This window comes from Streptomyces sp. NBC_00775, from assembly GCF_036347135.1.
Taxonomy (GTDB): domain Bacteria; phylum Actinomycetota; class Actinomycetes; order Streptomycetales; family Streptomycetaceae; genus Streptomyces; species Streptomyces lutosisoli.
This window is the reverse complement of sequence record NZ_CP108938.1, coordinates 9402421-9862422: the sequence shown is the minus strand read 5'-3', so window position 1 is coordinate 9862422 and position 460002 is coordinate 9402421. Positions and strand designations below refer to the sequence as shown.

The 460002-nt window shown below is 70.8% G+C and carries 387 protein-coding genes, 9 pseudogenes and 2 riboswitches (2 of these 398 cut by a window edge); of the genes and pseudogenes, 172 read left to right on the top strand and 224 right to left on the bottom strand.

Annotated elements, in window-relative coordinates; all coding sequences use genetic code 11:
* Both OIC96_RS43810 and OIC96_RS43805 read right to left on the bottom strand, forming a co-directional pair.
* A protein-coding gene (locus tag OIC96_RS43810; protein WP_330302478.1) for an alpha/beta fold hydrolase crosses the window boundary here: on the bottom strand, positions 1-864 show its 5' portion. Its footprint begins 3 nt before the window's first position; the window shows 864 of its 867 coding nt (coding positions 1-864); it begins with the start codon at positions 862-864; its stop codon lies off the left edge, out of view.
* A gap of 49 nt (positions 865-913) precedes the next feature.
* The gene (locus OIC96_RS43805) at positions 914-1909 is read right to left on the bottom strand and encodes an NADP-dependent oxidoreductase (protein WP_330302479.1); all 996 of its coding nucleotides are present in this window, start codon (positions 1907-1909) and stop codon (positions 914-916) included.
* 148 nt (positions 1910-2057) lie between these two features.
* On the opposite strand from OIC96_RS43805, the gene OIC96_RS43800 reads away from it, so the two are divergent.
* A complete protein-coding gene (locus OIC96_RS43800) occupies positions 2058-2681 on the top strand; it encodes a TetR/AcrR family transcriptional regulator (RefSeq protein ID WP_330302480.1) in 624 nt (207 codons plus the stop codon).
* Positions 2682-2731: 50 nt separating this feature from the next.
* Positions 2732-2902, top strand: a complete 171-nt coding sequence (locus OIC96_RS43795) for a hypothetical protein (RefSeq protein WP_330302481.1) — start codon at positions 2732-2734, stop codon at positions 2900-2902.
* Positions 2903-3151: 249 nt separating this feature from the next.
* Here the strand turns inward: OIC96_RS43795 and OIC96_RS43790 are convergent, their stop codons facing one another.
* Positions 3152-3760 carry a TetR/AcrR family transcriptional regulator gene (locus tag OIC96_RS43790; protein WP_330302482.1) on the bottom strand — a complete coding sequence of 203 codons (609 nt, stop codon included), beginning with the start codon at positions 3758-3760 and terminating at the stop codon, positions 3152-3154.
* 132 nt (positions 3761-3892) lie between these two features.
* Between OIC96_RS43790 and OIC96_RS43785 the strand changes: the two genes are divergently transcribed.
* From OIC96_RS43785 to OIC96_RS43775, 3 genes are all read left to right on the top strand, one after another.
* Complete coding sequence (locus tag OIC96_RS43785) at positions 3893-4732, top strand: alpha/beta fold hydrolase (RefSeq protein WP_330302483.1); 840 nt, start codon at positions 3893-3895, stop codon at positions 4730-4732.
* A gap of 513 nt (positions 4733-5245) precedes the next feature.
* A complete protein-coding gene (locus OIC96_RS43780) occupies positions 5246-6157 on the top strand; it encodes an alpha/beta hydrolase (protein ID WP_330302484.1) in 912 nt (303 codons plus the stop codon).
* A gap of 56 nt (positions 6158-6213) precedes the next feature.
* On the top strand, positions 6214-8232 hold the full coding sequence (locus OIC96_RS43775; protein WP_330302485.1) for a propionyl-CoA synthetase: 2019 nt from the start codon (positions 6214-6216) through the stop codon (positions 8230-8232).
* 302 nt (positions 8233-8534) lie between these two features.
* On the opposite strand, the gene OIC96_RS43770 is transcribed toward OIC96_RS43775, so the two are convergent.
* The 5 genes from OIC96_RS43770 to OIC96_RS43750 all read right to left on the bottom strand — a co-directional run bounded on the left by OIC96_RS43770 (position 8535) and on the right by OIC96_RS43750 (position 13111).
* Positions 8535-9725: an acyl-CoA dehydrogenase family protein gene (locus OIC96_RS43770; protein ID WP_330302486.1), complete on the bottom strand. Its 1191-nt coding sequence runs from the start codon at positions 9723-9725 to the stop codon at positions 8535-8537.
* Positions 9726-9850: 125 nt separating this feature from the next.
* Positions 9851-10783: an NAD-dependent epimerase/dehydratase family protein gene (locus OIC96_RS43765; protein ID WP_330302487.1), complete on the bottom strand. Its 933-nt coding sequence runs from the start codon at positions 10781-10783 to the stop codon at positions 9851-9853.
* Positions 10780-11385, bottom strand: a complete 606-nt coding sequence (locus OIC96_RS43760) for a dTDP-4-dehydrorhamnose 3,5-epimerase family protein (RefSeq protein WP_330302488.1) — start codon at positions 11383-11385, stop codon at positions 10780-10782. The genes OIC96_RS43765 and OIC96_RS43760 overlap by 4 nt, the downstream gene beginning before the upstream one ends.
* A gap of 5 nt (positions 11386-11390) precedes the next feature.
* The gene (locus OIC96_RS43755; RefSeq protein WP_330302489.1) at positions 11391-12914 is read right to left on the bottom strand and encodes an FAD-dependent monooxygenase; all 1524 of its coding nucleotides are present in this window, start codon (positions 12912-12914) and stop codon (positions 11391-11393) included.
* Positions 12911-13111 (bottom strand): hypothetical protein, encoded by a 201-nt coding sequence (locus OIC96_RS43750; RefSeq protein ID WP_330302490.1) that lies wholly within the window; start codon positions 13109-13111, stop codon positions 12911-12913. The genes OIC96_RS43755 and OIC96_RS43750 overlap by 4 nt, the downstream gene beginning before the upstream one ends.
* A gap of 144 nt (positions 13112-13255) precedes the next feature.
* On the opposite strand from OIC96_RS43750, the gene OIC96_RS43745 reads away from it, so the two are divergent.
* The 5 genes from OIC96_RS43745 (at position 13256) to OIC96_RS43725 (ending at position 18445) form a co-directional block, all read left to right on the top strand.
* Positions 13256-14881, top strand: coding sequence for an FAD-dependent monooxygenase (locus OIC96_RS43745; RefSeq protein ID WP_406501312.1), 1626 nt, complete (start codon positions 13256-13258; stop codon positions 14879-14881).
* Between the two features lie 9 nt (positions 14882-14890).
* Positions 14891-15646, top strand: coding sequence for an SDR family NAD(P)-dependent oxidoreductase (locus OIC96_RS43740; protein ID WP_330302492.1), 756 nt, complete (start codon positions 14891-14893; stop codon positions 15644-15646).
* A gap of 64 nt (positions 15647-15710) precedes the next feature.
* Positions 15711-16640, top strand: a complete 930-nt coding sequence (locus OIC96_RS43735; RefSeq protein WP_330302493.1) for an SRPBCC family protein — start codon at positions 15711-15713, stop codon at positions 16638-16640.
* Positions 16633-18120, top strand: a complete 1488-nt coding sequence (locus tag OIC96_RS43730) for a class I adenylate-forming enzyme family protein (RefSeq protein WP_330302494.1) — start codon at positions 16633-16635, stop codon at positions 18118-18120. Before OIC96_RS43735 ends, OIC96_RS43730 begins: the two co-directional genes overlap by 8 nt.
* A 37-nt stretch (positions 18121-18157) precedes the next feature.
* On the top strand, positions 18158-18445 hold the full coding sequence (locus OIC96_RS43725) for an antibiotic biosynthesis monooxygenase family protein (protein WP_330302495.1): 288 nt from the start codon (positions 18158-18160) through the stop codon (positions 18443-18445).
* 58 nt (positions 18446-18503) lie between these two features.
* Here OIC96_RS43725 and OIC96_RS43720 read toward each other — a convergent pair whose 3' ends face one another.
* The 5 genes from OIC96_RS43720 to OIC96_RS43700 form a co-directional block, all read right to left on the bottom strand.
* Complete coding sequence (locus OIC96_RS43720; RefSeq protein ID WP_330302496.1) at positions 18504-18956, bottom strand: nuclear transport factor 2 family protein; 453 nt, start codon at positions 18954-18956, stop codon at positions 18504-18506.
* A 77-nt stretch (positions 18957-19033) separates the two neighbouring features.
* Positions 19034-20086 carry a methyltransferase gene (locus tag OIC96_RS43715; RefSeq protein WP_330302497.1) on the bottom strand — a complete coding sequence of 351 codons (1053 nt, stop codon included), beginning with the start codon at positions 20084-20086 and terminating at the stop codon, positions 19034-19036.
* Between the two features lie 5 nt (positions 20087-20091).
* On the bottom strand, positions 20092-20877 hold the full coding sequence (locus tag OIC96_RS43710; protein ID WP_330302498.1) for a cyclase family protein: 786 nt from the start codon (positions 20875-20877) through the stop codon (positions 20092-20094).
* Positions 20878-20883: 6 nt separating this feature from the next.
* Positions 20884-22158 (bottom strand): FAD-dependent monooxygenase, encoded by a 1275-nt coding sequence (locus OIC96_RS43705; protein ID WP_330302499.1) that lies wholly within the window; start codon positions 22156-22158, stop codon positions 20884-20886.
* A gap of 12 nt (positions 22159-22170) precedes the next feature.
* Positions 22171-22950, bottom strand: a complete 780-nt coding sequence (locus OIC96_RS43700) for an SDR family oxidoreductase (RefSeq protein ID WP_330302500.1) — start codon at positions 22948-22950, stop codon at positions 22171-22173.
* A gap of 251 nt (positions 22951-23201) precedes the next feature.
* Here OIC96_RS43700 and OIC96_RS43695 point away from each other — a divergent pair, with 251 nt between their 5' ends.
* Complete coding sequence (locus OIC96_RS43695) at positions 23202-24239, top strand: methyltransferase (protein ID WP_327426479.1); 1038 nt, start codon at positions 23202-23204, stop codon at positions 24237-24239.
* A gap of 157 nt (positions 24240-24396) precedes the next feature.
* Here OIC96_RS43695 and OIC96_RS43690 read toward each other — a convergent pair whose 3' ends face one another.
* The 9 genes from OIC96_RS43690 to OIC96_RS43650 all read right to left on the bottom strand — a co-directional run bounded on the left by OIC96_RS43690 (position 24397) and on the right by OIC96_RS43650 (position 33898).
* The gene (locus OIC96_RS43690; protein ID WP_330302501.1) at positions 24397-25164 is read right to left on the bottom strand and encodes an AfsR/SARP family transcriptional regulator; all 768 of its coding nucleotides are present in this window, start codon (positions 25162-25164) and stop codon (positions 24397-24399) included.
* A 244-nt stretch (positions 25165-25408) separates the two neighbouring features.
* Positions 25409-26392, bottom strand: coding sequence for a dTDP-glucose 4,6-dehydratase (gene rfbB / locus OIC96_RS43685; RefSeq protein ID WP_330302502.1), 984 nt, complete (start codon positions 26390-26392; stop codon positions 25409-25411).
* On the bottom strand, positions 26389-27453 hold the full coding sequence (locus OIC96_RS43680) for a glucose-1-phosphate thymidylyltransferase (RefSeq protein ID WP_330302503.1): 1065 nt from the start codon (positions 27451-27453) through the stop codon (positions 26389-26391). Before OIC96_RS43680 ends, rfbB begins: the two co-directional genes overlap by 4 nt.
* A 14-nt stretch (positions 27454-27467) precedes the next feature.
* A complete protein-coding gene (locus tag OIC96_RS43675; RefSeq protein WP_330302504.1) occupies positions 27468-28880 on the bottom strand; it encodes an acetyl-CoA carboxylase biotin carboxylase subunit in 1413 nt (470 codons plus the stop codon).
* Between the two features lie 6 nt (positions 28881-28886).
* Positions 28887-29414 (bottom strand): acetyl-CoA carboxylase biotin carboxyl carrier protein, encoded by a 528-nt coding sequence (locus OIC96_RS43670; RefSeq protein ID WP_330302505.1) that lies wholly within the window; start codon positions 29412-29414, stop codon positions 28887-28889.
* A gap of 4 nt (positions 29415-29418) precedes the next feature.
* On the bottom strand, positions 29419-31119 hold the full coding sequence (gene accA, locus OIC96_RS43665; RefSeq protein ID WP_330302506.1) for an acetyl-CoA carboxylase carboxyl transferase subunit alpha: 1701 nt from the start codon (positions 31117-31119) through the stop codon (positions 29419-29421).
* Positions 31116-31373 carry an acyl carrier protein gene (locus OIC96_RS43660; protein WP_330302507.1) on the bottom strand — a complete coding sequence of 86 codons (258 nt, stop codon included), beginning with the start codon at positions 31371-31373 and terminating at the stop codon, positions 31116-31118. Before OIC96_RS43660 ends, accA begins: the two co-directional genes overlap by 4 nt.
* Before the next feature lie 36 nt (positions 31374-31409).
* Complete coding sequence (locus tag OIC96_RS43655; protein ID WP_330302508.1) at positions 31410-32633, bottom strand: ketosynthase chain-length factor; 1224 nt, start codon at positions 32631-32633, stop codon at positions 31410-31412.
* Positions 32630-33898, bottom strand: coding sequence for a beta-ketoacyl-[acyl-carrier-protein] synthase family protein (locus tag OIC96_RS43650; RefSeq protein WP_330302509.1), 1269 nt, complete (start codon positions 33896-33898; stop codon positions 32630-32632). Before OIC96_RS43650 ends, OIC96_RS43655 begins: the two co-directional genes overlap by 4 nt.
* Before the next feature lie 214 nt (positions 33899-34112).
* On the opposite strand from OIC96_RS43650, the gene OIC96_RS43645 reads away from it, so the two are divergent.
* The 4 genes from OIC96_RS43645 to OIC96_RS43630 are packed head-to-tail and all read left to right on the top strand — an operon-like array spanning position 34113 to position 38221.
* Positions 34113-35543, top strand: coding sequence for an NDP-hexose 2,3-dehydratase family protein (locus OIC96_RS43645; protein ID WP_330302510.1), 1431 nt, complete (start codon positions 34113-34115; stop codon positions 35541-35543).
* Positions 35540-36538 carry a Gfo/Idh/MocA family protein gene (locus OIC96_RS43640; RefSeq protein ID WP_330302511.1) on the top strand — a complete coding sequence of 333 codons (999 nt, stop codon included), beginning with the start codon at positions 35540-35542 and terminating at the stop codon, positions 36536-36538. The genes OIC96_RS43645 and OIC96_RS43640 overlap by 4 nt, the downstream gene beginning before the upstream one ends.
* Positions 36535-37137: a flavin reductase family protein gene (locus OIC96_RS43635; RefSeq protein WP_330302512.1), complete on the top strand. Its 603-nt coding sequence runs from the start codon at positions 36535-36537 to the stop codon at positions 37135-37137. The genes OIC96_RS43640 and OIC96_RS43635 overlap by 4 nt, the downstream gene beginning before the upstream one ends.
* Positions 37067-38221, top strand: a complete 1155-nt coding sequence (locus OIC96_RS43630) for an acyl-CoA dehydrogenase family protein (protein ID WP_330302513.1) — start codon at positions 37067-37069, stop codon at positions 38219-38221. Before OIC96_RS43635 ends, OIC96_RS43630 begins: the two co-directional genes overlap by 71 nt.
* Before the next feature lie 60 nt (positions 38222-38281).
* Here the strand turns inward: OIC96_RS43630 and rfbH are convergent, their stop codons facing one another.
* From rfbH to OIC96_RS43605, 5 genes are all read right to left on the bottom strand, one after another.
* Positions 38282-39577 carry a lipopolysaccharide biosynthesis protein RfbH gene (gene rfbH / locus OIC96_RS43625; protein WP_330302514.1) on the bottom strand — a complete coding sequence of 432 codons (1296 nt, stop codon included), beginning with the start codon at positions 39575-39577 and terminating at the stop codon, positions 38282-38284.
* A gap of 4 nt (positions 39578-39581) precedes the next feature.
* A complete protein-coding gene (locus tag OIC96_RS43620) occupies positions 39582-40532 on the bottom strand; it encodes an NAD-dependent epimerase/dehydratase family protein (protein ID WP_330302515.1) in 951 nt (316 codons plus the stop codon).
* Positions 40529-41719, bottom strand: a complete 1191-nt coding sequence (locus OIC96_RS43615; RefSeq protein WP_330302516.1) for a nucleotide disphospho-sugar-binding domain-containing protein — start codon at positions 41717-41719, stop codon at positions 40529-40531. Before OIC96_RS43615 ends, OIC96_RS43620 begins: the two co-directional genes overlap by 4 nt.
* A gap of 16 nt (positions 41720-41735) precedes the next feature.
* The gene (locus OIC96_RS43610; RefSeq protein ID WP_330302517.1) at positions 41736-48233 is read right to left on the bottom strand and encodes an acyltransferase domain-containing protein; all 6498 of its coding nucleotides are present in this window, start codon (positions 48231-48233) and stop codon (positions 41736-41738) included.
* Between the two features lie 93 nt (positions 48234-48326).
* The gene (locus OIC96_RS43605) at positions 48327-49364 is read right to left on the bottom strand and encodes a ketoacyl-ACP synthase III family protein (RefSeq protein WP_330302518.1); all 1038 of its coding nucleotides are present in this window, start codon (positions 49362-49364) and stop codon (positions 48327-48329) included.
* Positions 49365-49582: 218 nt separating this feature from the next.
* Between OIC96_RS43605 and OIC96_RS43600 the strand changes: the two genes are divergently transcribed.
* From OIC96_RS43600 to OIC96_RS43590, 3 genes are read left to right on the top strand one after another with little or no spacing between them, the layout of a single operon-like run.
* Positions 49583-50512 (top strand): ATP-binding cassette domain-containing protein, encoded by a 930-nt coding sequence (locus OIC96_RS43600; RefSeq protein WP_330302519.1) that lies wholly within the window; start codon positions 49583-49585, stop codon positions 50510-50512.
* Complete coding sequence (locus tag OIC96_RS43595; RefSeq protein WP_330302520.1) at positions 50509-51315, top strand: ABC transporter permease; 807 nt, start codon at positions 50509-50511, stop codon at positions 51313-51315. Before OIC96_RS43600 ends, OIC96_RS43595 begins: the two co-directional genes overlap by 4 nt.
* A gap of 12 nt (positions 51316-51327) precedes the next feature.
* Positions 51328-52476, top strand: coding sequence for a nucleotide disphospho-sugar-binding domain-containing protein (locus OIC96_RS43590; protein ID WP_330302521.1), 1149 nt, complete (start codon positions 51328-51330; stop codon positions 52474-52476).
* Positions 52477-52506: 30 nt separating this feature from the next.
* Here the strand turns inward: OIC96_RS43590 and OIC96_RS43585 are convergent, their stop codons facing one another.
* From OIC96_RS43585 to OIC96_RS43560, 6 genes are all read right to left on the bottom strand, one after another.
* On the bottom strand, positions 52507-55701 hold the full coding sequence (locus OIC96_RS43585) for a BTAD domain-containing putative transcriptional regulator (RefSeq protein ID WP_330302522.1): 3195 nt from the start codon (positions 55699-55701) through the stop codon (positions 52507-52509).
* A 60-nt stretch (positions 55702-55761) separates the two neighbouring features.
* Entirely contained in the window at positions 55762-56994 is a 1233-nt protein-coding gene (locus OIC96_RS43580) for a class I SAM-dependent methyltransferase (protein ID WP_330302523.1), read from the bottom strand.
* Positions 56991-57971, bottom strand: coding sequence for a carbohydrate kinase family protein (locus OIC96_RS43575; RefSeq protein WP_330302524.1), 981 nt, complete (start codon positions 57969-57971; stop codon positions 56991-56993). The genes OIC96_RS43580 and OIC96_RS43575 overlap by 4 nt, the downstream gene beginning before the upstream one ends.
* 37 nt (positions 57972-58008) lie before the next feature.
* Positions 58009-59172: a methionine adenosyltransferase gene (gene metK / locus OIC96_RS43570; protein ID WP_330302525.1), complete on the bottom strand. Its 1164-nt coding sequence runs from the start codon at positions 59170-59172 to the stop codon at positions 58009-58011.
* Positions 59173-59317: 145 nt separating this feature from the next.
* On the bottom strand, positions 59318-60874 hold the full coding sequence (locus OIC96_RS43565) for a multicopper oxidase family protein (RefSeq protein ID WP_330302526.1): 1557 nt from the start codon (positions 60872-60874) through the stop codon (positions 59318-59320).
* Complete coding sequence (locus tag OIC96_RS43560; RefSeq protein ID WP_330302527.1) at positions 60871-61320, bottom strand: hypothetical protein; 450 nt, start codon at positions 61318-61320, stop codon at positions 60871-60873. Before OIC96_RS43560 ends, OIC96_RS43565 begins: the two co-directional genes overlap by 4 nt.
* A 103-nt stretch (positions 61321-61423) precedes the next feature.
* Between OIC96_RS43560 and OIC96_RS43555 the strand changes: the two genes are divergently transcribed.
* Positions 61424-62356, top strand: a complete 933-nt coding sequence (locus tag OIC96_RS43555; protein ID WP_330462151.1) for an alpha/beta fold hydrolase — start codon at positions 61424-61426, stop codon at positions 62354-62356.
* Positions 62353-63006, top strand: a complete 654-nt coding sequence (locus tag OIC96_RS43550) for a TetR/AcrR family transcriptional regulator C-terminal domain-containing protein (RefSeq protein ID WP_330302529.1) — start codon at positions 62353-62355, stop codon at positions 63004-63006. Before OIC96_RS43555 ends, OIC96_RS43550 begins: the two co-directional genes overlap by 4 nt.
* Before the next feature lie 50 nt (positions 63007-63056).
* Here the strand turns inward: OIC96_RS43550 and OIC96_RS43545 are convergent, their stop codons facing one another.
* Complete coding sequence (locus tag OIC96_RS43545) at positions 63057-63821, bottom strand: CbtA family protein (RefSeq protein ID WP_330302530.1); 765 nt, start codon at positions 63819-63821, stop codon at positions 63057-63059.
* Between the two features lie 25 nt (positions 63822-63846).
* Complete coding sequence (locus OIC96_RS43540) at positions 63847-64068, bottom strand: CbtB domain-containing protein (RefSeq protein ID WP_327426512.1); 222 nt, start codon at positions 64066-64068, stop codon at positions 63847-63849.
* Positions 64069-64104: 36 nt separating this feature from the next.
* Positions 64105-64269, bottom strand: a riboswitch (cobalamin riboswitch).
* Positions 64270-64369: 100 nt separating this feature from the next.
* Between OIC96_RS43540 and OIC96_RS43535 the strand changes: the two genes are divergently transcribed.
* The gene (locus OIC96_RS43535; RefSeq protein WP_330302531.1) at positions 64370-64948 is read left to right on the top strand and encodes a histidine phosphatase family protein; all 579 of its coding nucleotides are present in this window, start codon (positions 64370-64372) and stop codon (positions 64946-64948) included.
* A 28-nt stretch (positions 64949-64976) separates the two neighbouring features.
* Here OIC96_RS43535 and OIC96_RS43530 read toward each other — a convergent pair whose 3' ends face one another.
* Positions 64977-65369 (bottom strand): nuclear transport factor 2 family protein, encoded by a 393-nt coding sequence (locus tag OIC96_RS43530; RefSeq protein ID WP_330302532.1) that lies wholly within the window; start codon positions 65367-65369, stop codon positions 64977-64979.
* Positions 65370-65646: 277 nt separating this feature from the next.
* Between OIC96_RS43530 and OIC96_RS43525 the strand changes: the two genes are divergently transcribed.
* The 4 genes and pseudogenes from OIC96_RS43525 to OIC96_RS43510 all read left to right on the top strand — a co-directional run bounded on the left by OIC96_RS43525 (position 65647) and on the right by OIC96_RS43510 (position 69489).
* Positions 65647-66342 (top strand): type 1 glutamine amidotransferase domain-containing protein, encoded by a 696-nt coding sequence (locus OIC96_RS43525; RefSeq protein WP_330302533.1) that lies wholly within the window; start codon positions 65647-65649, stop codon positions 66340-66342.
* Between the two features lie 5 nt (positions 66343-66347).
* The gene (locus OIC96_RS43520) at positions 66348-66968 is read left to right on the top strand and encodes a TetR/AcrR family transcriptional regulator (RefSeq protein ID WP_330302534.1); all 621 of its coding nucleotides are present in this window, start codon (positions 66348-66350) and stop codon (positions 66966-66968) included.
* A 9-nt stretch (positions 66969-66977) separates the two neighbouring features.
* A pseudogene (locus OIC96_RS43515) lies at positions 66978-68106 on the top strand (CapA family protein).
* 54 nt (positions 68107-68160) lie between these two features.
* Positions 68161-69489, top strand: coding sequence for a phosphoribosyltransferase family protein (locus tag OIC96_RS43510; RefSeq protein WP_330302535.1), 1329 nt, complete (start codon positions 68161-68163; stop codon positions 69487-69489).
* A 31-nt stretch (positions 69490-69520) separates the two neighbouring features.
* On the opposite strand, the gene OIC96_RS43505 is transcribed toward OIC96_RS43510, so the two are convergent.
* Entirely contained in the window at positions 69521-70576 is a 1056-nt protein-coding gene (locus OIC96_RS43505) for a LacI family DNA-binding transcriptional regulator (RefSeq protein ID WP_330302536.1), read from the bottom strand.
* Positions 70577-70687: 111 nt separating this feature from the next.
* Here OIC96_RS43505 and OIC96_RS43500 point away from each other — a divergent pair, with 111 nt between their 5' ends.
* From OIC96_RS43500 to OIC96_RS43490, 3 genes are all read left to right on the top strand, one after another.
* Positions 70688-71842: a Gfo/Idh/MocA family protein gene (locus OIC96_RS43500; RefSeq protein ID WP_330302537.1), complete on the top strand. Its 1155-nt coding sequence runs from the start codon at positions 70688-70690 to the stop codon at positions 71840-71842.
* Between the two features lie 79 nt (positions 71843-71921).
* On the top strand, positions 71922-73040 hold the full coding sequence (locus OIC96_RS43495) for an NADAR family protein (protein ID WP_330302538.1): 1119 nt from the start codon (positions 71922-71924) through the stop codon (positions 73038-73040).
* 186 nt (positions 73041-73226) lie between these two features.
* Positions 73227-74681 carry an alginate lyase family protein gene (locus tag OIC96_RS43490; RefSeq protein WP_330309979.1) on the top strand — a complete coding sequence of 485 codons (1455 nt, stop codon included), beginning with the start codon at positions 73227-73229 and terminating at the stop codon, positions 74679-74681.
* A 3-nt stretch (positions 74682-74684) separates the two neighbouring features.
* Here OIC96_RS43490 and OIC96_RS43485 read toward each other — a convergent pair whose 3' ends face one another.
* From OIC96_RS43485 to iolC, 6 genes are all read right to left on the bottom strand, one after another.
* Positions 74685-75485, bottom strand: a complete 801-nt coding sequence (locus OIC96_RS43485) for a GntR family transcriptional regulator (RefSeq protein WP_330302539.1) — start codon at positions 75483-75485, stop codon at positions 74685-74687.
* A 92-nt stretch (positions 75486-75577) separates the two neighbouring features.
* Positions 75578-77080, bottom strand: a complete 1503-nt coding sequence (locus OIC96_RS43480) for a CoA-acylating methylmalonate-semialdehyde dehydrogenase (RefSeq protein ID WP_330302540.1) — start codon at positions 77078-77080, stop codon at positions 75578-75580.
* Positions 77081-77123: 43 nt separating this feature from the next.
* Complete coding sequence (gene iolD, locus OIC96_RS43475) at positions 77124-78995, bottom strand: 3D-(3,5/4)-trihydroxycyclohexane-1,2-dione acylhydrolase (decyclizing) (RefSeq protein WP_330302541.1); 1872 nt, start codon at positions 78993-78995, stop codon at positions 77124-77126.
* Complete coding sequence (iolB, locus tag OIC96_RS43470; RefSeq protein ID WP_330302542.1) at positions 78995-79879, bottom strand: 5-deoxy-glucuronate isomerase; 885 nt, start codon at positions 79877-79879, stop codon at positions 78995-78997. Before iolB ends, iolD begins: the two co-directional genes overlap by 1 nt.
* 41 nt (positions 79880-79920) lie before the next feature.
* Positions 79921-80799: a Cgl0159 family (beta/alpha)8-fold protein gene (locus tag OIC96_RS43465; protein ID WP_330302543.1), complete on the bottom strand. Its 879-nt coding sequence runs from the start codon at positions 80797-80799 to the stop codon at positions 79921-79923.
* 107 nt (positions 80800-80906) lie between these two features.
* The gene (gene iolC, locus OIC96_RS43460; protein WP_330302544.1) at positions 80907-81878 is read right to left on the bottom strand and encodes a 5-dehydro-2-deoxygluconokinase; all 972 of its coding nucleotides are present in this window, start codon (positions 81876-81878) and stop codon (positions 80907-80909) included.
* 296 nt (positions 81879-82174) lie between these two features.
* On the opposite strand from iolC, the gene OIC96_RS43455 reads away from it, so the two are divergent.
* The 5 genes from OIC96_RS43455 to OIC96_RS43435 are packed head-to-tail and all read left to right on the top strand — an operon-like array spanning position 82175 to position 87142.
* Positions 82175-83194: a sugar ABC transporter substrate-binding protein gene (locus OIC96_RS43455; protein WP_330302545.1), complete on the top strand. Its 1020-nt coding sequence runs from the start codon at positions 82175-82177 to the stop codon at positions 83192-83194.
* 5 nt (positions 83195-83199) lie between these two features.
* Complete coding sequence (locus OIC96_RS43450) at positions 83200-84270, top strand: ABC transporter permease (protein WP_330302546.1); 1071 nt, start codon at positions 83200-83202, stop codon at positions 84268-84270.
* Between the two features lie 8 nt (positions 84271-84278).
* Positions 84279-85193 carry an ATP-binding cassette domain-containing protein gene (locus OIC96_RS43445; protein ID WP_330302547.1) on the top strand — a complete coding sequence of 305 codons (915 nt, stop codon included), beginning with the start codon at positions 84279-84281 and terminating at the stop codon, positions 85191-85193.
* Between the two features lies 1 nt (position 85194).
* The gene (locus tag OIC96_RS43440; protein WP_330302548.1) at positions 85195-86097 is read left to right on the top strand and encodes a sugar phosphate isomerase/epimerase family protein; all 903 of its coding nucleotides are present in this window, start codon (positions 85195-85197) and stop codon (positions 86095-86097) included.
* A 25-nt stretch (positions 86098-86122) separates the two neighbouring features.
* Positions 86123-87142, top strand: coding sequence for a Gfo/Idh/MocA family protein (locus OIC96_RS43435; RefSeq protein ID WP_330302549.1), 1020 nt, complete (start codon positions 86123-86125; stop codon positions 87140-87142).
* 36 nt (positions 87143-87178) lie between these two features.
* Here the strand turns inward: OIC96_RS43435 and OIC96_RS43430 are convergent, their stop codons facing one another.
* The 9 genes from OIC96_RS43430 to OIC96_RS43390 all read right to left on the bottom strand — a co-directional run bounded on the left by OIC96_RS43430 (position 87179) and on the right by OIC96_RS43390 (position 99487).
* Positions 87179-88618 (bottom strand): aldehyde dehydrogenase family protein, encoded by a 1440-nt coding sequence (locus OIC96_RS43430; protein ID WP_330302550.1) that lies wholly within the window; start codon positions 88616-88618, stop codon positions 87179-87181.
* A 2-nt stretch (positions 88619-88620) separates the two neighbouring features.
* Entirely contained in the window at positions 88621-90327 is a 1707-nt protein-coding gene (locus tag OIC96_RS43425; protein ID WP_330302551.1) for a thiamine pyrophosphate-binding protein, read from the bottom strand.
* Complete coding sequence (locus OIC96_RS43420) at positions 90324-91247, bottom strand: SDR family NAD(P)-dependent oxidoreductase (RefSeq protein ID WP_330302552.1); 924 nt, start codon at positions 91245-91247, stop codon at positions 90324-90326. Before OIC96_RS43420 ends, OIC96_RS43425 begins: the two co-directional genes overlap by 4 nt.
* A 46-nt stretch (positions 91248-91293) precedes the next feature.
* Positions 91294-93120: a flavin-containing monooxygenase gene (locus OIC96_RS43415; RefSeq protein ID WP_330302553.1), complete on the bottom strand. Its 1827-nt coding sequence runs from the start codon at positions 93118-93120 to the stop codon at positions 91294-91296.
* A 63-nt stretch (positions 93121-93183) separates the two neighbouring features.
* The gene (locus OIC96_RS43410) at positions 93184-94578 is read right to left on the bottom strand and encodes an aromatic ring-hydroxylating oxygenase subunit alpha (protein ID WP_330302554.1); all 1395 of its coding nucleotides are present in this window, start codon (positions 94576-94578) and stop codon (positions 93184-93186) included.
* Positions 94579-94596: 18 nt separating this feature from the next.
* Positions 94597-95490, bottom strand: a complete 894-nt coding sequence (locus OIC96_RS43405; protein WP_330302555.1) for an SDR family NAD(P)-dependent oxidoreductase — start codon at positions 95488-95490, stop codon at positions 94597-94599.
* A complete protein-coding gene (locus OIC96_RS43400) occupies positions 95487-97097 on the bottom strand; it encodes an SMP-30/gluconolactonase/LRE family protein (protein ID WP_330462150.1) in 1611 nt (536 codons plus the stop codon). The genes OIC96_RS43405 and OIC96_RS43400 overlap by 4 nt, the downstream gene beginning before the upstream one ends.
* 294 nt (positions 97098-97391) lie before the next feature.
* Positions 97392-98342, bottom strand: a complete 951-nt coding sequence (locus OIC96_RS43395; protein WP_330302557.1) for an acyl-CoA dehydrogenase family protein — start codon at positions 98340-98342, stop codon at positions 97392-97394.
* Positions 98339-99487, bottom strand: coding sequence for an acyl-CoA dehydrogenase family protein (locus tag OIC96_RS43390; protein WP_330302558.1), 1149 nt, complete (start codon positions 99485-99487; stop codon positions 98339-98341). Before OIC96_RS43390 ends, OIC96_RS43395 begins: the two co-directional genes overlap by 4 nt.
* A 194-nt stretch (positions 99488-99681) precedes the next feature.
* Between OIC96_RS43390 and acuI the strand changes: the two genes are divergently transcribed.
* The 3 genes from acuI (at position 99682) to OIC96_RS43375 (ending at position 103737) form a co-directional block, all read left to right on the top strand.
* Positions 99682-100665 carry an acrylyl-CoA reductase (NADPH) gene (gene acuI / locus OIC96_RS43385; RefSeq protein ID WP_330302559.1) on the top strand — a complete coding sequence of 328 codons (984 nt, stop codon included), beginning with the start codon at positions 99682-99684 and terminating at the stop codon, positions 100663-100665.
* A gap of 71 nt (positions 100666-100736) precedes the next feature.
* A complete protein-coding gene (locus OIC96_RS43380) occupies positions 100737-101933 on the top strand; it encodes an FAS1-like dehydratase domain-containing protein (protein ID WP_330302560.1) in 1197 nt (398 codons plus the stop codon).
* A gap of 127 nt (positions 101934-102060) precedes the next feature.
* Entirely contained in the window at positions 102061-103737 is a 1677-nt protein-coding gene (locus tag OIC96_RS43375) for a class I adenylate-forming enzyme family protein (protein ID WP_330302561.1), read from the top strand.
* Positions 103738-103803: 66 nt separating this feature from the next.
* Here OIC96_RS43375 and OIC96_RS43370 read toward each other — a convergent pair whose 3' ends face one another.
* From OIC96_RS43370 to OIC96_RS43360, 3 genes are read right to left on the bottom strand one after another with little or no spacing between them, the layout of a single operon-like run.
* Positions 103804-105075 (bottom strand): acetyl-CoA hydrolase/transferase family protein, encoded by a 1272-nt coding sequence (locus tag OIC96_RS43370; RefSeq protein WP_330302562.1) that lies wholly within the window; start codon positions 105073-105075, stop codon positions 103804-103806.
* Positions 105072-105965 carry an HpcH/HpaI aldolase/citrate lyase family protein gene (locus OIC96_RS43365; RefSeq protein ID WP_330302563.1) on the bottom strand — a complete coding sequence of 298 codons (894 nt, stop codon included), beginning with the start codon at positions 105963-105965 and terminating at the stop codon, positions 105072-105074. The genes OIC96_RS43370 and OIC96_RS43365 overlap by 4 nt, the downstream gene beginning before the upstream one ends.
* 48 nt (positions 105966-106013) lie before the next feature.
* The gene (locus tag OIC96_RS43360; RefSeq protein ID WP_330302564.1) at positions 106014-107168 is read right to left on the bottom strand and encodes a CaiB/BaiF CoA transferase family protein; all 1155 of its coding nucleotides are present in this window, start codon (positions 107166-107168) and stop codon (positions 106014-106016) included.
* 66 nt (positions 107169-107234) lie between these two features.
* Between OIC96_RS43360 and OIC96_RS43355 the strand changes: the two genes are divergently transcribed.
* From OIC96_RS43355 to OIC96_RS43340, 4 genes are all read left to right on the top strand, one after another.
* Positions 107235-108740 carry a class I adenylate-forming enzyme family protein gene (locus OIC96_RS43355; RefSeq protein WP_330302565.1) on the top strand — a complete coding sequence of 502 codons (1506 nt, stop codon included), beginning with the start codon at positions 107235-107237 and terminating at the stop codon, positions 108738-108740.
* Between the two features lie 34 nt (positions 108741-108774).
* Positions 108775-109578 carry a FadR/GntR family transcriptional regulator gene (locus OIC96_RS43350; RefSeq protein ID WP_330302566.1) on the top strand — a complete coding sequence of 268 codons (804 nt, stop codon included), beginning with the start codon at positions 108775-108777 and terminating at the stop codon, positions 109576-109578.
* 193 nt (positions 109579-109771) lie between these two features.
* Positions 109772-110548 (top strand): SDR family NAD(P)-dependent oxidoreductase, encoded by a 777-nt coding sequence (locus OIC96_RS43345; protein WP_330302567.1) that lies wholly within the window; start codon positions 109772-109774, stop codon positions 110546-110548.
* A gap of 43 nt (positions 110549-110591) precedes the next feature.
* Positions 110592-111164 (top strand): TetR/AcrR family transcriptional regulator, encoded by a 573-nt coding sequence (locus tag OIC96_RS43340; RefSeq protein WP_330302568.1) that lies wholly within the window; start codon positions 110592-110594, stop codon positions 111162-111164.
* Position 111165: 1 nt separating this feature from the next.
* On the opposite strand, the gene OIC96_RS43335 is transcribed toward OIC96_RS43340, so the two are convergent.
* Positions 111166-112350, bottom strand: a complete 1185-nt coding sequence (locus OIC96_RS43335) for a CaiB/BaiF CoA transferase family protein (protein WP_330302569.1) — start codon at positions 112348-112350, stop codon at positions 111166-111168.
* A gap of 79 nt (positions 112351-112429) precedes the next feature.
* Between OIC96_RS43335 and OIC96_RS43330 the strand changes: the two genes are divergently transcribed.
* The 4 genes from OIC96_RS43330 to OIC96_RS43315 all read left to right on the top strand — a co-directional run bounded on the left by OIC96_RS43330 (position 112430) and on the right by OIC96_RS43315 (position 116052).
* Positions 112430-113611 carry an acyl-CoA dehydrogenase family protein gene (locus OIC96_RS43330; RefSeq protein ID WP_330302570.1) on the top strand — a complete coding sequence of 394 codons (1182 nt, stop codon included), beginning with the start codon at positions 112430-112432 and terminating at the stop codon, positions 113609-113611.
* 167 nt (positions 113612-113778) lie between these two features.
* Positions 113779-114771 (top strand): dihydroxyacetone kinase subunit DhaK, encoded by a 993-nt coding sequence (gene dhaK, locus OIC96_RS43325; protein WP_330302571.1) that lies wholly within the window; start codon positions 113779-113781, stop codon positions 114769-114771.
* 203 nt (positions 114772-114974) lie between these two features.
* A complete protein-coding gene (gene dhaL / locus OIC96_RS43320) occupies positions 114975-115574 on the top strand; it encodes a dihydroxyacetone kinase subunit DhaL (protein ID WP_330302572.1) in 600 nt (199 codons plus the stop codon).
* Positions 115575-115665: 91 nt separating this feature from the next.
* Complete coding sequence (locus OIC96_RS43315) at positions 115666-116052, top strand: PTS-dependent dihydroxyacetone kinase phosphotransferase subunit DhaM (RefSeq protein ID WP_330309980.1); 387 nt, start codon at positions 115666-115668, stop codon at positions 116050-116052.
* A 101-nt stretch (positions 116053-116153) separates the two neighbouring features.
* Here the strand turns inward: OIC96_RS43315 and OIC96_RS43310 are convergent, their stop codons facing one another.
* Entirely contained in the window at positions 116154-116819 is a 666-nt protein-coding gene (locus OIC96_RS43310) for a TetR/AcrR family transcriptional regulator (protein ID WP_330302573.1), read from the bottom strand.
* Positions 116820-117002: 183 nt separating this feature from the next.
* Between OIC96_RS43310 and OIC96_RS43305 the strand changes: the two genes are divergently transcribed.
* A complete protein-coding gene (locus OIC96_RS43305; protein ID WP_330302574.1) occupies positions 117003-117767 on the top strand; it encodes an SDR family NAD(P)-dependent oxidoreductase in 765 nt (254 codons plus the stop codon).
* A gap of 50 nt (positions 117768-117817) precedes the next feature.
* Here OIC96_RS43305 and OIC96_RS43300 read toward each other — a convergent pair whose 3' ends face one another.
* Positions 117818-118516, bottom strand: coding sequence for a glycoside hydrolase family 75 protein (locus OIC96_RS43300; RefSeq protein WP_330302575.1), 699 nt, complete (start codon positions 118514-118516; stop codon positions 117818-117820).
* Positions 118517-118906: 390 nt separating this feature from the next.
* Between OIC96_RS43300 and OIC96_RS43295 the strand changes: the two genes are divergently transcribed.
* The 3 genes from OIC96_RS43295 (at position 118907) to OIC96_RS43285 (ending at position 121581) form a co-directional block, all read left to right on the top strand.
* Positions 118907-119869, top strand: a complete 963-nt coding sequence (locus tag OIC96_RS43295) for a fibronectin type III domain-containing protein (RefSeq protein WP_330302576.1) — start codon at positions 118907-118909, stop codon at positions 119867-119869.
* Positions 119870-119922: 53 nt separating this feature from the next.
* On the top strand, positions 119923-120852 hold the full coding sequence (locus tag OIC96_RS43290; RefSeq protein ID WP_330302577.1) for a LysR family transcriptional regulator: 930 nt from the start codon (positions 119923-119925) through the stop codon (positions 120850-120852).
* Positions 120853-121041: 189 nt separating this feature from the next.
* Positions 121042-121581, top strand: coding sequence for a hypothetical protein (locus OIC96_RS43285; RefSeq protein ID WP_330302578.1), 540 nt, complete (start codon positions 121042-121044; stop codon positions 121579-121581).
* 117 nt (positions 121582-121698) lie between these two features.
* On the opposite strand, the gene OIC96_RS43280 is transcribed toward OIC96_RS43285, so the two are convergent.
* The 5 genes from OIC96_RS43280 to OIC96_RS43260 all read right to left on the bottom strand — a co-directional run bounded on the left by OIC96_RS43280 (position 121699) and on the right by OIC96_RS43260 (position 127407).
* On the bottom strand, positions 121699-122271 hold the full coding sequence (locus tag OIC96_RS43280) for a PadR family transcriptional regulator (protein WP_330302579.1): 573 nt from the start codon (positions 122269-122271) through the stop codon (positions 121699-121701).
* A gap of 94 nt (positions 122272-122365) precedes the next feature.
* Positions 122366-124381, bottom strand: coding sequence for an NADPH-dependent 2,4-dienoyl-CoA reductase (locus tag OIC96_RS43275; protein WP_330302580.1), 2016 nt, complete (start codon positions 124379-124381; stop codon positions 122366-122368).
* Between the two features lie 85 nt (positions 124382-124466).
* Positions 124467-125267 (bottom strand): alpha/beta fold hydrolase, encoded by an 801-nt coding sequence (locus OIC96_RS43270; RefSeq protein WP_330302581.1) that lies wholly within the window; start codon positions 125265-125267, stop codon positions 124467-124469.
* A 130-nt stretch (positions 125268-125397) separates the two neighbouring features.
* Positions 125398-126171 (bottom strand): putative protein N(5)-glutamine methyltransferase, encoded by a 774-nt coding sequence (locus tag OIC96_RS43265; protein ID WP_330302582.1) that lies wholly within the window; start codon positions 126169-126171, stop codon positions 125398-125400.
* A gap of 177 nt (positions 126172-126348) precedes the next feature.
* Positions 126349-127407 (bottom strand): hypothetical protein, encoded by a 1059-nt coding sequence (locus tag OIC96_RS43260; protein ID WP_330309981.1) that lies wholly within the window; start codon positions 127405-127407, stop codon positions 126349-126351.
* 221 nt (positions 127408-127628) lie between these two features.
* On the opposite strand from OIC96_RS43260, the gene OIC96_RS43255 reads away from it, so the two are divergent.
* On the top strand, positions 127629-128045 hold the full coding sequence (locus OIC96_RS43255; RefSeq protein WP_330309982.1) for a MarR family winged helix-turn-helix transcriptional regulator: 417 nt from the start codon (positions 127629-127631) through the stop codon (positions 128043-128045).
* A gap of 52 nt (positions 128046-128097) precedes the next feature.
* On the opposite strand, the gene OIC96_RS43250 is transcribed toward OIC96_RS43255, so the two are convergent.
* On the bottom strand, positions 128098-128811 hold the full coding sequence (locus OIC96_RS43250) for a GNAT family N-acetyltransferase (RefSeq protein ID WP_330302583.1): 714 nt from the start codon (positions 128809-128811) through the stop codon (positions 128098-128100).
* Positions 128808-129728, bottom strand: coding sequence for an NADP-dependent oxidoreductase (locus OIC96_RS43245; RefSeq protein WP_330309983.1), 921 nt, complete (start codon positions 129726-129728; stop codon positions 128808-128810). Before OIC96_RS43245 ends, OIC96_RS43250 begins: the two co-directional genes overlap by 4 nt.
* Positions 129729-130035: 307 nt before the next feature.
* Between OIC96_RS43245 and OIC96_RS43240 the strand changes: the two genes are divergently transcribed.
* The 6 genes from OIC96_RS43240 to OIC96_RS43215 all read left to right on the top strand — a co-directional run bounded on the left by OIC96_RS43240 (position 130036) and on the right by OIC96_RS43215 (position 135188).
* On the top strand, positions 130036-130641 hold the full coding sequence (locus OIC96_RS43240) for a sulfite oxidase-like oxidoreductase (protein ID WP_330302584.1): 606 nt from the start codon (positions 130036-130038) through the stop codon (positions 130639-130641).
* Positions 130642-130717: 76 nt separating this feature from the next.
* Complete coding sequence (locus OIC96_RS43235; RefSeq protein WP_330309984.1) at positions 130718-131473, top strand: ferredoxin reductase; 756 nt, start codon at positions 130718-130720, stop codon at positions 131471-131473.
* A gap of 151 nt (positions 131474-131624) precedes the next feature.
* Positions 131625-132593: an acetylxylan esterase gene (locus OIC96_RS43230; RefSeq protein WP_330302585.1), complete on the top strand. Its 969-nt coding sequence runs from the start codon at positions 131625-131627 to the stop codon at positions 132591-132593.
* 8 nt (positions 132594-132601) lie between these two features.
* Positions 132602-133006, top strand: a complete 405-nt coding sequence (locus OIC96_RS43225; protein WP_330302586.1) for a nuclear transport factor 2 family protein — start codon at positions 132602-132604, stop codon at positions 133004-133006.
* Positions 133007-133151: 145 nt separating this feature from the next.
* Positions 133152-134318, top strand: a complete 1167-nt coding sequence (locus OIC96_RS43220) for a serine hydrolase domain-containing protein (RefSeq protein ID WP_330302587.1) — start codon at positions 133152-133154, stop codon at positions 134316-134318.
* A gap of 144 nt (positions 134319-134462) precedes the next feature.
* The gene (locus OIC96_RS43215) at positions 134463-135188 is read left to right on the top strand and encodes a GntR family transcriptional regulator (protein ID WP_330302588.1); all 726 of its coding nucleotides are present in this window, start codon (positions 134463-134465) and stop codon (positions 135186-135188) included.
* Here the strand turns inward: OIC96_RS43215 and OIC96_RS43210 are convergent.
* Positions 135166-136149, bottom strand: a complete 984-nt coding sequence (locus tag OIC96_RS43210) for a sensor histidine kinase (protein ID WP_330302589.1) — start codon at positions 136147-136149, stop codon at positions 135166-135168. The two genes, OIC96_RS43215 and OIC96_RS43210, sit on opposite strands and share 23 nt — an antisense overlap.
* Positions 136146-137057 carry an MEDS domain-containing protein gene (locus OIC96_RS43205; protein ID WP_330302590.1) on the bottom strand — a complete coding sequence of 304 codons (912 nt, stop codon included), beginning with the start codon at positions 137055-137057 and terminating at the stop codon, positions 136146-136148. The genes OIC96_RS43210 and OIC96_RS43205 overlap by 4 nt, the downstream gene beginning before the upstream one ends.
* 117 nt (positions 137058-137174) lie before the next feature.
* Between OIC96_RS43205 and OIC96_RS43200 the strand changes: the two genes are divergently transcribed.
* From OIC96_RS43200 to OIC96_RS43175, 6 genes and pseudogenes are all read left to right on the top strand, one after another.
* Positions 137175-139241 carry an ATP-binding protein gene (locus OIC96_RS43200; protein ID WP_330302591.1) on the top strand — a complete coding sequence of 689 codons (2067 nt, stop codon included), beginning with the start codon at positions 137175-137177 and terminating at the stop codon, positions 139239-139241.
* 69 nt (positions 139242-139310) lie between these two features.
* Complete coding sequence (locus OIC96_RS43195) at positions 139311-139931, top strand: helix-turn-helix transcriptional regulator (RefSeq protein ID WP_330309985.1); 621 nt, start codon at positions 139311-139313, stop codon at positions 139929-139931.
* Between the two features lie 51 nt (positions 139932-139982).
* Positions 139983-140816 (top strand): alpha/beta hydrolase, encoded by an 834-nt coding sequence (locus OIC96_RS43190; protein WP_330302592.1) that lies wholly within the window; start codon positions 139983-139985, stop codon positions 140814-140816.
* A gap of 59 nt (positions 140817-140875) precedes the next feature.
* Positions 140876-141697 (top strand): alpha/beta fold hydrolase, encoded by an 822-nt coding sequence (locus OIC96_RS43185; protein WP_330302593.1) that lies wholly within the window; start codon positions 140876-140878, stop codon positions 141695-141697.
* Positions 141698-141967: 270 nt separating this feature from the next.
* Positions 141968-142156 carry a hypothetical protein gene (locus tag OIC96_RS43180; RefSeq protein ID WP_330302594.1) on the top strand — a complete coding sequence of 63 codons (189 nt, stop codon included), beginning with the start codon at positions 141968-141970 and terminating at the stop codon, positions 142154-142156.
* A 378-nt stretch (positions 142157-142534) separates the two neighbouring features.
* Positions 142535-143631, top strand: a pseudogene (locus OIC96_RS43175) (RNA-guided endonuclease InsQ/TnpB family protein).
* A 56-nt stretch (positions 143632-143687) separates the two neighbouring features.
* On the opposite strand, the gene OIC96_RS43170 reads toward OIC96_RS43175, so the two are convergent.
* The 3 genes from OIC96_RS43170 to OIC96_RS43160 all read right to left on the bottom strand — a co-directional run bounded on the left by OIC96_RS43170 (position 143688) and on the right by OIC96_RS43160 (position 145788).
* Positions 143688-143969, bottom strand: coding sequence for a hypothetical protein (locus tag OIC96_RS43170; protein ID WP_330302595.1), 282 nt, complete (start codon positions 143967-143969; stop codon positions 143688-143690).
* Between the two features lie 220 nt (positions 143970-144189).
* Positions 144190-144882 carry an SDR family oxidoreductase gene (locus OIC96_RS43165; RefSeq protein ID WP_330302596.1) on the bottom strand — a complete coding sequence of 231 codons (693 nt, stop codon included), beginning with the start codon at positions 144880-144882 and terminating at the stop codon, positions 144190-144192.
* A gap of 138 nt (positions 144883-145020) precedes the next feature.
* The gene (locus OIC96_RS43160; protein WP_330302597.1) at positions 145021-145788 is read right to left on the bottom strand and encodes a class I SAM-dependent methyltransferase; all 768 of its coding nucleotides are present in this window, start codon (positions 145786-145788) and stop codon (positions 145021-145023) included.
* 54 nt (positions 145789-145842) lie between these two features.
* On the opposite strand from OIC96_RS43160, the gene OIC96_RS43155 reads away from it, so the two are divergent.
* The gene (locus OIC96_RS43155; RefSeq protein WP_330302598.1) at positions 145843-147438 is read left to right on the top strand and encodes an alpha-amylase family glycosyl hydrolase; all 1596 of its coding nucleotides are present in this window, start codon (positions 145843-145845) and stop codon (positions 147436-147438) included.
* On the opposite strand, the gene OIC96_RS43150 is transcribed toward OIC96_RS43155, so the two are convergent.
* The 5 genes from OIC96_RS43150 to OIC96_RS43130 form a co-directional block, all read right to left on the bottom strand.
* Positions 147435-149339, bottom strand: coding sequence for a hypothetical protein (locus tag OIC96_RS43150; RefSeq protein WP_330302599.1), 1905 nt, complete (start codon positions 149337-149339; stop codon positions 147435-147437). The genes OIC96_RS43155 and OIC96_RS43150 overlap by 4 nt on opposite strands.
* Before the next feature lie 295 nt (positions 149340-149634).
* The gene (locus OIC96_RS43145) at positions 149635-150405 is read right to left on the bottom strand and encodes an SDR family NAD(P)-dependent oxidoreductase (protein WP_330302600.1); all 771 of its coding nucleotides are present in this window, start codon (positions 150403-150405) and stop codon (positions 149635-149637) included.
* Positions 150402-151703, bottom strand: coding sequence for a histidinol dehydrogenase (hisD, locus tag OIC96_RS43140; protein ID WP_330302601.1), 1302 nt, complete (start codon positions 151701-151703; stop codon positions 150402-150404). Before hisD ends, OIC96_RS43145 begins: the two co-directional genes overlap by 4 nt.
* Positions 151704-151747: 44 nt before the next feature.
* Positions 151748-152686, bottom strand: a complete 939-nt coding sequence (locus tag OIC96_RS43135) for a VOC family protein (RefSeq protein WP_330302602.1) — start codon at positions 152684-152686, stop codon at positions 151748-151750.
* Positions 152683-153648 (bottom strand): fumarylacetoacetate hydrolase family protein, encoded by a 966-nt coding sequence (locus OIC96_RS43130; RefSeq protein ID WP_330302603.1) that lies wholly within the window; start codon positions 153646-153648, stop codon positions 152683-152685. Before OIC96_RS43130 ends, OIC96_RS43135 begins: the two co-directional genes overlap by 4 nt.
* A 259-nt stretch (positions 153649-153907) precedes the next feature.
* On the opposite strand from OIC96_RS43130, the gene OIC96_RS43125 reads away from it, so the two are divergent.
* The 8 genes from OIC96_RS43125 (at position 153908) to OIC96_RS43090 (ending at position 161703) form a co-directional block, all read left to right on the top strand.
* Positions 153908-154213, top strand: coding sequence for an antibiotic biosynthesis monooxygenase family protein (locus OIC96_RS43125; RefSeq protein ID WP_330302604.1), 306 nt, complete (start codon positions 153908-153910; stop codon positions 154211-154213).
* A 41-nt stretch (positions 154214-154254) separates the two neighbouring features.
* Positions 154255-155379, top strand: a complete 1125-nt coding sequence (locus tag OIC96_RS43120; protein WP_330302605.1) for an FAD-dependent monooxygenase — start codon at positions 154255-154257, stop codon at positions 155377-155379.
* Positions 155376-156380: an amidohydrolase family protein gene (locus tag OIC96_RS43115; protein ID WP_330302606.1), complete on the top strand. Its 1005-nt coding sequence runs from the start codon at positions 155376-155378 to the stop codon at positions 156378-156380. The genes OIC96_RS43120 and OIC96_RS43115 overlap by 4 nt, the downstream gene beginning before the upstream one ends.
* On the top strand, positions 156377-157345 hold the full coding sequence (locus OIC96_RS43110; RefSeq protein WP_330302607.1) for a cyclase family protein: 969 nt from the start codon (positions 156377-156379) through the stop codon (positions 157343-157345). Before OIC96_RS43115 ends, OIC96_RS43110 begins: the two co-directional genes overlap by 4 nt.
* A 166-nt stretch (positions 157346-157511) precedes the next feature.
* Positions 157512-158726: an FAD-binding oxidoreductase gene (locus OIC96_RS43105; RefSeq protein ID WP_330302608.1), complete on the top strand. Its 1215-nt coding sequence runs from the start codon at positions 157512-157514 to the stop codon at positions 158724-158726.
* A gap of 3 nt (positions 158727-158729) precedes the next feature.
* Positions 158730-159686, top strand: coding sequence for a fumarylacetoacetate hydrolase family protein (locus OIC96_RS43100; RefSeq protein ID WP_330302609.1), 957 nt, complete (start codon positions 158730-158732; stop codon positions 159684-159686).
* A gap of 190 nt (positions 159687-159876) precedes the next feature.
* Complete coding sequence (locus tag OIC96_RS43095; RefSeq protein WP_330302610.1) at positions 159877-160890, top strand: LysR family transcriptional regulator; 1014 nt, start codon at positions 159877-159879, stop codon at positions 160888-160890.
* Positions 160891-160932: 42 nt separating this feature from the next.
* Entirely contained in the window at positions 160933-161703 is a 771-nt protein-coding gene (locus OIC96_RS43090; protein WP_330302611.1) for an SDR family NAD(P)-dependent oxidoreductase, read from the top strand.
* A 40-nt stretch (positions 161704-161743) separates the two neighbouring features.
* On the opposite strand, the gene OIC96_RS43085 is transcribed toward OIC96_RS43090, so the two are convergent.
* The 12 genes from OIC96_RS43085 to OIC96_RS43030 form a co-directional block, all read right to left on the bottom strand.
* Positions 161744-161926, bottom strand: a complete 183-nt coding sequence (locus tag OIC96_RS43085) for a hypothetical protein (protein ID WP_330302612.1) — start codon at positions 161924-161926, stop codon at positions 161744-161746.
* A gap of 49 nt (positions 161927-161975) precedes the next feature.
* On the bottom strand, positions 161976-163232 hold the full coding sequence (locus OIC96_RS43080) for an RNA polymerase sigma factor (RefSeq protein WP_330302613.1): 1257 nt from the start codon (positions 163230-163232) through the stop codon (positions 161976-161978).
* Positions 163229-163570 carry a YciI family protein gene (locus tag OIC96_RS43075; RefSeq protein WP_330302614.1) on the bottom strand — a complete coding sequence of 114 codons (342 nt, stop codon included), beginning with the start codon at positions 163568-163570 and terminating at the stop codon, positions 163229-163231. Before OIC96_RS43075 ends, OIC96_RS43080 begins: the two co-directional genes overlap by 4 nt.
* Entirely contained in the window at positions 163567-164313 is a 747-nt protein-coding gene (locus tag OIC96_RS43070; protein ID WP_330302615.1) for a nuclear transport factor 2 family protein, read from the bottom strand. Before OIC96_RS43070 ends, OIC96_RS43075 begins: the two co-directional genes overlap by 4 nt.
* A 161-nt stretch (positions 164314-164474) precedes the next feature.
* On the bottom strand, positions 164475-166019 hold the full coding sequence (locus tag OIC96_RS43065; protein WP_330302616.1) for an MFS transporter: 1545 nt from the start codon (positions 166017-166019) through the stop codon (positions 164475-164477).
* An 11-nt stretch (positions 166020-166030) separates the two neighbouring features.
* On the bottom strand, positions 166031-166444 hold the full coding sequence (locus OIC96_RS43060; protein WP_330302617.1) for a VOC family protein: 414 nt from the start codon (positions 166442-166444) through the stop codon (positions 166031-166033).
* A 6-nt stretch (positions 166445-166450) separates the two neighbouring features.
* The gene (locus tag OIC96_RS43055) at positions 166451-167221 is read right to left on the bottom strand and encodes an SDR family NAD(P)-dependent oxidoreductase (RefSeq protein ID WP_330302618.1); all 771 of its coding nucleotides are present in this window, start codon (positions 167219-167221) and stop codon (positions 166451-166453) included.
* A gap of 127 nt (positions 167222-167348) precedes the next feature.
* Positions 167349-168602 (bottom strand): cytochrome P450 family protein, encoded by a 1254-nt coding sequence (locus tag OIC96_RS43050; protein ID WP_330302619.1) that lies wholly within the window; start codon positions 168600-168602, stop codon positions 167349-167351.
* 102 nt (positions 168603-168704) lie between these two features.
* Positions 168705-170291 (bottom strand): Na+/H+ antiporter, encoded by a 1587-nt coding sequence (locus OIC96_RS43045; protein WP_330302620.1) that lies wholly within the window; start codon positions 170289-170291, stop codon positions 168705-168707.
* 96 nt (positions 170292-170387) lie between these two features.
* A complete protein-coding gene (locus OIC96_RS43040) occupies positions 170388-171431 on the bottom strand; it encodes an NAD(P)-dependent alcohol dehydrogenase (protein WP_330302621.1) in 1044 nt (347 codons plus the stop codon).
* 269 nt (positions 171432-171700) lie between these two features.
* The gene (locus tag OIC96_RS43035; protein ID WP_330302622.1) at positions 171701-172735 is read right to left on the bottom strand and encodes a zinc-dependent alcohol dehydrogenase family protein; all 1035 of its coding nucleotides are present in this window, start codon (positions 172733-172735) and stop codon (positions 171701-171703) included.
* Positions 172736-172797: 62 nt separating this feature from the next.
* Entirely contained in the window at positions 172798-173787 is a 990-nt protein-coding gene (locus OIC96_RS43030; protein WP_330302623.1) for an aldo/keto reductase, read from the bottom strand.
* A gap of 173 nt (positions 173788-173960) precedes the next feature.
* Between OIC96_RS43030 and OIC96_RS43025 the strand changes: the two genes are divergently transcribed.
* Positions 173961-174890 carry a helix-turn-helix transcriptional regulator gene (locus OIC96_RS43025; protein WP_330302624.1) on the top strand — a complete coding sequence of 310 codons (930 nt, stop codon included), beginning with the start codon at positions 173961-173963 and terminating at the stop codon, positions 174888-174890.
* A gap of 33 nt (positions 174891-174923) precedes the next feature.
* Here OIC96_RS43025 and OIC96_RS43020 read toward each other — a convergent pair whose 3' ends face one another.
* From OIC96_RS43020 to OIC96_RS43010, 3 genes are all read right to left on the bottom strand, one after another.
* Positions 174924-175589, bottom strand: coding sequence for an SDR family NAD(P)-dependent oxidoreductase (locus tag OIC96_RS43020; protein ID WP_330302625.1), 666 nt, complete (start codon positions 175587-175589; stop codon positions 174924-174926).
* Positions 175590-175873: 284 nt separating this feature from the next.
* Positions 175874-176890, bottom strand: coding sequence for a zinc-dependent alcohol dehydrogenase family protein (locus OIC96_RS43015; RefSeq protein ID WP_330302626.1), 1017 nt, complete (start codon positions 176888-176890; stop codon positions 175874-175876).
* 26 nt (positions 176891-176916) lie between these two features.
* Positions 176917-177324 carry a (R)-mandelonitrile lyase gene (locus OIC96_RS43010; protein WP_330302627.1) on the bottom strand — a complete coding sequence of 136 codons (408 nt, stop codon included), beginning with the start codon at positions 177322-177324 and terminating at the stop codon, positions 176917-176919.
* Between the two features lie 249 nt (positions 177325-177573).
* Between OIC96_RS43010 and OIC96_RS43005 the strand changes: the two genes are divergently transcribed.
* Together OIC96_RS43005 and OIC96_RS43000 are read left to right on the top strand one after the other, a co-directional pair.
* On the top strand, positions 177574-178446 hold the full coding sequence (locus tag OIC96_RS43005) for a helix-turn-helix domain-containing protein (protein ID WP_330302628.1): 873 nt from the start codon (positions 177574-177576) through the stop codon (positions 178444-178446).
* Positions 178447-178500: 54 nt separating this feature from the next.
* Entirely contained in the window at positions 178501-179361 is an 861-nt protein-coding gene (locus OIC96_RS43000; protein WP_330302629.1) for a helix-turn-helix domain-containing protein, read from the top strand.
* Positions 179362-179420: 59 nt separating this feature from the next.
* On the opposite strand, the gene OIC96_RS42995 is transcribed toward OIC96_RS43000, so the two are convergent.
* A complete protein-coding gene (locus OIC96_RS42995; protein ID WP_330302630.1) occupies positions 179421-180341 on the bottom strand; it encodes a zinc-binding dehydrogenase in 921 nt (306 codons plus the stop codon).
* 103 nt (positions 180342-180444) lie between these two features.
* Here OIC96_RS42995 and OIC96_RS42990 point away from each other — a divergent pair, with 103 nt between their 5' ends.
* From OIC96_RS42990 to OIC96_RS42980, 3 genes and pseudogenes are all read left to right on the top strand, one after another.
* Positions 180445-181275: a class I SAM-dependent methyltransferase gene (locus tag OIC96_RS42990; RefSeq protein WP_330302631.1), complete on the top strand. Its 831-nt coding sequence runs from the start codon at positions 180445-180447 to the stop codon at positions 181273-181275.
* 301 nt (positions 181276-181576) lie between these two features.
* Positions 181577-182719, top strand: a complete 1143-nt coding sequence (gene rho / locus OIC96_RS42985; RefSeq protein WP_330302632.1) for a transcription termination factor Rho — start codon at positions 181577-181579, stop codon at positions 182717-182719.
* 89 nt (positions 182720-182808) lie between these two features.
* Positions 182809-183654, top strand: a pseudogene (locus OIC96_RS42980) (D-alanyl-D-alanine carboxypeptidase family protein); the annotation flags it as partial.
* A gap of 59 nt (positions 183655-183713) precedes the next feature.
* On the opposite strand, the gene OIC96_RS42975 reads toward OIC96_RS42980, so the two are convergent.
* The 14 genes from OIC96_RS42975 to OIC96_RS42905 all read right to left on the bottom strand — a co-directional run bounded on the left by OIC96_RS42975 (position 183714) and on the right by OIC96_RS42905 (position 199446).
* Positions 183714-185096, bottom strand: a complete 1383-nt coding sequence (locus OIC96_RS42975) for a glycosyltransferase 87 family protein (protein ID WP_330302633.1) — start codon at positions 185094-185096, stop codon at positions 183714-183716.
* Positions 185097-185110: 14 nt separating this feature from the next.
* Positions 185111-186505 (bottom strand): polyprenol phosphomannose-dependent alpha 1,6 mannosyltransferase MptB, encoded by a 1395-nt coding sequence (gene mptB, locus OIC96_RS42970; RefSeq protein WP_330302634.1) that lies wholly within the window; start codon positions 186503-186505, stop codon positions 185111-185113.
* A 203-nt stretch (positions 186506-186708) separates the two neighbouring features.
* A complete protein-coding gene (locus tag OIC96_RS42965; RefSeq protein ID WP_330302635.1) occupies positions 186709-187647 on the bottom strand; it encodes a glutaminase in 939 nt (312 codons plus the stop codon).
* A gap of 33 nt (positions 187648-187680) precedes the next feature.
* Positions 187681-189102, bottom strand: coding sequence for an aspartate ammonia-lyase (gene aspA, locus OIC96_RS42960; protein ID WP_330302636.1), 1422 nt, complete (start codon positions 189100-189102; stop codon positions 187681-187683).
* A 161-nt stretch (positions 189103-189263) separates the two neighbouring features.
* Positions 189264-190286, bottom strand: a complete 1023-nt coding sequence (locus tag OIC96_RS42955) for an asparaginase (RefSeq protein ID WP_330309986.1) — start codon at positions 190284-190286, stop codon at positions 189264-189266.
* A gap of 8 nt (positions 190287-190294) precedes the next feature.
* Entirely contained in the window at positions 190295-191761 is a 1467-nt protein-coding gene (locus OIC96_RS42950; RefSeq protein ID WP_330302637.1) for an amino acid permease, read from the bottom strand.
* Positions 191758-192435 carry a FadR/GntR family transcriptional regulator gene (locus OIC96_RS42945; RefSeq protein ID WP_330309987.1) on the bottom strand — a complete coding sequence of 226 codons (678 nt, stop codon included), beginning with the start codon at positions 192433-192435 and terminating at the stop codon, positions 191758-191760. Before OIC96_RS42945 ends, OIC96_RS42950 begins: the two co-directional genes overlap by 4 nt.
* A gap of 170 nt (positions 192436-192605) precedes the next feature.
* Positions 192606-193442, bottom strand: coding sequence for an undecaprenyl-diphosphate phosphatase (locus OIC96_RS42940; RefSeq protein ID WP_330302638.1), 837 nt, complete (start codon positions 193440-193442; stop codon positions 192606-192608).
* Positions 193443-193525: 83 nt separating this feature from the next.
* The gene (crcB, locus tag OIC96_RS42935) at positions 193526-193900 is read right to left on the bottom strand and encodes a fluoride efflux transporter CrcB (RefSeq protein WP_330302639.1); all 375 of its coding nucleotides are present in this window, start codon (positions 193898-193900) and stop codon (positions 193526-193528) included.
* Positions 193897-194289: a DUF190 domain-containing protein gene (locus OIC96_RS42930; protein WP_330302640.1), complete on the bottom strand. Its 393-nt coding sequence runs from the start codon at positions 194287-194289 to the stop codon at positions 193897-193899. The genes crcB (OIC96_RS42935) and OIC96_RS42930 overlap by 4 nt, the downstream gene beginning before the upstream one ends.
* Positions 194286-194762, bottom strand: coding sequence for a fluoride efflux transporter CrcB (gene crcB / locus OIC96_RS42925; protein ID WP_330302641.1), 477 nt, complete (start codon positions 194760-194762; stop codon positions 194286-194288). Before crcB (OIC96_RS42925) ends, OIC96_RS42930 begins: the two co-directional genes overlap by 4 nt.
* 365 nt (positions 194763-195127) lie before the next feature.
* Positions 195128-195415: a winged helix-turn-helix domain-containing protein gene (locus tag OIC96_RS42915; protein ID WP_330309988.1), complete on the bottom strand. Its 288-nt coding sequence runs from the start codon at positions 195413-195415 to the stop codon at positions 195128-195130.
* A 189-nt stretch (positions 195416-195604) separates the two neighbouring features.
* Complete coding sequence (locus OIC96_RS42910; RefSeq protein ID WP_330302642.1) at positions 195605-197164, bottom strand: glycosyl hydrolase 53 family protein; 1560 nt, start codon at positions 197162-197164, stop codon at positions 195605-195607.
* A 260-nt stretch (positions 197165-197424) separates the two neighbouring features.
* The gene (locus tag OIC96_RS42905) at positions 197425-199446 is read right to left on the bottom strand and encodes a beta-galactosidase (protein ID WP_330302643.1); all 2022 of its coding nucleotides are present in this window, start codon (positions 199444-199446) and stop codon (positions 197425-197427) included.
* 184 nt (positions 199447-199630) lie between these two features.
* Between OIC96_RS42905 and OIC96_RS42900 the strand changes: the two genes are divergently transcribed.
* The 7 genes from OIC96_RS42900 (at position 199631) to OIC96_RS42870 (ending at position 207048) form a co-directional block, all read left to right on the top strand.
* Entirely contained in the window at positions 199631-200950 is a 1320-nt protein-coding gene (locus OIC96_RS42900) for an ABC transporter substrate-binding protein (protein WP_330302644.1), read from the top strand.
* Positions 200947-201870: a carbohydrate ABC transporter permease gene (locus OIC96_RS42895; RefSeq protein ID WP_330302645.1), complete on the top strand. Its 924-nt coding sequence runs from the start codon at positions 200947-200949 to the stop codon at positions 201868-201870. The genes OIC96_RS42900 and OIC96_RS42895 overlap by 4 nt, the downstream gene beginning before the upstream one ends.
* A complete protein-coding gene (locus OIC96_RS42890) occupies positions 201867-202772 on the top strand; it encodes a carbohydrate ABC transporter permease (protein WP_327426629.1) in 906 nt (301 codons plus the stop codon). Before OIC96_RS42895 ends, OIC96_RS42890 begins: the two co-directional genes overlap by 4 nt.
* Positions 202769-203800, top strand: coding sequence for a LacI family DNA-binding transcriptional regulator (locus tag OIC96_RS42885; RefSeq protein WP_330302646.1), 1032 nt, complete (start codon positions 202769-202771; stop codon positions 203798-203800). Before OIC96_RS42890 ends, OIC96_RS42885 begins: the two co-directional genes overlap by 4 nt.
* Before the next feature lie 245 nt (positions 203801-204045).
* Entirely contained in the window at positions 204046-205983 is a 1938-nt protein-coding gene (locus tag OIC96_RS42880) for a serine/threonine-protein kinase (protein ID WP_330302647.1), read from the top strand.
* Positions 205984-206174: 191 nt separating this feature from the next.
* Positions 206175-206528 carry a VOC family protein gene (locus tag OIC96_RS42875; RefSeq protein ID WP_330302648.1) on the top strand — a complete coding sequence of 118 codons (354 nt, stop codon included), beginning with the start codon at positions 206175-206177 and terminating at the stop codon, positions 206526-206528.
* 115 nt (positions 206529-206643) lie between these two features.
* Positions 206644-207048 carry a MarR family winged helix-turn-helix transcriptional regulator gene (locus OIC96_RS42870; RefSeq protein WP_330302649.1) on the top strand — a complete coding sequence of 135 codons (405 nt, stop codon included), beginning with the start codon at positions 206644-206646 and terminating at the stop codon, positions 207046-207048.
* Between the two features lie 19 nt (positions 207049-207067).
* On the opposite strand, the gene pqqB is transcribed toward OIC96_RS42870, so the two are convergent.
* The 3 genes from pqqB to OIC96_RS42855 form a co-directional block, all read right to left on the bottom strand.
* Positions 207068-207952, bottom strand: coding sequence for a pyrroloquinoline quinone biosynthesis protein PqqB (pqqB, locus tag OIC96_RS42865; protein ID WP_330302650.1), 885 nt, complete (start codon positions 207950-207952; stop codon positions 207068-207070).
* Between the two features lie 60 nt (positions 207953-208012).
* Positions 208013-209128: a hypothetical protein gene (locus OIC96_RS42860; protein WP_330302651.1), complete on the bottom strand. Its 1116-nt coding sequence runs from the start codon at positions 209126-209128 to the stop codon at positions 208013-208015.
* Positions 209129-209206: 78 nt separating this feature from the next.
* Entirely contained in the window at positions 209207-210448 is a 1242-nt protein-coding gene (locus OIC96_RS42855; protein WP_330302652.1) for an acyl-CoA dehydrogenase family protein, read from the bottom strand.
* Between the two features lie 265 nt (positions 210449-210713).
* On the opposite strand from OIC96_RS42855, the gene OIC96_RS42850 reads away from it, so the two are divergent.
* The 3 genes from OIC96_RS42850 to OIC96_RS42840 are packed head-to-tail and all read left to right on the top strand — an operon-like array spanning position 210714 to position 214322.
* Positions 210714-212135: a family 2B encapsulin nanocompartment shell protein gene (locus OIC96_RS42850; RefSeq protein WP_330302653.1), complete on the top strand. Its 1422-nt coding sequence runs from the start codon at positions 210714-210716 to the stop codon at positions 212133-212135.
* 5 nt (positions 212136-212140) lie between these two features.
* Entirely contained in the window at positions 212141-213415 is a 1275-nt protein-coding gene (locus tag OIC96_RS42845; protein ID WP_330302654.1) for a family 2 encapsulin nanocompartment cargo protein terpene cyclase, read from the top strand.
* 40 nt (positions 213416-213455) lie between these two features.
* Positions 213456-214322, top strand: coding sequence for a geranyl diphosphate 2-C-methyltransferase (locus OIC96_RS42840; protein WP_330302655.1), 867 nt, complete (start codon positions 213456-213458; stop codon positions 214320-214322).
* A 44-nt stretch (positions 214323-214366) separates the two neighbouring features.
* Here OIC96_RS42840 and OIC96_RS42835 read toward each other — a convergent pair whose 3' ends face one another.
* Positions 214367-217234, bottom strand: coding sequence for a carbohydrate binding domain-containing protein (locus OIC96_RS42835; RefSeq protein ID WP_406502236.1), 2868 nt, complete (start codon positions 217232-217234; stop codon positions 214367-214369).
* A 326-nt stretch (positions 217235-217560) separates the two neighbouring features.
* Between OIC96_RS42835 and OIC96_RS42830 the strand changes: the two genes are divergently transcribed.
* Complete coding sequence (locus tag OIC96_RS42830; protein ID WP_330302657.1) at positions 217561-218823, top strand: alpha-L-fucosidase; 1263 nt, start codon at positions 217561-217563, stop codon at positions 218821-218823.
* Positions 218824-218833: 10 nt separating this feature from the next.
* Here the strand turns inward: OIC96_RS42830 and OIC96_RS42825 are convergent, their stop codons facing one another.
* From OIC96_RS42825 to OIC96_RS42805, 5 genes are read right to left on the bottom strand one after another with little or no spacing between them, the layout of a single operon-like run.
* Entirely contained in the window at positions 218834-219763 is a 930-nt protein-coding gene (locus tag OIC96_RS42825; RefSeq protein WP_330302658.1) for a PfkB family carbohydrate kinase, read from the bottom strand.
* 4 nt (positions 219764-219767) lie between these two features.
* Positions 219768-220784: an ADP-ribosylglycohydrolase family protein gene (locus tag OIC96_RS42820; RefSeq protein ID WP_330302659.1), complete on the bottom strand. Its 1017-nt coding sequence runs from the start codon at positions 220782-220784 to the stop codon at positions 219768-219770.
* Positions 220785-220835: 51 nt separating this feature from the next.
* Positions 220836-221543 (bottom strand): GntR family transcriptional regulator, encoded by a 708-nt coding sequence (locus OIC96_RS42815; protein ID WP_330302660.1) that lies wholly within the window; start codon positions 221541-221543, stop codon positions 220836-220838.
* Complete coding sequence (locus OIC96_RS42810; protein ID WP_330302661.1) at positions 221540-222133, bottom strand: cysteine hydrolase family protein; 594 nt, start codon at positions 222131-222133, stop codon at positions 221540-221542. Before OIC96_RS42810 ends, OIC96_RS42815 begins: the two co-directional genes overlap by 4 nt.
* Positions 222130-223635, bottom strand: coding sequence for a purine-cytosine permease family protein (locus OIC96_RS42805; protein ID WP_330302662.1), 1506 nt, complete (start codon positions 223633-223635; stop codon positions 222130-222132). Before OIC96_RS42805 ends, OIC96_RS42810 begins: the two co-directional genes overlap by 4 nt.
* 224 nt (positions 223636-223859) lie before the next feature.
* On the opposite strand from OIC96_RS42805, the gene OIC96_RS42800 reads away from it, so the two are divergent.
* From OIC96_RS42800 to OIC96_RS42790, 3 genes are all read left to right on the top strand, one after another.
* Positions 223860-224879 (top strand): permease, encoded by a 1020-nt coding sequence (locus OIC96_RS42800; protein WP_330302663.1) that lies wholly within the window; start codon positions 223860-223862, stop codon positions 224877-224879.
* Entirely contained in the window at positions 224876-225733 is an 858-nt protein-coding gene (locus OIC96_RS42795; RefSeq protein ID WP_330302664.1) for a TIGR03943 family putative permease subunit, read from the top strand. Before OIC96_RS42800 ends, OIC96_RS42795 begins: the two co-directional genes overlap by 4 nt.
* Before the next feature lie 79 nt (positions 225734-225812).
* A complete protein-coding gene (locus tag OIC96_RS42790) occupies positions 225813-226790 on the top strand; it encodes an alpha/beta fold hydrolase (RefSeq protein ID WP_330302665.1) in 978 nt (325 codons plus the stop codon).
* A gap of 36 nt (positions 226791-226826) precedes the next feature.
* Here OIC96_RS42790 and OIC96_RS42785 read toward each other — a convergent pair whose 3' ends face one another.
* Together OIC96_RS42785 and OIC96_RS42780 are read right to left on the bottom strand one after the other, a co-directional pair.
* Positions 226827-227885, bottom strand: coding sequence for an NAD-dependent epimerase/dehydratase family protein (locus OIC96_RS42785; protein WP_330302666.1), 1059 nt, complete (start codon positions 227883-227885; stop codon positions 226827-226829).
* 11 nt (positions 227886-227896) lie between these two features.
* Positions 227897-228085 (bottom strand): annotated as a pseudogene (locus tag OIC96_RS42780) (helix-turn-helix domain-containing protein); the annotation flags it as partial.
* 402 nt (positions 228086-228487) lie between these two features.
* Here OIC96_RS42780 and OIC96_RS42770 point away from each other — a divergent pair.
* The 4 genes from OIC96_RS42770 to OIC96_RS42755 all read left to right on the top strand — a co-directional run bounded on the left by OIC96_RS42770 (position 228488) and on the right by OIC96_RS42755 (position 234360).
* Entirely contained in the window at positions 228488-230293 is a 1806-nt protein-coding gene (locus OIC96_RS42770) for a methylmalonyl-CoA mutase subunit beta (RefSeq protein ID WP_330302667.1), read from the top strand.
* Positions 230293-232467 (top strand): methylmalonyl-CoA mutase, encoded by a 2175-nt coding sequence (scpA, locus tag OIC96_RS42765; RefSeq protein ID WP_330302668.1) that lies wholly within the window; start codon positions 230293-230295, stop codon positions 232465-232467. The genes OIC96_RS42770 and scpA overlap by 1 nt, the downstream gene beginning before the upstream one ends.
* A gap of 4 nt (positions 232468-232471) precedes the next feature.
* Positions 232472-233458, top strand: coding sequence for a methylmalonyl Co-A mutase-associated GTPase MeaB (gene meaB / locus OIC96_RS42760; RefSeq protein WP_330302669.1), 987 nt, complete (start codon positions 232472-232474; stop codon positions 233456-233458).
* A gap of 182 nt (positions 233459-233640) precedes the next feature.
* Positions 233641-234360, top strand: a complete 720-nt coding sequence (locus OIC96_RS42755; RefSeq protein ID WP_330302670.1) for an FAD binding domain-containing protein — start codon at positions 233641-233643, stop codon at positions 234358-234360.
* Positions 234361-234426: 66 nt separating this feature from the next.
* Here OIC96_RS42755 and OIC96_RS42750 read toward each other — a convergent pair whose 3' ends face one another.
* The 3 genes from OIC96_RS42750 to OIC96_RS42740 form a co-directional block, all read right to left on the bottom strand.
* Positions 234427-235896, bottom strand: a complete 1470-nt coding sequence (locus tag OIC96_RS42750; RefSeq protein ID WP_330302671.1) for a glyceraldehyde-3-phosphate dehydrogenase — start codon at positions 235894-235896, stop codon at positions 234427-234429.
* Between the two features lie 71 nt (positions 235897-235967).
* Positions 235968-237050 (bottom strand): sugar ABC transporter substrate-binding protein, encoded by a 1083-nt coding sequence (locus OIC96_RS42745; RefSeq protein ID WP_330302672.1) that lies wholly within the window; start codon positions 237048-237050, stop codon positions 235968-235970.
* The gene (locus tag OIC96_RS42740; RefSeq protein ID WP_330302673.1) at positions 237047-239581 is read right to left on the bottom strand and encodes a SpoIIE family protein phosphatase; all 2535 of its coding nucleotides are present in this window, start codon (positions 239579-239581) and stop codon (positions 237047-237049) included. The genes OIC96_RS42745 and OIC96_RS42740 overlap by 4 nt, the downstream gene beginning before the upstream one ends.
* A gap of 713 nt (positions 239582-240294) precedes the next feature.
* Here OIC96_RS42740 and OIC96_RS42735 point away from each other — a divergent pair.
* The 6 genes from OIC96_RS42735 to OIC96_RS42710 all read left to right on the top strand — a co-directional run bounded on the left by OIC96_RS42735 (position 240295) and on the right by OIC96_RS42710 (position 245412).
* A complete protein-coding gene (locus tag OIC96_RS42735) occupies positions 240295-241383 on the top strand; it encodes a sugar ABC transporter substrate-binding protein (RefSeq protein WP_330302674.1) in 1089 nt (362 codons plus the stop codon).
* 38 nt (positions 241384-241421) lie between these two features.
* On the top strand, positions 241422-242204 hold the full coding sequence (locus OIC96_RS42730; RefSeq protein ID WP_330302675.1) for an ATP-binding cassette domain-containing protein: 783 nt from the start codon (positions 241422-241424) through the stop codon (positions 242202-242204).
* A gap of 5 nt (positions 242205-242209) precedes the next feature.
* Positions 242210-243481, top strand: coding sequence for a sugar ABC transporter permease (locus OIC96_RS42725; protein WP_330309989.1), 1272 nt, complete (start codon positions 242210-242212; stop codon positions 243479-243481).
* A gap of 1 nt (position 243482) precedes the next feature.
* Complete coding sequence (locus tag OIC96_RS42720; RefSeq protein WP_330302676.1) at positions 243483-243683, top strand: hypothetical protein; 201 nt, start codon at positions 243483-243485, stop codon at positions 243681-243683.
* 387 nt (positions 243684-244070) lie between these two features.
* Positions 244071-244451 (top strand): YrdB family protein, encoded by a 381-nt coding sequence (locus OIC96_RS42715; RefSeq protein WP_330302677.1) that lies wholly within the window; start codon positions 244071-244073, stop codon positions 244449-244451.
* Positions 244452-244518: 67 nt separating this feature from the next.
* Entirely contained in the window at positions 244519-245412 is an 894-nt protein-coding gene (locus OIC96_RS42710) for an IS982 family transposase (protein WP_330302678.1), read from the top strand.
* 147 nt (positions 245413-245559) lie between these two features.
* Here OIC96_RS42710 and OIC96_RS42705 read toward each other — a convergent pair.
* Positions 245560-246211 (bottom strand): annotated as a pseudogene (locus tag OIC96_RS42705) (acyl-CoA dehydrogenase family protein); the annotation flags it as partial.
* 501 nt (positions 246212-246712) lie between these two features.
* On the opposite strand from OIC96_RS42705, the gene OIC96_RS42700 reads away from it, so the two are divergent.
* Positions 246713-248881 carry an ATP-binding SpoIIE family protein phosphatase gene (locus tag OIC96_RS42700; RefSeq protein WP_330302679.1) on the top strand — a complete coding sequence of 723 codons (2169 nt, stop codon included), beginning with the start codon at positions 246713-246715 and terminating at the stop codon, positions 248879-248881.
* Between the two features lie 170 nt (positions 248882-249051).
* Here OIC96_RS42700 and OIC96_RS42695 read toward each other — a convergent pair whose 3' ends face one another.
* Positions 249052-250236: a type III polyketide synthase gene (locus tag OIC96_RS42695; RefSeq protein ID WP_330302680.1), complete on the bottom strand. Its 1185-nt coding sequence runs from the start codon at positions 250234-250236 to the stop codon at positions 249052-249054.
* Positions 250237-250834: 598 nt separating this feature from the next.
* Here OIC96_RS42695 and OIC96_RS42690 point away from each other — a divergent pair.
* Positions 250835-250969, top strand: coding sequence for a hypothetical protein (locus OIC96_RS42690; protein WP_330302681.1), 135 nt, complete (start codon positions 250835-250837; stop codon positions 250967-250969).
* 15 nt (positions 250970-250984) lie between these two features.
* A pseudogene (locus OIC96_RS42685) lies at positions 250985-251986 on the top strand (IS4-like element ISSav1 family transposase); the annotation flags it as partial.
* A 255-nt stretch (positions 251987-252241) separates the two neighbouring features.
* On the opposite strand, the gene OIC96_RS42680 reads toward OIC96_RS42685, so the two are convergent.
* Positions 252242-253249: an NADP-dependent oxidoreductase gene (locus tag OIC96_RS42680; RefSeq protein WP_330302682.1), complete on the bottom strand. Its 1008-nt coding sequence runs from the start codon at positions 253247-253249 to the stop codon at positions 252242-252244.
* Positions 253250-253519: 270 nt separating this feature from the next.
* Here OIC96_RS42680 and OIC96_RS42675 point away from each other — a divergent pair, with 270 nt between their 5' ends.
* The gene (locus OIC96_RS42675) at positions 253520-254017 is read left to right on the top strand and encodes a DUF485 domain-containing protein (protein WP_330302683.1); all 498 of its coding nucleotides are present in this window, start codon (positions 253520-253522) and stop codon (positions 254015-254017) included.
* On the top strand, positions 254014-255630 hold the full coding sequence (locus tag OIC96_RS42670) for a sodium/solute symporter (protein WP_330302684.1): 1617 nt from the start codon (positions 254014-254016) through the stop codon (positions 255628-255630). The genes OIC96_RS42675 and OIC96_RS42670 overlap by 4 nt, the downstream gene beginning before the upstream one ends.
* Before the next feature lie 146 nt (positions 255631-255776).
* Here OIC96_RS42670 and OIC96_RS42665 read toward each other — a convergent pair.
* Positions 255777-257012 (bottom strand): annotated as a pseudogene (locus tag OIC96_RS42665) (SpoIIE family protein phosphatase); the annotation flags it as partial.
* A 538-nt stretch (positions 257013-257550) separates the two neighbouring features.
* Between OIC96_RS42665 and OIC96_RS42660 the strand changes: the two are divergent.
* Complete coding sequence (locus tag OIC96_RS42660; protein WP_330302685.1) at positions 257551-258936, top strand: MFS transporter; 1386 nt, start codon at positions 257551-257553, stop codon at positions 258934-258936.
* Between the two features lie 54 nt (positions 258937-258990).
* Here OIC96_RS42660 and OIC96_RS42655 read toward each other — a convergent pair whose 3' ends face one another.
* The 4 genes from OIC96_RS42655 to lnt form a co-directional block, all read right to left on the bottom strand.
* Entirely contained in the window at positions 258991-260916 is a 1926-nt protein-coding gene (locus OIC96_RS42655; protein WP_330302686.1) for a helix-turn-helix domain-containing protein, read from the bottom strand.
* Positions 260917-260995: 79 nt separating this feature from the next.
* Positions 260996-261796, bottom strand: coding sequence for a 3-hydroxybutyrate dehydrogenase (locus OIC96_RS42650; protein WP_330302687.1), 801 nt, complete (start codon positions 261794-261796; stop codon positions 260996-260998).
* A 60-nt stretch (positions 261797-261856) separates the two neighbouring features.
* Entirely contained in the window at positions 261857-262330 is a 474-nt protein-coding gene (locus OIC96_RS42645) for an NUDIX hydrolase (RefSeq protein WP_330302688.1), read from the bottom strand.
* A gap of 55 nt (positions 262331-262385) precedes the next feature.
* Entirely contained in the window at positions 262386-263999 is a 1614-nt protein-coding gene (lnt, locus tag OIC96_RS42640; protein ID WP_330302689.1) for an apolipoprotein N-acyltransferase, read from the bottom strand.
* 239 nt (positions 264000-264238) lie between these two features.
* On the opposite strand from lnt, the gene OIC96_RS42635 reads away from it, so the two are divergent.
* On the top strand, positions 264239-265297 hold the full coding sequence (locus tag OIC96_RS42635; RefSeq protein WP_330302690.1) for an O-antigen ligase family protein: 1059 nt from the start codon (positions 264239-264241) through the stop codon (positions 265295-265297).
* 30 nt (positions 265298-265327) lie between these two features.
* Here OIC96_RS42635 and OIC96_RS42630 read toward each other — a convergent pair whose 3' ends face one another.
* Both OIC96_RS42630 and OIC96_RS42625 read right to left on the bottom strand, forming a co-directional pair.
* Complete coding sequence (locus OIC96_RS42630) at positions 265328-265873, bottom strand: hypothetical protein (RefSeq protein ID WP_330302691.1); 546 nt, start codon at positions 265871-265873, stop codon at positions 265328-265330.
* A 131-nt stretch (positions 265874-266004) separates the two neighbouring features.
* Positions 266005-266790, bottom strand: a complete 786-nt coding sequence (locus OIC96_RS42625; RefSeq protein ID WP_330302692.1) for a glutamate racemase — start codon at positions 266788-266790, stop codon at positions 266005-266007.
* 57 nt (positions 266791-266847) lie between these two features.
* On the opposite strand from OIC96_RS42625, the gene OIC96_RS42620 reads away from it, so the two are divergent.
* Positions 266848-268023: a glycosyltransferase gene (locus OIC96_RS42620; protein ID WP_330302693.1), complete on the top strand. Its 1176-nt coding sequence runs from the start codon at positions 266848-266850 to the stop codon at positions 268021-268023.
* Positions 268024-268027: 4 nt separating this feature from the next.
* Here OIC96_RS42620 and OIC96_RS42615 read toward each other — a convergent pair whose 3' ends face one another.
* Positions 268028-269371, bottom strand: a complete 1344-nt coding sequence (locus tag OIC96_RS42615; protein WP_330309990.1) for a TerD family protein — start codon at positions 269369-269371, stop codon at positions 268028-268030.
* 299 nt (positions 269372-269670) lie between these two features.
* Here OIC96_RS42615 and OIC96_RS42610 point away from each other — a divergent pair, with 299 nt between their 5' ends.
* The 4 genes from OIC96_RS42610 (at position 269671) to OIC96_RS42595 (ending at position 274353) form a co-directional block, all read left to right on the top strand.
* Positions 269671-270099 (top strand): DUF6643 family protein, encoded by a 429-nt coding sequence (locus tag OIC96_RS42610; protein WP_330302694.1) that lies wholly within the window; start codon positions 269671-269673, stop codon positions 270097-270099.
* Between the two features lie 45 nt (positions 270100-270144).
* Entirely contained in the window at positions 270145-270969 is an 825-nt protein-coding gene (locus OIC96_RS42605) for an MOSC domain-containing protein (RefSeq protein ID WP_330302695.1), read from the top strand.
* 187 nt (positions 270970-271156) lie between these two features.
* Positions 271157-271762, top strand: a complete 606-nt coding sequence (locus OIC96_RS42600; RefSeq protein ID WP_330302696.1) for an Rv1733c family protein — start codon at positions 271157-271159, stop codon at positions 271760-271762.
* A gap of 158 nt (positions 271763-271920) precedes the next feature.
* Positions 271921-274353, top strand: a complete 2433-nt coding sequence (locus tag OIC96_RS42595) for a right-handed parallel beta-helix repeat-containing protein (protein WP_330302697.1) — start codon at positions 271921-271923, stop codon at positions 274351-274353.
* On the opposite strand, the gene OIC96_RS42590 is transcribed toward OIC96_RS42595, so the two are convergent.
* Complete coding sequence (locus OIC96_RS42590) at positions 274323-276680, bottom strand: hypothetical protein (RefSeq protein ID WP_330302698.1); 2358 nt, start codon at positions 276678-276680, stop codon at positions 274323-274325. The two genes, OIC96_RS42595 and OIC96_RS42590, sit on opposite strands and share 31 nt — an antisense overlap.
* Before the next feature lie 279 nt (positions 276681-276959).
* On the opposite strand from OIC96_RS42590, the gene OIC96_RS42585 reads away from it, so the two are divergent.
* Together OIC96_RS42585 and OIC96_RS42580 are read left to right on the top strand one after the other, a co-directional pair.
* Positions 276960-277790 (top strand): DeoR/GlpR family DNA-binding transcription regulator, encoded by an 831-nt coding sequence (locus OIC96_RS42585; RefSeq protein WP_330302699.1) that lies wholly within the window; start codon positions 276960-276962, stop codon positions 277788-277790.
* A gap of 142 nt (positions 277791-277932) precedes the next feature.
* Complete coding sequence (locus OIC96_RS42580; RefSeq protein ID WP_330302700.1) at positions 277933-278412, top strand: SRPBCC family protein; 480 nt, start codon at positions 277933-277935, stop codon at positions 278410-278412.
* A gap of 122 nt (positions 278413-278534) precedes the next feature.
* On the opposite strand, the gene OIC96_RS42575 is transcribed toward OIC96_RS42580, so the two are convergent.
* Positions 278535-279659: a PLP-dependent cysteine synthase family protein gene (locus OIC96_RS42575; protein ID WP_330302701.1), complete on the bottom strand. Its 1125-nt coding sequence runs from the start codon at positions 279657-279659 to the stop codon at positions 278535-278537.
* Between the two features lie 359 nt (positions 279660-280018).
* Here OIC96_RS42575 and OIC96_RS42570 point away from each other — a divergent pair, with 359 nt between their 5' ends.
* Positions 280019-280342 carry a hypothetical protein gene (locus OIC96_RS42570; protein ID WP_330302702.1) on the top strand — a complete coding sequence of 108 codons (324 nt, stop codon included), beginning with the start codon at positions 280019-280021 and terminating at the stop codon, positions 280340-280342.
* Between the two features lie 273 nt (positions 280343-280615).
* Entirely contained in the window at positions 280616-281131 is a 516-nt protein-coding gene (locus OIC96_RS42565; protein WP_330302703.1) for an ATP-binding protein, read from the top strand.
* A 53-nt stretch (positions 281132-281184) separates the two neighbouring features.
* Here OIC96_RS42565 and OIC96_RS42560 read toward each other — a convergent pair whose 3' ends face one another.
* The 3 genes from OIC96_RS42560 to OIC96_RS42550 are packed head-to-tail and all read right to left on the bottom strand — an operon-like array spanning position 281185 to position 284809.
* Positions 281185-283746 (bottom strand): ABC transporter permease, encoded by a 2562-nt coding sequence (locus OIC96_RS42560; RefSeq protein WP_330302704.1) that lies wholly within the window; start codon positions 283744-283746, stop codon positions 281185-281187.
* Entirely contained in the window at positions 283743-284501 is a 759-nt protein-coding gene (locus tag OIC96_RS42555) for an ABC transporter ATP-binding protein (protein WP_330302705.1), read from the bottom strand. The genes OIC96_RS42560 and OIC96_RS42555 overlap by 4 nt, the downstream gene beginning before the upstream one ends.
* Positions 284498-284809, bottom strand: a complete 312-nt coding sequence (locus tag OIC96_RS42550) for an SHOCT domain-containing protein (protein ID WP_330302706.1) — start codon at positions 284807-284809, stop codon at positions 284498-284500. The genes OIC96_RS42555 and OIC96_RS42550 overlap by 4 nt, the downstream gene beginning before the upstream one ends.
* A 162-nt stretch (positions 284810-284971) precedes the next feature.
* Between OIC96_RS42550 and OIC96_RS42545 the strand changes: the two genes are divergently transcribed.
* The 5 genes and pseudogenes from OIC96_RS42545 to OIC96_RS42525 all read left to right on the top strand — a co-directional run.
* Positions 284972-285547, top strand: coding sequence for a TetR/AcrR family transcriptional regulator (locus OIC96_RS42545; protein ID WP_330302707.1), 576 nt, complete (start codon positions 284972-284974; stop codon positions 285545-285547).
* A gap of 14 nt (positions 285548-285561) precedes the next feature.
* Positions 285562-285957 carry a (R)-mandelonitrile lyase gene (locus tag OIC96_RS42540; protein ID WP_330302708.1) on the top strand — a complete coding sequence of 132 codons (396 nt, stop codon included), beginning with the start codon at positions 285562-285564 and terminating at the stop codon, positions 285955-285957.
* Positions 285958-285968: 11 nt separating this feature from the next.
* Positions 285969-286553, top strand: coding sequence for a DUF4865 family protein (locus tag OIC96_RS42535; protein ID WP_330302709.1), 585 nt, complete (start codon positions 285969-285971; stop codon positions 286551-286553).
* A complete protein-coding gene (locus OIC96_RS42530; protein ID WP_330302710.1) occupies positions 286550-287482 on the top strand; it encodes a phosphotriesterase family protein in 933 nt (310 codons plus the stop codon). The genes OIC96_RS42535 and OIC96_RS42530 overlap by 4 nt, the downstream gene beginning before the upstream one ends.
* 210 nt (positions 287483-287692) lie before the next feature.
* Positions 287693-288013: pseudogene (locus tag OIC96_RS42525) on the top strand (LysR substrate-binding domain-containing protein); the annotation flags it as partial.
* Positions 288014-288053: 40 nt separating this feature from the next.
* Here the strand turns inward: OIC96_RS42525 and OIC96_RS42520 are convergent.
* Both OIC96_RS42520 and OIC96_RS42515 read right to left on the bottom strand, forming a co-directional pair.
* A complete protein-coding gene (locus tag OIC96_RS42520; protein ID WP_330302711.1) occupies positions 288054-289295 on the bottom strand; it encodes an ROK family protein in 1242 nt (413 codons plus the stop codon).
* 72 nt (positions 289296-289367) lie between these two features.
* A complete protein-coding gene (locus OIC96_RS42515) occupies positions 289368-290021 on the bottom strand; it encodes an alpha-ketoglutarate-dependent dioxygenase AlkB family protein (RefSeq protein ID WP_330309991.1) in 654 nt (217 codons plus the stop codon).
* Positions 290022-290164: 143 nt separating this feature from the next.
* Between OIC96_RS42515 and OIC96_RS42510 the strand changes: the two genes are divergently transcribed.
* A complete protein-coding gene (locus tag OIC96_RS42510; RefSeq protein WP_330302712.1) occupies positions 290165-291307 on the top strand; it encodes a methyltransferase in 1143 nt (380 codons plus the stop codon).
* On the opposite strand, the gene OIC96_RS42505 is transcribed toward OIC96_RS42510, so the two are convergent.
* Positions 291297-292070, bottom strand: a complete 774-nt coding sequence (locus OIC96_RS42505; RefSeq protein ID WP_330302713.1) for a helix-turn-helix transcriptional regulator — start codon at positions 292068-292070, stop codon at positions 291297-291299. The genes OIC96_RS42510 and OIC96_RS42505 overlap by 11 nt on opposite strands.
* Positions 292071-292141: 71 nt before the next feature.
* Between OIC96_RS42505 and OIC96_RS42500 the strand changes: the two genes are divergently transcribed.
* Together OIC96_RS42500 and OIC96_RS42495 are read left to right on the top strand one after the other, a co-directional pair.
* Complete coding sequence (locus OIC96_RS42500; RefSeq protein ID WP_330302714.1) at positions 292142-292975, top strand: phytanoyl-CoA dioxygenase family protein; 834 nt, start codon at positions 292142-292144, stop codon at positions 292973-292975.
* A gap of 2 nt (positions 292976-292977) precedes the next feature.
* The gene (locus OIC96_RS42495) at positions 292978-293253 is read left to right on the top strand and encodes a hypothetical protein (RefSeq protein ID WP_327434888.1); all 276 of its coding nucleotides are present in this window, start codon (positions 292978-292980) and stop codon (positions 293251-293253) included.
* Positions 293254-293258: 5 nt separating this feature from the next.
* Here OIC96_RS42495 and OIC96_RS42490 read toward each other — a convergent pair whose 3' ends face one another.
* Together OIC96_RS42490 and OIC96_RS42485 are read right to left on the bottom strand one after the other, a co-directional pair.
* The gene (locus OIC96_RS42490; protein WP_330302715.1) at positions 293259-294116 is read right to left on the bottom strand and encodes a class II fructose-bisphosphate aldolase; all 858 of its coding nucleotides are present in this window, start codon (positions 294114-294116) and stop codon (positions 293259-293261) included.
* Positions 294117-294150: 34 nt separating this feature from the next.
* On the bottom strand, positions 294151-295041 hold the full coding sequence (locus OIC96_RS42485) for an SIS domain-containing protein (protein ID WP_330302716.1): 891 nt from the start codon (positions 295039-295041) through the stop codon (positions 294151-294153).
* Positions 295042-295163: 122 nt separating this feature from the next.
* Here OIC96_RS42485 and OIC96_RS42480 point away from each other — a divergent pair, with 122 nt between their 5' ends.
* From OIC96_RS42480 to OIC96_RS42465, 4 genes are all read left to right on the top strand, one after another.
* Positions 295164-295943: a DeoR/GlpR family DNA-binding transcription regulator gene (locus OIC96_RS42480; protein ID WP_330302717.1), complete on the top strand. Its 780-nt coding sequence runs from the start codon at positions 295164-295166 to the stop codon at positions 295941-295943.
* A gap of 275 nt (positions 295944-296218) precedes the next feature.
* A complete protein-coding gene (locus tag OIC96_RS42475) occupies positions 296219-297448 on the top strand; it encodes a PP2C family protein-serine/threonine phosphatase (RefSeq protein WP_330302718.1) in 1230 nt (409 codons plus the stop codon).
* A 135-nt stretch (positions 297449-297583) separates the two neighbouring features.
* The gene (locus tag OIC96_RS42470) at positions 297584-298465 is read left to right on the top strand and encodes a hypothetical protein (protein ID WP_330302719.1); all 882 of its coding nucleotides are present in this window, start codon (positions 297584-297586) and stop codon (positions 298463-298465) included.
* A 50-nt stretch (positions 298466-298515) separates the two neighbouring features.
* Complete coding sequence (locus OIC96_RS42465) at positions 298516-298779, top strand: hypothetical protein (RefSeq protein ID WP_330302720.1); 264 nt, start codon at positions 298516-298518, stop codon at positions 298777-298779.
* 111 nt (positions 298780-298890) lie between these two features.
* Here the strand turns inward: OIC96_RS42465 and OIC96_RS42460 are convergent, their stop codons facing one another.
* From OIC96_RS42460 to OIC96_RS42350, 23 genes are all read right to left on the bottom strand, one after another.
* Complete coding sequence (locus tag OIC96_RS42460) at positions 298891-299709, bottom strand: alpha/beta fold hydrolase (RefSeq protein WP_330302721.1); 819 nt, start codon at positions 299707-299709, stop codon at positions 298891-298893.
* Positions 299710-299892: 183 nt separating this feature from the next.
* Positions 299893-300708, bottom strand: a complete 816-nt coding sequence (locus OIC96_RS42455; RefSeq protein WP_330302722.1) for an alpha/beta fold hydrolase — start codon at positions 300706-300708, stop codon at positions 299893-299895.
* A gap of 139 nt (positions 300709-300847) precedes the next feature.
* Positions 300848-301627, bottom strand: a complete 780-nt coding sequence (locus OIC96_RS42450; RefSeq protein WP_330302723.1) for an alpha/beta fold hydrolase — start codon at positions 301625-301627, stop codon at positions 300848-300850.
* Positions 301628-301689: 62 nt separating this feature from the next.
* Positions 301690-302826: an alpha/beta hydrolase gene (locus tag OIC96_RS42445; protein WP_330302724.1), complete on the bottom strand. Its 1137-nt coding sequence runs from the start codon at positions 302824-302826 to the stop codon at positions 301690-301692.
* Complete coding sequence (locus OIC96_RS42440; protein WP_330302725.1) at positions 302823-305297, bottom strand: thioester reductase domain-containing protein; 2475 nt, start codon at positions 305295-305297, stop codon at positions 302823-302825. The genes OIC96_RS42445 and OIC96_RS42440 overlap by 4 nt, the downstream gene beginning before the upstream one ends.
* A 101-nt stretch (positions 305298-305398) precedes the next feature.
* The gene (locus OIC96_RS42435; protein ID WP_330302726.1) at positions 305399-319432 is read right to left on the bottom strand and encodes an SDR family NAD(P)-dependent oxidoreductase; all 14034 of its coding nucleotides are present in this window, start codon (positions 319430-319432) and stop codon (positions 305399-305401) included.
* 279 nt (positions 319433-319711) lie between these two features.
* Complete coding sequence (locus OIC96_RS42430; protein ID WP_330302727.1) at positions 319712-321472, bottom strand: fatty acyl-AMP ligase; 1761 nt, start codon at positions 321470-321472, stop codon at positions 319712-319714.
* Between the two features lie 482 nt (positions 321473-321954).
* Complete coding sequence (locus OIC96_RS42425) at positions 321955-323070, bottom strand: GNAT family N-acetyltransferase (protein WP_330302728.1); 1116 nt, start codon at positions 323068-323070, stop codon at positions 321955-321957.
* A 904-nt stretch (positions 323071-323974) separates the two neighbouring features.
* Positions 323975-324496, bottom strand: coding sequence for a hypothetical protein (locus tag OIC96_RS42420; RefSeq protein ID WP_330302729.1), 522 nt, complete (start codon positions 324494-324496; stop codon positions 323975-323977).
* Between the two features lie 63 nt (positions 324497-324559).
* Positions 324560-325147: an SRPBCC family protein gene (locus OIC96_RS42415; RefSeq protein ID WP_330302730.1), complete on the bottom strand. Its 588-nt coding sequence runs from the start codon at positions 325145-325147 to the stop codon at positions 324560-324562.
* Positions 325148-325320: 173 nt separating this feature from the next.
* On the bottom strand, positions 325321-326973 hold the full coding sequence (locus OIC96_RS42410) for a DUF4132 domain-containing protein (RefSeq protein ID WP_330302731.1): 1653 nt from the start codon (positions 326971-326973) through the stop codon (positions 325321-325323).
* Positions 326974-327023: 50 nt separating this feature from the next.
* Entirely contained in the window at positions 327024-327827 is an 804-nt protein-coding gene (locus OIC96_RS42405; RefSeq protein WP_330302732.1) for a hypothetical protein, read from the bottom strand.
* Between the two features lie 179 nt (positions 327828-328006).
* Positions 328007-329992, bottom strand: a complete 1986-nt coding sequence (locus OIC96_RS42400) for a collagenase (protein ID WP_330302733.1) — start codon at positions 329990-329992, stop codon at positions 328007-328009.
* 136 nt (positions 329993-330128) lie between these two features.
* On the bottom strand, positions 330129-331088 hold the full coding sequence (locus OIC96_RS42395) for a LysR family transcriptional regulator (RefSeq protein ID WP_330302734.1): 960 nt from the start codon (positions 331086-331088) through the stop codon (positions 330129-330131).
* Positions 331089-331297: 209 nt separating this feature from the next.
* On the bottom strand, positions 331298-332938 hold the full coding sequence (locus tag OIC96_RS42390; RefSeq protein ID WP_330302735.1) for a thiamine pyrophosphate-binding protein: 1641 nt from the start codon (positions 332936-332938) through the stop codon (positions 331298-331300).
* Positions 332935-333720: a cyclase family protein gene (locus OIC96_RS42385; protein WP_330302736.1), complete on the bottom strand. Its 786-nt coding sequence runs from the start codon at positions 333718-333720 to the stop codon at positions 332935-332937. The genes OIC96_RS42390 and OIC96_RS42385 overlap by 4 nt, the downstream gene beginning before the upstream one ends.
* 80 nt (positions 333721-333800) lie before the next feature.
* The gene (locus tag OIC96_RS42380) at positions 333801-334703 is read right to left on the bottom strand and encodes an expansin EXLX1 family cellulose-binding protein (RefSeq protein ID WP_330302737.1); all 903 of its coding nucleotides are present in this window, start codon (positions 334701-334703) and stop codon (positions 333801-333803) included.
* Positions 334704-334869: 166 nt separating this feature from the next.
* Complete coding sequence (locus OIC96_RS42375; protein WP_330302738.1) at positions 334870-335586, bottom strand: hypothetical protein; 717 nt, start codon at positions 335584-335586, stop codon at positions 334870-334872.
* A complete protein-coding gene (locus OIC96_RS42370; protein ID WP_406502237.1) occupies positions 335576-336025 on the bottom strand; it encodes a DUF6114 domain-containing protein in 450 nt (149 codons plus the stop codon). Before OIC96_RS42370 ends, OIC96_RS42375 begins: the two co-directional genes overlap by 11 nt.
* A 109-nt stretch (positions 336026-336134) precedes the next feature.
* Positions 336135-336776, bottom strand: a complete 642-nt coding sequence (locus OIC96_RS42365) for a DUF6230 family protein (RefSeq protein WP_330302740.1) — start codon at positions 336774-336776, stop codon at positions 336135-336137.
* A gap of 297 nt (positions 336777-337073) precedes the next feature.
* Positions 337074-337910 carry a hypothetical protein gene (locus OIC96_RS42360; RefSeq protein WP_330302741.1) on the bottom strand — a complete coding sequence of 279 codons (837 nt, stop codon included), beginning with the start codon at positions 337908-337910 and terminating at the stop codon, positions 337074-337076.
* A 134-nt stretch (positions 337911-338044) separates the two neighbouring features.
* Positions 338045-338653 (bottom strand): TetR/AcrR family transcriptional regulator, encoded by a 609-nt coding sequence (locus OIC96_RS42355; protein ID WP_330302742.1) that lies wholly within the window; start codon positions 338651-338653, stop codon positions 338045-338047.
* Between the two features lie 29 nt (positions 338654-338682).
* Positions 338683-340671: a galactose-binding domain-containing protein gene (locus OIC96_RS42350; protein WP_330309992.1), complete on the bottom strand. Its 1989-nt coding sequence runs from the start codon at positions 340669-340671 to the stop codon at positions 338683-338685.
* Between the two features lie 579 nt (positions 340672-341250).
* Between OIC96_RS42350 and OIC96_RS42345 the strand changes: the two genes are divergently transcribed.
* Together OIC96_RS42345 and OIC96_RS42340 are read left to right on the top strand one after the other, a co-directional pair.
* Entirely contained in the window at positions 341251-342414 is a 1164-nt protein-coding gene (locus OIC96_RS42345; RefSeq protein ID WP_330302743.1) for an MFS transporter, read from the top strand.
* A gap of 65 nt (positions 342415-342479) precedes the next feature.
* Positions 342480-343214 (top strand): maleylpyruvate isomerase family mycothiol-dependent enzyme, encoded by a 735-nt coding sequence (locus tag OIC96_RS42340; protein WP_330302744.1) that lies wholly within the window; start codon positions 342480-342482, stop codon positions 343212-343214.
* A 34-nt stretch (positions 343215-343248) separates the two neighbouring features.
* On the opposite strand, the gene OIC96_RS42335 is transcribed toward OIC96_RS42340, so the two are convergent.
* Positions 343249-343662 carry a MarR family winged helix-turn-helix transcriptional regulator gene (locus OIC96_RS42335; RefSeq protein WP_330302745.1) on the bottom strand — a complete coding sequence of 138 codons (414 nt, stop codon included), beginning with the start codon at positions 343660-343662 and terminating at the stop codon, positions 343249-343251.
* Positions 343663-343747: 85 nt separating this feature from the next.
* Between OIC96_RS42335 and OIC96_RS42330 the strand changes: the two genes are divergently transcribed.
* The 3 genes from OIC96_RS42330 (at position 343748) to OIC96_RS42320 (ending at position 347213) form a co-directional block, all read left to right on the top strand.
* Entirely contained in the window at positions 343748-345241 is a 1494-nt protein-coding gene (locus tag OIC96_RS42330) for an MFS transporter (RefSeq protein WP_330302746.1), read from the top strand.
* A gap of 254 nt (positions 345242-345495) precedes the next feature.
* Positions 345496-346161, top strand: coding sequence for an RNA polymerase sigma factor (locus OIC96_RS42325; RefSeq protein ID WP_330302747.1), 666 nt, complete (start codon positions 345496-345498; stop codon positions 346159-346161).
* Positions 346158-347213, top strand: a complete 1056-nt coding sequence (locus OIC96_RS42320; RefSeq protein WP_330302748.1) for a CU044_5270 family protein — start codon at positions 346158-346160, stop codon at positions 347211-347213. The genes OIC96_RS42325 and OIC96_RS42320 overlap by 4 nt, the downstream gene beginning before the upstream one ends.
* Before the next feature lie 165 nt (positions 347214-347378).
* Here the strand turns inward: OIC96_RS42320 and OIC96_RS42315 are convergent, their stop codons facing one another.
* The 3 genes from OIC96_RS42315 to OIC96_RS42305 form a co-directional block, all read right to left on the bottom strand.
* Positions 347379-348044 (bottom strand): response regulator transcription factor, encoded by a 666-nt coding sequence (locus tag OIC96_RS42315; RefSeq protein ID WP_330302749.1) that lies wholly within the window; start codon positions 348042-348044, stop codon positions 347379-347381.
* Positions 348041-349285: a sensor histidine kinase gene (locus tag OIC96_RS42310; RefSeq protein ID WP_330302750.1), complete on the bottom strand. Its 1245-nt coding sequence runs from the start codon at positions 349283-349285 to the stop codon at positions 348041-348043. The genes OIC96_RS42315 and OIC96_RS42310 overlap by 4 nt, the downstream gene beginning before the upstream one ends.
* Before the next feature lie 81 nt (positions 349286-349366).
* Positions 349367-350095, bottom strand: a complete 729-nt coding sequence (locus OIC96_RS42305) for a TetR/AcrR family transcriptional regulator (protein ID WP_330302751.1) — start codon at positions 350093-350095, stop codon at positions 349367-349369.
* Between the two features lie 147 nt (positions 350096-350242).
* On the opposite strand from OIC96_RS42305, the gene OIC96_RS42300 reads away from it, so the two are divergent.
* Positions 350243-350692: a nitroreductase family deazaflavin-dependent oxidoreductase gene (locus OIC96_RS42300; protein ID WP_330302752.1), complete on the top strand. Its 450-nt coding sequence runs from the start codon at positions 350243-350245 to the stop codon at positions 350690-350692.
* Positions 350693-350710: 18 nt separating this feature from the next.
* On the opposite strand, the gene OIC96_RS42295 is transcribed toward OIC96_RS42300, so the two are convergent.
* Positions 350711-351916, bottom strand: a complete 1206-nt coding sequence (locus OIC96_RS42295; RefSeq protein WP_330302753.1) for a geranylgeranyl reductase family protein — start codon at positions 351914-351916, stop codon at positions 350711-350713.
* A 184-nt stretch (positions 351917-352100) separates the two neighbouring features.
* Here OIC96_RS42295 and OIC96_RS42290 point away from each other — a divergent pair, with 184 nt between their 5' ends.
* Positions 352101-353456 (top strand): dipeptidase, encoded by a 1356-nt coding sequence (locus OIC96_RS42290; RefSeq protein ID WP_330302754.1) that lies wholly within the window; start codon positions 352101-352103, stop codon positions 353454-353456.
* A 176-nt stretch (positions 353457-353632) separates the two neighbouring features.
* Positions 353633-354688: a protein kinase family protein gene (locus OIC96_RS42285; RefSeq protein ID WP_330302755.1), complete on the top strand. Its 1056-nt coding sequence runs from the start codon at positions 353633-353635 to the stop codon at positions 354686-354688.
* Here OIC96_RS42285 and OIC96_RS42280 read toward each other — a convergent pair.
* The 10 genes from OIC96_RS42280 to OIC96_RS42235 all read right to left on the bottom strand — a co-directional run bounded on the left by OIC96_RS42280 (position 354661) and on the right by OIC96_RS42235 (position 365490).
* On the bottom strand, positions 354661-355731 hold the full coding sequence (locus OIC96_RS42280; RefSeq protein ID WP_330302756.1) for an ABC transporter ATP-binding protein: 1071 nt from the start codon (positions 355729-355731) through the stop codon (positions 354661-354663). The genes OIC96_RS42285 and OIC96_RS42280 overlap by 28 nt on opposite strands.
* A complete protein-coding gene (locus tag OIC96_RS42275; RefSeq protein WP_406502238.1) occupies positions 355728-356825 on the bottom strand; it encodes an ABC transporter ATP-binding protein in 1098 nt (365 codons plus the stop codon). The genes OIC96_RS42280 and OIC96_RS42275 overlap by 4 nt, the downstream gene beginning before the upstream one ends.
* Positions 356826-356842: 17 nt before the next feature.
* Positions 356843-357763: an ABC transporter permease gene (locus OIC96_RS42270; RefSeq protein WP_330302758.1), complete on the bottom strand. Its 921-nt coding sequence runs from the start codon at positions 357761-357763 to the stop codon at positions 356843-356845.
* Positions 357756-358742, bottom strand: a complete 987-nt coding sequence (locus OIC96_RS42265) for an ABC transporter permease (protein ID WP_330302759.1) — start codon at positions 358740-358742, stop codon at positions 357756-357758. Before OIC96_RS42265 ends, OIC96_RS42270 begins: the two co-directional genes overlap by 8 nt.
* Before the next feature lie 100 nt (positions 358743-358842).
* Positions 358843-360657, bottom strand: a complete 1815-nt coding sequence (locus tag OIC96_RS42260; RefSeq protein ID WP_330302760.1) for an ABC transporter family substrate-binding protein — start codon at positions 360655-360657, stop codon at positions 358843-358845.
* A gap of 205 nt (positions 360658-360862) precedes the next feature.
* A complete protein-coding gene (locus OIC96_RS42255; RefSeq protein ID WP_330302761.1) occupies positions 360863-361903 on the bottom strand; it encodes an NUDIX hydrolase in 1041 nt (346 codons plus the stop codon).
* Positions 361904-362037: 134 nt separating this feature from the next.
* Complete coding sequence (locus tag OIC96_RS42250) at positions 362038-362232, bottom strand: hypothetical protein (RefSeq protein WP_330302762.1); 195 nt, start codon at positions 362230-362232, stop codon at positions 362038-362040.
* Between the two features lie 129 nt (positions 362233-362361).
* Positions 362362-363291 (bottom strand): carbohydrate ABC transporter permease, encoded by a 930-nt coding sequence (locus tag OIC96_RS42245; protein ID WP_330302763.1) that lies wholly within the window; start codon positions 363289-363291, stop codon positions 362362-362364.
* Entirely contained in the window at positions 363288-364163 is an 876-nt protein-coding gene (locus tag OIC96_RS42240) for a carbohydrate ABC transporter permease (RefSeq protein WP_330309993.1), read from the bottom strand. The genes OIC96_RS42245 and OIC96_RS42240 overlap by 4 nt, the downstream gene beginning before the upstream one ends.
* A 58-nt stretch (positions 364164-364221) precedes the next feature.
* Entirely contained in the window at positions 364222-365490 is a 1269-nt protein-coding gene (locus tag OIC96_RS42235) for an ABC transporter substrate-binding protein (RefSeq protein ID WP_330302764.1), read from the bottom strand.
* A 267-nt stretch (positions 365491-365757) separates the two neighbouring features.
* Between OIC96_RS42235 and OIC96_RS42230 the strand changes: the two genes are divergently transcribed.
* Positions 365758-367797 (top strand): NPCBM/NEW2 domain-containing protein, encoded by a 2040-nt coding sequence (locus OIC96_RS42230; RefSeq protein ID WP_330302765.1) that lies wholly within the window; start codon positions 365758-365760, stop codon positions 367795-367797.
* A gap of 101 nt (positions 367798-367898) precedes the next feature.
* Here the strand turns inward: OIC96_RS42230 and OIC96_RS42225 are convergent, their stop codons facing one another.
* On the bottom strand, positions 367899-368864 hold the full coding sequence (locus OIC96_RS42225; RefSeq protein ID WP_330302766.1) for an ROK family protein: 966 nt from the start codon (positions 368862-368864) through the stop codon (positions 367899-367901).
* 194 nt (positions 368865-369058) lie between these two features.
* Between OIC96_RS42225 and OIC96_RS42220 the strand changes: the two genes are divergently transcribed.
* The gene (locus OIC96_RS42220) at positions 369059-370141 is read left to right on the top strand and encodes a LacI family DNA-binding transcriptional regulator (RefSeq protein ID WP_330302767.1); all 1083 of its coding nucleotides are present in this window, start codon (positions 369059-369061) and stop codon (positions 370139-370141) included.
* Positions 370142-370144: 3 nt separating this feature from the next.
* On the top strand, positions 370145-370915 hold the full coding sequence (locus OIC96_RS42215) for a hypothetical protein (RefSeq protein WP_330302768.1): 771 nt from the start codon (positions 370145-370147) through the stop codon (positions 370913-370915).
* Between the two features lie 74 nt (positions 370916-370989).
* Here OIC96_RS42215 and OIC96_RS42210 read toward each other — a convergent pair whose 3' ends face one another.
* Positions 370990-372297, bottom strand: coding sequence for a DUF6986 family protein (locus tag OIC96_RS42210; protein ID WP_330302769.1), 1308 nt, complete (start codon positions 372295-372297; stop codon positions 370990-370992).
* Positions 372298-372421: 124 nt separating this feature from the next.
* On the opposite strand from OIC96_RS42210, the gene OIC96_RS42205 reads away from it, so the two are divergent.
* Positions 372422-373315: an endonuclease/exonuclease/phosphatase family protein gene (locus OIC96_RS42205; RefSeq protein ID WP_330302770.1), complete on the top strand. Its 894-nt coding sequence runs from the start codon at positions 372422-372424 to the stop codon at positions 373313-373315.
* A 54-nt stretch (positions 373316-373369) separates the two neighbouring features.
* On the opposite strand, the gene OIC96_RS42200 is transcribed toward OIC96_RS42205, so the two are convergent.
* The 4 genes from OIC96_RS42200 to OIC96_RS42185 all read right to left on the bottom strand — a co-directional run bounded on the left by OIC96_RS42200 (position 373370) and on the right by OIC96_RS42185 (position 376522).
* Positions 373370-374332 (bottom strand): electron transfer flavoprotein subunit alpha/FixB family protein, encoded by a 963-nt coding sequence (locus OIC96_RS42200; RefSeq protein ID WP_330302771.1) that lies wholly within the window; start codon positions 374330-374332, stop codon positions 373370-373372.
* Between the two features lie 52 nt (positions 374333-374384).
* Positions 374385-375170 carry an electron transfer flavoprotein subunit beta/FixA family protein gene (locus tag OIC96_RS42195; protein WP_330302772.1) on the bottom strand — a complete coding sequence of 262 codons (786 nt, stop codon included), beginning with the start codon at positions 375168-375170 and terminating at the stop codon, positions 374385-374387.
* Between the two features lie 222 nt (positions 375171-375392).
* The gene (locus OIC96_RS42190; RefSeq protein ID WP_330302773.1) at positions 375393-375902 is read right to left on the bottom strand and encodes a flavin reductase family protein; all 510 of its coding nucleotides are present in this window, start codon (positions 375900-375902) and stop codon (positions 375393-375395) included.
* Positions 375903-376108: 206 nt separating this feature from the next.
* Complete coding sequence (locus OIC96_RS42185; protein WP_330302774.1) at positions 376109-376522, bottom strand: TlpA family protein disulfide reductase; 414 nt, start codon at positions 376520-376522, stop codon at positions 376109-376111.
* 75 nt (positions 376523-376597) lie between these two features.
* Here OIC96_RS42185 and OIC96_RS42180 point away from each other — a divergent pair, with 75 nt between their 5' ends.
* A complete protein-coding gene (locus OIC96_RS42180) occupies positions 376598-377014 on the top strand; it encodes a DUF4395 domain-containing protein (protein WP_330302775.1) in 417 nt (138 codons plus the stop codon).
* A gap of 186 nt (positions 377015-377200) precedes the next feature.
* Positions 377201-377929 carry a lysophospholipid acyltransferase family protein gene (locus OIC96_RS42175; RefSeq protein WP_330302776.1) on the top strand — a complete coding sequence of 243 codons (729 nt, stop codon included), beginning with the start codon at positions 377201-377203 and terminating at the stop codon, positions 377927-377929.
* A 37-nt stretch (positions 377930-377966) separates the two neighbouring features.
* Here OIC96_RS42175 and OIC96_RS42170 read toward each other — a convergent pair whose 3' ends face one another.
* The 6 genes from OIC96_RS42170 to OIC96_RS42145 form a co-directional block, all read right to left on the bottom strand.
* The gene (locus OIC96_RS42170; protein WP_330302777.1) at positions 377967-378659 is read right to left on the bottom strand and encodes a B3/B4 domain-containing protein; all 693 of its coding nucleotides are present in this window, start codon (positions 378657-378659) and stop codon (positions 377967-377969) included.
* Positions 378660-378667: 8 nt separating this feature from the next.
* Positions 378668-379240: a transglutaminase family protein gene (locus OIC96_RS42165; protein ID WP_330302778.1), complete on the bottom strand. Its 573-nt coding sequence runs from the start codon at positions 379238-379240 to the stop codon at positions 378668-378670.
* Positions 379241-379322: 82 nt separating this feature from the next.
* Complete coding sequence (locus tag OIC96_RS42160) at positions 379323-380396, bottom strand: threonine aldolase family protein (RefSeq protein ID WP_330302779.1); 1074 nt, start codon at positions 380394-380396, stop codon at positions 379323-379325.
* Positions 380393-381139 (bottom strand): SDR family oxidoreductase, encoded by a 747-nt coding sequence (locus OIC96_RS42155; RefSeq protein ID WP_330302780.1) that lies wholly within the window; start codon positions 381137-381139, stop codon positions 380393-380395. Before OIC96_RS42155 ends, OIC96_RS42160 begins: the two co-directional genes overlap by 4 nt.
* A gap of 38 nt (positions 381140-381177) precedes the next feature.
* Entirely contained in the window at positions 381178-382575 is a 1398-nt protein-coding gene (locus tag OIC96_RS42150) for a DUF6421 family protein (RefSeq protein WP_330302781.1), read from the bottom strand.
* Positions 382576-382656: 81 nt separating this feature from the next.
* Entirely contained in the window at positions 382657-383658 is a 1002-nt protein-coding gene (locus tag OIC96_RS42145) for an alpha/beta hydrolase (protein WP_330302782.1), read from the bottom strand.
* A 295-nt stretch (positions 383659-383953) separates the two neighbouring features.
* Here OIC96_RS42145 and OIC96_RS42140 point away from each other — a divergent pair, with 295 nt between their 5' ends.
* Positions 383954-384637: a glycerophosphodiester phosphodiesterase gene (locus tag OIC96_RS42140; RefSeq protein WP_330302783.1), complete on the top strand. Its 684-nt coding sequence runs from the start codon at positions 383954-383956 to the stop codon at positions 384635-384637.
* Between the two features lie 3 nt (positions 384638-384640).
* On the opposite strand, the gene OIC96_RS42135 is transcribed toward OIC96_RS42140, so the two are convergent.
* Complete coding sequence (locus OIC96_RS42135; RefSeq protein WP_330302784.1) at positions 384641-385183, bottom strand: GNAT family N-acetyltransferase; 543 nt, start codon at positions 385181-385183, stop codon at positions 384641-384643.
* Positions 385184-385253: 70 nt separating this feature from the next.
* On the opposite strand from OIC96_RS42135, the gene OIC96_RS42130 reads away from it, so the two are divergent.
* Both OIC96_RS42130 and OIC96_RS42125 read left to right on the top strand, forming a co-directional pair.
* A complete protein-coding gene (locus OIC96_RS42130; RefSeq protein WP_330302785.1) occupies positions 385254-385640 on the top strand; it encodes a VOC family protein in 387 nt (128 codons plus the stop codon).
* 133 nt (positions 385641-385773) lie between these two features.
* On the top strand, positions 385774-386538 hold the full coding sequence (locus OIC96_RS42125) for a VOC family protein (protein WP_330302786.1): 765 nt from the start codon (positions 385774-385776) through the stop codon (positions 386536-386538).
* 67 nt (positions 386539-386605) lie between these two features.
* Here the strand turns inward: OIC96_RS42125 and OIC96_RS42120 are convergent, their stop codons facing one another.
* From OIC96_RS42120 to OIC96_RS42105, 4 genes are all read right to left on the bottom strand, one after another.
* Positions 386606-387124: a cupin domain-containing protein gene (locus tag OIC96_RS42120; RefSeq protein ID WP_330302787.1), complete on the bottom strand. Its 519-nt coding sequence runs from the start codon at positions 387122-387124 to the stop codon at positions 386606-386608.
* Positions 387125-387157: 33 nt separating this feature from the next.
* The gene (locus OIC96_RS42115) at positions 387158-389680 is read right to left on the bottom strand and encodes a cellulosome protein (RefSeq protein ID WP_330302788.1); all 2523 of its coding nucleotides are present in this window, start codon (positions 389678-389680) and stop codon (positions 387158-387160) included.
* A 140-nt stretch (positions 389681-389820) separates the two neighbouring features.
* Positions 389821-390312 carry a MarR family winged helix-turn-helix transcriptional regulator gene (locus OIC96_RS42110; RefSeq protein WP_406502239.1) on the bottom strand — a complete coding sequence of 164 codons (492 nt, stop codon included), beginning with the start codon at positions 390310-390312 and terminating at the stop codon, positions 389821-389823.
* 155 nt (positions 390313-390467) lie between these two features.
* Positions 390468-392129: an FUSC family protein gene (locus tag OIC96_RS42105; protein WP_330302790.1), complete on the bottom strand. Its 1662-nt coding sequence runs from the start codon at positions 392127-392129 to the stop codon at positions 390468-390470.
* 179 nt (positions 392130-392308) lie between these two features.
* On the opposite strand from OIC96_RS42105, the gene OIC96_RS42100 reads away from it, so the two are divergent.
* From OIC96_RS42100 to OIC96_RS42085, 4 genes are all read left to right on the top strand, one after another.
* Positions 392309-392857 (top strand): DUF5134 domain-containing protein, encoded by a 549-nt coding sequence (locus OIC96_RS42100; protein ID WP_330302791.1) that lies wholly within the window; start codon positions 392309-392311, stop codon positions 392855-392857.
* Between the two features lie 132 nt (positions 392858-392989).
* A complete protein-coding gene (locus OIC96_RS42095) occupies positions 392990-393925 on the top strand; it encodes a M56 family metallopeptidase (RefSeq protein WP_330302792.1) in 936 nt (311 codons plus the stop codon).
* A gap of 57 nt (positions 393926-393982) precedes the next feature.
* Positions 393983-394681 (top strand): phosphatase PAP2 family protein, encoded by a 699-nt coding sequence (locus OIC96_RS42090; RefSeq protein ID WP_330302793.1) that lies wholly within the window; start codon positions 393983-393985, stop codon positions 394679-394681.
* A gap of 105 nt (positions 394682-394786) precedes the next feature.
* Complete coding sequence (locus OIC96_RS42085; protein WP_330309994.1) at positions 394787-395479, top strand: HAD family hydrolase; 693 nt, start codon at positions 394787-394789, stop codon at positions 395477-395479.
* Positions 395480-395512: 33 nt separating this feature from the next.
* Here the strand turns inward: OIC96_RS42085 and OIC96_RS42080 are convergent, their stop codons facing one another.
* Positions 395513-395758: a DUF2630 family protein gene (locus OIC96_RS42080; protein ID WP_330309995.1), complete on the bottom strand. Its 246-nt coding sequence runs from the start codon at positions 395756-395758 to the stop codon at positions 395513-395515.
* Positions 395759-395959: 201 nt separating this feature from the next.
* On the opposite strand from OIC96_RS42080, the gene OIC96_RS42075 reads away from it, so the two are divergent.
* Positions 395960-396655, top strand: coding sequence for a TetR/AcrR family transcriptional regulator (locus OIC96_RS42075; protein WP_330302794.1), 696 nt, complete (start codon positions 395960-395962; stop codon positions 396653-396655).
* Here OIC96_RS42075 and OIC96_RS42070 read toward each other — a convergent pair.
* Entirely contained in the window at positions 396643-398145 is a 1503-nt protein-coding gene (locus tag OIC96_RS42070; protein ID WP_330302795.1) for an LVIVD repeat-containing protein, read from the bottom strand. The two genes, OIC96_RS42075 and OIC96_RS42070, sit on opposite strands and share 13 nt — an antisense overlap.
* A 163-nt stretch (positions 398146-398308) precedes the next feature.
* On the opposite strand from OIC96_RS42070, the gene OIC96_RS42065 reads away from it, so the two are divergent.
* Entirely contained in the window at positions 398309-398989 is a 681-nt protein-coding gene (locus tag OIC96_RS42065) for a DUF305 domain-containing protein (protein WP_330302796.1), read from the top strand.
* 50 nt (positions 398990-399039) lie between these two features.
* Here the strand turns inward: OIC96_RS42065 and OIC96_RS42060 are convergent, their stop codons facing one another.
* Positions 399040-399558, bottom strand: a complete 519-nt coding sequence (locus tag OIC96_RS42060) for a DUF6214 family protein (protein WP_330302797.1) — start codon at positions 399556-399558, stop codon at positions 399040-399042.
* A gap of 145 nt (positions 399559-399703) precedes the next feature.
* Between OIC96_RS42060 and OIC96_RS42055 the strand changes: the two genes are divergently transcribed.
* Together OIC96_RS42055 and OIC96_RS42050 are read left to right on the top strand one after the other, a co-directional pair.
* On the top strand, positions 399704-401053 hold the full coding sequence (locus OIC96_RS42055; protein ID WP_330302798.1) for an FAD-dependent oxidoreductase: 1350 nt from the start codon (positions 399704-399706) through the stop codon (positions 401051-401053).
* A 157-nt stretch (positions 401054-401210) separates the two neighbouring features.
* Positions 401211-402560 (top strand): nucleobase:cation symporter-2 family protein, encoded by a 1350-nt coding sequence (locus tag OIC96_RS42050; protein WP_330302799.1) that lies wholly within the window; start codon positions 401211-401213, stop codon positions 402558-402560.
* Between the two features lie 153 nt (positions 402561-402713).
* Here the strand turns inward: OIC96_RS42050 and OIC96_RS42045 are convergent, their stop codons facing one another.
* Both OIC96_RS42045 and OIC96_RS42040 read right to left on the bottom strand, forming a co-directional pair.
* Positions 402714-403319: a sigma-70 family RNA polymerase sigma factor gene (locus OIC96_RS42045; RefSeq protein ID WP_406501338.1), complete on the bottom strand. Its 606-nt coding sequence runs from the start codon at positions 403317-403319 to the stop codon at positions 402714-402716.
* A 134-nt stretch (positions 403320-403453) separates the two neighbouring features.
* Complete coding sequence (locus OIC96_RS42040) at positions 403454-404095, bottom strand: hypothetical protein (RefSeq protein ID WP_330302801.1); 642 nt, start codon at positions 404093-404095, stop codon at positions 403454-403456.
* Positions 404096-404232: 137 nt separating this feature from the next.
* Between OIC96_RS42040 and OIC96_RS42035 the strand changes: the two genes are divergently transcribed.
* A complete protein-coding gene (locus tag OIC96_RS42035; protein WP_327426794.1) occupies positions 404233-404574 on the top strand; it encodes a hypothetical protein in 342 nt (113 codons plus the stop codon).
* On the opposite strand, the gene efeB is transcribed toward OIC96_RS42035, so the two are convergent.
* Positions 404505-405785 carry an iron uptake transporter deferrochelatase/peroxidase subunit gene (efeB, locus tag OIC96_RS42030; RefSeq protein WP_330302802.1) on the bottom strand — a complete coding sequence of 427 codons (1281 nt, stop codon included), beginning with the start codon at positions 405783-405785 and terminating at the stop codon, positions 404505-404507. The genes OIC96_RS42035 and efeB overlap by 70 nt on opposite strands.
* 73 nt (positions 405786-405858) lie before the next feature.
* Positions 405859-407940, bottom strand: a complete 2082-nt coding sequence (gene efeU / locus OIC96_RS42025) for an iron uptake transporter permease EfeU (protein ID WP_330309996.1) — start codon at positions 407938-407940, stop codon at positions 405859-405861.
* Between the two features lie 529 nt (positions 407941-408469).
* On the opposite strand from efeU, the gene OIC96_RS42020 reads away from it, so the two are divergent.
* A complete protein-coding gene (locus OIC96_RS42020; protein WP_330309997.1) occupies positions 408470-410287 on the top strand; it encodes a phosphatidylglycerol lysyltransferase domain-containing protein in 1818 nt (605 codons plus the stop codon).
* On the opposite strand, the pseudogene tatA reads toward OIC96_RS42020, so the two are convergent.
* The 3 genes and pseudogenes from tatA to OIC96_RS42005 form a co-directional block, all read right to left on the bottom strand.
* Positions 410241-410408: pseudogene (gene tatA, locus OIC96_RS49985) on the bottom strand (Sec-independent protein translocase subunit TatA); the annotation flags it as partial. The gene OIC96_RS42020 and the pseudogene tatA overlap by 47 nt on opposite strands.
* A gap of 141 nt (positions 410409-410549) precedes the next feature.
* Positions 410550-412898: an ABC transporter permease gene (locus OIC96_RS42010; protein ID WP_330302803.1), complete on the bottom strand. Its 2349-nt coding sequence runs from the start codon at positions 412896-412898 to the stop codon at positions 410550-410552.
* Positions 412895-413587 (bottom strand): ABC transporter ATP-binding protein, encoded by a 693-nt coding sequence (locus OIC96_RS42005; protein ID WP_330302804.1) that lies wholly within the window; start codon positions 413585-413587, stop codon positions 412895-412897. Before OIC96_RS42005 ends, OIC96_RS42010 begins: the two co-directional genes overlap by 4 nt.
* A 221-nt stretch (positions 413588-413808) precedes the next feature.
* Here OIC96_RS42005 and OIC96_RS42000 point away from each other — a divergent pair, with 221 nt between their 5' ends.
* Complete coding sequence (locus OIC96_RS42000) at positions 413809-415218, top strand: sensor histidine kinase (RefSeq protein ID WP_330302805.1); 1410 nt, start codon at positions 413809-413811, stop codon at positions 415216-415218.
* Positions 415219-415223: 5 nt separating this feature from the next.
* Positions 415224-415946 (top strand): response regulator, encoded by a 723-nt coding sequence (locus tag OIC96_RS41995; RefSeq protein ID WP_406502240.1) that lies wholly within the window; start codon positions 415224-415226, stop codon positions 415944-415946.
* Here the strand turns inward: OIC96_RS41995 and mgtA are convergent.
* Together mgtA and OIC96_RS41985 are read right to left on the bottom strand one after the other, a co-directional pair.
* Positions 415909-418623, bottom strand: a complete 2715-nt coding sequence (mgtA, locus tag OIC96_RS41990) for a magnesium-translocating P-type ATPase (protein WP_406501339.1) — start codon at positions 418621-418623, stop codon at positions 415909-415911. The genes OIC96_RS41995 and mgtA overlap by 38 nt on opposite strands.
* On the bottom strand, positions 418607-418990 hold the full coding sequence (locus OIC96_RS41985) for an ArsR/SmtB family transcription factor (RefSeq protein ID WP_330302807.1): 384 nt from the start codon (positions 418988-418990) through the stop codon (positions 418607-418609). The genes mgtA and OIC96_RS41985 overlap by 17 nt, the downstream gene beginning before the upstream one ends.
* 242 nt (positions 418991-419232) lie before the next feature.
* On the opposite strand from OIC96_RS41985, the gene OIC96_RS41980 reads away from it, so the two are divergent.
* Entirely contained in the window at positions 419233-421296 is a 2064-nt protein-coding gene (locus tag OIC96_RS41980; protein WP_330302808.1) for a HEAT repeat domain-containing protein, read from the top strand.
* A gap of 465 nt (positions 421297-421761) precedes the next feature.
* Here OIC96_RS41980 and OIC96_RS41975 read toward each other — a convergent pair whose 3' ends face one another.
* Positions 421762-422340 carry an Rv1733c family protein gene (locus OIC96_RS41975; protein WP_330302809.1) on the bottom strand — a complete coding sequence of 193 codons (579 nt, stop codon included), beginning with the start codon at positions 422338-422340 and terminating at the stop codon, positions 421762-421764.
* A 270-nt stretch (positions 422341-422610) separates the two neighbouring features.
* Between OIC96_RS41975 and OIC96_RS41970 the strand changes: the two genes are divergently transcribed.
* From OIC96_RS41970 to OIC96_RS41955, 4 genes are all read left to right on the top strand, one after another.
* Entirely contained in the window at positions 422611-423696 is a 1086-nt protein-coding gene (locus tag OIC96_RS41970) for a WD40/YVTN/BNR-like repeat-containing protein (RefSeq protein WP_330302810.1), read from the top strand.
* 161 nt (positions 423697-423857) lie between these two features.
* Entirely contained in the window at positions 423858-424535 is a 678-nt protein-coding gene (locus tag OIC96_RS41965; protein ID WP_330302811.1) for a uracil-DNA glycosylase, read from the top strand.
* Entirely contained in the window at positions 424532-425518 is a 987-nt protein-coding gene (locus tag OIC96_RS41960) for an N-acetylglucosamine kinase (RefSeq protein ID WP_330302812.1), read from the top strand. Before OIC96_RS41965 ends, OIC96_RS41960 begins: the two co-directional genes overlap by 4 nt.
* A gap of 216 nt (positions 425519-425734) precedes the next feature.
* Positions 425735-426655, top strand: coding sequence for a sirohydrochlorin chelatase (locus OIC96_RS41955; RefSeq protein WP_330302813.1), 921 nt, complete (start codon positions 425735-425737; stop codon positions 426653-426655).
* Positions 426656-426793: 138 nt separating this feature from the next.
* On the opposite strand, the gene OIC96_RS41950 is transcribed toward OIC96_RS41955, so the two are convergent.
* The 3 genes from OIC96_RS41950 to OIC96_RS41940 all read right to left on the bottom strand — a co-directional run bounded on the left by OIC96_RS41950 (position 426794) and on the right by OIC96_RS41940 (position 430996).
* On the bottom strand, positions 426794-427840 hold the full coding sequence (locus OIC96_RS41950; RefSeq protein WP_330302814.1) for a lactonase family protein: 1047 nt from the start codon (positions 427838-427840) through the stop codon (positions 426794-426796).
* Between the two features lie 62 nt (positions 427841-427902).
* Positions 427903-429288, bottom strand: coding sequence for a nitric oxide synthase oxygenase (locus OIC96_RS41945; RefSeq protein ID WP_330302815.1), 1386 nt, complete (start codon positions 429286-429288; stop codon positions 427903-427905).
* A 220-nt stretch (positions 429289-429508) separates the two neighbouring features.
* Positions 429509-430996: an FUSC family protein gene (locus OIC96_RS41940; RefSeq protein WP_330302816.1), complete on the bottom strand. Its 1488-nt coding sequence runs from the start codon at positions 430994-430996 to the stop codon at positions 429509-429511.
* A gap of 225 nt (positions 430997-431221) precedes the next feature.
* On the opposite strand from OIC96_RS41940, the gene OIC96_RS41935 reads away from it, so the two are divergent.
* From OIC96_RS41935 to OIC96_RS41925, 3 genes are read left to right on the top strand one after another with little or no spacing between them, the layout of a single operon-like run.
* Positions 431222-431698 carry an Lrp/AsnC family transcriptional regulator gene (locus tag OIC96_RS41935; RefSeq protein WP_327426809.1) on the top strand — a complete coding sequence of 159 codons (477 nt, stop codon included), beginning with the start codon at positions 431222-431224 and terminating at the stop codon, positions 431696-431698.
* A gap of 43 nt (positions 431699-431741) precedes the next feature.
* Complete coding sequence (locus tag OIC96_RS41930; RefSeq protein ID WP_330302817.1) at positions 431742-432437, top strand: HAD family hydrolase; 696 nt, start codon at positions 431742-431744, stop codon at positions 432435-432437.
* Positions 432438-432468: 31 nt separating this feature from the next.
* Positions 432469-435714, top strand: coding sequence for an acetyl-CoA carboxylase family protein (locus OIC96_RS41925; RefSeq protein ID WP_330302818.1), 3246 nt, complete (start codon positions 432469-432471; stop codon positions 435712-435714).
* Positions 435715-435787: 73 nt separating this feature from the next.
* On the opposite strand, the gene OIC96_RS41920 is transcribed toward OIC96_RS41925, so the two are convergent.
* From OIC96_RS41920 to OIC96_RS41900, 5 genes are all read right to left on the bottom strand, one after another.
* A complete protein-coding gene (locus OIC96_RS41920) occupies positions 435788-436720 on the bottom strand; it encodes an NADP-dependent oxidoreductase (protein ID WP_330302819.1) in 933 nt (310 codons plus the stop codon).
* 70 nt (positions 436721-436790) lie between these two features.
* The gene (locus tag OIC96_RS41915; RefSeq protein WP_330302820.1) at positions 436791-437975 is read right to left on the bottom strand and encodes an XdhC family protein; all 1185 of its coding nucleotides are present in this window, start codon (positions 437973-437975) and stop codon (positions 436791-436793) included.
* Positions 437968-440091, bottom strand: coding sequence for a xanthine dehydrogenase family protein molybdopterin-binding subunit (locus tag OIC96_RS41910; protein ID WP_330302821.1), 2124 nt, complete (start codon positions 440089-440091; stop codon positions 437968-437970). Before OIC96_RS41910 ends, OIC96_RS41915 begins: the two co-directional genes overlap by 8 nt.
* Positions 440088-441080 (bottom strand): FAD binding domain-containing protein, encoded by a 993-nt coding sequence (locus OIC96_RS41905; protein ID WP_330302822.1) that lies wholly within the window; start codon positions 441078-441080, stop codon positions 440088-440090. Before OIC96_RS41905 ends, OIC96_RS41910 begins: the two co-directional genes overlap by 4 nt.
* A complete protein-coding gene (locus tag OIC96_RS41900) occupies positions 441077-441688 on the bottom strand; it encodes a (2Fe-2S)-binding protein (protein WP_330302823.1) in 612 nt (203 codons plus the stop codon). Before OIC96_RS41900 ends, OIC96_RS41905 begins: the two co-directional genes overlap by 4 nt.
* 254 nt (positions 441689-441942) lie before the next feature.
* On the opposite strand from OIC96_RS41900, the gene OIC96_RS41895 reads away from it, so the two are divergent.
* Positions 441943-442551, top strand: a complete 609-nt coding sequence (locus OIC96_RS41895) for a TetR/AcrR family transcriptional regulator (RefSeq protein WP_330302824.1) — start codon at positions 441943-441945, stop codon at positions 442549-442551.
* A 54-nt stretch (positions 442552-442605) separates the two neighbouring features.
* Here the strand turns inward: OIC96_RS41895 and OIC96_RS41890 are convergent, their stop codons facing one another.
* Together OIC96_RS41890 and OIC96_RS41885 are read right to left on the bottom strand one after the other, a co-directional pair.
* Positions 442606-443235, bottom strand: coding sequence for a dihydrofolate reductase family protein (locus tag OIC96_RS41890; protein WP_330302825.1), 630 nt, complete (start codon positions 443233-443235; stop codon positions 442606-442608).
* Between the two features lie 197 nt (positions 443236-443432).
* Positions 443433-444797: an FAD-dependent oxidoreductase gene (locus OIC96_RS41885; RefSeq protein ID WP_330302826.1), complete on the bottom strand. Its 1365-nt coding sequence runs from the start codon at positions 444795-444797 to the stop codon at positions 443433-443435.
* 319 nt (positions 444798-445116) lie between these two features.
* On the opposite strand from OIC96_RS41885, the gene OIC96_RS41880 reads away from it, so the two are divergent.
* Positions 445117-449148: a molybdopterin-dependent oxidoreductase gene (locus OIC96_RS41880; protein ID WP_406502241.1), complete on the top strand. Its 4032-nt coding sequence runs from the start codon at positions 445117-445119 to the stop codon at positions 449146-449148.
* A gap of 128 nt (positions 449149-449276) precedes the next feature.
* Positions 449277-449449: riboswitch (cyclic di-AMP (ydaO/yuaA leader) on the top strand.
* Positions 449450-449458: 9 nt separating this feature from the next.
* Positions 449459-450658, top strand: coding sequence for a C40 family peptidase (locus OIC96_RS41875; RefSeq protein WP_330302828.1), 1200 nt, complete (start codon positions 449459-449461; stop codon positions 450656-450658).
* Between the two features lie 43 nt (positions 450659-450701).
* Here OIC96_RS41875 and OIC96_RS41870 read toward each other — a convergent pair whose 3' ends face one another.
* The 4 genes from OIC96_RS41870 to lpdA form a co-directional block, all read right to left on the bottom strand.
* Positions 450702-451148, bottom strand: a complete 447-nt coding sequence (locus OIC96_RS41870; protein WP_330302829.1) for an RpiB/LacA/LacB family sugar-phosphate isomerase — start codon at positions 451146-451148, stop codon at positions 450702-450704.
* Positions 451149-451210: 62 nt separating this feature from the next.
* A complete protein-coding gene (locus tag OIC96_RS41865) occupies positions 451211-452236 on the bottom strand; it encodes an alcohol dehydrogenase (RefSeq protein ID WP_330302830.1) in 1026 nt (341 codons plus the stop codon).
* Between the two features lie 90 nt (positions 452237-452326).
* Positions 452327-453061, bottom strand: coding sequence for a hypothetical protein (locus OIC96_RS41860; RefSeq protein ID WP_330302831.1), 735 nt, complete (start codon positions 453059-453061; stop codon positions 452327-452329).
* 19 nt (positions 453062-453080) lie between these two features.
* The gene (gene lpdA, locus OIC96_RS41855; RefSeq protein WP_330302832.1) at positions 453081-454481 is read right to left on the bottom strand and encodes a dihydrolipoyl dehydrogenase; all 1401 of its coding nucleotides are present in this window, start codon (positions 454479-454481) and stop codon (positions 453081-453083) included.
* A 160-nt stretch (positions 454482-454641) separates the two neighbouring features.
* On the opposite strand from lpdA, the gene OIC96_RS41850 reads away from it, so the two are divergent.
* On the top strand, positions 454642-455322 hold the full coding sequence (locus OIC96_RS41850; protein ID WP_330302833.1) for a class I SAM-dependent DNA methyltransferase: 681 nt from the start codon (positions 454642-454644) through the stop codon (positions 455320-455322).
* Between the two features lie 184 nt (positions 455323-455506).
* Positions 455507-457156 (top strand): ATP-binding SpoIIE family protein phosphatase, encoded by a 1650-nt coding sequence (locus OIC96_RS41845; RefSeq protein ID WP_330309999.1) that lies wholly within the window; start codon positions 455507-455509, stop codon positions 457154-457156.
* A gap of 46 nt (positions 457157-457202) precedes the next feature.
* Here OIC96_RS41845 and OIC96_RS41840 read toward each other — a convergent pair whose 3' ends face one another.
* Positions 457203-457745 (bottom strand): hypothetical protein, encoded by a 543-nt coding sequence (locus tag OIC96_RS41840; protein WP_330302834.1) that lies wholly within the window; start codon positions 457743-457745, stop codon positions 457203-457205.
* 487 nt (positions 457746-458232) lie between these two features.
* On the opposite strand from OIC96_RS41840, the gene OIC96_RS41835 reads away from it, so the two are divergent.
* The gene (locus OIC96_RS41835; protein ID WP_330302835.1) at positions 458233-458877 is read left to right on the top strand and encodes a hypothetical protein; all 645 of its coding nucleotides are present in this window, start codon (positions 458233-458235) and stop codon (positions 458875-458877) included.
* On the opposite strand, the gene OIC96_RS41830 is transcribed toward OIC96_RS41835, so the two are convergent.
* Complete coding sequence (locus tag OIC96_RS41830) at positions 458844-459470, bottom strand: DJ-1/PfpI family protein (protein ID WP_330302836.1); 627 nt, start codon at positions 459468-459470, stop codon at positions 458844-458846. The two genes, OIC96_RS41835 and OIC96_RS41830, sit on opposite strands and share 34 nt — an antisense overlap.
* Before the next feature lie 131 nt (positions 459471-459601).
* Here OIC96_RS41830 and OIC96_RS41825 point away from each other — a divergent pair, with 131 nt between their 5' ends.
* Positions 459602-460002: the beginning of an aminotransferase-like domain-containing protein gene (locus tag OIC96_RS41825; RefSeq protein ID WP_330302837.1), read on the top strand. Its footprint extends 937 nt past the window's final position; only the first 401 of its 1338 coding nucleotides appear in the window; its start codon is at positions 459602-459604; its stop codon lies beyond the right edge, outside the window.

Here is a 460002-nt window from a genome sequence, read left to right as displayed (position 1 = left end):
TCGGGCGAGGAACTCGACCGCCACGGGGGCGAACTCGTCGTGGTACTGGAAGATGCCGCCGTGCCCGGAGTCGGGGTAGATGATCACCTGGCTGTCCTTGATGCGCCGGTGCAGGTCCTCCGACAGGACCGACGGCACCATACGGTCGTTGTCGCCGTTGGCGATCAGGGTGGGCTGCATGATCGACGACAGGTTGTCGGGGGCGGAGCGCCCCCACTTCTTGATCGCCTTCAGCTGTGTCTGGAACGCCTTGACCTTGATCTCCGCGTCGCGGTCGACGGTGCGCTCCTTGAGCCGGTCGACGAACGCGCGCCCGGCGGCCTTGCCGGTGGCGTTGCGGTTGAAGAACAGGAACTCCTTGGGGTCCGAGCGGGTCAAGGTGGCGCGCAGGATGTCCCAGTAGGTGGTTCCGGCGACCTTGTCGATGTCCTTGCCGCCCTTGGGCCCGGTGCCGGTGAGGACGAGCTTGCGGACGAGCTCGGGGTGCTTCACCACCAGGGCCTGGGCGACCATGCCGCCGAGGGAGAAGGAGAAGACGTCGATCTTGTCGTACCCGAGCGCCTTGATGAAGGTGTAGGCGTCGTCGGCCATCGCCTCGACACTGTCCGGCACCCGGCCGGTGGACGCTCCGACACCGCGGTTGTCGAAGGCGATCACGTGACGGCCCTTCGCGACGGGGTCGACGATGCGGGGGTCCCAGTTGTCCAGGGTCGCGGCGAGGTGGACGAAGAAGACGACGGGGATGCCGCCCTTCGGTCCCAGCTCGCGGTAGGCGTAGGTGACGCCGCCGGCGCTGACGGTGCGGGCCGGGGCCTTCGCGTAGGAGGTGATGACGGCTTCGTTCGGGGTGCCGGTGCTGCTCATGACGGATTCTCCTCGTGTGCTGTGTGTCGCCCGTCGCGGTTGCGGCGGGTCAGCTGTTGCCGATGACGGCCTTGCCGCGGATGCCGCCCTGGGACAGGGCCTGCAGCGCCTGCGGGGTCTCGTCGAAGCGGACCACCTTTCCCACGACCGGGCGCACCACGCCCTGGTCGATGAGGGTGGTGATCTGGCGGAGCTGGTCGCCGCTGGCGCGCATGAGCAGGAACTCGTACGTCACGCCGAGCTTCTTCGCCTGCTTGCGGATCTTGCGGCTCAGACCTGCGACCGCCAGGCGCAGCAGCGGGTTCAGGCCGGCCTCGCGGGCGAACGCGGGGTCCGGGGGACCGGCGATCCCGATGGCCTTGCCGCCGGGCTTGAGCACCCGCAGGGACTTCTCGAGATTCTCACCACCAATGCCGTCCAACACCAGGTCGTAGCCGGTCAGGAGCTGCTCGAAGTCCTGGGTGCGGTAATCGATCACCGTGTCCGCGCCGAGCGCGCGCACAAAGTGCGCGTTGGAACCGCCGGCGGTCGTGGCGACGCTCGCACCGAGGTGCGCGGCGAGCTGGATCGCGATCGAACCGACCCCGCCGGCGCCGGCGTGGATGAGAACCTTCTGCCCGGGCCGCACCTTCCCGCGCTCCACCAGCGCCTGCCACGCCGTGAGCGCCACCAGCGGCAGCGAGCCGGCCTCATTCATGCTGATCGAGGCGGGCTTGAGCGCCACGTCGCCCTCCGCGACGGCGATGCGCTCGGCGAACGTGCCGATGCGGTCCTGGGCGGGCCGGGCGTAGACCTCGTCTCCGGGCTTGAAGCCGCGAACCGCCGTCCCGACGCTGATGACGGTGCCCGCGACGTCGTTGCCCAGGATCAGTGGCAGCTTGTAGGGCAGGACCTGCTTGAACTCACCGGCGCGGATCTTCTCGTCCAGCGGGTTCAGCCCGGCGGCCTCCACCCGGACCAGCACGTCGTGCTCCCCCACGGTGGGCTCGGGGACTTCCGCCTCCTGCAGCGGCTCCTTGTACTTGGTGACGACGAACGCTCTCATGGGGCGCCACTCCTAATATTTGTCCTATTTATCCAGGCCTGAGACTGGACCGACAACCCGGCGCGACATCCGGGGCCTCGCCCCGCTCAATCAATCCGAGTACACTCAACTATGAGTCCACTCAGAATTCTTGTCAAGGGAGGTCCCCATGGGAAGCGGTCACATGCCGATCGGGCGCCGCGAGCTGGCCAAACAGGCCAAGCGCGAGCGCATCATGACCGCAGCCCGCGAGTTGTTCGCCGAACACGGCGTCGACGGGGTCACGACGCAGCAGATCGCCAACCGAGCGGATGTCGCGATCGGGACGCTCTACCTGTACGCGTCCACGAAGGCCGAGTTGCTGATCATGGTGCAGAACGAGAAGTTCGCCGCCGCCATCGACGACGGCCTCGCCGCCGCGAACGCCGCCGCCGGACAGGGCGCGCTGGAGCCTGTCGTCGCTCTCATCCGTCCCGTGGTGGAGTGCGTGAGGGAGCACATCGAGAACGGCCGCACATACCTGCACGAGCTCGTCTTCGGCACCCCGGTCGAGCCCTACCGGAATGCGGGTCTCGCCCTTGCCGGCCGCCTCGAGGACGGCGTCACCGGCCTGCTCACCCAGGACGACCACATCGGACCCGCCGACGCGGCAACGCTGGCGCGGGTGATCACCGCGATCATCCACCTCAGCACCACCGCCACCGTGTACCTGCACCGCAGCGACGAAGCCGTCATCGCCGACATCCGCGACCAGATCCACGCCACCCTGGCGCCCCACCACCGCGCCGCATGACCACTCGCTCCACGAGCCAACCATCGAACACCCGGGAAAGGGGGCACCTCATGAGCACGCATGACGAAGACGTCGCCTTCGGCGCCTGCCCCAGCGGGTACGCCGCCGCGATCCGCGCCGCGCAACCCGGCAAGACCATCCAGCCCTGCTCCAGGGCCGCGTGCATTGCGCCGCGTCCAGGCCGATGCTCGGCCGCCATCGACACCTCCACCCGGCCCTGACCAGCGCGCCCGCGCGGGCGTAGTGGGAGTCGTAGCGAGCCGAAAGCGGGACAGCAACCCCAACGCCTCACCTCTGGACACCTCGACGGGGACACTCACTAAAGCGGCCGTTCTCTCGCACTTCGTTACTCGACATCTCGAAGCGTGAAGAACGGCCGCGTCTCCCCGCCTCATCAACGGCTCGGAACCGCAGCCACTTTGCGTCACTATCCGACCATCGCGTGATTGGGTCGCATCGGTCGGCTGCGGTCAGGCTCCCGGGCCCCGCGCCTCCGACTGGTCGCTGTTGCCGTGCGTCAGTGACGCGAGAATTCCCTTGCGGCAGACATCGAGGATTTCGTCCGCCAGCGGAGAACCGTCCGGGCACGCCCGCGACAACATGACCGCGCCGACCGAATGGGCGAGCATGTCGATCACCATGGCGCGGGCTGCGCCCTGGTCCGCATCCCCTGGCGCATCACTTTGGGCCTGGAGGACCGTCAGCAGGTTCTCGATCCCTGCCGCGAACTCTGTTTTGATGTCCACTGACTGACGGGCGGCGTCGCCGCTGAGGGCCGCGACGGTGCAGCCGTCACCGCGCCCGTCGCGATGCTCCCGCGAGACGTAGCGCTCGACGAACTCGGCGGGGTCCAGGCCTTCCGTCCGTGCCGCGGTCTGCGAGAGCCCGCTTGCGGAAGCTTCGGCCATCAGGTCGGCCTTGGAGCGGAAGTGCTTGTAGAACCCGCCATGGGTGAACCCGGCGGCTGCCATCAGTTCCGCCACACCGACACCGTCGTAGCCGCGCTCGCGGAACAGCCTGGCGGCTGTCGCGACGATATGGGCACGATTGCGCTCCGCCTGCGCCTTGGTGACCCGCACGATCAGCCACCCCTTCCTCGGTTGACGGTCGACTGTCAAATCGTACATAGATGTCGATCGACATCAAAAGGCTTGACTTTTTAAATTACGATCGTCATCGTATTGCTCACCTCCTCCAGGAAGGCTCAGACCATGAGTGACACACATGTGACCGCACCGACTCAGTACATCGAGGTCGACGGCGACCGGTTCGCCTACCGGCGCTGGGGCAAGCCCTCGGGCGTCCCGATCTTCCTGGTCCAGCATTTCCGCGGGGGGATGGACCACTGGGACCCGCTGCTCACCGACGGCCTGGCCGAAGGCCGTGAGGTCATCCTGTTCAACGGGCGCGGCATCGCTTCGTCATCCGGCAAGCCGCGTAACCGGATGGAGGACATGGCCGACGACATCGCCGCAGTCATCCGGGCGCTGGGGCTGGAGCAGGTCGATCTGCTCGGCTTCTCGATCGGCGGTTACCAGGCTCAGGAGGTCACGCTGCGCCACCCCCAGCTGGTGCGCAAGCTCCTCCTGCTCGGTACCGGCCTCCGAGGAGGGGACCCGACGAGTGACCCCAAGGTGCCTGACTACGCGCTGAACCCGGTCCCCACGCTGGAGGACTTCCTCTTCCTGTTCTTCGGCCGCTCGGAAGCCGCGGTCGAAGCTGGCCGGGCCTTCTGGGAGCGGCGTCACCAGCGGGCCGACCAGGACACGCCGGCCTCGCCCGCAGTCGCGCAGGCGCAGTTCGAAGCGGTGATCGCCTATGCGGAACCGCTGCCGGGCGAGAATCCCTATGCCTTCCTGAACGCGATCACCCAGCCGACGCTGGTCCTCAACGGCGAGAACGACGTGATGATCGCCTCGATCAATTCCTGGCACCTCGCCCAGAACATCCCGAACGCTCAGCTGCTGATCTACCCCGATGCCGGGCATGGAGCGCAGTTCCAGTATCCCGAGCGGTTCCTGAAGCACGCCCTTCAGTTCCTCGACGAGTAGCACTCGCACAGTCGCTGATGTCTGGTTCGCGATGACGGCACGGAAGACAGTCCGGCAGCCGGATCGTCGCCGATCTCGCCGGTTTGACCATCTGCTCGATTCCGGCAGGCCTGCCGGCGCCGCCGGCCGAGGTAGGCGAACCCGCGCGATGCGGGCAGGGCGCACTGCCACCGGGCCGTCGCGCCCGCCCCCACCGCCACGCGACTGCGCCGAAGCCAAGCCCGCACGCGGCGACAGAATCCCCGGATTGCCGACGCGGACACCGCCCACGGGCGCGTTGCACGCACTCGCCGCCCCCGAACGGTCCGGTCCACAAGTTGCGACCGGACCGACAGCCGCTCTGAAGAGTCCATGCCCGATGCCCCATAAGGGGCCTCCGCGCATCCATGGGGCGACTCCGACCGCATCTAAGTTTACTTTCATATACTCAGCCGATAGCGTCATGACCACCACATCGCCCCGGCTTCGGCGGGAAAACCATCGCACCGCACACATCCGAGAAGGAGTACGACCATGGGAGTAAGCCCAGAAGCACACGAGTTCGCGGAGTTCCTGGCGAGCGTGAGCGCGAAGTCGTCGACACCCGGTCTCGACCTGGCCGTCATCCGCGACATCGTCGACTCCAACCACAAGGCGTCGACCGAGCCGGAAGGCGTCACCTACGCCGAAGTCGACGCAAACGGTGTCCCCGCCCTGTGGGCCATCCCCGAGGGAGCCGACCCCGACAAGGCGCTGCTCCACTTCCACTTCGGCGGATCCGTCACCGCCTCCATGCACTCCGACCGCAAGGCCGCAGGCCACATCGCCAAGGCGGCCGGAGCCCGCTCGCTCGTCGTGGACTTCCGCCTGGCACCCGAACATCCCCACCCCGCGCAGCTCGACGACGCCGAGACCGCCTACCGCTGGCTGCTCTCGCAGGGATACGAGCCGCGGAACATCGGCAGCACGGGCCACTCGATCGGCGGGACGCTCGCGGTGCTGCTCGCGCTGCGCCTGCTCGCGAAGGGCGAGGCGACGCCGGGCGCGATCGTCAGCGTCTCACCGTGGACCGACCTCACCATCCAGAACGCGTCGGTGGACGAGAACGAAGACAACGACAAGATGCTCAGCAGGAACACCCTCGAGCTCTTCCGAGGAGCCTGGCTGCAGGACCCCGCCGTGGACTTCACCGACCCTGCGATCAGCATCGCGAACGCCGATCTGACCGGCCTGCCGCCCACGACCGTCCACTACGGCGAGTACGAGACCCTCGCCGACGACGGCGCCGAACTCGGCCGCCGCCTCGCGGACTTCAAGGTCACCTCCGAGGTCCACCCGATGCCCGAAGGGCAGCACTCGTTCGTCCTGGGCGCCGGGCGCGTACCCGAGGTGGACCAGGCGATCCAGCAGATGGGGCAGTGGCTGCGCAAGCACCTCGGCACGTGAGCAGAAGCCGTACCTGGCGGCGGGCCTGCTGACGGCCGGGCCGCCGCACCACCGCCATGCCGGCGACCGGTCCGCCGGTCTCCGGCATCCTGCTCGACCCTGCCCGCCGGCATGCGGTACTTGTGTCCGACACCGTTCCGCAAGCAGCCCCACCACCGTCCCTCGATGCCACAAAGGAGTGCGCGATGGGAACGTACGAGGACGTCTTCCGCTCGAGTACCGAGGACCCGGAGAGCTTCTGGCTGAAGGCGGCCGAGGGCATCGACTGGGATGTCACTCCGCGGCGCGCCCTGGACTCCTCGGGCGCACCCTTCTACCGCTGGTTTCCCGACGGGCGGCTCAACGTCTGCTTCAACGCGCTCGACCGGCACATCGAAGCCGGCCGGGGCGAGCAACCCGCGCTCGTCTACGACTCTCCCGTGACCGGCACCCGCCGCACCTACACCTACGAACAGCTCAGGAACGAGGTGGCGGCCTTCGCCGGAGCGCTCGCACAGCTCGGCGTGGGACAGGGCGACCGCGTGGTCATCTACATGCCGATGGTCCCCGAGGCAGCCGTCGCGATGCTGGCGTGCGCACGGATCGGCGCGGTCCACTCGGTCGTCTTCGGCGGGTTCGCCCCGCGTGAACTCGCCCTCCGCATCGACGACGCGGCCCCCAAGGTGGTCGTCTCCGCCTCCTGCGGGATCGAGGGCAAGCGGGTCATCGCGTACAAGCCGCTGCTCGACCAGGCGATCGAACTCGCGGTCCACAAGCCGGAGAAGAGTGTGATCCTGCAACGCCCGCAGGGGCCGGCCGCGCTGGGGCCGGACGATCTCGACTGGGCGGACCTGGTCGCCGCCGCGGCACCGGCCGACTGCGTGCCGGTGGCCGCGACCGACCCGCTCTACATCCTCTACACCTCCGGAACGACCGGAAAGCCGAAGGGAGTCGTCCGCGACAGTGGCGGCTACGCGGTGGCCCTGCACTGGTCGATGGGCGCCGTGTACGACGTGGGCCCGGGCGAGACCATGTTCACCGGCTCGGACGTCGGCTGGGTCGTGGGGCACTCGTACATCGTCTACGCACCCCTGCTGGCCGGTGCGACCACGGTCCTGTATGAGGGCAAGCCGGTCGGCACGCCGGACGCGGGCCAGTTCTGGCGCGTGGCCGCCGACTACCGGGTCAAGACGATGTTCACGGCGCCCACCGCCTTCCGGGCGATCAGGAAGGAGGACCCGAAGGGAACGCTCACCGCGGGCTACGACCTTTCCCACCTGCGCTATCTTTTCCTGGCCGGTGAGCGCCTCGACCCCGAGACGTATCACTGGGCGAGCGACCTGCTGGGCGTCCCGGTGATCGACCACTGGTGGCAGACGGAGACCGGCTGGCCCATCGTCGCCAACCCGGCCGGCATCGAAATCGCTCCCCTCAAGCCCGGCTCCCCGACCCACCCGCTGCCGGGGTGGGACGTCCGCGTCCTCGACGCTTCGGGCGAGCCGGTGCCCGCGGGGGTGGACGGTGCGATCGTCGTACGCCTTCCCCTGCCACCCGGCGCGCTCACCACTCTCTGGAAGGACGACGACCGCTACGTCGCCTCCTACCTCTCCGCCTACGACGGCTACTACCTCACCGGCGACAGCGGCCACATCGACGACGACGGCTACGTTTTCGTCATGGGACGCACCGACGACGTCATCAACGTCGCCGGACACCGGCTGTCCACCGGCACCATGGAAGAGGCGCTGGCCGCCCACCCCGACGTCGCCGAATGCGCCGTCATCGGCGTCGCCGACGCACTCAAGGGACAGATCCCGCGCGGCTTCGTCGTCCTCAAAGCCGGCAGCAACCGCGAACCGAGCGAGGTCGAGGCCGAACTCGTCCAGCTCGTACGCGAACGCATCGGCGCCGTCGCCTCCCTCAAGGACGTCACGGTCGTCACCGCCCTGCCCAAGACCCGCTCGGGAAAGATCCTCCGCAAGACCATGCGCGGCATCGCCGACGGCCGCGACGAACCCATCCCCTCCACGGTGGACGACCCAGGCGTCATCGAGGTCCTGCGCCCGGTCCTCCGCCGCCCCGGTCACACCCTCTGAAGGGCTGACAGCGCCCTGGCCGAGGGTGGGCAAGCGCGACCGACGGACTCCGCGCGGCACGGCCCGTCGGCCAGGGCGGGGGTACCTTGTGAGTATGGGAGCCGACGCCGCCTCGCCTGGCAGCAGCCACCAATCAGCATAGACAGCGGCATGAACCTCGGAAGTCCGTACTCCCGGGACCAATCGAACGCGGCCCGAGCTAGGTGCATCGAAGTGATGCGCCGTCACCTCTGAGAGACGATGGTGATCTTGATGCCAACTATCCCTCTTTTGTGCCAACTATAAATCCTCGTCACAGCAGGCTAACGCCGTACCCGCGGCATCCCCAGACCGATCCACGAGATGATCTCGCGCTGGATCTCGTTGTTGCCGCCGCCGAAGGTGAAGATCACCGCCGATCGGTAGCCGCGTTCCAGCTCGCCGTGCAGGACCGCGCCCGCGGAGCCTTCCTTGAGGACGCCGGGGGCCGCGACGATCTCCATCAGCCAGGCGTAGGCGTCGCGGCGCGCCTCGGAGCCGTACACCTTGACCGCGGAGGCGTCCTGCGGGGTGAGCGTGCCCTCCTGGACCGCGTTCACCATCTGCCAGTTCAGGAGCTTCATCGCGTCGAGCTTGGTGTGGGTCTGCGCGAGGCGGCGGCGCACCCACGGGAGGTCGGCGACACGGCGGCCGTCGGCGAGCTTGGTCTCCATCGCCCAGCGCTGGACGTCGTGCAGGGCGCGGATCGCCATGGTGCCGTGGGCGGCGAGCGTGACGCGTTCGTGGTTGAGCTGGTTGGTGATCAGCCGCCAGCCCTTGTTCTCCTCGCCGACCCGGCGGGAGGCGGGGACGCGGATGTTCTCGTAGTAGCTCGCGGTGGTGTCGTGCGAGGCGAGGGTGTTGATGATCGTGCACGAGTAGCCGGGGTCGGAGGTCGGCACGAGGAGCATGGTGATGCCCTTGTGCGGCGGGGCGTCCGGATCGGTGCGGACGGCGAGCCACACCCAGTCGGCGGTGTCGCCGTTCGTGGTCCAGATCTTCTGCCCGTTGACCGTGTAGTGGCCGGTGGCCTCGTCGCCGTCCCGTACGGCCTTGGTCCTGAGCGCGGCGAGATCCGTCCCCGCGTCGGGCTCGCTGTAGCCGATCGCGAAGTCGATCTCGCCGGAGAGGATCTTCGGCAGGAAGTACGCCTTCTGCTCGTCCGTGCCGAACCGCATGATCGTCGGGCCGACCGTGTTCAGCGCCATCAGCGGCAGGGGCACGCCCGCCTGGGCCGCCTCGTCGAAGAAGATGAACTGCTCCATGGGGCTCAGCCCGCGCCCGCCGTACTCCTTCGGCCAGCCCACGCCGAGCCAGCCGTCGGAGCCGAGCCGCCGGATCGTGTCGCGGTAGAAGCGCTTCTGCGCCGCCGGGTCGCCATAGCGGGCGTAGGCGTTGTCCGGCACCAACTGGGTGAAATAGCCGCGCAGTTCGGTGCGCAACCGCTGCTGCTCCGGCGTGTATTCGAGATGCACGGCGCCTCCTGGCTCCCGGTGGCTGAGCTGGTTCTCCCGGTCGGACGGCGCACAGAGTAGAACGCGTTTCAGAAATTGGGAATGCCGATGACGTGTCAGGAGGACATCCGCCGGGCTCCCACGGGTCAGGAGGACGTCCGCCCTGGCCTTTCCGCCCGCACCGTCTCCCACATCGCCCGCATGGACGCGTCCAGGGAATGGCGCGGGCTCCAGCCGAGCAGCCGCCGCGCCCGGGTGCTGTCGACCTGGATCCAGTCGGCGCCACGGCTGCGGACGGCCCCCGGGTGCCCCCGTACCGTCCCCGGCGGGCGTCCGGACGCGTGGACCAGCGCGGTGACCAGGGTCCCGATGTCCAGCGCCCGGCCGGTGCCGATGTTGAACACGCCCTGGGCAAAGGGGGTTTCGGCGGCACGCACCACCGCGTCGGCGGCGTCGCGGGAGTCGACGTAGTCGCGGCACGCCTCGGCGATCGTCAGATCGATGGCCCCCGGGTCGTCGCGCAGCCGTGCGGCGAGGGAGCCGAAGAAGCTCTCGGCGGCGGGGTGCGGGCCGATGGTGTTGGTGAGGCGCAGCACCACACCGTCGAGTTCCCCGGCGCGCGCGGCGTCGAGTACCAGCCCGGCGGCCACCAGCTTGGACCGCGGGTAGGGCTGTCGCGGGTCCGGCTCCACCTCTTCGCCGATCGACGTGCCCCACGGGACGGGGCCGTACTCGTGGATCGTGCCGAGCTGCACGAGGCGCGGCGGACTCGGCGTCTTCTTCAGCGCGTCCACCAGGCGCTCCACCAACTGGACGTTGGTGGAGTGGAGTTCGTCGCCCCAGCCGAGCGTCGCGTTCACCACCGCGTCCACCCGCTCCATGGCCAGGACCTCCGCGAGCTGCTCGCTGGACGCGTGCGCGGCGTCCAGGGCCAGGAACCGGTGGGCGGCCACCTGGCTCGCGTGACGGCGGGCGATCGCGACCACTTCCGTACCGCGGGCGGCGAAGGCGGCGGCGATCTGCCGGCCCATGCACCCGGTGGCGCCGATGACGGCGACCCGTCCGACTCCCTCGGTCACCGGGCGGAGTCCGGTTCCGCGGGCCACTGCCGGCAGTCCTCGTACCGGGGCAGCATCCCCCGCGCCTCGGCCTCCGCGAGCGAGATCGCGACCGTGTCCCGCTCGGACAGGTGGAACTTCATGTCGTAGGGCCACGGCAGGCCGAGTGCCGGGTCGAGCGGGTCGATGGCCTGTTCCAGCTCGGCCCGGTAGGCGGTGGACACCAGGTACGACATCACCGTGTCGTCGTCGAGCGCCAGAAACGCGTGCCCCACACCGTCGGGGATGTAGACGGCACGGTAGGAGACGGCGTCCATCTCGACGACGTCCCATTTGCCGAAGGTCGGCGAGCCGAGCCGGATGTCGACGACCGCGTCGAGGGCGCGCCCCTGCGCGCAGTACACGTACTTGGCCTGTCCGGGCGGTGTGGTGGTGAAGTGCAGCCCGCGCAGCACACCGCGGGCGGAGCGGCTGTGGTTGGTCTGCGCGGTCACGAACCGTTCGCCGACCGCCGCGACGAACGCCTGCTCCTGCAAGGGCGAGACGAACAGTCCGCGCGCGTCCGTGTGGATCTCGGGCGTGAACTCGAAGCCGCCGGCCACGGCGAGCCTGCGTGTACGCATCCCCGTCACCTGCCCGTCGCGTCGTGGTGGGTCCGGGGCCGGGCCGTGCAGCCCGGGGCACCGAACCAGTGCCGCAGGGCGTCCTCCAGCTCCAGCAGCGCGTCCTTGCGCGGTACGCCGTCGCCGGGATCCGCCCACGCCACATGACCGTCCGGGCGCAGCAGCAGACCCGCTCCGCCCTCGGCCGGGACCGTGCCGACGCGGTGCGACCAGTCGGTGGCGAGCCCGGCCGCCTCCTGGGCCGTGCCGTCCGGCAGGAGCAGCACTCCGCGTCCCGTGCGCAGCACCGTCCGGACCTCGCCGCCGACCGCTTCCGCGAGCGGCGGGCATGGGCGGCCGAGCAGTTCGTGCTCGTAGCGGCCGGGAGACGGGGTGTAGCGGACGTCGAGGCCCGTCATCTCGTGTGCCAGCCTGCTGTTGACCTCGGGCAGCGCGAGGAGTTCCGAGAACATCTCGCGCAGCGGGTCGACCTTGGGGTCGGGGGCCATGAGCATGAGCTGCACCCTGGTCTCGCGCAGCACGCGCTCGGCGACCGGGCGGCGCTCGGAGCCGTAGCTGTCGAGCAGCCCGGGGGGAGCCCAGCCGACGATCGTCCCGGCCAGCTTCCAGCCCAGGTTGACCGCGTCCTGGAGGCCGAGGTTGAGTCCTTGCGCCCCGATGGGGAAGTGCACATGGGCCGCGTCGCCGGCGAGCAGCACCCGCCCCTGCCGGTAGGTGTCCGCCAGCCGGGTCGTGTCGGCGAACCGGGACAGCCAGCGCGGCCGGTCCATGGCGACATCGATGCCGGTGATCCGCCGTACCGTCTCGCGCAGCTCGTCCAGGGTCACCGGGGTGTGCTCGGAACCCGGCTCCGGCGGGGTGAACTCCGTGGTGAGCACGCGCGTCACCCCGGGCTGGAGCGAGATCGCCATCAGCAGGCCGCGGGGGGTGCGCATGGTGCCCGGCACTCCGTTGGGCAGCTGTCCGGGGTCGGCGAGCTCCACGTCGGCGAGGAGCGCGCGCACCGTGGGCGCCGAGCCGCTGAAGCCGATGCCGGCGAGCTTGCGGACCGTGCTGCGCCCGCCGTCGCAGCCGACCAGGTAGTGCGAGCGCAACCGGTAGGTTCCCTCGGGCGAGTCGACCTCGCCCACGACGTCGGAGGGGGTGGCGTCGAGCCCGGTCAGCGCGTGCCCGCGGCGGATCTCCACCCCGCACGACAGGGCGTACTCCTCCAGCAGCTCCTCGGTGCGCGCCTGCGGGATCAGCAGGGCGTACGGATGCTCGTTGTGCAGGTGTCCGAAGTCGAGCAGCGGTTCCAGGCCGGCGAAGTGGGCTTTGGGCCAGGTGCGGTTGCCCTCCATGAACCGGCCGAGCAGGCCCCGCTGGTTCAGTACGTCCAGCATCCTGGCCTGCATACGGAAGGCCCTGGAGTGGCCGCTCGGCTCGGTCAGCCGCTCCAGGAGGACCACGCGGGCACCTCCGAGGCGCAGTTCGGCGGCGAGCAACAGGCCGACCGGACCGCCTCCCACCACGACGACGTCGGTGTTCATCGAACCTCCAAGTCCCTGTGCGGCGTATGCCCGTTGTCCCCGTGCGGCGGCGTTCGCGGCTCGTCGTCCAACAGGGCGGGGTCGGGTGCCATCGGACCGGCGACCAGACACAGGCCCGCCAGCCGTGTGCACAGGCCCCATCCGATGCGGCGCCCGACCGCGCGGGCGAAGTCGAGGTCATACCTGGCGGTGCGCATGTCCCTCACCCTTCCGGGGGCTACTGGAGCCGGGGTGGAGGGCCCGTCGATCAGCCCCGCGACGCCATCGACCGTGAGTCGAGGGGGGCTCCAGCACGCTGCCCGAGCCTGGGTCGCGGACGACCGTCGGCAGCAGAGGATCGGATGGCAGTGACGAAAGGAACCCGCACCCCCCAGGTACTCGTGGCGGGGGCCGGCCCGGTGGGGCTCGCCCTGGCCTACGAACTCGCCCGCCGTGGAATCCCGTTGCGTCTCATCGACGCCAAGGACGCGCCCGCGACCACCAGTCGCGCCGTCGCCACGCATCCGCGCACGCTGGAGGCGTACGACCAGATGGGTCTGGTCGAGGAGATGCTCAAGCGGGGCCGGGAGATCCGGGCCTTCACCCTCTTCCAGGACGGCCGTCGGCTCGCCCGCCTCGACGCGGACTACTCGACCATGCCGACCCGCTTCCCGTTCACGCTGGCCATCGAACAGACGGCGACCGAGGAGGTGTTCCGCGACGCTCTCGCGGATCTCGGCGTGGTCCCGGAGTGGGGCACGAGCCTGGAGCGGATCGCACGCGACGACGACGGGGTGACGGTCGTACTGAGCCACACCGGCGACGACGAGACGGTCCGCGTCCCGTGGCTGGTCGGCTGCGACGGCGGCCACAGCACCGTACGCCGCTCCCTCGAACTCCCGCTGATCGGCGAGGCGAACCAGACCTGGCTGCTCGCCGACGCGCCCATGACGAGCGAACTGCCGCCCAACAGCATCTACTGGGTGCGCACCGACGGTGGCACGCTGATGGCGGTGCCCCTCGCCGACGACCGATGGCGGCTGCTGGACACCGCCGAGACCGACTACGACGGCGACCCCGACCATCTCGCGGCGCGCTTCGAGCGCAAGCTCAGCCAGGGCCTCGGCCACCAGGTGCGCATCGGCACGCCCAGCTGGGTGTCGGTCTTCACGGCCCAGCAGCGCATGGTCCCGAACATGCGGGTCGGCCGCTGTCTGGTCGCGGGCGACGCCGCCCATGTGCACAGCCCGGCCTCCGGCCAGGGCATGAACACGGGCATCCAGGAAGCCGTCAACCTCGCCTGGAAGCTGGCCATGGTCATCGAGGGACATGCCCGCGCGGAGCTGCTCGACAGCTACACGAGCGAGCGCGTGCCGGTGGGTGAGGCGCTCCTGGAGTCCACCAAGAAGGCCACCCAGATGATCGAGCTGCGCAGCCGGTTCACTGACCTCGCGCTGCCCGTGATCTTCGGGGTGGTGAGCCGGGTGGCCCCGATCCGCAAGCGGATGCAGCGGGAGATGCTCGGCGGGATGTCCGGCCTGCTGCTCTCGTACGCGGATCGCACCCTCACCGCCCCGGACGGCCACGACGGCAGCGGCCCCCGTCCGGGCGCCCGGCTCACCGAGGTCACCGACTCCGATCTCACGGGCACCGGCTGGCCCGCACTGCTCGCGGCGCTGCGCCGGCCAGGCTGGCTGCTGCTGGCGGCCGCCTCGCCCGGCGACCCCGCCGTCGCGGAGACGGTCCGCCGGGCGCGCGTCGCGTACGGGTCCTGGCTGTCGGTGCTGAGCGTCACCGAGGCGAAGTCGGCCACGGAACCCGAGGTGATCCCCGACGGCGACGGGCGGGTGTCCGACCGGCTCGGTCTGTCTCCCGGCGGATGGCTCCTGGTCCGCCCCGACGCCTATCTGCTCGCCCGCGGGCCCGCCCTGTCGCCGGCCGCGCTGTCCGACGCGCTCGGCCGGCTGCCGCTCGCCCGTCCCGTCTGAGGAGCCCTGATGGATCTCGGACTGACCGACCGGGTCGCCCTGATCACCGGGGGGACCCGGGGCATCGGCGAGGCCACCGTGCGCGCCTTCGCCGCCGAAGGCGCCCGCGTCGCGCTGACGTACGCCGGCTCGAAGGACAGGGCGGCCGATCTGGCCGTCGAACTCGGCGGCCCGGAGCGGGCCCTGGCCGTCCGCTACGACCTGGCCGACCCCAGCTCGGTCGAGGACCTGGTGCCGGCCGTCGAGCGGCACTTCGGCGCGGTGGACGTGCTCGTCGCCAACGCCGTGCGGCGGCCCGCGGGGCGCCCCGGACCTGGCTTCGAGCATCTCGACCCGGCGGCCTGGACCGCGTATCTCGACAACAATCTGACGGCGACGATCCGCACCGTGCAGACCGCGCTCGCCGGGATGCGCGCACGCGGCCACGGCCGGATCGCGCTGATCTCCTCGCACCTGACGGCCAAGGGGCAGGCGGGGCAGGAAATCTACACGGCGGCCAAGTCGGCGCTGCACGGCTTCGCGCTCAGTCTGGCCCGCGACGCCGGACCCGACGGCGTCCTGGTCAACGTGGTCAGCCCGGGGCTCACCACGACCGAGGGCGCCCTGCGGCACTTCCCCGCGGCCGTCCTGGAGAAGGCCGCCGCCGCACTGCCGACCGGGCGCCTCGGCAGCCCGGAGGAGGTCGCCAGGACTGTCGTCTTCTACTGCTCGGCGGCCAACGAGAACATCACCGGCGAGCTGGTCTCCCTGGTCGGGCGCGGGTGACCCCACCCACGCCCGGTCCCTCGCCGCGGGCCGCCCGCCCGCACTCACCGTGGAAGGAACACCAGTGGTCAACACCCAAGCCCCCGTGGGCGAATCGGTCGTCGTCGAGGCGCCGGCGAAGGTCGTCCTCGACCTGATCGCCGACCCCGATCCGCTGCACTACCTCTCCCCCACCATCGTCTACGCCGACCGGGTCACCGCCGGCCCGGCCCAGGACCGGGTGACGGTGTGGACGATCACCGAGACCGAGCAGGTGTGGTCCCGCACCCAGCAGCGCACCCTCGACCCCGACGGCCTGCGGGTCGCCTTCGAGGACACGCCCGAATCCGCCCTCGCCGGGGTGCGGGGCGAGTGGCTGCTGCGCGCGGTGTCGGACGACAAGACCGAGATCGAGCTGAAGCAGGACACGAGCGCGCTCACCTCCCCCGAGGCCGTCACCCGGGCCGAGGAGGCACGGTCCGATCTGCTGTCCACGGTGGCGTACGCCGCCGCGAACCGGCAGGAACTGTCCGACCTGGTCGTCGACTTCCGTGACCCGCTCTTCGCCGCGGGGTCCGCCGAGGACGCGTACAAGATCCTTTACGAGGCCGATCGCTGGCCCGAGCGGCTCGCGCACGTCTCCCGGATCGACATGACCGAGGAGGTGCCGGGCATCCAGTTCTTCGACATGGACACCACCACGTCCGACGGCGCCCCGCACACGACCCGTTCGGTGCGGATCTGCTTCCCGCACTCGAAGATCATGTACAAGCAGATCGGGCTGCCCGCGCTGCTGGCCGCGCACACCGGGCACTGGCTGTTCACCCCGACCCGCGAGGGAATCGTCATCGAGTCCCGGCATGTCGCCGTCATCAAGCCGTCGGCGCTGTCGATCCTCGGCGAGGGCACCACGGTCGAGGACGCCCGCCGCTATCTGCGCCGGGTGCTGAGCACCAACTCCATGACCAATCTGCGGCTGTCCAAGGAGTTCGCGGAGGAGCAGGCGCGTGCGTGAGCCCGTCGAGCGCCTGGACGACCTGCCGCGGCGCGCCGCCGAGAACGACCCGGACGGTGTGGCCGTCCGCACGGACCGCGGCGACGCGCTGACCTTCGGCGAGCTGGAACGGCGGGTGAGCGGCTGCGCGGCGCGGATCCGGAGCCTGGCGGGCGGACCCGGCGTGGTCGTCGCGATCACCTCCGTCCTCCATCCCGACTTCGCCGTGGCGTACTTCGGGACGCTGCGCGCGGGCAATGTCGTCGTGCCGGTCAACCCGTTCCTGCGTGCGAAGGGCCTGGAGGCTCTCGTCGCCGCGAGCGGGGCCCGGCTGGTGCTCACCACACAGGAGATCGCCGGCCAGCTCGGCGGCGGGGTGCCCTCGCTGGACATCGGCGACCGGGCACTGTGGGACACCGAGCCGCTCACGGACGTACCCGCCGTCGGTCCCGACGACATCGCGTCCGTGCACTTCACCAGCGGTACGACCGGCGATCCGAAGGGCGTGCGGCAGACACACCGCAACCTGGCGGTCAACGCGGCGCAGACCGTGCACGCCCACGGCCTCGACAGCACCTCGGTGACGGTCAACCACCTGCCCACCTACCATCCGATGCATCTCAACTCGGCACTGTTCGCGGGTGCCGAGCAGGTGCTGGCCACCGATCCGGACCTGGTCGCGTCGCTGCGGACGGCGAACGAGGCGCGGGCCACCCGGTACTACAGCCTGCCGATGCGGCTCAGCCGGCTCGCCGTGCGTCCGGACCTCGCGGAGCTGCGCCTGGAGACCGTACGGGCCGTCTTCTCCGGCGGCTCCGCGCTGCCGGTGCCGGCGGCGCGGACGCTCGGCGACCACTTCGGGATCCCGGTCCTCCAGGGGTACGGGCTCGCCGAGACCGCGCCGATGACCCACTGCGGGAGCCGCACCCACCCGAAGGACGGTTCCTGCGGGCCGCCGGTCCCGCTCACCGAGTGCCGGATCGTGGATCTCACCACGGGCAAGGCCCTCGGCCCCGGCGAGCGGGGCGAGATCCAGGTGCGCGGCCCGCAGTTGATGAAGGGGTACCTGGGTGAGCCCGACGGGGCGGCCGTCGACGCCGAGGGCTGGTTCGCCACCGGGGACGTCGGCCAGGTCGACGAGGACGGCTACTTGTTCGTCGTCGACCGGCTCAAGGACGTCTTCAAGTGCGACAACTGGCTGGTCTCCCCCCAGGAGATCGAGCAGGTGCTGCTCGCACATCCCGCCGTCGCGGACGGTGTGATCGTCGACCACCCGGACGAGTTCAGCGGTGCCGTCGCGGTCGCTCTCGTGGTGACCCGTCGCCCCGAGGAGCAGGAGGCCCTCGACGCGATCGCCGCGGACGTCAACTCCGGCCTGCCGTACTACCGGCACATCCGGCACATCCGGGCGGTCCCGGAGATCGCCCGGTCCGGCGGGGGAAAGGTACGCCGCCAGGATCTGCGCCGGCTCTTCGAGGATCTGCTCGTCACGAGCGAGTGAAGCCCGTCCACCCTTGCCCCAGTTAAGGAGTACGACCATGGTGACCCTGATCAACAAGTTCACGGTGACGGGCGAGATCGACGCGTTCCGGCGCGCCATCGCCGAGGTCAGCGCCTATATGCAGGCGCAGCCGGGCTTCATCAGCCACGAGGTGTACCGCTCGATCGGCAAGCCGAACATCTTCGTGGAGACCGCCCACTGGGACGACCCCGACTCGCACAAGAAGGCCGTGCAGAGTGACGAGTTCCGCAGCCGCGTACGCGGCCTGGCCGGGCTCGCCACGCCGGACGCCGACCTGTACACCCCGGTCGGCGACGACCACTGACGTCACGCGAAGGGGCCCCCGGGAGATTCCCGGGGGCCCCTTCGGCATCACGTCCCGCTCACCCGGGCGTGCTCACCCCGTCCTTGGTGACCCGCCGCCGGCTCACCTTGAGCTCGCCCGCCTCGCGGACGAGGACGTCCTCGCACACACAGCTCATCTTCACCGAGGGCTCGCCGCCCACCAGCGTGCCGATGATCAGCGCGTAGCACCTCACGTGCAGCGAGCCGTCGGCCGCCGCCTCCACGGCGAGCATGCCGTGCCAGTGCCGGCGCACCTCGCCCGCGGCCACCAGCGCCTCGTGCGTGGAGCGCACGGCCTGCGCGAGGGCGGACCGTCCGACGACGGGTTCGGGCCGGTGCTCCGGCGCGAACTCCCCGTCCTCGGTGAAGGTCTGGGCCCACTCGTCGGCCCTGCCGCTGTCGAGGAGCTGCATGTGGCGGGCGTAGAACTGCTGCACCTCGGTGTAGAGCGCCTCCTGCACGGGCGCCGTGTCGAGCGTGGTGTCGGTCATACGGTCCTGCCTTCGTGATCGGGTGCCGACAGTGCGCTGAGCCCGCGAGGAGGCTCAGCGGAGTTCGTAGGTGAGGTTCAACGGGGCTTGCACTCCAGGACCGCCCAGTCGCCGACGGCCGGCTCGCAGTCCAGCTCGAATCCGCCGGCGGCGAGCAGCTCGCGCCATTCGTCGAGATTGCGCTCACGGCCGCCCATCACCACCAGCATGTCCACGTCCAGGAACTTCGCGGTGTCCCAGGTGTTGCCGGGTGCCACGACCTGTTCGAGGACGAGCAGCCGCCCGGCGGAGTCGCCAATCGCCTCGCGTATCCGGCGCAGGATCTCCACGGCCTTGTCGTCGGGCCAGTCGTGCAGCACGGTCTTCAGGACGTACGCGTCACACCCGGCCGGAATCGGATCGGTGAAGAAGTCGCCGCCGACCACGTCGACCCGCTCGGCCACCTCCCGTTCGCCGAGCAACTCCCCGGCGGTGTCGGTGACTTGGGGGCGGTCGAACAGGACACCCCGGATGCCGGGGTGGCGGCGGAGGATCTCGGCGAGGAAGTAGCCACGGCCGCCGCCGACGTCGGCGAGGACGGGGAACCGTGAGAAGTCGACGCGGTCCAGGTAGAGCCCGCCGAGCCGACGGCTGATGGTGGTCATGGCGTCGTCGAAGACCTCGCCGGCCTCCGGGTTGGCCTGGAGGTACTCCCAGAAGGACATGCCGTTCGCCGCGTCGAAGCCGGGACGGCCGGTCCGCGCGGAGTGCAGGATCGACCCGAACGAGCCCCAGAAGAAGCCGGATCCGTCGAGCAGCACGGCGTCCCGCACCCCGTCGGGCAGGTCGGTGCGCAGCCCCTCGGCGATCGGGGTGAGGGCGAACTGCCGCCCGTCGAGCTCCTGGAACACGCCGAGCAGCGCGGCACAGCGCAGCATCCGGTAGAGCGCGGCCTCGTCGGCACCGACGGCGTCGGCGAGTTCGGTGACCGTGCGCGGGCCCTTGATCAGCTGGTCGGCGACATTGAGTTCGGCCAGCGCGTACACGACCGCGGAGAACCGCTGGCCGTTGGCGAGGAGCATCAGCCGCTGGCGCGTCGAGACGTCCGGCCGGTCGACGAAGGAGTACGCCGTCTGGGTTTCTTGGGTCATGTGCGTCAGCCCTCGTTGTCGTCGATGAAAGCGACCGCGCGGGTCCAGCCGGCTCCGGCGCCCGCGATCTTCACGGGGAAGCACGAGAGGGTGAAGCCGTGCCGGGGCAGCCGGTCCAGGTTGGCGAGGCGCTCGATCTGACAGAACTCGCGGTCGCGGCCCGTGAAGTGGGCGGGCCATAGGACCGACCGGTCCCCGGTCTTCTGGTAGCGCTGGAGGATGTCGCCGAAGGGCGCGTCCAGGCTGAACGCGTCGGTGCCGATGACCTTCACTCCGAGGTCGAGCAGGAGGTGCACGGCGGGTCCGTCGAGTCCGGCGAAGTTCGTGAAGTATTTCTCCGTACCGGCCCACCGGTCGGCTCCGGTGTGCAGGAGCACGATGTCGAGGGGCGCCAACTCGACGCCCACCCGGTCCAGTTCGGTTTGTATCCGGTCGGCGCCGACGGCGCCGGGTGCCGCGTCGGTGAGGTCGAGTACGACGGCGGGGCGGTGGAACCACTCCAGGGGAAGCTCGTCGATCGTGCGCGGCGGGCCCTCACGGTAGGAGGCGCGGGTGCCGTAGTGGGCGGGCGCGTCGATGTGGGTACCGGTGTGGGTGGTGAGCCGCAGCGTGTCGATCGACAGCAGTTCGCCGTCGTCGAGCACGCTCGGATCGAATGCGATGCCGAAGTGCTCACGCATCTCCTCGGCCATGTGCCGGGCGCCCTCGGCCGGTGTGATCACCTCGTGGGTCACCGGTTCGGGCTCCCAGCCCCGGGCGTCGACGGGTGATGACAGATCGACCAGTCTCATCCGCGATCACTCCTTCTGGTTGACGGTGAAGAGGTTGTCGGCGACCCGGATGCCCGGGGCCCCGAAGGCGATCCGGTTGGTGAACTTGGTGCCGATCGGGGTGCGCATCACGACACGGGCGAGCTTCGGCCGCAGGAAGGTGGCCAGGCTGTCGGCGGAGAGCATCATCCGGCTCTGCACGGCCTGGAACTTCATGACCGCATTGATGTGCGGCCTGCGGATCCGCTCGAACTCCGCGAGGCGCCCGGCGCTCATGTCGCCGTCCGCGACGGCGGCGAGCAGGATCGGGTGGAGCAGCGCCGCGTCCTGCACCGCGAGGTTGATGCCCTGGGCGCCGAGCGGACCGTGCGTGTGCGCGGCGTCGCCGATGAGGACGAGGCCGTCGCCGGTCCAGCGTTCGGCGGCGGCGCCGAACACGTCGAGGAGCGAGACGTCGGCGAAGCTGTGCAGGGTGCCTTCCACCCGGTCCGCGAACTGCGGGGTCGCCGCGGCGATCCTGCGGCGCACCTCGCCGATGCCCAGCGGGGCGAGCTTCTTCCACTCCCCCTTGGGCAGGGTCCAGCCCATCTGAAGGGCGCCCGGGTGCGAGTCGTAGGCAAGCACCGGATTGCCGCCCGCACGGTTCACCATGACCTCGCCGAGGGGCTCCTCGGCGGGCAGCCGGAACCAGACCACGTCCTGGTCGAAGACGTCCTGGCGGACGTGGTCGATCCCGGCGAGCCGGCGCACCTGCGAGTGCCGCCCGTCCGCGGCGACCACACAGGCGCCGCGGACCGTGTAGGTGACGTCATGGGCCTTGGCGTACACACCGCGCACGGCCCCGCCCTCACGGATCAGGCCGTTGACCCGCGCCACCAGATAGCGGAAGCCCGGGAACTCCTGGCACCTGTCGAGGAGTTCGGCGAGCAGGTGCGCCTGGGGCAGACTGAGCAGGTAGTTGTACGGCGGCTGGAGCTTGCGGTACTCGAAGGCCATCAGCACCCGCCCGTGCTCGACGAGCCGGAACCGCTCCAGGACGTGCGCGCCGCGGTCGGTGGCGCCCTTGAGGACGCCGATCTCGTCGAGTACGGCGAGGCCGCCGGGCTGGAGGATCTCGCCGCGGTACTCGCGGCTGAGCGAGGAGCTGCGCTCGACGACGGTGACGCGCGCTCCGGAGCGCAGCAGCAACAGCGCCAGGGTCATGCCCGCGGGGCCACCGCCGACGATGCAGATGTCGGTCTGTTCTTCCGTCTGCTCCTCCGTCTGCTCTGCCGTCTGTTGTTCTTCCGTCTGCTCTTCCATGTCGGTCTCCTGTCAGGCCAGCAGGCTCAGGCCGCCGTCGGCGGAGACCACATGGCCGGTGATCCACTGGGCCTCGGGCAGACAGAGCAGCGCCACGGTGTCCGCCACGTCCCTGGGTGTCGCGAGGCGTCCGGCGGGGGTGCGGGCGCCGATCGCGCGGGCGACCTCCGGGCGCGTGGTGTCGGCCCCCTTGTCGAGCTTGGAGGCGGAGACCGCGTTGACCGTGATGCCGCGGCCCGCCAGTTCCACCGCCACGAACCGGGTCAGGCTCTCCAGGGCCGCCTTGGCGACCCCCAGGCTGACCATGTGGGGAGCCACACCGCGGGCGACGCTGGCCGACACGACGATGATCCGGCCGCCCTCGGACATCAGGTCCGCGGACGCCGCCGCGGACGCCGCGAGCGGCACCACCGCGGTCGCCGTGTCGGCGTACACCTCCCGCAGGCGCATGCCGAGCGTCGGCATGGGGTGCGCCGAGGCGGCCGAGTGGACCAGGAGGTCGAGGCGTCCGTGCCGCTCGCGCACCTCGCGCATCAGCTCGGGCAGCGTCGAGGCCCGGCGCGCGTCGGCGCGCAGGGTCGCCAGGCTGCCCGGCGTGTCCTTCAAGTCGGCGAGCAGGGCCTCGGCGTCCGCCTCCGAGTGGGCGAACGTGGCGATGACGTCGCAGCCGGACACGGCCAGCTTCTCGGTGACGGCCCGGCCCACTCCGCGCGTTCCGCCGATGACGAGGGCGCTCTTGCCCTTCAGGCCGGGCAGCGGTGGTACTTCGCTGCGCGTGTGCGGTTCCGACACGGTGCACTTCCTCTCGCTGTCCGGGCCGCCGCGGGCTGCCTTCGGCAGACGGGCCCAGCGGGTGAGTTGAGTGCTGTCACCGTGTCCCAGGACGGTCGATCGTCGCTGGAGCCGGGGCGGAGCGCGCCGGGAGCGGTCGCGCCCTAGGCCCTGTCGTCAAATTCCCGTCTGCCGGGCGACGCCTAGCCGGCCGGCGGCCGCTTCGACCGGCGGTCCAGTTCCCGTCTAGGGGAGTTGACGATGCTGCTGTCATGACAGCTCCCGCTCTCGAAGCCGTGACGAACCTCCGCAGACTCGCTCTCGCCGCCGGTCACGCGGCCGCGCTCCGCGCCGCGGCGCAGCTGGGTGTCGCCGACGCACTCGGCGAGGAACCCGCGACCGCCGCCGAGCTGGCGCGCGCGGTCAACGCCGAACCCGGCACGCTCGACCGGCTGTTGCGCGCGCTCAGCTCGCAGGGCGTGTTCACCGCCCAGGGCGACCGCTACGCGCACACGCCGGTCTCCCGACTGCTGCGCACCGACACCCCGCGCAGCCTGCGCGACATGGTCCTGTGGGCCACTGAACCCTGGACATGGGACGTGTGGCCGCACCTCGCCGACGCCGTACGCACCGGCAAGGGCGGTTTCAGCGAGGCACACGGCAAGGACTTCTTCACCTATCTGTACGAGGACGCGCCGGAGTCGGCCGAGGTCTTCAACCGGGCCATGACACAGGCCAGCCGGCTCTCCTCGGCGGCGATCGCGGAGTCGCTCGACCTGCGCGGCGACCTCACGGTGGTGGATGTCGCCGGCGGCCACGGCGACCTCATCGCGACCGTCCTGGAGCGCGATCCGTCCCTCCAGGGCGCCCTGTTCGACCTGCCCGGTGTGCTCCCCGACGTCGACCCGCGGCTGCGCGAGGGCGGTGCGCTGCACGACCGCTGCCGGCTGGTGGCGGGCGACTGCCGGGACTCGGTGCAGGTCGAGGCGGACGTCTTCATCCTGAAGAACGTCCTGGAGTGGGACGACGCGGGCACCGTGGCCGCGCTGCGCAACGTGGCCGCCTCCGCCCGTCCGGGCGGGCGGGTCGTCGTGATCGAGAACCTGGTCGACGGAAGCCCGGAGACGGGGTTCACCACGGCCATGGACCTGCTTCTGCTGCTCAACGTCGACGGCAGGAAGCACCTGCGCCAGAGTCTGCTGCGCCTGGTGGAGGAGGCCGGTCTCACCGTGACCGACGTCCGGCCCGTCGGGCCGTATCTGCACATGATCGACAGCCGTGTTCCCGAACGCCGGGACACCGGTAGCTGACGGCCGCGGGAAGACAACAGCCGTCCACCTCCGTCCGGGGCTCCACGCCCCGGGCGGAGTGCGCCCGGCGAGCATTTATTACTTTGCGGTATCCGAAAGCTGATGACGCCAATAAATCGTGCGCGAGCTATTTTCCCGGTTGCCTTTCAAGAAATATTCAGTGGGAAACGCTCGACGCCACACGGTCGAGAATCGCCAGGGAGTCTGCCATGGGGTCGAAGCACAGCATCGCGTGCTGCAGGCCCCGTATGCGTGGGGACGGTTCGAGACCCAGGTCGGTCACCAGACGGTGCCGGTACTGGTGGAACGAGTCGAGCGCGGCGGACAGCCGGCCGGCCCGGAACAGGGCCAGCATGTGCTTGACGCGGATCCCCTCGTGCAGGGGGTAGCTGCCCACCAGGACGGTCAGTTCGCTCTGCACCTCACGGTGCCGGCCGAGCCGCAGGTTGGCCTCGATGCGCATCTCGGTCGCCGCGAGCCGGCTCTCCTCCAGGCCGCAGATCTGCGGATAGAGCAGCGGCCCCGGGCGTACGTCGCTCAGTGGGGCGCCACGCCAGAGTTCGAGCGCGCGGGACAACTGCCCTTCGGCCTTCTCGTTGTCGCCCTGTTCCAGGAACTTCTGTCCCTGCTCGACCAGGGTTTCGTACGCGCTGAGGTCGTGTTCGGTCTGGTCGGCCTGCAGGAGATACCCCGGGACCCTGGTAACGAGCGCGTCCGACGGAGGCTGGCCCATATCCTGTGAGATGTCCCGGAACATGCGGCGCAACTGCAGGACGTACGTCTGGAGCGTCGTGGACGCGCTGCGCGGTGGGCGCTCGTCCCAGAGCTCTTGGATCAGGGACGCCGTGGACACCGCACGGCCGGGCTCGAGCATCAGCATCGCCAGCACACTGCGAGGCTTGGGTGCCGTCAGGATTTCCGCCACTTCGACATCATCGATGGTTAACGTACCGAGCACTCCGAGCTTCATCTTGCTACCCCCAGGATGGCCAAAAACAACTTACCCCCGCAGTCAGTGCTGCTAAGGCGATCCGAGACGAATCAGATTATCACGAGAAGACATCAAGAACATGGCTTACTCGCGAGTTTAAGATCAGGACTGCAGGCAGGAATGCGCTGGACCTAATTAACCAGCGCCATGCTTCAAACGTGGACACAGTCCGTTACCGTTATTGCCCCTCCCTTTGAACAAAGCTTTGACCTATGCGCCACTCAGGGTGATCCACATACCAGCGAACAGTCTCGGCCAGTCCTTCGTCGAAGGGGATGCGAGGAGTGAAACCGAGCGCGCGCAGCTTGCCGGCGTCGAGGCTGTAGCGACGGTCGTGGCCCTTGCGGTCCACGACGTGCTCCACCATGTCCCAGCCGCGGCCGCAGGCTTCGAGCAGGCGCTGCGTCAGCTCACGGTTGGTCAGTTCGGCGGTGCCCGCGATGTGGTAGACCTCGCCGGGCGCACCGCGTTCGGCGACGAGCTGCACGCCACGGCAGTGGTCCTCGACGTGCACCCAGTCGCGGATGTTGCCGCCGTCCCCGTACAACGGCACCTTCCGGCCCTCCAGCAGCCTGCTGATGAAGAGCGGGATGACCTTCTCGGGGAACTGGCGCGGCCCGTAGTTGTTGCCGCAGCGGGTGATCGACACGGGCAGGCCGTGCGTGACCGCGTAGGCACGGGCCACCAGGTCGCCGCCGGCCTTGGACGCCGCGTAGGGCGAGCGGGGCCGGAGCGGGGCGTCCTCGTCCCACGAACCGGTGTCGATGGATCCGTACACCTCGTCCGTCGAGACCTGAACTATGCGCGGTGTGCCCGCCTCCAGGCAGGCCTGGAGCAGGGTCTGGACACCGAGCACGTTGGTCCGTACGAATTCGGCGGCGCCGGTGATGGAACGGTCGACATGCGATTCCGCGGCGAAATTGACGACCACATCTTGGCCAGGTATCACCTTGCCCAGCAGCTCGGGATCGCATAAATCTCCCCATACGAGCTCGCACCTTACATCGTCCAAATTGGCTGGATTTCCGGCGTAGGTCAGTTTGTCGAGAACCGTCACCTCCGCATCGACATATGCGGGATACTCCCCGGCCAGCACGGCGCGCACATAGTGCGAACCGATGAAACCGGCGCCGCCGGTGACCAGAATCCGCGGGCCGCTCATGACGCGATCTGCACTCGGCTGCGGTCCCCGAGGACGAGGCGGTGGGCGCTCGGCGGTTCGGGGGTGCGGGTGATCTCCACGTCCTGGCCTATCAGCGAGGACTCCAGAGGCCGCACCCCCGTGATCGAGGCGCGCGGCATGACGATGGAGTCACGGATCCAGCTGTCGGCAATGCTGCAGTCCTCGGCGATCGAGGTGTAGGGGCCGATACGGGAGTTGGTTACGGTCGCGCCGGAGCCGATCACAGCGGGGCCGACGACCACGGAGCCGGTCACGCGCGCCCCGGGCTCGACGACCACCTGGCCGTTGATCTCGCTGTCGCGCACGATCCCGGCGCTGGACGGTTCCAGGGATCGCAGCACCAGGCGGTTGACCTCCAGCATGTCGGGCACGTTGCCGGTGTCCTTCCAGCAGCCGGTCATGACGGCGGCCTCCGCCCGCAGATCGTGGTCGATGAGCCACTGCACCGCGTCGGTGATCTCCAGTTCACCGCGGGCCGAGGGCTCCACTTCGGCGACCGCCTTGTGGATGGCCGAGCTGAACAGGTAGACGCCCACGACGGCGAGATCGCTCCGTGGCCGGCGGGGTTTTTCCTGAAGTCCCGTCACCCGGCCGTCGGCGGACACCTCGGCGACGCCGAACTGCCGGGGGTCGTCGACCTGCGCGAGCATGATCTGCGCGGCGGGCCGCCGCTCCCGGAAACGCTCCACGAACTCGGTGATGCCGTCGAAGACGACGTTGTCGCCCAGATACATCACGAAGTCGTCGTCCCCGAGGAAGTCGCGGGCTATCTTCACTGCATGGGCCAGACCGAGCGGCTCCCGCTGCCACAGATAGGAGACCTCCAGGCCGAACCGCGAGCCGTCGCCGACGGCGGCCTGGATCTGGGCACGGGTGTCGCCCACCACGATGCCGGTCTCCGTCACCCCCGCGGCGGCGATCGCTTCCAGACCGTGGAACAGCACCGGCTTGTTGCCCACCGGCACGAGCTGTTTGGCCAGCGTGTGGGTGATCGGCCGCAGCCGGGTTCCTGAACCGCCGGAAAGCACGAGCGCTTTCATGAGCTGAACCTTCCCTACGAGGCGTTCGGTGGTTTCACCTGTGCGGGACCCAGGTCCTGGGTCCCTCGGGCGGCCGGTCCCGGCTCCAGGAGCCGGCCGACGAGCCCGGTGTCGTGCCGGGCCGTGCTGAACTCGTCGCTGTCGACGACCGAGCGGAGGAAACCCGCCGTGGTACGCATGCCCTTGCCGTCGACACGGACCTCGTCCAGGGCCCGGCCCATCCGGGCCAGCGCGAGCTCCCGGTCGGGTGCCCAGACGGTGACCTTGGCGAGCAGCGGGTCGTAGAAGACGGAGATGCGCGAGCCTCGGCGCACATGGGTGTCCACGCGCACGAACGGGCCCGAGGGCAGGGCGAGTTCGTCGATGACTCCGGGGGTCGGTGTGAACTCCCGGTCGACGTCCTCGGCGTTGATGCGGCACTCGACGGCGCAGCCGCGGGGCGCGATGTCCTGCTGGCCGATCCGCAGCGGATGGCCCGCGGCGACCCACAGCTGCTCATGGACCAGATCGATGCCCGTGACCAGTTCGGTGACCGGATGCTCCACCTGGATACGGCAGTTGACCTCCATGAAGTAGAAGCGGCCGCTGCCGTCGTAGAGGAACTCGAAGGTGCCCGCGCCCACATAGCCGGCGGCCTTGGCGCCCTGGACGGCGTGTTCCGCCATCGCGGCGAGGACCTCCTGGTCCAGGCCGGGTGCCGGGGCCTCCTCGATCAGCTTCTGGTGGCGGCGCTGCACCGAGCAGTCGCGCTCGCCGAGGTGGATGACGTTGCCGTAGCGGTCGGCGAGCACCTGGATCTCGACATGCCGCGCGGACTGCAGATAGCGCTCCAGATAGACCCTGCCGTCCCCGAAGACGGCGGCGGCGTGACGCCGGGTCTCCCGGTAGACGGCGGGGAACTCGTCCGCGCCGTACGCCACTCCGATACCGCGGCCGCCGCCGCCCGCGACCGCCTTGACCACCACGGGAAAGCCGATCTCGGCGGCGAGCGCCTCGGCCTCGCGGGACGAGGAGACGGGGTCCAGGGTGCCGGGCAGCAGGGGCAGCCCGGCATCGGCCATGAGGGCGCGGCAGGTGGACTTGTCCCCCAGCGCCTCCATCACCTCCGGGGGCGGGCCGATGAAGGTGATGCCCTCGGCGGCGCACACCTCGGCGAAGTCGGCGTTCTCGGAGAGGAATCCGTAGCCGGGGTGGATGGCGTCGGCCCCGGTGCGCCGGGCGGCCTCGATGACGGCCGGGATACTGAGGTAACTGGCCTGGGCCGCTCCGGGGCCGATACGGACCGCCTCGTCGGCGTACCGTACGACTTCGCTGTCGGTGTCCTCGGTGGAGTACACGACGGCGACCCGGATGCCCAGTTCCCGGCAGGCGCGCGCGACGCGCAGCGCTATCTCACCCCGGTTGGCGATGAGGACGGTGCGGAACACGGCGCCTCACCGCCCGTCGGCCGGGACGAGAGAGCACAGCGGGTCGCCGTACTCGACCAGGGCGCCGTTGGGCTGGAGGAACTCGTCGATGACGCCGTGCCGGTCGGACTCGATGGGGATCATCAGCTTCATCGCCTCGACGAGGCCCACCTGTTGGCCGGGCACGACCGTGTCCCCCTCGGTCACGAAGGGTTTGGCGCCGGGTTCGGGCGCCCGGTAGAAGACCCCGACCGTCGGGGCGTGGATGTGGTCGAGCGGTGGCTGTCCGGCCGGTGCCGTGGCACTCGGGGCCGGTGCGGCCGACGCGGGAACGTCGGGTGCCGGTGCGGCGGCCGCCGACGGGGCCGCGTTCGGCCAGTCCATCTCGATGGTGACCGGGCCGACGGACACGCGGACCGCGGAGGGCGGAACGGGAGCCTCCGACAAGAGCTCGATCATGCTCGTCTTGGCGGCCTCCAGAACCGTGGGAAGGGTGTCGGGGCGTCCGTCGCTCATCAGAGCGTCGAGGGTGGCAACGCTGTCGGGCGTGGGCATCTCACTACCTCTCTGGTACCGGGCGGTCGGGCGGTGTCTGGCTTCCGAACACGCGGAACCGGGCCCGCCGCCTGGCCAGCAGTTGATCGGTGGTCAGCTCTGTCAGTTCTTCGAGCAGCGGCCGTACAGCTCCGGCGAGGCGCTCCGCCGTGGTCCGGTGATCGCTCTGCGCACCACCCTCGGGTTCGGGGACGACTCCGTCGACGACCCCCTGAGCAAGCAACTCCCGTGCGTGCAGCCCGAGTTCGCGGGCCGCGAGGGGGGCCGCGTCCGGGTCGCGCCACAGGATCGCGGCGCATCCCTCAGGGCTGATCACCGAGTAGACGGCGTTGCTCAGTGCCAGCACCCGGTCGGCGACCGCGAGCCCGAGAGCGCCTCCGCTGCCGCCCTCCGAGACGATCACGGTGACGATCGGCACGGGCAGCCCGGACATCAGCCGCAGGTTCTCGGCGATGGCCACGGCCTGGCCGCCGCGTTCCGCCTCGACGCCCGGGTACGCGCCGCTGGTGTCGACCAGCGTGAGCACCGGGATGCCCACCTTGGCTGCCAGCCGCATCAGCCGGGCGGCCTTGCGGTAACCGGCGGGCACCGGCATGCCGAAGTTCCGCTCCCGCAGCGCCGCCGCGGTGTGTCCCTTCTGCTGGCCGATCACCATCACGGGCCGGCCGCCGAACAGACCGACTCCTCCGACCGTGGCCGGGCAGTCACCGCCGAGCCGGTCGCCGTGCAGTTCCTGGAAGTCCTCGACGAGCAGGCCGATGTAGTCCAGGGCGGTGGGGCGTTCGAGGTTCCTGGCCAGCCGGACGGCCCGCCAGGGGTCGAGGTCGGGGACCTGTTCCGGGTCGGTGAGCAGGACGGAGTCCGGCGTGTGGGGCTCCTCCTGCTCGACGTGCTCCGCGGGACCCAGCGCGCCCAGCAGCCGGGTCAGGGTCGCGCGCAGCTCACCGCGCGGAGCGACCACGTCGACCTGGCCGTGCTCGCGCAGGAACTCCGCGCGCTGGAAGTTCTCCGGCAGCCGCTCGTTGATGGTGCGCTCGATGACGCGCGGTCCCGCGAAGCCCATGCGGGCCCCCGGCTCGGCCACGATCACATCGCAGAGCGTGGCGAACGAGGCGGCCACTCCCCCATACACCGGATCGGTGATGACGGAGACCGTGGCGAGGCCGGCCTCGTCGAGGGCGAGCAGGGCCTGGCTGGTCTTCGCCATCTGCATCAGGGAGATCAGGCCCTCCTGCATCCGGGCGCCGCCGGACGCGCAGACGATGATCAGTGGCCGCCGCTCGGTGAGGGCCGTCTCGGCCGTGAGCGTGATGAGTTCACCGACGCCGCCGCTGAGGCTGCCGCCCATGAAGCCGAACTCCATGGCGACGAGGGCCACCTCGACACCGCCGATACGGCCGCGGACGGCGATCGCGGCGTCGTCGAGCCCCGTGCGTTCCCGGGCCTCGGCCAGCCGCTCGTGGTAGGGCCGGGTGTCGGTGAAGCCGAGCGCGTCGTCGGTGGTGCGCGGCGCGCTGAGGAGGTCGGCCGACCCCGGGTCGAGAAGCTGATCGAGTCTCTCCCGCGCCGACAGCCGCCGGTGGTGGCCGCACTCCGGGCACACGCCGGCCGACCGGGCCAGCCGCTTGGCGTAGACGGGGCGCCGGCAGTGGTCGCACAGCCACCAGGCGGCGGCCACCGCGGTCGTGTCGGCGGGGGCGGTCATGAAGTCGCGGCGATCTGGCGCCTGGCCAGTTCGAGGAGCCTGCCCGGCGTGCCGACCTCGTTGACCTCGTCGTCGGTCAGGTCGACGCCGTAGTCCCGTTTCAGCCTGGCCGCGGTCTCCAGGACGGCCAGCGAGTCGTATCCGAGGTCGGCGAAGAGGACGTCCGCGAACTCCCCGTCGAGATCGGCGCTCTCGCCTTCGCCCGCGCACTCGCGCAGGATGCGGGCGAGTTCGCCAAGGGTCAGCTCTGGCATGGCATTTCTCCTCTGGATTGCTGAGCGGGGCGAGGCTCAGTGGGACGCGCCCACGACCATCGCGGAGTTGAAGCCGCCGAGGCCGCGGGCGACGACCAGCACGGCGCCCATACGGAGCTCCAGCGGCCGGTCGACGATCACCTGGAGCCCGTACCGGGGCGACGGCCGGGTGTGCGCCGCCGGGGGAAGGACGCCGTCGCGCAGGGCGAGCAGCGCGGTCGCGACGTCCAGTGGTCCCGCGCCCGCGCACAGCCGGCCGGTCAGCGTCTTGGGGATGGCGACCGGGAGCTCGCGCTCACCGAAGACCGCGGTGAGCGCGGCGGCCTCCGCCCGGTCGAGGTGCGGAATGCCGGCCGCGTCGGCGAAGACGGCATCGATGTCATCGGGTGCGGCACCGGCGTCGGCGAGGGCGAGTTCGATCGCCCCGCGCAGCGCCGACGTGTCGTCGGCGGGTGCGGTGCCCGGCTTGGGGTCGAAGGTGGCGGCGTATCCGAGGAGCCTGCCGTGGACCTGGGGAGCGTGGCGTTTGCGGGCGGCCGCCTCGTCCTCGACGACCAGGATCGCGCCGCCCTCGCCCGGGACGAAACCGGCGGCCTCCTCGTCGAACGGGCGGTACGCGAGTGCCGGGTCCTGCGCCGCGCTCAGCTGTCCGGTCGCGGTCTGGGCGATCCAGCCCCAGGGGCACAGGGATCCGTCGACCGCGCCGGTGACCACGGCGTTCAGGTCACGGCGCAGCAGGCGCCGGGCCTGGGCGAGGGCGTCGAGGCCGCCCGCCTCGTCGGCGACCAGCACTCCGCTGGGGCCGCGCAGGCCGTGCCGGATCGAGATCTGGCCGGTGTTGACCGCGTAGAACCAGGCGAAGGACTGGTACGCGCTGACGTACTCGGGTCCCTGGCGCCACAGGTTGTCGAGTTCCTGGTGCCCGAACTCGAAACCGCCCGCGCTGTTGGCGGTGACCACGCCCACGCCGTACTCGGGCAGTTGCCCGGTGTCCAGGCCGGCGTCACGGATGGCCTGGTCGGCGGCGACGAGGGAGAGCCGGGTGGAGTGGTCGGTCTGGGGGATCAGCCGGCTGGGCAGATGGGCGGCGGGGTCGAAGCCGCGGATCTCGCCGGCCAGGGTGGCACGGTAGCGCTCGGGGTCGAAGCGGGTGATACGGCCTATGCCGGAGCGGCCCGCGAGGGCGGCGCTCCAGTACTCCTCGGTGCTCAGACCGTTCGGCGCGACGACTCCGATGCCCGTGACGACGGCTGCGTTCACCGCTGCGCCCGACCGGGCCGGGTGAGCACCATCGCGCTCTGGAAGCCGCCGAATCCGCTGCCGACGCTGAGGACGACGTCGAGCCGCGCCTCACGTGCGACCAACGGCACATAGTCCAGGTCGCATTCCGGGTCCGGCTCGTGCAGATTGGCCGTCGGTGGAACCGCGCCGTTCTCGATGGCGAGCGCGCAGGCCGCGAGTTCGACGGAGCCGATCGCACCGAGCGAGTGGCCGATCATCGACTTGATGGAACTGACGGGCGTACGGCGGGCGTGGTCGCCCAGCGCCTTCTTGAACGCGGCGGTCTCGTGCCGGTCGTTCTGCTTGGTGCCGGAGCCGTGCGCGTTGATGTAACTCACCTCGTCCGCCGTCACCCCGGCCTCCACGAGGGCCGTCTCGATGGCGGCGGCCATCTCCTTGCCGTCCGGGCGCAGCCCCGTCATGTGGAAGGCGTTGCACCGTGAGGCGAACCCGCCGACGCCCGCGTACACATGGGCGCCGCGGGCCTGTGCCCGCTCCCGCTCCTCCAGGACGAAGACCGCGCAGCCCTCGCCGAGCACGAAGCCGTTGCGGCTGCGGTCGAACGGGCGGGAGGCGGTGGCCGGTTCGTCGTTGCGGGGCGTGGTCGCCCTGATCGCGTCGAAACAGGCGACGGTGATGGGTGAGATGGGCGCGTCGGTGCCGCCCGCGATCATGACGTCGGCCGAGCCCTCCTCGATGAGCCGTACGGCGTGGCCGACGGCGTCGAGTCCGGAGGTACAGCCCGTGGAGACCACGGAGCACGGGCCCTGCGCGCCGACGGCCCAGGCCACCTCGGCCGCCATCGAGCTCGGCACGAAGTAGTCGTAGAGGTGCGGGACCGCGAGGTCCGGGTCGACGAGCCAGTCACGGCCGCCGTGGCTGGCGACGACGTACTCGCGTTCCAGGCTGGTGGTGCAGCCGACGGCGCTGCCGATGGTGACGCCCGTGCGGTAACGGTCGAGTTCCCCGGTTTCGAGGCCGCTGTCGCCCACCGCTTCGCGGGTCGCCACCAGCGCGAACTGGGTGGCCCGGTCGAGCCGGCCGGCCTCCTCGGCCGTGAGGCCCTCCGTCTCCGCGTCGAAGTCGCACTCGGCGGCCACGGTCGAACGAAAGGGCGAGGCGTCGAAATGGGTGATGGTACGGGTCGCGGTGCGGCCGGAGACCAGCAGGTCCCAGAACGGTTTGCTGCCGATTCCGCCTGGAGCGACCACGCCGACACCCGTTATCACTACGTCTCGGGCCATGCTGTTCATCCCCCGATATCTGAAGTGGATCCGGCTTTCCATGCGGTGCCCCGAAGCATTCGGGGCACCGCTTGAGGCGACCTCGAACGCAAGTAGAAGGCCCGCCTCCCGGTTCGATTCGAGTCGGCGTCGAGGCGCGCGCTAGACGCCTTTGCCACGGTGTGCCCCGCGAGCGCGCTCGCCCTCCATACAGCGGTCTCCAGCGAGGTGAGGCATGGCACGTGACCTTTTGTCGGCCGGGCACAGTCCCGGCCCGGACGCCCGGTTCACCGAGTCGGCGGCGGCCACCGAGGACCGCGCGTCCGTCAAGGCCGCGCTCAACTGGCTGACGGCGCGCCGGGACGCGCACACCTTCGAGGTGACGCGCGTCCCCTTCGACGAGCTCCAGGAGTGGTCCTTCGCGGCGGACACGGGCGATCTCGTCCACCGCAGCGGCAAGTTCTTCACGGTCCAGGGCCACCGGGTGCACAGCGACTACGGGAAGGTCCCGCGCTGGGACCAGCCCATCATCAACCAGCCCGAGATCGGCATGCTCGGCTTCGTCGTCAAGGAGACCGACGGCGTCCTGCGCTGTCTGATGCAGGCCAAGATGGAGCCCGGCAACGTCAACGTGGTCCAGCTGTCGCCGACCGTGCAGGCCACCCGCAGCAACCAGAAGCGGGTACACCGCGGTTCGAGCGTGCGCTATCTGGAGTACTTCACCGAGCCCGGCCGGTCCGACGTCCTCGTCGACGTCCTGCAGTCCGAACAGGGCTCCTGGTTCCTCGGCAAGCGCAACCGCAACATCGTGGTCGAGACGACCGAGGACGTGCCGCCGCACGACGACTACCGCTGGATGACGATCGGCGAGATCCAGGAACTCCTGCGGATGGACAACATGGTGAACATGGACGCCAGGACGGTGCTGTCCTGTGTCCCGTTCGCCCGCCCGACCGGAGCACCGGCGCCGGGGCCGCACGGCGACTTCCGCGCCGCCCTGCGCCGCTCGCTGGCACCCCAGGAGGGCGCCCTGCACCCCCCGCGCGCGGTGCTCAGCTGGTTCACGGACACCACGGCCCGGCACGAACTGCGCACCGAGCGCGTCCCGTTGAACCGGATCGAGGGCTGGAACCGCACCGCGGACGCGATCTCTCACGCCGAGGGCCGGCACTTCTCGATCATCGGCGCCCGGGTGACGGCGGGCAGCCGCGAGGTGCTGAACTGGACGCAGCCGCTGCTGGCCCCGCACGGTCTGGGCCTCGCCGCGCTGCTGGTCAAGAACATCGACGGGGTGCTGCACGTCCTGCTGCACGCCCGGCCCGAGGGCGGCCATCTGCACGGCATCGAGCTGGCACCCACCGTGCAGTGCACCCCGGACAACTACCGGGGCCTGCCGGACGGCCACCGGCCACGGTTCCTCGACCACGTGACCGGCGCACCCCAGGAGCGGGTGCGCTTCGACGCCGTGCAGTCCGAGGAGGGCGGCCGCTTCCACCACGCGGAGTGCCGCTACACGGTCATCGAGGTCGAGGACGACTTCCCCATCCACGAGCCCGAGGGATACCGGTGGTTGACGATGCATCAGGTGACGCGGCTGCTGCGCCACAGTCACTATCTCAACGTCCAGGCACGCAGCCTCGTCGCCTGTCTGCACAGCCTGTGGTGACCGGGCGCGGAGCACCGCTGCGGATCGGAGTGCTCGGCTGTGGCGGCATCGCCATGCGCCGGATGCTGCCCGCGATGGCCCGCAACCCGGCGGTCGAGATCGCCGCGGTCGCGAGCCGCGACCGGGAACGCGCCGAGGCGGCCGCGACCCGGTTCGGCGCGGCCGCGGTGCACGGCTACGAGCGGCTGCTGGAACGCGACGACATCGCCGCGGTGTACGTACCGCTGCCTCCCGCGCTCCACGCGCCCTGGACGGCACGGGCGTTGAAGGCGGGCAAGCACGCCCTGGTGGAGAAGCCGATGGTCACCGGCGCCCAGGAGGCCCGGGATCTGGCCGCCCTCGCGGAAGAGGGGCAGCTGGTGCTGATGGAGAGCTTCATGTTCCTCCACCACACGCAGCACGCCACGGTCGCCGCCCTGCTGCAACGCGGCGAGATAGGTGAACTCCGGTCCATCACCGCGGAGTTCGGGTTCCCTCCGCTGCCCGCACCGGACATCCGGCACCGGCCCGAGCTCGGCGGGGGCGCCCTGCTGGACGCGGGTGTCTACACCCTGCGGGTCACCCAACTCCTGCTGGGCGGCGCGGTGTCGGCGATCGGCGCGGCCCTGACGACCGACGAGTCGTACGGGGTCGACGTGGCCGGCGACGCGCTGCTGCGCGGCGACACGGGAGTCACCTCCCACGTGTCCTTCGGCTTCCGGCACGCCTACCGCTCCGCGTACACCCTGTGGGGCAGCGGCGGACGGATCGTCCTCGACCGCGCCTTCACTCCTCCCCCCACGCACCGGCCCGTGCTGCGGGTCGAACGGCAGGACCGGGTCGAGGAGTTGACCCTCGCCGCCGACGACCAGTTCGCCAACATCGCCGGCCGGTTCGCAGCGCTGGCCCTGGGCGACGGGGACCCGGCGCCCGAACGTACGGCTGCCGTACGGCAGGCGGAACTGGTCGACGCCGTACGCGACGCCGCGCGCAGCGGCCCGGGGAGCCCGCCATGACCACCGCGTCCACCGGTGTGGACCGGATCCTGTTGCGCGACTCGCTGTCCCGGTGGCCGAGCGGGGTCGCGGTGGTGACCACGGTCGACGCGGCCGGGGTGCGGCGCGGGTTCACCGCCACGGCCTTCTCGTCGCTGTCGCTCGAACCGCCGCTGGTCCTCGTCTGTCTGGACCGCACGGCCGACTGCCGGCCGGCGTTCGACACGGCGGAGGTGATGGCCGTACATCTGCTGCGCGAGGACCAGGCACACCTGGCCCAGCGGTTCGCCACCAAGAACATCGACAAATACGACGGTCTGCCCGCCTCCGAGGGCCTGCGCGGGGTGCCGCTGCTGGGTGGCGTGGTGGCCAGGATCGAATGCGAACTCGACCGTCGGATCGACGCCGGGGACCACGTGATCCTGGTCGGTCTGGTGCGCCGCTGCGAAGTCTTCGCGGGACGGCCGCTGGTCTATTTCGCCCGCGCGTTCCACGGCCTGCAGACCGGATCCCCACACAGTCAGACCCGAGAGGCGGAGACCCATGCCCATGACGAACACGACGCCCACCGCTCCCCCGGCGGACACGGGGCTGGCGGCGGCCGCGGGCAAGGTGGCTGAGCTCGCCGCCGAGTCCGCGGCCGCTGCCGAATCCACCGACCGGCTGACGCCCGCTGTCGCGGAGGCACTGGTGAGTGCCGGTTTCGCCCGGCACTTCGTGGGCGAGCGGTGGGGCGGCTCGGCCGCCGTGCCGGAGTCGGTCCAGGACCTCACCCGGGCGCTCGCCACGGTGGGGACCGGCTGCATGTCGGCCGCCTGGTGCGGCGGGGTGCTCACGGCGGTGGCACGCATGTGCTCGCATCTGCCCGAGGAAGGGCAGCACGAGCTGTGGGGCGATGGACCGGACGTGCCGCTCGCCGGGTCCTTCGCGCCGTCGGGGACCGTCCGCGAGGTGCCGGGCGGCTGGCGGGTGAGCGGGACCTGGGGCTTCGCCAGCGGGGTGGACCACGCGCACTGGACGATGGTGGGCGGCGCGGTCCCCGGCCCGGACGGCGTGCCGGCGCTGCGTCACTTCGTCCTGCCGAGCCGTGACTACACGGTGCTGGACACCTGGCGCAACGTCGGGCTGCGCGGCACGGGCAGCAACAGCGTGCTCGTCGACGACGTCTTCGTGCCCGCGCACCGCACCTTCGAACACCGCTCGGTGCTCACCGGCCACGCGGACCCCGCTCTCCCGCGCGCCCTCCGGGTCCCCCACAAGCTGATCAACGGGCTGTTCTTCGTGGCACCCGGGATCGGCGCCGTCGAGGGGATGCTCGCCCACTGGACGGGCTGGACCGCGCAGCGCGTGGAGATCTACGGGGTCAGGAGCAGCGCTCGTCCGGGGGTGCGCATGGCGCTGTCCCGGGCCGCGGCGGACCTGGACGCGGCCCGGCTGCTCGTCGAGCGCGCGGCGGCCGAGGCCGACGGCGCGGAGGTCACCCGGGAGCTGGCACTGCGCGCGACGCGCGACTACTCGGTCGCGGTCGATCTGCTCCTCGACTCGGTGAACGGGCTGCTGCGGATGAGCGGCGCCCGCGGCCAGGACCAGTCGAGCCCGGTGCAGCGCGGGTGGCGGGACGTGCACTGCATGGCGGGGCACGCCGCGCTCCAGCCGGACGTGAACGCGGACGGGTGGGCCAAGCACGCGCTCGGCGAGGAGTGACACCCGGGCACAGCAAAGGGGGCGGCCGGTGGCCGCCCCCTTCCGCGTCCGCGCGCCCGGTCAGGCCGCGGCCACGAACTCCCTTATCGACGCGACCATGTAGTCGACCATCTCCGGGGTGATACCGGGGTACACACCGATCCAGAAGGTCGCCTCGGTGGTGACATCGCTGTTGGTCAGCTCCCCGACCACCCGGAAGTTCCGCCCCTCATAGGCGGGATGGCGGGTGAGGTTGCCCGCGAAGAGCCTGCGGGTCCGGATCTTCCGGTCCTCCAGGAAGGTCACCAGGGCACTGCGGGTGAACGGCGCGTCGGGCAGCACGGTGAGCACGAAGCCGAACCAGCTGGGGTCGCTGCCGGGCGTCGCCTCGGGCAGCAGCAGCCCCGGAACGTCCTGGAGCCCATCGCGCAGCCGCTGCCAGTTGCGCCGCCGCGCCGTGCCGAACTCCTCCAGCCGGCGCAGCTGGCTCAGGCCGAGCGCCGCCTGTACATCGGTGGTCTTGAGGTTGTAACCGACGTGCGAGAACACGTACTTGTGGTCGTATCCCCGCGGCAGCGTGCCGAAGCTGTAGTCGAAGCGGCGCAGACAGCGGTTGTCCTCGCCGGGCTCGCACCAGCAGTCGCGCCCCCAGTCCCGCATGGACTCGACGATCCGCGCGAGCGCCAGATTGCCGGTCAGTACACAGCCGCCCTCGCCCATCGTGAGGTGGTGGGCGGGATAGAAGCTGACGGTCGACAGGTCGCCGAAGGTGCCCGTGAGGCGTCCTTGGTAGTACGAGCCGACGGCGTCGCAGTTGTCCTCGACGAGGAACAGGTCGTGCCGGGAGGCGAGTTCGGCGATCTCGGCCGCCTGGAAGGGGTTGCCGAGCGCGTGCGCGACCATGATGGCGCGGGTGCGCGGTCCGATCGCCTCCTCGATCCGCTCCAGCGTCGTGTTGTACGTGCCCAGTTCGATGTCGACGAAGACCGGGACCAGGCCGTTCTGCAGGACGGGGTTCACGGTCGTCGGGAAGCCCGTGGCCACCGTGATCACCTCGTCGCCGGGGACCAGGCGGGCGTCCTCCAGCTGCGGCGAGGTGAGGGCGCTGAGCGCGAGGAGGTTGGCCGAGGAACCGGAGTTGGTCAGATGCGCCTTGCGCACCTTCATGGCGCGGGCGAACCGGCTCTCGAAGGTCCGGGCGCGCGACCCGGCGGCGATCGTCATCTCCAGAGCCGCTTCGACGAAGGCGACCCGGTCCTCCTCGTCCAGCACCGCACCCGAGGTGAGGATCGCCGTCTCTCCGGGGACGAAGCTCTCCTCGGTCTGCTCCTGGTGGAATTTCCGGGTCAGTTCCAGCATTGCGCTGCGTATGTCCATCGGCTCAGTCAGGCCCTTCCTCGGCGTTGGTGATGGCCTCGCTCCACATCGCCTCGACCGTCGAGGCCAGGCTGTGCCGGGGGCGCCAGCCGAGCAGCCGCTCGGCGAGCCCGGTGTGTACGGCGAGCCAGTGGACCCCGGCGCTGCGCCCGCCGGCGGAGCCCTCCTCGACGACCGTGGCGGGCACTCCGCTCACGGAGACGAGCAGGTCCACCAGTCGGCGCACGCTCACGGCCGTACCGCTGCCGATGTTGACCGCCCGTCCGGCGACGGGTGCGGTCGCGGCGGCGGCCACGGCTTCGGCGAGGTCGCGGCAGTCCACGAAGTCGCGTTCGGCGGTGAGCGGCGCGAGCCGTATCACCGCGGGTTCGCCGCGCAGGGCGGCGGTGCGCAGCTCGGCGGCGACCCGGCCGAGCAGACCGGCGCGCGGCAGCCCGGGCCCCGCGCACGTCGTCGCGCGGAGCACCACACCGTCCAGCAGACCCGCCCGGGTGGCGTCGAGAACGATCCGGCTGCCCAGCAGTTTGGTTCTGCCGTACGCGGTCGACGGGTTCAGCGGCGCGTCCTCGGTGAGGTGGTGGCCGGGCTCGGGCATCGCATACTCGAAGACCGAGCCGAGGTGCACCACGCGCACCCGGTGCGGCACCTTCGCCACCGCGTCCCGCAGCCGTTCCACGAGGACGACGTTGGACTCGTCCAGGGCTCGGTCGTCGTAGTTCCACACCGCCCCGGCGGCGTTCACGACGACGGTCGCGCCATGGTCGACGAGTACGTCGGCGAGCGCGGCCGGCGGTCCGCCGACGAGGTCGATCCGGGCGGACGGCACCCCGGGCGCGGGGCGGCGGGCGACCGACAGGACGTGGGCGCCGCGGACGGCGAGGGCGGCGCAGATGTGCCGTCCGAGGAAGCCGCTGCCGCCGACGACCACGGCGTTCACGGTGCCGGGCGCGTTCACAACGCCCCGAGTTCGGCCGCCAGGGCGCCCGGGGACGGCAGCGCCGCCGTCTCCGAGCGCACCCGCTCCGCGGCCTCCCTGTAGGGCTCGGGCGCCGCAAGCATCTCGGTGGCCGTCTTCAGCAGCAGTTCGGTGCTGTCGAGACGGTCGAGCATCGCGCCCGCGCCGGCGCGCACGATCCCGTGGCCGATCTCCGTGCAGATCGGTGAGGGCGGTACGACGAGTTGCGGGACGCCCAGGACGACCGCGGTGAGCGCGGTGCCCGCGCCACCGTGGTGGATCACGAGGTCGCAGGTGGGCAGCAGCATGCGGAACGGGATCCCGCGGGCGACGCGCACCTGGTCCGGCAGCCCTTCCTCCGCGACGGGACCGCTCGGCGCCAGGACGATCTCGGCCTCGGTGGCGGCCAGTGACGCCAGAGTCAGCGCGAGGACGTCGGGCCCGCCGGGGTCGCGGTAGCGGGCGCCGGCGACTCCAGCGGTCACACAGACCCGGGGCCGGCCGCGCTCGGCGAGCCAACCGGGCTGGCGGCCCGAGCCGTTGTACGGCACGCACCGCATCGGCAGCCGCCGCACCGGGCGGCCGTCCGGGGGCCGCAGCGAGGGCGGGCACGGGTCGACCCAGCCGACCGGCTCGGCGACTTCGGCGCCGTACCGCTCGAAGAGGCCGAGGTAGGCGGGCAGCGGTTCGGCGTCGGAGTCACCGGTCGGCGGGTGCAGAGTGCTGCCGATCTCCCAGCCGTGGCCGACCGCCGGCACCCCGAGCACGGCACCGAGTACGGGTCCGGCCATCGAGAGCACGTCATGGACGATCAGGTCGGGGCGCCACCAGCGGCCGAAGGCGATCAGGTCGTCCAGCATCAGGCCGGCGACGGCACACTGCTTCTCGTACAGCGCGCGGATCACCCGGCGTTGCCCGGTGTCCAGCAGATCGAGGTCGGCCGACCATCCGCTGGGCCAGCGGGCCGGGCGCCCCCAGGCCGCCAGCTCCGGCGGCTTGGGCAGCCCGGCGATCGCGGCCTGGTCGCCGGCCTCGACGGCGGACAACCCCGCCTGGGTGATGGCGTCCTGGCAGGACGGCGGGCCCGCGACCCGTACCTCGTGTCCGGCGGCCTGGAAAGCCCAGGCCAGTGGGACCATCGGGAACAGATGCCCCGGTGCGGCCCAGGTGGTCAACAGCACGCGCATGGTCCACGCCTCCCCGTCACGACCCCGTACCGGCCGTCACATCGGCCGCCAGTTCGCCCGCGAGTTCGCTGATGGTCTGGCCGCCCAGCATCTTGGCCATCGACATCGTCACGCCGAGTTCCTCCTGCACCCGGGTGCGCACCGCGACCGCCATCAGCGAGTCCATGCCCTGCCGGTTCAGCGGGCGGTTCCTGCTGACCTGGTCGAGGGGCAGTCCCAGCACTTCCGCGATCTTCCGGGTCAGGTACTCGCCCATGTCCCGTCCGCCGGACGCGGGTTCGGGCTCGGGCCGCGGCTCGGGTTCGACGTGCGGCTCGGTCGCCGGGACGGGGCCGTGCCGGTCCGCGGGCGGCGGCGTCGGCACGGCGGCGGGCAGGTCGCGGCCGAGCACCTCCGTCAGGAGCGCGGCCGACGCCGCCTCCGGGTAGGTGGCGGCCCAGCGTTCCCAGTCGGCCGGCATCACCATGGCCTCGGTCGCGTCCTCGGCGAGCAGCCGTTCCAGGATTCGCAGGCCCTGCGCCGGAGTGAAGGTGGCGATTCCGGCCGGCGCCAGCGGACGGCCCTGCTCCTGGTCGAACTTCGCCGCGAGGCCCGCCTCGGACCAGAAGCCCCAGTTGACCGACAGGGCGTGCAGTCCGGCCTGCCGGCGCCACCGGGCGAAGGAGTCGAGCGCGGCGTTCCCGGCCGCGTACGCGCCCAGCAAAGGGGAGGCGAGGATGGAGGATCCGGAGGAGAACAGGACGAAGAAGTCGAGCGAAGCGCCGTCGGGGGCACCATCGAGCACGTTGTGCAGTGCGAGCGCGCCGTCCCCCTTGGGCCGCAGCGAGCCCGTGAGTTCCTCGCGGGTCGTCTCGTCGAGGCTCTTGAACAGGACCACTCCGGCGGCGTGGACGACACCGCGGACCGGTGGCCGCCCGGCGGACGCGCGTCGCGCGAGGACGTCGCGGAGGGCGGACTCGTCGGCCACGTCGAGCGCCTCGTAGTCGGCCCTGACCCCGCGGCTTCGCAGGCCCTCCAGACGTACGTCGGGCGATCCGTCCGCGGCGAGCGGGGTCCGGCCGAGCAGGAGCAGTTCCCGCGCTCCCCGGTCGGCCAGCCAGTGCGCCACCTCCAGTCCCAGGCCGCCCAGTCCGCCGCTCACGAGGTAGGTCGCGTCGGAGCTGATCCGCGGGTGTTCGGCGCCGCTCGCGGCGGGCGTCCGCCCGCGTCGCCCTCCGGGGCCCTCGGCCCGGGGTTGTTCCTCGCTGCCGTCCAGGGCGACGAGCACCTTGCCAGTGTGCCGCGCCGCGGCCATCTCCCGGTAGGCGTCGGCTGCCCGCGCGGCCGGGAAGACGCGGTACGGCAGCGGGCCGAGCTCACCCGCCGCGACCAGCCGCAGCGCCTTGGCCAGCACCTCGCCGACCATCCGCGGCCGGCGCTGGAGCATGTCCACCACGTCCACCACGGAGAAGGAGACATTGCGCAGCAACGGTCGCAGGTCGATCGGGGTGCCCGCGTAGAGGTCGCGTTTCGTCAACTCGACGTAGGTGCCATGCGAGGCGACCAGGGAGAGGTTCGCCGAGATCGCCTCCTGCCCGCTGAGCGTGTTGAGGACGGCGTGCACGCCCTCCCCCAGCGTCGCCTCGCGCACCATGTCCGCGAACGCGAGGGAGCGCGAGTCGGCGACGTGCCGCACGCCCATCGCACGCAGCAGGGCGCGCCGTTCGGGGCTGCCGGCGGTGGCGTAGATCTCCAGGTTCCTCCAGCGCGCGAGCTGGAGCGCCGCCATGCCGACCCCGCCGGTCGCGGAGTGGATGAGTACCCGGTCGCCCTCGCGCAGTCCGGCGACGTCGAACATCGCGTGGTAGGCGGTGACCAGGGCGATGGGCAGTGTCGCGGCCTCCGCCGCGGACAGTCCGGCGGGACGACGCGCCACCATGTGCGCCGACGTCCGTACGTACTGGGCGAGGCCGCCCTCGACGACGGCGACGACCTCGTCGCCCTCGCGGACCGAGGTGACCTCGGCGCCGACCGCGGTCACGGTGGCGCTGCACTCGAGTCCGAGCGGTGCTCCCGCGGAGTCCGGCAGGGCCCCCAACGCGAGGAGTACGTCACGGTAGTTGAGCCCCACGTGGTCGACCCGGAGCTCGACCTCACCGGGCCCGGGTGCGGTCCGTTCGGCGGGCGCGAAGCTCAGTTCGCCGAGAACTCCCGGTGCCTCGACGGACATCCGCAGGTTCTGCGAGGGGCCGGTCGCGGCCGGACTCGGCCGGCTCTCCCGGCGCCAGGGCCTGCGTACCAGCCGGGCGGCGAGCCGGGTGCCGGCGCGCAGCGCGATCTGGTCCTCGGTCCCGTCCTCGGTGAGCTCGCCGAGCAGGGCGTCGGCGCCGTCCGCCGCGCCGAGGTCCACCAGCCGCACGGCCCATCCGGGGTGCTCGCGGGCCATCGCCCGGGCCATTCCCCAGACGGCGCCGTGGGCCGGTGCCTGGACGCGGTCGGTGTCGACGGCGGTCTGCGCGCCCCGTGTGACGAGCCAGTACCCGGCGATGCCGGCCCGCAGCCGGCCGGAGGACTGGGCGAGGCGCAGTACGTCGTGGCAGGCGTGGTGGGCGGGGCCGTCGTCAAGGCTCCACAGGTGGACGAGCCGCCACGGCGCGGACTGGTCGAGCTCGCTCAGCAGCCTGCGGTAGTCGTCCGGGGAGCCGGGGTCCAGTTCGACCGCGGTGTCGCTCAGCCGGCGATAGGCGGCACCGGCGGACACCCGTACGCAGGTCCGCCCCGCCGCGGTCAGTCGCTCGGCGAGCGCCGTCCCGATGCCGTGCCGGTCCGCGAAGACCAGCCAGGGGCCGTCCGGGAGTTCCCCTCCGGCGCGGCGCGGCGCGGGCCGCCAGTCGAGTTCGTAGAGCCACTCGGACAGTTCCCGGTCGTCGTCCGGGGTGCTGCCGTGGCGTGCGCGCGGGTTCGCGTCGCTCGGCCGGACGCCTTCGCGTTCCAGGTAGCGCAGCCGTACGCCGTGCAGTTCGGCGAAGACCGTGCCGTCCTCGTCGGTGACGGTGATGTCCCCGACGTAGGAAACGTCGTCCCGGGACGTGCGCACGGCATGGCTCCACAGCGGTCCCCGGGGGCTGCCGTACAGACTGACCCGGTCCATGCTCGCCAGCACGAACACCTCGGACACGGCGCCGTCCTGCCCGGTGACGGTGGCCGAGAGGACCTGGGCACAGGCGTCCAGCAGGGCGGGGTGAAAAATCTGCGCGTCGGCCGTCGTACGGAGTGCGGGCGGCGTCTGCACCCGGGCGAGCGCCTCGCCGTCCCTGCGCCACAGTTCGGTGATCCCCTGGAACGCCGGGCCCCAGATGTTGCCGCTGCGCGCGGAGTCGGCGTAGAAGTCCGCTCCGCTCCAGTGGCCGGTGGCCCGTTCGCGGGCCGCCGACCGGGACGCCACGGTGTCGTCCGCTGTACGCGGCGCCGGGCCGTCGGTGAGGATCCGCGCCGTGGCATGCACGATCATCGGCTCGCCGTCCACGCTGCTGCGGACCTCGATACGTGGGTCCGGTGAACCGGCCCCGCTGATCCGCACCTGGACGAGTGGCTCTTCGCCGGGGCGCAGGAACATGGCCCGGTGGCAGCCGAGTTCGGTGAGGGCGGGCTGGTGGGGTGCGAGCGCCTCGCGGGCCGCCGCGGTCATCATCTCCACGTACGCGGTGCCGGGCAGCAGGGCGGCGCCCTGCACCTGGTGGTCGGCGAGGTAGGCGTTGGTGCCGGCGAGGTCCAGCCGTCCCTCCCGGACGAGGTCGGGCCCGCCCGTCCGCCGTGCGCCCAGCAGGGGATGCCCCGGGGCGGCCGCCCCGCGCACGAGGGGCATTCCGGCGGGCCGGCTCGGCGTGTACCAGTGGCTGCTCCGCTGCCAGGGGTACTTGGGCAGCCGTACCGGGCTGCCCTCATGGCCCAGGCTGTGCCAGTCGACGGGGACACCCGCCGTGTACAGCGTGGCCACGGCGTCCAGCAGGGTCGCGCGCTCGGGTTCGTCCCGGCGCAGCGAGGGCACCACTACGCCGGCGTTCTCCCCGGCCAGGGAGAGGCATTCGAGCACCGCGGGCACGAGCACCGGGTGGGGGCTCATCTCGATGAAGAGCGTGCGTCCGGTGTTCAGCAGCCCCTGCACCACGGGACCGAAGCGCACCGGTTCCCGCAGGTTCATCGCCCAGTAGCCGGTGCCGAGTTGGGAGCCGTCCAGCACCTCGTCGAGAACGGTGGAGTGCAACGGGACGCTGCCGGAACGGGGCCGTACGAAGGACAGTTCGTCGAGGAGCTGCTCGCGCAGGGGATCCATCTGGGGGCTGTGCGAGGCGACGTCCACCTTGATCGGCTGGCCGAAGACGTCCTGCTGCTTCAGACGGTCCAGGATCTCCTCCAGCGCTCCCGGGTCGCCCGCCAGCACGGTGGAGGTGGGGCCGTTGATCACGGCGACGGACACCCGGTCGGCGTGGTCGGCGATCTCCCGCTCCGCCTCCTCGGCGGTCAACTCGACGAAGGCCATGGCTCCTTGGCCCGCGACCTGCCGCAGGAGACGGCTGCGCCGGCAGATCACGGCCGCCGCGTCCTCGACGGTCAGCGCGCCCGTCACGCACGCCGCGGCCGCCTCGCCCATGCTGTGCCCGACGACCGCGTCGGGCTCGACTCCCCAGGACCGCCACAGGTGTGCGAGGGCCACTTCCATCGCCCAGAGCGTGGGCTGGATGACGTCGATCTCGGTGAGCGGCGCGTCGTCGGCGATACGGTCCAGGACCGACCAGCCCGTCTCGGCCCGTACCGCCTCGTCGCAGCGCGTCAGTGCCTCGCGGAAGGCCGGCGAGGTGGCGAGCAGCTCCCGGCCCATGCCGACCCACTGCGAACCCTGGCCGGGGAAGACGAAGACCGTACGGACGGGCTTGTCCTCGACGTCGTCGGCCGCGCGACCGGCTCCCGAGGGCAGCGCTCCGTCGTGGAACGCCCGGAGGGCTTCGGCGAGTTGGTCGTGCGAGCCGCCCACCACGGCGACCCGGCTGTCGAGGTGCTGCCTGCGGGTGGCGGCGGTCGCCACGATGTCCCGGAGCGGGATCTCGCGCCCCGCGCCGTCCGGGCCGAGGAAGTCGGCCAGGTCCGCGGCCGCCCGGCGCAGCGCGGCCGGGCCACGGGTGGACAGCGGCAGCAGCACCGGGCCGGTCTCGTCCTCGGCGTCCGGTGCGGGCTGCGTCTCCTTGGCCTCGGGCGCGGCGGGCGTGTGCTCGGCCAGGACGACGTGTGCGTTGGTGCCGGAGATACCGAAGGAGCTCACTCCGGCGAGCCGCGGTCCCCGCGCTTCCCAGACGGCGGGCTCGCGCTGGACGACCAGCGGCAGTTCGTCCCAGTCGACGGAGTCGGTCAGGGTCTCGGCGTGCAGGCTGGCCGGAATCCGCCCGTGCTTGAGGCACAGGGCGGTCTTGATGAGCCCGGCGAGTCCGGCGGTCGCCTCGGTGTGCCCGATGTTGGTCTTCACCGAGCCCACCCGGCACGGCTCGCCGGCGGGGCGGTTCTCGCCCAGGACGCGGGCCAGCGCGGTCAGTTCGACACGGTCGCCGATGGCGGTGCCGGTGCCGTGGGCCTCGACGTAGCCCACCGCGGCGGGGTCGGCGCCGGCGTTGCGGTAGGCGGAGCGCAGGGTCCTCTCCTGGCCCTCCACCGAGGGGGTGAGCAGATAGCCGCTGCCTTCGCCGTCGCTGGTCACGGCCGAGCCGAGGACGACCGCGTAGATGTCGTCGCCGTCGGCCTCCGCCTGGTCCAGCCGTTTCAGGACGACCGTCGCGATGCCGTCGCTGCGCACGAAGCCGTCCGCGGCGGGCGACGCGAACTTGCACCGGCCGTCGGGCGCCAGCATTCCGGCCTGGGAGAAGGTGATGCTCGGCTCCGGCTGGAGGACGAGGTTGACTCCGCCGGCCAGGGCGAGGGACGACTCGCCTTTGCGCAGGCTCTCGCAGGCCAGGTGCACCGCCGTCAGGGCCGACGAACAGGCCGTGTCGAGCGTCAGACTGGGCCCGCGCAGATCGAAGGCGTACGAGACCCGGCCCGAGGTGACCGCGCGGGTCGTGCCCGTGTTGGCGTAGATGTCGAGGTCGCTCTCCCGGCTGAGCAGGTCCCAGTAGTCGGCGGTGAGCTGGCCGACGAAGACACCCGTGCTGCTGCCGGCGAGCGTGTCGGCGGCGATCCCGGCATCCACCAGCGCGTCGTACGTCGTCTCCAGGAGCAGGCGCTGCTGCGGGTCCATGTGCGCCGCTTCCTTCGGCGCGACCCCGAAGAAGACGGCGTCGAACTCGTCGACGTGGTCCAGGAATCCGCCGTACCGCGTGCTGATCTTCCCGGGCTTGACGGGGCCCGGTTCGTGGAACGCGTTGACGTCGAAGCGGTCTGCCGGAACCTCGGAGATCACATCGCGTGACGCGCGGAGCAGCGACCAGAACGCGTCGGCTCCGCGCGCGCCGGGAAAGCGGCACCCGATACCGACGATGGCGATGGGCATGGTCGAACGACCGTCGGACGGCGAGTCGGCCATCACAGAGCCTTTCTGCTAGCGGGGAGCGTGGTGCGGAATCCGGGGTCCGGTGTCCGGAGGTCAGTCGAGCCAGGAGGGCCGGGAGACGATCTCCAGCACGGCGCTGCCGAGGGTCATGCCCGGGCCGAGCCCGGCGAGCAGGACGTGGTCTCCGGGGCCGAGTTCACCGTGGGACAGCAGCCGGTCCAGGGAGACGAGCTGGTCGCTCGGGCCGATGTGCCCGATGTGCCGGCCGATCTCCCAGGTGGAGGTCGACATCGGGATGCCGAGCGGATCGAGCAGCCACATCTGGGTCGCCAGCCGTGCGTAGTTGACGTAGGCGACACGCGTGATGTCGGAGCGGCCGATGCCGGCCTCTTCGAGGCTGCGGTCGATGAGTTCCAGCTGGACCTTGGCGGACAGCATCATCGCCTCGGAGCTGGCCTGCTCGGTCTCCTTGTACGCCGTCGCCCGCAGCCGGAAGTCCAGCGGGGCGCGTTGCAGGGAGGTGCCGGGGAACAGGGGCTCGCTGCCGCGGTACATGCCCTCCAGGTCGGGGACGCCGCCGGTGTTGACCGACAGCAGCCGTGCGAACCCGGTGCCCCTGCCCAGGGTGAGGGCCGACGCGCCGTCGCCGAGGATGACACCGGGGAAGGACCTCCAGCGGTCCACCACGGGCGACGACCAGTTGTCCGCGGAGGTGAAGAGCACCGTGCGCCGTGACCCGTCGCCGCGCAGGAAGCCGACCGCGACCTCCAGGGCGGTCAGTCCGCCGAGGCAGCCCATGGTGAGCTCCCAGGCGGGGCCGGTGCCGCCCACCGTCTTGCGTTGGATGTACGAGGCGGGCCGCCAGCCCTCCGGGCCCTGCCAGGACGAACCGGCGTGCACCAGGAGGTCCACGTCGGACAGATCCGAGCCGCGGCGCTCCGCGAGCTGCCGCACCGCGCGGACCGCCATCTCCGCCGGCGCCTCGTCGGGGCCCGCGACCCGTGCCGCGAGCAGTCCGTTCTCCTCGAAGTCCACAGCTTCGTAGAGCCCTTCGCGTACCGCACGCTCCGCGCTGTAGGGCTCGGGGAGCCATGTCCCCAGTGCATCGATGTAGATGTCGCCGACTCGCACGCAGGCCTCCCGGCACGGTCCCCTCAATGTCCGGGTCAGACTCACCCGCACCACTCAAGCGGGGCTGGAACGTCGATCGAGGGCTGCCGCCCACACTCGCGTCAGGCCCGTGTCAGCCGCGTGTAAGTGCCGCTCCCTAGCCTCCGATCCGACCCCCCTCCCCCGGGCTCTCCCCACGGGCTGCCCTCAGGGGAGGGAAAGAGAAGGGAAACAGACCTGTGACAGCCGCGATTGAGGCCGTCGGCCTGGCCAAGCGCTTCGGCGAGACGGTCGCGCTCACTTCCGTGGACCTTGCGGCCGAGCAAGGCACCGTGCTGGGCCTGCTCGGTCCGAACGGGGCCGGCAAGACGACGGCCGTACGCATCCTCGCCACTCTGCTGCGCCCGGACGGCGGGCAGGCCTTCGTCCACGGGCACGATGTGGCGAAGGCCCCGGACCGGATCCGCGACATCATCGGCCTGACGGGGCAGTACGCCTCCGTCGACGACACCCTGACCGGCGTCGAGAACCTGGTGTTCCTGGGCCGGCTGCTCGGCCGGTCGCGGGCCGACTCCCGGCGCACGGCGCTGAGCCTGCTGGAGCGCTTCGGTCTCACCGATGCCGGCGACCGCACCGCCAAGACGTACTCCGGAGGAATGCGCAGGCGTCTGGACCTGGCGGCCTGTCTGGTCGGCGACCCCAAGGTGATCTTCCTGGACGAGCCGACGACGGGCCTCGACCCCAACGCCCGTGACCAGCTGTGGGAGATCATCCGCGGGGAGGTGCGCCGGGGAGTGACCGTCCTGCTCACCACGCAGTACCTGGAGGAGGCCGACCAGCTCGCCGACGACATCGTGGTCATCGACCACGGCTCCGTCGTGGCTCGAGGCACGCCGGAGATCCTCAAGCGCGAGGTGGGCAGGCCCACGCTCCAGGTACGCCCGCTGGACGGCGCGCACCTGGACCGGGTGGCGGCCATCGTGAGTGAGGTGACCGGCGGCCATGCGGTCGACGGCCACACCGTCACCTCCCGGGTGAGCGACACGGCGGCCCTGTACGCGGTCGTACGGCGCCTGGACGACGCCGGGATCGCGGTCACCGAACTGTCCATCCGCGAGCCGAGCCTCGACGAGGTGTTCAAGCAGCTGACGACAGGAGCACCGGTATGACGACCATCGCCGAACCCACGGACCGGGTGGCCCGTCGCCGCGGCCCGGCCGCGGCCGTGCAGCAGAGTGCCACGGTCGCCTGGCGGCAGCTGGTGCAGATCAAGCACAGTCCGGAGACGCTCGTCGAGGTCGGCATCCAGCCGGTCATCTTCGTCTTCCTGTTCGCCTTCGTCCTCGCGGGTCAGATGGCCGGCTCACGCCACGCGTATCTGCAGTTCGTGGTCCCCGGGCTGATCGTGCAGAGCACCGTCCTGGTCACCGCGCGCACCGCGATCGGGATGAACACCGATGTGACGAAGGGGCTCTTCGACCGCTTCCGCAGCCTGCCGATCTCCCGTACCGCACCGCTGATCGGCAGGATCTTCGCGGACTACGTCATGCTCGTGTGGTCGGTGGTGCTGCTGCTGGCCTTCGGGATGCTGCTGAGCTTCCGGATCGAGACGAGCTGGGGTCAGCTGATCCCGATGTTCCTGCTGCTCCTGGTGTTCTCGTTCGCACTGTCCTGGGCGTCGGTGCTCGCCGGGCTGCTGGCCAAGGATCCGGAGAACGTGCAGGCGCTGGCCTTCGGGATCATGCTGCCGCTGACCTTCATCAGCGACGCCTTCGTCCAGGTGGAGACCATGCCGGGGTGGCTCCAGGCGATCGTGAAACTCAACCCGGTGTCCATGCTGGCCGATTCGATCCGCGGTCTGCTGGTCGGCGGTCCGGTGGGCGAACCCGTGACGAAGACGCTGATCGCGTCGGCCGTCCTCTTCGTGGTGTTCGCCCCGCTGGCACTGCGCGCCTATCACCGCGAGCGGTAAGGGAGTTCACGTATGAGGGTGCTGATCGTCGCGCTGGTGCCGAGTCATCTGATGTCGATGGTGCCGGTCGCCTGGGCCCTGCGGGCGGCCGGGCACGAGGTCCTGGTCGCGGGCGGCGCGCCCGTGGCGGAGCGGGCGGCGGCCGCCGGGCTGTCGGCGGCCGTGGTGAGCGAGCCGCCGGGCCGGCGCGTCCGTCGCTCCGCGGCGCCCTCGGGGCTGCCCGGGGCGGGGCCGGACTGGACACTGCTTCAGGAACGCTGGCGGCAGCGGGTCGACGGCGTCCTGGACGAGCATCTGGACGTCGCCCGTGACTGGCGGCCGGATCTGCTCCTGGTGGATCCGATCGAGTTCAGCGGTCTGATCGTTGCGGCCGCGCTGCGGGTCCCGTCCGTGGTGCACCGCTGGGGGCCCGACCGCATCAGTTCGCAGTCGATTCCGCGGGCCGTCGAGGCACTCGCCGAGGTGGCGGCCCTGCGCGGGGTCGACGGCGGTCCGGCGCTGCCCTCGATGGTGCTCGACCCGTGTCCGCCGAGTCTGCAGTGCACGAACTCGTCGGCCGCGCAGCCGGTGCGGTTCGTGCCGTTCAACGGGGCGGGTACGCCGCCCCGTTGGGCTCAGCGGCCGCGTTCGGGGCGCCGACTGTGCGTGTCGTTCGGCGGCGAGACACCGATGCTGACCCAGCCCGCGGTGTGGGACGCGCTGCTCCGTGAACTGGCCGCCGTATCCGATCTGGAGTCGGTCGTCACCGCCGTGCCCCAGGACGCGGGCGCCCTGCCCGCCGCCGTGCGCGCGCCCGGGCAGGTGCCGCTGGACCTGTTCCTCGGCGACTGCGACGCGCTGCTGCACCACGGCGGCGCGGGGACCGCCCTGACCGGTCTGGCGTTCGGTGTCCCGCAGTTGATCGTCGCCCAGCCGAATCCCTCGTGGGCGGCGGTCGGCGAGCGGATCGCGGCGCGCGGTGCCGGCGTGGTGCTCGACCTCGACGCGGCCCTGCGCGAGGAGTCCCCCGCGGGCCTGCGCGCGGCGGTCGAGGAGGTGCTGTCCGCGCCCGGTTACCGCGCCGCGGCCGAGGCCCTCGCCGACGAGATCCGCCGGCTGCCCGCGCCGAGCGCGGTGGTGCCCCTGCTCACGGAGCTGGCGGCGACGCCGGTCGGCCGCTGAGCCGGACCTCCGTCCGCGCCCGGTCCCCGCTCACCGTGCCGACGGAGGTGCGAGCCGTCCGCTGAGGCCCGCGATCAGTGCCTCGGTCTCGTCCGCGGGCACGGCCCGCGCGGCCCCGTACCGGTCGTCCCCGAGCGCCAGCCGCGTCGCCCGCGCCACCCGGTGGACGTCGGGGTCGGCGTCGAGCTGCTGGCCCCGGACGTCCGCGGCGGTGTGCAGGAGGACCGCCGCGGACTTGGGCTCGGCCTGGGCGAGGGCGATGTCCGCGGCGAGGACCAGTACACGGGCCGTCAACTGGGCGTCCTCGACCTGTCGGGCGAGGTCCAGCGCGGTCGTACAGGCCTGAAGCGCGGCGGGCAGCCGGCCTTCGGCGACGGCCAGGTGTCCCTGGCTGGTGAGGACGGCGGGACGGTGGCCGACGCCCTGACCGTGGGCCATGACCTCGGCGAGGGCGCGGTCGAGCAGCCGGCGGGCCTCGGCCGGTCGGCCGGCGGTGCGGCGCAGGTCGCCCAGGGCGTGGTGGGCGACGCCCAGCACCTCGCCGAGGCCGAGCCGGGACGCCTCCACCGCGGCCTCTTCCAGAGTGGCTTCGGCCCGGTCGGGGCCGCCGGTCCTGGCGTGCTCGACCGCGAGGCGGACCATGAGCATCGGCCGGTCCTCGGCGACCCCCAGCTCGGTGACCGCGCGCAGCGCCTCGTCCAGCGCGCTCATCGCGCCCACATGGTCGCCGCGGGCGCTCTCGGACTCGGCCAGCGCGGTGAGCGTGTACGTCAGTCCGAGGCGCTCGCCGAGCGTACGGAACCCGTCGAGCGCGGCGATGAGTTCGTCCCGTGCGGCGTGCGGCTGTCCGGCGTTGGCGAGCATCCGGGCGCCGAGCATCCGGGCGAACGAGCCGATCCAGGGGTCGCGGTGGCCGGTGAGTCCGCGCAGCAGTTCGCTGACCAGTTCCGGCGTGCCGGAGGCGAGGGAGCCCAGGACGGAGGCGGCCACCAGGACCGGGTGGTCCTTTTCCGCCTCGGCGAGGTCCTGGATCAGGGCCAGCGCCTCGAAGAGGTACGTGACGCCTTCCTCCTGCCCGAGCAGGGCGCCGTGCTGAAGTCCTCCGATGGTGCAGACGATCGCCCGCTCCCTGGGCCGGGTCTCGCACGGCACGGCGAGTGCGCGGCGCGTCCATTCCGTGCCCTCCGCGCGCCGCCCGCTGAGCAGCCAGAACCATTCCAGCGCGGCGACCAGGCGCAGTGGAAGTTCGGGCCGCCCGGCGTCGACGGACCACCGAAGGGCCGCGTGGAAGTCGTCCAACAGGCCGGTCAGCACGGCGAGTTCGGCGGGCTGTCCGATCCGGCGCAGGTTCGGCTCGGCGGTCTCGGCGATCGACAGGAGCGCCTGGGCGTGCCGCAGTCTCGCCCTGTCCTCGTCGCCCGCCGCGGTCAGCTGCTCGGCGGCGTAGAGCCGTACGGTCTCGGGCATGCGGTAGCCGATGCGCCCGTCGGTCTCCTCCGTCTGCACGATGGACTTGGCGACGAGTGAGGACAGCGGGGTGTCGAGGTCGTCGCCGGGGAGTCCGTCACCGGCGACGACCCGCTCGATCAGCGGGAGGTCGACGCGGCCCGCGAAGACGGCGAGCCGCCGGGCCAGGGTGCGCTCGGTGTCGTCCAGCAGGTCCCAGCTCCAGTCCATCACCGCCCGCAGGGTGCGCTGCCGTCCGTCGGCGGGATGTCCTTCGGGTCCCAGGAGCCGGAACCGGTCGTCGAGGCGGTCGCGGATCTGCCCGACGGAGAGGGACAGCAGCCGGGCTGCGGCGAGTTCGAGGGCCAGCGGCAGTCCGTCCAGCGCGCGGCAGATCGCGACGACCGGCTCCGCCGTGTGCCCGTCCAGCGCGAAGGCGGGGCGCACGGCGGTGGCGCGGTCGACGAAGAGCCGTACCGCGGGGCTGTCGGGGGCGTCGGCGGTCCGCCGCGGCAGCGCCAGCCCGGAAAGGTGGTGCAGTCGCTCGCCGTTGACGCCGAGGGGCTGCCGACTGGCCGCCAGGACACGGAGGTTGGGGCAGCGGGCGAGCAGGGCCGCGGCGGTCTCGGCGACCTTGTCGGCAAGGTGCTCGCAGTTGTCGAGGACGAGCAGGACGTGCTCCTCGGCCAGCAGGCTCGTCAGCCGGCGCAGTACGGCGCCCCGCGCGGGCTCGAATCCGGGGGCGGAGAGAAGTCCGCCCTCGCCGGCGCCCGTGGCGTCCAGGATGGTGCGGGGTATGTTCACCGGGTCGGTGACGGCGGCGAGTTCGACCAGGCAGACGCGGTCGGTGCCGCGGGCGTCGACACGGCGGGCCGACTCCAGGGCGACCCGGGTCTTGCCGACGCCGCCGGGGCCGACGACGGTGACCAGCCGGGCGCGGGCCAGGAGTTCCCGGACCCGTTCGACATCGGCTTCCCTGCCGATCAGTTCGGTGAGCGGCACGGGCAACCGCGTTTCCCGGAGCGGCTGTTGGGACGACGGCGGTCCTTCACCGCGCAGGACGTCCAGATATGCCTGGTGGAGTTCGGCCGAGGGGTCGATTCCGTACGCCTCGACGAGCTGGGCCCTCGCCTCCTCGTAGACGGCGAGGGCCTCGGTCTGCCGGCCGGCGGCCTGGAGCGCCCGCATCAGCTGGACGCGTAACTTCTCCCGGAACGGGTCCTCCGAGACCAGTCCCGCGAGTTCGGCGACGAGTCCGGCGCCGCCGCCGCCCGCGATCTCGGCGTCGACGCGGTCCTCCCGCGCGCGCCGTCTGAGCTCTTCCAGACGGGTGGCGTGGGCGCGTACGACCCGTGTGGGGGCCAGTCCGGCCAGGGCCGGGCCGCGCCACAGTGCCAGGGCGTCGCCCAGTAGTGCGGCGCGCCGCTCGTGGTCGCCGCGGGCGGCACCGACGGCCAGGACGAGTGATTCGAAGCGCAGCGCGTCGACCTCGTCGCGCCCGACGACCAGCCGGTAGCCGGTGGGGCTCGACTCGACGACGAGTTCGGGCAGGGCCCGCCGGAGCCGGGAGATCAGGGCCTGGAGCGCGTTGTCCGGGGCGGACGGCGGGGTGTCGTCCCACAGCGCTTCGAGGAGGTCCGAGCGGGCCACCTCCCGGCCCGCGGCGAGCGCCAGGACCGCGAGGAGGGTCTGCAGCCGGGCTCCGCGCACGTCGGCGGTCCCGTCCGGGGCGCTTACCCGCAGCGGTCCGAGCACACTGATGGCGGCACCGGCTGGCATGCCTTCATTGTGCCGCAGGAGCCGCGTGCGAACCCCAACCGCTGATCAAATCCCGGTGGCTCACATGATGGTGAGTTCGGGCAGCGGAAAGACCAGTTTGCCGCCGCTCTCCCGGTAGGCCTGCTCCCGCTCGACGAAGCCGTCCCGGTAGATCCAGGGCAGCACGAGCAGTTGGTCGGGGCGGCGCGACTTGGCCTCGGCCTGGGTGACGATGGGGATCCCCGTGCCGGGGGTGAAGCAGCCGTCCTTGTCCTTGTTGACCTCGCCGATGCACGGCAGGTCCCGTTCGGTGATCCCGCAGTACTGGAGGATCACGTTGCCCTTGGTGGACGCCCCGTATCCGAGGGTCAGCTTGCCCGCCGCGCGGGAGGTGTCGAGGAAGTCGCGCAGCCCGTCGCGGTATTCCACCGCCCGGTGCGCGAACGCCTCGAACGGAGCCATGGTGTCCAGTCCGAGCGCGGCCTCGCGGGCGCGGATGGCGGCGATCCCGGCCTCGTCGACGCGGTGCCGGCCGGGGTTCTTGGCCAGGACGACGCAGAGGCTGCCGCCGTACACCTCGTTCAGCTCGGCGCGGATGACGGTCAGTCCGGTGCGCTCGGCCATCCACTCGATCTGGCGCAGGGCGTAGTACTCGAGGTGTTCGTGGCACACGACGTCGTACGCGGTGGCTTCGAGCATGGCCGGCATGTAGCTCTGTTCCAGCAGCCACACTCCGTCGTCGGCGAGGACGTCGTGGACGTCCCGCATGAAGTCGAGGGGGCGCGGCAGGTCGTAGAACATGGCGATGGAGGTGACGACCTTGGCCTTGCGGCTGCCGAAGTGGCCGGCGAAGGCCTCCCTGGAGAAGAACTCGGGGATCAGCGTGACGTGGTCGGGGTAGTACTCGCGGAAGTTCTCGCCCGTGGGGTCGATGCCGACGAGGGTGGGACCGTCCGCCGGGTAGGCGCGCAGCAGGGTGGAGTCGTTGCTGCCGATGTCGAGGACGAGGTCGTCCCGGCCGAGGCCGGCGAGTTCGGTGAGCAGGGCGGCCTTGCTCCCGAGGTGGCGGATCATGAACTCGCCGAGCCCGGAACGGTATCCGTACCCCTCGCCGTACATCAGCCCGAAGTCGGCGGTGTGCCGCAGCTGGACGAGACCGCAGCCGTCGGGCGAGCAGCGGACGAGTTCGAGGGGCACGGCGGGGACTTCCTCGTCGCGGGTGCGCGGGAAGATGCCGGTGAGGGCCTGCGCCCCCAGGTCGAGTATCGGCAGCAGGGTGCGGTTGCCGCAGATGCGGCACTCTTTGATGGTCATCGCCTCTCCAGGTCATGGGTGATCTCGGCGGCCGCCGCGGGCCCGTAGGCCTCCTCGATCCTCAGGTGCAGATCGGCGGTGGACAGCTTGTACTCCTGCGTGCCGAGGGACTCGAGCACCAACGTCGCCAGCGCGCAGCCGAGTTGGGCGGCCCGTTCGTGCGGCCATCCCCAGGAGGTGCCCGCGAGGAAGCCGGCGCGGAAGCCGTCTCCGGCGCCGGTCGGGTCCACGATGTCGGCGGCCTCGACGGCGGGGATCCGCAGCTTCGGCCGGCCGGCGCGGGAGACGGTCACGCCCTCCGCGCCGTGCGTGACGATCCAGCTGCCCACCCGCTCAAGGATGTCCGGGGTGGTCCAGCCGGTGCGCTCCTGGATCAGGGCCGCCTCGTAGGCATTGGTGAACAGGAAGCGGGCCCCGTCGACGAGGCGCCGGGTCTCCTCCCGTCCCAGCCGGGCGAGTTGCTGCGAGGGGTCGGCCGCGAAATCCAGGCCGAGTTCCCGGCAGGCGTCGGTGTGCTGGAGCATCGCCTCGGGATCGTCGGGCCCGACCATCACCAGGCCGAGCCCGCCGACGCGTCGGACGACGCTCGCCAGGGCGATCTCGCGTGCCTCCGCCATCGCCCCGGCGTAGAAGGTGGCGATCTGGTTCTGGTCGGCGTCGGTGGTGCACACGAAGCGGGCCGTGTGCCGGGTCGCGCTCACCCGCACCGACTCGGTGTCGACGCCGCCCGCACGCAGCCAGTCGCGGTACTCGGCGAAGTCGACGCCGGCCGCGCCCACCAGGACCGGGGTGAGTCCGAGCCGTCCGAGGCCCACGGAGATGTTGGCGGCCACTCCGCCGCGCCTGATCTCCAGTGTGTCGGCGAGGAACGACAACGACACCTTCTCCAGGTGCTCGCTCATCAGCTGCTCGGCGAAGCGTCCGGGAAAGGTCATGAGATGGTCGGTCGCGATCGATCCGGTGACGGCGATGCGCACGGGGATCTCCTTGAACCGTCGGTCGGCGGGTGTGGGGTCAGAGCCGGGCGGCGTTGCGCAGCGCGTCGACGCGGTCGGTGCGCTCCCAGGTGAAGTCGGGCAGTTCGCGGCCGAAGTGACCGTACGCGGCGGTCTGCGCGTAGATCGGGCGCAGCAGGTCGAGGTCGCGGATGATGGCCGCCGGGCGGAGGTCGAAGACCTCGGTGATCGCGTCCTCGATCTTCCGCGCGTCGACGGTCGCGGTACCGAAGGTCTCCACGAACAGACCGACCGGCTCGGCCCGGCCGATGGCGTAGGCGACCTGGACCTCGCAGCGCCGGGCCAGCCCGGCGGCGACGACGTTCTTCGCCACCCAGCGCATCGCGTACGCCGCCGAACGGTCCACCTTGGAGGGGTCCTTGCCGGAGAACGCGCCACCGCCGTGCCGGGCATAGCCTCCGTACGTATCGATGATGATCTTCCGGCCGGTCAGGCCGGCATCGCCCATCGGACCGCCGATCTCGAAACGCCCGGTCGGGTTCACCAGCAGCCGGTAGCCCTCGATGTCCAGCTTGATGCCCCCGTCCAGGAGGGCCCTCAGCTCCGGTTCCACGACGAACTCGCGGATGTCGGGGGCCAGCAGCGTCGTCAGGTCGATGTCCGCCGCGTGCTGCGAGGACACCACGACCGTGTCCAGACGGACGGCGCGCTCACCCTCGTACTCGATGGTGACCTGGGTCTTTCCGTCCGGGCGCAGATACGGGATCGTCCCGTTCCTGCGCACCTCGGACAGCCGGCGCGACAGCCGGTGGGCGAGCTGGATCGGCAGCGGCATCAACTCCGGCGTGTCGTCACACGCGTAGCCGAACATCAGGCCCTGGTCCCCCGCGCCTCCGGTGTCCACGCCCTGCGCGATGTCCGGGGACTGCGCGCCGATGGACACCGACACCCCGCAGGACGAGCCGTCGAAGCCCTTCTTCGAGGAGTCGTAGCCGATGTCGAGGATCTTCTCCCGCACCAGCTGCGCGATCGGCGCGTACGCCCGGGTGGAGACCTCCCCGGCCACATGCACCAGACCGGTCGTGATCAACGTCTCCACGGCCACGCGCGAGGCCGGGTCCTCCTTCAGCAGCGCGTCCAGAATCGCGTCACTGATCTGGTCGGCGATCTTGTCGGGATGGCCCTCGGTCACGGACTCCGAGGTGAACAGACGGCGGGACATGGCTCTCCTGGGCTGACTCGGTCGTCGCTCCCACCCGGAAGTGAACTCGGTGAGGTGCGCCGAACGTATGCCCGCCGCCATGAACGGGCCTGGAGCACTGCTCGACTCGCGCTCGGCGCACCCCCGTACCGGGGGTGGCGCGCGCTCAGCGGACCTCGAAATTGCCCATCATCATCATGTCCTCGTGCTCCAGGTTGTGGCAGTGGAAGACGTACTTGCCGCGGTGGCCGTCGAACCGCGTGATGATCCGGGCCTGTTCGGCGGGCCGCAGGTCCAGGGTGTCCTTCCAGCCGTGGTCGAACCGCCCGGGTTCCTTGGTGCCGCGGTTGAGTACCTGGAAGTGCACCAGGTGCAGATGGATCGGATGGTGGAAGTCCGCGTACAGGTTCCAGATCTCGATGTCGCCGAGCCGTGGCGCCGCGTGCACATGGTCCACGGAGAAGGGCTCGCCGTTGATGGTCCAGCCGTACTTGTCCCCGATCGACCTGGACTGGAAGACCATGTCCCGTTCCCTGACGGCCCGTCCGGGAGCCAGTGGCTCGATCACCGAGAGTGTGCGCGGCACGTGGCTGTCGTCCTTGGCCTTGCGCGCGATACGGAACTCCATCACCTGGCGGGTGGATCCCTCGCCGAAGTCGTTCACCAGCCGCACCTTCTGGCCCACGCGGTAGCGCGAGAAGTCGACGACGACCTCCTGCCGTTCGGCCGAGGCGAGATCGAGGTACGGATGGGTCAGCGGCCGGGCGAGGAGCCCCCCGTCGGAGGCCACCTGCACGAACGGCTCGTGCACGCCGTCCGGGGCCGGGTCGAGGCGCAGCCGGTAGCGGCGCGCGTTGGAGGCGTTGAGCAGGCGCAGCCGGTGGCGGACGGCGTCGACTTCCTTGTACGGCCAGGGGGTTCCGTTGACCAGGACGACGTCGCCGAGGACGCCCGCCTCGTAGCCGGAGGTCACCCCCGGCGTCTTGTCCAGGTCCTTGTCGACGCTGGGATAGCGCAGGCCGCCGTCCGCCGCGAAGGACCGGTCCATGATGACGAGGGGCAGGTCGCGGTCGCCGTCCGGGAGCGGCAGGGCCCGTTCCTCGTCGTCGGTGATCAGGTGCAGCCCGGCGAGGCCGCGCCACACGCTGGGGCCGGTGAAGTCCATCCGGTGGTCGTGGTACCAGAGGGTGGCCGCGCGCTGGTCGGTGTCGTACTCGTAGGTGCGCGTGCCGTGGCTGACATCGCCGCCGCCGTGGTGCGCGCTCATGTGCCCGCCGCTCGTCGGCAGGATCTGGTCGGTGGGGTAGCCGTCGTGCCGCTGGGCGTTCCTGCCGCCGTGCAGGTGGACGACGGTGGGGACGGGGAGTTCGTTGCGGTGCCGCACCACGGTTCTGCGGCCGCGCCGGGTGACCAGGGTCGGACCGGGGAAGATGCCGTCGTACCCCCATATCGGGGTGCGCAGGCCGTCGATGATCTCGGCGGTCGCCTCGCGCTGGGTGATCTCGTAGGTGTCCGTGCCGCCGGCCGAGCTGGTGGGTTTCAGCACCGGCGGCACCGTCAGCGGCTTCCGGAACGCCTCGGGCAGCGGTACCTGGCTGCGCAGCAGGGTGCCGGTGGATGTCGTACCGCGGAAGCCGAAGGCCAGCACGGCCGATCCGCCGATGGTCAGCGCGGCGGCTCCGGTGCCCAGCAGGAGGGAGCGCCGGGAGACGCGCCCGCTCACGCGGAGGTCCCGGTGTCGGCGGGCTCACCGGCGTGCCGTACCCGCAGGGCGACCAGGAACGCGCCCGCGATCATCGCGACGCCGAGTGGAATGTGCAGGGAGAGCAGCCGGGCGGCCCCCGCACCGTTCTGGGCCTGATTGGCCAGCAGCAGGGTGAGCGCCGCCAGGAACGGCCACAGTTTTCCCTTGCCGTGCCGGCGCAGCAGCGCGCCGACGACGAGCGCGCAGAACAGAAGTGCGTCCGTGAAGGTCGCGCCGTACTGGTGCCAGCGCAACGCGTCGTAGCTGCCCGAAAGGAACTGGCCGGCCAGGACGGCCTGCGCGAAGTAGACCAGGGCCACGGTGTACATCAGCACCGCGTATCCGTGCCCGTACGCCCGCCTCCTGCGGGCCCGTCCGTCCGTCGCCGACAGCGTGGTCTTCCCGTCCGCCACTTCCGCGCCCATGACTGGAATTCCTCCATTCTGAAATCGATGAACTACACCGTAGACTTAACCTACGGCGTAGACATCATCACATCTCAAAGCATGAAGTGAAATGAGAACTCAGATGGGCAAACACGAGTCCGTTCGTGAACAGGCGGGTGTCGCGCGGTCGACGACCGTCCTGGTTTCCTGTGCACGACTGCACACGGAGCGTGTCGGGCAGGGCCCCGCCCTGGTGCTGGTACCGGGCGGCGGTGGCGACGCGGGCATGTTCGAGGACGTCGTGCCGCTGCTCGCCGAGCGGTTCACGGTGATCACCTACGACCGGCGCGGCAACTCCCGCAGCCCGCTCGCCGATCCGGCGGCACGCATCGACGTCCCGCAGCAGGCGGACGACGTGATCGCGATCCTCGACCACTACGGCATCGACCAGGCGTACGTCTTCGGCAACAGCGGCGGCGCGATCATCGCGCTGGAACTGCTGGCGCACCACTCCGGGCGACTGCTCGGCGCCGTCGTCCACGAGCCCCCGCTCATGCAGGTGCTGCCCTTGGACAGCCCGGAGCGGCAGGCCATGGAGGACATCGAACGGCTCGGCCGGGATAAGGGTCCGCTGCGGGCGTCGGCCGCGTTCGGCGCGATGACGCTTCCGCAGCCGCCGCGGATGTTCGTGTCACCGAGGGGCCAGGCGCTGATCGCCGCGACCTCCCGCGTGATGCTGGCCACCGCCGGTGCCGCGAAGCGGGTGACCGGTCGCGAGCCGGACACCATGACCCGCATCCTGGGCAACTCCCGCATCCTCATCGAGCGGGAACTGTCCGAGTTCTGCTTCGCGTACCAGCCCGACCTCGATGCCCTGCGGAACGTGGGCATCCCCTGGCGCCTCGCCACGGGCCGCGACAGCGAAGGGCGCCCCTACCATCGTCCCGCTCACGTCCTGAGCGAACTGCTCGGCGTAGCATGCGAGGAGTTCCCCGGAGGCCACACGGTCTACCAGCAGCGTCCGCGGGAATTCACCCAGCGGCTGATCACGATTCTGGACCAACTCTCCTCATGAAGACCGACAAGGGCAGCGCGGCGGACACGCGGCCGTCCCCGCGCGTCAGACCGGCGCTGAACCGGACGTACATCGCCGCCGCCGCCCTGGCCCTGATCGACGCCAACGGCCTCGGCAACTTCTCGATGCGCAAGCTCGGCGCGGGGCTCGGGGTCGACCCGATGGCGGTGTACCGCTACTTCCGGGACCAGGAGGAGCTGTTCGACGGCATCGCGGAGGCGCTCTTCGACGAGCTCGATGTCGACTCGCTGCCCTGGGACGACACTTGGCGGGCGGTCTCCGAGCAGTACTGCCGGCGGCTGCGCGACACGCTGCTCCGCCATCCGCAGGCGGTCTCGGTCTTCGCGACCCGTCCGGTGCGCTCGCGTGCGTCGATCGACACGGGCGTACGGATCATCGAGCTGCTTCAGGCCAGGGGTTTCACCCCGACCCACGCCCTGCAGATCGCTCGCTGTCTGCGCGAGTTCACCATCGGGCACGCGCTGAGCCTGGCGGTGGTGCGGCTCGGTTCGCAGAGCCGCAGCAAGAAGCCCGCGCCCGAATCGCCCGCGTACAACGTCCTCGCCCGCGCGGCCGACGGCACGGAGATCGACGAGCACTTCGACATCGGCCTCACGGCGATGCTGGACGGCTTCGAGCGGCTGATCTGAACGAGAAGGGCGGCCCAGGCCGACGACCGGGACCGCCCTTCTTCAACCGCTCAGTGAGCGACGGGAGTTGCCTCCGCGGCGGGCTCCTTCTCCCGCACGGTGGCCGGTCGTGGAGCCAGTACCCGCTCCGCCAGCACCCCGAAGACGAGACCGAAGGCGGTCCACAGGGTCAGCTGGATGGCCAGGGCCGCGAGGCGGAACTGCCAGAGCAGGGTGGCGGAGAAGTCCTTCGGGACCTCGTTGACGGTCGGCAGGAACGCGTACGCGAGGCCGATGGCGAGGACGAAGAACGCGCCCGCCGCGAGCGTCGCGTTCCAGTTGCCCAGGCGCGGCGCGAGGCGCTTGCCCAGGATGACCGTGGCGACGGCGAGCAGCACGCTGAGCACCATCATCAGGAAGTACAGGGTCGTGCGCTTGCCGATGGTGTCGGGGTCGCCGACGGACGGCGGGTTGGCCGGGTACTTCAGGAACGGCACCACGTAGACGGCGAGCAGGCCCGCCGCCGACAGCAGGAGCGCGCTGGCGCGCGGCCCGAACCGGCCGATCCTGCCCAGCGCGAAGCAGTACGCGAGGGCGGCGATCCCGCCGAACGAGACCCCGTAGACGAGGACACCGGTGGCCAGACCGCCGGTGGACTGCATCGTGCGGGAGACGATCTCCATACCGTGCTCGTGCGAGTGCGCCTCCTCGTAGGCGATCGCCGAGTCCACGCGCGGCTCACCCAGGAAGTAGGCGACGACCAGGGCGAGCAGGCCCGCGGCGAGACCCGCGAGCATGCCACGCACCAGGAGGTTTCTGACAGTTGCGGAATTCATGAGCTCGTACGTTTCCTCTTCGGCGTCAGTGGCAGGGGAAGCCGAGGAGGTGGCGGGCGTCGTGCACCCACTCGTGCACGTTCTCGCCGGACACGAGGGAGGTGGCGCCCTGTTCGGCGCCGACGAAGTAGAGCAGGACCAGCATCAGGATGCCGAAGAAGACCGCCCAGGGGGCGATCGCGCCGATCGGCAGCTTCGCGGGAACGGCGGTGGGGGTAGCGGTCGGCTGAGCGACGGACTGCGCCATGGGGCAGAACCTCCTGGGGAACTCGCGTCCCATCTTGGTGGTGCACAGGACGACGGCCGCGGGTCTGACTTGCTCGACCTTCACCACCCCTGGCGGGAGTGGTTCTTGATGGGCTTACAGTGGCGCGACCGTGCCGGATTTCCACCGGACTTCCGCCGAACCGTCGTCAATATCGACGAGACCGTACCGCGTGGCGGGGATCCGGCCAAGGGCGCATGAGGGGCACGGCGTGCGCCCCTTGCCCGGCCGCGTGGCCGGTTCCCGTACCGCACAAGGGTTTCGCACAGGAAAGTGGATGTGTATGACGAGCCGAGTGATCCTGATCTCAGCGGCGATCAGCGAGGCACTGCGCGAGGCCCGCTTCGACGACGGATGCCCGGTCGACGCCTCGGGGCTGCGGCTCGCGCGGGCGGCCGCGGGCAGTGTTCCGGCCGCGGCCCGGCTGTGGGTCTCCCCCACCGTGCGGTGCCGGGAGACCGCGGGCGCGCTCGGCCTCGACACCCCCGCGGACGCACCGGAGTTGGCCGCTCTGGACGTGGGCCGCTGGCGCGGGGCGACCCTCGACGAGGTGAGCGCGAAGGAGCCGGAGGCGGTGGCACGGTGGCTGGCCGATCCCGGATCCGCGCCGCACGACGGGGAGTCGGTGCGGGCGTTCTGCGACCGGGTGGCGGGCTGGCTGGACACGGCCTCCGAGGTCACCGGGCGAACCGTCGCCGTGGTGGAGCCGGAGGTCGTACGGGCCTTGGTGGTACGGGTGTTGGGGGCGCCGGAGTCGGCGTTCTGGCGCGTCGACGTGCCCCCGCTGACCGCCACGGAGTTCAGCGGCCGCGCGGGTCGCTGGAACGTTCGCGCGGGACGCCCGCTCGGGGAGCCGGGCTGACCCGTCCGCCATCAGGGCGCGTCGCCGCTCACGCGCCCGCCGCCTCCCGCGAGATCCGCTCGAACTGCGCCCCCATCGCCTCGGAGAGCGCCTGGGCCGCCGTCAGCGGGCGGACCATGACCATGAAGTCGTCGATCCGGCCGTCCTCGTCGAAGTGCAGGAAGTCGCAGCCGGTGAGCTGCTTGTCGCCCACCTTCGCCTCGAAGACCAGCGCGTGGTCCCGGCCGTCGGCGCCGGCGATCTCGCGTACGTACCGGAAGTCGGTGAAGACACGGGAGACGGCGCGCAGGATGGCCGCGGTGATCGCCTTGCCCGGGTAGGGCTTGAAGGCGACGGGGCTGGTGAACACCACGTCCTCGGCCAGCATCTCCTCGATCGCGGCGAAGTCTCCGGCCTCCACGGCCTTGCGGAAGGAATGCATCACGCCCACCTCTTCTACTCAACCAGTTGTCTAGGTGCGGATGACATTAATCGCGCATGTTCCCGGCGTCCAGCCTCGGAGCAGAGCCGCCCGCCGTATTCCCGGAGCGTCATTGGATCCCCTATGGCTGCAAGCGGGTTCCCTATTGGTCACCTATGTCCGACGCGCATACCGTCGAGCACATCGCCGCCCTGACGATCTGAGCGCAGAACGTCAGGGCGTACGGCCAAGAACGTTCCCCAGGTCCGTCAGGGCCCGCTCCCCCGGAGAGAACACCATGTCGAAGATCCTTTTCGTGATGACCGGCGTCGACTACTGGACGCTCGCCGACGGCACCCGTCACCCGACCGGCTTCTGGGCCGAGGAGGCCGTCGCCCCGTACGAGGCCTTCAAGGCCGCGGGCCACGAGGTCGTCGTCGCCACGCCGGGCGGCGTCGTGCCGACCGTGGACCAGGGAAGCCTGGCGCCCGAGGTGAACGGCGGGCAGGAGGGCGCCGACCGGATCGCCGGCGCCCTCGCGTCGATCGCCGAGCTCCAGCAGCCGATCAAGCTGGAGGAAGCGGACCTGGACGACTACGCGGCCGTCTTCTACCCCGGCGGCCACGGCCCGATGGAGGACCTCGCGGTCAACGCCGACTCCGGCCGGCTCCTCACCCTCGCGCTCGACTCGGGCAAGCCGCTCGGTGTGGTGTGCCACGCCCCGGCCGCGCTGCTCGCCGCCACCCGCGAGGACGGCGGCAACGCCTTCGCGGGCTACCGGGTCTCCGGGTTCACCAACGCCGAGGAGACCCAGGCGGGTCTCGCAGGCAAGGCCAAGTGGCTGCTCCAGGACCGGCTCGTCGAGGCGGGCGTCGACTTCCAGGAGGGCGAGCCGTGGGCCCCCAAGGTGGTTGTCGACCGCAACCTGGTCACCGGCCAGAACCCGTCCTCCTCCGCCCCGCTCGCGGCAGAGCTGCTGAAGAAGCTGGGCTGACCCTCATGGCCACCGACCGGCTCGACGAGGTCCTCGACGCCGCCTACGAGTGCCTGACCAGGTACGGCGTACGGCGCACCACGATGGACGACATCGCCTCCACCATGGGCGTGTCCCGGTCAGCGGTCTACCAGTACGTGCGTGGCAAGGACGACGCCTTCCGCCGCCTCGCCGGACGCCTGCACGAGCAGGCGCTCGGCCGGGCCCGGCAGGCGGCCATCGAGGACGCCCCGCACACCGAACGCGTCCGGGGCGTGCTCGCCGCCAAGCTCGACCTGGTGGGCCGGCTGGCCGGGGACTCCCCGCACACGGCCGAACTCCTCGACGAGAAGGCCCGGTTGTTCGGTGACCTCTGCCACGCCTTCACCGGCGAACTGCGCCGCCTCCTGATCACCCTCTTCGCCGAGGCGGACTCCCTGGCCGGCGTCGAGCCCGCCGAGGCCGCCGACATCTGCCTCGCCCTGGTCGTCGGCCTGGAGTCGGCGCCCGGGGGCAGACATCTGCTGCCCCCGGCGACCGACGCCCTGCTGACCGGACTGCTGGGAGCACCGGTTCGGGGGTGTCCCGCAATCCCTGGTCAGGAGTGTGCTCGGGGCCCGGAAGCAATACCCGCCGGACCGGCCTAGCCTGGAGGAATGGGCGGTGACCTCGTCACGCTGTTCCTGGCCGGTGACGTGATGCTCGGCCGCGGAGTCGACCAGATACTTCCGCACCCCGGCGATCCGAAGCTGCCGGAGTCGTACATCAAGGATGCCCGCGCCTATGTGGAGCTGGCCGAGGCGGCGAACGGCATGATTCCCCAGCCGGTCGGCTTCCCCTGGCCGTGGGGCGACGCTCTGGACGTGCTCGACGCGGCGGCGCCCGACGCCCGGATCCTCAACCTGGAGACCGCCGTCACGCGGAACGACGAGATCGCGCCCGCCAAAGAGGTCCACTACCGGATGCACCCGGCCAACCTGCCCGCCCTGGCCGCCGCCCGTCCTCACGTCTGCGCCCTGGCCAACAACCATGTGTTGGACTACGGCCGCCGCGGGCTGGAGGAGACCCTCGACGCCCTGGCGGACGCGGGCCTTCGCTCGGCGGGGGCGGGCCGGGACGCCGAGGAGGCCCAGCGTCCCGCGATCGTCCCCGTCGCCGGTGGCCGGCGCGTCCTGGTCCTCTCCGTGGGGATGGCCTCCAGCGGCATACCCCGCGGCTGGGCCGCCACAGCGGAGCGCAGCGGGGTCGACTTCGTCGCCGAGCCGTCGGATGCCGCCGCGGCCGGGATCACCGCCCGGCTGCGTCCGGCCAAGCGGCCGGGCGACATCGTGGTCGTCTCGGTCCACTGGGGCTCCAACTGGGGCTATCTCATCCCGCGTGACCAGGTCCGCTTTCGGCCATGCGCTCATCGACGGCGGCGCGGACGTCGTGCACGGGCACTCCTCGCACCATCCGCGGCCCTTGGAGTCGTACCGGGGAAAGCTCATCACCCACGGCTGCGGCGACCTGATCAACGACTACGAGGGCATCGGCGGCCGCGAGGAGTACCGGGACGACCTCCGGCTGCTGTACTTCGTCACCGTGAACCCGGACGACGGCAGATTCCACGACGTGCGCATCACCCCGATGCGGGCCCGGCGGATGCGGCTGGAGCGCGCGACGGCCGAGGACGCGCGGTGGGTGCGGGACGTCCTGGACCGGATCAGCCGGGCCTACGGCTCACGCGTCGAACGCAGCCCGGACGACACCCTCACCGTCCGGCCGTCCCAGCGGCCGCGGGAGTGAGCGGCACGGACTTCACTCGGGACCCGAGGACCTGACCTCACCCGGAAGGCGACCATGTACTTCACCGACCGAATCGAAGCGGGCCGGCGGCTCGCCGCCCGGCTGCACCATCTCAAGGGCGAGGACCCGGTGGTCGTGGGACTCCCCCGCGGCGGCGTCGTGGTCGCCGCGCAGGTCGCCGAGGCCCTCGGCGCTCCGCTCGACGTCTGCCTCGTACGCAAACTGGGGGTGCCCTTCCAGCCGGAGCTGGCCATGGGCGCGATCGGCGAGGAGGGCGTGCGCGTCATCAACGACAAGGTGGTGCGGGCCACGGGTGTGACGGACCGTGCTCTGGCGGCCGTGGAGGAACACGAGCGCGGTGTCCTGGAGCAGCGGGCCCGCCGCTACCGGGGCGGGCGGCAGCCGGCCCGGTACGAGGGACGCACGGTGCTGGTGGTGGACGACGGTCTGGCGACCGGCTCCACGGCCCTGGCGGCCTGCCGGATCGCGCGCGCCCGCGGAGCGTCGCGGATCGTGCTGGCGATTCCCGTGGCGCCGCACGACTGGACGGCCCGCATCGGGGGCGAGGCGGACGAAGGTGTCTGTCTGGACACGCCCCAGCCGTTCTACGCGATCGGTGAGTTCTACGCGGACTTCGGGCAGACGAGCGATGAGGAGGTCATCGCCTGCCTGGAGCACAACCGCGCGGCCCACGCCACGTCCGACGCGGCGCCGGGCGCGGGCGGCGCCTCCCCGGAGCACGATTCCGCGCCCTATGACAGGGCGGTCCGGATACCGGCCGCGGGCGCCGAGCTCGACGGGCGGCTGACGGTACCCCGCGGCACCCCCGGAGTCGTCCTCTTCGCCCACGGCAGCGGCAGCAGCAGGAAGAGCCCGCGCAACCGCTTCGTCGCCACCGGACTGAACCGCGCCGGTCTGGGCACCCTGCTGTTCGATCTGCTCACCGAGGCCGAGGCGGTGAACCGGGACAACGTGTTCGACACGGCACTGCTCGCCCGCCGTCTGACCCAGGCGACCGAATGGCTGCGTGAGCAGCCCGGCACCCAAGACATGGCGTTCGGTTACTTCGGTGCCAGCACAGGCGCCGCCGCCGCGCTGTGGGCCGCGGCGGAGCCCGACGCGGACATCGCGGCCGTCGTCTCCCGCGGCGGCAGGCCGGACCTGGCCGGCCCCAGGCTGCCGGAGGTGAAGGCTCCGACGCTGCTCGTCGTCGGGGGCCGCGACCACGTGGTGCTGGATCTCAACCGGCAGGCCGCGGCGCGCCTGAGCTGCGAGCATCAGCTGGCCGTCGTCCCCGGTGCCACTCATCTCTTCGAGGAACCCGGCACGCTGGAATCGGTCACCGAGCTGGCCACGGACTGGTTCGGCAGACACCTCGTCTGATCCGGAAGTCAGACCGACCGGGACCACCACGTCAATCGGCGTCGCCGACCGCTCGCGCCCCGGCCACCCCGGCACCGGCACCGGCCTGACCGCGCGGTGGCGCCGTCGTGCCGCGGACTTCGAGGGCCGGAGCGGTGAGCACGACCTCGCCGGGGCGGGCGGGGTCGTCGATCCGGTCGAGGAGACACTGCGCGGCGCGCCGGCCGACGTCGTGGCCGGCGCTGTCCACGGTGGTGAGCCACAGGTGCCGCAGCCGTGAGAGGTACGTGTTGTCGTAGCCGACGAGGGAGAGGTCGCGCGGCACCTGGAGGCCGAGCTCCTCGGCGGCCGACAGGGCGCCGACACAGGCGATGTCGTTGAACGCGAAGACGGCGGTGGGCCGTTCAGGGGCGCTGAGCAGCCGGACCGTCGCCCGGTAGCCGCCCTCCTCCGTCAGGTCGCCCTGCTCCACGATCGCCTCCTCGGCCAGTCCGTGCTCGCGCATGACCGCCTCGAAGCTGCGCCGGCGCAGCTCGCCGACCATCCCCTGCCCCGCGATATGGGCGATGCGCCGGTGGCCGAGGCCAATGAGGTGCTCGGTGGCGAGGCGGGCGCCGCGCTCGTCGTCATTGGCGACGACGTCGACACCGGGCAGCTCGGGCTCCCGGGCGCCCGCGACGACGGTGGGGATCCGCCCGGCCGCCGTCCGCAGCGCTTCCGAGGCCGGCAGGGTGCCGACGGCGATCAGACCGTCGACCCGCAGGTCCATGAAGGTCCGGGTGAGGTCCTCGCCGAGACGCCGGTTGAGGTGGCCGTCGGCGAGCAGCATGTGCAGCCCGGAGTCGTGCAGCCGGGAGTTCAGACCGTCGAGCAGCTCCACGAACCAGGGGTTGCGCATGTCGTTGAGGAGCACTCCGACCGTACGGGTGCGCCGCTCGCTGAGGCTGCGCGCGGCGGCGTTGGGCCGGTAGCCGAGCTCCTCGACGGCGGCCAGCACGGCCTGCCGCTTCTCGTCACGCACCTGGTCGGAGCCGCGCAGCACGAGGGAGACCAGCGACTTCGACACTCCGGCCCGTTCGGCGACATCGCGAATGGTCGGTGCTCTCATGGTCTGGACCGTTCCATACGGTGGGTGAGCTTGTCAAAGGGCTTGACACGTCACAGAACGGCCTTCAATGTGAGCCGGGAACTTGTTGGACCGGTCCAAAGAGGGGCAGTCATGGTGCGTGCGCTCGGCGTTGCCGTCGTGGGGTTCGGCTGGATGGGAAGGGTGCACACCCAGGCGTACGCCCGCGTGCCGCACCATTTCCCGGAGCTCGCCCTGCGGCCCGAACTGATCGCCGTCGCCGACGACGTGCCCGGCCGCGCCGAGGAGGCCGCGGCGCAGTACGGCTTTGCCACCGCGGCCCGGGACTGGCATGAGGTCGCCGCCGACCCCCGGGTCCAGGCGGTGAGCATCGCCGCGCCGAACTTCCTGCACCGCGAGATCGGCACCGCGATGGCGGCGGCGGGCAAGCACATCTGGATCGAGAAGCCGGTGGGCCTGACCGCCGAGGACGCCCTGTCCGTGTCGGACGCGGTGACCAAAGCCGGGGTACAGGGCACGGTCGGCTTCAACTACCGGGGCGCGCCCGCCGTCGCCGCCGCCCGCGAGCTGATCGCCTCCGGCGAGATCGGCACCGTCACCCATGTCCGCATCCGGCTGTTCAGCGACTACGCGGCACATCCGGAAGGCGCGCTGACCTGGCGCTACGAGCGGGAGCGCGGCGGCAGCGGCGTCCTCGGCGACCTGGCCTCGCACGGCGTCGACCTGGCGCGCTTCCTGCTCGGCGAGATCGAGGCACTGACCGCGGACACCGCGATCTTCCTGCCCGAGCGGGCCCGCCCGACGGGAGCTACCGCCGGCCATACGCGTGCGGCGGGCGGCGAGCTGGGTCCGGTGGAGAACGAGGACTACGTCAACTGCCTGCTGCGCTTCGCCTCCGGCGCGCGGGGTGTGCTGGAGGCCTGCCGGGTCTCGGTGGGCGAGCAGAACAACTACGGCTTCGAGGTGCACGGCACCAAGGGCGCGGTCCTCTGGGACTTCCGGCGGATGGGCGAACTGGGCGTCAGCCGGGGTACGTCGTACCAGGACCAGCCCGTCAGCACGCTGTACGTCGGGCCCGGGCAGGGCGAGTACGCCGCTTTCCAGCCGGGCGCGGCGAACAGCATGAGCTACGACGACCTCAAGGTCATCGAGGCGCGCAACTTCCTGCGGTCCATCGCCGACAACACCGCGTACGGCGCGACGCTGGTTGACGCGGTTCACAGCGCCGCCGCACTGGACGCCATGTCACGCTCCGCCGAGCTGGGAACGTGGGTTTCACCGACCTGAGCGACGCGGACGGATCGGGGCAACGGACCCGGGCGGAAAATGCAGTTCGCGCCGTCGACGGGTCCGTCACAATGTCGCGATGATCGGCAATCGGATCACCTACCGCATGGCGGACGGCATACGCGTACCCGGAACCTGGCGGCACGCCTTCATCCGTAACGGCGACTACTTCCTGACCGACTTGTTCATCTACGCGGACGGACTCGTCAACTGCTGGGGCCTGGTCACCCTTGAGGAGTTCGAGGAGAAGCTGCGCAGCGGCTGGGTCGCCACCGAACTCCCGGACGGCGCCAGGGCGTCCGGCCATGAGCTGGCCGCCTGGAAATTCAGCGAGCCGCGCAGCTGGCACACCCCCGAGCTGCTGCTCGCCGAGGTGCGCGACACCATCGACCAGCTCAACGGCCGCCCGGACTCGACGGAGCGGTGCCTGGCCACCGTCGACACGTTCCTCGCCGACCGGACCGAGGAGAAGCGGGCCGCGGCCCGCGCCGCCTACCTCGCCATCCCCGAGACGCAGCGTCACTACGCGCTCGGCGACATGGACCGCAAGGACTGGCCGCTTCAGGCCCTGGTGGCCGGACCTGGCGGGCGCATGGAGTGGCCGGACGAAGCGGTCACCCAGGAGATGTACGACGACGCGGTGGCCTACTTCGAGGACCGGGCGAAGTGGATCGCCGAACGGCCCTCACGGGTCCCGGCGGACGGACCCGCGACTCCTGTCGCCCCCGCGATCCACCTCTACCAGAGCTATCCGCTGAAGCAGTCCGACGATCCGGGCAGGCAGGCCCTTCGCAACGACTACCCGGCACCGATCGACGTCGACGGCGTCACCTACCCCTCCGTCACCTACGCGTACTGGGCCCTCTCGACCGGCGACCCCGAAGCCCGGGCCGCGATCACAGAAGCGGACAGACCGTACGACGCCCAGCAGCTGGCGGTAGGCGCCCGCCGACGCGACGGCTGGGAGCAGGCCCGTACCGCTGTGATGACCGGACTGCTGCGGGCCAAGTACACCCAGCACCCGCATCTGGCCGGGATTCTCCTGGCCACGGACGACGCGACGCTCGTCTACGACCACATGGACTCCGACTTCTGGGGCGACAACGGCGGCCGCGGCCGGAACTGGATCGGCCGCCTCCTCGAACTCATCCGTTCCGAACTGCACGCCGGGCGCGCAGGGATCCGGGTGTGCCCTTGAACTGACGTGCGGGGCCGCGGGATCGAGGCGCTGCTCCCGGCGGACCGGGGTCGCGTGTCGGCCTGATAGCGCGCCCAACTTTTTGTTATCGGCCGCGTTCCACGACGTCTCCAGTGCGTAGGGCATCCCCAGGCACCCGAGCGTTAAGGAACCGAGTCAGTGACAGCACAGATCAGTCGCCGGAACATGCTGAAGATCGCCGGGGTGGCGGCGGGCGCCGCCGGGACCGGCACGGCCCTCGCGGCGGCCCCGGCATCGGCGGCAGGCGGTGCCTTCGCACACCCCGGGATGCTGCACACCCGGGCCGATCTCGCCCGCATGGCGAACAAGGTGAAGGCCGGCGCGCAGCCCTACACGGCCGGCTTCGCCAAGCTGACGGCCAACGCGCACGCGCAGAGCTCCTGGAAGGCCAACCCGCAGGCCACGGTCTACCGCGGCTCCGGCTCGCCCGAGAACTACCGCACGCTGTACAACGACATCCACGCCGCCTACCAGAACGCCCTGCGCTGGCACGTCAGCGGCGACACCGCGCACGCCGACACCGCCCGCGACATCCTCAACGCCTGGTCGGCCAGGCTGACCAAGCTCGAGGGCAGCGCCGACCGGTTCCTCGCCTCGGGCCTGTACGGCTACCAGTTCGCCAACGCCGCCGAGCTCATCCGCGGCTACGACGGCTTCGAGCTGGCCCGCTTCCAGCAGATGATGCTCGACGTCTTCCACCCGCTGAGCGAGGACTTCCTCGCGAACCACAACGGCGCCTACATCACCAACTACTGGACCAACTGGGACCTGACGAACATCGCCTCCGTCCTCGCGATCGGCATCCTGTGCGACGACCGCGCCAAGGTGAACCGGGCCGTCGACTACTTCAAGCACGGCGAGGGCATGGGCTCGGTCAAGAACGCCATCCCGGTCGTGTACGACGACGGTCTCGCCGAATGGGTCGAGGCCGGCCGCGACCAGGGCCACGCGCTGCTCGGCGTCGGCCTGATGGGCACCATCTGCGAGATGGCCTGGAACCAGGGCATCGACCTGTACGGCTACGACGACAGCCGTTTCCTCAAGGGCGCCCAGTACGTGGCCAAGTGGAGCATGGGCCAAGACGTGCCGTTCACCGCGTACACCCGGAAGAAGGGCGCGCCCGGCATCTGGTCGGGCACGGAGACCGCGTCCGCGGCGGCTGCCGTCGATCCGGCCATGGCCCGGCCGATCTGGGCGATGGTCGCGAGCCACTACACCAAGCGCCGGGGGCTGGACGCGCAGTACCTCACGCGGATCGCGGCCCGGTTCGCGCCCGAGGGCGGCGGCGGGGACTACGGCCCCAACAGCGGCGGCTACGACCAACTCGGCTTCGGCACCCTGGCGTTCACCCGTCCCCGGGCCACCACCGCCGAGGCGACGGCGTCGCCGGCGCCCTCCGCCACCGCGTCCGGCGCGTCGCCCGCCGACGGTGCGTCCGCCGCCGCGTCCGCCACGCCTTCCTCCTCGTCGAGCCCGCTCGGCGGGAGGAGCGGCGACCTGGCCGCCACCGGCTCCTCCGACCTCCCCGCGTGGACCGCCGCCACCGGCGTCGCCGCCCTCGCGGGCGGCCTGCTCCTGCTGCGCCGCCGCGGTCAGGCCCGTCGCGACGCCGGGGAGTGACCCTCAGGAGCGCACGAGCAGCTGGAACTCGAAGGCGTACCGCGAGGCGCGGTAGATGTGGGTGCCGTACTCGACCGCGCGGCCGGTGTCGTCGTAGGCCGTGCGCTGCATGGTGAGCAGGGCGGCGCCCGCGGGCTCGTCGAGCCGCTCGGCCTCCTCCGGTGTGGCGGAGCGGGCGCTCACGGACTGGCGGGCGCTGTGCAGGGTGATGCCGACGGCGCGCATCATGCGGTACAGGCCGGTCGACTCCAGCCGGGCGGTGTCGACGTCCAGCAGGCCCTCCGGGATGTAGTTGCACAGGGCCGCCACCGGCTGGCCACGGGTGAGGCGCAGCCGCTCCACACGGTGTACGCCGCTGCCCTCGGTGATGCCCAGGGCGGCCGCGACCTCGGCGGCGGCCGGCTCGACCTCGTTGTGCAGCACCTGGGTCGTGGGGCTCTGCCCGGCGGTTTCCAGGTCGTCGTAGAGACTGCTGAGCTCCAGCGGGCGTTTGACCTGGCTGTGCACCACCTGGGTGCCCACGCCACGGCGGCGGACCAGGAGCCCCTTGTCGACGAGGGTCTGGATGCCCTGGCGGACGGTGGGGCGGGACAGGCCGAGCCGCCCCGCGAGCTCGACCTCGTTGCCCAGCAGGCTTCCCGAACCGAGCACTCCGCGCTGGATCGCGGACTCCAGCTGCTGCGCGAGCTGGTAGTAGAGCGGAACGGGGCTGCTGCGGTCGAGCGTGAAATCGAGGCCCACGGGCGGGGCGGCTGCCGTCGCTCGTGGGGATCCGGTGGTCCGGCGGACGGGAACCCTTGCCATCGCATCGTCCTGACGGTCGGTCGTGACGTTCGGTCCTGAAGGCGGCCGGTGCGGGAGGCCGCGGGTCCGTTCCCGCGCCGGCCGCCGCTGGGTCAGGAGTGACTGGGGAAGCCGAGGTTGATGCCTCCGTCGGACGGGTCCGGCCAGCGGGTGGTGATCACCTTGCCCTGGGTGTAGAAGGCGATGCCGTCGTTGCCGTAGATGTGCAGGTCGCCGAAGAGGGAGTCCTTCCAGCCGCCGAAGGAGTGGTAGCCGACGGGCACCGGGATCGGCACGTTGATGCCGACCATGCCCGCCTGGACCTCCAGCTGGAAGCGGCGCGCGGCGCCGCCGTCCCGGGTGAAGATCGCGGTGCCGTTGCCCCAGCGGGAGCTGTTGATGAGCTTGATGGCGTCGTCGTAGGTGTCGGCGCGCACCACGCACAGCACCGGGCCGAAGATCTCGTCCTTGTACGCGTCCGCCGTCACCGGCACCTTGTCGAGCAGCGAGACGCCGAGGAAGAAGCCCTCCGCGCACTCGGGGTGTCCCTCGACCGAGTAGCCGGTGCCGTCGACGACGACCTCCGCGCCCTGGGCCGCCGCACCGGTGACGTACGAGGCGACCTTGTCGCGGTGCTCGCGGGTGATGAGCGGGCCCATCTCGGAGGCCGGGTCGTTGCCAGGGCCGATGTTGAGGCCCTTGGCGCGCTCGGCGATCTTGGCGACCAGCTCGTCGCCGGTGTCGCCCACCGCGACCACGACCGACACGGCCATGCAGCGCTCGCCGGCCGAGCCGTACGCGGCGTTGATGGCCTGGTCGGCGGCGAAGTCCAGGTCGGCGTCGGGAAGGACGAGCATGTGGTTCTTGGCGCCGCCCAGGGCCTGTACGCGCTTGTCGTGCTCGACGCCCTTGAGCTGGATGTACTTGGCGATCGGCGTGGAGCCGACGAAGGAGACCGCGACGACGTCCGGGTGCTCCAGGAGCCGGTCCACGGCCACCTTGTCGCCCTGCACGATGTTCAGCACACCGTCCGGCAGGCCCGCCTCGGAGGCCAGCTCCGCCAGCCGGAAGGAGGCCGACGGGTCCTTCTCGCTCGGCTTGAGCACGAAGGTGTTGCCGCAGGCGATGGCGAGCGGGAACATCCACATCGGCACCATGGCCGGGAAGTTGAACGGCGTGATGCCGGCGACGACGCCCAGCGGCTGGCGGATCGAGGCGACGTCGACGCGGCTGGAGACCTGGGTGGACAGCTCGCCCTTGAGCTTCTCGGAGATGCCGCAGGCCAGTTCGACGATCTCCATGCCTCGCGCGACCTCGCCGAGCGCGTCGGAGTGCACCTTGCCGTGCTCGGCGGTGATCAGCTCGGCGATCTCGTCGCGGTGCGCGTCCAGCAGCTCGCGGTACTTGAACAGGACCGCCGTGCGCTTGGCGAGCGAGGCGCTTCCCCAGCTCTCGAACGCGGCCCGCGCGGTGGCGACGGCGGCGTCCACCTCGTCCACGGAGGCGAAGCCGACCTGCTTCTCCTGGGCGCCGGTGGCCGGGTTGTAGACCGGGCCGAAGCGTCCGGAGGCGGACTCGACGGGCTTGCCGCCGATCCAGTGGGTGATGGTCTTCATGGTGCGGGGGCCTTTCGTGGGCGGGGAGTTCAAGAAGTCGGGGTCACAGGTGGCGGCGGCGGCCGGCGACCTGGCCGTCGTAGCGTTCGCGGGCGGTCGACGCGGCTTCGCGCGAGGCCACTTCGGCGACGGGTACGTCCCACCAGGCCTCGGCGGGCGGTGCGGTGGGCGTCGGGTCGGTCTCGACGTACACGCAGGTCGGCCGGTCCGAGGCGCGCGCTTCGGCCAGCGCGTCGCGCAGTTCCCGTACGGTCTTGGCGCGGAGGACGTCCATGCCGAGGCTCGCGGCGTTGGCGGCCAGGTCCACCGGGAGCGGGGCTCCGGAGAAGGTGCCGTCGGCGGCGCGATAACGGTAGGCGGTGCCGAAGCGCTCGCCGCCGGTCTCCTCGGAGAGGCCGCCGATGGAGGCGTAGCCGTGGTTCTGGATCAGGACCAGGTTGACGGGCAGGCCTTCTTGGACGGCGGTGACGATCTCGGTCGGCATCATCAGATAGGTGCCGTCGCCGACCAGCGACCAGACCGGCGTGCCGGGGGCGGCCTGCTGGACGCCGATGCCGGCCGGGATCTCGTAGCCCATGCAGGAGAAGCCGTACTCCAGGTGGTACTGGCGCGGGCCGCGCGCCCGCCACAGCTTGTGCAGGTCGCCGGGGAGCGAGCCGGCCGCGTTGATGACCACGTCGTCGTCGCCGACGACGGCGTCCAGCGCGCCGAGGACCTGTGTCTGGGTGGGCACGGCGGAGTCCTCCGCCCGGTAGGCGGCCTCGACGACGTCGTCCCAACGTGCCTTGCCCGCGCGGTACTCGGCCTCGTACGCCGCGTCGACACGGTGGCCGGACAGCCCCTCCGTGAGCGCCTCCAGACCCGTCCGCGCGTCCGCGACCAGCGTCCGGGCAGCGAGCTTGTGGGCGTCGAAGGCGGTGATGTTGAGGTTGACGAACCGTACGCCGTCCTTCTGGAACAGCGTGTGGGACGCGGTGGTGAAGTCGGTGTACCGGGTGCCGACGCCGATGATCAGGTCGGCGGTGCGGGCGATGTCGTCGCAGACGGCGGTGCCGGTGTGGCCGATGCCGCCGAGGTCGGCGGGGTGGTCGTGGCGCAGCGAACCCTTGCCCGCCTGGGTGGAGGCGACGGGGATGCCGGTGGCGTCGGCCAGGGCCTTGAGCGCGCCCTCGGCCTCGCTGTGGTGGACTCCCCCGCCGGCGACGATCAGCGGGCGCCGGGCGGCGCGGATCGCCCGTACGGCTTCGGCGAGTTCGACCGGGTCGGGGGCGGGGCGGCGTACCCGCCAGACGCGCTCGGCGAAGAACTCCTCCGGCCAGTCGTACGCCTCCGCCTGTACGTCCTGTGGCAGGGCGAGGGTGACGGCGCCGGTGTCGGCGGGGTCGGCCAGGACGCGCATCGCGTTCAGCGCGGAGGGGATGAGCATCTCCGGGCGGGTGATCCGGTCGAAGTAGCGGGAGACCGGCCGCAGCGTGTCGTTGACGGAGACGTCGGCCTCGACGGGGTGTTCCAGTTGCTGGAGCAGCGGGTCGGCGGGCCGCGTCGCGAAGTAGTCGCCGGGCAGGAGCAGCACCGGGAGGCGGTTGATGGTCGCGAGGGCGGCGCCGGTGACGAGGTTGGTGGCGCCGGGGCCGATGGAGGTGGTGACGGCCTGGGCGGACAGGCGGTTGAGCTGGCGGGCGTAGCCGACCGCCGCGTGCACCATGGACTGTTCGTTGCGGCCCTGGTGGAACGGCATGGAGTCCTCGCCGGCCTCCAGAAGTGCCTGGCCGATGCCCGCCACATTGCCGTGGCCGAAGATGCCCCAGGTGCCGGCGATCAGCCGGTGGCGTACGCCGTCGCGCTCGCTGTACTGCGCGGACAGGAAGCGCACCAGGGCCTGTGCTGTGGTCAGGCGGCGGGTGGTGGTGCTCATCAGGACCTCTCGGGGGCGGTGTACAGGGGCAGCCGGGGGTCGACCGGCTGCTCGGGCCAGGTACCCCGGATCCAGGCATGGTCGGGGTGGTCGCAGATCAGCCAGGAGCGGTCGGTGCCGGGGCCCGCCATGACGTTCAGGTAGTACATGTCGTGTCCGGGCACGGCCATGGAGGGTCCGTGCCAGCCGTCCGGGATGAGGACGACATCGCCGTCGCGCACCTCGGCGAGCACGTCGGTGCCGTTGCCGTGGCCCGAGGGCGAGACCCGCTGGTAGCCGAGGCCGGGCGTGCCCTCATGGGCGGCGAACTCGAAGTAGTAGACCTCTTCGAGCTCGGACTCCTCGCCGGGGCGGTGCTCGTCGTGCTTGTGCGGCGGGAAGGAGGACCAGTTGCCGCCGGGGGTGATCACCTCGACGGCGATCAACTTGTCGCACTCGAAAACCCCGGCGGCGCCGAAGTTGTTGACCTGACGGGAGCAGTTCCCGGTGCCGCGCAGCTCGACCGGCACTGAGGAAGCGGGTCCGTAGCGGGCGGGCAGGCGCCGGGTGCAGCGTGCGCCGGTGAGCGCGAACCGCCCGCCGTCGCGCGAGGCGATCGAGACCTGGGCGTCGCGGGGAACGTACGCGAAGTCGGTGACCCCGCTGAAGACGCTCTCGCGGCCGGTCAGCCGGAACGTGTCGCCGCCGACCGCGACGGTGCAGCCGCCGGACAGCGGGAGCACGATCCACTCGCTGTCGCCGGTGTCGAAGCTGTGCCAGCCGCCGGGCGGCAGTTCGAGCACCCGCAGGCTGGAGTAGCCCCAGCCGGCCGACTCGGGGGTGACGTCCACGGTGTAGGCGTCGGCGGTGGCCTTGCCCGCGGGAAGGTGGTGCGTGGTGGTCATCGGGAGTGGCTCCTCTACGGGAATCGGCAGGCCTACGGGAGTCAGAGCAGGCCGACCGCGGTGTCCACCGCGGTCTCCACGCTGCCTTCGGCGGGATACAGCAGCGACCGGCCGACGACCATGCCCTGGACGGTGGGCAGCCGCAGGGCCTTGCGCCATCTCTCGTACGCGCCCTCCTGGTCCCGGCCGACCTCGCCGCCGAGCAGCACGGCGGGCAGCGTGGAGGCCTCCAGCACCTCGGCCATGTCGTCGGGGTCGTCGGTGACCGGCAGTTTGAGCCAGGTGTAGGCCGAGGTGCCGCCCAGGCCGGAGGCGATGGCGATGGACCGGGTGACGGCCTCGGCGCTCAGGTCGTTGCGGACCGTGCCCTCCACCCGGCGGGATATGAACGGCTCGACGAACAGCGGCAGTCGGCGTGCCGCCATGTCGTCGACGGCGCGGGCGGTGGTCTCCAGAGTCTCCAGCGAACCGGGGTCGTCGTAGTCGATGCGCACCAGCAGCTTTCCGGCGTCGAAGCGGAGCCGCTCGATGTCCTCGGCGCGGTGGCCGGTGAAGCGGTCGTCCATCTCGAAGGAGGCGCCGGCGAGTCCCCCGCGGTTCATGGAGCCCATCACGACCTTGTTCTCCAGGACGCCGAGGAGCAGCAGGTCGTCCAGGATGTCGGCGGTGGCGAGCACCCCGTCCACTCCGGGCCTGGACAGCGCGGTGCAGAGGCGTTCCAGGAGGTCGGCGCGGTTGGCCATGGCCAGGCGGTGGTCGCCGACACCGAGGGCGCCGCGCGCGGGGTGGTCCGCGGCCACGATCATCAGGCGGCCGCTGTCACCGATCAGCGGGCGGCGGACCCGGCGGGCGGCCGCTTCGGCGATGGCCTCCGGGTGCCGGGCGCGCACCGTGACGAGGTCGGGGATGCTGATACTCAAGACAGGCTCCGTTCAGGGGTGGCGTCGGTCGACCGGGTGCGAGGAGGGCGTCGGCCTCGGACTGGGGCAGCAGTCGCGTATGAGGAGGTCGTGCGCCTCGGACTCGGTCAGCCGCGCGCGAGGAGGTCCTCGACCTCGGTCTCGGTCGGCATCGCGGAGGAGCAGGCGAGTCGGGAGGCGACGAGCGCGCCGGCCGCGTTGGCGTACCGGATGGTCTTCTCCAGCTCCCAGCCGGACAGCAGACCGTGGCAGAGGGAACCGCCGAACGCGTCTCCGGCGCCGAGGCCGTTGACGACCTCCACCGGTACCGGCGGGACCTCGGCGACGGTGCCGTCGCGGTGGACGGCCAGGACTCCCTTGGGGCCCTGTTTGACGACCGCGAGTTCCACGCCGGCTTCCAGCAGGGCTTCGGCGCAGGCCCGTGGTTCGCGTACGCCGGTGGCGATCTCGCACTCGTCGAGGTTGCCGACGCCGACGGTGGCGTGCCGCAGGGCCTCGGCGTAGTACGGGCGCGCCTCGTCGGGGTTCTTCCAGAACATGGGGCGCCAGTCGAGGTCGAAGACCGTGGTGCCGGACTTGGCGCGCGCCTTCAGGGCGGCGAGCGTGGCCGAGCGGCTGGGCTCCTCGCTCAGGCCGGTGCCGGTGATCCAGAAGATGCGGGCCGCGCGGATCGCGAAGAAGTCCAGCTCGTCGGTCCGGATCTCCAGGTCCGGCGCCTTGGGCCGCCGGTAGAAGTACAGCGGGAAATCGTCCGGCGGAAAGATCTCGCAGAACGTGATCGGCGTGGGGTACGCGTCGACGGGTGTGACCCAGCGGTCGTCGACGCCGAACTCGTTGAGCGCCTGGTGGAGGTAGGTGCCGAAGGGGTCCTGTCCGGTGCGCGTGATGACCGCGGTGGCCCGGCCCAGGCGCGCGGCGGCCACCGCGACATTGGCCGCCGAGCCGCCGAGGAACTTTCCGAAGGTCTCGACCTGCGCGAGCGGCACACCGGTCTGCAGGGGATAGAGATCGACGCCGATGCGTCCCATGGTGATGACGTCGAAGGACTCAGCGTCGAAGGATTCAGCGGACTCAGGCATGCGTGACGCTCCTGATGCGTGGGAAGCGGGCAACGGGGCGCCCGATGCCTCTTAGGTGTAGGACCCGGAGTGAGTCGCTGTCAAGACTTTGTACTGACATTCGGACCTGCTCAGGAAATGATGTCTTAACAAAGTATTGACAGGTGGGTGCATCAGGGACTTGTATCCCGTCCCAACGAAACAGCCGCGTCACCGGCACATGACCCGGACATCCCGTCCGGGTCCCCGCACGGGCCTCGCGCCCCCCGCGCCGTCCCGTTCCCTTTCCCCCCGTCGCACAGTGAGGTGCTGGAAAGATGGACCGCACGCTTCACCCCCGCTCTCGGAGAATCGCCCCACTCGTCGCGATGGCGGCGGCGTCCGCGCTCCTCGTCGCGGGCTGCTCCAGCAGCTCCGGCGGCAAGAAGTCCGAGGAGAGCGGAGACAGTGCCTCCGCAGGCAAGGCCAACACGCCCCGCATGACGGTCGCGCTGGTCACCCACCAGTCGCCCGGCGACACGTTCTGGGACATCGTCCGCAAGGGCGCCGAGGCCGCGGCCGCCAAGGACAACATCAAGCTCGTCTACTCGGCCGACCCGAACGCGGGCAGCCAGGCCAACCTGGTCCAGAACGCCATCGACCAGAAGGTCGACGGCATAGCGATCACCCTCGCCAAGCCGGACGCCCTCAAGGACGTCGTGAGCAAGGCGAAGGCGGCCGGCATCCCGGTGGTCGGCCTCAACTCGGGTGTGAGCGACTGGAAGAAGCTGGGCCTGCTGCAGTTCTTCGGGCAGGACGAGACCGTGGCGGGCGAGGGTCTCGGCAACAAGCTGAACTCGCTCGGCGCCAAGAACGCCGTCTGTGTGATCCAGGAGCAGGGCAACATCGGACTCACCCAGCGCTGCGACGGCGTGAAGAAGACGTTCAGCGGCAAGGTCGAGAACCTGTACGTCAACGGCACCGACATGCCGTCGGTGAAGTCGACGATCACCGCGAAGCTCAAGCAGAACAGCTCCATCGACCACGTGATCACGCTCGGCGCGCCGATCGCGCTGACAGCCACGCAGTCGGTGAGCGACGCGGGCAGCAAGGCCAAGGTCGCCACCTTCGACCTCAACAAGGACCTGACCGGCGCCATCAGCAAGGGCACCGTCGAGTTCGCGGTCGACCAGCAGCCCTACCTCCAGGGTTACCTGGCGGTCGACTCCCTGTGGCTCTACAAGACCAACGGCAACTACAGCGGCGGTGGCGAGCAGCCGATCCTGACCGGCCCGGCCTTCGTCGACAAGTCCAACGTCGACGCTGTCGCCAAGTTCGCCGCGAAGGGCACCCGGTGACGAAGATGACCCAGCAGGCTGAGCCGGCGGTGACCATACCGCCGGCCTCCGGCCCCAAGGAGACCGACGGGCGGACCGCGCAGCGCTCCCTGGCGCTGCGGCTGCTCGCCCGGCCCGAGGTCGGCGTGTTCCTCGGCGCAGTCGCCGTGTTCGTCTTCTTCCTCATCGCGGCGCCCGCGGTGCGCTCCGGCAGCTCGATGGCGACGGTGCTCTACCAGTCGTCGACGATCGGCATCATGGCGCTGCCCGTGGCCCTGCTGATGATCGGCGGCGAGTTCGACCTGTCGTCCGGCGTCGCCGTGATCACCTCGGCGCTGACCGCGAGCATGCTCAGCTACCAGCTGACCATGAACGTCTGGATGGGCGTGATCGTCGCGCTCGTCGTGTCCCTCGCGATCGGCGCGTTCAACGGCTGGATGATGGTCCGCACCGGGCTGCCGAGCTTCCTGGTCACCCTCGGCACCTTCCTGATCCTGCAAGGCGTGAACCTCGCGGTCACCAAGCTGATCACCAACAACGTGGCGACCGACGACATCAGCACCATGGACGGCTTCGACCAGGCGAAGAAGGTCTTCGCCTCGTCCTTCGACGTCGGCGGCGTCCAGGTGAAGATCACCATCGTGTGGTGGCTGGTCTTCGCGGCCATCGCGACCTGGGTGCTGCTGCGCACCAAGTACGGCAACTGGATCTTCGCGGTCGGCGGCAACCAGGACAGCGCCCGCGCGGTCGGCGTGCCGGTGACCTTCACCAAGATCACGCTGTTCATGCTGGTCGGTTTCGGCGCCTGGTTCATCGGCATGCACCAGCTGTTCTCCTTCAACACCGTGCAGTCGGGCGAGGGTGTCGGCCAGGAGTTGATCTACATCGCCGCGGCGGTGATCGGCGGCTGTCTGCTGACCGGCGGCTACGGCTCCGCGATCGGCCCGGTCTTCGGTGCCTTCATGTTCGGCATGGTGCAGCAGGGCATCGTCTACGCCGGCTGGAACCCCGACTGGTTCAAGGCCTTCCTCGGCGTGATGCTGCTCGGCGCCACGCTCATCAATCTGTGGGTCCGCCGCACGGCGACCCGGAGGTGAACTGACTCATGGCAAGCAACGGATCCGGACCCGTCGGCGCGATCCTCAAGGACACGCCGCCCGAGGACGGCACCGCCCCCCTCGTCGAACTGCGCAACGCGGGCAAGACCTACGGCAACATCCGCGCCCTGCACGGCGTGTCCCTGACCGTGCGGCCCGGCAAGGTCACGTGCGTGCTCGGCGACAACGGCGCCGGCAAGTCGACCCTCATCAAGATCATCTCGGGTCTGCACCAGCACACCGAGGGTGAATTCCTCGTCGACGGCGTCCCGGTGCGCTTCAGCACCCCGCGCGAGGCCCTCGACAAGGGCATCGCCACCGTCTACCAGGACCTGGCCACCGTGCCGTTGATGCCGGTGTGGCGGAACTTCTTCCTCGGCTCCGAGATGACCAAGGGCCCCTGGCCCGTGCGCCGCCTCGACATCGCCCGCATGAAGCAGACCGCCGACGAGGAACTGCGCAACATGGGCATCGTCCTCGACGACCTCGACCAGCCCATCGGCACCCTCTCCGGCGGCCAGCGTCAGTCCGTGGCCATCGCCCGCGCCGTGTACTTCGGCGCCCGCGTCCTCATCCTCGACGAGCCGACCGCCGCGCTCGGCGTCAAGCAGTCCGGAGTCGTCCTCAAGTACATCGCCGCCGCCCGCGACCGCGGTCTCGGCGTCATCTTCATCACCCACAACCCGCACCACGCCTACATGGTCGGCGACCACTTCAGCGTGCTCCGCCTCGGCACCATGGAGCTCAGCGCCGACCGCAACGAGGTCAGCCTCGAAGAGCTCACCAACCACATGGCCGGCGGCGCCGAACTCGCCGCGCTCAAGCACGAGTTGGCGCAGGTACGCGGCGTCGACGTCGAGGAACTCCCCGAAGCGGAAGACCTCCAGGCACCCGTGGCGGCCTCCTCCGAAGGGACCTCCTGAGATGACCACTCCCCTCGACCGCATCCGGGTCGGCTCGGCCCCCGACTCCTGGGGCGTCTGGTTCCCCGACGACCCGCAGCAGGTCCCGTGGGAACGGTTCCTGGACGAGGTCGCCGAGGCCGGCTACTCCTGGATCGAGCTCGGCCCGTACGGCTATCTGCCGACCGACCCGGCCCGGCTCACCGCCGAGATCGACAAGCGAGCTCTCAAGGTGTCGGCCGGCACGATCTTCACCGGGCTGCACCGCGGACCGTCCGTCTGGGACGCCACGTGGAAGCACGTCAGCGAGGTCGCCTCGCTCACCCAGGCCATGGGCGCCCAGCACCTGGTCGTCATCCCGTCCTTCTGGCGGGACGACAAGACCGCCGAGATCCTCGAACCGCCGGAGCTGACCGCCGAGCAGTGGGCCCACCTGACCAAGGGCATGGAACGGCTCGGCCACGAGGTCAAGGAGACCTACGGCCTCGACATCGTCGTCCACCCGCACGCGGACACCCACATCGACACCGAGGACCACGTCGAGCGCTTCCTCGACTCGACCGACTCCGACCTGGTCAACCTGTGCCTGGACACCGGGCACTACGCCTACTGCGGCGGCGACAGCGTCAAGCTCATCGAGACCTACGGCGAGCGCATCGGCTATCTGCACCTCAAGCAGGTCGACCCCGCCATCCTCGCCGACGTCGTCAAGAACGAGGTGCCGTTCGGCCCCGCAGTGCAACGCGGTGTGATGTGCGAACCCCCGTCGGGCGTACCGGAGTTGGAGCCGGTGCTGGTCGCCGCCCAGCGTCTGGGCGTGGAGCTGTTCGCCATCGTCGAGCAGGACATGTACCCGTGCGAGCCGGACAAGCCGCTGCCGATCGCCGTACGCACCCGCAAGTTCCTCCGCTCCTGCGGCGCCTGACCATCTGAAGGGACCATCGACCACCATGACTCAGCGCGGAACACTCGGGGTGGCCGTCATCGGCACGGGCCGGATGGGGGCCGACCACGTACGCCGGATCTCCGAGGTCATCAGCGGGGCGCGGGTGACCGCCGTCGTGGACATCGACGCCGAGCGGGCCAAGCAGCTCGCCGACGGCATCGACGGCTGCACGGCGTACACCGACCCGGCCGCCGCCCTGGCCGCCGACGACGTCGACGCCGTGATCATCGCCTCCCCCGGCCCGGCTCACGAGGCGGCGCTGCTCGCCGCCTTCGAGCACGATCTGCCGGTGCTGTGCGAGAAGCCGCTCACCCCGGACGCGGCCTCCGCGCTGCGCGTCATGGAGGCCGAGCAGAAGCTCGGGCACCGGAGGGTCCAGGTCGGGTTCATGCGGCGGTACGACGCCGAGTACATGAAGCTCAAGTCCCTGCTGGACAGCGGCGAGCTGGGCCGGCCGCTGATGCTGCACAACCGGCACCGCAACGCCGACGTGCTGTCGTACTACACCGAGCAGATGCTGATCAACGACTCGGTGGTGCACGAGATGGACGCCGCCCGCTGGCTGCTCGACCAGGAGATCACCGCGGTCACGGTGATGAAGCCGAGGCCTTCCGGCAACGCGCCCGAGGGCGTGTCGGACCCACAGTTCGTCGTGTTCGAGACGGACGGCGGCGTCCTCGTCGACGTGGAGATCTACGCCAACTGCCGCTTCGGCTACCAGGTACAGGCCGAGGCCGTCTGCGAGAGCGGCACCGCGCGGATCGGCGAGGCCCACGGGATGCTCGTCAACGCCGGTGGCCGGTGGGGCGGTTCGATCGCCCCGGACTTCGTGGAGCGGTTCGAGGAGGCGTACGACCGCGAGGTGCAGGCCTGGGTCGACGCCACCCTGCGCGGCGAGGTCACCGGCCCCAGCAGCTGGGACGGATACGCGGCGGCGGCCGTCTGCGAGGCGGGCGTCCGCGCCCAGGCCGAGGGCCGCCGGACCGAGGTCGAACTGGTCGAACGCCCCGCCCTCTACCGCTGACACGACGGACACCCGTACGTCTCCGGGGCGGCCTCGTCACGTCGACGAGGCCGCCTCAGGTGCGTAGCCGAGGACTCCCTTGATTTCCAGGTAGTCGTGGAAGCCGAACTCGCCCCACTCCCGGCCGTTTCCGCTCTTCTTGTAGCCGCCGAACGGACAGGCGAAGTCGAACCCGTCGTTGACCGCGACCCACCCCGCCCGGATGCGGCGGGCGACGGCGCGGGCGCTTTCGAGGTCCGCGCCGGCCACGTATCCGGCGAGGCCGTACTCCGTGTCGTTCGCGATCTCGACGGCGTGGTCCACACTGTCGTAGCCCAGGATGGTCAGCACCGGCCCGAAGATCTCCTCGCGGGCGATGGTCATGTCGTTCGCGACATGGGCGAAGACGGTGGGCTTGACGTAGTAGCCCTTCTCCAAACCGTCCGGGCGTCCGGTGCCGCCTGTCACCAGGGTGGCGCCCTCGTCGATGCCCTGCTGGATCAGCCCCTGGATCTTCTCGAACTGGGCCTCTGAAACCACCGGCCCCATCACGAAGTCGCCGCCCGGGTCGCCCACGGTGATCCGGGACGCGGTCTCCTGGGCGATGACCATGGCCTCTGCCATACGGGTGCTGGGCACCAGCATGCGCGACGGCGCGCTGCATGTCTGTCCGGAGTTGCCCATCATGGTGGCCACGCCCTTGCCGACGTTCTCGGCGAAGGACGCGTCGTCGAGGACGATGTTCGGGCTCTTGCCGCCCAGCTCCTGTGTCACCCGCTTGACGGTGGGCGCGGCGTTCCTCGCGATCTCGATGCCCGCGCGCGTCGAACCGGTGAAGGAGACCATGTCGACCCCGGGATGACGGGAGAGCGGCACCCCCACGCCCGGGCCGTCGCCCTGAACGAGGTTGAACACACCGGCGGGAACACCCGCGGCATCCAGGATCTCGGCGAAGATCTGCCCGGTGAAGGGCGACTGCTCCGACGGCTTGAGCACCACGGTGCACCCCGTCGCCAGCGCGGGGAAGACCTTCACCGCGATCTGGTTCATGGGCCAGTTCCACGGGGTGATCAGACCGCAGACGCCGATCGGCTCCTTGACGACGAGCGTGGCGCCACGCCGTTCCTCGAAGACGAAGTCCTTGAGCACCGCGATCGCCGTCGTCAGATGCCCGGCCCCGAGCCCCACTTGGAAGCCGTGGGCGAGCGCGGTCGGCGCGCCCATCTCCTCGGTCAGCGCCGCGGCGAGGTCGCCGGCCCGCTTCTGGTACACGTCGAGGATGTTCTGGAGCACCTCGACCCGCTCCGTGCCCGTGGTCGTCGACCAGTCGGGAAAGGCCCGCCGCGCCGCCGCGACCGCCCGGTCCACATCGGCGGCCGAGCCGGCCGCCACCTTGCCGCAGACCTCCTCGGTGGCGGGATTCACGACCTCCGAGGTCCGCGGCTCCGCCGGGTCGGTCCACTGGCCGCCGATGTAGAACTTCAGGTATTCGCGCATGGTCACTGCGTCCCTTCCGCGTACCAGGTCCGGAACTCGTCGTAGCTCGGCATTTCCTCGGAGTTCGCCTTCGGGTCGACCGCCACGTGAATGACTCCTGGTTTGCCGCTGGCGTACGCGCGCTTGATGGCGGGTGCGATGTCCTCGTCACGTTCGACGTATTCGCCGTGGCAGCCGAACCCTTCGGCGACCTTGTCCAGCCGCGTGTTCCGGCTCCAGTGCACGCCGGTCTCCAGCGACCCCTGCCCGAAGGTGCGCTTGTAGACGCCCACTTCGAGGCCCCAGGCGTAGTCGACGCCCACGACACAGACGAGAGGCAGGTTCAGGCGTGCGGCCGTCTCCAGCTCCGCGATGTGGAACTGGAAGGACGAGTCCCCGGTGATCAGCATCAGGGGACGTTTTCCGCCTTCCGCCACCGAGGCGCCCACGGCGTAGGGAAGCCCCGTGCCCAGGTGGCCGAAGTTCTGGTTCCACATCACGTCATGGGGCTTCGCCTGGGAATAGGTCCAGCCGAAAATGGTGGTGGCACCGCCGTCGCGGACCATGATGCCGTCCTTCGGGAAGACCTTGGTCGCTTCGACGATCAGGCGTGCGGGATGTACGGGAGACATGCCGGAGGGGGCCGTTTCCGCGAGCTCCGCCAATTGGGCCGCGTCCTGTGTGATCCAGCCCGCGAGTTCCGGTGACGCGGTGCGCGGTGAATCCTTGAGGGCGTCGACGAGTTGCGGAACGATCGCGCGCAGGTCACCCACCAGCGGCACGTCGACCGGACGGTTCACGCCGATCGCCTCGGGATCCTGCTCGACGAGAATCCATGTGCGGTGGGCTTCGTTCGCGACCCAGTGGCGCCCGCGTCCGTAGTGGACGGGTTCGCCGAGTTCCGTGCCGATGGCAAGACACAGGTCGGACTGGACCACCGCGTCGATCGCGGCCGCGGAGAAGCCATAGGGGAAGGTGCGGTCTTCGAGTCCCTGGATGTACGAGGTGCCGCCCGACGTCTGAATGACCGGGCAGGCCATCGCGTCGGCGAGCGCCTTGACCGGCTCCCCGGCACGGGAGGTATGGACGCCATGGCCCACGAGGAGAATCGGTTGCTTCGCCGCGCGGATGGCCTTCACGGCCTCGGCGATCCGGTCCGCACCGGCCGTCTGGCCGACCAGGCGATACGCGGCGGGCGGCAACGGCGGTGGCACGTCCAGCTCTTGCTGGATCACATGGGAGGGGTACTCGATGTACACCGGGCCCGGTGTCCCGGTCAGTGCCTTGCGCAGGCCCTCGCGGATGACTTCGTCGGTCTGGTCGGCGTATTCGATGCTGGCGCAGTACTTGACCGAGGGCTCGAACAACTCGGCCTGCTTGACGAACTGGATACGGCCGCGGCGCACCCGTTGTTCCGTGATCCGCGCCCGTTGTCCGCCGAGGAAGACGACCGGGGAGTTCTCGACCTTGGCACACATCATGGCGCCGGCGAGGTTGGCGACACCCGGGCCCAGGGTGCCGATGCACACCGCGGCCTTTCCGGTCATACGCGAGACCGCTTCCGCCATGAATCCGGCGGACTCCTCGTGGTGCGGCGCGACCACGTTCCAGCCGCGTTCCTCGGCGAGATGGAACATGTGGACGAAGTTCGGGTCCGGTATGCCGAAGATGGTGTTGATGCCCTCGGCTTCGAAGAGCTGCAGGATGCGCTCATACACCTTTACCGTCATGAGTTCTTGCTGCCTTTCGTGGCCATCGCGAAGCTCTCGCGGATGTGGTCGGCATGGGCCGAGGGGACGACCGGCAGGATCCAGGGGTCGGCCGTGTCGCGGATGGCGGCGATCTCCTCACCGACCTGCTCGATCGACCAGGACGGCCGGTACACGCCCGGGGTCTCGGCGACGAAGGCCCTCGCCACCCGGCCCGCGATCGACACCAGCATCTCCCCGGTGACCGAACAGGACTCGTGGGCGAGCCAGCCGACGACCGGCGCCGTCAACTCCGGTCCCATGGGCGGAAAGGCCGAGGTGTCGATTCCCTCGGCCATACGCGTCAGGGCACCGGGAACGATGACGTTGCACCGCACACCCGCGGCGGCCCCTTCGAGCGCGACCACGTTGGACAGCCCGATCATGCCCGCCTTGGCCATGCCGTAGTTGGCGACGCGGTGGTTGCCGTACAGACCGCCGATCGACGAGGTCAGCACGACGCGGCCGTAACCCGCCTTGCACATCAGGGGAAACGCCGGCCGCACGACATGGAAGGCGCCCCGCAGATGGACGTCCAGGACGGCGTCGAAGTCCTCGTACGTCATCTCCGTGAGCGACGCCGGGCGTACGATCCCGGCGTTGTGGATGAGGACGTCGATCCGGCCGTAGTGATCGAGCGCCGACTCGATGATCGCCCGGCCGCCCCCGGCCGTCGCCACGGACTCGGTGCAGGCGACGGCCTCACCACCCGCTGCCCTGATCTCCTGGACCACGTTGTCGGCCGGCCCGGTGTCGACGCCGTCGCCGCTCAGGCTGCCGCCCGGGTCGTTGACGAGGACCTTGGCCCCCTTCGAGCCGAGCAGCAGGGCGTAGGTGCGCCCCAGCCCCCGGCCGGCGCCGGTGATCACGGCTACGCGATCGTCGAATCTGAGGTCGGACATGGGGTGTTCCTCTCGCGACGCGGGTGGGATGCGGGGCCGGTGCTCGTCATGTGTCCAGCACGAGGCCCTGCATCCCGCCCGCGTCGCGCCATGCCTGGAGCAGGTCCTCGAAGGCGTAGAAGCCGGGCCAGTAGGGCTCGCCCAGGTGCGACCGGATCAGCTGCTCGCCCTCGTTGTTGTAGTAGCCGGGCGTGCATTCCCGCTGGAAGCCGGTGTTGTCGACCGCGGTCTCCTTGACGGTCGCGCACCACTGGTCCTGGGCTTCCGCGGTGGGTTCCACGGTCGAGGCACCGCGCGCCAGCGTCTCTTTGATGACGTACGCGATGTGGTGGGCCTGCTGCTCGAACATCGCCGTCGTGCTCGCGGTCACGCCGCCCTGGAGGAACCCCGTGAAGAACTGGTTAGGGAAGCCGTGGCTCATGACGCCGTGCAGGGTGCGGTAGCCCTTGGCCCAGTGGTCGTAGAGCGACAGGCCGTCGCGGCCGGTGAACGGCCGGATGCCGAGGCGGCGGTCGAGGTCGGTGGTGATCTCGAAGCCGCTGGCGAAGATGACGCAGTCGACCTCGTGCTCGACACCGTGGGCGATGATGCCCTTCGCGGTGATGCGTTCCACGCCTTTGGTGTCCGACACGTCGACGAGGGTGACGTTCGGGCGGTTGAAGGCCGGCAGGTACTCGTCGTTGAAGCAGGGCCGCTTGCACAGGAAGCGGTAGTAGGGCTTGAGTGCTTCCGCCGTCCTCTTGTCCTCGACCGTGGCGTCGACGCGGTCGCGCAGCCGCTGCATCGCCCGATAGTCCTGGACCTCCCTGAGCTCCAGGAACTTCTCCGGATTCGCCAGCGCGGCCCAGCCGCCCGTGGCGTCCAGATGTGCGGCGAGGTTGCGGCTGACCTCGGTCCAGCCGTCGCAGACGAGGTCCGGCTGGCCCGGCGCGAAGGCCTCGAACGCGGCGGTGTGGAAGTTGCGTTGCCGCTCCTTCTGCCAGCCCGGTTCCAGCGTCTTCACCCATGCGGGATCGGTCGGCACGTTGCCGCGCTCGTCTATGTACGAAGGTGTGCGCTGGAAGACGTACAGGTGCTGGGCGGACCGGGCGAGGTGCGGGACCACCTGGATACCGCTCGCTCCCGTGCCGATGACGGCGACCCGCTTGTCGGCGAGCTTGTCGAGCCCGCCGCTCATGTCGCCGCCGGTGTACGCGTAGTCCCAGCGCGCCGTGTGGATGGTGTGCCCCTCGAAGTCCGTGATACCGGGGATTCCGGGGAGTTTCGGCCGGTTGAACGGTCCCTGGCACATGACGACGAAGCGGGCGCGGATGTCGTCGCCGCGGTTGGTGCCGATCCGCCAGCGCAGAATCGAGTCGTCCCACTCCAGCGAGCGGATCAGGGTGCTGAAGACCGCCTTGTCGTAGAGCCCGAAGTGCTTCCCGATGCGCTGGCAGTGCTCGAAGACCTCGTCCCCGAAGGAGTACTTCTGCTTCGGGATGTAGCCGGTCTCTTCGAGCATCGGCAGGTAGCAGTAGCAGTCCGTGTCGCACTGGATGCCGGGGTAGCGGTTCCAGTACCAGGCGCCGCCGAAGTCCCCGCCCAGTTCGATGACCCGGAAGCTGGAGACGCCGGCCTGCTGGATCCGGGCCGCGGCGATGAGGCCCGACAGACCGCCACCGAGGATCGCCACCTCGATGTCGTCCGAGATCGGGGGCCGGGGCACGACCGGCGTGTACGGATCCGCCTCGTAGAACTCCTCGAACTCGCCCTCGGCCTCCAGGTACTGCTTCTGCCCCTCGCGGCGGATGCGCTTGTCGCGCTCGAACAGGTACTTCGCTCTGAGGGCCGCGTGGTCCGTCTCGGGCGTCTGTGTCGGTGCGCATTTCTGCATGCGAAGTCCTCGGCTCGGGCTGTCACTCGGGGCGTTCGTCGTCGGGGCCGGGAGATCTGGGACTCAGGTGAGGTCGCGCGGTTCGCCGGTGCCCATGTACGTGGCCAGGTTGTGGTGCAGGTTCACGATGCTGCGCTCGCGATACGGGTTGGGCTTGGGGCCCGAGAAGCCCCGCGCCTTCATGCCCTTCTGCACGGCTGCCATGTTGGAGAAGTCCTGCGGCAGGACGGTGCGCCAGGCCGGGTCGTCCGCCGGCGTGTACTCCCATGTCGTCCTGGGCTCCTCGCCGGGCGGGTAGAGCTCGTAGACGGCGGCCTCGAAGACGCACTTGTCGGGGTCGTAGCCGTACGGCCGGGCGCTGTAGCAGAGCATGTTGTTCAGCGCGTGCCCGATCTGGAAGTTGGGGAAGATCTGCCAGGCGGTGCCGCTCCTGCCGATGTCCACGGGGTCGACGGTCGGCCAGTTCACACCGCGTGCCGCGTCGTCACGCCGGGCCGAGTCCAGCCAGTGCTTGAGCACCTGGTCGGCGGGGGTTCCCTCCGGCAGTTCGTCGACCAGCCGTTGCGCGGCGTCGACCAGTGTCCGGGTGGTGTTGGTGTTCGCGTGCTCCCAGGTGAAGTTCTGCAACTCGGCCGTCGACACACGGGGGTCGTCGCCGCTGCCGAGCCGCAGCTTCGCCTGGTTCTCGTCCAGGCCCTTGGGTGCGTCGTAGCCGATGTTGCTGTGCCTGCCCTGCGCCTTGGCCCAGCCGAGGAAACTCCCGAAGCTCATGAACTCCGGGTGGGTGCCCGGCACATGGTAGGTCTCCATGAACGCTTCGAGGGCGACCTTCCAGTTGCAGTCGAAGACGAGCCAGCGACGCCACCGGAAGCGCATGTTCTCCAGCTGGAAGGGGTCGAGCAGGGTGGCCGCGGGTTCGAGGTACTCCCGAAGGGGCCGGCAGTCCGGGTCCAGGTTGATCCAGATCCAGCCGCCCCAGGTGTCGACCCTGACCTCGGTCAGGCTGGTGTTCTCCTCGGTCAGCCCGCACGGCCAGTCCTCGCGTTCGGCCACGTGGGCGCACGTGCCCTCCAGGTTGTACCGCCAGCCGTGGAAGCCGCAGACGAAGAGGCGGCGGCGGCCGCGGGCGTCATGTGCGCCCGGCGGGACGTCCACCAGGGGGCGGCCGCGGTGCGAGCAGACGTTGTAGTACGCGCGGACCGTGTCCGGTGCCGTGCGGACGACGATGAGCGAGTCGTCGAGGATCTCGTAGGTGAGGAAGTCACCGGTCTTGGGGAGTTCCTCGACGCGGCCGACCTGTTGCCACACCTTGGCCCACAGCTTGTCCCGTTCCGCTCGGGCGTACTCCTCGGAGAGGTAGGCCTCCACTCCGATGGTGAGCGGTTGTGACAGCGGTTCCGCCGGGGATTCCATCGTCGCGGAGTCGGTTTCCTGAGTGTTGTCGACGGTTTCGCTCATGGCATTCTCCAGCCCGCGTCAGCTCGTGATGGCGGCGCGGAACGACTCGTCCTTGAGGAATAGAGAGGTGTTGTCGGCGGCCAGGTGCGTCCACTTGAGGTTGAGGCCGCCATCCACCAGAAGGGTCTGTCCCGTGATGTAGCTCGACAGGTCGGAGAGCAGGAAGAGGATCGCCCCGGCCTGTTCCTCCGGGCGGCCGCGGCGCCCCATGGCGATGGCGCGGCGGTCGCGTTCGGCGTCCTCGTCGACGTACGTGCCCGAGGCCGGAGTCGCGGTCACACCGGGGGCGATGGCGTTCACCCGGATGTCGTCCCCGGCCAGTTCGACGGCCATGGTGCGGGTCGCCGCCACCAACGCCGCCTTGGCCGTGCCGTAACCGATGTGCAGCGGCGCCGAGTTCATGCCGCTGATCGAGGAGATCGAGACGATCGAACCCGGGCAGCCCCGCGCCTTCAACTCCGCGGCGACCGCCTGGCTCATGAAGAACATCGTCTCGAGGTTCTGGGTGAACAGCGCGCGCCAGTCGGCCCTGGTCACCCGGGTCGACGGCATCCAGGTCGAGGGTGCGGCGCCCCCGGCCACGTTGACGAGACCGTACAGGTCGCCGTCGGTCCGGCCGGCTTCCTTCATCACGACGGCGATGCCGTCATCGGTGGAGGCGTCGGCCGCGAGCGGCACGACCGGGAGGCCCTCCGCCGCCAGCGGTGCGACATGCTTCTCCAGGTTCTCCGGAGAGCGGCTCACCGCGATCACGGTCGCTCCGGCGCGGGCGACCAGCCTCGTCACCGCGGTGCCGATGCCACCGCCGGTCGCGCCGCTGACGATGACGACACGTCCGTCCAGCCCGAGGAGGTCAGGACCGAGGAGGTCCGCACCGGCCAGGTCGTGCCTACCGGGAAAGTCGTGCTTCATGACCCGGCGCCTCCTGCCTCACGGAGTGCCAGGACGCTGCCGTCGGAGTCGGCGGAGACATAGAGCGTGCCGTCCGGTCCGGCGGCGATGCCCGCGAAAGGGCCCTGGGGGCCGGAGAACGGTGGCAGTCCTCGGAGCGGCTTGGGGGTCACGCCGGGCGGGGCGCCCACCGGCAGGTCGCGGGCGATGGTGTGCCGCGCCTTGCTGTCGAGATCGACACTGATCAGGGCCTTGGTGCCGGTGTCGACGACGAAGAGCCGTCCCCCGCGTACGAGGATGCCCTGGGGCTTCTCCAGACCGTCCACCACCGTGTCGACACCGGCGCCGGTGACCGCGACGATCCGTCCGGCGCCCGATTCGGAGACGAGGCACGTGCCGTCGGGCGCGAACGCCACACCGAGCGGCTCGTTCAGGCCGGAGGCCAGCTCCTCGACCTGGCCGGAGCGGATCGCCAGCACCCGGCCCGTGCCGAACTCCGCGGTCACCACGGCCCCGCCCGGGGCGACCACCACGCCGTACAGCTGGTCGAGTTCCTGGGCGAGAACCTCGCTCTCGTTGCTCGCGGGCCGGTAGCGCGCGACCTGACCGCCGGAGGTGGTGACGATGAACTCGCCCTCACCGACGACGGTCACACCGCGGATGAAGCCCGGATAGCCGGGAGTGAAGAGCATGCCGAGCGTCCGGAGGCCGCCCCCGGGGCGGAGGGCGTAGAAGAACGTCCCGTCGGCGACGTAAAGGGTGCCGTCACCGCCCACCGTCAGATCCAGCGGCCAGTTCAGGCCACCCGGCAACGTCGTGCGCGTCTCTCCGCCGTTCAGGATCTCCGTGATCTCCCCGGTGAAGTTCGAGACGAACAGCCGGTCACCCACGAAGGTGCAGTTGTCGAGGCCGGGGTTGAGGGCGGCCAGAACGCTGCGCTCGCCGCTGCGGGGATCGATGCGCAGCACCTCGCCGGTCGCCACCTGGGTGGAGACGATGTAGCCCTCGGGGTCGAACTTCACGGAGTCGGGGACACCGAGATCTCCCACGACCCGTTCCGGCTCGCCGCCGTCGGGGTGGATGCGCCAGATGTCGTTGGTTCCCATCACCGGGTAGTACAGGAGGCCATCGGGTCCGACCTCCATGGCATTGGGCATCGCCATGTTCTCCAGCAGCACGCGGGGTGCGCCGCCGTTCGGATCGAGCTCCAGCAGGCGCCCACCGACGCGGCACTCGTTGACGAACAACCGGCCCTGGTGCACGGTGATGCCGTTCACGCTGGGGAGGTCGTCGCGCAGGATCCGCGTACGGCCGTCGGCTCCGCGCACGCTCACCCGGCCGTCCATGACCTCGGTGGCGTAGAGGTCTCCCGAGGGGCCGAAGGCCACATCGTCGGGCGCGATGATCTCGCCGCCCTTGGCGCTGATCGTTTCCAGCCGGCCCGTCTCGACATCGATCGCGCTGATCTGACTGCCGGTCACCTGGGCCACATAGACACGGCCGTCCGGACCGGTGCGCAGACCATTCGCGCCGAACAGCCGGCTCGGTGGAGTGAGCCGTTCCAGGCTCCACCCCTCGGCGAGGCTCATTGATATGGCGCTGGTATAGCGCGCCCCTGGCAGCAACATCGTGACGGACTCCCGGAAACCTCGTCATTGAGGCGGAAATATGCCTTCCGAATGTGAGAACCATCCTCTCAATCAATGTAAGGATAGCTCCGCCCGAAAGCAATGGACTGTCTCATCCGATCGCGCTCCCTCGACGCAGCGCGCCTTCGCGGTCGCCGGTACCGCCGGGCCGGCCGTCGGCGGTGGGCGCCCGGAGAGCCGAAGAGCGAGCGGTTCGGCGTGGCGCGCTTGAGGTAGACGTGGATTCCGCTCTCCCACGTCGAGGGGGCATCGTGGATCGCGGCGAAGGCCATGTCAGCCGTCCGTGTCATCGGCGTCGCGGAACAGCCCGGTCAGCCCCCGCCGGTCCACCAGCCGGGCCAGCTGGTCGCGGGTGGCGGACAGGCCGAGGGGCAGTCGGCGCAGCGGCTGGCTGTACCGCGACAGCCAGGACAGGAACGCCTCGTCGCAGAACCCGGTGGCGCCCTGCAGTTGATGCGCGACGCGGAACACGGTCTGTGCGGCCTCCAGGGCAGCCAGTCGCAGCGCTAGCGCGTCGGCGAGTGCGTCGGCGGGGTCGGCCGTCAGGCTCCACAGCGCGTACCTGGCGAGCATGTCGAGGCCGGCGCGTTCGACCTCGGCGTCGGTGAGCTGGAACTGCACCCCCTGGAACGCCGAGAGGGGCCGGCCGAACTGCGTGCGGACGAGCACGTGCGCGCGGGTGAGGTCGATCGCCCGGTCGAGCATGCCGAGCAGCGTCCAGCACGGCAGGACCAGTCCCAGCGCGGCGTCCGCCACTCCGTCGCCGTCGATCCGCGTCAGGCCGAGGTCGGCGACGAAGGCCGAGTGGCGGGGCGGCGAGCCGTGCGGCACGGCGACGGCACGGCTGCGCTCGCCGCTCAACGTCACGGCCACCCAGCGCAGGTCGAGGTCGGCCACCGCGCCGGCCGGGGCGGCGTCGGAGACGACCAGCAGCCCGTCGGCGTCCAGGTCGACGGGCCTGGCGAGGCGTTCGGCGACGGGGTAGGCCACCCCCCGATATCCCGCGGCGCGGCAGAGAGCGGCCGCCGCCTCCAGCTCGTCGGCGCTGCCACGCGGGTCCAGCTCCCAGGCGCCGAGCTCGGCGAGGACCGGCGCCACGAGCTTCTCGCGGCGGCCGGGCTCCTCTTCGGCCAGTTGTACGAGCCTGTCGCCCCCGGCGGCTTCCAGGGCCCGTCGCACCTGCCGGCCGTACTCGGTCGCCTCCCGGCTCAGTTCGATGTTCACGACGCCGCCAGCAGGGTCCGGGCCAGCAGGATGCGCTGCATCTCGATGCTTCCCGACGCCACGGTGGACGCCTGCGCGTACCGCCAGTGGTCCTGCACCGCACGCTGGAACCGGCGTCCGTTCTCGTCGGTGAGCCGGCCGTGTCCAACGATCTCCGTGAGCACCTCGGCACTGTCCTGGTCGAGCCGGGTGACCGCGATCCGGTAGGCGGCGGTGTCTCCGGGGCTCACCGTGCCCCGGCTCTGCAGTGACAGGACGCGGTAGGCCAGCAGCCGGGCCCGTCGGCAGTGCACGAGCGCCCCGGCCCAGCGGCCGCGCAGCTCCGGCGGCAGGGTGTCCCACTGGTCCCCGAGTGCCGACGGGGCGGTCTGGAGCAGGCGCTCGCAGCGGGCGTATCTGGCGATGCCCACCCGCTCGAACGCCAGGACCTCCCGGACCACCTTCCAGCCGTCGTCGACGGCGCCCAGGACATCGGGCGGACCGACCCGGACCTCGTCGAGGAAGACCTCGTTGAGATGGTGCGGGCCCATCATCGACCGGATGGGCCTGACCTCGATGCCCGTCCGCTCCATGGGGACCAGGAAGATCGTGAGTCCGTGCTGCTTCTCGGCCCCGCGCGAGGTGCGGGCGAGCAGGAAGCACCACTGCGCCATCGTGGCGTACGAGGTCCAGATCTTCTGGCCCGAGATGCGCCAGCCCTCCCCGTCCGGGCGGGCCGCCGTACGCAGCGAAGCCAGGTCGGACCCGGCGTCCGGCTCGCTGAAGCCCTGGCACCAGATCACCTCGCCGCGGGCGATCGGCGGCAGATGCCGACGCTGTTGCTCCGGTGTGCCGTGCCGCATGACGGTCGGCCCCACCCAGTTGACGCCCATGTACTGCGCCCCCCGGGGCTCGTGGTGCGCCCACATCTCCTCGCGGACGACCGTCTGCTCCCACACGGAGGCGTCCCTGCCGCCGAACTCCGCCGGCCAGGCCAGGCACAGCAGTCCGCGGTCGGCGAGTAGTCGGCAGAACCGCTGGGCGACCTCCAGATCGGCCGGGTCCTCGGTGAACGCGCCCAGGAAGTCGGCCGGAACGTGCTCGCGGACCATGGCGCGCAGCTGTGCGCGGAGCGCCCTGGCGCTGTCCCCCATCCGGAAGTCCATGGCTCCCACAGTATTTCAATCCTTGTAATGATTGCTAGCCTTGCGAACGAACCGAGCGAGGGTCGCCCCTGGAGGTTGACGCCGCCACGCCACCGTGCAAGCATCATGCTCACATTTGGAGAATGGCATTCTCATTCACGAGATGAGCGCATACGTCAGCATCCGAGCGCGCCGAGGTAAGGACCAGTTCTGCGATGTTTTCGGCACTCCTGATCGAAAAGGGCACGACGGGTCAGACGGTTTCGCTCACGCGGCTGGATGAGGCCGATCTCCCCGTCGGCGATGTCAGCGTCGACGTCGAATACTCCACGCTGAATTACAAGGACGGCCTCGCCATTACGGGCAGGTCGCCCGTGGTACGCGCATTCCCGATGGTGCCCGGTGCCGACCTCGCCGGTGTCGTCACCGCGAGCACGCACGCGGAGTGGCGGAAGGGCGACCGCGTCGTGCTCAACGGCTGGGGCGTGGGCGAAACCCATTGGGGCGGTCTGGCACAGCGCGCACGCGTGAGCGGGGACTGGCTCGTCCCGCTGCCCGACGCCTTCACCGCCCGGCAGGCGATGGCGATCGGCACGGCGGGGTACACGGCGGCCCTGTGCGTGGGCGCGCTGCTGGACCATGGCGTGCGTCCGGAACAGGGCGAGATCCTCGTGACGGGGGCGACGGGCGGCGTCGGCGGGACAGCGATCGCCCTCCTGGCGAAGGCCGGGTTCACCGTGGCCGCCGCGACCGGCAAGGCCTCGGAGGCCGAGTACCTCCATCAGCTGGGCGCCGCGACGGTGTGGGACCGCGCCGAACTCGCCGACGCCGGCAGGCCGTTGCAGAAGGAGCGCTGGGCGGGTGTCGTCGACTCCGTCGGCAGCCACACCCTGGCGAACGCCTGTGCGCAGACGCGCTATGGCGGGGCGGTCGCCGCGTGCGGCCTCGCCCAGGGCATGGACTTCCCGGCGTCGGTCGCCCCGTTCATTCTGCGCGGCGTGTCCCTGCTCGGCATCGACAGCGTGAGGGCACCGCGCACGTCACGGCGGACCGCCTGGGAACGACTGGCACGCGATCTGAGCGCGGGCACGCTGGAGACGATCGCCCACGAGATCGGCCTGGGGGACGCGATCGCCGCGGCGGACCGCCTCATGGAAGGCAAGGTGCGCGGCCGCATCGTCGTCGACGTCCATCAATGACGGGGGCCGATGTCGGCCCACGACCAGCGGAAGCCGACGTCCACCGACAACCGGGAGAATCGGGAGCAGGAGTGAGCGAGAAGCACACCGCCGCGGAGATCACCGAGCTCGACCTTTCCGACGTCGAGCACCGCGTGGGCAGGCCGGTCGGCGGAGGCCAGTTGTGGGATCCGTGCGGCACCTCCGACATCCGCCGCTGGGTGATGGCGATGGACTATCCCAACCCGCTGCACTGGGACCAGGAGTTCGCCCGTGATTCCAGGTTCGGCGGCCTCGTCGCGCCGCAGTCCATGGCGGTGGCCCTGGACTACGGACATGGGGCGCAACCCGCGTGCGTGGGCTACATTCCCGGCAGTCATCTGATCTTCGGCGGCGAGGAATGGTGGTTCTACGGCTGCCCTGTCCGGGCCGGGGACAAGCTGTTCCAGGAGCGGCGTTTCCACGACTACAAGGTGGCGGAGACGAAGTTCGCGGGACCCACGATGTTCTCGCGCGGAGATACCACCCACTCCAACCAGCACGGCACGCTGGTGGCGCGCGAGCGTTCCACCGCGATCCGCTATCTCGCCGCCGAAGCGGAGAAGCGCGGCATGTACCAGGACCGGGGCGCGACCGTGAAGCGCTGGACGGACACCGAGCTGAACGAGGTGGAGAAACTGCGCCGCGAGTGGCTCATGTCGAACCGGCTGGGTCTCTCACCCCACTTCGAGGACGTGAGCGTCGGCGACAGGCTGCCGCGGCGCGTGATCGGCCCGCACAGCATCGCCAGTTTCACCACCGAGTACCGCGCTTTCCTGTTCAACATCTGGGGCACCTTCCACTGGGTCGCGCCGCCCGGCGTCAAGGACCCCTGGATCAACCAGGATCCCGGGTGGGTGGACGGCTTCGGCTTCGACGAGGAAGACGCCAAGATCGACCCGCGCAAGCGCGACGGGCTCTATGTCGGTCCCTCTCGCGGCCACATCGACAGCGACAGGGCGAGCGAGATCGGCATGGGCCGTGCCTACGGCTACGGCGCCACGCTGGGTGCCTGGTGCACCGACTATCTCTCGTACTGGGCCGGCCACGACGGCATGGTGCGCCACTCCAAGGCGGACTTCCGCGGCCCGGCCTTCGAAGGGGACGTCACGTATTTCGATGCCGAAGTCATCGGCAAGGAAACGGAATCGACCTGGGGTGTGCCCCTCGTCCAGGTGAAGCTGCGGCTCACGGACCAGAACGGCGGCTCGCTGGTGAACTGCACGGCGGAGGTCGAGCTGCCGTACTAGGGCCGTTCGGGCTCTGGCGACGGCTCGGCAAGGAGGGGCGTTCCAGCACGACCGAGAAGCGACAGCGATGGGGCGGTGAGCGATGGGCGCCGAGACGGACGCCGAATCCGTACGAACCCTTTCGACCGTGTCAGGCCCGCCACTGAGCGCCGAACCAGGGCTCGGGCCGCTCACGTTGCCCGGCTTCCTGCGTGAGGTGACGGCGCGGTACGGCGAGCGCGAGGCACTCGTGACGCGCACGGCGGAGGGCGCCACGCGGTGGACGTACACCGAACTCTGGGAGCGCGCCGTCGAGGTGGCACGGGCTCTGCGGGCATGCGGCGTGGGCAAGGACAGCCGCGTGGGCGTCCTGATGACGAACCGCGCCGAGTGGATCACCGCGGTGTTCGGCACCTCGCTCGCCGGCGGTGTGGCCGTCGCGCTCAGCACGTTCTCGACACCGCCCGAACTCGAAGACCTGCTGCGAGTCTCCTGTGTTTCGGTGCTGTTGTTCGAGCGGAAGGTGCTGAAGAAGGACATCGCCGCCGTTCTCACCGAGCTGGAGCCGGAGATCGGCAAGGCCGCACCCGGCACGCTGCGCTCGGCGAGGTTCCCGTTCCTGCGCCGTCTCGCCATGGTCGGGGAGGCCCTGCTGGGCGAAGCGATCGACACCTGGGACACCTTCCTGGCGCGCGGCCGGGGCGAGCCGGGCGAGCTGGTCGAGGCGACGGCCGCGTCGGTGCGGCCGAGCGATGCCGCCGTGCTCTTCTTCTCGTCCGGTTCCACGAGCAGGCCGAAGGGAATCCTGAGCGCGCATCGCGGCGTCACCGTCCAGTTGTGGCGCTTCCGGCGCATGTACGGCTTCACCCCGGAGGACGACATCCGGTGCTGGACGGCCAACGGCTTCTTCTGGTCCGGCAATTTCGCCATGGGTCTCGGTACGACGCTCGCAGGCGGCGGGACCCTCGTACTGCAGTCGACCTTCATGGCCGCGGAGGCGCTCGACCTGATGCAGGCGGAACGGGTGAACTTCCCCGTCGCCTGGCCGCACCAGTGGGCGCAGCTCGAAGGCGCCCCGAACTGGAACCAGGTGGATCTGAGCAGCGTACGGTTCGCGGACTTCAGAACAGCGATCGCACACCACCCCACGGTGTCGACCCAGTGGCGCGAGCCGGGCCATGCCTACGGCAACACGGAGACCTTCACGATCACGACGTGCTTCCCGGCCGACACCCCGCCCGACGTGACCGCGAACAGCAGTGGAGAGGCATTGCCGGGTGTCACGCTCAAGATCGTCGATCCGCTCTCGGGTGTCGTCGTTCCGCGCGGCGAGCGCGGCGAGATATGCGTCAAGGGCCCCACTCTCATGCTGGGTTATCTCGGGACACCCCTCGACGAGACGCTGGACCCCGAGGGCTTCTTCCACACCGGTGACGGGGGTCGGCTCGACGACGCCGGCCGGCTCTTCTGGGAGGGCAGGCTCACCGACATCATCAAGACGGGTGGCGCGAACGTCTCACCGCTGGAGGTGGACGAGGCCCTCTCCGGCTATCCCGGCATCAAGGTGGCACGCACCGTGGGCGTACCGCACGAGACGCTCGGCGAAGTCGTCACCGCCTGCGTCGTACCCCATGACGGGGCGAGCCTCGAACCCGAGGAGATCCGCGCGTTCCTGCGCGAGCGACTGGCGAGCTACAAGGTGCCACGCCATGTGCTGTTCTTCCACGAGGAGGACATCACGCTCACGGGCAGCGCGAAGATCAAGTCCGGCGATCTTCGCCAGCTGGCCGCCAAGAGGTTGCGGGGACAGCCGAATTCCCGATAGCCGAATCCCCGCCTGGAGCACGAGACTTCTGGCTGCTGAGACTCTCGAATCCTCTCCGGCGAAACCCTAGAAACCTCTCCGCTGAATGACGTGGGCCTCCCGAGCCAGCTCCTCCTGAAAGTCCGGATGCGCGACGGCGATCAGACGTCGGGCGCGTTCGGCGAGAGACTGACCTCTGAGCTCGGCCGAACCGAACTCGGTGACGATCACATCCACATCACTGCGCGCCGTCGTGACCGGCCCGGACAGGTGGGCGGCAATCCTGCTGATCGTGCCCCCCTTGGCGGTCGCGGGCAGGGCGATGATGGCGTGACCGCCCGGCGAGCGGGCGCCGGCACGAACGAAGTCCACCTGGCCTCCGGTGCCGCCGAGGTAGGCCGAGCCGCTCTGTTCGGCGTTCACCTGGCCGGTCAGGTCGACCTCCATCGCGGAGTTGATGGTGACCAGTCTGTCCAGCTGCGCGAGTACCGCCGCGGCGTGGGTGTAGGCCGTGGTGCACATGCGGATCTGCGGGTTGCGGTGGGCGAACGCGTAGAGACGCCTGGTGCCGATCAGGGCACCGTTGATGGAAACCCCGCTGTCGATGCGCTTGCGCGCGTTGGTGACGACGCCCGCTTCGACCAGGTCGACCAGGCCGTCACCCAGCATGCCGGAGTGCACGCCAAGGTCCTTGCGGTCACGCAGGAGCCGAAGGACGGCGTCCGGGACGGCGCCGACCCCGGTCTGGATGACCGAGCCGTCCTCGATGTAGGAGGCGGCGTGGGCCGCTATGGCCGCGTCCGTCTCACCGATTCTCGCTCGTGGCACCTCCACCGGCGTACGTGAGACATGCACGGCGCAGTCGATCCGATCCGCGGGTAACAGCTCACCGTGCGTGAAAGGCACTTGCTCGTTCACTTCCGCCACGACGACGCGCGCCTTCGCCACAGCGGCCTGTACGTAGTCGCTGACGAGGCCGAGGCTGTGGTTTCCGTTCGCATCGGCTGTGCTGACCTGGATGAACGCGACATCGCACCCGACGATCCCGGCCTCGATCATCGGGCCGATCTGGCTGACATGACAGGGGATCACACTGAGCTTGTGTTCCTTGGTCAGTGAGCGCAGCGCGCCGATCGCCCCCATGCTGGACAGGGAGAATCCGTGCGTGGCGGCCGGGGTGAAAAGGCCGGAGAAGCTGGTCGCGATGAAGGCCGAAAGCCCGCCGATCCCGGGGCCCTGGTCGATCAACGCCTCGATCAGCGTGGTCGGTTCGCCACAGGCCTGGCCCATGACGATGCGGTCACCGGGGTGCAGGAACTGGCTGAGGTCCAGGCCTCCGGCCTCGCGAATGACCTTCATGCGCCGTCCTTTGACGCCAACAGCGCCCGGGCGCGGGCCAGGTGAGGGCGGTCGAGCATGGCGCCCTTGTGGCCGATGGCGCCGACGCCGGGATGGGCGGCGAACAGATCGACGATTTCCTGGGCCGCGGCCAGTTCCTCCGCCGTGGGGGTGAAGGCGGCGTTGATGACATCGACTTGGTCCGGATGAATGGCCAGCATGCCGCGATAGCCGTCACGGCGTACCTTCTCGGCTCGCTCGCGCAGTCCTTCCAGATCGCGGAAGTCGCCCTGGATGGTTTCCACCGGCGCTACACCGGCGGCAGCCGCACCGAGCAGGCACAGACTCCTGGCCAGCTCGTAGGTGAAGCCATAGCTTCCGTCAGGGTCGCGGTTCTCCGTGGCACCGACGGCGTCGGCGAGATCCTCCGCGCCCCAGGTCATGGCAACCACTCTCGGCGCACCCTTGTAGGTGCCGGTGGTGAACATGGCTTCGGCCGTCTCGGTGACGAGCACGATGACCTTTGTCGAACCCTGCTCGATACCGGCGGCGACTTCCAACGCCGAGAGGTAGTGGTCCAGGGTCTCCACATCCGCACGGCCGCGCGCCTTGGGAAGCATGATGCCCCCGGGCTGTGCGGGGATCACCGCTGCCAGATCGGCGAGCGCGTGGGGGCCGTCCAGCGGGTTGACGCGCACCCACAGTCGAGTTCTGTCTTCTCTCGGCCGAGCCGCCAGAAAGTCCGAGATCATCGTCCGGGCCTCGCGCTTTCCGTCTTCGGCGACCGCGTCCTCCAGGTCGAGGACCACAATGTCTGCCGAGCCGTCAGCCGCTTTCCCCATCTTCCTTTCACTGTCGCCCGGCGCGAACAGCCAGGAGCGTGCGACGAAGGTTTCTCCGGTGCCGACCACGGGTTCTCCCGTTCCTCGATTCAACGTCTTTCCGGTCCGCCTCCGGCATCACTCCATGCCGAGCTCGCCCATCACCTCATGTGTGTGGGCGCCGAGCCTGGGGGCGGGTCCCGCGATACGACCGGGGGTCTGCGAGAACCAGGTCGGCATGCCGGGGAAACGCACGGGACCGTTGGGGGTGTCCACCGTCTCGAAGAATCCCACTTCCTTCAGATGTGGGTTGTCGAGCAGTTCGTCGAGTGTGCGGACCGGAGCGGCGGGAATGTCAAGAGACCGGAGCAGGCCGAGCCAGTCCTCGGTCGTACGCTCCAGGAATGTCTCTCCCAGCAGGGCATAGACGGTGTCGATGCGGCGCGCTCGCTGTTCGAGGGTGGCGAAGTGCTCTCCGGCCCACGCCGGTTTCACGGCGGTGATGAACGCGGCCCACTGCTTGTCGTTGTACACCAGCGCCGAGATATGGCCGTCTTTCGTGCGGTAGGGCTTGCGGTGGGGTGTGACCGCGCGGGGGTACACCGCGGGTCCCAAGGGTGGACTGAACATCGCCCCATTGGCGTGTTCGACCAGCATGAAAGCGGCCATGGTTTCGAACATGCCGACCTCGACCTCCTGGCCTTCACCGGTCCGCTCGCGGTGGAACAGCGCCATCATGGTGGCGTACAAGGCGGTCATTCCGGCTATCTTGTCCGCCATGATGGTGCCGACGTAACCGGCCTCCCCGGTCAACTGCCGCTGCACGAACGGCAGGCCGCATTCCGCCTGAATGGTGTCGTCGTAAGCGGTGAGATTCGCATCCGGGCCGCGGCGGCCGTAACCGTAACAGTTGGTATAGATGATCGATGGATTGATGGCGGCCACTTCTTCGTAACTCAGCCCGAGCTTGGCGATCGCCTTGGCCCGCATCGAGTGAATGAACACGTCGCCATGCCTGATGAGTTCGCGCAGCGGGCTTTTCCCTTCGGCCGATCGCAGATCCAGCACCACACTGCGCTTGCCGCGGTTCACATTGACGAAGACGCCTCCCATGCCCGGTTCCGGGCCGACCGAGATGTAACGGGTGTTGTCGCCGGCGGGGGGCTCGATCTTGATCACATCCGCACCCATGTCCGCCATGATCTGGGTGCAGTAGGGACCCATGACCATCGCGGTGAGATCGACAACGCGTAACCCGGTCAGTGGGCCCGTGTGCGCACGTTCACCTGGCATCGCTGCCTCCCGCGTTCATCGAGACTATAGGGTGAATCTTTATAAGGATAGTGATAATAAGATGCCATGAGTAGTCACCGTGTCCCCGGCACCATCGCCCAGGTACTCGATGCCGCACTCGCGTCACGCCCGCACGCCACGGCGGTCGAGGCCGTCTCCGGCGCCTGGTCGTACGCCGAGCTCGACGACCGGGCCCGACGGGCGGCCGGAGCGCTGTGGCGGCTCGGCGTGCGCCCCGGCGACCGCGTGGCGGCCTGTCTGCCCAACGACCTGGACATCGTCGCGGCCTTTCACGGCGCACAGCGGATCGGGGCCGTCTGGGCGGGAATCGGCGAAGCGCTCACGGCGGGCGAGCATGAGGAGCTGCACGACCTCTGCGACCCGACAGTCGTGCTGGCCGGACCGCGCTGTCTGCTGGAGTCGCCGGACCGGGTCGATCCCGGCCGATGGGCCGAGCTGGTCGATCGCGACGAGGCGGCCCCTCACGTCGAGCCGGACATCGACGCGCCGGCCGGGATCGCGTTCACCAGCGGGACGTCGGGACACCCCAAGGCCGTCGTGCACAGCCAGCGCAACCTGCTGCTGCCAGGTGCGGTCCTCGTCGCCACCCGGGGCTGGGGACCCGAGTTGCGCAAGGGCGACAGCTTCCCGCTGACGATCCTCAACCTCATGGCGCTGTCCACCCTGCTCACCGCACAGGCCGGCGGCTGCTCCGTCGTGATGAACCGGCGCGACGCGGAAGGGGTCGCCGAGTGGATCTCCTCCCGGCGCGTCACGGTGTGGAACGGCGCGCCCGCACAGCTCTACGACCTCGCCCGGCGCCCGGACCTGGACCTCGGATCACTCACGGAAGTATGGAGCGGAGGCGGCGACACCCCGGACGCGCTGCGCCGGGCATTCGCCGAGGCCCACGGCCTGGTTCCCCGGGTCACCTACGGCCTGACAGAGGCGCCGACCGTCGTGTCGATCGATCCGGACGGCGAGTGGCGTCCGGGCACGAGCGGACAGGTGCTGCCGCACTACGACGTCGCGGCGTACGACGAGGAGGGCCACCGCCTCCCCGCGGGCGAACTCGGCGAGCTGCGGCTGAGCGGGGCCGCCGCCGGTCCGTGGGCGGACAGCTGGAGGCCGATGCTCGGATTCTGGGAGCGAGGCGGCGTCCGCCCGGCGGAACCCGGTCCGGTCCCCACCGGTGACATCGGGACGGTCGACGGCGACGGGTGGCTGACGGTGCTGGACCGCAAGAAGCTCGTCATCGTCCGCGGCGGGGCGAACGTCTACCCGCTCGAAGTGGAACGGGTGATCGCGGCGCACCCCGATGTCGCCGGGGTCGCCGTGTGCGCGGTGTCCGACGACCGTCTCGGTCAGCGGGTGGCCGCCGTGGTCGAGAGCGCCGGTCCCCCGCTCGACCTCGAAGCGCTCGCCGCACTCTGCCGGCGCGCGTTGGCGGCGTACAAGGTTCCGGAGTTCTGGTCACAGGTCGACGCCTTGCCGGTGAACGCCATGGGCAAGGTGCAACGGGCCCTGCTGCCCGGGCTGGTTGAGCCGAGCCGGCGTCCCGGAACGGCCTGAAAGGCGATGATGCATCACTGCTAGCCTTGCAATCATGGAACGCACAGGGTCCGAGCACACCAAGATCGGACAGATGCGCATGGCGGAGCTGGTGGCCGCCGCACTGCGCGACCGGATCCTCGCGGGCGGCATCGGCGACGGCTCCACGCTTCCCAAACAGGACGAGCTCGTGGCGGAGTTCGGTGTCAGCTACCCCTCGGTGCGGGAGGCACTGCGCATCCTGGAGACCGAGGGCTTCATCACGGTACGGCGCGGCAATCGCGGCGGCGCCACCGTGCACGCTCCGGACATCGGCACCGCCGGCTACGCCCTGGGACTGACGCTCCAGGCCATGCAGGTCGGGGTTCCCGACCTCGGCGCCGCCCTCGCCACGCTGGAGCCGCTGTGCGCGGCGCACTGCGCAGAGCGGTCGGACCGCGAGCGGGTCGTGGTGCCGCGGCTGAGGGAACTGCTCGCCGCGAGCGACAACTGCATCGACGACGGTGCGGCGTTCACCCGGGCCTCGCGCGAGTTCCACGACGCCGTCGTCGGGTTCGACCCCAACGCCACGCTGCGCGTCGTCGTGAAGAGCCTGACGTCGCTCTGGTCGGTCCAGGAGGAGGCCTGGGCGGACGCCCAGATGTCGCGCGGCGCCTATCCTTCGCGCACCGAGCGCACGGCCGCCCAGCGAGCCCACGAACGCCTGGTGACGAGCATCGAGCAGGGCGACGCCGACGAGGCCGCGCGGATCGCGGAGGAGCATCTGACGGCGACTCAGCGCGTGGTGTGCCGCACGCTCAAGAACCGGGTGATCGACGCCGCGTCGGCCCAGAGCCGGGCGCGGTTCCGCCGCGGCTGAGACCGGGGCCGTCCGCTTGCCGGCTGGCGCGGCGGTGTGCCTCATCGGATCCGGCTGACGCCGGTAAATTCTAAATCCTTGTAAGGATAGCGCGGCAGGCCTAGGATGCCCGCCGGGCCGGTCCGCAGCCACCCTGCGGCCGTCGGCACGAGAGCCGACGGCAGCACGCCCCGCCGTGGAAGGGGGACCCACGTTGTCGCCGGAGCGTGATGCCGCCGCGCGGATGTTCGGCCTGGAGGGCCGCGTGGCGATCGTCACCGGTGCCTCGTCCGGTCTCGGGGCGGCGGTGGCCCGAGCCCTTGCCTCGCTCGGCGCCCGGGTCGCCGTAGTGGCCCGGCGCCGCGACAAGCTGGCCGAACTCGCCGAAGGGATCGAAGGCTTCGCGGTCCCCTGCGATCTCTCCGACCTCGACCGGGTCGGCTCCGTCGTGCCGGCGGTGGTCGAGGGCCTGGGGCCGCCGGAGATCCTCGTCAACGCCGCCGGGAGCATGTTCACGACCGAGCGCGCGGAGTCCGAGCCGCTCGACGCCGTCCGCCGGACCACGGACCTCAACCTGCTGGCCCCGTTCCTGCTCGCCCAGGCCGTCTTTCCCCACATGCGCGCCGTGGGCCGGGGCGTGATCATCAACGTCTCGTCCATCAGCGGCCGGGTCGGCATCCCCGGGATCCCGCAGGCGTCGTACGCGGCGAGCAAAGCCGGCCTGTCGGGTCTGTCCGCCGAGCTCGCGGTGCAGTGGGCGAAGCACTCGATCCGGGTGAACACGGTGGCCCCCGGCTTCTTCCGCAGCGAGATCACCGGCCCGCTCTACGAGAGCGAGCGCGCCGCCGAGTACCTGCGCCGCAATACCCCGCTGCCGAAGGAGGGGACCGCCGACGACATCGTCGGCGCCATCCTGTGGCTCGCGGGCGACGCGGGAAGCTATGTCACCGGGCAGACGGTCGTCGTCGACGGCGGCTGGACCGCGCGGTGACCACTGCTCGATCCCGGCGAAGGCGAACGGTTACGCTGAGATCATGCCGTCCACACGTCGCACAGCACGCCAGACCGACTTGCTCCAGCGGCTGGTCGCCCTGCTGGCGGCGGAGGGTTTCGCGTCGTTCACGCTCGACGAGCTGACCGAGCGGCTGCGCTGCTCGAAGACGACGTTGTATCAACTGGCCGGCAGCAAGCAGGAGTTGGTCCGGGAGGCAGTGAAGCACTACTTCCGGGAGGCGACCCAGACCATCGAGAAGCAGGTGGCGGACACCTCCGCGCCCGCGGACCGCGTGGTGGTCTACCTGAACGCGGTCGCCCAGCAGCTGAGACCGCTGTCCCGGCAATTCCTCGACGACATGGCCGACTTCGAACCGGCTCGCGAGGTGTACGAGGCCAATACGCGTCTTGCCGCGGGCCGGCTCAGGCAGTTGATCGCGGACGGGGTCGCCGCCGGCGCGTTCCGTGATGTCCATGCCGCGTTCGTGGGCGAGGTGGTCGCCGCCACCATGCAGGAGATCCAGCGCGGCGAGGTCGCCGCGCGCACCGGGTTGTCCGACGCGGAGGCCTACGCCGAGCTGGCGTCGCTCATTGTGCACGCGGTTTCGACCTGACCTAGGCGCCCTCGGTGACCTCGGTGACCTCAGCGGTGTCAGCGGTGTCAGCCGTGTCAGCGGTGGAGCCGACTCCCCAGTCCCGTAGCACCGACTCGGTGTCCCCGCCCGGAGTGTCCGGGGTCGATGGCTGTCTGCTGGGCGTCCGCGAGAATCGCGGGGCCGGTGCGGCCTGGAGGATGCCGTCGACCTCGACCAGGGTGCGCCGGGCCACCACATGCGGGTGCGTTCCCGCCTCGGCGAACGTGAGCACGGGCGTCACGCACGCGTCCGTTCCGGCGAAGTGCGTGGCCCACTCGTCGCGCGTACGGGAGGCGAACCGCTTCGCGAAGGCCGAGCGCAGTACCGGCCAGCCGCCGCGGTCGCCCTGGGCGGGCAGCCGGGCGGGGTCGATCCCGAGTCCGTCGAGCAGGGCCGCGAAGAAGTGCGGTTCGAGCGCGGCGACGGCGACGTATTTGCCGTCGCCGCACGTGTAGGTGTCGTAGAAGGGGGCGGCCCCGTCGAGAAGGTTGGAGCTCCGCTCGTCCGACCACTCGCCCATGGCGCGCAGGGCGAGCGTCATCTGGCTCAGCAGGGCGGTCCCGTCGATCATCGCGGCGTCGACGACCTGTCCCGCCCCGGAGCGTGAGCGCTCCCAGAGCGCGGCCAGGACACCGACGGCCAAGAGCATGGACCCTCCGCCGAAATCTCCCACGAGGTTGAGCGGAGGGGGTGGCGAACCGTCCTCCCGGCCCATGGCATGGAGCACGCCGGTGAGACCGATGTAGTTCAGATCGTGTCCGGGTTGCTGAGCGAGCGGACCGTCCTGCCCCCAGCCGGTGACCCGTGCGTAGACGAGCCCCGGATTCCGCCGTCCGCAGTCGTCGGGGCCGACCCCGAGCCGCTCGGCGACGCCCGGCCGCAGGCCCTCCACGAACACATCGGCCCGGGCCGACAACGCCAGGACGAGCGCACGCCCCTCGGGCTCCTTGAGATCCGCGAAGACCGACCGGCGGCCGCGCCGCACGATGTCGGTCGCGCCGACGGGGCCGAGCTGGAGCGCCCGGCCGGAAGGCCTCTCGACCCGCACCACATCGGCACCGAGATCGGCCAGCACCATGGCCGCGTGGGGCGCCGGCCCGAGTCCCGCGAGTTCGAGGACACGCAAACCGGCGAGGGGACCAGCTGATCTGTCGATGGACGACATGGCATTACGGTACCAATAACGATACTGTTGTATCGCTTCGAGTATCAAAAACTTCCAGCGCTACGCCCGAGGACATCTCATGCCCGCTACCCGAACGCTTCCCGCCCCGGAAGCAGTCGACCTGATCGGCCTGACCCGCGAGCTCGCCGAGAAGGAGCTCGCGCCGCGCGTCGCCGAGGCCGAGGCCGAGGAGCGGTTCCCCCGCGAGGTCTTCCGCACGCTCGGCCGGGCCGGACTGCTGAGCCTGCCCTACCCCGAGGAGTACGGCGGCGGTGGCCAGCCCTACGAGGTCTACCTCCAGGTTGTCGAAGAGATCGCGGCCGTGTGGGCCAGCGTCGCGGTGGGTGTCTCGGTCCACGCGTTGTCCTGCTTCGGCCTCGCCGCCTTCGGCACCCAGGAGCAGAAGGACGAGTGGCTCCCCGGCATGCTCAGCGGCGATCTGCTCGGCGCCTACTGCCTGTCCGAGGCGCACGCCGGTTCCGACCCCGCGGCGATGCGCACGCGGGCCGTCAGGGACGGCGACCACTATGTGCTCAACGGCGCCAAGGCATGGACCACACACGGTGGCCACGCGGACTTCTACACGGTCATGGCGCGCACCGCCGACGAGGGCTCACGCGCCATCTCCTGCTTCCTCGTCCCGGCCGACACTCCTGGTGTGGTGGCCGATCCCCCGGAACACAAGATGGGTCTGACCGGGTCGGCGACCGCCACCGTGCGTCTGGAGGACGTACGGGTCCCCGCGCACCGCCGGATCGGCGAGGAGGGCGAAGGACTCAAGATCGCCTTCGCCGGACTGGACTGCGGCCGGCTGGGCATCGCGGCAGTGGCCACGGGCCTTGCCCAGGGCGCGCTGGACCACGCACTGCGCTACTCGCGGGAACGCGAGACCTTCGGGCGCCCCATCATCGAACACCAGGGGCTGGCCTTCGTCCTCGCGGACATGGCCGCCGCGGTGCAGGCCTCCCGCGCCACCACGCTCGCCGCCGCCCGGCTCAAGGACCAGGGGCTCCCGTTCCAGTGCGAGGCGTCCATCGCCAAGCTGGTCGCCACCGACAACGCCATGAAGGTCACCACCGACGCCGTCCAGGTACTCGGCGGCTCCGGCTACACCCGCGACTTCCCCGTCGAGCGCTACATGCGGGAGGCCAAGGTCATGCAGATCTTCGAAGGCACCAACCAGATTCAGCGCCTGATCATCGGCCGCGCGCTGAGGGAGGCCGACCGGGGCAGCCTCAGGGTTCGGGACGAGACCAGGTAGTACGTAGCGGCGTACGCGTCGGGCAGCGGAGGCACGCGCACATCGCCGAGGCTGCGCACCACGTGACCATCGTGTGCTGAGCGCCGATACTACGGGGAGAGGCTCCTCGGTCCGCCGGTCCGCACGCCAGTCCGGCGCCCGGCTGCTCATCCCACCAGGAGGTACCCATGAAGATGCTCATCAACGTGGCGGAGACGGTGGTCGCGGACGCGCTGCGGGGCATGGCGGCGGCACATCCCGAGCTGACGGTGGACGTCGACAACCGGGTGATCGTACGGCGGGACGCTCCGGTCGCCGGAAAGGTGGGCCTCGTCTCCGGCGGCGGGTCGGGGCACGAGCCGCTGCACGGCGGTTTCGTGGGCCTCGGCATGCTGTCGGCGGCCTGCCCCGGCGAGGTTTTCACGTCTCCGGTGCCGGACCAGATGCTGCGCGCGGCGGCCGCCGTGGACAGTGGCGCTGGCGTGCTGTTCATCGTGAAGAACTACACGGGTGACGTGCTCAACTTCGACATGGCGGCCGAGCTCGCCGAGGACGAGGGCATCCAGATCGCGAAGGTCCTCGTCAATGACGACGTGGCCGTCACCGACAGCCTCTACACGGCGGGGCGGCGCGGCACCGGGGCGACGCTGTTCGTGGAGAAGATCGCGGGTGCCGCCGCCGAGGAGGGCGCACCGCTGGAGCGGGTCCAAGCGCTGGCCCGGCAGGTCAACGAGAGCTCCCGCAGTTTCGGGGTCGCGCTCAGCGCCTGCACGACTCCGGCCAAGGGCAGCCCGACCTTCGACCTGCCGCCCGGCGAGCTGGAGCTGGGCGTCGGCATCCACGGCGAGCCGGGCCGGGAGCGGCGCGCGATGATGACCTCCAGCGAGATCGCCGACTTCTCGGTGCACGCGATCCTGGAGGACCTCGACCCGCGCAACCCGGTGCTGCTCCTGGTCAACGGCATGGGTGCGACCCCACTCCTGGAGCTGTACGGCTTCAACGCGGAGGTGCAGCGGGTGCTGGACGAGCGCGGCGTCCCCGTGGCGCGCACGCTGGTCGGCAACTACGTCACCTCGCTGGACATGGCGGGCGCCTCGGTGACGCTGTGCCAGGTGGACCAGGAGCTGCTGCGACTGTGGGACGCGCCGGTGAAGACGCCGGGACTGCGCTGGGGCGTGTGAACTCGGTCAACAGGCAGTCGGCTGCCGTGGGGTCGCCCAGGTCGTCGCCTGTGAACCCGGTCAACAGGCAGCCGGTTGCCGATGGCCCGAAACCGATCGACGCTCATTCCGCGCGGTCAACGCTCGTACGGCACTGTCCACACCCGCCCGCGCAGTCGACACCCGCCCGCGCAGTCAACGCTCGTACCACGCAAGGAGATTCCGTGCTCGACGCCGATTTCTTCCGCCGTTGGATGACGGTGACCGCCGCGACCGTGGACCGCGAGGCGCAGCGACTCACCGAACTGGACTCGCCTATCGGCGACGCCGATCACGGCAGCAATCTGCAGCGCGGATTCACCGCCGTGGTCGCCGCGCTGGAGAAGGAGGCGCCGGACACGCCCGGTGGCGTTCTCATGCTCGCCGGCCGTCAGCTGATCTCGACGGTCGGCGGCGCGTCCGGACCCTTGTACGGCACCCTGCTGCGCCGGACCGGCAAAGCGCTCGGAGACGCCGCCGAGGTCACCGAGGAACAGTTCACGGACGCGCTGCGCACGGGCGTCGACGCGGTGATGGCGCTGGGCGGAGCCGCGCCCGGCGACAAGACCATGATCGACGCGCTGGTGCCCGCCGTCGACGCGCTCGCCGACTCCTTCGCCGCGGCGAAGGCCGCCGCCGAGGAGGGTGCCGTCGCGACGACGCCGTTGCAGGCGCGCAAGGGCCGGGCCAGCTATCTGGGCGAGCGCAGCATCGGGCACCAGGACCCGGGCGCCACGTCCTCGTCGCTGCTGATCGGGGCACTCGTGGAGGCGGCCGGTGAGTGACTCCGCGAGCACCTCGACCAGCTCGACCACCTCGACCACCTCGACCACCTCGACCACCTCGACGAGTAATGGCACGGACAAGCTCGTAGGGATCGTGCTGGTCTCCCACAGTGCCGCCGTCGCCGCCTCCGTCGCCGAGCTGGCGACGGGCCTGGCGGGCGGTGGCACGACCGCTCCCGTCGCCCCGGCGGGCGGCACCGCCGACGGCGGCCTCGGCACGAGCGCCGAGCTGATCGCCGCCGCGGCCGCCTCCGTGGACCGCGGCGCCGGCGTCGCGGTCCTCACCGACCTGGGCAGCGCCGTGCTCACGGTGAAGGCGCTGCTCGCCGAGGGCGACGAACTGCCCGACAACACCCGCCTCGTCGACGCGCCCTTCGTCGAGGGCGCGGTCGCCGCGGTCGTCACGGCGTCGGCGGGCGCGGACCTCGCCGCGGTGGAGGCGGCGGCCGCGGAGGCGTACGCGTACCGAAAGGTCTGAGCACCGGGACCCGGCTTCGCCGGAAGGCGTGAGCACCGAAATGAGTGACCCCTGGCTGCGCCGGAAGGTCTGAGCGCCGGGGTCAGCGGTCCCGGGCTTCGTCAGGCAAGTCCCTCGGCCGCGACGGCGAGGGCCGAGCGAACGGTCGCCACCAGCTCGGCCCGCGCCGTCGCGGGGTCGGACTGTTCCTCGTCGCCGCGCCACGCGTAGTGCTCGACCGCCGTCCGCAGGGCCGCGTTGAGCATGGCGGCCTGGATCTCCGACCGCAGGTCGACTGCGGCCAGCCCCGCTCGGTCGGCGAGGGCGCGGGCGAAGACCGGCTCGGCCTCGTCGTGGGCCTGGAGCCAGACCGCACGCAGGCCCGGCTCGGTGCGGGTCAGCCTCAGCAGCGCACGGACGTTGGGCAGATGCGGCCTCGCCATCGGGCCGGCGCCGGCCGTGGTCGCCGCTTCCAGGGCGTCCTCCAGCGGCTGGTCGGGGCGCCAGGCGCGCAACGCGGCGGCGATGGCGTCGATGCCGGCCGCGAACAGGGGGCTGACGCAGCTCTCCTTGCTCGGAAAGTAGCGCCAGACGGTGCGCGCGGAGACGCCGACCGCCTGCCCGATCTGCTCCCCGGTCGTCGCGGCCACGCCGTGGGCGACGAACAGCTCCACCGCGGCGCGCGCGATCTCCAGCCGGATCTCCGCCTTGCGCTGCTCGGTCAGCGGCGGCCGTCCCGTACGGCCACGCCCCTGGCCGGGGGGTTCGCTGATCGCGCGGTCCGGCACTGGTGACTCCTTGGTTCCGCCGGCGGCTGCTGCCCGGGCCTGCCGCGAGTCTAACGATCTCCAAAGCGGCGTCGAGGGACTTCGAAGGAGGGGCAAGGACTTTCTGTCATTCACAGACATTAAGTCGTACTGTGGCAGCGCAGCAGCTTCGTTGCACCACGTACGCACCACTGGGAGCACGTCATGACCACCACTGGACTGGACGGCCGAAGCGTCATCGTCACCGGCGCGGGCTCGGGCATCGGGCGCGCCACCGCGCTCGCCTTCGCGGCGGAGGGCGCGCGCGTCGTCGTGGCCGACCTCAACGCCGAGAGCGCCGAGACGGTCGTGAAGGAGATCACGGCGGCCGGCGGCACCGCGGTGGCCGTCACCGGCGACCTGAGCGAGCAGGCCGTCGTCGACCAGGTGACCGCGACCGCCGTGGAGCGGTTCGGCGGGGTGGACGTACTGGTGAACAACGCCGGGATCATGGACCGCATGTCGGCGGTGGCGGAGGTCAGCGACGCGGAGTGGGAGCGGGTCATCCGGGTCAACCTCACGGCTCCCTTCCTGCTCACCCGGGCGGTGCTGCCGCACATGCTGGAGGCCGGCAAGGGCGCCATAGTGAACACCGCCTCCGAGGCGAGCCTGCGCGGCAGCGCCGCGGGGGCCGCGTACACCGCCTCGAAGCACGGCATCGCGGGGCTCACCAAGTCCCTCGCCGTGATGTACCGGGACAAGGGCATTCGTGCCAACGCCATCGCTCCCGGCGGCACGAAGACCGGCATCGTCGTGGACATCGAGGCCGGCTCCCAGGGTCCCGCGGTCCTGGGCGCGTACATGCGCAACGTCGGCCAGCCGGCCGAGGCCGAGGAGCAGGCGGCGGCCATCGTGTTCCTCGCCTCGGACGCGGCGAGCAACATCAACGGCGTGATCCTGCCCGTCGACAACGGCTGGGCCGCCGTCTGAGGTCCCGCCGGTCCAGGCCCGGCACCCTCGGTTCATCGAGCCGAGGGTGCTCAGCCGCCGCGGACGAACTGCCGGGCCAGTCGCTCCCCCGCCGTCACGGCGGCCGCGTGGTTCTCGATGGGTGACACCCGGGAGTTCTTGAAGACGATGTAGGTGACCCCGGCATCCGTCCCGCCGCCCCGCGGATCGGGACGGATGCCGAGGGCCTTGGCGGTGGCGTACGAGGCCTCGCCGATGATGTCGTGCGGGCCAATGTCGCCGACGACGGCGTACTGGACGCGATGCCGGTAGATCACGGCGGCCACCGATCCGCCGCGGACACCGTGGTCCCGGTGGTTCCAGATGCGGCTCGGGGCCGGGACGACGATGTACGGGAGGGTCTCGGCGCTCAGCTCACGGCCGTCGGACTGCTGGTAGGCGGTGGCGCTGGAGAAGAGCGGGTCGATGCGGCTGTTGCAGCGAAGGCCCGGCCTGCCGTCGCAGTCGATGTCCATGTCGGCCTTCCAGAACACGGCGCCCCGCGTGCCGCACACGGGGATATGGGCACGGGTACCGTCGTCGCTGCGGTAGCGCCCTCTTGAGACGGGGGCGCAGCCACGCACCTTCGCCAGCAGGTCGGCGGCGCGGACGTTTCCCTCACGCACCGCCGCCACGGGCCGGCTCGGCGGGGGGAGGACGGGGAGCGCCGCCGGAGCGGGAGCGAGCAGGGCGGCGCCGGCCGCGGCCAGCGTCAGCGACTGGACACGCACGATAAGAGACCCTCTCCTTGGGGACATTGATGGTCATTTGCCCACATTTGACGGGCATCTGACGACGCGTCCAAGGGAAAGGGTCCGGACGGCGCACGACCGCCTCGGGCGGCGCCGTGCGGCCGAGGGCCCGAGCCGCACTCGGCTCCGGCCACTCGACCGCCCTCACCGGCGCGGGAACAGCGACGACAGCGGTCCGCGCCGTGGGCGTGAACTCCCATGGAACAAGGGCGAGTTCACGCCGCGTCAGGGATCAGCATACGTACGTTCCCGGCGGTCCGGCCAACGGCCGCCCACCCTCTTGATGTGGTCGCGTCAGCCGTGTCTTATAGGTACAGACCAATCCCGTCGAGGGAAGGCGGACCCGTGCGACGCGTCCCCCCTGCGCTGATGCGTGCGTTGATGTGCGGCTCGCTGCTCGTGCTGGCGTCCTGTGGGTGGGGCGCGCAGGACGACGGCCAGGGCGAACGGCTGCCCTCGGCACCGATGGGCGTCACCGCCGCGGCGGGCAGCGCCACCAGCGTGCACGTCATGTGGAACCGGGCTTCCGAGGATCCGGAGGTCACCCGCTACGAGGTATATCGCGGCACCACAAAGGTCAAGGAAGTGCCCGGCGGGGAGCACATGGTGGACATCACCAGACTCAAACCGTCCACCACATACGTCTTCATGGTCCGGGCCCGGAACGCCGCCGGGGACTCCGGACCGCCCAGCAAACAGGTGCGCGCCACCACACCGGCAGCGGTCGCCGCCGATCACACGGCTCCCACCCGCCCCGGCCGGCCGCGCGGCAAGGCGGTCGGGAGCCGGGCGGTCCAGCTGTCCTGGGAGAAGTCGACGGACGACAGGGGCGTGGCCTCGTACGACATCTATCAGGGCACCTCGAAGATCCACAGCGTCGGCGGCGCGCAGACGGCGACCGTGGTCACCGGGCTGCGGCCCGGCACCCGTTACTCCTTCACCGTGAAGGCGCGGGACGCGGCGGACAACGTCTCGCCCGGGAGCGACGCCGTCCCGCTCACCACCGCGCCCGGTTCGGACGACGGCCGGGGGACGGCGCCGACCGGCTTCCGCGCGACGACCCACCGCGCGGACGGGGCGTACTACATCGATCTGTCGTGGATGGCGCCGGAAGTGGACGGAGTGATCACGGAGTACCAGATCCATCTCGACGGGCGGCCGGTGACCTCGCTGGTGTGGGGCGGCACTCCACCCGAGGGCAAGTCGACCTACAGCTTCTATGTGGGCCGGGACGCCGGGGTCGCCCACCGGGTGCGGATCAGGGCGAAGCTGCCGGACGGCACATGGGGCGGATTCTCCGCGGAACGCACGGTGACGACGGGCAAGAAGTGAGGCGCACGGTGTGCACGGGCAAGCAGCGATAGGCGCGGCATAGGGTTACTCGTATGGCCCATAGAGAACCCAATGCCGCGACTCCGCTCGATCTCTCCCTGCTGCGCACCTTCCTCACCGTGCACCGGACGGGGTCGTTCACGGCGGCAGGACGGCTGCTGGGCCTCTCCCAGCCGACGGTGACGACGCAGATGCGGTCGCTGGAGGAGCGGCTGGGCCGGGAGCTGTTCGAGCGGGGGCCGCGGGGTGTGGTGCCCACGGCGGTGGCGGACGAGCTGGCCGCGCAGGTCGCGGCGCCGCTGGACACGCTCGCGGCGGTCGCGGATCGCGGCGGCTTCGGTGCCGACCAGCCGCCGGACCCGGTCCACGTGGCGGGTCCGGCCGAGCTGCTGTGCACGAAGGCGCTGCCCGCGCTGGCGCCGCTGACGGAACAGGGCGTACGGCTGCGGATCAGCACCGGGCTGACCGACGACCTGCTGGACGGGCTGCGCGGCGGCCGCTTCGACCTGGTGATCGCCACGTCCCGGCCGCGCGGCCGCACCCTCACCTCCGTGCCGCTGATGGACGAGGAGTTCGTGCTCGTCGCCTCCCCCGAATGGGCCGAGCGCATCGGTGTGGACCGGGTGGCGGCCGAGGGGCCCGCCGCGCTGCACGGGGTGCCCCTGGTGACGTACGCCGAGGATCTGCCCATCGCCCGCCGCTACTGGCGCCATGTCTTCGAGGTACGGCTGAGCGCGCAGGCCGCGATCACGGTGCCCGATCTGCGGGGCGTCCTCGCGGCGGTCGTGTCCGGCGCCGGGATCACGGTGCTCCCCCGCTTTCTGTGCCTCGCCGAGCTGGCCTCCGGCGCCCTGGTGCCCCTGCTGTCGCCCGAGGACCCGCCGATCAACACCGGATATCTCACCCAGCGGCCCGGCGCCTCGGACAACCCGCATGTGGCCCTCGTCCGGGAGCGGCTGCTCCAGGCGGGCCGCACGTGGTGACGCCTCACCCACGGCAGTAACAAGCCATCAGCAGTCGGCCGGACGAAGGAATTCATCACCTGCCCGGTCCCCGTCCGCATGCGGGCCGGGCCGGGGGCACGTTGGCTCTCCCTGAGGCAGCACGGGCCTTTCCAATCCTCGGCGGCGCATGGGATGTACCGCCAACCGTGCCGCTGGAGGGCAGTTCCTATGCGTACTACTCAGTTTCTTCTCCGTTCCGGCCTGACCGTGGCCGCCGCCGCTGCGCTGCCGCTGACCCTGACCGCTCCCTCGGCCGCCGCGTTCGGTTCGGGGATCTCGGTGAGCACCACCGGCTCCGTCGTTTCGGTCACCACCAGCGCGTGTCCGAGCAACGGCAGCAGCTTCGGCAACTCCTCCTTGCTCTCCAGTGGACAGGCGAACTTCTCCCAAGGGCGCCAAATGTCGCTGACGGGGACGAGCAGTAGTCAGTCCGCGTCCTGGTCGGGTGTGAGCCCGGGCACCTATACCGTCATCGTGGTCTGCCAGGACGGGACGACGGCGGGCACCCAGTCCATCATCGTCTCGGCCCCCTCGACGCCCACGATCTCCGCGACGGCCTCACCGTCGCTCGGGGTGATGGGCGGTTTCGGCGGAGCGGTCAAGGACTACGGCACGGTCACGCTGGTGGGCGGCGTCGCGCTGGTCGCCACGGGCACCGTGGCGACGGCCTGGTTCCTGCGCCGCCGGGCCAAGCCCCACCGGCTCTGACCCAGGGGCACGTCACACCGGCGGCCGCCCACCCGACTCAGGTCGGAGGACGGCCGCCTGTCCGTGCACCACCTGTCCGTCCACCGCCTGTCCGTACGCCGCTTCTCCGCACGCCGCCTATTCCTGCGCCGCCTCCGCCTGCGCGGCCGGCTCGTCCCCGAAGTGCTCGAACTCCTCCAGCGCGTGGGTCAGCCACTGGGTCCAGAAGGTCTCCAGGTCGATTCCGGCGCGCAGCACGAGGTGCCGTAGGCGGTCCTGCGGAGTGTCCTTGCCGGGCGGGAAGTCGCGCTCCTGGATCTCTTCGTACTCGGCCAACTGACGCTGATGCAGGGCGAGATGGCGGTGCAGGTCGGCCTCGATGCCCGCCGTGCCAACGACCGCCGAGGCGCGCAGCCGCAGCAGCATCGTGTCGCGCATCGGCTTCGGATCCTGGGCGGCGGCCGTCCAGCGGGCCAATTCGGCACGACCGGCGGGCAGGACTTCGTAGCTCTTCTTCTGCCCCCGGGCAGGCTGCTCGGAGGGCAGGGCGCGGATGTAGCCCTCGGCCTCCAGTTTTCCCAGCTCGCGATAGATCTGCTGATGCGTCGCCGACCAGAAGTAGCCGATCGACTTGTCGAACCGCCGGGTCAGTTCGAGACCCGACGACGGCCTCTCGAGCAGGGCGGTGAGGATCGCGTGCGGGAGTGACATGGGGTCATCCTAGGGAGGGCCGCCCCACCGCTCGCGGGACCGGGCGCCTGGCCACGGCCCGCCGATGCGGCGACGGCCCTCCCGCCTTTCGTCTCTAGAGCGCCGCCGCCAGCTCCGTGCCCTGCTTGATGGCACGCTTGGCGTCCAGTTCGGCGGCCACGTCGGCGCCGCCGATGAGGTGCACGCTGCGGCCCGCGGCGAGCAGCTCCTCGTACAGGTCGCGGCGCGGCTCCTGCCCGGTGCACAGCACGATCGTGTCGACCTCCAGGACCTGGCTGTGCCCGTCGACGGTGACGTGCAGCCCGGCATCGTCGATCCGGTCGTACCGCACGCCCGGAACCATGGTGACGCCCCGGTGCTTGAGCTCGGTGCGGTGGATCCAGCCGGTGGTCTTGCCGAGTCCGGCGCCGACCTTGGTGTCCTTGCGCTGGAGGAGGTGGACCGTGCGCGGCGGGGCGGGCCGCTCGGGCGCGGCGAGGCCGCCGGGTGCCCGGTAGTCCATGTCGACGCCCCAGTTCCGGAAGTACGTCGCCGGGTCCTCGCTCGCCTTGTCGCCGCTGTCGGTGAGGTACTCGGCGACGTCGAAGCCGATGCCGCCGGCACCGAGGATCGCGACGCGGTCGCCGACGGGGGCGCCGTCGCGCAGGACGTCGAGGTAGCCGACCACGCTGGGGTGGTCGACGCCGGGGATCTCGGGGGTGCGGGGGCTGACGCCGGTCGCGACGACGACCTCGTCGTGCGCGTCCAGTCCGTCCGCGGTGACGCGGGTGTTCAACCGGACGTCCACGCCGTGCAGTTCGAGCTGCGTACGGAAGTAGCGGATCGTCTCGTCGAACTCCTGCTTGCCGGGGACCTTGCGGGCCACGTTGAGCTGGCCGCCGATCTCGGGCGCGGCGTCGTAGAGGGTGACGTCGTGGCCGCGCTCGGCGGCGGAGACGGCGCAGGCGAGTCCGGCCGGACCGGCGCCCACGACGGCAACGCGCTTGCGCAGCCGGGTCGGTGCGAGGACGAGTTCCGTCTCGTGGCAGGCGCGCGGGTTGACCAGGCAGGAGGTGATCTTGCCGCTGAAGGTGTGGTCGAGGCAGGCCTGGTTGCAGCCGATGCAGGTGTTGATGGCCTCGGGACGCCCGGCTTCCGCCTTGGCGACGAAGTCGGGGTCGGCGAGCATCGGGCGGGCCAGCGACACCATGTCGGCGTGGCCGTCGGCGAGCAACTGCTCGGCGACTTCAGGGGTGTTGATGCGGTTGGTCGTCACCAGCGGGATCGAGACCGCGCCCATGACCTTCTTGGTCACCCAGGCGTACGCGCCGCGCGGCACGGACGTCGCGATGGTGGGGATACGGGCCTCGTGCCAGCCGATGCCGGTATTGATGATCGTCGCACCGGCGGCCTCGACGGCCTGAGCGAGCGTGATGACCTCGTCGAAGGAGGAGCCGCCGGGCACCAGGTCGAGCATCGACAGACGGTAGATGATGATGAAGTCCTCGCCGACCGCCTCGCGCACGCGCCGGACGATCTCGACGGGGAAACGCATGCGGTTCTCGTACGAGCCGCCCCAGCGGTCTTCGCGCTGGTTCGTCTGGAGGGCGATGAACTCGTTGATCAGGTAGCCCTCGGAGCCCATGATCTCGACGCCGTCGTAGCCGGCCTGCTTCGCCAGGCGGGCGGCACGCGCGTAGTCGTCGATGGTCTGCTCGACCTCGGCGTCGGTGAGCGCGTGCGGCGGGAACGGGCTGATCGGCGCCTGGAGGGCGCTCGGGGCGACCAGGTCCTGGTGGTAGGCGTACCGCCCGAAGTGCAGGATCTGCATCGCGATCCTGCCGCCCTCGCGGTGCACCGCCGCGGTGATCTCCGTGTGCTGCTCGGCCTCCGCCTCGGTGGTCAGCTTGGCGCCGCCCTCGTACGGCCGGCCCGCGTCGTTCGGCGCGATGCCGCCGGTGACGATGAGGCCGACGCCGCCGCGCGCCCGGGTGGCGTAGAACTCCGCCATCCGCTCGAAGCCGCGCTCGGCCTCCTCCAGGCCCACGTGCATGGAGCCCATGAGTACGCGGTTGGGCAGGGTGGTGAATCCCAGGTCAAGCGGGTTCAGCAGGTGCGGGTAACGGCTCATCTGGCCCTCCGTGCGCGGTGTCGTGTGTCTGTTGTAGACGACGGGCCACGCGTTATGCAACTAGTTGCACAATGACGAGGGTCACTCAGCGGAGGGCCACCCGGGCGACGAGTTCGGCGACCGGTGCGGGCTGGTCGACCATCACCAGGTGGCCCGCGCCGGAGACGACCACCATCGTGACGTCGGGGCCGGCGTCGAGTCCGGCGCGCTCCTCGTCCGTGAGTCCGATCTCGTCGTGGTCACCGCGTACGACCCAGGCAGGCACGCCCGAGTCGCGGAGCCGGGGCACCAGCGAACCGTGCCGGTCCAGGTAGTCGAAGTAGCGGCGGATCACCTGGCGGCAGAACGCCGGGTCGTTCTTCTTGAACTCGGCCACCAGCGCCTCGCGGCGGGCCGGGGGCAGACTGCTCGCCATGGCGCGGGGCATCGCCTTGACCAGGGCGGACCAGGTCAGGGCTCCGATGCCGGGCAGCCCGCCGAGGCGATTGGCGACGGCCAGCACCCTCGGCTCGTCGGGCGCGGAGAACGTCGGGGACAGCAGAACCACCGGGCCGGAGAAGTGTCCGCCCGCCGCCATTTCCAGGGCGACGTTGGCGCCGAGGCTGTGGCCGACCACGACGTCGCAGCCCCGCTCCGCGGCGAGCGCGCCCGCCAGCGCCGCGTAGTTCTCCATGCTCAGGTCACGTGGGGGCAGGGTGCCCGCATGACCCGGGAGCGTGGCCGCGATCAGCCGAACCGGCGCGGAGGCGAGCGCCGGCGCGGCCATCAGGTCCTCGTAGAACGCGCCGCTGCACATTCCGCCGGGGAGCAGCAGCACCGTCGCCCGCGCGTCGGCGGGCCCGGACTCCTGGATGTCCCACGCGTGGAACTTCTCCGGGGTGGTCATCGTCGAACCTCCGTCTCGCGCCCGCGTTCAGCCGGAGTCTGGCGCGAGACGGGGCGATTCGACGACCCCGGACCGGAAGTGGCGGCATGTCGGTCCGCCACGCGATCCGTGAGACGAGGAGAGACCGGCCCTAGGGCCGTACGCCGATCACGACGTTGGCGTACATCTCCTCGGAGACCGCCAGCCGGGCCAGCAGACCGCCGCGGGCGAAGGCCTCGACGGCCAGGGGCGCCTGGTGTTCGCTCGTCTCGACCAGGAGGCAGCCGCCGGGGGCCAGCCACTGGGGCGCCTCCGCGGCGACCCTGCGTACGAGGTCGAGCCCGTCATCACCTCCGTCGAGGGCGACCAGGGGTTCATGGTCGCGGGCCTCCGAGGGCAGCAGGCCGACCTCTTCGGTGGGGACGTACGGCACATTGGCGGCCAGGACGTCGACGCGGCCGCGCAGGGTGTCGGGCAGGGCCGCGAAGAGGTCGCCCTCGTGGACATGTCCGGCGAACGGCGCGACGTTGCGGCGGGCACAGCGCACCGCGACCGGGTCGATGTCGGCGGCGTGCAGTTCGGGTCCGCCGAGGGCCGCGGCCAGGGCGGCGCCCACCGCGCCGGAGCCGCAGCACAGGTCCACGACGACCGACGCGCTACGGGCGAGGGCCACCGCCTGGTCGACGAGGTACTCGGTGCGACGACGGGGCACGAAGACACCCGGCTCCACGGAGATGCGCAGACCGTGGAACCCGGCCCAGCCGAGGACGTGTTCGAGGGGCAGTCCCGCGACGCGCCGGTCCACCATGGCGGTGGCCTCGTCCGGGGTGCGGGCGGTGGAGAGGATCAACTCCGCCTCGTCCTCGGCGAAGACACAGCCCGCGGAACGGAGCGCGGCGACAACGGAATCAGCAAGAGGGGGCATGGAAGCCGAGAGCCTTTCGATGAGCGAAAGGGCGCTCTCGCGGTCACCTACAGGCGGTGAGTCGCGTTGCCTTGGGAGGAGAGCACCCGACCTGACACAGCGGTAATGGGTCTCACCTCCTCGACAACTCCTCGACTGGGGCGGTCCGCAGCCGGGACGGCCACCCTACAGGAACGGTCAGACGGCGACCGACTCCTCCAGCTCCTCCTCGGCCTCCGCCTGTTCGGTCACGGGCTGGGGCTCGGGCTCGGGGACAGGCTCTTCCCGTACGGCGCGACGGGCGCGCGCACGCTCGACGGCACCGGCGACGGCCGTGACCAGCAGGCCGATCACCAGCCAGGCGACCAGCGTGCCCACGTTGCCGGACAGCCCGTCACGGTCGAAGTAGAGGAGGCTGCGGATGCCCTCGACGAACCCGGCGCCGTTCCAGAAGGCGTGCAGGGTGCCGAAGAAGCCGTTCTGGAGCTCCGGCCGGAACAGGCCTCCGGAGCTGGTGAAGTTGAGCATCACGAAGAGCACCATCATCGCGAGCGTGGTCCATCGCTTGAGGAACGTGTGGAGTCCGACGCCGATGAAGAGGATGCCCGCGGAGTAGAGCCAGCTCATCGCCCACACACTCGCGAGATCGTGGTGCGCGAGATGGAAGACGGGCCCGGCGAGGGCGGCGCCGATGACGCTCACGACCGCGGAGACGCCCACGGCGAGCAGTGCGCGTATCCGCAGGGGCAGGCCCGCACCCGCGGCACCGAGTGCGGCGACGGACGCGTACGAGCCGATGCTCAACGCGATCAGCAGGAAGAACAGGCCCTGGCCCGTGGGGTCGTCGGAGACCGGCGGGGCCACATCGGTGACCTTCAGGGGCACTCCCTGCTGGCCGGCGACCGGTGTGAAGACCTTCTCGACGGCCGTGGCACCCATGTCGGACGCGGCGGTGGCGACGACCAGCTCCGGCGTCTTCGCGCTCAGCACATAAGCGCCCGTGATGTCACGGGACTTGAGCAGGTCCACCGCTTCGGTGCGGCTCGCGACGGTCCGTACGTCGAGCTTGTCCCCCGCCTCGTCCTTGACCGTCTGGGCGAACACCTTCGTCTCGGGTCCGGTGCCGACGACGGCGACGGGCAGGTGGTTCGGCTCCGGCGTCACGAACGCGCCCATGTAGGCCAGCCCCATGCCGAGACACATCAGCAGCGGGGTGACCAGGTGCGTGAGCACATGGCGCAGGGCCGGGGAGCGCAGGCCGGTGTCCACGGGTCCTCCATTGGTTGGCATATACAACTCTCTATCAAGTTGTACTATACAACCAGAGAGTGGAGGGAGGTCCCGTGAAGGCATCCGAAGAGTCCGATGAGACCGTTGTCACGGCCGGGAAGGCCGGTGACACGGCGGGCACGACGGCCGCCGATGTCACCGTCGGCACGTCGGCCGCCGACCTGGCCGTCGAGACCATTCAGCGCGAGATGACCGTCTTCGCCCGGCGGGCCCGTGCCTCGGCGGGGCGCATGCATCCCGAGCTGTCCCTGGTCTCGTACACCCTGCTCGGCCATCTGGAGGAGAGCGGCGGCTGCCGCGCCACCGATCTGGCCTCGCACTACGCGCTGGACAAGTCCACCGTGAGCCGTCAGGTGACCGCGCTCGAGCGGGCCGGGCTCATCGAACGGCGGCTCGACCCCGAGGACCACCGGGTGCAGGTGCTGCATCTGACGGAGGCGGGCACGGAGATCCTCGCCCAGGTGACCCGGAGCCGCCGCGCGGCGTTCCGGGAGCGGCTCATGGGCTGGTCCGAGGAGGATCTCGCACGCTTCGCCTCGTACCTGCTGCGCTACAACACCACGGCTTCGCAGGACGGCCCGGTCACGAAGGCGTCCACGAGCTGACACGCGCCTCCGCCGCCGTCGGCCACGCCCGCGATCACCGCGGTCCTCGGCGTCACCGGGCTCCCACGATCCGCTCGTCGCCCAGGTGCTCGGGCACGCGTGCCGCCATGAAGCGGGTGGTGCGGCGCAGCCGGAAGCCGAGGGATTCATAGAGGCGGATGGCGTTGGTGTTGCCCGCCGCGGTGTGCAGGAAGGGTGTCTCGCCGCGCTCGCGGATGCCGTGCGCGACGGCCAGGATCAGCCGGGTGGCCAGGCCCTCGCCGCGGAAGCCGGGGTCGGTGCAGACCGCGCTGATCTCGGTCCATCCCGGCGGGTGCAGCCGCTCCCCCGCCATGGCGATCAGGGCGCCGTTCCGGCGGATCCCGAGATAGGTGCCGAGCTCGACGGTGCGCGGCAGGAAGGGGCCGGGCCTGGTCCGCTCGACCAGGTCCAGCATCGCGGGTACGTCGGCGGGGCCGAGCCGCACGGCCTCGGCGTCCGGTGCCGCGGCGATCCCGTCGTCGACGAGCTGGACGCCCTCCAACTGGAAGGTCACCTCCCAGCCGTCCGGCGTCCGCCCGTTGAATCCGGCCAGGGGTGCCTCGCCTCCCGGGCCCACGAGGGCCGCCAGGTCCGCCCAGTCGTCGGTGTCCGGCTCGTCCGGCAACGCGAGCCACGGCGATACGTCCACGGGGTAGCGCAGGACGTTGCCGCGGCGCTCGGCGAAGTGGGCGTGCGGGCCGGTCAGCGAACCGAGCGCGGGGTTGTCCAGCGGGTGCGCGGTCATGCGGACACCTCGATCACGATCTTGCCGCGCGCATGACCGTCCTCGACGGTGCGCAGCGCCTCACCGGCCAGGTCGAGCGGGAAGGTCCGTGTCACGAACGGCCGCAGCTCGCCGTCCACCACGAGTTTCGCCACCTCGTCGAGCACGGCGGCGGTGCGGGCCCGTGCCACGGGTACGCCTCCGAGCCGCGCGACCGTCTCCCGGTCGGCGCCGGTGATCAGCTTCGTACGGTCGGTCAGCAGCGTCGCCGCGGCTTCCAGGACCTCGCCCCCGACCAGGTCGAACACGGCGTCCACCCCGTCCGGCGCCGCCGCGCGCACCCGCTCCTCCAGGCCGGGCCCCGACGGGACGTGCACGGCTCCGAGCGACTCGACGAAGTCCTTCTTGCCGTCGTTCGCGACCCCGACGACGCGCAGCCCGAAGGCGCGTGCGATCTGCGTGGCGGCGACACCGACTCCGCCGCCCGCGCCGGTGATCAGCACGGTCGCGCCGGTGGGCAGGTCGAGCTGGCGGATTCCGTCGTACGCGGTCGCCGCCGCGACGGGCAGGGCCGCGGCGTCCGTGAACGACAGCCCGGCGGGCTTGTGCGCGGTGACGGAGACGGGAAGCAGGGCGTACTCGGCGTAGCCGCCGGCCACCGGGTTGCCGAAGACCTCGTCCCCTGCGGTGAAGCCGGTCACGTCGGCGCCGACCTCCTCGACGACCCCCGCGACCTCGTTGCCGAACACGGCGGGCAGCTCGCGCTCGTCGCCGCCCGGGCGGCGATAGCCCGTCCGCTGCTTCCAGTCGACGGGGTTCACACCGGCGGCGCGCACCGCGACGAGGAGCTGGCCGGGTCCCGGGCCGGGGCGGTCCAGCTCCGCCAGGGCCTCGGTCTCCGGGCCGCCGTACCGCGTGAAGACGTACGCCTTGGGCATCTGCTCCCTCACTCTCCTTCGCTGTCACCGGGCGCAAGGGCCACCGTCACCGGTTGTAGGGGCCACCGGATCCGGTATCAGCGGCAAGGAAGATCGCGGCGTGGCTATTCCCCGGCCCCTGGAGAGTTCATACGTCCGCAATGATCGGGGCCCCCGCCCGGGCGCGGAGCACGGTCCACCACCGCGTACGGTTGAACGCGTAAGTACTGATGTACGCGTATGCGCTGATCACGGACGCATGTGCGGGCACTGATCACGTTCGATCCGCGGGCCGCCGTCCCCCGGCGGCCCTGGAGGCACCACCCCTATGAACGTCACGCGAGGCTTCACCGGGCGCCCGCGCGCCAACAACGCCGGACTGCCGCCCGGCCAGTACGACGCGGGCGACGACTGGCCCGTCCTGTCCGCCGAGGTCACCCCCGACCTCGCGCCCGCCGACTGGACCTTCCGGGTCGACGGCCTGGTCGCCGAGGAGCGCACCTGGAGCTGGGAGCAGGCGCACGCGCTGCCCGCTTCGGCGTACGAGGGCGACATCCACTGCGTGACGAGCTGGTCGAAGTTCGGGGTGCGCTTCGGGGGCGTGTCCCTGGACGCGTTCCTGGACGCCGTACGCCCGGACGCGAGCGCGACCCACGCGGTCGCCTACTCGCACAGCGGGTACACCACGAACCTGCCGCTCGCCGACCTCACCGGTGGCCGTGCCTGGATCGCGTGGGAGTACGACGGGAAGCCGCTGCCCGCCGAACACGGCGGCCCGGCGCGGCTGATCGTGCCGCACCTGTACTTCTGGAAGAGCGCCAAGTGGATCGCGGGCCTCAGGATCCTCGACCACGACGAGCCGGGCTTCTGGGAGCAGAACGGCTATCACGCACGCGGCAACCCCTGGGAAGAGCAGCGCTACTCCGGTGACTGAGACGACTTCGGTGACGCAGCCAGTTCCGGTGACCGCGACAAGCGCGGTGACGGAGACAACTCCGGTGATGGGGACGATGACCGAGACCTTCGTGCCGCCCACGCGGTTCGCCGTGCCCGGGCGGATCGCCGTGAGCAACCGCGCCGCGGCCACCTGGCAGACGGCCACGCTCACCGAGATCCGCCGGGAGACGCCGCACGCGGCCACCTTCCGGTTCGCGGTCCCGCACTGGACGGGGCATCTGCCGGGGCAGCATCTGATGCTGCGGCTGAGGGCCGAGGACGGGTATCTGGCGCAGCGCCACTACTCCATCGCGTCACCGCCCGACGACGCCGGCCACATCGAGCTGACCCTTGACCATGTCGAGGGCGGCGAGGTCTCCGGCTGGTTCCACACCGTGGCCAGGCCCGGCGACTCGGTCGAGGTGCGCGGGCCGCTCAGCGGCTTCTTCGCCTGGCCCGGCGACCGGCCCGCGCTGCTCATCGGCGCCGGCTCCGGTGTCGTCCCGCTGATGTCGATGCTGCGCCACCACCGCGCACGGGATCTGGACGTGCCGCTGCGGCTGCTCGTCTCCGCCCGCACCTCCGAAGCACTCATCTACGCGCGGGAGTACGGCGAGGAGACCACACCCGTCTTCACGCGCGGCGCGCCGGACGGTGTGCCGGTCGGACGCATGGCGGCCGCACATGTGGCACCGCTCCTGGCCGAGCAGCCTCCCGGTGGGTGGGAGGCCTATGTGTGCGGCTCCAACGGGTTCGCGGAGCACGTCTCCCGGTTGCTGGTGGAGGCGGGCCAGCCCGTGGACCGGATCCGCATCGAGCGCTTCGGCTGAGGCCGCTGAACGATGCCGTGGCAGCGCCGAGTTGAAGCACCGGGTCGAAGCGCCGAGGGCGGAGAACGGACGGTGGCCAAGGCTTGGCGGCCCTCCGATGGCACACGTACGGTGTGATCATCCGCACCCCTGATGTCAAAGGTGGTCCTTCATGGCCCTGTTCGACCTCCCCCTCGACGAACTCCGCGACTACCGCAGCGCGTCCGCCGAGCCCGAGGACTTCGACGCCTTCTGGGCCAAGACACTCCAGGGGGCCCGTGAGCACGAGCTCGACGCCCGCTTCGAGCCGGTCGAGACAGCCCTCAAGACCCTCAAGGTCTACGACGTCACCTTCGCCGGATTCGGCGGGCACCCCATCAAGGGCTGGCTGACGGTGCCGGCCTGGGCCAACTCGCCCCTGCCCACGGTCGTCGAGTTCGTCGGGTACGGCGGCGGTCGCGGCCTTCCGCACACACATCTGCTGTGGGCCTCGGCGGGCTTCGCGCACTTCGTCATGGACACGCGCGGCCAGGGCAGCGCCTGGGGCGGTGGCGGCGAGACCCCGGACCCGGTGGGCAGCGGGCCCGCGTTCCCCGGCTACATGACCCGCGGTGTCGACGCTCCCGAGAACTACTACTACCGCCGGGTGTTCACGGACGCGGTGCGCGCGGTGGAGGCGGCCCGCTCGCATCCGCTGGTCGACGCGGCTCGCGTCGCGGCCCTCGGCGGGAGCCAGGGCGGCGGCATCACCATCGCGGTGGGCGGCCTGGTCCCCGATCTGGCCGCGATCGTGCCGGACGTGCCGTTCCTGTGCGACTTCCCCCGCTCGACGACCATCACGGACCGCTCTCCGTACCGGGAGATCGGGAACTACCTCAAGACCCACCGCGGGCACACCGCCGACATCCTGCGCACGCTCTCCTACTTCGACGGCGTGCACTTCGCGGCACGCGGCCGGGCGCCCGCCCTCTTCTCGGTGGGCCTGGAGGACCAGACCTGCCCGCCCTCCTCGGTCTTCGCCGCGTTCAACGCGTGGGCCCACGACGACAAGAAGATCGAGGTGTACGACTTCAACGACCACGAGGGCGGCGGCCCCTACCAAGAGGCGGCCCAGCTCCGCTGGCTGCCCTCGCACCTCTGAGGCCCGCGATGGACACGGCTCAGGCGGCGCGGCGCTTCGTCCGGGTGTGGGAACGGTCCTGGGCGGCCCACGACGTCGACGCGATCCTGGAGTTGTACGCCGCCGACTGCGTCCACCGTTCCATGCCGTTCCGCGAGCCGCACCGGGGCCCGGACGAACTCGCCGCGTATATACGGTGGTCCTTCGCGGCCGAGCACACGACCGACGTTCGGTTCTCCGAACCGATCGTCGGACAGGATGGTCTGGCGGTCGCCGAGTTCCGCGTCCTCGCGGAGGAGGACGGACAGCCGTCGACACTGGCGGGCTGCGTCTTCGTGCGCTTCGACGCGGAGGGTCTGGCCGTGGAGACCCGTGACTACTGGCACACCATCACGGGCCATCAGGAGCCGACCGGCTCTCTCTTCCTCATCTAGGCGCGCGCCGCTGCCCGCCGCCCCCCTGACGGCGGGCAGCGACGACGAGGTGGTGTCCTGCGGCTTCCCTCCAGTCCGACCAGTCGGTACGTTCGACGGGCCCGGACCCTTCCAGGTCGGCCCGCGGACGTATGACGGAGGTCCCATGTCCCAGCACGCGCCTGATGTTCAAGGCCACTGCGACGCGCATTTCTCGGCGGTGCGCGTCGCGTTCGAGGAGAACTTCCGCGACCGCGGTGAACTGGGCGCGGCCGTGACGGTCACGCTCGGCGGGGAGACCGTGGTGGATCTGTGGGGCGGCTGGGCCGACGCGGCGCGCACCCGCACCTGGGAGCGGGAGACGCTGGTCAACGTGTGGTCGACGTCGAAGGGACCGACGTCGCTGTGCGCGCACATCCTGGCCGATCGGGGGCTGCTCGACTTCGACGCCCCGGTGGCCGTGTACTGGCCGGAGTTCGCGGCTGCGGGCAAGGAGAACGTCCTGGTACGGCATCTGCTGTCGCACCGGGCGGGGCTGTCAGGGCTCCGTGAGCCGCACACGTTCGCCGAGCTGTGCGACTGGGAGCTGACCGTGGATCGTCTCGCCGCCCAGGAGCCCTGGTGGGAGCCGGGTACGCGGTCCGGCTATCACGCGCTGACGTTCGGTCACCTGGTCGGCGAGGTGGTGCGGCGGGTTTCGGGGCTGCTGCCCGGGGAGTTCCTGGAGCGGGAGGTGACCGGGCCGCTCGGGATCGGCTTCACGATCGGGCTGCCGGAGAAGGAGACGGACCGCGCGGCCGAGCTGGTGCATCCGCCGGCCGCGCCGAGCAGCGAACAGGCGGCGATCTTCGCCCAGTTGGCGCCCGCCGCGCTGGCCGCGCTCACCAACCCGCCGGTGGGAGCCAACGAGGCGAACACGCCGCAGTGGCGGGCCGCCGAGATCCCGGCCGCCAACGGTCATGGGACGGCCCGCGCGGTCGCCGCGCTGTACGGGATCTTCGCCCGGCGCGGTTCGTACGGTTCCCGGCAGGTGCTCTCGCCGGAGGCCGCCGAGCGGGTGCGCGAGGGGCAGGGCAGCTGCCGTGACCTGGTGCTGGGCGCCGGGTTCGAGCACGAGACGGAGGTCGGGCTCGGCCTGTGGCTGAGCGGGCCCAACGGGTCCTACGGTCCCAACCCGAGGGCTTTCGGACACGACGGCTTCGGCGGCTCCTGTGGTCTCGCCGACCCCGAGGCGGGCGTCTCGCTGGGCTACGTCATGAACCGCATGGGCCCGCACATCGCCGACGACCCAAGGAAGATGGCGCTCGTCGACGCCCTGTACGGCGCGCTCTGAGCGCTCCCGCACCGCACGGAGGGTGTGGGCTGAAATCGGCCGAAGTGCCCGGACACTCTTTCCTGGTGGTTTAGACCAATGCTAGATGTGGTGCCGCAATGAGCCCGCACGGCTACGTCTTGTCACCACGCAGGAGGCGCGGACATGGCCCGCACCACCCATCCATCCGACCACGAGCCCCGTTACTCGCGGATCGCCACCCAGCTGCTCGGCGACCTGCGCGACGGGTCGATTCCGCCCGGTGAACGCCTGCCGGGAGAGCGGGAGTTGGCCACCCGGTTCGGAGTGAGCCGCGAGACCGTACGGCAGGCGCTGCAGATGCTGCGGCGCGGCGGTCTGGTCTCCACCGACCGGCGCGGCAGCCACGCCACCCTGCCCGGCACCACCGCCGAGCACGTCCCGTCCCTCGACTTCCCCGTCGGGGCGCACACCACCGAACCGTGCGCCGTCCAACGCACCACCGTGAACTGGGAGGCTCCCTCGCCGGAACACGCGCAGGCCCTGGGACTCGCGCCGCGCCGACCGACGCTGGTCCACCGCTATGAGTCGGCCGCGGCGGACGGCACCGGACTGCGCACCGCCGTGACGTCCTTCTCCACGGTCGCGGTGACCGAGGTCGAGGAGCTGGCCCGCTACCGCGACCGCGCGGACGGCACCGCGTCGGCGCAGCTGCGGCGGGCCTACGACTGGATGCGCAAGGCGGGGCTGACCCTGTACCACCGGGACTCGATCACCCGGCTGCCGCAGTCCGTACGGGTCACCCGGCGCGTGCACGACCAGTACGACCGGCCCCTGGAGATCACCGACCTCATGGTGGACGCCCAACAGGATGCCCTGGTCTATGAGTTCACACTGCCGGCGGCCGGATGAACTCACCGGGGCGACGGAAGTACATGCGTACGGTGGATCCCGTGGGCCCGAGGTCCTCGGCGACGAGATCGCTCAACTGCCGTACCACCCACATCCCGTGGCCGCCCACGGCCCGCGCATCGGGCGGCAGATGGCCGGGGAACCGCGCGGGCATCGCCCAGTTGCGCGCACCGCCGTCGGCAACCTCGCAGATCACGTAGTCGGGGTCCCTGCGCAGCCGCAGCACACCGCCACCGCCGCCGAACCGCACCGCGTTGACCAGTACCTCGTGCACCGCCGCCACCATGTCGTGCGTCCGCTGCTCGGGCATCCCCGAACGGCGGGCGTACGCGGCGAGGGCACCACGCACGGCCGCCGACCGGCCGCGTGCGAAGCGGATGTCGTCGCAGTCGTCGCAGCCCTCGGGCAACGGATCCGCCGGGAGGGCGGCGTCGCATTCGGCGTAGAAGTCGGCCGGGTCGGCGTAGCGTCCGCTGGGAGCCGATATGCGGGCGCCGAGGGCGAGTTCGGGGTGGGTGCGGGTCGCGGTGCGCAGGACGTCGGCGGGGAGTGTGCGGGTGTCGTAGGGGCACAGGATCCAGTGGGCGGAGTGCGCGAAGGCGACATTGAGCAGCGATTCGTAGCGCATCCACTCGCGTGCCTCGAAGTCCGTGCGGCCCGCCCAGACCGGTTCGCCGATGACGCGGACGCGGCGGTCCCCGCCGTGGTCCGCGCAGTACGCGTGGTACTGCCCCAGGGTGCGGGACGGATAGCCGTACCAGTCGTCGGCGTCGACGAACTGGACGTCGCCGGAGCGGCTGCCGAGGGCCTGTTCGAGGAGGGCGATGTTGTGGTTCTTGACGACGGCGAGGACGGCGTCGCCCGCGGCCAGGCCGTCGCGGGCGAACTCCAGGGTTCCTTCGAGGAATTCGTCGTCCGAGCCGTAGCAGAGCGCCTGGTGGACGAACCCGGTGCGGGTCATGGCGGGGGCTCTCCTCGTGCTTCTCGGTCTCCTTGTTCGATCCGCAGGCCGGGCACCCGGTCCCAGCCGGTCACCCGCATCACCCGCTGGACGTGCGGGGCGACGCCGTGCAGGACGAGGGTGCCGCCCGCCGCGTACAGGCCGAGGGCCGAGAAGACCAGCAGACGCAGCGCGCCGACGTCGACGAAACGCAGGTCGCGCAGGTCCAGCCGGGTGCGGACACCGTTCGCGGTGCGGCCGCGGGCGCGGGCCGTCTCGGCGTGCAGGGCGCGGGCGACGGCGGTGACGTTCGTGTCGTCGATCTCCCCGGCGAGTGCCAGTCCGGGTGGTGCGAAAGTGCGGGTGATGGAGAGCAGTTCGTCGTGCCAGACGAGGTCGGCGGCGACCCTGCCATGGTGCAGTACGTCGAGCGGGATCAGCTCCTCCTCGTCGAAGACGCGCCGGTCGTACTGGCAGACGCCGAGCACGGGCAGAGAGGCGAAGACGGGGTCGAGGAGGAGCTCGCTGTCGTGCAGCGTCTTGAGGCTCTTGCCCGCCCGGCCGCACAACACCTCCATGCTGACGCGCAGACCGAGGAAGCCGTCGGCGACCGCGCGCCGGGCCTCCCGGCGGATCACCTCGTCCAGGTCCCACAGCCCCTCGGGGGTGGCCAGCTGCGGGTCGACCGCCAGCCTGCCCACCGCGACCTCCTCGTCCACGGGGCAGCCGTACGCCTCCAGGAAGGACAGGGCCAGGCCCGCCGGAATGTCCCCCGGCGTCAGCACCAGCCCGCGCTGCCCGCTGGCCAGTCCGTCGAGGAGGAACGCGGCGAGTACGGTCTCGCGCTCCTCGTCCGTGTCGTAGCCGAGCAGCAGATGGTCTCCGGGACGCATCTGCCCGACGGCTCGCAGCGCCGGTACGGCTTCCATCCCCCGCACCCCCCAAGGTCGCCACTCGGTGTGCCGGGACGCTTCCACGCTACGCCGGAAGCGGCGGCCGCGTGAGGGGGTTATGGTGACCGCCATCGGGTCCGGTGAGGGGGAACGATGGCGGCCTCAGTGCGTAACGGCAGGTCCGGCAATCTGCCCGCCGAGGCCAACGTCTTCATCGGGCGCACGGCCGAACTGGCGGAAATATCAGGCCTGTTGGGTCACACCCGCCTCGTCACGCTCACTGGCCCCGGAGGTGTCGGCAAGTCACGGCTCGCAGTCAGGGCCGCGCATGCCGCACGCCGGGCGTTCCCGGGCGGGATGTGGCTCGTGGAGCTGTCGGAGCTGCGGAACCCGGATCTGCTCACCAATGCCGTGGCGCAGGCGACCCGGCTGACCGAGCAGACCCTGCGGCCGCTTCTGGAGGGGCTCTGCGAGCATCTCGCCGGGGCCCCGCCGCTCCTGCTCCTCGACACCTGCGAGCACGTACTCGACGAGTGCGCGCGCGTGGTGCAGGAACTCCTCGGACACGTACCGGAGTTGCGTGTGCTGGCCACCAGCCGGCAGCCGCTGGGCGTGCCCGGCGAGCACCTGCTGACGGTGGCACCGCTGCCGCTCGGCGAATGGGACGACGCGGTGGCGCTGTTCGCGGCGCGCGCCTCGGCGGCCGTGCCGTCGTTCACGCTGACCGACGCCAACCGGGCGGGTGTGGCCGCCGTCTGCGCCCGCCTCGACGGGATTCCGCTGGCCCTGGAGCTCGCCGCGGTCCGGCTACGCGGTTTCCCCCTCGACCGGCTCTTGGAGGGACTCGACTCGCGCTTCGACCTGCTCGTCTCACCCGCCAGGCCACGGCTGGCCCGTCATCAGACGCTGCGTACGGCGATCGGCTGGAGCCATGAGCTGTGCACCCCGCTGGAGCGGCTGCTGTGGGCACGCCTTTCGGTGTTCGCGGGCGGCTGGGACGTGGAGGCCGCCGAATTCGTCTGCCACGGCGGCCCGTTGGACGCCGAGGAGATCCTCGCGCTGCTCGCCTCGCTCACCGAGAAGTCGATCGTGACCCGCGAGGGCGACGGCGCGGCCGTCCGCTACCGGATGCTCGACACGGTCCGTTCGTTCGGCGCCGAGTGGCTCGGCGGCCTCGGCGAGGAGGAGGCGGTACGCCGCCGCCATCGCGACTACTTCCGCTGGACCGCCCGGCAGGGCGAGGCCGAGTGGCTCGGCCCCGGCCAGCGGATGTGGGCCGAGCGGCTCACCGCGGAGCACGCGAATGTGCGGCTCGCGATGGAGGAGTGCCTGACGGCGGCGGAGCCGGAGACCGCGCTCGAACTCGCGGGCACGCTCTGGTACTTCTGGTTCGCCTGCGGCTTCACCGAGGAGGGGCGCGGCTATCTGGAGCGGGCGCTGCGCCGGACCCACGGCCTCGGCCCGGAGCACACGCTCGCCATCTGGACGCATCGCCTGGTCACCGTCGTACCCGACGACCTGGACGCCGCGGAGTCCGTGAGCGCCGCTTATGTGTGGCTGGCCGAGGAACGCCAACTACCGGTACCAGCACTGCCGTTGACCGGCGCGAGCCTGGCGGTGCGCGGGGAGTCGGCGCGGTCGGCGGTGCTGTACGGGAGCGCTCCGCAGTGGCCCGGGGGTGGCGGAGGCGCGGAGTTCTACCAGTTGCTGACGCTCGCCGTACAGGCGTATCTGCTGGCCGGCCAGGGCGCCTTCGAGCGGTGTGCGGTGGTGGCGGAGCGGCTGCGCGCGGACTGCGCGAAACGCGGGGAGCTGTGGATGCGGGCCTGGGGAGACTTCTTCGTCTCGCTCTCCGGCATCGGCCTGGGCCGCCCGGACGAGGCGCTGCGTACCGGGCGCGAGGCGCTGGCCGCGAAGTGGCGCGTGCACGATCGGCTCGGTGCCGCCGCGGTCACGGACTTGCTGGTGGCCGCGCAGGCGTGCCGGGGTGAGCCGCTGCTCGCCGCGCAGCTCCTCGGCGTCAGCAGACGCCTCTGGTACGCGGCCGGGCTCCCCCGGCTCGGCAACTCCGAGACGACCGTCTTCCGCAGGGAGTACGTACGCCGGCTCCGCGCGGCCCTCGGCAACGCCCGTTTCACCGAAGCGGTGCGCGAGGGACACGAGTTGGGGCCGGACGCGGCGGTGACGCTGGCGCTGGGCGGGGCGCCGGACCCGGTGTGACGCTGCAGAGCCCTGCGCCACTCCTGCGGTGTCACCCCGTACGCCTCCTTGAAGCAGCGCGTGAACTGGCTGGAGTCGGTGAATCCCCAGGCGCGGGCGACCGAGCCGATGGTGCGGGTGCGGCCAACGGGTGAGGCCAGGGTGGATCTGCCGTGCTCTCTGGGGTGGATCGCCGCCGCGCGCGGGGACGACGAGCGCACCCGCGCGTACGGCACAGCGGTCGAGCAGTGGGCGCACCCGCGCGACAGCGGGCTGCATCTGGCCCTGTCGGCGATGGCACTGGTCGAGGCGGCGCCGGCGCTGCCGGGTGTCGAGCGGTGGCCCTTCGACCACGCGCGGGTCCGGCCGGCCTTCGGCGCCCTGCACCGGCGCCGGCGGCGGCCCGGCGACGGTCGGCCCGAGCTGCGACGCGCCGCCGGAGTCACCACGGAACGCACGCCGGACGGCGCCGGGGCCCCGCTGACCGCGCAGCAGCTCGAAGTCGCCCGGCTGGCCGCCTCGGGCCTGAGCAACAAGGAGATCGGCGCCAGGCTCTATCCGTCACCACGGACGGTGGGCGCCCACCTGTACCGGATCTTCCCCAAGCTGGGCATCACCTCGCGCTCCGCGCTGCGCGACGCGCTGGACTCTCTGAGGCGCACGGGAAAGGAGGGGACTATGACGTCAGCACATACCCGTCCGGGGCGGTAATGCAGTCATTCGACCGGTCCCAGGGGCGCCGTTCGCGTCTAGCGTCGAGACATGACCACCAACGACGCACAACAGATCGAGCGAGCCAACGCCACCGGGCGCGCCCCGGTCGTCTTCGTCCACGGTCTGTGGCTGCTGCCGAGCAGCTGGGACCGGTGGGCCGCGCACTTCGAGCAGGCCGGATACGCACCGGTCGCGCTGTCCTGGCCCGACGACCCCGACACGGTCGAGGAGGCCAACGCCCATCCGGAGGTACTCGCCGGCAAGACGGTCGGGCAGGTCGCCGACCACCTGGAGGGGCTCATCGGCGGGCTGGAGAAGAAGCCCGCCGTGGTCGGTCACTCCTTCGGCGGACTCCTCACCCAGATTCTGGCCGGACGCGGGCGGTCCGCCGCCTCGGTGGCGATCGACCCGGCGCCGTTCCGGGGCGTCCTGCCCCTGCCGATCTCGTCCCTGCGCTCCGCCGCACCCGTCCTGGGCAACCCGGCCAACCGGCACCGGGCCGTCCCGCTCACCTACGACCAGTTCCGGTACGGCTTCGCGAACGCGGTCAGCGAGGAGGAGGCCAAGGAGCTGTACGACACCTTCGCGGTGCCCGCGCCGGGCGCGCCGCTCTTCCAGGCCGCCACCGCGAACTTCAATCCCTGGACCGAGGCGAAGGTCGACACCGAGAACCCGGACCGCGGCCCTCTGCTGCTCATCTCGGGCGAGAAGGACCACACCGTGCCCCCGGCGATCACCAACGCCTCCTTCAAGAAGCAGCTGCGCAATCCCGGCGTCACCGAGATCGTGGAGATCATGGACCGCGGGCACGCGCTGACCATCGACCACGGCTGGCAGGAGGTCGCCGACACGGCACTGGAGTTCGTCCGCCGCTTCGTCTGACCCACCGGCCGTACGGCGCCCGCACGCCGCTTCGCAGGATCTCTCGAAAGGGAACACCCATGAGCACGTTCACCACTTCCGACGGCACGGACATCTTCTACAAGGACTGGGGCAGCGGGCAGCCCGTCGTCTTCAGCCACGGCTGGCCGCTCAACGGCGACGCGTGGGACGGGCAGATGAGGCTGGTCGCCGAGAACGGCTTCCGGGCCGTCGCGCACGACCGGCGGGGGCACGGCCGCTCCGGGCAGCCGTGGCAGGGCAACCACATGGACCAGTACGCCGACGACCTGGCCGAGCTCATCGAGACGCTCAACCTCAGCGACGTGATTCTGGTGGGCCACTCGACCGGCGGCGGCGAGGTGGCCCGCTACATCGGCCGGCACGGCACCGCGCGGGTCGCCAAGGCGGTCCTGCTGGGAGCGGTCCCACCACTGATGCTGAAGACGGACGCGAACCCGGAGGGCACGCCCATCGACGCCTTCGACGGCATCCGGGCCGGCGTCGAGGCGGACCGTTCGCAGTTCTACTGGGACCTCAGCGAGGCCTTCTACGGGTACAACCGCCCCGGCGCCACCGAGTCCGAGGGCGTACGCCGGGCGTTCTGGCTGTGGAGCATGCAGGTCGGGCTCAAGGGCGCGTACGACTGCATCAAGCAGTTCTCGGAGACCGACTTCACCGAGGACCTGGCCCGTATCGACGTGCCGACGCTCGTCGCGCACGGTGACGACGACCAGATCGTGCCGATCGCCGCCGCGGCCCTGAAGACGGCCCAGCTCGTCAAGGACGCCACGCTCAAGGTGTACCCGGGCGCTCCGCACGGCCTGGTGGGCGAGTTCGAGCAGGCCTTCAACGCCGATCTGCTGGACTTCATCCGCGGATGAGTGTGCGGTGAGCGGGCGACGGCACGCTCAACGACCGGACGAGAAAGGCGAGTTCATGAGACAGGAGAGTTCATGAGGCAGGAGGCTTCATGAGTCAGCGCCGTCACCGGCTGCCGGACGGCGCCGGTGGTACTGGCCCGGCCATCGACGCGGACAAGTTCCACGATGTCTTCGCGGCCCATCTCCCCCGGTCGACGACGTCGGTGATGGCGGTGTCCCAACGCCCGGTCAGCGCGCCTCCGCGTTCGGGGACACGGCCTGGGCGGCCGCTTGGCGGACCGTCCCGTCCTGGGCCTGGTGGCGACCGGTGACAGGGCCATCGCATCCGCCCTGGAGCGGTTCGAGGCCCAGCGCGCTGGCTTGCACACCGTCGAAGTGAACTCCTCGCATGTGGCGATGATTTCGCACCCCGACCTGGTCACGAAGCTTGGCAAGTCGGCGGCGGCAGCGACCGGCTGACGTCCGCTCACACAGCCTTCCCCCGAGCCCTCAGGCCGGGGGAAGACCTTCCCTCTCCGGGCTCCCGCTACCAGGATTCATTCGCAGTGCTCCGGTCTTCAGGCCGGCGGTGAAGCGAGTCTGATGGTGGCGACGCGGAGCGTCGCGGATTCTGGTCCGGCGGAGCCGGATGCCGCGTGTTCACCACCATGGCGCGGAGCGCCGCGATGGCTGGTCGCGGCGGAGCCGGGCGGTGCTCACACGGGCCGAGTATGGGTGAACACCTTGTGCCGGAGCTTGGTCACGAAGATCAAGTGCACATGTGTCACGCAAATACAGTGTCGGCCAGTTCTGATCTTCTACATCCCGCTGGTAACCCAAGTGTCTAGCGTGGCTGTCATGCAGCTTCGGTACGGCTTCCGCCTGTACCCGGACACCGCCCAACGCACTGCGCTGGCCCAGGCGTTCGGGTGCGCCCGCGTCGTGTTCAACGACGCCGTGCGCGCCAGCAGGCGCTGCGCGATGTCGAGGCCGCCTACAGGAACTTCTTCGCCTCCCTCAAGGGTGAGCGCCAGGGCGCGAAGATGGGTGCGCCCCGCTTCAAGTCCCGCAAGGACAACCGACAGTCGATCCGCTTCACGGCCAACGCCCGCTGGTCGATCACCGATTCCGGGCGGCTGAACCTTCCCAAGGTCGGCCCGGTGCGGGTGAAGTGGTCACGCACCCTGCCCACCCAGCCCTCCTCGGTCACCGTGATCAAGGACGCGGCCGGGCGGTACTTCGCCCCGTTCGTCATCGACACCGACCCGGCCGCCGACGCCACCCGGATGCCCGAGTCCGACCAGACCATCGGCATCGACCTGGGGCTCACCCACTTCGCCGTCCTGTCCGACGGCACGAAGATCGACTCCCCGCGGTTCCTGCGCCGCGCGGAGAAGAAACTCAAGAAGGCCCAGCGGGAGCTGTCCCGCAAACAGAAAGGCAGCAAGAATCGCGAGAAGGCCCGCCTCAAAGTCGCCCGCGCCCACGCAACGGTGGCTGACGCCCGCCGGGAGTTCCACCACCAGCTCTCCACGAAACTGAACCGCGACAACCAAGCGATCGGCGTGGAAGACCTGGCAGTCAGGGGACTCGCGCGCACCAGACTGGCCAAGAGTGTCCACGCCGCCGGATGGGCGCAGTTCGTGACCATGCTGGAGTACAAGGCGGCCCGGTACGGCCGGACCCTGGTCAAGACCGGCCGGTTCGAGCCCACCAGCCAGGTCTGCTCGGCCTGCGGTGCCAAGGACGGACCCAAGCCCCTGCACGTACGGTCATGGACCTGCACCGCCTGCGGTGCGGTCCATGACCGCGACCACAACGCCGCGAAGAACGTCAAAACGGCCGCCGGACTGGCGGTTGCAGCCTGTGGAGCGCAGGTCAGACCAGGACTCGTCCCGGCACAGCGCGACGAAACAGGAAGCCACGGATTCTCTCCCGAACCCCGTGCCGCGTAGCGGCACAGCAACGGACGAGAAGGCCAGAATCCTCGAGCTTCAGCCCGAGGAGCAAGTCAAACGATCAGGGAGTTGTGGATCTCGACCAGCGTCGTCTCGAACGGCGGCGTCCCGAGCTCCTGCGCGGCGGGGAAGATCACCTCTTCCGCGAAACGCCGGTACGCATCTTCCGACTCCCATACGTCGACGACCTGCCAGCCGCCTGCCACCCGGGGCGTGCCGAAGTGGGCGATGAGCCCGCTGGGTGGATTCGTACGGTCCGGGATCACCCGGTCGAAGATCGTGTTGTAGAGCTCCTTGTTCCAGTCGGCACCCTGGTTGTGCACCAAAACGGCCATCTCGGTTCCTCGATTCACCTGCGAAGACGTCTTGATTGCGACGCTATGTCGGCAGGTGGGCAGCGGCGAGCGCGGCTGGGCCGTCGGGCGGAACGGGACATCCACGGAGGCGCAGCGCTCTCACGCTCAGCGCTCCCCGGCGAACCGTGAGGCGACCGTGGTACCGCGCAGTGACCACGCCGAGACGGCGAGTCGCGGCCCGGTCGCCGTGCCGCGCAGATCAGACGCCATCGGGCACCCCGCCGGACAGCGCGGCCTTGACCTGGCGGGTGATGTCGTCGGCGAGCACTTCCTCGCGGCCGGCCTCGACGGCGTCGAGGACCTGGCGGGCGACGTCGGCGGCGCTGATCTTCGGCCCGTCGACCGTGGCCGCCATGTCCGTGTCGATGAACGCGGCGTGCACGCCCACCGTCAACGTGCCCTGCTCGCGCAGCTCTTCGCGGATCGCGTTCGTCATCGACCACGCGGCCGCCTTGGACACGCCGTACGCGCCGATGCCCGGGATCGTGTGCCACGACAGCACGGAGAGCATGTTGACCAGGGCGCCGCCGCCGTTCTTGGCGAGCACGGGGGCGAAGGCGCGGCTCATGGCGAGCGTGCCGAAGAGGTTCGTCTCCAGCTCGGCACGCGCTCCGTCGAGCGATTCGGCGGTGAGGAGCGAACCGCCGCGCACGATACCGGCGTTGTTGATGAGGAGGCCGGTGTCCGCGCACCGCTCCGCGGCCGCGGCGACGGCGGCCGGGTCGGTGATGTCCAGCTCAATGGGCGTGAGGCCAGGGTCGGTCACGGTCCTCGGGTCGCGGGCGGCCGCGTACACGGTGTGCGCGCCCCGCTCCAGGAGCGCGAGCGCGAAGGCGCGCCCCAGTCCACGGTTGGCGCCGGTGACGAGCGCGGTGGCTCCGGTGATGTTCATGAGGTCTCCTGTTACGGGCGTGAAGGCGGCCGCCACCAACCCAGTCAGTTTGAAAATCAGACTTACCATAACTCTGTGAGTTGGAAAAACAAATGCTCGCCCGGGCAGGTCTGCCCCCGACAGATGGACCTGGAGTTCCTAGACGGGCGTCGCGCCACCGCTCCGCGTGGCCACGACCATCCGGCATCGCGGGCTGCCGTCCCGCCGATACCCGAACTCGGGCAGGGCGTGGAGCTCCACCGCGAAGCCGGCCCATGCCAGCTCCCGCTGTACGTCGCCCAGGCGGAACGCCCGGTAGTACATGACGAACGGCGGACGCCAGAGGACATTGCGCACCCGCATCGCCGCGTCGAAACCCAGCAGGGCCCAGTACCAGGGCGAGCTCGGCCGGGGCGGGGCCGTGACCGGGAACGCGAAACGCCCGCCGGGGCGCAGCACGGAGTGGACCTGGGCGAACAGGCCCAGCAGCTCACGCGGCAGGAAGTGCCCGAAGGCGCCGAAGCTCACGACCAGGTCGAACACGCGGCCGAAGGGGAGGGCGCGGGCGTCGCCGCGCACCCAGGCGACCGACGGGCCGGGCTCCCCAATGACGGACGGCGGGTCGCCGGCAGGCAACCGCTCACGCCCGACCGTCAGCATCCCGGCACTGATGTCGACCCCGGTGACGCTCTCCCGGCACAGCGTCGCCAGGACGTCCATGCCCGCCCCTGTGCCGCAGCACAGATCGAGCCCGCTCTCGAACGGCCCCATGGGCCGCAGCGCTCCTCCCACCGCGTCGAGGATCGACTCCGGTGTCCGGAACGGTGTGTGGTCGAACTTCGGCGCCAGCAGGTCGTAGCCGTGTTCGACGGACGAAAGGGCCTGGACTGCCAGCTCCCGGAGGGTGGGACCTTGCGGGGTGAACATCGCCTTCAGCTTAGGGGCAGCGGGCGCCGTACGGGCTGATCTATGGTCCCCCGCATGACCTCGTTCCGTCCCGCCCCCGCATGGCTGGCCGACGCCGTCTTCTACCAGATCTACCCGCAGTCGTTCGCCGACTCGAACGGCGACGGCATCGGCGACTTCAACGGGATCGCCGAGCGCCTCGACCACCTCGCGTGGCTGGGCGTCAACACCGTGTGGCTCAACCCCTGTTTCGCCTCACCGTTCCGCGACGCCGGGTACGACGTCCGCGACTACCTGAGCGCCGCGCCCCGCTACGGCTCGAACGACGAGCTCGCCAGGCTGGTCGACGAAGCGGGCCGCCGCGGCATCCGCGTACTGCTGGACCTCGTGGCGGGTCACACCTCCGACGAGCACCCGTGGTTCAAGGCCGCGGCCGGCGATCCGGCCGACGACCGGTACATCTGGGCGCCCGAGGGCACCCCCGACGGTTTCGTCCCCTCCCCCGGGACCCGTCCGGGCGCGTACCTCCCGAACTTCTTCGCCTTCCAGCCCGCCCTCAACTTCGGCTACGCGCGCGAGAATCCGGCCGAGCCCTGGCGCCACCCGGTCGACGCGGAAGGCCCGCGCGCCAACCGGGCGGCCCTGCGCGCGGTCATGGACCACTGGCTGGGCCTCGGCCTGTCCGGTTTCCGCGTCGACATGGCCGCGTCGCTCGTGAAGGACGACCCCGGCAAGACGGAAACCGCCAGGGTCTGGAGGGAGTTGCGCCACTGGCTGGACGGCGCGCATCCGGACGCGGTGCTGCTCTCGGAGTGGGGCGAGCCCGAGGTGTCCGTCCGCGCGGGCTTCCACGCGGACTTCTTCCTCCAGTTCGGCGGCCCCACGGACGGCCTCGCCCTGCGCTCGCTGTGGAGCAACTCCGAGGGCACGGTCAACGAGGCCTGGGACCCGCTCGACTGCTTCTTCGACCCGGACGGTAAGGGCTCGCCCCGCCCCTTCCTCAAGACCTGGGAGCAGGCCGCCGCAGCCCTCGGCGACAGCGGCTTCATCTCCCTGCCCACCGCCAACCACGACTTCTCCCGCCTCAACTGCGGCCCCCGCACGGCCGGCCAACTCCCCGCCGCCTTCGCCTTCCAGCTCACCTGGCCGACCCTTCCGGCGATCTACTACGGCGACGAGATCGGCATGCGCTACGTCCCGGGCCTGCCCGACAAGGAGGGCAGCGTCCTCGGCCCCCGCTACAACCGCGCGGGCTCCCGCACCCCCATGCAGTGGGACGACAGCCCGGGCGCCGGTTTCTCCACTGCCCCGTCCGACCGCCTCTACCTCCCCCTCGATCCTTCCCCGGAGCGCCCGACGGTCGCCGCCCAACTCGCCGACGACACCTCCCTCCTGCATCACGTACGCCGCCTGATCGCGCTCCGCACCAGCACACCCGAGCTGGGCCCGGGCGGCTCGGTGGAGGTACTGCACGCCGGGTACCCGTTCGTGTACGTGCGGGGCGGGCGGTACCTCGTGGTCGTCAACCCGCGGCGGGATGCGGCGAGTCACGACGTCGACGGCGCCCGGGACGCCGGGGCCCTGGAGGCCTCCGGCGTCCACATCGAGGGCGCGACGATCACCGCGGGCGGATTCGCGTACGGGATCTTCGACCTCCGGTCCGCGGACTAGCTCACCGTCAGCACGATCGCACCGGAGTAGCTGCCGCCCGCCGCGATCGCCGTCGCGGTGCCGTCGACCGTCATGGTCACGGACTGGCCGCGCGGCGCCTTCACCGCCGCGCCGGAGGCCACGGTCAGCTTGGTCAGGTACGAGATGCCGGTCACCGTCCAGGCCGAGCCGCTGTTCAGCTGCACGATCACGCCGTTGTTGACGGCCGCCTGGACGGTGTTGGTGACCTCGCCCAGCTCGTAGAAGGTCGAGGAGTCGATCGAGGAGACGTGGTGCTTGGCCTTCGTCGCCGAGATGGCTCCCTGGACGGTGGAGTCCTCGAAGGTCAGGACCATGTTCTTGCCCTTGCGCATGCCGTTGTAGAAGTCACCCTTCAGGGCGATGGAGGTGAAGGTGGCGGCTCCGTCGGCCGTGTGGACCGTGGTCGTGTCGAAGGTGGAGTCCTTGGCCGGGTCGTCCGTGGGCTCGGTGTAGACGCCGACGTTCATCATCTTGCCGTTGACATTCACCGGGCCCGGGTCGTCCAGCTCGATCATCTGCAGGACGATGCCGTTGCGCGGGTTGAGCCGGGCGCCCTGCGAGCCGTCCACGGTGATCGTGGTCTGCTGGCCCTTGTTGAGGAAGGTCGACTTCTCGGAGTTGATGACCGTGCCGCCGTCGAGCTTCAGGGTGCCGGCGCCGAAGAACATATAGCCGAAGTGACCCGAGTTCACGGTCGTGCTCCGGACCGGGAGGGCCGCCAACTCGGCGTTGCTCAGACCGAGTTCCAGCTCGGTGTTGAGCGCGGCGACCGCGTCGCGGGTGCTGTCGCCGTAATGCACGGACGCCGCGGGGCCCGCGATGATGGTCGCGTAGCTGCCGACGTCGAACTGCGAGCCGAGCACCCGCACGGTCGCGTCGCCGATGGCGTAGGTGCCGTAGCCGTACTCCCCGGTGTTGCCGACATGGCTGTTGATCGCGGTCAGCTTCAGACCGCTGCCGCCCTCGACCGAGAGGGCGCCCCAAGTCTCCGAGAAGACCGACGAGTTGAGGTAGGTGGCTCGGCTGCTCTTGCCGATGAGGTTGGTGGCGCGCACATTGCCGTCGAGGCCGAGCATCCACGGCACCGACTCCATGTACGGGGTCTCGACGGTGGCCTGGTAGTCGCTGGGCAGTACGCCGTTGCGGGCGCGGACGGCGGAGTTCTTGACGATCACGTTCGCACCGTTGTTGGAGATGACGCCGGTGCGCACGACCCCCTTGGTCGCGATGCGCGCGCCGTCCAGGACCAGCTTGGTCGCCGATCCGTCGCCGACGACGGCGGCGCCGTATCCGGCGAAGTCGCAACGGCCGTTGCCCGTGAGGGAGATGGTGGGGCCGGTGAGCGTGTAGTCGGCGTCCTGCACGAAGACGCCGTCGAAGCACTCGCCGGTCGAGGTGATGGAGATGTTCTTGGCGAGGGTGTTGGTGAGCTTTCCGCCGAGCACACCTGCGAGGACCGACTTCGCGGTCGCGACACCGTCGGCGTCCACGTACACGGCCTGCCGGAAGGGGAAGGTGAGGGTCTGGTAGGTCACTTCGTTGGCCTCGGCCACGGTGAGTACGACGTCGCCCCGGTAGGTTCCGGCCGAGATCAGGGTGTCCGTGCCGCCCGTCTCGGTCAGCAGCTGGCCGGTCTCCACTCCGTCGACGGTCAGCGTGACGCTGTAGCCGTCGGGCGCGGCGATCTTTCCGCCTTCGGCGATGGACAGCTCGCTCACCCGGGTCGTCGTGGAGAGCTCGTACGTCTCGTCGGCTCCCACGGAGATCTTGTTCTTGGTGGACGCCGAGGGCGCGGCGGTGGCGGAGGCCGCCGGAACCAGCAGGGCTCCAGCCGTGGCCGTACCGGCGATAAGGAACGAGCGTCGGGTGATCAGCGTCATTGCGTGCCTTCCCAGGGAATGAGTGCGCCATCGCGCAGCGTGACCGGCCGGCCGTCGAAATGACCACGGGGACGGCTCGGGCGGAGGCACCGGAGGTGCGCACGACGGAGTGAATCAGCCCCGCACACCAGGGAATAGGCGCCGTACACACGCATACCGGAGCCCGATGCCTCGGATCACGCAGCCCACTTCATGGCGGTCACACAGAGTCGCCACAGCGCGTGCCGGCGGGCACGCACGACGACGAGGCGGGCGGCCTGAGCCGTCCACCTCGTCGTTCAGCGGCACTGGGGAACTACGCCGGGGCGATCATCCCCGCCGACAGGTCGATGTCCGCCCCGCACAGCCCCGGCATGGCGAGCATCGCCACCAGCGCGCGGGCGACCTCGTCCTCCTCCACCAGCCGGTTCAGGGCGGCGCGCGAGGCGAAGTCCCGCTCGGCGTCCTGCACGGTGGTGCCGGTGAGTTCGGCCGTCAGGCGGAAGTTGCGGTCCATGCGCGGACCCCGAACCGGGCCCGGGGAAAGGGAGTTGACGGACACGCCGTGGGGTCCGACCTCTCCCGCGAGTGTCCGGGTCAGGCCGAGCAGTGCCATCTTGGAGGCGGTGTACGGGGTCCGGTTGAGCAGGGGCCGTTTGCCGCTCACGGAGGCGATGTTGACGATGTCTCCGCGCCCGGCCGCGATCATCGGCGGCAGGAAGGCGCGGCACAGCAGGTAGACGCCGCGTACGTTGGCCGCGAACACGTCGTCCCACTCGTCCGGTTCGATGTCCGTGAGCGGCTTCACCGGGCCCGCGACGCCGGCGTTGTTGACGAGCAACGACACGTCCTCGTCGGCGAGTTCCGCAGCCAGGGCCCGCACCGAGTCCGGATCGGAGACGTCGCACACCGCCGTCCGGGCCCGGCCGCCCTCCTTGACCACCCGGGTCGCCGCGTCGGCGAGGGCCTGTTCGCTCCGGCCCACGAGGATCACCCGGGCGCCGGCTCCCGCCAGGGCGAGCGCGAAGGCCCGCCCCAGCGGTCCGCCGCCGCCCGTGATCAGCGCCGTACGCCCGCGCAGCGTCATGCGCCGTTCCAGGGCAGCTCGTCGCCCGCGGCCTTCGCGGCCCGTACGTCTCCCGAGCGGGCGTGCCCCTCGAACAGCTCGACGCGCGAGGCGCGCCCGCACAGCCGGCCGATCAGGGCCTGCGAACCGGTGTCGGTGACCTCCTGGTACGTCACCGTCTTGAGGTACTTCCCCACCCACAGGCCGCCGGTGTAGCGGGCGGCACCTCGGGTCGGCAGCACATGGTTGGTGCCGATGACCTTGTCGCCGAAGGACACACAGGTGCCCTCGCCGAGGAACAGGGCGCCGTACTGGGTCATCTTCTCCAGCGCCAGCCGCGGCTCGGCGGTCAGCACCTCCACGTGCTCGAAGGCGAACTCGTCGGCGAGCGCGTACATCTCGTCGAGCGTGTCGACGACATGGACCTGTCCGTGGTCGCGCCAGGCGGGCCCGGCGAAGTCACGGGTGGGCATGCCGGGGAGGATCCGCTCGACCTCCGCGATCGTCTTCTCGGCGACCTCGCGCGAGGTGGTGATGAGCACGGCCGGCGAGTCGGGGCCGTGCTCGGCCTGGGAGAGCAGGTCGACGGCGCAGACGAAGGGGTCGGCGTCGTCGTCCGCGAGGACCAGGATCTCGGTCGGGCCGGCGAACAGGTCGATGCCGATCTCGCCGAAGAGCTGCCGCTTCGCCTCGGCGACGTACGCGTTGCCGGGCCCGGCGATCAGGTTCACCGGCTGCATGGTGTCGGTGCCGACGGACATCGCGGCGACCGCCTGCACCCCGCCGAGCAGCCAGATCTCGTCCGCGCCCGCGAGGTGCGCGGCGGCGACGGTGGCCGCCGGTATCTCGCCGCGGATCGGCGGCGTGCAGGCGACGACGCGCGGCACGCCCGCGACCTTCGCCGTCACGATGGTCATGTGCGCGGAGGCGGTGAGCGGGTAGCGGCCGCCGGGGATGTACGCGCCCGCCGCCTGCACCGGGATGTGCTTCTGGCCGAGCCGGACGCCCGGCAGGGTCTCCACCTCGAACTCGCCCATGGAGGCGAACTGGTGGCGGGCGAAGGAGCGCACCTGGTCCTGGACGAAGCGGATGTCGTCGATGACCTGCTGCGGGACCGACGCGACGATCTTCTCGATGTCCTCGTCGGACAGCCGGAAGGAGTCGGGGCTCCACTTGTCGAACTTCTCGGAGTACGCGCGTACGGCGTCGTCGCCGCGCTCGCGGATGTCGGCGATGACACCCGACACGGTCTCGCGCACCTGGTCCAGCGAGGCGGTGACCTCCGCCTTGGGGACGGCATTCTTCAGGATCGTTGCCACAACTGCGGCCTTTCTGAGGGTGGTTGGGCTGAGTGGGAGCGCGGTTAGACGGGAGGCGCGTCGAAGAGCACGTCGGGGTCGTTGAACTGCTCCTTGGCGACCGACTCGCTCATCGGGTCGGCGGTGCCCCACTGGTCCTGGGTGATCGGGTCGTCCACGTCGTGGCGGCCCGGGTGCCACAAGTCCTCTTCGAGGACGGCGAGTTCGGTCGTGTACTCGACGGTGTTGCCGTGCGGGTCGTGGAAGTACGCGAAGGTGTTGTCGCCCGCGAGGTGGCGTCCCGGACCCCAGGTCAGCCGGGTCCCGGCACGCAGCGCCCGCCCGGTGCCACGCATGTACTCCTCGACACCGCGCATCTCGAACGAGGCGTGGTGCAGCGAGACATGGGGTCCGCGTGCAATGGCGAAGGAGTGGTGGAGCGGGCTGCACCGCAGGAAGTACATGAGGTCGCCCATGTGCGTCGAGTACAGGGTGTCCGTGAGCCGGAAGCCGAGGTGCTCGACGTAGAAGTCCCGCAGCCCTTCCGGGTCCTGGGAGTTGACCACGCAGTGCGAGAGGCGGACGGGGATCGCCTCGCGCTCCTCGATCTTGCGGTGAACGCGGGTCTCGACGTCCGCCGAGACCTCCACGACCCGGCCGTCCGGATCGAAGAAGCGGAAGCCGTAGCCGCCGCCCGGGGTGTCCAACACCCCTGGTTCATTGATGAGTTGAACCCCGGCGTGGCCGAGCCGCACATGCAGCTCGTCCACGGCGGCCGGTGACACGGCACCGAACGCGACCAGGTCCATCCGCTTCCGCTCGTCCTTGCGGATACGGACGATGTACTGCTCGGGACTGCCCTCGGCGGCGAAGAACGCGATACCACTGTCGTTCGCGACCTCGGTCAGGCCCCAGGTGGTGCCATAGAAGGCGCGCTGCCTGTCGAAGTCCGGTACGGCCAGGTCGACATGGCGCAGATGGGTGATGGGCTGGAAGGTGGTCACTGTCCGCTCCTGACGGTGTTGCGCTGGTGGCCGAGGCCCGTGATCTCCGACTCCATGACGTCCCCGGGCTTGAGGAAGACGCCCCAGTGCGCGCCGTTGCCCGCCGGGGAACCGGTGAGCAGCAGGTCGCCGGGGCGCAGGGTGGTGGTCGAGGAGACGTAGGCGATGAGCCGGGGAATGTCGAAGATCATGTCCTTGGTGGACTCGTCCTGGCGGACAACTCCGTTGTGGCGCAGGGTGATCCGTACGTCCGAGGGGTCGCCGACGAAGGCGGCCGGTACGAGGAAGGGGCCGGTCGGCAGGAAGGTGTCGGCGTTCTTGGCGGTGAACCAGTCGGTGCCGATGGCCTTCAGGTCGGGCCGGTAGAGCCGGTCGCGGGTGGTGAGGTCGTTGCAGATGGTGTACGCGGCGACGTACCGCATCGCCTCCTCGGCGGGGATGTTCCTGCCCGGCTTGCCGATGACGAGGGCGAGTTCGAGCTCCCAGTCGTGCTGTTCGCCCTGCTCGGGCAGCACGATGTCGTCGTAGGGTCCGCAGATGGCGCGCGGCGAGCCGAGGAAGACGTACGGCACTCCGCTGCGGATCCGCTCGTCCATCATCTTCTCGGCGTCGGCGCGTGCCTCCTCGGGCGTGGCACCGTGCACACTCTCCTTCTCGGCGGCCACCAGGTCCACGACGTGCTTGCGGTAGTTGGCGCCGCTCTGCAGGATCTGGCCGGGCTCGAGGGGCGCGAGGATGCGCAGACCGGCGAGGTCGTACCAGGTCGAGGAGGCTTCCTGGGACAGCTCCGTCAGACGCGGGAAGAGGTCGTCCCAGTCCTCGATCACGGCGCGCACGGACAGGGCGAGGTCGGACAGGTCGCGCACCAGGGACCCGACGACCAGGCCCGGGAAGACCCGGGAGTCGTCCCCGAACGTGCCGAGGGCGAATGGTCCGGCGTGGGAGGGAAGTCGGTCTGGCACGGGCGGTCTCCTCGTACGGCGGGGTGGCTTGCCACCGTGGTGCGGGAACGGGTGGCTTGCCCTCGACGCTAGGCAGCGCAGGGGGTGCGGCGGAAATAGCGATCCGCGATGCCTGGCATCAAGGCCCCGCGAGCCCTGTGATCAGCGGCCCATCGTCGTACGGGATGGATGACGTCCCCCTTGCCGATGCCTCGATCCGTTGACCCTGCATCGATCGCCCAAGCAGGCTCGGAGCACCCCACCGAACCGAGGAGCGAGTGTGATCGTCGAGCATGCCGAGCTGACCGTCGAGGCCGGTCGTGAGGAGGACTTCGAGGCCGTCTTCGAGAAGGCGCGCGAGGTGCTGGCCGAGGCCGACGGCTTCCGCTGGGCCGAGCTGCTGCGCTGCGTGGAACGGCCGCGGACGTTTGTGCTGCTGGTCGGCTGGGAGTCCGTCGAGGCCCACACCGTGGGGTTCCGCGAGTCGGAGCGTTTCCAGCGGTGGCGGTCCCTGGTCGGCCCGTTCTTCGCCGAGCCGCCCGCCGTCGAGCACTACCGGGAGCTCGGCGCCCGCTTCGCCGGCTGACCGCACCACTCGTCTCTCTTCTACGTTCGCAAGGATCGCTCATGCCCGTACAAAAGGTGCTCGTCGTCGGTGGCGGCATCACCGGAAGCGTGCTGTCTCTCGCGCTCGCCCAGCGCGGCGCCGAGGTCGAGCTCGCCGAGATTTCGCCCCAGTGGTTCGGTGTGGGCCACGGCATCACCGTCCAGGGCAACGCCCTCAAGGCGCTGCGCTCCGTGGGCGTACTGGACCGGGTGCTCGCCCGGGCCGTCCCCTTCGACCGGATGCGGCTGCGCCGGGCCGACGGCGAGCTGATCACCGAGCTGTCCACCCCGCACACCGGAGGCCCCGATCTTCCGTCGACGGCGGGCGCGCTGCGCTCGGACCTCCAGGACGCGCTGTGCGACGCGGTGTACGCGCACGGGGTCCGTGTGCGCCTCGGGCTGAGCGTCGAGAAGCTCGACGAGTCCGCCGACCACGTGGATGTCACGTTCACCGACGGCTCCAGCGGACGCTACGACCTGGTCGTGGGCGCGGACGGCATCAACTCGAAGATGCGCGCGATGATCGGGATCACCACCAAGCCCCGTCCGGTCGGCATGTCGATCTTCCGGGTGGTCGCGGAGCGCCCGGCCGAGATGGACTGCGCGGAGGTGTACTACGGCGGCCCGCGCTTCAAGGCCGGGTACAGCCCCATCTCGTCCGACCAGTGCTACGCGTACCTCCTCGACGAGAACCTGGACGCCTCGCTGATCGGCCCGCGCGTCCCCCTGTCGCTGCTGCGCGAGCGCGGCGCCGGATACGGGGGCACCTGGGGCAAGATCCTCGCCTCGCTGCCCGACGACACCACGGTCGACTACCGGTGGATCGAGGCGATCCTCGTCGACGAACCCTGGCACCGCGGCCGTACGGTGATCATCGGCGACGCGGCGCACGCGTGCCCGCCGCTGATCGCGCAGGGCGCGGCGATGTGCGCGGAGGACGCGGTGGTGCTCGCCGAGCTGGTCACCGGCGAGGAGCCGCTCGACCGGGCGCTCGACACGTTCATGGCGCGCCGGCTGCCCCGGGTGCGGATCGTGCTGGAGAACTCGCTGCGCCTCGCCGACTGGGAGATCCACCCGGGCACGCCCGGCGCCGACCCCGGCCGGATCATGTCGGAGACGCTCGACTACCTGACGGCGGCGGCATGAGCACGCCTGTGGTCGACTTCCACGGCCATCTCGCCGTCCCCGCCGCCGACGCCCTGTGCGCGGGAGCCCCCGGCCTCGCCGCCGAACTGGCCGCCGAACAGCGGGCCCACTCCCCCGCGTCACTGGCCGTCAACCGTGCCCAACTCCAGTGCCTGGCACCCAAGTTGACGGACGTCGAGGCCCGGCTCGCCGACCTGGACGCGATGGGCGTCGACATCCAGGTGGTCGGCCCGATGCCGATGCACCACTACTGGGCGGACGCGGATCTCGCCGTACGCCTGGCACGCACCGTCAACGAGGCGGTGACCGCGCACTGCGCCCAGGCGCCCGAGCGGCTGTACGGCCTGGGCACGGTTCCGCTCCAGCATCCCGACCTCGCGGTCGCCCTGCTGGACAAGGCGGTCACCGAGTACGGCCTGTACGGCATCAGCGTGTCGACGACCGTGGACGGCCGGGAGCTGGCCGACCCGGCGCACGATCCGGTGTGGGAGAAGGCCGAGGAGCTGGGCGCGGTCGTGTTCGTGCACCCCTGGGGCTGTTCGCTCGGGGAGCGCCTTGCCACCCACTACCTCGGCAACACGGTCGGTCAGCCCGTCGAGACGACGGTGGCGCTGTCGCACCTCATCTTCACCGGCGTCCTGGACCGCTTCCCGCGCCTGAAGCTGGTCGCGGCGCACGGCGGCGGCTATCTGCCGACGTACATCGGCCGCTCCGACCATGCCTGGCACGCGCGCGAGGACGCGCGCGGCTGTGCCGAACCGCCGAGCGCGTATCTGCGGCGGATGTGGTTCGACGCGCTCGTCTACACCCCGCGCGCCCTGCGCCATCTGGTCGAGGAGGTCGGCGCGGACCGGGTGGTCCTCGGCACGGACTTCCCCTTCGACATGGGCGTCGACGATCCGGTGGCCCGGCTGGACGCCGCCGGACTGCCGGCCGCCGACCGTGCCGCCGTCGCCGGGGGCAACGCTCTGGACCTGCTGATGAAAGGACGTACCCGATGAGCCTCGGTCCCATCGAGGAGGAGCTCGCCAAGGCCCGTTCCGCGTACCGCAACTGGGGTCGCTGGGGCGAGGACGACGTGCTGGGCACGCTCAATTTCATCGACGACGCGATACGGGCGCACGCGGCGAGCCTGGTCCGCCGCGGCCGGTCGTTCTCGCTCTCCCAGGAGTTCAACGAGGACGGCCCGCAGCGTGGTTTCCGCGGCCGGATCAACCCCGTCCACTACATGAAGGACACCGGCTCGGACGCGGCCGCCGGAACGCAGGGCTTCCCGCACGGCTTCGGCGGCGCCGACGACCACATCGTGATGCCGCTCCAGGCTTCCACGCAGTGGGACGGCCTGGGTCACATCTACGACAACAAGCAGGCGTGGAACGGCCGTCCGTGCACCATCGTCAACGGCAACGGCGACTCGGTCACCGGCATCGAGCACATGAAGGACGCCTTCACCGGGCGCGGTGTGCTGCTCGACGTGGGCCGTGCGGTCGGCGACGAACACGGCGAACTCCCGGACGGCTTCCCCATCCTGGAGGAGCATCTGCGGGCCACGATCGAGGCGCAGGGCGCGACCTCGTCCGTACGACGCGGAGACCTGGTCCTGATCCGCACGGGCCAGCTCGGCCGGGTGCGGCGGCTGGGCGACTGGGGCGGGTACGCCGCCGGCGACGCCCCCGGCCTCTCCTTCACCACGCTGGGCTGGCTGCACCGCACCGAGATCGCGGCGATCGCCTCCGACACGTGGGGACTTGAGGTGCGGCCCTACGAGTTCCCCCAGCCCGCCATGTCTCCACTGCACCAGATCGCGATCCCCAACATGGGCCTCCCGCTGGGTGAGATGTGGGACCTGGAGGAGCTGGCCGAAGACTGCGCGGCGGGCGGTGTCTACGAGTTCCTGCTGGTCGCGGCGCCCCTGCCGGTGACCGGTGCGGTGGGCGCCCCCGTCAACCCGATCGCGATCAAGTGAGTGAGCAGCCCATGCACGACAACCGTTTCTCCGGCACCCTCCACTTCCCGGTGACGAGGATTACGAGGAGGCGTGCTTCGGGCGGGTCTTCAACGCCCGCCGCCCGTCGGACCGTTCACCCGCGGCCGTCCTGAAGGCCGTCTGCGAGCAGGACGTCGCCGAAGGGGTGCGGCTCGCGATCGAGCGCGGCTGGCAGGTCGCCGTCCGCTCCGGAGGGCACAGCTGGGCGGCCTGGTCGGTGCGCGAAGAGGCGCTGCTCATCGATCTCGGGGGTTTCCACGAGCTGTCGTACGACGAGACGACCGAGATCGTGACGGCCACCACCAGCGTGAAGGGCGGCGACGAACTCAACCCGTATCTGGGCACGTTCGGCCGGTTCTTCAACGGCGGGCACTGTCCGTCCGTCGGCATCGGCGGCTTTCTGCTCCAGGGCGGACAGGGCTGGAACGCGCGTGGCTGGGGCTGGGCGGCCGAGAACATCGTCGCCCTCGACATCGTCACCGCCGAGGGCGAGCTGGTCCACGCGGACGAGACGCACCACAGCGATCTGTTCTGGGCGGCACGGGGTGCCGGGCCGGGCTTCTTCGGGGTGGTCACCCGTTTCCACCTGCGTACGCGCCCGCTGCCCAAGCATCTGGCGCACACCGTGCACGCGTACCCGCTCGGCCTCTTCGACGAGGTCATGACCTGGCTGCACGGCATGCACCACACGGTCTCCGACCTGGTGGAGATCGTCGCGCTGACGCAGACCCCGCCCGACGGTGACGGGCCGGTGCTGCTGGTCACGGGCGTGTCGATGACCGACACACCCGAGCAGGCCGCCGAGGCGCTGGCCCCGCTGCACGCCAATCCGTACGCGGACCGGGCGCTGTTCCGGATCGAGGCACAGCCGACCACACTGGCCGAGCAGCTCCAGGGCCAGCGGGCCGCCAACCCCGAGGGCCACCGCTACCTCGTCGACAACGCCTGGCTCACCGGGACCGCCGGCGAGGTCGTCCCGGCGATCCGCAAGGCGTTCACCGAACAGCCGACCCGGCAGACCTTCACCATCTGGTTCTCGATGGCCCCGCTGCGCGAACTCCCCGACATGGCCTTCTCGTTGCAGTCGGAGATCTACTGCGCGACGTACGTCATCCACGACGAGCCCGGGCGGGACGCCGAGCTGCGCGGCTGGCTCGACGAGGCGATGGCCGCGATGCAGCCGGTCACCGCCGGTCAGTACCTCGGGGACTCCGACTTCACCGTCCGGCAGCTGAAGTTCATGGGCGACGAGCAGTGGGAGCAGCTCCAGGAGATACGGGCCATGCGCGACCCCAAGGGCCTGTTCGCGGGATATCTGAGCGCGGGCTCCGTCACCAACACCAACCACTGGGAGCAGTGAGTCATGCGGTTCACGACATACGCGTACGAGGGCGTGGAGCGCGCCGGGGTCGTCCGGGACGGGATCATCCATCCGCTGCCCGAGGGGGTGACGGTGCTGGAGCTCATCGAGCAGGAGGCGCTCCAGCATGCCGGCTCCGAAGCGCTGGCCGCAGACAGCGATTTGACGGTTGATCAGGTGCAGCTGCTGCCGCCGTTGAAGCCCCCGTCCATCCGGGACTTCGTCGGCTTCGAGGCGCACATCGAGGGCGTCGCCAAGTCGCTGGACGGCCTGGAGCACGTGCCCGAGGAGTGGTACCGGGCGCCGAACTTCTACTTCACCAATCCGCACGCGGCGTACGGCGCGCACGACGACGTGCCGATTCCGGCCGGCTGCTCGGTGCTCGACTTCGAGCTGGAGGTGGGCGCGGTCATCGGCCGTCCGGGCCGGGACCTCACCCCCGAGGAGGCCCGCGAGCACATCGTCGGCTACCTCGTCTTCAACGACTGGTCGGCCCGCGATCTGCAGAAGCCGGAGAAGAACCTCGGCCTCGGCTTCTCCAAGGGCAAGGACTTCGCCAACACCCTCGGCCCCTTCCTGGTCACCGCCGACGAGGTGGCGGACCGGCGCGACCCGGACGGCTTCCTCGACCTGGAGATGACCGTCACCCTCAATGGCGAGCTGATCGGCCGCGACACCCTGGCGAACGTCTCCTGGACCTTCGAGGAGATGACCGCGTACGCCGCCCGCGACGCCTGGGTGCGTCCCGGCGACATCCTCGGCTCGGGCACCTGCGGCTGGGGTGCGCTCGCCGAGTTCTGGGGCCGTGTCGGGGAGCGCACTCCCCCGCCGCTGAAGCCCGGCGACGAGGTGACGCTGACCGTGGAACGTCTCGGCAGCCTCTCCAATCGCATCGTCCCCGGGCGTACGGACGTGTATCTGCCCCGCGCCCGCAAGCGGGGGCGGACACCGAGGCCGTAGCACGCAGAGCTGTGCCGAGCCCGTGCGGGAGCTGTGTCCGCGCGGGCCCTTCGGCATGCGTGTATTCGCTGGTCCGATGGGTGTCATTGGTCTTTGTGAGTTTTCTCTTACAGGCCTTCCTCGCCGGGGAACGCGTCATTACGCTCGCGTTTCACCGATGCTTCAAGGACGTGGCCGGAAGGGGACACCCGTGGGTCTCGGAGCGATAGATCTCAATCTTCTGGTGGCGCTGGAAGCACTGCTGGAGGAGAAGAACGTCACGCACGCCGGTGTCCGGCTCTCCACCAGCCAGTCCGCGATGAGCGGCTCGCTGGCCCGGCTGCGGCGGCACTTCAACGACGAGCTGCTGGTGCGCGTGGGCCGCGAGTACGAGCTCACCCCGCTCGCGGAGCGGCTCCTGCCGGTCGTCCAGGCCTCCCTCTACAAGGCCGAGGAGGCGATGTCGCTGACCCGCAGCTTCGACCCGCGGCGCAGCAGGCAGCGCTTCTCCGTCGTGATGTCGGACTACGTGATGACGGTGTTCGTGGAGCCGCTGCTGCGCGTCATCGCCCGTGAGGCGCCCGGCGTCCGCATCGACTTCCATCCCCTGGTGCACGGGCAGCCCGAGAGCGAGACGCATCTGCGCTGCCACGACCTGATGGTGGTGCCGCTCGGCTACCGGCTGCCCGGGATCAGCGAGGCCGTGATGCACGACCGCTTCGTGTGCATCGTCGACCCCGACAATCCGCGCCTGGTCGACGGCCGGCTCACGCTGCGCGATCTGGCCGAGCTGCCGCATGCCGCGTCGGCCTTCGGCAAGAGCCTCACCCCCGCCGACCGCCAGCTGGAGACCCTCGGCATCGTGCCGAAGGTGCAGGTCAGCGCGCCGGGCTTCAGCGTGCTGCCGTTCCTGGTGGGCGGCACGGACCTGGTGGCGATGGTGCCGGAGCGCCTCGCCCAGCGGTACGAGGGCTTCGCCCGCTGTGTGACCGTGCCGGCGCCCTTCCCCGACGTACCCCTGGTGGAGGCCATGTACTGGCACCACAACCGGCACGCCGATCCCGCGCACCGATGGCTGCGGGAGACCGTGCGCAAGGTGGGCGTCTCGCTCGACGAACCCGCACCCACGCTCGACGCGGCCGCGCCGGCGGAGTCGGTCGAGATCGCCGACGTGGATGCCAGCCATGAGGAACGTGCGTTTCCGGAGCTGGCCCCGGCTTCCTAGCGTGGTGCGGGAACCCGCATCCCGTACCCCCTGGAGGAAGCCGTGAGCCGCACGCGCCTGGCCGGTCGCACCGTCGTCATCACCGGAGCCGCGCAGGGCCAGGGGGCCGTCGAGGTGGCGGCCGCGGCCCGGGAGGGCGCCTCGGTCGTGGCGACGGACGTCCTCGACGAACCGGGCGAGAAGCTGGCCGCCTCACTTCGCGCCGACGGCCTCGACGTGCGCTACCAGCACCTGGACGTGTCGTCCCCGGACGACTGGGCGACGCTCGCGGCGTCGCTCTCCGAGGTGCACGGCCTCGTCAACAACGCCGGAATCCCCATGCGCGCCCGCCTCGGATCGGTCGAGCTCGCCGACTGGAACCGGGCGTTCGCCGTGAACACCACCGGCCCGATGCTCGGCATCCAGGCCCTCGCCCCCCTGATGGACAAGGGCTCCTCCATCGTCAACGTCGGTTCGGTCGCGGGCCTCACCGCCCATCACGCGGTCGCGTACACGGCCAGCAAATGGGCGTTGCGCGGCCTGTCCAAGGTGGCCGCCCTGGAGCTGGCGCCCCGTGGCATCCGTACGAACGTGATCCACCCCGGCTACATCGAGACCCCGCTGATGGCCACCGCGAACCCCGTCTTCACCCAGGCGCACCTCTCGATGACTCCGCAGGGCCGCCCCGGCAGCTGCGACGAGGTCGCCCCGTTGGTCGTGTACCTCCTCTCGGACGAGGCGTCGTATGTGAACGGCGCCGAGATCACCGTGGACGGCGGCTACTCGGCGCACGGCGGGGTGAAGGCGATCACGAACGCGCTCGACTCGCAGTGACCGCGCGGGGGCCGGAAGCGGTGACGGTGGCGCTCATCGGTCAGCCTCCCAGGCGCAGGCCCGCGAGCCAGACGTCCGGGGCGCCCGGTCCGTCACCGGCCGCCGGCCCGTGCGGTACCGACTCGGGCGGGGCGGCGGGTGTCCGGCGCATCGGCCTCCGGAGCCGGGGAGGCAGCAGGGCGAGGAACGTGCGGGTGCGGTGCGTGGGCACGAGGGTGGTCATGGGAGCCTCCGGTGTCGTGAGGTGCTTTCACCCCACCGACGAGCGGCCCCTACGCCGATCGACACTCCGCCAGCCGTTTCTCCAGAAAGCGTCGCTCGGCGTCGTTCTCCACCAGTTCCAGCGCCCTGGCGTACGCCTGCGCTGCCTCCACCAAGCGCCCGGCACGCCGCAGCAGGTCCGCGCGCGTGGCGGGCAGTAGGTGGTAGTCGTCCAGCTCGCCCTCCGCCTCCAGCTCCGCCACCCTCGCCAGCCCCGCTTCCGGGCCCTCGGCCATGCCCACGGCGACCGCCCGGTTGAGGCGCACCACGGCGGACGGCACGAAGCGCTCCAGCTCGCCGTACAGCGCCGCGATGTCGGCCCAGTCCGTGTCCTCGGCCGTCTCGGCGGTGGTGTGGCAGGCGGCGATGGCGGCCTGGATCTGGTACGGGCCCGGACGCCCGCGGCGCAGGGCGGTCTCCAGCAGGGCGGCGCCCTCGTCGACGGCTGCCTTGTCCCAGGCCGTACGGTCCTGGTCCTCCAGCGTCACCAGTTCGCCCGCCGCGTCGACCCGTGTGCCGCGCCGGGCGTCGTGCAGCAGCAACAGTGCGAGCAGACCCAGCGCTTCGGGCTCGTCGGGCATCAGGCGGGCCAGGACGCGGGCCAGCCGGATCGCCTCCGCGCACAGGTTCGTCCGCACCAGGTCGGCGCCTGACGTGGCCGCGTACCCCTCGTTGAAGAGGAGGTAGACCACGCCGAGCACACCCGTCGTGCGCTCGGGCAGCAGATGCGCGGGCGGTACGCGGTACGGGATGCCGGCGTTGCGGATCTTCCGCTTGGCACGCACCAGGCGCTGCGCCATCGTCGCCTCGGGGACGAGGAAGGCCCGGGCAATCTCGGGTGTGCTCAGCCCGGCGAGGGTGCGCAGGGTCAGCGCGACCCTGGCCTCGATGGGCAGCGCGGGATGGCAGCAGGTGAAGATCAGCCGCAGCCGGTCGTCCTGGACCCCGCTGTCGTCGCCGTCGTACTCCGGGTCGTACGGCCCCTCGTCCCGCGCCAGCACCGCCACCTCCCGCAGTTTCGCCGCCCCGACCGCCTCCCGGCGCAGCACGTCGAGAGCGCGGTTGCGGGCGGTCGTGGTCAGCCAGGCGCCGGGGCGGCGCGGTACTCCGTCGCGCCGCCACCGGGCGAGTGCCTGGGCGAAGGCGTCCTGCGCGCACTCCTCGGCGAGGTCCCAGTCGCCGGTCACCCGGATCAGGGTGGCGACGACCTGGCCCCATTCCTCGCGGAAGGCGGCGTCGACCGCCTCCTCGACGCCGTCGTCGTTCACTCCCAGACCGGCCGCACCTCCACCGAGCCGCCGCCCAGCGCCGCCGGGTGCCGGGACGCGAGCGCGATGGCCTCGTCGAGGTCGGCGACCTCGATGATGTCGAAGCCCGCGACATACTCCTTGGACTCCACGAACGGACCGTCGCTGAGCAGGACTTCGTCGCCCTGGACGCGCACGGTGGTGGCGTCGGTGGCCGGCCGCAGTCGCGCGCCGCCCTTCACCACGTCGCGGCCGCGGACCTCGTCGATGTACGAGGTGAAGCGGGGGTCGTCGGCGATCTCCTCCGGGCTGAGCTCCTCGCCGCCGACGGGGGCGCAGATGAAGAACACGTACTTCATGACTGGCCCTCCGGGTTTCCCTGGATTCCGGCGTCGAACGGGACCGAGGTGTGCTGGTGGACGATCTGCCACTTGTCGCCGGCGGCCCGGTAACCGGTGGTCACCCGCGCCGTGGTGTCCAGTGAGTCGCCGCCGGTGAGCGTGGCCCGCATCCGTACGAGCGCGTGGCTGAACGCGACGCTCTCGTCGACCCGGACGCGGAAGTCGAGTACTTCGCGCTCCACGGGTCCGACGAGCGACGCCCACCACCACTCCTCCGCCTTGCGCAGGGCGTCGATCCCGCGCTGTTCGAGACCACTCACGGGGTGGAAGACCTCGACGTCAGGGGCGTAGCAGGCCATCGCCCGGTCGATGTCGTGCTCGCGGGCGGCGGCGGTCAGCTCCGCGTCGAGCCGGCGGATCTCCCCCTCGGTGTCCTCGTCGTCCCAGAACGCGCGCACCTCCATGGCCCCGATGGACGCCACGGGATGCTTGGCGGCCGCCTCGACGGCTTCCTCCAGGCTGTCGCACTCGAGGATGTCGTAGCCGGCGACGTACTCCTTCGTCTCCGCGAACGGCCCGTCGGTGCGCAGCACCTCACCGTCGCGCACCCGCACGGTGACCGCGTCGGCGGGGAGCCGCAGCCGGTGCCCGTGCAGCCGTACGCCGCGCTCGGCGCCCAGCTCCTCGACCCAGGGTTCGACGGGTGCCATGCCCGAGGCGTCGGCGGTGTCGTCGCCGCAGACCAGCAGCATGTACTTCATGGTTCCTCCCGGTGCTCTTGAGCTTCCTACACCGCACCGACGAACGGGGTCACGCCGATTCGACAGGCCTCGAAATGTTTTTCGCGTGCGGGAGGCCGGGAGCACGCGAAGGGGCCGGAGCATCAGCCCCGGCCCCTTCGCGTTCGCGTGGGTGTCGCGTGCTACGCGGACGCCGCCTGCACCGCCGTCTCACCGGTGGCGCCGACCGTCGCGCGGGCGGTGTTCTTGCGCACCAGCAGCAGGGTGACCGCCGCGCCCAGCAGGGAGGCGCAGCCGCAGATCAGGACGCCGAGGGCCATGCCGTGGCCGAGCGCGGTCTGGGCGGCCGCCTTGGCCTGAGCGCTGCCCGCGTTGACGACCGCGAGGGGCCCGGCCGCCGCCTCCATGCCCGCGTCCGGGCCGCTGAGCTTGCCCACCAGGGCCGAGGACGCGGCGCTCATCGCGATGGTGCTGATCACGGCGGGGCCGAGGCCCTGGCCGAACTCGCGGACCAGGCTGGTGGCACCGCTGGCCATACCGGTCATCTCGATCGGTACGGCGTTCACGGCCGCCGAGGTCAGCGAGGACACCACGCAGATGAAGCCGATACCGAGCAGCAGCACCGGGCCGATGAAGGCCGCGAGGGACGTCGTGGTGATGGGGAGCGCGGCGATCCAGAACTGTCCGGCGGCCATCGGCAGCAGGCCGCCCATCAGGAGCCAGCGGGCGTCGACGCGGGTGAGCATCTTGCTCAGCACCGGCGCCAGCAGCAGCGGGATCAGCTGGAGGATCACGAACGGCATGCTGGAACGCAGTGCGCTCTGGTGCATCACCACGCCGAGCCGGATCGAGACGCAGTACGCGGTGCCGATGAAGCCGAACATACCGGCCAGCGCGACGACGGCGGCCGCGGCGAACGACGGGATCTTCAGCAGGTCCAGGTTGAACATGGGCGAGGCGGAGCGGGTCTCAGCGACGATGAATCCGACGAGCGCCACCGCCGCGAGGGACAGCGAGCCCACGATCGGCGCGCTGCTCCATCCGCGTTCGCCGCCCTCGATGATGCCCCAGAGCAGGGCGGTGAGGCCGACGGCGATGGTGATCTGGCCCGGCCAGTCCAGGCTGCGGCCCTCGGGGGCCTTGGAGTCGGTGACCAGCTTCCAGCTCGTGACCGCGACCACCAGTCCGAGGACCACCGGCGGCACGAACGCCCAGCGGAAGTCGGCGACCGTGGCGAGCACGCCCGAGGACAGGGGCCCCACCGCGGAGGCGATGGAGATGCTGAGCGCCCATGTGGAGACCGCCTTGGCGCGGTCCTTCCCGTCGGGTGTGGCCGCCGCGATGACGGCGAGGGAGCTGGGGAAGAGCGCGGCGGCACCGACGCCGGCGAGGGCCTGACCGACCCACATCATGGTGATGTTCTGCGAGGTGGCGTTGAGGAGCTCACCGAGCGCGAGGACCAGGCCGCCGAGCACCAGCAGGCGCTTGCGGCCGAAGAGGTCTCCCACCACACCGAAATTCAGCTCAAGAATTGCGGTGGGAAGAATAAAGGCGGAGGTCACCCAGGCCACCTGGGAACCGGATGCCCCGAAAGCGGCTGTGATTTCTCCATTGATGGGCGAAGGAACGGTGATACACAACTGTGCCGCCGCCACCGCGAGACAACAGGCTATGAGTGTTCCGACGTCCAGTCTTTTCAGGGAGTTCAAGGTTTTCGAATCCGTCATCGTGCGTGCCCTCACTCTGCGTTTTTCTCTATGAGCTCGATGAGATTTCCCTCGGGGTCGGTGACCCAGGCCATGCGGATGCCCGCCTCGGGGGACGGCCCCGGCGGCATGGCTTCGCCCGCTCCGTGGGCCACCAGGGCCGCGTAGACGGGGGCGAGTTCGGGGGTGGTGACCGCGAAGTGCCCGTATCCCTCGGTGAGGGCGGCGGTCAGCGGGTCCGGCGCCCGGAGCCCGGGCGTGGATCCGGTCCTGGCGAGGAGTTCGATGCGCCAGCCGTGCGGATGCTCCAGGACGACGGCGCTGAGGCCGGGCCCTTCGAGGGTGAACTCGAAGACGGTCTTCAGTCCGAAGGCGTCCTTGTACCAGGCGGTGAGCGCGGGCAGGTCGCGTACGTTGACGCCCACGTGGTCGAGTCGTGTGTTCACCCGCGCTCAGCCCGCCATCGCGCTGTCGCCGCCGTCGACCATCAGGTTGGCGCCGTTGACGAACGCGGCCTCGTCGGAGCAGAGGAAGGCCGCGGCCCGCGCGATGTCCTCGGGCTGCCCCACGCGTCCGACCGGGATCCGCGCCTCCAGCTGCGCCTTCGGACCGTTCGGGTCGTCGAGGAAGGGCGCGGTGGCGGACGTCCGGGTCATGCCGGGGGCGACGGTGTTGACGCGGATGTGGTGCGGGGCGCCGGCCGCGCACAGGTGCATGCTCATCGCCAGCACCCCGCCCTTGGCGGCACCGTGCGGCACCATCGGCATGAAGGGGGCGCCCCGCACGGCGGCCACCGAGGCGACATTGAGGACGGCTCCGCCGCCGCGGGCGATCAGATGCGGCCAGGCCGCCTGCGTACAGAAGTACGGGATGTCGAGCTCATTCTTGATGGTGAAGTACCAGTCCTCGGCCGGCATGGTCTCGAACGGCCCGTTCCGCAGGGCGGAGGCGTTGTTGTAGAGGATGTCGATCCCGCCGAACGCGGCGATCCCCGCGTCGATCCACTCCCGTGCGCCCGCTTCGGTGGAGAGGTCCACCGGCGCGAGGGACTGCATGACTCCGCCGGCCTTCTCGACGAGTTCCACCGTTTCGGCGGCGGCGTCGGAGTCGATGTCGCAGCCGAATACGGTGGCGCCTTCCGCAGCGAATATCTGAGCCGCTGCCCGCCCTATTCCAGCCCCCGTCCCGCTGATGAAAGCGATTTTTCCGGCCAGTCGACCCATGATTGCCGTGTCCCTTGTCCAGTGCCGCCGGTGTGCGGTGGTGGAAGCGTAGGTACGGCGTTTGGCGAGAACAAGAAAAGGGTCAGCTCAGGGCCATCGCGGTGTCGTATGGCTGGTATGCGCGGGGTCAGCCGCGGGAGGTCCCCGGCCGCACCGGAAGCGCTCGCACACTGTTGCCCACGAAGCTGGAGTGGCGGGAGAGTTCCGCCTCGGGGAGGGCGAGTTCGAGGCCGGGGAAGCGGGTGAACAGCCGCTCCAGGGCGATGGTGGCCTCCAGGCGTGCCAGCGGGGCGCCGAGGCAGTAGTGGGCGCCGTGCCCGAGGGAGAGGTGCCGGGCGGCGCCGGTCCTGCCGGGGCGTGTGACGTCGAAGCGGTCGGCGTCCGGTCCGTGCGCGGCCCGGTCGCGCCCGGCGGCTGAATAGCCCGCGAGGACCGGTGTGCCCTGGGGGATCACGGTGCCGTCGAGGGTCAGGTCCCGCACCGGATACCGGAACGGGAAGTAGCTGACGGGCGCGTCCCAGCGCAGTGTCTCCTCGACCACGTCCGCCCAGCTCGCCTCGCCCTTGGTGACCAGGTCCAGCTGATCCCGGTGGCCGCACAACGCCCGTACGGCGTTGGTGATGAGGTTCAGCGTGGTCTCGTGCCCGGCGATGATCATCAGCACCAGGGTGCCGATGAGTTCCTCCTGGCTGAGCCGGTCGCCCTCCTCGTCGCGGGCGGCGATCAGCGCGCTGGTGAGGTCGGTGCCGGGTTCCTCGGCCCGCGCGGCGGCCACGGCGCCCAGTACGGCCACCAGCTCACGGTTCGCGGCGACGGCCTGCTCCGGGCCGATGTCGGTGGCAACCACCTGGTTCGACAGCTGGTGCAGCCGGTCGCGGTATTCGGCGTCGACTCCGAGCAGCTCGCCGATGACGCCCATCGGCAGCGGCAGCGCGAAGTGCCCGCGCAGATCGGCGACTCCGCCCGCCTCCTCCGCCGCCCGGTGCAGGCCGTCGAGCAGTCCTTCCGTCAACTCCTCGATCCAGGGCCGCAGTTCCTCGACCCTGCGCGCGGTGAACGCCTTGCTCACCAGGGACCGCAGCCGCCGGTGGTCGTCGCCGTCGGCGGTCGTCATCCCCCGCACGGTGGCGAAGGTCAGCAACGGCCACCCGGCCGCTATCCGCCCCTCGCTCAGTGCGGTGAAGTGCCGGGCCCCCTTGGCGACATCGGGGTGCGCGAGGAACTCCTTCAGCGCGTCGTGCCCGAGCACCGCCATGCCCTCCACCTCACCGGGCAGCACCACCGGCGCGACGGCACCCCGCGCGAGCAGCCGCGCGTTGTCGGCGTGCGGGCAGCCGCCTGCGGGGTCCATGCGGTGCGGGGTGACGGGTGAGGTGTCCACCGGGTTCTCCTGACGGGGGTGCCGAGTCGATCCGTACGACGGATGATTCTGCCCGCCCCGCAGGGTCAATCGAACACGCCGGAAGGCCCGTTCGGACGCCGATCACTCGACCGTCTCGCGCCGGGCCAGGCGTACCTCCTCGATGTCGAGTTGCCTCTGGACCTGGCGCAGCACGGTGTCGTCGATGCGGAGTTCGTCGCGGAGCCGGAGCACGGTGGCGCGTTTGTGGGTGAGCAGGGCGAGGCGGAGAGCGGTGTAGTGGCGGTCGTGGCGCAGCACCTCCTCGTCGTCGGCCTCGCCTCCGCCGGCGCGGACCACGAGCAGGTGGGTCTCGTACTCGTGCCGCATGCGTGCGACGACTTCCGGGGCGACGTGGAGGTCGGCCGCGAGCTCCGGCAGCGCCTTGAGCGCTTCCTCCGTGGCGGTGGTCTCGGCGAGGAGGCGCTCCTCCTGGACGGAGGTGTCGCGGGGCAGCCGGGCCCAGCGCACCACGCCCGGCAGCAGCAGGCCCTGCACCACCAGCGTGACGACGATGACCCCTGACGTCACGAACACGATCGTGTCGCGGTCGGGGAACGGTTCGCCCGAGTCGAGCGTCATCGGCACCGAGAGCGCCACGGCGAGCGACACCGCGCCCCGGAAGCCCGCCATCGAGCTGACCACCCGGCCGCGGTAGCCCATGCGGCGCAGCCGCTGCTCCGGGCGGCGGTCCAGGAGGCGGATCAGGTACGGAACGGTGAACAGGAAGGCGAAGCGCACCGCGACGACCACCACCGACACGGCCCCGACGGCGATCAGGGCGTGGGTGAGGCCGGTGCCGGTCAGACCGCGGACGGCCGACTGCGCCTCCACGCCCACGAGGACGAACAGGGAGCCGTTGAGCAGAAACGTCGCCAGTGACCAGGACTCCTCCGCCTGGCGGCGGGTGGCGGCCCCCACCATGCGCGGCCCCGCCTGGCTCATGATCAGCCCGGCCACCACGACGGCGAGCACACCGGAGGCGTGGATCAGCTCGGCCAGCAGATAGGCGGTGAAGGGGGTGAGGATCGTGGCCACGTTGCCGAGCAGCGGATCGTCGAAGACGCGACGCACCCGGATACCGAACCAGGCGGTCACCACGCCGGCCGCGGCGCCGCCGCCGTACGCGAGCAGGAACAGTCCGCCCACGTGCAGCGCGCTCAGGTGCTCCTCGCCGACGGTGATGCCGACGGCGAGGCCGTAGATGACCAGTGCTGTGCCGTCGTTGACCAGGCTCTCGGCGCGCAGCAGGGTCACGTTGCGGCGCGGCAGCGCCTTCGCGAGCACCCCTACGGCGGTGGCGTCGGTGGGCGCGACCGCCGCGCCGAGCACCCACGCCGGTCCCCACCCGAGCCCCAGGGCGTGCGCCACCGCCGCGACGGCTCCGGCGGTGCCGATCACCAGCGTGGTGCTCAGCAGCACGATGCCGCGCAGATTGCTGCGGATCTCGCGCAGGGAGGTGGTGAGACTCTCCCAGTACAGGAGCACCGGCAGGAAGAGCAGCAGCACCACCTCCGGCGGCAGATGCGCCTCACGCAGCGCCGGGACGAACCCCAGCAGCGCGCCGACGACGAGCAGCAGGACGGGCGGGGCGATGCGGAAGCGCTGCCCGACGGCGTTGCCCACCAGCACCGCCACGCCGAGGACCACGACGAGTTCGAGTGCGAGCATGGTGTTTCTCCTGGTCAAGCGGGCGTTGTAGGTCCACCCCGCACGAGGGGTCGGGGGCGCCTCGTACGGGGTGGTCTCAGCCGGAGCCGGCCATGGTCAGGCCAGCGTCGCGGTGTCGATCACGAAGCGGTAGCGCACGTCGGAGGCGACGACACGCTCGTACGCCTCGTTGATCTTGTCGGCCGCGATGACCTCGACCTCCGCGCCGATGCCGTGGTCGCCGCAGAAATTCAGCATCTCCTGGGTCTCGCGGATGCCGCCGATCAGCGAACCGGCGTACGAACGGCCCTGCATGATGAGCGAGAACACGCTGAGGGAGAGCGGTTCGGCGGGAGCGCCGACGTTGACCATGGCGCCGCCCACCGCCAGCAGCCCGAGGTAGGCGTCGAGGTCGAGCTTCGCGCTGACCGTGTTCACGATCAGGTCGAAGGTGCCGCCCAACTGCTCGAAGGTGGCCGGGTCACTGGTGGCGTAGTAGTGGTCGGCGCCCAGCCGCAGGCCGTCGTCCATCTTCTTCAGCGACTGGGACAGGACGGTCACCTCGGCGCCCATCGCGTGGGCGATCTTCACGGCCATGTGGCCGAGTCCGCCGAGGCCGATGACGGCGACCTGCTTGCCGGGACCCGCGCCCCAGCGGCGCAGCGGCGAGTAGGTCGTGATGCCCGCGCACATCAGCGGGGCCGCCTCGTCGAGGCCGATTCCCTCGGGGATGTTGACGACGAAGTCCTCGGTCACCACGACATGGGTGGAGTAACCCCCCTGAGTCAGCGTGCCGTCCTTGTCGATCGAGCCGTAGGTGAGGGTGTTGCCCTTGAGGCAGTACTGCTCGTCGCCCTTGCGGCAGTTGACACACTCGCGGCAGGAGTCGACCATGCAGCCGACGCCGACCCGGTCACCGACGGCGTGCCGGGTCACCTCGGAGCCGACCTCGGTGACGATGCCGGCGATCTCGTGACCGGGGACCAGGGGGTAGGTCGCCGGGCCCCATTCGCCACGGACGTTGTGGAGGTCGGAGTGGCAGATGCCGCAGTACTTGATCTCGATGAGGACGTCGTGCGGGCCGACATCGCGGCGCTCGACGGTGGTCGGGGTGAGCGGTTCGGTCGCGGAGGTCGCGGCATAGGCGTTGACGGTGAGCATGGTTCTCCGGTCCTGTGTTTCTGGTGGAACTGCTGGTGGAACTGCCGTTGGGGGTAGGGGGCTTGGTCGGTTCGGGACGATCCGCGTCGCGGTGGATCTCACCTCGGGACCGGTGATGGCCCTGGTGACACGCGCGGAATAATGTCCACATTTCGCACGGTACGCGGCCTCGGCCGCATCATCGCGCTCACCACCGGTGTCCACGAGGGTGACTTCCTTGTCGCCAGCGCCCGCCCGGATGCGGCCGTTCGCGACTACGGGGGGTGCGGTCAGGGCTGGATGAGAACCTTCAGCGCCTCGCGGCCGACCATCGCCCGATAGCCCTGCGGTATGTCGTCCAGGCTCACGGTGCGGTCGAACACCCGGCCCGGCTCGACGCGGCCCTCCAGGATGTCGGGGAGGAGTTCCCCGATGTAGGCGCGGGCCGGTGCCACGCCGCCGGTGAGGGTGATGTTGTTCATGAACTCCGGGAAGCCCAGCGGCACTTCACCGTACTGCGGCGCGCCGACCCGGCTGACGGTACCGCCGGCGCGGCCCACGCCGAGCGACATCTCCAGGGCGGGCAGGGTGCCGACGCACTCCAGCACGGCGTGGGTACCGTCGCCGCCGGTCAGCTCGCGAACGCGCTCGATGCCCTCCTCGCCGCGCTCGGCGACGACCTCGGTGGCGCCGAAGTCGAGGCCGAGATCGGTACGGTCCTTGTGCCGGCCCATCAGGATGATCCGTTCGGCGCCGAGGCGCCTGGCGGCCAGCACCGCCGACAGCCCGACCGCACCGTCGCCGACCACCGTGACCGTCGTACGGGGATTCACTCCGGCCGTCACCGCACAGTGGTGCCCGGTGCAGAACACGTCCGACAGCGTCAGCAGCGAGGGCAGCAGGGCGGAGTCCTCGGCGACGGGCAGCTTCACCAGCGTGCCCTGGGCCTGCGGGACGCGGACCGCCTCGCCCTGGCCGCCGTCCACGCCGTCGCGCGCCCACAGGCCGCCGTGCCGGCAGGCGGTGTGCAGGCCTTCGCGGCAGAAGTCGCAGGTGTTGTCCGACCACACGAACGGCGCGACGACCAGGTCGCCGGACTTCAGCCCGGACACGTCCGAGCCGATGTCCTCGACGACGCCGAGGAACTCGTGACCGATGCGGCCGCCGTGCTCCGAGGCCGGCATCGATCCGTACGGCCACAGGTCGCTGCCGCAGACACAGGAGCGCAGGACGCGTACGACGGCGTCGGTGGGGTGCTGGATCTTCGGGTCCGGCACCTCCTCCACGCGCACGTCACCGGCACCGTAGATCAAGGTTGCCCGCATGGGAATTCTCCGATCTTGCTTTGCTCAACAGGGAGTTGACGGATGCCTGCCCGGCGGGGACGTCAGTTGTGGTCGACGAGCGCCATGTGGTCCTCGCCCAGGCGCTCGCCGGCGGCCGGAGTGAGGCGGTCGAGCTTCTGGAGCTGTCCGGGGGTCAGCACCACGGCGTCGGCGGCGGTGTTCTCCTCCAGGTGGGAGACGCGCCGAGTGCCGGGGATCGGGGCGATGTCGTCGCCCTGCGCCACCAGCCAGGCCAGACACACCTGCGCCGGGGTGACGCCGGCCTCGTCGGCGACGGCCTTGACCTCGTCGGCGAGGCGCAGGTTCTGCCGGAAGTACTCGGCGTTGTTGAAGCGCGGCATGGTGGCGCGCAGGTCGACCTCGGCGTCGAACCAGTCCGTCGTACGGAATCCACCGGCGAGGAAGCCGTGACCCAGCGGCGCCCACGGCACGAAGCCGATGCCCAGTTCCCGCGTCACCGGCAGGATCTCCGTCTCCGGGTCCCGGAACCACAGGGAGTACTCGGTCTGCACCGCCGCCAGCGGGTGCGTGGCGTGGGCGCGGCGGATCGTGCCGGGTCCGGCCTCCGACAGACCCAGGGCGCGGACCTTGCCCTCGGCGACCAGCTCGGCCATGGCGCCGACGGTCTCCTCGATGGGCGTAGCCGGGTCGACCCGGTGCTGGTAGAGAAGGTCGATGTAGTCCGTGCCCAGCCGCTTGAGGGAGCCCTCCACCGCGACACGGATGCTTTCCGGGCTGCTGTCCAGGGAACCTTCCGGGCGGCCCGAGTACGACACGAAGCCGAACTTCGACGCCAGCACCACCTGGTCGCGGCGGCCCTGCAGTGCCTTGCCGACGAGCTCCTCGTTGAGGAAGGGCCCGTACGCTTCGGCGGTGTCGATGTGGGTGACGCCCAGATCGAGCGCCCGGTGGATGGCACGGATGCCTTCCTCGTTGTCCGCGTTCGCTCCGGTGTAGAGCGCGTTGATCGGCATGGCGCCCATGCCGATCCGGGTGACGTCCAGCTGTCCGCCGAGCTCGATGTGCTTCATGGTGGTGCTCCGTACGTTCTCGGATCTGTGGGGAAGAGATCTCCCACGGCACCAACCCTCGCCGCCGGGCTCGCCGCGTGGCAGACCGCGCTGTGCCGGGGAGCCGTGTTCCGGGGTGCGACAGGGCCCCACGCGCCTGCCGCACAGGTCACGGCGCCGCCACACTGGAAGCCATGAAGAGTGAGCAGCAGAACGGCACCGAGATGGGGCGCTTCCTGCGCGCCCGCCGGGCCCGGGTGACCCCCGAGGAGGCCGGCCTGCGAGCCGGCGCCGGCCTGCGCCGTACGCCCGGGCTGCGCCGTGAGGAACTGGCCACCCTGGCCGGGATCAGCATCGACTACTACGTCCGTCTGGAGCGTGGCAGGGAGACCCGCCCGAGCCCGTCCGTGGTCGACGCCCTGGCCCGCGCCCTCCTGCTGGAGGAGACCGAGCACGAGCACCTGCGCAGCCTGGCCGCCCTCGCCGCCCGGCGCGCGCCCGAACCGCCGGCCGCGCCCAGCCGTACCGTACGGCCCGGCGTCAGACTCCTGCTGGAGAGCCTGCGGCCTGGTCCCTCGCATATGGTCAGCCGCACCAACGACCTGCTGGCCTGGAACCCCGCCGGGCTCCGCCTGCTCCCCGGTATGGAGGACTGGCCGCTCAGTCAGCGCAACATCGCGCGCTACGTCTTCCTCCACCCGGCGGCCCGTGAGCTGTTCCACGACTGGGACCACCAGATCCGCGGCTGCGTCGCCCGGCTGCGCGCCCTGGCGGGCACCGACCCGGACGCCCCCGACCTGGCCCGGCTGGCCGGTGAACTCCTTCTGAAAAGCCCGGAGTTCGCGCGTCTGTGGGAGCGCTACGACGTCAAGGGGAGCGCCCACGGCCGCAAGACGTTCCACCACCCCGAGGTCGGCGACCTCACCCTCGGCTACCAGTCGATGGAGCTGGAGGGCACCCCCGGCCACCGCCTGATCACCTACTACGCCGAACCGGGCACCGCCGAGTACGACGCGATCGTCCTGCTCGACATGCTGGCGCCCGAGAACGCCCCGCACCGGCGGGTGCCGAGCGATAGTCCGTCGGCTTCCGCCCCGAGCGGCGCCTCGGCCCCGTCCTTCTGACGCCTGGGCGTCAGAAGGACGGGGCCGAGGGGGTCAGCTGTCGAGGTCGTCGGCGAAGTGCCGGAACCCGTGCCGGTCCTGGTGCATGCTCCACAGGGTGTCCGCGAGCACGGCCGGGTCCTTCCTCGGGTGACCGGGAATGATCGCGCCGGGGATGATGAGCTGCGCGACGTGGATGCCGTCGGCGGCGAGCGTGTCGTGCAGCAGATGGCCGTACGCACTCTCGGCGGCGAAGGCGATCGACGTACCGGCGCGCTCGGGGTGCGGAACCACGGCGGTACCGCCGTTGACGAAGAGGATGGTGCCGCGGCCGAGCGCGCGCATACCGGGCAGCACCTGCCGTACGGCGGCGACCGGCCCGTAGACGGAGAACTCGATCGGGCCCACCAGGTCGGCGGGGCCGGTCTCCAGGACGGGCCGCATGAAGTCCCGGTGCGGGACCGGGCTGTACTGCAGAACCTCGATCGGGCCCAGGGTGGCGGTCGCCGCGTCCAGGGCTGCTTCGAGGGCCTTCGGATCGCGTACGTCGGCGGCGAAACCACGCGCCGAGATGCCCTCCCCGGTCACGTCGGCGGCGAGGGCATCGGCCCGTTCCCGGTCGCGGGAGATGAGCGCGACGTCGTACCCCTCGCGGCCGAACCGCCGGGCGACGGCGGCTCCGAGACCGGGTCCCGCTCCGATGACGGCGATGGTGGTCATGTTCCCTCCGGGTCGTGCGGGTCCGGGTGACCTCTGGCTGACGGTACCCGTCGTGCCGGCAGCACGGACGAGAGCGCCCGGCTGACACGCATGCCGTGCAGGAACCCGGACTGGAAGCCTGGCTGCTCCGCGCAGCCGCCTCCGGGCAGACCGCGCTGTGCCGGGGAGCGCTGTTCCGGGGTGCGGCGAGGCCCCCACGTGCCTCTTCCGCAGGTCAGGGCGGCTTCCTGGGCCGGGCGCGCGGGCCTGCGGGCCCACGGGCCCGGCCTTTGTGCGCGGGGCGTTCAGGGGCGCAACAGTGCCTTGACGGCGCGGCGTTCGTCCATGGCGCGATAGCCCTCGGCGACCTCGTCGAGGGGGAGCGTCAGGTCGAAGACCTTGCCGGGGTTGATACGGCCGTCCAGGACCCGGTCGATGAGGTCGGGCAGGAAGCGGCGCACGGGCGCCGGGCCGCCCCGCAGGCCGACGTGGGAGAAGAACAGTTCCTGGCCGTCGACGGCCACGCCGTGCGGGACGCCGACGAAACCGACGTTGCCGCCGGGGCGGGTGGAACGCAGCGCCTGGAGCATGGACTCCTGGGTGCCGACGCACTCCAGGACGGAGTCGGCACCGATACCACCCGTGAGTTCCTTGACGCGGGCGATGCCCTCGTCGCCGCGTTCGGTGACGATGTCGGTGGCACCGAACTCGGCCGCGAGCTTCTGCCGCGACGCGTGGCGGCTCATCGCGATGATGCGTTCGGCGCCCAGTTCCCTGGCGGCGATGACCCCGGACAGGCCGACCGCGCCGTCACCGACGACGACCACCGTGGAGCCGGGCTCGACCTCGGCGGCGACGGCCGCGTACCAGCCGGTGCCCATGACGTCGGACAGCGTCAGCAGGCTGGGGATCAGGTCGTCGGCCGGCTGGTCGGGGGTGGCGACCAGGGTGCCGTCGGCCGTCGGGACACGGATGTACTCGGCCTGGCAGGTGCTCATGAACTCCCGGTGCACACACGAGGACTGGTAGCCGTTGCGGCAGTTCGGACAGGTGTTGTCCGAGGTGGCGAACGAGCCGACGACGAACTGCCCCGGCCTGACGGAGGTGACCTCGCCGCCGACCTCCTCGACGACGCCGACGTACTCGTGGCCCATCGGGTGGGGCTCGTCCACGGGGTTGATACCGCGGTAGTCCCACAGGTCGGAGCCGCAGACGCAGGTGGCGGCGGTGCGGATGATCGCGTCGGTGGGCCTGAGGATCTTCGGCTCGGGGACGTCCTCGATACGGATGTCGCCGGGCTTGTGGATGATCGTTGCGCGCATGGTGGTGTCTCAGCTCGTGAGGGGGCTCAGGGGCGGGTGCGGGTGCTGACGCGCTTGCCGCCGTAGTCCGCGTCGGTGACGTGTTCGAGCCAGTTGACGTCGTCGCCTTCCCACAGGGCGATGTGGTTCATGAACTGGTCGGGGGCGGCGCCGTGCCAGTGCTCCTCACCCGCGGGTGTGTGGATGACGTCGCCGGGGTGGGCTTCGAGGATGTCGCCGCCGCGGGACTGGATGAGGGCGATGCCTTCGACGATGTAGAGGGTCTGGCCCAGGCCGTGGGAGTGCCAGGCGGTGCGGGCACCGGGCGTGAAGCGGACCATGTTCGCCCGGGCCCGGGAGGGCTCCTGGCCCCGGTAGATGACATCGGCGTACGCGTCACCGGTGAACCAGTCGGCGGGCAGCTTCATGGTCGGGGGCGGCTTCAACAGTTCCATGGGTCTCTGTCTTTCTCTTCTGTGACGTGCTGCGACGCGGGTGCCGGGGGAATGCCGGAACACGTGCGGAAAGCAGTCACGCCTGTTCGGCCGAGTGCCTTTCGTGGACCGTTCACGCCACCGGCCGCGTCACCGACATTGCCACCGTCGCGCGATCCCGCAAAGAGGAGAATTCCATCCCGGGAGAAGAACATCCAGGGAGAGAACTCTCCCCCTCACAGGACGGAGAGGTGGTGCCAGACTGGCGGCATGACGAGCGACGCGCACCTCAACGAACTGGGGGAATTCCTCAAGGCCCGGCGTGCCGAGCTCAGCCCCCGCACGGTCGGCCTGCCCGAGACCGGCGGCCCCCGGCGGGTGTCCGGGCTGCGCCGCGAGGAGGTCGCCCTGCTCGCCGCCATCAGCACCGACTACTACACCCGCGTGGAGCAGGGCCGCATGCGGCCGTCCGCGCCCGTGCTGGCCACCATCGCCCGTGTACTGCACCTGGGTGACGATCAGCGGGACTATCTGTTCGAGCTGGCCGGAAAGGAAGCGGAACGGCCGCGCAGGCGTTCCGTGCAGAAAGTCCAGCCGCAATTGCAGCGGCTGCTCGACGATCTCACGGCCACCCCCGGAATGGTTCTGGGCCGCCGTGACGACATTCTGGCGTGGAATCCTTTGGCCGCCGCCCTGGTCACCGATTTCGGGAACATCCCGGAGAAGAAGCGGAACTATGTCCGGCTGCTCTTCACCGATCCCGCGATGAAGTCGCTGTACGCGGACTGGGAAGGCGTCGCCCGGGGCACGGTCGCCAAGCTGCGCAGGGAAGCCGCGCGGTATCCCGACGATCCCCGGCTGACCGCCCTCGTCGGCGAGCTGTCGGTACAGGACGCCCACTTCCGGCAGTGGTGGGGAGCCCACCATGTGGCGGCCCGCACGGTGGGCACCAAGACGCTCAACCACCCGGTCGCGGGCGAACTCGTCCTCGACTGGGACACCCTCACCTGCAGCACCGACCCCGACCAGCAGCTCGTCATCTGGACCGCGGAGCCCGGCACGCCCTCGTACGAGGGCCTGCGCTTCCTCTCCTCCTGGGCCACGAGCGACCGCCGGCCGGCCGCGCACCGCACCGCCGGCTGAGCCGGCACCGCCTCCGCCCTTCCCCGGTGGCCGGCTCCTGCGAAAATGGCTGCCATGACGCGCAACGCACCCAGTGAGCTGGGGGAGTTTCTCAAGGCCCGGCGCGCGGAGCTCAGCCCCCGTTCCGTGGGGCTGCCCGGCGGGGCCGCACGGCGGGTGCCGGGCCTGCGCCGGGAGGAAGTGGCCATGCTGGCCGCGATCAGCACCGACTACTACACCCGCCTGGAGCAGGGCCGCATTCAGGCGTCCGAGCCGGTACTGAACGCCATCGCCCGTGTCCTGGACCTGGACGAGGACCAGCGCGGCTACATGTTCGAGCTGGCCGGGAAGGAACCCGCCCGGCCGCGCACGCAAGGCGTGCAGACGGTCCAGCCGCAGTTGCGGCGGCTGCTCGACGACCTCGGTTCCATCCCCGCCATGGTCCTGGGCCGCCACATGGATGTGCTGGCGTGGAATCCGCTGGCCGCCGCCCTGGTCGGCGACTTCGGGCAGATCCCGGAGAAGGACCGCAACTACGCCCTGATGGTCTTCAGCCCCGCCCTGCGCGAGCTCTACGCGGACTGGGAGAGCACGGCCCGTATCGCGGTGGCCCAACTGCGCATGGAAGCGGCGCACAACGCCGGCTCCGCACGGCTCACCAGCCTTGTCAACGAGCTCTCCGAGCGGGACCCGGACTTCCGGCGCTGGTGGGCCGCTCACCACGTGGCCGCCCGCACCGTCGGCACCAAGACGCTGAACCATCCCATCGCCGGGACCCTCGTCCTCGAATGGGACACCCTCACCTGCAGCACCGACCCCGACCAGCAGCTCGTCGTCTGGACCGCGGCGCCTGGCACACCCACCCACGAAGGGCTGCGTTTCCTCGCCTCCTGGGCCGCCGGCAGCCACGAGCCCACCCGCCCCACCACCAACTGATCGTCCGCTGCCCGGGACCGGCGGCACATGCGAGGTGCCGCACGGCGTCGGACGCCGCCTCAGCCCACGTCCAGCACCGCCTTCCCCCGCAACCGGCGGCTCCCCAGCGCCTCCACCGCGTCCGCGATCTTGCCCCACGGTCCGCGCCAGCCGACCGGGACGCGCAGCCTCCCCGCCGCGACGAGGGTGAGCAGTCTGCTCAACTGGGCCTGGCGATCGGTGAGTCCGCCGCCGTTGTAGACGGAGACGATGGCCTTCGGGACGGGGCTGCCCAGGGTGGATCCGACGGGCAGGGTGGCTTCGTGGCCGGAGGCCCAGCCCACGCTTTGCAGGGTGCCGCCGGGGGCCAACAGGGTGTAGGACGCGATCAGTTGGTCGCCGCCCACGGTGTCGATCACCACGTCGACCGGTTCCGTCGGACCGGCGGGGCCGATCGCGATCTCGTGCGCGCCGAGGTCGGTGAGCCCCCGGGCGCTCTCCTCGGAACCGGCGACCGCGATGACGTACGCGCCGCCGAGCGCCGCGAGCTCCACGGCGAACCCGCCGACGCCGCCGGACGCCCCCGTCACCAGCACCCTGCGGCCCAGCAGCGGTCCCGCCTGTTCCAGCGCCCGCAGGGCCGTGCCGGCGGCGACCGGCAGTGTGGCCGCCTCGCCCAGGTCGACGGCGTCGGGCACCACGGCCACGTCCGCGACGTCCATGGCGCGCAGCGCGCCGAAGCCGCCACCGTCGGCGAAGCCCACCACCCGGCTGCCGACGGCGGGTCCGCTGCCGTCCGCCGCGGCGGTCACGACGACACCGGCCGCGTCGAAGCCGATGACCTCGCCGGGCTGGGCACGCTCCGCGAAGAAGAGCTCGGCGGCGTTGAGTGAGGTGTGCCGGACCTCCACCAGGACCTGGGCGGGGCCCGGTACGGGATCGGGGGCTTCGCCCAGGCGCAGCCTTCCGGGTGCCGTGGGGTCGACGATCAGTGCGCGCATGAGAGGTACCTTCTCTCGTGGTCGGCGGCTCGACACGCACCAACTCCCGCCGATCCGGAGTTCTTCCCGCCGCTCCCCCGCCGCGCACGGTTGGATGGTCCCCATGACCGACGAGCACGAGCGGATGATGCGGGCCAACCAGGCCAACTGGGATGCGCGCACCCCCGTCCATCTCGCCAGCCGGTTCTACGGGCTGCACGGGAAACTCGATCCGTCCCGCTGGTTCGCCGCCTTCGAGTGGGAGGACCTCGGTGAACTCGCGGGCCTCGACGTGCTCCATCTCCAGTGTCACCTCGGCACCGAGACGATCGCCTTCGCCGAGCGCGGCGCCCGCGCCGTCGGCCTCGACATCTCCGAGGCGTCCGTGGCCGCAGCGGCCGGCATCGCGGCACGCGCGGGCGCCGGCATCACCTACGTACAGGCCAATGTGTACGACGCCGTCGAGGCCCTGGGCGGGCGGCGGTTCGACGTCATCTACACCGGCAAGGGCGCCCTGTGCTATCTGCCCGACCTGGAGCGCTGGGCCGCCGTCATCGCCCAGCTCCTGCGTCCGGGCGGGCGGTTGTACCTGGTCGAGTTCCACCCGCTGCTCAACTCGCTCGGCCCCAAGCCCGCCGAGGGCGAGGGAGGTGAACTGCTGCTGCGCCACGACTACTTGGGCGGTCGGGACGCCGTCCACCGGGACGCGACATACACCTACACCGACGGTCCGGCCGTGCAGGGTGCCACCGACAGCTTCGAGTGGATGCATGGAATGGACGAGGTCGTCAACGCGTTGGTAGGAGCGGGGCTCGGCATCCGGCGACTGCGGGAGAGCGACGAGCTTCCCTGGCCCCGGTGGCCGCAGATGACCCGTACCCCGTCCGGGTGGTGGCGCCTGCCGGAGACCGAGCCGCGCATTCCCCTGCTGTACGGCCTCCTCGCGGGCCGCTGAGTCACAGATCACAGCGGGACCCCGCCACCGGGTGGTACAGTGCGATCAGCACTTGTGTACGCCCCGTCTCGGGCGCCGGTGCCAGTTCCCTTTCTTATCGCTGAAACGCCCGTTGTTTTTCGACCGGCGGACCAGCTTCTCAGCACCACCTCTTGAGCGCGGCCACGGGCAGTTCTTTCCGTCCGCCGTACCCGAGGTGTTGTCTCCCCGCCGTACGGACGCGTGAGCACGCCGCCTCCACCGGCACCTCCCCTCCCTTCCTCATGACCTCATGAATCCGTCCTCGAAAGGACCCCCCCTCATGACCACCACACTCGAACACCCCCCTGTACAGCAGCAGCCCCAGGCCCAGGTCGCCACCGGTGTCCTCGACATCGACGGCAACGGGAAGGGGTACCTGCGCTCCGAGAGCTGCCTGCCGACGCCGAACGACGTCCAGGTCTCCGCCGCGCTGATCCGCCGTTACGGCCTGCGCAAGGGCGACACCGTCGAAGGCGTACGCGGCGGACCTCGCGCGCTCGCCGAGGTCGAGCGGATCAACGGCCGTACGCCCCAAGAGCTGCGCGGCCGCCCGCACTTCCGCGACCTGACCCCGCTGCACCCCCGCGACCGGCTTCGCCTGGAACACCCGGCGAGCGGTCTGGCCGGGCGCGTCGTCGACCTGCTCTCGCCGGTCGGCAAGGGCCAGCGTGGCCTGATCGTCGCCCCGCCCAAGACCGGCAAGACGGTGCTGCTCCAGCAGATCGCCGCCGCCGTCGCGGGCAACCATCCCGAATGCCACCTGATGGTGGTGCTGCTCGACGAGCGGCCCGAAGAAGTGACCGACATGCGGCGCTCCGTCCGGGGAGAGGTCTTCGCCTCGACCTTCGACAAGACGCCCAAGCAGCACATCGCCCTCGCCGAGCTCGTCATCGAGCGCGCCAAGCGGCTCGTCGAGCAGGGCGAGGACGTGGTCATCCTGATGGACTCGCTCACCCGGCTGTGCCGGGCGCACAACAACGCGGCGGCCTCCGGTGGCCGCACCCTCAGCGGCGGCGTCGACGCCGCCGCCGTGCACGGCCCCAAGAAGTTCTTCGGCGCCGCGCGCCTCGCCGAGGAGGGCGGCTCGCTCACCATCCTCGCCACCGCCCTGGTGGAGACCGGCTCCCGCGCCGACGACTACTTCTTCGAGGAGCTGAAGAGCACCGGCAACATGGAGCTCCGCCTCGACCGGACCCTCGCCTCACGACGCGTGTTCCCGGCCGTCGACATCACCCCGTCCGGTACCCGCCGCGAGGAACTCCTGCTGCCCGCCGCCGAGTTGACGGCCATGCGAGGACTGCGGCGCGCCCTGCAGACGCGGGACGGCCAGGCCGGCCTCGAAACACTCCTGGAGCGGATGCGCGCCACCCCGGACAACGCGGCCTTCCTCCGCCAGGTCCAGCCGACCCTGCCGGTCGCCTGACCTGCCTCGCGTGCGGCATCCGGGTACTCGATCCGGCCGCTCGGCCCTGGCACCCCGGCGTACGGCGACTCCCTTCCTACGTTGGCGGAATGACCATCGGATTCTCACCCAGCGCCATCGCCTCCCGCGCCGCCGTGTCCTGTTCCATCGTCTGTGCGGTGGGCGCGCTGGCCCTCGCGCCGAGTCCGGCAGCCGCCCGGGCCCACACGGACCCGGGCGCGCCGAGGCCCGCGGCCTCGCAGCAGCCGCCGCCGCTGTACCGGCCGGGGACACAGGTACGGCTCCGGGCCGGGGCGCCCGAGGTCCCCGAGGACATCTCCGCGCTGTCGTGGCTGGTGGCCGACGCCCGCACCGGCGATGTGCTCGCCGCGCGCGACGCGCACCTCAGGCTGCCGCCCGCCAGCACCCTCAAGACCCTGTTCGCACTCACGGCGCTCCCGGCACTGCCCGGCGGCATCCGGCACACCGTCAAGGAGGAGGAGCTCCAGGACATCGGCCCCGGCAGCAGCCTGGTGGGCGTCGCCGAGGGGCGCACCTACCGCGTGGCCGACCTGTGGCGCGGTGTCTTCCTCAACTCCGGCAACGACGCCGTGCACGTGCTGGCCGCGATGAACGGCGGCTGGGAGACCACGGCCACCCGGATGCAGGCCAAGGCCCGTGCGCTGGGCGCCCTCGACACCCGCGTCATCTCGCCCGACGGCTACGACACACCCGGCCAGGTCTCGTCCGCGTACGACCTGGCGGTCTTCGGGCGGGCCGGACTGCGCAACCCGGAGTTCGCGCGGTACTGCTCCACCGTCCAGGCCATGTTCCCCGGCGACGGCTACGCGTTCCAGATCCACAACACCAACCGGCTGCTGACCGGCGCCGACGGGGTGGAGCCGTACCCGGGCCTGATCGGCGTCAAGAACGGCTACACCTCCGACGCGGGCAACACGCTCGTCGCCGCCGCGCGGCGGGGCGGGCGCACCCTTGTCGTCACGGTGATGAACCCTCAGGAGGGCGGCGGGTTCGCCGTGTACGAGGAGGCGCGCTCGCTGCTCGACTGGGGCTTCGGGGCGGCCGGGCACGTCGATCCCGTCGGGACGCTGCTCGACACGCGTCGGGTACCGGCCGCGGGACCCGAAGCCCTGCCCGCGACTCCGGCGGAGAGCGACGGAGCCGGCTGGTCCGAGGCCGCCGTCATCGCGGGCGCAGCGGGCCTGGGCGCCGGCGGCGTCGCCCTGGCCCTGCGGCTCAAGGGCACACGGCCCACGCGTGACTGACCGGCGGGCAGCCACAGCAGCAGCCCGAGCGTGATCCACGTATACGTGTTGCTGCCGAGGAATCCGTCGAGGCCGGAGGCGTCGTCGAACCACAGCCACACCACGCTGCTGCACAGCACGACGTACAAGGCGGCCACGATCCGCGGCCGGCCCCGGTGCAGCAGCACGGCGAAGGACGGCAGCAGCCAGACCAGATGGTGCACCCAGGTGATCGGGCTGACGAGGCAGGCGGCGAGCCCGGTGAGGGCGAACGCGGCCGTCCAGTCCTCGTCGGCCAGGGCACGGGAGGCCCGCCACGCCCACACGCACAGGACCAGCAGGGCGGCCGTCGCCCAGGTGGCCCTGCTCGGTTCGTCCGGTGCCGCGAGCCTGGCCAGGACGCCCTGCAACGACTGGTTGGAGACATAGCCGAGCTGTCCGATGCGGGCCGTGTCCCACACCGCGTCGGTCCAGTAGAAGCGTGAGGCTCCCGGTGCCGCCCAGGCGGCCAGCCCGGTGGCCGCCGCGGCGACGGCGGTCGCGACCCCGGCGGCGCGCCAGCGGCGGGCGAGCAGCAGCAGGCCGATGAAGAGCGCGGGGGTGAGCTTGACCGCCGCCGCCAGGCCGATGCCGACGCCCGCCCGGCGGCCCCGGCCGGTGGACAGCAGCCACGCGTCGCTCAGCACGAGGGCCAGGAGCAGCAGGTTCACCTGGCCGAAGCTGAAGGTGTCACGGACCGGTTCGAGGAGCGCCAGGAGACAGCCCGCCAGGGCGAAACCGAACCAGCCGTAGCGGCGCAGCGCGGGCCCGACCAGGACCCACACGACCGCGCCGAGGGCGGCGAGGTTGAGCAGCAGCCCGACGGCGATGGCCGTGCGCAGCCCGACCAGCGCCATCGGCAGCATGCCGAGGGCCGCGAAGGGCGGATAGGTGAAGCCGTACGTCGTCCCCGGCACCCGGTAGTCGTAGATCCGGCCGCCGTGGTGGACCCAGGTGTCGACGGCCCCGTAGTAGACGCGCAGGTCGAACCAGTCGCGCAGCAGCGGAACGGTGGCGGTGAACACGCCGACGGCGACGGCGAGTCCGAGCACGAAGAGCAACCGCCGGCGATCGGTGCTGCCCGGTCTTCCCATGCCGCCCGGTCTTCTCATGCCGCCCGCCCGAGCACCGGTGCCTGCGCCGCCTGGTGGGCGTGCCAGAGCACGACGAGGGCGAGTACTCCGCCGGAGACGGCCAGGACCACCTGTTCGGCGTCCGGCGGTCCCCCGCTCGGCAGCACGGCGAGCGCGAGCACCGCGCTGGCGGCCGCGACCCGGTGGCGTACCGAACCGCTCGGCGCCGCCGCCGCGATGAGGAACAGGCCCCACAGCGCGTACCAGGGCCGGATCGCCGGGCCGAACACGGCGACGGCGGCCAGGCTCAGGCCCAGCGCGTAGATCGGGCCGGGCCGCAGGCGCAGCCATATGAACAGGACCACCAGCACGGTCAGCGCGAGTCCCGCCGCGTGCCAGACGGGCAGCGCCAGGGGTGCCAGGCCGCTGCCGAGTTTCTCCAGCAAGGCGCCGGTGGCGCGGCCGAGGACGCTGGTGGGCGACCAGTTGTGCGGCGAGACGGGGGTCCTCAGGGCCGCGATCCAGCCGTATCCCGTACCGGTGGCGGCGGTTGCCGCGACCGTCGTGGCGAGGGCGACCCCGGTCGTGGTCACGGCGGACCTCAGCATCCCCCGGCGCCCGCGCAGCGCGACCACCGCGAGGAGGCCGAGCGCCGCGGGCGCCTTCACCAGGGCGGCGAGGGTGATGAGGACGACACCCAGGACGTGCCACCGGCCGCGCGCGGCCACCAGTCCGACCCCGAGCAGACCGAGCATGATGGCGTCGTTGTGCGCACCGGCCACCAGGTGCAGCAGGACGAGGGGGTTGAGCGCCCCCAGCCACAGCGCGGCGGCCGGATCGGCGCCGCTGTGCCGGGCGAGACGGGGCAGCGCCGCCGCCATCAGGGCGACGCCGAGCAGGGCGACCAGGCGCATGCCGAGCAGTCCGGCCGGTATCTCCCCGCGTGTGAGTCCGGACAGCGCCGAGGCGACGGCGAGGAAGACCGGGCCGTACGGCGTCGTCGTCTGCTGCCACACCGGCGCCACCTCGTCGGCGAGCGGACCGCCGAGCTGCGCGGGCCCGTGCGCGTACACGTCGATGTGCGCGTCGACCATGGCGCCCTGCGCGAGATAGCTGTACACGTCCCGGCTGAACAGCGGCGGCGCGAGCAGCAGCGGCGCCGCCCACACGGCGAGAACGAGCAGCAGGGAGCGGGGAGTCGGTGGTTCGGGGCCCCGTACGACGGTGCCCAGCAGCGCCCACGCGGCTATCAGCAGGACGACGCCGAAGTAGACGCCGACCAGGCCGAGTACGGCACGGCCGGACTCGGGGGCGAGAAGGTCCTGCATGGGCAGCGCCCCGGCCGTCTCACCGCCCAGGGCGAGGAAGGCGGTACCGGCCAGGCCCAGGGCCTGGCAGCGGCGGAGATCGACGGGAGCCTTGGCCAACACTTGGCCAGCGTGTCAAGGGTGGGTGGCCGGAAAGCGACGGGGTGCCCTCCGGGCGGGGGCCGTCTCATGGCCTCCGTGTAATCGGACGGGGGTCTGCGGGTGGTTTGCCGGGTGCGGGTGCTTCCTGGCCGGTCGCGCCCACGCGGCGGAGCCGCATGGCGTCACCGGCCCGCGCGGCTGAAGGGGCGCTCCAGACACCCTTCTCAGAACACGGACACGCCCGTCAGTGTCGTGAAGCGGTCCAGTGCCGCCACGCCCGCCACCGAGTTGCCCCGCTCGTCCAGGCCCGGGCTCCAGACGCACAGCGTGCAGCGGCCCGGTACCACCGCGATGATGCCGCCGCCGACGCCGCTCTTGCCGGGCAGGCCGACCCGGTAGGCGAAGTCGCCCGCCGCGTCATAGGTGCCGCAGGTGAGCATGACGGCGTTGACCTGTTTGGCCTGGCTGCGGGTGAGCAGCCGGGAGCCGTCGGCGCGGACCCCGTGCCGGGCCAGGAAGCCGGTGGCGAGGGCGAGGTCGGCGCAGGACGCCTCGATCGAGCACTGGCGGAAGTACTGGTCGAGGAGGGCCGGCACCGGGTTGTCGATGTTGCCGTAGGACGCCATGAAGTGGCCAAGCGCGGCGTTCCGGTCGCCGTGCGCGGCCTCCGACGCGGCGACGTCCTCGTCGAAGGTCAGCCGGGGGTTGCCGCTCTCGGCGCGCAGGAAGTCGAGGAGTGCTCCCGCCGCGTCGCCGGTCTGGGTCTGGAGGCGGTCGGTGACGACGAGGGCGCCCGCGTTGATGAACGGGTTGCGCGGGATGCCGTTCTCGTACTCCAGCTGGACCAGCGAGTTGAAGGGGTTGCCGGAGGGCTCGCGGCCGACGTGCTCCCACAGCTCGTCGCCCTCGCGGGCCAGGTCGAGGGCGAGGGTGAAGACCTTGGTGATGGACTGCGTGGAGAACGGCTGCTGCCAGTCCCCCACGCCGTACACCGTGCCGTCCAGCTCCGCGACGGCCATGCCGAAGCTGCGCGGGTCGCGGGCGGCGAGCGCCGGGATGTAGTCGGCGGGCCGCCCGCGACCCGGCGTCTGCGCGATCTCGGTGGCGATGCGCTCCAGGACCGGCTGGAAGGTCAAGGACGACGAGTAGGGCATGATCACCATTGTGCCGCCCGGCCGGTCCCGCTGCTCATCGGCTCAGACCTCCAGCCGGGCGCCGCTGCCGGCGAGCACCTCGGGCCGCAGCAGCGCCTCCAGGCGCTCGGCCGGCAACAGGCCCTTCTCCAGGACGAGTTCGGCGACGCCGCGTCCGGTGGCGAGGGCCTCCTTGGCAATGTCGGTGGCCGCCGTGTACCCGATGTGCGGGTTGAGCGCGGTCACCAGCCCGATGGAGTTCTCCACGGCCGCCCGCAGAACCTCCGTGTTCGCGGTGATCCCGGCGACGCACCGCTCGGCGAGGGTCAGACAGGCGGCCCGCAGGTGCGTGATGCTCTCGGACAGGGAGTGCAGGATGATCGGCTCGAAGGCGTTGAGCTGGAGCTGGCCGGCCTCCGCCGCCATGGTGATGGTGACGTCGTTGCCGATCACCTCGAAGGCGACCTGGTTGACGACCTCGGGGATGACCGGGTTGACCTTGCCGGGCATGATGCTCGAACCCGCCTGCACCGGCGGCAGGTTGATCTCGTTGAGGCCCGCGCGCGGCCCGGAGGACAGCAGCCGCAGGTCGTTGCAGCTCTTGGAGAGCTTGACCGCGATCCGCTTCAGCACGCCCGACATCTGCACGAAGGCGCCGCAGTCCTGGGTCGCCTCCACCAGGTTGGCGGCGGTGACCAGCGGCAGCCCGGTGATGTCCGCGAGATGGCGGCGCACCGACTCGGCGTATCCGGCGGGGGCGTTGAGCCCGGTGCCGATGGCGGTGGCGCCGAGGTTGATCTCGTGGATCAGCTCGACGGCCTCGGCGAGCCGGCTGCGGTCCTCGTCCAGCATCACCGCGTACGCCGAGAACTCCTGCCCCAGCGTCATCGGCACCGCGTCCTGGAGCTGGGTGCGCCCCATCTTCAGTACGTCACGGAACTCGACGGCCTTGGCGGCGAACGCGTCCTGGAGCACTGCCATCGCCTTGAGCAGCCCGCGCACGGCGAAGACGGTGGCGACCTTGACGGCGGTCGGGTAGACGTCGTTGGTGGACTGGCCGAGGTTGACGTCCTCGTTGGGGTGCAGGTACTGGTACTGGCCCTTTTCGTGGCCCAGCAGCTCCAACGCCCGGTTGGCGACGACCTCGTTGGCGTTCATGTTCGTCGAGGTGCCCGCGCCGCCCTGGATGACGTCGACGACGAACTGGTCGTGCAGTCTGCCGTCCCGGATCTCCCGGCAGGCCTCGACGAGGGCGGCCGCCTTGCGGGGCTCCAGCAGGCCGAGTTCCTCGTTGGCGCGGGCGGCGGCCTCCTTGACGGCGGCGAGGGCGTCGATCAGATGCGGGTAGGCGGAGATCGGGGTGCCCGTGATGGGGAAGTTCTCCGTGGCGCGCAGGGTGTGGATACCCCAGTACGCCTCGGCGGGGACGTCGCGGTCTCCGAGCAGATCGTGTTCGCTGCGGTGCGCTGCTGCGACGGTGGTCATGGCTGGGCGGTCCTCTTTCGGAGGGTGAGGGTGAAAACGTGAGGGTGGGAGGGGTGAGGCATAAAGGCAGGGCGAGAGGCAGCAGGCCTAAGGGGCGCGGGGAACTGCGCGACCAGCCACGACGAACCCGCACCCGCCACACAGCCCTTGTCGCGCGGCGCTCAGGCGCACACGTCGTGCGCCGGCAGCGGTTCGAGCGCCCGGGCCGGGCGGATGTGACCGACCACCGCACCGCCCCCGAGGAGCGGCGCGCCGGCGAACTCGGCGAGCACCGCTGGATCAACGCCCGCCCGCGCAAGGGCCGCCGCGGCCACCGGAACCCGCGCCCGGTCGGCCCCGTCGGCAATCTTCACGGCGACGGCCCGACCGTCCGGCAGCGCAGCGACCTGCACGCCTTCGAAGCCGTCCTTGGCGAGCAGCCCCGGCACGGCCCGCATCAGCGCGGCGACGTCGCGCCCGGACCCGGAGGCCATCTCGGCGTGCTCGCGCATCGCGTCGGCGACGCGCGCCTCGGGGGTGCCCGGCGCGGCGGTGGTGATCCGGGCGGCGGCGCGGGCGAGGCCGTGCAGCGAGAGGGAGAACAGGGGCGCGCCGCAGCCGTCGACGCTCACCTGGGCGATGGCCTGTCCGGTGAGGTCCTCGACGATCTCGGCGATGGCCTGCTGGAGCGGGTGCGCCGGGTCGAGGTAGTCGTCGAGGGACCAGCCGTTGAGGTGGGCCGTGTACAGCATGGCCGCGTGCTTGCCGGAGCAGTTCTGGGCGAGCTGGGAGGGCAGGCGCCCCTCGCGCACCCAGGTCTCGCGGACGACCGGGTCGAACGGCAGGTCCGGGACGTTGCGCAGCCGGTCCTCCGGCAGCCCGGCGAGTTCCAGGATCCGCCGGGTTCCGGCCAGGTGCCGTTCCTCGCCGGAGTGGCTGGCCGCCGTCAGCGAGAGCAGTTCGCCGTCGAGCGGGAGCCCGGCCCGCAGCATGGCCACGGCCTGGACGGGCTTGAGCGCCGAGCGCGGGTAGAAGGCGGCCTCGATGTCGCCGATCTGGAGTTCCACGGTGCCGTCGGCGGCCAGCACGACCACCGAGCCGTAGTGGATGCCTTCGATGACACCGCCGCGTACGAGATGGGCGACGGGGGCGTGCAGGGGTTCGCGGATCGCCGGGGCCGCGGCGAGTGAACTGCCGTACGTCATGGCCGGGTTCACGCGTCGGCCCCGTCGCGTATCCCGGCGACCCGGCGGCGCACTCCGTACCAGCCCGCGACGAGCGCGGCCGCGATCAGTGGCAGACACAGCACGGTCGTACGGCCCGCTCCCCCGTCGGCGTACATCAGCACGAGCACGGAGGCGAGGAAGCCGATGGTCACGATCTCTGTCCACGGCGAGCCGGGGAGGCGGTAACCCGGCCTGGACAGCTCGCCGTTCTGGGTCTTCTTCCAGAAGAGCAGGTGACAGAGCATGATCATGCCCCAGGTGGCGAGGATGCCGATCGCCGCGAAGTTCAGCACGATCTCGAAGGCGTCGGCGGGGACCACGAAGTTGAGGCCGACGCCGAGGACGCAGATGCCGCTGGTGAGCAGGATGCCGCCGTACGGGACCTGGCTGCGGCTCATCACGCCGGTGAACTTCGGGGCGGAGCCGGACATCGCCATGGAGCGCAGGATGCGGCCGGTGGAGTACAGACCGGAGTTGAGGGACGACATGGCGGCGGTGAGGACGACGAGGTTCATCACGCCGCCCGCGGCCGGGATGCCGATGTTCGACAGCACGGTGACGAAGGGGCTCTGGTCCGCGCTGTACTTGCTCCAGGGCAGCAGCATCGACAGCAGGACGACCGAGCCGACGTAGAAGAGGCCGACGCGCCACATGATCGAGTTGATGGCCTTCGGCATGATCTTCTCGGGGTTCTCGGTCTCGCCCGCGGCGACGCCGACCAGCTCGACGGAGGCGTAGGCGAAGACGACGCCCTGGATGATCAGCAGCATGGGCAGCAGGCCGTTGGGGAAGACGCCGCCGTTGTCGCTGATCAAGGACGGGCCGGGGGTGTGCCCGTCGACGGGGTGCTGGGTGACCAGCAGGAAGATGCCGATGAGCATGAAGACGACGAGCGCGCTGACCTTGACGATCGCGAACCAGAACTCCAGTTCGCCGAACAGGCGAACGGATATGAGGTTCACGGTGAGGACGACCGCGAGCGCGATGAGCGCGATCACCCACTGCGGGATGTCGGAGAACATGCCCCAGTAGTGGGTGTAGAGGGCCACGGCGGTGATGTCGGCGATGCCTGTGGTGGCCCAGTTCAGGAAGTACATCCAGCCCGCGACGTACGCGCCCTTCTCGCCGAGGAACTCACGGGCGTACGACACGAAGGCGCCGGACGACGGCCGGTACAGGACGAGTTCGCCCAGCGCGCGGACGACGAGGAAGGCGAACAGGCCGCAGACCGCGTACGCGACGAACAGCGACGGCCCGGCGTCGGCGAGGCGGCCGCCGGCGCCGAGGAAGAGGCCGGTGCCGATGGCGCCGCCGATGGCGATCATGTTGACGTGCCGGGACTTCAGGGACTTGCTGTAACCCGCGTCTCCGGCGTCGACGTGTGCGGCGGGCCGCGCCGACGTCGTCGTCGGGTCGCCTTGAACGGATTCTTCTTGCAGGGACTGCTCGCTCACGCCTCGGGTCCGCCTTCCGTGGGAGTGTCCGTGCGCGCGGGGCGCACGATGTCGGTGAGGGTGGTCTCCACGCGGTCGAGGTGATGGGACATCGCCTCCACCGCGTCGGTCTCGCTGCCGTCGATCAGCGCCTCGACGATCGCGCGGTGCTCTCGGTTGGACTGCTCGCGGCGGCCGCCGAGTTCGTTCAGGAAGGCCGACTGACGGGCCAGGGCGTCCCGGATCTCCTCGATGACCCGGCGGAACACCGGGTTCTGGGAGGCCTCGGCGACGGCGATGTGGAAGATCGTGTCCATCGCGACCCACGCGGTGGTGTCGGTCTCCCGCTCCATCCGGTCGAGCAGATGGGCCAGGTGGTCGAGGTTCTCCGGGGTGCGGCGGGTGGCCGCGTACCCGGCGACGGGGATCTCGACATGGCGGCGCACTTCGAGCAGGTCGCTCGCCGCGTAGTCGCCGAAGGTGGGGTCCTCGACCGTGTTGGCGAGGACGAAGGTGCCCTTGCCGGTACGGGACACGGTCAGGCCCATGACCTGCAGGGCCCGCAGCGCCTCGCGGAGCACGGGGCGGCTGACTTCGAGGCGGCGGCAGAGCTCCGCCTCGGAGGGGAGTTTGTCGCCGATGGCGTACTCGCCGCGCTCGATGGCGCCGCGGAGGTGGGTGAGCACCGCTTCCATGGCGCTGACGCGCCGCGGTACCGAGCCACCTGTCTGGCTGTCTGACAGGTTCACGGAGGTGATCCTGCGGGTGCCGGGAGGTGACTGTCAAGGGGAGCGAAAAGAAAAATTCAGGGGGCGTGAAGTCTGAAAGTCGACTTCACGCCCCCTGTGATCAGCTGTTTCCGTCCTCAGCTGTCGAGGACTCCGGTGGCCAGCAGCCCGAACAGCGCCACACCGATGACAATCCGGTAGATCACGAAGGCGTTGAAGGAGTGCTTGGCGACGAACTTCAGCAGCCAGGCGATCGAGCCGTACGCGACCACGAAGGAGACGAGGGTGCCGACGGCCAGCGGGGCGGCGCCCACCCCCGTACCCAGGGCGTCCTTCAGCTCGTACAGACCGGCGCCGGTCAGGGCGGGGATGCCGAGGAAGAAGGAGAGCCGGGTGGCGGCGACGCGGTCCAGGTCGAGGATGAGCGCCGTGGACATGGTGGCGCCGGAGCGGGAGAAGCCCGGGAAGAGCAGGGCGAGGATCTGGGAGCTGCCGACCAGCATCGCGTCCTTGAACGAGGTGTCGTCCTCACCGCGCTTGTGCCGGCCCATCTGGTCCGCCGCCCACATCACACCACTGCCGACGATGAGCGAGCCGGCGACCACCCACAGCGAGCCGAGCGGCCCGTCGATGAGGTTCTTGGCCGCGAGGCCCACGATCACGATCGGGATGGTCGCGTAGATGACCCACCAGGCGAACTTGTAGTCGTGGTGCTGGCGCTCCTCCTTGTTGCGCAGCCCGCGCCCCCAGGCGGAGACGATCCGCACGATGTCCTTGAAGAAGTACGCAAGCACGGCGGCGATCGCGCCGACCTGGATGACCGCCGAGAACCCGACCACGGCGTCGTCGTCGACGGGGATGTTCATCAGCCCCTCGGTGATCTTGAGGTGGCCGGTAGAGGAGACGGGGAGGAATTCGGTCACCCCCTCGACGACTCCGAGGACGACGGCCTGACCGACGTTGATGACGCTCATGGGATCCAGTTCTGAGGAGTTGGTCGACAGTGCTGTAGACGGTGCGGGGGACAGTCTTGCCTATGCGCGCGGACGACCGACGCCTAGGCCCACAAAGCTTGCGCAAACGAGACCCCGGCGAACGCCGCGCCCAGGCCGGCCGTCACGCTCACGATCGCGTTGGCGGCAGCGTAGAACCCCGCGCCCGTCTCGGTCAGCCGCAGTGTCTCGTACGAGAACGTCGAGTACGTGGTCAGGGCCCCGCACAGGCCGGTGCCGAGCAGCAGTTGCAGGTGCCCCGAGGCGTGGCCCGCCGAGGCCGCGCCGGTCAGCAGGCCCAGGATCAGACAGCCTGTCACGTTGACGACGAGGGTTCCCCAGGGGAAGACCGTGTCATGTCTCAGCTGCACCGCCCGGTCGGTCAGATAGCGCAAGGGCGCGCCGACCGCGGCACCGATGATCACCAGCAGCCAGTTCACAACGACTTCTCACCTTTCCCGCCCCTGCCGCGGGGGCGGTCGCGCGGGGTGTCATCGCGCCCCACGTACCGGATGACCTCGCACTCGTCGAGGATCACCAGACCCTCGGTGACGAGTTCGTCGAGCTTCGGCAGGAAGGCCCGTACACGCTCCTCGGTGTCCACGATCACGACGGCCACCGGGAGGTCCTCGCTCAGCGAGAGCAGCCGGGAGGTGTGGATCAGGGAGGAGGCGCCGAAGCCCTCGATGCCCCGGAAGACGCTGGCACCGGCCAGACCGGCCGCGTGGGCGCGGTGCACGATCTCCGAGTAGAGCGGCTTGTGGTGCCAGGTGTCGTTCTCGCCGATGAAGATCGTCACCCGCAGGGCGCTGCCCGTCAGCCGTGTCATCGCTGCCTCCATGCCAGAGCGCGGCGTACCGCCGTCACCGCGAGCCACACCGCCGCGAGCGCCGCGCACAGGGTCGCGGCCAGGTAGGCGAACCCCGTCCCGGGGTGGCCCGCGTCCACAAGTTTCTGGATGTCGACGGCGTACGTCGAGAAGGTGGTGAAGCCGCCGAGCACCCCGGTGCCGAAGAAGGGGCGTACCAGCCGGTGGGCCGCCCACACGTCGGTGATGACGACCATGAAGGCGCCGATGACGGCGCAGCCGACGACATTGACCCAGAACGTGGTCCAGGGGAATCCGCCCGTCTCGACGGGCCACAGCCGTGCCGCTCCGTAGCGGGCCGTGGCGCCGATGGCGCCGCCGAGCGCGACCATCGCGACGACCGGCCCCTGGCCGTGCCAGGCGGACGCCTTCCGTACGGGCATCCGTACAGGAGCGTCGGGACCGTCGACTCGCTCGGAGTGCGGGACTGTCATGGACGTACTTCTCCTACTCGCCGGGTCCCGGGCAGCACCTGGGCACGCGCCATCGCAAGTAGGGACCGTTGGCGGCACCGACCGCGGTTCGGGTACGGCGGGCCCCACCACCGCGCCGCGACACAAGATCGCGGCCGGTCAAAGGGTAACGCCGGGGGTACCGGCGGCGCACACGCGGCTCAGCCCGTGGAACCGGGCGGATCTGGCGGATCACAGATCGCGAGGCCGCGTTCCCACAGGCTTCCCGGGATCAGGCGGCCACCGGCCGCGCAGGCGCTGGTGACGACACCGGCGATGCCCCGGGGGACGGAACGGCGCGTGCACCGCCAGGCGGGCAGCGGTGTGCCGGCCGTCGGCTCGCGTTGCTACCAGCCCTTCTCGAAGAAGTGGCTGACCTCAGCGATGCGGTACTCGTCGCGGCGGTAGAAGGTCCGCCGTCTGATCTTCTTGGCCCGCAGCAGACCGACCCCGGTGAGCAGGTCGAGATGGGTGCGCGCCACGGCACGGCTCACGCCGAGTTTGGCGGCGAGGGCCGCCGGGCTGACGCCGTCCTCGACGAGGTCGCCGTAGCGCTGTGGTGGGAAGTGCGCGGTGGGGTCCCGCAGCCACTCCAGTATGTCCAGGCGTTGCCCACTGACGGGAACCCTCAGCATCTCGTCCCCCTCCGTCACGGCGGTCTCCCGCTACTGTCCCGCAGCCCGGGGCACCGCGCACGGGCTTCCGCGACCCTGGCCGAGGCCGAACGGGTCGGGCTCACCGGACACGGCGGCTCAGGGCAGCACGAGGGCCCGGCCGCCGCATGGCAGCCGGGCCCTCATGGGCTCAGTGGTGACCTTGCCACGTCAGCGGTGACTGAACACCGACATGGCCGGAAGCGCCTTGTCGTCGAAGCCGAACAGGGCCTGGTTCTCCCAGCCGTTGCCCGACGTGGCGTCCGTCGGGTCCCAGCCGTTGCCGGTGACCGCCGTCCAGGTGGCCTCCCAGTAGAAGACACCGAGACCGCGGCCGTTCGGGACGGCCTCCACGATGTTCATCACGTCGCGGAACCAGGCGGTCTGCCCGGCCGTCGTCGCCGGGTAGCCGCTGACCAGTTCACCGGTCGTGTCGATCTGGTTGACGAGCGAGTCGTCGCTGTCGAGACGGAAGGGGTAGGCCGTCTCGGCGATGAACACCGGCTTGCTGTAGCGGGCGGCGACGTCGTCGAGGGTGGTCTGCGCGGCGCCGAGCGAGCCGTGCCAGTAGCCGTAGTACGACAGGCCGATCACGTCGTAGTTGATCCCGTAGGTGGCCGCGTTGTCGAACCACCAGCGGACCGTGGCGTCGTCTCCGGCGTTGGCCAGGTGCAGGGCGACCAGGGTGCTGGAGGAGACCGCCTTCGCGGCGCTGTAGCCGGAGTTGAGCAGGCCGGCGAGCTGCGACCAGTTGGAGGTCGAGCCCTCGGACCACAGCATGCCGCCGTTGATCTCGTTGCCGATCTGCACCATGTCGGCCGTGGTGCCCTGCGCCTTGAGGGCGTTGAGCACGTCGTACGTGTGGTCGTAGACGTCCGTCTTGAGCTGGCTGTAGGAGTGGCTCGCCCAGGCGGCCGGCTTGGTCTGCTTGCCCGGGTCGGCCCAGGTGTCCGAGTAGTGGAAGTCGACCAGCAGCTTCATGCCCTGGGCCTTGATGCGCTTGGCCATGGCGAGGACGCGCGTCTTGTTGTTGTAGCCGTCGGCCGGGTTCACCCAGACCTTGAGGCGGGCGTAGTTCATGCCGGACGACTTGAGGATGGCGACCGCGTCACCGGTGGTGCCGGAGCTGGTCTTGTAGACGCCGCCGAGGGCCTCGCTCTTGGCGAGGGAGGAGATGTCTGCGCCCTTGACTGCCACGCTGCTGGTGCCCGAGGTGAACGCCAGGTCGTCGACGTTGATCCAGTTGCCCGCGTTCGCGTCGGAGTAGACGCTGATCGTGCACTGGTTGCCGGTCACGGAGACGGGCACAACCAGGTGTATCCACTCGCTGGTGGAGACGGGCAGGTCGGTGCGCTGCTCGGTGCCACCGCAGTTCTTCAGCGCGAGGTAGGCGGAGTTCTGGCCGCCGCCCGAGCGCACCCAGGCGGTGAGCTTGTAGTTCCCGTTGGTCAGCCCGGAGAGGTACTGGTACGTCTCCACCTTGTACGCGGCGGAGGAGTACTGCGTCAGCCGGTAACTCCCGCTGTGGCCACCGGCCTCCACGTAGGAGGCGCCGGTGTCGCCGTACTCCGACCAGCCGCTGGGCACGGCGGCGCCGGTCCCGTCGGTCTCGAATCCGGCGTTCGTGAGCGTGCTCGCCGCCTGCGCGGTCTGCGCGGGGAGGGCGGTGAGGGCGAGTCCGGCCACGAGCGGCAGCAGCAGGGCCCTGAGTGTGCGTCTGGGATGGAACATCTTCGTCCGTCGTCCCTTCGACGTATGGGGATGGGGATGCCCCCCGATGGAGCTGGGGGAACCCCTCCGCCCGCGGCTCGGGTGCTCGCACGGGCGGAGGGGAGTCGGCTCGGCCGTCCGGGTCCTGCGGCCCGGACGGCTGTTGACTCGGCCGGACGGGTCCAAGGACCCGGCGGCGGTGGGTGCGGCCGGACGGGTCGAAGGACCCGGACGGCGTTCGGTGCGGCGGCCCGGGCCGGACGGCCCGGACGGCAGTCGGCTCAGCCGTCGAGTCGTACGACCCGTACGGCTCCCGCCGGGACCGCGAGGCGGCCCGCGGCGCGTTCGCCCGTCAGCAGCTCGGTGCCGTGCGCGTCCAGCGGCACCTTGGCGTCCGACGAGGTGTGGTTGATGGCGAAGACGTAGGTTCCCGACTCACCGGTGCGGCGCACCACTTCGACATCGCGGGGCAGGTCGGCGCGCGGCGCGATGCGCGCGTCGTCGGCGGCCCAGCCGATCAGGGCGTCCAGTCCCTGCGCGGCCAGACGCGTGGACACGTACCAGGCCGAGCCCTCGCCGAGGCGGTGCCGGGTGACGGCCGGCCGGCCCGCGGTCAGACCGTCGGCGTAGGTCCAGACGGTCTCGGCGCCGCGCGGGACCACGAACTCGGTCCACACGTCGCCGGTGAGCTCGGAGCCGTCGGGACCCGTGATCCGGACCAGGTCGCCCTGGAGGAGCGGCGAGAACTCCTCGACGGTCAGTCCGAGTACGTCGCGCAGGGCGCCCGGGTACGGGCCGTCGTGCACGGCGTCGTGCTCGTCGACGATGCCGGAGAAGTACGAGACGACGAGGGTGCCGCCGTTCTCGACGTACTCCCGGAGGTTGTTCCCTGCGGCCTCGGTCATCAGATACAGCGCGGGCACGACGACAAGGGGATACGCCGACAAGTCGGCTTCCGGGTGGGCGAAGTCGACCGTGAGGTGGCGGTCGTAGAGGGCCTCGTAGAACGCGTCGGCGCGCTCGCGGGGGTCGTGGTCCTCGCTGGGGCGCCACTGGAGGTTCTGCGCCCACCAGGAGTGCCAGTCCCACAGCACGGCGACGTCGGCGACGGTGCGGGTGTCCTTGATCGAGGCCAGCGAGTCGATGGACGCGCCGAGTTCGACGACCTCGCGCCACACCCGGGAGTCGGTGCCCGCGTGCGGCAGCATCGAGGAGTGGAACTTCTCGGCGCCGCGCCGGGACTGCCGCCACTGGAAGAACATGGCGCCGTCGGAGCCGCGCGCGACATGCCCGAGGGAGTTGCGCGCCATCTGGCCCGGGGCCTTGGCGGGGTTGCGGGGCTGCCAGTTGACGCCCGACGTGGAGTGTTCGAGCAGCAGCCAGGGGGCGCCGCCGGCCACCGACCGGGTGAGGTCGGCGGCCATCGCGAGGTTCACATGGGTGCGGCGGCCGTCGGTGATCAGGTAGTGGTCGTTGGTGACGAGGTCGACCTCGCGGCCCCAGGCCCAGTAGTCGATGGAGTCGCACTGGCTCAGGGCGGTCATGAAGTTGGTGGTGACCGGGATGCCGGGCGCGAGGCGGTGCAGGATGTCCCGCTCGGCCACGAAGTTCTCGCGGATGGTCTCGTCGGCGAACCGCTTGTAGTCGAGGGCCTGGGTCGGATTGCCGACGGTCGGGGTCAGGCGCGGCGGGTTGATCTGGTCGAAGTCCGCGTAGCGCTGGCCCCAGAAGGCGGTGCCCCAGGCCGCGTTGAGCGCGTCGATCGTCCCGTATGTCCGGGTCAGCCAGCGGCGGAAGTGCGCGGCGCAGGACTCGCAGTAGCAGGCCGAGACGGGGACACCGTACTCGTTGTGGACGTGCCACAGGGCGAGCGCGGGGTGGTCGGCGTACCGGGTGGCGAGCCGTGTGGTGATGTTCGCGGCGGCGGCGCGGTAGTCGGTGTTGCTGTGGCAGATGGCGCCGCGTGAGCCGAACTCGTAGCGGGTGCCGTCGGCGGCGACGGGCAGCGCGTCGGGGTGTTCGCGGTAGAACCAGGCAGGCGGCGCCACGGTCGGCGTACCGAGGTCCGCGCGTATGCCGTTCTCGTGGAGCAGATCGAGCAGACGGTCGAGCCAGCCGAACTCGTAGGTGCCCGGCGCCGGTTCGAGCAGCGCCCAGGAGAAGATCCCGACGCTCACCATCGTGACACCGGCCTCGCGCATCAGCCGGACGTCTTCGTGCCAGACGCTTTCCGGCCACTGCTCGGGGTTGTAGTCCCCACCGAAGGCGAGCCTGGTGAGGCCCCTGGGGGTGGTCTCCGGCATGGATCTCTCCCGGTTAATCGATCATTTGGGAACGTGCACACACAGCGCCAGCGGCGCGAGCCCAACATAACCGCACAGCAACAACCATTGACAAGTGTCCGGGATGTTTCTCTACTGTGAACGCTCACAGAAGCATGGCAGGTCTTCGCAGCAGGCGAAGGCCCAGGTCAGGGGAGAACGATCCATGCCCATCACGAAGCACAGCCGCCTCGTGGCCACCACCATCGCCGTCGCGCTCGGCGCCACCTCTCTCGCCGCTTGCGGCTCGGACGACGCCAAGGACGACGCCCAGTCCGGACCCGCGTCACTGACGTACTGGACCTGGACCCCGGGCATGGACAAGGTCGTGGACCTGTGGAACAAGGGGCCGGGGAAGAAGCAGCAGATCACCGTCACGGTGAAGAAGCAGGCGTCGGGAGACGACCTGGTCACCAAGATCCTCACCGCGCACAAGGCGAAGAAGGCCCCGGACCTCGTCCAGGCCGAGTACCAGGCACTGCCGACGCTGGTCAGCAATGACGCACTCGCCGACATAGCGGGCGAATCGAAGGACGCGAAGGGCAAGTTCACCGCGGCCGTCTGGCAGCAGACGACGCTGGGCACGGACGCCGTCTACGCGATCCCGCAGGACATCGGCCCGATGATGTTCTACTACCGCCAGGACCTCTTCAAGAAGTACGGCCTGACGGTCCCGACGACCTGGGAGCAGTTCGCCGAGACCGCCCGCGCGCTGAAGAAGAAGGCCCCGGACAAGGACCTGACCACCTTCTCCGCCAACGACTCCGGCCTCTTCGCCGGTCTCGCCCAGCAGGCCGGCGCCAAGTGGTGGACGACCTCCGGCGACAAGTGGAAGGTCGGCATCGACGACGCGGCGACGCAGAAGGTCGCCAAGTTCTGGGGCGGTCTCGTCAAGGAAGGCGTGATCGACAACGAGCCGATGTACACGCCGCCCTGGAACAAGGCGCTCAACACCGGTAAGCAGATCGCCTGGGTGAGCGCGGTGTGGGCGCCGGGGACCCTCGCCACCGCGGCCCCCGACACCAAGGGCAAGTGGGCGATGGCCCCGCTGCCGCAGTGGTCGGACAGCGAGAACGTCACCGGCAGCTGGGGCGGCTCCTCGACGGCCGTCACCACGGACTCGAAGCACAAGGCGGCCGCCGCGAAGTTCGCCGCCTGGCTGAACACGGACCCGGACGCGGTGGCCGCGCTGGCGAAGGAGAGCGGTATCTACCCCGCCTCCACCAGCGCCCAGCTCAGTGACGCGTTCATGCAGCCGCCGGCCTTCTTCTCCAACCAGCAGGACTTCTACACGAAGGCCTCGGCGATCGCGAAGACCACCGCGCCGTCCGCGTGGGGCCCGAACGTGAACGTCGCCTACACGTCCTTCAACGACGCCTTCGGCGCCGCCGCGAAGAACAAGTCGGACTTCGGTGCCGCCCTGAAGACCATGCAGGACGACACCGTCGCCAACCTGAAGAAGCAGGGCTTCGGGGTCGCTCAGTGACAACCGCACGTCGGAAGTCGTACGGGGTCAAGGGGGCCCCGTACGCTTTCCTCCTCCCCGCGACGATCCTGTTCGCCCTCTTCTTCGCGCTGCCCATCGGCTACGCGTTCTGGCTGAGCCTGCACAAGGTCAAGGTCAGCGGCCTGGGCCTCGGTGCGGGCGCCCGCAAGGAGGTCTGGGCGGGCCTGGAGAACTACACCGACGCCCTCACCGACAACGAGCTGCTCGACGGCGGGCTGCGGGTGCTGGGCTACGGCGCCATCGTGGTTCCGGTGATGCTCGGTCTCGCGCTGCTGTTCGCGCTGATGCTCGACACGGACAAGGTGCGCCTCGCCCCCTTCACCCGGCTGGCGATCTTCCTGCCGTACGCCATTCCCGGCGTCGTCGCCGCGCTGCTGTGGGGCTTCCTGTACCTCCCGGACGTCAGCCCCTTCTACTTCGTCCTCGACAAGCTGGGCATGCCGCAGCCGAACCTGCTGGACGGCGGCCCGCTGTATCTGGCCCTGTCCAACATCGCGGTCTGGGGCGGCACCGGCTTCAACATGATCGTCATCTACACCTCGCTCCAGGCCATTCCGGCCGAGGTGTACGAGGCGGCGAAGCTGGACGGCGCCACGCCCCTGCAGATCGCGGTGAAGATCAAGATTCCGATGGTGGCGCCCTCACTGGTCCTCACCTTCTTCTTCTCGATCATCGCGACGCTTCAGGTGTTCAGCGAGCCGACCACCCTCAAGCCCCTCACCAACTCCGTCTCCACGACGTGGAGTCCGCTGATGAAGGTGTACCGGGACGCGTTCAACGCGGGCGACATCTACGCGGCGTCTTCCGAGGCCATGATCATCGCCATCGTCACGCTGATCGTGTCCTTCGGATTCCTGCGCGCCGCGAACTCCCGTAACAAGCAGGAGGAAGCACGATGAGTTCTCTTGCCGTAGGCAAGGCCGCTCCGGCCGCCGGCACCACCCCCGGAACCGCCCAGGGTCCGCCGCTGCGCCGCCGGATCGCCCTGGTGCCCACGCTGACGCTGCTGCTCGGCGCCCTCTACTGTCTGCTGCCCGTCGCCTGGGTGGTGATCGCCTCCACCAAGTCGGGCCGTGAGCTTTTCTCGACGTTCACGTTCCTGCCGGGCACCGGCTTCACCCAGAACGTGAAGGACCTCAACGCCTACCGCGACGGCATCTACTGGAAGTGGATGGGCAACTCCGCCCTCTACGCCGGTCTCGGCGCCCTCCTGTCGACGGCCGTCTCCGCGCTCGGCGGCTACGCGCTCGCGCTCTACCGCTTCCGCGGCCGCGAGACCGTCTTCAGCATCCTGATGGCGGGCGTGCTGATGCCGCCGGTGATCCTCGCGATCCCCCAGTATCTGCTGATGGCGAAGGCCGACCTGACGGACTCGTACGCCTCCGTCCTGCTCCCCCTCGTCCTCTCCCCGTACGGCATCTATCTCGCCCGGATCTACGCCGCCGCGGCGGTGCCCGGTGACGTGGTCGAGGCCGGACGGATGGACGGCGCGAGCGAGTGGCGGATCTTCACCCGGATCGCGCTGCCGATGATGGTGCCCGGACTGGTGACGGTGTTCCTGTTCCAGTTCGTGGCGGTGTGGAACAACTTCCTGCTGCCGTACATCATGCTCAGCGACGACGAGAAGTTCCCGATCACCCTCGGCCTGTTCACCCTCCTCAAACAGGGTTCCAACACCCCGGCCCTGTACACCCTGGTGATCACCGGTGCGATGCTCGCGGTCATCCCGCTGGTCGCGCTGTTCCTGGTCATCCAGCGGTTCTGGAGCCTCGATCTGCTGTCCGGAGCCGTAAAGTCATGACCATGCATCACACGGGGGGCAGGCGCAAACCGCCGACGATCCACGACGTCGCACGCGAGGCCGGTGTCTCACGGGGGACCGTGTCGCGGGTACTCAACGGCGGGCACTACGTCAGCCCCGCCGCCCAGGAGGCGGTCAACGCCGCCATCCGCAGGACGGGTTACGTCGTGAACCGGCACGCCCGCTCGCTGATCACCGGACGCTCCGACTCGATCGGCTTCCTGCTGACCGAGCCTCAGGAGAGGTTCTTCGAGGACCCCAACTTCAATGTCCTGCTGCGCGGCTGCACGCAGGCGCTGGCCGCACACGACGTTCCCCTCCTGCTGATGCTCGCGGGCACCCAGGACGAACGGCGGCGCATAACGCGGTACATCACCGCGGGCCACGTCGACGGGGTGCTGCTGGTCTCCAGCCACTCCGGCGATCCGGTCGCCGAGGAGCTGCGCGAGGCGGGCGTGCCGCTGGTCGCCTGCGGCAAGCCCATCGGCCTGGGATCCAAGGTGAGTTACGTCGCCGCGGACGACCGGGACGGCGCCCGGGACATGGTCAAGCACCTGCTCTCCCTCGGCCGCCGCCGCATCGGCATGGTCACGGGACCGCTCGACACCCCCGGCGGAGTCGAGCGTCTCGCGGGCTACCGGGAGGTGCTCGCCGAGGCCGGGATCGAGGCCGACGACCGCCTCGTCGTCCCCGGCGACTACAGCCGGGCCAGCGGCGATGCGGGCGCGGAGCGACTCCTCGAACGGGTCCCGGACCTGGACGCCGTGTTCGTCGCCTCGGACCTGATGGCACAGGGGGTGCTGTCCGCACTGCACAGGGCCGGCCGCCGGGTCCCCGAGGACGTGGCGGTCGGCGGCTTCGACGACTCGCCCGCCGCTGTCGCGTCCACTCCCGCGCTCACCACGATCCGCCAGCCCTGGGATCGCATCAGCGCCGAGATGGTGCGGGTACTGCTCGCCCAGATAGGGGGCGATGATCCGGCGGCGGTGATCCTGCCCACGGAACTGGTGCGACGCGAGTCCACCTGAGGCCCTTCGATCACGTCTCACGGCACATCTCACGGCACATCTCACGCCACATCTCACGCCACATCTGACGTCCTTGCCCCGCGGCTGCCCCGCCGCGGGGCGGACGTACGTCGCCGGCAGGAGGACGTCCGTCGCCGCGCTCGCTCGAACACCGATACTGTTCGGATCAGTTGTGTGAGTGACAGCTGATGTGTGAGTGACAGCAGAGCGCTACGGGAGTCGGGAACGTGCAGACGGGTGCGGGGATGTTCCAGCCGCTTGAGGACGACGATCCGCGCACCGCAGGGGAATACCGCCTGCTGGCACGGCTCGGCGCCGGGGGCATGGGGTGCGTCTACCTGTCCCACACACCCGGCGGCAGGGCCGTCGCCGTGAAGGTGATCCGCCCCGAGCTCGCCGACGACCCCGACTTCCGCGACCGGTTCCGGCAGGAGGTCGCCAACGCCCGCCGGGTGCAGGGCGTGTGCACGGTGCCCGTCCTCGACAGCGACACCGAAGGGCCCATGCCCTGGCTCGCCACCGCCTATATCCCCGGCCCCTCCCTCGCGGATGCCGTCAAGGAGCACGGGCCGCTGCCCAGGGACACGGTGCTGCTGCTCACGGCGGGGGTGGCCGAGGCACTCCAGGACATCCACCGCGCCGGGGTCGTGCACCGCGACCTGAAGCCGTCGAATGTGCTGCTCGCTTTCGACGGGCCCCGCGTCATCGATTTCGGGGTGGCGCGCGCGGCGGACGCCACCGCCTTGACCCGCAGCGGTTCCGCCATCGGGACGCCCGCCTTCATGGCGCCCGAGCAGGCACTCGGCGGGGAGATCACCGGCGCGACCGATGTGTTCGCGCTCGGCCAGATCGCCGCCTTCGCCGCGACGGGCGCGGGCGCCTTCGGCGACGGGCCCTCGCACGGGGTGTTGTACCGCATCGTGCACGAGGAGCCTCGGCTCGGCGAACTCCCCGACTACCTGGCGGAGTTGGTGGCCGGGTGCCTGCACAAGGACCCGGCGCTGCGGCCGTCCCCGGCCGACGTCATACGCCTGTGCGCGGCCGCCGACCCGGAGCGGGGCCTGCGCCGCGTGGAGAGCTGGCTGCCTGCGTCGGTGGCGGGGCAGCTCGCACAGCACGCGGTGCGCGAGCCGCAGCCACAGACCCAGGGCCAGCCCCAGCCCCAGCCCCAAGCGCAGGAGCAGCCGTCCCCGGTGGACACGATGGCCCTGCGCATCCCCCGGCAGGGCGCCTTGGGACAGCGAGCCGAGTCCCCGGCACCGGGCGTCACCAGCGGTGAGTTCGGTCCCCCGGTCACTCCCTTTCCCTCGGCGCCCGGCGTCGGCGGCGTCCCCGGCGGCGCGTACGCCGGAATGGCGGCTCCCGGTCCTGTGACGCCCGGCGGGGGCGTGCCGTACTCCGCGCCCACCGGTCCCGTCCTCCTGGGGCCCGCGCCGCGGCGCCGTACCAAGCGGCGGGGGCTGGTCACGGGCGGGGCGGTCGTCCTGACCGTGGCCGCGGTGACCGGCGCCCTGTTCCTGTCCGGCGTCCTGAGCCCCGAGGAGCCGGCGGACGGCGCGAGCGGCCAGGCCGGACAGGCTTCCAGATCGGCGACCGAACAGCAGCCGACCGGCTCGGGTGATCCCTCCGCATCGCCGTCGAAGAAGGCGAAGCCGAAGAAGGCGGACCCGTCCGCGTCCGCGACCCGCACCGCCCCGCCCGCCTCCGACGAACCGGCCACGTCCCAGACGTCGGCCGCCGCCCGCAAGCCGACCGCGACGGCGGCGGCCCAGCCGGCGACGGAGACCTATACCGGCATTCGCATGACCGCCAGCCACGACCTGTATCTGGGCGACAGGCCCCCAGGGCCCAAGGCCGACACCGGCACGAGCGACGAGGACTTCACCTACGCCGTGTACTCCTCCGGCGCCGTCGTGGCTCCCGGATCCACCAGCCAGAGCCAGCTGACCCGCTTGGCGCCCCGTGCCGCCGGGACACTTGATTCCTGCCTCGCACAGACCGGCAGCGAGAAGTACCTGTGGGTGAGAGACCTCGCTGTCGGCGACCGGCTGTGCGTGGTCAGTGGAACCGGCCACGTCGGCCTCATCACCTTCCGCGGCACGGCGCCCTCGCCGGACACGACGGACTACATCACGGTGGACATCAAGGTCTGGCGCAACGCGGTGGACCCGGTGAGCGGCTGACCGGCAGGTCCGCGACAGGCCGGCCGTACCCCTCGACCGGTCAGGATTCCCGCCCGATTCAGGATTCCCGACCGGTCAGGATTCGAGAAGCCATGCGGTGCTCCCCCGTCCTAGCGTTGAAGCACCGACGGGATACACGTCGGAGCGAGAAGCCATTCGCAGGCACTGACCAGCACCACGGAGGAGTCGCCATGACCGCCGGCCTGAAGACCATCATCTACCCCGTCAAGGACCTCGCACAGGGAAAGGCGCTGTTCAGCGCACTGCTGGGGGTTGAGCCGTACGCGGACGAGCCGTACTACGTCGGCTTCAAGGACGCGGGCCAGGACGTCGGCCTCGACCCCAACGGTCACGCCAAGGGCATGACCGGGCCCGTCCCCTACTGGCACGTCGCCGACATCAGGGCGACCCTCGCGGCCCTGCTCGACGCCGGGGCCGAGTCGCTGCAGGACGTCCAGGACGTGGGCGGCGGCAAGCTGATCGCCTTTGTCAAGGACGCGGACGGGAACCTGATCGGGCTCACCCAGGATCCCTCCGCCGAGTAGAGCGGCCGCACGGAGGGGGGCGGGCGGCAGGGCCCCGCCGCGGCGGGGGCAGACTGGATGCAACTGCACTAGTTGCACGCGCAATGACTGGCCGGATCTCTGTTACCGTTCAGTTATGGCAGCGAAGACGCCCGGCTCCCCCCTCGAAGACCAGTGGCGGGAGATCCTCTCGGTGCACGCGCGCACGATGTGCGAGATCGACCGCGCGCTGCATCCCCACGGCCTCGGAGCCAGTGACTTCGAGGTCCTGGACATCCTCGCGTCGGGCACGGCCGCGGAGCCCGGCGAGCAGTGCCGGGTGCAGAACATCGCGGGCCGGGTCCACCTGAGCCAGAGCGCCTTGTCCCGCCTCATCGGCCGGCTGGAGAAGGACGGCCTGGTGGAGCGCACCGTCTGCCAGGAGGACCGACGCGGAGTCTGGGTCGCGCTCACCGAGAAGGGGCGCGCCCTGCACGCCGAGGTGCTCCCCCTGCAACGCGCCGCCCTGGAGCGCGTGCTGAACGGCCAGGGAGTGTTGTGAAAGTCCCGTGCGGTGTCCGCTAGACCACGAACTCCGCACCGTCCGGCAGGACTTCGACTCCGGTCCCGGTCACCCGCGCAGAGGCGTCCGAGGCCGGGTCGAGCAGCGGGTTCGTGTTGTTGAGGTGGGTGTAGATGCGGCGCGGCCCTGGATGGCGGGCCAGGGCGGCCAGGCTGCCGCGCGCTCCCGAGACGGGCAGATGTCCCATGGCGGCCTGCCCGGCGGGCGCCCGCACCGCCGCGCCCATCTCGCCGGCCGCGTAGAAGGTGCCGTCGAGCAGCGCGCAGGTCGCCGTGGCCAGCAGTTCGTCCAGCACGGGTGTCCAACCGCCCAGGCAGGGCGCGTAGACGAGCACTCCCCCGCTGGCCAGGTCCTCGATCCGGTACGCCGTCACCCAGCCGGCGTCCGCGACGGGTCCGGCGACGTACTTCGGGGCCTTGGAACCGACCGGGTGAGCGCTCACCACCAGACCGCCGGCCAGCACGAACCCGCCCTCGGTCAGGCTGTCCGCCCACGCCCACGGGGCGTAGCGGTCGAGCATCGCGCGCAGCGGGGCCAATGTGGCGAGGACGGGAGGCGCGGCGTAGAGCTTGAGGCCCGCGCCGCCGCGCAGGACGGTCAGCCCCATGACGTGGTCGGCCTCGGCGTCCGTCAGGAGCACGCCGCGTACCGGCGTGTCCCTGGGGCCCGGCCCGGGTGCGAGCGCGGGCGTGGTGGTCAGCTGCGTACGGATGTCGGGTGAGGCGTTGAGCAGCCACCAGTCGCGGCAGTTGCCGCTGACGGCGACGCACTCCTGTGTCCGCGCGGGCAGTTTCCCGTCGCGGGCGGCCGCGCACAGCGCGCAGGCGCAGTTCCACTGAGGGAAGCCGCCACCGGCGGCCGTGCCCAGCAGGACGACTTTCAAGGGAACCCCACCCCTCCGTATCGGACCCTCCGAGGGATCTTCCCGCCAGGACGCGCCGGACTACCCGTCGGAGGGGGGTAGTTCCGGACGACCTTCGGCGCCCGGGCGCCGGTCCATCGGCCGCCGGGGAGGGATCGGGCTGGTGGCGAAGTCCCGCGGACCGGTCCACAGGGCGGGGACCGCGTCGACGCGACGGCACAACGCGTAAGAGATCGCTTCGTAGTTGACCCGCCAGCCGTGGAAGTGCGGCCATGCCTGCTCGGCGGTCCGCTGGGTGGGGAAGCCCGCCGTCTCCACCATCGCGACGGCCGCGTCGAACTCCAGGAAGGACAGCTGGATCGGCGCGTCGGGGCTGGGGTCCGTTTCGAAGGGCATGCGCAGCGCGTGGGCGATGTCGCGCAGCGCGGTGAAGCCGGCGCGCAGCATCAGGCGCGCCTCGGGCGGGGCGCCGCGCGGTGCGAGCGCCAGCTGCATGGCGGCCGCGTCCATGACGGCGACAAGGCCGACGATCCAGCTGCGGTACGGCTGCGGCGATCGGAACGAGAGCAGGATCGGGTACGTCGAGTGGCTCTCACCGATCTCCGCGGCGAGCCGTTCCCAGCCGCGGTACAGCTCGGGCAGCGCGGTCTCGGTGTCGACCAGCCACTGCCGGGCGAGGATCTCCGGGCCCCAGGCGGGTTCCCCCGCGCGCGACTGGAGCAGGGTCACTTCCACTTCGCGGCGGTTGTAGGCGCCGTACAGCGTGGGCAGATACGCGATCTGCAGGGCGATCACCACGGGTCCGGTGGCGGCCGCCACGAAGTCCACGACGGACAGGTGCAGCCGGTCGCCGCTGGCGAAGCCGAGCGTGAACAGGCTGGAACCCGCCTCCCTGACGGAGTTGGTCCAGGACAGCGTGGACAGGGAGTGCAGCAGCAGCCCGAAGCCGAGCAGCGCCCCGCCCAGCCAGCTCGTGAGCATGCCGACGAGCATGAGCGGGGCCAGCCAGGTCTGCGCGCGGTCGTGCGCGTCGTAGCTGCCGCCGGGCGCGGCCATGCGCAGCACGAAGCGCAGCGAGCGCCACCACCGGGTCACCAGCGAGGAGTAGAGCCCTCGGGGCACCACCAGGGTGCGCAGAACACTGACGAGAACCAACGCCAGGAGCAGCCCGCCGGCCAGGCCGGAGATCCATTTCATGGGGTCATTGTCACGCTGGTGACAGCGGCACCGTTCGCCAGGTGGCGGGCCGCGCCCGTCGGGCGGGGCAGGTTCACCTCAGGGCAGCAGCGGGATGCCGTCCGACGGCAGGCCGAGGCGGTCGCAGCCGACGCGCCGGTGGAGCGGCTCGGCCATGGTGGGGCCGACATGGGTCCAGTACGTGGCCGCGTCCCGGAAGTAGCGCTGCATCCGTTCGCCGTCGCGCGCGTAGCGGGAGCCCGCCGTGCGGAAGAGGATGCCTTGCAGCACATCCCAGGCCATGCGTCCGGCGGTGAGGAAGACGAGCGCGAGCCGGTTGTCCTCGGCGGTGCTGAAGGGGGCCTCGCCCGAGACATTGCGGCGGCAGACCTCCATCCAGTCCTCGGCGTTGTGCTGGAGCGCCGCCTCGGCCGTGCGGATCGCGCCCAGTGCCTCGCCCAAGTGCCGCTGGTAGTCGTGGAGTTCGGCGCGGGTGCGGCTCGGGTCGGCGATCAGTGGGCGTTCGGCGACGATCCGGGCGTACTCGTCCGCGGCGGCGTAGGCGATGCCGATGATGATGGCGGCCAGCTCCCCGTGGAAGAAGCTGGGCGCGCGCCCCGCGTACAGGGCGTTGCCGTGCAGCTTCGAGCCCGGTGTGCCGCCTTCGACGGGCAGGTCGAGCAGGCTCACCTCCTGGGTGAAGTACGCGGGGACGCGCCCCTGGTCGATGCGGATGCTGTTGGATCCGCTGCCGCGCAGGCCGAGGACCCCGTGCCAGTCGTCGACCACCGTCCAGATGGCGCGGGGCGCGACGAACAGGACGAACGGCCCCGGCGGGTCGCCGGGCTTCTCGGGGGCGCGCAGGGTCTGGCCGACATAGTGCGTGGCGTAGGGGGCGCCCGACGCGTACGGCCAGGTCCCGTCGAGTACGACATGACCGTCGCCGTCGGGCTGGGCGACGCCGACCGGTACGACGGTGGAGGGGGCGCGGAAGTCTCCGTCGGCTCCGAAGATCTCGTCCTGCGCCTTCTCGTCGAAGAGGGTGGCGACCTGGAGGACATGGGCGGCGGTGAGGGACAGGGCCCAGCCGGTGGAGGGGCAGCCGCGGGCGATCTCGGTGATGACGCGATAGAAGGTGGACAGGCCGAACTCGTATCCGCCGTACCGGCGTGGTTGCAGCGCCCGGTAGAACCCGGCGCGCAGGAAGTCGTCGTGGGTGTCCTTCGGATAGTGCGTCAACCGCTCGGTCTCCGGCTGCCGTTCGAGCAGCGTGGCCCGCATCTCCACGGCCCGCTCGATCACTTCGCGTTCGGTGAGTCCGGGTTCGGGAACGGCGATCACAGTGCCTCCTGACGGGTGGGGCCGTCCGTGCGCCTGGCAGTACCGGCAATTGAACACGGCAAGGGGTGCGCGCGTACCGCCCGGATACCGCCAAGAGGGCGCATCCGAGGGAATCGGGGGTGGTGCGGAGGCATTCCTCCACGCGACGTGCCTCGCACGCCCCGTGAGGTCATCACTCGTCGCGGCTGGTCATGGGTAGCTGTAGGCGCGGAACGTGACAGTCCGGAAGCGTACTGTCACCGGTGCGACAGGAGAGAAGGAACCCATGTCGGTCGAGACCGATACGGCGCCCGCGGCGGGCGCCGAGGATCGGGAGCAACAGAGCCTCGGGACAGCCGCGGCACGGAACCTGACGACGACGACCAAGTCCGAACCTCAGATGCAGGGCATCAGTTCGCGGTGGCTGACCCGCATGCTGCCCTGGGTGGACGTGCCGGGCGGCACGTACCGCGTGAACAGACGGCTCTCGTACACGGTCGGCGACGGCCGGATGACGTTCGTGAAGACCGGAGCGCAGGTCAGGGTCGTCCCGGCGGAGCTGGGCGAACTCCCGCTGCTGCGCGGGTTTTCGGACGGCGGAACACTGGGCGCGCTGGCGGACCGGTTCGAGCAGCGGGAGTACGAGCCCGGCCAGCTCATCGTGGAGGCCGGCGCGACGGCCGACCATGTGTACCTCGTCGCGCACGGCAAGGTGGAGAAGGTCGGAGCGGGTCCCTACGGGGACGAGGCGGTCGTCGGTCTGCTGGCCGACGGCGACACCTTCGGCGGGCATGTGCTCGCCGGGCTGGACGGGGCCTGGGACTTCACGGCCCGCGCGGCGACGGCCACCACGGTGCTCGCGTTGCCGCACGCGGCGTACCAGGCGGTGGCGGAGCGGTACGACGGGCTGCGGGCGCATGTAGAGCGGGCCGGCTCCGACGGGTACCGGCCGCGCAACCGCTCGGGCGAGGCCGACATCGCGCTCAGCTCGGGGCATGTGGGCGAGCCGGAGCTGCCCGGCACGTTCGTGGACTACGAACTGCGGCCGCGCGAGTACGAGTTGAGCGTCGCGCAGACCGTGCTGCGGGTGCACACCCGGGTCGCCGATCTCTACAGCCGGCCGATGGACCAGACCCAGCAGCAACTGCGGCTGACCGTCGAGGCGTTGCGTGAGCGCCAGGAGTACGAGCTGGTCAACAACGCGGACTTCGGGCTGCTGCACAACGCCGACTACGACCAGCGGATCTCCACCCGTTCCGGGCCGCCGACACCCGACGACCTGGACGAGCTGCTCAGCATGCGGCGCGGCACCCGCTTCCTGTTCGCCCACCCGCGGGCGATCGCCGCGTTCGGCCGGGAGTGCAACAAGCGCGGCCTCTACTTCGGCGGTGTCGAGCTCAACGGCCATCATCTGCCCGCGTGGCGCGGAGTGCCGCTGCTTCCGTGCGGCAAGATCCCGGTCAGCCGGGCCCGTACGTCGTCGATCCTCGCCCTGCGCACCGGCGAGGACGACCAGGGTGTCATCGGGCTGTACCAGACGGGGATCCCGGACGAGGTCGAACCGGCGCTGAACGTACGGTTCATGGGCATCAACGAGCAGGCGGTCATCTCGTACCTGGTCAGCACCTACTACTCGGCCGCGGTGCTGGTGCCGGACGCCCTCGGCATCCTGGAGAACGTCGAGGTCTCCCGCGCGAGCGGGAGCTGACGCCGGTGTCCCTCATCTCCAGAACCCTTGCGCCTCCGGCGACCCATGAGCTGGCGGAGGTCGTGACGGCACTGCTGTCGGCGCGGGTGACGGCCGAACCGCGGCTTCCGCTCGACCCGCAGCCCTCGGGCACCCCGCAACTGCCGTCCACGCCGAAGGGGTTGGGCACCTCCGCGGCACGGATCCCCCGGCCGACCCTGCCGCCGCGGCCCGATGTCGTACGACTGTCGACGCCGGGCCTGCTCACCGGTCCCACCGGGCTGGGTACTTCGGCCGCCCGGACGTTCACCACGGAAGCACCACCACCGCGGGAGCCGCCCTCCGTCGAGCCGGCTTCGCGGCTGTACTGTCCACCCGCCCTCCGTGACGACCCCGCCCTCGGCGAGACCGTCACCGAGCGGCTGGTCGAGTGGGCCGAGGAGGTCGGGATCTATCCCGGTCAGCTCGACAAGATCCGCAAGGCCGACTTCGGACGGCTGATCATGCTGGCGCACCCGGAGTCGGACGACCCCGACCGGCTGCTCGCGGCGGCGAAGTGCGCGCTCGCGGAGTGGGCCGTAGACGACCACTATGTGGACGGAGAGGTGGAGGAGGCCCGGCACGAACTGCTGGGGCAGCGCCTCGCCATCGCCCACTCCGTGATCGACCAGGCGCACCTCCCGCTGGGGTACGCACCGCAGTTGGAGGAGGTGGTCCGGGCGGACCCCGTCATGCGCGCCCTCCGCTCGAGTCTCGGCAACCTCGCCCGGTACGCGACAACGTCACAGGTGCGCCGGCTCCGCCACGAGCTGGCGATCATGTTCGTCGCGTACAACCAGGAAGGCGTCTGGCACACGGCCGAACACACCCCGCCGGTCTGGGAGTTCCTGATGCACCGGCACGAGAACAGCTTCGTGCCGTGCATGGTGCTGATCGACGCGGTCGCCGGATACGAGTTGCCGTACGGCGAGTTCGCCGATCCGCGGGTGCGCCGCGCGTTCACCATGGCGGGCTCGGCGAGCGTGATCGTCAACGACCTGTACTCCATGGGCAAGGAGGACCCCACCGACACCAGCCTGCCCCGGCTGATCGTGTCCGAGGACCAGTGCTCCCTGGAGGAGGCGGTCGACCGCACCGTCGAGATCCACAACGAGCTCATGCACACCTTCGAGGCCGAGGCGGCCGCGCTCGCCCTCGCCGGCTCCCCCGAGCTCCGCCGCTTCCTGGCCGGCACCTGGGCCTGGCTCGGCGGCAGCCGCGAATGGCACGCGGGCAGCGCCCGTTACGCCACCGCCGCCTGACATCCCGAAATCCCTCTTGTCGCAAGGAGATCGCTTCAGCATGTCTGTCACCGAAACGGAAAACACCGTGGCCAACGTCCTGCGCACCGCGTACCAGAAGTCGGTCGCCAACTACTGGAACGCGGAGAAGAACGACGTCAACCTCAAGCTCGGCGAGATCGACGACCTCTACCACCACCACTACGGCCTCGGCGACTACGACCCGTCCGTCCTGGAAGGCCCGGCCGAGACCCGCGAGCAGCGCATGATCGAGGAGATGCACCGCCTGGAGACCGCGCAGGCGGACGTCCTCCTCGACCATCTCGGCGAGATCCGTCCGGAGCACCGTCTGCTGGACGCCGGCTCGGGCCGCGGCGGTACCAGCATCATGGCCAACGCCCGCTTCGGCTGCTCCGTGGACGGCGTCAGCATCTCGCAGCAGCAGGTGTCCTTCGCGAACGAGCAGGCCGCGCGGCGGGGCGTCACCGACAAGGTGGGCTTCCACTTCCGCAACATGCTCGGCACGGGCTTCGACACCGGCTCGCGCCGGGCCATCTGGACCAACGAGACCACGATGTACGTCGATCTCTTCGAGCTCTACGGGGAGTTCGCGCGGCTGCTGGAGTACGGCGGCCGGTATGTGTGCATCACCGGCTGCTCGAACGACGTCCAGGGACTGCGTTCCAAGGCCGTCAGCAAGATCGACGAGCACTACACCTGCAACATCCACTCGCGCAGTGAGTACTTCAAGGCGCTGTCCGCGAACGGCCTCGTACCGATCAATGTCGTCGACCTCACGGCGGCGACCATCCCCTACTGGGAGCTGCGGGCCAGGTCCGAGGTGGCGACGGGGATCGAGGAGGCGTTCCTGACGGCGTACAAGGAGGGAAGCTTCCACTATCTGCTGATCGCGGCGGACCGCATCTGACACGGGTGGGGGGCCCGGACTCCCGAAGTCCGGGCCCCGCACGGCTACTTCAGGTACGGCCCGTCGCTTCCGATCTTCCCGGGCCCGTTCAGCACGTACACCCGGAGGTTGCCCTTCCCGGGTGCCGCCACGGACAGCGTGCCGTTCGAGACGGTCTTCACGTCACCGGTGACGGCGTCTGTGTAGGTGCCGTTCGGGATGCCGGTGTACGTCGCGTCGCCGGTGACCGTGACGAGCGCGAAGCTGTCCGTCGAACCGCTGGTGTAGCGGCGTTTGAAGGCCATCGAGCCGCTGATGCCGTCGGTGGAGTACTGGCCCATCTGGAGGGCCGGGATCGCCCGGCGGATCTGGTTGAGTCGCTGGAGGTGCTTGACCAGGGGCTGGGCGAGCGTCGTGGCGACCTCGCCGCTCGCGGAGTCGACCGTGCCGAAGCCGGAGGCCGTGACCGATCCGGCGAGGTGGTCGCCGTAGTACGCGCGGCCGGTGGTCGCCAGCGGGCAGGTCGGGCCGCAGTCGATCTGCTTGCCCTTCTGGAACTCGATCTCCGAGCCGTAGTACAGCGTGGGGATCCCCCGGAAGGTCCACATCAGCGCCATGTTCTCGGCCCACGCGTCGGTGCCGCCGCTGTAGCGGGTGCTCGACTTGTTCGGGCCGTAGTCGTGGCTGTCGACATAGACGACGTTGTACGTCGCGTCGTTGACGGAGTCGTCGGAGTCCTTGCCGTTGTTGTAGGCGTTCTGCGCGTCACCGAAGTTCATGTGCATGCGCATGTCGATGATGTTCATGCCGGAGAACTGGCTGCGGTCCGGGGTGTGGTAACTGTTGCCGCTCAGAAAGGCGTTGGTGGACGTGGGCTGATTACCCGTGCCCAGCTGTTCCTCGTAGTTGTACTGCTCGATGGCCGCCGCTTCGTCGTCCGCGCTGTATTCCTTGCGCTCCTTCCAGGTGTAGAACTGCGCCGAGTGGTTGACGGATCCGCGGTTCCACTTGTCGTTGACGAACGCGCCGACCTCGCCGAAGACGAAGAAGTTCTTCGCCGCGTCGGTGCCGAACTTCTGGGTGACCCGGTCGTAGATGGCGGGCAGGAAACGGCGGTTCCAGGTGACGCGCGGAATGTGTACGGCGGTGTCGATGCGGAAGCCGTCGACGCCCATGTCGATGTACTTGTCGTACGCGCCGATCAGGTAGTTCTGGACGGTGGTGTTCTCGGTGTTGAAGTCGGCCAGGTCCTCGTGCAGCCAGCAGGAACGCGAGTCCTCGCCCTCCCAGTTGCCGATCCAGCACTGGTGGTAGTACGCCTTCGGGAACATGCCCGACGTGGGGCTGGGCCACTGGCAGTTGTAGAGCGTGTAGCCCTCGGAGCTCTTGGAGCCGGTGGGCTTGCCCCAGTTGAGGCAGGTGTTGCCGGAGGGTTCGGCCGTCGACCACAGGTCACCGTTGTAGTACGACTTCCCGGACTTGGGCTCGACGGTCAGACCGTCGTACTCGAAGCCCTCGTTCTTCTCGTCGTAGTACCAGCTCCACTCGGTGTCGCGGACCCCGTACACGGTGGGCGTGAACAGGCCCTTGGCGCCCCAGCGGGAGCTGTGGTTGTAGACGACGTCCTGGTAGATCTTCATGCCCTTGGCGTGGGCCGCGTTGATCAGGTCCTGGTAGGAGGCGCCGGCCGACTCCAGGCGCGGGTCGACCTTGTAGAAGTCGTAGCCGTGATAGCCGTGGTAGTCGTAGTCCGAGCGGTTGAGGACGACCGGGGTGATCCAGACCGCCGAGAAGCCGAGCGCCTTGACGTAGTCGAGCTTGTCGACCAGGCCCTTGAAGTCGCCGCGGAACATGGGGTCGTTGTTCGCGGCGTTGCCCGACTTCACGTCCTGGCTGCCGCCGCGGTTGTTGGAGCTGTCGCCGTCGTAGAAGCGGGCGGTGAGGACGAAGTAGATCGGGTCCTTGCGGGGGTCCGTGCCGAGCGGTGTGCCGGAGGCCGGCTCGGGCGCCTTCTCTCCGGTGGTCGCGGTGGCCTCGGTGGAGGCGGGCGAGGTGTTTCCTGCCGCGTCGACGGCCTTCACGGTGTACGTGTAGGTGGTCTTCTCCTCAAGTCCCGTGTCCGAGTAGACCGTTGAGCCGACGTCGGTGACGACCGTGCCCTGGGTGCCGCCGGTGCGGGTGACCTGGTACTTGGTCACTGCCGTGTTGTCGGTGGAGGCGTCCCAGGAGAGCACGATCGAGGTGTTGGTGGCGCTCGCGGTGACCTTGGCGGGCGCGGTCGGGGCCTCGGTGTCCGGCGCCTCGGCGGCGCACGGGTCCTTGGCGTCGGCGGTGACCGTCTTGTCCTTCACGGTCGTGGTGCCGGTGGGGATGGTGTAGTCGGCGCTGTTGTTGTTGTCCCAGACGCCGTTGCCGTTGTTGAAGGCGGCCTTCAGCGAGGTCGCCGTGCCGATGTCGAGGGTCTTCTTCCACCAGCCCGTGCAGGCCGTCTCCATGCCGACGCCGGGGACCGTCGTCCAGGAACCGCCCGTGGGCGCGTAGTGGATGTTGGCGGTGGTCCAGCCGGAGGTGGCGGTCGAGTAGTAGACGGTGGCCTGGTTGCCGCTGCCCGTACCGGTGTCGGCGCACGGGTCGCTGTGGGCGATCACGCCGTCCTTGACGGTGATGGTGCCGGTGCCGAGCGCGTAGTTGTTGCCACCGTTGTTGTCCCAGGTGCCGCTGCCGTTGTTGAAGGTGGCCTGGAGTCCGGTGGCCGAGCCCAGGTCGACGGTCTTCTTCACCCAGTCCGTGCAGGCCGTCTCCATCTGTACGCCGGGCACCGTGGTCCAGGAACCGCCGTCCGGCGCGTAGTGCAGGTAGGTGGTCGGCCAGTTCTTGGTCTTCGTGTAGTAGAAGACGGTCGCCGTGCTGGACGCGTCGGCCGTCTTCTCCATGGGTGCGGAGCCCGCGTCCAGTGGGATCAGTCCGAACAGCCCGGTCGCCGCCACGAACGCCACCAGCGGGCGCGTCAGCAGGCGTGGGGGTCTCCGTCTCCTGGACGTCACAGGCGTCATGGGCGTCTCCAATGCGGGCCGGGGAGCGGGGAGTTGGATTGCAAGAAGAACCGGTAAGTTCCTGAAAGCCCTTGCAGCCGGAAGCTACAGGGACATGACAGTCACGTAAAGAGATCGCGCAGCGTCCGGAACTCAGGGTGAAAACAGACCAGTAGTGGTGACCGGCGCCCACGCGCGGCCCCAGCGTGGGCGCCTAGCTTGGGCGCATGCCGATGCGACCCTGGTTCACCGATGCCAAGCTGGGCATCTTCATCCACTACGGCATCTACGCCGTCGACGGATGGGCCGAGTCCTGGTCCTTCTATACGGGCGAGGTCTCGCACGAGGAATACATGAAAGAGCTCGAAGGCTTCACCGCTTCGCGCTACGACCCGCAGGCCTGGGCCGAGCTCTTCGCCCGCGTCGGCGCCCAGTACGCGGTGCTGACCACCAAGCACCACGATGGTGTCGCCCTGTGGGACACCGCTCACGGCGACCTGAACGTCGTACGGCACACACCGGCCGGCCGCGACCTGGTCGGCGGATTCGCCGACGCGCTCCGCGAGCGGGGACTCAAGGTCGGTCTCTACTACTCGCACTCCGACTGGAACCACCCCGACTACCCGAGCATCCGGCACGTCAAGCCGGGCGAGCCGCCGAGCCCCTTCTCGCACGCCGAGCCCGGCAAGGAGGACCCGGCGGCCTGGGAGCGCTATCTGGCGTACCGCGACGGGCAGGTCGGCGAGCTCGTCGACCGCTTCCGGCCCGATCTGCTCTGGTTCGACGGCGAGTGGGAGCGCACCGAGGAGCAGTGGCGGATGCGGGAGCTGGCCGAGCTGATCCTCGCGGGCAACCCGGACACCGTCCTCAACGCCCGCATGCTCAGTTACGGCGACTACGCCACTCCCGAGCAGGGTGTTCCGCTCCAGACGCCGGACGGGCCCTGGGAGTTGTGCCTGACGGTCAACGACTCGTGGAGCTACCGGCCGAAGGACCGCGACTTCAAGTCGGCGCGCCAGCTGGTGCGTTACTTCACGGAGACGATCGGGATGGGCGGCAATCTGCTCCTCGGCGTCGGCCCCCGCGAGGACGGGACGATCCCCGAGGAGCAGGTCGAACGCGTGGAGGGTCTCGGCGCCTGGGTCACGAAGCATGCCGAGGCCGTGTACGGGACGGTCGCCGGACTGCCCGCCGGGCACCACTACGGACCCAGCACCCTCTCCGCCGACCGGCGCACGCTGTATCTGATGTGTTTCGACGCGCCGCGCGAGTCCGTGTCGATCCGTGGACTGCGCAACGCGATCCGGCGGGTGACCGTCCTCGGCACGGGCACCGAACTGGGCCACCACGTCACGGGCGGCCTGGACGTGGTCCCCGGCGTGACCTGGATCGATGCCCCCGCCGCGGCCGACATCGACGAGTACGCCACCGTGCTCGCCGTCGAGCTCGACAGGGAGCTGGACCTCTACCGGGGCACGGGGCGCGACTGAGGCCGGCCCGCTACCCGGGGGCGGGACGCGCCCGACGGAGGAACGCGTCGAGCGCGTCCGCTCCCGGCGCGGTCGCGGGCCCGGACTCGGTGACGGCCAGCGCGGCCGCCGCGTTGGCGCGGCGCGCCGCGGCGGCCGGGGCAAGGCCCTGAGCGAGGCCGGCCATGAAGACGCCCGTGTGCGCATCGCCCGCGCCGTTGAGGTCGACGGCGCGGACGGCGAATCCGGGGATCGCGTCGAGTGTGCCGCCGTGGTGCAGGAAGCATCCGTCGGAGCCGGTACGCACCAGGGCCGAGCCGAGCTTCAGCCGGGACCGCACGGCGTGGGCGGCGGCGGACGGGTCGTCGATTCCGGTGAGCAGCGCGGCCTCGCGGGCGTTGCAGCTCCACCAGTCGGCGCGCGCCGTCAGCAACTCCAGTGCGTCAGAGGGAATGTCGCGCACCAGCGGCCCCGGGTCGACGATCACCGTGACGGCCGGGTCCAGTCGGGGCACCCAGGCGGTGAGGGCGGCGCGGTTGGCCTCGTACAGCAGGCTGTAACCGGAGAGGTACACCAAGTCCCTGGCTGTGGGCCGGAGTTCGGTGAGGTCTTCGAGGGTCAGTGTCGCCTCGGCTCCCGGGCTGGTGACGAAGGTGCGCTCGCCCTCGGCGTCCACCAGGCAGACCACGAAGCCGGTGTCGCGTTCGGTGCGCGGGGCGAGCAGTACGTCGATGCCCTCGTCCCGCAGCGCGGCTCGCGCCCGGTCGCCGAAGGGGCCGCTCCCGTGGGCGCCCGCGTACGTCACCGGCAGGCCCTGGCGGGCGGCGGCGGCCATGACGTTGAAGCCGCCGCCCGGTGCGCTCCGGGTGTCCGTGGCCAGCATGTCGCCGCCCCGCTCGGGCAGCGCGGGCACGGCGAGGACCAGGTCCATCATCACGTTGCCCAGGTGCAGAAGTCTCATGCGATCACTGCCGCCCGCGCAGCGCGAGCAGCGCCGTGGCCGTCGCGTCGAGGTCGAGCTTGTTGACGCGGTCCAGGGTGGCCCGCGCGTCGGCGGGGAAGGCCTCGACCCCGTGACACGCGCCCCCGATGGCGCCCGCGACGGCGGCGATGGTGTCGCAGTCCCCGCCGACCGAAGCGGCGAGCAACACCGCCTGCCACGGGTCGTCCTGACAGGCCGTCAGCACGGCGAAGGCGGCAGGTACGGACTCCTGGGTCGCCAGGCTGGTGCCCACCAGCGCGTACACCCGCTCGCACACCTCGGACGTCGACAACCCTCGTACCAGCCCGGTGGCCCAGACGATCCGCTCGGCCACGTCGGCTGCCGCCACCCAGTGTCCGCGCCCGGCCCCCAGGCGGGCCGCGCCGACCGCCGCCTCCACCGCCTCCGGCACGGACGCACCGTCAAGTCCCGCGCTCACCGCGGCGGCGACGGCCGCGGCGCCCGCGAGCGCGACGCCTGTGTTGTGGGTCAGCCTGCTGGCCTCCACCACCCGGTCCACCAGGGCGACCGGGTCCCCGGAGGGCACGGCGATGCCGACGGGCGCGATGCGCATCGCCGCGCCGTTGGTGGTGCCGTACCGGCCGACCTCGTCCACCGGCGTCCCCGCGAGGACCAGCTCCACCGCGCGCTTGGTGGACGGGCCGAGCAGGTCGAGCGAACCGCGCGCCCGCATGTCGTCCTCCCAGGCCACCAGGCGCCGGGCCAGCTCCGCCGCGTCGACGGTTCCCTCGCCGTCGAGCAGCAACTGGGCCAATAGCAGGGCCTGTTCGGTGTCGTCGGTGATGGCTCCGGCAGGCATCCCGGCGGCCAGCGGATGGTCCGGCGCGGCGGCGTGGAAGCCGGTCAGGACCGGTCCGTAGCGGGCGGTGATCCGGGGGCGGGACAGCATCTGCGTCGGCATGCCGAGGGCGTCACCGAGCGCGAGCCCGTAGAGGGCTCCGGTGGCGCGGCTGTGGAGGGTGGGGCTGATGGTGCTCATGGGTGCTTTCCGTGGTGGGGTCAGCGGAACTTCGGGGGCGGGTACCGGGCGTCAGCCGAATGCGAGGGACAGCTGGAAGTGGTCGGGGTCGAGCAGGCTCACGACATGTTCGACGAACGAGCCGTCGGCCGCGCGGCTCGTGCGCCGCGTGTCGAGGAACCAGTCCCCCGACGCGCGGCGCAGCACCTCCGCCTCCCGGACGTCGATCCGCCGCCCGGCCAGACGCTGCTCGCCGTGGTCGGGCCGCAGCCCGGCGCGCAGCATCACCTCGGTGAGCGAGAGGTCGCCGAGGCCTTGCTTCGGCAGTTCGCGGACACCTGGAACGGGCGGCAGAGAGCTGCGCTCGTACGAGATCACGGAGCCGTCCGCGACCAGCTCCCGGGTGCGCTCCACCCGGATGAACGTGGGTGTGTCCAGGCCGAGTCGACCGGCCAGCTCCTCGTCGTGGACCTCCTCGACGGCGAGGGTCCGCACGCGCGTGTCGATGCCCTGGTCGGCCAGGGCGTGCGCCCAGCCGAGCCGGTCGTCCAGCGGGCGGCCGTCGAAGAGGACGTACGAGCCCTTGCCCGTGCGGGTGGCGATCAGCCCCGCTTCGTTCAGCTCGGCGAGCGCGGCCCGCACGGTGGTGCGGCTGACGCCGAAACGCTGGGCGAGGGCGTGCTCGCCCGGCAACTGCTCCCCCGCCGGGCGGTGTCCGCTGCGGATCTCCTTGGCGAGCGCCTCGGTGATCTGCTGGTGCTTGAGCCGGACCGCGGTCATTGCGCGCCCCCGGCGAGCACCTCGTCCACGGTGACGACGCGGATCAGTGGCCGGTACAGGTCCATCACCTGGAGGGCCTTGGCGTGCGAGTCGTCGTCGACGCCCGCGCAGGCGTCGGCCACCACCAGCACCTCGACTCCGGCGTCGGCGGCCGCGAGCGCGGTGGACAGCACACAGCAGTCCGTGCTGACTCCGGCCAGGACCAGCCGTCCGTCGGCGCCTACGCGTTCGGCCAGTTCGGGGGTCCACTTGCCGAAGGTCGTGGCGTCCACCAAGTGCTGGGCACGTGCGGCGAATTCGTCCGTCAGCTCCCACAGCCGGGCCTCCGGCGGCTGGAGCGCGAAGGGCCACTGGTCGTAGTACGCGCGCCAGGCCCCGAAGGGCTTTTCAGGCGCGAGGAAGCGGGTGAAGGTGACGCGGTCACCGAAGGCCGGCAGCAGTCGCCGTACGCCGTCGGCCGCGTCCTCGAACCGCGGGGTCGCCCACGGGCTGTCGGGCTCCGCGAAGACGCGCTGCATGTCGATGACGGCGAGCAGGCCGTGCGGTGTCCCCGGGGCCCCGCGCTCAGCCGGTGTGTTCTCCGTGCTCACGCGCCGACCACCTGCTCGCTCGCCGCCGGGCTCGGGTCCTGTCGCTCCTGGGCGCGCACCCGGCCTCGGCCGAGGGCCAGGGTGCCGAGGAAGCCGAGGGCGAGCGCGAGCAGGACGCCGAGGTTGGCGTAGGCCCAGGCGCCGGTCTTGCCGCCGAGTCCGAACGGGTCGAGCAGATAGCCCTGCCACTCCAGCCAGCTCGCGGCGGAGTTGGTGACCAGGCCCCAGCCGAGCGCGGTGGCGGCGAGGGTGAGCAGCAGCGGCTGGAGCGGGACATCGCCGTAGCGGCCGCCCGGACGGAACAGATCCCCCTCGTCGTAGTCGCGGCGGCGCATCGCCAGGTCGGCCAGCATGATCCCGCACCAGGCGGCGACGGGGACGCCCAGTGTGGTGAGGAAGCCGATGAACTGGCCGAGGAAGTTGTCGGTGAAGAAGACGATGTAGACCGAGCCCGCGATCATCAGGACGCCGTCGACGAGCGCCGCCAGATAGCGCGGCACGCGCAGGCCGGCGGACAGCAGGGCCAGGCCGGAGGAGTAGATGTCCAGGACCGCGCCGCCCACCAGGCCGAGCACGGCGACCACGGCGAAGGGGACCAGGAACCAGGTCGGCAGGATCGTGGTCAGCGCGCCGATCGGGTCGATGGCGATGGCCTTGCTGAGGTCTTCGGAGGAGCCGGCGAGAAGCAGTCCGAAGACCAGCAGGAGCAGCGGTGCCACCGAGGCGCCGAAGGTGGTCCAGCCGATCACGCCCCGGCTGGAGGAGGAGCGCGGCAGATAGCGCGAGTAGTCGGCGGCGGCGTTGACCCAGCCGAGTCCGAAGCCGGTCATCATGAAGACCAGGGCGCCGATGAACTCCTGCGCGGAGCCCGCGGGTACGGAGCTGACGGTGTGCCAGTGGATGTGGTCGGCGACCAGCGCGACGTAGACGACGGTGAGTACGCCGGTGACGACCGTGATGACCGTCTGCAGCCGCATGATCAGGTCGAAGCCCATCACTCCGCCGACCACGATCAGCGCGCCCACCAGGATCAGGGCGACCACCTTGGTCTCGGTGCCGCCGCCCCAGCCGAGCCGCCCGAAGACGGTCGCGGTGGCCATCGTGGCGAGCGCCGTGAGCACGGTTTCCCAGCCGACGGTCAGTATCCACGAGATCACCGAGGGTAGCCGGTTCCCCCGCACGCCGTACGCCGCCCTGCTGAGCACCATCGTCGGCGCGGAGCCCCGCTTGCCCGCCACCGCGATGAAGCCGCAGAGGAGGAAGGAGAAGACGATCCCGATGACTCCGGCGGCCAGCGCCTGCCAGAAGGAGATACCGAAGCCGAGCGCGAAGGCGCCGTAACTGAGGCCCAGGATCGAGACGTTGGCCCCGAACCAGGGCCAGAACAGCGTCCGCGGGGTGCCCTTGCGCTCGGCGTCGCCGATCACGTCGAGCCCGTGCGTCTCCACCTGGAGCTGCCGGCCGGCGGATCTGTTGTCGAGGGATTCCAGCGAGTCTGCCATCGTCGACCTACCTGTCTAGACGTGTTCAGTGGAGGGTAGGTCGGCCGCCTGGGGCCGTCAAGAGACATGAGTGAACCGGCATCGGCCCGCGGAGGTGGGATGTGCCGATGCGCGGGGCCCGCCGATTCACCGGGACTCGCGGTGAGAAGCTGTGCCCGAACCGGCGTACTCAAGGTCGAGGGGCACCAGCCACCGAGCCCTTCCCTACCGGAGGTACCTCACCCGTGACCATCACCAAGGCAGCCCCGCCCCCGGTCGACCATCGCGACGCGGCCGACCGGCAGGGCTGGCGGGGCTGGCAGTTCAACTCCCCGCTCGTCCTGACCATGCTGCTGCTCCTGCTGGTCGCGTTGCAGGGGACGGTGCGCCGGGCGCTGTCGGCGCCGGTGATGCAGAGCTGGATGACCGTGTTCGTCGCGGTGGTGATCCAGGCCCTGCCCTTCCTCGTCCTCGGTGTGCTGCTGTCGGCGGTCATCGCGGTGTTCGTCCCGCCGTCGTTCTTCGCCCGCGCGCTGCCCAGCCGGCCCGCCCTCGCGGTGCCGGTCGCCGGAATGGCCGGTGCGATCCTGCCCGGCTGCGAGTGCGCCTCCGTGCCGGTGGCCGGGGCGCTGGTACGCCGGGGCGTCACGCCCGCGGCGGCGCTGGCGTTCCTGCTGTCCGCCCCGGCGATCAACCCGATCGTGCTGACCGCCACCGCTGTGGCGTTTCCGCGCGATCCGGAGATGGTCCTCGCCCGGTTCGTGGCGAGTCTGCTCGTGGCGTGCGCGATGGGGTGGCTGTGGCAACGCCTCGGCCGCACCGACTGGCTGCGCCCACCGGCCCGCCCGGCGCACGAGGGCCTCGGAAAGGGGGCGGCGTTCTGGGGGTCCGTACGGCACGACGTGATGCACGCCGGCGGGTTCCTCGTCGTCGGCGCGATGGCCGCGGCCACACTCAAGGCCGTCGTGCCGGCGAGCTGGCTGCACGCCGCGGCCGGCAACCCCGTGGTGTCGGTCCTCGCCCTGGCGGTCCTCGCCGTGCTGCTGTCGATCTGCTCGGAGGCGGACGCGTTCGTGGTCGCGTCACTCTCCCAGTTCTCGCTCACCGCACGGCTGGCGTTCCTCGTCGTCGGACCGATGATCGACCTGAAGCTGTTCGCCATGCAGGTCGGCACGTTCGGCCGCGGATTCGCCCTGCGGTTCGCCCCCACCACCTTCGCCCTGGCGATCCTCATGTCGGTCCTGGTCGGGACGGTGCTGCTGTGAACCGGCAGGCACAGGCGGCGGTGCTCTTCCTGGTCGGCGCTGCGGTGCTGCACGCGGGCAGCACCGATCTCTATCTGCGGTACGTCAAGGCGGGGTTGCAGCCCTTGCTGCTCGGAGCGGGCGTGGTGCTGATCGTCGCGGCTGTGGCCACGGTCTGGTACGAGGTGCGGGCGGGACGTTCGGGGCGCGGGATGCGCTGGCCGCGCGGGGCGCGTTCGGCGCCGGAGGACGGCCGGCCCGAGGCCGAGCGCGACGACGTACACGGGGAGAGAGGCGGGAGCGGAGAGGACGACGGCCACGGGGACGACCTGGGGGACAGCCATGGCGATGAGCACGGGCACGGACACCGTGAACCGCGTATCTCCTGGCTTCTCGTCCTCCCGCTGCTCGCCCTGATCCTGGTCGCCCCGCCCGCCCTGGGCTCCTACAGCGCCATGCGCACCGGCACGGCCCTGCAAGCACCGTTCGGCTACCCCGCTCTCCCCGCCGGCGATCCGCTGCCGCTCGGCCTGGTCGACTACGCCGGCCGCGCGGCCTATGACCACGGGCGCTCCCTCGGCGACCGGCGGATCAGGATCACCGGCTTCGTGGCCCTCGACCGCAGCGGTACGCCCTACCTGGTCCGCATGGCCCTGAACTGCTGCGCCGCCGACGCCCAGCCCGTCAAGATCGGCCTGTCCGGACGGATTCCGCCCGTCCTCCAGCCCGACACCTGGCTCGAAGTCACCGGCACCTACACCAGCAAGCGGACCAAGGATCCCGTCAACGGCGGCATCATCCCGTTCCTCAAGGTGAGCCAGGCCAGGCCGGTGCCGACGCCGCACGACCCGTACGACGAGAGCTGGAACAACTGATGTCGTTCAGCTTGGCGTTCGGCTGCCGGCCGCCACCGGCTCGGTGGCGGCCGGCAGCGCCCCCGGTCAGGCTGATGCCATGCGACAACGCCTGCCCGTCGGGATGCTGGCGCCGACCGCCGCGGCGCTGATGCTGCTGTCCGGCTGTGACACCCTCCCGGCCGCCCGCGCCGTGACGGAGACAGCGACCGCCTCCGCGGTCGCGGCGGCGACCGCGGCGAGCGGTGACGTGGCCCGGCAGGTGGACATCGGCGGTGGCCGGAAGATCTTTCTGCACTGCCGGGGAAACGGCAGTCCGACCGTCGTCCTGGAGTCTGGGCTCCACGACTCCTCCGACACCTGGAGCATCACGGACACCCGCCCGCCCGTACCGAAGGCCCCCGCGGTCTTCCCGGGCGTCGCGGAGTTCACCCGTGTCTGCACCTACGACCGGCCCGGCACGGTCCGGTACACCGAACCCCCGGCCCTCACCACGCGGAGCACCCCGACGGCCGGTACGCGCTCGCTCCAGGACATGGCCCGCGATCTGGACAAAGTGCTGACGTCGGGGCACGTGCCCGGCCCCTACCTGCTGGTGGGCCACTCCTTCGGGGGAATGATCACGCGGTTGTACGCGCAGCAGCATCCGGAGCGGGTCGGCGGTCTGGTCTTCGTCGACTCGTTCGGTACGGACATCGAGCCGCTCTTCGGCACGGACTGGGCCGCGTACGTGCGGCTGCTCAACCATCCGGGCACGCCCTTCGACAACGACCCGGCCTTCGAGACCGTCGACATCGGCGGCGCCGTCGCGGCGGTCGACCGTGCCGGTCCGCTGCCGAAGGTGCCGCTCGCCGTTCTCAGCAAGACGGAGCCCTTCGCCGCCCCGGCGGGAACCCCGAAACAGCTGCTGGCGCGCTTGGAGGCGGCCTGGCCCCGGGTGCAGCAGACGCTGGTGGACCTGGCACCGCAGACCCCTCACCTGCTCGCGACGGGCAGCGACCATTACGTGCAGGTCCACGACCCCGATCTCACGATCAGCGCGATCAGGCTCGTCGTGGGCCGGACCCCGCACGCTTGATCCCGCGCATCCGGGATGTCACAGGGCCTGACGCCCTCAGTTCGCCCCTCGCTGCCGCCGCCACGCTTCGTAATGGTCCAGGAGGGTCTCCTCGATCGGGCGGTAGGTGAGGCCCAGTTCGTGCGCGCTCCTGCTGTTGTCCACCCGGAACCGGATGCCGAGGTGTTTGCGGATGTAGTCCTGGGTCAGACCGAAGGCCGGGCCCAGGACGCGTACCGGCCAGTGCGGGAGCGCGGTGCGGGGCAGCCGGAGATCGCGGGGGTAGCGGGTGCGGATGATGCGGGACATCTCGTGGAAGGAGGTCATCGTCTCCGCCGCGACGATGTAACGGCCCTTCGCCGCGGGGTTCTCCGCCGCCGCGATGTGCGCGTCGGCCACGTCGCGCACATCGGCCGTCGTGAAGCTGAAGTCCGGTGCGCCGTAGAAGAAGTAGCCCTTGAACAGCTCGTCGAGCAGGAACAGGCTGCCGGACTCCGACATGGGGGTGAGCGACGGGCCCAGTATCAGGCCGGGGTTGACGGACACCATGCGCCAGCGGTCCTGGGCCGTCTCCGCCGCCCATGCCTCGCGTTCCGCGACCGTCTTCGCGTAGTGGTACGGGTTGTTCTCCGCCGTGCTGGTGGTGTTGAAGTACTTCTCCGACAGCACCTCGTCGTCCATGCCCAGCACGTCGATGTAGTCGCCGAAGACCGCGCCCACCGTGGACGTGAAGACCAGCTTCTCGACCGTCGCGGTCCTCTCCACGCTCGCCAGCACGTTGCGCGTGCCGATCAGGGCCGGGTCGACCATGTCCCTGCGGCCGTCCTTGATCTTCTCGGGCATGAGGAACGGCGACGCCACATGGAAGACCACGCGGCAGCCGCTCATCGCCTCGTCGAAGGAGCCCTCCGTCAGCAAGTCCGCCTCGAACAGGGCGAGTCGGCCGGGAAAGGCGTCCTGCATCTCCCCCAACGGCGACACCTTCGCCGTGTTCGCCACGCTGCGTACGGTGGTGCACACCCGGTAGTCCCGCTCCAGCAGCCGCCGGACCAGATGGCTGCCGACGAACCCGCTGCCGCCGGTCACCAGCACCGTCGTCGCGCCGTCTCCACCCACGCTGTCACTCCTCACGTCCTGGAATGCCGAAACCGGTTACGGTACTCCGTCGGCGTCGTGTCGAGCTTCCGGCGGAACGCCCGGATAAGGGCGTCGATCGTGTTGAACCCGCAGACGGACGCCACGCGTTCGAGGGTGTCATCCGTGGATTCGAGTCGGTTCCGTGCCGCTTCGACTCGGGCCGACTCGATGTCGCCGGCGCCTGCGCAACTCGGCTCCTGCGGACGGCGGTTGCCGAGGTGTCCGCCGAGCAGGTCCACCACAGTGCGCTGGCGACGATCGAGGACCTGTACGGCGTCGTCGTCCCGTCCGCCGCGTCGCTGAGCTGACCGCTCCGGCCCGGTCTCGCTGCCGCTCCTGCTCCTGCTCGCCCTGGTGGTACCCGGGATCGTCCTCGACCTGCCGGCCGAGGACGGCCCCGGACGCTGACCCGAAGTCGGCGATGTGCGCAGGTGACGCGTTCACTTCGGTGGTGCGCTGTGATCCACGCAACACCTCCTACTAGTACGCACCCGTCCCGGCGATCAAGGCCACCCCGGAGAGGGCAAGGTCACAGCCGCGTCCCCTGCTGCTCACCTGCGATTCTGGCCTAGCATCCGAGCATGACGGTCCTGCCTGACGACGGGCTCTCGCTGGCCGCCGAGTTCCCTGACGCGACACATGAACAGTGGCAACGCCTGGTGGCGGGTGTACTGCGCAAGTCCGGCAAGGAAGTCTCGGACGACGCAGCCGAGGACGCTCTGTCCACCGCGCTGGAGGACGGGTTGCGCGCCCGCCCCCTCTATACCGCGCACGACTCCGCGCCCGATCCCGGCCTTCCCGGCTTCGCCCCCTTCGTCCGGGGCGGCCGGGCCGAGGGCAACACCCTCGGCGGCTGGGACGTACGGCAGCAGCACACGGCCGCCGACGGCGACGCGGTCCTCGCGGACCTGGAGAACGGCGTCACCTCGCTCTGGCTGGTCATGGGCGAGGGCGGGATCCCGGTTTCGTCGCTCGGCCGGGTCCTCGACGGTGTCTATCTCGACCTGGCGCCCGTCGTTCTCGACGCGGGACGCGAAGTGGAGCCCGCCGCACGCGAGTTGCTACGGCTGTACGGCGAGCGGGGGGTCGCCAAGGAGGCGGCGCGCGGCAACCTGGGAGCCGACCCGCTGGGCTTCGAGGCCCGTACGGGAGACGACGGCGTCGACTTCGCACCTGTCGCCGCTCTCGCGCGACGGTGCGCCGAGGAGTACCCGGGGCTGCGGGCGCTGACCGTGGACGCGCTGCCGTACCACGAGGCCGGCGGCTCAGCGGCCCAGGAGCTGGGCAGCTCGCTGGCGACCGGTGTCGCCTATCTGCGCGCGCTGACCGAGGCGGGACTGACCGTCGAACAGGCCGCCGCCCAGCTGGAGTTCCGGTACGCGGCCACCGCCGACCAGTTCCTGACCATCGCCAAGTTGCGTGCGGCGCGCAGGCTTTGGGCGCGGGTGGCCGAGGTCTGCGGGGCCCCGGGCGGGCAGGTGCAGCACGCGGTGACCTCGCCGGTGATGATGTCCCGCCGCGACCCGTGGGTGAACATGCTGCGCACGACGGTCGCGACGCTGGCCGCCGGGGTGGGCGGCGCCGACGCCGTCACCGTGCTGCCCTTCGATCATGCGCTCGGCCTGCCCGACGCGTTCGCCCGCCGGATCGCGCGCAACACCTCGACGATCCTGGTCGAGGAGTCGCATCTGTCCCGGGTGATCGACCCGGCCGGTGGCTCCTGGTACGTGGAACGGCTCACGGACGAACTCGCCCACGCGGGCTGGGAGTTCTTCCAGCGGATCGAGCAGGAGGGCGGCCAGGCGGCGGCCCTGCGCTCCGGCCGGCTCCGCCAGGACCTCGCCGACACCTGGGCGGCGCGCAGCGCGAAGCTCGCCAAGCGACGCGAACCCATCACCGGGGTCAGCGAGTTCCCGAACCTCGCCGAACGCCTCGTGGAGCGCGAAGCCGCCCCCGTACAGCCGTCCGGCGGGCTGCCGCGCGTGCGGCGCGACGAGGCGTACGAGGCACTGCGGGCCCGCTCCGACGCCCACCTCGCGGCGACCGGCTCCCGGCCGCGGATCTTCCTGGCCGCCCTCGGCCCCGCCGCCGCCCACACCGCGCGCCTCACCTTCGCCTCGAACCTGTTCCAGGCGGGTGGCATCGAGCCCGTCACCGAGGGCTCGTTCGAGGACAGCGGTGCCACCGAGGTCTGCCTGTGCTCCAGCGACGCGCTGTATGAGGAGCGGGCCGCCGAGGTCGCCGCATCCCTCAAGTCGGCAGGCGCCGCACAGGTGTTCCTCGCCGGGCGCCCGGGGCAGTACCCCGGTGTCGACGCCTACGTCTTCGCGGGCTGTGACGCCGTAGCCGTGCTCTCCGCCACCCTCGACCGCATGGGAGTGTCCTGATGCCCATCCCTGACTTCTCCGGGATCGAGCTGGGCGTCCCGGCCGCAGACGCCGGCAGCGACGAATGGCGCGGCGCCGTCAAGAGGGCCACCGGCGGCGACGACCTCCTCTGGGAGACCCCGGAGGGCATCGCGGTCAAGCCGCTCTACACCGGGCAGGACCTGGAGGGCCTGGACTTCCTGGGCACCTACCCGGGTATCGCCCCGTATCTGCGCGGCCCGTACCCGACGATGTACGTCAACCAGCCCTGGACCATCCGCCAGTACGCGGGCTTCTCCACCGCCGAGGAGTCCAACGCCTTCTACCGGCGCAATCTGGCGGCCGGCCAGAAGGGCCTGTCCGTCGCCTTCGACCTGCCCACCCACCGCGGCTACGACAGCGACCACCCCCGGGTGACCGGTGACGTCGGCATGGCGGGCGTGGCGATCGACTCGATCTACGACATGCGGCAGCTCTTCGACGGCATCCCGCTGGACAAGATGACCGTGTCGATGACCATGAACGGGGCTGTCCTGCCCGTTCTCGCGCTGTACATCGTGGCGGCGGAGGAACAGGGCGTACCGCCCGAGAAGTTGGCCGGGACCATCCAGAACGACATCCTCAAGGAGTTCATGGTCCGCAACACCTACATCTATCCGCCGAAGCCGTCGATGCGGATCATCTCCGACATCTTCGCGTACACCTCGCAGCGGATGCCGCGCTACAACTCCATCTCCATCTCCGGCTACCACATCCAAGAGGCGGGTGCGACGGCCGACTTGGAGCTGGCGTACACGCTCGCCGACGGAGTGGAGTACATCCGGGCGGGGCGGGCGGCGGGGATGGACGTGGACGCGTTCGCGCCCCGGCTCTCCTTCTTCTGGGCGATCGGCATGAACTTCTTCATGGAGATCGCCAAGATGCGGGCGGCACGGCTGCTCTGGGCCAAGCTGGTCAGGCAGTTCGACCCGCAGAACGCCAAGTCGCTTTCCCTGCGCACCCATTCGCAGACCTCCGGCTGGTCGCTGACCGCGCAGGACGTGTTCAACAACGTGACGCGTACGTGTGTGGAGGCGATGGCGGCGACACAGGGCCACACCCAGTCGCTGCACACCAATGCCCTCGACGAAGCGCTCGCCCTGCCCACCGACTTCTCGGCGCGCATCGCCCGCAACACGCAGCTGCTGATCCAGCAGGAGTCCGGCACGACCCGGGCGATCGACCCGTGGGGCGGCAGCGCGTACGTCGAGAAGCTGACGTACGACCTCGCGCGCCGGGCCTGGCAGCACATCGAGGAGGTCGAGGCCGCGGGCGGTATGGCCAAGGCCATCGACGCGGGCATCCCCAAGCTGCGCATCGAGGAGGCCGCGGCCCGCACCCAGGCCCGGATCGACTCCGGGCGCCAGCCGGTGATCGGCGTGAACAAGTACCGCGTGGAGACCGACGAGCAGATCGACGTCCTGAAGGTCGACAACTCCTCCGTACGCACCCAGCAGATCGAGAAGCTGCGCCGGCTGCGCGCCGAGCGCGACGAACAGGCCTGCCAGGACGCGCTGCACGCTCTGACCCGGGCCGCCGAAGGCACCGGCAACCTGCTGGAGCTGGCCGTGAACGCGGCTCGCGCGAAGGCCACCGTCGGCGAGATCTCCGACGCTCTGGAGAAGGTGTACGGGCGGCACGCGAGCCAGATCCGTACGATCTCCGGTGTGTACCGCACCGAAGCCGGCGAGTCCCCGTCCGTCGAACGCACCCGCACGCTGGTGTCCTCCTTCGAGGAGGCCGAGGGCCGCCGTCCCCGCATCCTGGTCGCCAAGATGGGCCAGGACGGCCACGACCGCGGCCAGAAGGTGATCGCCACCGCCTTCGCCGACCTCGGCTTCGATGTCGACGTCGGCCCGCTGTTCCAGACCCCGGGCGAGGTGGCCCGCCAGGCCGTCGAGGCGGACGTGCACATCGTCGGGGTGTCCTCGCTGGCCGCCGGGCACCTGACCCTCGTCCCGGCGCTTCGGGAGGAACTGGCGGCGGAGGGCCGCGAGGACATCATGATCGTGGTCGGCGGGGTGATTCCGCCGCAGGACGTGGCCACGCTCCTTGAGATGGGCGCGGCGGCCGTCTTCCCGCCCGGGACGGTGATCCCGGACGCGGCGTACGACTTGGTGCGGCGGCTGGCGGTCGATCTCGGACACGACGTCTGATCCCATGGCACTCGATCTCGACACCTATGTGAAGGGCGTACTCGACGGGAAGCGGGCGCTGGTGGCGCGCGCCATCACGCTCGTCGAGTCGACGAGGCCCCAGCACCGCGCCCTGGCCCAGGAGTTGCTCACCGAGCTGCTGCCGCACAGCGGGCGGGCCCGGCGGATCGGCATCAGCGGCGTGCCCGGCGTGGGCAAGTCGACCTTCATCGACGCGTTCGGCACGCTGCTCACCTCGCTCGGGTTCCGGGTCGCGGTGCTCGCCGTCGACCCGTCCTCCAGCCGGACGGGCGGGTCGATCCTGGGCGACAAGACCCGGATGGAGCGCCTGGCCGTCGACCCGGCGGCGTTCGTACGCCCCTCCCCCACCGCGGGCACGCTCGGCGGGGTCGCCAAGGCGACCCGCGAGTCGATCGTGGTGATGGAGGCGGCCGGTTACGACGTGGTCCTGGTGGAGACGGTCGGTGTCGGACAGTCCGAGACCGCGGTCGCGAACATGGTCGACTCCTTCCTGCTCCTGACCCTCGCCCGTACGGGGGACCAGTTGCAGGGCATCAAGAAGGGCGTCCTGGAACTGGCGGACGTCATCGCCGTCAACAAGGCGGACGGGCCGCACGAACGTGACGCCCGCGCCGCGGCACGCGAACTGGCGGGCGCCCTGCGGCTGATGCACCCGATGGACGCCGCTTGGACCCCACCCGTGCTGAGTTGCAGCGCGCGCGAGTCAACGGGCCTCGACACGGTCTGGGAACGCCTCGAACAGCACCGCACGCTCCTCGACTCCACCGGCCGCCTCGCCGCCAAGCGCCGCGACCAGCAGGTGGACTGGACGTGGACGATGGTCCGCGACGAACTCCTCGGCCGTCTGCACGCCGACCCGGCCGTACGCGCCCTCGCGCCCGGCCTCGAACAGCAGGTGCGGGAGGGGGAGTTGACGGCCACGCTCGCCGCCGAGCGCATCCTGGGGGTGTTCGGCGCCGAGCGTCGCTGAACCGCACCTGAAGACGCGGGGAAAGATCCACAGGGCACCTCGTGTGCGAGGGGCGCACCGGGGGAAGGAGTGAGCCCTGTACGCGCCCCCGCGTGCCCGGGGAAAATGCGCCGTGTCGACGGTCATGTGGCTGAGGTAGCGCGTACCCGGCCGCCAGTTTCCCAGAAAGCAGGTCGGCTGCCGTGCTGCTGCGTCTGCCCACGTCCGTTTCCGAAGCGCAGGAGTGCATGGCCGAGGGGGCGGTGCCGATAGGCGGCGCGACGCTCGTGTGGGCCAACTGGCAGCGGGACGGCTTCCCCGAGCACGCCATGTCGCTACGTGAGCTGCCGGAAGCCAATGCGATCGGGCGGGAGTCGCTGGGCGCGGCCGTGGTGCTGAACCGGATCGACGACCGCGTGCCGCAGGCCCTGCGGCAGGCGGCCGCCACCGTGGGAACCGGAGCCGTGCGCCGCACGGCCACCGTCGGCGGAAATATCGTCGGCAGCACGCTGCGCGACCTGCTGCCCGCGGCACTTGTCCTCGACGCCCGTGCCGTGGTCCTGGAACCGGACACCGTCTACGAGACCGACCTGGCCGAGGTGCTGGCCAAGGGCCACCTGCTGCTCAGCCTCCGCTGGCGCGCACCCATCGCGAGTGGATACCGCAAGCTGGCGGGTGAAGCGGGTGATCCGCCGCCTCTCGTCGCCGCCGCTCTGCACGCCGCCGACGGCGGAGGAACCCGCCTTCGCGTCGCCGTCCGCGACGGCTACGAGGTGCTCAGCGAGAGCACCGAGTGCACCGCCGACTCCGAACAGGCCCTCGACGACCTGCGTCGTACGGCCATCGGCGCACTTCACTCCACGGCCTGGGAAGTGGTCCGCCGGCAGGTCGCCGACCTCGTGCCCCGCCCCGCCGACGGTTGAGAACTCCTGGCGGCTCACTTGACGCCCCGTGGGAACGAGCGTCAAGTGAGCGTCAGTCCACCGGGATCAGGCCACCGGGACGGGGACGGGGGCCGGGACGGGGACCGGGTACGTCGGGTACTCCACCCCGGAGACATGCTGGACGACGCGGATGACCTGGCAGGAGTAGCCGAACTCGTTGTCGTACCAGAGGTAGAGGATCGCGTTGTCGCCGTCGACCTTGGTGGCGCCGGCGTCGACGATCGAGGCGTGGCGCGAGCCGATGAAGTCGCTGGAGACCGCGTCGGGGGCGGTGGTGAAGTCGATCTGGCGCTTGAGCGGCGAGTTCAGCGACACGTCGCGGAGGTGGTCGAGGACCTCTTCGCGGGTGGTCTCGCGGCCGAGCCGCAGGCTGAGGATCGCGATCGAGACGTCCGGCATCGGGACGCGGATCGAGCTGCCGCTGATCGGCGCCTTGAGGTCGGGCAGCGCCTTGGCGACGGCGGAGGCGGCACCGGTCTCGGTGATGACCATGTTGAGCGGCGCCGAACGGCCCCGGCGGTCGGCCTTGTGGTAATTGTCCAGCAGGTTCTGGTCGTTGGTGAACGAGTGGACGGTCTCCACGTGGCCGCGCAGCACGCCGTACTCGTCCGCCATCGCCTTCAGCGGCGGGACGATCGCGTTGGTGGTGCAGGACGCGCAGGACAGGATCTGCTCGTCCGGCTTGATCGTGTCGTGGTTGACGCCGTGCACGATGTTGGGGACGTCGCCCTTGCCGGGCGCGGTCAGGACGACCTTGTCGATGCCGGGGCGCAGGTGCTGCGAGAGGCCCTCGCGGTCGCGCCACTTGCCGGTGTTGTCGATGAGGATGGCGTCCTTGATGCCGTACGCCGTGTAGTCGATCTCCGACGGGTCGTTCGCGTAGATGACCTGGATCTCGTTGCCGTTGGCGGTGATCGTGTTCGTCGCTTCGTCGACGGTGATCGTGCCCTGGAACTGGCCGTGGATGGAGTCGCGGCGCAGCAGCGAGGCGCGCTTGACGATGTCCTGGTCGCCGCCCTGGCGTACGACGATGGCGCGCAGGCGCAGGCCGTTGCCGGAGCCGGACTTCTCGATCAGCAGGCGGGCGACGAGGCGGCCGATGCGGCCGAAGCCGTAGAGGACGACATCGCGCCCGTCGCCGCGCTCGATCTTGTTGGCACCGGTGGCGCCGGCGACGGCCTCGGTGGTGAACTCCGCCACGGACAGACCGCGGTCGTCGGCCCGGTACGTCGCGGCCAGCATGCCGATGTCGATCTGGGACGGTCCGAGGTCCAGCGTGGTGAGAGCTTCCAGGAACGGCAGCGTCTCCGTGACCGAGAGTTCTTCCCCGGCTATCTGGCGGGCGAATCGGTGAGTCTTGAGAATGCTCACCACCGACTTGTTCACCAAGGAGCGGCTGTGAAGCAGGACGGTGACGTCACGCTCCCTGTGCAGCTTCCCGATGATCGGGATCATCGACTCCGCGATCTCCTCACGGTTCTTCCAGTTGGTGAACGAGTCCTCGTTGACAGTCACAGATTTATCTTTCGAGCTAGGCGGCGCTCACATGCTAACTCCTCGCCACTTTGATCATGTAAGCGGATCGTCTACCGCCCAAGTCCGGCCCTGTCGCAGGCCGGGCGGAGCTGCCGGGTGCAGATCTGGTCGACGGTGTACACGCCGTCCTTGACGAGTGTCCGCTTGATGTTGCCGACCGTCACCGCGCTCGGAGTGAGCAGGACGGACGGGATGTGCCGGGTGGTGGGACTGTCGGTCGTCGTCGTGGCGACGTCGCGGAGAGACTCGCCGCGCCCCAGGGCGACGGCCATGGAGACGACCGCGGCGGCTTCCGTCCTGAACGGTTTGTACACCGTCATGTACTGCTCGCCCTTGATGATGCGCCGCACGGCGTCGAGGTCGGCGTCCTGGCCGGTGACGGGAGGGAGCTTGCCGACACGGGCGTTCTTGAGAGCGGAGATGACGCCTGCGGCTATGGCGTCGTTGGCCGCCAGGACACCGCCGATCCGGTCCGGGCCCAGGGCCGCGACGGCGGCGGCCATGTCGGCGTGGGCGCTCTGCGTGCTCCAGCCCACGATGTCGTACGACCGGGCGATGTTCACCTTGCCCGTGATGACGGACAGCGCGCCCCTCCTGAACCACGCGGCGTTGGCGCTGGTCGGATCGCCGTTCATCATGACGACGTTCGCGCCGTCCGCCTTGTCGCCCATGGCCTTCAGGAGTGCCTCGCCCTGGAGCCTGCCGACCTCAGCGCCGTCGAAACTGACATAACCCGCGATCGGGCCTTCGGCGAGCCGGTCATAGGCGACGACCGGGACACCCGCGTTGTGTGCCTCCTGGACCGAGGAGCGGAGCGCCCGGGTGTCGGCGGCGTCGAGGATCAGAACCCCGACCCCCTTGGTGATCATGGACATCATCTGTTGCCGCTGCAACGTCGCGTCGTCCTCGGCGTTGGCGTACTCCATGACGCAGTGCGGGCACAGCTCCTTCAGCCGCTTCTCGATCAGCGGCTTGTCGGAACGCTCCCAGCGGGGAACCGTTCGGCTCGGGAGCAACAGGCCGACGGTGAAGCTGTCCGCGGCCGCCCGGCCGTCCCTTTCGCAGGAGGCCAGGGACATCGTCATGAGCCCCGCGACAAGCGCCGCGACGACATGGCACGTACGGGGCCTCATCGCAGACCCCCATGCTCCGTTCGGAGCCCCGAGTCCGCCGGAGCCGGCTCGCGCTGCGGCACGACGATCTCGCTCCACACCTGTTTGCCGCCGGCCACCGGCACCGAGCCGAAGGACTCCGACATGGCTTCGACCAGAAGCAGGCCCCGGCCGCCGGTCGACTCCCAGTCCACGATCACCGGCTTGGCGGGCGCACGCGGCGAGGAGTCGCTCACGCTGACTCGCACCCGGTCCCCGCGGAGCATCAGGTCGAGGCGGACCGGGCCCTGGGTGTGTACCAGGGCGTTGGTGACAAGTTCGGACACGACCAGCAGCACCGCATCGCCCACTTCTTCCACGTTCCACCGCCGCAGAGTGCGCGCGGTGAAACGGCGGGCGTGCATGACGGCGTCGGGCAGCCGCCACACCACCCACCCGACCCTTATCGGCCGGGTCTTCATGCCGTCGTAGCGCAGCAGCAACAGCGCCACGTCATCCTCACGACGGCCGATGTCGCCGAGCAACGCGTCGGCCATCAGCTCTGGATCCGCCGGATCGGCCGCGGCGAGCGCGGTGCGCGTCCGGCGCATGCCCTCGTCCAGAGGCAGGTCGTGGGCCTCGACCAGGCCGTCGGTCACCAGGGCGAGCACCGTGCCGGGGGCCAGTGCGACCGCGGTCATGGGGAACTCCGCCTCCAGGGAGACACCCAGCGGAAGCCCACCCTCGACCTCCACCTCCTCGGTACTGCCGTCGGGCTGGCGTATCAACGGTGACAGGTGCCCGGCCCGGACGAACAGGATGTTGCCCTCATCCATGTCCAGTTCGGCATAGCAGCACGTGGCGAACAGATCGGTCTCCATACCGACGAGGAGGCGGTTGGCGTGCGAGACGACGACGTCGGGCGGGTGCCCCTCCACCGCGTACGCCCTCACCGCGGTCCGCATCTGCCCCATGATCGTCGCGGCTCCGGCACTGTGTCCTTGCACGTCACCGATGACCAGCGCCACCCGATCCTCGGAGAGGGCGATGACGTCGTACCAGTCACCGCCCACCTGCAACCCCCGCCTGGCGGGCAGATAGCGGGCGACGGCGGTTCCGCCGGGCAGCTCGGGGAGGCGCCGGGGCAGCAGGCTGCGCTGGAGCATCGTCGCGAGCTCCTGCTCGGCGTCGTGCGCGTGTGCCCGCTTGAGGGCCTGCCCGACCAGCGCCGCGGTGGCGGTCAGCAGGGACCGCTCCTCGGGGACGAACTCATGCGGCTGATCCCAGCCGACCAGGCACACGCCGGTCATCCGGCCCTTGGCGGGGAGCGGCAGGACGGCCAGACCTCCGGTACCGATGCCCGCGAGTCCGGGTTCGAGGGCGGAGCCGGCCGGCCACAGATCCAGGCGTCCGTCCCGCAGGGCCATCTGCAGGGTGGGCAGGGCGCCGACCGGCGCGTTGGGCCACTTCGAACGCCACTCCGAACGCCACGTCTCCGGCCAGGCGGCGGGCTGCGGCGGGTCGAGGACGGTGACCATGAGCCGGTCGTCCTGCAACTCGGCGAGCGCCACCCGGTCGGCGCCCAGCGGCTCACGGAGCGCGGTGACCACCACTCGGCCGACGTCAGGGACTGTCGCGGCATCGTCGAGTACGGCGGTCAGCCACTGGATCCTGGAAACGTCGTCGGCGCTCCGGCGCAGGACCGAGGTCGCCGTCACCATGCCCAGCACCTGCTCCGGCCGGTCGCCGGTGCTCACCACCACCCGGCAACTCAGGCTCAGCCAGCGCATTTCGCCAGTGGGGCGGCGGACGCGGAACTCCAGCTCCCGCCGGCCGAACGTCTGGGTGGACGGATCCAGAACCGACATCAGCGCGGGCAGGTCCTCCGGGAGGGCGTGCGCGAGCAGGGTGTCCACCTTGCCGTCGAAGTGATCCGGCGTGATGCCGACCAGCTTGAGCAGAGTCTCGTCCGCCTCGATCAGGCCGGTGTCCGGCACCAGGGCGAAAGAGCCGACGCGCAGACTCCGCAGGGCGGGAGTCAGCAGCGACGACGGGGTGGGCCGGCCGGCCCCGGCCTGGAGCATGTCGGCGACCGCGATGGCGTACCGCTCCAGGAAGCGCCGTTGCTCGGCCTCGAAGCCGTCCGCCGAAGCGCCCACGACGACGAGGCAGCCCAGCCGCCTGCTCTCCGTCCCGAGTGGCAGCGCACCGAGCGACGCCTCCGGTCGCGGCGGCGTGAGCCCGCACTCCGAGTAGGAGGCAAGCGCCGCGGGATTCAGCCACAGAGGCCGGTGGATGCGGAAGGCGTGCGCCGCGGGTGAGCCACCGGACAGGGGCAGACGCACCGGGAGCCCGCACTCGGGAGTGGCACAACCGGCCGCTTCCACCAACTGAAGCGCTTCCTCCCCGGCACCGGGCACATAGACCGCCGCCAGCGCCACTCCGGCGAACGTCAGGGCCCGATCACTCGCGGCGGCGTCAGGCACCGGAGGCGATGAACCGGTGTCTGCGGCGTGGGCCTCGGATACCCGCGGCTCCGAGACCCCGGCCCGGGCACGGCCGTCATGAGGCATGTCCGCAACCTTCCTCCCGTCCATGCCGCAGGTGCCAACAGGTTGAGATCGGGGCATCCACTTACCAGAGTCGCATATATGCAGTAACTGGACAGAACTACTCTGTTGCTGATGAAACACCCGGATACGGGATCGCATGCGCATGCGCATGCGCATGCAAGCATCCGCGGGAGGGCGGCCCGCTACGGGAACCGAACCCCGGCGGCCGGAGCCGCTGCGTTCGCAGATCACTGCGGCCGGTGCCACACTGACGACGTGGTCGTCTTGCCACGTCCACGCGATACGTTCCAGGCGGACGACGGGCGTCGGCATCGTGGCCGGCTGTCGGCTGCTGGACTTCTTGCCGACAGCATGCGCGGCATGGTGAGGAGGCCGGGTGTCGCCATGCTCTACGAGGGAGCCGCCGGTGCCGGGCTGGTCGGGCCGAGTCCCCACCTCGCCGGGACGGACGAGGCCGTCCCGCGGCCGGCGAAGCCGCAGCTGCCCGTGAGGGCGCGGACTCGCGTTCGGCTGGATCTCCATGGCGACATCGCCGCCTGGCTCAACCTCAACACGGCCCGCGCCATCGCGCCCCGTCACACGTGTCCCCCACGGCCCGTCCGCCCGCACACACACCTTGACGCCCGCCCTGCACGCGAGCCGTTTCCCCACGCGCGCACCGCGCACCGCGCCGGCCGGGCGCGACGGGAGAGGCGGGTAGGGAGGTCTCTCACATGAAGGCCTGTATACGGGACGCGGCCATCGCCATGACCGCGGTCTCGACGGCCGTTGCTCTCGCGGCCTGCGGGTCAGGCGCGGGGAGCGCCTCCCCGGGGGGAGACGCGCCGCAGATCGGGGTGCTGCTGCCGGACGCCACCACGGCTCGTTGGGAGACACAGGACAGGCCCTTGCTCGAGAAGAAGATCAAGGAACTGTGCGCCGACTGCACCGTCGAGCACGTCAACGCCAGGAACGATGTCGCCACCCAGCAGGCACAGATGGACTCGATGATCACCAAAGGGGTCGATGCCATCGTGCTCGTGGCCGTGGACGCCAAATCGCTCGGCCCCGAGGTCAAGAAGGCGCACGAAGCGAATATCCCGGTCATCGCCTACGACCGCCTCGCCGAGGGCCCGATCTCGGGTTATGTCTCCTTCGACGGCGAGGAAGTCGGCAGGCTCCAGGGCAGAGCACTGCTGAAGGCCATGGGCGACGAGGTGCCCGGCGCCCAGATCGTCATGATGAACGGCGATCCCAGCGACCCCAACGCGGTGTCGTTCAAGAAGGGCGCACTGTCCGTACTCAACGGGAAGGTGAAGATCGGCAAGGCGTACGACACACTCCAGTGGAGGACGGAGGCTGCGCACGTGAACATGTCCGGCGCCATTGCCGCCCTCGGCGCCGACAGCATCGACGGGGTCTACGCCGCCAACGACGGCCTCGCGGCCGGCAGCATCTCCGCCCTCAAAGCGAACAAGGTCGACCCGCTGCCCCCGGTCACCGGCCAGGACGCCGAACTCGGAGCCGTGCGGCGCATTGTCGGCGGCTCTCAGTACATGACCGTCTACAAACCCTTCGGACCCGAGGCTTCCGCCGGCGGCGCCATGGCCGTGGCCGCGGCCCGCGGTGAAAACCTCGACCGGGTCGCCACGAGCAACGTGAGGACCCCCAGTGTGAAGGCGGTTCCGGCCGTCCTGCTCACCCCGGTGTCCGTGACCGTCGGCAATATCAAGGACACCTTGGTGCGGGACGGCGCGTACACGATCCAGCAGATCTGCACCCCCCAGCTCAGGGCCGCCTGCGAAAAGGCCGGGCTGACCTGACAGGGAGGTCGCGACCAGGTCGGTGCCCCGGGAAGGAGATGGTTTCCGTGCCGGCTCCCCCCCTGCTGGCGCTGCACGGCGTGTGCAAGCGCTACGGCGTCGTCGAGGTCCTCGCGGACATCGAGCTGGAGATTCACGCCGGGCAAGTCGTCGCTCTTCTGGGCGACAACGGTGCCGGCAAATCCACCCTGGTCAAAGTGATCTCCGGCGTCGCCCCCGCGGACAAGGGCGTCATCGAATGGGAGGGCCGAACGGTCAATATCAGGCGCCCCCACGACGCCCGGGATCTCGGCATCGCCACCGTCTTCCAGGACCTCGCACTGTGCGGGAACCTCGATGTGGTCGGCAATCTGTTTCTCGGACGGGAGATCCGCAGCTTCGGGTTCCTCGACGAGATGGAGATGGAGCGCCGCACCAGACACCTGTTGGAACGCCTGACCAAGGGTGTCCCCGATCTGCGCGGCCCTGTCGTCTCGCTGTCCAGCGGCCAGCGGCAGACCGTCGCCATCGCTCGCTCGCTCCTCGGCGACCCGCGGATCCTCCTCCTGGACGAACCGACCGCAGCACTGGGAATCGAGCAGACCACCGAGGTCCTGGACATCGTCGACCAGCTGCGTGACCGCGGCATGGGAGTACTGCTCATCAGCCACAACATGGGCGACGTGAAAGCCCTCGCGGACCGGGCCGCCGTGCTACGGCTCGGTCGTAACAACGGCTTCTTCGACGTGAACACCACGTCTCACGAACAGATCATCTCCTCCATCACCGGCGCGTCGGAGAATGCGCCCCGCCGGGTGGCCCACCAGGAGGCGGGGTGGTGAAAGAGATGCGTAACAGGGCGGACGACACGCAGGCCGAACCCGCCGCACCCACCGCCGAGGCCCGTCAGCCGCACCGCGCGCGGGCCGTCGCCCATGCCGTGGAGGGCTGGGTAGCCGTCTTCAGGCGCAAGCTGCGCGCCGGTGAAGTGGGATCGCTCCCCGTCGTCCTCGTCCTCGCCGCGGTCTGGATCACCTTCGAGGCCCTCAACGAAAACTTCCTCTCACCCCGGAACCTGTCCAATCTCAGCGTGGACATCGTGGGCACGGGCATGATCGCGGTCGGCATCGTCTTCGTGCTGCTGATCGGTGAGCTCGATCTGTCGGTCGGCTCGATCAGCGGCCTGGCGGCGGTTGTCTTCGCCGTTCTGAACGTGAACAACGGCGTGCCGGAATGGCTTGCCCTGATCCTCGCGGTGCTCGCGGGTACCGCGGCGGGAACCGTCCAGGGCTACTCCTTCGCCAAGACCCGGGTACCGGCGTTCGTCGTCACACTCGCGGGGCTGCTCACCTGGAACGGCGTCATGCTCTCCATCCTCGGGAACAGCGGCACCGTCAACCTCGACGAGAACGGACTCGTCGCCAAGCTGACCAGCTATTACTTCACCAACGACGGCGCCGCCTACGGACTCGCGGCGGTCAGCACGGGCATGGTCTTCCTCGTGTCCTACCTGGCCAGACGGCGCCGCACGGTCGCCGGCATGCCGCACCGCTCGCTCCGGGGAATCGCGGTGCGCACGGGAGTGGTCGCGGTGATCGCGTTCCCCTCCGCCTATGTGCTCAACCAGTTCCAGGGCCTGCCGCTCGCCCTCCTGATCTTCCTCATCGTGGTGGCCGGCCTCGACGTCGTTCTCCGCCGCACGCACTACGGGCGGTACGTCTACGCACTCGGCGGCGGTGTCGAAGCAGCCCGTCGCGCCAGTGTCAGTGTGACGCGGGTGCAGACCGCGGTGCTCGCGGTCTCGGGGACCATGGCCGCGGTCGGCGGCCTGTTCCTGGCCTCGCGCATCACCTCGGTGAGCCAGAGTTCAGGCTCGGGCGTCCTGCTGCTCAATGTCATCGCAGCAGCCGTGATCGGTGGCACCAGTCTGTTCGGAGGACGCGGTACGACCTGGTCCGCCGTGCTCGGCATCCTGGTCATCCAGTCGATCGCCTCAGGCATGGCGATCACGGACACTCCCGCCGCCCTCCAGTTCGTGATCACGGGCGGGGTGCTCTTCGCCGCAGTGGTCATCGACTCACTGTCACGACGCTCGCAGGAGGCACACGGGCGGGCCTGACGTGACCCGAACTCACGGGCCCCGCCGCACAGTCCGGAGCCGGCGCCCAGCCGGTTCTGCGCGAGCCGCCCTGGGCTTACGGCCCCCGATGCTGGTCGCGGACACCGGTTACGGCCCGAACGCCGACTTCCGTCGCGCTCCGGAGGAACGGGGCGAGCACCTCCTGGCCGTCGGGCGCGACCGGGCCGCAACGGTGACCTGACGCAAAGGATCCACAGCGGGTACGGCGTCCCGTCGAGTCGGGCTTCAGCGTCATGGCATGGAGGCCCCACGCACACCCTGCCCTCGAACTATGGTGTCCCACCACATGTCCGCCTGACCTGCGCCTTCCTACGGTGTCCCGACACGACCCGTCCCCAGCGAACATCCGGAAGTGGTGCACATGGCCTCCGCAGCAACCGCTCCACCAACGCCAGCCAGTCTCCAGCGCATCGTCGCCGCCAGCCTCATCGGCACCACCATCGAGTGGTACGACAACTCATCCGTTCAGAACTAGATGAATAAGTCCGATGTCTGATCTGGTCGTTCTTGAACTTCCCGTGCGGTGGTCTGTGATCCTGGAGGGACTACGACGGAGGGAACTGCGCGTATGTCGTCCGGGTATGGCTTTCACCCGTTGTCTCTCGGTGTGAGGTTCGTGTTGGAGCTGGTGGCTCTGGTGTGCTTCGGGCTCTGGGCATGGGCTGTCGTGCCTGGTTTCCTGCGGTATGTCTGCGTGGTTGCCGTTCCCCTGATCGTGGCCGTGCTGTGGGGAGTCTTCGCCACCCCAGACGATGCATCCCGGTCCGGGGGGACGGTGATTGCGACACCTGGTCCGCTGCGGTTCCTGCTGGAGCTGGCTGTGTTCTTCGGCGGTGCGGCGGCGTTGTACGCGGCGGGATCCCGCACTCTCGCCGTGATGCTCGCCGGTGTGCTGGTCGTGTACCACCTGCTGTCGTGGGACCGGGTCTTGTGGCTGGTCAGGCATTGAGTCCGCCCCAGCCGTATCAGGTTCGCGGTGCGTTCGGGAACACACGGAGGGTGTCCAAGATCGTTGCGTGACGAATGACCTGGACACTCTGCTGACCGCGCTGTACGTGAAGGTCGATGATGAGCTGGAAGCCAGCCGTTGGATGGGTAGGCCGCCGCAGCTGGCCGATGCCGAGCTGGTCACCCTCGCGGTCGCGCAGGCGCTGCTCGGCTTCCATTCCGAGACGCGCTGGTTGCGGTACGGGCACACGCACTTGGCCGCGATGTTCCCGTACCTGCCGCAGCAGTCCGGGTACAACAAGCGCCTCAAGGCGGCATTGCCACTGGTGAAGAAGGCGATACGGATGCTCGCCGTGGACACGGACTTCTGGTTCGACAACCACTGGATCGTCGACTCGACACCAGTGCCGTGTGGGATGTCCCGGCCGACAGCGAAACGTTCGGAGATGGTGGGCTGGGCCGGATATGGGTATTGCGCGTCCCACTCCCGGTTCTTCTGGGGCCTACGCCTGTACCTGGTTTGCACGCCGGTTGGCATGCCGATCCTGTGGGCCCTTGCGAACCCGAAGATGGATGAGCGCGAAGTACTGCAGTCCATGCTTGACGTCGAGGCCGGCCTGGTCACAGACAGGCCCGGACTCCTCCTGATCTCCGACAAGGGCTTCGCCTCCAAGGAGTTCGAGAACGATCTCGCGATGCGGGGCATCGAGCTGCTGAGGCCGTCGTTCAAGCGGGAGAAGAAGCGCAAGGGCGAGAGACTGCTCAAGTCCGTACGCCAGCTGATCGAGTCTGTGAACGACACGCTCAAGGGGCAGTTGGGCCTGGAACAGCACGGCGGCCGCACTCACGAGGGTGTTGCCGTCCGCGTCGCCCAGCGCATCCTCGCCATGGCCGCCACGATCTGGCACAACCACAAGACCGGAGCACCCATCATGCGCTCCCTCATCGCATTTGATCACTGAGCACATAGGACTTGCTCGTCTAGGGCCTGCGGTTTTGTCTCGTCTGCGGCCTCGAAGTCAGCACCGAACCAGCACGGGTACGCGGCCTGCTCACTGATGACGTGCGACCCAGCGCCCTCGTGGGTCAAGAGGCCGTGTTTCAGTACCAAGCGCCTTCTCGCCCTCCGTGGTCACCTTCATCTTCGTCATAGCGTTGAAGACCAGGTAGCGGCGGTCGTCGGGGCCGGCGGAGCGGAAGTAGTCGACAGCGCGGTCGCTGAACGACTTCATGCCGACGAGCCTGACGTACGCGTCGGTCAGCTCGCGCCGCACGTGCGGGAAGCTGGTGACGGAACGGCCGTAGAGGAGGCGGTTGTGGGCGTGGGTGACGGCCTCGTACATCGCGTGCTCGCACATGCCGATCGAGGCGGTGCACAGGTTGAACTTCGAGGAGTCGACGACGTTCTTGACCAGGTGGTAGGGCCGGGTGACGGCTGTCGGCGGCGAAGAAGACGTAGCCGTCGGGCCCCTCGACGTCGGTACGGCGGCCGAAGACGGAGACGAGTGCGGCGGCGTTGTCGCTCTGCCAGACCGGACCGAGGTCGAGGATCGTGACCTGCCAGGCGTACCAGTGGTCCAGGCCGTAGAAGCCCAGGATCTCGTTGAGCGCGGCGGTCCGGGCGGTGTCCCACCGCTTGTCCGGTTCCCCCTCCCCCGCAACGGACGACGGCGTCAGAAAGGTGGCGAACAGGCGCTCCTTCGCTGCGAAGGCGAGGAAGTCACCGAGCCACGCGCGGGTCCGGTAGTCCTCGATCAGCCGCTCCAGACGCGACACCAACACGCATGGCTCAACACCACCGGCACCCCAAAAGCAACGGCATTGGAGCGGATGACCCGGGGGGGTGATGTCACCGGTCCCGAGAGGCGCCGTCAGAGACGCTGATGAGAGGTCCGGCTACCGCCCCGCCGAGTGCAATGCCCGGCATCCCGCGGGCGGCAGGTCTGCATAACGTGGGGGCGGCCTGATGATGCTGCTCCTGTGCGCGCCTCTACAGCGAACTCGGACCGGCCATCACCGTCGGCGTCGGCGCCCGGTGGTCCTGCGGCGGTCGTCGCATCCTTGCGGGCGACGCCCCCGGCAAGGTGAGCACGGCCCCACCAGCCGCGGCATTCCCTCATGGTCAGCGTTCACCGCGCGATCCGCTGGTGTGGGCGAAGCGACCCCCGGTGTTATTCAATGAGGTGTGCGGTCAGGGATCTCGGTGCCCCGACGCACAGGTCCGAGTACAGGCGCTGCGCCGGGGATTGCTGAGGGAGCCGCATGGACTCCACACCCTCCCCCTCGTCCTCTTCGCCGTTTGACCAGGTCAGCAGCGCCCTGGGGCGCTACATCCCGCGCGGCGGAGCGGCAGCGGCGGCCGGTCCTGCGAGCGCGCGGGGCGACCGCGCCACCAGCCAACGCGTACCCGACAACCCGGCAGCCGACCGTCAGGATCAGATTCTCGGCGTGGTCATCCTGGACAGGGATCTGAGAATCACCCGCAGCAATCTGGACGCCCCCGTATTCGCGGGTCTGGACGCCGTGGCCGGGAGTCCTTTCGCCGATCTCCTGCCCGCCGGGGACGTACCGACGGTCACACGGCGGTTGCGGCAGGTCCTGGAGATCGGTGAGGCGCACGTCGCCCGGATCCAGCGCCTGCGGCGCGGCGACGGGTCGGAGCTGGTGGTCTCGCTGAGCATCCTGCCCGCCGCGCCGCCTCAGGAGGGCTTGACCGTCTCCGTGATCGCCATGGCCAGGAGGCTGCACCTGTACGCCGCCGAGACCGCGATCGGCACCTCGCTGGACATCGGCGAGACCGCGCAGTCGCTGGCGGAGTCCCTGCTGGCCTGGGGAGACGTGGCCGCCGTCGACCTCGACTTCGCCGTGTGGACGGGCGAGGGTGTCACCGAGCACGCGCAGGGGCGCATCCGGCTACGGCGGGCAGCCCTGGTGCCGGACCGGGCGTGGCCCGAGGGTTACGTGACTCCGGGCGGCGATCTTCCGAGCGACGCGAGTCGCCTGCTGGCACAGGCGGTACGGCGGGACGATGCCCCGCAGCCCATCGTCATACCCGACCGGGAGGCGGTCGAGCGGCTACTCGGCAGTCAGCGAGTGATCCGTGCCCTGGTGCCCGGTGACATGTCGGCGAGTGTGGCGTGCGTACCGCTGGTCCTGGACGGCGCGCCACCCGTCGTGCTGGGCGTGGCGGAGGTCTGGCGGCGGGCGGACTGCCCCTTCCGCGACAGCGAGTTGTTCGACCTGCAGGAACTGGTGGCCAGAACCGCCCATCACGTCGACCTGGCCCGTCAACACCAGCGCGAGCACACGCAGGTGCTGGCGTTGCAGCGCCGGCTGCTGCCCCGGACCGGCGGCCACACCATTGAGATCGCCAGCGTCTACCAGCCCGCCACGCCCGACAGCGCGGGCGTCGGCGGCGACTGGGTGAACAGCTTTCCGCTGCCGGACGGCCGTACCGCGCTGGTAGTCGGTGACGTCGTCGGGCACGGCCTGGGAGCCGCGGCAACCATGGGCCAGCTGAGCATGGAGGCCCGCGCGCTGCTGTCCGCGGGGCTGGCACCCGACGAGGTGCTGGAGCACCTGGACGAGACCGTGACGCTGCTGGACGACGCGGAGTCCGGGCTGGCGGCCGGCTACAGCGCCCTCGGCTCTACCTGCTGCATCGCCCTCTACGACCCGGTCAGCCGCCACCTGGCGCTCTCCAGCGCGGGCCACCTCCCTCCGGTGCTGGTGCTTCCAGACGGGCACGCGGGCCCGCTCGCGGTCCGCCCTCACCCCGGCCTGGGCGCCGAGTTCGCGCTGCGGGAGCCGTTCGACGTGCACACGTTCGACGCGCCCCCGGGCTCCCTGCTCGCCCTCTACACCGACGGCCTGGTGGAGGATCCGGCCCTGTCGATCGACGAGGGCATCAGCAGGCTGGCGGATGCCGTGTCCACGGTGCACCCCTGGGATGCCCTGCAGCAGGCCGCACGGCACGTCGTCTCCACGCTGGCGCCCGTGCGCCAGCGCGACGACGTGACCCTGCTGCTCGCGCGCATGATCGGCTACCGCAAGGGGGACACCGCGACCTGGCGGCTACCCGCTCGCGACGACGCGCCCGCCCGTGCCCGCGCGCACGTCTCCGCACTGCTGCGGCAATGGCACACCAGGAGCGACACCCAGGACGACGTGCCGCTGCTGGTCAGCGAGCTGGTCACGAACGCGGTGCGCTTTGCCGCCGGTCCCATCACGATACGACTGATCAGGGCCGGTGGTGGTCACGGCCTGCTGTGCGAGGTGGGCGACACCGGCAACGGCAGGCCGCGTCTGAGCCGGGGCGGCCTCCTCGACGACGGCGGGCGTGGCCTGCACATCGTGCACCGGCTCACCACCCGGTGGGGGGTGCGGTGGACGGACACCGGCAAGGTGGTCTGGGCGGAAGTCGCAAGATGACGCGGCTGCGGGGCGGGGCGCGGCCGGGCGTACGCGAGCGCGGCGAGGGCAGGGGCGGCGTGCGCGTCAGCCGGCGCCACCGACGGTACGGACGGCGCCCTCAGCGGTACCGGTGGCATGACCGGTGATGCGGGCGGCCCGTTCGCTGCTACGGGTGGCGCGGGCTCGCACTACAGCCACTCCCCTTCCAGGGCGGTGGCGGTGAGGCCCGGTGCCGCCGCGTACAGGACGGCGCGACTGCCCGACTTCTGTCCGGCGTCGTGCGCCCGCCTCAGGATGTCGAACACGGCGGCGCCTCCGCGGTTGCCGCTGGTGTAGCTGTCCCGGCTGTAGTCCAGCAGCCCGGACGGCCACGCGTCGGGCATCGTCTGCTCCATGTACTCCAGCACCCGGGTCCCTCCGGGGTGCGCGAGCAGCACGTCGGGGTGCCAGGAGTCGGGGTCGTCTTGGTAACGGACGCGCAGCCACTCCCACATCGCGGTGACCGTCTCCTGTACGGCGCGCGGCCCGCGCCGGTCCATCACGAAGTGGGTGCCGTCCGCCCGCGTTTCCAGGCAGTGCAGGTCTTGGGTGTCGGGCACGGTGTGGTGCCAGGCCGCGTCCAGCCGCAGCACCGACTCGCGCCTCGGGCGGCCCGTGACCACCGCGGCGACAGCGGTGTCCGCGAACAGCAACCGGACGATCAGGGACTCGAGGGTGTCGTCCGCGGGCTGGTAGGTCGTGCTCAGCGCCTCCGCGATCACGACCAGGACCACCCGATCGGGGTCCGCGGCCACGAGATCAGCCGCCAGGGCCAGGGAGCGGGTCCCCGCGACACAGGCCCACTGCGTGGCCGGCAGCAGCATCACGTCGTCGCGGAGCGCAAGTTTGTTGGCCAGGGCGATGTCCAGACCGGGCAGCGCCGGGGTGGTGGAGTGACTGGTGATCAGGCAGTCGATGTCCGAGGCGTCCAGCCCGGCGATCTGCAGGGCCCCGCGCGCCGCACGCTCCCCGTAGGACTGCACGGCCTCCCAGGCCGGCGCGGTGCGCTCCTGGACGGTTTGCGGCGCGGGTATCGCCTCGAGGGTGGCGATCACGCGGTCCACGTCCTGCTGGGTGAACCCGTCGCGTTCAAGCGCCTCTTGGGCGGTCCCGATGCCGACAGCCTGCAGGCCGCTGCCGGCGCCGGGCGCGACGGCGGTCTCCAGCGGCAGCATCCACCCGCGGGTCTCGATGCCCGTACTGGCCGCGATGCCGTCGATCCGCGGCGCCCACGCCGCATGCGGGTGCCGGTCGCGCACCTCCGCCACGATCTGGCTGGTCTCCACGGCGTGCTCGCCGTGAATCACGGCAGGAGGACAGAGGTAAGCGGCCATGATGGGCACCTTTCCAGGGGAACAAGGAGGAACGTCACGAGGGCTGCGTCATGGGCCGCTTTGGAACTTCGCGCCCATGCCGATGGGCTCCACTTCGGGAGTCGCTGTCCAGGTCGAGCATGGACGCGAAAGGGGCATTTATGCTGTGACTAAGACAACTTGGGCGGTCTTTGGAGGGCGTGATACGGCACACACCGCTGAAACAGAGGGGCCCTCAGAGCGGTTCCACAGGTCTTACCTGACTCGCCGTCAGTCGGGGGGTTGCCTGGTCCGGGCGCGCACCGCCGGCCGGCTGGTGTCGGCGCCCGCCGTGACGGTCCCGCGGAGGCGGCCTGCCGGAGGCCACCCGGCTGATGACGCGACACGGCATCGAACGACTCCCGATGGTCGACGAAAAAGACCGGCTCGTCGACATCGTCACCCGCCGCGACCTGCTCCAGGTCTTCCTGCGCTCCGCCGAGGAGATCTGGCAGGCCGTGCAACGTGAGGTGTTCGCCGACGCGCTCCGGCTCAGCCCCCAGATCTCCGAAGTCGCCGTCCACGACGGTGCGGTCACGCTCACCGGGCAGCTGGAAAGCGGCGCAGCGCCGCCGTCGCGGTGGGTCCGACGCGCCCGCTGGACGGTGTCGTCGACGTCGTGGACAACCTCACCTACCGCTTCGACGACAGGCACACACAGGCCACCGGACCGACCGAGCACGGAATGGCCGACGACTGGCTGCGCGAGTCATGAGCCCCCGGACCCCACCCACTGTCGGCCGGCCTTGCGGCCACGGGGGGGCAAAGGCCCTCGGACATGGTCGAGATGGCCCACCGATCGGGTCGGTCGCCCGCCCAGCTGCTGGTCCGACTCAAAGGGGCCCGCACCCCGGCCCGTTGGGCGCCGCTGCCCGACGGAACGTATCTGACACGGATCAACGGGGTCCGGCTGCGGATCATCGACGCGCTCATCGCCGTAACCACCGCCCAAGGACTGCGGCTGCAGGGACACTACCGATTGGCCACACCCTCCTCGATCACTGCCGCCATCCCGCCGCCGGACTGGCCGCGCTCCACCACGAACGCTGGGAGATCGAGTCGGCCTTCCACTCCCTGCGTCACACGCTGCAGACCGGACTGTTGCTGCGCTCCCAGGACCCGGCCGGTGTCCAGCAGGAGCTATGAGCACACCTGGCCGCTCAGGCTGTGCCTCGGACCATGGCGGAGGTTGCCGAATCCAGGCCCGGAACCGACCCGACCGCACCTCGTTCACCGTCCCCCTGGAAGCCGCCAAGGACCAGGTCATCGCCGCTGCAGGCGTGCTGCCTAACGGAGAACCAGGCCGGATTGGACAGGCTGTTCTGGAGAACCTGCTGCCGTCGCATCGGCTGCGAATCGCCCCGCGCCGCGTCAAGCGCCCGATCTCCCGGTACGCGTCACCGCCGGACCAGGCCCAGGTCCTCGGCGCGGCCCGCATCAGCGACGTGACCATCACCGTGGACCAGAGTCAACAGGCCCCGGTGGGTCGACTTGACCGGACGCTGCAGTTGATGCGGACCGACCCGGCACGTTCCTGGCGCGCCTGCGAGATCGCCCGGGGGATCGGCTTGGACGACGCACGCGGACTACGTGCCGAACTCGGCGGGTGGGTCCACGAGGGCATCCTCCGCAGGATCGCCCGCGGCGTCTACGCGATTGACGACGAGTGAAAACGTCCGGCTGCCAGCACGACCCCGTCTCCGGGGCGTTGACAACCGTGAACTCGCCTTGACTACGCGGCCTTGGAAGTACCCCGACGAGTTGCGTGAGCGAGCCCTCCGCGAGGTGAGGACCCCGGCCGCCCCGTCTCGCACGCCGTCCGGGACCTGGGCATCCACAAGAAAGCCCTGTGGCAATGGGTCCGCCAGGCCGAGGCCGACCAGGGCGAGCGGCCCGATCTGCTGACCACTGCAGAGAGTCAAACTGCTGCGAGGCCACTGCAGTGGCCTCGCCGACCCTTAAAGCGCGGCCCCGCTCCCGGCGGCCGTCATGCCAGCTCCAGGACGAGCTTGCCGACGTTCTCGCCACGGAAGAGCATCTGCAGCGTCTCGGGGAAGTCGTCCACGCTCCCTCTCACGACGTGCTCCTTGACCTTGATGCGGCCGTCGGCGATCCAGGCGGAGATGTCCTGCGCGGCCTGTGGATAGCGCTTGGCATGGTCGAAGACGACGAATCCCTCCATCCGGGCGCGGCGCACCAGCAGTGTCAGGTAGTTCGAGGGGCCCTTGACCGGGGTGGCGCTGTTGTACTGACTGATCGCACCGCAGACCACGACGCGCGCGTGCATCGCCAGCCGGGTCAGGGCAGCGTCGAGGATGTCGCCGCCCACGTTGTCGAAGTAGACGTCGATGCCGTCGGGGGCGTGCCGGCGCAGCGCCTTCCTGACGTCGTCGGCGCGGTAGTCGATCGCTGCGTCGAATCCCAGTTCGTCGGTGAGCAACGCACACTTCTCCGGCCCACCGGCGATGCCCACCACCCGGCAGCCCTTGGCCTTCGCGATCTGACCCGCGATGGTACCGACCGCGCCGGCCGCCCCCGACACCACGACGGTCTCGCCGTCCTTCAACGCCCCGACGTCCAGCAGGCCGAAATAGGCGGTCATACCGGGCATGCCCAGTGCGCCCAGATACGTCGAGGGCGGGGCGAGGGAGGTGTCGATCTTCATGGCGCCGTTGCCGTCGGAGACCACGTGCTCCTGGACGCCGAACATTCCGACTACGTGATCACCCGGCTGGAAGTCGGGGTGGCTGGAGGCGGTGACCTCGATGACCGATCCGGCGCGCATCACCTCACCGATGCCCACCGGCGGCAGGTAGGAGGGACGGTCGTCCAGCCAGCCCCGCATCGCCGGGTCCAGGGAGATGACGCGCGTGCGGCCCGTGAACCGGCCCGGGCCCGGTTCGTCGACGGGCCCCGCACAGTGCTCCCAGTCATCGGGTTCGACCTCGCCCACGGGGCGGGCTGCCAGTCGGATCTGGCGGTTGGTCGCAGACATCGCGCCTCCTGTCGTTGCGGCTACCCCTGACCATACCGACCAGTAGGTACGTCGGTTGCCGTGATATACGCCACAGGCCGCTCCGCCCGTCACCCGTCTACGGTTCACAGGCCGTCGAGCCGTCGATGGACGCCGCCCACCGGACGCCACGTCGAGCCCAAAAAGTGACTCCCCGCAGGCTCGCCCAGCATTCCAACCAGTCGGTATTGTGCGCACACCCTTCTCCACCAGCCGCCCCCAAGGATCCGAGCCGCATCGGAAGGCCACGCGATGACATATCCCGATGACGAGCATTACCCGCAGCCGGAATGGCCGCAGCCGCGGACCGAGCCGTACGGCCACGCCCCTCGGTACGAGCCGTACGGGCGGGGTCCGGGGCGGGAGCCCACCCCGTCCGGATACGACGACTCTCCGTACGACTGGTACGGGCAAGCCGCCCGGCAGGAACCGTACGCGCACGAGACGCATCGCCACAGCGCCGACCTCGCCGCCCTTCGCTCGGCCTACCGGGTGCTCCGCCGGGTCTCCACGATCACCGCGCTCGGCTCCTTCGTGGTGTACGTGGTGCTGTCCTGCTACGCACCGGGGCTGATGGGGGCCAGGATCACCGGGGAGCTGAGCCTGGGAATAGCCCTGGGGGTCCTTCAGCTCGTCGTCACCTTCGCGGCGGTCTTCTCGTACGAGCGCAGCGCACAACGCGCGGTGGACCCGTTGGCCCGCACCGTCAGGGAGCGGGCGGCCGGCCGGGCCCCGGGGGTGGCGAGATGACCGACTTCGACTCCGGGTCGCAGGCCACCGTCCTCGTCCTCTTCACCGCCCTGGTCACCGTCACGCTGCTGATGTGCGTGATGACGGGACCGGACCGCGACGACCTGACGAACTTCTACACCGGCTACCTTTCGCTCACCCCGTTCAAGAACGGCCTGGCCATTGCGGGCGACTACATCTCCGCGGCCACGGTGCTGAGTACCAGCGGCATCATCGCGCTCGCCGGATACGACGGCTATGTCCTCACGGTCAGCACCGCCTTGTCCCTGGTGCTGCTGATGTTCCTGCTGGCCGAACCTCTGCGCAACGCCGGCAGGTTCACCATGGGCGACGTCCTGGCCCGCACCATGCCCGGGCGGGCCGTGCGTATCGCTTCCTGCGTCGTTACGCTTTCGGCGACCCTGCCCTTCCTGGTCGTCCAGCTCTCCGGGGCCGGGTCGCTGCTCACCTTCATCCTGGACATCCCGCACGGGGCGGGAGCCAGGACGGCATGCATCGTCATCGTCGGCAGCCTGATGATCATTTACGCGGCGCTCGGCGGTATGCGGGGAACCGCGCTCCTTCAGATGATCAAGATCGTCATCCTGCTCGGTACCAGCGTCGTCGTCGCCGCCCTGGTCCTGCACCGCTTCGGCTGGAACCCCGGAGACCTGCTCAGGGCCGCCCAGCACGGCAGCGGCACGGGCCCCGCCTTCCTACAGCAGGGCCTTCAGTTGGGCACCTCGGCCGGCGACCGGCTGGACTTCGTCGGTCTCCAGATCACCGCGGTTCTCGGCGTGGCCTGCCTGCCCCACATCACCATGCGTCTGTTCTCCGCGCAGGACGTACCGGCCGTGCGTCGCTCCATGTCGTGGGCCGTCGGCACGGTCACCACCTTCTGCCTGCTCGTGATCATCTTGGGTACGGGCGCGGCAGCCCTGGTGGGGTCGCGGTCCATCATCGCGGCCGACCCGCATGGCAGGACGTCGGTGCTCATGCTGTCGCAGGTGCTCGGCGGGGCCCCCGCCTCCGCGGGTGCGACGATTCTCTACTCGGCCGTGGCGGGAATGGTGTTCATCACTCTGCTGTCCTCGGTCGCGGGGATGACCCTGGCCGCGGCCTCGTCGCTCGCCCACGACCTGTTCGCCCATGCGGCGCGACAGGGACAGGCGGAGCCGCGTACGGAGATGATGGTGGCGGCGTGGACGAGCGTGGCCGTGGGAACCGTGGCCATCGGGCTCGCCACCCTGGTCCAAAAATGGGACGTCGGCGTGCTGACCACTCTGGCCGTCTGCATCGGGGCATCCGCAGTGGCTCCCGCGCTGACCTACTCCCTGTTCTGGAGAGGATTCACGCGCACCGGCCTGCTCGCCACCCTCTATGGCGGCGCGGCCTGCGCGCTGGTGCTGATGGTCTTTTCCAAGGCCGTCTCGGGCACGCCGTCCGCCGTCTTCCCGACCGCCGACTTCCACTGGTTCCCGATGCAGTCCACCGGACTGGTCTCCATCCCGTTCGGTTACCTGGCGGGCTGGCTGGGCAGCCGTCTGGACCACCGGCGCCGCGGCGCTGACAGCCGGGAGAGCCAGCGGCTGTACGAGGAGAGCGAGGCACGTCTGCTCGCCGCAGCCGAATGACCAAGGTGGCGGGGGCGGACCGGGCAGGCGGCCTCGCTCCCGCCGCCTCAGTCCGCCCAGGGCAAGGCCCCGCACGGGCCCCACGGCAGCCGTATGCCGACACACGCGCCGCTGTGTGAGTCGGCGACCGCGATGGCCTGCGACGGTCAGGTGAGCGTGCCGGCCAGTGGTTGCTCGGTCCACACCGTTTTGCCTTCGCGGGTGTAGCGGGTGCCCCAGCGTTCGGCCATCTGGGCCACCAGGAACAGGCCACGCCCGCCCTCGTCGGTGGTACGCGCGCGGCGCAGGTGTGGTGCGGTGTGGCTGGTGTCGCTGACCTCGCACACCAGAAACCGTTCACGGATCAGCCGCAGGGTCGCAGGGCCACTGGCGTACCGGTAGGCGTTGGTGACCAGTTCGCTGGCGATCAACTCGGTGCTGAACGCCAAGTGCTCCAGGCCCCATTCGGTCAGCTTGGCCGAGGTCAATGCCCGAGCCCGGGCGGCGGCGAGAGGCTCCAGCGTCAGCTGCCAGGAGGCGACATCCTCCGGTGGCAGCATGCGGGTGCGGGCGATCAGCAACGCGATGTCGTCGCTGGGGTGCGCGGGCACGAGCGAGTCGACCACGGCTTGGCATGTCCGTTCCAGCTCGTCCGCAGGGCGGGTGAGCGCTGCGCACAGCTTGCTCAGGCCGATGTCTGCGTCGACGTTGCGCTCGCCGATGATTCCGTTGGTGTACAGGCACAGCAGGCTTCCCGCGGCCAGGTCGATCTCCCGGGCCTCGAACGGCAGGCCGCCCAGGCCGAGAGGTGGGCCTGCGGGCAGGTCGAGCAGGGCCGCCTGTCCGTCCGGACCGGTCACCACCGGAGGCGGGTGGCCCGCGCGGGCCACGGAGCACCGCCGGGAGACAGGGTCGTACACGGCGTACAGGCAGGTGGCGCCGACGACCTGCTCGCCCACGGGCCGTTCGCCGAATGCTTCCTGTTCGGCCGCCAGCAAGGTGATCAGGTCGTCCAGGCGGGAGAGAACCTCGTCCGGTTCCAGGTCGAGGCTGGCGAGCGTGTGTACGGCGGTACGCAGCCGGCCCATCGTGGCAGCGGCGTGGATGCCGCGTCCCACCACGTCGCCGACGACGAGGGCGACCCGAGCCCCGGACAGGGGAATGACGTCGAACCAGTCGCCGCCCAGGCCCGGGGCCGCGCTGGCCGGCAGGTACCGCAGGGCCACCTCGACGGCTGGCTGGTCCGGGACCGCCCGGGGCAGAAGGCTGCTTTGCAGGGTGAACGCGGTCTGCTGCTGCTGGGTGAAGCGCCGGGCGTTGTCGATGGCGACGGCGGCGCGCGAGCCGAGTTCCTGCGCAAGGATGAGATCGTCCGCCTCGAAGGGATCGGGGCGGCTCGAACGCCTCGCGCACGGGGCCGTCTGGGATACGGTCCTGCATGGTCTGGGCTCCTTGTACCGAAGGGGTTCGGATCAAGGCCCCGTCCGGCGTTGCAGTCGCCGAGGCGGGGCCGTCGTCGTGTCGGCGGCGCGGTGGTCACGTGGTCACGGGAGTGGTCACGGACGCGCTGTAGAGGGCCGACACAGGCCGGTACCGGGTGGCGGAGCCCTAGCCAGCTGAACTGGGGAAATGGTGTGCGTCGTCATCCGGCATCACCGGGCGACACGTCTGAACTCGAACTTTCAGTCAGCACAAAATCAGCACCGGAGCCAGCACCGCGCCGTCAAATCACCCCGAATTTCGCATCTCTGACACCGCTGGTTCTGCCGCCCGTAAAGCCCCTAGTCCTCCCCTGGTCCGGGTTTCGCGAGGCAGACGTGGAGGCCACGCTTACACTCCGGCCCCGAAGTATGTTGTCCCGCCACATGTGCGCCTGACGTGCGGATTCCTACGGTGTTCCGACACGTACCCGTCCCCACCACACACGAGGAAGTGGCGCACATGGCCTCCGCAGCACCCGCTCCACCGTCGCCGAACAACCTGAAGCGCATCGTCGCCGCCAGCCTCATCGGCACCACCATCGAGTGGTACGACTTCTTCCTCTACGGCTCGGCCGCCGCCCTCGTCTTCAACAAGCTGTTCTTCCCGGACTCCGACCCGCTCGTCGGCACGCTGCTGTCGTTCCTGACGTACGCGGTCGGGTTCGCCGCCCGGCCGCTCGGCGCGCTCGTGTTCGGGCACTACGGCGACCGGCTCGGCCGCAAGAAGCTGCTGGTGCTGAGCCTGCTGCTGATGGGCGGGGCGACGTTCGCCATCGGCCTGCTGCCCACGCACGCGACCGTCGGCGCCGCCGCCCCCGTGCTGCTCACCACGCTGCGTCTGGTGCAGGGCTTCGCCCTGGGCGGCGAGTGGGGCGGCGCCGTCCTGCTGGTGTCCGAGCACGGGGACGCCAGGCGGCGCGGGTTCTGGGCCTCGTGGCCGCAGACCGGGGCGCCCGCGGGGCAGCTCCTGGCCACCGGTGTGCTCTCACTGCTGACCGCCACGCTGTCGGACGACGCCTTCGGCTCCTGGGGCTGGCGCATCCCGTTCCTGCTCTCCGGCGTCCTGGTGGCCGTCGGTTTGTGGATACGTCTGTCTGTCGATGAATCGCCGGTCTTCAAGCAGGCGTTGGCGCAGGCCGAGGCCCGTAAGGGGGCGCGGGCCGAAGAGCCCGAGAAGCTGCCGCTGGTCTCCGTACTGCGTGACCACTGGCGCGACGTGCTGGTCGCGATGGGCGCCCGGATGGCGGAGAACATCAGCTACTACGTGATCACCGCCTTCATCCTCGTGTACGCCACCACGTCGGCCGGCGTCTCCAGGCAGACGGCGCTCAACGCGGTGCTCATCGCGTCCGCCGTGCACTTCGCCGTCATTCCGGCGTGGGGCGCGCTCTCGGACCGGATCGGCCGCCGGCCCGTCTATCTGCTGGGCGCCGCCGGAGTCGGCCTGTGGATGTTCCCGTTCTTCTCCCTCATCGACACCGGGGGTTTCGGGAACCTGGTCCTCGCCGTCACCGTCGGCCTGGTGCTGCACGGCGCCATGTACGCGCCCCAGGCCGCCTTCTTCTCCGAGATGTTCGCGACCCGGATGCGTTATTCGGGTGCCTCGATCGGCGCCCAGTTCGCCTCGGTCGCGGCGGGCGCGCCCGCACCGCTCATCGCGACCGCCCTGCTGTCCGACTACGGCAGCTCCACACCGATCTCCCTGTATGTGATCGCGGCGGCCGTCGTCACGCTGATCGCGGTGGGGGCCGCCAAGGAGACACGGCACCGCGACCTGGCCGAGGTCGACGCCCCGACCGACGATCGGCCCGTGGCTGCCCCGACGGCGGACGCCCGCACCGCCTGAACCCCCGACCCCACGCCCGCACTGACCCCCGTACGCGGCTGACGTGTACGGGGGTCAGTGCGGAGCTGCGGACGACAACCGGTACAGCCGTAGGGCGAGTTGGATCTCCAGCACGCGGGCCGGGCTCTGCCAGTCGTCCCCGAGCAGCCGCCCCACCCGCTCCAGCCGCTGCGCGACCGTGTTCACATGCACATGCAGGTCGTCCTTCGTGCGCGCCGGACTCATGCCGCACGCGAAGTACGCGTCGAGGGTGCGCAGCAGATCGGTGCCCCGCCGCTCGTCGTACGTCACCACCCGGCCGATGGTGCGGTCGACGAAGCCGGAGATGTCCCGGTCGCCGGCGAGCAGGAGCCCCAGAAACCCGAAGTCCTCGGCGGCGGCGCCGTCTCCGGCCCGGCCGAGCAGACGCAGGGCTTCCAGGCAGCGCTGCCCCTCCGCGTACGCCGCGACCACGGCGTCCGGGCGGGCGGCGAGCTGCTCGACGGGCGCGGAGGCGCCGACGGTGACCCCCTCACGCACGGCGGTGCCGAGGTCCCTGGCCGTACGGCGGGCCAGGGTCGTCGCGGTGTCGCCGGGGCCGAGGGGGAGCAGCAGGACGGTGCCGCCCTCGCGGGCCGCGGCCAGCCCGTGCCGGGTGGTGGCGAGATGGGAGGCGGCGGACCACAGGCGTCTGCGGGCGGCGGCCTCCTGGTCGGCATCGGCGGCTGTGGCGTCGAGCCGGGCGGCCAGCACCACATGGGGACCGTCGAGATCGGCGTGCAGGCGGGCGGCCCGCTCGCGCAGCAGACGCGGATCGCGGTCGCGGGCGTCCAGCAGGTCGTCCAACAGCTCGCCGCGGACCCGCTGTTCGGCCTCAGAGGCGGAGCGTCTGGCGAGCAGGAGCAGTGATGTGACCATCGCGGCGCGTTCCAGGGTGCGCTGGTCGACGGGGTCGAGGCCCGGATGCCCGCGCAGCATCAGTGTGCCGAGCAGTTCGCCGCCGGCCGCCACGGCGGCGACCCAGTCGTCCCCGTGCCGCACGGCGTGGCCCTCGGCGCGGGATGCCTCCAGAGCGGCGGTCGGTGCGTCGCCCGTCTCGGCGAACTCGACGGTGCCGTCGAGGACTTCGGACACGGCGGCGGCCACGTCGTGGACCCCGCCGCCGCGCAGCACGAGTTCGGCGAGCCGGTCGTGGACGTCCGACGCGCGCTCGATCACTGAGCTGCGGTCCCGGATGATCTCGTTGGCGCGGCCCAGACGGTCGAGGGCGGAACGGGTCTCCGTGAGCCAGTTCGCCGTGTCGATCGCCGCTGCGGCCAGGGCCGCGAACGAGCCGAGGAGGGCGATCTGCTCCCGCTCGAAGACCCGCGCGCGCCGGTCCGCCGCGAACAGCACCCCGATGACCTGCGGCCCGATCATCAACGGCACGCCGAGAATCGCGACGAGCCCTTCGTCCCGTACGCCCGCGTCGATGGCCCCGGTGTGCTGGAAACGCTCGTCCTTGAAGTAGTCGTCGGTGACATACGGGCGGGCGGTCTGCGCGACGAGTCCGCCCAGTCCCTCCCCCATGCCGAGCCGCAGCTGCTGGAAGCGTGCGGCCACCGAACCCTCGGTGACCCTCATGTAGGTGTCGCCCCTGGCCGCGTCGTTCAGGCTCAGATACGCGACGTCCGTGCCCAGCAGTGACCGGGCCCGCTGCACGATCGCCCGGAGTACGGCATCGAGGTCGCGCAGGCCCGCCAGGTCGTGCGCGGTCTCGAACAGCGCGGAGAGCTCGGCCTCACGGCGGCGCCGGCCCTCTATCTCCGAGCGCACACGCAGGGCCAGCAGCTTGGCCTGTTCGAGCGCGGCGATGCGCTCGGGCGGACGGCCCTCGGCGCGGGCGAGGAGCACCGGCTGCTCGTACGCGTCGGCGGACGCGCCTCTGGCCAGGAGTTCCAGAAACGGCGCCTCGGCGCTGTCGGCGGAGCGCTCGGCGGATTGCACGTGATCGCGGGACATGCTCACAGGATTACGCATCGGCGGCCCGGCACCAGGGCCCCTGTGGACAACTCATGACGTGCTCCTGACCGGCTCCGGCTCAGTGCGCGGTCCAGCCGCCGTCCAGCGCCAGCGACGTACCGGTGATGAAGGCCGCCTGCGGACCGCACAGATAGGCCACCGCCTCCGCGACCTCCGCCGGCTCGATGAGCCGCTTGACCGCGCTGTCCTGCAGCAGCACCTCGGCCAGCACGCGCTCCGCCGGAATCCCGTGCGCCTGCGCCTGGTCGGCGAGCTGCTTCTCGACCAGTGGGGTGCGCACATAGGCGGGGTTCACACAGTTCGAGGTGACTCCATGGGGTGCGCCTTCCAGGGCGGCGGTTTTCGAGAGCCCCTCAAGACCGTGTTTTGCGGCCACATACGCCGATTTGAACGCCGAGGCGCGCAGCCCATGGACCGACGACACATTGACGATACGGCCCCAGCCCTGCCCGTACATATGGGGCAGCGCTCCGCGGATGAGCCGGAACGGTGCCTCCAGCATCACGGTCAGCACGGTGTGGAAGACGTCGGGCGGGAACTCCTCGATGGGGCGCACCAGTTGCAGCCCGGCGTTGTTCACGAGGACATCGGTGCCCGCGGCGGCCTGTTCCGCCGCGTCGAGGTCGGTGAGGTCGAGGACACGCGGCTCGACGGTGCCCGCGAGACCCTGGGCCGGTTCGGCCAGCGCGTCCAGGCCTGCGGCGTCCCGGTCGACCGCTCGCACCTTGGCTCCGGCGGCGGCGAGCCGTAGCGCGCACGCGCGGCCGATGCCGCCCGCGGCGCCGGTGACGAGGGCGGTTCGGCCGCCGAGGTCGAGGGCGGAGGCGTGGGGGCCCGAGAGGGCGCTGGGCGCGGTCATGTCTCGACCCTAGGCAGCGCTCTCGCCCCGGCCGATATGGCCACCACACACACTTCAGCCTCAGGTCATAGGGTCGAACCATGTAGGTACGTCGGTCAGTGCCTGCTTGATCCGGAAGCGTGCGTGCTCGTTCAGCTCCGGCAGGGCGTCCACGTCGAACCAGCCGACTTCCAGCGACTCGTCGTCGTTGACACGGGCTTCGCCGCCGACGGCCCGGCAACGGATCGTGATGTCCATGAACTGACAGATGTCGCCGTTCTCGTACGTGATCTGCTTCAGGGCCTGTACGAGGACGACGCGCTCGGGAACACACCGTACGGCCGTCTCCTCGTACACCTCGCGGACGGCGCAGGCCGCGGGCTGCTCCCCCGGGTCCGGCATTCCGGCGATGACCGCCCACTTGCCGGTGTCGGCCCTGCGCCCGAGGAGCACCCTGCCCTCGTCGTCGAAGACGAGGGCGGTGACGCCGGGCAGCCAGAGCAGCTGCTGCCCGGCGGTGGCACGGATCGTGCGGATGAAATCAGGAGTAGCCATGCACCGACCCTAATGGGCCGGTGCCATGAGCCAGTTGTGCTCCGGGACCCGGTCCTCAGACGCCGGTGCTCCGCCGTCCGCGGACCGCCGTCGCCACGCCCCAGCCGAGCCCGCCCGCCGCGACGAGCACCAGGAGCATCTCGGGGAGGATCCCGAGCTTCGTGGCCGGGGTCTCGGAGGAGCGCAGCGGCACCTTCTGGACCAGCGAGTCGGCCACGAACATCCCGGTCTTCTGGGTGATCTTCCCGTCCGGCATGATCACGGCGCTGACGCCGCTCGTCACCGGCACCGTGACGGTGCGGCTGTGCTCCACGGCGCGGACGCGGGACATGGCGAGCTGCTGGTAGGTCATCTCGCTGCGGTCGAAGGTCGCGTTGTTGCTGGGCACCGAGATCAGCTGGGCGCCGTCGGTGACCTCGGAGCGCACCGCCCAGTCGAAGGCGGCCTCGTAGCAGGTGACCAGGCCGACCTTGGTGCCGTCCATCGTGAACACGCCCGGCTTGGTGCCCCGGCTGAAGTCCTGACGGACCATGGTGGTCCAGTTCTTGTTGATCGCCCCGAGCAGCGACCGCATCGGGAGGTACTCGCCGAAGGGCTGGACCTGCCGCTTGTCGTACGTGTCGACGGCGCCCTTCTCCGGGTCCCACAGGATCTGCTCGTTGTAGAGCTTGCCGTCCCGCTCGACGACGCCGCCCACCGAGATGGGGGCGCCGATCGCCTTGGCCGCCCGGTCGATCACGGCGCGCGCGTCGGAGTTGGCGAACGGGTCGATGTCGGAGGAGTTCTCGGGCCACAGCACGAAGTCGGGCTGTGCGACTTTGCCGGCCTTGACCTTGGCGGCCAGCCGCTCGGTCTCGCGCGCGTGGTAGTCGAGGACCGCGCGCCGCTGGGCGTTGAACTCGAGCCCCGCACGCGGCACGTTGCCCTGGATGACCGCGACGGTCGCCGTCCCGTTCTCGGCCTTGTCGCTCACCAGCGTCCGTGCGGCGAGCGCACCCACGACAGGGACGGCGACGCTGAGCAGCGCCACCGCCGCTGCGCCTCGCTGGACGGCACGGGTGCGGCGGCCTTCGAGGACCAGGCGCACGATCTCGTAGAGACCGAAGCCGCTGAGCACGACCGCGAAGCCGAGCACCGGGGTGCCGCCCGCCGCGGCGAGCGGCAGGAACACTCCGTCGGCCTGCCCGAAGGCGATCTTTCCCCAGGGGAAGCCGCCGAACGGCGCACGCGCGCGTGCCGCCTCGCCCGCGATCCACACCGCGGCCGCCCACACTGGCCACGCGGGCAGCCGGGAGATGACCGTGATGCCCGCGCCGACGAGCGCGATGTACACCGCCTCGACCGCCGCAAGGGCCAGCCACGGACCGGGGCCGACCTCGACACCGGTCCACACGAGCAGCGGCAGCAGGAACCCGAGGCCGAACAGATAGCCGAGCCCGAGACCCGCCTTCCAGGTGCGGCCGCGGAGGGTCCAGGCGAAGACCGCGAAGGCCGGCAGGGCGAGCCACCACAGGGTCCGTGGGGGAAAACTGACGTACAGCAGCACTCCGGAGAGCGTCGCGGCGGCGGCCGGAACGAGGCGCCGCACCAGTCCGGCACCGCGCGAGGCGGGTGCGGCCTGGGGTTCGAGCTGTTCCGGCTCGTCTACGGTGGTTGCGGTGGCGGTCACTCGGGGAGTGTACGGCGCGTGACCTGGGCGCCGACAGCACGGTCTCGTCGGCCCCGGTGGGAAAGCGGCTGTCCGGCAGGACGCTCCGCACGCATCTGCAGCAACGTTCCTGCGCAACTTGTCCACAAACCGGCGCATCACCCGTTACGGTGTGCCCGAGCCTCTGACCTGCGGCCGGATGCGGCCACGGCGGCCGGGGCTCGGCATAGTCGGGGGGCGACGGGGTGGGGTCCACGGGGATGACGTCCGCGGCCGATTCAGCGGCCGCGGGCGAAAGACGCAATGCTTCGGACGCCACGGGCGTGATCGTGCTCGCGGCATGCGCCGTCTGGTCGTTGATCACAGCGGCCGCGCACGACGGCAGGCCCGAGGGCGTACTGCTGGCGGTGCTCGCGGTGGCTGCCGGTTACGCCTCGGGGCGGATCCTCGGGGCACTCCTGCCGGTCGCCGCCCCCTGCGCCGGGGCGCTCGCCGGACTCGGCCTCGCGATCGTCACTCCCGGCCCGCAGATCAGCTTGCCGCTCGGACACACGGGCGCCACGGCCGCGCTGCTGACGCTCTCCGCCGGAGCCGCGTGCTGCGCGGCCTGGGCGGCACGCACGCAGGCGCTGCGCCTGGCGTTGAGGCTGCTGGCCGCCGGGATCGCGGTGACCGCGGCGCTGCTGGGGTCGACCACCGGGTTCGTCACCTGTACCGGGGTCCTGCTCTGTTCGCTCGCCGCCGCCCGGATGCGCCGCCGCGCCCTGGGGCTCACGGGCCTCGCGCTCACCGCGGCGCTCGTGACGGGAGCGACCTGGGCGATCGCCGAGGACGCGCTGCCCGACGGTCTGACCGCCTCCCTGGAGGGGCAGCTCACCCAGCACCGGGTCCTGCTCTGGCACGACGCGCTCCGCCTGGCCCGCCAGGATCCGGCGCTGGGTGTGGGGCCCGGACGCTACGGAGAACTCAGCCCGACGGTCACGCAGTCGCTGCTGCCCGACGGCAAACCCCACTCCGCGCCTCTGCAGCAGGCGGCCGAGCAGGGCGTGATCGGCGTGGCACTGCTCGCCGCGGTGTTCTGCTGGGTCCTGTACGCGCTGTGGCGCACCCCGCGCCCCACACCGATCGCCCTGACGGCGGGCGCGGCCCTGACGGCACTGGCCGCCATCGCGTCGATCGGCAACGCTCTGAGCTTCACCACGGTGACGGCCGGCGCGGGCCTGCTCGCGGGGCTCGCCACGGCACGGCCGCTGGTCGACGAGGGGCAGCACCTCATGGAGGGCGCGGACCGTTCGCGGGGCGACCGTCTGGGGCCGTGAGGGCGTTACGCCACGGCGGCCCGGTCCAGGTCAGACCAGGGTGCCGGGGGTGGCCGGCCGCAGCCGGTCACGGATGATCCGTACCGCCGCCTCCGCGTTGTCCACCGTGATCGTGAACGTATGACCGTCGCCGAGCCGCAGCACCACGCCCTCGCCGCGCCGGACGATGACGGCGGTCCCCAGCTCGGGCCGCCAGCGGTAGCCCCAGCCGCCCCACTGGCGCGGGGTGACCTGGGGCGCGAAGTCGGCGCCGACGACCTGTGAGAGAGGGATGCGGCGGCGCGGCAGACCGATGTGGCCGCAGCGCACTTCCACGCAGTCCTTGTCGACCTTCACGGCCACGTGCACGAACGCGAGCGTGCCGAAGAGGATGAGCAGTCCGGCCGCGATGCACCCGACCACGGACATGACGAGCGGGGCCGTGCCCGACGTCCAGACGGAGTCGACGGCCAGCTCGATACCGAGCGCCAGGCAGGCGGCGCCGCCGAGCGCGGGCAGCCACTGGACGCGGTTGGTCGCGCGACCGGTCCAGATCTCCGGGTTCGGGGTGTCTTCGCCGTGGGGGTGGTCCCTCATGTCAATGAGGGTACTCAGGTTCCGCACCGCGGGCACCGTGTTGCTGAGCGTCACTACTCCGGGTGGAGGGTCGCCGTACGGAGGGCGTTCACGCGGTGGCCGACCATGGCCGTACGCAGAGTGACCGTCGGTCAGCGCGCCGGGCTGACCGCCGACAGGAGGCGGCCTTCCGCATACGCGAGCGCGGTCGCGGGCAGCACGCCCTCCTGGCCGCTGAGCATGACCGTGAGGCGGGATTCGGCGGGTGCCCCGGGTTCCGGGAGCTCACCGATCCTGCGCAGCGCCTGGGCGGCGACCGCTCCGGCCGTGCCATGAAGGATGAGGGGCGCGTGTCCGGGCTTCTGCACGGCCGCGCGGATGCGCTCGCCGACCAGTTCGTAGTTGGTGCAGCCCAGTACGACCGTCGTCACGTCGTCGGGGGTGAGTGCGGCGGCCGCGGCGATCGCGGCGTCGGTGGCCGCCTCGTCGGCGTGGTGCACGGCGTCCGCGAGCCCCGGGCAGGGCACTTCGGTGACCGCCACGCCATCGGCGAACTCACGGATGAGACCGCGCTGGTAAGGGCTCCCGGTGGTGGCGGGTGTCGCCCAGATCGCGACGGGCCCGCCTCCCGCGGCGGCCGGTTTGATCGCCGGGACCGTGCCGATGATCGGCAGATCCGGTTCGAACCGTGCACGCAGCTCGGGCAGGGAGTGGACGGAGGCCGTGTTGCAGGCGACGATCAGGACATCGGGACCGTGCGCGGCAGCGGCCTCGGCGACCGCCAGGGCGCGCCGTGTGATGTCCTGTGGCGTGCGCGGCCCCCAGGGCATCCCGTCCGGGTCCCAGGAGAGCACGAGATCCGCGTCGGGTCGCAGACGGCGTATCGCGGCCGCGGCGGGAAGCAGGCCGATTCCGGAGTCCATGAGCGCGATCTTCACCCGGTCACGATAGACGATGCGCTCCGACGAGTCGGTCCGGTGGGGCAGACTGCGCCCGTGAGCGCCATTGTGTGGATCGCCGCCGGATCACTCGCCGCCTGGTTGTGGCTGCTGCTCTGCCAGGGCTTCTTCTGGCGCACGGACATCAGGCTGCCGGCCCGCACGGACCCGGACGACTGGCCCTCCGTCTGCGTCGTCGTCCCCGCGCGCGACGAGGCCGCCGTGCTGCCCGCGAGCCTGCCGTCGCTCCTCGCCCAGGACTATCCCGGGCGGGCGGAGGTCTTCCTCGTCGACGACGGCAGCTCGGACGGCACCGGGGAACTCGCCCGTGAGCTCGCCCGCACGCGCGGGGGGCTGCCGCTCACCGTCGACTCGCCGGGAGAGCCGCCGGAGGGCTGGACGGGCAAGCTCTGGGCCGTGCGCCACGGCATCGGCCTGGCACGCGCGCGTGCACCCGAATTCCTGCTGCTCACGGACGCGGACATCGCCCATGCCCCGGACAGCCTGCGCGAGTTGGTCGCGGCAGCGCGTACCGGTGGCTTCGATGTCGTCTCGCAGATGGCCCGGCTGCGCGTGGAGAGCGTGTGGGAGCGGCTCGTCGTGCCCGCCTTCGTCTACTTCTTCGCACAGCTCTACCCGTTCCGCCGGATCGCGGTGAAGGGCTCGCGGACGGCGGCCGCTGCGGGCGGATGTGTCCTGCTGCGCGCGGATGCCGCCGAGCGGGCGCGGATTCCGGACGCGATCCGGCATGCCGTGATCGACGACGTGGCGCTCGCCCGGACGGTCAAGGGATCCGGCGGCCATGTCTGGCTGGGGCTCGCCGACCGGGTGGACAGCGTGCGGCCGTATCCGCGACTGCACGACCTGTGGCGGATGGTCTCGCGCAGCGCGTACGCCCAGCTGCGGCACAACCCGCTGCTGCTCGCCGGGACGGTCGCCGGTCTTGCGGTGGTCTACCTGGCGCCACCGGTGGCTCTCGCGGTGGGCCTCGCCGCGGGAAACGCGTGGGCGGCGACGGCCGGGGGGCTCGCGTGGCTGCTGATGACGGTCACCTATGTGCCGATGCTCCGCTACTACCGGCAGCCCCTGTGGCTCGCTCCGCTGCTGCCGGTCACCGCGTTCTTGTACCTCCTCATGACCGTCGATTCCGCGGTGCAGCACTACCGGGGGCGCGGCGCGGCCTGGAAGGGCCGCACCTACACGCGCCCCGGCACCGCGCTCGACGAGAGCTGATCGCTCACTTCCTGCCGGGGGTCCAGTTCATGCCCCACCCGTAGGCGTAGTCCACGGTGCGCTGCGGGCTCACGCCACGCTCGGGGACCAGGTAGCGGGCCTCGCGCTGGACGACCAGGTCGCCGCCGTTGTTGGTGATGAGGGCGAGGGCGCAGACGGTCGAGGGCACCGTGCACTCGTCGAGCGAGAAGTCGACCGGGGCGCCGCCCAGCGGTTGCAGGGTGACCGTGGCGTGCAGGTCGGCGAAGGAACGCGCTCCTTCGTAGATGGTCACGAAGATGAGGATGCGCCGAAAGCTCTGCTTGTGGTCGAGGTTGATGGACAGGTTCTCGCCACTGGCCACGGCGCCGGTGCGGTCGTCGCCGTCGAGATGGATGTACGGCGGCTGGTGCAGCGCCCCGAAGGCGTTGCCGAGTGCCTGGACGACTCCCTTGCGGCCGTCCGAGAGCTCGTACAGGGCACACAGGTCGAGGTCGAGGTCCGCGTGCATCGCGACGGCACGGCCCCGCTTGCTGCCCCATCCCGAGAACTGCTTGCGCACCTGCCAGTTGAGGTTCACGCGCATGGCACCGGACGTGCCGCCCTGCTTGGCGAGCGAGACCGAGGGGGCCTCCTTGGTGAGCGTGACCTTGGACAGGCGCACCGGAGCCGAAGGAGCCGTGGGCGGGGCGGTCGGCGGAGCCATCGGGGGCGGGGCCATCGTCACGGGCGGGGCGACCGGCAAAGGCGTCGTCCCCGGCGCAGGCATGGTCACCGGTGGAGCCACGGGCGGCGGACCCTGGACGCGGGTGCCGGGCGCGGGCGGCGCGGCGGCGGGTGCCGCGTGCTGCGGCTCGTCCACCGTGATCCCGTAGTCCGTGGCCAGTCCTTCGAGTCCGCTGCTGTAGCCCTGTCCGACCGCGCGGAACTTCCAGGCGCCCTGGCGCCGGTAGAGCTCGCCGAGCACGAAGGCGGTCTCAATGGTCGCGTCGGCGCTGTCGAAACGTGCGACCTCCGTGCCCCGCTGCGCGTCGAGCACCCGGATGTAGAGGCCCGGCACCCGTCCGAAGGTGCCGCCGTCGGCGGAGGCGGCCAGCACCACCGTCTCGATCGCGGGCTCGACGCGCGTGAGGTCGACGAGCAGTGCGTCGGTCACCTGGCCACCGGTGTCCCGTTTGCCCTCGTGCCGCACGGCGCCGGAGGAGTGCGACGGCTGGTTGTAGAAGACGAAGTCGCCGTCCGAACGGACCTTTCCGGAGACCAGCAACAACGCGGAGGCATCCGCGTCGGGTACTCCGGGTCCTGAACGCCATCCCAATTCCACGCGCAGCGCGGTCGTCGGGACAGGAACATTCGATCCCTTAGACATTGACATGTACGCCCCCATCACGTGTCTCCGCGCCGGGCCGCGCCTCGAGCAGTCCGCGGGCCCCCTCCGAGCCAAACCTAATCCCCCGACCCATCGAACTCCCATGACCCGCACAGGAAGATCCATGGTCAACCGCCGGTAACCCGCCAGGAACTCGGCCTTTACACGATCTGAACCCTCTTTGGCGTCCTTTTTTGCCGAGTTCGCTCGCATTGGGGATCCCGCGTCACTGCCGACACGGAAAACAACCCTCTTATCGGTCTCCCCAACCAGCACATCGTGGGCTTAACTTATGTGCCATGACCTCCCCCCGCTCCACCTATGGCGGCGGTTACTACTCCGCCTTCCAGGACACCCCGATCTACGACTCCCTCGTCGCCGAGCGGGGCACCCCCCAGATCGCTCCGATCCGGGTTCCCGCCGCCTACGACACGGGCAGCCATTTGCCCGCCCTTCCGTCGGCGCTTCCCGCTCTGCCGGCCGGCCCTTCCCATCAGGCCTCGTACGGCTACCCGCAGGCCCAGCAGCCCTCACCGCTCCAGCAGGCCCCCGCGCCGTACATCCCGCAGCAGGCGGGGGGACCGCGCGGTTACCCGGGCGGCCAGCCGCAGCAGCAGCGCCCGATGGCGGCCGGCACCGGCTACGAGGCGATGCGCCCCGCGGCTCCCCGTCCCGCTCCGGCTCCCTACCAGGATCCGTACAACGGCCAGCAGTACCGCGGCTACTGAGTCATTCGCACCGGATTGTCGGTGCCTGCTGGCACCATGGGTGTCATGGGGAACGCGGAGCTGCACTCGATCCATGTCCATCCGGTCAAGGCGTTCCGGGGCCAGTCACCCCGGGAAGCCGTCGTGGAGCCCTGGGGGCTGGCCGGGGACCGACGCTGGGTACTGATCGACGACGGGGGAAAGGTCGTCACGCAACGCCAGCAGCCACGTCTGGCACTCGCCGCCGCCGAGCTGCTGCCCGGCGGCGGCATACGGCTGTCCGCGGAGGGCCGCGAGCCGGTGAACGTCCCCGTGCCCGAGCCGGTCGGCACGACGACGCTGGACATCTTCGGCGACAAGGTGGAGGCCGTCCTCGCCGACGCCGCCGCGCATGCCTGGTGCAGCGACTATCTGGGCGCCGACGTGCGCCTCGTCCACATGGACGATCCGGCCACGCGCCGGCCTGTCGACCCTGATTTCGCACTCCCGGGCGAGACCGTCAGCTTCGCCGACGGCTATCCGCTGCTGGTCACCACACTCGCCTCGCTGAAGGCCCTCAACTCCTTGATCGCGCAGGGCGAGCACGCCCATGAGGGACCACTCCCGATGAGCCGTTTCCGGCCGAGCGTGGTCGTGTCCGGCACCACCGCCTGGGCCGAGGACGACTGGTCCCGGATCGCCATCGGCGAGGTCACCTTCCGGGTCGCCAGAATGTGCGGCCGATGCGTCGTGACCACCACCGACCAGGACTCCGCCGAGCGCGGCAAGGAACCCCTGCGCACCCTTGGACGCCACCGCCGCTTCGGCGGCCAGCTGGTCTTCGGGCAGAACCTGGTCCCCGAGTCCCCCGGCACGGTGCGCGTCGGCGATCCGGTCATCGTCCTCGAATAGCCCGTGCGATCCAGTTCCGCGAATGGGCGTTCACGGAGGGAACCCGGGCCGCGGGCACGATCGTTGAGACTTCGTGAGGAGTTCATGAGAGGCCCATGGGGAGGGTGATTTCGCTCTCTCTTACCCGGGCTCTCGCGTGAACGGCTCCGCTGCGGGTTATCACGGACGCGGAAGGGGGTGCGGGACGGTGCGAGCTATCAGCGGACTCTGGCGCTGGCGGCACAATCCGCTGCGCCGCACGACCGATCTGGCCGAGGCCTGGCTGGCCCTGGCGGCCGTCCTGCTCGTCCTCGTCGCCGCGCCCCTGCTCGGCGCCGTCGTCGGGGCCGCGGCCCAGGACGCCTTGCAGCGGTCCGTGCGGGAGCAGCGTCAGACCCGCCACGAGGTGGCGGCCACCGTCCTCAAGAAGCTGTCCCGCAGCCCTCTGGAGCCCGACCCCGAGACATCGTCGGTACGGGACGCCCACAGTCGCGTACTGGCCGACTGGACGGCACCGGACGGCACCGCGCGGCACGGCACGGTGACAGCCGCCCTCAAGTCCCCCCACCACGGGGACCACTTCACGATCTGGACCGACCTGCACGGCCGAATAGTGGGCCGCCCGCTGGACAGCGCCACCGCGACGACGCACGCCGTGCTGGCCGGGTTCGGCGCGGCCCTGATGTGCGCGGGACTCGTCGAGGGCGGCAGGCGGCTGATCCTCTGGCGCATGGTCCGTCGCCGGTATGCCCGTTGGGACCAGGCGTGGGACAGGGCGGGCCCCGACTGGGGCAGGACCGGCACCGGCAGCTGACAGCCTTTCCGCTCCGGTCAACCGGGCGTCCCCGCGCACGCTACGGTGGACCGGCCGAACTGTTCGGCACCGTCGTGAGAGGCTGTCCTTGATCCCGACGGGGTTTCAGTACGGCCTCGCAGGACCCGCGTACGACGAGGTGGGGGCACAACAGCGCCATGGCACAGGGCACGGTCCAGGTGACGCACACCGGCACCTCGCGGTGGCGGCGCCGCACGGGAGAGTACGCATCGCTGGCCGCCGCCCTGGAGGCCGCCGCAGACGGCGATGTACTCACCGTCGCTCCCGGCACCTACCGGGAAAACCTGGTGGTGCAGCGCGCGGTGACGCTGCGCGGCCCCGAGGGCTTCCCCGGCTCCGTGCGCATCGCGCCGGTGGACGGGGTGCCGCTGACCGTGCGCGCCTCCGCCGTGGTCCAGGACCTGCATGTGGAAGGCCAGGACTCGGCCGCGCCCGCGCTGCTCGTCGAGGAGGGCACGCCGGAGCTCCTGGACGTGCGGATCGTCACGCGGTCCGCGGCCGGGATCGAGGTACGCGGAGGGGCCCGTCCGACCGTGCGGCGTTGCACGGTCGACAATCCGGCCGGCATCGGCATCGCCGTACTGGACGGCGGCGGTGGGGTGTTCGAGGAGTGCGAGGTCGTCGCGGCCGGTCAGTCGGGCGTCGCGGTCCGCGGGGGCGCCCATCCGCGTCTGGAGCGCTGCCGGGTGCACCACGCCTCCGGCGCGGGCCTGTCGGTGACCGGTGAGAACTCGTCGCTGGAGGCCGTCGGCTGCGAGGTGTACGAGGTCAAGGGTTCCGGGGTGCAGATCACCGGGCGGGCCACGGCTCATCTCACCGACTGCGATGTGCACCGTACGACCGCGGACGGCGTCACGCTCGACACGGACGCGGTGCTGACGCTCGCCGACTGCCGTATCCACGACATCCCGGAGAACGCGGTCGATCTGCGCTCGCGCTCGGTCCTCACGCTGACCCGCACCAGCGTGCGGCAGTTCGGGCGCAACGGCCTGTCGGTCTGGGACCCGGGCACGCGCGTGGACGCCAACCAGTGCGAGATCTTCGACAGCACGGGCGACTACCCCGCGGTGTGGGTCAGCGACGGCGCGACCGCGGTCCTCGAGTCGTGCCGGGTGCACGACGTCCCGGACGCCCTGTTCGTGCTCGACCGGGGTTCGCGCGCGGACGTCGTCGACAGTGATCTCTCCCAAGTGCGGAACACGGCCGTCTCGGTGAGCGACGGCGCCACCGCACAGCTGGACGACTGCCGTATCCGGGACGCCGCGACGGGCGCCTGGTTCCGCGACCACGGCAGCGGCGGCACACTGTCCGGCTGCACCGTGGACGGCACACAGACCGGCGTGATCGTCACCAAGGGCGCCGATCCCACCATCGAGCGCTGCACGGTCACCTCACCGGCCGAGGCGGGCTTCTACGTGTCGGCGGGCGGCCGGGGCAGCTTCCTCAACTGCCGGGTGACGGACAGCGGGGGCTACGGCTTCCATGTGATCGACGGCTGCCGCGCGACGCTGAAGAAGTGCCGTACGGAGCGTTGTGCGCGCGGGGGTTACGAGTTCGCGGACGGCGCCGGGCAGGGCGCCGGCGGTGGCCCGGTCGTCGAGGACTGCACGAGCGACGAGAGCGCCGGCCCGCGGCCCCCGGCGCACGAGACGGCCGTACTGACGTCGAGCCCGTCACCGAGCCTGCTGGGCGCGATCCCGGGCCAGCGCACCACCGAGCAGGAGCCGCTCGTGGCCGTCGCGGAGCCCGCGCAGCCGGCGCGCACGTCGAAGGCCGTTCTCGGTGAACTCGACACGCTGGTGGGCCTGGAGAGCGTCAAGCGTGAGGTGCGGGCCCTCACCGACATGATCGAGGTGGGCCGCCGGCGGCAGCAGGCGGGCCTCAAGGCGGCCTCCGTACGGCGCCATCTGGTGTTCACGGGCTCCCCCGGCACCGGCAAGACGACGGTCGCCCGGCTGTACGGCGAGATCCTCGCCTCGCTCGGTGTGCTGGAGAAGGGGCATCTCGTCGAGGTGTCCCGGGTGGACCTGGTCGGCGAGCACATCGGCTCCACCGCGATCCGTACCCAGGAGGCGTTCGACCGGGCGCGCGGCGGCGTGCTGTTCGTCGACGAGGCGTACGCGCTGTCGCCGGAGGACTCGGGCCGTGACTTCGGGCGCGAGGCCATCGACACGCTGGTGAAGCTGATGGAGGACCACCGGGAGGCGGTGGTGGTGATCGTCGCGGGCTACACGGCCGAGATGGAGCGGTTCCTTTCGGTCAACCCCGGTGTGGCGTCGCGCTTCTCACGAACCATCACCTTCAGCGATTACCTCCCCGAGGAGTTGCTGCGGATCGTGGAGCAGCAGGCCGAGGAGCACGAGTACCGGCTGGCCCCGGGCGCGGCCGAGGCACTGCTGAAGTACTTCACGGCGATCCCGAAGGGACCCGCCTTCGGCAACGGCCGCACCGCTCGGCAGACCTTCGAGGCGATGGTCGAGCGGCACGCGGGGCGGGTCGCCCAGCTGGACGAGCCGAGCACGGACGACCTCACGCTGCTCTATTCGGAGGATCTGCCGGAGCTGCCCTGAGCGTCACCTCCGGGCCGTGGCCCGGGCAGATCCGGCCGCAGTCGCGCCAGCAGCCGTTCACGCTCCTCGGCGAAGGCCGGGTCCGCCTGGTAGTCGGAGTGGCCGAGGATCGGCGCGGGCAGCGGATGCCGCTCGGTGCGTCCGTAGGCGAGCGGGTCCTTGAGGGCCTCGCGGTCGACCTGGGGGCCGCAGTCGCCGGGCAGCCGGACGGGCCCGCCTATGGGGTCGGTCAGGCGGTACAGATTGCGCCAGCAGGCGACCTCGCGGTGCAGCGAGGTGAGAGCGGCCGGGCCGAAGTGGGCCGGGAACCAGCGCCCGTACAGTCGCTCCAGGGGGGAGCCGTAGGTGAGCAGGGCGACCCGTTTGCGTACGGACGGCTTCAGCTGCCAGGCCGCGGCGGCCGCCAGCACACTGCCCTGGGAATGCCCGGAGAGCACGAGCCGCCCGCCGGTGGCGCGGATCCAGGTCACCATGCGCCAGGTCAGATCGGGCACGGCGCGCTCGGCGTAGCACGGCGGTGCGAAGGGGTGGGCGGCGCGCGGCCAGAACGTGCCGACGTCCCAGAGGATGCCGATGGTGCGGCGGGCGGCGGGGTCCTTGTAGGCGCGGCGGCCCCAGGTGACGAACAGTATGAAGCCGAAGCCGATCAGCCAGGATCCCAGCGCCTGCGCGGTCTCGGCGGCGCCCTGGACGAAGGCGTACGCCCCCTGCGCGGCCGTGCCCGGAGGCTCCTCGGCCGTCAGGGCACCCGTCAGGGCTCCGGCGCCCAGGAGCAGCGTCACGAACGAGATGACGCCGACCATGCGGGGCGCCCGGTCGGTGAGGGCGGCCATCGCGCGCGTGCTCGCGATGCGGCGGGTGCGGGCGGTGTCCTTGGGCTCTCCCTTGTAGTCGAGCTCCACGGCGTCCACCTCCTGGCTCCGCATTTGCCAGGTCCGCCGGGCCAGCCATCCCATGAGGGCCAGCAGTACGACGAGCAGCGGAGGGATCACGGACGCCTGCCAGGTCAGCAGGACGGGCGGACCCGGGATCGAGTCCCGGGTGCCGTCCAGCCAGTCGGCGACACGCTGGGAGACCCCGCCGGACATCACGCCGCCCAGCGCACAGGCGAGCATCGCGACGGCGGGACCGGCGAGGCCGCGCATCGCGGTGCGCGTGTCGGGACGGGTGCGGTACAGGATGCGGGCGACCACGCCGAGTGCGATGACAAGCAGGCACTGGAGGAGGGCGATGGCGCCGAACGTCATGTCGCCGGGCAGTCGCCGCGCCGAGTGCCAGTCCGGCCGTGACCACCCGGCGTACACCAGGGTCAGGGCGAGCAGGGCGATCGAGCTCATGGGCAGCCAGCGCACCAGGGTCTGGTCCAGTTCCTGGTCGAGCCGGTTCTCGCTGCGGCCGCGGCGGCAGACCACCCACAGCACAATGGCCGCGCCCACGACAAGAGTTGCGTCCAGGAGCCGGCCCAGCGTGTCGAGTACGGCGGGGCCTCCGGAGGCACGGTCGTAGCGGGCGGCGGAGGTGCCGACGGCCGCCGCGATCGTCAGGAAGCCCGCGGCGGTGTGCGCGGCGCGCAGCCGGGCCACCAGACGGCGCCCGTACCAGAAACCGGGCCGGCCGAGACCGGTGCGTCCGGTCTCCTCGTCGGGCTCCGCCCTGCGGGACATCGGCTGCTGCGACTCGTACGCGCTCCAGGTGCGGTGGGACAGGTACCACAGGAGGCCGGTCAGGGCGGCGGGCACCAGGCAGGCCAGGGCGAGCCGGCGGCCCGGCTGACTCCACCAGCCGCCGGACCCGGCCGGTGAGAGGAATCCCAGCCAGGAGTGTTCCCGGGCGCACGCGCGCGTGCCCGCGCACTGCCAGGCGGTCAGGTCGAGGGCGACCTCGCAGGCGGCGGCGACCAGCAGCACCGTGAGGGTGAGTCCGGCGAGTCGCACGAGCAGGCCGTACAGGCGGATCGTCCGCTTGCGGCCCCGGGTGGTGGGGCGCATCCAGTGCGCGAGGTTGACGACCATGAAGGGCAGCAGCAACAGCCACAGGGCGCGGGCGCCGTTGCCCGAGGTGAGGTTGCACCACACATAGGCCTCGCGCACCGGCTCGCCGCGGTGGTCGTCGGGACGCTGTTCCGCGTCGGCGTCGTCGACGCGCCGGTAGACCGCCGCCGTCGCGTCGCCGGTGATCCGGACCGTCCGCGGATCGCCCAGCATCTCCTCGGGTGTGGTGCCGCCGACTCCGTGGACCAGGAGTTCAAGGGCGGTTTCGACCCCTTCGGGCCGCTGCGCGGGGCTGTCGAGCTCCCCGGTCGATCCATGTTCCCGTGCACGTTCCACTGTTCTGCACTTCCCCCGTGCCGCCTGTTGCGTGTGTCATGTGCAGGCACAAGGATCTCCACTCCGGGGGTCGCGCACACCGGTAGTCACGGAATCTCCCCGATACGTGTGAAAGTGACGGCACCGGAGGGACCCGGTGTCCGTGCGGGCAGTGGCGCGACTGTCGGTGACCCGTGCGAGGATGGGTCGTCCTCAGGACCTCGGACAAGGAGAATGTCCACGTGGGAGTGGGTTCGGACGGAGTGACGGGCAGTGGGCGGCGAAGGGACCGGAGCGGGCGTGAGTGAGAATCAGAACCTCCTCGCGGAGCAGCGCCGTGCCCTGATCCTCGACGAGGTGCGACGCCGCGGTGGCGTCCGTGTGAACGAACTGACCCGGAAGCTCGGCGTCTCCGACATGACGGTCCGCCGCGACCTCGACGCGCTCGCCCGTCAGGGCGTCGTGGAGAAGGTGCACGGCGGCGCGGTGCCGGTGGTCGAGGCGAGCACGCACGAGCCGGGCTTCGAGGCCAAGTCCGGTCTGGAGCTGACCGCCAAGGAGGACATCGCGCGCGCCGCCGCCGAGTTGGTCGCGCCGGGCTCGGCGATCGCGCTCTCCGGTGGCACGACGACGTACGCGCTGGCCCATCAGCTCCTTGATGTGCCGGACCTGACCGTGGTCACCAACTCGGTACGCGTGGCGGACGTGTTCCACTCGGCGCAGCGTTCCTCCGGTCAGCGGCAGGGCGCCGCCACGGTCGTCCTGACCGGTGGGGTGCGCACGCCGTCCGACTCCCTCGTCGGGCCCGTCGCCGATCAGGCCATCGCGGCGCTGCACTTCGATGTGCTCTTCCTCGGTGTCCACGGGATATCGGTCGAGGCGGGCCTGTCGACGCCGAACCTGGCGGAGGCCGAGACCAACCGGCGGCTGGTGCAGTCCGCGCGGCGTGTCGTCGTGGTCGCCGACCACACCAAGTGGGGCACGGTGGGCCTGAGTTCGTTCGCCGCGCTCGAACAGGTCGACACGCTGGTCACCGACGCCGGGCTGCCGGCCGAGGCACGCGCGGAGATCGCGGAACACCTGAGGCGTCTGGTGGTGGCCGGTGAGCCCGGAGACGGTACAGACATCTGACGGTCCGCCAGCTATGGTGACGCTGCCCTCCAGGGCGTCCCCGCGCCGCCCGTGACGCTGCTCGCGCCACCCACGGCAGGGGCGCGCCCTGGTCACCGCCCAATGCCGCCCGGGACTCCGTTCCCGCTAGGGGGTTCCGTCCATGGCACGCCGTCTGCGTCCGGTGGGACTCGACTTCATCGAGACCGCTCCACTGCGTCTGGTGTTCGCGCGGGAGGTGGCGGCTTCCCCGGAGGCGGTCTTCCACGCGCTCGCCGAGGACGTGTCCGGCTGGAGCGAGTGGTTCTCGGCCGTGACGCTGGCCCGGCCGACCCAGGACGGCGCCGGGCGCGAGGTCCGGCTCAGGGGCGGCACGCGTTTCGAGGAGGCGGTCCTCGCGGCCAGGGCTCCCGAGGTGTACGCGTACCGGGTGGACGTCACGAACGCGCCCGGGGCCCGCGCCCTGGCCGAGGAGTGGCGACTGACGCCGGCCGGGAAGGGCACGCGCGTCCAGTGGACCTTCGCCACCGACGGCGCAGTACCCTTCCGGCTGGCCCTGAGGCTCGGGCGGGCGGGCCTGGGCCGCGCCTTCCGCGACGCGGTGATGGCGCTGGACCGTCGGCTGGCCTCCACTCACGCCTGACGCAACAGCCGACGCGCGCTCGGATCACGTACGCCTGATGTCACAGGCGGCGCACGCCCGACTTCATGTACGCCTGATGTCACAGGTCGCGCACGCCCGACGTCACGAGCGCCCCGCCGAGGTCAGGCCGGCCAGACGCCCGTCTCCAGCAGGGAGGTGATCGCCGCCGTGTACGGCGCGATGTCCAGCCCTTGTTCGGCCAGCCACTGGTCCGAGTAGTACTTGTCGAGGTAGCGGTCCCCGGGGTCGCACAGCAGCGTCACCACGCTCCCCGAGCGCCCCTCGGCCACCATCTCGGCGACGATCTTCAGCGCGCTCCACAGGCCGGTGCCGGTCGAGCCGCCCGCCTTGCGGCCGATGGCCTGTTCCAGGGCTCGTACGGCGGCGACGCTCGCCGCGTCCGGCACCTTCATCATCCGGTCGATGGCGCCCGGTACGAAGCTCGGCTCCATGCGCGGCCGTCCGATGCCCTCGATGCGTGAGCCGCAGTCACAGGTGACGTCCGGATCGCCGGTGGTCCAGCCCTCGAAGAAACAGGAGTTCTCCGGGTCGGCGACGCAGATGCGGGTGTCGTACTGCATGTAGTGGACGTAGCGGGCGAGGGTCGCCGAGGTGCCGCCGGTACCGGCCGTGGCGACGATCCACGCCGGTTCCGGGAATCGCTCCAACTCCAGCTGGCGGAAAATGGATTCGGCGATGTTGTTGTTTCCGCGCCAGTCCGTGGCCCGTTCCGCGTAGGTGAACTGGTCCATGTAGTGGCCGCCCGTCTCGACCGCGAGCGCGGCGGACTCCTCGTACATCTTGCGCGAGTCGTCCACGAAGTGGCACTGCCCGCCGTGGAACTCGATCAGACGGCACTTCTCGGCGCTCGTCGTGCGCGGCATGACCGCGATGAAGGGCACGCCGATGAGCCCCGCGAAATAGGCCTCGGAGACCGCCGTCGAGCCGCTGGACGCCTCGATGACGGGACGGCCGGGCCGGATCCAGCCATTGCACAGCCCGTACAGGAAGAGGGAGCGGGCGAGGCGGTGCTTGAGGCTGCCGGTGGGGTGGGTCGACTCGTCCTTCAGGTACAGGTCGATGCCCCACTTCTCGGGCAGGGGGAAACGCAGCAGGTGCGTGTCGGCCGAACGGTTGGCGTCGGCCTGGACCTTGCGGACGGCTTCTTTGAGCCAGGCCCGGTACTCCGCGTCACTGTGGTCGACATCGAGGGTTTCGCCGGTCCGGGTCTGCTGGGGGCTGCTCACGGCGGGGCTCCTTACACATCGCGCCGACGCCGGTTCAGCTGGTCGGACGCCTCGATCATAAACACCTTGCGCACGCTTCTCACCTGCATAAACACACCTTTGAGCAGCCCAAAGGCACCCCTGGGGGACGGTTCGGCCCGGCGACGGGGGCGCATCCCGGAGTGTGCTTCCGCCGGGGCCGTCACCTCGCCATGCGCACTGGTGCTCGTCGCCGCCTGCGGGCAGACTGCACCGCACGGGGCGTGTCCGCGTGCCGGCCGCCTCGCGCGAGGCGGTGGCCGGAGCGGTGCACACTGGGTCACGGCCCGACGCGGGACCACGACAGGGCACAGCCGAAGCGCACAAGGGGGCGGGGCATCATGGCGGAGCCGGAGTTCACGGCCACAGGCGTGCGGATCGGGAAGAGGCTGCGCTCGCTCACCCGGGCCGGACAGGTCCGGATCAGCGACGGCAGGCTGCAGTTGCTCACCAGTTACGGCAGCGAGATCGACAGCGCGCCGGTGCAGGCGGTGCGCGCGTCGAAGCCCTGGTTCGCCCACGAGGACCGGGCGCTGGCGGATGTCAACGGCACGCGCTACTCCCTCATACTCGGTGAGCACGATCCCGCTCCCGGCAAGCCGGGGCCGCCCTCGGCGCGCCGGTTCATCGACGCGGTACGCAAGGCGGCCGGACGCAGCGGCTGAAGCAGTACGCGGGGCGGCAGGGCTCAGCTGCTTGAGCGATGACGTGTGGCAGCGGGGCGCGGCGGCCGGAACAGCGGCCGCGGTGGCGGAAAGTGCCGCGAGTTGCAGGACCGCACCCCCTGAGTCACGCTGGTCTCACATCACTCTGGGTTTACCGGCGATAACGCTGCGAACCAGCCCGCCGGCCACCACAGCAGGCGGCCGTTCCACTCAGCCACCCTGCTGGATCCGATCTCCGTCTTCTTCCGGACCTCAATTCGGGGAGTCGCAGCCGTGATCAGCCAGCCAAGCAGGCATTGCACGGTGGAGCTCCAAGCCCTGCCGTCGCGGATCGGCCAGGTCCGCAGAATCGTCTCTGCGCAGTTGCGCTACTGGCATCTGGACCCCTTGATAGACCGGGCCGCGCTCGGCGTGACCGAGCTGCTGACCAACGTCCACCGGCACGCCCAGCCCGACAAGCTGTGCACCGTGGAGATCGAGCTGCTGCTCGACCGGCTCACGGTCTCGGTGCACGACCACGACCCCCGCCTTCCCGAGGTGCGGGACGCGGACCCGGGCGCCACCTGCGGACGCGGCCTCGCCATGGTCGCCGCGGTGAGCGAGAGCTGGGGTGTGCGTCCCGACGGCGAGTCGGGCAAGGTCGTGTGGTTCACGCTTCCGGCACCGACGCCCGTGCTGACGGTGCCCCTCCGTCCGCCGCACGACACGGCCCGCGAGACCACGCGCAGGCACGCCGTCGACGGGCGCAGGCCGGAACACGCTCCCGCCCGGTCCGCCGTTGCCGGCTGACCGGGCGGTGACCCCCACCTGGCACATCGCAGGGTCGTACGTCCCTCGGTGGCTCACTCGGTGGCGATGGCGCGCAGCACGTCCAGGCGTGCCGCCCGCCGCGCCGGGCGCAGGCCCGCGAGGGCTCCGGCCGCGAGGCCCACCAGCGCCACCACGGCGAGCCGCGCGGGCGGCAGCGCGAAGGCGAAGGCGCTGTCCGAGGCGCCGTCGGAGGCCTTGACGAGCACCCAGCCGAGGAAGGCACCGAGGGCGAGCCCGCCCGCCGTGCCGAACGCGGCCACCAGGACCGACTCCCAGCGGACCATGGCGCGCAGCTGCGCCCGGGTCTGTCCGACGGCCCGCAGCAGTCCGAGTTCACGGGTGCGCTCGTGGATCGCGAGGGTCAGCGTGTTGGCGATGCCGAGCAGTGCGATGAGCACCGCGAGGGCGAGCAGCGCGTAGACCAGGGTGAGCATCATGTCGATGCCACCGGCCGAGGACTGCGCGTACTCGTCGCGGGTCTGCACCTCGGGGTTGCCGTACTGTTCCGAGACCTTCCGCACCGCCGCCTTGCCGTCGGCCGTGCTCACGCCGTTCCTGAAGGAGACGGCGACGAGCGTGTCGGAGTCCTGAGTGCGGTGCGGGGCCCAGGCGGCGCGGGTGATGACGTAGTCGCCCGCGAGTTCCGACCGGCCGTAGACCGCGCGGACGGTGAAGTTCTCCTTCTTGCCGTCGGTGAAGGCGAGCTGGGCCGTGTCACCGGTCGTGAGGTGCTGCTTGTCGGCCTCCTTCCTGGTGAGGGCGAGGCCGTCGGTGCCCAGGTCGTTCAGCGAGCCCCGTACGTCGCCCAGGTCGAAGACCTTGCCGAGCGTGACCGGGTCGGTGACCGTCAACGCGCGCCCCTTGCCGTTGACTTCGGCGACACCGCGGCCGAGGCCGACGGCGTGCTCGACGGTCGGCTGCCGCGCGATCGCGGGAGCCAGCTTCGGGCTCAGTCCGCTGCCGCCGGCGCCGAACGAGGGGCTGCTGACGGCGACATCGCCGGCGAAGGACCGGGCGACCGTCTGGTCCATGGTGGCCTTGAGCGACGCGCCGAAGACCGTGAACAGCGAGACGACGGCCACGCCGATCATCAGGGCACTCGCGGTGGCGGCCGTCCGCTTCGGGCTGCGCAGCGCGTTGCGCCGGGCGAGTCCGCCGGTGACGCCGCGCAGCTTGTCCAGGGGGCTGCCGAGAACCCGTACGGCTGTCGACGACGCGACGGGGCCGAGGACGACGAAGGCGGCGAGCGCCAGGACGGCGCCGAGGCCGGCGAGCCACAAGGACGTACTGGCCAGTACGCCGGTGAGGGTGAGGGCGACCGCCAGGGCCGCCAGACCACCGCCGGCGATCGCCCGCCCGCGCGAGGCCCCGGACTGGTCGACGGCCGTCTCGCGCAGTGCGGCCAGCGGAGCGGTGCGTCCGGCGCGTGCGGCGGGCAGCAGCGCGGAGCCGAGGCAGACCACGATGCCGACCGCCAACGGGAGCAGCATGGACAGGCCGCTGATCACCAAGTCGCCTTCGGGGAAGGGGAATCCGATGGCCGGGAACAGTGCCTGCAGCCCGGCCGCGACACCGATGCCGCCCGCGAGGCCCACGGCCGACGCTGTCACGGCGACCACACTCGCCTCGACCAGGGTCGAGACGGTGATCTGGCGGCGGGAGGCGCCGAGGGCGCGCAACAGGGCGTTCTCGCGGGTGCGTTGGGCGACGACGATCGCGAAGGTGTTGTGAATGGAGAAGGTCGCGACCAGCAGCGCGATGCCGGAGAAGACGAGCAGGAAGGTCGTGAAGATGGTCAGGAACTGGCTGGAGATCATGTCGGTGTTCTCCTGCGCCGACTCCTGACCCGTGATGGCCTCAACTCCCTGGGGCAGGACTGGAGTCAGGTCGGATACAAGCCTCTGCTGACTGACGCCGGGGCCGGCCCGCACACGGATGCTCGCGGCCTCGCCGGGCTTCGCGGTGAGGTACTTCTCCGCGTCGGCCTGCGTCATTCCGGTGAACGTCACCTGCGCCATGCCGTCCTCGCCGCCGAAGGTGGCGAGGCCCACGATCGTCACCCTGACGGGGTCGGGCGTACGCAGGGTCGTCGTGTCGCCGATCTTCAGGTCGCCCTTCTTGGCGGCGCCCCGGTTGACGACGACCTCACCGGACTTCGACGGAGCGCGGCCCTCGGCGAGTTGGTACGCGTTGAGCTCGGTGTCCTCGATCCAGTTGCCCGCGAGAGTGGGCGGGCCCTGGCCACCGATGGACTTGCCGTCGGAGCCGACCAGCTGGCCCGCGCCCTGGATGTCGGGCACGGCGGCCGCGACACCCGGAGTCTTCTCGATCGTCTTCACGAGGCCGGTGTCGACGGGCCGGCGTACGCCCTGACTCTCGCCGGGCGTGGTGATGGTGTCGGCACTGCGGACGACGGCGTCGGTGCCCTTCGTCGCGTTGCCGAACATCGTGTCGAAGCCGGCTCGAAGTGTGTCGCCCATGACGAGTGTTCCGGCCAGGAAGGCGACACCGAGGAGCACCGCCAGGAACGTACCGGCGAAGCGTCGTTTGTGGGCGCGCAGGGACGCGACACTGATGCGCAGCGAGGCGTTCATGACCGGGCCCCCGCGCCGTCGAAGGCCTTCAACCGGTCGAGGACCTTCTCGGCCGTCGGGGACTCCATCCGGTCGACGAGGCGTCCGTCGGCGAGGAAGACGACCTCGTCGGCGTGCGCGGCGGCGACCGGGTCGTGGGTGACCATGACGACCGTACGGCCCATCTGGCGCACCGCACGGCCGAGGAGGTTCAGGACCTCCTCGCCGGAGCGGGAGTCGAGGTTGCCGGTGGGTTCGTCGGCGAAGACGACGTCGGGCTGTCCGGCGAACGCCCGTGCCACGGCGACGCGTTGCTGCTGTCCGCCGGAGAGTTCGCCGGGGCGGTGGTGGAGCCGGTCACGCAGGCCGACGACGTCGATGAGCGCCTCGGTCCACTCACGGGAGCCCTTGGATCCGGCGAGGTCCATCGGCAGGGTGATGTTCTCCGCGACGGTCAGCGTCGGGACCAGGTTGAACGCCTGGAAGACGAAGCCGATGCGGTCGCGGCGCAGGAGTGTCAGGCGCCGGTCGTCGAGCGTGCCCAGTTCGGTGCCGCCGATGAACGCGGCTCCGGAGGTGAGCGTGTCCAGGCCCGCCGCGCAGTGCATCAGGGTGGACTTGCCGGAGCCCGAGGGCCCCATGATCGCGGTGAAGCGCCCGGCCGGAAAGCCGACGCTCACCCCGTCCAGGGCCCTCACGGCGGTGTCTCCGCCGCCGTACACCTTGACGGCGTCGGTGACACCCGCGGCATGACGCGTCGTGGTCGCGCTGGTCACGCCGCTCCCCCCTTGCCCGTACGCCCGAACTGCTCGTCCAGGACGGAGAGCCGGCGCCAGTACTCGTCCTCGTCGATCTCGCCGGAGGCGAAGCGGCGGCCGAGCACGGCGATCGGCGCGTCACCCGTCGGGCGGGAATCGCCGTCAGGGCCGAAGCCGCCGCCCATCGCGCGCCACGGGCCGCGGCGACCGCGTCCGACGGTGCGGCGCAGGACGGTCACGACGCCGATCACGGCGGTTGCCCAGATCAGCGGGAAGAAGAGGATCCACGGGCCGGGTCCGCCGTCCCAGTTCGCCAGGGTCTGCATCTGAGGTCATCTCCTCGGTGGGATCTGTTGCGATGCTTCGAGACTCGCTCCGGGACGGGGTCCGCGTCGTCGTACGGCCAGCGGCCGTGCGTGTACCTCCCCGGGAGTACGCGGGGAGTCGCCGACTGCTTCCTTCAGCCCTCGACGTCTGTACCTACTAGTATGTACAGTGGCTTCATGAGCACTCCGGAGCGACTGATCGAGTCAACGCGCGAACTCCTGTGGGAGCGCGGCTACGTGGGTACGAGCCCCAAGGCCATCCAGGAGCACGCGGGCGCGGGGCAGGGCAGCATGTACCACCACTTCAAGGGCAAGCCCGATCTCGCCCTGGCCGCGATCCGCCGCACCGCCGAGGAGATGCGGGCCACCGCCGAGGGCGTACTGAGCTCGCCCGGGTCGCCGTACGAGCGCATCGAGGCGTATCTGCGCCGTGAGCGTGACGTCCTGCGCGGCTGCCCGGTCGGGCGGCTGACGATGGACCCGGACGTGATCGCGAGCGACGAGTTGCGCGCCCCGGTCGACGAGACGATCGACTGGCTGCGCGAGCGACTGGCCGGAATCGTCGAAGAGGGCAAGAAGCAGGGCCAGTTCGCGCCCACGCTCGACGCGGAGGAGATCGCCGCGACGATCCTCGCGACCGTCCAGGGCGGCTATGTACTGGCCCGCGCGTCCGGCCGGCCCGCCGCCTTCGACACAGGGGTCCGGGGACTGCTCGCCCTGCTCTCGCCTCTCCGATAAGGAAGTTCACTTACGTGCACATCACCAGGAAGCGCCCCGACACCCAGCAGGGACCGGCTGAGAACTTCACGGGGACGGTGTGGCTCGACGAGGTCGCCGTACCCGAATCCCCCTCCCGGCTGCGGATGTTCAACGTCCACTTCGCGCCCGGCGCGCACACCGCCTGGCACCGCCACCCGCACGGTCAGGTCCTGCACGTCCTGGAGGGCGAGGGCCTGGTGCGGCGCAAGGGGGGTGACGTCGAGGCGATCCGCGCCGGCGACACCGTGTGGATCGAGCCCGGCGAGTGGCACTGGCACGGGGCCGCGCCCCGGACCTTCATGACACATCTAGCGGTCGTCGAGGCGGCCGAGGACGGCACGACCACGGAGTGGGACAAGCACGTCGGATCGGATGAGTACCCCGCCTGAGGAGGCACCCGATGCACGCCATGCAGTACGAACTCACCTTCCCCGCCGACTACGACATGGACATCATCCGCAGGCGTGTCTCCCGGATCGGGCACCTGCTCGACGACTGGGACGGGCTCGGGTTCAAGACGTATCTGATGCGTGAGCGCGGGGTGGACGGTTCGCCGGTCAACCAGTACGCACCGTTCTACCTGTGGAACACCACCGAGGGCATGAACTCCTTCCTCTGGGGCGGCGCGTTCCAGGGGCTCGTCAACGATTTCGGGCGGCCGGTGGTGCAGCACTGGACGGGTCTCGCGTACGAGGAGGGCGGCGCCGCCGGGTCGCCCGCCAAGGTCGCGGTGCGTCGGCGCCGGCCCGTGCCCGAGGGAGTGGACCTGTCCGAGGTGACGGAGGAGGCCGTGCGCGAGGCGGGGCGACTGGCCGCGCTGGACGGCGCGGTCTGCGTGGCGGCGGCCGTCGATCCGCACCACTGGGAGCTGGTGCACTTCTCGCTGTGGGACCACGACTCCCCCAAGGCGTCGGGGGAGATCTTCCAGGTGCTGCACCTGTCGGCACCGGAACGCGACCGGCTGCCGCGGGGTCGGCAGTGGTGAGCACTGCCCCTCACGCCCTCGCGGAGACAGTCCGTACGGTCCTCGGGGACGTGCGCCCCGAGGACCTGGGCGTGTGCGACGCGCACGACCACCTCTTCTTCGGCAGCCCCCAACTCCCCGGCCAGGAACTGCGCGACGCGTCCGCCGCGCGGGCCGAGCTGGCCGCGTTCCGCGCGCAGGGCGGCACAAGCGTGGTGCAGTGGACGCCGTACGGCCTGGGGCGGCGCGCCGCGGACCTGCCGCTGCTGGCCCGCGACACCGGCGTTCAGGTGGTCGCCGCGACCGGGCTGCACCAGGCGGCGCACTACACGCCCGAGTCGCTCTCCGAGTTGCGCGACAAGCTGTCGGCTCTCTTCGTCTCCGAACTCACGACAGGCATCGGCACCTCCGGGGTCCGGGCCGGACTCATCAAGGTCGCGGGCGGCTTCCACGCCCTCGACGCTCACGCCCGCTGGACGATGACCGCCGCGGCCGAGGCCCACCACGCCACGGGGGCGCCGATCGCCGTCCACCTGGAGCTGGGCACGGGCGCCCTCGACGTACTCGACCTGCTGTGCGGCGAGTTGGGCGTGCCCCCGCACCGGGTGATCCTGGGCCACCTCAATCGCTCGCCGGACTTCGTGGTGCAGCGCGAGGCCGCCGAGGCGGGCGCGTACCTCGCCTTCGACGGTCCTTCACGCGCCCACCACGCCACCGACTGGCGTATGCCGAACGCCGTACGCGCCCTCGCCGACGCCGGTTTCGGCCACCGCCTGCTCCTGGGCGGCGACACGACGACCGCCGCCGCCCGCTCGGTCAACGGCGGCCCCGGGATGCCGTATCTGCTGCGACGGGTGCGCCCGAGGCTCGAACTCGCCCTGGGCAGGGACCTGGTGGACCGCATGCTCACCGAGAATCCCGGGCGCGCCTTCGCGGTCGCGTGGCCCTGAGCCGACAGACCTAGGCCACGGAAATGTCCACGGAGGGTCGGAGTTCGGCGGCCGCGGCCAGGGCGTCGTGCATCGGGTGGGCGGTGAAGTCCTCGATCAGTGCCGGATCCGTCGGCGCGGCCGCCCCCGGAAAGGCGATCTGCTCGTACGCCGCCTGGAAGCGCGGGCCCCAGCGGCGGGCGCCGAGGCGGGCCGTGCGGGAGCAGTTCTCCCGGGGCTCGGGGCCCCTTCGTACTCCCCCACCGAGGCCTTGTCCGCGAGGCGGCGGACCGCTGGTTCCGCGCGCACGGCACGGCTTTCGAGGTGGCCACCGAACCGGACGGCCACGAAGGGCTGTTGGCCCTGGTCGCGCTCGGCTGTGGCACGGGCGTGGTCCCCCGCCTCGTACTCGATCACAGTGCGGTGCGCGAGCGCCTGTCGGTGATTCCCGCGGATCCTCCGCCCGAGCCGTTCCCGATCGGGTTGTGCGTGCGCCGGACGGACCTGCGACGTCCGCTGGTCGCGGCACTGTGGAGCCTGACCGGCTCCTGATGCGGTCGCGGCGCGGTGAAGCCGACCGATTCCTGACCTCTCAGACCCCGGCCAGCGCCGCCGGCGGATCGTCGAGCACCGGCTGCCACGCCAACTCGGCAGCCCCCACGAGGCTGTTGTGGTCCAGCGTGCACGCGAGGATGGGTACGCCGCCGCTCTGCCCCCACAGGCTGCGGTCGGCGACGACGGCGCGCAGCCGGTCCGGGTCGGCGTCGAGCAGGGTGCGGTGCAGTCCGCCGAGGATGATGCGGTCCGGGTTGAGGATGTTGACCAGGCCCGCGAGGCCGAGGCCGAGGCGGTCGATCAGGGCTTCGACGGCCGTGCGGACGCCCGGATCGTCGTACTGCCCGCGGATCAGGTCGTTGGCCTGCTGGAGCAGCGACACCTCGGGGCCGGGGTCGCGGCCCGCCGCGGTGAGGAAGGCCAGCGGGTCCGCCTCGACGTCGAGGCAGCCGCGGCTGCCGCAGTAGCAGGGGCGGCCCTCGGGGTTGACGGTGAGGTGACCGACTTCGAGGGCGAGCCCCGAACTGCCCGTGTGCAGCCGCCCGTCGAGCACGAGCGCGCCGCCGACGCCCCGGTGGCCGGTGGCCACGCACAGCAGGTCGCGGGCGCCGCGGCCCGCACCGTGGCGATGCTCGGCGAGGGCGGCGAGGTTGACGTCGTTGGCGGCGAACGCGGGTCCCTGGATGCCGGCCGCACGCACCCGCTCGGCGAAGATCTGGCGCACCGGAGAGCCCGCGGGCCAGGCCAGGTGCAGCGGGTTGAGCGCGAGCCCCTCGGGTTCGGCGACGGCGGACGGCACGGCTAGTCCGGCGCCCACACAGCGTCGCCCGGTGTCGCGCAGCAGTTCGGCGCCGGCCTCGACGACGGAGCCGAGCACCTTCGCCGGGTCGGCATCCACGGTCTCGCAGCCGGGCGCGGTGGCGACGATCCGGCCGCCGAGCCCGACCAGCGCGGCGCGGAAGCCGTCGGCGTGCACCTGCGCGGCGAGCGCCACGGGCCCGTCCTCGGCGACCTCGAGCCGGTGCGAGGGCCTCCCCTGCGAACCGGCGGCCGCCCCGGGCCGCGCGTCGACCCGGATCAGCCCCAGCGCCTCCAGCTCCGCGGCCACCGCGCCCGCGGTCGCCCGGGTGACGCCCAGTTCGGCGGTGAGCACGGCACGCGTCGGCGCACGCCCGGTGTGCACGAGCTCCAGCGCCGGCCCGAGCGCTCCGCGCCCCCGGTCCAGCCGCGTCCGCGTGTTCCCTTCCCCCGCCGTCCGGGGGCCCGCCTTGCCGTTCATGAGGGCGAGTCTCCCATGATCCGCTGATGACGGGGCCCGTCCGGTCGCCGAGCGGCCTCGGAGACGTACGGCCTACAAGCCGCTGACCCGGAGGGTGACGTTCAGCCGGCCGGTCAGCCCCAACTCGGGCGGCGCCGTGCCCGCGTACACCCGCGGCACCCCGTGATACGCGAGCCGCGACGCCCCGCCGAACACGAAGAGATCGCCGCTGCGCAGCTCGACATCCGTGTACGGCCGCGCGCGGGACTCGGTGTTCCCGAACCGGAAGACGCAGGTGTCGCCGAGGCTCAGCGACACCACCGGCGCTTCCGACTGCTCGTCGCTGTCGCGGTGCATGCCCATGCGGGCGTCGGTGTCGTAGAAGTTGATCAGTGCGATGTCGTACGGGGCTGTCGCGGCGACGGCCACCGGGCCGAGGGCGTCGCGCGCCGCGTCGTGGGCGAGGTCGGCCAGCCAGGCAGGGAAGGGCTTGACCGGGGAGCCGTCGCCGTCGACCACGGTGCGCGCGTACCCGTACGGATACCAGTGCCAGCCGAGGCAGACCTGCCGGGAGGTCATCGTCCCGCCGCCGGGCGTGCGAACCGTGCGCAGGCCGGCCGGCGGGCGGGCCCAGGCCCGGCAGGCCTCCAGAAGCTGCCGCTGGTGGTCGGCGTCCAGCCAGTCCGGGACGTGTACCGCGTCGGGCGCGATCTCCGTCCGGCTCCGGGGGAACAGTTCGGCGTCCATGGACATGACCCCATCCTCGCGCACCCGGCCGGACCGGGGCTGAGCTGCGGCTCGGCCAAGCGGGGCCGGGGAAGTGCGGGTGCGTGCCGGGCGGCGTGGGGGCGTGCCCGCACTTCCCCGGCACCGCTTAGCCTTGACCCACGATGAACGACCGGATGAGCACACCCTGGGGCGAGTACGAGCTGGCCCGTTTTCCCGAGGACCCCCGCGAGCAGCTGCGGGCCTGGGACGCCGCCGACACCTATCTGCTGCGGCACCTCGCGGAGAGCGGGACCCCGCTGACCGGATCGGTCGTGGTGGTCGGCGACCGGTGGGGTGCGCTCGCCACCGCGCTGTCGGCGCACCGGCCGACGCAGATCACCGACTCGTTCCTCGCGCAGGAGGCGACGCGGGCGAATCTGGCGCGGGCCGGTGCCGAAGAGGACGCGGTACAGCTCCTCACCACGCAGGACGCCCCGCCCGGGCGCATCGACGTGCTGCTCGTCCGGGTGCCGAAGAGCCTGGCTCTCCTTGAGGACCAGCTGCACCGGCTGGCGCCCGGTGTGCACGAGGGGACGGTCGTCGTCGGCACCGGGATGGTCAAGGAGATCCACACCTCGACGCTGCACCTCTTCGAGCGGATCCTGGGCCCGACCCGCACCTCGCTGGCCGAGAAGAAGGCCCGGCTCATCTTCTGCACCCCGCTGGCGGGGATCGCGCGGGACGCCAACCCGTGGCCGTACAGCTACGAGCTCCCCGACGGCATCGGTCAGGCATCCGGCCGCACCGTCGTCAACCACGCGGGCGTCTTCTGCGCCGACCGCCTCGACATCGGCACCCGGTTCTTCCTCCAGCATCTGCCGCGCAGCCGCGGTGCCGAGCGTGTCGTGGACCTGGGCTGCGGAAACGGGGTGCTGGGGACGGCGGTCGCGCTGGCCAACCCCGAGGCCGAGGTGCTGTTCACCGACGAGTCGTACCAGGCCGTGGCCTCGGCCGAGGCGACCTACCGGGCGAACGCCGAGGGGGACGCGGAGTTCCGTGTCGGTGACGGGCTGGCGGATGTTCCCGCCGGAAGCGTCGACCTCGTGCTCAACAATCCGCCGTTCCACTCGCACCAGGCGACGACGGACACCACGGCCTGGCGGATGTTCTCGGAGGCGCGGCGCGCGCTGCGGCCGGGCGGGGAGCTGTGGGTGATCGGCAATCGTCACCTCGGCTACCACCTGAAGCTGCGCCGCCTCTTCGGCAACAGTGAACTCGTCGCCGGCGACGCCAAGTTCGTGATTCTCCGGGCGGTCAAGAAGTAGCTCCGCGCAGCACACGGGGCGAGGCGCCGAGTTCGCGGCGGCACGCCTTGTTGAAGGCCTGGAGGTCGGGGATGCCTACGGAGGCGGCCACGGCCGGGATGGACAGGGTCGAGGCGCGCAGCAGGTGGTGGGCGCGCTCCAGTCTGCGGCGCCGGATGTAGGCCACGACCGTGGTGCCCGTCTCGGTGCGGAAGAGCCGGGTGAGGTGGTTGTGGGAGACCCCGGCGGCGCGGGCGATCTCGGGGATGGCGAGCGGGGTGGCGAGGTGCGCCTCGATGTGCGCGATCGCCGTGCCGACCGCCGGGTGGGGGCCCGGGCTCGTCACGGCGGGCGGTGTCAGGTCGGCGATGCGCCACAGCGCGGTCCAGATCTCGGCCCGGGTGCGCTCCGGCGTGCCGGGCGCCGCCGCGATCGCGTGCAGCAACAGGCCCGAGAGCGTGGGGAGTTCGGGTCCCGCGTCCTGCATGACAGGGATGGTGCGCGACGGTCCCGCGGCGGTGATCCGCAGGTGGGCGTAGAGGTGTTCGGAGCGGCCCTGGTAGCGGTAGCGGACGGTGGTGCCGGGCGGGACCAGGCTCACGCGGCCGGGGCGGATGGCGTGCGCCGTGCCGTCGACGGTCAGCTCGGCTTCGTACTGGTAGAGGTGCAGTTGCCACAGCTCCGGCAGCCGGAAGACGTCCGTGGGGCTCGCGACGCCGTGCACGCCGACGCCGATGTTGACGACGGCGGGCGGTTCGCCGAGGTGAAGTTCCGTCTCCCGCATGGTGAAAAACTACCAGCAGTGGTGAGTGGGGCCAACGCGCGGACGAGGGGGCCGGTCCTACGTTGACTCGCATGACCAACACGTTGGAGCAGACGACCGGCACGCGGCTGCTGAGCTCGGTGCGGATGGCGCGTTTCGTGGCCCACGGCTCACTGCGCCTCGACGCCGTGGTGCCGCCGGAGATGAATGCCGAGGGGATGGAGGTGCTGAGCGAGGGCCTGCCCGGCGTGCCGTACGGCAGCCCGGTGCCGGACGCCTATCCGGAGGGGTCCTTCGTCCGCCGTCTCCTCGAACTCCCTGCCGTCGCTGGTGCGTTGCACAGTCTTGTCGGCCCCGGAGCGACCGTCGACCATCACGCCGTCCACATCCGCGAGCCCCGCGAGGGACAGGCGCAGCCGCTGCACGGGGACGCGATCATCGACGTACGCACCGACGCCTTCGACGTCCAGTTGATGTACTACCCGCAGGACGTCACCCTCGATATGGGCGGCACTCTCAGCGTGCCGGGCAGTCATCTGCGGCGGACCAACGAGTCGGACACGGGGCGCTACCAGAACCTGCGCGGGCAGAGCCGCCTTGTCTGCCCGGCCGGCACCGTGGTGTTTCTGCACCATGGGCTGTGGCACGGCGGGCGGCGCAACGACAGTGACACGGTGCGCTATATGTTCAAGATCCGCTTCAATCCGGCGGTGCGCCAGCGGCGGCTGTGGGACATCTCGGATCTCGGGGACCCGCGCGTCGCCGAGGAACTCGGCAGGACGTTCCCGTGGTACGAGCCCGCCACCGGCCGTCTTGAGGTCTACAACCGTGTCCTGCTGTGGCGCTCGCTCACCGGGGACGACTCCTTCGACCTGGACCACTGGGTGACCCGGGTTTCCAACCGCCCTCAGGGGGACGCCGTATGAGTATCCGTCAGCAGGTTCTCGTGCTCTATCTGGCCACCTCGGCGCTCGACTCGGACGTGGTGGGCTGGTCGGTCTACGACGGCACCGGCCGTACGTCTCCCACGACCGGGGACAGTGACGAACCCCCGTACAAGTGCGGTGTGCACGCCCTGGAGGACGGCTGGCGGCTGTTCCAGGCGGCGCAGCTCATTCCGCCGTATCCAGGGCGTGAGTACGACACGTCGTTCCTCAAGCACGAGTTCTTCTTCGAGAAGCTCGTGGAGACCGACGCCGCTTGATTCACTCAGGGACGCAGTACGCCGATGAGCCGCGCCACCGTCTGCGCCATCGCCTCCCGCCCCACGCTGAGGTATTTGCGTGAGTCCACCGCTTCGGGGTGGGAGGCGAGGAACTCCCGGATGGCGCCGGTCATCGCGATGTTCAGCGCCGTGCCGACATTGACCTTGGCGATGCCGCCCGCGACGGCCGCCGCCAGCTGGTCGTCCGGCACTCCGGAGGAGCCGTGCAGGACGAGTGGCACGTCGAGCGCGGCGGTCAGCCGCTTGAGGAGGTCGTGGTCGAGGGTGGCGGTGCGGGTGGTCATCGCGTGCGAGCTGCCGATGGCGACGGCCAGGGCGTCCACGCCGGAGTCGGCCACGAAGGCGCGGGCCTCCGCGGGGTCGGTACGGGCGCCGGGCGCGTGCGCGTCGAGCGGCGGCCCGGCCGACCCCGTCTTGCCGCCGATCTCCCCCAACTCGGCCTCGATCCACAGCCCTTGGGCGTGCGCCCAGTCGGCGGCGGCCCGGGTGGCGGCGAGGTTCTCCTCGTAGGGCAGCCGTGCCGCGTCGTACATAACGGAGCTGAACCCGGCGCCGGGCGCCTGCCGCAGCAGGTCGTCGCTCTGGACGTGGTCGAGGTGCAACGCCACGGGCACCGAGGCGCGTTCGGCCGCCGCGGTCACGGCACGGGCCAGCGGGAGCAGCCGTCCGTAGCGGAACTTCACCGCGTTCTCGCTGACTTGGAGGACGACCGGCGCGGCGACTGACTCGGCTCCCGCGATGACAGCCTCGACGTGTTCCAGGGTGATGATGTTGAAGGCGGCGACGGCGGTCCGCGCCTCGGCGGCCGCGACGACCAGTTCACCGGTTGCTGCGAGGGGCACAACTCCTCCTTCTCGGTGGGTGGTTGAGCCCGGTTCAGTGGGCCGTCTGGCTGAGGATCACCGAGCGCGTCAGGTGGCGCGGCTGGTCGGGGTTCAGCCCGCGGGCCACGGCGACGGCGACCGCCAGGCGCTGGGCCCGGACGAGTTCGGCGAGCGGGTCGAGCGCGCCGGCCACCCACAACCCGCCGGTCTCACGCACCTGTTGGGCCAGCCCTTCGGGTGCCTCGCCGAGCATCCAGGTGGCGGTGCCCCGGGTGGTGATGCTGATCGGGCCGTGCCGGTACTCCATCGCCGGGTAGGCCTCGGTCCAGGCGAGCGAGGCCTCACGCATCTTGAGCCCGGCCTCGTTGGCGAGCCCGACGGTCCAGCCGCGGCCGAGGAAGGTGAACTGCGCGCACTCGACGAGCCCTTCGGGCAGGGGCGCCTCCAGTGCGGTGCGGGCGTCGGCGACGACGGCGTCGGAGTGCAGCCCGAGATGGGCCCGGAGCAGCGTGAGCGCGGTGGTCGCGAACCGCGTCTGCACCACGGACCGCTCGTCGGCGTAGTCGAGCACGACGATGTCGTCCGCGGACTCCATCACGGGGGTCTCGGGGTCGGCGGTGACGGCCGTCGTACGCGTACGTCCCCGAAGGTGCCCAAGAAGTTCCAGCACCTCGGTGGTGGTGCCGGAGCGGGTGAGGGCGACGACACGGTCGTACGAGCGCCCGTGCGGGAACTCCGACGCGGCGAAGGCGTCCGTCTCGCCCTGCCCGGACTGTTCGCGCAGCGCGGCCACGGCCTGTGCCATGAAGAACGAGGTGCCGCACCCCACGATCGCGACCCGCTCCCCCGCCGCGGGCAGCGCGGCCCCGTGCGCGGCGGCCTGCCCGGCGGCGCGGATCCAGCACTCGGGCTGACTGCTCAGCTCGTTCTCGACATGGCTCATGCCGTACCCCTCCCACTGATGCTTGTTCCTGCAAGATATAGCGAGGTTTCGAGCACAATCAAGCATTCGAGGGGGAACGGGGTGCGCTAGGGTCGCGGAAGATCGAGGAATGGAGGGTGCGGATGTCGCGCGACGCCCGCTGGAAGGCGCTGCTGGAACTGCTCGTTGAGCGGGGCCGCCTGGATGTCGAGGACGCCGCGGCCCAGCTGGAGGTGTCGGCCGCCACGATCCGGCGCGACTTCGACCAGCTCGCCGAGCAGCAGATGCTCGTCCGCACCCGGGGCGGCGCGGTCGTCCACGGCGTCTCGTACGAACTGCCCCTGCGCTACAAGACCGCACGCCACGCCTCGGAGAAGCAGCGCATCGCGAAGGCGGTGGCCGACCTCATCGCCCCCGGCGAGGCGGTGGGCCTGACCGGCGGCACCACGACCACCGAGGTGGCCCGCGCCCTGGCGGTCCGCCCCGATCTCGCCTCCGGCTCCCCCGCGTTGACCGTCGTCACGAACGCGCTGAACATCGCCAACGAGCTCGCCGTCCGCCCCCAGTTCAAGATCGTGGTGACCGGCGGGGTCGCGCGCCCGCAGTCCTACGAGCTCATCGGACCGCTCGCGGACGGCGTGCTCGGCCAGATCACCATCGACGTCGCCGTGCTCGGCGTGGTCGCCTTCGACCCCACACACGGCGCGGCCGCCCACGACGAGGCGGAGGCCGCGATCAACCGCCTGCTGTGCGAGCGCGCCGAGCGCGTCGTCGTCGCCGCCGACTCCAGCAAGCTGGGACAGCGCGCGTTCGCCCGGATCTGCGCGGCCGAGTCGGTGGACACGCTGGTCACGGACGCGGCGGTGGGGGCGGAGACAGTGCGGCGGTTCGAGGAGGCGGGGGTGAGGGTTGTCGCCGTGTGACGGCTGACAACTCGGTTCACAAGCGGGGCCATCGGCCGCTCGCCGACAAGTCCGGCCGGGCCGGACCCGGCGCCGACGAGCGGATGGCCGAACTCATCCTCCGCACGCCGGCCCTCACACCGAGGACGCCCACGAAGTGGCCCGCCGACCCTCGGCCGTCGGGACTTTCCAAGTCACCCTTCTTTGCCGATACCCTCCCGGGGTACTGACACCGCCAGGTCCAGCCGATCGAACCATGCGAAAATGTGCGATATCGGCAGCGAGGTGGCGGCACTATGACGGACGCGCGGATCGACTACGCGGCGATGTTCCGGGCCCTTCCCGGCATGGTGGCGCTGCTCACGCCCCAGCTCGTGTACGCGGACGCCAACGACGAGTTCCTCCACATGACCGGGCGCACCCGGGAGCAGCTGATCGGCCGGTACCTGTTCGATGTCTTCCCGGACAACCCGAACGACTCCACCGCGACGGGCATGCGCAACCTGGAGGCCTCGCTGCTCCGGGTACTGAGCACCGGCGAGCGCGACGCCATGGCCCTGCAGCGGTACGACGTCGCATCCCCCGACCGGCCCGGAGAGTGGGAGGAGCGCTACTGGAGTCCGGTCAACGCGCCGGTGCACGGCCCCGACGGGAAGGTGGTGCTGCTGATCCACCGGGTCGAGGAGGTCACCGAACTGATCCGGGCCCGCGGCGGACCGGGCGGGAACCGAGCCCGGGTGCTCGAAGCCGAGCTGTACACCCGCGCCCGCGAACTGCAGGAAGTCAATGAACGTCTGCGCCAGGCCCACGCCCGCGAGCGCGAGGTGGCGCTGGCCTTGCAGAAAGCCATGCTGCCCGCCCCCCAACTGACGGCACACCGCCGCACCGCCGTGCGCTACCGGCCCGCGGTGGGCGCGCTGAACGTATGCGGGGACTGGTACGACCTGGTCGAGCTCGTGGGCGGCAACCGCATCGGCGTGGCCGTGGGCGACGTGGTCGGCCACGGTCTGGAGGCCGCCGGCGTGATGGGCCAGCTGCGCAGCGCGCTCACCGCCGCCTCCCGCGTCGCGGAGGGCCCCGCCCAGGCGCTGAACGTCCTGGGACGGTACGCCCATGTGGTCGACGGCGCCGAATCGGCCACCGCGGTCACGACGTTCATCGACTTCGACCACCACACCATCACCTACAGCAGCGCCGGGCACCCCCCGCCCGCGCTGGTCCACGCCGACGGTCGTGTGGAGTTCCTCGACCAGGCCACCGACCCGCCCCTCGATGCCCGGCCCGACCCGGTCCCCAGACCCCAGGCCACCACGACCTTCACCGACGGCGCCACCGTCGTGCTGTACACCGACGGACTGATCGAACGCCGGGGCGAGGACATCGACGCCGGACTCGACCGTCTCGCCGCCGCCCTGCTCCGCCACCGGGACGCCGACCCGGAGACCCTCGCCGACGCCGTCCTCCTCGAACTGCTCCCGCCGGGGGGCGCCACCGACGACACCGCGCTGATCATCGTCCGGTTGTGACGGCGTAGCCGGCGTCGAATGGATGGATGCCGAGTTCCTACTCCATGCGGGCCATCGGCCGCGACATGCGGTAACGAAGTGGTGACGTTACGGCATCCTGCCTGTTGAAAGGTCCCCGTCGAACAGGAGCCCGGCATGCTTGTCACCCACCTTGCCCTGGTGTCCGAGAGCGACCAGATCACCCCGTCCCAGCTCAACCGGGTCGCCGCCGCGCTACAGAAACAGGCCATCCGGGACTTCGACCCGATCTGGAAGATCCCGGCCAGCGTCGACGCCTTCGACAAGCTCGACGACGTTCCGGTCGGCTACTGGCCCATGATCGTCCGTGATGACATCCAGCAGGCCGGAGCGGCCGGTGTCCACCTCGACAACAACGGCCAGCCCTTCTCGCTGATCGAGTACAGCGACAGCTGGTCGATGACCGCCAGCCACGAGATGCTGGAGATGCTCGGCGACCCCGGCGGCAACCGGCTGGTCGCCGGCCAGTCCCCCAAGCCCGGCCAGGGCGTGGTGGAGTTCCTCGTGGAGGTCGCGGATCCGTCGGAGGCGCCGGAGAACGGCTACACCATCAACGGCATGCTGATGTCGGACTTCTTCACCCCGAACTTCTACGACCCGGTCGCCGCCCCCGGTGTGCGCTACAGCTTCACCGGCAAGCTGGACGGCCCGCGCAAGATCCTGCCCGGCGGCTACATCAGCTGGCACGACCCGGTCAGCGACCACTGGTGGCAGCAGATCTGGTTCGACAGCGACCAGCCCCGCTTCCGCGACCTGGGCCGTCTGACCGCCCGCGCCGGCAGCCTGCGCTCGGCCATCGACTCCCGTACGGGAACCATCGCGCGCATCGCCGCCAGTGGCCCTCGGTCCGATCGCTTCGCCGCCGCCCGCACCCTGACCGCCGCGGTGAAGGAGTCCACCCAGTCCCGCGCCAACGGGTGGCGCAGCCGCGTCGACGAGCTACAGGCCGGGCCCGTCGTCGAAGGCACCTGGGAAGAGGGCGATCAGGACAACGGGTAGGACAATGGGGAGGACGACCGCACTCGGACCGCCCGGAACGGAGGTGCGCCGTGGCAGACGAGAACGTGGCAGACGAGAAGAACGACGGCAAGGACCGCGCCGACCACCTGCATGAGGTGATCGATCAGCTCGCGTCCGAACCGCCGGAGCATCCGGCCGGACCACCGGCGGATCCCGCCGCCACCGCTCCCACGCGACCTGGCGGTGAGAGCCTGCGCGAGGCCATCCATCGCCGGATGCACGAACTCGACACCTCCGAGGACGACCCTACGAGCAAGGAGCAGCCGGCGAAGCCGGACGACGAGACGTCCTGAGCCCTCACACGCTGACGTCGGCGGGGGCCGCGGGTCCCCTGCGCAGCACCACAACGCCGCGCAGGTCCGAGGCCTCCGCCGCCGCGTGCTCCGGCAGCGCGGTCCTGCCCCTCATTCCGCTTCGTACGACCGCTCCGCGGCGAAGGCGGCGATGTCGGCGACGACGCGTTCGGGCTCTTCCCAGTGGACGACATGGCCTACGCCTTCGTACGTGAGAAGGCGCGCTCCGTGGATGGCGTCCAGGATGGTCTGCTGGTCGCCGCGCGGCAGGAAGTCGTCCTGGTCGCCCCAGATGACGAGCGTGGGCACCAGGATGCCTGCGAGGGTCGCGGGGAGATCGGCTTCGAGCAGACCGCTCAGGGTGTCTTTCCAGACGTGGGCGGGGACCTTGAGGCTTTCCTCGATCATGGTCTCCATGAGTCCTCTGGCGACCGGCCTGGCCACCATGCCGGCCAGGAACTCCTCGACGAACTCGCGGGGGACGGGATCGGAGAGGCCCTGGACGGTCTCCCGCATCGCGGTCACCGCCGGCTTGTCCTCAAGTGTCCCGGGGACGCCGATCAGTACCAGTCCCGCGATCCGGTCGGGGTGGCTGCCCGCGACCATGCGGGCGGGCACGCCGCCGCTGGAGGATCCGACGAGGAGGGCGCGGCGGATGTCGACGGCGTCGAGGAAGGCCACGAGATCGGAGGCGAAGTCCTCGGGGGCGTAGCCGTCGGGAGGGCGGTCGGCGTCGCCGTGGCCGCGCTGGGTGGGTGCGTAGCCGTGCAAGGACGCCGGGAGGCGTCTGAGGAGGGGCTCGAAGGACCACCAGGAGTCGGCCAGCCCGTGCACGAAGAGGACCGGTGTGCCGCTGGGGTACCCGGCTTCGCCATAGGGGAGGGTGAGCCCTTCCCGTACCTGCGCGGACTTCAGGGAGATCACGGTCACGACGCCCTGCCTCCTTCCGCTCGGCCGCCCGGGTCCGGGAACCGGGAGCGGACAGCGAGCGGTGATCACTTCCGACAGTACCGATCGGCGGCAGGGCCCGCGCTGTGGCACGGAAGTCCGCCGATGGCATCGCCGGCGCGGCGTCGTCCCCGCCCGGGGCCCGGGGGACCTCGGGGAGGTGTCTCAGGCCGCCCGGATGAAGCGGGTGAGTGCGGCGACGTACTGCTCTGGATGGGTGACGTGGGGGATGTGCCCCGATCCTTCGAGGGTCTGCCGCTGTGCGTGTGGCAGGGCCGCGGCCAGCCGGTCGAGGATCGTGCTCAGCCACTGCGGGCTCTCGGTGCCGCGGCTCAGCAGCACGGGCGCGGTGCAGCGCGCGAGGGCTGCCACGTCCAGCTGGTCCCAGACCGGGTCGGACTGTTCGTCCAGCCAGGTGGGCGCGTTGTGCACGAATGTCTCGCGCGTCTCGGCGGGCAGCCGGTCCCACATGCCGGGTCCGAGTGCGACCTCCTCCACGAACTGCCGCGCGCCCTGCTCGTACTCGCCCTTGCGGAGATGGTCGAGGGCCGCGTCGATCGAGGCTTTCGCCGGAGCCAGTTCCTTCATGGCGTCCGGGTCGTCGGCCACGAGCCCGACGAGCGGGGGCTCGTGGACCGTGATGGTGCGGAACAGCTCGGGGCGGCGTGCGGCCAGACCGAGCGAGATCGACGCGCCGAAGGAGTTGCCGGCCACGTGCGCGGGCGCGGGTCCGAGCCGCTCGATCAGGGCCTCGAGGTCGTCCTCGTCCTGTCGGCGGGTGCCCTGGCCCGGCCCCGCCTCGCTCTGCCCGTGGCCACGACGGTCGAAGCTGATCACCCGGAACGACGACCGGAGGTCGGCTTCGATCGCGGGCTGCCACGATGTGTGGTCGTTCCAGGAGCCGTGGACGAAGACGAGCGGATCGCCCTCCCCGGCGACCTGGTAGTAGAGGTTCAGGTCACCTGTACGAAGAAGCGGCATGCCGTGACTCCTCGGAGCGCGTGGGGTGACAGGGCTCGGGGACGGCCCGCCGGGAGGTTCCCTTCAGTGTCCGGCGCGGTCACGGGCGCCGCAGCCAAAGTGCCGGAAAGACAGCCCGACGCCTCGGCGCCCGGGGTCCTCACGCCCGGCCGGTCAGGAACCAGTCGAGCGTCGACGTCAGTTCGGCCGGCTTCTCCACCGGGAGTTCGTGGCCGGCGTCCACGATGCGTACCACCGCGTCCGGGTAGGCCTTCGCCATCCGCAGCATCTGCGAGACGGGCAGCTGGATGTCGTGGAAACCGTGCACCAGGAGGGTGGGTGCCGTGATCTCGCCGACGCGGTCCAGGACGTCGAAGTCGCGCATGGCGCCGTAGCAGGTCATCACCACCTCCTTGGGCGTCGCCGCGGAGGCCTTGACGTAGCCGCGGATCTCATCGCGGGGGTAGCCGGGGGCGAACGCCCGCTGGATATTGGCGGCGACGAACAGCTTGAACGGCACCAGCGTGGACACCGCCATCAGCAGGCCCCGCCCCCGGCTGTAGGTCATCCGGCTGATCGAGTCCACCAGCACCATGCGCTCGACCCGCTCGGGGTGGGCGAGGGCGAGGGTCTGCGAGATCATCCCGCCCATGGAGTGGCCGACCGGGACGAACCGGTCGACCTCCAGGTGGTCGAGGAGGGCGATGACGTCCCGGGCCAGCTCGTCGACCGCTCGCGCTCCCGACCCGGTGCTCTCGCCGTGCCCGCGCAGGTCGAGCCGTATGACCCGCCGCTTGGACGAGAAGTGCGCCACCTGGTGGTCCCAGCGGTGCCGGTTGGCCGTCCAGCCGTGGATGAACACCAGGGGCACGCCGTCACCGTCCCGGGGGCCCTCGTCGTCGTACGTCAGTGCTGCGCCGTCGACTTCGAGCTGCGGCATCGGTGCCTCCTGCGGTGCGGTCGGTTACTGACGCGTACGGTAACCGGCCGCCCGGGCCGCCGTCACCGTTGTTCGCCGAGGAAATCGAGGATGTGCCCGAACACGTCGAGAGCGGCGCCCCGGCCGAGGAACGTGTCGAGGTGGCCGTAGCCGGGGATCTCGGTGTACGTCACGTCCAGCTGAGGCTGTCTGCGGGCGAGTACGTCGTGGCAGAGCTTCTGGGAATCCAGCCACAGGCCGTTCTCGCTGCCCGCGAGCAGCAGGACGGGGGTGTCGATACGGGCGGCGGCGTCCAGCGCGTTGGGCGGCAGCGCCCGGTAGCGGTGGTCGCCGTCGTGCCAGCGCACCACCGTACGGGCCAGCTCGATGCGGCGCAGATGCGGCAGGATCCACAGCGGCGCGGGTCCGAGCAGCTCGGCGAGCCGGTGGTGGGTCGCCTCGGACAGGTGCTCGTGCACGAACAGTGAAGCGCCGGTCCCCCAGGCCGAGTTGTGCAGGATCTGGCAGGTCGGATCCGGGCAGCTCGCCTTCCGGGAGGCCAGTGCGAACAGCGGGGTGTACTTCGACCAGAAGCCCACCGTGCGGAAGTCGACCGGGATGTGATCGATCCGGGACTTCAGCAGCTCCCCGGCCACCGACATCCGCAGCGAGGTGCGGCCCGCCAGCTTCGGCGTCAGGAACACCCCCTGCGACACCACGCCCGCGAGCCCCGGCACCAGCCCCGCCGTCATGCTCAGCGACAGCGTGAGCGAGCCGATGCAGTGGGCGACCACGAACAGCGGCCGGTCGCCGATGCGTTGCCGGATGTGGGAGACGGCCTCGGGGATGTCGTACAGGGCGACATCGTCGTACGTGTACCTCTGGCCCGTCTCGTTGTACGGCAGCCGGCAGCTGCCCCGCCAGTCGAGCAGCCAGGGCTCGTAGCCGTCGTCGAGGAGGACGTCGACCAGGTTGCGGGTCTCGGGCAGCAGGAACATGTCGGCGGAGGCGGTGTGCCCGTGCAGGAGCAGTACGGCGGGCCGGTCCGGCTCGCCGCTGTCGATACGGGTCAGGCCGAGGCGTACGCCGTCGCCCGCCCGGAAGGGGATCTCCTCGACCGTCGCCGGATCGAGGCGGTGCCGAAGGGGGCGCAGGGCCGCGGTGGTCCTCACCTTGCGCATCGCGGGCCAGGTACGGGAGTTGGTCGTTCTGAGGATCATCGGCGGTGCTCCGAGGGGGTCTGGGTGCGGCGCAGGTCGAGGAGGTCGGCCGCGGCCCGGGCGAAGGGGCCGAGCAGGCCGCGGCCCATCTCCAGGCCGAACCAGGCGAGCCAGGTCAGCTTGGCGGCCCGCTTCTCCTGGCTGCTCAGGCGCGGGTCGACCTTGATGCCGTCGACCTGGTCACGTATGTAGCTGTCGGCGGGCACGACGACCTCGCCGGCCAGCGCTGCCGGTTCGCCCTCGCGGCCGATCTCGACCGTCAGCGCGCGGGTCTGCCGCCAGACGTCACGGCGGGCCCGGGCGTGCTTGTTGCCCTCCAGCCACCAGCGCCCGCCGTCGGCGTCGAGCAACGACAGCCGGTAGGTGAGGAGTTGGTGCCGCAGACCGTGCTGGTGCGGGATGCCTTCGTCGGGGCGGATCCAGACGTCGCCGCGCTCGACGACCAGGGGTTCGGGGTGCACCGCCGGGCAGGTCAGCTCGCCGCTGACGTCGACCCGGCGTTCCTTCACCAACTGGTACATGCTCGCGATGGAGAGGGTGAGCGCCATCGAGCAGGGGGTGTCGGCGGGGGCTCCGACCGGGCCGACACCGCCCTCGGTCGTCTCGGAGAACCACAGGTACGGCTGGTCGTCCTTGTGTGGCAGCCGGGCCAGGCCGTCCTGGGCGAGCCGCTCGAACGTCTTCAGCTGGGCCTGGGCGTCATAGCGGGCCGCCGGCGGGAGCCCGAGCGTCTCGACGAGCGCGGCGGTACGGTCGTCGGTGGCCGCCGGGCCCTTCAGTGTCGCCTCGCACAGCTTGAGGGCGGTGGGGCTCTGCAACACCCGTGCCAGGAAGCCCAGTTCGGGCACGGGCTCGGCCTCCAGGCGGGCCAGGGCGTCGGTGCGCCACTCGTCCCAGTCCTGTACGCGTACGTGCATGCCGCCGAACGCCATGTCCCGTACGACGTCGTCGAGGGTGTTGGGTACGCCGGTGAGGTGGTAGTCGTAGCCCCACGCGTCGGGTTCGCAGACGACGCCGACCGCGACCCGGCTCACCCAGTCGACCGGGGCCGCGTTCAGATAGTGGAAGGCGGGCACGGTGCGGAAGCGGCCGAAGGCCGAGATGAGGCCGCTGCTGAGGTCCTGCGGGTTGTAGGCGCCGGTCCTGGTGTGGCCGCCGATGCCGCCGGGGCGCATGGCCGTGACGATCAGACCGTGGTCGCGAGCCCGGCGCAGAGCGACCTCGGCGGCCCACTTCGTCTGGTCGTAGCCCGCGATGAGGCGGTCGACGTGGGCGAGCGGGTCGTCCTCGCCCATGGCCGTGATGCCGACCTCGTTGAAGACCGCGATCGAGGAAATGTGGTGCAGCGGCTTGGGCCGGCCGGTCGCCGCCAGTTCGGCGAGGGTCAGTGAGCCGATGACATTGCTCTGCCTGAGCGACTGGTAGCCGCGCAGGAAGTCCACGGCCGCCGCCACGCCGACCACGCTGTCCAGCTCATGGGCGAGCGCGTTCCACAGCTCGTCGGACAGGCCCAGGTGCGGGCGCCTGATGTCGCCGGGGAGCACGGTCACCCGGCGGCGGACCTCCGACGACCAGGGCAGCCGGTAGCTCTTGAGCGCGTCGCCGAGCCGGGCGGTGGCCGTCTCCTCGTCGGCGGCGCGGACCAGGCAGTAGACGTGCGCGTCGCTGTGCCGCAACAGGTCGAGGAGCATATGGCTGCCGAGGAAGCCGGTGGCACCGGTCAGCAGGATCCGGCGGGGCGGCAACGCCTCGGGCGTGCTGGTCCAGGGCAGACGGTCGGCGAGGGAGAGGTCGGCCAGGATCTGGTCGAGGTCCTCGGGACGGGCCATGGAGTAGGGGGTGTCGCTGTTGCCCGGCCGGGTCGTGATCGCCGTCGCGGGTGGGGTGCGGGGGGCCGGGACGGGAAGGGTGCCCGGGGCGGCGGCCGGGCGGGTGCCCGCGGCGGAGAGCGGAAGGGTGCCCGGGGTGGGCGAGGTTCCCGAAGTGGCCGGGGCCGAGGCCGCCAGGCTTCCCGCGGGCAGCGCCGGGACCGAGAGGACCGCCGTGGCTCCCGCGGTCGACAGCCAGCGCTGGGCGAGGCTGCGGGGCCGGGCGTCGGCGAACACGTCGTCCAGGCTGATCTCCAGGCCAAGTTCGCGTTCCAGCTGCGCGACGAGTTCTACGGCGCCGACGGAACTGCCACCGGCGTCGAAGAAGTCGGCGTCGGGCGAGAGGTGTCCCTCGGGCAGATGCGGGCCCGCCGCGGCGGCGATGGCGGTGGCCAGCCCGTCCACGTCCGGGACCGGGGGAGCCGGGGCGGTACGGGAACCGGGATCCGAACCGGCGTCAGGGCCGGTCGGCGAGGGCGCCTCGGCGGTCCTGACCTTGGCCAGCAGGGCGTCCACGCCGAGCCCGCCGCCGCCCCGCTCGATCGACTCGCCGGTCGCCCGCTGTCCGGCGTACGCCGGCGCGGCCTCGTTCACATCACGCATGAGAGCCCTTCACTCTGTGCACGGTCCACTCGCTCACTGCCACTGCTTCCCATCCCTCAGGGCCACTGCCGCCAGAGGCGGCCGACCCGCTTCCCACCCGCTCACTGCCGCCGCCAGGAGCGGAAGGCCCGTAGCTGTTCCGGCGTGACCACGCTCTCCAGAAGCTGGTCGTCCTGGTCGCCGCCGCCGAGCGCGGCCAGCAGTCGGCGGGCCGGTACGTTGCGCGGGGTGCGCTCCGCCGTCAGCCGGACCTTCGCGCAGCCCAGTTGGTCGGCGCGGTCGGCCAGCCACCGCAACAGGCGTTCCTCGACGCCTCGGCCGAGTGCCCGGCAGCTCATCAGCCAGGCCAGGACGTCGAGTTGGTCGCCGTCCCGGCGGACGGCGAGCAGGCCGATCTGGCCGTAGTCGCCGAACCGGTCCCGGGCCGCCGCCGTCCACACCTCGCCGCCCTCCCGCCACCGGGCGAGATCGCCGCCGTCGGCCGACCGGGCGCGAAGGGTGAACTGGTTGGTACGGCGGACGAGTTGCCCGGCCCGCTCGACGTCGGCCTCGGAGAGGGCCCGGATGTCGACCTCGAGTTCCAGGTGGGCGAGGAACTCCTCGAATCCGGCCTCCTCGGATCCGGCCTGTTCGCGTGCGGCGTCCCGTTCCCGCTCCTGCTCGTAGAACTGTGCCCGCAGTCCGTCCTCGGCCGTCGCCGCGGCCGGTATCAGCGGCCACAACCGGCCCAGGAATTCCTCCAGTTCGGCCGCGGGCGGGCAGGTCACCGACAGCACCTCCGGCAGCGCGGACCGCACTCCCGCGATCTCGACCGGGTTGTCGTCGAGGAACAGGAAGCTGTCCGGACCGAGGTTGAGCGTGCGTGCCGCCTCGGCCAGCCGGCCCGGCTTCGGGCCCCAGGCGGCGGAGAGCACGCTGAAGTGCTCCGCCTTCATCAGGCTGTCGGGGCGGTCCAGGACGGCCCGTACCGTGTCCTCGTCGTTGTTGCTGACCAGCGCCAGCAGCGCGCCCGCGGCACGCCAGCGCAACAGCCGCCGCGCGAGCAGGGCACGCGGGCCGGTCAGGTCCACCGCGTCCGGGCCGATCTCCCCGGCCACCCCGCCCCACAGGGTCTCGTCGCCGTCCACCGCGATCACCTTGGGCGCGGGGCGCCGCACCGCTCGTACGACCTCGGCGAGACGCAGGGCCACCGCCGCCTGGAAGTGCGGGGTGAAGGGGAGGTGGGCCAGCCGCTCGGTCCGCTCGTCGAAGCGTTCCTCGACGGTGTGGTACCGGGTCCAGTCGTCAGGGCGCAGCACCGCGATGCCGGGCAACTCCGCCAGCTCGTCGGCGATTTCGCGCTCCCAGCGCGCCAGGCGGTCCTCCGCTCGCGCGGACGGCAGGAGGCCGACGATCAGCGGCTTGCGGGTCCGCTCGGACAGGGCCCGCAGCGCGGCCGGGTACTCGGTGCGCAGCTCGGCGAGCAGGACGTCGTCCACCGGGCCGAACCGTTCCAGGTCCGCCGCCCGCAGCAGCACCACACCCACCGCCGTGGCGGGGTCGGCGAAGACGCTCGAAGGGTCGCGCAGGCCGGCGAGGACCTGGTGGTACGGGGCTTCCGCGACCGTCAGGCCGCCGTCGTCCCGCGCGTCCTCCTCGACCGCCGCCTCACAGAGCAGCGGCAGATTGCCGAGGGCGAAGGTGGCGGCGAGGGCGAGCGAGCGGCGCGGGGAGGGGCCGGTCTCCTCGGACATCGCAGGGACTGTCTCGACCGTCGCGTCCGTCGCGTCCGTCGCGACCATCGCGTCCGTCGCGTCCGTCGTTGTACGGACCGGCGTCGCCGGATCCTGCACAGCCTCCGCGAGCAGTCGCAGGAACTCCTCCCCCAGCCCCGTGGAGGTCGCCGCGTCCAGGATGTCGAGGTTGTGATCCAGCCTGATCCGGCCCTCGTCCGGGGTCATGGTGATCATCAGGTCGAGGTCGGAGTAGCCCGTCCCGGCCGGCAGCACCTCCAGGTGGGCGAGGCGGCCCGCTGAGGAGCGTACGAAGTTGAAGTACACCTCCACCAGCGGCGCGTTCGCCCGGTGCAGCCCCTGCCGGGCCAGCGTCGACAGCACGTCCGAGAACATGGCGCCCTTGGCGAGGACCCGGTCGAGGCGGCCGTCGGTGCGGCGCAGTACGTCCTCGATCCGCTCGCCCGCCCGGGCCTCGGCCGGGAACGGCACCGGCACTCCGAAGAAGCCCACCGCGTCGTACGCGTCGGCGTGGATGCGCGTGTCCACGGGCACGGCGAGCACGAAGCGCTCCCGCTCCCGCATCCGGGCCAGCAGCACGGTCAGGGTGCCGAGGCAGAAGGCGGCGGGCGTGATGGCGAGCCTGCCGGCGGCTGCCGAGACCCGTTCCATGAGCCCATCGGGGATCGTCACGGTCACGCTGCCCGCCCGGTACGAGCGTGCTGCCGGGCGCGGCGCGGCGAGCGTCAGGTCCAGTCGCGCACTGCCGTGGAAGGCCTCGCGCCATTCGGCCGCGCCCTCGCCGGGGGTGGCGTCGGTCCGCTGGGGTCGCTGGGCCTCGATCAGCTGGTCGATGTCGCGGTTGGTGACGGCGTCGCCGAGGGAGGTGCCGGACAGTTCCGCGTCGATCTCCCCTGCCACGAGCAGCAGCGACTGCAGATCGCTCACCGCGTGGTGGGCGCCGAACACAAGGATCTGGCCCCGGACTTCGGCGTCGAGCAGCTCGAATCGCCACAGCGAGGGCTTCGCCAGGTCGAACGGCGGCTCCAGCAGCCCGCGTAGCCGGTCGGCGGCGTCGAGCTCGGCGTCGGGGGCCACGTTCGTCCAGTGCAGCAGCGGCTCGGCCGGCTCCCGTTCCACCCTCAACTCCCGTTCGCCTCCGGTGCCGTTGACGATCGCGGTGCGCAGGGCCGCGTGCCGGCCGGCGAGCCTGGTGAGGACGTCGGAGAGCGTCTCGTGGGTGGTCGGCGTGGTGAGCCGTACGGCCAGCCCGATGCCATGCGCCGCGTCCGGCATGTCCGGCCGGGCGCTGCGCAGCAGGCGTACGACATCGCGGGTCGCGGGCCGCAGTTCGCTCTCGGGCACCTCGGCGGTGCCGGCGGCCGGCTCCCTCTCGCGCCGCGCCACGGTGTCCCGCTCGGGCAGCGCCTCGCCCAGGGTCCGTGCCAGGCCGCGGATGTCGGACGCCGAGAACACCGCGGCGGCCGGGAGTTCGGCGCCCAGTTCACGGGCGAAGGCATTGCGCAGCCGGACCAGCATGAGGGAGTCGAGGCCGAGTTCCTTCAGGGCCGTGGTCGCGGACACGTCCACAGCGCCTCCGGAGACCTCAGTGACCCTGGAGCGCACGTACGCTTCGAGCCATACCGCGCGGTCGTGGTCCGTGGTCGCCGCGAACACCTTCTTGACGAGACCGTCCGAGTCCGCCGTACCCGTCGGGGCGGTGATCAGGTCGCCCAGGATCGGGCGGGTGCGTGCCGCGTCCGGGTCGAGGGCCAGCATCTCCCAGTCCAGGGCGAGGGGAGCGAGCTGGCGGCGGGAGGTGGTCAGTACCCGCTCGAACAGCTCACCGCCGTCCTGCGGGGAGAACGCGACCAGACCGGACCGGCTGGTCTCGGCGGCCCGGGTGCCGGACTCGGCGACCATGCCCACGCCGGTCCAGGCGCCCCAGTCCAGGCTGAGCGCCCGTCGGCCGGTACGGGCGAGGTGGTGCGCCCAGGCGTCGAGGAAGGCGTTCGCCGCCGAGTACGGGCTCTGCCCGGCGGAGCCGAGGAGACCGGCCGCCGAGGCGAAGAGGACGAGGTTCCCGGCCTCCGGGATCAGTTCGGTGAGCAGGGTGGTGCCGAGGACCTTGGGGGCGAGTACGCGCAGGGCCCGTTCGTCGGTCAGGTTCGCCACCGTGGCGTCGTCGAGGACACCGGCCGCGTGGACGACACCGGCGATCGGGCCGGCCGCACGTCGTACGGCGTCCAGGGCGGCCGTCAGTCCTTCGCGGTCGGCGACGTCGGCGCGGGCGAGATGCACGGCGACGCCGTGCTCTTCGAGGTCCCTGATCCAGTGCGCCGTGTCCGCGTCGGGCGTACCTCGGCTCAGCAGGGCCAGTCGGCGGGCGCCGCGGCGGACCAGTCGCTCGGCGACGACGCGGCCGAGACCGCCCAGACCTCCGGTGATCAGGTACACGCCGTCCGGGGTGATGTCGCCGTGACCGCCGTCGTCGGCGTGGGTGCGGGCCAACCGCGGCACCAGACGGCCCGACTCCCGCAGCGCGACCAGCCGTTCGTCGTCCGCGTGCCGCAACTGCGTCCACAGGGCGGCGACGCCGTCCGTGGCCGGCAGGTCGATCAGTGTGGTCGACAGCTCCGGATACTCCTGCGCCACGGCGAGGCCGAAGCCCCAGCCGAGCGCCTGCTGAGGGTGCGTCACCTGTGTGCTGTCACCGGCGGCCTGGCTGCCCCGTACGACGACGAACAGGCGGGGAGCCCGGCCCCGCGGGCGGTCGGCGAGCGTCCGCACCAGATGCAGGGTGCTCAGGCAGCACAGCCGTGCGGCCTCCTCGGCCGTACGCGCGTCCTCGATCGCCGGGGCGTCGAGTGCGGACAGCTGGACCACCTGTTCGGGCAGTCCGTCCGGGAACGCCTCGTCGAGCAGCCGGGCCAGCTGGTCCGGATCGGCCGGGTCGAGGACGTAGCGGCCGGGACCCTCGACGGCGAAGGCCTCTCCCCGGCGGGCGATCACCTGCGGCACGGTCGAGCCGAGGCGCTCGCCGAGTTCGGCGGCGACACCGGTGCTGTCGGCCAGGATCAGCCAACTGCCGTTAGCCGAGGGCACCTTCGCGGCCGGGCGGGGCTGCCAGCGGGTCTCGAAGAGCGCACCGTCCAGGGGTGAGAGCGCGGCCAGTTCGAACTCCTCGGCTTCCAGCACCAGTTGGTCGTCCTCGTCCCACAGCCGCAGGTCCAGGGTCGCGGTGTCGCCGGCCGCGGAACGCAGCTCGCAGGTCACCCAGGCGGGCGTGGTGCGCAGCCCGGTGAATCGCAGTCGTCCGACGCCGGCGGGCACGAACGCCCGGCCCTCGGGCGCGTCGCCGGGCAGGGCGGCCGCGTGGAAGGCGGCGTCGAGGACCGCGGGGTGCAGCAGATGACCGGCGGCGGGCGTCCGGGCCAGTCGGCCGAGTGCCGCCCTGTCCGTACGGCAGCCTTCTTCCAGGCCCCGGAAGGCCGGGCCGTAGTCGATGCCCAGGGCAGCGAGCCCGGCGTAGACGGCCGACAGCTCGACCTCTTCGTCGCAACGGTCGCGGAGGGCGGCGAGCCGCTCGCCCGCACCGGGTATGGGTTCGGCCGCGCCGGCGACACGTCCGCTGACGTGCCGCTCCCACCGCGTGCCGCGCTCTCCGACGGTCGCCGAGGCGATGGTGAACTCGCGGCAGCCGTCCTCGGCGGGCCGCAGGGCCAGTTGCAGCCGTACGGGCTTGTCCGCGTCCAGACACAGCGGCTGCAGGAACCTGACCTCGGTCAGCCGCACTTCGCCGCCGCCCTGGAGCGCGGACGCGGCCTCCAGGGCCATGTCGAGGAAGGCGGCGCCGGGCAGCCAGACCTCACCCGTGACCCGGTGGTCGGTGAGATAGGCGAAGCGGCTGTCGCGCAGGTCGATGTCGGTCTGGAAGAGGTGCCGGTCGACTTCGTCGCTGGCCTCGATGTGTGTGCCGAGGAGCGGTGAACCGCCGGCCGTCCCGGTGGCCGGGGCGGGGGCGAGCCAGTGGCGTTCGCGGGCGAAAGCGTACGTGGGCAGGTCGACCCGGCGGCCCCGCGGGAACAGCACCGGCCAGTCGGGCGTGTGCCCGGCCACGTACAACTCCCCCAGCCTGCGCAGCAGGACATCGCTCCCGTCCTGCTGCCGGCGCAGCGAGCCGATGCCGACCGCGTCGATCCCGGCCTCGGCCGCCACCGCCTCGATCGACGAGATGAGCGACGGGTGCGGGCTCAGCTCGACGAAGTAACGGTAGCCGTCGTCCAGCATCCGTCGGACGGTGTCCGCGAAGCGGACGGGCTCCCTGAGGTTCGCGTACCAGTAGTCGGCGTCGAGCCGGTCCCCGGGCAGGGGTTCGGCGAGCACCGTCGAGTACAGCGGCGTCGGCGTGCGGGTGGCCCGGATGCCGGAGAAGCGACCGAGCAGCTCTTCGCGGAGCGGGTCCATCAAGGGGGTGTGCGAGGCGAAGGGAGTCGACAGCGGCCGTGCGGGGATTCCCTGCTCGTCGAGGTGGTGGCGCAGTGCGGCCAGCGCGTCGGACTCGCCGGAGACGGCCGTGGAGGTGGCGCTGTTGACCGCGGCGACGAACAGGCGGTCCGCGTACGGCGCGAGCAGATCCTCGACCCGCGCGGGCGGCAGTCCCACGGACAGCATGCCGCCCTTGCCCGCCAGTGGTACGACCGCCTGGGCGCGCCCGGTCACCACGGTCACGGCGTCGTCCAGGGTGAGGGCGCCCGCGCTGTAGGCGGCGGCGATCTCGCCCAGGCTGTGCCCGACCACGGCGTCCGGGGCGATGCCGAGCGCACGCCAGGCGGCGGCAAGCGCCGCGTTGACCGCGAAGAGCACCGGCTGCAGGAACTCGGTCCGGCCGAGCGGGGTGAATTCCTCGGGCGCCCGCAGCGCGTTGAGCACGGACCAGCCGACCCGGCGGCGCACCGCTTCGTCGATGCGGGACAGCTCCGTGCGGAACGTGTCCGAGCCCGCCATCAACTCCACGCCCATACCCGGCCATTGACCGCCGTGCCCGGCGAAGACGAAGGCCACCTTGCCCGTCCGCTCCTCGCGGGGCGGAGCGAGGGGTGCCCGTCCGCTCGCCAACGCGGCGAGCCTGTCCCGCAGTTCGTCCCGGTCATCCGCCACGATCGCCGCACGCCGTTCGAAGTGGCCGCGGTGCCGCGCCAGGGTGTGGGCGATCTCCGGCAGGGCGGTGTCCTCGGTCACGTACTGGGCCAGCCGCGCGGCCTGCCCCCGAAGGGCGGCCTCACTGCGGCCGGAGAGCACGAACATCCGCTTTCTCGGCGGGAGTTGGTCCGTCGGCTGCGCGTCGGCCGGTGGGGCCTCCTCCACGATCACATGCGCGTTGGTTCCGCTGATCCCGAAGGCGCTCACTCCGGCCCGTCGTACGCGCTGCGGCGACGACGGCCAGGCCGCCGTCTGGTGCAGCAGGTGCAGCCCGCTGCCGTCCCAGTCGACGTGCCTGCTGGGCGTGTCGGCGTGCAGGGTGCGCGGCAGGGTCCGGTGGCGCAGTGACTGCACCACCTTGATCAGCCCGACCACGCCCGAAGCCGCCTGTGTATGCCCGATGTTGGACTTGAGCGAACCCAGGTGCAGCGGGCGGTCCTGCGGGCGCGAGTCACCGAAGACCTGCGACAGGGCGTTCGCCTCGATCGGGTCGCCCAGTGTCGTGCCCGTGCCGTGCGCCTCCACGTAGTCGATGTCGGCGGGCTCCAGCCCGGACAGCTCCAGCGCCCGCCGGATCACCCGCTCCTGTGCCGGACCGTTCGGCGCGGACAGGCCCTGGCTGCGGCCGTCCTGGTTCATGGCCGTGCCGCGCAGCACGGCCAGCACCTCGTCACCGTCACGCCGCGCGTCACTCAGCCGCTTCAGTACGACCATGCCCGCGCCCTCGGCCCAGATGGCGCCGTCGGCGTCGTCGGAGAAGGAGCGGCAGCGGCCGGTCGGCGACAGGCCCCGCAGCCGGCTGAACTCGACGAAGGTTCCCGGCGTCACCATCACCGTCACACCGCCGGCGAGCGCGAGGTCGCACTCGCCCGACCGCAGCGCGTGCGCGGCCAGGTGCAGCGCGACGAGCGACGACGAGCAGGCCGTGTCGACCGTGAGCGCCGGGCCGGTGAGCCCCAGCGTGTACGCGAGCCGTCCCGAGGCCACGCTCAGCGCCGATCCCGTACCGACGTACCCGTCCAGCTGGTCGAGTCGGGAGCCCGACAGATAGTCGCTGCCGAACATGCCGACGTACACACCGGTGGTGCTGCCTTCGAGGTCGTCGGGCACGATCCCGGCGCGCTCCAATGCCTCCCACGCCGTCTCCAGCAGCAGGCGCTGCTGCGGGTCCATGGCGGCCGCTTCCTTCGGGGTGATCCCGAAGAAGCCCGCGTCGAAGGTCTCCAGGTCGTTGTCGTCGAGGAAGCCGCCTTCGCGGGCGTACGACTTGCCCATGGCGTCCGGGTCGGGGTCGTACAGCGCCTCCACGTCCCAGCGTCCCGCCGGGAACGGGCCCACCGCGTCGCGGCCCTCCGCGACCAGGTGCCACAGGTCTTCCGGGTCGCTGACGCCGCCCGGCAGACGGCAGGCCATGGCCACCAGGGCCACCGGCTCGTCAGCCGCGGACGCAGCCGTGCGGGTGGGCTGCTTTTGGGGAGCGGTGCGACGGGTGGCGCGGTCGCCGGTCGCGAGGGCGGTGGTCAGCAGGTACTCGGCCAGCCGGGCGGCGGTGGGGTGGTCGAACAGCAGGGTGGCGGGAAGCTTGGCGCCGATGCGGGTGCCGATGCGGTTGCGGAGTTCGACCGCCGTCACCGAGTCCATGCCGAGTTCGCGCAGCGGCTGGTCGGGGCGGACGGAGTCGGCCGAGCGCAGGCCGAGGGCGCGGGAGGCCTCCTCGCGGACCAGGGACAGGACGCGTTCGGCGCGTTCGGTCTCAGGGAGCCGGGCCAGCCGGTCCGCCAGGCCGTCGCCGGCGTCCTGGCCGGTGCGGGGAGCCGGGAGCAGCGAGCGCCACAGCGCCGCCGTACCGTCGCCCGCGGCCGCCGTGTGGTCGCGCAGCCGGGGCAGGTCCAGGGCCCAGGCGACCAGGTGCGGTGCGCCTCGTCGCAGGGCGAGTTCGACGAGGTCGCGGCCCTGGTCGGGGGTGAGTGCGCGGTGGCCGAGGCGGGCCATCCGCTCCAGGTCGGCGTGTTCGGCGGCGAGGCCCTCGCCCGCCCACGCGCCGAAGGAGACCGAGAGGCCGGGCAGGCCCAGGGCCCTTCGGTGATGGGCCAGTTGGTCGAGGAAGACGTTGGCCGCCGCGTAGTTGCCCTGGCCCGCGTTGCCGACGACACCGGCGGCCGAGGAGACCAGCAGGAAGAGGTCGAGCGGTGTGCCGGCGGTCAGCCGGTGGAGGTGGGCGGCGCCGTCGACCTTGGGGCGCAGTACCCGTGCGAGGCGTTCGGGCGTCAGCTCGGCGACCACCCCGTCGGCGAGGACGCCGGCGCAGTGCACGACGCCGCGCAGCGGCAACGCGTCGCCGATACGGCCGAGTACGTCGGCCACCGCGGACGCGTCCGCGATGTCGCAGGCCGCGACCTCCACCTCGGCGCCGAGCGCGGTCAGTTCGGCGATGACCTCGTCGGTGCGCGGATCGGCCGGCCCCTGACGAGACGTCAGCAGCAGTCGGGGGACGCCGTGTTCGGCGAGGAGTCGGGCAATGTGCCGGCCGACGGCACCGAGACCGCCGGTGATCAGGACGGTGCCGTCGGTGGGCACGAGGGTGGGGCGGCCACCGGGTGCGAGGGTCTCCTCGGGCAGCACCGCATCAAGGGTCGCGTCCGCAGGGGTCCGCAACGCGTCCTGGGCACGGGCCCGCACCAGCCGGGGCACGAGCAACGCCCCGGCACGAACGGCGAGTTCGGGTTCGTCGGCATACGCGACGGCGGCCGCCAGAACGTCGGCGGGATCCGAGCCTTCCAGGTCGAGCAGGGTCAGCCCGAGGTCCGGGTGTTCGGCGCGGGCGCTGCGGGCCAGTCCCCAGAGCACCGACTGGGCGAGGCCGGGCACGGTGTCCCGGTCGTCGGCCGCGACCGCGCCGCGCGTCACCCATACGGTCCGGGCGGGCGCCTCGTCCTGCGGAAGGGCGATCAGCGCATGGAGTTCGGCCAGGGCCGTGGCCGCCAAATCCTGTGCCGCGGCGGCCGGTTCGGCATCCGCCGCCGGGCACGGCCAGAACCGTGCGACGACGTCGGCGCCCGTCTCGCGCACCTGTATCCCCGCCGCTTCGAGGCCGCGCAGGGCTGCGGCGAGCTCCGGGTCCGAGGGGTCACCGAGGACGGTCCACTCGGGGCCCGGCGCCTCCGCGGGCTCATCGCCCACGGCCGTCCACACCACCTCGTACAGGTGCCGGGCGTTCTCCGAGGCGCCGTTCAGGTCCGCCGGGTCCGCGGCCCGCAGCCGTACGCCCTCCAGGCGGCCCGCCGGGAGACCGTCCGCGTCCCACAGCGTCACGTCCAGCGTGAGGTCGGTGCCGGAGCCACCCGTGCGCCGTACGGACGCGGTGAGGTCGGTCGCGCCACCGGGCGGCAGGACGCAGCGGCCCACCGCGACCGGCAGCAGCACCCGGCCGTCGGAAGCCTCGAACGCGGCGGCCACCTGCAGTGCGGCGTCCAGCAGGGCCGGGTGGACCGGGTACGGGTCGGCCACATCACGCGCCACGGACGGCAACGAGAGCCGGGCGAGCAGCGCGCCGTCGCCGGTCGTGACGGCCGACCGTACGCCCTGGAAGGCGGGGCCGTAGCCGAGGCCGAGCGTGCTGAGCCGCTCGTATGTCCGCTCGGTCCAGGCCGGTTCGGCCGCCTCGGGCCACACCGGTGGCCGGTCCGCCGTCAGCGGGGCGGGTTCGGCCGCTGACGCCGTGGCGTGCAGGGTCCAGCCCATGACCTCCTGACCGCGCGGACGGCTGTGCACGGTGATCTCCGGTACGGGACCGGTGGTGACCACCTCGACGGACACCTCGGCCGTGCCGGACTGAGGCAGGGTGAGAGGCGCGAGGAGGAGCAGGTCGGTGACGTCGCCGGGAGCGTCCGGGCGGGCCACGGCGAGCGCGGCACGGCACAGCTCCATCAGCGTCGTGCCCGACACCACGGTCCGCCCGAACACGGCGTGGTCGGGCAGCCAGTCGGCGGTGGCCGGGGACCACTCGTTGCGGAAGGTCCAGCGGGTCTCGTCCGCCGACTGGAGCTGGACGCCGAGCAGCGGGTGCGCGGCGCGGTCGAAGAGGCCGGGGGCGCCGGAAGCGGACTCGGGCTCGATCCAGTGGCGTTGCGGATCCCAGGCGTACGTCGGCAGGTCCGCCGGTGCGGTGTCGGGGACCAGGCGGCGCCAGTCGATCCTCCGTCCGTGGACGTGGAGTTCGGCGGCGGCCCGGTCCAGGCAGGCGGGACCGTCCTCGTCGCGGCGCAGCGATCCGATTGCGGCCAGATCCTCGTGGCCGGAGTCCTCGGCGACGGTGCGCAGGGCGGTGACCAGGGAGGGATGGGGGCTGAGTTCGACGAAGTAGCGGTAGCCGTCGGCCGCCATGCGCTCCACGGTGGGCGCGAAGCGGACGGTTTCGCGGAGGTTGGTGTACCAGTAGTCGGCCTCCAGTTCCTCGGTGACCGGCTCACCGGTGACCGTGGAGTACCAGGCGACGGAAGTCGGGCAGGTGGTGACGCCGTCGAGTTCGTCGAGGACGGTGGCCCGGACCGCTTCGACCTGGGCGCTGTGGGAGGCGTAGTCGACGTCGAGGCGGCGGGTGAACACCAGGTCGTGGTCGAGGGCGGCCAACAAGGCTTCCAGCGGCTCCACTTCACCGGCGATCACGGTCGAGCGGCCGCTGTTCACGGCGGCGACGGTCACCCGGCCGCCGAGGCCGGCTTCGGCGAGGCGGGCCTCGGCCTCGGTGTGCGGCAGGGCGACGACCGCCATGGTGCCGGTGCCGGACAGTTCGGTCAGGGCCTGGCTGCGCAGGGCCACCACGGCCGCCGCGTCGTTGAGGCTGAGCGCCCCGGCGACGCAGGCCGCGGCGACCTCGCCCTGGCTGTGCCCGATCACCGCGTCCGGCCGTACGCCACGGGCCCGCCACACCGCGGCCAGGGACACCATCACGGCGAAGAGGACCGGCTGCACGACGTCCACACGGTCCAGGGGCGGGGCGCCCCCGTCACCGCGCAGGACGGCGGCCACCGACCAGGTGGTGAACGGGCGCAGGGCGGCGTCGCAGCGGTCGAGTTCGTCCGCGAACACCGGGTCACGGTCGAGCAGATCGCGGGCCATGCCGGTCCACTGAGCACCCTGACCTGGGAAGACGAAGGCCAACTTCCCAGGGGGAAGGGTCTGTTGGGGGCCTACGACGACGCCGAAGCCGGTGTCAGTGGCGGTGCCGGCGTCAGTGGCGGTGCCGGTGTCGGCATCGGTGTCGGTGTCGGTGTCGGGCTGCGCCTCGGCGAGTCCGCGCAACGCGGTCAGCAGTTCGTCGCGGTTGCCCGCCTGGACGACGGCTCGGTGCTGGAAGTGCGTGCGGTGGTGGGTCAGCGTTCCGGCCACGGTCGACAGGGGCAACTCTGGCTGTCCGGTGAGCAGTTCGTGGAGGCGGGCGGCCTGCCCCCGGAGGGCTGGGAGGGTCCGGGCGGAGAGCGGGAACAGGGTCTTTCCGGGCAGTTCCGCGGTCGGCTCCCCAGGCAACAACTCCGCGGCCGGCTCTCCGGACAGCTCCGCGGGCAGCGCTTCGCCGGCCGGCCGCGCCAGGTCCTCCGGCGCCTCCTCCAGCACGACATGCGCGTTCGTACCGCTGATCCCGAAGGCGCTCACCCCGGCCCGCCGCACCCGGTCGCCGCCGCGCGGCCACGCCTGGGCGCCGCTGTGCACACGCAGGCCGCCGCCCGCCCAGTCGACGTGCTCGGTCACGGTGTCGGCGTGCAGCGAGGCCGGGAGCAGCTCGTGGCCGAGGGCCAGGACGGTCTTGATGACGCCGCCGATGCCGGCCGCGGCCTGGGTGTGGCCGATGTTGGACTTCAGGGAGCCGACGCCGAGCGGCCGGTCGGCGGGGCGCCCCGGACCGAACACCGATGCCAGCGCCCGGCCCTCGATCGGGTCACCGAGACGGGTGCCCGTGCCGTGCGCCTCGACGTGGTCCAGGTCGTCCGGCCGGAGCCCGGCGGCGTCGAGGGCGGCGCGCAACACCCGTTCCTGTGCGGGGCCGTTGGGGGCGCTGAGGCCCTGGCTGCGGCCGTCCTGGTTGATCGCGGAGCCCTTGACGACCGCGAGGACCCGGTCACCGTCCCGGCGTGCGTCCGAGAGCCGCTTGAGCAGCACCAGACCGCAGCCCTCGGCCCACACCACGCCGTCCGCGTCGGCCGAGAAGGGGCTGCACCGCCCGGACGGCGACAGCCCGCGCAGCCTGCTGAACTCGACGTGCCCGCGCGGTGTCACCAGGAGCGTCGCGCCACCGGCCAACGCCAGGTCGCACTCGCCGCTCGCCAGCGCCCGCGCGGCCAGGTGCAGGGCGACGAGGGAGGAGGAGCAGGCGGTGTCGACGGTGATCGCCGGGCCCTGGAGACCGAGGGTGTAGGCGATGCGCCCGGAGGCCACGCTGGACGCCGAGCCCGTGCCCACATGCCCGTCGAGCTGGCCCAGCCCGGCCGAGGCCAGGTATCCGCTGTCGTACAGGCCGATGTAGACGCCTGTGGAGCTGCCGTTCAGCGTCTCTGGGACGATCCCGGCGCGCTCGATCGTCTCCCAGGTGGTCTGGAGCAGCAGGCGCTGCTGCGGGTCCATGGCCGCGGCCTCGCGCGGCGAGATCCCGAAGAAGGGCGCGTCGAAGCGGTCGATGTCGGCGAGGAAGCCGCCGCGCAGGGTGTACGCCTTGCCGGTGGCCTCCGGGTCGGGGTCGTAGAGCCCCTGAGTGTCCCAACGGCCCGCGGGCACCTCGGTGATGGCGTCCTCGCCCGCGGCCAGCAGCCGCCACAGCGCCTCGGGGTCGTCGGCGCCGCCGGGAAAGCGGCAGGCCATGGAGATGATGGCGATGTCGTCGTCGGCCCGTGCGACGGCTCGTACGGCCGGGTTCGCGGGCGCCTGGTCCGCCGCGACGGCGACGTCGGGCCGTTCACCGAGGACCGCCTCGGCGAGTTCCGCGATCGTGGGGTGGTCGAAGACGAGGGACGGCTCCAGAGGCCGCCCGATCCGCTGCGAGAGGCCGGCGGCCAGTGTCACCAACTGCCGTGATCCCAGACCGAATTCGGCGATCGGCCGCTCCGGGTCGACGGCCGGCGGGTCGATCCCGGCATCCTCGGCGACAGCCGCCGCCAGCCAGGCCCGCACACCCTCGGAGGTCGTGACGGACATCTCGGGGAACTGCTTCGGAGACTCGTTCGCAGGCATCTGGAAAAGGTGTCCTCGTGAACTCGTGAACTCGGGCTCAGGCGATTTCCGTACGACGGATACGGCCGATACGGCTGGCACAGCAGGTGCGATCGGTGCGACGGGTGCACGGCGGTTGCGGACGGCGGACGGACGGACCATGCGACCGGTGTGGGCGGACTTCGGCGACGTACGGCGATTCCGGCGTCGTACGGCCAAGGAACCGGCGTACGACCAGGGCGACGGCGATGCCGCCGCCGGCACGAAGGTGCGTGCCGGCGGCGGGTGCCGTCGTCCAGGTCATCTCATGGCGGGCGCGCCGACCACCGAAAGGGTCCCGGCCAGGTAGGCAGCCCGGGAGGCGTGGCGCTGGATCTTCCCGCTGGACGTCTTGGGGATGGTGCCGGGGTGGACCAGCACGACCTCGCGCACCGACAGACCGTGGGCCTCGCCGATCGCGCTGCGGATCAGATCGGTGATCTTGTCGGAGTCGCCCGCCGCTTCCGGGGCCATCTCCGCGACGATGACGGGCTGTTCGCCCTCCACCGCGCCGTCCACCGTGTCGTCAGCTCCGCTGTCCACTGCGCCGTCCACGGAGAACGCGGCGGTGCAGCCGGGGCGCAGCGCCCCGTGGGACATCTCGGCGGACAGTTCCAGGTCCTGCGGGTAGTGGTTGCGTCCGTCGATGACCATCAGGTCCTTGAGACGGCCGGTGACGAACAGTTCGCCGTCGCGCAGGAATCCGAGGTCGCCGGTCCGCAGGAAGCGGCCCTCGCGGTCCTTCAGCGTGGCCCGGAAGGTCTCGCGGGTGGCGAGGGTGTTGCGCCAGTAACCCTTGGCGACGCTCGCGCCCGCGACCCAGATCTCACCGACCTCTCCCTCGGACAGCGGCTCCTGCCGCTCGGGGTCGGCGATCACCACGGTCATACCGGGACCGGGCCGGCCCGAGCTGACCGCCGCCGCGTCCGCCGCGCCGGCGTGCGGCCCGGTCCCGGCGGCCTCGACGAGGGTGGGCGGGGTCTCGACCGTGCTGCCGGTGACCATGAGGGTGGCCTCGGCCAGGCCGTAGCACGGGTACAGGGCCTCGCGGCGGAAGCCGGCCGCGCCGAAGGTCTCGGTGAAGCGCCGCAGGGTGGCGGCCCGCACCGGTTCGGCGCCGTTGAAGGCGACCTTCCAGCGGCTCAGGTCGAGGCCGTCGAGGAGTTCGGGGGTGGCGTGCTTCAGGCACAGTTCGTACGCGAAGTTGGGTCCGCCGCTGGTGTGCGGACGGTAGCGGTCGATGGCGCTCAGCCAGCGCTGGGGCTGTTGCAGGAAGTGCAGCGGCGAGAAGAGCGTGGCGGTCACGCCGAGGTAGACCGTGCTCAGGACCGGGCCTATGAGACCCATGTCGTGGTACACGGGCAGCCAGCTGACGAACAGTTCGTGGTCGTACTCGGCGATCACGTCCGGGGTGTGGCCCATCCGCTCCGTGATGACCCGCTCGTTGTCCAGCAGGTTCCCGTGGGTCACCATCACGCCGCGCGGGGCGGAGGTGGACCCGGAGGTGTACTGGAGGAAGGCGACCGAGTCGGCGGTGAGGTCGGGTTCGCGCCAGGAGCAGGCCGCCTCGTCGGGGATGTCCTCGGTGGCGACGCAGGTGATCTCGGCCAGTTCGGGCAGGTGCTCCGACATGGCGCCCAGAGCGGCGATCACCTCACGGCCGCCCAGGATCACCTTGGCGTCCGCGTCGGCGATCAGCCGCTTCATCCGGGTCAGGGCGCGATGGTTCTGCGACCGCCCCTGCGGGGGCACGCCCGGCACGGCGACGACTCCGGCCGAAAGGCAGCCCAGGTAGCCGCAGATGAACTCGAGACCGGGCGGATACAGCAGCAGGGCGCGGGAACCGGCCAGACCGCGCTCCTGCAGCCAGGCGGCGACGGCCCGGGACCGGCCGGCCAGACGCCCGAACGAGATGTCCTGGATCTCTCCGTCACAGTCGCCCGTGACGAGATAGCGGTAGGCGGTCCGTTCGGGCTGTTGCGAGGCGTGCGCGGTCAGTAAATCGACCAGGGATCGAGCCATTGACGAGTCTCACCTGTTCGGATAAATGGGCGAGGAAAGGGGAGGGCCAGAAAACTGGAGCTCGAAGACCGGCCGCGTGATGCGTACGCGAAGACGCCGTGGCCGCCTGGCCCCCTTGCCAGACATGCCCACACGACCAACCCGCCGATGAGCAGCAGCGATGCGTACGCCGGCTCCTCGTGCCCCCCGTTCGGCTTGCTACCGATGAGTAGGACGATAGCAAGTCTTTTCGGCTCGACAGATGTAACCCCGGGTATTTCAATAGGCAATTAAATGATCTGACGCCCAGTTGGAGAAACGTGTCACCGGCGTGCACGGTTGCGCTTATCTGGATGCACGAGTCCGATGCCCCCTATTGCGTACCACTTGGTATGTGCCGCAGAACACATCCACTACGCTGCTCGCCTGATCTCTCGTCAGGACGTCGGCATACCCGTACACCCGGCCGGCGTCGCGCGAAAGCCGGGAGCAGGGAAGCCAGTTCAGTGTGCGCGCGGTCCCGCTCCGCCGGGGTCCGCACGGCCCGACGTACGCAGCGTGCCGACCGTCTTCAGCAGCCGGTCGGCGGGTTCCCGCAGTCTGGGATGGGCCAGGACCGTGTTGCGCAGGCCCCGCACCGGTCTGCGCCACAGCCGGTGCGCCGCGGCCACCGGGTGGGGGCGGGCCGCGAAGCCTTCTCCCACGCGCAGTTCACGGGTCTTGAGCCAGTCCTTGTACTCCTTGTCACCGCGTCCCAGGTCCAGGAGCGTCACGCCGTTCCGACCCGCCGCCTCGGCCATCCGAAGGTGCATCATCAACCCGGGCGAGTAGCGGTGGAATTCGGGGTCGTACGCGGTGAACCAGGCCGCCAGGACCGTGCGCGATCTCGGCCCGAAGTGTGCGGCCACCGGCCGGTCACCGGCGTACACCACGGACAGGACGCCGGTGAAGTGCTCCTCGCGGACGTGGAACAGATAGTCCACCAGGTCGACGATCCACGGCCGCGCGAACCGGTCCATCCGCCCCGTTCTTCGGTACTGGGCGGACTTCCACTGCATGAGCTGGTGCAGCACCTCGGGGTCGCGCTCGTCGAAGACGAACCGCATTTCCCCCACCTCACGCCCCACGCGGCGTTCCTTCTTCAGCGTCGTCTTGGCCAGCCCCGGGTACGCGCCGCGCAGCCACTCCGCGTAGCTGCCGTCGCCGGGCTTCACGTCGATCACCGGTGAGGCGAACGTCCCCGTGACATGTCTGCCGAACGGCTTCTGCTCCTCGACGAGATGGTCGAACTCGAGGATCGACAGCCCGCAGGCCCGCAGCAACTCCTCGGTGTCCCAGGTGACCCCGGGACGGTGCACGAGTGCCTGGCAGTCGGACAGGCCCAGCCCAACGGCCCGGCCGACGCCGAAGACGTTGCGCTCGTAGGGGAGGAACCCGACGGGCTCCCCGTTCTCGTGCAGGACCGCCACCCGAGCCCCACCGCGGTACTTGCCGATCCCGATCGCGAACTCCGGCGCCAGGAAAGGGTTGGCGTATTCGGGCGACTCGTCCATCGCCTGGTGCCACGCCTTGCGCAGCGAGTCGCCCAGCTCGTCGAGCCTGTAGATGGTGATGTCCACCTCAGATCAACCGCCCTTCCGCAGAGTCCGCGAGGAACGTGCCGGTCACAGCACAGGCCGGTGAGATGTGTGGATCATTGCTCATGGATCGCATCGACGACCGCTCCCCCCATGACGCGCTGTGCGCGTCCCGCCACTTCTTTGGCTATCCGAGATCCACGCCGTATACACGCTCGTTCCGCGGTCGCGACCGAGATTTGAACGGTGCGGCGGGGCTCAAACGTCGCGAAACAGTACGCACGCTGTCAAGAGCCCCTACCGCATCGGAAAGCTGTGGATTGAGCGGCCGGGTCCACTCGGGGCCGCCCGACCCGCGACTCCTGGCCGTCCAGCCCTTCGGGAAGGAGGTCGGCAAACGGCAGCGGCATGGCAGAACACGTAGCGATAAGCACTGTTCGTGAGGGCGGCTGCCTCCGTCTGATCCTGTGCTCCGTCACAGAGGCACCGGATCAACACGAGGGCCGTGGAGCCGTAGAGCCGTAGAGCCGTAGAGCCGTAGAGCCGTAGAGCCGTAGACGTGAGTCTGCTGCATCACGGTGCCACGCGGGAGCCGTTCGGGCTGATGTGAGCCTTCCGTACCCAGACCGGTCCGGACGCGCGAGAGCCCCCCACCGGTGCACGGTGCGGGGTTCTCGCTCCGGGATGCGCCACGGTCGCCACGAGTCCGGGGAATCCAGGGAGTTGAGGGCGATGGCTCCGGCGGGGCGGAGGCCGACGGCCATCCGGGCGGCGGCGTGTCCGGTGACCAGTCGGCCCAAGTGTCCGTCGGCGGAACGCATGCGGCGCATCGACTTGTCGCTCAGCGGAGCCCCTCCCTGCCGAACGACCGGGTCGGCCGGAGTGCGCGCCGCTCAACTCGCCTTGCTGAAGGGGCGGTAGCCGCCTCCCTTGATCAGCTGGAAGGTCACGTGGTTTCGGCCCCGGCTCCGGTCCCGGCGCCGTCAGGCAGGAGGGCCAGGAGCTGCTTCGCGTGGCCGGGCAGCTCCACTTCCGCGAGGCCCGCGATGAGGTCCCTGAGGGGCACAGGCTGATCGACCAGGACTTTGTCGTTGGACAGGAGCAGAGTGGGCACCAGGGTGTCGAGTTCGGCCTCGCTCAGCATCGGCCCGCCGAGTGCGCAGAGGGCGTCTCCTTGGAGGCGGATGCGGTCCCGAAGCCCCGCGTTGCCGCCCGCGAGCGTGATGACGCGTTCGATGGTCCAGGTGTCGAGCGCCATACGGTTGTCATACGTCGTGTTCGCTCCCGTGGCGACGCAGGAGATGGCGGCGATGGTGGCGGCGTTGACGATGGAGACGTGCGCCAGAATCTGCTCAGCGTTCCACTCGCCGGCCGGCGGGACAGGGCTCGTGTCGCCAGATTCGGCCACCGTGGCGGCAGCGTCCAGCAGCGCGCGGTAGGCGTCCCGAAGCGGGGTGGCGTCCATCATGTCGTCCTCTTTCTCCGGTCGTACGCGGGGGCGATAACGGGAAGGGTGGTGGCGAGTGCCGTCTCAGGCGTGCCCGGGGGACATCTCCCATGGCGCCTGCGGCAGGACATCGCCGGTCTCAAGCAGCGACTTGAGGTTCGCCAGCACGGCCGGCCAACCGCGCGAGATGCCGTGGAGCATCTCCTGGTTGGGGAGGTTCTCGTGGGTCACGGTGAGCCGGACGATGTCCTGGTGTGGTTCTACGAGAAAGGTGACAACCGACGGTTCCCTTGGCGCTTCGGCGTCGGGGGTGTCCTCGAAGGTGATGACCAAGCGCGTCGGGGGCTCCGCCTTGATCACTTCACCGACGACATCGACGACGCCTGATCCGTCGACGCGCCGGTGCTCCCAGGCCGAGCCCGGCTGCCAGTCCGAAATGTTGGCGTGCCCCCAGTAGCGCGCCGTCAGGTCCGCGTCCGTCAGGGCTTGCCACACCTGGTCCGCGCTCGCACGGATGTAGGTGACGTAGACGTAGGTCGGTACAGACGCGGTTCCGTTGGTCATGGCGTACTCCTCTGCCTGGTTCTTGATGACGCTGATCGCTTGCAGGCGGGGCTTGTCGAACTCCGAGATCCAGCGCTCCTCGATCTCGTGGATGGGCGGCCCGCTCAAGAATGTCGAGATGCCGTGTCGCCGACTGGCCCGCCATGCCCAAGCGTTCACACAGCTCGCGCAGTCCTCGCTTCGAGACTCACACCCCAATTATGCAGGTAGTTACCTGCATAATGTCAACGATGAGTCATCCTTGACCTTCTTCCATGGCTCCCGGAACGCCACGGTGGCCGTCAGCCACCTCGCTTGATCTGCGTGAGGATGGTCTCGTCGGTGATCTTGGAGTCGGCGGCCAGCAGGAACGCCTTGCTGAGAATCAGCGAGAGCCGGTCGTCCTCGAACGGCAGGAACACCTTGCCGTCACTCTTGGGACGCGACGGGACAATGCACAGGTAGGAATCGTCCGGCTCCATCAGGATGTTGGCCGAGCCCAGATGGATCCTGTACGTACGGAGCCCGCCGCGGACCACCAGGAAGCGGCCGTCGAGCGCGCACCGGTCGGCGATCTTCAAGCGCGGCAGGATCCGTTCCAGCGCCTCACGCCGGACCTCCGCGTTCGCCGTCAGCTCACCGAACGTGGCCGTCCGCCAGTACGCGGCATAGCGGTCCTCGCCCCGGTCGGCCCACTCGGGATCGGCCGCGATCGAGGTCACGCCCACGAACAGATCGACGTCCCGCATCGCCTCGCTGAACACCAGCGGCGGAACCTCGGCCAGCGGAACCTCCCGCCGGCGTCGGCCGTCACGCCGCTCGAACCGGACCTGGTCCGTCGCGGCGTGATCGGGCGCGTAGTCCCCGTAGTCCTCCGCGGCAGGTTCGTGGAAGAAGCACGCCCGCCACTCGCCGTCGCCGAACTCGGCCCGCGCCTTCCCCTCGTAGCCGCCGTCGTACCGGCCGAGGAAGTTGGCCTGCCATCCGCGTTCCTTGAACAGCGCGTAGAGCCGCGGGTAGTGGACGATGTGGGCGGCGAACCGGTTGGAATAGACGCCGGTCTCCTCCTCCGCCGGAGTGAGCAGATAGATCTCCCGGAACGCCTGTTTGAACGGCTGCCGCAGCCGCTGGTCGACGATCCGCTCCCGCCACGCCCTGATCTCGTCCGTCGACGCCCTGACCGGATGCCACAACCGTGCGCGCGCCGGCTCGCCGGGCGGTTCGGTCATGGGCACCGCCGCATGCCACACGCCGTCCGAATGCTGGAACTCCCAGATCAGACCTCGGACGAGGACCCCGGTGACCGGATGGTCGCGGTAGTAGCGGCACCACTCGTCGTACGGCCACTCACGCCCGGCCGACATCAGCGCCTCGACGCGGGCCCGCTCGCCCGAGAGCGTGCCCCGTACCTCCTTGGCCAGGGCTTTCAACTGCTTGAGTTCGTCCGGGAACCCGTCCTTCACCGCCGCCGGGGCCGTACGGAACAGGCGCCCGTCGGGGCCCGCGAAGGTGAGCCGCACCGTCACCGCGTCCTCGATCGCCACCCGTACCCGGTATCCGCCCAGCTCGTGCTCCAGCGAGCCGTCCGACGCCAGGCCGTGGTCCGGCACGCTGCGTTCGACGAGTTGCCCCGCCGTGATGCCCTGCCGGTCGGCGGCCGTCAGCAGAGCGGTGTCGAGCTGCTTGCGCAGAGCCCGGTGCTTGATCCGGGACTGCAACCGCCACAGCGCCTCCAGAGCGGCCGGATCGTCGATCTCGGCGAGCGCGTTGATCGCCGCGCCCGCGAGCTTGAGGTCCTCGATCACGTCGGACACGGGTCCGCCGACCCGCAGGGCGAGCGCGCGGAGGTACGGCACCGCGGCCGGGCCGCCGGTGAGCGCGGCCGCCCAGACGACGCCGCGCGCCAGGTCGCCGTCGCTCTGATGAACGACGTAGTGGTAGTGGTACTCGCCCATCCAGGCGGTGTGCGGACCCTGTCCGCTGCTGCACAGCGGATCCCCCTCGGTCAGCCCCGCAGGATCTCGACCGCGAGGTCACCCACCGCCGCCGCGTCCGAGAGCGCGCGGCACGTCCGCCGCCACCGCTGCGTGGGACGCGGGCCCGACAGGCTTGCCAGGTGCCGGACGAAGCCGGCCAGCTCCGGCGTCGGCGAGGTGTCGGCCCGGTCTCGCAGTGGGGCGGCCCAGGGGGCGTACGAGGGGATCAGTCCCTCGGGGATGTGCGCCTCGTCCACGCTTTCGAGCAGCGTACGGAGGCGCTGGGCGAGCGGCCCGCGCAGGCGCGCCGCGACATCGGTGTTCATGAGCTCCGCGTGGGCGTGCCGCAGCCAGGGCGCGACCGTGCGGCGGCCGTCGGCGTCGAGGCACTCGGCCGCGTTCAGCACCATCCTCAGCGATTCGGCGAACCAGTGGCCCATGTCGTACTCGGTGGCGCGCAGCAGCATCACGGCGACCTCGTCCGAAGTCCAGCCGCGCGCCCGCGAGATCAGAGTCCCTATCTGGGTGTCGTACTGCCAGAAGCCGGTGTCCTCGAAGCGGGCGGCCAGCAGGAGGCACAGGACCGCGGCCCTGCACTCCTCGTCCGCGCAGGCCGCGAGCCGCATGTCGATCTCGGTCCGGGTCGCCGCACACGCCGCCGCGAACCGCTCGTGCCCGCCGGGCCCCAGCCACCTGACGTCGCCCCACCGGGAATCCGTCCGCTGGCGTTCCAGAAGGTCGACGAGCCAGCGGACGCGGCCGAGCGCGGTAGACCTCACCTCGTCGAGCGAGTCGTTCCTACGGGATTCGGCCACCAGGGCGTCGTAGAGCATGGGCGGGATCATGGCAGAGGGGACTGACAACGCGATCAACCCGCCGGATCCACACGTCGGTTCATGTGATCCGGGGTCCGACTACCGGCAGCCCGGAGGTTCCAGAAGCCGTAGCGGACCCGGCCGAACCGGTCGGCCGGGTCCACCGCATGCCGCTCCCCTGGGCGGCGGTGCACCGACTACGGGGTCCAGGCGTGCGCCGACGCCGCGCGGAGTCCGGCTCGGCCGGGTGTGGAGCAGGCGCCGGCGGCGCACGCCGTGAGCCACTGGTCGAAATCGGCGTCGTAGCGGGTGGCGATGTCGGAGCTGTAGACGGCGTATCCGCCCGCGTAGTCGCCGACGCGGAAGCGGGCGAGCATGCGCTGGATGTCCGTCGGGTGTTGCTCGAACATGTAGCGGGCCGCGAGGTAGCCCCAGGGGTAGGTGCGGGTCACGTCGCTGTTGGCGTAGGTGTTCTGGAACAGCGTGCTCAGTCGGTAGGTGTGCTTGCCCGCCTCCGTGACGGCCTGCTCGTCGGTGATGCCGCGGTAGCCGTAGGAGACGTATTCGGCCAGGCCCTCGATCCACCAGACGTCCGGCACCGATGTCTGCTGGGCGAAGTCGCCCTTCATGTCGTAGCGGGCGTCGAGGAAGTGCGTGTACTCGTGGTTGAGGTTCCAGATCCGGGCCGTGAAGCCGTCATCGACGTTCTTCTGGTACATGATCGCCACCGGTTGGTTGGCGGGGTCGGACGGGTCTCCTGTCAGGGTGATGCCGCCGTTGTCCGTACTGACGCCGAAGATCGCCCCGGCGTAGGTCTGGTAGTCCGCGCGGCTGGCGAAGACGACGAGTTGGAGGGTCGACACGTACTGGCCGGGTATGGGGCCGTCGTCCTTGACGAGGTTGTCGAAGTACGGGTCCTGGCCCAGCAAGTTGGCGCATACGGCGTCGAGCTCGTCGGAGGTGAGCGCCTGGGTCCGGACGGTGTGGGTCGCGTCGCAGGTGTGGGTGATCGGCAGGGCCGCCCTGGTCAGCCGGCCCGTCAGGTCACAGACGTCGTAGTACGAGCAGTTGAGGTGGTCGTAGTAGTCCGCCTGCGTCGCCACCGCGATCCACAGGCCGGCCGTGGGGCCGGTGAGCTCCGACGCGTTCAACAGGTCCTTGGTCAGGGGCCGGACCGTCGCCTGCAGCGCCGTGTGTTCGACGTAGCGGGCGAGGTTCATCCCTGCGTTGGAGTCCAGGTAGGCGCGGTCGGTCCCGAGCAGGTCCAGGTGCCCCAGCGCGAACGTGTGGAGGGTCCGGACGATACCCGGGTCGGCGGCGACCGCGTTGACGTAGTCCGTGTTCCAATTGCCGCGCCACAGCGGGGTGTAGACGTCGTTGACGGCCGCGAGCATGCTGCCGATGGCGTCATAGGAGCTGTCGTACCCGTTGAGCAACCGCCGGTAGACCTTCAGATAGCGGGCCTGCTGGTCGGCGCTGTCGGTGAGGATGACGACCTCACCGAGCACGTCACCGTTCGCCGCGGTGACGTCCCTGGAGTGCCGGTTGGCGAAGAAGGCGTCCAGGCCGCGGGTGGTGGCTCCGGCGAGGGTCGCACTGTAGGGGCCGACGTCGGACGGGTTGTTGAACTGCACGTAGTAGCCGGCGCGCAGGAACAGGACGAGCTGCCACACCTGGGACGAGTTGTCGCCTCGATAGCGTTGCGCCTCTCGCGTGAAGGCCTTGGCCAGGGTGACCATCTGGGCCTCGCGGAAGATGTCGCGGGCGTCGGTACCGGTGACGGCGAACAAGGTGTTGACGCAGCCCGTGGTCGAGGCCTTGACGAACGCGACGAGTGCGGGACCGGTCCGGCCGGCGAAGTCGGCCGGAGTGCAGGAGGCGGCCTTCGGTGTGGTCTTCGTACCGGTTTCCGCGCTCGGACGGGCCCGGGAGGGCGTCGGCGCCAGGGGAGGCAGTTGGGCCGCGGTGAGCGGTCGGCCCTGTACGGCGGGGCGGTCGGCGGCACTTGCCGTCGAGCCGGTCGGCGGCGGGGGTGGCGTCGCCTTCCGGGACGCGGTCACCTCAGTGGTGCCGTCCCGAGCGGGGGGTGCCGCGAGCGCCGGTGTCGACAGCAGGCCGGCGACGGTGACGCAGACGGCGAGGGCGCCGGCCGTGCGTCTGGGCAGCGCGAAGCGGTAGCGCATCTGGACTCCTCCACGGATGGATGCGCCTCGATACGGGTGTTGAGGCGTGTGTGGCACCTTCTCAACACCGACCCGCCCCAACAATGGTGTGTGACATAGCACATTGCATCGCTGAGCCATAACACCCGGCGCCGCCCTACGCCCCGGTCACGCTCCAGGTGCGCGCGGCCCACGTCCTCAAGTGCGGTGACTGGCCGACGAGTTCGCGATACGCGGAGGCGGCGCAGTCGAACAGCGTCTCCGCCACTTCCCCGGCAACCGCGTCGCGCCGCCAGGCCAGCACGTAACGGCACCACAGCGGCGTACCGATCAGCGGCTTGATCACCACGTCCGGGATCGGTCGCAGCGTCGCCTGTACGACGGACACACCGAGTCCGGCACCGATCATGCTCTGCAACTGCAGCTGGTCGCCGAGGAATTCGTGCACGGCGACCGGCGAGAATCCGGCCGCTTCACAGGCGGTGTAGAAGACTTGCGGCCAGCCGGCTCCGTCGTCCGGTGTCAGGAACCACGCGTCCCCGGCCAGGTCGGCGAGCGAGACCTGAGCGCGGTGTCTGAGGCGATGCCGGGACGGCAGGGCCACGAACGTGGGCTCGGTGACGATCCCGCGGTGCGTCACCGCGTCCGAATGCCTCAGCTCCATTCCGGGGTAGTCCGCGGCGACCGCCGCGTCCACCGCGCCCTCCTCCAGGAGTTCGACGATCCGCGAGGAGGCGTACACGCTGCTCACCGCGAGCGGCACATCCGGCAACCGGGCACGGACCCGGGAGACCATGCCCGACAGCACCGGGGAGTTGGTCGCCGCCACGCGCAAGGTCCGACGGGTTCTCGCGGCTTCACCGGCCGGCCGGCATCCGATCGCGGCGGCACGGGCCAGGACGTCACGTGCCTGAGCGACGACCTCGATGCCGTACGGTGTCAGCCTCACCCCCGCCGGCCCGCGCTCGAACAGCGCCTCGCCGAAGTAGCGCTCGATCCGCCGCAGTTGGGTGCTCATGGCCGGCTGCGAGTAACCCAGGTCCGACGCGGCCCGGCCCACGCTCCCCGCGTCGGCGATCGCGCACAGGACGCGCAGATGCCGAAGCTCCAGCTCCATCCGTCCACTCCCCCATCCGTCCACCCGGCCGGCCCCACGACGTCATCGCCACCGTGGCGCCTCCCCACCGGGCCCATGCCGGTCCGTGGTCGCGGCCGGCGGACAGGAAGCGTTCCATCGCGTCGCCGCAGGCACAAGGCGCATGTCCGCCACCGTCCGGCGCGCGCGGACACCGCGACACCAAGACCGAGAGAGCGGTGAGCCCGGGCTCAATGTCCGCGGAACGCCTCCTCGAGCCACCAGGCCCCTCGGTCTGCGACCACCTTCGCGTCGATGAGCAGAGGCGCGGAGCGTGGCCCGGCGACCCAGTCCTCGACGGCCTTCAGATCCGCCCGCGTGCGCACGGTCACCGCTTCGAAGCCGTACCCGCGCGCCACGGCGGCGACGTCCGTCGGCGGGAACTCGACTGTCTCCAGCGGATATCCGTCGGGCCCGAAGTGGTGCACCTCCGCTCCGTAGGCGTCGTCGTTGTACACGACGACCACCATCGGCAGCCCGAGCCGGCGTACCGTGTCGAGTTCCGCGGCGCCCATCATCGCCCCGCCGTCCCCGAGCGCGGCCACCGGAAGCCGGTCCGGCTGCGCCAGTGCCGCACCGATCGCGGTCGCCAGCCCCAGGCCGATCGACTGGAACGCCTGGGTGAAGCACAGGCCGTTCTCGTCGGGCACCGACAGGTACATGCTCGGGTAGCCCATGAAGTTGCCGGAGTCCACGCCGATCACCCGCTCCGCGGGGAGAATGTCGTCCAGCGCGATGCTCAGTGTGCGCGGGTCGATCCGCTCGCGGCCGCTCGTGTCTTCGTAGGGCACATCCCGCCACCGCACGCGTGCGGTGAGAGCCGCCTCGACATCGTCGGTCCGGTAGCCGTTCCGACGCCCGCCGGCCCTCGCGAGCGCACGCCGCGCCGTCAACTCCACGTCGCCGGTGACCCCGAGGTCCACTTCCCGGTGCGCACCCAGCGCGGACGCGTCGTCGTCGACCTGAACCACGGTGGTGTCCGCACCGATCAGCCGGCCGTGGCGCGTGGTCCACATGTTCAGCGCGCAGCCCCAGCCCACGATCAGGTCGGCCCCCTGGATCAGCTCGGCCGCCAGGGGGGACGCGAAGCCTCCGGACACGTCGAGCGCCCACGGATTGCCGTGGAAGAGGCCGCGGGCGACGGCCGATGTCGCCAGCAGCGCGCCGTGGCGTTCGGCCAGCGCCGCCAAGGCGTCCCGGGAGCCCGGTGAGCGCGCTCCCCGGCCGGCCACGAAGACCGGCCGCCGGGACTTCTCCAGCACCTGCGCCAGCGCCTGCACGTCGGCCGACTCCGGTTCGACCGCGGTCCGTTCGGGCGGCGCCACGTTCAGGGCGTGTGCGCCCTCGGGTACGTCGCGGGCCTGTACGTCCAGCGGGAGGTTGAGCAGCACGGTACGTCTGTCGTGCACAGCACGTCGTAGCGCGTCGCGGGCCTGCGCGACGGCGCCCTCCGCCGACGTCACGCGCGCCGTGACCGCGCCCACCGATCGCGCCAACGCCTCCTGGTCGACGTAGAAGTTGGACCTCGGCTCGGTCGCCTCGGCTGCCAGTACGAGCAGCGGTGTACGGCTTTTGGCCGCCTCGGCGATGCCGGTCATGGCGTTCGTCAGGCCGGGACCCTGGTGAACGCTCAGCACGGCCACCGTGCCGCTCATCCGGCTGTAGGCGTCAGCCATCGTCGCCGCGCCGCCTTCATGGCGTGCGGCGACGAACCGCGAGCCCTGCGCGACCATGGCATTGGTGAGATGGAAGTTGCCCGATCCGACCACGCCGAAGACACGGCCGACCCCTGCCGCGGACAGCGCCCGTCCGACGGCCTCCGCGACTTTCACGAGCGCTCCACCAGCGCGAGCACCCGTGCGGGAGCCCCCGACCCCGTGACGATGGGCAAGGGTCCCGCGATGACGACGCAGCCGGTCGGCGGCAGCAGATCCAGGTTCCGCAACTGGGTCAGCCCGTACTTGTCACTGCCCATGAGAGAGGAGTGACACGGGAACGCCGGGTCGAACGCGTGCGCACGTCCCGCGTCGGTGCCCACCGTCTCGACTCCGAGGCCGATCACCGGCGACTCCTGAGCCACCCAGCGGGCGCATTCCGGCGACAGGCCGGGGGTGTGCGGGCCGTTCTCGTCGGCGTTGAGGAACGCCTCCTGGGAGTGCGCGCGGGCGTCCCAGCCGGTGCGCAGCAACAGCCAACCGCCGTCGGGCAGCGGCCCGTTCTCGGCTTCCCAGGCCCGCACGTGCTCGACCTCCACGAGGAAGTCCGGGTTCTCCCGCGCTTCGGCGGTGAAGTCCAGCACGGCGGCCGGTGCGATCAGCCGACGCGCCGGCACCGACGCCACGTCGGAGAGGTCCTTCCCGGTCACCCAGTGGTTCGGGGCGTCGAAGTGGGTCCCTGTGTGCTCGCCACTGCGGAAGTTGTTCCAGTACCAGGCCGGCCCCCGTACGTCATACCTGCTGATCTCCTCCAGTTCGAACGCCGCCGTCTGGCCGAACTCCGGCGGCAGTTGGATCACCGGTGTCGACGACGACAACGGCGACGTGAGGTCGACGACTTCGATCGACCCACCCCGCAACCCGGACACCAGCGAGGCGAGGACGGACGGCTCGGGCATGAGAACCCCCTGAGGCAAGGCGGAACTGACAGCATGCCAGCCTGATATGACGGTCGTTCAGATGGACACGGAATACAGGATCAGTGCTTGGCGAACTGGACCCGGGTCGGCTGCATGACGTTCGGCCGGATCGCGATCCCGTCGACGGTGAGCCGTTCTCCGAAGATGTCGGTGATCCTGATCGCGCCGCCGCACCCGGTACCGTCGCCGGAAATGAAGTAGTTGTAGTCGGCGCGCGACAGCTGACGCCAGCCGCTGCCGGCACGGACCTCCAAGCGGCCCACCGGATTCCGGTGACCTATGACCTGGATGCCGCACCAGTAGCGGCTGGACCCGGTCTTGTACCGGATCGACATCGTGCCGGGAGTGCTGGGGCTCACCAGCTTCCACGTGATCGCGATCCGGCCGCGCGAGGGGGCCGCGAGCTTGGCGAACGCCTCTGCGCTGAGGTCGATCTGCCCGGGTGCGCACTCCCCTGGGCATTCGTTGGTGATGCGGACCGTGATGGAGGCCCCGTTGGCCGCGCGGACGGACACATACGCGCCGCAGGCCTTGGCCGACTCGTAGTCGGTGGAGTTCATCGCCCCGGTCATGACATCACCACTCGGGTCGTACAGGCATGCGCCTCCGCCGTCCGAGTCGTAGAAGGTGGCAACTCCTTCGTAGGTGAGGGCGGGCCGTATGCGTCCCGCCAACGGTGCGCCGGCGGACGGTGCTTGCGGGGCGTCCGTCGCTGACGGCTTCGCCGACGCGGTGGACGGCGTCCGCGGGGTGCTCTTGGCCGAAGGCTTCGCCGACGCGGTGGTCGCACCACCGGAGGGGGTCGGGGACCCCGTCGTGGGCGGGACGTTCGCCGGCGTACCGACGACAGGGGTGGCCGCGGCGTGCCTGGCGTCGGCCTCATGGTCGGGGAGGAGCACCAGGACCAAGGAGACGACTACGAGCGCCGCGGCCGCCGATATGAACAGCCACCGCCTGTGCATCGGACCTCCTTGACGGCCATCACCCATTGTGGTGAGTGACGGGGGCAGCGATCGTTCCAGACCCGGGGGCACGACGGCAAGCCCGATCTCGGGGCGTACTTGGGGCCGAGAGCGGTCCCGAGAACCTTCTGGTGAGCTGCTCGCCGAAGAAGGCGAGGAAGCGGCGTCACCCGGCCGCGGCGCTGAGGGCCGGTCCGGTGATGGACATGTCGCCGCTGAGCTGGGCGACCTGTGAAACGGTCACGTTCTCGAAGGTGACCGTGCGGGTGGGCACAGCGGGGTGGGAGAGCCACGGGGGCAGCTTGTCGGGCGTGACGGTGACGCTGCGGTCCGCCGGGAGCGGAGCGCCGCCCAGTCCGACGAGTGTGCCGGACAGCTTCTGGGTGTACAGAGTCACCAGGTCCTTGCCCTTGACCGTAGATGTGGTCGCGGGCTTGGCCCGCAGACGCATCGCCGCGCGGCCGCGGCCCGCCGTCAGGGCGAGGTCGCCGAAGTCCAGCGACCGTGCGGTGAACTTCAACACCCGCTTGGACCCGGCCGCGGTCCGGACGGTGACCACGCCCAGGAAGGCGCTGTCGTGGAGCACGAGTCTGTCGGCGCGCAGCACCCAGGGGACGTTCGCCGGGCGGGCCGACGGCTGGTCGACCGGCGTGCGGGCACCTGCTGGTGTCTTGGAGGAGCGGATGCCGCCAGGGGCGAGCAACGCCTTCGAGGTCGCTGGCGTGGCGACCTGGAGGACCAACGACAGGGCGGCCACTGCCAGCGCGCAGGCGAGAGGCCGCAGCAGCCGACCGGCCGAGCGGCTCTTCACCGCACTGCTCAGATGGCGGGGCTCGGACTCCGGCCCGCCTGCCGCACAGTCGGTCAGGTCGTCACTCGCCACCGTGGTCCTCACCCGCGGGGACGGTCGTTGATGCACGGTTCGCTGCGGGCTGCGACTCGGCGCCGCCCGTCGGAGGAATCCAGGCACACGCCAGGGATCCGCCGATCAGGCCGGAAATCAACCCGATGAGGAGGCCCCCGAAATTGGCGACGGGAAACGAGATGAGGGCAAGCAGAATGACTGTGATCCCCGCGAACACGCGCGCCTGCTGGTGGAACCAGAGGGAGATGGCCAGGGCCACGAGGAGAACCCCGATGATCAGCGACCCCGCGCCGGCCGAGGTCGACAGTGCCAGTGGGATGGCGCCGAAGTTCAAGTGCGCGTACGGAAAGTAGAGGATGGGCAGGCCCGCCGCGAAGGTGAACAGTCCTGCCCAGAAGGGACGTTCGCCCCGCCACGTCCTGAATCCCCGTCTGGCGTCGGCGGCAGCGACACGCAAATCTCGGCGTCCGCCGAATAGTTCGAAGAACACGTGGGCCTTCCATGATGTGCGGCAGGCGGGAGCGTGCGGCGAGCGGGCGCGGAAGGTGCGTGCCTGTTTCGATGGGTCAGAAGCACTCGTGGCTGCCTTGCTTGAGCCTCACATCGAGGCCCGGAACGTTGAACGTGGCGGCCGAGACTGCGACCGTAGTGAAGCGCACGTCGCTCAGGAAGGCCGAATCCGCCTGCTGAGCGAAGCCGTTGGGATCGAAGAACCGGGAGTTCCTGTCCTCCCGACTGATCGGGCCCTTGCTGACCGCTCCCGCCGCCACACCGATGTCGAGGTCGTCGAAATTCGCCTGTCCGCTCGACAGGGATGTCGCGTCGAGGAACAAGTTCTTCGCCTCGACCGGCCTCCGTTCGCCGCCGGTGATCTTCAGCGTGTACGGGCCCAGGACCGGGATCGGGACCACCACGGACTGGCACAGCCCGCTGATCTCCGCACGTCTGGCCCCGGTGACCACTACCGGCACGGGGGCACCCTTCCTGGTCACGTCCACCATGCCGTAGATGCTCAGACCACGGACGTCCAGAGTGTCCAGGGCCACCTGGAACTTCTGGCCGGAGATGAGGAACGACGCGGCCAGTGCTCCTTGCGCCATGCCGATACCGAGAGCCGCGACGGCCATGACACTCGGGACGAGAACGGCGGCAAAACGCTTCCAGGAGGTCCTGCCGGCGCGGTGCAGCATCCCGTTTCCTCCGGTCATGACGTGGGCTCGCCGATACCAGACAGGGGTAGGCGACGTCCCTCTCTCTAGTGGCGGATCCTAGGCTTCCCGGCGCGGCAGACGACGGCACGTCGGGTCGGCCGGATGGGTGATGCAGTTTTCGTTGCGGCATCCGGATGACTCGTGGTGCGGGGTCGCACTCACCGCCCGCTCCACCGTCGGTTCCCAAGGCACTGGAGAGGTCGTCCGAGCCGCTCTTCCGGGGTCTTCACCCGCCATGACGGTGTCCCGAAGGTTATGGCGCCGCCCGCGGCAATGGCGCTTCCCGCAGCTCTCCTAGGGGCGTTCGAAGAATTGGAGCACGCCTCCGACCGAGAAGCACAACGCCCCAGCGAGCGTGCCCCAGTTGGCGATGTCGGCATTCACAACGCTTCCGGTGGCGGGACGTGTGAAGGCAGCCAGCGCCGAAACCAGGAAGAGCACGGACCCGAACTGATTGATCGCGACGATCCACCAGCCGAGGTCACGGGCACGGACGCCTGGCCGGCCATGGCAGACCTCGACCAGCGCAAGGTGCCCCGAAATCAGAAACAGGATGCACCCGACCATGTCGGGGGCCCAGATGAGTCTGTTCACCTGGTGGAGCGAGAGCCCCTGAAGCAGGGAGTTCAGCAGATTGATGCCGAACACCAGCGTTCCCACGAACAGCAAGAAAGTGCTCAGCCAGTCGATCCGGGTGGGCTCGTAGCTCCACAACCTCCAGCGCCGCGCCGCCAGCGCACCAGCTTCGCTGTCCCGGCGAGGAGCATTGATCGCCTGAAGCAGCGAGGCGTAACCACCGGTGTTGAAGAAGAGGCCGCCCGCGAAATAGATCCAGGCGCCCGTCGCGTCGCCCGAGCCGAACTGGGCGACTCCGGCCCCGAGGGCGAAGAGGGCCCCGCCAACGGTGAACGCACCCGCGGCGACGTCGTTGAGCCTGCGCAGCCGGCCAACCGACACGCTGTCTGCTCGCCGGAAGCGGAACTCCAGCTCACCCGCGGCGCGTACGGCGACCAGGCCACGTTTACGCGCCAGGCGCGACTCCCAGACCGCAGTGCCCCCAGACACGAGCCGCCAGGTCAGCCGGGTGGTGAACGGCCCCGCCCCTTCGGAGTGCTCCTCGTGCTGGCTCATCTGCCACCCCCAGATCTCCCGTGCGAAAAATTCCTTTTGTCGACTATGTCAGGGAGGATGGCAGGAAGCCGTAACGCTGCGGCCGCTCCCCGCAATTCGGCGAAGCCATGCGCGGGCACGAGAGGCTCAATGGGCTAAGCCTGGTGCGCTTCGTCGTGCACCAGACCGGCTATGTGGGCGATGAGCGTGTCGAGGATTTCGGTCCAGGCGGACTCGTCACCGAGCACGAGGTAGTTGAGGGTCAGGCCGTCGGTCATGGCAGCCAGATAGCGGGCCAGTACCGAGACGGGCACGTGGAGTCGGAGGTTCATGCTCCGGGTCAACTGGTCGATCAGAGCGGCGTACGCGTCGCTGTACAGCTCGTACTGCCGTCGGGCCAGATGCTCGAACCCCGGCTGGCGCAGGGCGTATTGCGTCAGTTCGTAGGTGAGCATGTGCTCGTCGGGGTGGGCGCGGACGTGGTCCCAGTAGGCCTGGAAGCCGGCCCGGACCGTCTCCTCGAGCGTGGCCCTGGGTCGTAGCGCGTCCTTCACCACTGTCACGGAGTGGTCGGTGAGGGTCGTGATGACGGACTCGACCAGGGCCTGCTTGGAATCGAAGCAGTAGTGGAAGACGCTCAGGGACACGCTCGCCTCGGCGGCGATGGACCGGGTCGTCGTCTTGGCGACGCCGTCCCGGGCCATCGCCCTGATCGCTGCTTCCGTCAGCTGCCGGCGCCGTTCGGCCAACGGCATCCGTGCCATCCGCGTGTCCTTCGTGCTCGTGCCGCAGCTCAGCTGCTGTGAACGCCTACTTCGTAGAGCGAGTATCCCCAGCCTGTGCCGCGTTCCAGGCCGTGGATGCGGACGTAGCGGGCCGGTGTGCCGGTGAACAGGGCCGTGTCCAGGCCGCCGTCGCCGGACGTCGTGGACCAGGCGGTCTGCCAGTTCGCTCCGTCGGTGGAGAGTTCGATGCGGTACGACTTCCCGTACGCCCGCTCCCAGTCGAGCGTGACGCGCCCGACCAGGTTCGTGGAGCCAAGGTCGATGCGCAGCGACTGGTCGTCGCTCCAGTCGCTGGCCCAGCGGGTGTCCCGTGTGCCGTCCACGGCCCGGCTGGGTGCGTAGCTCGTGAACGGGTTCCACTCGGCCGAACTGGCCGTGGCCGCCGCGCCCTTGGCGAGGTTGACTCCGGCCTGGTGCTTCTCGGTCGCGCCCCACGTGTCGAGGTAGGACTCGGCGCCCCGGAAGAGGTCGTTCACCACGTCCTGTCCGCCGACGAGCCGGATGTCCTCGATCCAGTCCGGCACGAGGCCGTAGTGCGCGGCTCCGTCGGTGTTCAGGTCCCAGGTGCGCTCGCCGGTGGTCTGCCTGTCGATGACGGAGCCGCCGTCGACGCTGCGGAAGGGGTACGTGACCTTGTTGGGGGCATCCGCTCCGCGCGGTGCCGGCCAGCCGCCGACGCCGTTCATGTCCGTGCCGTAGCCGTAGCCGACGTCGTACTTGTCCCGCAGCGCCTTCGTGCGGTTGGCCTCGGCGACGAATCCCTCCGAGCCGTGCATGTACTGGGCGACGAAGCCGCCGAGACCGTAGACCCGCTCGGTCCAGTTCAGATCCATCCAGCTGTGCGAGGAAATCACGCCGGGATACGAATCGGCCTCGAAGATGTCGAGCGCGCGGCCGACGGCCTTGACGCTCATGTGGTCGATCTCCAGCATCATCTTGCGTTTCATCATGCCGCGCACGGCGTACTCACCGAGGTCGGTGAGACCGCGGGTGTTGCACTGGGCGTCGCCGGCGTACGAGGGGACCTCCACGCCCGTCGGGAGTTTCTCCTCGGCCTCGGACGCGGAGGCTCCGTTGATGGGGTTGTCGTGCTGCGGGCCCGTGCACTTCTCCGTCTTCCAGAAGGTGCCGGTCGACAGGAACTGCCCGACGTTGATGGCCGTTCCGAGCGCACCCTCGTCGAAGCGGACCCCGCACAGGGCGTTGTCGAACTTGTGGCACAGGAACATGCTGCGCACGCCCAGCGCGTACAGCTCGTCCAGCCCCGCGTCGATGTCGGCCTTGCTGCACTGGGCGATGTCCAGGACCTGCTTGCAGCCGAACGGCTCAGAGGTCTCGACGCCCAGGATGACCGCCAGTTTGCCCTGCTTGATGACCTCGCGGGCCTGCGCGCTGTCAGTGACGATCCGGAACCAGCCCTTGCCCGTACCGCCGTACATCTTGTCGACGTACGCCTGCAGGTCGTACGTCAGCTTCGCCTGCAGCCGGATCGACGTCATCTCGTCGCAGCTGCGGTCCTTGAAGAAGTACACCGAGCAGATCACACCGTTGGTGACGAGGTCGTTGACGAGCACCCGCTGGCCGCCGCGCCAGGCCCGTTCCACCCAGGCGTAGTAGTTCTGCTGGTGGGTCAGCGAGTCGTGCGCGGGCCAGTCCTTGAACGTGGGCCAGCCGACCGGGTCGTGCCGGCCGTCACCGCCCTTGGTGATGAAGTCGAAGACCGCGAGCGAACCGTCGGGGTAGTGCTCGGGACAGTCCTTGAGCGCGTCGGCGATCCCGGCCTCGGAGAATGTCTTGCCGCAGATGAGTCGCCCGCCGAAGGCCTCGTTGGCGAAGAGGTGGTCGTGGGCGTCGACGAAGCCGCGCACCTCTCCTTCGGCGTTGGTGCCCGTGAACGGCTCGCCGGTGACGTTGATCTGCGAGTCCGGGGTGGGGCGTGCGGTCGGAGTCCACCAGTCGGCGGCGGCGGCCGAACTCGGCGTGGGGCCGAGGGCCATGGCCAGCACGAGGAGGAGCAGCGACACAAGAGTGACGTCCTTGCGCCTGCGGTACGAGCATCGATCCACGATCACTACCCACATCCCTCGGTCGGCGGGGATGACGCGGTCAACGAGCAGGCCGGCGGGGGTCCGGAGACAGCCCCTCCCGACTTGTCATGACCGGTGCAAGTTATGCGACGAGGATCACGGCTGACACATTCCGAGTCAAGAGTCCCGGACGATTGACCTGATGACCCCGTGACGCCCATCCCCTCGGCCGGGGCATGTGGCCCGAGTCGGGGACCGGCCGCCCCGGTGCGGCGCTGGTCGCGGCAAGGAAGGCGCGTCGGGCATTCCCCGTAGATCGAGGTCAGCGCCGCCCGCCTCCCAACCGAGCCGGACACGGCAGACCTGGGGGCAGGCCGGGCCCGTCGGCGCGCGCCCACGGGGCACGAGCCGTTTCAACTGGCGGTGAGCTTGAGCAGGAACTCAGCCACTCTTCACCGCTCCAGCCAGTCTTCCCACTTGCCCCGACCTCCATCACCGACCTAGCCTGACTTTGTGCCGCTAATAAACAAAGTCCGAAAGCACAACGTCGTGCCGGACAACGACCTCACCCGACTCCGCACAGCCCTCACCGCCTTCTTCGCCCTCGACGGCTTCGTCTTCGCCGGCTGGGTCGTCCGCATCCCCGCGATCAAGGAACAGACCGGCGCCTCGGCCGGAGAACTGGGGCTCGCCCTCCTCTGCGTCTCCGCCGGGGCGGTGATCACGATGACGCTCACCGGACGGCTGTGCCGCCGCTTCGGCAACCACCCGGTGACCGTCGTCTGCGGCATCCTGCTCTCACTGAGCGTGGCGCTCCCGCCGCTGACACACTCCGTACCGGCCCTGGGCGCGGTGCTGTTGATCTTTGGAGCGGCCTACGGCGGGATCAATGTGGCGTTCAACAGTGCCGCTGTCGATCTGGTGGCCGTGCTTCGGCGGCCGATCATGCCCAGCTTCCACGCCGCGTTCAGCCTGGGCGGCATGATCGGCGCGGGGCTCGGCGGACTGGTCGCTGGTTCCCTGTCGCCCGCCCGCCATCTGCTCGGCCTGGCCGTGATCGGCCTGCTGGTGACCGCGCTCGCGGGACGCACCCTGCTGCGCCACGAACCCGTGAAGACACCGGACCGTCCGCACCGCGAGGAACACACCCCGCGCCGGCTGGACACCCGCACCCGGGGACTGGTCACCGTCTTCGGCCTGATCGCCCTCTGCACGGCGTACGGCGAGGGTGCCCTGGCCGACTGGGGTGCGCTGCACCTGGAGCAGGACCTCGACGCGCACCCCGGCGTCGCGGCCGCGGGCTACACGTGCTTCGCCCTGGCCATGACGATCGGCCGGGCCGGCGGGACGACCCTGCTGGAACGGCTCGGGCGGACCCGGACACTGGTGGCGGGCGGCACCATGGCCACCGCCGGAATGCTGCTCGGCTCGCTCGCCCCCTCATTGTGGGCGGCCCTGCTGGGCTTCGCCGTCACGGGACTCGGGCTCGCCAACATCTTCCCGGTCGCCGTCGAACGCGCCGGCACCCTGGCAGGCCCCAGCGGCGTCGCGATCGCGTCCACGCTCGGTTACGGCGGCATGCTCCTCGGCCCACCCTCGATCGGGTTCATGGCGGAGTGGTTCTCCCTGCCCGCGGCCCTCACCAGCGTGGCGGCGCTCGCGGCGGTGGCCGCCCTCATCGGCGCCGCCACCCGCCGCGCGGCCCTGAACTGACGCCCCTCCCACGACGCGCCGCCCCCCCTAGCCCTCGACCGCACTCCATCCGGGACACTCACCACATGAAGATTCCGGAGTACGTGGAAACCCTGGACAGGGACGGCCGGTTGCTGGCAGCGGCCGCCGGGAAGGCGGGGGTCGAGGCCAAGGTCGCGACCTGCCCGGGCTGGCAGGTACGGGATCTGCTGCGGCACACGGGGATGGTGCACCGGTGGGCCACCGCGTTCGTCGCCGAGGGGCACACCTCGTACCACCCCGACGGCGGCCTGCCGGAGCTCGACGGCGAGGAGTTGCTCGCCTGGTTCCGGGAGGGCCACGGTCGGCTCGTCGACACGCTCAGCGCCGCTCCGCCCGATGTGGAGTGCTGGAGTTTCCTGCCCGCACCCTCGCCGCTCGCCTTCTGGGCCCGGCGGCAGGCGCACGAGACGACCGTGCACCGGGTCGACGCCGAGTCGGCGCTCGGCGGTGAAGGGAGCGCCGTAGCCACGGATTTCGCGGTGGACGGGATCGACGAGTTGCTGCTCGGCTTCCACGGGCGCGCGAAGAGCAGGGTGCGGACGGAGGAGCCGCGCGTCCTGCGGGTGCGGGCCACGGATTCCCCGGACGCGGTGTGGACCGTACGGCTGTCGGCGGATTCACCGGCCGGCGCGCGAGGCGGAGAAGGAGAAGCGGACTGCGAACTGGCAGGGCCCGCCGCGCGGCTCTACCTGGCGCTGTGGAACAGGCTGCCGTTCCCGAGCGTGACGGGCGACGGCTCGCTGGCCACGCTGTGGCGGGAGAAGTCCGGCGTCACCTGAAGTTGACCACAGAGGTAAGGATCGCCCGGAGCCGTCACTCGCAGGCGGAAGCCGGGCCACCCGCCAGCATCCGCGTGAGCACCGCGCGCTGCACCGGCAGCACCTCGCCGTGCAGCTCGCGCCCCTTCGGCGTGAGGCACACCCGCACGCCCCGCCGGTCCTCCTCGCACATGCCGCGCGTCACGAGACCGTCCTTCTCCAGGCGGCCGATCAGCCGGGACAGGGCGCTCTGGCTCAGGTGGACCCGCTCGGAGATCTCCTGTACGCGGAAGGCGGCGCCGCCGCCCGACGCAGTGCCGTCGGCCAGTACGTCCAGCACCTCGAAGTCGCTGGCGCCCAGGCCGTGTCGATGCAGTTCGCGATCGAGCTCGCAGAGGGTGCGCGCATGCACCGCGAGGATGTCGCGCCACTGATTCACGAGCCCTTGCTCGGCCTTCTTCGCCGCCATGGGCGCACCGTAGCAAAAAATCAGCTTTGTTGCATCGGAATTAAATGCACTTGCATTGGATGCATGCGCATGTAGTGTCGGGGGCATGACCTCTCCGCTCACCCACCCCGCGTCCCAGGGACGCTGGACCCCCCGACTGTGGGGCACCCTGCTGGTGCTCTGCGCCGCGATGTTCCTGGACGCTCTGGACGTGTCGATGGTCGGCGTCGCCCTGCCGTCCATCGGCTCCGAACTCGACCTCTCCACCTCGACGCTCCAATGGATCGTCAGCGGCTACATCCTGGGATACGGCGGACTGCTCCTGCTCGGCGGACGCACCGCCGACCTGCTGGGCCGCCGCCAGGTCTTCCTGGTGGCCCTGGGGGTCTTCGCGCTCGCCTCACTGCTCGGCGGGCTCGTCGACTCGGGCCCGCTGCTGATCGCCAGCCGCTTCATCAAGGGCCTGAGCGCGGCGTTCACCGCGCCCGCGGGCCTGTCGATCATCACCACGACCTTCGCCGAAGGCCCGCTGCGCAACCGCGCACTCTCGATCTACACCACCTGCGCGGCCACCGGCTTCTCCATGGGCCTCGTCCTGTCCGGTCTGCTCACCGAGGCGAGCTGGAGGCTGACCATGCTGCTGCCCGCACCCATCGCGGTCATCGCGCTGCTGGCCGGCCTGAGGCTCATCCCGCGCAGCGAGCGCGAGAAGGACCACCGCGGTTACGACATCCCGGGCGCCATCCTCGGCACCGCCTCAATGCTGCTGCTGGTCTTCACCGTCGTACAGGCGCCCGAGGCCGGCTGGGACTCGGCCCGCACGCTGCTGTCCTTCGTCGCCGTCGCCGTACTGCTCACCGTCTTCGTGACCGTCGAGCGGCGCAGCCCGAGCCCGCTGATCCGGCTCGGCGTCCTGCGCTCCGGCAGCCAGATCCGGGCGCAGCTCGGCGCGATGGCGTTCTTCGGTTCGTACGTCGGATTCCAGTTCCTGGTGACGCTGTACATGCAGTCGCTGCTGGGCTGGTCCGCCCTGCACACCGCGCTCGCCTTCCTGCCGGCCGGCGCACTGGTGGCCCTGTCCTCCACCAAGGTGGGGGCCGTCGTCGACCGGTTCGGGACTCCGCGGCTCATCGCGGCGGGCTTCGCCCTGATGGTCGTCGGGTACGCGCTCTTCCTGCGCGTCGACCTCGACCCGGTGTACGCGGCGGTCATCCTGCCGACCATGCTGCTGATCGGCGCGGCCTGCGCGCTGGTCTTCCCCTCCCTCAACATCCAGGCCACCAACGGCGTCGACGACCACGAGCAGGGCATGGTCTCGGGTCTGCTCAACACCTCGGTCCAGGTGGGCGGCGCGATCTTCCTGGCCGTCGTGACGGCCGTGGTGACCGCGAACTCCCCCGAGGGTTCCTCGCCCCAGGCCGTCCTCGACAGCTACCGGCCCGGCCTGATCGTGGTGACCGGCATCGCACTGGCGGGTCTGCTGATCACTCTGCCGGGCCTGCGGACACGGCGGACACAGCAGTCCGTCGTCGTCGCCAAGTCCCTCCAGGAGAACCAGGAGGAGGAGACTGCGGCGGAGCGCGTGACGGTCCGCGACTAGGACTTTCCCGCGGATCGATCGCCTCGCGGCCCGGACGAAAGCGGCGGCAAGGCGGATCCGGCCGGTCGGACAGCGGCGGCGGTCTTGTCGTCATGCGCGGCGGACCGCCGCCACCGTCGTCTGCTCCAAGAGCCGTACCGTGCAGGCAGGTTCCACCAGACAGACGGCCTGACCCGGGCCCGTGAACCCATTCCTGGTCAGTTGGCAAGTACTGAGTGAACGCTGTCCCTTTCCTCTGACCACACGGACCGTCCATGACTGATTCGCTGTGCCGCCCCTCCCAAGGGGCCGGCACGTCCGGCGCCGACACCGCGCGGGCGGATGCCGTGCTGATCGCGGCGTCGCTCGACGACCCCGAGCGCTTCGCGGTGCTCTTCGACCGCCATGCGCCCACCATCCACCAGTACGTCGCCCGCCGCCTCGGCCGTGACGTGGCCGACGACGTCACCGCGGAGACCTTCCTGACGGCCTTCCGGATCCGGGCCCGCTACGACAGCGGACGTGCCGGTGTGCGGCCCTGGCTGTACGGCATCGCGGCCAAGCTGATCAGCCGGCACCGCCGCGAGGAGGCCAAAGCCCTGAAGATCCTCGCCCGCACCGGCCGCGACCCGGTGGCCGAGACCTGGACCGACTCCGCGGACGACCGCGTCACCGCACAAGCCGCCTCCCGGCCGCTGGCCAAGGCACTGGCCAAGCTCTCCGAGGGAGACCGGCACGCGCTCCTGCTGTTCGCCTGGGCCGACTTCACCTACCAGGAGATCGCCGAGGCCCTGGACATCCCCGTGGGCACCGTCCGGTCCCGGCTCAACCGAGCCCGCACGAAGCTGCGCACCGCGACAGGTGCGCACAGCCCCTTCAGCGAGTCCAGCGCAACCAGCCAACCGACCGAACCGCACGTACCCGAAGGTGACCTCGCATGAACGAGCTGTCCGAAGCGCGTGCCCTGCGCGCGGATGCCCCACTGCCCGACAGCGACCGGCTCGCGCCGCAACGGGCCCAGCTCACCCAGGCGTTCCAGCGGGAGACCGCCGGCCGTCGGCCCGCCGCGGTGCGCACTTCGCTCCCCCGGCGCAGGATCGTCCTGATGAGCGCCGCGGCGGCCGGGGCGCTCGCCGTGACCGGCGGAGTCGTGGCGTCGCTGCCCGACGACACCCCCGGTACCGCCCCGGCCGGCACCGGCCGTCAGCTGCTGTCCGCGCAGGCCTCCGCCGACACCCTCGAACTGGCCGCGGCCACGGTGGAGAAGCTCGGCGTCACCGAGCCCGGCCCGAAGCAGTGGGTCTACGAGAAGGGCACGTCCCTCGGCCAGGGCGAACCCCAGACGTCGGAGCAGTGGACCCGCTGGGACGGCACCGGCGAGGCACACCTGCCCGGCATCCCGGGCTCGGGCGACATCTCGGACTTCGACCCGAACAAACTCCAAGTCTGGTACGGACCCAACCAGGAGGAGAAGTGGAAGAAGGAGGGCTACGACGACCGTTCCCAGCGCCAGTTCTACCGCTTCCTCGCCACACTCCCGAGCGACCCCGACCGCATGATGTCGGCGATCCGCAAGGAGCACGCCATCGGCGACATCAAGGGCGAGACCACGGCGGAACGCGACTGGCGGGAGATCGATGTCCTCTACCGCTCCGTCCTGATCCCGCCGAACGCGCAGGCGGGCCTGTTCCGGGCGCTCGCGAAGATCCCCGGCGCCCGGGTGGAGAAGGGCATCAAGGACCCCATCGGGCGCGCGGCCATCGGCGTGACCGTGACCTACACCAAGCCCAGCGCCTCGGGTCACCAGGGCAAGCAGGAGATCTTCTTCGACCCGAAGACGTACACCTATCTAGGAGAGATCGCGCACGCCGCGCCGGTCGAACTCCCCGAAGGCATGGGCCAGTCACCGATGCCGTCCGAGGCCCCCGACACCGCGCTCATCACCGTCCGCAACGCCTGGGGCGTCGTGAACAAGCCGGGCGCCCGCCCCTGAGAAGGGCAGGGGGGCGTCGGCCCTCACACGGGCCGGCCCCGCCGGACGGACCTTGGCGCACGCCTGTTTGGCCCGACGGGTGGAGAATTGGGGGGATCCACGAGGGCTGCACGGCACCAGCCCCGTGCCCCGCCGTCGGGCTTCCGACACGAGGGCGGCGCGGGCTCAGCCCAGCCAGCCCGGCCGCACCAACCCCGACTCGTAGGCCAGCACGACCAGTTGGGCCCGGTCGCGGGCGCCCAGCTTGACCATGGTCCGGCTGACGTGGGTCTTCGCCGTGAGCGGGCTGACGACGAGACGACGGGCGATCTCGTCGTTCGAGAGGCCGATGCCGACCAGGGCCATCACCTCCCGTTCCCGCTCGGTGAGTTCGGCGAGGGAGTCGGCGGTCGCGGGTTCCTTGGAACGAGCCGCGAACTCGGAGATCAGCCGGCGCGTCACCCCCGGGGAGAGCAGGGCGTCACCCTCGACCACCGCCCGTACCGCGCGCAGGAGTTCCTCAGGCTCGGTGTCCTTGACCAGGAAGCCGGAGGCTCCGGAACGGATCGCCTCGAAGACGTACTCGTCGAGCTCGAAGGTGGTGAGCATGACCACCTTGACGTCCTTCAGGTCCGCGTCGTCGGTGACCCGACGGGTCGCGGCGAGGCCGTCGAGCAGAGGCATCCGGATGTCCATCAGGACGACGTCGGGGCGCAGTTCGCGCACCTTGCGCACCGCCGCCTCGCCGTCGGCCGCCTCGCCGGCCACCTCGATGTCCGGCTGCGCGTCGAGCAGCGCCTTGAAGCCTGCCCTGACCAATGACTGGTCGTCGGCGAGCAGTACGCGGATCACCGGTCCTCCTTGACCTTCAGCGGCAGTACGGCCAGCACACGGAAGCCTCCGTCGTCGCGCGGGCCGGCCTCGATCGTGCCACCCAGGGACGCGGCACGCTCCCGCATTCCGGCGAGCCCGTTGCCGCTGCCGCCCGCGTCCGCGCCGGTCGCGGGCCCGTCGTCGTCGATCCGCAGCCGCAGTGCGCCCTCCGCGGAACCGAGCCGCACGCGTGCGTGCCGCGACCCCGAGTGCCGTACGACATTGGTGAGCGCCTCCTGGACGATACGGAAGGCGGCCAGGTCGGTGCCCGGCGGAAGCTTCGGGACCTCGCCCTCCCCCTCCACCTCTACCGTCAACCCGGCGCCCGCCGCCTGTTCGACCAGTTCGGGGAGCCGGTCGAGGCCGGGCGCCGGCGCACGCGGCGCCTCCCCCGGCGCGCGCAGTGTGTCGAGCACCTGGCGGACCTCGCCGAGCGCCTCCTTGCTGGCCGCCTTGATGGTGGTGAGCGCCGTGCGCGCCTGCTCGGGGTCGGAGTCGAGGAGCGCGAGACCGACACCCGCCTGCACATTGATCACCGAGATGCTGTGCGCCAGCACGTCGTGCAGTTCGCGGGCGATCCGCAGCCGCTCCTCATCGGCGCGCCGCCGCGCGGCCTGCGCTCGCTCGGCGCGGTCGCGGGCCCATTGTTCTCGACGTACGCGGAGCAGTACCGACAGCGCCACGATCGCCACGATCCAGGTGGCCATGATCCCGTCCTGCCCCCAGGAGGCGGGCCGGTCCCCCGCCGGAGGCAGCCATCGGTACAGCCAGTGCGCCACCAGCACATGCCCGACCCAGAACATGCCGACCGCCGCCCAGGCGGCCGTGCGGTGCCCGGTGACGACCGCGCTGAAGCAGCCCAGGGCGACGGTGAAGAAGACCGGCCCGTACGGATATCCGGCGCCCAGATAGACCATGGCGGCCGCGGCCGTGCCGAACGCGACGAGCACGGGGTGCCGCTGTCGCCAGAGCAGCAGACCGGATCCCACGATCAGCAGTGCCCGCGCGAAGTTGTCGAGCGAAGCACGGTCGCCCTGCTGGGCATGGCCCGCGACTTGGGAACCGATGAGCACGAAGGCGGTCATCAGCAGCGTGGAACGCCACGGCCAGCGGGCGCCACGCTCCTCGTCGCCCCTGAGGTTCCACCCGGGCGGCCCGTGCCGCCACAACGGGGGTGGACCGCCCCACGCCGGGGACCTGGGGGTGCGCTGCTCTTCCATGACGGTCACGCTAGACGCGACAGGACGGCTCCGGCGTCCGCCGGGCGAGGTGATCAGCCGTACTCCCGCCGGAGTACGGCATCACGGGAAGCTCTGCCCCGGGCGCGTGCCGGTCGGTTGAGGGAACACCAGGCCCACACCCTGCGCGAGCTGATCCACCGCGTGCCGGAAGAACGGCTCACGGTCCTCCACGACACGATTGAACTGGCCGAACAACTCGAAGCCGATCAGCCCGTACAGCTGCGCCCACGCGGCCACCAGCGCCACGGCCACCTCGGGCGGCAGGTCGGGCGCGAGGTCGGCGGCCATCCGCTGGGCCTCGGCCTTCAGGTCGGCGGGCAGTGGCGTGCGGGCCACGCCCTTGCCCTGGTAGGCGTCGCGGACGATGCCGATCAGGAGCAGGCCCACCCGGGAAGCGGCGGGGACGGTCGTGTCCGGCGCGGTGTAGCCGGGCACGGGCGAACCGTAGATGAGCGCGTACTCGTGCGGATGCTCCAGCGCCCACCGGCGCGCCGCCAGGCACACGGCGATCCAGCGCTCCCGGGGACCGGAGCCGGCGACTTCCGCGTGCGCCGACTCCGCGGCCTCGCCAAGGGAGTCGTATGCGTCGATGATGAGCGCGGTCAACAGGTCGTCGCGGCTGGGGAAGTAGCGGTACAGCGCGGAGGAGACCATGCCGAGCTCGCGGGCCACGGCGCGCAGCGAGAGCTTGGCGGCGCCCTCCGCCGCGAGCTGTCTGCGCGCCTCGTCCTTGATAGCTGCGGTGACCTCGATCCTGGCTCGGGCCCGTGCCCCTCGTGCGGTACTCATGCGGGGCAGTGTCCCACGTTTTCAGAGCAGTGCACACAAACGAGAGCAGTGCTCTTGCTTTGGATCACCGATCTCGTGCAGACTGCTCTCAAGCGAGAGCAGTGCTCACAAAAGGAAGCAGCGCTCTCTCAATCGATGGGGGTCATCATGTCCACACACGTCCAGAAGCCCGGCTGGTTCACGGTGAACGTCTTCAACCGCGCCGTCGCCTGGATGACCCGCCGCGGCATCAGCATCTGGGGCTCCCGGGTCCTGGCCGTCCGCGGCCGCAAGAGCGGCGAGTGGCGCACGACCCCCGTCAATCTGCTCACCGTGGACGGGGAGCAGTACCTGGTCGCCCCCCGCGGCCACGTCCAGTGGACGCACAACATGCGGGCCGCGGAAGGCGGCGAGCTGCGGCTCGGCAAGCACGTGGACACGTTCACCGCGACCGAGGTCGCCGACGACGACAAGGTCCCGCTGCTGCGCGCCTACCTCAAGCGGTGGAAGGCCGAGGTCGGCGTCTTCTTCGGCGGCGTCGGCCCCGACTCCTCCGACGAGGAGCTGCGGCGCATCGCTCCCGACCACCCGGTCTTCCGGGTCACGCTCAAGAGCTGATCGGCGCTCCGCTGCCACTCACCGGTCGATCGCGGTCAGGACGCGCCCGGCCAGAGGGTGGGAGCGGACCAGCTCGCCGAGCGAAGTCGAACCGCGGGTGATCCCCGCGAAGGCCTTCCAGGCCGGCCGGAAGCTCGTGATCGCCGCGTGGAACATGCGCGGCCGGCGCTCGAAGGCGATCAGCAGCCGCTTGCCGACGCTCATCTCGACGCCGAGGCCCGCCTTGATCGCGAAGGCGTAGTTCAGGGCCTGTCGCCGGGTGTCCACCGCGTCGTGCGCCTCGGCGATCCGCACCGCCCACTCCCCCGCGAGCCGCCCGGAGCGCAGCGCGAAGGAGATGCCCTCGCGGGTCCAGGGTTCGAGCAGCCCCGCCGCGTCGCCGCACACCAGCACCCGGCCGCGCGACAGCGGCGAGTCGTCGGCGCGGCAGCGCGTCAAGTGGCCGGAGGAGACGGCCGGTTCGAAGCCGGCGAGCCCGAGACGGGCGACGAAGTCCTCCAGGTACCGCTTGGTGGCGGCGCCTTCGCCGCGTGCGGAGATCACGCCGACGGTGAGCGTGTCCCCCTTCGGGAAGACCCACCCGTAACTGCCGGGCATGGGACCCCAGTCGATCAGTACCCGTCCCTGCCAGTCCTCGGCGACGGTCTCCGGCACCGGGATCTCCACCTCCAGGCCGAGGTCGACCTGGTCGAGCTTCACCCCGACGTGCGCTCCTATCCGGCTCGCGCTGCCGTCGGCGCCGACGACCGCCCGGGCCAGCACGGTCTCGCCGCCCTGGAGGACCACGGCGACGGTGCGCCGGTCCGGCACGGCGGACCCGTGCTGCTCGACCCGCGAGACCGTCACACCCGTCCGCAGTTCCGCGCCCGCCTTCTGGGCGTGCTCGACGAGCTGCTGATCGAACTCGGGCCGGTTGATCAGCCCGAACAGCATCTGCTTGGAGCGGCGGGTGCGGGCGAACTTGCCGTCCAGCGAGAACGTGACCGCGTGCACCCGGTCCTGGAGCGGCAGCTCGAAGCCGGGTGGCAGCGCATCGCGCGAGGGGCCGATGATGCCGCCGCCGCACGTCTTGTAGCGCGGCAGCTCCGCCTTCTCCAGCAGCAGGACACTGCGTCCCGCGACCGCTGCCGCATAGGCGGCCGACGCCCCGGCGGGCCCCGCGCCGACCACGACGACGTCCCACACCCGCTGCCCGTCGTCCGCCGAAGAGTTCTCGCTGCTCACGATGGTCTACTGCTCCCAGTCCAGCCGTCTGCCGCACTTGTCTCCCGCATCCTACGGCGGGCATCGCCGCAGGCCACTGTGGGAGGATCGGCAGCGTATGCGCCCTGCACACCAGTACGCGCGTACGCACCACCCGATCACCTGTACACAGAAGTACAACGTCGCACCCACAAGGAGCGTGCCCATGTCGTCGAATCCGGTCGCCGAGACCGTCGCCTCGCTCATGCCCAGGGCCAAGGCGGAGCTCACCGAGCTGGTGTCCTTCAAGTCGGTGGCGGACTTCGACCAGTATCCGAAGAGCGAGAGCGAGGGCGCCGCGAACTGGGTCGCCGACGCGCTGCGCGCCGAGGGCTTCCAGGACGTGGCACTGCTCGACACCCCCGACGGGACGCAGTCGGTGTACGGCTACCTGCCCGGGCCCGAGGACGCGAAGACCGTCCTGCTGTACGCGCACTACGACGTGCAGCCGCCGCTGGACGAAGCCGCCTGGGCGACGCCGCCTTTCGAGCTGACGGAGCGCGACGGCCGCTGGTACGGCCGCGGCAGCGCCGACTGCAAGGGCGGCTTCATCATGCACCTCCTCGCGCTGCGTGCGCTGAAGGCGAACGGCGGCGTTCCCGTGAGCGTCAAGGTGATCGTCGAGGGTTCGGAGGAGCAGGGCACGGGCGGCCTTGAGCGGTACGCCGAGGAGCACCCGGAGCTGCTGACCGCCGACACCATCGTCATCGGCGACGCCGGTAACTTCCGGGCGGGTCTGCCGACGGTCACGGCGACCCTGCGCGGTATGACCCTCGTACGCGTCCAGGTGGACACCCTGGAAGGGAACCTGCACTCGGGCCAGTTCGGCGGCGCGGCGCCCGACGCGCTGGCCGCGCTGATCCGCGTGCTGGACTCGTTGCGGTCCGAGGACGGTTCGACGACGGTCGACGGGCTCACCGCAGACGCCCAGTGGGACGGTCTTCAGTACGAGGAAGAGGCGTTCCGTCAGGACGCCAAGGTGCTCGACGGGGTGGAGCTCATCGGCTCCGGCACGGTCGCCGACCGGCTCTGGGCGCGTCCGGCCGTCACCGTCCTCGGCATCGACTGCCCGCCGGTCGTCGGCGCGACCCCGTCCGTGCAGGCGGGCGCCCGTGCGCTGATCAGCCTGCGGGTGCCGCCGGGCATGGACGCGGCCGAGGCGACCAAGCTGCTGCAGGCCCATGTGGAGGCGCACACGCCGTGGGGCGCGCGGGTGAGCACCGAGCAGATCGGCCAGGGCCAGGCGTTCCGCGCCGACACCTCCAGCCCGGCGTACGCGTCGATGGCCGAGGCCATGGCGGTCGCCTACCCGGGCCAGGAGATGCAGTCCGCGGGCATGGGCGGCTCCATTCCACTCTGCAACACCCTCGCCTCGCTGTACCCGCAGACGGAGATCCTCCTCATCGGCCTGAGCGAGCCGGAGGCACAGATCCACGCGGTCAACGAGAGCGTCTCCCCGGACGAGCTGGAGCGCCTCTCGGTCGCGGAGGCGCTGTTCCTGCGCAACTACGCGGCGAGCTGATCGCGACCACCGTCGGCTGAACCGGTCTGCTCGATCGGTCGGACCACAGCGGAGGGCCCTCGCCAGTAGGCGCGGGCCCTCTCCAAGTACCGGGCCCGCAGCCGGTGTTGGAGGAGTGGGAGCGGCACTTCGGAGACCGGCGGACAGGTACGCCGCCCCGCGCCGAGGATGAAGCCATGTCCCACACCGAGCGCCTCGTCACCCACTGCGACATCGCCACGTCTCTCGCCCTCCGGTCCGACCGCGAACTCGTCGAGCTGGTCGAGGCCGGCACCCCCCTCGGCACCGGAATCGGCGGGCGTTCGACGCTGATCGAGGTGGACGGCAGAAGGGTGTTCGTGAAGCGGATGCCGCTCACCGATGTCGAGCGCCGGCCGGAAAACGTCCGGTCCACAGCCAACGTGTTCGGGACGCCCGCCTTCTGCCACTACGGCATCGGCGCCATCCCCAGCCCCGGCTTCGGCGCCTGGCGCGAGCTGGCCACACACGAGATGACGACCAACTGGGTACTGTCCGGCCGGTTCCCGGGCTTCCCCCTGCTGCACCACTGGCGAGCGCTGCCCGACGCGCGGCAGTCACTGCCCGAGGAACTCGCCGACGTGGAGCGGGCCGTGGCCTACTGGGGCGGCGGGCGTGAGCACATCGAGGCACTGCGCACGGCGTCCGCGAGCCTGACGTTGTTCATGGAACACCTGCCGCACACCCTCCACGACTGGTTCTCCGCCCAACTGCGCACCGACGATCCCGACACCGCCTGCGCCCTCGTGGAGCGGGGCCTCGAAGCCGTCACCGGCTTCCTCCACGAGCGGCACCTCCTGCACTTCGACGCCCACTTCGGCAACATCCTCACCGACGGACAGCAGCTCTACCTGGCCGACTACGGCCTCGCCCTCTCACCGCGCTTCCAACTCGCCCCGGCCGAACGCGACTTCTACGACCGTCACCGTCACTACGACCGCGCCTACGCCCTCTCCTACCTGGTGCACTGGCTCGTCGTCGACCAGTACGGCTACGGCAGGGACGAGCGCCAGGACTTCATCCGCGGGTGCGCCGACGGCAGGCGGCCCGAGGGCATCCCCCGGGCCGCCGCCGGGATCATCTCCCGGTACGCACAACTCGCCGCGACGGTGGGCGACTTCAACCGCCGCCTGGAGCAGGAGAGCCGGCTGACTCCGTACCCGTCCGCCGAGACACTCGGGCTCGCCTACAACAGCTCCACGCTCTCCGCGTAGTGACAGGCGACCGGGTTGCCGCCGCCCCGGTCCACCAACGCCGGTATCTCCTCGACGCAGGACGTGCGTTCGCTCTCGCTGAGCCGGCCCGCGAACTTGGGGCAGCGGGTGCGGAAGCGGCAGCCGCTGGGCGGGCGGACGGGGCTCGGGACGTCGCCCTGGATGGTGATCCGTTTCCGTGCGCGCTCCTTACGCGGGTCGGGCAGCGGGATGGCCGAGACGAGGGCCTGGGTGTACGGGTGCGCCGGGCGGGCGAAGAGTTGCCGGGCCGGGGCGATCTCGACCAGTCGGCCCAGGTACATGACGGCCACCCGGCCGGCCACGTGTCGCATCACCGACAGGTCGTGCGCGACGAACAGGAAGGACAGTCCCAGTTCGCTCTGCAGGTCCATCAGCAGGTTGAGGACGCCCGCCTGGATCGACACGTCCAGCGCCGACACCGGCTCGTCGAGGATGATCACCTTGGGACGCAGGGCCAGCGCCCTCGCGATGCCGATGCGTTGGCGCTGGCCGCCGGAGAACTCGTGGGCGAAGCGGTTGCCGTGCTCGGGGTTGAGTCCGACCAGGCGGAGGAGTTCGCGCACCTCGTCCTTGGCGCCGGGGCCGTACTGGCCGTGGATGCGCAGCGGTTCGGCGACGATCTCGTGCACGGAGATCCGCGGGTCGAGGGAGGCGTACGGGTCCTGGAAGACGATCTGCAGCTCACGCCTGAGCGGCCGCATCCGGCGTCTGCTCAGCTCGGTGAGCTCGCGCCCCCGGTAGCGGACCTGGCCGGAGGTGGCCCGCTCCAGGCCCAGTACGGTGCGGGAGATCGTCGTCTTGCCCGAGCCCGACTCCCCTACCAGGCCCAGGGTTTCGTTCTCGAACAGGTCGAAGGAGACCCCGCAGACGGCGTGCACATCGCCGACCCGCCGGCGGATGACGCCCCGGGACATGACCGGGAAGTGCTTGACGAGATCGCGGACTTGAAGGACCGGCTCACCGGTGCCACCGTGGCCGGGCAGCGGAGGCAGGGGTGCGGTGGCCTGCGCGGGCGCGGTCATACGGAGTCCTCCTCGGGGTGGGTGACGGGTGCCGCGTCGGCGAAGCGGGCCAGGGCCTCGGAGTCGGCGCCCACCGCGTCGAAGACCTGGTCGGCACCGGTGTCGACGAGTTCGTCGGCGAAGTGGCAGGCGCTGAGGTGCAGATCGTGGCCCGCCCGGCGCAGGGCGGGCTCGTCGGTGTCGCACATGTCCCGCCGCATGGGGCAGCGGGGCGCGAAGGGGCAGCCCGGCGGCAGGTTCAGCAGCGAGGGCGGTGATCCGCCGATCGGGGTGAGACGTTCCTCCTCACGGTCGAGGCGGGGCAGGGAGCCGAGCAGGCCCAGGGTGTAGGGCATGCGCGGGGTGTAGAAGATGTCCTCGACGGAGCCGGTCTCCACGATCCGGCCCGCGTACATGACGGCGACCCGGTCGGTGTGGCCGGCGACCACACCCAGGTCGTGGGTGATGAGGACCAGGGCCGCGCCGGTCTCGGCGCGGGCGGTCTCCAGGGCGTCGAGGATCTGCGCCTGCACGGTGACGTCGAGCGCGGTGGTCGGCTCGTCGGCGATGATCACGTCCGGATCGTTGGCCATGGCGATGGCGATGACGACACGCTGGCGCATACCGCCCGACAGCTCGTGCGGATAGCTGTCGACGCGGCGCTCGGGGCTGGGGATGCCGACGATGCCGAGCAGGTCGACGGCCCGAGCGCGGGCGGCTCTGCCCTTGAGCTCCGGGTTGTGCCGCAGCAGGGTCTCGGTGATCTGATAGCCCACGGGATAGACCGGGTTGAGCGAGGTCATCGGATCCTGGAAGATCATCGCGATGCCGCTGCCGCGCAGGTCCGACAGTCGCGCGTCGGACAGCCCCAGCAGCTCGGTGCCCTCGAACCGTACCGAGCCGCGCACCCGGGCGCCGGCCGGCAGCAGCCCCATCACGGCCAGGGCGGTGACGGACTTGCCGGACCCGGACTCGCCCACGATGCCGAGCGAGTCCCCGCGGTCCAGCTGGTAGCCGACGCCGCGTACGGCCCGTACGATCCCGTCCTCCGTGGAGAACTCCACGCTCAGGTCCTCGACTTCGAGCACGGTGTCGGTGACCGGGACCTCGTGCACTCCATGACTCGTGGTCGTCACTGTCGCACCCTTTGCTGCCGGGGATCGAAGGCGTCGCGCAGCCCGTCGCCGATGAAGTTGATGGTCAGGGCGATGGCGATGATGAACGCGCCGGGGATGTAGAAGAGCCAGGGCCGGGTGTCCACCGCCGTCTGCGCCTGGGAGACCAGCAGCCCCAGCGAGGTGTCGGGGGGTTGGACGCCGAAGCCGAGGAAGGACAGGGCGGTCTCGGTGAGGATGCCCGTGGCCACCAGGATCGTCGCGTTGACGATGATCGGGCCGAGCGCGTTCGGCAGCAGATGGCGGAAGATGATCCGCGCGTCCGAGGCGCCGAGCGCCCGCGCCGCCTCCACGAACTCCTTCTCGCGCAGCGACAGCACGGCGGAGCGCACGACCCGGGATACGTACGCCCAGGTCAGCCCGGCGATCACCAGCGCGATCCAGTACCAGGAGCCGCCGGTGCGGGAGGAGATGACCAGGGCGATGGCGAACAGGGGCAGCGTCAGGACGAGATCGGCGACGCGCATCATGACGGCGTCGACGACACCCCGGTAGAAGCCGGCGATGGCTCCCCAGATCGCGCCGACCAGGGTGGAGCCGAGCGCGATCATGATGGCGATCTTGAGTGAGGTCTGGGTGCCGCGCATGACCTGTGCATAGGCGTCGTATCCCGAGGAGTTGGTGCCGAAGGGGTGCTTCCAGGACGGCGCCTGGGAGTTGTCCGGCGTGTACTTCTGGTACGAGTAGTGCCACAGGTGCGGGCCGATGAACGCCCACAGGAGAATCAGCACGAACACCACGAGGCTGGCCATGGCGGCCCGGTGGCGCACGAAGCGGCGCAGCACCAGCTGGGTCTGGCTGCGCTGCCGTACCGTGAACTCGTGCTCGGCACGCGGCTGTTGGGTGCCCGCGGATCCGGGTGCCTCGATGTCAGTCATAGCGGATCCTCGGGTCGAGTACGGCATAGAGGAGATCGGCGATGAGGTTGAACCCGATGACGACTACGGCGGAGAGCAGCAGCCAGGCCATGGTGCGGTAGACGTCGAGGGTCGTCGCGGCCTGGACCAGCATCTCGCCCATGCCGTGCCACTGGAAGATCGTTTCCGTGATCACCGCGCCGCCCAGGATGATCGCGATGTCGAGCGCGGTGACGGTGGCGAGCGGGATGAGCGCGGTGCGCAGCGCGTGCCGCGTCATGACCTTGCCGCGGCGCAGCCCCTTGGCGCGGGCGAGCCGTACGTAGTCGCTGTTGAGGACTTCCAGCATGGAGGCGCGGGTGTAGCGGGTCCAGGACGCGAAGGAGACCAGGGCGAGGGTGATGGTGGGCAGGATCAGATGGCCGATGTGGTCGGTGAACTCGTTCCAGGTGGTGTCGACTTCGAGGTACGCCGACTTCTCACCGATCGTGCCGAGGAACTGGCTGCCGGTCTTCTCGTTGAACCAGATCCCGGCCTGCTTGAGCAGAACGGCGAACCAGAACACCGGCATGGCGAGGAACAGGAAGCCGAAGAAGGTGATGGTGTAGTCGGCGGAGGAGTACTGCCGGAGCGCGCTGAACACCCCGAACACCACGGCCAGGATCAGCGCGATGATCATCGCGGCGGCGACCAGCGTCACGGTCACCTTGAAGCGGGTGAACAGGTCGTGCCCGATGTCGAGGTTGGCCTGCACGGACGGACCGAAGTCGCCGTGCAGTACTCCGGTGATCCAGTTCCAGTAGCGCTCCACCGCGGGTTGGTCGGCGTGGATGTGCCGGGCGAACGCGGTCACGGCCGCCTTGCTGGGGGCCGGCTGCCGCGAGGTGGCGAAGTTGGCCACCGGGTCACCCGAGTTGATGACGACCAGGAACACGATGAACGTCGAGACGATGAGGACGGGGATCGAGACGAGGATGCGGCGCACGGTGTAGGCGAGCATGCGGTCTTCTCTCGGGGCCGACGGGTTGGAGATGCCGTCCGTGGGCGGGGCCCGGCCCCGGTGTCGCCGGAGCCGGGCTCAGCGAGGAGTGTTGCCGGGCCTACTTCTTGAGGCCCCACTCCGCGGTGTTGTACGGCGGGCCCACGTTCGTGGAGTTGTTCCGCATGTTCACGAACCGCGTCTGGACGGCGAGGAACGTCGGCTTCTGGTACAGCGGAAGGACATAGGCGTCGTTCACCATGATCGAGTCGGCCTGGTTGAGGAGCGCCGCGGCCTTCGCCGCGTCCGTCTCGCCCACGGCCTGCGCGATCAGGGAATCGGCCTTCTTGTTGCTGTAGCCGCCGTAGTTGCCACCACCGCCGGTGGACCAGTTCTGCTGGGCGCCGCTGCTCGGGAACGGCGAGGCGACCCAGGCGAAGACGATGATGTCGTACTGGTGGCCGGCCAGTACCGTGCCGAGGTCGGCGGCGCCGATCGGCTTGATGGTGATCTTGATGCCGAGGTTGCCGAGGGCGCTCTGCAGGATCTGGCACTCGCTCTGCCGGATCTGGTTACCGGTGGTGTAACGGCAGTTGAAGGGACCGACGGCCTTGCCGTCCGGTGCCTTCAACGCGCTCCCGACCCCGGTGAACTTGGCGTCCGTGAGGTACTGCTTGGCCTTGGCGAGATCACCGGACCCCTGACCGCTCGCGTTGACCACGTCCTGGTAACCGGCCTGCCCGGGTACGTAGTTGTGGTTGCCGAGCTGCTTCACCGTGGGATCGAACTGGGCCACGGTCTTGGCCATGATGTCCTTGATGCTGATGGCCGTGAACATCGCCTGGCGCAGCGCGGTGTACTTGCCGATCACCGGGTTGTGCAGGTTGAGGTCGAAGTGCTCCCAGGTCAGTCCGCTGCCGATGGTGTAGGTGACGTTCGGGATGGCCTTGACCTGGTTGACGAGGTCCACCTCGGGCTGCGGGTAGATGCCCTGCACCTCGTTGTTGCGCAGGGCGATCGGCTCCTGGGTGGCGTCCGAGATCACCTTGAAGATCAGCCGCTGGAGGGTCGCCTTCTTCGCGCCCGTCCACTTGGGGTCGGGGACGAAGGTCGCGTGGTCGTTGTCCGTCCAGTCCTGCATCTTGTACGCGCCGGCCGTCGCGTACTTGGAGGGCGGGGTCTTGAGGAAGTACTGCCAGCCCTGGGTCATCTGAGCGGCCGTCATATGGGCGGCGTCGCCGGCCGTGGCGCCCGACAGCTTCTCGACGACATGCGCCGGATACATCGGGTAGCCCCCGCCGAACAGCGACTTCCAGTCCGAGTACGGCTTGGACATCACCATGGTGACGGTCTTGCCGCCGTCAGAAGGGGTGAGGGACTTGATGCGGTCGTAGCCGGCGGTGCTCTGCGGCAGACAGCCCTTGGTCTGGCTGGCGTCGCCGGCGGGTGGCGGCGGGCAGTCCTTGCCGTTGTTGGTGCGCCAGTAGTAGATGAAGTCGTCGGCCGTGATGGGCGTGCCGTCGTTCCACGACGCCTTCGGGTTGATCTTGTAGACGATGGTCTGCGGACTGGTACTGGTCTGGGTCGCCGAAGTGACCAGATCGGTGTTGAGGCCGACGGAGAAGTCGGGCCGGGGTATGAACACCTGGGGCAGGACGACCTCCAGGGCCTCCCCGTTCTCGAAGGTGTTGCCGTTGACGTCCTGCACGTTCCACTGCTGGATGTTCTTCTCCAGCGTGTACGTGAAGGTGCCTCCGGACTTGGTGGCGGCCGCGTTGCAGGTGTTCGCCTTGCCCTGTGTGCTGCACGACGACAACCCCGCGGAGCTGCTCTTGTGGGTGCTGTTCCCGCCGCCGCTGCTACAGGCGGCCAGGACCAGCGTGAGCCCCGCGGCGAGCGTGAAGCCCTTTGTGAGGGCAGATGAGTGCGCGCGCATGTCCCTCCTTCAGCCGGCGGTGTATCCGGCCTTGTTGGGGCGGCCCAGGGCCGCGCAGAGGTGATCTGCACATTCACGGTAGGACTGTCAAATTTCTTCGTAAGTTCCCGCGCCATATCGGGATGGCGTCGATTCACCCTCGCTTCCCCCTTGGATCCCCCTCGCTTCTCTCTCGGAACTCCACATGCCGGGCAAAGTAGCGACGTCAGCCGACCGGAATCCCGGCCTCCAGATAGAGCGCCGCCCCACGCTCGCGCGCCCGCAGCGCCCAGCACAGCCGTTCATAGCGCACCGGCGGCAGCAGATCGGCCGCCTCCCGCTCCGTGACGAAGCGCCAGTCACGCAGCTCGGGCCCGGGCAGCAGCAGCCGCTGGGCCGCCGCGGTGTCGAGCCGACCGCCGTCGAAGAGCAGCCGCAGACCGCCGAAACCGGGGGGCACGGGCGATTCCCAGTCGACGACGAGGAGGGCGGGCACGTCGTCGAGGGTGATGCCGGTCTCCTCGGTGACCTCGCGCATGCCCGCGCGCGCGGGCGCCTCGCCGGGTTCGACGACGCCGCCGGGGAACTCCCAGCCGGCCTTGTACGTCGGGTCGACGAGCAGCACCCGGTCCTGCTCGTCGAAGAGGAGCACCCCCGCGGCGACGGTCTCCGCGGTGGGTTCGGGCGTCTGCACGATGTCGCACACGGGTACGTCCCCGGTGCGTACGGCGTCGGCGATGCGCAGGGCGGTGTCGTACGGGGTGAGCGCGCTGGTGTCCACGGGGTGGGCGTCGGCGGTGAGCCAGGAGGCGAGCGCGGCCCGGTAGGGCTCGATGTGGTCGTAGGACCACTGGCGCACGCGCAGGTCACCGTCGGGCAGGTCCGGGGGCACCGCGCGCCCGGCTATTCGCTCGCGCAGGATCGTTTCCGCCGGGGCGAGGAGCACATGGCGTACGGGTATCCGGCGCGCGGCGAGGCCGCCGAAGATCTCGTCGCGGTACTCCTGGCGGAGCAGGGTCATCGGGACCACGAGGACGCCGCCGAGTTCGGCGAGCATGGCGGCCGCGGTGTCGACCACCAGGCGTCGCCAGATCGGCAGGTCCTGGAAGTCGCCGACCTCGGCGAGGCGTTTGGGCGGCAGCAGGTGCGTGAGTGCGCCGCCGATGACCTCGGGGTCGAAGAGCGTGCTGTTCGGGATCAGCTCGATCAGTTCCCGTGCGGTGGTTGTCTTCCCCGCACCGAACGCACCGTTGATCCAGACGATCACGGTTCCCCCTCTTCTGTTGGCCCCCTGTGGCTTGCCCGCTCCACCCTGCCACGGAAACCAGGCCCTGATGAGGGCGCCGACGCGCGGCGCCGGTGCCCGTCCCAGGGGGCACCGGCGCCGCGCGTGCGGACCCTTCAGGAGTTCTGCCCCAGCGTGCGCTCGTCCATCGCCAGGCTGTCACTGCTGGCGGTGTGATCGAGGGTGCTGACGGTGTCGTTGAGGTTCAGATCGCCGAGGACGTCGCTGTCCGTGGCATGGGACGGGGTGATCGCCGCGACGACGAACCCGGTGGCGAGGGAGGCGATGGCGAGCATGCTGCGCTTCTTCATGCCCCGTTCAACTGAGGAAGAGCGCGGGGGTCACGCTCCGACAGGCCGACCGGTGGAGCGGATACGGTCGCGCACGCGCCCTACGAGGTCGCCGGCCGCGCCCCGCAGTAACGTTCACACAGGTCAGCCTCACCCCTTCGTCGACCCCAGCGTCAGCCCCGCGATGAAGTGCCGTTGCAGCAGCAGGAACACCAGGATCGTCGGGAGGGCGACGAGGACCGAGCCCGCCGCGAGGAGGTTGTAGTCGGTGAAGAACTGACCCCTCAGATTGTTCAACGATGACGTGATCGGCAGTTTGTCCGGGTTCGAGATGAAGATCAGGGCCCAGAGGAAGTCGTTGTAGATCCAGGTGAATTCGAGGGTGCCCAGAGCTGCCAGGGCCGGGCGGCACAACGGGAGAGTGATGCGCCAGAACTGGGTCCAGACGCCCGCGCCGTCGACGATCGCGGCCTCCAGGATCTCCTGCGGCAGCGTCCGCATGAAATTGGCGAGCACGAAGACGCAGAAGCCCAGTTGGAAGCCGATGTTGACGATGATGACGGCCCAGTAGGAGTCGTACATCATCTGGGAGTCGGACATCCACCACGGCAGCGGGATCTTGTTGAACAGGACGTACAGCGGGGTGACGATCACCTGCTGGGGCAGCAGATTGCCCGCCGTGAAGAACATCAGGAGCACCAGGCCGCCGCGCAGCTTCAGACGGGAGACCGCGAAGGCGACGAACGAGGCCAGGAAGAGGGTGATCAGCACACCTGGCACGGCGATCAGGAGCGTGTTGGTGAAGTACTTGCCCATGCCGGACTCCGTGTAGGCCCGGCGGTAGTACGCGAACGACAGGTGCCTGGGGAACGAGAAGTAGCCGTGCTGCGCCGTCTCCTCGTACGGCCGCAGTGAGGCGTAGACGGCGAGCAGGAGTGGTGCGAGGAAGGCCAGGGAGACGGCCATCAGGAAGATGTGCACCCCGAAGCGGCCGCGACGCGAAGGCCGGTGGGGCGTGGACGACGACGCGGACGCGGCGACCGTACGGGTGGGCGCACTGGCGCGGATGTCGGCTGTCATCGGTCGCGCGCACCTCGCAGCTCTTGGACCAGGAACGTCACGATGAACCCCAGGGAGACGGTGAGCAGGACGACCGCGATGGCGGAGCCGAATCCGATGCGGCTGGCTTCCCCGATGATGTTGTCGGTGATCAGGACGGAGAGCAGTTCCAGGCCGTTGCGGCCCTTGTTGACCGCGTAGACGATGTCGAAGGCGCGCAGCGCCTCGATAACGGTGATCACGCCGACGATGACGTTGACCGGGCGGAGGGTGGGGAAGACGACGCGGAAGAAGGTCTGCCGCTCGTTGGCGCCGTCGATGGCGGCCGCTTCCTTGAGCTGCGGGTCGACGGACTTGAGTCCGGCGAGGTAGAGGATCATGACGTAGCCCGTGTGCCGCCAGCTCGCCGCGATCATCATCATCCAGAGGTTGATGTGCGAGTCGCCGAGCCAGTCGACCGGGTTGTCGTGGTTGTTGAGAATCGTGTTGATGACGCCCTGGTCGGTGCCCAGGATCAGCTGGGCCATGAAGCCGACGATGGCGAGCGAGAGCACGACCGGCAGGTAGATCGTGGACTGGTAGAAGCGGCTGAAGCGGACGCCCCGGTCGATGAGGACGGCCAGGAAGAGGCCGAACGGGGTCGCGATCAGGCCGAGGAACAGCAGCCACAGGATGTTGTGGCGGACGGCCGGCCAGAAGACCGGGTAGTTCTCGACCATGTTCTTGTAGTTGTCACCGCCGACCCAGTGGATGTCGCCGACGCCGTCCCAGGAGGTGAAGGAGAGTCCGATGGAGGCGAGGGTCGGGCCCCAGATGATGACGATGTCCAGCAGGATCGGTATGCCGAGGAGCACGCCGAGGACGACGACGTCGCGGCGGGTGAACCGCCGCATCCGCCGTCGTCCGGCGCGCCGTGGGATGTTGAGCGCCACGGAACGTCTTCCCCCAGGTTCAGCCGACGGGCGACGAGAAGATGGTCTTCTTCTGTCGTTCGATGCTGTTGCAGAGACCGTCGACGTCCTTCGGGTTGCCGATGAAGTCCTGGATCGCCTTGATCATCACGGTCGAGGCGAAGTCGGGCCGGGTGTCGCGGTCCATGAACTGTGAGATCTGCTTCGCGCCGGAGACGAGCTGGGCCGATTTCTTCTGCAGGGCGCTGTACTTGGAGGTGTCGGCGCCGTCGTTGACGGCCACGTTGTTGGGGTCGAGGGCGAGGTAGGTGTCCTCCGCCTTGGGCGTGCCCAGCCACTTCAGCAGGGCTTTGGCGCCGTCGAGGTTCTTCGACTTCCTGGCGACGAGGAAGCCGTCGATGGGCGCCTCCACGGCGTCCTGCGCGTACTGCGGGTCGATCTCGGGGAAGGCGAAGAAGTCGATGTCGTCGCGTTCGCTCTCCGGGAACTGGGTTCCGGGGTGCGGCATTCCGAAGACCGCCATGCCGGTCTTGCGCTGCTGGAGGCTCTGCCCGGCCTCCTCCCAGGTTCGGCCGAGGGCGCCCTTCTGGTAGTACGGCATGAGTTCGCGCCAGGTGTCGAAGACGTTCTTGACCTTGGTGTCGGTCCACGACTCCTTGCCGGCCATCAGGGACTTGTGGAAGTCATATCCGTTCAGGCGCATGTCGATGTAGTCGAAGGTGCCCATCGCGGGCCAGCCGTCCTTGTCGCAGAAGGCGACCGGTACGCCGTCCTTCGACATCTTCTTGGCGAGTGCGATGAACTCGTCCCACGTCTTGGGCTGTTGGTAACCCTTGCTCTGGAAGAGGCTCTTCCGGTGGAAGACGGCCCACGGGTAGTAGTAATAGGGCACGAAGTACTGCTTCCCCGCGTGCGTCGACTGCTCCTTGAGCGCGTCCGAGAATCCGCTGAAGCCGCCCCACACATCACTGATCTCGTGCAGGAGCCCCTTCTCCGCGAAGTACTGCATGCGGTATCCGGCGAACCACATGAAGACGTCGTCGGGTGTGCCCTGGAGATAGCGGTTGATGTTCTCCTGGAAGTCGTTGTGATCCTTGGTGTTGACCTTGACCTTCTTGCCGGACTTCTTCTCGTACGCCGTGAAGGCCGCCGCGTACGCCTTCTTGGGCACCGGGTCCGAGGCGTTGGACCCCACGGTCACTTCGTTCTTGTTTCCCCCGGGTCCGTCGCCGCACGCGGACAGCAGGGCGGGGAGCGTGACCGCACCGGCTCCGACGGCCGCACCACGCAAGAGATTTCGCCGGGACATCCGATGTCCTGTCGTACCTCCGGGTACGACAAGTCCCTTCAACGATGACTGTGCCATGTCCCCCTCCTCGGGGTGCCACCCAACACAACCGAACGCGAGGCTTGGATCTCACTCCCATGTGGCGGCACCGTCAAGGGTTCTGACGAGATATCGAACAACCGTTACCACTTCTCTTCCACCAGAGTCGGACAGGTCCTACCGTAAACGCGCACCATTGTCGCGGACATGTAGACATCCAATCTTTCGCGAGTTCGGAGGAACGTAACGATGCGTCACCTTCACACCCGCACAACCCGCCGAAGAGTGGTCGGAGCACTCGCCGCAGGACTGTTGTGCACGACCGGGCTCATGGCGCCCGCCTTCGCCGCCGCACCCGCGTTCGCGGCCCCCGTCGAGGACCCGGTCTCCCCCACCCTGGCGGACGGCCTCGCCCTCACCCCGCCCATGGGTTTCAACAACTGGAACTCCACTCACTGCCGCGCCGAGTTCAACGAGGACATGGTCAAGGGGATCGCGGACCTCTTCGTCGACAAAGGGCTCAAGGACGCCGGGTACCAGTACGTCAATCTGGACGACTGCTGGGCACTGCCGTCCCGGGACGCGTCCGGCAAGCTGGTGCCCGACCCCGTGCGATTCCCGGGCGGAATCAAGGCGGTTGCCGACTATGTGCACGCCAAGGGGCTCAAGCTCGGCATCTACACCAGCGCGGGCACGAAGACGTGCAACAGCGCGGGATTCCCCGGCGCGCTCGGCCATGAGTACAGCGACGCCCAGCAGTTCGCCGACTGGGGCGTCGACTACCTCAAGTACGACAACTGCAACAACCAAGGCGTGGACGCCAAGTTGCGCTACACCACCATGCGTGACGCCCTCAAAGCGACCGGGCGGCCCATCGTCTACAGCATCTGCGAGTGGGGCCAGAACAAACCCTGGGAATGGGCATCGGACGTCGGACATCTGTGGCGTACCACCGGGGACATCAGCGACAGTTGGGGCTCGATGCTGTCGATCCTCAAGCAGAACCTGCCACTCGCCCCGTACGCCGGCCCCGGGCACTGGAACGACCCGGACATGCTGGAGGTCGGCAACGGCGGCATGACCGACACCGAGTACCGCTCGCACTTCTCGATGTGGTCGGTCATGGCGGCACCGCTGCTCATCGGCTCGGACCTGCGCAAGGCATCCGCGGCGACCTTCGACATCCTCGACAACAAGGAGGTCATCGCGGTCGACCAGGACCCGCTCGGCAAGCAGGGCACGGTGCTCTCCTCCGAGGGCGGACGCTGGGTCGTCGCCAAGGAGATGCAGGACGGCAGTCGGGCGGTGGCCCTGTTCAACGAGACGGGCAGCGCACAGCGGATCGCCACCACCGCACAGGCGGTGGGCCTGCCCGAGGCGTCCGCCTACACGCTGCGCGATCTGTGGCAGCACAAGAGCTACAACACCGCGGGCACGATCTCGGCGACCGTCCCCGCGCACGGGACCGTACTGGTGCGTGTCTCGGTCGACGCCCAGTGGGCCAAGAACCCGCCCGCCGTCGAACTCGGCCTGAACGGCAGCCCGTTGGTCGAGGCGGGGAAGACCGCCTCCCTGGAGTCCACGGTCACCGACCTCGGCCGTACGCCCGCCCAGCACGTCTCCGTGACGCTCAGCGGGCCCGAGGGCTGGACGGTCGGCGCGACCTCACCGACCACCGCGGGCGTGGTGCCGACGGGCCGTGCGCTGCGTACGGGATGGCAGGTCACCGCGCCCGAGGGCACGGCCACGGGATCGTACGACCTGACGCTGAAGGCGAGTTACCGCTCGCCGACCGGTGTACGCGCCGAGAGCGTGCTGCCCCTGAAGGCCTCCGTGGTCGTGGCGCCACCCTCGGGGGTCTCCTCCCTCGGAGACCTGCCGTGGCTGTCAACAACCAACGGCTGGGGGCCGGTTGAGCGCGACACCAGCAACGGTGAGAGCGCCGCGGGCGACGGTCATCCGATCACTCTCGGCGGAGTCGTCTACGCAAAGGGGCTCGGCGTGCACGCCGAGAGCGCCGTCGAGTACTACACCGGCACGGCGTGCGAGACGGTCACCGCGGACGTCGGCGTCGACGACGAGAAGGGTGCCAAGGGGACCGTCGCCTTCGAGGTCTGGGCCGACGGGACGAAGGTCGCCTCGACCGGCGTCCTCACCAACGCGATGCCGGCCCAGCCGGTCACGGCCGATGTGACCGGCGCCCAGGTGGTCCGACTCGTCGTCACCGACGGCGGCGACGGAATCGACTCGGACCACGCGGACTGGGCGGACGCGAAGCTCAGCTGCTGATCCCCTCAGGCCTCGGCTGATCCCTTCAGACCGTGGCTGACACGTTCAGGCCTCGGCCGATCCGTCGGCCGAGGCCTGCACCGCCGACCCGCCCCATGGCGTCAGACTCCGGCCCCGGCCCCGGCCCCGGTCGCGCTCGGGTTCCTGCTGAGCGCGGCCGCGGCCGCGCCGACCAGGCCGGCGTCCGTGCCCATCAGCGCGGGTGCCACGGTCAGCCGCCGCACGAAGGAGAGCGTCGCGTAGTCGGCGAGCGCCTTGCGCAGCGGCGTGAACAGGATGTCCCCCGCCTTGCCCACGCCCCCGCCGATGACGGCGATGTCGATCTCGACGAGGGTCGCGGCGGCCGCGATGCCCGCCGCGAGCGCCTGCGCGGCCCGTTCGAAGGAGGCCACGGCCACCGGGTCGCCCGCGCGGGCGGCCTCGGCCACCGCGGCGGCCGAGGTGTCGCCGTCGGGGCCGGGCTGCCAGCCGCCCTCCAGCGCGCGGCGCGCGATGTTCGGGCCGCTCGCGATGCGCTCGACGCAGCCGCGGGAACCGCAGGGGCAGAGGTCGCCGTTCAGCTCGACGCTGATGTGCCCGATGTGGCCCGCGTTGCCGGTGGGGCCGGGGTGCAGCTGTCCGTTCAGGACGAGTCCGCCGCCGACCCCGGTCGACACGACCATGCAGAGCGCGTTGTCGTGGCCGCGGGCGGCGCCCTGCCAGTGCTCGGCCGCCGTGATGGCCACGCCGTCGCCGATCAGCTCGACGGGCAGCCCCGCCGTGGCCTTGCGGACCCGCTCGACCAGCGGGTAGTCGCGCCAGCCCGGCACATTCACGGGGCTCACCGTGCCCGCGGAGGCGTCCACCGGGCCCGCGCTGCCGATGCCGACGGCCCGCGCGCTGCTCCACAGCGGGGAGCCCGTCAGCTCGCCGATCACGTCCTCGACGGCTCGCATCACGGTGTCGCCGTCCTCCTGCGCGGGCGTCGCGCGCTGCGCGCGCAGAAGGATCCGGCCGTGGCCGTCCACCAGCGCTCCGGCGATCTTGGTGCCGCCTATGTCGAGCGCGGCCACGAGGTCGGTGTGCATCAGAGTCAGATCTCCCAAGGCGGTGTCGTTTCCGGGCCCGCCGCGCTGCGGGTCCGGGTCTCCGGCCGAAAAGGCAGGCAGGACGACGCGCCCCTGGGGGAAGGCGCAGGCCGGAGAATGCGGTGGACAGTCTCTCTCGCATCTGACAACGTTGTCCAGGCTCTATGCTCGACGCCACATCCTCATACAACCCCATGGACCGACGCATCCCCGTCGCCGACAGGACAGGACAGCGCATCGTGGCCGAGACCGCCCGCCGATCCGAGAACCGCTACGGAAACCGTCCGACCATGAAGGACGTTGCGGCGCGTGCGGGAGTCGGCCTCAAGACGGTCTCGCGCGTAGTCAACGGCGAGCCGGGGGTCACCCCGGACACCGAGCGCCGCGTCCAGGAGGCCATCGACGCACTGGGCTTCCGCCGCAACGACAGCGCACGGGTGCTGCGCAAGGGCAGCACCGCGAGCATCGGCCTCGTCCTGGAGGACCTCGCGGACCCGTTCTACGGGCCGCTGAGCCGCTCGGTCGAGGAGGTGGCCCGTGCCCACGGCGCGCTGCTGATCAACGGCTCCAGCGCCGAGGACCCGGAGCGCGAGCAGGAACTGGTCCTCGCGCTGTGCGCGCGCCGCGTGGACGGACTCGTCGTCATCCCGGCCGGTGACGACCACCGCTATCTGGAACCCGAGATAAAGGCGGGCGTCGCCACGGTCTTCGTGGACCGCCCGGCCGGAAAGATCGACGCCGACGTCGTCCTGTCGGACAGCTTCGGCGGCGCCCGTGAGGGTGTCGCCCACCTCATCGCCCACGGCCACCGCCGGATCGGCTTCATCGGCGACATGCCCCGCATCCACACCGCCGCCGAGCGGCTGCGCGGCTACCGCGCCGCCATGGAGGACGCGGGCATACCGGTCGAGGACGCCTGGATGTCCCTGGGCGTCACCGACCCGCGCCGGGTACGCAAGGCGGCCGAGGACATGCTCTCCAGCCCCGCCCCCGTCACCGCGGTCTTCGCCGGCAACAACCGTGTCACCGTCACGGTCGTCCGCGTCATCGCCGAGCGCGGCCGCCCCGTCGCCCTCGTCGGCTTCGACGACATCGAACTCGCCGACCTCCTCCAGCCCGGCGTCACGGTCGTCGCCCAGGACGCCGCCGCCCTCGGCCGCACGGCCGCCGAACGCCTCTTCCGCCAGCTCGACGGCAGCCTCGTCACCCCGGAGCGCATCGAACTCCCGACGCGCCTGATCACCCGCGGCTCCGGGGAACTGCCGCCCTCGGACTGAGCCGTGGCCGCCCCCGACCCGCGCACTCTGGAGGCCCTCGGCCTCGCCGAGATCCCCCGCGAGCACCCGCTGAGCTATCCGGGGGCCTGGCCCAAGGACTCCGGACTCCTCGACGGGGACCGGCTGTTGCCCCTGAGCCGTCTGGTGTACAAGGACCGCGTCCCGGTCCTCGCGGTCGGCTCCAACGCCTGTCCCGCCCAACTCCGGCACAAGATGGCGCTGTCCGGGGTGTCCGGCACGATTCCGCTGGTGAAGGCGCGGGTCGGCGGCATCGGGGTCGGTGTCTCGGCCCATGTGAGTCTCATGGGGTACGTGTCGGCGTCGCCGTTCCACGCGCCGGGCGCCGTCGGTGAGTTGTTCCTCACCTGGCTCGATGAGGAGCAGCTCGCGGTGATCGACGCGAGCGAGGGCGTTCCGGAGGCGACCGGTGCGTACGATCGCGCGTGGCTGCCCTCGCCCGCCTCCGGCGTCCGGATCGAGCTGGACTCCGGTGAGTTCCTGCCCGGCGCGTACGTCTACGTCAACCGTCACGGGGTTCTCCACGACGGCGCCGGAGTGCCCCGTACCCATCCGGGCGAGCGTCCGCTGCTCGCCTCGCTCCTTGCCGGGTCGGCGCGCCTGCGGGAGCTGTTCGGACAGACTCCGGAGGAGTTCTGTGCCAGGGCTCGCTTCGACGCGGAGCTGTGTGCGCGGGGGACCCGTCTGTTCGTGGAAGAGGGGTTGACCACCGCCTCCGGTCTGGAGAGGTACGCGAAGACGGGTCCGTCGTCATAGTGCGGGCGGTCCGTGGCGTGTCGCGCCCCGCGGCGGAGCCGCGGATGGCACGGCCCCGCGTCCCTGAAGGGCCGCTACTGCTTCCCGGAGATCGTCAGATCCGCCCGCCTCGGCGACGCGAACCCCTCCAGGTCCGCCCGCGTCAGACCCGTCACCCGTGCCACCTCCGCGATGTCCAGGGCGCCGCAGTCCAGGCCGCGCAGCAGGTAGCCGCTGAGGGCCTTGGCGGTGGCGGGCTCGTCCATGACGTCGCCGTCGGTGTGGGCGGCGTAGCGGGCGAGGCGGGCCGCGGCCTGTTCGAAGCCCTCGCGGTAGAAGGCGAAGACGGCGGCGTAGCGGGTGGGGATGTGGCCGGGGTGCATGTCCCAGCCCTGGTAGTAGGCGCGGGCCAGGGCACGGCGGGTGAGGCCGTAGTGCAGGCGCCAGGCGTCGTGGACCTTCTCGGTCGGACCGACCGGCAGGACGTTGGTGGAGCCGTCGGAGACGCGTACGCCGGTGCCCGCGGCGGCGACCTGCATGATCGCCTTGGCGTGGTCGGCGGCGGGGTGGTCGCTGGCCTGGTAGGCGGCGGAGACGCCGAGGCAGGCGCTGTAGTCGAAGGTGCCGTAGTGCAGACCGGTGGCGCGGCCCTCGGCGGCCTGGATCATACGGGCGACGGTCGCGGTGCCGTCGGTGGCGAGGATGGACTGGCTGGTCTCGATCTGGATCTCGAAGCCGATCCGGCCGGGCTCCAGGCCGCGCGCCTTCTCGAACTCCTCCAGGAGCCGGACCATCGCGGTGACCTGCTCGGCGTACGTCACCTTGGGGAGGGTCAGGACCAGCCCCTCGGGCAGACCGCCCGCCTCCATCAGGCCCGTCAGGAAGATGTCGAGGGTGCGGATGCCCCGGTCGCGCACCGGAGCCTCCATGCACTTCATGCGGATGCCCATGTACGGGGCCGCCGTGCCGTTCTCGTACGCCTCCGCGATCAGACGGGCCGCGCGGGCCGCCGCCTCGTCCTCCTCGGCGTCCGGGCGCGGGCCGTAGCCGTCCTCGAAGTCGACGCGCAGGTCCTCGATGGGTTCGCGTTCCAGCTTGGCCCGTACGCGGTCGTACACGGGCTCGGCGAGCTCGTCGGAGAGGCCGAGGACGGCGGCGAAGGAGGCCGCGTCCGGGGCGTGCTCGTCGAGCGCGGCGAGGGCCCGGTCGCCCCAGGAGCGGATGGTGTCGGCGGCGAACACGTCACCGGGGACGTACACGGTGTGGACGGGCTGCCGGGTGCCGGGGTCTCCGGGGTAGCGGCGCTCCAGCTCGGCGTCGACCGGGGCGAGGGAGGCACTGATCTCCTCGCTGACGGCGCCCGCGAGGCTCGTCGACACCTTCTCCTGCTGACCCTGACCCATCCCACAGCCTCCTGTTTTCCGCTCCACGGAATCAACAATCCGTATAGCGAAGTTATCCGGGGATCTTCCCGATGGTCAACACCCTCTTGCACCCTCATCCTGACCCCCGACCGAAGGAGTACGCGTGCCGGACACCAGCAGAGTGACTCGTCGCATGGGACTGAGGACCGCCGTGGCCGCCGCGGTCGGCGTGCCCCTGTTGAGTACGGCGGCCGCCTCCGCCGCCCCGCACCGGGGCCGGGACCTGGACGTCATGACGTTCAATCTCCGCTACGCGAGCGGCTCCGAACCCCACAGCTGGCCCACCCGCCGCCCGGTAATGGGCGAACTCTTACGCCGGGCGGCCCCCCACGTCATCGGCACCCAGGAGGGCCTCTACCACCAGCTGCGCGACATCGACTCCGACCTCGGACCGCACTACGACTGGATCGGCACGGGCCGCGCGGGCGGCAGCCGCGACGAGTTCATGGCGGTCTTCTACGACACCCGCCGTCTCGCCCCGGTCGAGTACGAGCACTTCTGGCTCTCCGACACGCCCGACGTGATCGGTTCGAACACCTGGGGTGGCGTCTGCATCCGCATGGTCACCTGGATCCGCTTCCGTGATCTGCGCGACGGGGAGCGGGAGTTCTACGTCCTCAACACCCATCTGGACAGCGGACGTCAGAAGGCACGCGCGCGTGCCGCCACCCTGATCGGTCAGCGGATCGCCGGGTTCGACCGTTCCCTGCCGCTGATCGTGACCGGCGACTTCAATGTCGCGGCCCACAAGAACCCCGTCTACGACACGATGCTGGGCGCCGGTCTCGTCGACACCTGGGACGCGGCGGCCGAGCGCGGTCCGCTGTACGCCACCTTCCACGGCTACTGGCCGCTGGTGCCGGACGGCGACCGCATCGACTGGATCCTCGCCACGCCCGAAGTGACCGCACACCGGGCGTCGGTCAACACGTTCTCCCGCAATGGACAGTTCCCGAGCGACCATCTGCCCCTGCAGACCACGCTGACCCTGGGATGAGGCGAGGCCCCCGCGACCATGACGGTCGCGAGGGCCTCGTACAGCGGGACTCGATCAGCCCTTGCGGGACTTGATCTCCTCGGTGAGCTGCGGGACGACCTCGAAGAGGTCGCCGACCACGCCGTAGTCGACCAGGTCGAAGATCGGGGCCTCGGCGTCCTTGTTGATCGCCACGATCGTCTTCGACGTCTGCATACCGGCGCGGTGCTGGATCGCGCCGGAGATGCCGGAGGCGATGTACAGCTGCGGCGACACGGACTTGCCGGTCTGGCCGACCTGGTTGGTGTGCGGGTACCAGCCGGCGTCGACCGCGGCGCGCGAGGCGCCCACGGCGGCACCGAGGGAGTCGGCGAGCCCCTCGATGATCGAGAAGTTCTCGGCGCCGTTGACACCACGGCCGCCGGAGACCACGATCGCGGCCTCGGTCAGCTCGGGGCGGCCGGTCGACTCGCGCGGGGTGCGCGCGGTGACCTTGGTGCCGGTGGCCTTCTCGGAGAAGGAGACGGCGAGCGCCTCGACGGCGCCGGCGGCCGGGGCGGCCTCCACGGGAGCCGAGTTCGGCTTGACCGTGATGACCGGAGTGCCCTTGGAGACACGGGACTTGGTGGTGAAGGAGGCGGCGAACGCGGACTGCGTGGCCACCGGGCCCTCGTCGCCGGCCTCGATGTCGGTGGCGTCGGTGATGATGCCGGAGCCGATACGGACCGCGAGGCGGGCCGCGATCTCCTTGCCCTCGGCGGAGGACGGGACGAGCACGGCGGCCGGGGAGACGGCCTTGTACGCGGCCTGCAGCGCGTCCACCTTCGGTACGACCAGGTAGTCGGCGTACTCGGCGGCGTCGTGCGTGAGGACCTTCACCGCGCCGTGCTCGGCGAGCGCGGCGGCGGTGTTCTCGGCACCGGAGCCGAGGGCGACGGCGACGGGCTCACCGATGCGGCGGGCCAGCGTCAGCAGCTCCAGGGTGGGCTTGCGGACGGCACCGTCCACGTGGTCGACGTAGACGAGAACTTCAGCCATGGGAATGCTCTCCTGCGGATTGCGAAGTCTGGGGGCGGTGAGGGGGTGAGCCTTAGATGAACTTCTGGCCCGCGAGGAACTCAGCGAGCTGCTTGCCGCCCTCGCCCTCGTCCTTGACGATCGTGCCGGCGGTGCGCGCCGGGCGCTCGGTCGCGGAGTCGACCTTGGTCCAGGCACCCTCGAGACCGACCTCGTCCGCGTCGAGCTCCAGGTCCTCGAGGTCCCAGGACTCCACCGGCTTCTTCTTGGCGGCCATGATGCCCTTGAAGGACGGGTAACGCGCCTCACCCGACTGGTCGGTGACCGACACGACGGCCGGGAGGGAGGCCTCCAGCTGCTCGGAGGCGGAGTCGCCGTCGCGGCGGCCCTTGACGACGCCGTCCTCGACCGAGACCTCGGAGAGCAGCGTGACCTGCGGGACACCCAGGCGCTCGGCCAGCAGGGCCGGGACGATACCGGCGGTGCCGTCGGTGGACGCCATGCCGGAGATGACCAGGTCGTAGCCGGCCTTCTCGATCGCCTTCGCGAGCACCAGCGAGGTGCCGATGGCGTCGGTGCCGTGCAGGTCGTCGTCCTCGACGTGGATGGCCTTGTCGGCACCCATGGAAAGCGCCTTGCGCAGCGCGTCCTTGGCGTCCTCGGGGCCGACGGTCAGCACGGTGATCTCGGCGTCGTCCGCCTCGTCGGCGATCTGCAGCGCCTGCTCGACGGCGTACTCGTCGAGTTCGGACAGCAGGCCGTCCACGTCGTCACGGTCGACGGTCAGGTCATCGGCGAAGTGCCGGTCGCCAGTGGCGTCGGGCACGTACTTCACAGTGACAACGATCCTCAAGCTCACGCCGGCTCTCCTACTGCATCGTCATTTCTGGGCTGCTGCCTTCTTTCAGGCAGCATAGGCGCCTGAAGCGGCCGATCCCGGTCGGGGCGACCCGCGCTCCGAACGAAATATTACTCGTCAGTACACCCACTGAGCGCCCACTAAGCAAGCGCTTTGAACTGTGACCTTGGCAACGCTGCGTAACCAGCGAGTAGGACCGACGGGTAGGACCGGCGAGTAACTTCAGTCGCGCAGGCCGTTGAATCGCCCCTGGTGGTACAGGAGCGGCCGGCCCGCGCCGGAAGGGTCGCCGAGGACCACCTCGGCCAGGACGATGCGGTGATCCCCCGCGGGTACGCGCGCGACGACACGGCACACGAGCCAGGCGAGCACGTCGTCGAGGACGGGAACTCCCTCGGGTCCCCTACGCCAACGGGTGGACGCGCCGAAGCGGTCGGCCCCGCTCCTGGCGAAGGTCGCGGCCAGCTCCTGCTGGTGTTCGCCGAGTATGTGGACCCCGACATGGCCGGACTCGGAGATCGCGGGCCAGCTGGAGGCGCCGACGCCGATACCGAAGGAGATAACCGGGGGCTCCGCGGAGACCGAGGTGAGCGAGGTGGCGGTGAAGCCCACGGGACCCTCGCCGCCGGGAGCCGTGATCACTGCCACACCGGCCGCGTGTCGCCGGAAGACGGAGCGCAGCAGGTCGGGAGAGGCGAGTTGGGGGGTGCCGAGGTCGGGCGTGGCCGTCATGGAGTTGTCCTTCTGCGAGGGGTGACGAGCTGATCCGTGGCTGTTCAACAGCCCGGACAGCGCGCACTCGCGGTGCGGGCCAGGTCCACGTGGACGCGCGCGAAGAGAAGGAGTTCCGGGGGCATACGGTCAGGCTGACGATAGGTGGTGCACGCAGTCAAGGGCGTTCCGGAATCTGGGAGATGCCTCACCATGATCGTCACGGGTCAGACGGCCTCTCCCAGCGCCGCGATCACATCCGCCTTGCGCGGCTGTCCTGTCGCCCGCCGCACGATCCGCCCGTCCGCGTCGAGCACCAGCACGGTCGGCGTCTTGAGGATGTCGAGTTCGCGTACGAGGTCCAGGTGGTCCTCGGCGTCGATCTCCACGTGGGACACCCCGGGAACCATGCCGGCCACCTCGGCGAGCACCCGCCGGGTCGCCCGGCAGGGCGCGCAGAAGGCGCTGGAGAACTGGACGAGCGTGGCCCGTTCGCCGAGCCCCTCCCCCAACTCCGCCGCGCCGAGCCGCTTTCCGCCGTCGCGCCCGCGCACTCTCACTCTCCCGCTCCGCCGCTGATGCAGCACTCCGTACACGCTCGCCGCCGCGAGCACCGCCACGCACACCACAAGTCCGGTCATCGTCTGCACCAGCATTCACGAGACCGCAAAGATTCCCGGGTCCGCGGATCCCGCTCCATACGGAATGCTTGATTCATGGACATTGATGTGAGGGGGCCGCGTTTCGGTGCGGCCGTGACGACCGTTGTGCTGGCGGCCACGCTGATCACCGGGAGCGCCTGGCTGCTGGCCTGGCAGACGCTGGCGTTCGCGCTGGGCGCGTCGGGCGGCGTGGCGCGCTCCCCGTACGGCTGGCTGTTCCGGAAGGCCGTGCGCCCCCGCCTTGGGCCGCCGACGGAGTTCGAGGCGCCCGAACCGCCGCAGTTCGCACAGGCGGTGGGGCTCGTGTTCGCCGTGGTGGGACTGATCGGCTTCACGGCGGGCCCGCAGTGGCTGGGGCTCGCGGCGACCGGATGCGCGCTCGCCGCCGCGTTCCTCAATGCGGCGTTCGGGTACTGCTTGGGATGCGAGATGTACCTGGTCGCACGGCGGGTGACGGTTCGTTCGGAGTAAAGGCGAGTTAAAAGCCCGAGGTGGATCAAGTGATGTACGTGACGAGGATCTCGCCGTTCTGCGGCACCAGGACTGGCCACTCGTCCGTTCTTGGGGCACGATCTGCGCAATGCCGTAAACCTACGGCTGCGTAACTTTCCCGCCGGGAGACCCCTTCCCAGGCAGAGAGAAGGGTCCACCCCGTCCATGGCAGAGCTTGTCTACCGTCCCGTCGTCGGTCTCGCCCAAACGTTGTTCAAGGCCTGGGACCTCAAGATCGACTGCCAGGGATCGGAGAACATTCCGCGCTCGGGCGGCGCCGTGCTGGTCAGCAACCACATCAGCTATCTGGACTTCATCTTCGACGGTCTGGCCGCCCTGCCGCAGAGGCGCCTGGTGCGCTTCATGGCGAAGGAGGCGGTCTTCCGGCACAAGATCTCCGGTCCCCTGATGCGGGGCATGAAGCACATCCCGGTGGACCGCAAGCAGGGTGAGACGGCGTATCAGCACGCCCTGAAGTCGCTGCGCTCCGGCGAGATCGTCGGTGTCTTCCCCGAGGCGACCATCTCGCAGTCCTTCACCCTGAAGAGCTTCAAGTCGGGTGCCGCGCGCATGGCCCAGGAGGCCGGCGTGCCGCTGATCCCGATGGCCCTGTGGGGCACCCAGCGTCTGTGGACCAAGGGCCACCCGAAGAACTTCAAGCGCAGCCACACCCCGATCACCATCCGGGTCGGCGAGCCGATCGAGGCGCCGCAGGACCAGTACGCGGGCGCCATCACGCGGCGGCTGCGCGAGCGCGTCCAGGAGCTCCTGGAGGCCGCACAGCGCGCCTATCCCGTGCGGCCCAAGGGTCCGGACGACACCTGGTGGATGCCGGCGCACCTCGGTGGCACGGCGCCGACCCCCGAAGAAGTGAAGGCCGCCGAGGCCCGCTGAATCGTCACCTCCGGCACTGCCGGAGCGTGCTGAATCGTCACTCCGGGGCGTGGACGCTGATCCGTGCCCCGGGGCTGAACTTCTCCAGGAGTTCGGCGAGTTCGGCACCGGCGGCCTCGACGCCGGCCACCGGCATCGGCGCCAGGCTCTCAAGAAGGAAGACCGCCGACACCGACGCTTCCGTGAGCCGGGTGCGCGGCCCCTGGCGCCAGTTCCAGCGGCGGCAGGTCACGCCCGCGTCGTCGCACCACACCACCTCGCCCGCGTCGGGGTGCTCGACGACCTCCTCGCCGCCCGCGACGGTCACGAAGTTCTCCTCGCCCGTGGCGCGGACGAGCCGCATCCCACCCTGGATGTGATCGATGTCCTCACCGCCGACCGGGATCAAGTGGGCGACGCTGATCGCGTTGTAGATGTCCACGAGGACATTGATCCGAGGCAGTCCGCCACCCGAGAGGGCGCGCTTGGCCAGCGCCTCCGCCGAGTTGCGGGTGCGCGACGGCTTGGAGCCGAACGCCGTGTAGACCTCCCGCCAGGCGGCCATGTGCGGGTCCTCGTGCGGAGCGCGACCGTCCAGCCGTACGGCCAGCCGCCGCGCCGCGTCGTCGAGCAGCGCCGAAGTCCCCTCGCTGCTTGGCCCGTTGACCAGTCCGTGCGCCTCTATGGCGACGTGGGTGAAACCGGGCGCGAGGGCGCGCACCTCGTCGGACACGGTGAGCGTGAGAGTCATGGCCTGCCTCAGAGTGCGGTGGGGAGCGTCTTCCAGAGGTACGGCCGGTCGGGGGCGGCTTTGAGGACGCTCAGCACGACCGGGTGAGGTTCAGCATACAATACCGGGTAGTCCAACTCATTGAACTCCGGATCGGGCGTGAAGGCCAGCCGCTCACCGTCGAGGGAGAACTGGGCGTCCACACCCGGCTTGTTGCCACGGGGGTCCTGCCGGTGCCAGGAGCCGTTGAACCGTACGGCGACGAGCCCGTGCACCTCGTCGAACTTCTGGTAGCAGAACGCCGTCGGGATGTCCTCGGCGCGCAGCAGCGCGGCCAGGGCGTGGGCCTTCGCGTAGCAGATGCCGGTGCGCCGCTCCAGTACATCGGAGGCGCGCCAGGTGACGCGCAGATCGCCGGAGTCGTACGAGTGCGGGATGGTGTCGCGCACGAACTCGTAAGCGGCCTGCGCATAGGCATACGAGTCGGCCGCACCCTTCGCGAGGCGCTCGGCCGTCTCGCGGACGATCGGATGGTGATGGTCGATGACCTCGTCGGCGGCCAAATAGGCGGACAGGTCGGGGGTTTCCTGGATGAGCTCCATGCCCCCAGAGCATAGGAATACGGCCGACCGAGAGTCAATGACTTTTCGATCGACCGTATATCTATGCATACCCGCGCAGGGGCTAGCGGTGGGCCATCTCCTCCTTGAGCGCCGCCACGAACCCGTCGACGTCGTCCTCGGTGGTGTCGAAGGAGCACATCCAGCGGACGTCGCCCGCGGCCTCGTCCCAGAAGTAGAACCGGAAGCGCTGCTGCAGCCGCTCGGTCACGTCGTGCGGAAGACGCGCGAAGACCGCGTTGGCCTGAACGGGGTAGAGAATCTCCACGCCGTGCACCGCGCGCACGCCCTCGGCCAGCCGCTGGGCCATCTCGTTGGAGTGGCGGGCGTTGCGCAGCCACAGGTCCTTGGAGAGCAGCGCCTCCAGCTGGACGGAGACGAAGCGCATCTTGGAGGCGAGCTGCATCGACAGCTTGCGCAGATGCTTCATATGGCTGACGGCGTCCTGATTGAGGACGACGACGGCCTCGCCGAACAGCGCGCCGTTCTTGGTCCCGCCCAGCGACAGGATGTCGACGCCCACCGCGTTGGTGAACGTCCGCATCGGGACGTCCAGGGAGGCGGCCGCGTTGGATATCCGGGACCCGTCCAGGTGCACCTTCATGCCGTGCGCGTGGGCGTGCTCGCAGATCGCGCGGATCTCGTCGGGCGTGTAGAGGGTGCCCAGCTCGGTGCTCTGGGTGATCGAGACGACCTGCGGCATCGCGCGGTGCTCGTCGTCCCAGCCGTACGCCTGCCGGTCGATCAGCTCGGGGGTGAGCTTGCCGTCCGGTGTGGGCACCGTGAGCAGCTTGAGGCCGCCCATGCGCTCGGGGGCGCCGCCCTCGTCGACGTTGATGTGCGCGCTCTCCGCGCAGATCACCGCACCCCAGCGGTCGGTGACCGCCTGGAGCGCGACCACGTTCGCGCCGGTGCCGTTGAAGACCGGGAAGGCCTCGGCGGTGGCACCGAAGTGGCCGCGGATGATCTGCTGGAGATTCGCCGTGTAGTCGTCCTCGCCGTACGCGACCTGGTGTCCGCCGTTGGCCAGGGCTATGGCGGCGAGCACCTCGGGGTGCGCCCCCGCGTAGTTGTCACTGGCGAAGCCGCGGACGGCCGGGTCGTGGTGACGCCGGGCGTCGGTCTTCGGAGGGTTCACGGCTTGTCGGTCAGCCACAGACGGTTTCCGTTCACTTCGCCGGCGGGCAGGTCCCAGACGCCGGCGATGGACTCGGCCAGGTCCTTGACGTCCGTGAAGCCCGCGAACTTCGCGTTCGGGCGCTCGGCGCGCATGGCGTCGTGCACCAGTGCCTTGACCACCAGGATGGCAGCCGCGGAGGTCGGCCCCCCTTCGCCCCCGGCCTTGCGGAAGTAGTCGGCCATGGCCAGCGTCCACGCCTCGGCGGCGGCCTTGGCGGCGGAATAGGCGGCGTTGCCGGCGGTGGGGTTGCTCGCGCCGGCCGCGCTGATCAGGAGGTACCGACCGCGGTCGCTGCGCTGCAACGGCTCGTGGAACGCGAGAGAGGTGTGCTGCACCGTACGGATGAGCAGCAGCTCCAGGAAGTCCCAGTCGTCGAGGCTCGTCTTGGTGAAGGTCTCGCTGCCGCGCCAGCCGCCGACGAGGTGGACCAGGCCGTCGACGCGGCCGAAGTCCTTCTCGATGCGGGTGGCCCAGTCGTGGGTCGACTGCAGGTCGAGCAGGTCGACCGTGTCCCCGACGACGGTGGCGCCGCCGTGCCCGTAGCGGGCCGCGTCCACGGCCTCCGCGAGTCGCTCGGGGTCGTTGTCCGAGCCGACGACGGTCGCGCCCGCGTCGGCGAGCCGGGCGAGCGTCGCGCGTCCGGCGGGTCCACCCGCGCCGGCCACCGCGATCACCGCACCGCTGAGAGCCCCGTTCCTCATCCTCTTCGCCTCCTGAGCAGTGTTCTCGGCGCCGTCGCTCACGCGGCGGCCCGCTCGGCGTTCGCAGCGGTGATGCCCTTGGTCGAGGCGATCACGTTCTTGAGCTTCTTGGAGAGCGCCTCATAGAACATGCTCAGCGGAAACTCGTCCGGAAGCACGTCGTCCACGAGCTTGCGCGGGGGCTGGGTGAGGTCGAGGGCGTCCGGACCCTTGGCCCAGCGCGAGCCCGGGTGCGGGGCGAGGTAGGTGGAGACGAGCTCGTACGCCTTGAACCAGTGGACGAGCTTCGGGCGGTCGATGCCGGCCCGGTAGAGCTCCTCGATCTCGGCGCACAGCTGGTTGGTGACCTGCGGGGCGCGCTGCCAGTCGATGTGCAGCTTGTTGTCGGTCCAGCGGACGACGTCGTGCTTGTGCAGGTAGGCGAAGAGCAGCTGGCCGCCGAGGCCGTCGTAGTTGCGGACGCGGTCGCCGGAGAGCGGGAAGCGGAACATCCGGTCGAAGAGCACGGCGTACTGCACGTCGCGGCCGTGCGCGTTGCCCTCGGCCTCCAGCTTCACGGCCTCCTTGAAGGCGGTGAGGTCGCAGCGCAGCTCTTCGAGGCCGTACATCCAGAACGGCTGGCGCTGCTTGATCATGAACGGGTCGAAGGGCAGGTCGCCGTGGCTGTGGGTGCGGTCGTGGACCATGTCCCAGAGCACGAAGGCCTGCTCGCAGCGCTGCTGGTCGTGGACCATCGCGGCGATGTCCTCGGGCAGCTCCAGGCCCAGGGTGTCCACGGCGGCGTCGGTGACGGCGCGGAAGCGGGCGGCCTCACGGTCACAGAAGATCCCGCCCCAGGAGAAGCGCTCGGGCGCCTCGCGCACCGCGATGGTCTCCGGGAAGAGCACGGCCGAATTGGTGTCGTAGCCCGCGGTGAAGTCCTCGAAACTGATGCCGCAGAAGAGCGGGTTGTCGTAGCGGGTGCGCTCCAGCTCGGCCAGCCAGTCCGGCCACACCATGCGCAGGACGACCGCTTCGAAGTTGCGGTTCGGGTTGCCGTTCTGCGTGTACATCGGGAAGACGACCAGGTGCTGGAGGCCGTCCTCGCGGTGCGCGGCGGGCTGGAAGGCCAGCAGCGAGTCGAGGAAGTCGGGCACCTGGAAGCCACCGTCGGACCAGCGGCGCAGATCCTTCACGAGCGCCTCGTGGTACGCGGCGTCGTGCGGCAGCAGCGGGGCGAGCTGCTCGATCGCGTCTATGGCACGGCGTACGGCCAGATCGGCGTCGGACGCGTCGGGAGCGCCCTCCGCCGCGAAGTCGATGGCCCCGTCCATGGACTGCCAGGGACGTATCTCCTCCACGGCATCCTTGAGCACGGGCCATGCCGGGTGCTCCACCACCCTGGCCACGGGAGGAACCTGCTCCTCCATACCCACCTGCACAAGAATTTCCGTCATGTCTCATCCTCCACGGGAGAACCTCGCGTATGGACACCGTATGTAAGCGAGGTTCCTTCCCGCAAGAGGAGACTCGGGAGATTATCCTGCGTGACCCCCATCTTCACCGCTCTTTTTCCTGTCGGAAACCGTCAAGGCGATTACTTCCACTACGTGTTGCTGTGCGGCGCGGGCATCCGGGAGAAGCTCGGGAAAGCCGAAGAATCCGTGGAACATGCCGGGGTAGTGGCTCTCTATGACCGATACGCCCGATTTGCTCAGTTTCGCAGCGTACGCCCGGCCCTGCTCGCAGAGGAGGTCGAAGCCCGCGGTGACGATGTGGGCGGCCGGCAGGCCATGCAGGTCCGCCAGCAGGGGCGAGGCGTGCGGGTGCGCCCGGTCGCCGTCGGGCCCGAAGTACTGCTCGTCGAACCAGCGCCCGTGGGCCGGGGTGAGGAAGTGGCCCGCGCCGCCCCCGCCGTGGGTTCCTGCCCGGGGCCGTGCGTCGGTAGCGGGGTAGACGAGGACCTGGAGTGCGAGCGCCGGGCCGCCCCGGTCGCGGGCGATCAGCGCGGCCACGGCCGCGAGGTTCCCGCCCGCGCTGTCACCCGCGGCCACCAACGCGCCCGGGTCCCCGCCCAGTTCGCCGACATGCCCGTCCGCCCAGCACAGCGCGGCGTACGCGTCGTCGACGGCCGCGGGGAAGCGGGCCTCCGGCGCGAGCCGGTAGTCGACCGAGACGACGACCGCCCCGGCGTCCCGGCACAGGGCGCGGGCGATGGGGTCGTGCGTGTCCAGGCCCCCGATGACCCATCCGCCGCCGTGGAAGAAGACGACGGTGGGCCGGGGGGTGGGCGGCTGCGCCTCGGACGGCTCCGCCTCCGGCCGATAGATCCGTACGGGAATCTCCGGGGCCCCCTCCGGACCCGGTATCGCGCGGTCCTCGACCGAGCCCACGCGTGGCGGCTCGAAGGGCCAGGCGGGCCCGGCGGCGAGAATGCGGCGGGCCTCGGCCGCGTCGGTGACGGTGCCGCCGACGTCCGGGAAGTGGGCCTTGATGGCGTCGACGAGGGCGAGGACCTCGGGCGCGGGTTCGCTGGGCATCGCGGTTCCTTTCCGGGGCTGTCGGCGGAACTCTCCTACCAAGGCACGGACATGACTACCCGTCAGCCCGGCAGCCGACAAGGCCCGGCCGCCGGTCAACCATCGAGGGACTCGCCCACCCGAGAGTGACCCGTTCGGGCGACCCGAGGCAGGTCTCCCCTGACAGACACCCCATTGGCCCGCGTACGAGCGGGTACATCGCACAGCGGGGCCATTAGGCTGCGCCCTGCCGCGTGGGCGCCCCGTCGCACACCACGCGCGAGCCGAGCCGCCGTCGACGGAAGCGAGTCGAATCTTGAACTTCCTCACCATCGGTCATCGCGGAGTGATGGGTGTCGAACCCGAGAACACCCTCCGTTCCTTCGTCGCCGCCCAGAACGCGGGCCTCGACCTGATCGAACTCGATCTGCATCTGAGCAAGGACGGCGCCCTCGTCGTCATGCACGACGCCGAAGTGGACCGTACGACCGACGGTTCGGGGCCGATCGCCGAGAAGACACTCGCCGAGCTGCGCGCGCTGGACGCGGGACGCGGTGAGCGCGTCCCCGTCTTCGACGAGGTCCTGGACGCCGTCAAGGCGCCACTGCAGGCCGAGATCAAGGATCTGGCGGCGGCCCGGGCGCTGGCCGAGGTCATGCACCGGCGGGACCTGGTCGGGCGGGTCGAGGTGTCGTCGTTCCACGACGAGGCGATCGCCGAGGTCGCCCGGCTCGTGCCCGGCGGCCGCACCGCGCTCATCGCCAGCCGGTATGGCATCGATGTCGTGGACCGCGCCGTGGAGGCGGGCGCCGCGACCGTCTGTCTCAACATCCGCAGGCTGACCCTGGAGATCGTCGAGCAGGCCCGCAAGGCCGACCTGCGGATCATCGGCTGGGTGGTGAACACCCAGGACCAGCTGCGGCTGGTGCGCGCCCTGGAGCTGGACGGCGCGACCACCGACTACCCCGAGATCAAGCGCACCGGCCGCTTCACCGCGTGAACGTCACGTCAGCGGCTTGACCAGCAGCTCGAACTGCAGGTCGTCGCGCTGCGGAATGCCGAAGCGCTCGTCGCCGTACGGGAAGGGCGTCATCTTTCCCGTACGGCGGTAGCCGCGCCGCTCGTACCAGGCGATGAGGTCGTCGCGTACGGAGATCACGGTCATGTGCATCTCCGTGACACCCCACGTCTCGCGGGCCGTCCGCTCCGCCTCGGTGATGATCACCTTGCCGAGGCCCCCGCCCTGGAGTGTGGGGCTGACCGCGAACATGCCGAAGTAGGCGTGGTCGCCGCGGTGTTCGAGCTGGCAGCAGGCGACGACCTCGCCGTCCCGCTCGACGGTCAGCAGACGGCTGTCGGACGACTTGATGACGGCGAGCACACCGTCGGGGTCGGTCCGCTGGCCTTGGAGGATGTCCGCCTCCGTGGTCCAGCCGGTCCGGCTGGAGTCACCGCGGTACGCCGACTCGATCAGCACGACCAGGGCGTCCACGTCGGCGTCGGTGGCGTCGCGGAAGGTGAGTCCGGTGGCGGCGGCGGTATCCATGGAGCGATTCTCCGTTCAGTGGCGCGGCTGGGGCACCGACGAGCGTAACCCTCCCCTACGCTCCGGGTGCATGGTGCATGTACTGAGCAGCCGGACCCTCCTGCGTCCCACCGACCCCGAGCGCTCCCGGGCCTTCTACGGCGAGCAGCTGGGCCTCGCCGTCTACCGCGAGTTCGGTACGGGCCCCGAGCGCGGGACCGTCTACTTCCTCGGCGGCGGTTTCCTGGAGGTCGCCGGGCGCTCCGAGACCCCGCCCTCCCCCGCGCTCAAGCTATGGCTCCAGGTCGACGACGTGACGGCGGCGCACGAGGAGCTGACGGCGGCGGGTGTCGACGTGCTGCGGCCGCCGGTCAAGGAGCCGTGGGGGCTGATCGAGATGTGGATCGCGGATCCGGACGGCACCGAGATCGTGATCGTGGAGGTCCCGGAGGATCATCCGCTGCGCTACCGGCCCTGAGGCGCGCCGCCGCACGTCTGGGCCCCTTCTCCTTCCGCGCGATCCGGGCTGGCTGGTACGGCGGGCCGGGCTTAGCGTTTTCTGAAGGGGTCTTGCTGCGTAAGGAACGTCGTGATCGTGCGGAAGGAACCTCATGAAGCTCGACATGCCGGTGACCGGCGGACCCTGCTGGACCGAGCTCGGGACCAGCGATCTGGAGGCGGCCAAGCGCTTCTACGCCGACCTGTTCGGCTGGCGCCCGGAGACGGATCCGCGGCCGGAGGCGGGCGGCTACACGGTCGCGCACCTCGGTGACGCGGCGGTCGCGGCGATCAGCCCGCTGTACCAGGAGTCGCAGCCCGTCGCCTGGAACGTGTCGTTCGCCGTGGCCGACGCGGACGCCGCCGTGGCCGCGGTGCGGGCCGCCGGCGGCACGGTCGTGCTCGGCCCGATGGACGTGTTGGACGTGGGCCGGTTCGCGGTGGCGTTCGACCCGGGCGGAGCGGCCTTCCAGCTGTGGCAGGCGCGGGCCTTCCCCGGCGCGGGGCTGTTCAACGCGCCGGGGGCGCTCGGCTGGGTGGAGCTGATGACCCGCGCCCCCGACCGGGTCACGGAGTTCTACACGGGCGTGTTCGGCTGGACCGTGAGCGCCTCGGAGGAGTACCCGCAGTGGGGCATCGACGGTGCCGACTTCGGCGGCATGGTGACGATGGACGACAAGTTCCCGCACGAGGTGCCCTCGCACTGGATGCCGTACTTCTCCGTCGAGGACGTGGACGCCACGGCGAACGCCGCCCTCTCGGCGGGCGGCCACCTGCTCATGGAGCCCATGTCCGTGCCGCACGGGCCCCGGATCGCCGTCCTGCGGGACCCGCAGGGTGCGGCGTTCGGGGTCCATGTCGCGGGCGAGGAGGGCTAGCCGGGCCCTGCGTGCGGATCCGGCGCCGGTATGTCAGCCACAGGTCCGGTAGTCGTGGCCGGCGAGACTATTGTCCCGGCTTCATCTGCGTGAGTTGATGGATGCCGTGCCGCGACCGCACCTGCGCGATGGCGGCCACGTCGGGCGGCCCGGGGGCGTCGAGGATGTCGGCGATCTCCTGGATGTAGTGCTCGTGGCCCGCGGGCGCGGCGAGGAAGAGCATCCGGGCGGGAGTGGAGCCCGGGTTGGCGAAACCGTGGGGGCAGCCCGAGGGGACGTACATCAGACTGCCCGGACCACCCCGTGCGACCTTCTGTCCGCTCCCGGACTCCCAGCTCTGCCAGTCCCCGGCCGTCCTGATCCGTGGTTCGAAGGCCAGCAGGTCGAGTTCGCCGTCGACTATGTAGAACAACTCCTCGGCCTCGTCGTGGAAATGGGCGCCCACGTCGAACCCTGGCCCGACCTCGGCCTCGAACACCGACCACAGAGCCGAGTGTTCGGCCCCCACCTTGAGCGTCATCCCGGACGTACCCATCCGGCGGCCCGATCCGGGCGGCAGCACCAGTCCATCGGTCATGGCGCCCATGGTGACCCGGAAGCATCGCCTCAGGAAGGGCTGTCAGGCCAGTGGTGTCACCGCCACCTGATCGATGACGGGAGCGTATGCCGAGCGCTGCGGGTGCTGGTTCAGGTCCTGGTTCGTGAAGGTGAGGGTGTTGGCGCCCTCCCTCAGTGTCACCGGAACGGTGAGGTCCCAGAAGTTGTTGAAGTGGAAGGTGGTGGGGAAGAGCACCCGCCGCGGCGGCTCTCCGTTGACGGAGATGTCCGCGTGGCGGCAGACCGGGTCGGGGTTGTAGTGGGTCGCCGGGGCCTGCTCGCCGTTGGAGTAGCGGATGGTGAGGGCGTGCCGCCCGGTGTGCGCGGCCCTGACGGTGAGGGTGAGCGCGCCCGCGGCCCCGTTGCCGATGCCGTCGACCGCCTTTCCGCCGGTGGCGAAGGTGTGGGCGCCGGTCACCTTCGCGTCGCCCGTCACGGTGCCCTCTTCGGCGGCGTACACGGTGGTCTTCAGGTGACCCTGTCCCGGTGCCACCAGCAGCCGGTCGAGGACGAGTCGGCTTGAAGTGGCGGTGACCGTCAGCTTGTTGATGCCGCCGGCCAGGAACCGCGGAGTCCGCCCCAGCCGTCCCGCCATCTCCCCGTTGACGGTCAACACGCCCTCGCCAGACCCGAGTTGATCGACCGTGACGGTCGCCTCGCCGTCCGCCGCCGCGTGCACCCAGAACGTGGCGGTGCCTCCGGGGGGCAGCACGGCCGCCCCTGGCCCCGAGGCCCCGCGGTGCGCGTAGCTCACGTGTGCCCCGCCGCCGAGGACCGCGTACTCGGCGTCGTACACCGCGGGAGCCGTCACCCGCTCGTCACGCAGCGCCAGGTCGATCTTGTCGATGATCGCGTCGCCGTTGGTGACTCCGAGGTCGGGGTCCTGGGCGGCGAGCGTGATCGTGTGCTTGCCCGCGGTCAGCCGGACCTGCGTGTCGGTGTGCCCCCACACCACCCACTTGTAGCCGAGCGGGAGCCGCAGCTCCTGCGGGTCCGCGCCGTCGACGCGCAGGAAGACGTTGGTGGGGCCCTGTTCCTCGACCAGGCCGTCGAGGTTGTACGAGTTGGCGAAGACGCTCAGGTCGTACGTCCCGTCCTGCGGGACCTCGACGGCGAAGGCGAGGACGCCGTCGGAACCGGTGCGGAGCCCGCCGACGTGGTGGGTGCCGGACGAGGCGAACTTGTCGACGTCCGCGGGTGAACCCTCGGGCCCGTTCTTCGAGTAACCGCCGCCCGTGTACGTGGCGTTCACGGCCTCGTACGTCGCTCGCCAGCCCACCGACGGCGGCAGGGGAACGGCGCCGTCACCGCCGGGCGAGAGGATGACCTCGTAGGCGGACATCTCATGGAGGTCCGCCAGCTTAAGAGTCACTTTCCCGTCCACGACGGGCAGTTCGCGGTCCCGGAGCCGCAACGGCTGTGCGGAAGCGCCGACTTGGCCGGTCCACGGGATCTCGTGGAGCCGCATGTGCACCGTGTCACCGAAGATCTCGGCCGGGACGTCCGCGAACGCGATGTCGGCGGAACCGCTCTCGCCGCCGAGGAGGACCCGGGCCTGGCGCTTGTCCCGGTCGAGCGTGGCGACGCCCTGGAGGGTGTACTGGACGTTGGGCCGGGGCGCGGTCACCCGGACCGTGCGGCCGGTCATCCGGCCGTAGGCGTTGAACAGCCACCACTGGCCGTTGCCCTTGTTCGCCTCGACCGCCGAGTCGTTGAGGTTGCCGTCGATGTTCCAGTACGCCATGTCGGCGTCGATCTTCGACTCCTCGATGGCGGAGATCCACTGGACGATCTGGCCCGGCACGGACAAGTGGTAGTTGTGCGCGTACTCGTTGATGTTGACCGGGAGCGGGCCGATCCCCACATCCCGTTCCATCCGGCGGTACTTGGCGACGTTGGTGCGGATCGCGGCGGGCGTGGACAGCTCGTGCCAGGTGATCACGTCGGGGAGCACGCCGTGGGCCTTGGCGAACTCCAGGAAGCCCTTGACCTCTTCGTACAGGACGCAGGTGTTGGGGCCGGCGACGCGGGCGTCCGGGTCGAGGCGTTTGATGAGCCGGACGGCGTCCTTCCAGGCGGCGAAGTACCACTGCGGGTCGGTGTGCCAGGAGATCCCGTTGTAGCTCCACTCCTGCGTGCCGAACATGTTGCCTTCGGGCTCGTTGAACGGCACATACACGACATGGGACTTGTAGTCGCCCGTCGTCAGGACCTGACGGACCTGCTTCTCGATCAGCGTCATGAAGCCGGCGAGCCGTTCCTCCCCCGTGGCTCCGGGCCACTGGTAGGGGAAGCCGCGGTAGATGTCGGTCATGTAGACGTAGACGTCCTTGCCGCCGGAGTCCACGAAGGGCCGCAGGATGTCGAGGGCGTCGGCGCCGGGGTGCTGGGTGCCGCCCTGGGCCTTGGTGGACACCGTGCGGACGTACATGCCCTCGACGACGTTGCGGCTGGGCACGCCGTCGCCGTACAGGCCGTAGAGAGTGCCGCTCGCGCCGCCGTGGAAGGCTCCGGTGTCGGTCCCCAGGTCGATGGTGAGCGTCACGCTGTCTCCCCTCCCGAGGCCTCGACGAGACCCCACCGTTCGATATGTCGGACATCAGCCGGGATGCCGAACCGACCTGCCCGAACGTAGGAGTGGCGCTCATCTCATGTCAACGGTCCGTCACCGCACGCTGCCGTGTGTCAGGTCCGGGGCAGCCCCAGCCGGCCTTCCAGTTGTCCGAGCAACTCGCCCAGCAGTTCGGCCAGTTCACGCTGCCGGCCCAGGTCGACCCCGGACAGAACCGTTGTCTCGTAGGCGAGTTGCTCGGGGAGGATGCCGTCGACGAGTTCGCGGCCCTCGTCGGTGAGCCGGACATGGGCGACCCTGCGGTCCCGGGTGTCACCACGTCGCTCGACCAGACCGCGCTCGGTCAGCTGCTTGAGCCGCTTGGTGACGGCGGCGCCCGAGGAGAACGTCTCGCGGGCGATCTCGCTGGGGGTCAGCTCGTGTCCCGTGCGCCGCAGGGTGCCGAGCACGTCGAACTCGGGCCGGGTCAGCCCGGCCCGGCGCAGCGGGGCGTCCTCGGCCTGCTGAAGGAGCGCGGCACAGCGGTTGACCCGGCCGATGACCTCCATGGGCCCGGTGTCGAGGTCGGGGCGCACGGTGTGCCACTGCCGCACGACGGCGGCCATGGTGTCGCCCGGCGCGGCCCGCTCGGCAGAGCCGTTCCCCGCCTTCGCCCGAACGGCGGAGGCGCTCTCCCTCTCCGCCCGTCCGGCAGCGGCGCTCTCCGTCTCCGCCGGCCCGGCAGGGGCAGCCCCGGTCTCCGCCCGCCCATCCGCTCTCGTCATGCCTGTGCGCCCTCCAAGCAGTGCAGTCCCTGCCGTCGTACCGTCGCCGCGAGCGTACGGTGTCCGGCCTGCTCGGCCCGCATGACCCGCTCCTCCGGCAGGGCGCGCTGCCACCATTCGCCGGCGGCGGCGTCGGCGGTCGCGCGCAGGTCGACCACGGCGGCGGCCAGGCCGCGGCGGGCGGACTCCAGGGCGCCGGAGTCGGGACGCTCGTCGGCCAGGACCGTGAGGGCGTGGTCGCGGGCGCGGTCCACCGTGGAGAGGGCCTGCTCGATACGGCTGCCGGCGCGCCGGTTGGTGACGGCGACCGCGGCGACGAAGCCCACCAGCGCGCCCACGAGAGTGTCCACGACACGGTCGGTGATCAGTACGCCGGACTGCTGGGAGCGCGCGAACTCGGTGATGAGCAGGGCCATGGGGGTCACACAGACGCTGCCGAGCCAGTAGTTGCGGCCGATCAGGGCCTCGGCGCCGAAGTTGAAGACGAGGCAGCACAGCACGAGGAGCGTCTGGTCGAGATGGGCGAGCGGGGCGATCGCCGCGAAGACCAGCACGCCGACGAGGTTGCCGACGACGCGCTGCACGCCTCGGCTCCAGGTCAGGGTGACGTTGGCCTGGTAGAGCGAGGCGGCGGTGACCAGCGCCCAGTAGGGGCGGCCGACGCCGAACGCGAGCGAGACGTATCCGGCGAGGGCGCAGCCGAGCGCGGTGCGCAGGGCGATGGGGGCGAGCGGGCCGAGGCGGCGCAGCAGCGGCTGTTCACCGAAGGCGAGGGCGGCCTCCACGCCCAGGAGTTCGTCGGCGGCGTCGGCGAGGTCGTCCGGGCGCGGAACGGGTCCGGTGCCGCGCAGTGCGCGGGCCCACCCGCGCAGCCGCTCGGGCTCCGTGTCGGCGGGCGCGGCGAGCGCGACCTCGGCGCGCACGACGAGCCGTTCGAGGGCGCGCCGGGGCGCGGAGCGGGCGCCGGTCGACAGCAGCGACTGCCAGGCACCGTGCACGGCGGCGGCCGCGGCGGCGCGGGAACGGGCGGCGGCGTCACCGCTCCCCCGCGTCTCCACGTACGCGGCCGCGGCGTTCAGGGCGTGTGCGGTGGCGCGCCGCTCCGGTCCGTGCGGGCGGACGAGCCCGGGGGCCATGCCGACGATCCAGGCCCAGGCGCCCGCCGCCGCGCCGAGCGCGAGATGGCCGGGCACCTGGCCGAGCGTCTGGGGCGCGAACAGGGACGCGGAGGAGATGAAGGCGAGGACCACATGACCGGGCGGACCGATGCGCGTGGCGTCGCACACCACCTTCTGCACGGCGGCGAGCAGCGCGCCGACGGTGACCAGCACGACGGCGTCCGTGGTGAGCGAGGCCGTGACGAGGGCGACGGCGAGACCGCCGAGCATGCCCAGGACCACCCAGGCGAGGGCGCGGGCCCGGGCGGCGTACGGACGGTTGTGGGCGTAGAGCGCGCAGAGCGACCCGGCCATCGTGTACATCGCCAGGTCCAGCCGGCCGAGCGCCAGGAGCGTCAGATTCGGCGGAGCGACCGCGGCGACAACGCTGAACGCGGGCTTGAACCAGATGTCGGAGGGCCTGCCGACGCGCAGCACGCCGGCCAGCGGGAGGCGACGTACACGTGAGGGGGTGGGACTGGGGCTGGGCGCGCTACTCATGGCAATAACATTAGCAGGTGTTTTATCTGTAAAGTATCTCGCGCATCACATTCCCCATCTGCGGTGCACCCCCGCACGCTCCCCCGCGTACACCCTTGCGCTCGCTTGCGCCCCGGTCACCCGGGGCATGCCCTGACCGACTGTGCGATGTCCGACATCGTCGAGCGGGGAGGTACGCGGTGCATGGACCGACTTCGCCCGGCTGGCTGCTCGTCGTGCTGTGCGCGGCGACGGGGGCGTACTGCCTGCTGAGGATGCGCAGCCCCGTGGAGGAACAGCGCCGCACCGCGGGCGGTGAGGCGCTCATGGGCTTCGGCATGGCCGCGATGGCCGTACCCGCGGCGGTGGCCACTCCGCCACGCTGGGCCTGGCTCGCCTACGCCGCCCTCTTCGGCGCGACCGCCCTACACACCCTCTGGGCGTCGCGCACGAACCCACACCATCTGCACCATCTGATGGGCGCCGGCGCGATGGTCTACATGGCGGGCGTGATGGCCGCCTCACCCGGACACCACGGCCATGGCGGCTCCGGAATCCCCCTGGTCACCGGCGTACTGCTCCTCTATTTCACCGGTTACGTCCTGCGCTCCGGCGTCCGTCTGCTGCCACTGGCCGCCGCGGCGCCGGGAGGCACCCGCACCCTCGGCTGGGGCGACCGCCCCGAACTCTCCCAAGCCTGCCGTCTGTCCATGGGGATCGCGATGGTGGCCATGCTGGTCACGCTCTGACGCCGGACCCGCCGATGCGCGCCCGGGCCCCGCACACCTTCGGGCCATGACAGCTGTACGAAACCGTGGCGTACGTCACTTGCCGTCGCAGCCCGTATCCACCGGCGACGCCCCGCTCATAGGCTTCACCTCATGATGGTCCCCGCGGCACTGTTGCTGCTCGGCGCCCTGGCCGCCGTGGTCGCTCCGCGACTGCTCGCCAGGGCGGACTGGCCGGACCGTGAACCCGTGGTCGCACTGTGGGTGTGGCAGTGCGTAGTGGCCGCCGTGCTGCTGTGCTGCGCGCTGTCGATGACGCTGAGCGCCGCCGCCGCGTGGGTGGCCGTGCGCGGTCATGTCTTCGGCTCGGCGCCGCGCTCGGTCGTGGACGCCTACGCGCTGAGCACCGGCGGCACTTGGGCGGCGACGACCGCCGTGGCGCTCGCGTGTGGGGGCGCCTGGACCGCCGCGATGCTGGCCCGCGAGATCGTACGGGCCCGGTCGCGCCGTCGCCAGCGACGGGCCGAACTCCTCGTACGCGCACCGCTGTTGCCCGGCGAGGAGCCCGGCGCCGACCGTCTGGTGGTCCTGGAGGGCGAGCGCCCGGACGCCTGGTGGCTGCCCGGCACGGCACCCCAACTCGTCATCACCACGGCCGCGTTGCGCCGTCTGAAAGGGCGCCAGCTGGATGCCGTACTCGCCCATGAACAGGGGCACGCACGGGCCCGGCACGACTGGCTGCTGCACTGTTCGGCCGCGCTGGCCGTCGGCTTTCCTCAGGTGCCGGTGTTCGCCGCGTTCCGCGGCGAGATGCACCGCCTGGTCGAACTCGCCGCCGACGACGTGGCATCGCGCCGCTTCGGCCGCCTCACGATCGCCCTCGCGCTGGTCGAACTCAACGAGGACCGGGGCGTGTTCGGCCCCTGCCCCACCCCGGACGCCCATGTCCCGCAGCGCGTCAACCGCCTCCTCACTCCCCCGGACCGGCTCACGGCGGCCCGGCGGCTGCGGCTGACGGCGGCGGCCGCGCTGGTGCCGGTGATTCCGGTGCTGGTGGCGTTCGTTCCCGGGCTGCGGGCGCTGGGCTAGCCACCCGGAGTTCCCGAAGTTCGCCTCCGGCCCATCACGTCGGCGAGGATCACACCCATGCACTCCCCGCCCGTCGACTCGCCGTCCCCCGCACCGGGCCCCCACACACCGGGCCCCCGCGCCGCGGCACTCACCGCGGCGACCCTCGCCGTACCCTCCGTGGTGCTCCTCCTGCTCGTCGCGTTCTCCTGGCATCCGCTGCTCGCCCTCGACGGCGACATCGCCCGCACCACGCACACCTGGGCGGTAGACAACCCCGGCGCTACCCATGTGTTCCGGATCCTGACGGACTGGGTGTGGGACCCATGGACGCTGCGCGCGGTGTGTGCCGCCGCCGTGATCTGGCTGCTATGGATCCACTCGGCATGGTGGCTCGCCCTATGGGTGGTGGCCACATGTGTGCTGGGCACACTGGTGCAGCAGGGGCTCAAGTCGGCAGTCGGACGTGAACGCCCCGTCTGGCCCGACCCCGTGGACTCGGCCCACTACGCGGCCTTCCCCTCCGGCCACGCCCTGACGGCCACGGTGGTGTGCGGACTGCTGCTCTGGCTGCTCCGCCTGCACGGCGCCGGACACGCCCTGCGGCGTACGGCGTCGGCCCTGGCGGTCGTCTCCGTCGTGGGCGTCGGTCTGACCCGTGTCTGGCTCGGCGTGCACTGGCCGTCGGACGTCCTGGGCGGCTGGCTCATCGGCGCGCTGATCGTCGCCCTGGCGGTGGCCTCGTACGAACGGTGGCCCGGCGCACGGCGTCCCTGAGCGGCGTCGTCGAGTCGGCCTGTGGCATCCGAGCGCCGGAGTCCGTGCCCTTCGAGGCGCCCTTGACCGGTCGCGGTCGCGCCACGAAGGATCCTCCTCATGACGATCAAAGGCGTGCTCTTCGACTTCTCCGGCACCCTCTTCCGTATCGAGTCCACCCGCTCATGGCTGCGCGCGGTGCTGGCGAAGGCCGAACTCACCCTTCCAGAGCCGGAGTTGACACGGACAGCGCAGGCACTGGAGTCCACGGGCGCGCTGGCCGGCGGCGCCTCTCCGTCGCGGCCACTGCCACCGGACCTCGCCGGGGTGTGGGCGGTCCGCGACGAGAGCGCCGAGCTGCACCGGGCCGCGTACACCGGCGTCTCCCGCCAGGTACCGCTGCCCGACCCTCGACTCCACGACGCGCTGTACGACCGTCACATGGTCCCGGACGCCTGGCACCCCTACCCGGACGCCGCCGAGGTGCTGGGCGCGCTGCGCGAGCGCGGGGTGGCGGTCGGTGTGGTCAGCAACATCGGCTGGGATCTGCGGCCCGTCTTCCGCGAGCACGGCTTCGACCCGTACGTCGGCACGTACGTCCTGTCGTACGAGCACGGCGTCCAGAAGCCCGATCCCCGGCTCTTCGCCACCGCCTGCGACGCGCTCGGCGTCGCTCCCGAGGACACCGTGATGGTCGGTGACGACCGCCGGGCGGACGGCGGTGCGGCGGCGCTGGGCTGCCGGGTGCACTTCGTGGACCATCTGCCGGTGACGGACCGTCCGGACGGGCTGCGGCCGGTGCTCGACCTGGTCGGCTGACCGTCTGTCCCGCAGGCCCTCGCGCGTGCTTCCTCAGCTCTGATAGTCCTCGACCTGCGACGAGGGACGCACCCGCGCCTCGTCCGGGTTCTCGCCGTACTCGGACTTCGCGCGCCGCTGGCGCAGCAGGTCCCAGCACTGGTCGAGCGCGCGCTCCAGGTCTCCGAGGCGTTCCTGTTCGGTGTCGCTGTCGATCTGCCCGGACGCCACGGCGTCGCGCAGTCGTCGCTCGTCGTCCACCATCGCCGTGATCCTGGCCAGGATCTGGTCTTGATCCATGTCCATACGCCTCCTCGGCACTCCAGCCCACTCTAAGGAGGTCACCCCGGCTGTGCGACTCGCTCGGGGCCATACACGTCTGCCTCGGATGTTCCCCCGCGCCACCCGAGGCAGACGGCAGGCCGGGGCGGACCCGTGAAGGGTCCGGCCCGACGCGTTGAGTATAGTTGGCTGGCAGCCAGTCAACGCAGGAGTTACAGCATGTCCCCGCGCAGCGCCTCGGTCAATGAAGAGTTGCGGCGGCGTTCCCGGGAGCGGCTGTTGCAGGCCGCGGTGGAGCTGGTGAGCGAGCGCGGCTATGAGGCGACGACGCTCGGCGACATCGCGGATCGCGCGGGATCGGCGCGCGGACTGGTGTCGTACTACTTCCCCGGCAAACGCCAGCTGCTGCAGTCCGCCGTGCACCGGCTGATGCACCGCACGCTGGAGGAGGCGCTGGAGCGCGAACCGCGTACCGAGGACGGCCGGGAGCGGATGGCGCGGGCCATCGACGCGATCCTGGGGCTCACCCGGGTCCATCCGGTGCTGATGCGTCAGCACATGGCCGGGCTGCTTCAGGGCGAGGGATTCCTGCAGTGCCCGGAGCAGCAGCGTCTGGCGCAGCTCCTGCGGGAGACCGTCGCCGGATACGGCTCGCCGGACGCCGCGACCGACTACCCGATGATGCGGGCGCTGCTCATGGGCTCGGTGTACGCGGCCCTGGTGCCGGGCGTTCCGATGCCGATCCCGACGCTGCGGGCCGAGTTGTTCAAGCGGTACCGGCTCGACTGGGAGCTGGGTGTCCCGCCGGACACCGAGGTGCCCGGCGGGACGGACGAGACGGATCTGTCACGGTTCTTCGCGACAGACCACCGCACGGAGGACCGGCCCGGTCCAGCCGACGGTCAGTCGAAGTAGTCCGGCTGCGTCTGGACGTTGAGCTCGCGCAGGTGGACCCACTTCGCGGGGTCCGTGCGCCGGTCGCTGAGCTTGAGTACGTCGAAGCCCTTGGCGATGTCGTTCGAGTAGATGTAGCCGTTGTAGTAGTACGCCGACCAGGAGCCGCCGACCCTGAGGGTGTCGGTGGCCAGCGGGCCGCGCTCGAAGTAGGCGATCTCCTTCGGGTTGGCCGAGTCGGTGAAGTCCCAGACGGAGACACCGCCCTGGTACCAGGCCTGGACCATGAGGTCCTTGCCCCTGACGGGGATCAGCGAGCCGTTGTGGGCCACACAGTTCTCGGTGTCCGCCTGGTGGCGGGGGATCTTGTAGTAGCTCTTGAAGACGAGCTTGCGGTCGTCGCCCTTGCCAACGATGTCGTAGATGCCGTCGGCGCCGCGGTTCGGACCGGTCGCCGCGTTGCAGGTGGCCGCTCCACCGCCGCCCAACTCGTCGGTGAACACGACCTTGTTCGCCTTCTGGTTGAAGGTCGCCGAGTGCCAGAACGCGAAGTTCACGTTGTCCTCGACCTGGTCGATGACCTTCGGGTGCTCCGGGTCCTTGATGGAGAACAGGATGCCGTCGCCCATGCAGGCGCCCGCGGCCAGGTCCTTCGACGGCAGGACGGTGATGTCGTGGCAGCCGGTGGTCTTGGCGACGCCCGGGTTGGTGGGCGCGCCCGGGTTGCCGCCGCCGTCCGTTCCCTCACCCGGGAACAGCACCGGGAAGTTCACGACGGCCGCCTCTTCGGGGGCGTTGCGCGGCACCTTGATGACCGAGATGCCGTCGTGCGGCGGCTGGCAGTCGGGGAAGGTGGCGCTCGGCGAGTACGAGGAGACGTATACGTAGACGTATCTGCGCTCGGGCACCAGCGTGTGGGTGTGCGAGCCGCAGGCGGTCTCGACGGCGGCGACGTACTTCGGGTTCGCCTTGTCGCTGATGTCGAAGATCTTCATGCCCTCCCACGACGACTTCTCGGTCGCGGGCTGCGTGGTGCTGTTGCAGGAGTTGTCGCTGCGTGAGGAGTCGGTGGACAGGAAGAGCAGGTTGCCGGAGACGGAGATGTCGTTCTGCGAGCCCGGGCAGAGCACCTGCGCGACCGTCGTGGGCGCCTTGGGGTTGCTGATGTCCAGGACGCGGAAGCCGTCGTAGTTGCCGGCGAAGGCGTACTTGCCCTGGAAGGCGAGGTCCGAATTGATGCCGGGTAACGCGTCCTTGGGGATGTTGGTGAGGTGTTCGATGTTGTCGGAGTGGACGATCTCGTCCTGTCCGGGTATCTCGCCGCTCGCGATCGCCGCCTTCGCCTCGGCGGCCTGACTCGTGGAGACCTGTTCCTGCGCGGCGGGACCGTCCCCGGGGTCGGGGGTCGCGCCCGCCGGGCCGGCCGTGAGCAGCGCGGCCAGGAGTCCGGCCGCGGCCGCGGCAACTCCCAGACGTCTGTGCCGCGTTCGGGGGTCGTTCAACAGGGTCACTGTGTCCTCCCTTGTAGCCGTTCGCAGTCGAACGGTTCACGGACCCCTGAAGTATCGTCCGCCCCATGGAGAGATCAACAGATGGCAACGTACTCGTAATGAACGTTTTTGATCAGTCGTACACGGAAGCGTGCTAGGACGGTCATCAACACCCTTGAGATGTATGCCCATTCGTGTGCCGCAGGAGGTCGCTGTGCTCGTTCGCCGTACGTCCCGCGCGTCCCTGGTCACGGCGGCACTGGCGGTCGCCGTGCTCGCGCTCGCGGGCTGCGACTCCGACTCCGGGGCCAAGTCCGGCAAGGCGAGCGGGCCTTCGGTGATCGCGCCCGGCAAGCCCGGCGAGGCGGCCGAGACACTCTCGGCCCAGGACGCCGCGAAGCAGCGGGCCGACGACGACTCCCCCAACTCGGCGGACTTCGCGTACGCGCGGATGATGATCGACCATCACACGCAGGCCCTGGAGATGACCGAACTCGCCCCGAAGCAGGCCCAGTCGGGCAAGCTGAAGCGGCTCGCCGCGCGGATCGCGGCCGCACAGGGCCCGGAGATCGCCACCATGAAGAGCTGGCTGAAGACGCACAACGGCCGGCGGACCGTAACGGAGCACGAGCACGCGGCGATGCCGGGCATGGCGACGGAGGCCCAGCTCAAGAAGTTGCGCACGGCGAAGGGCAAGGCCTTCGACAAGCTCTTCCTGAAGCTGATGATCACCCATCACGACGGAGCGATCACCATGGCCACGGATGTGAAGGCACAGGGCAACAACATCCAGATCGAGGAAATGGCCGACGACGTGATCGCCCAGCAGACGAGTGAGATCAACCGGATGCGGGAGATGTCCTAGCCTTCACGCCCGGCCCACCCGCCCTACCGGGCACGCGGCAACTCTCCCACTCAGCGCCGAGCATGACGAGGCGTCAGGAATCCCTCGTCGCGCGCCCCGGCGATCAGCCTGAGCGACTTGCGCCGGCTGTGGCCGGTGGCGCACATGACCGCGAGCACCGGGTCGAAGCCCTCTTCCTGCGCGGCGCGGTACTCCTCCGCGACCAGCCACCGGCCCTCGACACCGCGCGGCCACGAGGGCCGGGCGCGGCGCGCGGGCCCGTCCTCCGGTTCGTACGACGGGCCGGCAGGCACGCCGCACGCCTCGAAGAGCGGTTCCTCGATCCAGTCGGCGAGCACCGCGAGGTCGTCGAGGGAGAGCGGCGGCTGGGCCCGCACGTCCTCGATCGACACGCCCGCCTCGGACACCACGGCGAGTACGTCGACCTGGGCGCCGTCACCGAAGGCCAGCCGGACGTTGAACCACGACGTGGCGCTCTCGTGCTCCCGCACTTCCCACGCGGGCCAGACGGAGACCGGACCATCCGGGCGGCTGCGGTCGGACAGATTGAGAAAGGATGCTTCTAGCACATACGGAACGTAACCGCATCATCACATTCCATACGAACGGACACGCACACGCGTGCCGCGCGCCGCACCCTGTCAGCGGAGCATCCGTGGTGCGATCCTGGAACCATCAGCGATCTCCCGGGTCCTTCGGGTAAGGAGTTCGGCCGTGCTGCATGTCGCCGTCGTCGGCTCGGGGCCCAGCGGGGTCTACAGCGCCCAGAGTCTCGTCCAGCAGAACCAGGTGCCGGGGGTCCGGGTGGACGTCCTGGACCGGCTGCCATGTCCGTATGGTCTGGTGCGCTACGGCGTGGCGCCCGACCACGAGAAGATCAAGTCGCTGCAGAACAACCTGCGGGCGGTCCTGGAGGACGAGCGGGTGCGGTTCCTGGGCGGTGTCCAGGTCGGCCCCGACGGGGTGCCGGTGGCCCGGCTGCGGGAGCTGTACCACGCGGTGGTCTACTGCGTGGGCGCCGCCACCGACCGCCACCTCGGGGTGCCCGGCGAGGAGCTGCCCGGCAGCTGGTCGGCGACCGAGTTCGTGTCCTGGTACAGCGCGCATCCCGACTCCGTGGCCGACGAGTTCATCCTCGGCGCGCGGTCGGCCGTGGTCATCGGCGTCGGGAACGTGGCCGTCGACGTGACCCGGATGCTGGCCCGCGGCGCCGCCGAGCTGAGCCCCACCGACATGCCGCAGGCGGCGCTCACCGCGCTGGCCGCGAGCGGCGTGACGGAGATCAGCATGGTCGGACGGCGCGGCCCGTCGCAGGCCCGTTTCACCACCAAGGAGCTGCGCGAGCTGGGCACGCTGCCGGACACCGAAGTCGTCGTGGACCCGGAGGAGTTGGCCCTCGATCCGGCCTATCTCGATCCGTCGGACCTGCCCGCCGCCCCGCGCCGCAATGTGGAGGTGCTGCGGGGCTGGGCCGGCGCGGCGCCACAGGGCCGTCCGCGGCGGATCCGGCCGCGCTTCTTCCTGCGCCCCGTCGAACTGCTCGCCGACGGCGGGCGCGTGGGCGCGGTGCGCTTCGAGCGGACGGTGCCGGACGGACAGGGCGGGGTGACGGGCACGGGCCGGTACGAGGACATCGAGGCGCAGTTGGTGCTGCGCTCGGTCGGCTATCGCGGGGTGCCGCTCGAAGGGCTGCCGTTCGACACCGGCCACGGCACGGTGCCGCATCTCGCGGGGCGGATACTGCGGGACGGCGCGATCTCCCCGGGCGAGTACGTGGCGGGCTGGATCAAGCGCGGCCCGACGGGTGTCATCGGCACCAACCGGCCGTGCGCCAAGGAGACGGTCACCTCACTGCTGGAGGACGCCCCCGTTCTCGTACGACGGGACCTGCCCGGGGATCCGCTGGCGGCGCTGCGGGCGGAGGGGTTGCGGCCCGTCGAGTGGGCCGGCTGGCAGGCGATCGAGCGGGCCGAGGCGCAGCTCGGGGCCTCGCTCGGCCGGGGCGTGGTCAAGCTTCCCGACTGGGAGTCGCTGCTGACGGCGGCGCGGACGGCGGGGTCGTAGCGCAACCGGCGGGGTCTCAGGGGGCTTAGCAGAGTTGGTTCCGCTTCCGTGGGCATGACACACACTGGCAACAAAGCGGAAATCAACAAACTGTTCAAGCCCCCTACGGTCTGGTGCTGCTCGACATTCCCCGCTCACTGCCGCTCCTGGAGTGCCCATGGCCACCGCCACACCCGTGCATCCCGTCGACGAGGTCCCACCCGTACGCCAACTGGCCGCCTTCGGGCTGCAGCACGTGCTCGCGATGTACGCGGGCGCGGTGGCCGTTCCGCTGATCGTGGGCGGTGCGATGAAGCTGTCGCCCGCCGATCTGGCGTATCTGATCACCGCGGATCTGCTGGTCTGCGGAATCGCGACGCTGATTCAGTGCGTGGGTTTCTGGCGCTTCGGCGTACGGCTGCCGATCATGCAGGGCTGCACCTTCGCGGCCGTGTCGCCGATGGTGCTCATCGGGACGACGGGCGGCGGACTGCCTGCGATCTACGGGTCGGTGATCGTCGCGGGACTCGCGATCATGCTGCTCGCCCCGGTCTTCGGGAAGCTGCTCCGCTTCTTCCCGCCGCTCGTCACGGGCACGGTCATTCTGATCATCGGGGTCTCGCTGCTGCCGGTGGCAGGCGGCTGGGTGGCCGGCGGTGTGGGCTCGAAGGACTTCGGCGAGCCGAAGAACCTGGCCCTCGCGGGCTTCGTCCTGGCCGTGGTGATCGGCGTGCAGCGGTTCGCGCCGGCGTTCCTGAGCCGGATCGCGGTGCTGATCGGCATAGCGGTCGGTCTCGCGGTCGCGGTGCCGTTCGGATTCACGGACTTCGGCGGGGTCGGGGACGCCGACTGGGTCGGGATCAGCACGCCGTTCCACTTCGGCGCGCCGTCGTTCCACGCCTCCGCGATCATCTCGATGCTCGTCGTGGCGCTGGTGACCATGACCGAGACGACCGGTGACTTCATCGCGGTCGGCGAGATGACCGACCGGCCGATCCAGCCGCGTACGCTCGCCGACGGCCTGCGCGCCGACGGTCTGTCGACGGTCCTCGGCGGCGTGTTCAACACCTTCCCCTACACGGCGTTCGCGCAGAACGTGGGCCTGGTCGGCATGACCCGGGTGCGCAGCCGCTGGGTGGTCGCCGCCGCGGGCGGCATCCTCGTCCTGCTCGGCCTGCTGCCCAAGCTGGGCGCGGTGGTCGCGGCGATTCCGGCACCGGTGCTGGGCGGCGCGGGCCTGGTGATGTTCGGAACGGTCGCGGCGAGCGGTCTGCGCACCCTTTCCGAGGTGGACTTCAAGGGCAACAACAACCTGACGGTGGTGGCCGTTTCGGTCGCGATCGGGATGCTGCCGGTCGGGGTGCCGACGATCTACGAGAAGTTCCCCGACTGGTTCCAGACGGTGATGAACAGCGGGATCAGCGCGGGCTGCCTGACGGCGATCGTACTGAACCTGCTCTTCAACCACCTGCCGGGGAAGGCGAGTCCGACCGAGGTCGCCGCCGAACCGAAGGCCGCGTCAGCCTGATCCCAGGCGGTGGGGGGCCGCCTATGCAGTCGTCACGCACCTGTACAACGTAGGCATGAGGAGCGGGGTCCCTGACCGGGGTCAACTCGCCCAGGGTGCCGGTGTCCCGCCCATGCGGCGGACACCGGCACCCTTCTTTTTTCAGGTCTTTTTTCAGGCGGCCGGCGCGGCCGGATCCTCGGCCTCGGTGAGCAGCGTGCCCAGGGTCGCCCGGGCACGTGCCACGCGCGAGCGGACTGTTCCGATGGGGCAGTTGCTGACCGCCGCCGCCTCGGCGTAGGGCAGCCCCATCAGCTGGGTGAGGACGAACGCCTCGCGACGGTCGTCGGGCAGCACGGCCAGCAGGTCGAGCAGCGCGATGCCGTCGTCGAAGCCGGGCAGGTCGCGCGGCTGCACGAGGTCCGCCGCCAGCTGCCAGTCACGGGTGTCGCTCAGCCTGGGCCGGGCGGCGGCATGCCGGAAGCTGTCGATCACCGCGCGGCGGGCGATGGCCAGCAGCCAGGCGCGGGCCGAGGAGCGTCCCTCGAACCGGTGCAGGCTGCCGAGCGCCCGCAGGAACGTGTCCTGGGCCAGGTCGTCGGCGGCCTGAGGGTCCGAGCTGAGGTGTGCGACGTAGCGCAGGACGTCTCGGTGCAGGGCGCGTACGAAACGTTCGACGGCGTCGGGGTCGCCGCCACGGGCGGCCAGCGCCCAGGCGGTTATCGACTCGTCCACCGACGCCGTGTCGTCGAGCGGGACGGGCAGGGCAGAAGTGATCACCAGGTGTCCTTCTCGGGTCATCCGTGATCCGGACCGGCGCCGGGGCACGGTGGTCCGGTGTGGGGTACGGCCGTACGGAGAGGTACGGCGGATGCCCGAAGCGCGCGGGGAGGCGCTTCGGGGAACCGGCTGTCTCAGACGACAGCGGTCCCCACGGGCGGACCCCGGGAAGTGATCGCGTGAACGAGAAGGAGGCGCCGCGGCGCCCGGTCCGAGAAGCGACGGCGTACACGGATGCGCGGACGGTGCGGGGGCGCGGGCAGGGCGAGCAGCAGCCGCAGTGGCGCGGCCAGCCGGCCGGCCACCGCCCGCAGCGTGCGGAACGCGGCGCGCTCGCCGTACGCGAGCCAGACGCCGCACAGCAGCGCGGCCAGCAGGTGGGCGGCGAGCATGCCGAACGAGGAGGCGCCGCCCGTCTCGTGCCCCGTGCGCCCCATGTTCATGGCGCTCATGTCGTGCCCCATGGAGGCCATCGACATGCCGTTCATGGTCATCGCGTCCATCGAGCCGGAGCCCGAGGCCGCCGACCGGGCGAACGAGAACGCCGAGTGGAGCACACCCTGGGCGGCGACCACCACGGACACGATCAGCGGAAGCCCGCGCTCACGGCCGGCCAGGCACCAGCCCGTGCCGCCCGTGGCCGCGGCTCCAGCGACCATCGCCCACCAGGCCACCGAGGAGCCGGACATCATCACGTGCCCCAGGGCGGCGAGCAGCACACAGACGGCCGCGAACATCGCGGCCCGTACCGTGCGAGAACACCACCCAGCAGTCATGACGGCCCTCATCCTTGCATCCGGCGTCCGGTCGCCATGGGTGGGTACGGAAACTCGAGCCCTCCTGCCCGGAACGACCATGACCCTACGTGTTGTAGGGTCCTGGTCGTGAGCGTCTTGCCCGACAGGGGGATCTCTTGAAGGAACGTGGCGCCGGGCGCACGGGCCGCGGACCGCTGTCCGTACTGGCCCTGCTCGTGCCGAGCCTCGGGGTCGCCGCGGTGGGCGTGTACCACCTGTGCGGGTTCGACCTGCACGCCCTGCACGGGCGCCCGCACCTCGACGACGGGCTGACCATGGCGGGCGTGATCATGGCCGTCGTGACGGCGGGAGCCGCCTTGGGGGATCTCCTGTGGTGGGCGGCGACACGCGACCGCCCGGCCGGGGACAGCGGGGAGCCCTGTCCGCCTCAGCCCTTGAGGAGCCCGCGGCCCAGCCAGTCCGAGTGGTTGCGCACGCCCGGCAGGGCGAAGAAGTAGCCGCCCCCGGTGGGGGTGATGTAGTCGACGAGCGGCTCGTCGATCAACCGCTCCTGGGTCGCCTCGAACTGGCGGACCACGTCCTGCTGGTAGCAGCAGAAGAGCAGTCCCATGTCGAGGTTGCCCGCCTTGTCCATGCCCCGGTCGTAGTTGTACCCGCGGCGCAGGATCCGGGTCGTGTCGGTCTTCGCCGTACGGGGGTTGGCGAGGCGGATGTGGGCGTCGAGCGGGATCGCCTGCCCCTGCGGGTCCTTGGTGTAGCGCGGGAGGTCCGTCTCGCGCGCGCCGTCGAGCGGGGCTCCGGTGTCACGGCGGCGGCCGATCATCTTCTCCTGCTCGGTGAGCGAGACCCGGTCCCAGAACTCCACCAGCATGCGGATGACGCGTACGACCTGGTAGCTGCCGCCGACCGCCCAGTCCGGTTCGCCCGTGGCGCCGGTGACCCAGACCAGCTTGTCCATCTCACGGGCGGAGGCCGTGTCGGGGTTGGCGATGCCGTCCTTGAAGCCGAGGAAGTTGCGCTGCGCGCCGGTCGGCCGGGAGGGGTTCTGGAAGCCGTCGACGCGCCATTTGATCTGCATTCCGCCGCGCGTGTGGCGGGCGATGTCGCGCAGGGCGTGCAGCACGGTGTCGGAGTTCGCGGCGCACAGCTGGAGCGACAGGTCGCCGTGGCATTCGGCGGCGTCCAGGTTGTCGTTGGGGAAGGTGCGCATCGGCTTGAGGTGGCGCGGCATGCGGTCGGCGAGGCCGTAACGGTCGTCGAAGAGCGAGGCGCCGACGCCCACGGTGACGGTGAGGTCGTCGGTGGGCAGGTCGGGGCCGAGCAGACCGCTGTCGGACGGCGGGGCGCCGACGCCCAGGTCGGCGGGGGTGCCGCCGGCGGTGAGGAAGCGGGCCCGTTCGGTGATCGTGCGCAGCAGGCCGGCGAGTTCGGCCCGGTTGTCTGCGATGACGTCGAAGGAGACGATGGCGGCGGCCTTGGGCGCGGGCGTGGTGATGCCGGCCTGGTGGGCGCCGTGGAACGCCACCTTGCCGCCGCCGGTGTGGGCCGCTGCCGCCGGGGTGGCGCCGCCCGCTATCCCGGCCCCGGCGAGTCCCGCACCGGCGAGCGCGGCCCCGGCCGCGCCCACACCGAGCGCGGTCCTGGCGAACGTACGACGGCCGAAGGGGCAGCTGCCCTGCGGGGCTTGGTCCTGGCTCGGGGTGGTCATCTCGGGAGGGTCCTCTCCTGCGGGCGCATGGTCCCGGTGCTGCGGGGGGTGACGGTCGGCGCTGGTGGGTCGCTCACGCGGCCTTGCGGATCTCCAGGAGGTCCGGGATCGGGGCGAGTTCCTCCAGCAGCCGGCCGAGCGAGCCGTTGAGGCGCTGCCGGTCGGCGGCCGGAACCTTGTCCAGGGGCGTCCAGGTGCCGTCCTTGCCCCGCTGGGCGAGTACCAGTCGCTCCGTGCGCTTCATCCAGGTGTCCACGGCCGGGGTGACCCCGGGGTCGCGCTTGTCGATCAACGGGCGGAGCAGGCCGAGCAGTTCGCGGGTGCCGTCGAGATTGGCCTCGGTGGTGGCGAGTTCCGTGCCGCTGCCGTAGTCGGCGCTGCCGCTCAGTTCGCGGTGCAGGGTGTTCTCGAGGATCTCGTGGGTGCGCAGCGGCAGGTCGCCCGGGTCGAAGTCCTGCTTCGGGAAGTCCGTGCGCAGCGCGGCGACGTCGGAGGTGAGCCGCTTGGCGTACGGCGCGAGGGCGGCGGCGGATTCGCCGTGCCACAGGCCGTATTCGATGCGGTGGAAGCCGGTGAAGGCCGGGTCCGTGACGCCTCCGGCGAGTCCGGCCGTACGGCCGTTGATCTTCGCGTCGAAGTCGGCGAACGTGCCGTAGGCGGCGCCGAGCGAGGCGTACTGCTGATGTGCGGGCAGCCAGTCCTCGCGGGCCTTGTCGAGCTTCTTCGCGTCGATGTCGCTCTGCAGGGCGCGCGTCCTGGTCAGCAGGCCGGTCAGGCCCTGGTCGACGTACTTCCGGTAGGCGGCCAGCGGCGCCGCGAGGTCCTTCTCCGAGACCGGCAGTACGGCACGGGTGGTGCCGCCCGAACTGACGCGGACCGCGGCCGAGGTGACCGCCTTCCCGCCGCTGGGGACACAACGCCAGGCGTACGAACCGGTCCCGACGGTGGCGATCAGCGCACGGGTGGTGCCGGGGGCGATGCCCTCGACCTCGCCGTAGACGGCGTTGCTGACCGGGTCGATGAGGTAGATCTCGGAGGTACGGCTGCCGCTGTTGCGCACCTGGAAGGTCTGGCGGCCCGGCTCGGGCGCCGTGAATCCCTTGCCGCAGTCGGCGGCCGCGACCTCGATGACCGGCGTCCCCGAGGCGGGCTTTCCGTCGCTCACCGCGATGGCGACACCGGCGATCAGGGCCGGGACGCCGAGGAGGGCGACGGGGATGGTCCAGCGCGGGACGCGGCGGGAGGCCTTGGACTCGGACTTCGCTGCCGCGGGCTCGGAACCGGCGGTCGCCGGTGCGGGCTTCGCCTCGGCGCCGGCGGCCGGCTTCGCGGGAGCGGGAGCCGTCGCCCGTACGCCGCGTACGAAGAGTGTCATCACGACGGCCAGATAGGCGACGTAGACGGAGATCTGAAGCCAGGTCATCTGCGGGGTGAGGTTGAGCGTCCCCTGGACGACGGTGACGTACCAGGAGCTGGGGTCGAGGTGCGCCGACAGATCGAAGGCGTACGCCGTTCCGCCCGGCAGCAGGGTGGATTCCTGGAGGTCGCGCGTCCCGTACCCGAGGACACCCGCGGCGATGACGATGAGCACGATGCCGGTGAAGGTGAAGAACCGCGTCAGATTGATGTGCAGGACCCGTCGGTACAGGCCCCAGCACAGCGCCGTCGCGATCAGCAGACCGGCCGCCGCTCCGGTGAGCGGGCCGGACGAACTCCCCGCGGCCTGCGCCGTGGTCCACAGGAACAGCGCGGTCTCCAGCCCCTCGCGCCCCACGGCGAGGAACGAGGTGAGGACCAGGACGCCCGCGCCCATGCCGAGTGCGGCGGTGACCTTCTCCTTGATCTCGCCGGAGAAGGTCCGGGCCGAGCGCCGCATCCAGAACACCATGGCGGTGACGAACACGACCGCGATCAGACTGAGCGTGCCTCCGAACGCCTCCTGAGCCTTCCCGGACAGGTTCGCGGAGGTGAAGGTCAGGATCGCGCCGAAGCTCATGGACAGCCCGACGGCGGCGGCGACTCCCGTCCACACATGGGGCAGCCGGGCGCGCCGGCCCGACCGCACGAGTGTGGCGACCAGCACCGAGACGATCAGGCCCGCTTCCAGTCCCTCACGAAGACCGATCAGAAAGCTGGGAAACGCGTCGTCCCACACCACAGGCCTCTCCGAAGCAGCACGTTCGCGGCCGGACGGCCGCAAACGGGGCTTAGTGTAGGCATGCCTAAGTTGCCGTCAATGTGGTGTGCAAAACCCGACACACCGGACGAGTGATCCTTCCGGGCGGCGACAGCGCGCCGCGAGCGCTCAACTCGGCGCCCCGGCAGGAGATTCGAACACTCCCTGCCGCAAGGCTCTGACCTGCGGCAACGTCACAGCCGACCGCCACGCGCCGGGCGCGGGAGCCGGCAGCGGGCGCGCCTTCGCCGCAGGGCGGCGCAACAGGCCCATCCCTTCGGCCAGTCCAGTGGCGCGGCAACTCTTACCACCCCCTTACCCCCCAGCCTCGCGATAACCCTCCTCTTCCCTACAACATGTAGGGTTCCCCGCCTCTGTCCCCCACCGGTTCGCCCGGCCTCTCCCAAGGTGATGCTCCACGGTGTCCGTACAACAGTCAGCGCTCATCCCGGAACAGCGGAACCCGAGGCCGCGCCGGTTCGGCCCGCCCGGACGGCCGTCCACCGCCATACGCCTGCGGGCGGCGGCGTTCACCGTCTGGTACCTGCGGCTGCTCGCGCTTCTCAACATTGTCGCGGTGGTCTCGCTGCCGTTCCGCGAAGAGGTGCATGAGCACAACGGAGGTGAGTTCTTCACCCCCTATCTGGCCACCGCCGGGCTGATCTCGGCGGCGCTGGCCCTGTTCCTCGCCCTCGTGATGCGGCGCCGCAAGCGGGCCGCGTGGATCTTCAACGTGCTGCTGGCCGGCCCCCTCTTCGCGCTGTATGTCGTGGCGCTGACCCAGGAGCGGTATCAACGGCACGGCTTCAACTGGATCTCGGCCCTGCTCACCGGTCTCTTCGTCGCCGCCCTGCTGCTCGGGCGCACGGAGTTCCACGCCGTCGGGGACCGCTCCAACCCCCGGCTCGCGCTGGCGGTGGGAGCCGGCGGCCTGCTGGTCAGTGCCACCCTCGGCACCCTGCTCGTGAGCGCCACCAACCGCGTGTCCGGGACACCGCTCAGCGACCGGATCGCGTACACCCTGCTGCGCGGGGTCAGCGTCGGCCCGCTCGCCGACCGCTTCGACAGCGTGGTCGCACCCCGCTGGGTGGACGTACTGGTCAACGCCCTGATCGCCGCGACCTTCCTCCTCGTGCTGTACGCCTGCTTCCGCGCACCGCGCGGCCGTGAACTCCTGGGCGAGGAGGACGAGTCGCGTCTGCGGGAGCTGTTGGACCGGCACGGCGAACGGGACTCACTGGGGTACTTCGCGCTGCGCCGCGACAAGGCGGTCATGTGGTCCCCGAGCGGCAAGGCGGCGATCGCCTACCGGGTCGTCGGCGGCGTGACCCTGGCCTCGGGCGACCCGATCGGCGACCCCGAGGCGTGGCCCGGCGCGATCGAGGAATGGCTCAAGGAGGCGCGCCGCCACGCATGGACGCCCGCGGTGATGGGCGCGAGCGAGGAGGCCGGCACCATCTACGCCCGGCACGGCCTGGACGCCCTCGAACTCGGCGACGAAGCCATCGTGGACCGGGCCGACTTCACCCTGGAGGGGCGCGCGATGCGGGGCGTCCGACAGGCGCACAACCGCGTCCGCCGGGCCGGTTACACCGTGCGCGTCCGGCGGCACGCGGACATCCCCGAGGCCGAGATGGCCGCCCTGACCGACAAGGCGGACCACTGGCGCGACGGCGAGACCGAGCGTGGCTTCTCCATGGCGCTCGGGCGGCTCGGCGACCCGGCCGACGGGCGCTGCGTCATGCTGGAGTGCCACGACGGCGAGGGCGAGCCGCGGGCCGTGCTGAGCTTCGTGCCGTGGGGCGAGCGGGGGCTGTCGCTGGACCTGATGCGCCGCGACCGGAACTCCGAGAACGGGCTCATGGAGTTCATGGTCATCGAACTGCTGCTGCGCGCCCAGGAGATCGGCGTCGAGCGGGTTTCCCTGAACTTCGCGATGTTCCGGTCCGTCTTCGAGCGCGGCACCCGGCTGGGCGCCGGACCCGTACTGCGGCTGTGGTGCTCGGTGCTGACGTTTCTCTCGCGCTGGTGGCAGCTCGAATCCCTCTACCGGGCCAACGCCAAGTACCGGCCGGTCTGGGAACCGCGCTACATCCTCTTCGAGAAGAGCAGCGACATCCCCCGCATCGGCATGGCCGCGGCGCGCGCGGAGGGGTTCCTCACCCCGCCCGCGCTGCCCCGGCGTGGATTCAGTGCGCGGCGCCCGAGGCCTCCGCGGCAGAGTGAGGCACGGTCGGCTCCTCGGCTGTCCGGACAACCGCCGGCGCCGCTTGCGGTGCCGGCGACTCGGGGTTCTCGTCCTTCATCGCCTTCGCCTCGCTCTTGAGGATGCGCATCGACTTGCCGAGCGCGCGGGCGGTGTCGGGCAGTTTCTTCGAGCCGAACAGCACGACGAGCACGATCGCCACGATCAGCAGGTGCCAGGGTTCCAGTCCGTTGCGGAGCATCGCGCCCCCACCCTTCCTCGCATCGGTCGGGGGCGCGCCGGACCGGCCGCCATCCCATGATGGTTGCTACTTTGCGCAACTGTACAACCATGGGGTGGAGCAGCCGCCTCCGCGCTTTCTCTTCGGTCCGAAAGGCTTTTCCTATTCGGTGCGCAAGGCGGTGGCCGTGCGGGTCCGGGCCGCCCAGCCCGCCGGCAGCAGCGCGCCCAGAACGGCGATGAACAGCCCGCCGAGCGCGAGCAGGACCAGTTCGGGCGTGCGGTAGACGGCGATGACGGAGTCGGGCAGGTTCAGCCCGGCGCTGTGCCCCATGGCGGGCATCACCCAGCCGTGCAGGGCCACGCCGAGCGGCACGCCGAGGGCGCCACCGACGAGCCCGGTCACGACGACCGAGGTCACGACCATGACGACGGTCTGTCGCGGGGTCATCCCGAGGGCCTTGTGGATTCCGAGGTCGCGGACCCGTTCGCGGGTGTCGAGGACGACGCCGTTGAGCACGCCCAGGCCGGCGACGGAGACGAGCATCAGCGTGAGCATCGCCGTCAGCGCGTCGAGAATGGCGACCGTGCCGCTCCCGTCGGCTGTCCTGCGGGCCTCGGCGGTGACTCCCAGGGGCCGCAGCTGGGCGTTGAGCTTGTGGATGTACGCCGGTACGTCCGTGCCCGCCTTCACCGCGATGTGGTGGCTCTCGACCCGCAGGCCCGGTTCCGCGGCCGTGAGTGTCGCCCGCTCGGTGAAGACCTCCATGCCCTGGTTGTGCGTGTCGAGGACCTCGCCGACGATCCGGACGGTGACCGCGCTGCCGTGGTCGTTCAGGACGACGGTGTCCCCGACCTTGGTGCCCGTCGCGGTCAAGAAGGGCGTCGGGACCACGGCCTCGCCGGACGTCGCGAACCAGCGCCCCGAGACCATCTCGTAGCCACCCCAGGACGCGTCGCCGGTGAACGCGAAGACGCTGAGGGAACCGGCCGCTCCGGAGACGGTGGCCTGTGTCGTGGCGATGCCGTAGTACTTCCCGGTCCCCGGCTGGGAGTTGATGGCCGCGACGATCGCGGCAGGGTCGGCCGTGACCTGTCTCTCGGTGGCTGGGCGAACGGGGCCCTGCGGTCCCGAGACGCCGATGGTGACGTCGGCGGCGTTGTGCTCCCGTGCGGTCATCACCTCGCCGAGCGACGAGGCCAGACCGACGGCGAAGGTGACGGCCACGGCGCCGAACACGACGGTCGCGCACATGACGGATGCCCGGGCGGGCCGGGCGAAGGGACGGGCCAGCCCGAGGCCGACCGGCCTCGACACCGGCAACCGGGCACCCAGCCCGGCCGCCCATCGACCCCGCCCGGCAGACGGCGTACGGCCGACGGCGAGGGCGTCCACCGTGCGCAGCCGCCCCACCCGCCACGCGGCCGCCCACGCCGTGACCGTCACAAGTCCCAGCGCCCCCGCGATCACGGCGGCGTCGACCCAGGGCTCGACGGCCGATCCGCCCGTGCTGTAGGCGTTCGCGGTCTCGGACAGCACCGGAACGGCGGCGAGGTGGCCCGCGACGACACCGAGCGCGGTGCCGATCGCGGCCGGGATCAGGGCTTGGCCCACGTAGGCCCGTACGACCTGGGGCGGGGTGAATCCGACGGCCTTGAGGATGCCGATGCGCCGCAGCCCCGCACCGACCGTCCCGGCGACCACGTTGCCGACGATGAGCACCGACATGACCAGGCCCAGGATGCCGAAGGCGAGGAGGAACGGGACGAACAGCGCGGTCTCGCGGTCGGCCGCCTTCTTTACGGTCAGCCAGGACTGCGCCCCGGTCACCGACCCGGCGGGGACGGCGGCGGTCACCGCGCGGCGGCCCGCGGCGACCTGCGCGGCGGTGTCCGCCGTGGTGAGGCGGTACAGCATCTCGTAGCCGCCGGCCCGGCCCTTCGGCGTCAGCGCGGCGATCTGGGAGGGGACCACCCACGCGTCGCCGGTCCGGCTGGCCGACCGGGCCAGCCCGACCACCTTCAGGGTCGGGCTTCCAGGAAGACCGGGGAACGTGAGGCGCCGGCCCATGCTCGGGAAGGGCTGGGAACCGTCCGAGATCACGATCTCGCCGGGGCGCCCGGCCCACCGTCCCTCGGTCAGCGCGACCTGGTCGACTCCGGCGCCCGGACCGCTCCGGCCGACGACCGTCATCGGCACCCCGTCGATGCCCTCGTCGGTGTGCGGCGTGACCGTCGCCGTACGGAACGGGCCGGACGCCTCGGCGACCCGCGCCGCATCCGCCGAGGCGGACAGCTGCGCGGCCGTGGCCCGGCTCGCGTCGAACTGCACGGACAGATGCGCGCCGTGCTCGTGGCCGAAGGCGTGGTCGAAGGGCGCGCTGGAGGCCACCAGAAGGGAACCGCCGAGGACAGAGGCGGTCACCGCCATCATCATGGTCAGCCCGATCACGAGTGACTGCACCCGACGGCGTCCGACACCCGAGCGCACGACGCGGCCCAGCGCGGTCATCGGACCACCTCCGGCCGGACGTCCTCGGTGATCCGGCCGTCGACGAGCTGGATCGTGCGGGTGGTGCACGACCGGGCCAGGGCGAGGTCGTGGGTGACCACGACAAGAGTCTGGCCGTCGGCGTTGAGCTCGGTGAACAGTTCGCTCACGTCCTCCCCGGAGGCCGTGTCCAGCGCGCCGGTCGGCTCGTCGGCCAGCAGCAGGGGTGGACGGTTCATCAGGGCCCTTGCCACCGCGACGCGTTGGCGCTCGCCGCCGGACAGACGGCCCGGGCAGGCGCGGGCGTGCCGGTCGATACCGAGCGTTTCGAGCAGTTCCGCCGCGCGCCGGTGTGCCTCTTTGCGTTCCATGCCCGCCAGTTGGGCCGGCAGGACGACGTTGTCGGCGACGGTCAGGTCGTCGAGCAGGTTGAAGAACTGGAACACCATGCCGATCTTGGCCCGCCGGTAGCGCGCCGCCGCGGCCTCGCCCAGCCCGTCGACGCGTACGCCGTCCACGGTGACCGTTCCGGCGTCCGGCCGGTCCAGGCCCGCGATCAGGTTGAGCAGCGTGGACTTGCCGCTGCCGGACGGCCCGAGGATCGCGACGGCCTCACCGGTCCGGACGGTCAGCGACGCGTCGTGCAGCGCGGGCGGCCCGTCGTCGTAGGCGCGACTCACGTCGCGCAGTTCGATCACCGGCGTGGTCATGGTGTCTCCCTCGATCCGGACAACTGGCCATGTGGACCTGTGGATTGGGTCATGTGGCCATGTGGTCGTGTGGCCTGTCGGACGCTAGGCGAGCTGCCGATACGGGCGCGTCGGTCGGCCGAGTCATTTCCGGTACCGCGTCCGGACGAGAGCGCCCCAGGTCATCCCTGAGATGTAGGCGAGGGATGTATGCGGAGGTCGGACAGGGGTCGGCAAGGAGGATGCCGTCGCGCGCGGACCTCGGCGAGAATGAGCCGGTGAAGAGCGCGTCGGTGGCGGAGCGACTGCGGGACGGGGCAGGGGTGTTGAGGCACCCGCCCTGGGACGAGGGCGCGGCCCGGCCGCCCGAGCACCCGCCGTACCACCCTCTGCGGGAAGCGGTACGGCTGTTGAGGCTCCAGACCGGCCCGCTGCCACGGCCCACCTCGCGCGGCATCGCCTTCGACATCACTCTGACGCTGGTCCTCGGTATCACCATGCTCTACTGGGCCGCGGACCGCGGGGCGGACCTGCTCCGCGACGCCCCTGACGGCGTTGCCCCACTGGTCCCGACAGCCACCGGCAGTCTCATCGCCGCACTGACCCTGGCGGTCATCGCCTCGGCCCCGCTGGTGTTCCGCCGCCGGTATCCGCTCGCGATGCTGTGGATCGTCACAGGCGCGGCCGCCCTGACGCCGCACGACGCGCAGCGGATCGTCTTCTACCCGTGTGTCATCGCCGCCTACAGCGCGGCGGCCTTCGGCCCCTACCGCGTGGCGACGCTGGCGAGTCTGCCGGTGACGGCGTACACGGTCGGCACCGTCGGGGAGTCGGTCGGCACCCTCGGGGAGTCGGTGTCGCCCACGGTCCCCACCCAGTACGTCACGCTGCTCATCCTGGTCCCGTTGGTGGTGACGGCGAACGGGCTGCGCATGTGGAAACTCCGGGCGGACGAGAGCCGGGAGCGGATGTCGGCCCTGGAACGCGAGCGGGCCGAGGAGCTGCGCCGGGCCGCCGAACGCGAACGCGCCCGTATCGCCCGCGAACTCCACGACGTCGTCACCCACAACGTCAGCGTGATGGTCATCCAGGCCGGCGCCGCCCGCAAGGTCATGGACATCGCGCCCGACCAGGCCCGCGAGGCGCTGCTCGCCGTGGAGTCCGGCGGCCGGGCGGCGATGGCCGAACTGCGGCACGCCATGGGCCTGTTGACGACGGACGCCGACGGCCCGGACCCAGCCGCCACCGCGGACCTCGCGCCCCAGCCGGGCCTGGACCAACTTGACTCCCTGGTCGGAAGAGTGCGCGGCTCCGGCGTACCCGTCGAGCTGACGGTCACCGGGTCACCCCGTGCCCTGCCGTCCGGGGTCGGCCTGGCGGCGTACCGGGTGGTGCAGGAGGCGCTGACCAACACCGTGAAGCACGCGGCCGGTTCGACGGCGACGGTGGCCGTGGAGTACGGCGACGACCGGCTGCGGGTCGACATCCTGGACACCGGAGGCACCGCGGACGCCTCCGCGGCCACCGGAAACGGCCGTGGCCTGCTCGGCCTGCGCGAGCGGCTCGCCGTCTACGGCGGCACCCTGCACGCGGGACGGCGTCCCACCGGCGGCTACCGCGTGACCGCGCTGATCCCCCTGGAGACGGAGTGACCCCGGTGCACCACAGCGATCCCCTCGAAGGCCGAGCAGTGCCGGACCGGCCGCTGCGCGTGGTGGTCGCCGACGACCAGACGCTGGCCCGTACCGGCTTCCGGATGATCCTCATGGCCGACGGCATCGACGTGGTCGCCGAGGCGGCCGACGGAGCCGAAGCCGTCGCCGCCGTCCGGCGCACCCGGCCCGATGTCGTCCTGATGGACATCCGGATGCCGGAGCTGGACGGCCTGGAGGCCACCCGCCGTGTCCTGGACGGCGCCCCCGACGCACCGCGCGTGATCATCCTGACCACCTTCGACCTCGACGACCTTGTCTACGCGGCGCTGTCCGCCGGGGCCAGCGGCTTCCTCCTCAAGGACGTCACGCCCGAACACCTGGTCTCCGCCGTCCGCATGGTCCGCTCCGGCGACGCGCTGCTGGCGCCGGCCATCACCCGCCGCCTGGTCGAGAGGTACGCCCGCCGCGGCCCCGAGGCCGCCGCGCTCCACCGCGACCTCGCCGCGCTGACCCCGCGCGAGCTCGAAGTCCTGCGCCTGCTCGCCCAGGGCCTGAGCAACACCGAGCTCGCGGCCCGTCTCCACCTCGCCGAGACGACCGTCAAGACCCACGTCGCCCGCATCCTCGCCAAACTCGGCCTCCGCGACCGCGTCCAGGCGGTCGTCACCGCCTACGAAACGGGTCTGGTCACCCCGAGCGGACCGCTCCCCTCCGGGCGGCCGTGAGCGCGACGGCGTACAGGGTGAGGACCGCGGCGAGGAGCACGTAGAAGAGGACCGGCAGCGCGGTCATGCCGAGGAGGGGGCCCAGCGGGGAGAGGGGCAGCAGCAGACCGGCGCCGGCGAGGGCGGCCGCGGCCCAGCTGACCGGGCCCGGGAGGCGACGGCCGGCGGCGGTACGGTCCTCAGCGGTACGGCGGCCGATGCGCAGGAGCAGCATGACCAGGGCCTGGGTCATCAGGTTCTCGGTGAACCAGCCGGAGTGGAACACCGTGGCGTCGTCCATGGTGTCCGGCCCGTTCAGGGCGAGCGCGAGCACCGCGAAGGTGGCCAGGTCGGCGACGGCGTTGAGCGCGCCGAAGCCGGTGATGAAGCGCAGGAAGGCGCGCGGCCGCAGCACGGTGGGGCGGCGCGGCGCGTCCGGGTGCGGACGGTCGTACGCGAAGGCGAGCTGTGCCGCGTCGAAGCACAGGTTCTGCGCCAGGACCTGCGCGGGGAGCATCGGCAGGAAGGGCAGCAGCAGGCCTGCGGCGAGCATCGCGATGACGTTGCCGAGGTTCGAGGACAGCGTGCTGCGCAGATACGTGGCGATGGTGACGCTGCTGCGCCGTCCCGCCGTCACCGCGTGCTCGATCGCGGTGAGGTCCTTCTCGCCGAGGACCACGTCGGCGCTCTCCCGGGCCACGTCGACGGCGGCGCGCGGAGCGATCCCGACGTCGGCGGCGCGCAGCGCGGGCAGGTCGTTGACGCCGTCGCCGAGGAAGCCCACGGTGTGCCCGCCTGCCCGCAGGACGGCGGCGATCCGGGCCTTGTGCTCCGGGGCGCAGCGGGCGAAGACGGTCGTACGGCGGACGGTTTCGGCCAGTTCGGCGTCGCTGAGGGCGTCGATGCGGTCGGCCGCCACCGCCTCACCGGGTTCGAGGCCCAGGTCGCGGCAGGCGCGGGCCGCCGTGCCGGGGTGGTCGCCGGTGAGAACCTTGACGGTGATGCCGCGTGTGACGAGGGCCTTCAGCGCCTCCGCAGCGGTCGGGGCGAGCGCGTCGCGGAAGGTGAGGAAGCCGCGGAAGGTCAGACCGCGTTCGTCGGCGGGTGTGTAGTCGCGCATCCGGGCGGGGCATTCGGCGGTGGCGACCGCGAGCACCCGCAGCCCGTCGTCGGCCTCGCGTGCCGCGAGGGCGAACAGCCGCACCCGCTCGGCCTCTTCCAGTACGCACCTCTCCAGTACGTTCTCGACGGCGCCCTTGACCACGAGGGTGTGGACGCCGAGTCGGCACGGGTGGCGCACGACGGCCGTGGCGAGGCGGCGCACCGGATCGAAGGGCAGCGCCGCCACCCCGTCGTCCTGCTCCTCCTCCGGGGCGGCCGCGTCCAGGATCGCCTCGTCGAGGGCGTCCGGCGTGGGCAGTTCGGCCAGCTGGAGGGTCCACCAGGCATTGACGGCGGCCCAGCGCAGGACATCGGGGGCGTCCCGCCCCGCCCCGTCCAGGGCACGGTGGACGACCGGCCGGTCCTGGGTGAGGGTGCCGGTCTTGTCCAGGCACAGCACGTCGACCGCACCGAGGTCGTGCAGCGCGGGCAGCCGTTTGACGATCACCTTGTGGGTACGGGCCAGCGCCGACGCGCCACGCGCCAGACACGTGGTGACGACGACCGGCAGCATCTCGGGGGTCAGCCCGACCGCCACCGCGACGGCGAACGGCAAGGTCTCCACGCCCCGCCCGCGCAGCGCGGCATTGGCCATCAGCACCAACGGCGGCGTGAGCAGCATGAACCGGATGAGTACCCAGGAGATGCCGTGGACGGACCGGTCGAAGGCGCTCGGCTCGCGGCGTGACGGCGAGCCGACGCGGGCCGACGCGAATCTTGTACGTGCGCCCGTCGCGAGCACGACCGCGGTCCCGCCGCCGGTCGCCACGCTGCTGCCCTGGAAACAGAGCTGCCTCTGTGCGAAGACTCCGTCGTACGACGAGTACGACGAGTACGACGAGTACTTGGGGTTCGAGGCGTCCGAGGGGTTCGCTGAGTCCGGGGCGTTCGCGGCGTCCGGAACGTCTGCCGCGACCTTGGCGACCGCCGTCGACTCACCCGTCAGCGGAGCCTGCCGCACGGTCAGCCCACTCGCGCGCAGCAGCCGTACGTCGGCCGGGACCAGGTCCCCGGGGCCGAGCCTGATCACATCGCCCGGCACCAGCTCGCCGACCGGGATGTCCCGGGCCCGCGGAATCCCGTCCGGGTCGGCGCGCCGCAGCACGGTCGCGGTGGTGGCGACCAGCTCACGCAGCCCGGCCATGGACCGGTCGGCCCGGTGCTCCCCGGACGCGCGCAGCGCACAGCTGACCAGGACCAGGCACAGGGTCACGCACGCCGTCCCCCAGGCCGCCACAGCCGCCGAGACCAGCCCGAGGCACAGCAGCACCGCGGTGAAGGGGTCGCGCAGGCCGCGCACGAACAGGCGCGGCCACATATCCGTACGCCGGCCCGGAACCGTGTTCGCGCCGAAGCGGACCAGCCGCTCCTCCGCCTGCGCCTCGGTCAGTCCGCGAGGGCCGGTCTCCAGATGCCGCAGCACTTGGAGAGAGGTCAGCGCGGTGAGGTCGGGATGTGCCTCGTCGGCGGGCGACGCGCTCCCGCTCGGGCGCCGCCGCCCCACCGCCGTCGCGGCGGTCTCAGACTCCGAGGCCACGGATGCGACGCGCCGAACCCTGCCCGGCGGGGTCGGCGGCGTCGGCGGGTTCGGCGCGATCCGTCAGCTGGCCGACCATGAGCCGTACGACCGTCACCACGTCCGGGTCGTCGACGAAGTAGATCTGTCTCCGGCCCGCGCGCCGGGACCGCACGAGACCGGCGAGTTTCAGCTTGGTCAGATGCTGGCTCACCGCGGGCAGCGCCCCGCCGACCCGCTCCGCGAGCCCGGTCACATCGCTCTCGCCCTGCGCCAGCGCCCAGACGATGTGCAGCCGCGCCGAGGACGCGAGCAGCCCGAAGGCCGCGGCCGCCTCCGCCAGCACCTCGGCGGACGGATCCTTCAAGCCGCCGACCTCTGCCGCCACCGCTGTGCCCTCCCGTCCCGCCGTTCGGCCGTCCCGTATGAATCGCCCCAGTCTAGGGCGCCGCCGACGGTGCCCCCGGGGGCCGTCCCGGCGCCGTGCGCCCAGCGGAACGGAGCGCCTGCGGCCGGAGGGCGAGCGGGTGTCGGCTCGATCGCGACCATCGCGGACGTGGCTCCCGGGCGTCACTGTCAGTGCTGTGGTGCACACTCGCGATCAGTTGCTTTACGCCTGGGGAGGACGCCGTGTTCACGGGGATCGACGAGGTCGACTGGGCCTCGATGCAGCATGCCTACGGAAGCGCCGAGGACGTGCCGGGGATACTGCGGGCACTGGCCTCGCCGTGCCCCCAGGAGCGGGAGACCGCGCTCGACGGGATGTACGGGGCGGTGCACCACCAGGGCGATGTGTACGACTCGACGCTCGCGTGCATCCCGTTCCTGCTCGCGCTCGTCACGCACGCCGAACTCCCCGACCGGAGCGGCATCGTGGAGTTGCTGGTCAGCATCGGCGGAGGGGACGCGGACGACGTCCAACACGACGAGGACGACCTCTCGCTCGACGCCGGTGAGGAGGACCGTGCCAACGACAACAACGACAACAACGACAACTACGCGATGGCGCGGACCGCGATACGGGCGGGCGCCGCGGTCTTCGTCGAGCTGGTCGCGGACCGGGACCCGGAGGTACGCCGGGCGGTGCCCCGCGCGCTCGTGCGGTTTCTGGTCGAACCGGCGCGTGTGCTCGGCCTGTTGAGGCAGCGTCTCGACGACGAGCGGGAGGGCGGCGTCCGGCTGGCACTGGCCGAGGGCCTCGGACTGTTCACACGACTGCACACCGAGTCCGCCGGTCCGGCGGTGGACTGTCTGATGGCGCTCAGTGCCGCCCCGAACGACCCGGGGCTGAGGCTCGCCGCGCTCGGTCAACTCGCGGGCTGCGCACCCGATCGCCTGCCCGCCGACCTCGTGCCCACCGTCGTCGCCCTGCTCCGGGCCCGCTCACAGCGCCCCCGAGTGCCAGCCGAGCCCGAACGGCCCGACACCGACACCCTCATCGGCCATCTGCGCCGCCTGCGGCCCGCGGACGAGGAGGGCTCCCAGCTGCTGCGTACGTTGCACTCGGCGCTCGATGACCGCACCACCGACCGGATCGCCCTGCTCAAGGGGCAGTTGACCAGCGCGGATCCGGCCGACCGGTGCAATGCCGTGTGGATGTCCGCGGGGCTGTTCCGTGAATGGCGCGCGGACTACGAGGAACCGGTCGCGCTGATCGGCGAGCAACTCGCCTCGGACGAGGAGCGGTTGCGCGATGCCGCCGTCTCCGTGCTGGAGTCCCTGTTCACCCTGGCGGTTCCGGCCGCCGACCGCCTCGCCGTCCTTGTCGAGGCGGCCCCGGAGTCCTGGGGAGGCGGGACGACGACGCTGGGCCGCCCGCTGAAGGCCTTGGCGCGATCCGGGGATTCCCGGGCGGTTCCGGCACTCGCACAGGTGCTGGCCCAACCCGTCATTCCGAGCGACATCGGCTACACGATCGAGTGCCTGGGCCCGGCGGCCGAACAACTGGCCCCCCTGCTGCGGGAGCGGCTCGGCGAGGTCCCCCTCGACTCCCCGGACACGTACAACCGGGCCGCCCCGCTGCTGTCCGCCCTCGGCAGGCTCCGGTACGGCGCCGCCGTACCGGAAGTGCTGCGGCTGCTGCACCGCATGCCGCGCGAACTGCGGTTCCGGGACTCGCTCGTGGAGGCGCTCGCCAGAACGCTCGGGACGTTCGGGACGGACGCGCGTGAGGCGATACCGGCGCTGCGCGAGCTGCTGGACGGCGAGCGCGCCGTCGCGGCGGCCACCGCGCTCTGGTCGGTGACAGGAGACGTGGAGGCCGTACTTCCGCCGCTGTTGCGGGAGTTGACCGCGGAGGAGGCCGGTCATCCACGGATGGCCGCCGAAGCCCTGGGCCGCCTGGGGGCGTTGGCCGCCCCCGCGCTCCCGGAACTGCGCCGCCTGGCCGAATCCGCCGAGGTGTGGGAGCGGACCGCTGCCGCGTGCGCGCTGTGGGACATCGACGGGGATCCCGAGACCGTCCTTCCGGTGCTCCGCTCCGCCTGGCGGCAGAACGCGTACACCCGCGGCACGATCGCCGCCTGCCTGGTCCGGATGGGCACCGCGGCAGCGCCCGCGCACGATCTGGTCCACGCGGAACTCGCCGCACCACGTCGGCACCGGGCTCGGCGTTCCGGCGGCTACGGCAGCCACGACATCCTTGAGGACGAACGGCTCCTGCACACCTGCCGCGCGGCACTGGACGCCACGTAACGTGCACGGCTCCGGGCCGCGCCGGCCGCCCCGCGCGCGGACTGGGGATCACTCGCAGCTCAAGACGGCTCACGGTCGGCGCCCGTGGTGGGCGGGCGGACGGAGACACGTCCGCGCGTCCGGTCGGTGTCACGGGCGCGCGGACGCGGTGCGGCACAGCGCGGGCCGACGCTCAGATGTGCCGCACAGGAAGGGCCGGGTGCCCGCCTTCGTCCGGGTACCCGCCTTGCCCGGGTACCCGCCTTCGTCCCGTGCGCCGGCGCTCTGCGGCGGCCCTCCGTGGCCCGGGCGGCCGGGTCGGCGGCCGGCCGTCGGAGTGGGCGAGGCCGCTGCGGAGGCTTCTCCCCTGTCGGCCATCAGCATGGCGCCCTGCGGCCGGTCCGGGCACGGGCCGACCGGCGCAGCCGTGGGACCGGTCGGCCCCGCGGCGAGGTCCAGACAGTGCGCGACGCACCGCTGGCCCACTCAGCTCGTCTTCCGCCCCCACAGGGGCCCGATCCGCTCCCACTCCTCGTCCCACTGCTCCATGCGCCGGCGTTCCAGGCGGCCGCGGAGGAGGCGTCCGCACACGAAGGGCACGCTCGCCGCGCTCACGCCCACCAGGACGCCGACCTGGGCGGCCCGCAGCCTGGCCTGGGACGCGGTGGCGGGCCTGGTGACCAGGCGGCCGTGCGGGTCGGTCCACACGGTCACCGAGGTGCCCGCGACGGTACCGGCGGACACCCGCGCCTGGCCCGCGCGCGGGGAGCCGTCCGCCGCGGTCCAGCGCACCTTCGCCCATACGAGGTCACCGGCGGATTCCATGGCGCCCTCATCCGGCGCGTCCTCGGTGAGCAGAGCCGGGACGGAGCGCCACTGGGCGCGCTCCTGGGCGAGACCGTGCTCCACGGCCTGCGTGGCCGCGAGGCCCGTGAACACACCGCCGAGCACCGTGAGCGCCCAGGCGACGAGCACGACCCAGGCCTCCAGGGCATCACTGCGCCGCCGTAGCGGGTTGCGCCGCCACCGCCACAGCCACACCTTCGGACCACGGAATGCCGCCATCAATGGCATCCTCCTCACAACCGCACGGATCTGCCACATCTCCCTCCCATACGCGCTCGGCCCCTCCGATGCTCAGCCGAGTCCCCCGGCTCGTCCGTCCCAGGCGCCCCGCCGCCTTGCGCCGCCGCTCGGGGGTGACCGCCGTAAATCCCGGCCAAGCATCGACACCACCGCCCTGACCTGCGGAGACGCCGAGTCCAGAGGTGACTGTCAGTGGCGGGGTGCAGACTGGCCCGTGTCTGAGACAACGACGTCGCGGAGGTGGTCGGCATGGCCGACGTACTGCTCACCGTGGGCACCCGCAAGGGGCTCTTCATCGGACGCCGGCGCGGCGGCGCCTGGGAGTTCGACGAGAGTCCGTACTTCAACGCGCAGGCCGTGTACTCGGTCGCGATCGACACCCGGGGCGGGACCACGCGGCTGCTGGCCGGAGGGGACAGCGCGCACTGGGGCCCGTCCGTCTTCCACTCCGACGACCTGGGCCGGACGTGGACCGAGCCGGCCAAGGCCGCCGTCAAGTTCCCCAAGGACACGGGCGCTTCGCTGGAGCGGGTGTGGCAGTTGCACCCGGCGGCCGCCGAACCGGACGTCGTGTACGCGGGCACGGAGCCGGCCGCGCTGTACCGCTCGGAGGACCGGGGCGAGTCCTTCGAGCTGGTCCGTCCCCTCTGGGAGCACCCGACTCGCTCGAAGTGGGTGCCGGGTGGCGGCGGGGAGGGGCTGCACACCATCCTCACCGACCAGCGCGACCCACGAGCCGTGACGGTCGCCGTCTCCACGGCCGGGGTGTTCCGCACGGAGGACGGCGGCGCGAGCTGGGCGCCCTCCAACTCCGGTGTCTCCGCGGTGTTCCTGCCTGATCCGAACCCGGAGTTCGGCCAGTGCGTGCACAAGATCGCGCAGGACGCGGCGACTCCGGACCGGCTGTATCTGCAGAACCACTGGGGGGTGTACCGCAGCGACGACGCGGGCGGGCACTGGACCGACATCGGCGCGGGCCTGCCGTCCACCTTCGGGTTCGCGGCGGCCACGCATCCGCACCGCGGCGACACGGCGTACGTCTTCCCGATCAACGCCGACGCGGACCGCGTCCCGGCCGACCGGCGCTGTCGTGTCTTCCGCACGGCGGACGCGGGCAAGAGCTGGGAGCCGCTGACGGCCGGACTGCCCACCGAGGACCACTACGGCACGGTGCTGCGCGACGCGCTCTGCACCGACGGCGCGGACCCGGCAGGCGTGTACTTCGGCAACCGCAACGGCGAGGTGTTCGCGTCGGCCGACGACGGTGACAGCTGGCGGCAGTTGGCCTCGCACCTGCCGGATGTGCTCTGCGTACGCGCCGCGGTCGTCGCCTGAGGCCCGGAAGATCCCACCCAACCCTTCGGGAGGCTCCACCGGACGATGAAGACGCGCACCTTGTCTCGCGGGTACCCGGTCCGTCAACGGACCGGTCATCCTCGGTCGCCCGACGGCCACCGGTTGATCTCCGCCGCGTGTACGGCAGTAGGGTGACGCCCGTGGCACCACGACCGTTGCATGAAATCGTCGAACCGGGCTGGGCGAAAGCCCTGGAACCCGTGGCCGGACGGATCGCCGAGATGGGCGACTTCCTGCGCGCGGAGATCGCCGCGGGACGCACCTATCTCCCGGCGGGCGCGAATGTCCTGCGCGCCTTCCAACAACCCTTCGACGACGTACGCGTCCTGATCGTCGGCCAGGACCCCTACCCGACCCCGGGGCACGCGGTGGGGCTGTCGTTCTCGGTCGCGCCGGAGGTGCGTCCGCTGCCCGGCAGCCTGATCAACATTTACCGCGAGCTCAACACCGACCTGGGGCTGCCCCAGCCGTCCAACGGCGACCTCACCCCGTGGACCGGGCAGGGCGTGCTGTTGCTCAACAGGGCGCTCACCACGGCTCCGCGCAGCCCTGCGGCGCACCGCGGCAAGGGCTGGGAAGAGGTCACCGAACAGGCGATACGGGCGCTGGCGGCGCGGGGGCGTCCGCTGGTGTCGATCCTGTGGGGGCGCGACGCCCGCAATCTGCGGCCCCTGCTGGGCGACCTGCCGTCGGTCGAGTCCGCGCACCCCTCCCCGATGTCGGCGGACCGCGGCTTCTTCGGCTCCCGCCCGTTCAGCCGGGCCAACGACCTGCTGGCCAGGCAGGGAGCACAGCCGGTGGACTGGCGTCTGCCGTGACGCACCCCGGCGGGCACACCGGTGTGCTGGCCGTGGACTCGGGGGGTTCGGGGCTGCGCGCGGTGCTCGCGGTCCCCAGCGACCACGAGGGGGCCCGCCCGGGTCCGTTGACCTCCCGGGAACCGGTCCGTACGGGCCCGCGCGGCATCGACGCCGGGCACCTGCTGGAGCAACTGCTTCCGATGGCCCGGCAGTTGATGGCCGAGTGCGGGGTGGACACGCTCCGTGCGGTCGCCGTCGGAGCCGCCGGCCTGGCCACACTGGGCGACGACCTGCGCGCCGCGCTGCCGTCGGCGCTGGAGCGGGAACTGTGTGTACGGCGGCTCGCGTTGGCCGCCGACGCGGTCACCGCGTACACGGGTGCGCTCGGACCACGGCCGGGCGCGGTCGTCGCCGCGGGCACCGGCATGATCGCGGTGGGCACGGACCTGGTGAGCTGGCGCAGGGCGGACGGCTGGGGTCATCTCCTCGGCGACTGCGGCGGCGGGGCGTGGATCGGTCGCGCCGGGCTCGAAGCGGCCGTACGCGCCTTCGACGGACGCCCCGGCGGATCGTCGGCGCTGCTGGCGCGGGCGGAGGAGATGTTCGGCCCGATGCCGGCCCTGCCGGGCAAGCTGTATCCGCGCACCGACCGTCCCGCCGTACTCGCCTCCTTCGCTCCGGAGGTGGCCGCCTGCGCCGCGAGCGACCCGGTGGCGTCGGGCGTCCTGCGCACGGCCGCCCGGCACATGGCCGAGTCCGCGGCCGCTGTCTGCCCGGACACCGGCGAGGCGCTGATCGCCTGCACCGGTGGCCTGTTCAAGATGGGGGACCCGCTCCTCGTACCGCTGCGGGAGGAGCTGGCGGAGCAACTGCCCTACGCCAGGCTGGTACCGCCCGCCGGCGACCCGCTGCACGGCGCCGTGCTCATCGCCATCGATCTGGCCGGAGACCGGCTCGCGCTCCCCCGCGACGAGCAGATGCTGTATGTGGTGACGGAGTAGGACATGACCCAAAAGGGTGATTGATCCGCCCTGTCGGACACGTGAGGCCGATGCCATGCCCGACCCGGGCGTCGGCACATATCACAGGACAGGCAAGTGGGTTGGTACTGATCACTTCTGATCTGTACGTAACTCATCAGACAAAAGCGGACGGATACCGCTCACCTGCACCCTCCCCGAACAGGGGAGCCCAGGAAGCCAGTAACATGCGACGCCATGAGCTCCCCCACTGGGCCCGCGTCCGGCCTGCCAGTACGAATGCCGCGACCCCGCCAGCCCGGGCGGCACCGCCGTCCCGAGCCCCTGGCGGCTCCCGAGGGTGCGCCCGCGCTCGTCCTCGCGGTGCCGGGCCCGCCCAGCACCGCCACGCGCGGCCTCGCCGAGGAGGTCGTGAGCATCGCGCGCTCCGAGCTGCCCGGCCTCGACGCCCGGATCGGGTACCTCGACGGGAATGACGAATTCCCCACGCTGCAGTCCGTGCTGACGCACGCCGCCGAGGAGCGTGTCGCACGCTTCGAGCAGGCCCGCGCCGCCGGTGCTGACGTGACCGAGCCCGACGGCCCCGTCGCCGTCGTGGTGCCGCTGCTCGCCAGCCCGGACAACGCGCTGCTGCGCCGGATCCGCCAGGCCGTCATGGACAGCCGTGTCGCGGCCGATCTGACCGATGTGCTCGGCCCGCACCCGCTGCTCGCCGAGGCGCTGCACGTGCGTCTGTCGGAGGCGGGTCTGGCCCGCGCCGACCGCGCCCGGCTGTTCACCGTGGCGACCGCCGCGGACGGCATCATCCTGGCTTCCGTGGGCGGCGAGGAGGCCGTGCAGGCCGCCGGGATCACCGGCATGCTGCTCGCCGCGCGGCTCGCCGTGCCGGTGATGGCGGCGGCGCTCGACGAGGAGGGCGCGATCGCGGCCACCGCTGAGCAGTTGCGTGGCTCGGGCTCCCAGCAGCTGGCGCTCGCGCCGTATCTGATCGGTCCGGAGCTCGACGCGGGTCTGCTCGACGCGGCCGCCAAGGAGGCGGGTTGCTCCGCCGCCGAGGCGCTCGGCCCGTACCCGGCGATCGGCAAGCTCGCGCTGGCCAAGTACACGACGGCGCTGGGTATCGCCCCGCAGCAGCCGCAGGGCACGCCGGTCCGCTAGCCGTCCGGTTCGCCAGTACCGCCCTTACGGCCAGGTCGACCCGTAAGACCAGTACACGGAAAGGGCCCGCTCCTCTCGCAGGGGCGGGCCCTTTCCCGTGGGCCCGCACAGGCGTGCCCACGGGCGCACGACGCGAGGTCAGCCGAAGACCACGCAGGACGCCGCCGGAGCCTGCACCGAACCGCCGCGGCGCGGCACACCCGTGTCCGGGTCGACCGCGAACCAGGTCACGTCGCCGGAGCGCTCGTTCGCGGCGTACAGGAAGCGGCCCGAGGGGTCGATGGCCAGCGCACGGGGCCAGGTGCCGCCGCAGGGCACGGTGGCGACCAGCCGCAGCCCTTCGCCGACCGCGTCGGGCGTGAGCACGGAGACGACGTCCTGGCCGCGGGTGGCGGTCCACACGAAGCGCCCGTCGGGCGACACGACGATGCCCGACGGGTACGCGTCACCGTCCGGGACGCCCGACAGCACCGGCGTCTCGCCGACGGGCCGCAGCGAGCCTTCGGCGGTGTCCCAGCGGCAGACGGTGACAGTGGGGGCGAGTTCGTTGAGTACGTACGCGTGTTCGCCGCGCGGATGGAAGACGAGGTGGCGGGGTCCTGAGCCGGGGCGAAGGGCGATCTCGCGGTGCAGCGTCAGCGTTCCTCCGTCCAGCGCGCACACCCGTACGGAGTCCGTGCCGAGGTCGACGCTCACCGCCCACCGGCCGCTCGGGTCGGACTGCACCTGGTGGGCGTGCGGGCCCTGCTGGCGCGGGGTGTGCGGGCCCGAGCCGGTGTGCTGGAGCACGCTGGAGGCGGTGCTCGCGAGGCCGCCGCCGGGGCGAACGGGTACGGCGGTGACGCTGCCGGAGCCGTAGTTGGCGGTCAGGACGTGTCCGGCGAACAGGCCGAGGTGCGTGGGACCGCTGCCGCCGACCGGTACGGGCGGCCCGGTGAGTTCCGGCTTCTCTCCGTGCACGCGGAACGCGGCCACGGCGCCGTCGGCCGTCTCGCTGACCGCGTAGAGCATGTCCCGGTCGGCCGACAGGGCGAGATACGAGGGGTCGGGGACGCCGTCCACCGCGCTCAGGACGGTCAGCGCGCCGCTGCCCGGGTCCACGGCCGCGGTGAGGACGCCGAGGCCTCCCGCCGCCGTGAACGAGCCGATGAACGCCCGCTGTTGCCGCCTGCCGCCGTGTGCCACTGCTGACCCCTCTCGGTCCTGCGCCGTTCCGGGGCCGACGGTAGCAGTCGAAGATCGGCGGTCTAGACCAGGGCAGTGCCCCGCGCCCGTTCAAGTGCGTCCAGGTGGTGGACGTACGCGGGCCGCCGCTCCACGGCCTCGTACGTGCGGTGGAAGACGGGCGTGGCACTGCCGGAGATGGGCGGCACGATCCACGACCAGTCCGCGCCGACCGGGCGGCCCTTGCGCTCCTCGCGGCCGAGGTGGGTCAGGAAGCGCCGGGACTCGGTGTGGTGGTCGGTGACGGTGACACCCGCGCGGTCGAAGGAGTGCAGGACGGAGCGGTTGAGTTCGACGAGCGCGCGGTCCTTCCACAGGGAGCGGTCGGTGCGGGTGTCCAGGCCCAGGCGGTCGGCGATGAGGGGCAGGAGGTCGTAGCGGTCGGTGTCGGCGAGGTTGCGGGCGCCGATCTCCGTGCCCATGTACCAGCCGTTGAACGGGGCCGCCGGGTAGCAGATGCCACCGATCTCCAGGCACATGTTGGCGAGCGCGGGCACCGCGTGCCAGCGCAGCCCGAGCGCGCGCCACCAGGTGTACTCGGGGTGCGCGAGCTCCACTTCGAGCACCGCGTCCTGGGGCAGCGCGAACCAGCGGGGCTTGTCGTAGGCGCTCTGGATCACCAACGGCAGTACGTCGAAGGGGGTGCCTGGGCCGCCGGGCCAGCCGAGCCGCCGGGCGAGCGAGGTGAGGCCCGCGTTGCGCGGGTCGCCGGTCACGCCACCGTCCGGGCGTGCGTAGCCCGCGTACCGGATGAGCTGCTCGTTCCAGATCCTGGGGCCGGGGCGCCCCGGCTCGTCGGGCGCGAAGACCGTGATGAGCGCCCGGATCCGGCCATCGTGCGTCGCCTCCCGCAGATGGTCCGCCGAGCCCTCGGCGACGTCCTCCGCGTCCCGGACGTCCCTGCGGTCCCGCACGCACAGGGAGTGCCAGTACAGCCGCCCTATGCACCGGTTGGCGTTGCGCCAGGCCACGCGCGCACCGAAGACGAGCTCTTCCGTGGTGTGGCGGTAGGTCCCGGTGTCCGCGATCTCCCGGCGCGCGGCGGCGATCCGGCGGCCCGGGTCGCCGAGGCGTTGCTCGGTGTGGTGAAGGGTGAGGAACTCGGCGGCGGCGCGCCGGAGTTCGTCCGGCGCGGGCTCGGGGCCGCGGGAGCCGGCGTCGTGACGGGTTCGGGCGCCGGCGTCGAAACGACCGGGGATCAGCTGTCCTATGAGGCCCGGGGTCTGTGGACCGGTGCCGGCGCCGACCTGCGCGTACGGCGCGCTCGGGGTCGTACCGTCTCCCCCGCGACCGGCCGGAACCCGGTCCAGCCACCCTCCCGGCCCGCCGTCCCACGGTGCCGGGCACCCCGCGCTCCCGTCCTGCGCGAAGCGCTCTGCGTGTCCGGTTCTGCGAGGGAAGTCCCGCATTGGCGCCACCCCCAAGGGGCTCCGCCCGCGGACCGCTCCCGCACGGTCCGCGGGTTCCGTGCGTCTGATAGCCGCGGGGTTACCCCGCCGGTGCGGTGATCCACCCTCTAGGTGGCCGGTAAAAGTGCCTCATTCCGGGGGCTGGTGTCCAAGCGCCGACGTCGGAGTCCCGGCCCGGAAGGCGTGGGACGCTCATAAGCCGCGTCCCGGACCGGGAACGTCAGACGCCCGCGAGCCGCGAGCCGCGCAGGGGTGTGGCCAGCGCGACGAGGGCGCGCTCCAGGCCGTGGAGGTGGGCGAGTGCCTGCTCGGCGCCGGGGTGATGGCCCGGGGCGCCGTGGTGAGCCGTCAGGGCGCGATCCGGCACCGCGCCGACCAGTGATTCCATCGCCGTCTCCACGCGTCGGCACGCGGCCGTGAGGCGGGCGTCGTGCGAGGCGTCCGGGTCGGCGGCGACGGCCGCGAGACCGCGTACCTCACGGGCGCAGTCGTCGAGGAGGGCAAGGATCTGGCGGGCTCGGGCCTTGCGGGCCCGCACCGGGCTGAGCGGATGCACCAGGGGCGCGAGCGCCATGCGTACGCGCCCCAGAAGTGCTTCGAGCTCCGCCGCCCGCGGCGCCGGGTCGGCATGGGCGTCGCCCGCGAGCCTCCTGGCCGCCGTCGCGGTGCAGCCGTGGACCGCGTGCAGCGCCCGCTCGACCCACCGGTCGGTGACCGTGTGCGTGGTGATGGGCAGGATCAGCGCGACGGCGAGCGCGGCGCCGAGCGCGCCGACGCCGGTCTCGGCGAGGCGGAGGCCGAGCAGCCCGGGGTGCAGCACGCCGAGCAGTCCGTACAGCAGTCCCGCCATGACGGTGACGAAGAACATCATCCAGCTGTACGACGGCGCGGCCGTGTAGAAGATCCCGAAGACGCAGACCGCGACGAGCGCGGCGGTGGGTACCGGGGCGCCGTGCAGCGGTACGGCGATCAGGAGTCCGGCCACGATGCCGGTGACCGTGCCGACGACGCGCCGGAAGCCGCGGATGAGCGTCTCTCCGCGTGAGGCCGTGTTCACGAAGATCCACCAGGCGGTGCCGACGGCCCAGTACCAGCGGTCGTGCGAGAGCCACTGGCCCGCCGAGAGGGCGAACGCGCAGGCGGCCGTCGCCTGGAAGGCCTGACGCGTGGCGGGGCGCGCGAGACCGCGCCCGTCCAGCGGCGCCGGCGCGGCGGGCGGCGGAGTGCGCCGCTCGATGCACCACGCGCCGAAGCGCACGCCCGAGGACGCCGCCAGCGACAGCGCGACGGCGGCGTACAGCTGCGGGAGCTGGCCGGGGACGGCGTGCAGGAACTGGGTGGTGAAGAACATCATGAATGCGAAGATGCCGAGCGCGTGCCCGCGCGGGCCCCAGCGGCGGGCGTACACCCCGCAGAAGATCACCGCGAGCCAGGTCGCGTCGCGCAGCGGCGGCATCCCGTGCAGGGCGGTCGCGAGCGCGAGGACCGGGAGGCCGGCCACCGGCAGCAGGGCGGTGGTGAGGGCCTGGCCGCGCACGGTCGTGTCACCGACCGTGAACAGCGCGAGGAGCGCCGCGAGCCCGCCCGTGATGGACGCGGACAGCGAGAGCCCGGCCAGCTCGGACAGCGCCACCGCGAGGCCTATGCCGAGGACCGCCCGCAGCGAGACCCGCAGCCGGAACAGTCCCGGATCCGGAGCCATGAACATCTTCTTCACCGTCGGCGGCCCGCCCCCATTACGCATCGACACTTTCAAGACATGGGAAAGGCGCCGCGGGTCCGGTACGGCGCCCTTGCCGTCCGGCGCTGCGCAGCGCCATCAATACAGACAAGGTAAGCAACAGCCAGGAACTGGTTCAACTGGCTCGGTTTTTACTGGACCATTGGTACAGTCTGAGGCGATCGCCGCAGACAGCAAGGAGGCCAACGGACTATGGCCGTGGACGAGCTTGACACTCGCATTCTGCGGCTGCTTCTGGAGCAGCCGCGCACCAGCGTGCGCGAGTACGCCCGCATGCTCGGGGTCGCCCGCGGCACGCTCCAGGCTCGCCTCGACCGGCTGGAGCGGGACGGGGTGATCACCGGTACGGGCCCGTCCCTGTCCCCCGCGGCACTCGGCCATCCCGTCCTGGCCTTCGTGCACATCGAGGTCACGCAGGGCCATCTCGACGACGTCGGCGACGCGCTGGCCGCCGTGCCGGAGATCATCGAGGTGTTCTCGATCACGGGCGGCGGTGATCTGCTCACCCGGGTCGTGGCGCGCGACAACGGGCACCTGGAGGACGTGATCCAGACGCTGATCAGCCTGCCGGGTGTCGTCCGTACCCGCACGGAGGTGGCGCTGCGCGAGCGGGTCCCGCAGCGGCTGCTGCCGCTGGTGGAGTCGATCGGGCGCGCGGCCAAGGGCTGATCCGCACGCGTTCGAGGAGCCGGCCCTTGGCATCCTGGACCCCATGAGCACTCTCGGCGGTATTTCGGTCATCTTCGATCTCGACGGAACGCTCGTGGACAGCGAACCGAACTACTTCGAAGCGGGCCGGCAGACGCTCGCCGGTCAGGGCATCACCGACTTCACCTGGGCCGACCACGAGCGGTACGTCGGCATCAGCACCCAGGAGACGCTCGCGCTCTGGAAGGAGCGCTACGGCCTGTCCGCCCCGCTCGACACCCTGCTCGCCGAAAAGAACCGCCGCTATCTGGAGCTGGCCCGCGCCGCCACGCAGGTGTACCCGGAGATGCGGAAGTTCGTGGAACTGCTGGCCGCCGAGGGCGTCCCGATGGCCGTCGCCTCGGGGTCCTCGCCGGAGGCCATCGAGGCGATCCTGGCGGGCTCCGGTCTCGCCTCCCACCTGACGACCGTCGTCTCGGCCGACGAGGTCGCCCACGGCAAGCCCGCCCCCGACGTCTTCCTGGAGGCGGCGCGCCGTCTGGGTGCCGCCCCAGCGGACTGCGTGGTCATGGAGGACGCCGCGCCGGGCGCCGCCGCCGCGCACGCGGCCGGGATGCGCTGCATCGCGATCCCGTACGTCGCCGCACATGCCGACGACCCGGCCTTCGCGACGGCCGGGCTGCTGCTGCGCGGCGGCCAGGCCGACTTCACGGCGCGGTCCGCGTACGACTGGCTCGCGGAGTCCGCTCCGGCATCCTGAACTTCCACAACTTCCAGGGAAGGAGGGGCACATGGGATCTGCCGCCGTACTCGTCGCCCATCGCGGGGAGATCGCCGTACGGGTGCTGCGCGCCGCCTCCGAACTCGGGCTGCGCACGGTCGCGGTGTACACGGACGGCGACGACCAGCATGCCGGGCGGGCCGACGACGCCGTGCCGTTGCGGGACTACCTCGACGCGGACGCGGTGGTGGCGGCCGCGCGGAAGACCGGGTGCGCGTTCCTGCATCCCGGATACGGGTTCCTGAGCGAGGACGCCGCCTTCGCGCGGCGCTGCGCGGCGGCCGGCATCACTTTCGTGGGCCCCTCCCCCGAAGTCCTGGATCTGTTCGGCGACAAGGCACGCGCGCGTGCCCTCGCCGTTTCGCTGGGAGTGCCGGTCCTGCCCGGATCGGAGGGCGCCACCACGCTCGAAGGGGCGCGGGAATTCCTCACCGGCGGCCCCGTGATGGTCAAGGCGGTCGGCGGGGGTGGCGGTCGCGGTATGCGGGTGGTGCGCTCCATCGGGGATCTGGCGCAGGCATGGGAGCGGTGCCGCTCGGAGGCCAGGCACAGCTTCGGGCGCGACGAGTTGTACGTGGAACGGCTGCTGGAGGGTGCCCGGCACATCGAGGTGCAGATCGTGGGCGACGCCACCGGCGCCGTCACGCACCTCTGGGAGCGGGACTGCAGCGCCCAGCGCCGCCATCAGAAGCTGATCGAGATCGCGCCCGCACCCGAACTGGCCGCCGCCACAAGGGAGAAGCTTCATTCCGCCGCCCTGCGGATGGCTCACGCCACGCGCTGCACCGGGCTGGTCACCTTCGAATTCCTCGTGCGGGAGCAACTCGTGCGAGAACAACGTGACGACCAGGAACAGGACGACGCGTTCCACTTCATCGAGGCCAATCCCCGGCTCCAGGTGGCCGGGCGTGCGGGTCGACACGGCGGCGCGGGCCGGCGCCCCGGTGGACCTCCGCTACCGAACACTTGCCCAGTGCTCCACCCTTCAGGGTGGAGGTGTAGGGCATCCTCGCCCTGGTGGCCCGGAGGGCCGCAGAACCATGGCACTATCGCCTTGTCCGACAACGCAGTTGTCGGACCTACCGCCGGACGGGCGGGAAGTCAGGCCTGTGGAGGTCTGGTAAGACCGGTCCTCACGGACCGGCGCGGACCCGTGAAGCAGGAACCCAAGGTGGTACCGCGAAGCGGTACGGACCGGAATCTCCAGCCCTCGGGCTGGAGAGGACGTCAAGACTCATTGCTCGCCAAGGTGATCGCCCATGTGCCGCACGGCTTCGCCGCCGCGTGCGACCGGGCCCGGCGGGCGCTCGGCGAGTTCGAGGTCGAGGGCGTAAGGACCGGAATTCCCTTGCTGCGGGCGGTTCTTGACCGCCCCGGGTTCTGGCGGCACACCGGATTCGTCGAGGAGCACCTGGCCGAGCTTCTGCCCGCGCAGGAGGACGCGGATCCGGTGGACGCGGGCGGGACGGTGCACGCGCCGATGAGCGGCACGATCGTCTCCGTCGCCGTCGCTCCGGGTGAACCGGTGCGTGCCGGGGAGCAGTTGCTGGTCCTGGAGGCCATGAAGATGGAGCACGTCGTACGGGCTCCGGGCGCCGGTGTCGTACGCGCGCTGCACGCGCGTGTGGGCGAGACGGTCGGCGAAGGGCGTCCTCTGGTGGCACTGGACGAGCTGACCGGCGCGACCGCCGGGTCAGACGCGGACACGGCCCCGGACCTGGACGCCGTACGCCCCGATCTGGCCGAGGCGGTGCGCCGCTACGCCCTCGGCCTGGACGAGAACCGTCCCGAGGCCGTCGCGAAACGTCATGCGATCGGGCGACGAACCGCCCGCGAGAACATCCAGGACCTGTGCGACGAGGGAACCTTCACCGAGTTCGGGGCCCTGGCGATCGCCGCCCAGCGGCAGCGGCGCTCGCTGGACGACCTGATCCGTTCGACGCCGGCCGACGGGATGGTCACCGGGACCGGGCGCGTGGGCGGCGGGCCGTGCGTGGCGATGTCGTACGACTACACGGTGCTCGCGGGCACACAAGGGCTGCAGAACCACCGCAAGACCGACCGGATGCTGGCGCTCGCGGAGGAACGGCGGCTGCCGGTCGTGCTGTTCGCGGAGGGGGGCGGTGGCCGCCCCGGGGACACGGACACCACCTCCGTAGCCGGACTGGACGTGACGACCTTCCACCGGATGGGACGGCTGAGCGGCCTGGTACCGCTGGTCGGCGTCGCCTCGGGACGGTGCTTCGCGGGCAACGCGGCGCTGCTCAGCTGCTGCGACGTCGTGATCGCGACGTCGGACGCCTCGATCGGCATGGGCGGCCCCGCGATGATCGAGGGCGGCGGCCTGGGCGTGTACCGCCCGGAGGAGGTTGGTCCGCTGTCGGTCCAAGTTCCCAACGGGGTAGTGGACTTGGCGGTGGCCGACGAGGCGGAGGCGGTACGGGTGGCACGCCAGTACCTGTCGTACTTCCAAGGCGCACAGGCCAGTTGGGAAGCACCGGACCAGCGGCTGCTCCGGCATGTCGTCCCGGAGAACCGCCGACGCGCGTACGACATGCACACGGCCGTCGAGGCGCTGGCGGACACCGGCTCGGTACTGGACCTCCGCGGGGCCTTCGGCATCGGGGTGTTGACGTGCCTCGTCCGTATCGAGGGCCGCCCTCTTGGCCTGGTCGCGAGCAATCCGGCCCATCTGGGCGGCGCCGTCGACCGTGACGCGGCGGACAAGACGGCCCGCTTCCTGCAACTCTGCGACGCCTTCGGACTCCCGGTCGTCTCGCTCTGCGACACCCCGGGTTTCATGGTGGGCCCGGACGCCGAACGCACCGCCACGGTACGGCACTTCGCCCGTCTCTTCGTGACCGGCGCGAACCTCCGCGTCCCTCTCGTCTGCCTCGTCCTGCGCAAGGCGTACGGCCTCGGCGCCATGGCCATGATGGGCGGCTCCACCCGCGCTCCCCTGGCCACCGCCGCCTGGCCGAGCGGCGAGTTCGGCGGCATGGGTCTGGAGGGCGCGGTCCGGCTCGGCTACCGCAAGGAACTGGCGGCGATCACCGACCCCGGGGAACGCGAGCGTGCCTTCGAGGCGCGCGTGGCCGAACTGTACGAGCACGGGAAGGCGGTCAACGCGGCGGCGGCACTGGAGATCGACGCGGTGATCGATCCGGCGGAGTCGCGGGCGTGGATCCTGGCGGCGCTGGACGGCGGCCCGTCTCTCCCCGCGGAGCGCGGGCGCTCGTTCATCGACACGTGGTGAGGCGCCGACGAGCACGCCCCTCCTGCTCACGGCAGCCGCTCAGGACACCCCCTCGCTCAGGACACCCCCTCGCTCACGACACCCGGAGCACGATCTTTCCGAGCCGGTGTCCCTCCTCAAGCGCCGTGTACGCCTGGGCGGTCTCGGCCAGCGGCACCACACGGTCGACCCGCGGTACCAGCTTGCCGGCCTCGACCAGCCGGGTCAGTTCGTCGAGGCCGGCCCGGTCGGGCTCGACGACGAAGAACACCCCGCCGTCCTTCGAGGGGTCCGGCGGAGCCACGATGCTGACCAGCGCGCCACCCGGGCGCAGCACCTGCCAGGAGCGGTCCTGGGTGTCGCCGCCGACCGTGTCGAGGACCAGGTCCATGTCCTTGACGTGCTCCTCGAAGCGTTCGGTGCGGTAGTCGATGACCTGCTCGGCACCCAGCTCGCGTACGAAGTCCGCGGCTCCGGCGGACGCCGTCGCGGTGACGGAGGCGCCCAGTGCGGCCGCCAGCTGTACGGCGACGGAACCGACACCGCCCGCGCCGCCATGCACCAGCACGCGGGAGCCGGGGCGCAGGCCACCGTGCACGACCAGCCCCTGCCAGGCCGTCAGCCCGGCGAGCGGCAGGGCCGCCACATGGTCGTGGTCGAGCCCCGCCGGCTTGGCGGCCAGCACGGCCGCGGGGACGGCGACGTACTCGGCGGCGGCCCCGTCCCTGGTGAAGGGGATCAGCCCGTACACCTCGTCACCCAAGTCCCAGTCGGTCACCCCCTGGCCCACCCGCGCGACGATCCCGGAGACCTCCTTGGAGGGGATGATCGGCGTGCGCGGGCTGCCGCTGCCGTCGAAGCTGTCGGTCCAGGTCGCGTCCCACGCGAGCTCACCCAACGTGATCGACGCCGACCGCACGGCGACCAGCACCTCCCCCGCGCCCGCCTCGGGACGCGGTACGACCTCGTACGTCAGCTCCTCCGGCCCGCCGCGACGGTGACCGCGTACCGCGTGCATCGTGCTCATGCCGACCTCCAGAACTCCAGCTCCGAATCCCTACCTCCAGACTGCGGTGTGCGGGGTCATTCCGCAGGAGTCATCCGACTGCGGTCGCCGACAGCGTCACCCGGTCGTGGTGGATCGGCGTCCCCGCACCGGTCAGCGGAGCGCCCGACCCGCCCCGCCGGGCCGCGACGATCTCCGCCGCGATCGACAGGGCGGTCTCCTCAGGTGTACGGGCGCCGAGGTCGAGTCCGATGGGTGACCGCAGGCGTGCCAGCTCCCGCTCCGTGACGCCGACTTCGCGCAGTCGGCGGTTGCGGTCCTCGTGGGTGCGGCGGGAGCCCATCGCGCCGACGAACGCGACGGGCAGGCGCAGGGCCGTCTCCAGGAGGGGAACGTCGAACTTGGCGTCATGGGTGAGCACGCACAGGACGGTGCGATGGTCGGTCTCGGTGCGCCGGAGGTAGCGGTGCGGCCAGTCGACCACGATGTCGTCGGCCTCGGGGAAGCGGACGCGCGTGGCGAAGACGGAACGGGCATCGCACACGGTCACGTGATAGCCGAGGAACTTGCCCGCCCGTACCAGCGCCGCCGCGAAGTCCACGGCGCCGAAGACGATCATCCGGGGCGGCGGCACGCTCGACTCGACGAACAGCGTCACGCCGCCCGGGCAGCCCGATCCGTCCTCGGAGATCTCGACGGTGCCGGTGCGCCCCGCGTCCAGCATCGCGTGGGCCTCCGCGGCGGCGGTCCGGTCCAGCTCCGGGCGATGGACGAGAGCCCCGTCGTACGAGTCGCCGAGGCCTCCTTCGTACGCCGTGTACGACCCGTCGGCGTGAACCAGGAGCGCCCTGCCCAGCAGTTCGGCCGGCCCCCGGGCCACCCGGGCGAGAGCCACCGTCTCCTCCCGGGCGGCGGCGGCCAGCCATGCCGCGAACACGGGTGCGTCCGCACGTACGAAGGTGGCCGCCCGTACCGGTGTGACCAGCACCTCGATCACCCCGCCGCACGTCAGGCCCACCGCGAACGCGTCCTCGTCGCTGTAGCCGAAGCGTTCGAGGACCGTCGTGCCGTCCTGGAGCGCCTGGACGCACAGGTCGTACACCGCCCCTTCGACACAGCCTCCGGACACCGAGCCGATGGCCGTGCCGTGGCTGTCGACGGCGAGGGCGGCGCCGGGACCGCGCGGCGCGCTGCCGCCGACGCTCACGACGGTGGCGACGGCGAAGTCCCGGCCCTCCCCGACCCACCGGTTCAGCTCGTCGGCGATGTCAAGCACCCCGGGCTCCCTCAGCCCCCAGCAGGACGCGATCGGGCCGGATCGGCAGGTTCCGGTGGCGTACGCCGGTCGCGTGCCAGACGGCGTTGGCGATGGCCGCCGCGGCTCCCACCACCCCGATCTCGCCGATGCCCTTGATCCCGACCGGGTCGTCCGGGTCCGGGTCGTCCACCCAGTCCGCCTCGATGGCCGGTACGTCGGCATGCGCGGCGAAGTGGTAGCCCGCGAGGTCGGCGCCGACGTGCCCGCCGGAGGCCTGGTCCCGGATCGCCTCCTCGTGGAGCGCCATGGACAGACCCCAGGTCATCCCGCCGATGAACTGGCCGCGCGCGGTGAGCGGGTTGACGATCCGGCCCGCGGCGAAGATCCCGAGCATGCGCCGTACGCGGACCTCGCCGGTGGTGACGTCCACGGCGACCTCGGCGAACTGCGCCCCGAAGGTGTGCCGTTCCTTGTTCGTCAGCGCGCCGATGGCCTCGGCCGTGTTCGACCGTACGGTGATTCCCTCGGGCGGAATGCCGCCGCCCGGAACCAGTTTCTCCCGTAGTTCCCGTGCCGCCGCGATGATGGCCCAGGACCAGGAACGGGTGCCCATCGAGCCGCCGGCGATGATCGCCGGACCGAAGTCGCTGTCCGCGATCCGCATCCGGATGCGCCCCGTTGCCACCTCCAGCGCGTCGGCGGCGACCTGGGTCAGCGCGGTGCGTGCGCCGGTCCCGACATCGCTGGCGGTGATCCGTACCGTGAAGGTGCCGTCCGCCTCCGCCGTCACGGCCGCCGTGGACGGGGCCGAGAGCGTGGGGAACGCGGCCGCGGCCGTGCCGGTGCCGAGCAGCAGGCGCCCTTCGCGGCGGACACCGGGACGCGGGTCACGGTCCGCCCAGCCGAACCTGCGGGCGCCCTCCTCGAAGCATGCGAGGAGATTGCGGCTGCTGAACGGCAGTCCGGACAGGGGCCCCACGGCCGGTTCGTTGCGCACGCGCAGCGCGATGGGGTCGATGCCGCACTTCTCGGCGAGTTCGTCGAGCGCCGACTCCAGCGCGAACGAGCCCGGCGCCTCGCCCGGGGCGCGCATCCAGGTCGGCGTCGGCACGTCGAGCCGTACGGCACGGTTGACGGTGTGGTGCGCGTCCGCGTCGTACACCGGACGTCCGTAATCGGCGCTGCGCTCGATGAATTCATACACGGTCGAGGTCAGACACTCCGCCTGGTGGTCGAGCGCGCGCAGCCGCCCGTCGGCGTCGGCGCCGAGCCTGACGCGCTGCGCCGTGGGGCTTCGGTAGCCGACGAGCGAGAACATCTGACGGCGGGTCGTCACGACCCGGACCGGTCGGTGCAGAACCGTCGCCGCCATCACCGCGAGCACCAGGTGCGGGCGGGTCCCCTTGGATCCGAAGGCGCCGCCGATGTGTTCGGAGCGCACCCGCACCGAGCCCGGGTCGAGCGAGAACAGCTGCGCGAGCTCGTCCGCCACGAACCTGCTGCCCTGGTTGGAGTCCACCACTTCGAGCCGGCCGTCGTCCCAGCGCGCCGTCGCCGCGTGCGGCTCCATCGGGCTGTGGTGCTCTTCCGGTGTGGTGTACTCCGCGTCCACGACCACGGCGGACGAGGCGAGTTCGGCCTCCAGGTCGCCCTTTCCCTGCGCCGAGCCCTCAGGTGTGTACATCCCGGGGCGTCCGGCGAAGAACGCGACGTCGTGCGGCTCCTGGTCGTACTCGACCACCAGCGCCTCGGCCGCTTCCCTGGCCTGCTCGGGTGTTTCGGCGACGACCAGGGCCACCGGCCAGCCGACGTACGGCACCTGGTCGTGCTGGAAGAGCTGAAGAACCGGGTCGGGCAGGCCGAACGGGTTCATGTAGTTCCCGGCGAGACGCGGGGCGTTCCCGTGGTGCAGGACGGTGAGGACACCGGGCATTCCGAGGACCGGGGCGTCCTCCACCGCGCGGACGCGGCCGCGTGCCACGGTGGACAACACCATCCAGCCGTGCGCGAGTTCGGGGTCGGGGACTTCTCCGGCGTAGCGCGCCGCTCCGGTGACCTTGGCGAGGCCCTCCACGCGGGTGTGCGCGGTGCCGACGGCCCTCGTCACCGCCGTGGTTTCGGTGCTGGTCGTCATCGGGCGGCCTCCTCGGCGAGTTCGGTGAGCACGGCCACGACGAGGTTGCGCGTCAACGTCACCTTGTATCCGTTGTGGGGCAGGGGCTTCGCGGCCGCCAGTTCGGCGTCCGCGGCGGCCGCGAACGTCTCGGCACTCGCCGGGCCGCCGGTCAGCACCCGCTCGGCCGCCCTGGCCCGCCAGGGCCGGGATGCCACCGCCCCGAAGGCGAGGCGCACTTCGCGTACGACGTCGTCCTGGACGTCGAGCGCGGCCGCGATCGAGCCGATCGCGAACGCGAACGAGGCGCGCTCGCGCACCTTCCGGTACCGCGAGTGGGCGGCCACCGGGGCCGGCGGCAGCGTGACGCCGGTGATCAGTGCACCGGGCGGCAGCGCGGTCTCCAGATGCGGGGTATCACCCACCGGCAGATAGAAGTCGGTGAGCGCCAACTCGCCCGGCCCGTCGGCCGTTTCGTACGAGATCACGGCGTCGAAGGCGGTGAGCGCGACCGCCATGTCCGAGGGGTGCGTGGCCACGCAGTGCGCGGAGGCGCCGAGGATCGCGTGGTTGTGGTGCTCGCCCTCGATGGCGGGGCAACCGCTGCCGGGGGCACGCTTGTTGCACGGTTTCGCCAGGTCGGTGAAGTAGCCGCAGCGGGTGCGCTGGAGCAGGTTACCGCCGACCGTGGCCATGTTGCGCAGCTGCCCCGAGGCTCCGGCCAGGACGGCCTGCGCCAACGCCGGGTAGTGGCGCCGCACTTCGGGATGGGCCGCCAGATCGCTGTTGGTGACGGTGGCGCCGATGCGCAGACCCTCGTCGGGAGTGAACTCGATCCGGTCCAGGGGCAGTTCACGTACGTCGATGAGCCGGGTCGGCCGCTCCACACCGGCCTTCATCAGGTCGACGAGGTTGGTGCCGCCGCCGAGGAGACGCGCCTCGGGGTCGTCGCCGAGCAGGGCGACCGCGCCGGAGACGTCGAGGACGCGCTCGTAGCCGAACTCCCTCATGCCGCCGCCCCCTTGGCGCCGATCCCGGCCTCGGCCTCGGCCTCGACCTCGGCCACGTGAGGCTCTGCCGCTTGGGCCTCCGCCGCTCGCGCCACCGCCCGGACGATCGACACATACGCGCCGCAGCGGCACAGGTTGCCGCTCATCCGCTCGCGGATCTCCTCGGCGGTAAGCGGTGGAGCGCCCGCTTCGGGCCGGACATCGGCGGTCACGGCGCTCGGCCAGCCCGCCGCGTGCTCCTCGATGACGCCGAGGGCCGAACAGATCTGCCCCGGCGTGCAGTAACCGCACTGGTAGCCGTCGAGGTCGAGGAAGGCCTGCTGCACCGGATGCAGCCGCTCGTCGTCCGCCACGCCCTCGATGGTGGTGATCGCGCGCCCCTCGGCGGCGACCGCGAGTTGCAGACAGGACACCGCCCGGCGCCCGTCGAGCAGCACCGTACAGGCGCCGCATTGCCCCTGGTCACAGCCCTTCTTGGTACCGGTCAGATCGAGTTGCTCGCGCAGCGCGTCGAGCAGGGTGGTGCGGTGGTCGACGGGAAGCGTGTACTTCTCGCCGTTGATGTTCAGGGTGATGGCGCTGTACGTCGATGAGGGGGCTGGGGCCATGATCAGCCTTCTTTCGCGTTCGAGGTGCGCGTCGAAGTCGAATGGGAGATCCGTGTCGAATGGGAGATCCACGGCGGCTTGAAAAGCAGCCGGTGCGCGAGAATGCCGGTCGGCAATCGGTTCCGGCCATGTGCACGGAGCTTGACAGCCACTAGAGTGGACTCTAAACGGACACCTGTCCGCTATCAATGAACCTAACGGACCGCTGTCCGCTTAGCAAGGGCGGACCGGCCGTCGTTCCGGAAGGAGGACAAGTGGCCCCCGAGAAGGACGCCCCCCTGCGCTCCGACGCGCAACGAAATCGCGAGCGCATCCTGGAAGTGGCGCTCAGTGAACTGACGTGCTCGGCGGACGCCCCGCTGAGTGCGATCGCGAAGAAGGCGGGCGTCGGCCAGGGGACCTTCTACCGCAACTTCCCCAACCGCGAGGCACTCGTCCTGGAGGTCTACCGCTACGAGGTGCAGCAGGTCGCCGACACCGCGGCACAGCTGCTGGAAACCCACCCGCCGGACCAGGCCCTGCGGGAGTGGATGAACCGCCTCGCCCAGTACGCCATGGCCAAGGCCGGCCTGGCTGACGCGTTGCGCACGGCCACCACCACCAGCACTCCGCGCGGCACCCTGACCAGGATGGGTCACGGCCCGGTGTCCTCGGCCGTCGCTCTCCTGCTCAAGGCGAACGAGGAGGCGGGCACCATCCGCCCGGGGGTGTCCCCCGACGACTTCGTCCTGGCCATCGCCGGACTCTGGCAGATCGACCCGCACAGCGCCTGGCAACCGCGCGCCGCCCGTCTGCTGGACCTCGTGATGGACGGGCTGCGGGCGGGGGCGCCGGGACCGGTCGCACCCGCCGGAGACGACTGAGGTGCACCCGCTGGGAATGACTGAAACGACTGAGGGGCATCCGCCGGGAATGCGTCAGCGGCGGACCAGCCGGGCATGCGTGACGGCCGGCGAACCGACCAGTTCGGCGACCCGGTAGCCGTCGATCCCGTCCCCCAGGTTGTCGAACAGGCGCTCACCCCTGCCGAGGAGTTCCGGAACGATGGCCAGGTGCAGCTCGTCGATCAGCCCGGCGCGCAGGTACTGCTGAATGGTGGCCGCTCCGCCACCGATGCGGACGTCCTTGCCCGCCGCCGCCTCGTACGCCCGCCCGAGCACCGTCTCGATGGGCTCGTCGGTGAAGTGGAACGTGGTCCCGCCCTCCATGGTCAGCGAGGGCCGCAGGTGGTGCGTGTGCACGAACACGTCGTTGTGGTACGGCGGATTGTCGCCCCACCACCCCTTCCACGACTCGTCCTGCCACGGTCCGCGCTGGGGCCCGAACATGTTCCGCCCCATGATGGTGGCGCCGATGTTCTCCTCGCCGCGCACCACGTACTCGACGTCGATGCCCGTCTTACCGTCGGCGGCGTCCCGCATCGCGGCGAACATCCACTCGTGAAACCCCTCGAAGCCCTCGCCGAGCGGGTGCTCCAGCCGCTGCCGCGGACCTGCGGCGAAGCCGTCCAGCGAGACCGTGAGGTTGTGTACACGCAGCTTGGGCATGGCCGTGCTCCTTGGGTTCGTCGTTTCCGGCTCTCACCCAGGCGTCGAACAGGACGCGCTCGGATCGACAGCTTCTCCCGGAAATCTACGACGACCGGGGGAGAGCACGGGCGTTTCCGCACCGTGCTCTCCCCCGGTTGCTCCGCCTTTGTTCATCGGGCGGAGTCGGCAGGACTGGGCGAGTTGGCAAGCCTGGGCTAGGCGCCGCTGGCGTCGAGCATGTCCTCGCGCTCGACGATCTTGACGCGCTCGCGGCCCTGCGGTTCGCCGAGGGCCTTCTCCGCGGCGTCCAGGCGGTGCCAGCCCTCCCACGTGGTGAAGCGGACGTCGCGCTCGCCGAGGAACGCGTCCACGGCCTCCGGGGCGGGCGAAGTGGGCGCGTGCAGACGGCCGTTCGCGTGGTCGTCCAGGAGGCTGGCGACCGTCTCGTTGGCGTCGCCCTTGGTGTGGCCGATCAGCCCCACGGGGCCGCGCCGGATCCAGCCGGTGACGTACGTCGACTGAAGGTGCTCGCCGGTCTCCTCGATGACCCGGCCGGCCTGGTCCGGAACCGTGCCCGACTCCACGTCCCAGGGCAGCTTGGGCAGGCTGTCGGACAGGTAACCCACGGCGCGGTAGATCGCGCTGACGTCCCAGTCCTTGAACTCGCCGGTGCCCTTGACGTTGCCCGTGCCGTCCAGGGCCGTGCGCTCGGTGCGCAGGCCGACGACCTTGCCGTCCTCGCCGACGATCTCGGACGGCGACTCGAAGAAGTGCAGGAACAGCTTGTGCGGGCGGTCGCCGACGTCGCGGATGGCCCAGTTCTCCAGGGTCTTGGCGACCATGTCGGCCTGCTTGTTGCCCCGGCGGGTCGCGATCGAGCCCTCGTCGTAGTCGATGTCCTCGGGGTCGACGATGACCTCGATGTTCGGGGAGTGGTCCAGCTCCCGCAGCTCCATCGGGCTGAACTTCGCCTGCGCCGGACCACGGCGGCCGAAGACATGGACTTCCAGGGCCTTGTTGGCCTTGAGACCGTCGTAGACGTTCGGCGGGATCTCGGTCGACAGCAGCTCGTCCGCGGTCTTGGCCAGGACGCGCGCCACGTCGAGCGCGACATTGCCGACGCCGAGGACGGCGACCTTCTCCGCCTCCAGCGGCCAGGTGCGCGGCACGTCCGGGTGCCCGTCGTACCAGGAGACGAAGTCCGCCGCGCCGTACGAGCCGTCGAGGTCGATGCCGGGTATGTCGAGCGCCCGGTCGGCCGTCGCCCCGGTGGAGAAGATCACCGCGTCGTAGAAGGCGCGCAGGTCGTCCAGGTTGATGTCGCGGGGGTAGTCGACATTGCCGAAGAGGCGGATCTGCGGCTTGTCGAGCACCTGGTGCAGGGCCGTGACGATGCCCTTGATCCGGGGGTGGTCGGGCGCGACGCCGTAGCGGATCAGTCCGAAGGGGGCCGGCATCCGCTCGAAGAGGTCGATGGAGACGCCTGGCTCGACGGCCACTGCGGACTTCAGCAACGCGTCGGCGGCGTAGATCCCGGCGGGGCCGGCTCCGACAATGGCTACCCGCAGGGGGCGAGGCATGATCAGGTTCCCTTCGAGCGATGATCAGGAGTACTCGCCGGGAAGCCTAAACTAAGGCAATCCTAAGTCAGTAGCCGGGCTGGATCTATGACCTCATAAGCCTGACTTATGAGGTTCTGGCGCACACCCCCACTCCTCACACACCCCCGACAGCGGGTGTGTGAGGCACGTAACCGCTGATGATCATCTCGTGTGACGCGCACGTAATGGGCATTTCGTACGGTCGGGTGGACGCATCCAGTGACGAGAGGGATCGCCCGTGACCACGACCGCGACGCAGGTGCGCACGGTCTGCTCGTACTGCGGTGTCGGCTGCGGCATGGTGCTCGACATCGGTATGGGGCCCGATGGGCGGCGTACGGTCCTCAAGGCGTCCGGCGACAAGGCGCACCCCGCGAACTTCGGCCGGCTGTGCACCAAGGGCGCCACCACGGCGGAGATGCTGGCCGCCCCCGGACGGCTGACCACGGCGCTCGTACGGGAGCGGCGTGAGGAGGAGCCGGCGCCCGTCGGTGTGGACGCGGCGATCAGGGAGACGGCGCGGCGGCTGCGGGCGGTCGTCGACGAGCACGGTCCGGACGCGCTCGCGTTCTATGTGTCCGGGCAGATGAGCCTTGAGGCGCAGTATCTGGCGAACAAGCTGGCCAAGGGCTTCGTGCGCACCAATCAGATCGAGTCGAACTCACGGCTGTGCATGGCCAGCGCGGGCACCGGCTACAAACTCTCGCTCGGCGCGGACGGTCCGCCCGGCTCGTACCAGGATTTCGAACGCGCGGACGTCTTCTTCGTCATCGGCTCCAACATGGCCGACTGCCACCCCATCCTCTTCCTGCGGATGATGGACCGGGTCAAGAAGGCCGGGGCCAAACTGATCGTCGTCGACCCGCGGCGCAGCGCCACCGCCGACAAGGCCGATCTGTTCCTGCAGATCCGGCCCGGCACCGACCTGGCGCTCCTCAACGGCCTGCTGCGTCTGCTGTACGAGAACGGGCACACGGACGCGGAGTTCATCGCCGCGCACACCGAGGGCTGGGAGGCGCTGCCGGAGTTCCTCGCCGACTACCCGCCGGACACGGTCAGCGAGATCACCGGCATCCCGGAGCGGGACATCCGCGAGGCGGCACGGCTCATCGGCGAGGCCGGGGAGTGGATGAGCTGCTGGACCATGGGTCTGAACCAGTCCACCCACGGCACCTGGAACACCAACGCCCTGGTCAACCTCCATCTGGCCACCGGCGCGATCTGCCGCCCGGGCAGCGGCCCGTTCTCCCTGACCGGCCAGCCCAACGCCATGGGCGGCCGCGAGATGGGCTACATGGGACCGGGTCTCCCCGGCCAGCGCTCGGTGCTGGTGGACGAGGAGCGGGCGTTCACCGAGGAGCTGTGGGGGCTGCCTCCGGGCTCGATCCGAAAGGACGGCGTCGGCCAGGGCACGGTGGAGATGTTCCAGCGGATGACCGACGGCCACATCAAGGCCTGCTGGATCATCTGCACCAACCCCGTCGCCTCGGTCGCCAACCGCAAGACCGTGATCGAAGGCCTGGAGGCGGCCGAATTCGTCGTCACCCAGGACGTGTTCGCCGACACCGAGACCAACGCGTACGCCGATGTGATCCTGCCCGGAGCGCTGTGGACCGAGACCGAGGGCGTCCTCATCAACAGCGAGCGCAACCTCACCCTCGCCCGGCCCGCGGTGGAGCCGCCCGGCGAAGCCATGGCGGACTGGCGGATCATCGCGGCTGTCGCGCGCGAGATGGGGTACGAGAAGGGCTTCTCCTACGACAGCGCGGAGGAGGTCTTCGAGGAGATCAAGCGCGCCTGGAACCCGAAGACCGGCTACGACCTGCGCGGGGTGTCCTACGAGCGGCTGCGCTCCACCTCCGTGCAGTGGCCCGCGGCGTCCGACGACGGGCCCGACCGCAACCCGGTCAGGTACGTCGCCGAGGACGGCCGCCTGTTCTTTCCCACGCCGAGCGGCCGAGCCGTCTTCCACGCCCGCCCGCACCTTCCGGCGGCCGAGATGCCGGACGACGACTACCCGTTCGTACTGAACACCGGGCGGGTGCAGCATCAGTGGCACACCCTCACGAAGACGGGCAAGGTCGCCAAGCTCAACAAGCTGAATCCGGGCCCGTTCGTGGAACTGCACCCGGACGACGCCCAGGTGCTGGACATCCGCGACGGTGACTCGGTGGAGGTCGCCTCCCGGCGCGGCCGGGCCGTGCTCCCCGCGGTGGTGACGGACCGGGTCCGGCCGGGAAACTGTTTCGCCCCGTTCCACTGGAACGACCTGTTCGGCGAGTATCTGAGCGTCAACGCCGTGACCAGCGATGCCGTCGACCCGCTCTCGTTCCAGCCCGAGTTCAAGGTGTGCGCGGTGTCGCTGGCGAAGGTGGCCACGCGGGCCGCCGTGCCGGCCGAGGTGCCCGCGCGGGCCGACGTGCCCGTCCCGGTTACGGTCCCCGTTACCGCGCCCGGCGCCGTGGTGCCGAGCGCGGCGGCCATCGCCTTCGGCCTGGACCCCGCCCCGCCGCCGCCCGTGCTGAGCGAGACCGAGCGCACCTATCTGGTCGGATTCCTCGCCGGTATCGACGCGGGCGCCCCCGGCGTGCCGGTGCTCCCGCCGACGGCGCCGTTCAGCCCCGGCCACGCTCTGTGGGTCAACGGCGTGCTGGCCGGCATGTACTCCCGCGCCGAGCCCGCCGCGGTCTCCGTGCCCCGCACGTCCGTCGCCGAGGGACGCGAGATCGTCGTCCTGTGGGCGTCGCAGACCGGCAACGCCGAGGAGTTCGCGGCGGCCACCGCCGAGCGGCTCGCCTCGGCCGGACACCGGGCCAGCCTCGTCGGCATGGACGACGCCGATCTCGCCGCGCTGCCGCCTGCCGCCGGTCTGCTCCTGATCACCAGCACCTTCGGCGACGGAGACGCCCCCGACAACGGCTCCTCCTTCTGGGACTCCCTGGCCTCGCACGACACCCCGAGCCTTGCCGGCAGGCAGTACGCGGTCCTCGCCTTCGGCGACTCCTCCTACGCCGACTTCTGCGGGCACGGCCGCCGCCTGGACCAGCGTCTGGACGAGCTGGGCGCGGTGCGTCTGGCGCCCCGCACGGACTGCGAACCGGACTACGAGCCTTCGGCGCGGGCCTGGCTGGACCAGGTCCTCACCGCGCTGACCCCCGCCCCCGTGGCGGCGCCGGCACTCGCCCCCGCGCCCTCCCGGAGTTCACGGAAGCCCGCCCCGGTCACCGCACGCCTCACCGGCAACCGGCTGCTGAGCCGGCCGGGGGCGGGCAAAGAGGTACGGCGCTTCACCTTCGACACCCGCGACAGCGACGTACCGCTGACGTACGAGGCCGGTGACGCACTCGGCATACGTCCCGTCAACCACCCCGAGCTGGTGGGCGAGTTGCTGGCCGTCACCGGCCTCGACCCGGCCGCCACCGTGGAGGTCGCGGGTGTCGGTGAGGTCGCTCTGCGCCAAGCCCTGAGCGAGCACCTGGACATCACCCGCGTCACCCCCGACGTGCTGCGCTTCATCAGCGAACGCGTCCATGACCCGCGCGAGTTGAAGAAGCTGCTGCGTCCCGACAACAAGGACGAACTCGCGAAGTGGTGCTGGGGCCGGCAGACCGTCGACGTCCTCACCGAGCTTCCGGTGCGGGCCACCGCGCAGGAATGGACGGACGCGCTCAAGCGACTGCAACCGCGGCTGTACTCCATCTCGTCCAGCCCGCTCACCGATCCCCACCTGGTCTCGCTGACGGTGTCCGTCGTCCGCTGGGAGAGCCTGCACGGCCGCCTCCGTCAGGGCGTGTGCTCCCCGTTCCTCGCGGACGCCGAACCGGACAGCCCGGTACCGGTCTTCGTCCAGCGGTCCCCGCACTTCCGGCCACCCGCCGACCCCACCACGCCGATGGTGATGGTGGGCCCCGGCACCGGGGTCGCCCCCTTCATGGGCTTCCTCGACGAGCGACGCGCGCTCGGCCACCACGGCCCCAACTGGCTGTTCTTCGGTGAACAGCACCGCGCCACCGACCACTACTACGAGGACGAACTCACCGCCCACCTCACCCACGGCACCCTCTCTCGCCTGGACACGGCCTTCTCCCGCGACCGGCGCACCAAGGTGTACGTCCAGGACCGCATGCGCGAGCACGGCCCCCAACTGTGGTCCTGGCTCCAGGACGGCGCCCACTTCTATGTCTGCGGTGACGCCTCCCGTATGGCCAAGGACGTCGACCGGGCGCTGCGCGACATCGCCGTCGTGCACGGCGGTCTGGACGAGGACGGCGCCGCCGCGTTCGTCAAGCAGCTCGCGGCCGACAAACGCTACGTCCGCGATGTCTACTGAGGCAGCCAGTACGACGAAGGTCACAAATACATATCGGACACTTCGCGCTTCAATCTTCACGCGAGCCACACAAATTGGCTAGGTTGGCGACAGGCAACACGACTCCCTCCGGCGAACCTCGCCGGGTCGCGCGGCCTCCGCCGAGTCCGGTGCGCCTCCGTGGCAGCCGGAGCCGGGGACCCAACCGAACTTGGGGTGAATCGGCCCAACTGCCCAGCAGGGCAAGGGCCGTAGGGCATACCTTCCGGAACCGTCCGCCCGAACCCGACAGCTAACTCGGTAGGCGGAACACGGAAGGAGCGCGTCTCCCATGGCGCCGGAACAAGCCACATCCCGCGCGGCGGACGGGCCTAGCCAAGAAGAGGTCCGGCAGCGGATCAGCGCCCTCTACGACCAGGCCGAGACCGCCACCGGCAACTACAACGCGACCCGTGCGACGTCCACGGGGACGTGGGGGCGCGTCAACCCGGCGGCGGACAACGGGCGCAGGCGCACCGATCCCGCCGTCGACGACGTGACCAGGCAGTGGTTCGACGTGGCGCGCACGCGGCTGGGTCCCACCGTGCCGGCCAGGCTCCCGGCCGACAGAATGCCGGCCCGCCCGGCGGAACGCCCGCAGAACGGACCCACCGACCGTGGGCGGCAGGCGGCCGGCCGACCCGTCCCGGAACTGACCGCCGGCCCCGTCCCGGAACTGACCGCCGGGCCCGTCCCGGAACTGACCGCCGGTCCCGCCGCCGCGAGGGCCGCCGGTCCTGTGGCGGAGTTGACCGCCAGGGCCGTCCCCGCGCTGCCGGCCGCACCGGAGACACGGCAGGAAGTCACCAAGGCCCTGCCCGCACCGGCCATCGAGCCCCGGCAGCCCTCGCTGAAGACCTCCAAGGAGCAGATCCAGCAGAAGCTCGCCAAGGCCCGCGACCTGCTCACCCGGCACATCGCCGCACAGCGGAGCACGCCCATCGCCGCGATCGCCTCCCGGCCGGCCGAGGACGCGTGGCCCACCTCCGAGGCATGGGCCGGCCGCCAGGCCACGGAGGAATGGCAGACACCGCAATCGGCCGCCCTCGGCACCGACACATCCCTCGCCGGGGGCATGCTGCTCGACACGAGCATGCCGTTCGGCGCGGACAGCGCACCGGACTCCGAGTACGGCAGGAAGGCCGCGAGGGCACTGGCCTTCGCCCGTGAACAGATCGGCAGACCGTGCGTCTGGGGCGCCACCGGACCGGGCTCGTACGACTGTTCCAGCCTGACCCAGGCCGCCTGGAAGACCGCCGGAGTCGCACTCCCGCGCACCGCGTACGAGCAGGCGGTCACCGGCACGGCGATCCCCTTCGCCAGCATCCGACCCGGCGACCTGATCTTCTTCTACGGCGACGTCAGCCACGTCGGCCTCTACATCGGCGACGGCATGATGATCCACGCGCCGAGCCAGGGGGGCTACCTTCGCGAGGAGTCGATCTTCTTCGCCGGAGAGTCGGCGATCCACGGCGCGGCACGGCCCGCCTGAAGCCCGGCAACGGGGCAGCGGGGTTCCACGGCTCTGGGGCCCGCTATCCCCCGAGGTCGAGGCGTCCGACGTGGGCGATGTTCTCCCGGTCGTCGGCGTCCTCGCTGGCCCGGGCGGCGAACCAGGCGTCAAGGATCTCCTTGAGCAGCGGCTCGGACGTCAGCCGCAGACTGAGCGCCAGCACATTGGCGTCGTTCCAGCGGCGGGCGCCGTCCGCCGTGTACGCGTCCGTGCACAGGGCCGCTCGTACCCCTGGCACCTTGTTCGCGGCGATCGACGCGCCGGTGCCGGTCCAGCAGCACACGATCGCCTGGTCCGACGTCCCGGCGGCGACCTCCCGGGCCGCCGCCTCCGAGCATGCCGCCCACCGCGGGTCGTCCCCGGGGCGCAGCGCCCCATGCGTCCGCACCTCGTGGCCACGGCTGCGCAGCTCCGCGACAAGGGAGCGGGCCACGGGTTCGTCCATGTCCGAGGAAACGGAGATCCGCATGTCTGGGAGACTACCCAGCGGTTGGGCTCGCGTCCTGCGAGTGTGCGACGGGGGCGCGTACGTCAGCGGGTGGTGAGCACCATCCGGAAGCGGGCCGTGCCGGAGAGCATCTTCTGATACGCCTCGTCGGCCTGGTCCAGCGGGACGGTCTCGACGGTCGGGCGGATGCCGTGCAGGGCGCTGAACGCCATGGTGTCCTGCACATCCTGCGCGGTGCCCGACGGGTGGCCGCGGACGACCTTGCCGCTCATGAGCAGCTGGAGCGGGCTGATCCCCAGTGGCTCGGGAGCCACCCCGATGACCACCAGCTCACCACGGTGCGACAGCCCGTCCATGGTCGCCGTGATGGCATCGGAACTGCCGGCGGTGGCCAGCACGACCTTGACACCGCCGAGAGACCGCAGGGCGTCCGCGACGGCGGTGTCTCCCGTGCTGTCGATGTAGTGGTGAGCGCCGAGTTGCTTGGCGAAGTCGGCCTTGCCGGCTCCCCGGGCGATCGCCACCGTCTCGAAGCCCATGGCGACCGCGTACTGCACGCCCAGGTGGCCGAGTCCGCCGATGCCGAGTACGGCGACCCGATCGCCCGGCTGGGCGGAGCTGCGCCGCAGCCCGTTGAACGTGGTCACACCCGCGCAGGCCATGGGCCCCGCGTCGCTCGCCGTCAGCGCGTCGGGAATCCGGGCCAAGGCGTCGGCCGGCGCGATCACCGCCTCGGCGAAGCCCCCGTCATAGGCCCACCCGGGGACCTTGAGGTTCTCGCACACGATGAAGTCGCCCTGTCTGCAAGGCTCGCAGTAGCCGCAGCTGCCTCCGAACCAGCCCACCGCCACTCGATCTCCCACCCGCCAGCCTCGTTCTTGCGTGCCCTCGCCGAGCTCTTCGATGCTCCCGGCGATCTCATGCCCGGCAACCACCGGAAACCGGACGCCCGGCAGGCCGGCATTCACGAAGTAGGAGTCGCTGTGGCAGATCCCGCAGGCCTCCACGGCGATCCGTACATGGCCGGGGCCCGGCCGCGGCACCTCACGCTCAGTGATCTCGAACGGCCCGCCGACGGCGGTCACCTGGGCAACTCGATAGGTAGTCATGTGTCTCTCCGGGACGAGTGCGACGGCCCCTCGAACCAGCAGACCAGCTCCGGGCCGATCGCGCGCGCCGGATGTCCCCCGCCCGCTCTGTCAATGCAGGATGTTGACGGCCCGGGCGACCACCAGGACCACGATCACCAGCGAGACCGAGGACTGCAGCATCATCAGCATCTTGGCCCAGCGCGACAGCGGCATCACGTCGGTCGGGCTGAAGGCGGTGGAGTTGGTGAACGACAGGTACAGGTAGTCCAGGAACGCCGGCTCCCAGTCCGGCGGGGCGGTGTCCGGGCTCTGCATCTGTACGAAGAGGAAGTCGGGGAACTGATGGTGGCCGCGGGCCCGTGCCATCGGTCCGCCGCGGTCCCACTCCCAGTACCAGAGGGCGAACACGATGACGTTCGTCAGCCAGATGCCGCCGCCGGTCAGCAGCAGCGGCCCCGCGTCCTTCCCCTCGGTGCCGTTCACCAGGCCCGCCACCAGTTGGTCCGCCGCCCAGCCGTTGGCCAGGCTGATCACGCAGATCAGGGCCAGGTCCAGCCACCGCAGCCACCGGGTCCGGGGCTCGACCCGCCGGGGGTTCGCGGCGATCAGGCCGGCCAGCAGCACCAGCTCCAGGACCGGCAGCGCCCAGTACGGATGGAGCGTGAGCCGGTGCGGGAGCACCAGCTGGAGGGCGACCGCCACCAGGATCACGGCGGACACCGCCCAGCGCGACTCACCCCGCGTCGCCCGGCGCCACGCGGGTGCCACCTCGCGCTCGCGGCTCTCCAGCAGCCGCTCGATCCTGGCGAGGCGGCTCTCGGCGTCGTCCATACCGTCGGTCATGGCGACGATTGTCCCGGGGTCACATGTTGATCATGTGGCCGGCCAGCCCGTGGATGGCCTCCTTGACCGCCTCGCCGAGCGTCGGGTGGCCGTGCACGTTGCGCGCGACCTCGTGGACGGTCAGGTCCCACTGCTGGGCGAGGGTCAGCTCCGGGAGGAGCTCGGTGACCTCGGGGCCGATCAGGTGGGCACCGAGGAGCTCGCCGTACCGGGCGTCGCTGAGGATCTTGACGAAGCCCGCGGTGTCGCCCAGACCGTGCGACTTGCCGTTGGCGGTGAACGGGAACTTCGCCACCTTGACGTCGAAGCCCTTCTCGCGGGCCTGCGCCTCGGTCCAGCCGAAGCTGGCGATCTGCGGCTGGCAGTAGGTCGCCCGCGGGATCATGACGTAGTCGAGCTCCATGGTCTCCGCGTCGGCGATCGTCTCGGCCGCCACGATGCCCATCGACTCGGCCGCGTGGGCGAGCATCAGCTTCGCCGTCACGTCACCGATGGCGTAGATGTGCGGGACGCTCGTGCGGCAGCGCCCGTCGATGTCGATCGCCCCGCGGTCGGTGAGCTTGACGCCGGTGTTCTCCAGGCCGTAGCCCTGCACGCGCGGCTGGAAGCCGATCGCCTGGAGCACCTTGCCGGCCTGCAGCGTCTGCCGCTGGCCGCCCGTGGTCACCATGACCTTGACGGAATCGCCCGAGTCGTTGATCGCCTCGACCCGGGTGGAGGTCAGCACATTGATGCCGAGCCGCTTGTAACGGCGGGCCAGCTCCGCGGAGACCTCCTCGTCCTCCAGTGGGACGATGCGGTCGAGGAACTCGACGAGGGTGACGTCGACGCCGTAGTTGTGCAGGACGTATGCGAACTCGACGCCGATGGCCCCCGCGCCCGCGATGATGATGCTCTCAGGGAGCGTGTCGGACAGGATCTGCTCCTCGTACGTCACCACGCGCTCGCTGAGCGAGGTGCCGGGCAGCAGCTTCGTGGTGGCGCCTGCGGCGATGACGCAGTGGCCGAAGGTGACGGTTTCCGTGCCGCCGTCGGCGAGGGCGACCTGGAGGGTGCGGTCGTCGCTGAAGGTGCCACGGCCGGTGTACTGGGTGATCTTGTTCTTCTTCATCAGGTAGTGGACGCCCTTGACGCGCCCGTCCGCCACCTTGCGACTGCGGGTGAAGGCCGCGCCGTAGTCGAAGCTCACCTCGCCGTTCACCTGGATGCCGAAGGTCTTGGCCTCCTGGGTGAAGATATGGGCCAGCTCCGCGTTGCGCAGCAGTGCCTTCGACGGGATGCACCCCACGTTGAGGCACACCCCGCCCCAGTACTTCTCCTCGACGATCGCCGTGCTGAGGCCGAGCTGGGCCGCCCTGATCGCCGCGACATATCCACCCGGGCCGGCGCCCAGGACCACCACGTCAAAGTGTGCGCTCATGACGGTCAGCGTAGCCCGCCGGCCGTAGACGGCGATCTTGCCGACCGCTCGCCGGGAGACCGGCCGGGACAGGCGGGCGAGGCCCTCCCCTCTCCAGCGAACCCGCCCGATTGTGCCTGATTATGGGACAATCCACCGTGTGCAACGAGAGGTAACTTTCGTGACCAGCAGTGACCATGGGACCGATGACGAGACCCTGCGGCTCGACCGTACGGGTCAGGCCGAGGCGTTCGACGCCATCGGCGACCGCTACCACGAGGCCTTCCCCCACAAGGAGGGCCAGATTTCCGCGGGCGAATGGCTGATCGCATCCCTCCCGGCGGGATCCCGCGTGCTCGACCTCGGCTGCGGCACCGGAGTGCCTACCGCACGCCAGTTGACGGACGCGGGCTTCGAGCTCGTGGGCGTCGATCTGTCCGGTGGGATGGTGAAACTCGCCCGGGAGTACGTCCCGGAAGCCACGTTCCACCAGCTGGACCTCGCCGACCTGCGACCGGGCGGCCGCCACGACCTGGGCCGCTTCGACGCCGTTGCGGCCTTCTTCTCGCTGCTGATGCTGCCGCGCGGAGAGATTCCCCTCGCACTGCGCACGATCCACCACCTGTTGGTTCCCGGCGGCCTGTTCGTCCTCTCGATGGTGGAAGCCGACGTGGACGACTTCGAGATCCCGTTCCTCGGACACACGATCCGGGTCTCCGGCTACCTGCTGGAGGACCTCCGCCTTGTCCTCGAGACCGGAGGCTTCGAGATCGTCAAGGAGACCTCCTACACCTACGCCCCCGCGGTCGCCGACGTCCCGCCCGAGGAACAGCTCTTCCTCTGCTGCAGGCGGCGTGACTGAGAACGCGCGAGCCGGCACGGGCGGACCTGTGACACGACTGGATGGAACGAAAGGCGTGACGGAGCACCACGGGCACCCCTCCCCCGGCCGCCGTGGACGACAGGACGCGGTGACAGGCAGCACCGGGCCGCAGACCGACCGGCTTCGGTATCTCGACGTGGCGACTCGGCGGATCGCCCGCGGGATGGACCTGGACGAGACGCTCCGGGAACTGCGCCGGGCAGCCGTTCCCGCGTTCGCGGATTCGATCATCATCCATCTGCAGGATCCGCTGCCCGTCGGGGACGAGAAGTCGGCCGCGCCCGTCGCCCTGCATCTGCACAGCATCGACAGCGCGCCGGAGCTCGCGGACACCGAACGGACACGGACAGCCGGGCTGAAGAGCCTTCCCCTGCGCTCGGATGTCGCCGAGCGCGTGCATCCGGTCACGGGCGGCCGCCTCGCCAGGCTGCTCCTGGCCGGGCGGCCGGCGTTCGGCGACACACCGGGGGTCGCGCTCGCGGTCGCCGAGCTGCTCGGGCCCGTGGCGCAGGCGCCAGGGATGCTGCCGCCGGGCCGCAGCCAGATCATCGCCCCGCTGCACGGCCGCCACCACGTCGTAGGCACCGTCGTGCTGCTGCGCCGGCCCGACCGGCTCGCCTTCACCGGTGACGACCTGCTCGTCGCCTCACAGCTCGCGACACACACCGCCATCGGCGTCCAGAAGGCGGTGATGTACGGACACGAGGCCTCCGTGGCGGACACCTTGCAGCACACCATGCTCCCGTCGTCACTGCCCGAGCCCACCGGCGTCCGGCTGGCCAGCCGTTACCTGCCCGCCTCGAAGACCGCCCAGGTCGGCGGCGACTGGTACGACGCGATCCCCCTGTCCGGCAACCGCGTGGCGCTGATCGTCGGCGATGTCATGGGTCATTCCATGACCTCGGCCGCGATCATGGGCCAGCTGCGCACGATCGTGCAGACCCTCGCCGGACTCGACCTGCCTCCGGACGAGGTCATGCACCACCTCGACGAGCAGGCCCTGCGCCTGGGCAGCGACCACATCGCGACCTGTCTCTACGCGATCTACGACCCGATCTCGCACCGGCTGCTCATGGCGAGCGCCGGCCATCCGCCCGCGGTCCTCCTGCACCCGGACGGCCAAGCGGAGGTGCTGCGCATCCCACCGGGCGCACCGATCGGCGTCGGCGGCGTCGCCTTCGAATCCGTGGAGATGGCCGCGCCCACCGGAGCGACCCTGCTGCTGTACACCGACGGCCTCGTCGAGTCCCGCGACACGGACGTGGGAACAGGCATCGAGGCCCTGCGCACCCATCTCCAAGCCGCCCTGCACGGGCACGCCGCCCCCTCACTGGAGCTCCTGTGCGACCAGCTCCTGGGGACCATGGCCCCGGGCGCCCGGGACGACGACATCGCGCTGCTCACCGCCCGGTTCGAGGGCTTCCCTCCGGACAGCGTCGGATACTGGTACCTCGACCCCCACCCGCTGACCGCGGGACAGGCACGCCGCCTGACCCGCAGGGCACTGCGCCGCTGGGGCCTGGAATCCTTGCTCGACTCGACGGAACTCATGGTCAGCGAGGTCGTGACGAACGCCGTACGCTACGCCTCACGCCCCATCGCCTTGCGCCTGCTCCGCACCGACGTACTCCGCTGCGAGGTGACCGACGACTCGCCGCAGGTGCCCCGGATGCGGCGGGCGGCACCAGGCGACGAAGGCGGCCGTGGCCTGTTCCTCGTCGATCAACTCGCCCTGCGCTGGGGGGCGACGAGGCTCAGCAGGGGCAAGGTCGTCTGGTTCGAGCAGCAGATCCCGAGGAACGGGAACACCTGAAGGAAACCTGGGCGGCCTGCACGTCTTGACGTTCATCCCGGGAGGCTCAACCGCGCGTGAGCCGGCCCGTGCTGCGCAGGGGAAGCCGGGCAGTCACCCGAGTCTCGTCCTGTTCGGTGTGGTGGATGAGCTCCCCTTCGAGTGTGGTGATCCGATCGGCAAGGTCGGTGAGGTCCGGCAGCCGGCCTTTCACCGTGACGCAGGCGGTCAGTTGTCCGTCACGACTGTCGACGGAGCCCCTCGTTGACCTGCTCTCGCTCATCCGAGCCACCACCAGGTACACCGTGGATTCCAGGACGTCGGAGTAGCGCACGCGCGGGACATCATCGATGCGAAGGTCTCGGGTTTGCCCCAGTGCTTCGAGGGCGACGGCAAGGCCGGCCTCCTTCAGCAGGACAGGGTGGAGTCCGCGCGCCAGCCGTCTGAGCTCGGAGACGGCCTGTTCGAGCTCCGCCTCGGCCAGGTCCAGCCGGCGTGCGGGAGTCGTCGCGCGCATGTCGGCCCGCTCATGGCGATGGCCGGGGCGTGCTGGTTCCTGGGCAGCGTCTTTCCCGGCCTGGTGTTCCTCCACCGGGGACCGCTGGTCCATCTGCACCTGTCCTGTCCGATCGGGCGGCTGCACCGGCGGCCGGCCGCTGTCGTGGTCCTCGCCGCCTATGCGGCGGCGGTCTACGAGGGTTTCGCACGGACGCCGTGGCTGACCGTGGGACTGTCGGCTCTCTTCGTCGCGGCAGCCCACGACGTCTTCGCCCGGACGTCGGGACCCGCCAGGAGGGCAGGGCGGTCGGCGCTGGCCGCCGCGCTGGTCTTCGCCGGCGTGCTGGCCCTGGGCAGCGCCAACGTGCTGCTGGAGTGGGGCGCGGACCGCGCTGTCGTGCTGGTCTACGACGCGGCCGTCTGCCTGGTGGTGATCTGGCTGACGGTGGATCTGCTGTACGGGCGCTGGACCGAGGCCACCGTCTCCGACCTCGTCACGCAGCTCGGTCGGCGCACGGACACCGCGGGACTACAGGCCCAACTGGCCCGGGCCTTGGGCGATCCCGGCCTGACGCTGGGTTACTGGGTGCCGTGGCAGCATGCGTACGTCGACGAGACCGGCCGTCGACTCGAGGTCGACGGGCGCACCACAGGACGGGTGGCAACGGCTGTCGAGAACGACGGGGAGCCCGTCGCCGTACTCATCCACGACCCCGGTACTGGACGACCCGAAGCTGGTCGACGGGGCCACCGCGGCGCTGCGCCTGGCCGTCACCAACGCGCGGATGAGGGCGGAAGTCCGCGCCCGCACGGCCGGGCTCGCCGCGTCACGCCGCCGCATCGTGGAGGCGGCCGACGCCCAGCGGCGGGCGCAGGAGGCGGAGCTGGCCACGGGTGCGCAACGCCACCTCGCCCAGGCGGGGCTCCACCTCGCCGCCCTTGAGACCGAGGCGGGTGACGAACTGCGCGCTGTGCTTGCGGAGGTGCGGGCCGAGGTGGCCACCGCCCTGCGCGAACTCGCCCAGTTCGCACAGGGGGTCAGGCCGCAGAGCCTTACCGCCGGTGGGCTCGGCGCCGCACTGCCGCTGCTCGCCGGCCGGGCCGGGCTGCCGGTCTCGGTGGCGTTCGGGGTCGGCAGACTGCCGCCTCCGGTCGAGGCGGCCGCCGGCGGTCATGGCTGCCTGGCCGGTCGCTGCTCGCGACGGGTTGTTCAGACGAGCGCCGGTGCGGCAGCCGGCAGGTAGGGGGTGATGTTGCGCCAGGCGCGCTCCATGTATTCCTCCTTCTCGCCGACCGGGGCGACATAGTGCAGCGCGCCGTCGGCGGCCTCCTTGCCCTGGAGGCGGGCGATGATCCAGGCCGCGAGGTAGTGCGAGGCCAGGCAGCCGCCGGCGGTGGCGATGTTGTCCTTGGCGTAGAAGGGCTGGTTGAGTACCTCGACGCCGGCGGCGACGACCCAGGGCTTGGTGATCAGGTCGGTGCAGGCGGGGATGCCGCCCAGCAGGCCGAGCTTGGCCAGCACGAGCGCGCCGGAGCACTGGGCCGCGATGAGCTGGCGCGAGGGGTCCAGGCGGCGCAGGATGTCCATGATCGCCGGGTCCTCGACGACCTCGCGGGTGGCGATGCCACTGCCCACGATGACGGCGTCGGCGGCGCACGCCTCCTCAAGGGTGGACATCTGCTCGATGACCACCCCGTTCATCGACGTCACCTTGGGGCTGGGGGTGGCGATGGTGACGCGCCAGTCGTCGTTCTTGATGCGGTTGAGCACACCGAGCGCGATCAGGGAGTCGAGCTCGTTGTAGCCCTCGAAGGTGAGGATGGCGATGTGCGGCACGGCGGCTGTCCTTCCGGCTGGGTAGGCGGGTTTTGACGGTGGGTTCTGACGGTGGGTTCTGACGGTGGGTTCCGACGGTAAGGACCCGCGAACAGGACAGTCAAAGAATTGTCATGGATACAATCCGGTGCATGGCAGCCCCGCGGTACAAAACGCTGGTCGACGCGCTCGCCTCCGACATCCGGACCGGGCGGCTCGCCGCGGGCGTACGGCTGCCGACGCACCGCGGGCTCGCCGCCCGTGAGGGCATCGCCGTGGTGACCGCGACCCGGGTGTACGCCGAGCTGGAAAGCATGGGGCTGGTGAGCCGCGAACAGGGCCGCGGCACGTTCGTGCGCGACATCGCGGTTCCCGCCGGCCACGGCATCGACCAGCAGGTCGTCGCCACGGACGCGGTCGACCTCAACTTCAACTATCCGTCGCTGCCCGGGCAGGCCGATCTCCTTCGGCAGGCGCTGCGAGAGGTGGCCACCTCCGGCGACCTCGACACCCTGCTGCGCTACCAGCCACACCGAGGGCGCCCCCAGGACAG

What these genes read in the sequence shown, in the direction of transcription:
- OIC96_RS42170 (WP_330302777.1), bottom strand. Translation starts at nt 378,659, where the DNA reads ATGACTCTCACGCTCACCGTGTCCGACGAGGTGCGCGCCCTCGCGCCC.
- OIC96_RS42080 (WP_330309995.1), bottom strand. Translation starts at nt 395,758, where the DNA reads ATGGATCAAGACCAGATCCTGGCCAGGATCACGGCGATGGTGGACGAC.
- OIC96_RS43020 (WP_330302625.1), bottom strand. Translation starts at nt 175,589, where the DNA reads ATGACCACCATCGCCGTCATCGGAGCGGGACCCGGTCTCGGAGCCGCC.
- OIC96_RS43205 (WP_330302590.1), bottom strand. Translation starts at nt 137,057, where the DNA reads ATGGAAGCCGTACCGGCGCTGCGAGCCGTCGGGCAGATGCGTCCCGGA.
- OIC96_RS43000 (WP_330302629.1), top strand. Translation starts at nt 178,501, where the DNA reads ATGACGCGCAACGCACCCAGTGAGCTGGGGGAGTTTCTCAAGGCCCGG.
- OIC96_RS42270 (WP_330302758.1), bottom strand. Translation starts at nt 357,763, where the DNA reads ATGACTGACATCGAGGCACCCGGATCCGCGGGCACCCAACAGCCGCGT.
- OIC96_RS42630 (WP_330302691.1), bottom strand. Translation starts at nt 265,873, where the DNA reads ATGAGGGACCACCCCCACGGCGAAGACACCCCGAACCCGGAGATCTGG.
- OIC96_RS42155 (WP_330302780.1), bottom strand. Translation starts at nt 381,139, where the DNA reads ATGAGGAACGGGGCTCTCAGCGGTGCGGTGATCGCGGTGGCCGGCGCG.
- OIC96_RS42440 (WP_330302725.1), bottom strand. Translation starts at nt 305,297, where the DNA reads ATGCGTGATGTGAACGAGGCCGCGCCGGCGTACGCCGGACAGCGGGCG.
- OIC96_RS42305 (WP_330302751.1), bottom strand. Translation starts at nt 350,095, where the DNA reads ATGAGTACCGCACGAGGGGCACGGGCCCGAGCCAGGATCGAGGTCACC.
- OIC96_RS43335 (WP_330302569.1), bottom strand. Translation starts at nt 112,350, where the DNA reads ATGTCGTCCATCGACAGATCAGCTGGTCCCCTCGCCGGTTTGCGTGTC.
- iolB (WP_330302542.1), bottom strand. Translation starts at nt 79,879, where the DNA reads ATGACCACCACGCACCACCTTCCCGCGGGCAAGGCCACCGCCGACGCC.
- OIC96_RS42875 (WP_330302648.1), top strand. Translation starts at nt 206,175, where the DNA reads ATGACCGCCGGCCTGAAGACCATCATCTACCCCGTCAAGGACCTCGCA.
- OIC96_RS42905 (WP_330302643.1), bottom strand. Translation starts at nt 199,446, where the DNA reads ATGCCGGAGACCACCCCCAGGGGCCTCACCAGGCTCGCCTTCGGTGGG.
- OIC96_RS43145 (WP_330302600.1), bottom strand. Translation starts at nt 150,405, where the DNA reads ATGACGCTGCGCGGGCGTACGGCGCTGATCACGGGCGGCGGCGGACCG.
- OIC96_RS42615 (WP_330309990.1), bottom strand. Translation starts at nt 269,371, where the DNA reads ATGTCTAAGGGATCGAATGTTCCTGTCCCGACGACCGCGCTGCGCGTG.
- OIC96_RS43725 (WP_330302495.1), top strand. Translation starts at nt 18,158, where the DNA reads ATGGTGACCCTGATCAACAAGTTCACGGTGACGGGCGAGATCGACGCG.
- OIC96_RS42395 (WP_330302734.1), bottom strand. Translation starts at nt 331,088, where the DNA reads ATGGAGCTGGAGCTTCGGCATCTGCGCGTCCTGTGCGCGATCGCCGAC.
- OIC96_RS43495 (WP_330302538.1), top strand. Translation starts at nt 71,922, where the DNA reads ATGATCGGCAATCGGATCACCTACCGCATGGCGGACGGCATACGCGTA.
- rho (WP_330302632.1), top strand. Translation starts at nt 181,577, where the DNA reads ATGACCACCACACTCGAACACCCCCCTGTACAGCAGCAGCCCCAGGCC.
- OIC96_RS42185 (WP_330302774.1), bottom strand. Translation starts at nt 376,522, where the DNA reads ATGACCGGACTTGTGGTGTGCGTGGCGGTGCTCGCGGCGGCGAGCGTG.
- OIC96_RS42805 (WP_330302662.1), bottom strand. Translation starts at nt 223,635, where the DNA reads ATGGCAGACTCGCTGGAATCCCTCGACAACAGATCCGCCGGCCGGCAG.
- OIC96_RS41940 (WP_330302816.1), bottom strand. Translation starts at nt 430,996, where the DNA reads ATGTTCATGGCTCCGGATCCGGGACTGTTCCGGCTGCGGGTCTCGCTG.
- OIC96_RS43070 (WP_330302615.1), bottom strand. Translation starts at nt 164,313, where the DNA reads ATGAAGTACATGCTGCTGGTCTGCGGCGACGACACCGCCGACGCCTCG.
- OIC96_RS43610 (WP_330302517.1), bottom strand. Translation starts at nt 48,233, where the DNA reads ATGCCCATCGCCATCGTCGGTATCGGGTGCCGCTTTCCCGGCGCGCGC.
- OIC96_RS43160 (WP_330302597.1), bottom strand. Translation starts at nt 145,788, where the DNA reads ATGTTCACCCCGCAAGGTCCCACCCTCCGGGAGCTGGCAGTCCAGGCC.
- OIC96_RS43580 (WP_330302523.1), bottom strand. Translation starts at nt 56,994, where the DNA reads ATGACCATCAAAGAGTGCCGCATCTGCGGCAACCGCACCCTGCTGCCG.
- OIC96_RS42010 (WP_330302803.1), bottom strand. Translation starts at nt 412,898, where the DNA reads ATGACCGCGCTGGGCCGCGTCGTGCGCTCGGGTGTCGGACGCCGTCGG.
- OIC96_RS43045 (WP_330302620.1), bottom strand. Translation starts at nt 170,291, where the DNA reads ATGCTCGCACTCGAACTCGTCGTGGTCCTCGGCGTGGCGGTGCTGGTG.
- OIC96_RS43165 (WP_330302596.1), bottom strand. Translation starts at nt 144,882, where the DNA reads ATGAACATCACCGGAGCCACCGCGCTCGTCACCGGCGCCAACCGTGGA.
- OIC96_RS42740 (WP_330302673.1), bottom strand. Translation starts at nt 239,581, where the DNA reads ATGCCTCATGACGGCCGTGCCCGGGCCGGGGTCTCGGAGCCGCGGGTA.
- OIC96_RS42655 (WP_330302686.1), bottom strand. Translation starts at nt 260,916, where the DNA reads ATGTCCCGCGATCACGTGCAATCCGCCGAGCGCTCCGCCGACAGCGCC.
- OIC96_RS42945 (WP_330309987.1), bottom strand. Translation starts at nt 192,435, where the DNA reads ATGGAAGCGGTGCTCACCCACCTCCGCGGCGCCATCGAGCGCGGCGAG.
- OIC96_RS42450 (WP_330302723.1), bottom strand. Translation starts at nt 301,627, where the DNA reads ATGCCGCAGCTCGAAGTCGACGGCGCAGCACTGACGTACGACGACGAG.
- OIC96_RS43420 (WP_330302552.1), bottom strand. Translation starts at nt 91,247, where the DNA reads ATGTCCGACCTCAGATTCGACGATCGCGTAGCCGTGATCACCGGCGCC.
- OIC96_RS43530 (WP_330302532.1), bottom strand. Translation starts at nt 65,369, where the DNA reads ATGCATTCCTTCCGCAAGGCCGTGGAGGCCGGAGACTTCGCCGCGATC.
- OIC96_RS43525 (WP_330302533.1), top strand. Translation starts at nt 65,647, where the DNA reads ATGTCGAAGATCCTTTTCGTGATGACCGGCGTCGACTACTGGACGCTC.
- OIC96_RS43715 (WP_330302497.1), bottom strand. Translation starts at nt 20,086, where the DNA reads ATGACCCAAGAAACCCAGACGGCGTACTCCTTCGTCGACCGGCCGGAC.
- metK (WP_330302525.1), bottom strand. Translation starts at nt 59,172, where the DNA reads ATGTCCCGCCGTCTGTTCACCTCGGAGTCCGTGACCGAGGGCCATCCC.
- OIC96_RS42650 (WP_330302687.1), bottom strand. Translation starts at nt 261,796, where the DNA reads ATGACCGCGCCCAGCGCCCTCTCGGGCCCCCACGCCTCCGCCCTCGAC.
- OIC96_RS43055 (WP_330302618.1), bottom strand. Translation starts at nt 167,221, where the DNA reads ATGGGTCGACTGGCCGGAAAAATCGCTTTCATCAGCGGGACGGGGGCT.
- OIC96_RS43330 (WP_330302570.1), top strand. Translation starts at nt 112,430, where the DNA reads ATGCCCGCTACCCGAACGCTTCCCGCCCCGGAAGCAGTCGACCTGATC.
- OIC96_RS43695 (WP_327426479.1), top strand. Translation starts at nt 23,202, where the DNA reads ATGACAGCTCCCGCTCTCGAAGCCGTGACGAACCTCCGCAGACTCGCT.
- OIC96_RS42675 (WP_330302683.1), top strand. Translation starts at nt 253,520, where the DNA reads ATGACATATCCCGATGACGAGCATTACCCGCAGCCGGAATGGCCGCAG.
- OIC96_RS43355 (WP_330302565.1), top strand. Translation starts at nt 107,235, where the DNA reads ATGAGTAGTCACCGTGTCCCCGGCACCATCGCCCAGGTACTCGATGCC.
- OIC96_RS42335 (WP_330302745.1), bottom strand. Translation starts at nt 343,662, where the DNA reads ATGGCGGCGAAGAAGGCCGAGCAAGGGCTCGTGAATCAGTGGCGCGAC.
- OIC96_RS41905 (WP_330302822.1), bottom strand. Translation starts at nt 441,080, where the DNA reads ATGAGGGAGTTCGGCTACGAGCGCGTCCTCGACGTCTCCGGCGCGGTC.
- OIC96_RS42890 (WP_327426629.1), top strand. Translation starts at nt 201,867, where the DNA reads ATGAGTTCTCTTGCCGTAGGCAAGGCCGCTCCGGCCGCCGGCACCACC.
- OIC96_RS43635 (WP_330302512.1), top strand. Translation starts at nt 36,535, where the DNA reads ATGACCACCGCGTCCACCGGTGTGGACCGGATCCTGTTGCGCGACTCG.
- OIC96_RS43650 (WP_330302509.1), bottom strand. Translation starts at nt 33,898, where the DNA reads ATGGCCCGAGACGTAGTGATAACGGGTGTCGGCGTGGTCGCTCCAGGC.
- OIC96_RS43785 (WP_330302483.1), top strand. Translation starts at nt 3,893, where the DNA reads ATGAGTGACACACATGTGACCGCACCGACTCAGTACATCGAGGTCGAC.
- OIC96_RS43170 (WP_330302595.1), bottom strand. Translation starts at nt 143,969, where the DNA reads ATGGCCGTTTTGGTGCACAACCAGGGTGCCGACTGGAACAAGGAGCTC.
- OIC96_RS43435 (WP_330302549.1), top strand. Translation starts at nt 86,123, where the DNA reads ATGACTCAGCGCGGAACACTCGGGGTGGCCGTCATCGGCACGGGCCGG.
- OIC96_RS42730 (WP_330302675.1), top strand. Translation starts at nt 241,422, where the DNA reads ATGGTTTCCGTGCCGGCTCCCCCCCTGCTGGCGCTGCACGGCGTGTGC.
- OIC96_RS43540 (WP_327426512.1), bottom strand. Translation starts at nt 64,068, where the DNA reads ATGGCGCAGTCCGTCGCTCAGCCGACCGCTACCCCCACCGCCGTTCCC.
- OIC96_RS43265 (WP_330302582.1), bottom strand. Translation starts at nt 126,171, where the DNA reads ATGCCCCCTCTTGCTGATTCCGTTGTCGCCGCGCTCCGTTCCGCGGGC.
- OIC96_RS43520 (WP_330302534.1), top strand. Translation starts at nt 66,348, where the DNA reads ATGGCCACCGACCGGCTCGACGAGGTCCTCGACGCCGCCTACGAGTGC.
- OIC96_RS43780 (WP_330302484.1), top strand. Translation starts at nt 5,246, where the DNA reads ATGGGAGTAAGCCCAGAAGCACACGAGTTCGCGGAGTTCCTGGCGAGC.
- OIC96_RS43550 (WP_330302529.1), top strand. Translation starts at nt 62,353, where the DNA reads ATGAAGACCGACAAGGGCAGCGCGGCGGACACGCGGCCGTCCCCGCGC.
- OIC96_RS42125 (WP_330302786.1), top strand. Translation starts at nt 385,774, where the DNA reads ATGAAGCTCGACATGCCGGTGACCGGCGGACCCTGCTGGACCGAGCTC.
- OIC96_RS43705 (WP_330302499.1), bottom strand. Translation starts at nt 22,158, where the DNA reads ATGGAAGAGCAGACGGAAGAACAACAGACGGCAGAGCAGACGGAGGAG.
- OIC96_RS42515 (WP_330309991.1), bottom strand. Translation starts at nt 290,021, where the DNA reads ATGGACGCCGAACTGTTCCCCCGGAGCCGGACGGAGATCGCGCCCGAC.
- OIC96_RS42570 (WP_330302702.1), top strand. Translation starts at nt 280,019, where the DNA reads ATGGCGGAGCCGGAGTTCACGGCCACAGGCGTGCGGATCGGGAAGAGG.
- OIC96_RS42325 (WP_330302747.1), top strand. Translation starts at nt 345,496, where the DNA reads ATGACTGATTCGCTGTGCCGCCCCTCCCAAGGGGCCGGCACGTCCGGC.
- OIC96_RS42200 (WP_330302771.1), bottom strand. Translation starts at nt 374,332, where the DNA reads ATGGCTGAAGTTCTCGTCTACGTCGACCACGTGGACGGTGCCGTCCGC.
- OIC96_RS43615 (WP_330302516.1), bottom strand. Translation starts at nt 41,719, where the DNA reads ATGCGCGTGCTGTTGACCACCTGGGCCGCACCGGGGCATCTGTTCCCG.
- OIC96_RS43235 (WP_330309984.1), top strand. Translation starts at nt 130,718, where the DNA reads ATGACCGAGACCTTCGTGCCGCCCACGCGGTTCGCCGTGCCCGGGCGG.
- OIC96_RS43225 (WP_330302586.1), top strand. Translation starts at nt 132,602, where the DNA reads ATGGACACGGCTCAGGCGGCGCGGCGCTTCGTCCGGGTGTGGGAACGG.
- OIC96_RS42480 (WP_330302717.1), top strand. Translation starts at nt 295,164, where the DNA reads ATGTCGCGCGACGCCCGCTGGAAGGCGCTGCTGGAACTGCTCGTTGAG.
- OIC96_RS43290 (WP_330302577.1), top strand. Translation starts at nt 119,923, where the DNA reads ATGGCCCATAGAGAACCCAATGCCGCGACTCCGCTCGATCTCTCCCTG.
- OIC96_RS43545 (WP_330302530.1), bottom strand. Translation starts at nt 63,821, where the DNA reads ATGAATTCCGCAACTGTCAGAAACCTCCTGGTGCGTGGCATGCTCGCG.
- OIC96_RS43795 (WP_330302481.1), top strand. Translation starts at nt 2,732, where the DNA reads ATGAGCACGCATGACGAAGACGTCGCCTTCGGCGCCTGCCCCAGCGGG.
- OIC96_RS42790 (WP_330302665.1), top strand. Translation starts at nt 225,813, where the DNA reads ATGCGACAACGCCTGCCCGTCGGGATGCTGGCGCCGACCGCCGCGGCG.
- OIC96_RS42715 (WP_330302677.1), top strand. Translation starts at nt 244,071, where the DNA reads ATGTCGTCCGGGTATGGCTTTCACCCGTTGTCTCTCGGTGTGAGGTTC.
- OIC96_RS42280 (WP_330302756.1), bottom strand. Translation starts at nt 355,731, where the DNA reads ATGACCGCGCCCGCGCAGGCCACCGCACCCCTGCCTCCGCTGCCCGGC.
- OIC96_RS41875 (WP_330302828.1), top strand. Translation starts at nt 449,459, where the DNA reads ATGGCGCCGGAACAAGCCACATCCCGCGCGGCGGACGGGCCTAGCCAA.
- OIC96_RS42680 (WP_330302682.1), bottom strand. Translation starts at nt 253,249, where the DNA reads ATGTCTGCGACCAACCGCCAGATCCGACTGGCAGCCCGCCCCGTGGGC.
- OIC96_RS43115 (WP_330302606.1), top strand. Translation starts at nt 155,376, where the DNA reads ATGAGCACGCCTGTGGTCGACTTCCACGGCCATCTCGCCGTCCCCGCC.
- OIC96_RS43595 (WP_330302520.1), top strand. Translation starts at nt 50,509, where the DNA reads ATGACGACCATCGCCGAACCCACGGACCGGGTGGCCCGTCGCCGCGGC.
- OIC96_RS42435 (WP_330302726.1), bottom strand. Translation starts at nt 319,432, where the DNA reads ATGCCTGCGAACGAGTCTCCGAAGCAGTTCCCCGAGATGTCCGTCACG.
- OIC96_RS41900 (WP_330302823.1), bottom strand. Translation starts at nt 441,688, where the DNA reads ATGGCCCCAGCCCCCTCATCGACGTACAGCGCCATCACCCTGAACATC.
- OIC96_RS42320 (WP_330302748.1), top strand. Translation starts at nt 346,158, where the DNA reads ATGAACGAGCTGTCCGAAGCGCGTGCCCTGCGCGCGGATGCCCCACTG.
- OIC96_RS41845 (WP_330309999.1), top strand. Translation starts at nt 455,507, where the DNA reads ATGGACCTGGACGAGACGCTCCGGGAACTGCGCCGGGCAGCCGTTCCC.
- OIC96_RS43005 (WP_330302628.1), top strand. Translation starts at nt 177,574, where the DNA reads ATGACGAGCGACGCGCACCTCAACGAACTGGGGGAATTCCTCAAGGCC.
- OIC96_RS43455 (WP_330302545.1), top strand. Translation starts at nt 82,175, where the DNA reads ATGGACCGCACGCTTCACCCCCGCTCTCGGAGAATCGCCCCACTCGTC.
- lpdA (WP_330302832.1), bottom strand. Translation starts at nt 454,481, where the DNA reads ATGAGCGCACACTTTGACGTGGTGGTCCTGGGCGCCGGCCCGGGTGGA.
- OIC96_RS43040 (WP_330302621.1), bottom strand. Translation starts at nt 171,431, where the DNA reads ATGCTCACCGTCAACGCCTATGCCGCGACCTCCGCGACCGAACCGCTC.
- OIC96_RS43805 (WP_330302479.1), bottom strand. Translation starts at nt 1,909, where the DNA reads ATGAGAGCGTTCGTCGTCACCAAGTACAAGGAGCCGCTGCAGGAGGCG.
- OIC96_RS41930 (WP_330302817.1), top strand. Translation starts at nt 431,742, where the DNA reads ATGAGCACTCTCGGCGGTATTTCGGTCATCTTCGATCTCGACGGAACG.
- OIC96_RS41970 (WP_330302810.1), top strand. Translation starts at nt 422,611, where the DNA reads ATGGCCGACGTACTGCTCACCGTGGGCACCCGCAAGGGGCTCTTCATC.
- OIC96_RS42610 (WP_330302694.1), top strand. Translation starts at nt 269,671, where the DNA reads ATGACCTCCCCCCGCTCCACCTATGGCGGCGGTTACTACTCCGCCTTC.
- OIC96_RS42135 (WP_330302784.1), bottom strand. Translation starts at nt 385,183, where the DNA reads ATGGATACCGCCGCCGCCACCGGACTCACCTTCCGCGACGCCACCGAC.
- OIC96_RS43245 (WP_330309983.1), bottom strand. Translation starts at nt 129,728, where the DNA reads ATGCCCAAGGCGTACGTCTTCACGCGGTACGGCGGCCCGGAGACCGAG.
- OIC96_RS43155 (WP_330302598.1), top strand. Translation starts at nt 145,843, where the DNA reads ATGACCTCGTTCCGTCCCGCCCCCGCATGGCTGGCCGACGCCGTCTTC.
- OIC96_RS42915 (WP_330309988.1), bottom strand. Translation starts at nt 195,415, where the DNA reads ATGCTGAGGGTTCCCGTCAGTGGGCAACGCCTGGACATACTGGAGTGG.
- OIC96_RS42635 (WP_330302690.1), top strand. Translation starts at nt 264,239, where the DNA reads ATGACGTCCGCGGCCGATTCAGCGGCCGCGGGCGAAAGACGCAATGCT.
- OIC96_RS41975 (WP_330302809.1), bottom strand. Translation starts at nt 422,340, where the DNA reads ATGGCGGCATTCCGTGGTCCGAAGGTGTGGCTGTGGCGGTGGCGGCGC.
- OIC96_RS42745 (WP_330302672.1), bottom strand. Translation starts at nt 237,050, where the DNA reads ATGAGGCCCCGTACGTGCCATGTCGTCGCGGCGCTTGTCGCGGGGCTC.
- OIC96_RS42130 (WP_330302785.1), top strand. Translation starts at nt 385,254, where the DNA reads ATGGTGCATGTACTGAGCAGCCGGACCCTCCTGCGTCCCACCGACCCC.
- OIC96_RS42580 (WP_330302700.1), top strand. Translation starts at nt 277,933, where the DNA reads ATGGCACGCCGTCTGCGTCCGGTGGGACTCGACTTCATCGAGACCGCT.
- OIC96_RS43415 (WP_330302553.1), bottom strand. Translation starts at nt 93,120, where the DNA reads ATGCAGAAATGCGCACCGACACAGACGCCCGAGACGGACCACGCGGCC.
- OIC96_RS43755 (WP_330302489.1), bottom strand. Translation starts at nt 12,914, where the DNA reads ATGAACACCGACGTCGTCGTGGTGGGAGGCGGTCCGGTCGGCCTGTTG.
- OIC96_RS43505 (WP_330302536.1), bottom strand. Translation starts at nt 70,576, where the DNA reads ATGAGAGCACCGACCATTCGCGATGTCGCCGAACGGGCCGGAGTGTCG.
- OIC96_RS42725 (WP_330309989.1), top strand. Translation starts at nt 242,210, where the DNA reads ATGCGTAACAGGGCGGACGACACGCAGGCCGAACCCGCCGCACCCACC.
- OIC96_RS42910 (WP_330302642.1), bottom strand. Translation starts at nt 197,164, where the DNA reads ATGTTCCATCCCAGACGCACACTCAGGGCCCTGCTGCTGCCGCTCGTG.
- OIC96_RS43405 (WP_330302555.1), bottom strand. Translation starts at nt 95,490, where the DNA reads ATGAAGCACGACTTTCCCGGTAGGCACGACCTGGCCGGTGCGGACCTC.
- OIC96_RS43775 (WP_330302485.1), top strand. Translation starts at nt 6,214, where the DNA reads ATGCCGGCGACCGGTCCGCCGGTCTCCGGCATCCTGCTCGACCCTGCC.
- OIC96_RS43305 (WP_330302574.1), top strand. Translation starts at nt 117,003, where the DNA reads ATGACCACCACTGGACTGGACGGCCGAAGCGTCATCGTCACCGGCGCG.
- OIC96_RS41865 (WP_330302830.1), bottom strand. Translation starts at nt 452,236, where the DNA reads ATGACTACCTATCGAGTTGCCCAGGTGACCGCCGTCGGCGGGCCGTTC.
- iolC (WP_330302544.1), bottom strand. Translation starts at nt 81,878, where the DNA reads ATGCCTGAGTCCGCTGAATCCTTCGACGCTGAGTCCTTCGACGTCATC.
- OIC96_RS42360 (WP_330302741.1), bottom strand. Translation starts at nt 337,910, where the DNA reads ATGAGCCAGCACGAGGAGCACTCCGAAGGGGCGGGGCCGTTCACCACC.
- OIC96_RS43340 (WP_330302568.1), top strand. Translation starts at nt 110,592, where the DNA reads ATGCCGTCCACACGTCGCACAGCACGCCAGACCGACTTGCTCCAGCGG.
- OIC96_RS42660 (WP_330302685.1), top strand. Translation starts at nt 257,551, where the DNA reads ATGGCCTCCGCAGCACCCGCTCCACCGTCGCCGAACAACCTGAAGCGC.
- OIC96_RS42165 (WP_330302778.1), bottom strand. Translation starts at nt 379,240, where the DNA reads ATGGAGCTCATCCAGGAAACCCCCGACCTGTCCGCCTATTTGGCCGCC.
- OIC96_RS42830 (WP_330302657.1), top strand. Translation starts at nt 217,561, where the DNA reads ATGCCGATGCGACCCTGGTTCACCGATGCCAAGCTGGGCATCTTCATC.
- OIC96_RS42090 (WP_330302793.1), top strand. Translation starts at nt 393,983, where the DNA reads ATGCACTCCCCGCCCGTCGACTCGCCGTCCCCCGCACCGGGCCCCCAC.
- OIC96_RS43645 (WP_330302510.1), top strand. Translation starts at nt 34,113, where the DNA reads ATGGCACGTGACCTTTTGTCGGCCGGGCACAGTCCCGGCCCGGACGCC.
- OIC96_RS43510 (WP_330302535.1), top strand. Translation starts at nt 68,161, where the DNA reads ATGTACTTCACCGACCGAATCGAAGCGGGCCGGCGGCTCGCCGCCCGG.
- OIC96_RS43255 (WP_330309982.1), top strand. Translation starts at nt 127,629, where the DNA reads ATGACCGTCTTCGCCCGGCGGGCCCGTGCCTCGGCGGGGCGCATGCAT.
- OIC96_RS42930 (WP_330302640.1), bottom strand. Translation starts at nt 194,289, where the DNA reads ATGACACGGCTGACGGGCAGCGCCCTGCGGGTGACGATCTTCATCGGC.
- OIC96_RS42385 (WP_330302736.1), bottom strand. Translation starts at nt 333,720, where the DNA reads ATGCCCGAGCCGTCCGTCCTCGCCTCGCTGGTGTCCGGGTTGCGGGGT.
- OIC96_RS42230 (WP_330302765.1), top strand. Translation starts at nt 365,758, where the DNA reads ATGCGTCACCTTCACACCCGCACAACCCGCCGAAGAGTGGTCGGAGCA.
- OIC96_RS42815 (WP_330302660.1), bottom strand. Translation starts at nt 221,543, where the DNA reads ATGACCGCGGTCCGGCTCAAGCACCAGCAGATCACCGAGGCGCTCGCC.
- OIC96_RS43220 (WP_330302587.1), top strand. Translation starts at nt 133,152, where the DNA reads ATGTCCCAGCACGCGCCTGATGTTCAAGGCCACTGCGACGCGCATTTC.
- acuI (WP_330302559.1), top strand. Translation starts at nt 99,682, where the DNA reads ATGTTTTCGGCACTCCTGATCGAAAAGGGCACGACGGGTCAGACGGTT.
- OIC96_RS43450 (WP_330302546.1), top strand. Translation starts at nt 83,200, where the DNA reads ATGACCCAGCAGGCTGAGCCGGCGGTGACCATACCGCCGGCCTCCGGC.
- OIC96_RS42965 (WP_330302635.1), bottom strand. Translation starts at nt 187,647, where the DNA reads ATGGTGATCATGCCCTACTCGTCGTCCTTGACCTTCCAGCCGGTCCTG.
- OIC96_RS42405 (WP_330302732.1), bottom strand. Translation starts at nt 327,827, where the DNA reads ATGCTCTACGACGCCCTGGTGGCCGAATCCCGTAGGAACGACTCGCTC.
- OIC96_RS41890 (WP_330302825.1), bottom strand. Translation starts at nt 443,235, where the DNA reads ATGCCCAAGCTGCGTGTACACAACCTCACGGTCTCGCTGGACGGCTTC.
- OIC96_RS43430 (WP_330302550.1), bottom strand. Translation starts at nt 88,618, where the DNA reads ATGCGCGAATACCTGAAGTTCTACATCGGCGGCCAGTGGACCGACCCG.
- OIC96_RS43750 (WP_330302490.1), bottom strand. Translation starts at nt 13,111, where the DNA reads ATGCGCACCGCCAGGTATGACCTCGACTTCGCCCGCGCGGTCGGGCGC.
- OIC96_RS43065 (WP_330302616.1), bottom strand. Translation starts at nt 166,019, where the DNA reads ATGACGGATTCGAAAACCTTGAACTCCCTGAAAAGACTGGACGTCGGA.
- OIC96_RS42180 (WP_330302775.1), top strand. Translation starts at nt 376,598, where the DNA reads ATGGACATTGATGTGAGGGGGCCGCGTTTCGGTGCGGCCGTGACGACC.
- OIC96_RS42095 (WP_330302792.1), top strand. Translation starts at nt 392,990, where the DNA reads ATGATGGTCCCCGCGGCACTGTTGCTGCTCGGCGCCCTGGCCGCCGTG.
- OIC96_RS43485 (WP_330302539.1), bottom strand. Translation starts at nt 75,485, where the DNA reads ATGGCAAGGGTTCCCGTCCGCCGGACCACCGGATCCCCACGAGCGACG.
- OIC96_RS42995 (WP_330302630.1), bottom strand. Translation starts at nt 180,341, where the DNA reads ATGCGCGCACTGATCGTCGACCCCACGGCACCCGGAAGGCTGCGCCTG.
- OIC96_RS42445 (WP_330302724.1), bottom strand. Translation starts at nt 302,826, where the DNA reads ATGATCCTCAGAACGACCAACTCCCGTACCTGGCCCGCGATGCGCAAG.
- OIC96_RS42040 (WP_330302801.1), bottom strand. Translation starts at nt 404,095, where the DNA reads ATGACTGCTGGGTGGTGTTCTCGCACGGTACGGGCCGCGATGTTCGCG.
- OIC96_RS43025 (WP_330302624.1), top strand. Translation starts at nt 173,961, where the DNA reads ATGAAGAGTGAGCAGCAGAACGGCACCGAGATGGGGCGCTTCCTGCGC.
- OIC96_RS42245 (WP_330302763.1), bottom strand. Translation starts at nt 363,291, where the DNA reads ATGACAGCCGACATCCGCGCCAGTGCGCCCACCCGTACGGTCGCCGCG.
- OIC96_RS42210 (WP_330302769.1), bottom strand. Translation starts at nt 372,297, where the DNA reads ATGGGTCAGGGTCAGCAGGAGAAGGTGTCGACGAGCCTCGCGGGCGCC.
- OIC96_RS43445 (WP_330302547.1), top strand. Translation starts at nt 84,279, where the DNA reads ATGGCAAGCAACGGATCCGGACCCGTCGGCGCGATCCTCAAGGACACG.
- OIC96_RS42500 (WP_330302714.1), top strand. Translation starts at nt 292,142, where the DNA reads ATGACCAACACGTTGGAGCAGACGACCGGCACGCGGCTGCTGAGCTCG.
- scpA (WP_330302668.1), top strand. Translation starts at nt 230,293, where the DNA reads ATGCCCATCCCTGACTTCTCCGGGATCGAGCTGGGCGTCCCGGCCGCA.
- OIC96_RS43285 (WP_330302578.1), top strand. Translation starts at nt 121,042, where the DNA reads ATGCGTACTACTCAGTTTCTTCTCCGTTCCGGCCTGACCGTGGCCGCC.
- OIC96_RS42145 (WP_330302782.1), bottom strand. Translation starts at nt 383,658, where the DNA reads ATGCCCAGCGAACCCGCGCCCGAGGTCCTCGCCCTCGTCGACGCCATC.
- OIC96_RS41925 (WP_330302818.1), top strand. Translation starts at nt 432,469, where the DNA reads ATGGGATCTGCCGCCGTACTCGTCGCCCATCGCGGGGAGATCGCCGTA.
- rfbH (WP_330302514.1), bottom strand. Translation starts at nt 39,577, where the DNA reads ATGGACATACGCAGCGCAATGCTGGAACTGACCCGGAAATTCCACCAG.
- OIC96_RS41920 (WP_330302819.1), bottom strand. Translation starts at nt 436,720, where the DNA reads ATGAGCACGATGCACGCGGTACGCGGTCACCGTCGCGGCGGGCCGGAG.
- OIC96_RS43560 (WP_330302527.1), bottom strand. Translation starts at nt 61,320, where the DNA reads ATGGGCGCGGAAGTGGCGGACGGGAAGACCACGCTGTCGGCGACGGAC.
- OIC96_RS42330 (WP_330302746.1), top strand. Translation starts at nt 343,748, where the DNA reads ATGACCTCTCCGCTCACCCACCCCGCGTCCCAGGGACGCTGGACCCCC.
- OIC96_RS42955 (WP_330309986.1), bottom strand. Translation starts at nt 190,286, where the DNA reads ATGACGTACGGCAGTTCACTCGCCGCGGCCCCGGCGATCCGCGAACCC.
- OIC96_RS43185 (WP_330302593.1), top strand. Translation starts at nt 140,876, where the DNA reads ATGAGCACGTTCACCACTTCCGACGGCACGGACATCTTCTACAAGGAC.
- OIC96_RS42470 (WP_330302719.1), top strand. Translation starts at nt 297,584, where the DNA reads ATGCTTGTCACCCACCTTGCCCTGGTGTCCGAGAGCGACCAGATCACC.
- OIC96_RS42860 (WP_330302651.1), bottom strand. Translation starts at nt 209,128, where the DNA reads ATGAAATGGATCTCCGGCCTGGCCGGCGGGCTGCTCCTGGCGTTGGTT.
- OIC96_RS41935 (WP_327426809.1), top strand. Translation starts at nt 431,222, where the DNA reads ATGGCCGTGGACGAGCTTGACACTCGCATTCTGCGGCTGCTTCTGGAG.
- meaB (WP_330302669.1), top strand. Translation starts at nt 232,472, where the DNA reads ATGGCACTCGATCTCGACACCTATGTGAAGGGCGTACTCGACGGGAAG.
- OIC96_RS43280 (WP_330302579.1), bottom strand. Translation starts at nt 122,271, where the DNA reads ATGTCACTCCCGCACGCGATCCTCACCGCCCTGCTCGAGAGGCCGTCG.
- OIC96_RS42225 (WP_330302766.1), bottom strand. Translation starts at nt 368,864, where the DNA reads ATGCACACCGACCTCGTGGCCGCGCTCGACATAGGCGGCACCAAGATC.
- OIC96_RS41835 (WP_330302835.1), top strand. Translation starts at nt 458,233, where the DNA reads ATGCGTACGTCGACGAGACCGGCCGTCGACTCGAGGTCGACGGGCGCA.
- OIC96_RS42825 (WP_330302658.1), bottom strand. Translation starts at nt 219,763, where the DNA reads ATGAGACTTCTGCACCTGGGCAACGTGATGATGGACCTGGTCCTCGCC.
- OIC96_RS41885 (WP_330302826.1), bottom strand. Translation starts at nt 444,797, where the DNA reads ATGCCTCGCCCCCTGCGGGTAGCCATTGTCGGAGCCGGCCCCGCCGGG.
- OIC96_RS42190 (WP_330302773.1), bottom strand. Translation starts at nt 375,902, where the DNA reads ATGACGGCCACGCCCGACCTCGGCACCCCCCAACTCGCCTCTCCCGAC.
- OIC96_RS42355 (WP_330302742.1), bottom strand. Translation starts at nt 338,653, where the DNA reads ATGGCACGGATGCCGTTGGCCGAACGGCGCCGGCAGCTGACGGAAGCA.
- OIC96_RS43360 (WP_330302564.1), bottom strand. Translation starts at nt 107,168, where the DNA reads ATGCCAGGTGAACGTGCGCACACGGGCCCACTGACCGGGTTACGCGTT.
- OIC96_RS43270 (WP_330302581.1), bottom strand. Translation starts at nt 125,267, where the DNA reads ATGACCACCCCGGAGAAGTTCCACGCGTGGGACATCCAGGAGTCCGGG.
- OIC96_RS43110 (WP_330302607.1), top strand. Translation starts at nt 156,377, where the DNA reads ATGAGCCTCGGTCCCATCGAGGAGGAGCTCGCCAAGGCCCGTTCCGCG.
- OIC96_RS43720 (WP_330302496.1), bottom strand. Translation starts at nt 18,956, where the DNA reads ATGACCGACACCACGCTCGACACGGCGCCCGTGCAGGAGGCGCTCTAC.
- OIC96_RS43370 (WP_330302562.1), bottom strand. Translation starts at nt 105,075, where the DNA reads ATGAAGGTCATTCGCGAGGCCGGAGGCCTGGACCTCAGCCAGTTCCTG.
- efeB (WP_330302802.1), bottom strand. Translation starts at nt 405,785, where the DNA reads ATGACCACCCCGAGCCAGGACCAAGCCCCGCAGGGCAGCTGCCCCTTC.
- OIC96_RS43670 (WP_330302505.1), bottom strand. Translation starts at nt 29,414, where the DNA reads ATGCCCACGCCCGACAGCGTTGCCACCCTCGACGCTCTGATGAGCGAC.
- OIC96_RS43210 (WP_330302589.1), bottom strand. Translation starts at nt 136,149, where the DNA reads ATGACCCGCACCGGGTTCGTCCACCAGGCGCTCTGCTACGGCTCGGAC.
- OIC96_RS42990 (WP_330302631.1), top strand. Translation starts at nt 180,445, where the DNA reads ATGACCGACGAGCACGAGCGGATGATGCGGGCCAACCAGGCCAACTGG.
- OIC96_RS42340 (WP_330302744.1), top strand. Translation starts at nt 342,480, where the DNA reads ATGAAGATTCCGGAGTACGTGGAAACCCTGGACAGGGACGGCCGGTTG.
- OIC96_RS42455 (WP_330302722.1), bottom strand. Translation starts at nt 300,708, where the DNA reads ATGCCGCTTCTTCGTACAGGTGACCTGAACCTCTACTACCAGGTCGCC.
- OIC96_RS42300 (WP_330302752.1), top strand. Translation starts at nt 350,243, where the DNA reads ATGTCCACACACGTCCAGAAGCCCGGCTGGTTCACGGTGAACGTCTTC.
- OIC96_RS43295 (WP_330302576.1), top strand. Translation starts at nt 118,907, where the DNA reads ATGCGTGCGTTGATGTGCGGCTCGCTGCTCGTGCTGGCGTCCTGTGGG.
- OIC96_RS42835 (WP_406502236.1), bottom strand. Translation starts at nt 217,234, where the DNA reads ATGGAGAAGACGGCCGACGCGTCCAGCACGGCGACCGTCTTCTACTAC.
- iolD (WP_330302541.1), bottom strand. Translation starts at nt 78,995, where the DNA reads ATGAGCACCACCACCCGCCGCCTGACCACAGCACAGGCCCTGGTGCGC.
- OIC96_RS42365 (WP_330302740.1), bottom strand. Translation starts at nt 336,776, where the DNA reads ATGACCGGAGGAAACGGGATGCTGCACCGCGCCGGCAGGACCTCCTGG.
- OIC96_RS42250 (WP_330302762.1), bottom strand. Translation starts at nt 362,232, where the DNA reads ATGAAGAAGCGCAGCATGCTCGCCATCGCCTCCCTCGCCACCGGGTTC.
- OIC96_RS43100 (WP_330302609.1), top strand. Translation starts at nt 158,730, where the DNA reads ATGCGGTTCACGACATACGCGTACGAGGGCGTGGAGCGCGCCGGGGTC.
- OIC96_RS42430 (WP_330302727.1), bottom strand. Translation starts at nt 321,472, where the DNA reads ATGGCTCGATCCCTGGTCGATTTACTGACCGCGCACGCCTCGCAACAG.
- OIC96_RS43075 (WP_330302614.1), bottom strand. Translation starts at nt 163,570, where the DNA reads ATGAAGTACGTGTTCTTCATCTGCGCCCCCGTCGGCGGCGAGGAGCTC.
- OIC96_RS43585 (WP_330302522.1), bottom strand. Translation starts at nt 55,701, where the DNA reads ATGCCAGCCGGTGCCGCCATCAGTGTGCTCGGACCGCTGCGGGTAAGC.
- OIC96_RS42975 (WP_330302633.1), bottom strand. Translation starts at nt 185,096, where the DNA reads ATGGGAAGACCGGGCAGCACCGATCGCCGGCGGTTGCTCTTCGTGCTC.
- OIC96_RS43410 (WP_330302554.1), bottom strand. Translation starts at nt 94,578, where the DNA reads ATGAGCGAAACCGTCGACAACACTCAGGAAACCGACTCCGCGACGATG.
- OIC96_RS43030 (WP_330302623.1), bottom strand. Translation starts at nt 173,787, where the DNA reads ATGAAGCACATCGAGCTCGGCGGACAGCTGGACGTCACCCGGATCGGC.
- OIC96_RS42075 (WP_330302794.1), top strand. Translation starts at nt 395,960, where the DNA reads ATGTCCCCGCGCAGCGCCTCGGTCAATGAAGAGTTGCGGCGGCGTTCC.
- OIC96_RS42880 (WP_330302647.1), top strand. Translation starts at nt 204,046, where the DNA reads ATGTTCCAGCCGCTTGAGGACGACGATCCGCGCACCGCAGGGGAATAC.
- OIC96_RS42235 (WP_330302764.1), bottom strand. Translation starts at nt 365,490, where the DNA reads ATGTCCCGGCGAAATCTCTTGCGTGGTGCGGCCGTCGGAGCCGGTGCG.
- OIC96_RS43400 (WP_330462150.1), bottom strand. Translation starts at nt 97,097, where the DNA reads ATGTTGCTGCCAGGGGCGCGCTATACCAGCGCCATATCAATGAGCCTC.
- OIC96_RS41955 (WP_330302813.1), top strand. Translation starts at nt 425,735, where the DNA reads ATGAGCTCCCCCACTGGGCCCGCGTCCGGCCTGCCAGTACGAATGCCG.
- OIC96_RS42850 (WP_330302653.1), top strand. Translation starts at nt 210,714, where the DNA reads ATGTCGGTCGAGACCGATACGGCGCCCGCGGCGGGCGCCGAGGATCGG.
- OIC96_RS43120 (WP_330302605.1), top strand. Translation starts at nt 154,255, where the DNA reads ATGCCCGTACAAAAGGTGCTCGTCGTCGGTGGCGGCATCACCGGAAGC.
- OIC96_RS43800 (WP_330302480.1), top strand. Translation starts at nt 2,058, where the DNA reads ATGGGAAGCGGTCACATGCCGATCGGGCGCCGCGAGCTGGCCAAACAG.
- OIC96_RS42175 (WP_330302776.1), top strand. Translation starts at nt 377,201, where the DNA reads ATGGCAGAGCTTGTCTACCGTCCCGTCGTCGGTCTCGCCCAAACGTTG.
- OIC96_RS42545 (WP_330302707.1), top strand. Translation starts at nt 284,972, where the DNA reads ATGTACAGTGGCTTCATGAGCACTCCGGAGCGACTGATCGAGTCAACG.
- OIC96_RS42670 (WP_330302684.1), top strand. Translation starts at nt 254,014, where the DNA reads ATGACCGACTTCGACTCCGGGTCGCAGGCCACCGTCCTCGTCCTCTTC.
- OIC96_RS43390 (WP_330302558.1), bottom strand. Translation starts at nt 99,487, where the DNA reads ATGGACTTCCGGATGGGGGACAGCGCCAGGGCGCTCCGCGCACAGCTG.
- accA (WP_330302506.1), bottom strand. Translation starts at nt 31,119, where the DNA reads ATGACCGCCCCCGCCGACACGACCGCGGTGGCCGCCGCCTGGTGGCTG.
- OIC96_RS43490 (WP_330309979.1), top strand. Translation starts at nt 73,227, where the DNA reads ATGCTGAAGATCGCCGGGGTGGCGGCGGGCGCCGCCGGGACCGGCACG.
- OIC96_RS42005 (WP_330302804.1), bottom strand. Translation starts at nt 413,587, where the DNA reads ATGACCACGCCGGTGATCGAACTGCGCGACGTGAGTCGCGCCTACGAC.
- OIC96_RS42410 (WP_330302731.1), bottom strand. Translation starts at nt 326,973, where the DNA reads ATGGGCGAGTACCACTACCACTACGTCGTTCATCAGAGCGACGGCGAC.
- OIC96_RS42560 (WP_330302704.1), bottom strand. Translation starts at nt 283,746, where the DNA reads ATGAACGCCTCGCTGCGCATCAGTGTCGCGTCCCTGCGCGCCCACAAA.
- OIC96_RS42695 (WP_330302680.1), bottom strand. Translation starts at nt 250,236, where the DNA reads ATGGCCGCTTACCTCTGTCCTCCTGCCGTGATTCACGGCGAGCACGCC.
- OIC96_RS43250 (WP_330302583.1), bottom strand. Translation starts at nt 128,811, where the DNA reads ATGACCGCGCACCCGCTGGACAACCCCGCGCTCGGTTCGCTGACCGGC.
- OIC96_RS42265 (WP_330302759.1), bottom strand. Translation starts at nt 358,742, where the DNA reads ATGCTCGCCTACACCGTGCGCCGCATCCTCGTCTCGATCCCCGTCCTC.
- OIC96_RS42310 (WP_330302750.1), bottom strand. Translation starts at nt 349,285, where the DNA reads ATGGAAGAGCAGCGCACCCCCAGGTCCCCGGCGTGGGGCGGTCCACCC.
- OIC96_RS42605 (WP_330302695.1), top strand. Translation starts at nt 270,145, where the DNA reads ATGGGGAACGCGGAGCTGCACTCGATCCATGTCCATCCGGTCAAGGCG.
- OIC96_RS43740 (WP_330302492.1), top strand. Translation starts at nt 14,891, where the DNA reads ATGGATCTCGGACTGACCGACCGGGTCGCCCTGATCACCGGGGGGACC.
- OIC96_RS42475 (WP_330302718.1), top strand. Translation starts at nt 296,219, where the DNA reads ATGACGGACGCGCGGATCGACTACGCGGCGATGTTCCGGGCCCTTCCC.
- OIC96_RS42645 (WP_330302688.1), bottom strand. Translation starts at nt 262,330, where the DNA reads ATGGCTACTCCTGATTTCATCCGCACGATCCGTGCCACCGCCGGGCAG.
- OIC96_RS41880 (WP_406502241.1), top strand. Translation starts at nt 445,117, where the DNA reads ATGGTGCTCGACATCGGTATGGGGCCCGATGGGCGGCGTACGGTCCTC.
- OIC96_RS42350 (WP_330309992.1), bottom strand. Translation starts at nt 340,671, where the DNA reads ATGGCCCTCGGCCCCACGCCGAGTTCGGCCGCCGCCGCCGACTGGTGG.
- OIC96_RS43480 (WP_330302540.1), bottom strand. Translation starts at nt 77,080, where the DNA reads ATGAAGACCATCACCCACTGGATCGGCGGCAAGCCCGTCGAGTCCGCC.
- crcB (WP_330302641.1), bottom strand. Translation starts at nt 194,762, where the DNA reads ATGACAGTCCCGCACTCCGAGCGAGTCGACGGTCCCGACGCTCCTGTA.
- OIC96_RS43275 (WP_330302580.1), bottom strand. Translation starts at nt 124,381, where the DNA reads ATGAGCCGTTACCCGCACCTGCTGAACCCGCTTGACCTGGGATTCACC.
- OIC96_RS42400 (WP_330302733.1), bottom strand. Translation starts at nt 329,992, where the DNA reads ATGCGCTACCGCTTCGCGCTGCCCAGACGCACGGCCGGCGCCCTCGCC.
- OIC96_RS42220 (WP_330302767.1), top strand. Translation starts at nt 369,059, where the DNA reads ATGGACCGACGCATCCCCGTCGCCGACAGGACAGGACAGCGCATCGTG.
- OIC96_RS41840 (WP_330302834.1), bottom strand. Translation starts at nt 457,745, where the DNA reads ATGGACCAGCGGTCCCCGGTGGAGGAACACCAGGCCGGGAAAGACGCT.
- OIC96_RS43240 (WP_330302584.1), top strand. Translation starts at nt 130,036, where the DNA reads ATGAACGTCACGCGAGGCTTCACCGGGCGCCCGCGCGCCAACAACGCC.
- OIC96_RS43215 (WP_330302588.1), top strand. Translation starts at nt 134,463, where the DNA reads ATGGCCCGCACCACCCATCCATCCGACCACGAGCCCCGTTACTCGCGG.
- OIC96_RS43200 (WP_330302591.1), top strand. Translation starts at nt 137,175, where the DNA reads ATGGCGGCCTCAGTGCGTAACGGCAGGTCCGGCAATCTGCCCGCCGAG.
- OIC96_RS41870 (WP_330302829.1), bottom strand. Translation starts at nt 451,148, where the DNA reads ATGCGGATCTCCGTTTCCTCGGACATGGACGAACCCGTGGCCCGCTCC.
- OIC96_RS42840 (WP_330302655.1), top strand. Translation starts at nt 213,456, where the DNA reads ATGTCTGTCACCGAAACGGAAAACACCGTGGCCAACGTCCTGCGCACC.
- OIC96_RS43190 (WP_330302592.1), top strand. Translation starts at nt 139,983, where the DNA reads ATGACCACCAACGACGCACAACAGATCGAGCGAGCCAACGCCACCGGG.
- OIC96_RS42050 (WP_330302799.1), top strand. Translation starts at nt 401,211, where the DNA reads ATGGCCACCGCCACACCCGTGCATCCCGTCGACGAGGTCCCACCCGTA.
- OIC96_RS42110 (WP_406502239.1), bottom strand. Translation starts at nt 390,312, where the DNA reads ATGGCCGCCGTCGTGCGGCAGTGGCACACCGTGCGCCCCGACCTCGAC.
- OIC96_RS42000 (WP_330302805.1), top strand. Translation starts at nt 413,809, where the DNA reads ATGCCGTCGCGCGCGGACCTCGGCGAGAATGAGCCGGTGAAGAGCGCG.
- OIC96_RS42065 (WP_330302796.1), top strand. Translation starts at nt 398,309, where the DNA reads ATGCCCATTCGTGTGCCGCAGGAGGTCGCTGTGCTCGTTCGCCGTACG.
- OIC96_RS41945 (WP_330302815.1), bottom strand. Translation starts at nt 429,288, where the DNA reads ATGCGGGACTTCCCTCGCAGAACCGGACACGCAGAGCGCTTCGCGCAG.
- OIC96_RS43590 (WP_330302521.1), top strand. Translation starts at nt 51,328, where the DNA reads ATGAGGGTGCTGATCGTCGCGCTGGTGCCGAGTCATCTGATGTCGATG.
- OIC96_RS42900 (WP_330302644.1), top strand. Translation starts at nt 199,631, where the DNA reads ATGCCCATCACGAAGCACAGCCGCCTCGTGGCCACCACCATCGCCGTC.
- OIC96_RS42770 (WP_330302667.1), top strand. Translation starts at nt 228,488, where the DNA reads ATGACGGTCCTGCCTGACGACGGGCTCTCGCTGGCCGCCGAGTTCCCT.
- OIC96_RS42520 (WP_330302711.1), bottom strand. Translation starts at nt 289,295, where the DNA reads ATGAACGGCAAGGCGGGCCCCCGGACGGCGGGGGAAGGGAACACGCGG.
- OIC96_RS42290 (WP_330302754.1), top strand. Translation starts at nt 352,101, where the DNA reads ATGTCGTCGAATCCGGTCGCCGAGACCGTCGCCTCGCTCATGCCCAGG.
- OIC96_RS42505 (WP_330302713.1), bottom strand. Translation starts at nt 292,070, where the DNA reads ATGCGGGAGACGGAACTTCACCTCGGCGAACCGCCCGCCGTCGTCAAC.
- OIC96_RS43230 (WP_330302585.1), top strand. Translation starts at nt 131,625, where the DNA reads ATGGCCCTGTTCGACCTCCCCCTCGACGAACTCCGCGACTACCGCAGC.
- OIC96_RS43425 (WP_330302551.1), bottom strand. Translation starts at nt 90,327, where the DNA reads ATGACGGTAAAGGTGTATGAGCGCATCCTGCAGCTCTTCGAAGCCGAG.
- OIC96_RS43015 (WP_330302626.1), bottom strand. Translation starts at nt 176,890, where the DNA reads ATGCGCGCAACGATCATCCACAAGCCCGGCGACATCCGTATCGAGGAC.
- OIC96_RS43555 (WP_330462151.1), top strand. Translation starts at nt 61,424, where the DNA reads ATGGGCAAACACGAGTCCGTTCGTGAACAGGCGGGTGTCGCGCGGTCG.
- OIC96_RS43035 (WP_330302622.1), bottom strand. Translation starts at nt 172,735, where the DNA reads ATGCGGGCAACCTTGATCTACGGTGCCGGTGACGTGCGCGTGGAGGAG.
- OIC96_RS43010 (WP_330302627.1), bottom strand. Translation starts at nt 177,324, where the DNA reads ATGGAACTGTTGAAGCCGCCCCCGACCATGAAGCTGCCCGCCGACTGG.
- OIC96_RS42380 (WP_330302737.1), bottom strand. Translation starts at nt 334,703, where the DNA reads ATGCACAGGCGGTGGCTGTTCATATCGGCGGCCGCGGCGCTCGTAGTC.
- OIC96_RS43745 (WP_406501312.1), top strand. Translation starts at nt 13,256, where the DNA reads ATGGCAGTGACGAAAGGAACCCGCACCCCCCAGGTACTCGTGGCGGGG.
- OIC96_RS41860 (WP_330302831.1), bottom strand. Translation starts at nt 453,061, where the DNA reads ATGACCGACGGTATGGACGACGCCGAGAGCCGCCTCGCCAGGATCGAG.
- OIC96_RS43680 (WP_330302503.1), bottom strand. Translation starts at nt 27,453, where the DNA reads ATGAAAGCGCTCGTGCTTTCCGGCGGTTCAGGAACCCGGCTGCGGCCG.
- OIC96_RS43760 (WP_330302488.1), bottom strand. Translation starts at nt 11,385, where the DNA reads ATGCGTACACGCAGGCTCGCCGTGGCCGGCGGCTTCGAGTTCACGCCC.
- OIC96_RS41910 (WP_330302821.1), bottom strand. Translation starts at nt 440,091, where the DNA reads ATGACGACCAGCACCGAAACCACGGCGGTGACGAGGGCCGTCGGCACC.
- OIC96_RS42885 (WP_330302646.1), top strand. Translation starts at nt 202,769, where the DNA reads ATGACCATGCATCACACGGGGGGCAGGCGCAAACCGCCGACGATCCAC.
- OIC96_RS43630 (WP_330302513.1), top strand. Translation starts at nt 37,067, where the DNA reads ATGACGAACACGACGCCCACCGCTCCCCCGGCGGACACGGGGCTGGCG.
- OIC96_RS42870 (WP_330302649.1), top strand. Translation starts at nt 206,644, where the DNA reads ATGGCAGCGAAGACGCCCGGCTCCCCCCTCGAAGACCAGTGGCGGGAG.
- OIC96_RS43660 (WP_330302507.1), bottom strand. Translation starts at nt 31,373, where the DNA reads ATGCCAGAGCTGACCCTTGGCGAACTCGCCCGCATCCTGCGCGAGTGC.
- aspA (WP_330302636.1), bottom strand. Translation starts at nt 189,102, where the DNA reads ATGACCACCGTCGCAGCAGCGCACCGCAGCGAACACGATCTGCTCGGA.
- OIC96_RS42485 (WP_330302716.1), bottom strand. Translation starts at nt 295,041, where the DNA reads ATGAGCCATGTCGAGAACGAGCTGAGCAGTCAGCCCGAGTGCTGGATC.
- OIC96_RS42550 (WP_330302706.1), bottom strand. Translation starts at nt 284,809, where the DNA reads ATGCAGACCCTGGCGAACTGGGACGGCGGACCCGGCCCGTGGATCCTC.
- OIC96_RS42820 (WP_330302659.1), bottom strand. Translation starts at nt 220,784, where the DNA reads ATGAGCACCATCAGCCCCACCCTCCACAGCCGCGCCACCGGAGCCCTC.
- OIC96_RS42700 (WP_330302679.1), top strand. Translation starts at nt 246,713, where the DNA reads ATGGACTCCACACCCTCCCCCTCGTCCTCTTCGCCGTTTGACCAGGTC.
- OIC96_RS42260 (WP_330302760.1), bottom strand. Translation starts at nt 360,657, where the DNA reads ATGCGCGCGCACTCATCTGCCCTCACAAAGGGCTTCACGCTCGCCGCG.
- dhaK (WP_330302571.1), top strand. Translation starts at nt 113,779, where the DNA reads ATGAAGATGCTCATCAACGTGGCGGAGACGGTGGTCGCGGACGCGCTG.
- OIC96_RS43500 (WP_330302537.1), top strand. Translation starts at nt 70,688, where the DNA reads ATGGTGCGTGCGCTCGGCGTTGCCGTCGTGGGGTTCGGCTGGATGGGA.
- OIC96_RS43150 (WP_330302599.1), bottom strand. Translation starts at nt 149,339, where the DNA reads ATGACGCTGATCACCCGACGCTCGTTCCTTATCGCCGGTACGGCCACG.
- OIC96_RS42285 (WP_330302755.1), top strand. Translation starts at nt 353,633, where the DNA reads ATGTCCCACACCGAGCGCCTCGTCACCCACTGCGACATCGCCACGTCT.
- OIC96_RS42940 (WP_330302638.1), bottom strand. Translation starts at nt 193,442, where the DNA reads ATGAGCGTCATCAACGTCGGTCAGGCCGTCGTCCTCGGAGTCGTCGAG.
- rfbB (WP_330302502.1), bottom strand. Translation starts at nt 26,392, where the DNA reads ATGAGCGGCCCGCGGATTCTGGTCACCGGCGGCGCCGGTTTCATCGGT.
- OIC96_RS43535 (WP_330302531.1), top strand. Translation starts at nt 64,370, where the DNA reads ATGACGAGCCGAGTGATCCTGATCTCAGCGGCGATCAGCGAGGCACTG.
- OIC96_RS42595 (WP_330302697.1), top strand. Translation starts at nt 271,921, where the DNA reads ATGGCACAGGGCACGGTCCAGGTGACGCACACCGGCACCTCGCGGTGG.
- OIC96_RS42420 (WP_330302729.1), bottom strand. Translation starts at nt 324,496, where the DNA reads ATGATGGACGCCACCCCGCTTCGGGACGCCTACCGCGCGCTGCTGGAC.
- OIC96_RS42150 (WP_330302781.1), bottom strand. Translation starts at nt 382,575, where the DNA reads ATGACGGAAATTCTTGTGCAGGTGGGTATGGAGGAGCAGGTTCCTCCC.
- OIC96_RS43085 (WP_330302612.1), bottom strand. Translation starts at nt 161,926, where the DNA reads ATGACCACCCTCGTGCCCACGCACCGCACCCGCACGTTCCTCGCCCTG.
- OIC96_RS43350 (WP_330302566.1), top strand. Translation starts at nt 108,775, where the DNA reads ATGGAACGCACAGGGTCCGAGCACACCAAGATCGGACAGATGCGCATG.
- OIC96_RS42120 (WP_330302787.1), bottom strand. Translation starts at nt 387,124, where the DNA reads ATGGGCGCCATGACCGATGGACTGGTGCTGCCGCCCGGATCGGGCCGC.
- OIC96_RS42735 (WP_330302674.1), top strand. Translation starts at nt 240,295, where the DNA reads ATGAAGGCCTGTATACGGGACGCGGCCATCGCCATGACCGCGGTCTCG.
- OIC96_RS43440 (WP_330302548.1), top strand. Translation starts at nt 85,195, where the DNA reads ATGACCACTCCCCTCGACCGCATCCGGGTCGGCTCGGCCCCCGACTCC.
- OIC96_RS42105 (WP_330302790.1), bottom strand. Translation starts at nt 392,129, where the DNA reads ATGAGTAGCGCGCCCAGCCCCAGTCCCACCCCCTCACGTGTACGTCGC.
- OIC96_RS42510 (WP_330302712.1), top strand. Translation starts at nt 290,165, where the DNA reads ATGAACGACCGGATGAGCACACCCTGGGGCGAGTACGAGCTGGCCCGT.
- OIC96_RS42535 (WP_330302709.1), top strand. Translation starts at nt 285,969, where the DNA reads ATGCACGCCATGCAGTACGAACTCACCTTCCCCGCCGACTACGACATG.
- OIC96_RS43710 (WP_330302498.1), bottom strand. Translation starts at nt 20,877, where the DNA reads ATGAGACTGGTCGATCTGTCATCACCCGTCGACGCCCGGGGCTGGGAG.
- OIC96_RS42240 (WP_330309993.1), bottom strand. Translation starts at nt 364,163, where the DNA reads ATGCGGCGGTTCACCCGCCGCGACGTCGTCGTCCTCGGCGTGCTCCTC.